General features: G+C 72.8%; 380 protein-coding genes, 12 tRNA genes and 2 pseudogenes (2 of these 394 cut by a window edge). 182 read left to right on the top strand and 212 right to left on the bottom strand.

Annotated features, from left to right (window positions below; genetic code table 11):
- Together BUE44_RS05655 and BUE44_RS05650 are read right to left on the bottom strand one after the other, a co-directional pair.
- On the bottom strand, positions 1–794 hold the 5' portion of the coding sequence (locus tag BUE44_RS05655) for a Nif3-like dinuclear metal center hexameric protein (RefSeq protein WP_073494319.1). 79 nt of this gene lie to the left of the window's left edge; 794 of the gene's 873 nt are visible here — the first part of the coding sequence; its start codon is at positions 792–794; its stop codon lies beyond the left edge, outside the window.
- Positions 795–945: 151 nt separating this feature from the next.
- The gene (locus BUE44_RS05650; RefSeq protein ID WP_073494317.1) at positions 946–1,992 is read right to left on the bottom strand and encodes an ABC transporter substrate-binding protein; all 1,047 of its coding nucleotides are present in this window, start codon (positions 1,990–1,992) and stop codon (positions 946–948) included.
- A 238-nt stretch (positions 1,993–2,230) separates the two neighbouring features.
- Here BUE44_RS05650 and BUE44_RS05645 point away from each other — a divergent pair, with 238 nt between their 5' ends.
- Complete coding sequence (locus tag BUE44_RS05645) at positions 2,231–3,388, top strand: hypothetical protein (RefSeq protein ID WP_107415614.1); 1,158 nt, start codon at positions 2,231–2,233, stop codon at positions 3,386–3,388.
- 525 nt (positions 3,389–3,913) lie between these two features.
- Entirely contained in the window at positions 3,914–5,107 is a 1,194-nt protein-coding gene (locus BUE44_RS05640) for a sensor histidine kinase (RefSeq protein ID WP_073494604.1), read from the top strand.
- 7 nt (positions 5,108–5,114) lie between these two features.
- Here the strand turns inward: BUE44_RS05640 and BUE44_RS05635 are convergent, their stop codons facing one another.
- The 4 genes from BUE44_RS05635 to hemC all read right to left on the bottom strand — a co-directional run bounded on the left by BUE44_RS05635 (position 5,115) and on the right by hemC (position 8,309).
- Complete coding sequence (locus BUE44_RS05635; protein WP_073494313.1) at positions 5,115–5,558, bottom strand: ASCH domain-containing protein; 444 nt, start codon at positions 5,556–5,558, stop codon at positions 5,115–5,117.
- Positions 5,559–5,567: 9 nt separating this feature from the next.
- Positions 5,568–7,016, bottom strand: a complete 1,449-nt coding sequence (locus BUE44_RS05630) for an AAA family ATPase (RefSeq protein WP_073494311.1) — start codon at positions 7,014–7,016, stop codon at positions 5,568–5,570.
- Between the two features lie 168 nt (positions 7,017–7,184).
- Positions 7,185–7,334 carry a DUF397 domain-containing protein gene (locus tag BUE44_RS05625; RefSeq protein ID WP_407640000.1) on the bottom strand — a complete coding sequence of 50 codons (150 nt, stop codon included), beginning with the start codon at positions 7,332–7,334 and terminating at the stop codon, positions 7,185–7,187.
- 36 nt (positions 7,335–7,370) lie between these two features.
- Positions 7,371–8,309 carry a hydroxymethylbilane synthase gene (gene hemC, locus BUE44_RS05620; protein ID WP_073494602.1) on the bottom strand — a complete coding sequence of 313 codons (939 nt, stop codon included), beginning with the start codon at positions 8,307–8,309 and terminating at the stop codon, positions 7,371–7,373.
- Between the two features lie 113 nt (positions 8,310–8,422).
- Here hemC and BUE44_RS05615 point away from each other — a divergent pair, with 113 nt between their 5' ends.
- On the top strand, positions 8,423–9,040 hold the full coding sequence (locus BUE44_RS05615; protein WP_073494309.1) for a response regulator transcription factor: 618 nt from the start codon (positions 8,423–8,425) through the stop codon (positions 9,038–9,040).
- A gap of 28 nt (positions 9,041–9,068) precedes the next feature.
- Here BUE44_RS05615 and BUE44_RS05610 read toward each other — a convergent pair whose 3' ends face one another.
- Complete coding sequence (locus BUE44_RS05610; protein WP_073494308.1) at positions 9,069–10,541, bottom strand: MFS transporter; 1,473 nt, start codon at positions 10,539–10,541, stop codon at positions 9,069–9,071.
- A gap of 130 nt (positions 10,542–10,671) precedes the next feature.
- On the opposite strand from BUE44_RS05610, the gene BUE44_RS05605 reads away from it, so the two are divergent.
- The 4 genes from BUE44_RS05605 to BUE44_RS05590 all read left to right on the top strand — a co-directional run bounded on the left by BUE44_RS05605 (position 10,672) and on the right by BUE44_RS05590 (position 13,794).
- The gene (locus BUE44_RS05605) at positions 10,672–11,319 is read left to right on the top strand and encodes a class I SAM-dependent methyltransferase (protein ID WP_073494305.1); all 648 of its coding nucleotides are present in this window, start codon (positions 10,672–10,674) and stop codon (positions 11,317–11,319) included.
- A 74-nt stretch (positions 11,320–11,393) separates the two neighbouring features.
- Positions 11,394–12,323 carry an N-acetylmuramoyl-L-alanine amidase gene (locus tag BUE44_RS05600; RefSeq protein ID WP_073494302.1) on the top strand — a complete coding sequence of 310 codons (930 nt, stop codon included), beginning with the start codon at positions 11,394–11,396 and terminating at the stop codon, positions 12,321–12,323.
- A 138-nt stretch (positions 12,324–12,461) separates the two neighbouring features.
- The gene (locus tag BUE44_RS05595; protein WP_073494300.1) at positions 12,462–13,277 is read left to right on the top strand and encodes a hypothetical protein; all 816 of its coding nucleotides are present in this window, start codon (positions 12,462–12,464) and stop codon (positions 13,275–13,277) included.
- Between the two features lie 229 nt (positions 13,278–13,506).
- Positions 13,507–13,794, top strand: a complete 288-nt coding sequence (locus BUE44_RS05590) for a hypothetical protein (RefSeq protein ID WP_073494298.1) — start codon at positions 13,507–13,509, stop codon at positions 13,792–13,794.
- A gap of 15 nt (positions 13,795–13,809) precedes the next feature.
- Here the strand turns inward: BUE44_RS05590 and BUE44_RS05585 are convergent, their stop codons facing one another.
- The 3 genes from BUE44_RS05585 to BUE44_RS05575 are packed head-to-tail and all read right to left on the bottom strand — an operon-like array spanning position 13,810 to position 17,218.
- Positions 13,810–14,910, bottom strand: coding sequence for a prenyltransferase/squalene oxidase repeat-containing protein (locus BUE44_RS05585; protein WP_073494296.1), 1,101 nt, complete (start codon positions 14,908–14,910; stop codon positions 13,810–13,812).
- Complete coding sequence (locus tag BUE44_RS05580) at positions 14,907–15,641, bottom strand: class I SAM-dependent methyltransferase (RefSeq protein WP_073494293.1); 735 nt, start codon at positions 15,639–15,641, stop codon at positions 14,907–14,909. The genes BUE44_RS05585 and BUE44_RS05580 overlap by 4 nt, the downstream gene beginning before the upstream one ends.
- Positions 15,635–17,218, bottom strand: coding sequence for a glycosyltransferase family 4 protein (locus tag BUE44_RS05575; RefSeq protein WP_079189500.1), 1,584 nt, complete (start codon positions 17,216–17,218; stop codon positions 15,635–15,637). Before BUE44_RS05575 ends, BUE44_RS05580 begins: the two co-directional genes overlap by 7 nt.
- 168 nt (positions 17,219–17,386) lie before the next feature.
- On the opposite strand from BUE44_RS05575, the gene BUE44_RS05570 reads away from it, so the two are divergent.
- Positions 17,387–17,974 carry a TetR family transcriptional regulator gene (locus BUE44_RS05570; protein ID WP_073494291.1) on the top strand — a complete coding sequence of 196 codons (588 nt, stop codon included), beginning with the start codon at positions 17,387–17,389 and terminating at the stop codon, positions 17,972–17,974.
- A 9-nt stretch (positions 17,975–17,983) separates the two neighbouring features.
- On the opposite strand, the gene BUE44_RS05565 is transcribed toward BUE44_RS05570, so the two are convergent.
- Positions 17,984–18,847 (bottom strand): SDR family NAD(P)-dependent oxidoreductase, encoded by an 864-nt coding sequence (locus BUE44_RS05565; protein WP_073494289.1) that lies wholly within the window; start codon positions 18,845–18,847, stop codon positions 17,984–17,986.
- Between the two features lie 140 nt (positions 18,848–18,987).
- Here BUE44_RS05565 and BUE44_RS05560 point away from each other — a divergent pair, with 140 nt between their 5' ends.
- Positions 18,988–19,854: a helix-turn-helix transcriptional regulator gene (locus tag BUE44_RS05560; RefSeq protein ID WP_322939593.1), complete on the top strand. Its 867-nt coding sequence runs from the start codon at positions 18,988–18,990 to the stop codon at positions 19,852–19,854.
- Between the two features lie 71 nt (positions 19,855–19,925).
- Here BUE44_RS05560 and BUE44_RS38320 read toward each other — a convergent pair.
- Positions 19,926–20,627: pseudogene (locus tag BUE44_RS38320) on the bottom strand (class III lanthionine synthetase LanKC N-terminal domain-containing protein); the annotation flags it as partial.
- 387 nt (positions 20,628–21,014) lie between these two features.
- Between BUE44_RS38320 and BUE44_RS05555 the strand changes: the two are divergent.
- The 7 genes from BUE44_RS05555 (at position 21,015) to BUE44_RS05525 (ending at position 27,849) form a co-directional block, all read left to right on the top strand.
- Positions 21,015–21,869, top strand: a complete 855-nt coding sequence (locus BUE44_RS05555) for a helix-turn-helix domain-containing protein (RefSeq protein WP_073494285.1) — start codon at positions 21,015–21,017, stop codon at positions 21,867–21,869.
- A 17-nt stretch (positions 21,870–21,886) separates the two neighbouring features.
- The gene (locus BUE44_RS05550) at positions 21,887–22,081 is read left to right on the top strand and encodes a DUF397 domain-containing protein (RefSeq protein ID WP_073494283.1); all 195 of its coding nucleotides are present in this window, start codon (positions 21,887–21,889) and stop codon (positions 22,079–22,081) included.
- Positions 22,082–22,180: 99 nt separating this feature from the next.
- Entirely contained in the window at positions 22,181–23,440 is a 1,260-nt protein-coding gene (locus BUE44_RS05545) for a prenyltransferase/squalene oxidase repeat-containing protein (protein ID WP_073494280.1), read from the top strand.
- Positions 23,440–24,066 carry an SCO2322 family protein gene (locus BUE44_RS05540; RefSeq protein WP_073494279.1) on the top strand — a complete coding sequence of 209 codons (627 nt, stop codon included), beginning with the start codon at positions 23,440–23,442 and terminating at the stop codon, positions 24,064–24,066. The genes BUE44_RS05545 and BUE44_RS05540 overlap by 1 nt, the downstream gene beginning before the upstream one ends.
- A gap of 179 nt (positions 24,067–24,245) precedes the next feature.
- Complete coding sequence (locus BUE44_RS05535) at positions 24,246–25,406, top strand: CbiQ family ECF transporter T component (protein ID WP_407639999.1); 1,161 nt, start codon at positions 24,246–24,248, stop codon at positions 25,404–25,406.
- On the top strand, positions 25,403–27,016 hold the full coding sequence (locus BUE44_RS05530) for an ABC transporter ATP-binding protein (RefSeq protein WP_073494276.1): 1,614 nt from the start codon (positions 25,403–25,405) through the stop codon (positions 27,014–27,016). Before BUE44_RS05535 ends, BUE44_RS05530 begins: the two co-directional genes overlap by 4 nt.
- Positions 27,013–27,849 (top strand): ECF transporter S component, encoded by an 837-nt coding sequence (locus BUE44_RS05525; RefSeq protein WP_073494274.1) that lies wholly within the window; start codon positions 27,013–27,015, stop codon positions 27,847–27,849. Before BUE44_RS05530 ends, BUE44_RS05525 begins: the two co-directional genes overlap by 4 nt.
- A gap of 101 nt (positions 27,850–27,950) precedes the next feature.
- On the opposite strand, the gene BUE44_RS05520 is transcribed toward BUE44_RS05525, so the two are convergent.
- The 3 genes from BUE44_RS05520 to BUE44_RS05510 form a co-directional block, all read right to left on the bottom strand.
- Entirely contained in the window at positions 27,951–28,697 is a 747-nt protein-coding gene (locus BUE44_RS05520; RefSeq protein WP_143172469.1) for a hypothetical protein, read from the bottom strand.
- Positions 28,694–29,413 (bottom strand): hypothetical protein, encoded by a 720-nt coding sequence (locus BUE44_RS05515; RefSeq protein WP_200804335.1) that lies wholly within the window; start codon positions 29,411–29,413, stop codon positions 28,694–28,696. Before BUE44_RS05515 ends, BUE44_RS05520 begins: the two co-directional genes overlap by 4 nt.
- Positions 29,414–29,494: 81 nt before the next feature.
- Positions 29,495–31,543 (bottom strand): MDR family MFS transporter, encoded by a 2,049-nt coding sequence (locus tag BUE44_RS05510; protein WP_235001913.1) that lies wholly within the window; start codon positions 31,541–31,543, stop codon positions 29,495–29,497.
- A gap of 236 nt (positions 31,544–31,779) precedes the next feature.
- On the opposite strand from BUE44_RS05510, the gene BUE44_RS05505 reads away from it, so the two are divergent.
- The 3 genes from BUE44_RS05505 (at position 31,780) to BUE44_RS05495 (ending at position 34,347) form a co-directional block, all read left to right on the top strand.
- On the top strand, positions 31,780–32,754 hold the full coding sequence (locus tag BUE44_RS05505; RefSeq protein WP_073494266.1) for a peptidoglycan-binding domain-containing protein: 975 nt from the start codon (positions 31,780–31,782) through the stop codon (positions 32,752–32,754).
- A 309-nt stretch (positions 32,755–33,063) separates the two neighbouring features.
- Entirely contained in the window at positions 33,064–33,576 is a 513-nt protein-coding gene (locus tag BUE44_RS05500) for a hypothetical protein (protein ID WP_073494598.1), read from the top strand.
- A 120-nt stretch (positions 33,577–33,696) separates the two neighbouring features.
- Positions 33,697–34,347, top strand: a complete 651-nt coding sequence (locus tag BUE44_RS05495) for an HAD-IA family hydrolase (RefSeq protein ID WP_073494264.1) — start codon at positions 33,697–33,699, stop codon at positions 34,345–34,347.
- A gap of 52 nt (positions 34,348–34,399) precedes the next feature.
- Here the strand turns inward: BUE44_RS05495 and BUE44_RS05490 are convergent, their stop codons facing one another.
- A complete protein-coding gene (locus tag BUE44_RS05490; RefSeq protein ID WP_073494261.1) occupies positions 34,400–34,981 on the bottom strand; it encodes a TMEM165/GDT1 family protein in 582 nt (193 codons plus the stop codon).
- Positions 34,982–35,656: 675 nt separating this feature from the next.
- Between BUE44_RS05490 and BUE44_RS05485 the strand changes: the two genes are divergently transcribed.
- Entirely contained in the window at positions 35,657–36,343 is a 687-nt protein-coding gene (locus BUE44_RS05485; protein ID WP_073494259.1) for a DedA family protein, read from the top strand.
- A 160-nt stretch (positions 36,344–36,503) separates the two neighbouring features.
- Entirely contained in the window at positions 36,504–37,922 is a 1,419-nt protein-coding gene (locus BUE44_RS05480; RefSeq protein ID WP_073494257.1) for a family 2B encapsulin nanocompartment shell protein, read from the top strand.
- 77 nt (positions 37,923–37,999) lie between these two features.
- Here BUE44_RS05480 and BUE44_RS05475 read toward each other — a convergent pair whose 3' ends face one another.
- The 3 genes from BUE44_RS05475 to BUE44_RS05465 form a co-directional block, all read right to left on the bottom strand.
- Positions 38,000–38,749, bottom strand: a complete 750-nt coding sequence (locus BUE44_RS05475) for a bestrophin-like domain (RefSeq protein ID WP_073494255.1) — start codon at positions 38,747–38,749, stop codon at positions 38,000–38,002.
- Complete coding sequence (locus tag BUE44_RS37370) at positions 38,725–39,279, bottom strand: hypothetical protein (RefSeq protein ID WP_159450231.1); 555 nt, start codon at positions 39,277–39,279, stop codon at positions 38,725–38,727. The genes BUE44_RS05475 and BUE44_RS37370 overlap by 25 nt, the downstream gene beginning before the upstream one ends.
- 528 nt (positions 39,280–39,807) lie before the next feature.
- Positions 39,808–39,879 (bottom strand) — tRNA-Val (locus BUE44_RS05465).
- A 171-nt stretch (positions 39,880–40,050) separates the two neighbouring features.
- Here BUE44_RS05465 and BUE44_RS05460 point away from each other — a divergent pair.
- A complete protein-coding gene (locus tag BUE44_RS05460) occupies positions 40,051–41,295 on the top strand; it encodes a coiled-coil domain-containing protein (RefSeq protein ID WP_073494252.1) in 1,245 nt (414 codons plus the stop codon).
- 6 nt (positions 41,296–41,301) lie between these two features.
- Here the strand turns inward: BUE44_RS05460 and BUE44_RS05455 are convergent, their stop codons facing one another.
- Complete coding sequence (locus BUE44_RS05455; protein ID WP_073494250.1) at positions 41,302–41,532, bottom strand: FmdB family zinc ribbon protein; 231 nt, start codon at positions 41,530–41,532, stop codon at positions 41,302–41,304.
- A gap of 114 nt (positions 41,533–41,646) precedes the next feature.
- On the opposite strand from BUE44_RS05455, the gene BUE44_RS05450 reads away from it, so the two are divergent.
- Entirely contained in the window at positions 41,647–42,192 is a 546-nt protein-coding gene (locus BUE44_RS05450; RefSeq protein WP_073494248.1) for a DUF4383 domain-containing protein, read from the top strand.
- A gap of 5 nt (positions 42,193–42,197) precedes the next feature.
- On the opposite strand, the gene BUE44_RS05445 is transcribed toward BUE44_RS05450, so the two are convergent.
- Complete coding sequence (locus BUE44_RS05445) at positions 42,198–42,860, bottom strand: O-methyltransferase (RefSeq protein WP_073494246.1); 663 nt, start codon at positions 42,858–42,860, stop codon at positions 42,198–42,200.
- Between the two features lie 36 nt (positions 42,861–42,896).
- Between BUE44_RS05445 and BUE44_RS05440 the strand changes: the two genes are divergently transcribed.
- Positions 42,897–43,526 carry a nucleoside/nucleotide kinase family protein gene (locus tag BUE44_RS05440; RefSeq protein WP_073494244.1) on the top strand — a complete coding sequence of 210 codons (630 nt, stop codon included), beginning with the start codon at positions 42,897–42,899 and terminating at the stop codon, positions 43,524–43,526.
- 69 nt (positions 43,527–43,595) lie between these two features.
- On the opposite strand, the gene BUE44_RS05435 is transcribed toward BUE44_RS05440, so the two are convergent.
- The 3 genes from BUE44_RS05435 to BUE44_RS05425 are packed head-to-tail and all read right to left on the bottom strand — an operon-like array spanning position 43,596 to position 48,070.
- Positions 43,596–44,417 (bottom strand): HAD family hydrolase, encoded by an 822-nt coding sequence (locus BUE44_RS05435; protein WP_200804334.1) that lies wholly within the window; start codon positions 44,415–44,417, stop codon positions 43,596–43,598.
- Complete coding sequence (locus BUE44_RS05430; RefSeq protein WP_235001912.1) at positions 44,414–46,876, bottom strand: phosphoribosyltransferase; 2,463 nt, start codon at positions 46,874–46,876, stop codon at positions 44,414–44,416. The genes BUE44_RS05435 and BUE44_RS05430 overlap by 4 nt, the downstream gene beginning before the upstream one ends.
- Before the next feature lie 21 nt (positions 46,877–46,897).
- A complete protein-coding gene (locus BUE44_RS05425) occupies positions 46,898–48,070 on the bottom strand; it encodes an HpcH/HpaI aldolase/citrate lyase family protein (protein WP_073494239.1) in 1,173 nt (390 codons plus the stop codon).
- Between the two features lie 252 nt (positions 48,071–48,322).
- Between BUE44_RS05425 and BUE44_RS05420 the strand changes: the two genes are divergently transcribed.
- A complete protein-coding gene (locus BUE44_RS05420; protein ID WP_200804333.1) occupies positions 48,323–49,213 on the top strand; it encodes a TerD family protein in 891 nt (296 codons plus the stop codon).
- Positions 49,214–49,219: 6 nt separating this feature from the next.
- Here the strand turns inward: BUE44_RS05420 and BUE44_RS05415 are convergent, their stop codons facing one another.
- The 6 genes from BUE44_RS05415 to BUE44_RS05390 all read right to left on the bottom strand — a co-directional run bounded on the left by BUE44_RS05415 (position 49,220) and on the right by BUE44_RS05390 (position 53,665).
- Positions 49,220–49,951 carry a TerD family protein gene (locus BUE44_RS05415; protein ID WP_073494235.1) on the bottom strand — a complete coding sequence of 244 codons (732 nt, stop codon included), beginning with the start codon at positions 49,949–49,951 and terminating at the stop codon, positions 49,220–49,222.
- An 81-nt stretch (positions 49,952–50,032) separates the two neighbouring features.
- A complete protein-coding gene (locus tag BUE44_RS05410) occupies positions 50,033–51,196 on the bottom strand; it encodes a DUF475 domain-containing protein (RefSeq protein ID WP_073494233.1) in 1,164 nt (387 codons plus the stop codon).
- A gap of 60 nt (positions 51,197–51,256) precedes the next feature.
- The gene (locus tag BUE44_RS05405; protein WP_073494231.1) at positions 51,257–51,832 is read right to left on the bottom strand and encodes a TerD family protein; all 576 of its coding nucleotides are present in this window, start codon (positions 51,830–51,832) and stop codon (positions 51,257–51,259) included.
- Between the two features lie 30 nt (positions 51,833–51,862).
- Complete coding sequence (locus BUE44_RS05400; RefSeq protein WP_073494229.1) at positions 51,863–52,438, bottom strand: TerD family protein; 576 nt, start codon at positions 52,436–52,438, stop codon at positions 51,863–51,865.
- A gap of 69 nt (positions 52,439–52,507) precedes the next feature.
- Positions 52,508–52,984, bottom strand: coding sequence for a peroxiredoxin (locus tag BUE44_RS05395; RefSeq protein WP_073494227.1), 477 nt, complete (start codon positions 52,982–52,984; stop codon positions 52,508–52,510).
- Positions 52,985–53,224: 240 nt separating this feature from the next.
- Complete coding sequence (locus BUE44_RS05390) at positions 53,225–53,665, bottom strand: DUF3052 domain-containing protein (protein ID WP_073494225.1); 441 nt, start codon at positions 53,663–53,665, stop codon at positions 53,225–53,227.
- Between the two features lie 417 nt (positions 53,666–54,082).
- Here BUE44_RS05390 and aceE point away from each other — a divergent pair, with 417 nt between their 5' ends.
- The 3 genes from aceE to BUE44_RS05375 all read left to right on the top strand — a co-directional run bounded on the left by aceE (position 54,083) and on the right by BUE44_RS05375 (position 59,027).
- Complete coding sequence (aceE, locus tag BUE44_RS05385; RefSeq protein WP_073494223.1) at positions 54,083–56,830, top strand: pyruvate dehydrogenase (acetyl-transferring), homodimeric type; 2,748 nt, start codon at positions 54,083–54,085, stop codon at positions 56,828–56,830.
- 195 nt (positions 56,831–57,025) lie between these two features.
- Positions 57,026–58,228, top strand: coding sequence for an alpha/beta hydrolase (locus tag BUE44_RS05380; RefSeq protein ID WP_407639998.1), 1,203 nt, complete (start codon positions 57,026–57,028; stop codon positions 58,226–58,228).
- A 70-nt stretch (positions 58,229–58,298) separates the two neighbouring features.
- Positions 58,299–59,027, top strand: a complete 729-nt coding sequence (locus BUE44_RS05375) for a DUF4429 domain-containing protein (protein WP_079189498.1) — start codon at positions 58,299–58,301, stop codon at positions 59,025–59,027.
- 6 nt (positions 59,028–59,033) lie between these two features.
- Here the strand turns inward: BUE44_RS05375 and BUE44_RS05370 are convergent, their stop codons facing one another.
- Complete coding sequence (locus BUE44_RS05370) at positions 59,034–60,050, bottom strand: aldo/keto reductase (RefSeq protein ID WP_073494221.1); 1,017 nt, start codon at positions 60,048–60,050, stop codon at positions 59,034–59,036.
- Positions 60,050–60,502 carry a MerR family transcriptional regulator gene (locus tag BUE44_RS05365; RefSeq protein WP_235001925.1) on the bottom strand — a complete coding sequence of 151 codons (453 nt, stop codon included), beginning with the start codon at positions 60,500–60,502 and terminating at the stop codon, positions 60,050–60,052. Before BUE44_RS05365 ends, BUE44_RS05370 begins: the two co-directional genes overlap by 1 nt.
- 76 nt (positions 60,503–60,578) lie before the next feature.
- Here BUE44_RS05365 and BUE44_RS05360 point away from each other — a divergent pair, with 76 nt between their 5' ends.
- Entirely contained in the window at positions 60,579–61,394 is an 816-nt protein-coding gene (locus BUE44_RS05360) for a serine hydrolase domain-containing protein (RefSeq protein WP_073494219.1), read from the top strand.
- Positions 61,395–61,503: 109 nt separating this feature from the next.
- Here the strand turns inward: BUE44_RS05360 and BUE44_RS05355 are convergent, their stop codons facing one another.
- Positions 61,504–62,220 (bottom strand): pirin family protein, encoded by a 717-nt coding sequence (locus BUE44_RS05355; RefSeq protein ID WP_073494217.1) that lies wholly within the window; start codon positions 62,218–62,220, stop codon positions 61,504–61,506.
- Between the two features lie 79 nt (positions 62,221–62,299).
- Here BUE44_RS05355 and BUE44_RS05350 point away from each other — a divergent pair, with 79 nt between their 5' ends.
- The 5 genes from BUE44_RS05350 to fabF all read left to right on the top strand — a co-directional run bounded on the left by BUE44_RS05350 (position 62,300) and on the right by fabF (position 67,262).
- Positions 62,300–63,505 (top strand): PucR family transcriptional regulator, encoded by a 1,206-nt coding sequence (locus BUE44_RS05350; protein WP_073494215.1) that lies wholly within the window; start codon positions 62,300–62,302, stop codon positions 63,503–63,505.
- An 89-nt stretch (positions 63,506–63,594) separates the two neighbouring features.
- Positions 63,595–64,566 (top strand): ACP S-malonyltransferase, encoded by a 972-nt coding sequence (locus tag BUE44_RS05345; RefSeq protein ID WP_073494590.1) that lies wholly within the window; start codon positions 63,595–63,597, stop codon positions 64,564–64,566.
- Positions 64,563–65,573, top strand: a complete 1,011-nt coding sequence (locus tag BUE44_RS05340) for a ketoacyl-ACP synthase III (protein ID WP_073494214.1) — start codon at positions 64,563–64,565, stop codon at positions 65,571–65,573. The genes BUE44_RS05345 and BUE44_RS05340 overlap by 4 nt, the downstream gene beginning before the upstream one ends.
- A gap of 71 nt (positions 65,574–65,644) precedes the next feature.
- Positions 65,645–65,893 (top strand): acyl carrier protein, encoded by a 249-nt coding sequence (locus BUE44_RS05335; protein ID WP_073494213.1) that lies wholly within the window; start codon positions 65,645–65,647, stop codon positions 65,891–65,893.
- A gap of 100 nt (positions 65,894–65,993) precedes the next feature.
- On the top strand, positions 65,994–67,262 hold the full coding sequence (gene fabF, locus BUE44_RS05330; RefSeq protein ID WP_073494211.1) for a beta-ketoacyl-ACP synthase II: 1,269 nt from the start codon (positions 65,994–65,996) through the stop codon (positions 67,260–67,262).
- Between the two features lie 133 nt (positions 67,263–67,395).
- Here the strand turns inward: fabF and BUE44_RS05325 are convergent, their stop codons facing one another.
- Both BUE44_RS05325 and BUE44_RS05320 read right to left on the bottom strand, forming a co-directional pair.
- Positions 67,396–68,268, bottom strand: coding sequence for an NAD(P)-dependent oxidoreductase (locus tag BUE44_RS05325; protein ID WP_073494209.1), 873 nt, complete (start codon positions 68,266–68,268; stop codon positions 67,396–67,398).
- Positions 68,269–68,348: 80 nt separating this feature from the next.
- Entirely contained in the window at positions 68,349–68,843 is a 495-nt protein-coding gene (locus BUE44_RS05320; protein WP_073494207.1) for a DUF3145 domain-containing protein, read from the bottom strand.
- Positions 68,844–69,105: 262 nt separating this feature from the next.
- On the opposite strand from BUE44_RS05320, the gene BUE44_RS05315 reads away from it, so the two are divergent.
- Together BUE44_RS05315 and BUE44_RS05310 are read left to right on the top strand one after the other, a co-directional pair.
- Positions 69,106–70,038 carry an SGNH/GDSL hydrolase family protein gene (locus tag BUE44_RS05315; protein WP_073494205.1) on the top strand — a complete coding sequence of 311 codons (933 nt, stop codon included), beginning with the start codon at positions 69,106–69,108 and terminating at the stop codon, positions 70,036–70,038.
- Positions 70,039–70,092: 54 nt separating this feature from the next.
- Positions 70,093–71,583, top strand: coding sequence for an MFS transporter (locus tag BUE44_RS05310; protein WP_073494588.1), 1,491 nt, complete (start codon positions 70,093–70,095; stop codon positions 71,581–71,583).
- A 72-nt stretch (positions 71,584–71,655) separates the two neighbouring features.
- Here BUE44_RS05310 and BUE44_RS05305 read toward each other — a convergent pair whose 3' ends face one another.
- The 4 genes from BUE44_RS05305 to efeU all read right to left on the bottom strand — a co-directional run bounded on the left by BUE44_RS05305 (position 71,656) and on the right by efeU (position 77,910).
- Positions 71,656–74,052 carry a glycoside hydrolase family 3 protein gene (locus tag BUE44_RS05305; protein WP_073494204.1) on the bottom strand — a complete coding sequence of 799 codons (2,397 nt, stop codon included), beginning with the start codon at positions 74,050–74,052 and terminating at the stop codon, positions 71,656–71,658.
- A gap of 451 nt (positions 74,053–74,503) precedes the next feature.
- Positions 74,504–75,799, bottom strand: coding sequence for an iron uptake transporter deferrochelatase/peroxidase subunit (efeB, locus tag BUE44_RS05300; protein ID WP_073494586.1), 1,296 nt, complete (start codon positions 75,797–75,799; stop codon positions 74,504–74,506).
- Between the two features lie 48 nt (positions 75,800–75,847).
- The gene (efeO, locus tag BUE44_RS05295; protein WP_073494203.1) at positions 75,848–77,029 is read right to left on the bottom strand and encodes an iron uptake system protein EfeO; all 1,182 of its coding nucleotides are present in this window, start codon (positions 77,027–77,029) and stop codon (positions 75,848–75,850) included.
- A gap of 47 nt (positions 77,030–77,076) precedes the next feature.
- Complete coding sequence (efeU, locus tag BUE44_RS05290) at positions 77,077–77,910, bottom strand: iron uptake transporter permease EfeU (RefSeq protein ID WP_073494201.1); 834 nt, start codon at positions 77,908–77,910, stop codon at positions 77,077–77,079.
- A 202-nt stretch (positions 77,911–78,112) separates the two neighbouring features.
- On the opposite strand from efeU, the gene BUE44_RS05285 reads away from it, so the two are divergent.
- The gene (locus BUE44_RS05285) at positions 78,113–78,745 is read left to right on the top strand and encodes an SCO2400 family protein (RefSeq protein ID WP_073494199.1); all 633 of its coding nucleotides are present in this window, start codon (positions 78,113–78,115) and stop codon (positions 78,743–78,745) included.
- Positions 78,746–78,798: 53 nt separating this feature from the next.
- Here BUE44_RS05285 and BUE44_RS05280 read toward each other — a convergent pair whose 3' ends face one another.
- Positions 78,799–79,224 (bottom strand): MarR family winged helix-turn-helix transcriptional regulator, encoded by a 426-nt coding sequence (locus BUE44_RS05280; RefSeq protein WP_073494197.1) that lies wholly within the window; start codon positions 79,222–79,224, stop codon positions 78,799–78,801.
- A gap of 145 nt (positions 79,225–79,369) precedes the next feature.
- Here BUE44_RS05280 and BUE44_RS05275 point away from each other — a divergent pair, with 145 nt between their 5' ends.
- Complete coding sequence (locus tag BUE44_RS05275; RefSeq protein WP_073494195.1) at positions 79,370–80,413, top strand: NADP-dependent oxidoreductase; 1,044 nt, start codon at positions 79,370–79,372, stop codon at positions 80,411–80,413.
- A 72-nt stretch (positions 80,414–80,485) separates the two neighbouring features.
- Complete coding sequence (locus BUE44_RS05270; RefSeq protein ID WP_073494193.1) at positions 80,486–80,914, top strand: organic hydroperoxide resistance protein; 429 nt, start codon at positions 80,486–80,488, stop codon at positions 80,912–80,914.
- Positions 80,915–80,929: 15 nt separating this feature from the next.
- Here the strand turns inward: BUE44_RS05270 and BUE44_RS38310 are convergent, their stop codons facing one another.
- The 4 genes from BUE44_RS38310 to BUE44_RS05250 are packed head-to-tail and all read right to left on the bottom strand — an operon-like array spanning position 80,930 to position 88,937.
- A complete protein-coding gene (locus BUE44_RS38310; protein ID WP_235001911.1) occupies positions 80,930–83,221 on the bottom strand; it encodes an ABC transporter substrate-binding protein in 2,292 nt (763 codons plus the stop codon).
- Complete coding sequence (locus BUE44_RS05260) at positions 83,218–84,654, bottom strand: VWA domain-containing protein (protein ID WP_235001910.1); 1,437 nt, start codon at positions 84,652–84,654, stop codon at positions 83,218–83,220. Before BUE44_RS05260 ends, BUE44_RS38310 begins: the two co-directional genes overlap by 4 nt.
- A gap of 60 nt (positions 84,655–84,714) precedes the next feature.
- Positions 84,715–87,174, bottom strand: a complete 2,460-nt coding sequence (locus tag BUE44_RS05255; RefSeq protein ID WP_073494190.1) for a tetratricopeptide repeat protein — start codon at positions 87,172–87,174, stop codon at positions 84,715–84,717.
- Positions 87,171–88,937, bottom strand: coding sequence for a S1 family peptidase (locus tag BUE44_RS05250; protein WP_235001909.1), 1,767 nt, complete (start codon positions 88,935–88,937; stop codon positions 87,171–87,173). The genes BUE44_RS05255 and BUE44_RS05250 overlap by 4 nt, the downstream gene beginning before the upstream one ends.
- A 67-nt stretch (positions 88,938–89,004) precedes the next feature.
- On the opposite strand from BUE44_RS05250, the gene BUE44_RS05245 reads away from it, so the two are divergent.
- The 4 genes from BUE44_RS05245 to BUE44_RS05235 all read left to right on the top strand — a co-directional run bounded on the left by BUE44_RS05245 (position 89,005) and on the right by BUE44_RS05235 (position 94,399).
- Complete coding sequence (locus tag BUE44_RS05245) at positions 89,005–89,292, top strand: trypco2 family protein (protein ID WP_073494186.1); 288 nt, start codon at positions 89,005–89,007, stop codon at positions 89,290–89,292.
- Between the two features lie 324 nt (positions 89,293–89,616).
- On the top strand, positions 89,617–91,548 hold the full coding sequence (locus BUE44_RS05240) for an amidase (protein WP_200804332.1): 1,932 nt from the start codon (positions 89,617–89,619) through the stop codon (positions 91,546–91,548).
- Entirely contained in the window at positions 91,545–91,718 is a 174-nt protein-coding gene (locus tag BUE44_RS37365; protein WP_159450230.1) for a hypothetical protein, read from the top strand. The genes BUE44_RS05240 and BUE44_RS37365 overlap by 4 nt, the downstream gene beginning before the upstream one ends.
- Positions 91,715–94,399, top strand: a complete 2,685-nt coding sequence (locus BUE44_RS05235; RefSeq protein WP_073494184.1) for an alpha/beta hydrolase — start codon at positions 91,715–91,717, stop codon at positions 94,397–94,399. The genes BUE44_RS37365 and BUE44_RS05235 overlap by 4 nt, the downstream gene beginning before the upstream one ends.
- 61 nt (positions 94,400–94,460) lie before the next feature.
- Here the strand turns inward: BUE44_RS05235 and BUE44_RS05230 are convergent, their stop codons facing one another.
- On the bottom strand, positions 94,461–94,661 hold the full coding sequence (locus BUE44_RS05230; protein ID WP_073494182.1) for a DUF4236 domain-containing protein: 201 nt from the start codon (positions 94,659–94,661) through the stop codon (positions 94,461–94,463).
- Positions 94,662–94,968: 307 nt separating this feature from the next.
- Here BUE44_RS05230 and BUE44_RS35670 point away from each other — a divergent pair.
- Positions 94,969–95,427: pseudogene (locus tag BUE44_RS35670) on the top strand (tyrosine-type recombinase/integrase); the annotation flags it as partial.
- 152 nt (positions 95,428–95,579) lie between these two features.
- On the opposite strand, the gene BUE44_RS05220 reads toward BUE44_RS35670, so the two are convergent.
- From BUE44_RS05220 to BUE44_RS05210, 3 genes are all read right to left on the bottom strand, one after another.
- Positions 95,580–95,653, bottom strand: a tRNA-Ile gene (locus BUE44_RS05220).
- Between the two features lie 155 nt (positions 95,654–95,808).
- Positions 95,809–95,881, bottom strand: a tRNA-Asn gene (locus BUE44_RS05215).
- Positions 95,882–95,885: 4 nt separating this feature from the next.
- A tRNA-Asn gene (locus BUE44_RS05210) sits at positions 95,886–95,958 on the bottom strand.
- Between the two features lie 187 nt (positions 95,959–96,145).
- On the opposite strand from BUE44_RS05210, the gene BUE44_RS05205 reads away from it, so the two are divergent.
- The 7 genes from BUE44_RS05205 (at position 96,146) to BUE44_RS05175 (ending at position 105,122) form a co-directional block, all read left to right on the top strand.
- Positions 96,146–96,442, top strand: a complete 297-nt coding sequence (locus BUE44_RS05205; protein WP_073494180.1) for a hypothetical protein — start codon at positions 96,146–96,148, stop codon at positions 96,440–96,442.
- A gap of 49 nt (positions 96,443–96,491) precedes the next feature.
- Positions 96,492–98,003 (top strand): FGGY family carbohydrate kinase, encoded by a 1,512-nt coding sequence (locus BUE44_RS05200; RefSeq protein ID WP_073494178.1) that lies wholly within the window; start codon positions 96,492–96,494, stop codon positions 98,001–98,003.
- Between the two features lie 117 nt (positions 98,004–98,120).
- Entirely contained in the window at positions 98,121–99,857 is a 1,737-nt protein-coding gene (locus tag BUE44_RS05195) for an ABC transporter ATP-binding protein (protein ID WP_073494176.1), read from the top strand.
- A gap of 191 nt (positions 99,858–100,048) precedes the next feature.
- Entirely contained in the window at positions 100,049–101,965 is a 1,917-nt protein-coding gene (locus BUE44_RS05190) for an ABC transporter ATP-binding protein (RefSeq protein WP_073494576.1), read from the top strand.
- Positions 101,966–102,112: 147 nt separating this feature from the next.
- A complete protein-coding gene (locus BUE44_RS05185) occupies positions 102,113–103,036 on the top strand; it encodes a DUF3048 domain-containing protein (RefSeq protein WP_073494174.1) in 924 nt (307 codons plus the stop codon).
- A gap of 78 nt (positions 103,037–103,114) precedes the next feature.
- Positions 103,115–103,567, top strand: coding sequence for a MarR family winged helix-turn-helix transcriptional regulator (locus tag BUE44_RS05180; protein WP_073494172.1), 453 nt, complete (start codon positions 103,115–103,117; stop codon positions 103,565–103,567).
- 154 nt (positions 103,568–103,721) lie between these two features.
- Positions 103,722–105,122 carry an MFS transporter gene (locus tag BUE44_RS05175; protein WP_079189496.1) on the top strand — a complete coding sequence of 467 codons (1,401 nt, stop codon included), beginning with the start codon at positions 103,722–103,724 and terminating at the stop codon, positions 105,120–105,122.
- Positions 105,123–105,162: 40 nt separating this feature from the next.
- Here the strand turns inward: BUE44_RS05175 and BUE44_RS05170 are convergent, their stop codons facing one another.
- Both BUE44_RS05170 and BUE44_RS05165 read right to left on the bottom strand, forming a co-directional pair.
- Positions 105,163–105,501, bottom strand: coding sequence for a hypothetical protein (locus BUE44_RS05170; protein ID WP_073494170.1), 339 nt, complete (start codon positions 105,499–105,501; stop codon positions 105,163–105,165).
- 92 nt (positions 105,502–105,593) lie between these two features.
- On the bottom strand, positions 105,594–106,010 hold the full coding sequence (locus tag BUE44_RS05165; protein WP_073494168.1) for a winged helix-turn-helix transcriptional regulator: 417 nt from the start codon (positions 106,008–106,010) through the stop codon (positions 105,594–105,596).
- A gap of 212 nt (positions 106,011–106,222) precedes the next feature.
- On the opposite strand from BUE44_RS05165, the gene BUE44_RS05160 reads away from it, so the two are divergent.
- Entirely contained in the window at positions 106,223–107,206 is a 984-nt protein-coding gene (locus tag BUE44_RS05160; protein ID WP_079189495.1) for an NmrA family NAD(P)-binding protein, read from the top strand.
- Here BUE44_RS05160 and BUE44_RS05155 read toward each other — a convergent pair.
- From BUE44_RS05155 to BUE44_RS05125, 7 genes are all read right to left on the bottom strand, one after another.
- On the bottom strand, positions 107,194–108,456 hold the full coding sequence (locus BUE44_RS05155; protein WP_407639997.1) for an RNA polymerase sigma factor: 1,263 nt from the start codon (positions 108,454–108,456) through the stop codon (positions 107,194–107,196). The genes BUE44_RS05160 and BUE44_RS05155 overlap by 13 nt on opposite strands.
- A 111-nt stretch (positions 108,457–108,567) precedes the next feature.
- The gene (gene dnaG / locus BUE44_RS05150) at positions 108,568–110,487 is read right to left on the bottom strand and encodes a DNA primase (protein WP_073494165.1); all 1,920 of its coding nucleotides are present in this window, start codon (positions 110,485–110,487) and stop codon (positions 108,568–108,570) included.
- A 236-nt stretch (positions 110,488–110,723) separates the two neighbouring features.
- Positions 110,724–111,179: a GNAT family N-acetyltransferase gene (locus BUE44_RS05145; protein WP_073494163.1), complete on the bottom strand. Its 456-nt coding sequence runs from the start codon at positions 111,177–111,179 to the stop codon at positions 110,724–110,726.
- A gap of 18 nt (positions 111,180–111,197) precedes the next feature.
- Entirely contained in the window at positions 111,198–112,460 is a 1,263-nt protein-coding gene (locus BUE44_RS05140) for an NAD(P)/FAD-dependent oxidoreductase (protein ID WP_073494160.1), read from the bottom strand.
- Between the two features lie 259 nt (positions 112,461–112,719).
- A complete protein-coding gene (locus BUE44_RS05135) occupies positions 112,720–114,015 on the bottom strand; it encodes a deoxyguanosinetriphosphate triphosphohydrolase (protein WP_073494158.1) in 1,296 nt (431 codons plus the stop codon).
- A 54-nt stretch (positions 114,016–114,069) separates the two neighbouring features.
- Positions 114,070–114,846, bottom strand: a complete 777-nt coding sequence (locus BUE44_RS05130; protein ID WP_073494156.1) for a sirohydrochlorin chelatase — start codon at positions 114,844–114,846, stop codon at positions 114,070–114,072.
- A gap of 67 nt (positions 114,847–114,913) precedes the next feature.
- Entirely contained in the window at positions 114,914–115,354 is a 441-nt protein-coding gene (locus BUE44_RS05125; protein ID WP_073494153.1) for a gamma-glutamylcyclotransferase family protein, read from the bottom strand.
- A 109-nt stretch (positions 115,355–115,463) separates the two neighbouring features.
- On the opposite strand from BUE44_RS05125, the gene BUE44_RS05120 reads away from it, so the two are divergent.
- From BUE44_RS05120 to BUE44_RS05110, 3 genes are all read left to right on the top strand, one after another.
- Positions 115,464–116,132, top strand: coding sequence for a SanA/YdcF family protein (locus tag BUE44_RS05120; protein ID WP_073494150.1), 669 nt, complete (start codon positions 115,464–115,466; stop codon positions 116,130–116,132).
- Positions 116,133–116,491: 359 nt separating this feature from the next.
- The gene (locus BUE44_RS05115; protein ID WP_073494148.1) at positions 116,492–117,115 is read left to right on the top strand and encodes a GntR family transcriptional regulator; all 624 of its coding nucleotides are present in this window, start codon (positions 116,492–116,494) and stop codon (positions 117,113–117,115) included.
- Between the two features lie 14 nt (positions 117,116–117,129).
- Positions 117,130–117,615, top strand: coding sequence for an OsmC family protein (locus tag BUE44_RS05110; RefSeq protein WP_073494146.1), 486 nt, complete (start codon positions 117,130–117,132; stop codon positions 117,613–117,615).
- On the opposite strand, the gene BUE44_RS05105 is transcribed toward BUE44_RS05110, so the two are convergent.
- Complete coding sequence (locus BUE44_RS05105; RefSeq protein ID WP_073494144.1) at positions 117,599–118,522, bottom strand: GlxA family transcriptional regulator; 924 nt, start codon at positions 118,520–118,522, stop codon at positions 117,599–117,601. The genes BUE44_RS05110 and BUE44_RS05105 overlap by 17 nt on opposite strands.
- A complete protein-coding gene (locus tag BUE44_RS05100; RefSeq protein ID WP_073494142.1) occupies positions 118,519–119,115 on the bottom strand; it encodes a cysteine hydrolase family protein in 597 nt (198 codons plus the stop codon). The genes BUE44_RS05105 and BUE44_RS05100 overlap by 4 nt, the downstream gene beginning before the upstream one ends.
- A gap of 206 nt (positions 119,116–119,321) precedes the next feature.
- Here BUE44_RS05100 and nirB point away from each other — a divergent pair, with 206 nt between their 5' ends.
- Entirely contained in the window at positions 119,322–121,916 is a 2,595-nt protein-coding gene (gene nirB, locus BUE44_RS05095; protein ID WP_073494140.1) for a nitrite reductase large subunit NirB, read from the top strand.
- Positions 121,913–122,278 carry a nitrite reductase small subunit NirD gene (nirD, locus tag BUE44_RS05090; protein ID WP_073494138.1) on the top strand — a complete coding sequence of 122 codons (366 nt, stop codon included), beginning with the start codon at positions 121,913–121,915 and terminating at the stop codon, positions 122,276–122,278. The genes nirB and nirD overlap by 4 nt, the downstream gene beginning before the upstream one ends.
- A 69-nt stretch (positions 122,279–122,347) precedes the next feature.
- On the opposite strand, the gene BUE44_RS05085 is transcribed toward nirD, so the two are convergent.
- A complete protein-coding gene (locus BUE44_RS05085) occupies positions 122,348–123,433 on the bottom strand; it encodes a LacI family DNA-binding transcriptional regulator (RefSeq protein WP_079189493.1) in 1,086 nt (361 codons plus the stop codon).
- A gap of 343 nt (positions 123,434–123,776) precedes the next feature.
- On the opposite strand from BUE44_RS05085, the gene BUE44_RS05080 reads away from it, so the two are divergent.
- A complete protein-coding gene (locus BUE44_RS05080; protein ID WP_073494136.1) occupies positions 123,777–124,469 on the top strand; it encodes a DUF4230 domain-containing protein in 693 nt (230 codons plus the stop codon).
- On the opposite strand, the gene BUE44_RS05075 is transcribed toward BUE44_RS05080, so the two are convergent.
- The 4 genes from BUE44_RS05075 to dusB all read right to left on the bottom strand — a co-directional run bounded on the left by BUE44_RS05075 (position 124,456) and on the right by dusB (position 130,558).
- Positions 124,456–125,205: a nitroreductase/quinone reductase family protein gene (locus BUE44_RS05075; RefSeq protein WP_159450229.1), complete on the bottom strand. Its 750-nt coding sequence runs from the start codon at positions 125,203–125,205 to the stop codon at positions 124,456–124,458. The two genes, BUE44_RS05080 and BUE44_RS05075, sit on opposite strands and share 14 nt — an antisense overlap.
- A 219-nt stretch (positions 125,206–125,424) precedes the next feature.
- Positions 125,425–125,949, bottom strand: a complete 525-nt coding sequence (locus BUE44_RS05070; protein ID WP_073494132.1) for a hypothetical protein — start codon at positions 125,947–125,949, stop codon at positions 125,425–125,427.
- 281 nt (positions 125,950–126,230) lie between these two features.
- A complete protein-coding gene (gene ppdK, locus BUE44_RS05065; protein ID WP_073494130.1) occupies positions 126,231–128,942 on the bottom strand; it encodes a pyruvate, phosphate dikinase in 2,712 nt (903 codons plus the stop codon).
- A 452-nt stretch (positions 128,943–129,394) separates the two neighbouring features.
- Entirely contained in the window at positions 129,395–130,558 is a 1,164-nt protein-coding gene (dusB, locus tag BUE44_RS05060; protein ID WP_073494568.1) for a tRNA dihydrouridine synthase DusB, read from the bottom strand.
- 201 nt (positions 130,559–130,759) lie between these two features.
- Between dusB and BUE44_RS05055 the strand changes: the two genes are divergently transcribed.
- Positions 130,760–132,178, top strand: coding sequence for an MFS transporter (locus BUE44_RS05055; RefSeq protein WP_073494128.1), 1,419 nt, complete (start codon positions 130,760–130,762; stop codon positions 132,176–132,178).
- The gene (locus tag BUE44_RS38295) at positions 132,175–132,693 is read left to right on the top strand and encodes a MarR family winged helix-turn-helix transcriptional regulator (protein ID WP_235001907.1); all 519 of its coding nucleotides are present in this window, start codon (positions 132,175–132,177) and stop codon (positions 132,691–132,693) included. Before BUE44_RS05055 ends, BUE44_RS38295 begins: the two co-directional genes overlap by 4 nt.
- A gap of 15 nt (positions 132,694–132,708) precedes the next feature.
- On the opposite strand, the gene BUE44_RS05045 is transcribed toward BUE44_RS38295, so the two are convergent.
- Together BUE44_RS05045 and BUE44_RS05040 are read right to left on the bottom strand one after the other, a co-directional pair.
- Positions 132,709–133,311, bottom strand: coding sequence for a TetR/AcrR family transcriptional regulator (locus BUE44_RS05045; protein ID WP_073494126.1), 603 nt, complete (start codon positions 133,309–133,311; stop codon positions 132,709–132,711).
- Positions 133,312–133,362: 51 nt separating this feature from the next.
- Entirely contained in the window at positions 133,363–134,262 is a 900-nt protein-coding gene (locus BUE44_RS05040; RefSeq protein ID WP_073494123.1) for a helix-turn-helix transcriptional regulator, read from the bottom strand.
- A 113-nt stretch (positions 134,263–134,375) separates the two neighbouring features.
- Here BUE44_RS05040 and BUE44_RS05035 point away from each other — a divergent pair, with 113 nt between their 5' ends.
- On the top strand, positions 134,376–135,848 hold the full coding sequence (locus tag BUE44_RS05035; RefSeq protein WP_079189491.1) for an MFS transporter: 1,473 nt from the start codon (positions 134,376–134,378) through the stop codon (positions 135,846–135,848).
- Positions 135,849–136,080: 232 nt separating this feature from the next.
- Positions 136,081–136,539 (top strand): hypothetical protein, encoded by a 459-nt coding sequence (locus BUE44_RS05030; RefSeq protein WP_073494121.1) that lies wholly within the window; start codon positions 136,081–136,083, stop codon positions 136,537–136,539.
- Positions 136,540–136,563: 24 nt separating this feature from the next.
- On the opposite strand, the gene BUE44_RS05025 is transcribed toward BUE44_RS05030, so the two are convergent.
- A complete protein-coding gene (locus BUE44_RS05025; RefSeq protein ID WP_073494118.1) occupies positions 136,564–137,946 on the bottom strand; it encodes a glycine--tRNA ligase in 1,383 nt (460 codons plus the stop codon).
- A 161-nt stretch (positions 137,947–138,107) separates the two neighbouring features.
- Here BUE44_RS05025 and BUE44_RS05020 point away from each other — a divergent pair, with 161 nt between their 5' ends.
- From BUE44_RS05020 to BUE44_RS05005, 4 genes are read left to right on the top strand one after another with little or no spacing between them, the layout of a single operon-like run.
- Entirely contained in the window at positions 138,108–139,088 is a 981-nt protein-coding gene (locus tag BUE44_RS05020; protein WP_073494116.1) for a metal ABC transporter substrate-binding protein, read from the top strand.
- Positions 139,088–139,855 (top strand): metal ABC transporter ATP-binding protein, encoded by a 768-nt coding sequence (locus BUE44_RS05015; RefSeq protein WP_073494114.1) that lies wholly within the window; start codon positions 139,088–139,090, stop codon positions 139,853–139,855. The genes BUE44_RS05020 and BUE44_RS05015 overlap by 1 nt, the downstream gene beginning before the upstream one ends.
- Positions 139,843–140,691 carry a metal ABC transporter permease gene (locus tag BUE44_RS05010; protein ID WP_073494112.1) on the top strand — a complete coding sequence of 283 codons (849 nt, stop codon included), beginning with the start codon at positions 139,843–139,845 and terminating at the stop codon, positions 140,689–140,691. Before BUE44_RS05015 ends, BUE44_RS05010 begins: the two co-directional genes overlap by 13 nt.
- A gap of 19 nt (positions 140,692–140,710) precedes the next feature.
- Positions 140,711–141,136 (top strand): Fur family transcriptional regulator, encoded by a 426-nt coding sequence (locus tag BUE44_RS05005; protein ID WP_073494562.1) that lies wholly within the window; start codon positions 140,711–140,713, stop codon positions 141,134–141,136.
- 103 nt (positions 141,137–141,239) lie between these two features.
- Here the strand turns inward: BUE44_RS05005 and BUE44_RS05000 are convergent, their stop codons facing one another.
- The 6 genes from BUE44_RS05000 to leuA all read right to left on the bottom strand — a co-directional run bounded on the left by BUE44_RS05000 (position 141,240) and on the right by leuA (position 147,944).
- Entirely contained in the window at positions 141,240–142,055 is an 816-nt protein-coding gene (locus BUE44_RS05000) for an isoprenyl transferase (RefSeq protein WP_073494110.1), read from the bottom strand.
- Positions 142,056–142,080: 25 nt separating this feature from the next.
- A complete protein-coding gene (gene recO, locus BUE44_RS04995) occupies positions 142,081–142,827 on the bottom strand; it encodes a DNA repair protein RecO (RefSeq protein ID WP_073494108.1) in 747 nt (248 codons plus the stop codon).
- Between the two features lie 70 nt (positions 142,828–142,897).
- On the bottom strand, positions 142,898–143,593 hold the full coding sequence (locus tag BUE44_RS04990; RefSeq protein WP_073494106.1) for a response regulator: 696 nt from the start codon (positions 143,591–143,593) through the stop codon (positions 142,898–142,900).
- The gene (locus BUE44_RS04985) at positions 143,590–144,957 is read right to left on the bottom strand and encodes a sensor histidine kinase (protein WP_073494104.1); all 1,368 of its coding nucleotides are present in this window, start codon (positions 144,955–144,957) and stop codon (positions 143,590–143,592) included. Before BUE44_RS04985 ends, BUE44_RS04990 begins: the two co-directional genes overlap by 4 nt.
- A gap of 324 nt (positions 144,958–145,281) precedes the next feature.
- The gene (locus BUE44_RS04980; RefSeq protein ID WP_073494102.1) at positions 145,282–146,034 is read right to left on the bottom strand and encodes a TerB family tellurite resistance protein; all 753 of its coding nucleotides are present in this window, start codon (positions 146,032–146,034) and stop codon (positions 145,282–145,284) included.
- 146 nt (positions 146,035–146,180) lie between these two features.
- Positions 146,181–147,944, bottom strand: coding sequence for a 2-isopropylmalate synthase (gene leuA / locus BUE44_RS04975; protein ID WP_073494100.1), 1,764 nt, complete (start codon positions 147,942–147,944; stop codon positions 146,181–146,183).
- A gap of 303 nt (positions 147,945–148,247) precedes the next feature.
- Here leuA and BUE44_RS04970 point away from each other — a divergent pair, with 303 nt between their 5' ends.
- The 6 genes from BUE44_RS04970 to BUE44_RS04945 all read left to right on the top strand — a co-directional run bounded on the left by BUE44_RS04970 (position 148,248) and on the right by BUE44_RS04945 (position 154,610).
- Positions 148,248–149,357 carry a M4 family metallopeptidase gene (locus tag BUE44_RS04970; protein ID WP_073494098.1) on the top strand — a complete coding sequence of 370 codons (1,110 nt, stop codon included), beginning with the start codon at positions 148,248–148,250 and terminating at the stop codon, positions 149,355–149,357.
- Positions 149,354–149,629, top strand: a complete 276-nt coding sequence (locus BUE44_RS04965) for a protealysin inhibitor emfourin (RefSeq protein ID WP_407639996.1) — start codon at positions 149,354–149,356, stop codon at positions 149,627–149,629. The genes BUE44_RS04970 and BUE44_RS04965 overlap by 4 nt, the downstream gene beginning before the upstream one ends.
- A 170-nt stretch (positions 149,630–149,799) precedes the next feature.
- Complete coding sequence (locus BUE44_RS04960) at positions 149,800–150,654, top strand: helix-turn-helix domain-containing protein (protein WP_407639995.1); 855 nt, start codon at positions 149,800–149,802, stop codon at positions 150,652–150,654.
- Entirely contained in the window at positions 150,651–150,848 is a 198-nt protein-coding gene (locus BUE44_RS04955) for a DUF397 domain-containing protein (protein ID WP_073494096.1), read from the top strand. Before BUE44_RS04960 ends, BUE44_RS04955 begins: the two co-directional genes overlap by 4 nt.
- A 156-nt stretch (positions 150,849–151,004) precedes the next feature.
- Entirely contained in the window at positions 151,005–153,641 is a 2,637-nt protein-coding gene (locus tag BUE44_RS04950) for an ATP/GTP-binding protein (protein WP_073494094.1), read from the top strand.
- Positions 153,642–153,689: 48 nt separating this feature from the next.
- The gene (locus BUE44_RS04945) at positions 153,690–154,610 is read left to right on the top strand and encodes a phosphotransferase (RefSeq protein ID WP_073494092.1); all 921 of its coding nucleotides are present in this window, start codon (positions 153,690–153,692) and stop codon (positions 154,608–154,610) included.
- 93 nt (positions 154,611–154,703) lie between these two features.
- On the opposite strand, the gene BUE44_RS04940 is transcribed toward BUE44_RS04945, so the two are convergent.
- Both BUE44_RS04940 and BUE44_RS04935 read right to left on the bottom strand, forming a co-directional pair.
- Positions 154,704–155,597, bottom strand: coding sequence for a transglycosylase SLT domain-containing protein (locus BUE44_RS04940; RefSeq protein WP_073494090.1), 894 nt, complete (start codon positions 155,595–155,597; stop codon positions 154,704–154,706).
- 376 nt (positions 155,598–155,973) lie between these two features.
- Positions 155,974–157,401, bottom strand: coding sequence for an MFS transporter (locus BUE44_RS04935; protein WP_073494088.1), 1,428 nt, complete (start codon positions 157,399–157,401; stop codon positions 155,974–155,976).
- A gap of 131 nt (positions 157,402–157,532) precedes the next feature.
- On the opposite strand from BUE44_RS04935, the gene BUE44_RS04930 reads away from it, so the two are divergent.
- On the top strand, positions 157,533–158,561 hold the full coding sequence (locus BUE44_RS04930; protein ID WP_073494086.1) for an Lrp/AsnC family transcriptional regulator: 1,029 nt from the start codon (positions 157,533–157,535) through the stop codon (positions 158,559–158,561).
- A gap of 23 nt (positions 158,562–158,584) precedes the next feature.
- Here the strand turns inward: BUE44_RS04930 and era are convergent, their stop codons facing one another.
- Complete coding sequence (era, locus tag BUE44_RS04925) at positions 158,585–159,538, bottom strand: GTPase Era (protein ID WP_073494084.1); 954 nt, start codon at positions 159,536–159,538, stop codon at positions 158,585–158,587.
- 158 nt (positions 159,539–159,696) lie between these two features.
- Between era and BUE44_RS04920 the strand changes: the two genes are divergently transcribed.
- Complete coding sequence (locus tag BUE44_RS04920; RefSeq protein ID WP_073494082.1) at positions 159,697–161,046, top strand: ammonium transporter; 1,350 nt, start codon at positions 159,697–159,699, stop codon at positions 161,044–161,046.
- Positions 161,043–161,381 carry a P-II family nitrogen regulator gene (locus BUE44_RS04915; RefSeq protein WP_073494080.1) on the top strand — a complete coding sequence of 113 codons (339 nt, stop codon included), beginning with the start codon at positions 161,043–161,045 and terminating at the stop codon, positions 161,379–161,381. The genes BUE44_RS04920 and BUE44_RS04915 overlap by 4 nt, the downstream gene beginning before the upstream one ends.
- 24 nt (positions 161,382–161,405) lie before the next feature.
- On the opposite strand, the gene BUE44_RS04910 is transcribed toward BUE44_RS04915, so the two are convergent.
- A complete protein-coding gene (locus BUE44_RS04910) occupies positions 161,406–161,783 on the bottom strand; it encodes a cytidine deaminase (protein WP_107415611.1) in 378 nt (125 codons plus the stop codon).
- A 113-nt stretch (positions 161,784–161,896) separates the two neighbouring features.
- Between BUE44_RS04910 and BUE44_RS04905 the strand changes: the two genes are divergently transcribed.
- Positions 161,897–162,079, top strand: a complete 183-nt coding sequence (locus BUE44_RS04905; protein ID WP_235001905.1) for a DUF2304 domain-containing protein — start codon at positions 161,897–161,899, stop codon at positions 162,077–162,079.
- Between the two features lie 18 nt (positions 162,080–162,097).
- Here the strand turns inward: BUE44_RS04905 and BUE44_RS04900 are convergent, their stop codons facing one another.
- The 4 genes from BUE44_RS04900 to BUE44_RS04885 all read right to left on the bottom strand — a co-directional run bounded on the left by BUE44_RS04900 (position 162,098) and on the right by BUE44_RS04885 (position 166,329).
- Entirely contained in the window at positions 162,098–163,423 is a 1,326-nt protein-coding gene (locus BUE44_RS04900; protein ID WP_073494076.1) for a hemolysin family protein, read from the bottom strand.
- Positions 163,424–163,439: 16 nt separating this feature from the next.
- Positions 163,440–163,934, bottom strand: coding sequence for an rRNA maturation RNase YbeY (ybeY, locus tag BUE44_RS04895; protein WP_073494074.1), 495 nt, complete (start codon positions 163,932–163,934; stop codon positions 163,440–163,442).
- A gap of 14 nt (positions 163,935–163,948) precedes the next feature.
- The gene (locus tag BUE44_RS04890) at positions 163,949–165,013 is read right to left on the bottom strand and encodes a PhoH family protein (RefSeq protein ID WP_073494071.1); all 1,065 of its coding nucleotides are present in this window, start codon (positions 165,011–165,013) and stop codon (positions 163,949–163,951) included.
- 197 nt (positions 165,014–165,210) lie between these two features.
- Entirely contained in the window at positions 165,211–166,329 is a 1,119-nt protein-coding gene (locus BUE44_RS04885) for a PfkB family carbohydrate kinase (RefSeq protein WP_073494069.1), read from the bottom strand.
- A 108-nt stretch (positions 166,330–166,437) separates the two neighbouring features.
- Between BUE44_RS04885 and BUE44_RS04880 the strand changes: the two genes are divergently transcribed.
- On the top strand, positions 166,438–167,739 hold the full coding sequence (locus BUE44_RS04880; protein WP_073494067.1) for a family 4 glycosyl hydrolase: 1,302 nt from the start codon (positions 166,438–166,440) through the stop codon (positions 167,737–167,739).
- Positions 167,740–167,880: 141 nt separating this feature from the next.
- Positions 167,881–168,675 carry an HAD family acid phosphatase gene (locus tag BUE44_RS04875; RefSeq protein ID WP_073494065.1) on the top strand — a complete coding sequence of 265 codons (795 nt, stop codon included), beginning with the start codon at positions 167,881–167,883 and terminating at the stop codon, positions 168,673–168,675.
- A gap of 21 nt (positions 168,676–168,696) precedes the next feature.
- On the opposite strand, the gene BUE44_RS04870 is transcribed toward BUE44_RS04875, so the two are convergent.
- The 4 genes from BUE44_RS04870 to BUE44_RS04855 all read right to left on the bottom strand — a co-directional run bounded on the left by BUE44_RS04870 (position 168,697) and on the right by BUE44_RS04855 (position 173,771).
- Positions 168,697–169,602 (bottom strand): ribonuclease Z, encoded by a 906-nt coding sequence (locus BUE44_RS04870; protein ID WP_073494062.1) that lies wholly within the window; start codon positions 169,600–169,602, stop codon positions 168,697–168,699.
- 19 nt (positions 169,603–169,621) lie between these two features.
- Positions 169,622–169,978 (bottom strand): histidine triad nucleotide-binding protein, encoded by a 357-nt coding sequence (locus BUE44_RS04865; protein WP_073494060.1) that lies wholly within the window; start codon positions 169,976–169,978, stop codon positions 169,622–169,624.
- Between the two features lie 90 nt (positions 169,979–170,068).
- Positions 170,069–173,386 (bottom strand): S41 family peptidase, encoded by a 3,318-nt coding sequence (locus tag BUE44_RS04860; RefSeq protein ID WP_073494058.1) that lies wholly within the window; start codon positions 173,384–173,386, stop codon positions 170,069–170,071.
- Between the two features lie 19 nt (positions 173,387–173,405).
- Positions 173,406–173,771, bottom strand: coding sequence for a hypothetical protein (locus BUE44_RS04855; protein WP_073494056.1), 366 nt, complete (start codon positions 173,769–173,771; stop codon positions 173,406–173,408).
- A 227-nt stretch (positions 173,772–173,998) separates the two neighbouring features.
- Between BUE44_RS04855 and BUE44_RS04850 the strand changes: the two genes are divergently transcribed.
- Entirely contained in the window at positions 173,999–174,832 is an 834-nt protein-coding gene (locus tag BUE44_RS04850) for an alpha/beta fold hydrolase (protein ID WP_073494054.1), read from the top strand.
- 92 nt (positions 174,833–174,924) lie between these two features.
- On the opposite strand, the gene BUE44_RS04845 is transcribed toward BUE44_RS04850, so the two are convergent.
- The 4 genes from BUE44_RS04845 to hrcA all read right to left on the bottom strand — a co-directional run bounded on the left by BUE44_RS04845 (position 174,925) and on the right by hrcA (position 179,222).
- Positions 174,925–175,668 (bottom strand): 16S rRNA (uracil(1498)-N(3))-methyltransferase, encoded by a 744-nt coding sequence (locus BUE44_RS04845; RefSeq protein ID WP_073494052.1) that lies wholly within the window; start codon positions 175,666–175,668, stop codon positions 174,925–174,927.
- A complete protein-coding gene (locus BUE44_RS04840; protein WP_073494050.1) occupies positions 175,665–176,726 on the bottom strand; it encodes a nitronate monooxygenase in 1,062 nt (353 codons plus the stop codon). The genes BUE44_RS04845 and BUE44_RS04840 overlap by 4 nt, the downstream gene beginning before the upstream one ends.
- Positions 176,727–177,071: 345 nt before the next feature.
- A complete protein-coding gene (gene dnaJ, locus BUE44_RS04835; protein WP_073494047.1) occupies positions 177,072–178,205 on the bottom strand; it encodes a molecular chaperone DnaJ in 1,134 nt (377 codons plus the stop codon).
- Positions 178,206–179,222, bottom strand: coding sequence for a heat-inducible transcriptional repressor HrcA (gene hrcA / locus BUE44_RS04830; RefSeq protein ID WP_073494045.1), 1,017 nt, complete (start codon positions 179,220–179,222; stop codon positions 178,206–178,208). It abuts the gene before it with no gap.
- Between the two features lie 252 nt (positions 179,223–179,474).
- Between hrcA and BUE44_RS04825 the strand changes: the two genes are divergently transcribed.
- Together BUE44_RS04825 and BUE44_RS04820 are read left to right on the top strand one after the other, a co-directional pair.
- Entirely contained in the window at positions 179,475–180,146 is a 672-nt protein-coding gene (locus BUE44_RS04825; RefSeq protein WP_079189490.1) for an MBL fold metallo-hydrolase, read from the top strand.
- Positions 180,147–180,221: 75 nt separating this feature from the next.
- Positions 180,222–181,046, top strand: a complete 825-nt coding sequence (locus tag BUE44_RS04820; RefSeq protein WP_073494041.1) for a DUF3097 domain-containing protein — start codon at positions 180,222–180,224, stop codon at positions 181,044–181,046.
- Between the two features lie 13 nt (positions 181,047–181,059).
- Here BUE44_RS04820 and hemW read toward each other — a convergent pair whose 3' ends face one another.
- The 3 genes from hemW to lepA all read right to left on the bottom strand — a co-directional run bounded on the left by hemW (position 181,060) and on the right by lepA (position 186,448).
- Positions 181,060–182,292 (bottom strand): radical SAM family heme chaperone HemW, encoded by a 1,233-nt coding sequence (gene hemW / locus BUE44_RS04815; RefSeq protein WP_073494039.1) that lies wholly within the window; start codon positions 182,290–182,292, stop codon positions 181,060–181,062.
- Positions 182,293–182,533: 241 nt separating this feature from the next.
- Positions 182,534–184,417, bottom strand: coding sequence for an AMP-dependent synthetase/ligase (locus tag BUE44_RS04810; protein WP_073494036.1), 1,884 nt, complete (start codon positions 184,415–184,417; stop codon positions 182,534–182,536).
- Positions 184,418–184,570: 153 nt separating this feature from the next.
- Positions 184,571–186,448, bottom strand: a complete 1,878-nt coding sequence (lepA, locus tag BUE44_RS04805) for a translation elongation factor 4 (protein WP_073494034.1) — start codon at positions 186,446–186,448, stop codon at positions 184,571–184,573.
- A gap of 245 nt (positions 186,449–186,693) precedes the next feature.
- On the opposite strand from lepA, the gene rpsT reads away from it, so the two are divergent.
- Together rpsT and BUE44_RS04795 are read left to right on the top strand one after the other, a co-directional pair.
- A complete protein-coding gene (gene rpsT, locus BUE44_RS04800; protein ID WP_073494031.1) occupies positions 186,694–186,960 on the top strand; it encodes a 30S ribosomal protein S20 in 267 nt (88 codons plus the stop codon).
- A gap of 207 nt (positions 186,961–187,167) precedes the next feature.
- Positions 187,168–188,067 carry a hypothetical protein gene (locus BUE44_RS04795; protein WP_200804331.1) on the top strand — a complete coding sequence of 300 codons (900 nt, stop codon included), beginning with the start codon at positions 187,168–187,170 and terminating at the stop codon, positions 188,065–188,067.
- A 69-nt stretch (positions 188,068–188,136) separates the two neighbouring features.
- Here BUE44_RS04795 and holA read toward each other — a convergent pair whose 3' ends face one another.
- Complete coding sequence (gene holA / locus BUE44_RS04790; RefSeq protein ID WP_073494029.1) at positions 188,137–189,126, bottom strand: DNA polymerase III subunit delta; 990 nt, start codon at positions 189,124–189,126, stop codon at positions 188,137–188,139.
- Positions 189,127–189,339: 213 nt separating this feature from the next.
- Here holA and BUE44_RS04785 point away from each other — a divergent pair, with 213 nt between their 5' ends.
- Entirely contained in the window at positions 189,340–189,579 is a 240-nt protein-coding gene (locus tag BUE44_RS04785; protein WP_073494027.1) for a hypothetical protein, read from the top strand.
- A 130-nt stretch (positions 189,580–189,709) separates the two neighbouring features.
- Here the strand turns inward: BUE44_RS04785 and BUE44_RS04780 are convergent, their stop codons facing one another.
- From BUE44_RS04780 to BUE44_RS04740, 9 genes are all read right to left on the bottom strand, one after another.
- The gene (locus tag BUE44_RS04780) at positions 189,710–190,972 is read right to left on the bottom strand and encodes an MFS transporter (protein ID WP_073494025.1); all 1,263 of its coding nucleotides are present in this window, start codon (positions 190,970–190,972) and stop codon (positions 189,710–189,712) included.
- The gene (locus tag BUE44_RS04775) at positions 190,969–191,586 is read right to left on the bottom strand and encodes a winged helix-turn-helix domain-containing protein (RefSeq protein WP_073494022.1); all 618 of its coding nucleotides are present in this window, start codon (positions 191,584–191,586) and stop codon (positions 190,969–190,971) included. Before BUE44_RS04775 ends, BUE44_RS04780 begins: the two co-directional genes overlap by 4 nt.
- 140 nt (positions 191,587–191,726) lie before the next feature.
- On the bottom strand, positions 191,727–194,258 hold the full coding sequence (locus BUE44_RS04770; protein WP_073494552.1) for a ComEC/Rec2 family competence protein: 2,532 nt from the start codon (positions 194,256–194,258) through the stop codon (positions 191,727–191,729).
- 272 nt (positions 194,259–194,530) lie between these two features.
- Entirely contained in the window at positions 194,531–195,355 is an 825-nt protein-coding gene (locus BUE44_RS04765; RefSeq protein ID WP_079189488.1) for a ComEA family DNA-binding protein, read from the bottom strand.
- 86 nt (positions 195,356–195,441) lie between these two features.
- Positions 195,442–196,287: a DegV family protein gene (locus tag BUE44_RS04760; RefSeq protein WP_073494020.1), complete on the bottom strand. Its 846-nt coding sequence runs from the start codon at positions 196,285–196,287 to the stop codon at positions 195,442–195,444.
- A 161-nt stretch (positions 196,288–196,448) separates the two neighbouring features.
- Entirely contained in the window at positions 196,449–197,030 is a 582-nt protein-coding gene (locus BUE44_RS04755) for a hypothetical protein (protein ID WP_073494018.1), read from the bottom strand.
- 195 nt (positions 197,031–197,225) lie between these two features.
- Entirely contained in the window at positions 197,226–200,111 is a 2,886-nt protein-coding gene (leuS, locus tag BUE44_RS04750; protein WP_073494016.1) for a leucine--tRNA ligase, read from the bottom strand.
- 296 nt (positions 200,112–200,407) lie between these two features.
- Positions 200,408–202,366, bottom strand: a complete 1,959-nt coding sequence (locus BUE44_RS04745) for a S53 family peptidase (protein WP_073494014.1) — start codon at positions 202,364–202,366, stop codon at positions 200,408–200,410.
- 433 nt (positions 202,367–202,799) lie between these two features.
- The gene (locus BUE44_RS04740) at positions 202,800–203,147 is read right to left on the bottom strand and encodes a VOC family protein (protein ID WP_073494012.1); all 348 of its coding nucleotides are present in this window, start codon (positions 203,145–203,147) and stop codon (positions 202,800–202,802) included.
- A gap of 152 nt (positions 203,148–203,299) precedes the next feature.
- On the opposite strand from BUE44_RS04740, the gene BUE44_RS04735 reads away from it, so the two are divergent.
- On the top strand, positions 203,300–204,526 hold the full coding sequence (locus BUE44_RS04735) for an MFS transporter (RefSeq protein ID WP_073494010.1): 1,227 nt from the start codon (positions 203,300–203,302) through the stop codon (positions 204,524–204,526).
- Between the two features lie 206 nt (positions 204,527–204,732).
- On the opposite strand, the gene BUE44_RS04730 is transcribed toward BUE44_RS04735, so the two are convergent.
- A tRNA-Ala gene (locus tag BUE44_RS04730) sits at positions 204,733–204,805 on the bottom strand.
- 363 nt (positions 204,806–205,168) lie between these two features.
- Here BUE44_RS04730 and BUE44_RS04725 point away from each other — a divergent pair.
- Positions 205,169–206,239, top strand: a complete 1,071-nt coding sequence (locus BUE44_RS04725) for an alkene reductase (protein WP_073494008.1) — start codon at positions 205,169–205,171, stop codon at positions 206,237–206,239.
- A gap of 46 nt (positions 206,240–206,285) precedes the next feature.
- On the opposite strand, the gene BUE44_RS04720 is transcribed toward BUE44_RS04725, so the two are convergent.
- A complete protein-coding gene (locus BUE44_RS04720) occupies positions 206,286–207,773 on the bottom strand; it encodes an MFS transporter (RefSeq protein WP_200804342.1) in 1,488 nt (495 codons plus the stop codon).
- A 155-nt stretch (positions 207,774–207,928) separates the two neighbouring features.
- Here BUE44_RS04720 and BUE44_RS04715 point away from each other — a divergent pair, with 155 nt between their 5' ends.
- Positions 207,929–208,963 (top strand): helix-turn-helix transcriptional regulator, encoded by a 1,035-nt coding sequence (locus BUE44_RS04715; RefSeq protein WP_079189487.1) that lies wholly within the window; start codon positions 207,929–207,931, stop codon positions 208,961–208,963.
- Positions 208,964–209,088: 125 nt separating this feature from the next.
- Here the strand turns inward: BUE44_RS04715 and BUE44_RS04710 are convergent.
- The 6 genes from BUE44_RS04710 to BUE44_RS37770 form a co-directional block, all read right to left on the bottom strand.
- Positions 209,089–209,161 (bottom strand) — tRNA-Ala (locus BUE44_RS04710).
- 94 nt (positions 209,162–209,255) lie between these two features.
- Positions 209,256–209,921: a histidine phosphatase family protein gene (locus tag BUE44_RS04705; RefSeq protein WP_073494545.1), complete on the bottom strand. Its 666-nt coding sequence runs from the start codon at positions 209,919–209,921 to the stop codon at positions 209,256–209,258.
- Complete coding sequence (gene rsfS, locus BUE44_RS04700) at positions 209,918–210,355, bottom strand: ribosome silencing factor (protein ID WP_073494006.1); 438 nt, start codon at positions 210,353–210,355, stop codon at positions 209,918–209,920. The genes BUE44_RS04705 and rsfS overlap by 4 nt, the downstream gene beginning before the upstream one ends.
- Positions 210,356–210,446: 91 nt before the next feature.
- Complete coding sequence (locus BUE44_RS04695) at positions 210,447–212,294, bottom strand: LCP family protein (protein WP_073494543.1); 1,848 nt, start codon at positions 212,292–212,294, stop codon at positions 210,447–210,449.
- A 37-nt stretch (positions 212,295–212,331) separates the two neighbouring features.
- Positions 212,332–212,934: a nicotinate-nucleotide adenylyltransferase gene (gene nadD, locus BUE44_RS04690; RefSeq protein ID WP_073494541.1), complete on the bottom strand. Its 603-nt coding sequence runs from the start codon at positions 212,932–212,934 to the stop codon at positions 212,332–212,334.
- 23 nt (positions 212,935–212,957) lie between these two features.
- The gene (locus tag BUE44_RS37770) at positions 212,958–213,107 is read right to left on the bottom strand and encodes a hypothetical protein (RefSeq protein WP_200804329.1); all 150 of its coding nucleotides are present in this window, start codon (positions 213,105–213,107) and stop codon (positions 212,958–212,960) included.
- A gap of 137 nt (positions 213,108–213,244) precedes the next feature.
- Between BUE44_RS37770 and BUE44_RS04685 the strand changes: the two genes are divergently transcribed.
- Positions 213,245–214,384, top strand: a complete 1,140-nt coding sequence (locus tag BUE44_RS04685) for a M48 family metallopeptidase (protein ID WP_073494004.1) — start codon at positions 213,245–213,247, stop codon at positions 214,382–214,384.
- Here the strand turns inward: BUE44_RS04685 and BUE44_RS04680 are convergent.
- From BUE44_RS04680 to proB, 5 genes are all read right to left on the bottom strand, one after another.
- A complete protein-coding gene (locus BUE44_RS04680) occupies positions 214,278–215,528 on the bottom strand; it encodes an SCO2583 family membrane protein (protein ID WP_200804328.1) in 1,251 nt (416 codons plus the stop codon). The genes BUE44_RS04685 and BUE44_RS04680 overlap by 107 nt on opposite strands.
- A gap of 64 nt (positions 215,529–215,592) precedes the next feature.
- Positions 215,593–216,027: an SCO2584 family spore wall biosynthesis protein gene (locus BUE44_RS04675; RefSeq protein ID WP_073494000.1), complete on the bottom strand. Its 435-nt coding sequence runs from the start codon at positions 216,025–216,027 to the stop codon at positions 215,593–215,595.
- A 111-nt stretch (positions 216,028–216,138) separates the two neighbouring features.
- Positions 216,139–217,425, bottom strand: a complete 1,287-nt coding sequence (locus tag BUE44_RS04670) for a glutamate-5-semialdehyde dehydrogenase (RefSeq protein ID WP_073493998.1) — start codon at positions 217,423–217,425, stop codon at positions 216,139–216,141.
- Between the two features lie 64 nt (positions 217,426–217,489).
- Positions 217,490–217,954, bottom strand: coding sequence for a hypothetical protein (locus tag BUE44_RS04665; protein ID WP_073493996.1), 465 nt, complete (start codon positions 217,952–217,954; stop codon positions 217,490–217,492).
- Between the two features lie 162 nt (positions 217,955–218,116).
- Positions 218,117–219,211: a glutamate 5-kinase gene (gene proB, locus BUE44_RS04660; RefSeq protein WP_456049209.1), complete on the bottom strand. Its 1,095-nt coding sequence runs from the start codon at positions 219,209–219,211 to the stop codon at positions 218,117–218,119.
- A gap of 519 nt (positions 219,212–219,730) precedes the next feature.
- Here proB and BUE44_RS04655 point away from each other — a divergent pair.
- Positions 219,731–221,455, top strand: a complete 1,725-nt coding sequence (locus BUE44_RS04655) for an FG-GAP repeat domain-containing protein (RefSeq protein WP_159450228.1) — start codon at positions 219,731–219,733, stop codon at positions 221,453–221,455.
- 105 nt (positions 221,456–221,560) lie between these two features.
- Here the strand turns inward: BUE44_RS04655 and galE are convergent, their stop codons facing one another.
- On the bottom strand, positions 221,561–222,538 hold the full coding sequence (gene galE / locus BUE44_RS04650; RefSeq protein WP_073493992.1) for a UDP-glucose 4-epimerase GalE: 978 nt from the start codon (positions 222,536–222,538) through the stop codon (positions 221,561–221,563).
- Positions 222,539–222,652: 114 nt separating this feature from the next.
- Here galE and rfbC point away from each other — a divergent pair, with 114 nt between their 5' ends.
- Positions 222,653–223,255 (top strand): dTDP-4-dehydrorhamnose 3,5-epimerase, encoded by a 603-nt coding sequence (gene rfbC / locus BUE44_RS04645; RefSeq protein ID WP_073493990.1) that lies wholly within the window; start codon positions 222,653–222,655, stop codon positions 223,253–223,255.
- Positions 223,256–223,300: 45 nt separating this feature from the next.
- Here rfbC and rfbA read toward each other — a convergent pair whose 3' ends face one another.
- Complete coding sequence (rfbA, locus tag BUE44_RS04640; protein ID WP_073493988.1) at positions 223,301–224,173, bottom strand: glucose-1-phosphate thymidylyltransferase RfbA; 873 nt, start codon at positions 224,171–224,173, stop codon at positions 223,301–223,303.
- A 78-nt stretch (positions 224,174–224,251) separates the two neighbouring features.
- Here rfbA and rfbB point away from each other — a divergent pair, with 78 nt between their 5' ends.
- From rfbB to BUE44_RS04595, 9 genes are all read left to right on the top strand, one after another.
- Positions 224,252–225,241, top strand: coding sequence for a dTDP-glucose 4,6-dehydratase (gene rfbB / locus BUE44_RS04635; protein WP_073493986.1), 990 nt, complete (start codon positions 224,252–224,254; stop codon positions 225,239–225,241).
- Positions 225,238–226,131, top strand: a complete 894-nt coding sequence (gene rfbD / locus BUE44_RS04630) for a dTDP-4-dehydrorhamnose reductase (protein WP_079189485.1) — start codon at positions 225,238–225,240, stop codon at positions 226,129–226,131. The genes rfbB and rfbD overlap by 4 nt, the downstream gene beginning before the upstream one ends.
- Positions 226,128–227,390 carry a hypothetical protein gene (locus BUE44_RS04625; RefSeq protein WP_073493984.1) on the top strand — a complete coding sequence of 421 codons (1,263 nt, stop codon included), beginning with the start codon at positions 226,128–226,130 and terminating at the stop codon, positions 227,388–227,390. The genes rfbD and BUE44_RS04625 overlap by 4 nt, the downstream gene beginning before the upstream one ends.
- Positions 227,391–227,542: 152 nt before the next feature.
- A complete protein-coding gene (locus BUE44_RS04620) occupies positions 227,543–227,959 on the top strand; it encodes a DUF2304 domain-containing protein (RefSeq protein ID WP_079189484.1) in 417 nt (138 codons plus the stop codon).
- The gene (locus BUE44_RS04615; protein WP_073493981.1) at positions 227,956–228,693 is read left to right on the top strand and encodes a glycosyltransferase family 2 protein; all 738 of its coding nucleotides are present in this window, start codon (positions 227,956–227,958) and stop codon (positions 228,691–228,693) included. Before BUE44_RS04620 ends, BUE44_RS04615 begins: the two co-directional genes overlap by 4 nt.
- A 10-nt stretch (positions 228,694–228,703) precedes the next feature.
- Positions 228,704–229,621 carry a glycosyltransferase family 2 protein gene (locus BUE44_RS04610; RefSeq protein ID WP_073493979.1) on the top strand — a complete coding sequence of 306 codons (918 nt, stop codon included), beginning with the start codon at positions 228,704–228,706 and terminating at the stop codon, positions 229,619–229,621.
- 115 nt (positions 229,622–229,736) lie between these two features.
- Positions 229,737–231,935, top strand: a complete 2,199-nt coding sequence (locus tag BUE44_RS04605) for a bifunctional glycosyltransferase/CDP-glycerol:glycerophosphate glycerophosphotransferase (RefSeq protein ID WP_073493977.1) — start codon at positions 229,737–229,739, stop codon at positions 231,933–231,935.
- A 42-nt stretch (positions 231,936–231,977) separates the two neighbouring features.
- On the top strand, positions 231,978–235,562 hold the full coding sequence (locus BUE44_RS04600) for a bifunctional glycosyltransferase/CDP-glycerol:glycerophosphate glycerophosphotransferase (protein WP_073493975.1): 3,585 nt from the start codon (positions 231,978–231,980) through the stop codon (positions 235,560–235,562).
- Positions 235,559–237,109: a hypothetical protein gene (locus BUE44_RS04595; RefSeq protein WP_073493973.1), complete on the top strand. Its 1,551-nt coding sequence runs from the start codon at positions 235,559–235,561 to the stop codon at positions 237,107–237,109. The genes BUE44_RS04600 and BUE44_RS04595 overlap by 4 nt, the downstream gene beginning before the upstream one ends.
- A gap of 88 nt (positions 237,110–237,197) precedes the next feature.
- Here BUE44_RS04595 and BUE44_RS04590 read toward each other — a convergent pair whose 3' ends face one another.
- On the bottom strand, positions 237,198–238,778 hold the full coding sequence (locus BUE44_RS04590) for a glycosyltransferase family 2 protein (protein WP_073493970.1): 1,581 nt from the start codon (positions 238,776–238,778) through the stop codon (positions 237,198–237,200).
- 291 nt (positions 238,779–239,069) lie between these two features.
- On the opposite strand from BUE44_RS04590, the gene BUE44_RS04585 reads away from it, so the two are divergent.
- Positions 239,070–240,098, top strand: coding sequence for a glycosyltransferase family 2 protein (locus BUE44_RS04585; protein WP_073493968.1), 1,029 nt, complete (start codon positions 239,070–239,072; stop codon positions 240,096–240,098).
- Between the two features lie 8 nt (positions 240,099–240,106).
- The gene (locus BUE44_RS04580; RefSeq protein ID WP_073494534.1) at positions 240,107–240,508 is read left to right on the top strand and encodes a GtrA family protein; all 402 of its coding nucleotides are present in this window, start codon (positions 240,107–240,109) and stop codon (positions 240,506–240,508) included.
- A gap of 108 nt (positions 240,509–240,616) precedes the next feature.
- Here BUE44_RS04580 and obgE read toward each other — a convergent pair whose 3' ends face one another.
- From obgE to BUE44_RS04545, 7 genes are all read right to left on the bottom strand, one after another.
- Positions 240,617–242,059, bottom strand: a complete 1,443-nt coding sequence (gene obgE, locus BUE44_RS04575) for a GTPase ObgE (protein ID WP_073493966.1) — start codon at positions 242,057–242,059, stop codon at positions 240,617–240,619.
- A gap of 125 nt (positions 242,060–242,184) precedes the next feature.
- Positions 242,185–242,439, bottom strand: coding sequence for a 50S ribosomal protein L27 (gene rpmA, locus BUE44_RS04570; RefSeq protein ID WP_073493964.1), 255 nt, complete (start codon positions 242,437–242,439; stop codon positions 242,185–242,187).
- A gap of 14 nt (positions 242,440–242,453) precedes the next feature.
- A complete protein-coding gene (rplU, locus tag BUE44_RS04565; RefSeq protein ID WP_033172875.1) occupies positions 242,454–242,777 on the bottom strand; it encodes a 50S ribosomal protein L21 in 324 nt (107 codons plus the stop codon).
- A gap of 467 nt (positions 242,778–243,244) precedes the next feature.
- Positions 243,245–247,447, bottom strand: coding sequence for an Rne/Rng family ribonuclease (locus tag BUE44_RS04560; RefSeq protein ID WP_073493962.1), 4,203 nt, complete (start codon positions 247,445–247,447; stop codon positions 243,245–243,247).
- A gap of 219 nt (positions 247,448–247,666) precedes the next feature.
- Positions 247,667–248,434, bottom strand: coding sequence for a TIGR03936 family radical SAM-associated protein (locus tag BUE44_RS04555; protein ID WP_073493959.1), 768 nt, complete (start codon positions 248,432–248,434; stop codon positions 247,667–247,669).
- Between the two features lie 124 nt (positions 248,435–248,558).
- The gene (locus BUE44_RS04550; protein WP_073493957.1) at positions 248,559–249,335 is read right to left on the bottom strand and encodes a hypothetical protein; all 777 of its coding nucleotides are present in this window, start codon (positions 249,333–249,335) and stop codon (positions 248,559–248,561) included.
- Positions 249,336–249,418: 83 nt separating this feature from the next.
- Complete coding sequence (locus BUE44_RS04545; protein ID WP_073493955.1) at positions 249,419–250,045, bottom strand: TetR/AcrR family transcriptional regulator; 627 nt, start codon at positions 250,043–250,045, stop codon at positions 249,419–249,421.
- Positions 250,046–250,129: 84 nt separating this feature from the next.
- Between BUE44_RS04545 and BUE44_RS04540 the strand changes: the two genes are divergently transcribed.
- Positions 250,130–250,642 (top strand): carboxymuconolactone decarboxylase family protein, encoded by a 513-nt coding sequence (locus BUE44_RS04540; RefSeq protein WP_143172468.1) that lies wholly within the window; start codon positions 250,130–250,132, stop codon positions 250,640–250,642.
- A 43-nt stretch (positions 250,643–250,685) separates the two neighbouring features.
- Here BUE44_RS04540 and BUE44_RS04535 read toward each other — a convergent pair whose 3' ends face one another.
- Positions 250,686–251,867, bottom strand: coding sequence for an MFS transporter (locus BUE44_RS04535; RefSeq protein WP_073493950.1), 1,182 nt, complete (start codon positions 251,865–251,867; stop codon positions 250,686–250,688).
- A 54-nt stretch (positions 251,868–251,921) separates the two neighbouring features.
- Here BUE44_RS04535 and BUE44_RS04530 point away from each other — a divergent pair, with 54 nt between their 5' ends.
- On the top strand, positions 251,922–252,773 hold the full coding sequence (locus BUE44_RS04530; protein ID WP_235001903.1) for an AraC family transcriptional regulator: 852 nt from the start codon (positions 251,922–251,924) through the stop codon (positions 252,771–252,773).
- 149 nt (positions 252,774–252,922) lie between these two features.
- Here the strand turns inward: BUE44_RS04530 and BUE44_RS04525 are convergent, their stop codons facing one another.
- The 11 genes from BUE44_RS04525 to BUE44_RS04475 all read right to left on the bottom strand — a co-directional run bounded on the left by BUE44_RS04525 (position 252,923) and on the right by BUE44_RS04475 (position 268,099).
- Positions 252,923–254,875: a TIGR03960 family B12-binding radical SAM protein gene (locus BUE44_RS04525; protein ID WP_073493948.1), complete on the bottom strand. Its 1,953-nt coding sequence runs from the start codon at positions 254,873–254,875 to the stop codon at positions 252,923–252,925.
- An 82-nt stretch (positions 254,876–254,957) separates the two neighbouring features.
- The gene (locus BUE44_RS04520) at positions 254,958–256,457 is read right to left on the bottom strand and encodes a CYTH and CHAD domain-containing protein (protein WP_073493945.1); all 1,500 of its coding nucleotides are present in this window, start codon (positions 256,455–256,457) and stop codon (positions 254,958–254,960) included.
- 75 nt (positions 256,458–256,532) lie between these two features.
- Complete coding sequence (gene rodA, locus BUE44_RS04515) at positions 256,533–257,732, bottom strand: rod shape-determining protein RodA (protein ID WP_073493943.1); 1,200 nt, start codon at positions 257,730–257,732, stop codon at positions 256,533–256,535.
- On the bottom strand, positions 257,729–259,978 hold the full coding sequence (gene mrdA, locus BUE44_RS04510; RefSeq protein ID WP_407639993.1) for a penicillin-binding protein 2: 2,250 nt from the start codon (positions 259,976–259,978) through the stop codon (positions 257,729–257,731). Before mrdA ends, rodA begins: the two co-directional genes overlap by 4 nt.
- Complete coding sequence (gene mreD, locus BUE44_RS04505; protein WP_073493938.1) at positions 259,975–260,622, bottom strand: rod shape-determining protein MreD; 648 nt, start codon at positions 260,620–260,622, stop codon at positions 259,975–259,977. Before mreD ends, mrdA begins: the two co-directional genes overlap by 4 nt.
- 3 nt (positions 260,623–260,625) lie before the next feature.
- Positions 260,626–261,618: a rod shape-determining protein MreC gene (mreC, locus tag BUE44_RS04500; RefSeq protein ID WP_073493935.1), complete on the bottom strand. Its 993-nt coding sequence runs from the start codon at positions 261,616–261,618 to the stop codon at positions 260,626–260,628.
- 138 nt (positions 261,619–261,756) lie between these two features.
- Positions 261,757–262,779 (bottom strand): rod shape-determining protein, encoded by a 1,023-nt coding sequence (locus tag BUE44_RS04495; RefSeq protein ID WP_073494530.1) that lies wholly within the window; start codon positions 262,777–262,779, stop codon positions 261,757–261,759.
- Positions 262,780–262,976: 197 nt separating this feature from the next.
- Positions 262,977–263,390 carry a nucleoside-diphosphate kinase gene (ndk, locus tag BUE44_RS04490; RefSeq protein ID WP_073493933.1) on the bottom strand — a complete coding sequence of 138 codons (414 nt, stop codon included), beginning with the start codon at positions 263,388–263,390 and terminating at the stop codon, positions 262,977–262,979.
- A gap of 65 nt (positions 263,391–263,455) precedes the next feature.
- On the bottom strand, positions 263,456–263,791 hold the full coding sequence (locus tag BUE44_RS04485; protein ID WP_073493931.1) for a DUF4233 domain-containing protein: 336 nt from the start codon (positions 263,789–263,791) through the stop codon (positions 263,456–263,458).
- 12 nt (positions 263,792–263,803) lie between these two features.
- Entirely contained in the window at positions 263,804–265,330 is a 1,527-nt protein-coding gene (gene folC, locus BUE44_RS04480) for a bifunctional tetrahydrofolate synthase/dihydrofolate synthase (protein ID WP_073493928.1), read from the bottom strand.
- A gap of 120 nt (positions 265,331–265,450) precedes the next feature.
- Positions 265,451–268,099 (bottom strand): valine--tRNA ligase, encoded by a 2,649-nt coding sequence (locus BUE44_RS04475; RefSeq protein ID WP_073493926.1) that lies wholly within the window; start codon positions 268,097–268,099, stop codon positions 265,451–265,453.
- A 166-nt stretch (positions 268,100–268,265) separates the two neighbouring features.
- On the opposite strand from BUE44_RS04475, the gene BUE44_RS04470 reads away from it, so the two are divergent.
- Positions 268,266–269,279: a hypothetical protein gene (locus BUE44_RS04470; protein ID WP_073493923.1), complete on the top strand. Its 1,014-nt coding sequence runs from the start codon at positions 268,266–268,268 to the stop codon at positions 269,277–269,279.
- 83 nt (positions 269,280–269,362) lie between these two features.
- Here the strand turns inward: BUE44_RS04470 and clpX are convergent, their stop codons facing one another.
- The 5 genes from clpX to BUE44_RS04445 form a co-directional block, all read right to left on the bottom strand.
- A complete protein-coding gene (clpX, locus tag BUE44_RS04465) occupies positions 269,363–270,646 on the bottom strand; it encodes an ATP-dependent Clp protease ATP-binding subunit ClpX (RefSeq protein WP_073493921.1) in 1,284 nt (427 codons plus the stop codon).
- 163 nt (positions 270,647–270,809) lie between these two features.
- Positions 270,810–271,493 (bottom strand): ATP-dependent Clp protease proteolytic subunit, encoded by a 684-nt coding sequence (locus tag BUE44_RS04460; RefSeq protein WP_407639992.1) that lies wholly within the window; start codon positions 271,491–271,493, stop codon positions 270,810–270,812.
- A 63-nt stretch (positions 271,494–271,556) separates the two neighbouring features.
- Positions 271,557–272,165, bottom strand: a complete 609-nt coding sequence (locus tag BUE44_RS04455; RefSeq protein ID WP_079189482.1) for an ATP-dependent Clp protease proteolytic subunit — start codon at positions 272,163–272,165, stop codon at positions 271,557–271,559.
- Positions 272,166–272,445: 280 nt separating this feature from the next.
- Entirely contained in the window at positions 272,446–273,855 is a 1,410-nt protein-coding gene (gene tig / locus BUE44_RS04450) for a trigger factor (protein WP_073493916.1), read from the bottom strand.
- 191 nt (positions 273,856–274,046) lie between these two features.
- Positions 274,047–274,123: transfer RNA gene (locus tag BUE44_RS04445), tRNA-Pro, on the bottom strand.
- Between the two features lie 111 nt (positions 274,124–274,234).
- Between BUE44_RS04445 and BUE44_RS04440 the strand changes: the two genes are divergently transcribed.
- A tRNA-Gly gene (locus BUE44_RS04440) sits at positions 274,235–274,305 on the top strand.
- A gap of 71 nt (positions 274,306–274,376) precedes the next feature.
- Here BUE44_RS04440 and BUE44_RS04435 read toward each other — a convergent pair.
- A complete protein-coding gene (locus BUE44_RS04435; RefSeq protein ID WP_073493914.1) occupies positions 274,377–274,829 on the bottom strand; it encodes an Lrp/AsnC family transcriptional regulator in 453 nt (150 codons plus the stop codon).
- A 179-nt stretch (positions 274,830–275,008) separates the two neighbouring features.
- Here BUE44_RS04435 and BUE44_RS04430 point away from each other — a divergent pair, with 179 nt between their 5' ends.
- The gene (locus BUE44_RS04430; protein WP_073493911.1) at positions 275,009–276,037 is read left to right on the top strand and encodes an asparaginase; all 1,029 of its coding nucleotides are present in this window, start codon (positions 275,009–275,011) and stop codon (positions 276,035–276,037) included.
- Here BUE44_RS04430 and BUE44_RS04425 read toward each other — a convergent pair.
- Entirely contained in the window at positions 276,002–276,196 is a 195-nt protein-coding gene (locus BUE44_RS04425; RefSeq protein WP_073493908.1) for a hypothetical protein, read from the bottom strand. The genes BUE44_RS04430 and BUE44_RS04425 overlap by 36 nt on opposite strands.
- A gap of 138 nt (positions 276,197–276,334) precedes the next feature.
- On the bottom strand, positions 276,335–277,477 hold the full coding sequence (locus BUE44_RS04420; RefSeq protein ID WP_073493906.1) for a PP2C family protein-serine/threonine phosphatase: 1,143 nt from the start codon (positions 277,475–277,477) through the stop codon (positions 276,335–276,337).
- A gap of 174 nt (positions 277,478–277,651) precedes the next feature.
- Between BUE44_RS04420 and BUE44_RS04415 the strand changes: the two genes are divergently transcribed.
- Positions 277,652–278,881 carry a GNAT family N-acetyltransferase gene (locus tag BUE44_RS04415; protein ID WP_073493904.1) on the top strand — a complete coding sequence of 410 codons (1,230 nt, stop codon included), beginning with the start codon at positions 277,652–277,654 and terminating at the stop codon, positions 278,879–278,881.
- 13 nt (positions 278,882–278,894) lie between these two features.
- Here BUE44_RS04415 and BUE44_RS04410 read toward each other — a convergent pair whose 3' ends face one another.
- The 5 genes from BUE44_RS04410 to BUE44_RS04390 form a co-directional block, all read right to left on the bottom strand.
- The gene (locus BUE44_RS04410; protein ID WP_073493901.1) at positions 278,895–279,701 is read right to left on the bottom strand and encodes an Fpg/Nei family DNA glycosylase; all 807 of its coding nucleotides are present in this window, start codon (positions 279,699–279,701) and stop codon (positions 278,895–278,897) included.
- A 7-nt stretch (positions 279,702–279,708) separates the two neighbouring features.
- Positions 279,709–280,197 (bottom strand): ribose-5-phosphate isomerase, encoded by a 489-nt coding sequence (locus tag BUE44_RS04405; protein ID WP_073493899.1) that lies wholly within the window; start codon positions 280,195–280,197, stop codon positions 279,709–279,711.
- 63 nt (positions 280,198–280,260) lie between these two features.
- Entirely contained in the window at positions 280,261–280,860 is a 600-nt protein-coding gene (locus tag BUE44_RS04400; protein ID WP_073493896.1) for a biotin transporter BioY, read from the bottom strand.
- Positions 280,861–281,092: 232 nt separating this feature from the next.
- On the bottom strand, positions 281,093–281,479 hold the full coding sequence (locus BUE44_RS04395) for a VOC family protein (protein ID WP_073493894.1): 387 nt from the start codon (positions 281,477–281,479) through the stop codon (positions 281,093–281,095).
- 14 nt (positions 281,480–281,493) lie between these two features.
- Positions 281,494–282,141 carry a mycothiol-dependent nitroreductase Rv2466c family protein gene (locus BUE44_RS04390; RefSeq protein ID WP_073493892.1) on the bottom strand — a complete coding sequence of 216 codons (648 nt, stop codon included), beginning with the start codon at positions 282,139–282,141 and terminating at the stop codon, positions 281,494–281,496.
- Between the two features lie 177 nt (positions 282,142–282,318).
- On the opposite strand from BUE44_RS04390, the gene pepN (BUE44_RS04385) reads away from it, so the two are divergent.
- The 3 genes from pepN (BUE44_RS04385) to BUE44_RS04375 all read left to right on the top strand — a co-directional run bounded on the left by pepN (BUE44_RS04385) (position 282,319) and on the right by BUE44_RS04375 (position 289,837).
- Positions 282,319–284,946 carry an aminopeptidase N gene (pepN, locus tag BUE44_RS04385; protein WP_073493890.1) on the top strand — a complete coding sequence of 876 codons (2,628 nt, stop codon included), beginning with the start codon at positions 282,319–282,321 and terminating at the stop codon, positions 284,944–284,946.
- A gap of 169 nt (positions 284,947–285,115) precedes the next feature.
- Positions 285,116–286,330, top strand: coding sequence for a hypothetical protein (locus tag BUE44_RS04380; protein WP_073493888.1), 1,215 nt, complete (start codon positions 285,116–285,118; stop codon positions 286,328–286,330).
- Between the two features lie 174 nt (positions 286,331–286,504).
- Positions 286,505–289,837, top strand: coding sequence for a S8 family serine peptidase (locus BUE44_RS04375; RefSeq protein ID WP_235001902.1), 3,333 nt, complete (start codon positions 286,505–286,507; stop codon positions 289,835–289,837).
- A gap of 127 nt (positions 289,838–289,964) precedes the next feature.
- Here the strand turns inward: BUE44_RS04375 and BUE44_RS04370 are convergent, their stop codons facing one another.
- Positions 289,965–292,466, bottom strand: a complete 2,502-nt coding sequence (locus tag BUE44_RS04370; RefSeq protein WP_073493883.1) for an ABC transporter permease — start codon at positions 292,464–292,466, stop codon at positions 289,965–289,967.
- A gap of 76 nt (positions 292,467–292,542) precedes the next feature.
- Entirely contained in the window at positions 292,543–293,310 is a 768-nt protein-coding gene (locus BUE44_RS04365; protein WP_073493881.1) for an ABC transporter ATP-binding protein, read from the bottom strand.
- A gap of 163 nt (positions 293,311–293,473) precedes the next feature.
- Here BUE44_RS04365 and malQ point away from each other — a divergent pair, with 163 nt between their 5' ends.
- Both malQ and BUE44_RS04355 read left to right on the top strand, forming a co-directional pair.
- The gene (gene malQ / locus BUE44_RS04360; RefSeq protein ID WP_079189480.1) at positions 293,474–295,528 is read left to right on the top strand and encodes a 4-alpha-glucanotransferase; all 2,055 of its coding nucleotides are present in this window, start codon (positions 293,474–293,476) and stop codon (positions 295,526–295,528) included.
- A 57-nt stretch (positions 295,529–295,585) separates the two neighbouring features.
- Positions 295,586–295,819, top strand: coding sequence for a hypothetical protein (locus BUE44_RS04355; protein WP_073494527.1), 234 nt, complete (start codon positions 295,586–295,588; stop codon positions 295,817–295,819).
- Between the two features lie 159 nt (positions 295,820–295,978).
- Here BUE44_RS04355 and BUE44_RS04350 read toward each other — a convergent pair whose 3' ends face one another.
- Positions 295,979–296,467 (bottom strand): MarR family winged helix-turn-helix transcriptional regulator, encoded by a 489-nt coding sequence (locus BUE44_RS04350; RefSeq protein WP_073493877.1) that lies wholly within the window; start codon positions 296,465–296,467, stop codon positions 295,979–295,981.
- A 105-nt stretch (positions 296,468–296,572) separates the two neighbouring features.
- On the opposite strand from BUE44_RS04350, the gene BUE44_RS04345 reads away from it, so the two are divergent.
- Positions 296,573–297,910, top strand: coding sequence for an MFS transporter (locus BUE44_RS04345; RefSeq protein WP_079189479.1), 1,338 nt, complete (start codon positions 296,573–296,575; stop codon positions 297,908–297,910).
- Between the two features lie 7 nt (positions 297,911–297,917).
- Here the strand turns inward: BUE44_RS04345 and BUE44_RS04340 are convergent, their stop codons facing one another.
- Both BUE44_RS04340 and pepN (BUE44_RS04335) read right to left on the bottom strand, forming a co-directional pair.
- Positions 297,918–299,333 carry an alkaline phosphatase family protein gene (locus BUE44_RS04340; protein ID WP_073493875.1) on the bottom strand — a complete coding sequence of 472 codons (1,416 nt, stop codon included), beginning with the start codon at positions 299,331–299,333 and terminating at the stop codon, positions 297,918–297,920.
- A 362-nt stretch (positions 299,334–299,695) separates the two neighbouring features.
- The gene (pepN, locus tag BUE44_RS04335) at positions 299,696–302,266 is read right to left on the bottom strand and encodes an aminopeptidase N (protein ID WP_073494523.1); all 2,571 of its coding nucleotides are present in this window, start codon (positions 302,264–302,266) and stop codon (positions 299,696–299,698) included.
- A gap of 194 nt (positions 302,267–302,460) precedes the next feature.
- Here pepN (BUE44_RS04335) and BUE44_RS04330 point away from each other — a divergent pair, with 194 nt between their 5' ends.
- The gene (locus BUE44_RS04330; RefSeq protein ID WP_073493873.1) at positions 302,461–305,877 is read left to right on the top strand and encodes a beta-N-acetylglucosaminidase domain-containing protein; all 3,417 of its coding nucleotides are present in this window, start codon (positions 302,461–302,463) and stop codon (positions 305,875–305,877) included.
- Positions 305,878–305,926: 49 nt separating this feature from the next.
- On the opposite strand, the gene BUE44_RS04325 is transcribed toward BUE44_RS04330, so the two are convergent.
- Positions 305,927–306,463, bottom strand: coding sequence for an HNH endonuclease (locus tag BUE44_RS04325; protein ID WP_073493871.1), 537 nt, complete (start codon positions 306,461–306,463; stop codon positions 305,927–305,929).
- 257 nt (positions 306,464–306,720) lie between these two features.
- Here BUE44_RS04325 and BUE44_RS04320 point away from each other — a divergent pair, with 257 nt between their 5' ends.
- From BUE44_RS04320 to BUE44_RS04255, 14 genes are all read left to right on the top strand, one after another.
- On the top strand, positions 306,721–307,767 hold the full coding sequence (locus BUE44_RS04320; RefSeq protein ID WP_073493869.1) for a mechanosensitive ion channel family protein: 1,047 nt from the start codon (positions 306,721–306,723) through the stop codon (positions 307,765–307,767).
- A gap of 266 nt (positions 307,768–308,033) precedes the next feature.
- On the top strand, positions 308,034–309,260 hold the full coding sequence (locus tag BUE44_RS04315) for an ROK family transcriptional regulator (RefSeq protein ID WP_073493867.1): 1,227 nt from the start codon (positions 308,034–308,036) through the stop codon (positions 309,258–309,260).
- Positions 309,261–309,357: 97 nt separating this feature from the next.
- Positions 309,358–310,689: an extracellular solute-binding protein gene (locus tag BUE44_RS04310; protein ID WP_073493865.1), complete on the top strand. Its 1,332-nt coding sequence runs from the start codon at positions 309,358–309,360 to the stop codon at positions 310,687–310,689.
- Positions 310,689–311,639, top strand: a complete 951-nt coding sequence (locus BUE44_RS04305) for a carbohydrate ABC transporter permease (RefSeq protein ID WP_073493862.1) — start codon at positions 310,689–310,691, stop codon at positions 311,637–311,639. The genes BUE44_RS04310 and BUE44_RS04305 overlap by 1 nt, the downstream gene beginning before the upstream one ends.
- 3 nt (positions 311,640–311,642) lie before the next feature.
- Positions 311,643–312,548: a carbohydrate ABC transporter permease gene (locus BUE44_RS04300; RefSeq protein ID WP_073493860.1), complete on the top strand. Its 906-nt coding sequence runs from the start codon at positions 311,643–311,645 to the stop codon at positions 312,546–312,548.
- The gene (locus tag BUE44_RS04295; RefSeq protein WP_073493857.1) at positions 312,545–313,822 is read left to right on the top strand and encodes a 6-phospho-beta-glucosidase; all 1,278 of its coding nucleotides are present in this window, start codon (positions 312,545–312,547) and stop codon (positions 313,820–313,822) included. The genes BUE44_RS04300 and BUE44_RS04295 overlap by 4 nt, the downstream gene beginning before the upstream one ends.
- Positions 313,823–313,866: 44 nt before the next feature.
- A complete protein-coding gene (locus BUE44_RS04290) occupies positions 313,867–314,862 on the top strand; it encodes an N-acetylglucosamine kinase (RefSeq protein ID WP_073494521.1) in 996 nt (331 codons plus the stop codon).
- A 187-nt stretch (positions 314,863–315,049) separates the two neighbouring features.
- Positions 315,050–316,501, top strand: coding sequence for a hypothetical protein (locus tag BUE44_RS04285; protein WP_079189478.1), 1,452 nt, complete (start codon positions 315,050–315,052; stop codon positions 316,499–316,501).
- Between the two features lie 56 nt (positions 316,502–316,557).
- Positions 316,558–317,523: a glutamate ABC transporter substrate-binding protein gene (locus BUE44_RS04280; protein WP_235001901.1), complete on the top strand. Its 966-nt coding sequence runs from the start codon at positions 316,558–316,560 to the stop codon at positions 317,521–317,523.
- Between the two features lie 30 nt (positions 317,524–317,553).
- The gene (locus tag BUE44_RS04275; protein WP_073493852.1) at positions 317,554–318,834 is read left to right on the top strand and encodes a hypothetical protein; all 1,281 of its coding nucleotides are present in this window, start codon (positions 317,554–317,556) and stop codon (positions 318,832–318,834) included.
- A gap of 231 nt (positions 318,835–319,065) precedes the next feature.
- Positions 319,066–321,699: a serine/threonine-protein kinase gene (locus BUE44_RS04270; RefSeq protein WP_073493849.1), complete on the top strand. Its 2,634-nt coding sequence runs from the start codon at positions 319,066–319,068 to the stop codon at positions 321,697–321,699.
- 4 nt (positions 321,700–321,703) lie between these two features.
- The gene (locus BUE44_RS04265) at positions 321,704–322,957 is read left to right on the top strand and encodes a PP2C family serine/threonine-protein phosphatase (RefSeq protein WP_073493847.1); all 1,254 of its coding nucleotides are present in this window, start codon (positions 321,704–321,706) and stop codon (positions 322,955–322,957) included.
- Positions 322,958–323,013: 56 nt separating this feature from the next.
- Positions 323,014–324,357: a vWA domain-containing protein gene (locus BUE44_RS04260; RefSeq protein WP_073493845.1), complete on the top strand. Its 1,344-nt coding sequence runs from the start codon at positions 323,014–323,016 to the stop codon at positions 324,355–324,357.
- Between the two features lie 90 nt (positions 324,358–324,447).
- On the top strand, positions 324,448–325,401 hold the full coding sequence (locus tag BUE44_RS04255; protein ID WP_073493843.1) for an FHA domain-containing protein: 954 nt from the start codon (positions 324,448–324,450) through the stop codon (positions 325,399–325,401).
- A 12-nt stretch (positions 325,402–325,413) separates the two neighbouring features.
- Here BUE44_RS04255 and BUE44_RS04250 read toward each other — a convergent pair whose 3' ends face one another.
- The gene (locus BUE44_RS04250; protein WP_073493841.1) at positions 325,414–326,334 is read right to left on the bottom strand and encodes a methyltransferase domain-containing protein; all 921 of its coding nucleotides are present in this window, start codon (positions 326,332–326,334) and stop codon (positions 325,414–325,416) included.
- A 73-nt stretch (positions 326,335–326,407) separates the two neighbouring features.
- On the opposite strand from BUE44_RS04250, the gene BUE44_RS04245 reads away from it, so the two are divergent.
- From BUE44_RS04245 to BUE44_RS04230, 4 genes are all read left to right on the top strand, one after another.
- On the top strand, positions 326,408–326,812 hold the full coding sequence (locus BUE44_RS04245) for a globin (protein ID WP_073493839.1): 405 nt from the start codon (positions 326,408–326,410) through the stop codon (positions 326,810–326,812).
- Between the two features lie 114 nt (positions 326,813–326,926).
- The gene (locus BUE44_RS04240) at positions 326,927–330,223 is read left to right on the top strand and encodes an ABC transporter permease (protein ID WP_073493837.1); all 3,297 of its coding nucleotides are present in this window, start codon (positions 326,927–326,929) and stop codon (positions 330,221–330,223) included.
- Positions 330,224–333,007, top strand: a complete 2,784-nt coding sequence (locus BUE44_RS04235; RefSeq protein WP_073493835.1) for an FtsX-like permease family protein — start codon at positions 330,224–330,226, stop codon at positions 333,005–333,007.
- Between the two features lie 125 nt (positions 333,008–333,132).
- Positions 333,133–334,089, top strand: coding sequence for an ABC transporter ATP-binding protein (locus BUE44_RS04230; protein ID WP_235001900.1), 957 nt, complete (start codon positions 333,133–333,135; stop codon positions 334,087–334,089).
- A 26-nt stretch (positions 334,090–334,115) separates the two neighbouring features.
- Here BUE44_RS04230 and BUE44_RS04225 read toward each other — a convergent pair whose 3' ends face one another.
- The 6 genes from BUE44_RS04225 to BUE44_RS04200 all read right to left on the bottom strand — a co-directional run bounded on the left by BUE44_RS04225 (position 334,116) and on the right by BUE44_RS04200 (position 341,429).
- The gene (locus tag BUE44_RS04225) at positions 334,116–334,808 is read right to left on the bottom strand and encodes a hypothetical protein (RefSeq protein WP_073493831.1); all 693 of its coding nucleotides are present in this window, start codon (positions 334,806–334,808) and stop codon (positions 334,116–334,118) included.
- Positions 334,805–335,230: an acyl-CoA thioesterase gene (locus BUE44_RS04220; protein WP_073493829.1), complete on the bottom strand. Its 426-nt coding sequence runs from the start codon at positions 335,228–335,230 to the stop codon at positions 334,805–334,807. Before BUE44_RS04220 ends, BUE44_RS04225 begins: the two co-directional genes overlap by 4 nt.
- On the bottom strand, positions 335,230–336,894 hold the full coding sequence (gene ettA, locus BUE44_RS04215; RefSeq protein ID WP_073493827.1) for an energy-dependent translational throttle protein EttA: 1,665 nt from the start codon (positions 336,892–336,894) through the stop codon (positions 335,230–335,232). The genes BUE44_RS04220 and ettA overlap by 1 nt, the downstream gene beginning before the upstream one ends.
- A 277-nt stretch (positions 336,895–337,171) precedes the next feature.
- On the bottom strand, positions 337,172–337,594 hold the full coding sequence (locus BUE44_RS04210) for a single-stranded DNA-binding protein (protein ID WP_073493825.1): 423 nt from the start codon (positions 337,592–337,594) through the stop codon (positions 337,172–337,174).
- Between the two features lie 125 nt (positions 337,595–337,719).
- Positions 337,720–339,801, bottom strand: coding sequence for a GTPase (locus BUE44_RS04205; RefSeq protein ID WP_235001899.1), 2,082 nt, complete (start codon positions 339,799–339,801; stop codon positions 337,720–337,722).
- Between the two features lie 5 nt (positions 339,802–339,806).
- Positions 339,807–341,429, bottom strand: a complete 1,623-nt coding sequence (locus BUE44_RS04200) for a dynamin family protein (protein WP_107415610.1) — start codon at positions 341,427–341,429, stop codon at positions 339,807–339,809.
- Positions 341,430–341,872: 443 nt separating this feature from the next.
- Between BUE44_RS04200 and BUE44_RS04195 the strand changes: the two genes are divergently transcribed.
- The 4 genes from BUE44_RS04195 to BUE44_RS04180 all read left to right on the top strand — a co-directional run bounded on the left by BUE44_RS04195 (position 341,873) and on the right by BUE44_RS04180 (position 345,396).
- Positions 341,873–341,945 (top strand) — tRNA-Arg (locus tag BUE44_RS04195).
- Between the two features lie 382 nt (positions 341,946–342,327).
- A complete protein-coding gene (locus BUE44_RS04190; RefSeq protein ID WP_073493819.1) occupies positions 342,328–343,521 on the top strand; it encodes a lactonase family protein in 1,194 nt (397 codons plus the stop codon).
- Between the two features lie 249 nt (positions 343,522–343,770).
- Positions 343,771–344,271, top strand: a complete 501-nt coding sequence (locus BUE44_RS04185) for a MarR family transcriptional regulator (protein ID WP_073493817.1) — start codon at positions 343,771–343,773, stop codon at positions 344,269–344,271.
- A gap of 90 nt (positions 344,272–344,361) precedes the next feature.
- On the top strand, positions 344,362–345,396 hold the full coding sequence (locus BUE44_RS04180) for a sigma factor-like helix-turn-helix DNA-binding protein (RefSeq protein WP_073493814.1): 1,035 nt from the start codon (positions 344,362–344,364) through the stop codon (positions 345,394–345,396).
- A gap of 18 nt (positions 345,397–345,414) precedes the next feature.
- Here the strand turns inward: BUE44_RS04180 and BUE44_RS04175 are convergent, their stop codons facing one another.
- Complete coding sequence (locus BUE44_RS04175; RefSeq protein ID WP_073493812.1) at positions 345,415–346,230, bottom strand: dienelactone hydrolase family protein; 816 nt, start codon at positions 346,228–346,230, stop codon at positions 345,415–345,417.
- A 308-nt stretch (positions 346,231–346,538) separates the two neighbouring features.
- Between BUE44_RS04175 and BUE44_RS04170 the strand changes: the two genes are divergently transcribed.
- The 3 genes from BUE44_RS04170 to BUE44_RS04160 all read left to right on the top strand — a co-directional run bounded on the left by BUE44_RS04170 (position 346,539) and on the right by BUE44_RS04160 (position 348,670).
- Entirely contained in the window at positions 346,539–347,429 is an 891-nt protein-coding gene (locus BUE44_RS04170) for an SIS domain-containing protein (protein WP_073493810.1), read from the top strand.
- Positions 347,430–347,467: 38 nt separating this feature from the next.
- Positions 347,468–348,319 (top strand): class II fructose-bisphosphate aldolase, encoded by an 852-nt coding sequence (locus BUE44_RS04165; RefSeq protein ID WP_073493808.1) that lies wholly within the window; start codon positions 347,468–347,470, stop codon positions 348,317–348,319.
- Positions 348,320–348,466: 147 nt separating this feature from the next.
- Positions 348,467–348,670 carry a MarR family transcriptional regulator gene (locus BUE44_RS04160; RefSeq protein ID WP_073493806.1) on the top strand — a complete coding sequence of 68 codons (204 nt, stop codon included), beginning with the start codon at positions 348,467–348,469 and terminating at the stop codon, positions 348,668–348,670.
- Positions 348,671–348,673: 3 nt separating this feature from the next.
- Here the strand turns inward: BUE44_RS04160 and BUE44_RS04155 are convergent, their stop codons facing one another.
- Complete coding sequence (locus tag BUE44_RS04155; protein ID WP_073493804.1) at positions 348,674–350,914, bottom strand: MMPL family transporter; 2,241 nt, start codon at positions 350,912–350,914, stop codon at positions 348,674–348,676.
- 114 nt (positions 350,915–351,028) lie between these two features.
- On the opposite strand from BUE44_RS04155, the gene BUE44_RS04150 reads away from it, so the two are divergent.
- On the top strand, positions 351,029–351,724 hold the full coding sequence (locus BUE44_RS04150) for a TetR/AcrR family transcriptional regulator (RefSeq protein ID WP_235001898.1): 696 nt from the start codon (positions 351,029–351,031) through the stop codon (positions 351,722–351,724).
- Here the strand turns inward: BUE44_RS04150 and BUE44_RS04145 are convergent.
- The 7 genes from BUE44_RS04145 to BUE44_RS04115 form a co-directional block, all read right to left on the bottom strand.
- Positions 351,693–352,499, bottom strand: coding sequence for a DedA family protein (locus tag BUE44_RS04145; protein ID WP_079189473.1), 807 nt, complete (start codon positions 352,497–352,499; stop codon positions 351,693–351,695). The genes BUE44_RS04150 and BUE44_RS04145 overlap by 32 nt on opposite strands.
- Before the next feature lie 203 nt (positions 352,500–352,702).
- Entirely contained in the window at positions 352,703–353,449 is a 747-nt protein-coding gene (locus BUE44_RS04140) for an SDR family NAD(P)-dependent oxidoreductase (protein WP_073493802.1), read from the bottom strand.
- Positions 353,450–353,893: 444 nt separating this feature from the next.
- Positions 353,894–355,183, bottom strand: coding sequence for a citrate synthase (locus BUE44_RS04135; RefSeq protein ID WP_073493800.1), 1,290 nt, complete (start codon positions 355,181–355,183; stop codon positions 353,894–353,896).
- Between the two features lie 124 nt (positions 355,184–355,307).
- Positions 355,308–357,530: an SF1B family DNA helicase RecD2 gene (recD2, locus tag BUE44_RS04130; protein ID WP_073493798.1), complete on the bottom strand. Its 2,223-nt coding sequence runs from the start codon at positions 357,528–357,530 to the stop codon at positions 355,308–355,310.
- Positions 357,531–357,849: 319 nt separating this feature from the next.
- Positions 357,850–358,695, bottom strand: a complete 846-nt coding sequence (locus tag BUE44_RS04125; protein WP_073493796.1) for a sugar phosphate isomerase/epimerase family protein — start codon at positions 358,693–358,695, stop codon at positions 357,850–357,852.
- Entirely contained in the window at positions 358,692–359,846 is a 1,155-nt protein-coding gene (locus tag BUE44_RS04120; protein ID WP_073493794.1) for a dihydrodipicolinate synthase family protein, read from the bottom strand. The genes BUE44_RS04125 and BUE44_RS04120 overlap by 4 nt, the downstream gene beginning before the upstream one ends.
- On the bottom strand, positions 359,843–360,994 hold the full coding sequence (locus tag BUE44_RS04115) for a Gfo/Idh/MocA family protein (RefSeq protein ID WP_073493793.1): 1,152 nt from the start codon (positions 360,992–360,994) through the stop codon (positions 359,843–359,845). Before BUE44_RS04115 ends, BUE44_RS04120 begins: the two co-directional genes overlap by 4 nt.
- Before the next feature lie 271 nt (positions 360,995–361,265).
- Here BUE44_RS04115 and BUE44_RS04110 point away from each other — a divergent pair, with 271 nt between their 5' ends.
- The 6 genes from BUE44_RS04110 (at position 361,266) to BUE44_RS04085 (ending at position 367,934) form a co-directional block, all read left to right on the top strand.
- Complete coding sequence (locus BUE44_RS04110; protein ID WP_073493791.1) at positions 361,266–362,351, top strand: LacI family DNA-binding transcriptional regulator; 1,086 nt, start codon at positions 361,266–361,268, stop codon at positions 362,349–362,351.
- A 102-nt stretch (positions 362,352–362,453) separates the two neighbouring features.
- A complete protein-coding gene (locus BUE44_RS04105) occupies positions 362,454–363,374 on the top strand; it encodes a bifunctional helix-turn-helix transcriptional regulator/GNAT family N-acetyltransferase (protein ID WP_073493788.1) in 921 nt (306 codons plus the stop codon).
- A 91-nt stretch (positions 363,375–363,465) separates the two neighbouring features.
- Positions 363,466–364,263, top strand: a complete 798-nt coding sequence (locus tag BUE44_RS04100; protein WP_073493786.1) for a sugar phosphate isomerase/epimerase family protein — start codon at positions 363,466–363,468, stop codon at positions 364,261–364,263.
- A gap of 73 nt (positions 364,264–364,336) precedes the next feature.
- Complete coding sequence (locus tag BUE44_RS04095) at positions 364,337–365,239, top strand: LysR family transcriptional regulator (RefSeq protein WP_073493784.1); 903 nt, start codon at positions 364,337–364,339, stop codon at positions 365,237–365,239.
- 163 nt (positions 365,240–365,402) lie between these two features.
- Positions 365,403–365,954 (top strand): hypothetical protein, encoded by a 552-nt coding sequence (locus tag BUE44_RS04090; protein WP_235001897.1) that lies wholly within the window; start codon positions 365,403–365,405, stop codon positions 365,952–365,954.
- 216 nt (positions 365,955–366,170) lie between these two features.
- A complete protein-coding gene (locus tag BUE44_RS04085) occupies positions 366,171–367,934 on the top strand; it encodes a glycoside hydrolase family 3 protein (protein ID WP_407640004.1) in 1,764 nt (587 codons plus the stop codon).
- A gap of 40 nt (positions 367,935–367,974) precedes the next feature.
- Here the strand turns inward: BUE44_RS04085 and BUE44_RS04080 are convergent, their stop codons facing one another.
- Positions 367,975–371,904, bottom strand: a complete 3,930-nt coding sequence (locus tag BUE44_RS04080; RefSeq protein ID WP_079189472.1) for an ABC transporter ATP-binding protein — start codon at positions 371,902–371,904, stop codon at positions 367,975–367,977.
- A 136-nt stretch (positions 371,905–372,040) separates the two neighbouring features.
- Entirely contained in the window at positions 372,041–373,000 is a 960-nt protein-coding gene (speB, locus tag BUE44_RS04075; RefSeq protein WP_073493778.1) for an agmatinase, read from the bottom strand.
- Between the two features lie 237 nt (positions 373,001–373,237).
- Between speB and BUE44_RS04070 the strand changes: the two genes are divergently transcribed.
- The 3 genes from BUE44_RS04070 to BUE44_RS04060 all read left to right on the top strand — a co-directional run bounded on the left by BUE44_RS04070 (position 373,238) and on the right by BUE44_RS04060 (position 376,034).
- Positions 373,238–374,041 (top strand): phosphatase, encoded by an 804-nt coding sequence (locus tag BUE44_RS04070; protein ID WP_073493776.1) that lies wholly within the window; start codon positions 373,238–373,240, stop codon positions 374,039–374,041.
- 86 nt (positions 374,042–374,127) lie between these two features.
- A complete protein-coding gene (locus BUE44_RS04065; RefSeq protein WP_073493774.1) occupies positions 374,128–374,823 on the top strand; it encodes a response regulator in 696 nt (231 codons plus the stop codon).
- Positions 374,820–376,034 (top strand): sensor histidine kinase, encoded by a 1,215-nt coding sequence (locus tag BUE44_RS04060; protein WP_079189471.1) that lies wholly within the window; start codon positions 374,820–374,822, stop codon positions 376,032–376,034. The genes BUE44_RS04065 and BUE44_RS04060 overlap by 4 nt, the downstream gene beginning before the upstream one ends.
- Positions 376,035–376,089: 55 nt before the next feature.
- Here BUE44_RS04060 and tesB read toward each other — a convergent pair whose 3' ends face one another.
- From tesB to BUE44_RS04045, 3 genes are read right to left on the bottom strand one after another with little or no spacing between them, the layout of a single operon-like run.
- Entirely contained in the window at positions 376,090–376,965 is an 876-nt protein-coding gene (gene tesB, locus BUE44_RS04055; RefSeq protein ID WP_073494513.1) for an acyl-CoA thioesterase II, read from the bottom strand.
- A gap of 5 nt (positions 376,966–376,970) precedes the next feature.
- Positions 376,971–378,128 carry an acyl-CoA dehydrogenase family protein gene (locus BUE44_RS04050; protein ID WP_073493769.1) on the bottom strand — a complete coding sequence of 386 codons (1,158 nt, stop codon included), beginning with the start codon at positions 378,126–378,128 and terminating at the stop codon, positions 376,971–376,973.
- A gap of 59 nt (positions 378,129–378,187) precedes the next feature.
- On the bottom strand, positions 378,188–378,799 hold the full coding sequence (locus BUE44_RS04045) for an SACE_7040 family transcriptional regulator (RefSeq protein WP_073493766.1): 612 nt from the start codon (positions 378,797–378,799) through the stop codon (positions 378,188–378,190).
- Positions 378,800–378,896: 97 nt separating this feature from the next.
- On the opposite strand from BUE44_RS04045, the gene BUE44_RS04040 reads away from it, so the two are divergent.
- The 6 genes from BUE44_RS04040 (at position 378,897) to glmS (ending at position 387,502) form a co-directional block, all read left to right on the top strand.
- Positions 378,897–380,525, top strand: a complete 1,629-nt coding sequence (locus BUE44_RS04040) for a carboxyl transferase domain-containing protein (RefSeq protein WP_073493764.1) — start codon at positions 378,897–378,899, stop codon at positions 380,523–380,525.
- 8 nt (positions 380,526–380,533) lie between these two features.
- The gene (locus BUE44_RS04035; protein ID WP_073493761.1) at positions 380,534–382,618 is read left to right on the top strand and encodes an acetyl/propionyl/methylcrotonyl-CoA carboxylase subunit alpha; all 2,085 of its coding nucleotides are present in this window, start codon (positions 380,534–380,536) and stop codon (positions 382,616–382,618) included.
- Between the two features lie 77 nt (positions 382,619–382,695).
- On the top strand, positions 382,696–383,691 hold the full coding sequence (locus BUE44_RS04030) for a hydroxymethylglutaryl-CoA lyase (protein WP_073494511.1): 996 nt from the start codon (positions 382,696–382,698) through the stop codon (positions 383,689–383,691).
- A 2-nt stretch (positions 383,692–383,693) separates the two neighbouring features.
- Positions 383,694–384,860 carry an acyl-CoA dehydrogenase family protein gene (locus tag BUE44_RS04025; RefSeq protein WP_200804326.1) on the top strand — a complete coding sequence of 389 codons (1,167 nt, stop codon included), beginning with the start codon at positions 383,694–383,696 and terminating at the stop codon, positions 384,858–384,860.
- A 463-nt stretch (positions 384,861–385,323) separates the two neighbouring features.
- A complete protein-coding gene (locus BUE44_RS04020) occupies positions 385,324–385,599 on the top strand; it encodes a hypothetical protein (protein ID WP_033172782.1) in 276 nt (91 codons plus the stop codon).
- Between the two features lie 88 nt (positions 385,600–385,687).
- Complete coding sequence (gene glmS, locus BUE44_RS04015) at positions 385,688–387,502, top strand: glutamine--fructose-6-phosphate transaminase (isomerizing) (RefSeq protein ID WP_073493759.1); 1,815 nt, start codon at positions 385,688–385,690, stop codon at positions 387,500–387,502.
- Between the two features lie 96 nt (positions 387,503–387,598).
- Here the strand turns inward: glmS and BUE44_RS04010 are convergent, their stop codons facing one another.
- Positions 387,599–388,120 (bottom strand): universal stress protein, encoded by a 522-nt coding sequence (locus BUE44_RS04010; protein ID WP_033172780.1) that lies wholly within the window; start codon positions 388,118–388,120, stop codon positions 387,599–387,601.
- 772 nt (positions 388,121–388,892) lie between these two features.
- On the opposite strand from BUE44_RS04010, the gene BUE44_RS04005 reads away from it, so the two are divergent.
- The 4 genes from BUE44_RS04005 to BUE44_RS37765 all read left to right on the top strand — a co-directional run bounded on the left by BUE44_RS04005 (position 388,893) and on the right by BUE44_RS37765 (position 392,293).
- Positions 388,893–390,215, top strand: coding sequence for a helix-turn-helix domain-containing protein (locus BUE44_RS04005; protein WP_073493757.1), 1,323 nt, complete (start codon positions 388,893–388,895; stop codon positions 390,213–390,215).
- 5 nt (positions 390,216–390,220) lie between these two features.
- Positions 390,221–390,817: an oligoribonuclease gene (orn, locus tag BUE44_RS04000; protein ID WP_073493755.1), complete on the top strand. Its 597-nt coding sequence runs from the start codon at positions 390,221–390,223 to the stop codon at positions 390,815–390,817.
- Between the two features lie 179 nt (positions 390,818–390,996).
- Positions 390,997–391,069: transfer RNA gene (locus BUE44_RS03995), tRNA-His, on the top strand.
- Positions 391,070–391,432: 363 nt separating this feature from the next.
- A complete protein-coding gene (locus tag BUE44_RS37765; RefSeq protein WP_073493753.1) occupies positions 391,433–392,293 on the top strand; it encodes a peptidoglycan recognition protein family protein in 861 nt (286 codons plus the stop codon).
- 52 nt (positions 392,294–392,345) lie between these two features.
- Here the strand turns inward: BUE44_RS37765 and BUE44_RS03985 are convergent, their stop codons facing one another.
- Positions 392,346–395,276 carry a glycoside hydrolase family 48 protein gene (locus tag BUE44_RS03985; protein ID WP_073493751.1) on the bottom strand — a complete coding sequence of 977 codons (2,931 nt, stop codon included), beginning with the start codon at positions 395,274–395,276 and terminating at the stop codon, positions 392,346–392,348.
- Positions 395,277–395,569: 293 nt separating this feature from the next.
- Between BUE44_RS03985 and BUE44_RS03980 the strand changes: the two genes are divergently transcribed.
- Complete coding sequence (locus BUE44_RS03980) at positions 395,570–397,126, top strand: cellulose binding domain-containing protein (protein ID WP_079189469.1); 1,557 nt, start codon at positions 395,570–395,572, stop codon at positions 397,124–397,126.
- 326 nt (positions 397,127–397,452) lie between these two features.
- On the top strand, positions 397,453–399,270 hold the full coding sequence (locus tag BUE44_RS03975) for a discoidin domain-containing protein (RefSeq protein WP_073493749.1): 1,818 nt from the start codon (positions 397,453–397,455) through the stop codon (positions 399,268–399,270).
- A 363-nt stretch (positions 399,271–399,633) separates the two neighbouring features.
- Here BUE44_RS03975 and BUE44_RS03970 read toward each other — a convergent pair whose 3' ends face one another.
- Complete coding sequence (locus BUE44_RS03970) at positions 399,634–400,668, bottom strand: LacI family DNA-binding transcriptional regulator (RefSeq protein ID WP_073493747.1); 1,035 nt, start codon at positions 400,666–400,668, stop codon at positions 399,634–399,636.
- A gap of 308 nt (positions 400,669–400,976) precedes the next feature.
- Here BUE44_RS03970 and BUE44_RS03965 point away from each other — a divergent pair, with 308 nt between their 5' ends.
- The 4 genes from BUE44_RS03965 (at position 400,977) to BUE44_RS03950 (ending at position 406,005) form a co-directional block, all read left to right on the top strand.
- The gene (locus BUE44_RS03965) at positions 400,977–402,338 is read left to right on the top strand and encodes an ABC transporter substrate-binding protein (RefSeq protein ID WP_073493745.1); all 1,362 of its coding nucleotides are present in this window, start codon (positions 400,977–400,979) and stop codon (positions 402,336–402,338) included.
- Between the two features lie 167 nt (positions 402,339–402,505).
- Complete coding sequence (locus BUE44_RS03960; protein WP_073493742.1) at positions 402,506–403,507, top strand: carbohydrate ABC transporter permease; 1,002 nt, start codon at positions 402,506–402,508, stop codon at positions 403,505–403,507.
- Between the two features lie 2 nt (positions 403,508–403,509).
- Positions 403,510–404,427 carry a carbohydrate ABC transporter permease gene (locus BUE44_RS03955; RefSeq protein WP_073493740.1) on the top strand — a complete coding sequence of 306 codons (918 nt, stop codon included), beginning with the start codon at positions 403,510–403,512 and terminating at the stop codon, positions 404,425–404,427.
- Between the two features lie 96 nt (positions 404,428–404,523).
- Positions 404,524–406,005 (top strand): glycoside hydrolase family 1 protein, encoded by a 1,482-nt coding sequence (locus BUE44_RS03950; protein ID WP_073493738.1) that lies wholly within the window; start codon positions 404,524–404,526, stop codon positions 406,003–406,005.
- Between the two features lie 102 nt (positions 406,006–406,107).
- On the opposite strand, the gene BUE44_RS03945 is transcribed toward BUE44_RS03950, so the two are convergent.
- From BUE44_RS03945 to BUE44_RS03935, 3 genes are all read right to left on the bottom strand, one after another.
- The gene (locus BUE44_RS03945; RefSeq protein WP_073493736.1) at positions 406,108–407,562 is read right to left on the bottom strand and encodes a cellulose binding domain-containing protein; all 1,455 of its coding nucleotides are present in this window, start codon (positions 407,560–407,562) and stop codon (positions 406,108–406,110) included.
- Positions 407,563–407,692: 130 nt separating this feature from the next.
- A complete protein-coding gene (locus BUE44_RS03940; RefSeq protein WP_073493733.1) occupies positions 407,693–409,057 on the bottom strand; it encodes a sensor histidine kinase in 1,365 nt (454 codons plus the stop codon).
- Positions 409,054–409,743, bottom strand: coding sequence for a response regulator transcription factor (locus BUE44_RS03935; protein WP_073493731.1), 690 nt, complete (start codon positions 409,741–409,743; stop codon positions 409,054–409,056). Before BUE44_RS03935 ends, BUE44_RS03940 begins: the two co-directional genes overlap by 4 nt.
- A 43-nt stretch (positions 409,744–409,786) precedes the next feature.
- Between BUE44_RS03935 and BUE44_RS03930 the strand changes: the two genes are divergently transcribed.
- Positions 409,787–410,287, top strand: a complete 501-nt coding sequence (locus tag BUE44_RS03930; RefSeq protein WP_200804325.1) for a hypothetical protein — start codon at positions 409,787–409,789, stop codon at positions 410,285–410,287.
- Between the two features lie 49 nt (positions 410,288–410,336).
- On the opposite strand, the gene BUE44_RS03925 is transcribed toward BUE44_RS03930, so the two are convergent.
- Both BUE44_RS03925 and BUE44_RS03920 read right to left on the bottom strand, forming a co-directional pair.
- Positions 410,337–411,206, bottom strand: a complete 870-nt coding sequence (locus BUE44_RS03925; RefSeq protein WP_073493729.1) for a spermidine synthase — start codon at positions 411,204–411,206, stop codon at positions 410,337–410,339.
- 24 nt (positions 411,207–411,230) lie between these two features.
- Complete coding sequence (locus BUE44_RS03920) at positions 411,231–411,644, bottom strand: hypothetical protein (RefSeq protein ID WP_073493726.1); 414 nt, start codon at positions 411,642–411,644, stop codon at positions 411,231–411,233.
- A 228-nt stretch (positions 411,645–411,872) separates the two neighbouring features.
- Between BUE44_RS03920 and BUE44_RS03915 the strand changes: the two genes are divergently transcribed.
- Both BUE44_RS03915 and BUE44_RS03910 read left to right on the top strand, forming a co-directional pair.
- Positions 411,873–413,105, top strand: a complete 1,233-nt coding sequence (locus BUE44_RS03915) for a transcriptional regulator (protein WP_073493724.1) — start codon at positions 411,873–411,875, stop codon at positions 413,103–413,105.
- Positions 413,106–413,189: 84 nt separating this feature from the next.
- Entirely contained in the window at positions 413,190–414,659 is a 1,470-nt protein-coding gene (locus tag BUE44_RS03910; RefSeq protein ID WP_073493722.1) for an alpha/beta hydrolase, read from the top strand.
- Positions 414,660–414,829: 170 nt separating this feature from the next.
- Here BUE44_RS03910 and BUE44_RS37360 read toward each other — a convergent pair whose 3' ends face one another.
- The 8 genes from BUE44_RS37360 to BUE44_RS03870 all read right to left on the bottom strand — a co-directional run bounded on the left by BUE44_RS37360 (position 414,830) and on the right by BUE44_RS03870 (position 424,331).
- A complete protein-coding gene (locus tag BUE44_RS37360) occupies positions 414,830–417,274 on the bottom strand; it encodes a phosphatidylglycerol lysyltransferase domain-containing protein (protein ID WP_073493720.1) in 2,445 nt (814 codons plus the stop codon).
- Positions 417,275–417,381: 107 nt separating this feature from the next.
- A tRNA-Lys gene (locus BUE44_RS03900) sits at positions 417,382–417,455 on the bottom strand.
- Positions 417,456–417,511: 56 nt separating this feature from the next.
- Positions 417,512–418,114: a bifunctional DNA primase/polymerase gene (locus BUE44_RS03895; protein ID WP_235001895.1), complete on the bottom strand. Its 603-nt coding sequence runs from the start codon at positions 418,112–418,114 to the stop codon at positions 417,512–417,514.
- A gap of 109 nt (positions 418,115–418,223) precedes the next feature.
- Positions 418,224–418,613 carry a hypothetical protein gene (locus BUE44_RS03890; protein ID WP_235001894.1) on the bottom strand — a complete coding sequence of 130 codons (390 nt, stop codon included), beginning with the start codon at positions 418,611–418,613 and terminating at the stop codon, positions 418,224–418,226.
- A gap of 74 nt (positions 418,614–418,687) precedes the next feature.
- Entirely contained in the window at positions 418,688–420,061 is a 1,374-nt protein-coding gene (locus tag BUE44_RS03885; protein ID WP_073493718.1) for an AAA family ATPase, read from the bottom strand.
- Entirely contained in the window at positions 420,058–421,632 is a 1,575-nt protein-coding gene (locus tag BUE44_RS03880; RefSeq protein ID WP_073493716.1) for a hypothetical protein, read from the bottom strand. The genes BUE44_RS03885 and BUE44_RS03880 overlap by 4 nt, the downstream gene beginning before the upstream one ends.
- Before the next feature lie 499 nt (positions 421,633–422,131).
- Positions 422,132–423,238, bottom strand: a complete 1,107-nt coding sequence (locus BUE44_RS03875; RefSeq protein WP_073493714.1) for a hypothetical protein — start codon at positions 423,236–423,238, stop codon at positions 422,132–422,134.
- An 85-nt stretch (positions 423,239–423,323) separates the two neighbouring features.
- Positions 423,324–424,331 (bottom strand): phosphatase PAP2 family protein, encoded by a 1,008-nt coding sequence (locus BUE44_RS03870; RefSeq protein WP_079189468.1) that lies wholly within the window; start codon positions 424,329–424,331, stop codon positions 423,324–423,326.
- 300 nt (positions 424,332–424,631) lie between these two features.
- Here BUE44_RS03870 and BUE44_RS03865 point away from each other — a divergent pair, with 300 nt between their 5' ends.
- From BUE44_RS03865 to BUE44_RS03855, 3 genes are all read left to right on the top strand, one after another.
- Complete coding sequence (locus BUE44_RS03865) at positions 424,632–425,321, top strand: TetR/AcrR family transcriptional regulator (protein WP_073493712.1); 690 nt, start codon at positions 424,632–424,634, stop codon at positions 425,319–425,321.
- Positions 425,322–425,365: 44 nt separating this feature from the next.
- Complete coding sequence (locus BUE44_RS03860; protein WP_073493710.1) at positions 425,366–425,956, top strand: histidine phosphatase family protein; 591 nt, start codon at positions 425,366–425,368, stop codon at positions 425,954–425,956.
- Between the two features lie 152 nt (positions 425,957–426,108).
- Positions 426,109–426,537, top strand: a complete 429-nt coding sequence (locus BUE44_RS03855) for an OsmC family peroxiredoxin (RefSeq protein WP_073493708.1) — start codon at positions 426,109–426,111, stop codon at positions 426,535–426,537.
- A gap of 16 nt (positions 426,538–426,553) precedes the next feature.
- Here BUE44_RS03855 and BUE44_RS03850 read toward each other — a convergent pair whose 3' ends face one another.
- Both BUE44_RS03850 and BUE44_RS03845 read right to left on the bottom strand, forming a co-directional pair.
- Positions 426,554–427,837, bottom strand: coding sequence for a M6 family metalloprotease domain-containing protein (locus BUE44_RS03850; RefSeq protein WP_235001892.1), 1,284 nt, complete (start codon positions 427,835–427,837; stop codon positions 426,554–426,556).
- Positions 427,812–429,005 (bottom strand): M6 family metalloprotease domain-containing protein, encoded by a 1,194-nt coding sequence (locus BUE44_RS03845; protein WP_407639991.1) that lies wholly within the window; start codon positions 429,003–429,005, stop codon positions 427,812–427,814. The genes BUE44_RS03850 and BUE44_RS03845 overlap by 26 nt, the downstream gene beginning before the upstream one ends.
- Positions 429,006–429,441: 436 nt before the next feature.
- Between BUE44_RS03845 and BUE44_RS03840 the strand changes: the two genes are divergently transcribed.
- Entirely contained in the window at positions 429,442–431,220 is a 1,779-nt protein-coding gene (locus BUE44_RS03840; RefSeq protein WP_079189467.1) for a putative bifunctional diguanylate cyclase/phosphodiesterase, read from the top strand.
- Between the two features lie 57 nt (positions 431,221–431,277).
- Here BUE44_RS03840 and BUE44_RS03835 read toward each other — a convergent pair whose 3' ends face one another.
- Both BUE44_RS03835 and BUE44_RS03830 read right to left on the bottom strand, forming a co-directional pair.
- Positions 431,278–433,047: a glycosyl hydrolase family 18 protein gene (locus BUE44_RS03835; protein ID WP_073493704.1), complete on the bottom strand. Its 1,770-nt coding sequence runs from the start codon at positions 433,045–433,047 to the stop codon at positions 431,278–431,280.
- A 252-nt stretch (positions 433,048–433,299) separates the two neighbouring features.
- A complete protein-coding gene (locus BUE44_RS03830) occupies positions 433,300–434,451 on the bottom strand; it encodes an LLM class flavin-dependent oxidoreductase (protein WP_407639990.1) in 1,152 nt (383 codons plus the stop codon).
- A 324-nt stretch (positions 434,452–434,775) separates the two neighbouring features.
- Between BUE44_RS03830 and BUE44_RS03825 the strand changes: the two genes are divergently transcribed.
- Positions 434,776–435,531 (top strand): IclR family transcriptional regulator, encoded by a 756-nt coding sequence (locus BUE44_RS03825; RefSeq protein WP_073493702.1) that lies wholly within the window; start codon positions 434,776–434,778, stop codon positions 435,529–435,531.
- Between the two features lie 65 nt (positions 435,532–435,596).
- Positions 435,597–435,670 (top strand) — tRNA-Lys (locus tag BUE44_RS03820).
- Between the two features lie 62 nt (positions 435,671–435,732).
- Here BUE44_RS03820 and BUE44_RS03815 read toward each other — a convergent pair.
- Positions 435,733–436,566, bottom strand: a complete 834-nt coding sequence (locus tag BUE44_RS03815) for a pentapeptide repeat-containing protein (protein ID WP_073493700.1) — start codon at positions 436,564–436,566, stop codon at positions 435,733–435,735.
- A gap of 20 nt (positions 436,567–436,586) precedes the next feature.
- Entirely contained in the window at positions 436,587–437,993 is a 1,407-nt protein-coding gene (locus BUE44_RS03810; RefSeq protein ID WP_079189466.1) for a M1 family metallopeptidase, read from the bottom strand.
- A gap of 252 nt (positions 437,994–438,245) precedes the next feature.
- Between BUE44_RS03810 and BUE44_RS03805 the strand changes: the two genes are divergently transcribed.
- The gene (locus tag BUE44_RS03805) at positions 438,246–439,400 is read left to right on the top strand and encodes a PP2C family protein-serine/threonine phosphatase (RefSeq protein ID WP_079189465.1); all 1,155 of its coding nucleotides are present in this window, start codon (positions 438,246–438,248) and stop codon (positions 439,398–439,400) included.
- Positions 439,401–439,421: 21 nt separating this feature from the next.
- On the opposite strand, the gene BUE44_RS03800 is transcribed toward BUE44_RS03805, so the two are convergent.
- On the bottom strand, positions 439,422–442,364 hold the full coding sequence (locus tag BUE44_RS03800) for an FAD-binding and (Fe-S)-binding domain-containing protein (protein WP_073493696.1): 2,943 nt from the start codon (positions 442,362–442,364) through the stop codon (positions 439,422–439,424).
- 153 nt (positions 442,365–442,517) lie between these two features.
- Between BUE44_RS03800 and BUE44_RS03795 the strand changes: the two genes are divergently transcribed.
- A complete protein-coding gene (locus BUE44_RS03795; protein ID WP_159450227.1) occupies positions 442,518–443,252 on the top strand; it encodes an ANTAR domain-containing protein in 735 nt (244 codons plus the stop codon).
- A gap of 413 nt (positions 443,253–443,665) precedes the next feature.
- Here BUE44_RS03795 and BUE44_RS03790 read toward each other — a convergent pair whose 3' ends face one another.
- The 5 genes from BUE44_RS03790 to BUE44_RS03770 all read right to left on the bottom strand — a co-directional run bounded on the left by BUE44_RS03790 (position 443,666) and on the right by BUE44_RS03770 (position 448,172).
- The gene (locus BUE44_RS03790; RefSeq protein WP_073493694.1) at positions 443,666–444,337 is read right to left on the bottom strand and encodes a class F sortase; all 672 of its coding nucleotides are present in this window, start codon (positions 444,335–444,337) and stop codon (positions 443,666–443,668) included.
- 5 nt (positions 444,338–444,342) lie between these two features.
- Complete coding sequence (locus BUE44_RS03785; RefSeq protein ID WP_073493692.1) at positions 444,343–444,954, bottom strand: hypothetical protein; 612 nt, start codon at positions 444,952–444,954, stop codon at positions 444,343–444,345.
- Between the two features lie 120 nt (positions 444,955–445,074).
- Entirely contained in the window at positions 445,075–445,854 is a 780-nt protein-coding gene (locus BUE44_RS03780) for an HAD-IIA family hydrolase (protein WP_073493690.1), read from the bottom strand.
- 297 nt (positions 445,855–446,151) lie between these two features.
- A complete protein-coding gene (locus BUE44_RS03775; protein ID WP_073493687.1) occupies positions 446,152–446,910 on the bottom strand; it encodes a GntR family transcriptional regulator in 759 nt (252 codons plus the stop codon).
- Between the two features lie 56 nt (positions 446,911–446,966).
- The gene (locus tag BUE44_RS03770) at positions 446,967–448,172 is read right to left on the bottom strand and encodes an ROK family transcriptional regulator (RefSeq protein ID WP_407639989.1); all 1,206 of its coding nucleotides are present in this window, start codon (positions 448,170–448,172) and stop codon (positions 446,967–446,969) included.
- Positions 448,173–448,389: 217 nt separating this feature from the next.
- Here BUE44_RS03770 and BUE44_RS03765 point away from each other — a divergent pair, with 217 nt between their 5' ends.
- Both BUE44_RS03765 and BUE44_RS03760 read left to right on the top strand, forming a co-directional pair.
- Positions 448,390–449,457: a Gfo/Idh/MocA family oxidoreductase gene (locus BUE44_RS03765; RefSeq protein ID WP_073493685.1), complete on the top strand. Its 1,068-nt coding sequence runs from the start codon at positions 448,390–448,392 to the stop codon at positions 449,455–449,457.
- Positions 449,454–449,915, top strand: coding sequence for a heme-degrading domain-containing protein (locus BUE44_RS03760; RefSeq protein WP_073493683.1), 462 nt, complete (start codon positions 449,454–449,456; stop codon positions 449,913–449,915). The genes BUE44_RS03765 and BUE44_RS03760 overlap by 4 nt, the downstream gene beginning before the upstream one ends.
- 18 nt (positions 449,916–449,933) lie before the next feature.
- Here BUE44_RS03760 and BUE44_RS03755 read toward each other — a convergent pair whose 3' ends face one another.
- Complete coding sequence (locus BUE44_RS03755; protein WP_073493681.1) at positions 449,934–450,788, bottom strand: fumarylacetoacetate hydrolase family protein; 855 nt, start codon at positions 450,786–450,788, stop codon at positions 449,934–449,936.
- A gap of 176 nt (positions 450,789–450,964) precedes the next feature.
- Complete coding sequence (locus BUE44_RS03750; protein ID WP_073493679.1) at positions 450,965–452,263, bottom strand: DUF445 domain-containing protein; 1,299 nt, start codon at positions 452,261–452,263, stop codon at positions 450,965–450,967.
- Between the two features lie 106 nt (positions 452,264–452,369).
- Between BUE44_RS03750 and BUE44_RS03745 the strand changes: the two genes are divergently transcribed.
- From BUE44_RS03745 to BUE44_RS03735, 3 genes are all read left to right on the top strand, one after another.
- Positions 452,370–453,479, top strand: coding sequence for an aminotransferase class V-fold PLP-dependent enzyme (locus BUE44_RS03745; protein WP_073493677.1), 1,110 nt, complete (start codon positions 452,370–452,372; stop codon positions 453,477–453,479).
- Between the two features lie 111 nt (positions 453,480–453,590).
- Complete coding sequence (locus BUE44_RS03740; protein WP_073493675.1) at positions 453,591–454,607, top strand: MDR family NADP-dependent oxidoreductase; 1,017 nt, start codon at positions 453,591–453,593, stop codon at positions 454,605–454,607.
- Positions 454,608–454,625: 18 nt separating this feature from the next.
- Complete coding sequence (locus BUE44_RS03735; protein ID WP_073493673.1) at positions 454,626–454,970, top strand: MerR family transcriptional regulator; 345 nt, start codon at positions 454,626–454,628, stop codon at positions 454,968–454,970.
- 103 nt (positions 454,971–455,073) lie between these two features.
- Here BUE44_RS03735 and BUE44_RS03730 read toward each other — a convergent pair whose 3' ends face one another.
- The 4 genes from BUE44_RS03730 to BUE44_RS03715 all read right to left on the bottom strand — a co-directional run bounded on the left by BUE44_RS03730 (position 455,074) and on the right by BUE44_RS03715 (position 458,625).
- A complete protein-coding gene (locus tag BUE44_RS03730; protein ID WP_235001891.1) occupies positions 455,074–455,928 on the bottom strand; it encodes a GNAT family N-acetyltransferase in 855 nt (284 codons plus the stop codon).
- A gap of 64 nt (positions 455,929–455,992) precedes the next feature.
- Positions 455,993–456,940, bottom strand: coding sequence for an ABC transporter ATP-binding protein (locus BUE44_RS03725; protein ID WP_073494484.1), 948 nt, complete (start codon positions 456,938–456,940; stop codon positions 455,993–455,995).
- Between the two features lie 25 nt (positions 456,941–456,965).
- On the bottom strand, positions 456,966–457,730 hold the full coding sequence (locus BUE44_RS03720; RefSeq protein WP_107415619.1) for an ABC transporter permease: 765 nt from the start codon (positions 457,728–457,730) through the stop codon (positions 456,966–456,968).
- Positions 457,731–457,821: 91 nt separating this feature from the next.
- On the bottom strand, positions 457,822–458,625 hold the full coding sequence (locus BUE44_RS03715; RefSeq protein ID WP_073493667.1) for an ABC transporter permease: 804 nt from the start codon (positions 458,623–458,625) through the stop codon (positions 457,822–457,824).
- Positions 458,626–458,957: 332 nt separating this feature from the next.
- On the opposite strand from BUE44_RS03715, the gene BUE44_RS03710 reads away from it, so the two are divergent.
- Positions 458,958–461,207, top strand: coding sequence for a transglycosylase domain-containing protein (locus BUE44_RS03710; protein WP_073493665.1), 2,250 nt, complete (start codon positions 458,958–458,960; stop codon positions 461,205–461,207).
- Between the two features lie 31 nt (positions 461,208–461,238).
- Here the strand turns inward: BUE44_RS03710 and BUE44_RS03705 are convergent, their stop codons facing one another.
- Positions 461,239–461,373, bottom strand: partial view of a GroES family chaperonin gene (locus tag BUE44_RS03705; RefSeq protein WP_073494480.1) — the end only. 168 nt of this gene lie beyond the right edge of the window; the window shows 135 of its 303 coding nt (coding positions 169–303); the start codon falls outside the window, past its right edge; its stop codon occupies positions 461,239–461,241.

The following is a 461,373-nucleotide window of genomic DNA, read 5'->3' as shown; positions in this document are numbered from 1 at the left end:
TACGAGACCTGGGTGCTCAGCGCCCAGCCGTACCGCTCGGCGAGCGCGTCGACCTCGCGGGCGGCCTGCGGGCACCACGGCCACTCGGTGGCCCAGTGGGCGGCGTCGAGCAGCGCGGGTGATCCGGCCTGGCGGGCCTCGGAGGCGGGGTGGTGGCGCAGGTCGGCGGTCAGGTACGCGTCCGCACCGGCGGCCCGCACCTGCGCGAAGAGGCTGTCGCCGGAGCCGCCGCACACGGCGACGGTACGGATCGGGGCCGCCGGGTCGCCGGCGATACGCAGGCCCGTCGCGGTGGCGGGCAGCCCGCGGGCGGCCTGCTGGGCGAACTCGGCCAGGCTGAGCGGGACGTCGAGCGTACCGATCCTGCCCAGGCCCCGGCGGCCCGCGGGGTCGGCCGGGTCGGGCACCAGCGGGCCGGTGACCCGCAGGCCCACGGCGGCGGCGAGCGCGTCGGAGACGCCGGGGTCGGCGCGGTCGGCGTTGGTGTGCGCGACATAGAGGGCGGTGCCGCCGCGGATCAGGTCGTGGACGACCCGGCCCTTGAAGCCGGCCGGGCCGACCGGGGCGACGGACGTGGTACCCCGCAGATACAGCGGGTGGTGGGTGACCAGCAGGTCGGCGCCGGCCGCGACGGCCTCGTCCACGACCTCCTGGACGGGGTCGACGGCGAAGAGGACCCGGTCGACCCGCGCCGCCGGGTCGCCGCACACCAGACCCACGGCGTCCCAGCTCTCGGCCAGTGCCGGGGGCCAGAGGGCGTCGAGGGCGGCGATGACGTCGGAGAGGCGGGGCACGTAGGGAAGGTTACCCGGGTTGCCGCCCGGGCCGCCCCGCCGAGGTCGTCGCCGGATCTCCCCCGGCGGGCGACCGGTCGTGCGGGCCCCCGCGCGACCGGATTCGGCTGCCGTCCGTGCTCCCGGATTCGGCTGCCGCCCGCGGCGGGGGTCAGCCCGCCAGGTAGCGGGCCAGGTCCGCGACGACCTGGTCGGCGGCGGTGACGCCGAGGCCCAGGTACCAGGTCTCGTCGGGGACGTCGAAGGCGTGGCCGGCCTTGACCGCGCGGAGGTTCTTCCACAGCGGGTTGGACTGGGCACGGGCCTTGTCGGTGGTGCCGGGGTCGCCGTAGACGCCGGTGAAGATGTAGTCGCCGTCGGCCTGGTCGATGTTCTCGGCCGAGATCTCCGCCGCGAGGTCGTCGATGTCCTGGTTCTTCGGCCGTGGGATGCCGGCGTCCTTGAGGATCGTGCCGATGAAGGAGGCGTTGCCGTAGAGCCGCGTCTTGCCGTCCTGCATGTAGCGGACCATCGACACGACGGGCTTGTGCGCGCCCAGAGCGGTGTCCAGGGCCTTGACGCGGCGGTCGTAGTCGGCGAGCTTCGCCCGGGCCTCGGCGGTCTTGTCCAGGGCGGCGGCGTTGAGCAGGTAGTTCTGCTTCCACGTGAAGCCGGGGCGGATCGAGAAGACGGTCGGCGCGATCTTGCTGAGCGCCGCGTACTGCGGGGCGGCGCGCAGCCGGCTGCCGAGGATGAGGTCGGGGTGGAGGCCCGCGACGGCCTCCAGGTTGAGGCTGTTGATGGTGCCGACGCTCGCCGGCTTCCCGCCGTCCTTCCTCAGGTACGAGGGCAGCTCGGGCGAGCCCTCGCTGGGCGCGTAGCCGACCGGCTTGACGCCGAGCGAGACGACGTTGTCCAGCTCGCCGACGTCGAGGACGACGACACGGGTGGGCCGGGCCTTGATCACGGTGGTGCCCATGGCGTGGGTGACGGTGCGCGGCCACTGGCCGGCCTTGGCGTCGGTACCCATCGCGGCGGTCTTGTCGGCGGCCGAGCCGAAGTCCTTGCCGCCCTTGGCGACGGACTGCTTGTCCTTGCCCTTGGCCGCCGTGCCGCCGCCGTCCCCCGATCCGCCGGAGGAGCCCGCGCAGGCGGCGAGGGACAGGCCGGCGGCGACGGCCAGGGCGACGACGGCGGTGTGGCGGCGCCGAACAGACATGGGGGCACTCCCGGAAGGATTCTCAGCGATTTCTTAGGTGAGCCTAACCTGACCTCCCGGAATGGCGTACTCCGCCCTCCCCATGGAGCACAGCCGCCCCATTCGCGCGGCGAAATCGCGTGAACCGACACCCTTACGTGTGAACTGCACCCACTCGCGTTGATCGTCCGGAAGTACGAAAAGTACGGTCCTGAGCCGGAGGTGGACGTTTCATATGACCGTCAGTGCAGTAGGCGCCATGAGCGCTCTCCGAACGGCCGGCGCACCGCGTACCGTGCGCCGGTCCGGCTTCACGATCGCCGCGGACGGCTCGTACGCGGCCTGCCTCGCCGAGACCGCTCCGCCCGGCGGGGACCAGGGCGGCGGCGGCCTGCTCGTCGAGCGGTGGACGCTGGGCGGCCCCGAGCCGTACGCCGTGCCCCTGCCCGGCCCGCAGCCGGAGGACCCCGGCGCGCAGGTGCTGCCGCTGGCCGACGGGCGGGTGCTGATCCGGCGCCGGGTCGCCGACCGCTGGGACCTGGCGCTGCTCTACCCCTCGGGGCCCGACACCGGGGAACTGCCGGTCGGCTCGCTCACCGGCAGCGACGTACGGCTGCTGCCGCCCGCACCCGGCGGCGCCGCCTACACCCTCGCCTACGACGAGGACGCCGGCAGCACCGGGGTCTGGCGCGTCCACGGTACGGCCGGCGGTGCGCCGGAAGCCGTCATGACCGTGCCCGGCCGCTGCACCGGCGGGGTCTGGCTGGACCGGGCCGGGCGGCTGCTCGCCGTGGACCGCGAGCTGGACGGGCGTACGAAGGCGGTCGCCGCCGACCTGCACACCGGCCGCACCAGCCCGCTGCTGCAGATCACCGACGACAGCGACGACCGCTTGCTGCTCGCCGAGCCCGACAGCGGACTGCTGCTGCTGCGCAGCGACGCCACCGGTGAGGCGCGGCTCGGGTGGGGGGTGCTGGGCAGCAGGCGCCCGGTGCGCTTCCCCGACGCGCTGCGGGTGCCCGGCGTTCTCCTCACCCCGGTCGCCGCGCAGCCCGGGCAGATCCTCATGCCCGAGGCGTCGGTCGTGGCGCTGCGGGCGGAAGTCCCCGGCGGGGCGGAGTCGCTGGCGCTGTGGCGGCCCGGCGAACGCCGCCTGCACTGGCGGGCGTCGCCGCCCGGCTGGCTGGGCGCGGCCGGCATGTGGCTGCCCGGCGACGAGCTGCGGCTGCCGTACGCCGCCCGTGACTGCCCTTGCGGGCTCGCCGCCTACGAGCCGCCGGCCGGCTGGCCGGAGCCGGTCGCCGCTGCCGCGGCGGGGGTGGTCGTCCATGTGCCCCGGACCCGCGCGCTCCCGGCGCCCCCGGCCCGCCGGACGTGGTGCGTGCTGCCCTTGCAGCAGGCACCGCTGGCGGGGTGACCCCCATGCGCGGGGCGCCCGACCCGCCGTTGGACCCGCCACTCGCCGTCGCGCACCGGGGGAACCGACGTGACCACGGGTTTTGACCTGCTTGCCCGCTTTCGGCGGCGGCGCCGTCGCGTTTCCACGGGGAGTACGAACATGGCCGACGCCAGCGCAGAACGCCCTCCGGGCCGGCACCGGGGACCCGAATCCCCCGAGCCCCCTGACGACGCGGCCCCGCCGCCGGGGCGCCACCGCCGCCCCGAGTCCTGACCGCGGGTCCCCCTGCCCACCACCGGCCGGTGGTCCGGGCCGGACCGGGCAGCCCCTTTCCGACGGTGACGACGTACAGCCGTCGACGGCTGATCGCGCCGGTCTCCCCCAGAGCTCCGCCTGGGGGTACCCCCACGCGCCCCTGAGGGGTGCCGCCTCGCGCGGAGGTGTGCGCACCTGGGGGGTGCCCGGATTGGTGGATACGCTGGTGGGCGGACGGCGTAGGACCGACGGGGACGGGGGGACGGGATGGTGACGAAGGACGATCCGGTGGCGGAGCGATGCGGCCGCGGGCGGCAGTGGTGGAGGCGGGGGCCGGAGGAGTTCGAGCGGGAGATCGAGCATCTCAAGGCGCCGGACGGCGGGGCGCTGATCCCGTGGCTGCTGATGGCGATCGGGCCGGGCACGGACGTCGTCAAGGGCGAGGTGCCGACGCCGTGGCTGGCGGGGTCGGGCCTGCTCGTCTTCTGCGTGCTGTACGTGGCCACGATCAGGTCCGCCTTCAGCCCGCGGCTGCGCACCGGCCGCCTGCCGCACCAGCTGCTCGCGGCGCTGGCGGGCCTGACGCTGTCTCTGGCGGTCGGCTTCGGCGGCAACTTCATGCTGCTGTTCGTGCTGGTGTCGCTGTGCGCGGGCAGCGTGTCGAGCAGCCGGCGCGGGCTCGGCGTGATGCTGATGCTGCTCAGCGCGAGTGCGGGCATCGTGTCGGGGCTGCACCACGAAGGCTTCTGGAGCACCGCGAGCCTCTCGTACGGCACGTTCCTGTCCGGGCTCGTGGTGTCGGTGATCATCACCCTCTTCCACGCGGTGGACCAACTCAAGTCGACCCGGCAGGAGCTGGCGCGCAGCGCCGTCGCGGAGGAGCGGCTGCGTTTCTCCCGCGACCTGCACGACCTGCTGGGCCATACGCTGTCGGTGGTCGTGGTGAAGGCCGAGGCGGCGCGGCGGTTGGCGCCGCGCGACCTGGAGGCGGCGCTGGTGCAGGTCGGCGACATCGAGTCGGTCGGCCGCCAGGCCCTCACCGAGATCCGTGAGGCCGTCACCGGCTACCGCGAGGGCAGCCTGTCCACCGAGCTGGACCGGGCGCGTTCGGTGCTGGCCGCCTCCGACATCGAGGTCGTCCTGCGGGAGTCGGGCCCGCCGCTGCCGCCGCAGACCGAGGCGCTGCTGGGCTGGGTGGTGCGCGAGGGGGTCACCAACGTCGTACGCCACAGCGGCGCGACGCTGGCCCGTATCGAACTGCACTCGGCCGACGGCCTGGCGCGCCTGACGATCACCGACAACGGCCACGGCCCGCTGCCCTCCCCCAGTACGGGGGCGACGCTGCAGGCCAACCGTACCGGCACGGGGCTGCGCGGCCTGACCGAACGCCTCGCCGCCGCGGGCGGCTCCCTGACGTCGGGGGCCTGTCCCGGCGGCGGCTTCCGGGTCGCAGCGGTGCTGCCGCTGGGCGAGGACGCCTGACGGACCCTCAGCCGCGGAGGTCGGCGACCAGGCGAAAGCGCTGCAGCACCAGCGGTGTGTCGTCGTCGACGGTGGTTTCCGAGTCGCCCAGCACGGCCCGCCTCTCGGGCCCGTGCCAGAAATCCTCGTGCCCCCGCCGCCAGGCGGCGACGCTCTCGTAGCCCTCCCCCTCGTCCATGGCGTGCGCGAGGTCCACCTCGCGCAACGGCACCACCCGCACGTCGGTGACCTCGATGACGCCCACCCCGCGCCCGTCCGAATCCAGCACGACCGCCCGCTCCCCCACCTCGGGCAGCGCCTCCCCCTCGTACGCGTAGTCGGCGACGACCCCGGTGGTGGACGTCTTGCTCCCGTCCAGCACCGCCGCGACCAGCTGGTCCCGCAGCGGCCCGGGGAAGCCGAACTCGGCCCTGGGCAGGGAGTCGGGGTCGAGCCCCGCGTCTGACGCCATGCCGCCACGCTAGCCCGCGGGCCAGGCGGCCAGGACGTCGGCCGGGGACCAGACCACGTCCACTGCCCCCGGGGGCAGGTCTGCGCCGGAGCGGGAGGCGACCACCAGGCCGGTGCTTCCCGGGTCGAAGCCGGGGATCTGCGGGGCGGCGCGGGTGAGTGCGGCGAGGTCGCGGGCGTCGAAGGCGGAGTCCAGCCACTTGATCGAACCGGCGAAGTGCACGGCGCCCGCGACGGGCCCGCGGTCGGCCCCGACGAGGTCGACCTCCGGGTCGAAGCGGCGGTTCCACCACCCGCCGACTGCTTCGGTATCCGGCCACGGCAGGTCCCCCGCTATTCCTGCCAGCTCCAGGGACTCCCTGACCAGCGGCTCGACCGCCCGCCCGCGCCAGGTCGGCCAGCGCCGCCGCACCACGTCGTAGGCGGAGTCCGACCTGCCCCGGCGGGCCTGCTCCTGCGCGGAGCGCAGCGCGGCCAGGTAGAGGCGCAGGCTGCTGTCGGCCACGCGGTAGAGCGCGGGCTTTCCCGGACTGGTGGACAGCGGGAGGTCCGCGGCGAGCACCCGCTTCTCGGCGACCAGGCGGTGCAGCAGCGGCGACAGCGCCCCCGAGGCAAGGGCGCCCCCCCGGCCGCCTGCCGCGGCGGCGATGTTGGCGTGTGTACGGTCGCCGCTGCCGACCGCTTCCAGGACCCGGCGGGCCTGGTCGGGCGCGGGGAATTCGGCCATCAGCGCGGCCTCGGGCACGCCGAAGAGCGGTGACGCCGGGTCGGCGCACTCGTCCTCGATGAAGGCCGTCGCGGGTGTGCCGTGCGGCCACACCCGCAGGATGCCGGGCAGCCCCCCGGACACCAGGTGCGCGTCGATGGCGTCGGCCGCCTCCAGCCCGAGCGCCCGGCCGGTCTCGGCGGGATTGAGCGGCCCGAGGATCATGGTGTCGGCCCGGCCGTAGAAGGGCCGGTCGTACGCGGTGAGGTGCTCCATCATGTGCAGGTCGCTGCCGAGGAGCAGCAGCAGGACCGGCCGCCTGGCCAGCAGCCGGTCCCACGCGGTCTGCAGCGCACCGTCGAAGAGGTCGTCCTGCTCGGCGAGCCACGGCAGCTCGTCGACGACCACGACGGACGGCCGGTCGGGCAGTACGGAGGCCAGCACCCGGAAGGCGTCGGGCCAGCTGCCCGACCCGCCGCTCGGCACCAGCTCGGGGTCGGTGGGCAGCCCCGACTCCCGTAGCTCCGCGTAGAACGCGCTCACCGCCTCCACCGGCGAGGCGCCCTTGGTGGCGGTGAAGAAGAGATACGGCACTTCGACGCGGTCGCAGAATTCCTGCACGAGCCGCGACTTTCCCACCTGCCGCCGCCCGCGCAGCGCGACAGCCGTCCCGGCCCCCGAGTCCGCGACCCGGTCGAGCCGTTTGCGCAGCAGGGCCAGCTCCTGCCGCCGACCGACGAACGTCTCAGCCATTGCCCTGCCCCATCTAGGTAGATTCTGTCTACGTAGATTACATCTACCTAAATTCATTCTACCTAAACCTCGCCACAGCGTCGCAGCACACCGCGGCCCCGCTACCGTCATCGGTAGCGGGGCCGCGGGGAGTCGCTGTCGGTCAGACGGCGGGCAGGCGGTCCGCCTTCACGTCGGCGATGAACGCGGACCAGGCATCCGCCGGGAAAACCAGGCGGGACCCTCGGTGTCCTTTGAGTCGCGGACCGGGACGACGGCGAAGCCGTCAGCAACCTCGACGCACTCGCCGCCCTGCCCACCGCTGTACGTGCTCTTCACGCGGGCCGCCACTCCTGGCAGTGGGACGCCTGACGTTCAGCCGGCCGCCGCCGCGGCCCGCACGGCGTCGAGGATCACCTGGGCGCCCTGGGCGATCAGCTCCGCGGCCAGGGCGACGCCGAGCTTCTCCGGCTCGGCCGCCGGGCCTGTGCGGTGGGCCGAGACGCGTCGCGTGCCGTCCAGGGAGGTCACCTGGCCGGTCAGCCGGAGCAGGCCGCCGGGCAGCGGCTCGGCGTAGGCGCCGACGGGGACGCTGCAGCCGCCGTGGAGTTCGGCCAGGAAGGCGCGCTCGGCGCGGACCTGGGCGTCGGCCGACAGGTCGCCCGCGGTGGAGAGGATCTCGCGTACCGCGGAGTTGTCGGTGCGGACCTGGATGCCCAGGGCGCCCTGGCCGGGGCTCGGCGGGAAGAGGTCGAGGGGGAGGATCTCGCCGATGGCGTCGTCGAGGCCGAGCCGGCGAAGACCCGCCGCCGCGAGGACGACCGCGTCCAGGCCCTCCGTCTCGATCTTCCGCAGACGGGGCGGGACGTTGCCGCGGATCGGGATGACGTGGAGATCGGGGCGTACCGCGAGCAGTTGGGCCTTCCGGCGTGCGGCGCCCGTACCGACCCTCGCCCCCTCGGGCAGCCCGGCGAGCGTGGAGCCGCACAGGGCGTCGGCGACGTCCTCCCTGCCGGGCGGGGGCAGCAGCATGAGTCCTGGCGGGTTCGACGTCGGGAGGTCCTTGAGCGAGTGGACGACCACGTCCACCTCACCGCGGGCCAGCGCCGCCTCCTGCCGCGAGCTGAACGCGGAGCCACCGCTCACCGGGGACAACGCTGAGACCGGTGACGTGCGGTCTTGGTCGCCGCCTTCCAGAATCACCCGGTGGGTGAAGGTGACGTCGGGGAAACGCTCGCGCAAGGGCCGCAGATACTCGCGTACCTGCGCTTTCGCCAGGGCGCTGGCCCGGGAGCCGACGAGGTAGTGGGTCATGGTGGCCAAAACTACGCCGCCGCAGGGAGCGGACTTGCGGACACCGTGTCGGCACGACGGCCGCGGCGTCCACCGTACGGTGGCGGCGGCGGGGGACTGGATACGCTGGGCGGGTGACGGACAAGCCGGTGCGGGTGCTGCTCGCCGAGGATCAGGGCATGATGCGGGGGGCGCTGGCGCTCCTGCTGGACCTGGAGGACGACATGGAGGTCGTCGCCCAGGTCGCGGCGGGGGATCGGATCGTCGACGAGGCGCTGGCCGCGCGGCCCGACGTGGCGCTGCTCGACATCGAACTGCCGGGGCGCAGCGGGCTGGACGCCGCCGCGGAGCTGCGGCGGCGGCTGCCGGAGTGCCAGGTGCTGATCCTCACGACGTTCGGGCGGCCGGGGTATCTGCGGCGGGCGATGGAGGCGGGGGCGGCCGGTTTCCTGGTGAAGGACGGCCCGGTGGAGGAACTGGCCGGGGCGATCCGGCGGGTGCTGCGGGGCGAGCGGGTCATCGACCCCGCGCTGGCCGCCGCGGCGCTCAGCGCGGGCCCGAGCCCGCTGACCCCGCGGGAGCAGGACGTGCTGAACGCGGCGGCGGACGGCGCCACCGTCGCGGACATCGCGGGGCGGCTGTTCCTGTCGGAGTCGACGGTGCGCAACTACCTGTCGGCCGCGATCGGCAAGACCGGCACCCGCAACCGCATGGAGGCGCTGCGCACCGCCCGGCAGAACGGCTGGCTGTGACGCGGACCGCCGGCGGCCCGGCCGTACGTCACTGCGCCCGCGGCACCGGCTTCGGCAGCAGCACCACCAGGCACGTACCGGCGGCGATGAAGGCCGCGCCGATCAGGAAGGCCAGGCCGTAGCCGGCGGACAGCGCCTGGGCGGAGCCGGCGCCGCCGGAGGTGCGGGTGGAGATGCGGGAGGCGGCCGCCGTCGCGAGGACGGTCAGGCCCAGCGCGCCGCCGAGCTGGCGTGAGGTGTTGAGCAGGCCGGAGACCAGGCCCTGGTCGCCGCGGCCGACGCCCGACATCGCCACGGCGGAGACCGGGGTGAGCAGCATGCCCGCGCCGAGCATCGTCAGGATGCCGGGGCCGAGGATGATGCCGAGGAAGGTGCCGTCGGCGGTGATACGGCTCTGCCACAGCGCGCCGGCGACCGCGACCAGGCCGCCGGCCGCGGCGACCAGCCGGGCGTCGATCCGGCCCATCAGCCGCGGGGCGAGCTTGGAGCCGATGATGATCGCGACGGTGTGCGGGAGGAAGGACAGGCCGGTGCGTATCGGGCTGTAGTGCAGCACCTGTTGCATGTAGAGCGACAGGAAGTACCAGGTGGCGAAGGTCGCGGCGCCCGCCGTGAAGAGCACCGTGTTGGCCGAGGCCACCGAGCGGATGGTGAACAGCCGCAAGGGGATGAGTGGTTGGGCGGCGCGTGCCTCGACCGCGGTGAACAGCGCGAGGATCGCGAAGCCGCCGATCAGCGGGCCGAGCGAGACCGCCGAGGTCCAGCCGTGCGACTCGGTCTGCGCGATGCCGTACGCGATGGCGGCGACGCCGCCGGTGACCAGGACCGCGCCGGGGACGTCGAGGCGGCGGACGGTGGCGCCCCGGCTCTCGGTCAGCCACAGGGCCGCGCCGACCAGGACCAGTGCCCCGATGGGCACGTTGACCAGCAGCACCCAGCGCCAGGACAGCAGGTCGGTGAGCAGCCCGCCGACCAGGCCGCCGGCCGCGCCGCCGCCGGCGCCGACCGCGGTCCAGGTGCCGATGGCCCGGGTCCGCTCGGGACCCTCGGGGAAGGAGGTGGTGAGGATCGACAGCGTGGTCGGCGCGAGCACCGCCGAGCCCAGGCCCTGGACCACCCGGGCGGTGATCAGCATCGTGGGGTTCTGGGCGAGGCCGCCGGCCAGGCTGGCGGCGGTGAAGAGGGCGAGACCGGTGAGGAAGGTGCGCTTGCGGCCGAAGAGGTCGGCGGCCCGGCCGCCGAGCAGCAGGAAGCCGGCGAAGGCGAGCGCGTAGCCGTTGACCACCCACTGCTGGCCGGTCTCGCCGAAGCCGAGGGCGCCGCGCATCGACGGCAGGGCGACGTTGACCACGGACACGTCGAGCACGACGAGGAACTGTCCGGCGCACACCGCGAGCAGCACCGCCCACGCCGGTGGCGCGGCACGCTTCCTGCCGGGATCGGTCGACTTGGCGGGTCCTGCCGGGGTGCGCTGTCCGATGGTTTCGCTCACGGCGTCCATGCTGCCGTGCCGACCGCCCCCGGGGCATCGGCATTTCGCCCTACGACCAGCGGCCCGGGCAGGCGGGCGTACGGTCCGGGCCGGGCCACCGGGCGTACGGTCCGGGCCGCGCGCTTCGTAGGATGCCGGGATGACCGGGATGACTGACGTGCTCGCGGCTTTCGAGGCCGCCAAGGGGTTCATGCCCGCCGACGAGGGCATGGCGCTCCACGAGGCGGCGCAGAAGGCCGCCGCCGACCTGGCGCTGCCGCTGCTCGAAGTCGGCACGTACTGCGGGCGGTCCACGATCCTGCTGGCGGACGCGGCCCGGCAGGCGGGCACGGTCGTGGTGACCGTGGACCACCACCGGGGCAGCGAGGAGCAGCAGCCCGGCTGGGAATACCACGACCCGTCGCTGGTGGACCCGCACACCGGGCTGATCGACACCGTGCCGCACTTCCGCCGCACCCTGCACGCGGCGGGCCTCGAAGACCACGTGGTCGCCGTGGTGGGGCGGTCGCCGCAGGTGGCGGCGCTGTGGACCCGGCCGTTCAGCCTGGTCTTCATCGACGGCGGGCACACCGACGAGCACGCGACGGCCGACTACGAGGGCTGGGCGCCGCGGGTCGCCGAGGGCGGACTGCTGGCGATCCACGACGTCTTCGCCGACCCCGCCGACGGCGGCCAGGCGCCGTACCGCGTCTACCGCCGCGCCCTGGAGTCCGGCGCCTTCGTCCAGGAGGCGGCGACCCGCTCCCTCCAGTTGTTGCGGAGAGTGACAGGAAGCGTCGTACGGTAGTACGGCGGCCGATCCGCGGGCCGGTTCCCCTGGGGCGGTGCGGGGCGGCGAGAAGGGCCGATAGAGTCGCGGGCGTGTTCAGCAACGAGTCACACGGGGGCACTCGGAGCCGGTCGCTGGTCGTCACCGCAGTGGTGGTGGCCGTGGCGCTGGCGGCGGGCTGGTTCGTGTACGACACGCAGCGCGGGTCCGACGCCGGCCCGGTGGCCGGCCGCGGCCCCGCCGGCAGGTCGTCCGGCGCTCCCCTGGCGACGCGGGACTCCGCCCCGGTGGCGCACGGTGACGCGAGCGCCGCCCCGCAGGGCACCTCGTCGTCCAGGCCCGGCGCGGACCTGGCGGGCAGGACCGTTGTCATCGACCCGGGGCACAACCTCGGAAATGCCGAGCACACCGCCGAGATCGACAGGTCCGTCGACATCGGCACCAACCGCAAGGCGTGCGACACCACCGGCACCCAGACCAACGCCGGTTATCCCGAGGCGGCTTACACCCTCGACGTCGCCCACCGGGTACGGACGCTGCTGCTCGCGCGCGGCGCGAAGGTCGTGCTGACCTACGACGGCGACCGGGCCTGGGGCCCGTGCGTGGACGAGCGGGCCAGGATCGGCAATGCCGCGCACGCCGACGCGGCCCTGTCGATCCACGCGGACGGCGCCCCCGCCGACAAGTTCGGCTTCCACGTCATCGCGCCCGAGCCGGTGCACAAGGGCGCCGCCGACACCCGTGCCGTCGCGGGCCCTTCACTGCTGCTGGCGACCACGCTGCGGTCGCACTTCCAGGCCGACACGGGCGAACCGCCGGCCAACTACCTGGGTGGCAAGGGCCTGACGATCCGCGACGACCTCGGCGGCCTCAACCTCACCCGGGTGCCGAAGGTCTTCATCGAATGCGGCAACATGCGCAACGCGCACGACGCCGCCGCGTTGACGAACGCCGCCTGGCGGCAGCAGGCTGCGCGGGGGATCGCCGACGGAATCACCGCCTTCCTTGAAGGGAAGAGGTGACAGGGCTGTAGCAGTCCGGTATGGATCGTGCACCAATGCCCATACCCGGCCACCCGGCCAAGATCGTCCTCGTACCATGGGGCACCGCACCGAGTGGCCCAAGAGAACTGACAGAACCGACAAAGGACAGGACCTGACGTGAACATCCGCTCCCTGACCCGAGGAGACGGCGCGGTGATCGGAGCAGCGGTGCTGCTGCTGATCGCCTCCTTCCTGCCGTTCTACAGCGTGGGGTCCGAGTCCCGGAACCTGTGGCACTCGGACTGGTTCCCGACCCTGCCGTCGGTCACGCTGGCGGCGCTCGTGGCGGCCGGCGCCGTCATCCTGGCGCGCTCCCCGCAGTTCAACGGCAAGCAGGTGCTCGGGCTGTCGTTCGACCAGTGGGCCGTGTCGCTGTCGATCTTCGTGGGCTGGTCGGCCGTGTGGGCGACGCTCTTCCACAACCCGGACGGCCTCGACAAGGGCTCCGGCAACTGGCTGACCCTGCTGTTCGGCCTGGCCATCGCGGTGGCCGCGCCGCTGGCCAGCAGGCTGCCGGCGCTCAAGGCCCCGCTGATGGGCGCCCCTTCGCCGGTAGGCCAGCAGCAGCCCTACGCGGTGGGCGGTGCGGCTCCGTACGGCGCCGCGCCGCAGCAGGCCGGCTACGGCTACCCGGGCGGCGCGCAGTCCGTCGACCCGGCGTTCGGCCAGCAGCAGTACGGCGCGCAGGCCGCCGCGCAGCCGGCGCCCGCCGCCGCGGCTCCGGCGCCGTCGTCGGACTTCACCGCGTTCTGGTTCGCGGTGCCGGTGCCGCGCCCGCTGTTCGCGGAGGACAACTCCGGTGCGCAGATCGCCGAACTGACCCCGGGTACCTGGTACCTGGCCGTCGACCAGCGCGGTGCCGCGCTGGTCGCGCAGACCCAGGACGGCCGTCGCGGTGTGCTGCAGGACAGCAGCGGCATCCAGCGCGGCTGAACGTATCTCCACAGGCGCCACCAGCACGGCGACGGCGGCCGGCCATCCTCACGGGTGGCCGGCCGCCGCGCTGCGTGCCCGCCGCGGCTCCCCGCGCAGCCGTACGGCGGAGAGCGGTTCGGGGGCCGTTGCGGCATACGTCCCGGCGGCCGCACCCGATCCGCACATCTGCGCGAACACCGTGTATCCGAGGGGGTTTCAACCCTCCCATCGGGGCAAGACGGCTGCCATGGCCAGACGGTATGGCGGCAACCCCGCCGCGGCGATCATCCTGATCGCCGCAGACATCGCAGTTCTGATCCTCGTCCTGTGGATACTCTTCTTCGTCTTCGACGCCAACCGGGCGAACGACCTGGTCGACTGGGTTCACCACGCGGCCAACTGGTTGGCCGGTTGGTCGAAGGACCTCTTCACCGTGGACAACGCCAAGTGGCGCACCGTGCTCAACTACGGTCTGCCCGCGGTCGTCTACACCCTGATCGCGCACGCGGTCGCAGGTCGGGTCCGCCGGGCCTGACCGCCCGGCGACCCCTCACAGCCGGGGCGGACAGCAGGCGGGCGCGAGCCCGTTCGGCAGCCGCTCCGCCCCGAAGACGGCGGTGGTCGCCTCGTCCCCCCCGAGTGCGGCCACCGCCAACAGCAGGGCCCCCGCCGTCCAGGTGGTGCGTTCCACGGGCCACACGGCGTCGTCCTCGAAGACGTAGCCGGTCCAGTACAGGCCGTCGTCCGCCCGCAGATGCTGCATGTCGGCGAGCAGCCGCACCGCACGGTCCGACTCGCCCACCGCCCACAGGGCCAGGGCGAGTTCGGCGGTCTCCCCGCCGGTCACCCACGGGTTCGGCAGCACGCAGCGCACCCCGAGGCCGGGCACCACGAAACGCGACCAGCCCTCCTCGATCCGCGCCAGCGCCCGCGGGCCGCGCAGAGCGCCGGACAGCACCGGGTAATACCAGTCCATCGAGTAGCGGCCCTTGTCGAGGAAGCGCTCCGGGTGCCTGCGGATCGCATGGCCGAGCGCGCCGGTCGCCAACTCCCAGTCCGGCTGCGGCTCCTCGCGGTGCTCGGCGATCGCCAGCGCGCAGCGCAGCGCCTGGTGCACCGACGAACTCCCGGTCAGCAGCGCGTCGGTGACCGCCGCGCCGCCGTTCTCGACCGCTTCGCGCTTCCAGCCGATCTGCCCGCCGGGCTGCTGCAGGTCCAGCACGAACTCCACCGCGGCCGCCACGGTCGGCCAGATGTGCTCGATGAAGGCGTCGTCGCCGGTGGACAGGTAGTGGTGCCAGGCGCCGACGGCCACGTAGGCGCAGAAGTTGGACTCCCGCGAGCGGTCCGTCGGCCGGGCCGGATCCCCGTCCTGGTAGGCGGCGAACCACCCCCCGTCCGCGTCCTGGTGGCGCACCAGCCAGTCGTACGCGGCCCCGGCGGCCTCGTGCTCGCCCGCCGCGTCCAGCGCCATGGCCGCCTCGATGTGGTCCCACGGGTCGAGGTGGTGCCCGGGGAACCACGGGATGGCCCCGTCGGGACGCTGCACGGCGAGCACCGCGTCGACGGTCCGCGCGGCCTGCTCGACGGTCAGCACGCCGGGCAGCGCCAGCGTCTCGGTCCTGCGCTGCCCGCGGTCGGCCCGGGTCACCTGGCGGCGTCCCGCGGCAGCCTGGGCTTGGTCGCGTAGGCCACGAAGCTCTTGCCGATCAGCGGGTTGAGCGCCTGGTCGGCGACCCTGGTGGCCAGCGGCTTCTTCATGATGTCCCAGACCAGCAGCTTGTGGTAGAGCCGCACCGGCAGCGCCTTGTCGTTGTCGACGCCGACCGCGCACTTGATCCACCAGTACGGCGCGTGCAGCCCGTGCGCGTGGTGCGTGCCGTACGGCCGCAGGCCCGACTCCCGCATCCGCTCCAGCAGTTGGTCGGCCTTGTAGATGCGGATGTGGCCGCCCTCGACCTCGTGGTAGGCGTCGGACAGCGCCCAGCAGACCTTCTCGGGGCCGTAGCGCGGCACGGTCACCGCGATGCGCCCGCCGGGCCGCAGCACCCTCACCATCTCGGCGAGGACGCCCTTGTCGTCGGGGATGTGCTCCATCACCTCGGAGATGATGACGACGTCGAAGGTGTCGTCGGGGAAGGGCAGATGGAGCGCGTCCCCCTCCATGGCGGTCGCGGACGCGCCCGCCGGCACCTCTCCGGCCTCCTCCATCGCCGCGAACCACTTCGCGACTTCGCGGATCTCGTCGCCGTCGCGGTCCAGCGCGATGACGCGGGCGCCGCGCCGGTAGCACTCGAAGGCGTGCCGGCCGCCGCCGCAGCCGAGGTCCAGCACGTGGTCGCCTGCGGCGACGGGGAAGCGGGTGAAGTCGACGGTCAGCATGCGGTGCTCCCCATTCCGGTCGCACCGGGGGCCGGTCCGGGTGCCCCGGGTGCGTTTTCGTTCCTGACCTGCCCCTCCGGGGCCGGGGCGCCGTCCCGCCCGGACGCGAGCCCCCCAGGGGCGGGCTTGCCCTCATGCTCGGACCCGAGCCCCCCAGGGGCGCGGGGAACTGCGCGCTCAGCCACCCACCGCCCGGTGGTCCGGAGCGGACCGAGCAGCCCCTTCGGAGCGGTGGCGACGCCCGCGCCCGGTGGGGGCTGGTCGCGCCCACGCGGCGCCAGCCGCAGATCAGACGCAGCCCCGCGCCCCTGGTGGGCACCGCCCTGCGTGGCGATGGCTTCGCGGTAGAGCTCCGCGGTGGCGGCGGCCGCGCGGGTCCAGGTGAAGTGGGCCAGGACGCGGGCGCGGCCCGCGGCCGCGAGGCGGCGGCGGAGGGCCGGGTCGGAGAGGGCCAGGTCGAGGGCGGCGGCCAGGGCGCCCGCATCGCCCGGGGGCACGGCCAGGCAGGTCTCGCCGTCGGGCCCGGCGACCTCGGGGACGGCGCCGCCGGTGGTGGCCACCAGCGCGGTGCCCGTGGCCATCGCCTCCGCGGCCGGGAGCGAGAAGCCCTCGTAGAGCGACGGCACGCAAGCCACCTCGGCGCTGCGGATCAGGTCGACCAGTTCGGCGTCGCTGATGCCCTTGACGAAGTCGACCGCGTCCGTGAGGCCGAAGTCCTCGATGGCGTCGGCGACCGGACCGCTCTCGGGCCGGTTGCCGACCACCACGAGGTGTGCGGCGGGCTGCTGGACGCGGACCTTGGCCAGCGCCTCGACCAGGAAGACCAGGCCCTTGAGCGGTACGTCCGCGCTGGAGGTGGTGACGATACGGCCCGGCACCTCGGCCACCGCCGGGTCGGGCGAGAAGAGCCGGGTGTCGGCGCCGATCGGCACGGTGTGGATGCGCTCGGGGCGCACGCCGAGGTCCGCGGTGATCTCGGTACTGGACGAGCCGGACACGGTGAGCACCGACGGCAGCCGCCCGGCCACCCGCTTCTGCATCCGCGTGAAGCCGTACCAGCGGCGTATCGACGCCCGCCGCTTCCAGGTGGGCGCCGCCGCGAGGTCCAGGCGGCGGTCCACGGTGATCGGGTGGTGCACGGTGGTGACCAGCGGCAGGCCGAGGCCGAGCAGGCCGTAGCCGAGGGTCTGGTTGTCGTGGACGACGTCGAAGTCGGCGCGCCGGGACGCGAGATGGCGCCTGGCCCGCAGGCTGAAGGTCAGCGGCTCGGGGAAGCCGCCGGTCCACATCGTGGCGACTTCGAGGACGTCGATCCAGTCGCGGTATTCCGCGCGCTTCGGCGTACGGAACGGGTCCGGCTGCCGGTAGAGGTCGAGGCTGGGCAGCTCGGTGAGGGTGACGCCGGCGCCGAGCGCGTCCAGGACCGGGTACGGCTGCGCGCCGATCACCTCGACGCTGTGGCCGAGGGCGGCCAGCTCGCGGGACAGGTGCCGGACGTACACGCCCTGGCCGCCGCAGTAGGGGTTGCCCTTGTAGCTGAGCAGCGCGATCCGTAGCGGCCTGGCCTCTGCCGTCACTCCCGGCCCCCTTCTCAGCGATAGAGCCGGAGCGTAACCGGTCGCGCTAATCTAGAACAAGTTTCAGACTCGATGGTACAGACGGCGAGTCCACCGGCAAGCGGACGGGGTCCCCACGGCCCCCGCACCCGCACGCGCCGGCGCCGCGTGCGACGGACGGAAGGGCGTATGGGCCGCATCACCGCTTTGACCGTACGGCAGGAGGCCAGGCGGCGGCGCATCCTGGACGCCAGTACCCGGCTGGCCGCCGGCGGCGGCTTCGACGCGGTCCAGATGCGGGAGGTCGCCGAGGAGTCGGGCGTCGCCCTCGGCACGCTCTACCGCTACTTCCCGTCCAAGATCCACCTGCTGGTCGCCGTCATGCAGGACCAGCTCGGCCTGCTGCACGCCACGCTCCGCGACCGGCCCCCGACGGCCTCCAGCCCCGGAGAGCGGGTCGCGGACACCCTCCTGCGGGCCTTCCGCGCGTTGCAGCGGGAGCCGCTGCTCGCCGACGCGATGGTGCGGGCGGTGATCTTCGCGGACCGCTCGGTCCGCGCCGAGGTCGACACGGTCTCCGTCCTGACCCGGGCGATCATCCTCGACGCGATGCGGCTCGGCGCGGAGCCGACACCGGACCTGCTGTCCGCGGTCCGCGTGGTCGAGCACACCTGGCATGCCACGCTCGTCAGCTGGCTCGCCGACCGCTCCCCGGTCACCCAGGTCCGCCAGGACATCCGGACGGTCTGCCGCCTGATCCCTCCCTCCCCCCGGTGAGGCCGCGGGTCACGGACCGAACGACGCCGGTGTGAGCTTCAGGGCGGCGAGGAGGGCGCGGTCGCGGACCGGGGTCGGCAGGCGGCGGGCGATACGGACGGTGCGGGCGTCGGGGCCGACCAGGTAGCGGGGGCGCGGGCGGCGGGCGGTGAGGGCGTGGTGGACGGCGTCGACGGCCGCGTCGACCGGGTGCAGCCTGGTGGACGCGACCGAGGCCGCGGCGGCCGCGAGGGCACGGGCGTACTGGCGCTCGATCTCCGGGCCGCCGGCCAGGCCGTCGCGGCGCGCTGAGTCGGCCGCGCGGTCGAAGATCTCCGTACGCATCGCGCCGGGCTCGACGAGCGCCACCTTCACGCCCTGGTGGCGCAGTTCGATGCGCAGCGAGTCGGTCATCGAGGCCAGCGCGGCCTTGGACGCGGCGATCGGGCCGAAGAAGGGCAGCGCGACGAGCGAGCTGAGGGCGCCGACGTTGACCACCCGGCCGCCGCCCGTACGCAGTGCGGGCAGGAAGGCGCGGGTGACGGTCATGAGGCCGAGGACGTTGACGTCGAACTGCCGGCGCAGCGCCGCCGCGGGCACCTGCTCCCAGAAGCCCTGGACGATCAGGCCCGCGCTGTTGACGAGGCCGTCGAGCGTGCCGCCGACACCGGCCGCGGCGGCGGCCACGCTCGCCTCGTCGGTGACGTCGAGCGTGACGGGGCGGATGTCGCCGGGCAGGCCGGTGAGCCGCCGGGCGTCGTTCGGGGTGCGTACCGCCGCGTGGACCGTCCAGCCCTCGGCGGCGAGGCGGCGGGTCACGGCGGTACCGAGGCCGCCGGTCGCCCCGGTGACGAGCACGGACCTGGCGGATGCGGACGTGGAAGGGTGCGACACGGAACTGCCTTTCGGACGAGGGTGATCCCCTGGGAGTGAGCCCTTGAAGGTGATCTCCCTTCCACCCTCGGGTCCGGCGGCGCGGTCGTGAAGAGTGCCGGTTTTACTGGTGGCGGCGACACCAGCATCCGCGGCGGCACATCCAACGGAGGCCCACCCTGAGCGAGTACAGCCGCAAGGAACTCGGCGCTTTCCTGCGCTCCCGGCGCGAGCGCGCCGAGCCGTCGGCGCTCGCCGCGGGCCTGCCCGCCGGCGGGCGGCGACGGACGCCGGGGCTGCGCCGGGAGGAGGTCTCGCTGCTGTCGGGCGTCAGCCTGACCTGGTACACGTGGCTGGAGCAGGGCAGGGACATCAAGGTGTCGCCGCAGATCCTGCTGGCGCTGGCCCGCACGCTGGGGCTGGACGGCGTCGAGCGCGCCCACCTCTTCCGGCTGGCCGGCGCCGAGCCGCCGCCCGCGGCCCGGCAGGCCGCCGCGGCCACGGTGAGTCCGGCGCTGCGCGCCTTCCTCGACGCCCAGTCGCCGAACCCGGCCTTCGCCATCGACCGCTGCTTCGACGTGCTGGCGTGGAACGACGCGGAGGAGGCGCTGGTGGCGGGGCGGCTCGACATCGACCGGCCGCAGGCCGAACTCAACGTACTGTGGCTGATGTTCACCGAGCCGGGTCTGGCCGAGCTGTTCGACGACTGGGAAGGCGAGGTGCGCTGGCTGACCGCGATGCTGCGCGGGCAGGCGGCGTACGAGCTGGACAACCCGCGGTTCGCCGAGCTGATCGAGTCGCTGCTCGGGGCGAGCCCGCTCTTCCGCGAGTTGTGGGCCGCGCACGACGTGGAGGCCTTCAGGACCTCGACCCGCCGCTTCCACCACCCGGTGGTCGGCCGGCTCGACCTGACGTACGTGCGGCTGGCGGTGGAGGACGATCCCGGCCGCAGTGTGGTGGTGCACTTTCCCGAGCCGGGTTCACCGACGCAGGAGCGGCTGCGGCGGTTGGTGGGGCGCCACCCGTAGCGCCGCGACTTTCGCCCGCAGACGGCGTACCCGGGTGGGGCCGCGCGCCCCTGAGCGCATCGGACCGCGCTCGCCTGCAAGTGCGGCTGGAGGAAGTCCGGCAACGTGACCCAGTCGGGCACCTGGAAGGCGGGTGCGCGGCTGTCGGGCACGAGCCGCCCTTCCGCGTCGATCGCGGACACCAGCGGGCCGCGGTCGCCCACGCAGAAGCGTTTCACGAATGCGCCGTAGCGGACGTAGAGCGGCCCCTCCCGCCAGCGAAGGTCCGTGAGGATGTAGGGGCCCGGTTCTCCGTCGAGCAATTCGCCGAGTTCTTCGAGGACCGCCCGCAGTCGCCGCTCGTCGCTCGGATAGATCGTGACGAATTTCCCGCTCGTGTCGCGGCCCGCGTACTTCGAGTTCCGCAGGTGGAGCAGCTGCGGGCTGGGCACGGATTTAAACGGAATGCCGCGCTGTACGCAGTGGTCCCAGACCTTGGCGGCCACCTTGTCGGCGTTGCCGAGGGCGGCCGAGACATGGACCTTCCAACCCTGCGGGGGACGGCTGTCCCGCTCCGACCCCGGTGCCGGGTCGAGGTGCAGCCAGTCACCGGTCCGTATCGAGCGCCAGCCGGCCGGCACTTCGCGCTGCGCGGTCTCGAATGCGGAGACGAGCGGCGCGGATTGCTCCTCGGAAGGCGAACCGGAATCGCCACCGGCAAGGAGGGGAAGCCGGTCGAGACTCTCGTAGAAGTACCGGTCCGCGAGGCAGAATATCTCGTAGCGATTGTCCATCGACCCCCCCAGCGGCGGTGACGGACAAAGATTTACATAGCGGTGCCTGACCGGTGAAGTCACCATTGTCACCTCATGGCCGTGCAGAACGCACGGAAGCGGCGGACGTCGTGAACAAGCCGCTGCGTGGAGGTTGATCGGGCGCCGGAGGGGCTCCGGACGGGCGCCGGACGGCCACCGAGCGGGCGCCCGGACGTCACCGCCCGCGGCCACCCCTGTCAACAACCGTGCACGGCAAGGGAGTTGACTGTTCATGTACGCATGGTCCGCAGAACCTTATGGGGCAATAGTGCCCCTCTGCAACCTTGTCGCCGAAATTTCCAGAAACGATCTGGACCCGAGGTGACCGGAAACGGCACACTCGAACCAGCATCAAGAAGGGACACCATGCCGCTCAGAAGCACCGCAACCGCCCGCCAGGAGCGCCTCGGTGCGGAGCTACGGAAGATGCGCGAGGCAGCCGGCATCACGGCTCGCGACACCGCCCGTCTGCTCGGCACCGACCCGGCCAAGGTCAGCCATATCGAGGCCGGGCGGCTCGGGGTCAGCGAGGAGCGACTGCGGCGGCTCGCGGCGTTCTACGAATGCGGTGACACCGAACTGATCGACGCGCTGGTCGTGATGGCCAACGGCTTGGGCCGCAAGGGCTGGTGGGAGGCCTACCGCGGGGTGGTGCCCGCCGCGATGCTGGACATCGCCGAGCTGGAATTCCACGCCACCGCGCTGCGCGCCATCCAGATCACCCACATCCCCGGGGTGTTCCAGACCGAGGACTACACCCGTACGGTCTTCGGCTACGCGATCCCGCCACTGCCACCGGGCGAGCTGGAGGCCCGGGTCGCCCAGCGCATGGAGCGGTCCGGGGTGCTCTACCGGGATTCCGCCCCGCCCTACGAGGCGGTCATCCACGAGGCGGCACTGCGGATGCGCTTCGGCGGCGGCAAGGTCGCTCGCGCCCAGCTCGAACACCTGATGGAATTGAGCCACTTGCCGCACATAAGCGTCCGCGTGATCCCCTTCGCGGCGGACGGGCACATCGCCTCCGGCCACGCGATGCTCTACACCAGCGGCACCGTACGCGCCCTCGACACCGTGCAGATCGACTCCGCCCACGGCGTCACCTTCCTGCACGCGGCGCCGCAGCTGGCCAACTACCGCACCCTGTACGACACCCTCGCCGCGGTCGCGCTCGACGAGTCCCCGTCGCGGGACTTCATCCTCAGCGCCTCCCGAGACCTCTGAGACCGGAAGGCCAGCCGATGACCGCGCCGACCCTGATCTGGCAGAAGTCCACGTTTTCGCAGGAGCAGGGCGACTGCGTGGAGCTGGCCGCCACGGCCGCGGGCGCGGTGCTGATACGGGAGAGCGACGAGCCGGGCGTCGTGCTCTCCACCACACCCTCGGCCCTGGCCCGCTTCCTCCAGGCGATCAAGCACGGGGCAGCCGCCACATAGCATCCGGCGGCGGCTCCGGGGTGCCCGAGGTCACCCCGGGCGGCCGGCCGCCGCACGTTAGGGTGAGGGCTTCCCCGGACCCGGAAAGGCCTCGACCTCATGCCCCTGCGCCGCCGCGCCGCCCTCGTGGCGGCCGCCGCCACGACGCTCACCGCCCTGACGGCGCCGATCGCGCTCGCGGACACCACCGCGCCGGCGGCCACGACCGCGGCGGCGCCGTCCCGCGGCGATCTGTACGGGACGGCCGACCCGACCTACGACGGGGTGTGGCGGCAGTCGTACGCGGAGATCGCGGTGGCCAGGAGCGGCTACCTCGCGGGCGGCCCCGCCACCGCCTGGCTGCTGGCGCAGCAGTGCCCGGACGGCGGCTGGCCCTCGTACCGCAAGGACACCGCCAAGGCCTGCGACCCGAAGACCGAGGACACTAACGCCACCGGCATCGCGATCCAGGCCCTCACCCTCGTACAGGGCCCCGGGTCGGCCGACGCCGTGAGCCGGGCCGTCCGGTGGCTGCACAGCGTGCAGAACGCCGACGGCGGCTGGTCGTACAACCCCGGCGGCCCCTCCGACCCGGACTCCACCGCCGTGGTCATCGGCGCGCTCGGCCGCGACGCGAGCCTGGCCCGCAACGCGAAGGGCAAGTCGGCCTACGACGCGCTGCTCGGCTTCCAGTTCGGCTGCGACGCCCGGCCCGCCGACCGGGGCGCGTTCGGCTACCCCGGCACCGACGGCAAGCTGACGCCCAACGCCAAGGCCACCGCCGACGCCATCCACTTCCTCGCCGCGGGCCACCTCGCCGGCTACGCCTACCCCAGCCCGTCCACCCCGGCGGTCCCGCCCGAGCCGGCGGACTGCACCGGCAACCCGAAGGCCTACGGCGCCCTCGACCCGAACGCCGCCGCGTCCGCCGCCGCGGGCTGGCTGCTCGCCCAGCTCCGTGCGGGCGGCGGCCACCTCACCGCCGTCACCCCGGGCGCCACCACCAAGACCCCCGACTTCGGCACCACCGCCGACGCCGTCATCGCGCTCAACGCGCTCGGCCGCCAGGGCGACACGAAGGCGACCAGCACCTGGCTGGGCGCCAACTCCGCGGCCTGGTCCAAGGGCAACCCGGCCGCGCTGGCCCAGCTCACGCTCGCCGGCTCCGACCGCTACGCCCCGGCCGGCGCCGACGCCCTCCCGCAGCTCATCGCCCTGGGCCCGGCCCCCACCAAGCGCCCCACCGGCGCGATCTCCCAGGCCGACGAGAAGAAGGACGGCTCGTCCGGCGGCACCGTCTGGATCATCGTCGGCGTCGTCCTCGTCGCGAGCGCCGGCGTCGGCCTGCTCATCAGCGGGCGCAAGCGACGGCAGAGCTGATGCGCTGGCGCCCCCTGACCGCACTCCCGGCCGCCGCCGCGGTCCTGCTGCTGCTCGTCCTCGCCACCCCCGCGCACGCCGCCGGCTACCGCTACTGGTCCTACTGGCTGCGCTCAGGCACCGGTTGGACGTACGCGCAGACCGGCCCCGCGATGCACATACCCGCCGACGGCAGCGTCGAGGGCTGGCGCTTCGCGGTCAGCCAGGACGCGGCGGCGAAGGCCGCGCAGCCGCGCGGCAGCGCCGACTTCGCCCGCGTCTGCGCCGGCCGGCCGGCCGTCCCCGGCCGCAAACGCGTCGCCCTGCTCATCGACCCGGGCACCCCCGCCGACGCCCCCGACACCGCCACGCCCCCGCCGGCCGTCCGCACCGCCTGCGCCCAGATCCCGTCGAACGCGTCCTCCGCCGACGCCCTCGCCGCCGTGGCCAAACCCCTGCGCTACAACTCCGCGGGCATCGTCTGCGCCATCACCGGTTATCCCGCGACCGGTTGCGGCGACGAGGTCTCCGCCACCCCGCACTCCTCCCACAACGGCCCCTCCCTCGGCCTGATCACCGGAGCGGCCGCCGTCGCCGCCCTCGCCGTGGCCGCCGTCTGGCAATCCCGCCGCCGCAGCAGGCGATGACCACGAACAGCGCACCAAACGGTCACCACCTGCCGGAGACCGGCACCCACGGCGAGGATCGGCCCGAGGACGGCGCCCGGCAGGGGCGAGGGGAACCGCCCGCCCAGCCCCGAGGGCGCGGCAGCGGTGACGCCACCGCGAGTGGCACCCCCTCGGGGCGTGCGGGGGGACGCCCCCGGGTGAAGCTCCGGGCGATACCGGTGCGGCAGGCCGCCCGCCGGCAGAAGGCCCCGCGCCAGGCGGAAGCACCGCCCCGCACGACCTCCCCACCGCCCCGAACGGGGCAACTGCACGCCGCCGCGTGGTGGCTCTGGGCCCTCGGCCTCGCCACAGCCGCCAGCAGGACGACCAACGTCCTGCTCCTGGCCGAGATCACCGCCGTCGCCGGATACGTCGTCGCGGCCCGCAGAACGGACGCCCCCTGGTCCCGTTCCTACGGAACCTTCCTCCGGCTCGGTCTCGTCGTCCTGGCGATCCGCCTCGTCTTCGCGGTGCTGCTCGGTTCGCCGATCCCCGGCACCCACACCCTCTTCACGCTGCCCGAGGTGCCGCTGCCCGGCTGGGCGCAGGGTGTCCGGCTCGGCGGCCCGGTCACCGCCGAGGCGGTGGTCTTCGCGCTGCGTGACGGGCTGAAGCTCGCCACGCTGCTGGTGTGCGTGGGCGCCGCCAACTCGCTGGCGAATCCGGCACGGTTGCTCAAGTCGCTGCCGGGGGCGCTGTACGAAGCGGGCGTGGCGGTCGTCGTGGCTATGACCTTCGCCCCGCATCTGGTCGCGGACGTGGCCCGGTTGCGGGCGGCCCGCCGGTTGCGCGGGCGGGACGACCGCGGTGTCAGGGCGCTGCTCCAGGTCGGACTACCGGTGCTGGAAGGGGCGTTGGAGCGGTCGGTCGCGCTGGCCGCCGCCATGGACGCGCGCGGCTACGGGCGTACCGCCGACGTGCCGGTCGCCGTCCGGCGGGCGACCGCCGCGCTGACCGTCGGCGGCCTGCTGGGCATCTGCGCCGGTACGTACGCGCTGCTCGCCGCGAGCGGCGCGGGCTACGGGCTGCCGGTGCTGCTGCTGGGCCTGGCGGCCGCGGTCGCGGGGCTGCGGCTGGGCGGGCGGCGCTCGCCGCGTACCCGTTACCGGCCCGACGCGTGGGGCGCCCGCGCCTGGCTCGTCGCGGGCTCGGGTGTCGCGGTGGCGGGCGCGATGATCGCCGCGGCGACGTACGCGTCCGACGCGCTCGACCCGCCCGCGGTGCCGCTGACCGCGCCCTCCCTCCCGCTGTGGCCCGCGGCCTGCGTGCTGCTCGGTCTTGTCCCCTCCCTCGCCGCCCCGAAGGGAGCCGTGCGGTGATCCGTTTCGAGCAGGTCTCCTTCCGCTACGCGGACGCCGCGGCCCCCGCCCTCCAGGGCGTCGACATCGACGTGCCCGAGGGCGAGTTGTGCCTCGTCGTGGGGCCGTCCGGGGTCGGCAAGTCCACCCTGCTGGGCGCGGTGAGCGGCCTGGTGCCGCACTTCACCGGCGGGCACCTGACCGGCCGGGTGACCGTCGCGGGCCGCGACACCCGCACCCACCGGCCGCGTGAACTCGCCGACGTCGTCGGCACGGTGGGGCAGGACCCGCTCTCACACTTCGTGACCGACACCGTCGAGGACGAACTCGCTTACGGCATGGAGTCGTTGGGCATCGCCCCGGAGACGATGCGGCGCCGCGTCGAGGAGACCCTCGACCTGCTGGGCCTGGCCGACCTGCGCGACCGCCCGATCGCGACGCTGTCCGGCGGGCAGCAGCAGCGGGTCGCGATCGGGTCGGTGCTGACCGTGCACCCGAAGGTGCTGGTGCTCGACGAGCCCACCTCCGCGCTCGACCCGGGCGCGGCCGAGGAGGTGCTCGCCGTACTGCAGCGCCTGGTCCACGACCTCGGGACGACCGTGCTGCTCGCGGAGCACCGCCTGGAGCGGGTCGTGCAGTACGCCGACCAGGTCATCCTGCTGCCCTCCCCCGGCGTCCCGCCGGTCGTCGGTGCGCCCGCCGACATCATGGCCGTGTCGCCCGTCCACCCCCCGGTGGTGGCGCTGGGCCGGCTCGCGGGCTGGTCCCCGCTGCCGCTGTCCGTACGCGACGCCCGCCGCGCCGCCGGACCCTTGCGGGAGCGCCTCGCGGACCGTACGCCACTGGCCGCCGGTCCCGCCGCGCCCGGTGAACTCCTGGTTCGGGCCGAGCGGTTGGGCGTACGCCGGGGGCGCGTCGAGGCGCTGCGGGGCGTGGACCTGACCGTGCGGGCGGGTGAGACGGTCGCGCTCATGGGGCGCAACGGCGCCGGCAAGTCGACGCTGCTTTCCACCCTGGTCGGCCTGCACACCCCGGCCGCCGGCACGGTCACCGTCGGCGGCGCGGTCCCGCACCGCACCCGGCCCGCCGAACTGCTCCGCCGCGTCGGCCTGGTCCCGCAGGAGCCGCGCGACCTGCTGTACGCCGACACCGTCGCCGCCGAGTGCGCCGCCGCCGACCACGACGCCGCCGCGCCGCCGGGCACCTGCCGCGGCCTGGTCGCCGACCTGCTGCCCGGCGTACCCGACGGCGTCCACCCGCGCGACCTGTCCGAGGGCCAGCGGCTGTCGCTCGCCCTGGCGATCGTGCTCACCGCGAGCCCGCCCGTCCTGCTGCTCGACGAGCCGACCCGCGGACTGGACTACGCGGCCAAGTCCCGGCTGGTCGCACAGTTGCGGGCACTGGCGGCCGCCGGCCACGCCATCGTACTGGCCACGCACGACGTCGAATTGGCCGCGGACCTGGCGCACCGGGTGGTGATACTCGCGGACGGCGAGACCGTCGCCGACGGCCCGGCCGCCGACGTCGTGCTGTCCTCCCCGGCCTTCGCCCCGCAGACCGCGAAGGTGCTGGCGCCCGCGCCCTGGCTGACCGTCGCCCAGGTCACCCGCGCGCTGGAGGCCGCACCGTGACGCCCCGCGAGGCCGCGCCGCCCCGCGTCGTCCCGGTGCGTATCGGGCCGCGCGCGGCGACCGTACTGGCCCTGGTCTCGGCGATCGGCGTCGTCGCCTTCTGCTGGCCGCTGGTCGCCGCGCACGGCTCCGCGGTGGCCGCGCACAGCGCCGACGCCCCCTGGCTCTTCGCGGCGCTGCTGCCGCTGCTGGTCGCCGTGGTCATCGCCACCGTCGCCGACGACGGCATGGACCCCAAGGCCGTCGCCATGCTCGGCATGCTCGCCGCCGCGGGGGCCGCGCTGCGCCCGCTGGGCGCAGGGACCGCCGGCATCGAGCCGATGTTCTTCCTGATGGTGCTCTCCGGCCGGGTCCTCGGCCCCGGCTTCGGCTTCACCCTCGGGTCCCTGACGATGTTCGCCTCCGCACTGCTCACCGGGGGCGTCGGGCCGTGGCTGCCCTTCCAGATGCTGGCGATGGGGTGGGTGACCATGGGGTCGGGCCTGCTGCCGTGGCCGGGCCTGCGCGGCCGGCGCGAACTCGCGCTGCTCGCCTGCTACGGGGCGGTGGCCGCGATCGCCTACGGCACGGTCATGAACCTCCAGGGCTGGCCGTACATCGGGGGCCTCGCCTCCGACATCAGCTACTCCCCGCACATCTCCACGGCGGCCAACCTGGCCCGCTTCACCACCTACTGCCTCACGACGTCCCTCGGCTGGGACCTCCCGCGCGCGGCCCTCACCGCGACGCTGTCCTTCACCCTGGGCCCCAGCCTCCTCAAGGCCCTGCGCCGCGCCGCGCGCCGCGCGTCCTTCTCCCCGCCGACGACGTTCACGCCGCCGCCGGGCGGCTGAGGCCCGCGAGGCGGAGCCGTCGGGCAAGCAGATGCGGCAGGCGGCCGTCCTTCGGCCTGCCTGCCGCTTGCCGCACCTGCGCTCCGGGCCCGCACCGCGGGTCAGAGCGCGAGGAGCTCATCAGTCATGTCGCGGTAGCGGGTCAGCGCGACCCGCAGCTCCTCGGTGCCCGCGCCGTCCTTGCACCCTGAACGAAGCGCCGACCTGCGGCTCTCGATGAGCCGCGCCACGTGCTTGATCGCCTCGTCCAGCACGTCGTCGGCCTCGCGGACCGCGCGCCGCGGATCGTCCACGAAGCCGCCGATCGCGTGGTCCATACGACGCCCGAGCCGGCCTGCCACGTCGGCACCCGGAGCGGTCTCGGTGGCGGACGACGCCGTGGTGTGCGCGGCGGCCGAACCGGCCGCGGCACGCTCGTCGGTGCCGTGGGCCGTACCGGCGGACTTGGCCGCCGCGGACCGCTCGTCGCCGTCCCGGCCCGGGGTGGCGGACTTGGCCGCCTCGGACCGCTCGGCGCCGTCCCGGCCCGTGGTGGCGGACTTGGCCGCCGCCGACTGCTCGCCGTCCCGGCCCGTGGTGGCGGACGTACCCGCCGCAGGCCGCTCGGTGCTCTGGCTCGTGGTGACGGGCCTGCCCGGCTCGCGTTCCACGGCGGGCTGCGTGGCGGTCTTCTGCGGGTCCTTCTGCTGAAGGTCCGCCTGCTCCCGGTCCTTCTGCTCCTGGTCCCGCAACTGCTGGTCCTGCTGCGGGTCGCCGTCCGCGCTCTGGTCCGTCGTCCCAGGAGTCCGGTCCGTCGCGGGACCGGTTCCACCAGAGGTGCGGGGCGTCTCGATCGAGGTGTTCCTCATCGTTCCGACTCCGTCCGGCCGCGCCCTGTGAGCGCGGCAAGTCGCTTGCCGATTACCGGCTTGGATTCGTTGGACGCCTCTTCCGGCGTCGTCTCCGAGGCGGTGTCCGAGGACGTCTCCGATGCCGTGCCCGGCGCTGCTTCGGCCGCCGTGTCCTGTGCGCCCGGTGCGCTGTCACGGGTGCGGCCGTCGCCGTGCAGCAGCCCCTCGAACAGGTTGCGTGCGGCGACCAGCGCCTTGCGCAGGTCCTCGGTGCCGTGCCGCCCGCCGGCGGCTGCGGCGTGCGCCTCTCGGTAGCCGTGCACATGGTGCGGGTGGTGCACCGAGAGGGCGTCCACGTGCTCGGGCGAGTCCGCCGGCGGATATCCCAGTTCGGCGGCCAGCCGGCCGATCAGCTCGTCGGCCTGGCTGATCGCGGCGGCCGGGTCGTCCACGAACTTCGACTGGACCGCGGCCCACTGCGCCGCGTACCGCTCCTGCTCCTGCGCGGGCAGCGCCCGCTGCTCGATACCGCCGTACCGCTTGACGCGTTCGGTCAGCTCACGCCGGGTGGCGCGGGTGTCGCCGTCGTGCAGCGCCAGCGTCCGCTCGTACTCGGGCCCGAATCGCCTCTTGAGCCCGACTCCGCCGGAGCCGCCCTGCATCGCCACCGCCGCGATGATCGCGGCCACGATGACGACCACCGCCACGACGGCGATGATCACTCCTGTGGACATGTCCTGCCTCCCGTCCGTCCCGGTGTCACCGGTTCAGTCGGTCGGCTTGCCCCTGATGGGCGTCCCAAACCCAGGTGCCCGTTATGCGGCTTCCTCACCGACGGCGGGCCTCCCGCGGGGCTTCCGGTCCGGGTGGTCGGTGTCGCCGGCGCACAACTCGATGCTCAACTTCTTGACCAGCGCCGCGAGTTCGCTGTGCGCGGCGGGGTCCCAGTCGCCGAGCAGGCCGGACAGGACGGAGCGCCTCGACTCGGTGAGGCGGTCGGCGAGCGCGCTGCCGGACGCGGTGAGGACCAGCGGGTTGCCCTCCCGTACCGCGTACCCGCCGGACTCGGCCTCGACCGCGGCCGACTCGATGACGTCGGCGGGCACGGTGGTGCGGCGGGCGAGCTCGACGGGGTCGGCCCGGCCGTCGTGGGCGAGCCGCAGCAGCAGCCAGCTGGTGGCGGGCTGGACGTCGACACCGGCCAGCCGGGTGATGCGGGTGTAGAGGTCGCGGCGGGCGTCCCGGCTGCCGAGCAGCGACAGGCAGCGGGCGATCTCGTCGAGCGAGGACCGCTCGACGGGGTTGACGCCGACCGTCTCGCTGGCGTCGGGCACCGTGACGCTGCCGCGCAGCGGCTGCTCCCTGAGCAGCAGGGCCGTCACGAAGCCGACCGCCGCAACCGGGACGGCCCACAGGAAGACCGTGGTGATGGCCTGCGAGTACGCGTGCAGGACGGGCGTCTTGATGACGGCGGGCAGCCCGGCGATGGCCTTGGGGTCGGCCTGCAGCTGACCGGCGTTGAAGCCCGGTGGCACGGGGACGCCGCGCAGCGCGTTCGTCAGCTTGTCGGAGAGCTGGTTGGTGAAGATCGTGCCGAAGACCGAGACGCCGAAGGACGCGCCGATGGAGCGGAAGAAGGTCGCGCCGGAGGTGGCCACACCGAGGTCCTCGTAGCCGACGGCGTTCTGCACCGCGAGCACCAGGACCTGCATCACCAGGCCCAGGCCGAAGCCGAAGATGAAGAAGTAGACGCTCAGCACCCAGGTCGCGGTGTGCTCGTCGAGCGTGTGCAGGAGCAGCAGGCCGACCGCCGTGATGGCGGTACCGACGACCGGGAAGATCTTGTAGCGCCCGGTGCGGCTGATGATCTGCCCGGAGCCGGTGGAAGCCAGCAGCAGGCCGACCACCATCGGGATCATGTGGACGCCCGAGAGCGTCGGCGAGTAGCCGTGCACGACCTGGAGGAAGGTCGGCAGATACGTCATCGCGCCGAACATCGCGAAGCCGATGATGAAGGAGATCACCGAGCACACCACGAAGGTCCGCACCCGGAACAGCCGCGGCGGCAGCACCGGTTCCTGCACGCGGCGCTCGATCAGGACGAAGGCGGCGACCAGGGCGACGCCGACGACCGCGAGGGCGATGATGCCGGGCGAACCCCAGGCCAGGGTGCTGCCGCCGAGCGAGGTGACCAGCACCAGGCAGGTGGCGGCCGCGGCCACCGTCGCCATGCCGAGGTAGTCGATACGGTGCGAGGTGCGGCGCACCGGGATGTGCAGGACGGCGGCGATGACGGCGAGCGCGACGATGCCGATCGGCAGGTTGATGTAGAACACCCAGCGCCAGGAGAGCTGTTCGGTGAACACCCCGCCCAGCAGCGGCCCGAGCACGCTGGCGGCGCCGAAGACGCCGCCGAAGACGCCCTGGTAGCGGCCACGGTCGCGGGGCGGCACGATGTCGCCGACGATCGCCATGGACAGCGCGATCAAGCCGCCGCCGCCCAGGCCCTGGATGGCCCGGAAGGTGATCAACTCGCCCATGCTCTGCGCGACTCCGCACAGCGCGGAGCCGATCAGGAAGATCACGATGACGGTCTGGAACAGCCGCTTCCGGCCGTACATGTCGCCGAGCTTGCCCCACAGCGGGGTGGCCGCGGTCGACGCGAGCAGATAGGCGGTGACCACCCAGGAGAGGTGGTCGATGCCGCCCAGTTCGCTGACGATGGTGGGCAGCGCGGTCGACACGATGGTCTGGTCGAGTGCGGCGAGCAGCAGTCCGAGGGCGAGGGCACCGATCGCGATCCGTACCTGGCGCCGGTCCTGGTGCTCCCCCGGCGCCACGGCGGTGCTGGTGTCCTGCGCCATGAAGCGGCTCCTCGCGTCGCCCCCCGACGGTCGGACTCTCATATTCGCACCGTTTGTGCGGATACGGCCTACGGGAGTGCGCCAGGAGGGAGGAGACCGGGTATGCGGCGGCATGGGGTATCGGCATAATCACTGACACGTCTTTGCGAACGCGCGAACGACGGCGGGAGGGGAACCCAGTGGCGCCGCAGCAGCCGGACCTAACGGCAGGGCCGAACGAGCCCGAGGACACCGGTGTGACCGATGTGACCAGTGAGTACGAAGAGGTCGTCGGCGAGGTCAGGGCCGCGGAGCGCTCGGCCGAGCGGGCCGCCGCTTTCGCGGTGACCGAAGGCTTCCACCCGCTGCGGGTACGCCCCTACGTCGGCGACCCCGACGACGCTTTCGGCGGCGGCTCCGGGACCACCGCCCGGCCGCTGATCATCATGGGCCGCGCGGAGGAAAGTGGCCCGGCGACGCAGGACCTCGGCCTCTTCCCCGCCGCATATGCCGCGATGCAGGCGGCGCAGGAGTATCCGGCCGACGACGAGGCCCACGAGGCGGCTGCCGCCGCGGCGGCGCACGGCCGCCATCGCCGGCGGCGGCGCGGCATCGTGGTGGCCGCGGCGGCCGTCGCCGCGTCGGCGCTGGCCGCGGGCGCGGTCGCCGTGACCGGCTCGGTCATGGGCGAGGAGGCCGGCGGCACCGACCGGGCGCTGCCCGAGCCCGCCTCGGCCGTGCCCGACGTCACCCTTCCCGCGGACGCGGCGCCCGGCGCGGTCACCGAGCCGGTGAAGGTCGCTGCGCCGCACCACCCGATGCGGGCGACGACGACCCCCGCTCCCCGGGTGACGCCGTCGGCGTCCTCGGCCTCGCCCACGACGCCCTCCTCGACGCCGTCCACGTCCGCGCCCGCCACCCCGACGACCTCGGCCCCGCCGACCACCACGCTCCCGCCCCTGCCGACCGGCTCCGCGCCTGCGCCGCCCACCGTCCTGCAGCTCGGGGCGAGCGGCCCCGAGGTCTCCGACCTCCAGCAGCGGCTCACCGCGGTCTGGGTCTACCACGGGCCCGTGGACGGCCGGTACGACTACGGTGTCCAGCGAGCGGTCGCCACCTTCCAGGTCTGGTACGGCGTCCAGGGCGACCCCAAGGGCGTCTACGGCCCCGCCACCCGCACCGCCCTCCTCCGAGCCACCCCCACCCAAAACACTCCGCACCTCGCCCACTGACCTGGGGGGCGCCCACATCTCCCACGCCCCCGCCCCGTGGACGGGCCCGTCACACCCCTGGGTGAGTGCCCCTGAAAAACGCGTCCCCTCCTGCGCAAAGGTCCAGCCCCCTGGCAGGGCCAACACCTGGACGTAGGAAGACAGAGGCCCAAAGGGGCGCGGGGAACTGCGCGCCAAGCCACGACGGTGGGAAAGCCGACCGCCCACCCCAAGGGGCAAGGCCCCAGTTCATGGCACCCCAGTGGAACGTAAGCTCGGCGAGTGCCCCACTTCGGAATCGCCCGGTTTCAGCTGGTCCTGCTGCGCAGAATGGCCGACCACCACCCCGAGTTGGTGGACGACGCGCTCCGCGCGTCAGGGGCGACGCACGCCGAGTTGCGGGAAGCGCACCGCGGATGGCAGGCGCGGCTGCACAGCCGGACGTACCCGGGAGGTGAGCGCGGGTACCGGCTGGCGCTCGGGCCGCCCGAGCGGGAGGTCGGGCGTCAGGTCGGGGACCTGACGTGCCGCGCGCTGATGTGGCCGGTGCCGTTGTGGCCGGACCTGCGGTGGGAGGTGCTGTGCGCACCGGGGGGCGGCGCGGTGTGGAACGAGTGGCTGGTACGCGCCCCCGGCGCCCCGGCGCCCCGGCTGGACCGCGTGGAGGACCTGACGCCGTGGTCGTGTGTCGTGGACGACGTGGCCCGCGCCTTCCCGCCGGCGGCACCGCTGCCGGCGGACGCGCCGAGCCGCGCCCGGCTCGCGGTCACCGCACCCGGCACCGGTGAGCGGGTGGTGGCGCACTTCACCTGGGGTCTTCTGCAGTTCACCGGGCCGTCGTGAGCCCGGGGTGGCGCACCGCCCGAATGTTTTGTATGTTCGAGAAACAAAGTGGTCCCGCCCGCTTACCCTGACCTGCGGGCGGGACCACTGAGTAGACCCCAGCCCAGCCCAGGGAGCCCCATGCCGTCCGTGTTCACCGCCCGCGCCCTGCTGCTCGACATGGACGGGACGCTCGTCGACTCCGACGCCGTGGTGGAGCGCTGCTGGACCCGCTGGGCGATCAGGCAGAACCTGGACCCGGCCGCCGTCCTGCGCGTGGTGCACGGCAGACAGGGCCACGCGACGATGGCCGAACTGCTGCCGAACCGCCCGATGGCGCAGAATTACGCCGAGAACGCGGTGATGCTCGCCGAGGAGACCGCCGACCTCGAAGGCGTCGTCCCGGTCCCCGGCGCCCCCGCTTTCCTGGCCGCGCTGGCCGGCCGGCCGCACGCCCTGGTGACCTCGGCCGGCGAGATGCTCGCCCGGGCCAGGATGGGCGCCGCCGGGCTGCCGCTGCCGCCGGTCATGGTGACCGCGGAACGGGTGGGCGCCAGCAAGCCGGACCCCGAGGGCTTCCTCAAGGGCGCGGCCGAACTGGGCTTCGGGCCCGAGGAGTGCCTGGTCTTCGAGGACGCCGAGGTCGGCATCGCGGCGGCCAGGGCCGCCGGCATGCGGGTGATCGGCGTCGGACCGCGCGCCGCCGCCCACGGTCCGTCGGCCCACGCGCCCTCGCTGGAGGACGTGCGGGTGACGGCCGCGGACGGCCTGCTCACGGTCACGGTCGCCTGAAGCCGAAGCCCGAGCCGGGGCCGCAGGGCCACGACCCGGCCCGGGCCGGCGCTCAGCCGGCGACCGCTTCGTAGAGGCTGAAGGCGGCGAGCACCACCATCACCCCCGCGGCGATCTTCGTGATCAGCGACAGCGGCACCCGCTTCATCAGCATTTTCCCGCCGAAGATGCCGAGCGCGCCGACCGCCCACAGGCCGAGAACCGCGCCGATGCCGACCGAGACCGGGTCGTCGTAGCGGGCGGCGAGGTTGGCGGTCATGATCTGGGTGAGGTCGCCGAACTCGGCGACCAGGATCAGCGTGAAGCCCGCGCCCGCGACCTTCCAGAAGCTCTGGTCGGCGGGCGGCTTGACGGTCTCCTCGCCCTCGTCCTTGTGCAGCAGGAGCATGGCCGCGCCGCCGAGGAAGAGCAGCCCCACCACGCCCTGTACCCAGCGGTGCGGCAGCAGGGTCAGCAGGCTGCCCGCGGCGATGGCGAGCGCGACGTGCACCAGGAAGGCCGCGGCGACGCCGGCGAAGACGTAGGAGGCCCGGTAGCGGGTGCCGAGCATGAGACTGGCGAGTGCCGTCTTGTCGGGGAGTTCGGCCAGGAAGATCACGCCGAAGACGACGACGATGACGGTGAAGCTGAGCACGGGTCGGATTCCTCGATCGGTAGGGGGCTGCCCTGCCGAGAGACACCAGCGGAGAAACGGGGTCGCTTCGGCACGGCAGCGTCGGGACACTGCGGCCGAAGGTCTCGCTGGCCGCGTCACGTTTCCGTATCGCAGCCTCCGGGCGCCGGCCCCGGTCCCATTGCCGCGCCTCTCGGCGCCGCAGGCGGACCCGGGCAGTATGTCGACGGTCCGGCGAAGAGCTACTCCCCTTCTGCTGCCCACCAGTGTACGGGACGTCCGACCTGGGCAGATTGCAGTATCGGCCTTTCACGGCTCCCCAGGGGAGCGGTGACGGCGCCGACGCGGTGGAGGCGCGGCGCGGGCACTTTCCCGGGGGTCGGACCGTTGCCCGGGGAAGTATTCGTGTCGTGACAACGTCGTGATTGTCTCGTACGTCACGCACCCTGACCGGTGCCGTCGGCCCGTGCTGGCGTACGCTGTACGGCTGACGGCGATTGAAGATCCGCTGCCGTCGACGCGAGACCGGCACTGACAGCTCCGCAAGTCCTTGACCAGCACAAACGGACACGGACACGGCACGGATCAAGCTCCGCCAGGCATCGGAAACCTTCTTGCGGTATTGCAGGACCCCGACAGGACCCGACAAAGACACGTGCGACCGCACGGAGGACTGGCGAAGGACGAGGAGGCGCGGTGCTGCAAGGCCTGGGCTCTCTTTTCGAGTGGCCGTGGATCTACGTGCTGGTCGCGGTGTCCGTCCTGCTGGACGTCTTCGTGCCGGTGCTGCCCAGCGGTGTGCTGGTGGTCAGCGCGGCGACCGCGGGGTCCTCGGGCACCAGTGACGGCACCCTCGACGTGCTGGCCCTGCTGGGCTGCGCCGCCGTGGCGTCGTGCCTGGGCGATCTGATCGCCTACCGGGTGGCCTTCCGCGGCGGTGAGTGGTTCGACCGGCGCATCGCGTCCTCGCGGCGGATGTCGGCCGCGCACGACCGGCTCGGCCAGGTGCTGGCGAGCGGCGGCGGCGCCCTGGTGGTGCTCGCCCGCTTCGCTCCCGCCGGCCGCAGCGTGGTCAGCCTCGGCGCCGGTACGGCCCGCCGCAGCCCCCGGGAGTTCCTGCCGTGGTCGGCGCTGGCCGGCGTCTGCTGGGCGACCTACAGCGTGGGCCTGGGCTGGATCGGCGGCGAGTGGCTGGGCGCGAGCTGGCTCGGCACCTTGATGTCCTTCGTGGCCCTGGTGGGTGCGGGCGCCTTCGCCGCCTACGTCTTCCGCCGCGAGCGCCGTACGGCGATCGCCGCGGCCTATGCGGCCGTTCCGCTGACGATCCCGCCGCAGGGCGCCACCGGGACCCCTGACCGCAGCTCGGTCGTCGAAGCGCTCTGACCGCCTGCCCGGCGCCTTCACCGGCCGCCCGCGCGGGGCGGTTTCCCGCAACACTCCCCCGCTGACGTCAAAAGTATTCTCACTCGATACGGCAATAGGCAGCACCCAGCGTCACGACAAGAATGATCCCGTATCACCCCCATACGGGAAGGACATGCACATGTCGGTTGATGCGGGCCAGGACACCGCACTCGGCAATTCGCAGGACGCCCCGCGCACGAGCCTGGATACGGCCGCCGCGCGGAATCTGGCCACGACAACCAAGTCCACACCCCAGATGCAGGGCATCTCGTCCAGGTGGCTGCTCAAGGTGCTGCCCTGGGTGCAGGTCAACGCGGGCACGTACCGCGTCAACCGGCGGCTGAGCTATGCCGTCGGGGACGGGCGGGTGACGTTCGTCAAGACCGGGTCGCAGGTCCGGGTCATTCCGCAGGAGCTGGGAGAGATCGCCGCGCTGCGGTCCTTCGACAACGGGGAGGCGCTGACCGCGCTCGCGGACCGGTTCGTCCAGCGGGAGTTCGCCCCCGGCGAGGTGCTCGCCGAGGCGGGGCAGCCGGCCGACACGGTCTTCCTGATCGCGCACGGCAAGGTCGAGAAGCTCGGCGAGGGGTCGTACGGCGAGCAGAACCGTCTCGGCATCCTGGCCGACGGCGACCACTTCGGCGAGCAGGCGCTGCTCACCGGCGACGGCGAGTGGGGCTTCACCGCCCGCGCGGCCGCCGCCACCACCGTGCTCGCGCTGCCCCGGCAGGCCCTGGAGCAGCTGCTCGGCCAGGTCGCACCGCTGCGCGCGCACCTGGAGGCGGTCCGGGCGATCCCGCACCAGCGGGCCAACAGGCGCGGCGAGGCGAACATCGAGCTCGCCTCGGGCCACAAGGGCGAGGCCGCGCTGCCCGCCACCTACGTCGACTACGAGGTCAAGCCCCGCGAGTACGAACTGAGCGTGGCCCAGACGGTGCTGCGCATCCACAGCCGGGTCGCCGACCTCTACAACGAGCCGATGAACCAGACCGAGCAGCAGCTCAAGCTCACCGTCGAGGCGCTGCGGGAGCGCCAGGAGCACGAGCTGATCAACAACCCGGAGTTCGGGCTGCTCAACAACGCGGAATACGAACAGCGCATCCAGCCGCACGCCGGGCCGCCGCTGCCCGACGACCTCGACGAGCTGATCAGCCGTCGCCGCGGGACCCGCTTCCTGCTGGCCAACCCCCGGACGATCGCGGCCATCGGCCGCGAGTGGACCAGGGCCGGCCTCTACCCCGACCCCGTCGAGTGCCACGGCTCCACCGTGCCCGCCTGGCGCGGCATCCCGATCCTCAGCTGCAACAAGATCCCGGTCTCCGAGGCCCGCACCAGCTCGATCATCGCGATCCGTACCGGCGAGGACAACCAGGGCGTCATCGGGCTCAACCAGACCGGCCTGCCCGACGAGTACGAACCGGGTCTGAACGTGCGCTTCATGGGCGTCGACGAGAAGGCGGTCATCAGCTACCTGGTCAGTACGTACTTCTCGGCCGCCGTCCTGGTCCCCGACGCGCTCGGCGTGCTGGAGAACGTGAACGTGTCCAACTGGCGCTGAGCGCCGTGTGAAACGGAGTGCGGCCCCGCCGCCCGGACCTGACCGGGCGGCGGGGCCGCACTGTGCGCGCCCTGGGATCAGAGCAGTTGGCGGAAGACGTCCGCCGAGACCGCGAGACCGCTGCCGAAGGGCGCGTCCAGGTCCCAGATGAGGAACAGCAGGAAGGCGATGAGCGCGCTGAACAGCCCGGCGAGCAGCAACTCCTTCGCCGACCGCCTGATCTGCAGCGTGAAGATCAGGCCGACCGTCACCAGCGCGCCGGTGATCAGGCCGAACCACACCACCCCCGGCATCGTCGCGCCCGCGCTCTGCCCGCGCTCCGCCCGAGCCGCGTCGGCGGCCGCGACCTCGTCCACCACCGGCTGGTACGCCTGCGCCGCCAGGTCGCTCTTCGGGTCGAACTGCGTGACGTCAGCCCGCAGTTGGTCGAGCAACTGCGCACCCCGCGGCGACAGTTCGCCGTGGTCGCGCATCGTGGACCACTCCTTGTCCGCGACGAAGGCGGCATAGGCGTCGACGTCCGCCCGCACCTTGTCCCTGACCTGGACCGGGTAGACCTGCACCCGGGCCTTGACCTCGTGCAGTGCCTGCGCCTCGGCCAGCACGTCGGCCTGCGCGGCGCCCCTGCCCTCCCACACTCCGGCGATCGCCAGGCCCAGCACGATCGCGTAGATCACCCCGATCATCATGACCATGTACTCGATGACGTCCGGCGTCTCCGTCGGGTCGTCGTCCTCGGCGATCCTGCGCTGCCTGAGGACGACCACGGTGACGACGACCGCGCAGACCGCGACCATCGCGATCAGCAGTACCACCCATTGCGACATCTGAACTCCCCCTCGCGTCCTACCGGTTGTTCCTGCGATACGCCCCTGACCCCGGCTTGAGCACAGCGGCCGCCAGCAGTCCTGGCACCGTCGTGAGCAGCATCGTGGTCGTGAGCTTGCGCCGGTGCGGCTGCGGCGCCGAGGCCGGCACGACCGCCTGCCGCGGCCAGTGCACGACGGCGGGCGGCGCCGGCCTGGGCGTGGGCTTCGGCTTCGTCACGGGTTTCGTCACGGGTTTCGGTACGGGTTTCGGTACGGGTTTCGGTACGGGCTTGGGCGCGGGTTTCGGCGCCGGCGGGGCCACGGCCCGCACCACCGGCTTCGGTTTCGGCTTCGGTTTCGGCGCGGGTTTCGGCGCGGGTTTCGGCGCGGGTTTCGGCGCGGGTTTCGGCGGCGGCTTGGGCACCGGCTTGGGTACGGGTGTCGGCGTCGGCGGCGGCGTCGGCGGCGGCGGCGTCGGTTTCGGCGGCGGGCAGGGCGGGGGCTTGTGGCAGTGCAGCGGATCGGGCCACTTCCAGTCCGGGTGCCACCACCCGCACCAGTGCGCGGGCCGCGGCAGCCGCGGCTTGTGTGGCAGCGGCCAGTACGGCTCGTGCGGCTCGTGGTGCCGGTGCCGCTTGTGGTTCTTGTGCGGAGACACGGGTTCCCCGGTGTCCGGGGGTGGCGGATAGCGGTGGCTCATGGGCAGCGTGACGGACACGGGCATGCGCGGAAGCGCGGGCAGGGTCACGTCTATGGATGTCACGTCTGTGGATACGGGCAGGTGTACGGACACGGGTACGGGCAGGCGTACGGGTCCTGGCGGGTACGGGTGGGCAGGGGCGGCCGCGGCGACGCCGCTCAGCCCCCACGAGCCCACGGCTGCCGTCACCACGGCAAGTGCCGCCCAGGCGCCTGTGCGCTTCCCCCTCGAAGTGGTCACGCGTTCATCGTCAGCACCCCGGCGGTCGACGCGCCCGCAGATGGCCGCCGTTCCCCGAAAGGAGTAACAGGCACGCCAAACAATCGATCATGCGTGCGAGTAATGGCGGGGAGGCCCGGGGAAGGAGAAGAGGGGGTGGGCGTGGACGGTTTCGAACCGCCGACATCCGCCTTGTAAGGGCGGCGCTCTACCACTGAGCTACACGCCCCGGAGACTGCGACGTCACAGGTTACCTCGCCGCGGGGGCAGGTGGGCAAGCGCATCGGGCGACGCGTAAGGGGAGTGAGCGGCAGCCGGACCGGGCCGTGTGTTCGGGGCGACCGGGTGGGAGGATGGAGCCGATGGTGGTGGGCGGCGAGCGCGGGGAGAGAGAGTCACTGTGACGACGGCACGTTCGTGGTGGCGGCGCGGCGACAACCTGCGTGCGGAGGCACAGGCGGCGAAGGACGCCGCCGCGCAGGCCTTCTACGAGCTGGACACCGCCCAGCGCGAGCTGGAGATCTCCATCGAGACGATCTCCGCGGTCGAGCAGTCACCCGAGGCGAGCCGCGCACTGTCCGGCTTCCGGGCGCTCGGCGAGAAGATCGACCAGGTCAGCGCGGCTTACATCGCCACCGTCGACGCCCACGACCTGGACCGGGACGAGTTGGACCACGCGTCGGCCTCCCGGGCGGTCGGCGAGCTGACCCGCGCCAAGGACGACCTGGTCAACACCAGGACGGAGCTGGAGCGCTACCAGTCGACCATGACCGGCCTGCTGAACCGGGCGGAGACCCAGCTGGCGCGGCTCGCTCCGGCCCGCGAGCAGGCCAAGCAGTCGCTGCTGGCCGCGAGCAACGCGCTGGACGCGGTCCGCACCGCCGGTATCGCCGCCGACGACCTCGCGTCCCGCCTCGCGGCACTGGCCCCGGAGCTGACCAAGCTCAACGAGGGCGCCGCCAAGCACGGCGTGAAGGAGACCGTGCAGCGGGCCGACGACATCCGCCGCAAGGCGGACGCGGTGCGGGCCGAGGCCGAGCGCCTGCCGGAGCAGGCCAGGGAGATCGACAAGCGGCTGGTGTCGCTGCGTACCCGCGTCCAGGCGCTCGGCACCCGGGCGGAGGGAGTGGCGCCGGTGCTCAGCGAGCTGCGGCGGCGTTTCTCACTGGCCTGCTGGGAGGATTTGCAGCAGGTGCCCGAGCAGGCGGCGCAGGCCGTACGGCAGGCCGAGACGGCGCTCGCCGAGGCGCGCAGGGCACGGGACGCGCAGCAGTGGGCGCAGGCCACCGCGAAGCTGGCGTCGGTGCGCGCGCTGATGGACGACGTGGACGGTGCGGTGGGCGCCGCCGGCGACCGGCTGCGCCGGCTCAACGAGGTCAGCAAGGACCCGAAGGCCGAGGTCGAGCGGACCCGCTTCGTGATCAGGGACGCCCAGCGGCTGGCGATGCAGGGCCGTACGACCCCGGAGCCGCGGCACGCCAGGCCGCTCGACGAGGCGGTGGCACGGCTGGACCGGGCGCTGGCCGCCCTGGAGGGCCGGCACCCGGACTACTGGGCCTTCCTCACCGAGGCGGCCGCCGTCCGGGAGACGGCGAACCGCGTGGTGTCCAACATCAGGGAGGACCGGGCGGCCGGCCGCGCCTGACCCGCGTCAGCTGCAGCAGCCGCCACCGCAGCAGCCGCCCCCGCCGCCCGCGGGCGCCGGTGCGGGTCCCGCGGAAGCGGCGGGCGACGCGGTGCCGCCCACCGACACGGTCGACAGCAGCTTCACCGTGTCGCCGTGTCCCTGCGGGCAGGGCGCCGGGGCGCTGGACTGCGACATCGGGCGGCGCATTTCGAAGGTGGCGCCACAGGTCTTGCAGCGGTACTCGTAACGAGGCATGGCCTCAGGGTAGCGGGCGCCGCCCGCCGGGCGCCGCGCTGCTGGGCCGGCGGCCCCGACCTATCCTGGAAGCTACGGCGTCCTCGACGAGTCCAGCCCCCGAAGGAGGCGCCCATGAGACTCGACGACCACCTCCCCGCCGACCACCGGCTGAACCAGGTCTACCGCTACGGGGCGGGAGTGATGGGCCTGATCCTTGTCGTCTTCGGCATTCTGGGCCTGCTGAACAACGTGTCGTTCCTGTCCAGGGCCGGCGAGCGGATCGCCGGGCTCAACTCCAACGGCGCGCTCAGCATCATCTCCATCGTGATCGGCGGGCTGCTCTTCATCGGGATGGTCATCGGCGGAAACTTCGCCTCCACGCTGAACATCTGCGTGGGCGTCGCCTTCCTGCTGAGCGGCTTCGTGAACCTGGCACTGCTGGACACCGACAGCAATCTGCTGGCGTTCAAGATGTCGAACGTGCTGTTCAGCTTCGGCGTCGGGTTGCTGCTGCTGTTGTTCGGGCTGTACGGGCGGGTCGCCGGCGGGCTCCCACATGACAACCCGTACTGGCGCAAGCGCCACCCGCAGGAGGCCGCCCGCGAGCGGGAGGCCAGGGAGCACGCGGCGGTGACCACCAGGAGGCCGCCACCCCGCCGCGGACTGCCCCAGCACTGAGATGTCTACGCGAGCCTGCGGGCCAGCGTCAGGCCGTCGGCGACGGTGAGCAGGACGTCGTCGACCCGGTCGTCGGCCCGCACGTGGTCGTTGAAGGCCCGGATGGCGGCGGCGCCGCCGGTGGCCGCGGGATCGGCGACGGCACCGTGGTAGAGGGTGTTGTCGACCACGAGCAGGCCGCCCGGCCTCATCCGCGGGACCAGTTCCTCCCAGTAGTCGACGTAGGACTCCTTGTCGGCGTCGAGGAAGACCAGGTCGATCCAGCGGTCGCCGGGCAGCGCCCGCAGCGTGTCGATGGCCGGGGCGATCCGCAGGTCGATCCGGTCGGCGACGCCCGCGTCCGCCCACGCCTGGCGGCCCACCGCGGTCCACTCCTCGGAGATGTCGCAGGCGATCACCTGCCCGCCTTCGGGCAGCGCCTGCGCCATCGACAGCGTGGACAGGCCGGTGAAGGTGCCCACCTCCACGATCCGGCTCGCGCCGGTCAGCCGGACCAGGAAGGCCAGCAGCGGCGCCTGCTCCTCCGCGGTCTGCATGCCCGCCTGGCCCGCGAGGCGGCGGTGCGTGGTGTCGACCAGCTCGCGCTGGACCTCGTCCAGCGGCGGGTTGTGATCGAGGACGTACTGGTACAGCTCGGGCGTGAGCTGGGGGTTCTTCGTTTCGTACAAGGGTCTGCTCCGATGTGTGGCGCTTAGGGTGACGGGATGCTTGTCGATGACGCGGTCGCCCTGGTGCCCAGCATCCCAGGCCGCCGCGCGCTGCTGGGCCTGGTGGGTGCGCCCGCCGCCGGCAAGTCGACGCTGGCCCGGCGCCTGGTCGCCGGCGTGAACGACCGGCTCGGCGCCGGCACCGCCGCGTACGTGCCGATGGACGGATTCCACCTGTCCAACGCCCAGTTGGACCGGTTGCACCTGCGCGACCGCAAGGGCGCGCCGGAGACCTTCGACGTCGACGGCTACGTGGTCCTGCTGCGGCGCCTGCGGGCGGAGCGCTCCCGCGCGGTGTACGCCCCCGACTTCGACCGGCGGCTCGACGAGCCGGTGGCCGCGGGCCTCGTCGTCCCGGCCGGCACCGCGCTGGTGGTGACCGAGGGTAACTACCTCGCCGACGACGGCCCCGGCTGGGAGCAGGTCCGCGACCTGCTCGACCAGCTCTGGTACGTCGAGACGCCGCGCCGGCTGCGCGAACGCCGGCTTCTGCGGCGGCATATGCGGGGCGGGCGCTCCGAAGTCGAAGCGCGCGCCTTCATCGCGTCCAGCGAACGCGTCAACGCTTCCCGCGTCGAGAGCACCCGCGCCCACTGCACCCGGGTCGTCTCCCCCCGCGACCCCTGAGGCGGGTCACCGGGTCCCCCCTGGATGAGTGCCCCTTGCGGTGCGTTGCCCGCGCGCACCGCAGGGGGCTTACGCGGCGGCCGCCGCCAGGAAGTGGCGGAGGATCTGCTCGCCGGCGGCGACGCCGCCCGTGGTGAGGGCCGTGACGTGGGGGGCCGTCCAGCCGGTGTCGGCGAGTTCGCCGTGGCCCGGCGTCCAGCCGGAGTCCGCCGCCGAGAGGAGGTCGGCGTCCAGGAGGGAGTCGCCCGCGGCCAGGACGCGGTCCGCTCCGGTGCGGTGGACGACCTCGGCGAGGGCGGCGCTCTTGGACAGGGGCTTGGGGACGGCGTAGATCTTGCGGCCCTGGAGGGAGACGGTCCAGCCCAAGGGCTCGGCCCAGGCCGCGAGTTCCTTGACCCAGCCGCCGGGGAGGCGGTCGCGGTCGACGACGAGGTAGGCGAAGAGGTCCTCGGCGACGCGTTCCTTGCGGAGCCATTCGGGGTCCGCGGTGGCGGCGAGGTGGGCCCGCACCTCGGCGAGGGGAGCCGAGCCGTCGGCAAGCCGGCGGCGCATCTCGGCGTTCCAGTCGTGGTCGGTGCGACCGCCGGCCAGCAGGTGCCCCCCGTTCGCGCAGATCGCGTAACTCGGCTGCGGCCCGGGCAGGCTGATGCGGCGGTACTGCTTGCGCGTACGGGTCGTGGCGGGCACGAAGCGTACGGCGTCGGCGAGTTCGACCAGCAGTCGGCCGGCGGCCTCGGTCATGTAGGACAGCGGCCTGGCCTCGTGGACCTCGACGGTCAGCAGCCGGGGCGCGTCCTCGTCGGGCATGCCCAGGGCGAGTGCGGCGGCGGAGTAGATGAGGGTGCGGTCGAGGTCGCTGGCGACGATCGTCCGGCTGTGGGTGCGGTTCACCGGCCCGACACCGCCTTGCCGTCGGTGCCGGTGGCACCGCGGGTGTAGCGCGGGTGGATGAGGCCGACGCAGGAGTAGGGCAGGCCGTCGGTCTCCTCGACGGGCACCCCGCGCTGCGCGGCGAGCAGCCGCACGTGGTCGAGGTCGGCGCCGGCGCCGCGCTGGGCGAGGATCTTCCAGGGAACGCGGCGCAGCAGCACCCGGGTGGTCTCGCCGACGCCGGGCTTGACGAGGTTGATATCGCCGATGCCGTATTCCTCGCTGATCCGCTCGACGGCGGCCCAGCCGGCCCAGGTGGGCGAACGGTCCTGGGAGCGCAGCGACTTGACGTCCTCGGCGACGCCGTCGCCGACCGTGTCGAAGGCGGCGGTGACGGTGTCGAGGAAGAGCGCGGATACGTCCGCGCCGGCCAGGTCGCGGTAGAACTTGGCGCCGTGGAATTCGCCGGGCCCGATGAGGTCGGCACGCAGCACGGTGCGCGACACCAGCCCGGACACCGTGGAGTTGAGGCACGCGGAGGGGATCAGGAAGTCGTCGCGGGTGCCGTAGGTGGACACGCAGCCGCCGGGGTCGGCGAGGACGGCGATCTCCGGGCGGAAGCCGGGGAAGTCGGCCATGGCGTCGGCCAGTTCGCGGGTGATGGCGCCCTTGCCCGTCCAGCCGTCGACGAAGACGGCGTCGGCCGGGTCGTGGTGGGCGGCCAGCCAGCTCAGCGCGGCGCGGTCGATGCCGCGGCCACGGACGATGGAGACGGCGTAGTGCGGCAGGTCGAGGCCGTGGGTGTGCCTGGCCCAGCGGCGCATCAGCACGCCGACGGGGGTGCCTGCCCTGGCCAGTGACACCAGGACGGCGTCCGGGCCGCGTTCGGCGAGCACCAGTTCGGTGACGGCGCCGACGGCGCGGGCGATCCGCTCGGCCGAGGTGGCCAGCGCCGCCTTGAAGAGGTCCTGGTATTCCGGGCTGGGCTGGTATTCGACCGGCAGCGATTCCGCGTAGTGGGCGCCGCCGCTCTGTATGGCCTCCTCCCGCTCCTCGGTGGGCGCTTCGAGGGGGACGTCGGAGAGGTCCTTGAGCAGCCAGCCCACCTCGTCCGGCGCATACGATCCGAAGGCGGGTCCGCGCAGCGGCCGGGTGGATGCACTCATGGGGCCAGGGTTTCCGTTCGGTCGGTAGGAGGGCACGACGGCGAGCAGCACCGTCCGCGTGTGCGCGGCGAGTTGCGCGAGCAGCCCGTCGGGCGCGTGCAGGGCGGGGGTGTCGCCGGCGGAGTCGACGACGCAGAGCACGGCGTCGAAGTCGCCGCCCGCGACGTTGTACGCGTACCGCTCGCGCGATCCGTCGTCGGCGGGTCCGTCGTGCGCGGGGAAGACCAGGCGGCTGCGGATGGCGTAGCCGGGGTCGTCCACGGCGAGTACGGGTGAGCGGGTGGTGCTGGAGAAGTACGTCTCGGCGCCGCCGTGCGCTTCCAGTGCCTGCGCGAGCCGCAGGGGTGCGTACATCAGCTCCTCGTTGCCGAGGACGAGGACCCGGCGGGCGTCGGCGGGCAGGGCGGCGGACAGCCGGGCGCCCATCGCGGGCAGCGCGGCCTCCAGGCGCTCGCGGTGCGCGGGCAGGAAGCCGTGCCTGCCGCCGTCGGGTATCCCGGCGGGCCAGCCGAGATCGACCCGCACCGGGGGCGCCGCGGGGGCCTGCGGGGCCTGCGCTGGCCGGCAGGAGGCCACCAGGGCCTGCGCGCGGGCCAGCACGCCCTCGGGGAGGGTCACCGCCCCCGCGGCCGTCGACAGGACGTCCACGCGGGCGCCGAGCTCCGCGGCGGCGGCGCTGAGCCTGGCGTGGTCGGCCGGGGAGCGCATGTCGGTGAGCGCGACGACGACGTAGCGCTCGCGCGGGTGGCGGCGGTGCAGGTCGCGGACGGTGTTGAGGACGGTCTGCCCGGTGGAGAACTCGTCGTCGACCAGCACAAGCGGTCCGGTCCCGCCGAGCAGGCAGGGGTCCTCGGGAAGCAGCAGGTGGCCGGTGGCGTGGCTGTGCTCCTCCTCGAAGGCGCCGCCGGAGGCCATGCCGGGCACCTCGCGCCGGGTGGAGTGCAGGTAGGGCACGGCCCCGACGCCGTCGGCGACCGCGTGGCCGAGCCCGGTGGCGGTCTCGGCGTAGCCGACGACGACGGCCCTGGCGGCCTCCTGCTCGCCCAGCAGGGCGCGGACCCGCAGGCCGAGGTCGTAGGCGTGCCCGTAGACCGTGCCGGGGCGCTGCGGGACGTGCTTGCCGAGCACGTTCGACACGAGCAGGTGGGCCCGCTTGGGGTTGCGCCGCAGGGCCAGGCCCAGCAGGTCGCGCAGGTCCTCGCCGTGCGGTCCCGCACCGTGCAGCGCGATGCCGAGGCGGTCGGCGACCCACTGTCCTGTCCAGGGCGGTGTCGTCGTCAGCATGCGGTGGCGGTCTTCTTCCGTGGTTTCCATGATTACTACAAGGATGCCTGGTCAGGTCTGCGGCAGGCTGGCCGCGAGCAGCTCGACGAAGCTGATGCCCTCACGGGCGACCCCGAAGGCCTCGGCCCTGCGCAGGGTGCGCTCGGCCCAGGCCCGGTGCGGCTTGACCTCGTTCATCTTGTTCGTGTAAGCGGAGCGCAGGACCCCGCCGCCGCTGCGGTCCTCGTGCAGGATGTCGGCGGCGTCGGTGAACTCCTCGTGGGTGACCACGCTCAGCGCGTGCACGACGGGCACGTGGGTGGGGTGGATGCAGGTCTTGCCCTGGAGGCCGTTGGCGCGGTCCAGCTCGATCTCGCGCAGCAGGCCGTCCATGTCCCGCTCCAGCAGCGCCTCGCGCAGGTCCTCGGCCTCGGGGCTGAAGGGGCTGCGGCGCAGCTGCGGCTTGAACATCCGCTCCTGGTGGCGGAAGTATTCCCAGACCGGCCCGGTCACGACGAAGCCGCTGCCGTCGGCGCGGCCGAGCACGTTGACGACATCGGCGATCACCGCGGCGACGATCTGGACGTCGTAGGCGGTCATGGCGGGGGCGCGGCGCAGCCCGTAGGAGGAGCAGAAATCGGTCACGCCGAGTCGCAGAGCGAGCACCCGGTCGCGGAATTTGTCGACGGTGCGGGAGATGCCGTAGAGCGTCTCGACCCGGCTTTCCAGGTGCAGCAGCTCGGGCGACTCCAGGACCGGCATGGCGAAGAGCCGGCGGCCGCAGGCGACCTCCGCGGCGCTGAGCGCCTCCAGGAAGGGGACGCCGGTCTCCTCGGTGAATTTGGGCAGAACGAAGCCGGAGAGCAGCTCCACGCTGTCGCCGAGGCGCTCCACGAGGTCGCTGATCTGGGCGGGAGTGCGGACCCGGATGAAGAGCAGCGGGATCTCGCCGGACGCGCCGGGGCGGTCGGCCAGCTCACGGAACTGCCGGACGAGGTTGGCCTCGCCCGCGGGCACGTCCCGGTCGTCGATGGAGTCCTCCAGGCACAGCACCATGGACACGACCCCGCGGGCGGCCTGCTTGCGCACGTCGTCGGCGAGGGTGGTGCGGGTGCCGGGGCTGTAGAGGGTGGCCCCGAGGGCGGCCGCGAGGGTGTGCGCCGGTGAGTCGGCTGTGAACTCCTGCGGCTCGCGGTGGAACAGTTCATCCCTCGTCTCCGCGGCGAGGTGTCCGAAGTGTCGCATTGCGCCCCCTTTCAACATACGGGCCTTGAGGACATCTGGCCGATTATCGTACGGGCGAGCATGCGACAGACGTTCCCTTCCCGCGTGAAATACAAGTAACCGCCGCAGGTCCACCATGTGACCTTCCGCGGGCCGGGGGCAAACGGTGCGCCCGCGCGGCGGCCCGCCGGACATGTCACGTTACGGACGATCTTCCGGCCGACCGGCCCCCGGCGTTGTGGCCCGCCCGGTGGGAAGGGCAGGATGACGGGCATGACGCACGTGATGGTGAAGGGCTCGAACGTCCCCCTCGACGCCCCGGGCATCAGGGCGGTGCTGCGCTGGAGCCCCGGCTCCGGCACGCCGGACGTGGACGCCTCCGTGCTGCTGCTCGGCAGCGACGGCCGGGTGCGCTCGGACGACGACTTCGTCTTCTACAACGAGCCGCGGCACCCCTCCGGGTTGGCCCGCCACCTGCCCAAGCAGCGGGTCGCCGAGGGCCTGACCGACACCGTGGAGGTCGACCTGGCCGCGCTGGAGGCCGGGATCGACCGGGTGGTGATCGCCGCCTCCTGCGACGGCGGGTCCTTCCGGCAGGTCCGCGACCTGTGCGTGCTGCTGTACGACACCTCGGGGCCCCGGCACGCCCCGCTGGTCACCTTCGACGTCCACCCGGACACCGGCGGTGAGACCGCGCTGAACTGCGGCGAGCTGTACCGCAAGGACGGCGGCTGGAAATTCCGGGCGGTCGGGCAGGGCTACACGACCGGCCTGGTGGGCCTGGCCACCGAGTTCGGCATCACGGTGGACGACATGGAGCCGGACGCCGACCGCGCCGACCCGCCCGCCCAGCCCCAGGGCGCTCCGTCCCAGGCCTCGGAGCCCACCAGGGCCCAGCAGCCCGACCTCGGGCCGACCAGCGCCTACGGCTACCCGCTGCCGTCCCCCGCGGGCGGTCACGTGCCCGCACAGCCCGCCTACGGCTACCCGCAGCCCGTCGCCGCCGTGCCGCCCCCGCCGACCGCCCCGCCGGTGCACCAGCAGCCGCAGCCGGGATATCCGGCGTACGGCTACCCGCAGCCGGTCGGCGCGGCCGCGGCGGCGGGCGGCGCCACGGCCTTCACGCTGCCCCCGCAGGGCCCGCAGTTCCAGCCCGGTCGCTGAGACCGGTCACACCTTGGACTTGTAGCCGCGGCCCCACTGGAGCCCCCAGCCGTACAGCCGGTCGATCTCGGCCTGGAAGCCGTAGATGTACTTGACCTCGCGGCGCACGGTCAGCTCGCCCTTGTGGTTCTCGATCAGCACCACCGCGCAGGAGCGGGCCTGCGGCTCCCGCTCGGTCAGCGGGATCTCGATCCGCGGGCCGGAGCCGGGGAAGATCTCCACCTTGGCGTGGGTGCGGTCGAAGGCGGGCGTGCCGTCGTAGATGTACACGAAGACCAGCAGCCGCTTGAACTCGTCGCGCTTGTCGAAGTTGATGTAGAGCGTCTCGCCCGAGGTGCCGCCGAAGCGGTCGTCGCCGCTCATCTGGATGTACGGCGGCGCGTCGAGGTCGCCGAGGAAGTTGCCCAGCGGCTGGACGACGCCCTTGGAGCCGTCGGCCAGCTCGTACATGCACGCCAGGTCCAGGTCGACGTTGACCATCGCCGGTCCGGCCGCCTGCACCACCTGCGGCCGGAAGATGTCGAACTGGCGGCGCAGGAAGCCGCGTTTGTCACTGTGCCAGCCGCCGGTGTCCGACGTGCGCATCGACCACGACAGGTTGACGCGCATGTTGCCGACCGCGGCGCCGTTCTTGGTCAGCGACACCACGGGATGCCGTTTGGTCAGCTCCACCGTGTGCGCGTTCGCGACGTCGAACTGGCCGGCGCCGCTCGGCCGGAAGAAGTCCCACCACGCCATCTGCCGCCACCCCTCCCCTACTTGCCCGCACACACCGCTGCCCCCGCCGGACGACGGGGGCAGCTCTCGCCGTACGACCGGTCACACGCCGGTCGTGATCTCCGACTTGTCGTCCGACTGGGATCCTTCCCCGACACGGCGGTTGCGTACCACCGACGACCAGTACGAAGCGGCGATCAGCACCACGCCGACCAGGCCGGTGATCACCTCGCTGACGTTGTACTTGATCGTGATCAGCAGGATGACCGACAGTGCGCCGATCGCGTAGTGCGCGCCGTGCTCCAGGTAGACGTAGTCGTCCAGGGTGCCCTTGCGGACCAGGAAGACGGTCAGCGACCTGATGTACATCGCGCCGATGCCGAGGCCGAGTGCGATCTCGAAGATGTCGTTGCTGATGGCGAAGGCGCCGACGACACCGTCGAAGGAGAAGGAGGCGTCGATGACCTCCAGGTAAAGGAACATGAAGAAGGCGGCCTTGCCGGCCAGGCCCGCGACCTGTCCCGCGGTGGGGCCGCTGCCGGCCGGCTGCGCGGCCTGCTCGCCGTCCCCGGCCTCCTCGGCGTCGTCCTCGTCCTCGTCCTCTTCGAGGCGCTCCTCGAAGAAGCCGGAGACGCCGCCGACCACGAGGTAGGTGATCAGACCCCCGACACCGGCGAGCAGCACCGTCTCCGCCTTGTCGATCGTGCCGTGCCCGCCGTGCACCGGCACGCCGGTGGCGACCGTGGTGGCCACGATGACCAGGGCGATCAGCGCGATCGCGACCGAGAGCATGTCCAGCTTGCCGAGCTTGGCCAGCGGCTTCTCCAGCCAGCCGAGCCAGGTGATCTCGCGCTCCTCGAAGATGAAGTCCAGGAAGATCATCAGCAGGAACATCCCGCCGAAGGCCGCGATGGCCGGGTGCGCTCCGGTGACCAGCGCCTCGTAGCGGTCGTGGTCGTTGATCGCGACCTTGACGGCCTCCCACGGGCTCAGTTTCGCGGTGATCGCCACGATGATGATCGGGAAGACCAGCCGCATGCCGAAGACCGCGATGAGCACGCCGACGGTGAGGAACATCTTCTGCCAGAAGCGGTTCAGCTTCCGCAGGATGCCCGCGTTGATCACGGCGTTGTCGAAGGAGAGGGAGATCTCAAGGATGGACAGGATCGCGACGATCGCGAGTCCCTTCCCTCCCCAGAGCACGAAGGCCAGGACCAAGCCGGCGGCTGTGATGCCGAGCGACCAGCCGAAAGTTCTGAGGAGCACGAGCTTCCCACCCAATCCTTGTGACCTGTGACCACGAGGTTCCCCGCGCGGTACGCGGCTTTACGAAACGTTGACCCCGAAGTCTAGGGCGATGCCGCGTAGTCCGGACGCGTACCCCTGCCCTACGGCTCTGAACTTCCACTCGCCGCCGTATCGGTACAGCTCGCCGAAGATCATCGCGGTCTCCGTCGAGGCGTCCTCCGTCAGGTCGTAACGGGCCAGCTCGGCGCCGTCCGACTGGTTGAGCACCCGGATGTAGGCGTCGCTGACCTGCCCGAACGTCTGCACCCGGGCATCCGCGTCGTAGATCGAGACCGGGAAGACGATCTTGTCGACCTGCGGCGGGACCAGCGTCAGGTCCACCAGGATCGTCTCGTCGTCACCACCGCTGCCGCCGGTCAGATCGTCGCCGGTGTGCTCGACCGAGCCCTCCGGGGACTTGAGGTTGTTGTAGAAGACGAAGAAGTCGTCCCCCAGCACCCGGCCGTTGCCGCACAGCAGCGCGCTGGCGTCCAGGTCGAAGTCGGCCCCGGTGGTCGAACGGGCCCTCCAGCCCAGGCCGATCTGCACCCGGGTGAGATTCGGCGCGGCCTTGGACAGGGAGACGTTGCCTCCCTTGGCGAGCGTGACGCCCATGGTGGTCCTTTCCCCCTTGGCGGGTGCTGCTCAGACGTTGACGCCGAAGTCCTGCGCGATGCCCCGCAGGCCCGAGGCGTAGCCCTGGCCGATGGCGCGGAATTTCCACTCGCCGCCGTGCCGGTACAGCTCGCCGAAGACCATCGCGGTCTCCGTCGAGGCGTCCTCGGTCAGGTCGTAGCGGGCCAGCTCGCGCTGGTCCGCCGCGTTCAGCACCCGGATGTAGGCGTTGCGCACCTGGCCGAAGCTCTGCTGGCGCGACTCGGCCTCGTAGATGGACACCGGGAAGACGATCTTCACGACGTCGGCGGGCACCCCGGCGAGGTTGACGTTGATGACCTCGTCGTCGCCCTCGCCCTCACCCGTGAGGTTGTCACCGGTGTGCTCGACCGAGCCGTCCGGGCTGCGCAGGTTGTTGAAGAACACGAAGTGCTGGTCCGACAGCACCTTGCCGGTCTCGTTCGTCAGCAGCGCGCTCGCGTCGAGGTCGAAGTCGGATCCGGTGGTCGTCCTCGCGTCCCAGCCCAGACCGACGACGACCGCCGTGAGATTGGGGGCCTCCTTGGTCAGCGAGACGTTGCCACCCTTGCTCAGGCTGACTCCCACGAGTCCTCCCCTATCGTTCGATGTGTACGTGTGGCCGCCGGGCCGATGTGCCCGATCAACGAGCCGAGCTTAGTGACCGGTTCCCCCGGACCGCACCGCTTCCAGCGCCTTTACGTACTCATGAAGGTCGCGCGCGTCGGGCAGTTCGTTGACCACGGACCACCTGACGATGCCGCCGCGGTCGATCACGAAGGTGCCGCGCAGGGCGCAGCCCTTGTCCTCGGCGAACACCCCGTATGCGCGGGCGGCCGCGCCGTGCGGCCAGAAGTCGGAGAGCAGCGGGAGGTCGAGTGCCTCCTGGTCCGAGAAGACCCGCTGGGTGTGCATGGAGTCGCAGGAGACGGCGAGGATCTGCGCGTCCTCGCGCTCGAAGGCCGCCGACTGGGCCTGCAGCGCCTGCAGCTCACCGGCGCACACTCCGGTGAACGAGAAGGGGTAGAACACCAGCACGACGTTCTTCCGGCCGCGGAAGTCCGCAAGGCCGACCGTGCGGCCGTGCTGGTCGGGCAGCGCGAAGTCCGCTGCCGCGGTTCCGATTGCGCTCATGGCGCGAGCATCCCTCCTCGGGGGTGCCGCACGCCCTGCCGGGCTCGGGCTGCCCCCGGACTTCCCGCCGGTGGCGGGCTTGTCGCGCGGTTCCCCGCGCCCCTGGTCGTTGCCCTCTGGGAGAGGCCGAGCTGTTTAAGGGCGCGGGGAACCGCGCGGCCGGCCAGGCAAGTGGTACGCGGCCGACGGCAGCACCCCCGAAACGGGGGGCCGGGAAACCGTCGACCGCCGAGGCCGGGGTCAGCGCTTGCCGGCGCGGGCCGTCTTGGGGGTCACGAGGCGGCTGCCGGTCCAGTCCTTGGCAGCGTTGACGCTGCTGGTCTGTGCGAGACCGGCCGTCTGCGCCGCCTCACCGATCTCGCTGGGCTCGACGTGGCCGTCACGGCCCGTCTTGGGGGTCATCAGCCAGATCGGGGCGCCGGGGTCGACGGTCGACGTGGCGTCGACCAGCGCGTCGGTGAGGTCGCCGTCGTCCTCGCGGAACCACAGCAGGACGGCGTCGGGCACGTCGTCGTAATCCTCATCGGCGAGCTCCTCGCCCGTGAGCTCCTCGATCCCCTCGCGAAGCTCCTGGTCGCAGTCCTCGTCGTACCCGAGCTCCTGGACCACCTGTCCGGGCTCGAAACCAAGCCGGCTCGCCGGGTTGGTCCGCTCCTCCGCGTGGTCCGCGGTCGCGCTCACGCTTTGCCTCCTGTCATGGGGACTGTCGGTTCGTCTCAGTCCAGTGTGTGCCCGCGCGCACGCGGACTTATTGGCGGTAGTCCACACGGGCGCGGCGGATCGCGCAAGTACCCGGCGTACGAGACCGCCGAAACAGTGACGATTCGACCGTGTCGCCGCAACCCGTACCCCCCATGGTGACGCAGCTCACGACGGTTTGCCGGTGTTGCGCACGATTGGCGCCGCCAGTCGGCCGTACGTCCGAGTGGGCGTAGAGTTCAGGTTTGGCCGCAGGGGCGACCACCGGTCCCGCAGCCGCCGTCCCGCAGGCCCTGCGGTTACCACTGGGTAGAGATGACGTTTCGCGCAGCGCGGTACACGATGGATGCGGCGCGGCCCAGTAGAGCACCGAGCACCGACGAGCAGCAAAGGAAAAGCGTGGCTTCCGGATCCGATCGCAACCCGATCATCATTGGCGGCCTTCCCAGCCAGGTCCCGGATTTCGATCCCGAGGAGACGGCGGAATGGCTGGACTCGCTGGACGCGGCCATCGACGAGCGCGGCCGTGAGCGTGCCCGCTACCTGATGCTGCGCCTCATCGAACGCGCCCGCGAGAAGCGGGTGGCGGTGCCCGAGATGCGCAGCAGCGACTACGTGAACACCATCGCGACCAAGGACGAGCCGTTCTTCCCCGGCAACGAGGAGATCGAGCGCCGCATCCTGAACGCGACCCGGTGGAACGCCGCGGTGATGGTCTCCCGCGCGCAGCGCCCCGGTATCGGTGTCGGCGGGCACATCGCGACCTTCGCGTCGTCCGCCTCGCTCTACGACGTGGGCTTCAACCACTTCTTCCGCGGCAAGGACGACGGCCGCGGCGGCGACCAGATCTTCTTCCAGGGCCACGCCTCGCCGGGCATCTACGCCCGCGCCTTCCTGCTCGACCGGCTGAGCGAGGCGCAGCTCGACGCCTTCCGGCAGGAGAAGTCCAAGGCGCCCCACGGGCTGTCCAGCTACCCGCACCCGCGGCTGATGCCGGACTTCTGGGAGTTCCCGACCGTGTCCATGGGCCTGGGCCCGCTGGGCGCGATCTACCAGGCCAGGATGAACCGCTACATGGAGGCGCGCGGCATCGCCGACACCTCCGCGTCGCACGTGTGGGCCTTCCTCGGCGACGGCGAGATGGACGAGCCCGAGTCGCTGGGCCAGCTGTCCATCGCCGCCCGCGAGGGCCTGGACAACCTGACCTTCGTGGTCAACTGCAACCTGCAGCGGCTCGACGGCCCGGTACGCGGCAACGGCAAGATCATCCAGGAGCTGGAGTCGCAGTTCCGCGGCGCCGGCTGGAACGTGATCAAGCTCGTCTGGGACCGCTCCTGGGACCCGCTGCTGGCCCAGGACCGCGACGGCCTGCTGGTCAACAAGATGAACATCACGCCGGACGGGCAGTTCCAGACGTACGCCACCGAGACCGGTGCGTACATCCGCGAGCACTTCTTCGGCGACGACCAGCGGCTGCGCAAGATGGTCGAGGACCTCACCGACGAGCAGATCCTGCACCTCGGGCGCGGCGGCCACGACCACCGCAAGGTCTTCGCGGCCTACACCGCGGCCATGGAGCACAAGGGCCAGCCGACGGTGATCCTCGCCCAGACCATCAAGGGCTGGACGCTGGGACCGAACTTCGAGGGCCGCAACGCGACCCACCAGATGAAGAAGCTCACGGTCGACGACCTCAAGCGCTTCCGGGACCGGCTGCACCTGCCGATCACCGACCGGCAGCTGGACGAGGGCTACCCGCCCTACTACCACCCGGGCCGGGACTCCGAGGAGATCCAGTACATGCACGACCACCGCAAGGCCTGCGGTGGCTACGTACCGACCCGGATCGTCCGCGCCAAGCCGCTGCCGCTGCCGGACGACAAGGCCTACGCGACGGCGAAGAAGGGCTCGGGACAGCAGTCCATCGCCACCACGATGGCCTTCGTGCGGGTGCTCAAGGACCTGATGCGGGACAAGGAGATCGGCAAGCGGTTCGTGCTGATCGCCCCCGACGAGTACCGCACCTTCGGCATGGACGCGTTCTTCCCGAGCGCGAAGATCTACAACCCGCTGGGCCAGCAGTACGAGTCGGTCGACCGCGAGCTGCTGCTGGCGTACAAGGAGTCGCCGACCGGGCAGATGCTGCACGACGGCATCTCCGAGGCGGGCTGTACGGCGTCGCTCATCGCCGCGGGTTCGGCGTACGCCACCCACGGCGAGCCGCTGATCCCGGTCTACGTCTTCTACTCGATGTTCGGTTTCCAGCGCACCGGTGACCAGTTCTGGCAGATGGCCGACCAGCTGGCCCGCGGCTTCGTGCTGGGCGCCACCGCCGGACGGACCACCCTCACGGGTGAAGGCCTGCAGCACGCCGACGGCCACTCCCAGCTGCTGGCGTCCACCAACCCGGCCTGTGTCGCCTACGACCCGGCCTACGGCTACGAGATCGCGCACATCGTGCAGGACGGCCTGCGCCGGATGTACGGCCCGACCGCCGACGGCAGGCCCGGCGAGGACGTCTTCTACTACCTGACCGTCTACAACGAGCCGATCCAGCACCCGGCCGAGCCCGCCGACGTGGACGTCGAGGGCATCCTCAAGGGCGTCTACCGCTTCAAGTCCGGCGAGTCCGGCGCCATCCCGGCGCAGATCATGGCGTCCGGCGTGGCCGTGCCGTGGGCGGTCGAGGCGCAGCGGCTGCTCGCCGCCGAGTGGAACGTCCGGGCCGACGTGTGGTCCGCGACGTCCTGGAACGAGCTGCGGCGCGACGCCGTGGCCGTCGAGGAGCACAACCTGCTGCACCCCGAGGAGGAGCAGCAGGTCCCGTACGTGACCCGGAAGCTCTCCGGGGCGCAGGGGCCGTTCGTGGCGGTCTCCGACTGGATGCGCGCGGTGCCCGACCAGATCGCCCGCTGGGTGCCCGGCCGCTACACCTCGCTGGGCGCGGACGGTTTCGGCTTCGCCGACACGCGCGGGGCCGCACGCCGTTTCTTCCACATCGACGCGCAGTCGATCGTGCTGGCGGTGCTCACCGAGCTGGCCCGCGACGGGAAGATCGACCGGTCGGTGCTCAAGCAGGCCGTGGACCGGTATCAGCTGCTCGACGTGGCCGCGGCCGACCCCGGCGCGGCCGGCGGCGACGCCTGACGCACCGCTCGCGGAGCCCCGGACCGGCAGCACGCCGGCCGGGGCTCCGGCGTTTTCCGGCCACCACCTCTTTCCGGAAACGCCCGCGCGAAACCTGATCCCCGGAATTCCGCGTCCGGAGGGCGCCCGTGATCTTCTACGCTGGGCCGACCCGCCCGGACCCTCGCGCGGGCGTCTTCCGGAAGGCAGCCGCGGGTGACCCTGCTCGAAGCGCGTATGAGTTCGACCTTCTTCCGCGCGACGCTGGCGCTCGCCGTGGTCTTCGTCATGCTGGCCACCACCGGGTGGACGGCGGTACGCCCGGACGGCCCGGCCGACGCGCGGACCGCGGCGGTCACCGCATGGCTGCGCGCCACCGCCGGCGGCCGCCGGCTGCCCGACCCGGACACCGCGCCGGCCGGCGCGGTCGCCCGCTTCTTCGCCGCGCTCACCCGCCCGCAGGCGCTGCGCCTCACCCGCCGCTTCCCGCTGGTCGTCGGCAACCTCGACGGGGTCCCCCTCGCGCTGCGCTACCAGGCCAACCGCCTGGCACTGGTCAAGGCCCGCATCGACGAGCTGGCCCGCGCCTCGGGGAACACGCTGACGCCGGCCGGCCGCAGGGACGCGGGACGCCGGGCCGCCCGCTACGCCTCGCTGCTCTCCCGCCACCGGCAGATCCTGGCCTTCGACCCCAGCGGCGCGGGCCTGGCCGCCGAGGTCCTCGGCAACCTGACGACCGCGACGCGGGTGGCGGTGGTGGTGCCCGGCGTGGACACCAACATCCTCACCTTCGAGCGGGCCGGGAAGGCGTACTCCGCCCCGGCCGGCATGGCCCGCGCCCTCTACCGGCGGGAGCGGGCCGCCGAGCCCGGCGCGAGGACCGCGGTGATCGCCTGGGCCGACTACGTGACCCCCAGCGGCGTCGGCCTCGACGCGTCCACCGCGAACCTGGCCGAGCACGGCGCCGTGCGGCTGCTGGCCCTGCTCAGCGCGCTGCCCCGGCGGCAGCGGGTCTCGCTCTTCTGCCACTCCTACGGTTCGGTGCTGTGCGGGGTGGCCGCACCGGGCCTGGCCCCGGGCCAGGTCGCCGACATCACCGTCTTCGGCAGCCCGGGGATGCACGTGCGGCGGGCCTCGCAGTTGCACACCACGGCGAACGTGTGGGCGGCCAGGGACAGCGGCGACTGGATCGAGGACGTCCCGCACCTCGAATTCGCCGGCCTCGGCCACGGTACGGACCCGGTCTCGGCCAAATTCGGCGCCCGCGTCGTGAGCGCCCGCGGCGCCGCCGGCCACCCGGGCTACTTCGCGCCGGGCACCGCGAGCCTGACCAACTTCACCTCCATCGCGCTGGGCTCCTACGCGACCGTCACCTGCGACGGGGCCCCCTCCGCGGCGTGCACCGCCGGGCTGGCCTGACAGGGGCGGGGACGCACCGCGCGGGGCCGGTCACCGGGGGCGCGGCCGCGCGGGGGAATAGGCTGGCCGTATGGGCGATGTGCTGGCCGGAAGCAATGCCGTATGGGAGTTCGAGCCCGACGCCGTCGTGATCCGGTACAGCCGGGGGGCCCGGGGGGCGCGGCTGCTGCAGGTGCTCGGGGAGCGGCGGGTGCCGCACGCCGCGCTGGCGTCCGTGGACCTGGCGGACGGGCGCCGCGGGCATGTCATCCTGCGCGCGGCACCGCGCCCGGCAGCCGATCCGCTGATCGAGGCGGCCGGCGGGCAGTTGAAGGACAGCGCGGACCCCTACCGGCTCATCGTCCCGGAGGAGTTCAGCACCCTGGCCGAGTATTACCGCGACGAGCTGCGCGCGAGGATCGGCGGTGGCCCGGCCGACGACCTGCCGGGCAGGTTCCTGGTCGAGGCGCCGTCACCGCCGCTGTCCTTCAAGGCCTATGACGGCAAGGCGCTCTTCGACGGACGCACCGTCAGCTTCCGCTGGTTCTGGACCGGCGCGTCCTCGGCGAAGTGGAAGGCGGGCGACCAGAGCTTCCCGGTCGAGGAGCTGAGCGGCGTCGACTGGCGCTCCCCCGAGATGCTGCACGGCTACCTGCGGCTGCTGCGCAGGAACGGCGGCGGCCCCCCGCCGGGTGAACCCGACCAGGACCCCGCCGCCGTCATCTTCGGGCTCGGCTACGGGCCCGTGCACGAGTCGCTGCCCTTCGCGGCGGCGGTGCTGTCCGCGATCCGGGCCGTCCGCGTACGGCAGCAGCCGTAAGGGCCGCTACTCGCGCGCCGCGGCCGTCGTGCTCATGTCCGGGTAGCGGTCGCCGAGGACCCGTGCCGCGATCGGCTCCAGCTCGGCCAGCTCCGCCGCGTCCAGCGTGATGCGGGCCGCCGCGACGTTCTCCCGTACGCGGGCGGCGCGGCGGGTGCCGGGGATCGGAACGACGGGCAGGCCGTGCACCTGGGCCCGCTGGTGCACCCAGGCCAGCGCGATCTGCCCGGGGGTGGCCTCGTGGGCCGCCGCGATCTTGCGGACCGGCTCCAGCAGGTCCGCGTTGTGCCGGGCGTTGGCGCCGGTGAAACGCGGCTGGTGGCGCCGGATGTCGCTCTCGGACAGCTCGCTGCCGGCGTCCTGGAAGGCACCGGTCAGGAAGCCGCGGCCGAGCGGCGAGTACGGCACGAAGGCCACGCCGAGCTCCGCCGCCGCGCCGACCACCGACCGCTCCACGTCCCGGCTGAAGAGCGACCACTCCGACTGGACCGCGGTGATCGGGTGCTGCGCGTACGCCTCGCGCAGCTCCGCGCCGGTCACCTCCGACAGGCCCAGGAAGCGCACCTTGCCCGCGGTCACCAGCTCGCCCATCGCGCCGACCGACTCGGCCAGCGGCACCCGCGGGTCGCGGCGGTGCATGTAGTAGAGGTCGATGACGTCGACGCCGAGCCTGCGCAGGCTGGCGTCGACGGCCTGCCGGATGTACGGCGGGTCGTTGCGGATCGCCCGGTAGGACGGGTCGTCGGGCCTGCGCTCGTTGGCGAACTTCGTCGCCAGGGTGATCTCGTCGCGGTGCGCCTTGACGAAGGGCGCGAGGAATTCCTCGTTGGCGCCCTGGCCGTACATGTCGGCCGTGTCGTAGAGGGTCACCTCGGCGTCGAACGCGGTCTCCAGCGTCTCGCGGGCCGCGGCCTCGTCCGTGTCGCCGTAGAACTCGCTGATTCCCATGCAGCCCAGGCCCTGGACGCCCACCACGGGCCCGTCCTTGCCCAGTCGTACCGTCCCCATCAGATCAGCCGACATCACGCGCCTGTCCTCTCCGGCGCCTGCTCGGCGCCCGCATACGTCCCGATCTTGTAATCCAGCACCGTCAGGGTGTCCTGCAGCTCGGCGATCCGCTGCACCACGTCGGTCCTGGTCGCCTCCAGCAGCGCCTTGCGCTGCGGCTCGGTGCGCTTGCCCTCCCTGACCAGCTCGGCATACGTCACCATGTCGGCGACCGGCATCCCGGTCAGCCGCAGCTTGCCGACGAAGGCCAGCCAGTCGAGGTCGCGGTTGCTGAAGCGGCGCTGGCCGGTGTTCGAGCGGTCCACGTGCGGCATCAGCCCGATGCGCTCGTACCAGCGCAGGGTGTGCGCGCTCATCCCGGTGAAGGCGGCGACCTCGCTGATCGTGTACTGGTCCCTGCCGTCGGGCCGCGGATGCGTCTCCTCCGTCACGCACAGCGCGGCCGGAACGGTTTGCTGGTTCACCATCTGCACGACCGTCATGGTCACCACGCTAAGACCTTGGAGCGCACTCCAGGCAAGTGCAGGCCATTAGGCTCACCATATGGACAGCCTACGGTTGATCGATCAGTGGCCGGTTCCGCACGCGGCGGCGGTCGTCGTCCGCGGGGACGGCACGGTGGCGGGGTCGTACGGGCCGCAGGACCACGCCTTCGCGCTGGCCTCGGTGACCAAGCCGCTCACCGCCTACGCGGCGCTCATCGCATACGAGGAGGGCGTCTTCGAACTGGACGACCCGGCCGGGCCCGACGGCTCCACGGTCCGCCACCTGCTGGCCCACACCTCCGGACTGGCCTTCGACGAGCACCGGGTGCAGGCCGCGCCCGGCACCCGGCGGATCTACTCGAACGCCGGGTTCGAGGTCCTCGGCGACACGATCGCCAAGGCGGCGGGCATGCCCTTCGCCTCCTACCTGCACGAGGCGGTGCTCCAGCCGCTGGGCATGACCGGCACCACGCTCCCGGGCTCCCCCGCCGCGAGCGGGATCTCCACCGCCGCGGACCTCTCGCGCTTCGCGGCCGAGGTGCTGGCGCCGCGCCTCCTGCACGCGTCCTCCGTGGCCCTGGCCTCGGAGGTCGCCTTCCCCGGGCTCCGGGGCGTGCTCCCCGGCTACGGCCTCCAGGACCCCAACGACTGGGGCCTCGGCTTCGAGATCCGCGCCCGCAAGTCCCCGCACTGGACCGGCGCCCGCTCCTCCCCCGCGACCTTCGGCCACTTCGGCCAGGCCGGCACCTTCCTGTGGTTCGACCCGGCCGCCTCCGCGGCCTGCGCGGTCCTCACCGACCGCGCGTTCGGCCCGTGGGCCCACCCCCTGTGGCCCGCCCTCACCGACGCGGTCCTCGCCGACTTGTCGGCTTAGTGGAGTTCCCCCCGCCCCAGGCCGAAAGGGGCGCGGGGGACTGCGCGACAAGCCACCCACCGGGGGACGGTCTCGGGGCGCGGGGAAGGGGTGCCCACGGGGAGCCCCCCTACGAAAAAGCCGGCTCCGACCGCATGGACCAGAAGAGATACTCGGCGCCGCCCGCCGCGTGCAGGGAGAGGGCCGGCTCCCCGGTCGCCCTGGCCGCGTCGCCCGGGTGGAGCGCGGAACCGTCCAGCCGCACGGTCCCGCGGAGCACGTGGAGGTAGCAGAAGGCCCCCGGCGGCAGGGTGAGGTGCTCGGGGCCGAGGGGGCGGCCCGCCCACAGCGCGGCGGCCCCCTGCCGCAGGCGCAGCGGCGGGGTCGCGTCGGGCGCCCCGGACGCCAGCAGCGTCAGCCCCGGCCCGGGCGGTACCGGGGCGGTCACCGCCGCGTAGTCGGGGCGCGCACCGAAGACCTCGGGGTGCAGCCACATCTGCAGGAAGCGCAGCGTCGACCCGCCGACGTTGCGCTCCACGTGCCGCACCCCGCTGCCGGCGCTGAGCCACTGCGCGTCGCCGGCCCGCAGCCGCGCGACGCGCCCCTCGCCGTCCCGGTGTTCCAGCTCGCCCTCGATCACCCAGGTGACGATCTCGGTGTCGCGGTGGGTGTGCTCGGCGAATCCGGCGCCCGGCGCGAGCCGCTCCTCGTTGCACGCGACGAGCAGCCCGAACCGTATGTTCGCGGGGTCGTAGAAGCCGGAGAAGGAGAAGGCGTGCCGGGTGTCGACCCCGGCTTCCGGCTCCCCGCCGGCGTAGCGGTCGGCGGCCCGCCGCACGTCGATCATGCCTCTACGGTAGACGGCCGGAACGCCGGCGGCCCGACGCCGGGGAGGCGGAAAAAACCGACCCCATAGGCTTGGCTTCGTGCCGAACGCCTCTCAGTCACCGCAAACCCCCGCCGAACCCGGTCGCGGGGAGCATTCCGCGACGCTGCGCCGACTGGAGAAGTCCGCCGGGCGGCTGGCCGCGAACGCCATCGCCCGGATGGACGCGAATCTGCCGTGGTACCGGGCGATGCCGCCGGAGAACCGCTCCTGGATCGGCCTGGTGGCGCAGGCCGGCATCGCGGCCTTCACCGAGTGGTTCCGGCACCCCGAGGCGCCGCAGGCGATCAGCACGGACGTCTTCGGCACCGCGCCCAGGGAGCTGACCCGGGCGATCAGCCTGCGGCAGACCGTGGAGATGGTGCGGACCACGATCGAGGTGATGGAGGCCGCGATCGACGAGGTCGCGGCGCCGGGCGACGAGGCGGTGCTGCGCGAGGCGCTGCTGGTCTACGCGCGGGAGATCGCCTTCGCCACCGCGCAGGTCTACGCGCAGGCCGCGGAGGCGCGCGGCGCGTGGGACGCCCGGCTGGAGTCGCTGGTGGTCAACGCGGTGCTGTCGGGCGAGGCCGACGAGGGCGTGCTGTCGCGGGCGGCGGCGCTGGGCTGGAATTCGCCGGACAAGATCGTCGTGGTGCTGGGCAACGCGCCGAGCGGGGACAGCGAGCTGACCGTCGAGGCGATCAGGCGGGCCTCGCGGCACGCGAAGCTGCAGGTGCTGACCGGGGTGCTGGGCGAGCGCCTGGTGGTGGTGGCCGGCGGCGACGACGATCCGCTGCGGGTCGCGAAGGCGCTGATCGGCCCGTTCGCGGCCGGCCCGGTGGTGGCCGGCCCGGTGGTGGGCGACCTGCTGTCGGCGACCCGCTCGGCGCAGGCGGCCGCGGCCGGGCTGCGGGCCTGCCACGCGTGGCCCGACGCGCCGCGCCCGGTGTCGTCCGACGATCTGCTGCCGGAGCGTGCGATGGCGGGCGACCGCCATGCGCGTGAGCAGTTGGTGGAGGAGATCTACAGGCCTCTGGAAGAAGCGGGCTCGGCGCTGCTGGAGACGCTGAGTGTCTATCTGGAGCAGGCGTCGTCCCTCGAAGGGGCCGCCCGTATGCTGTTCGTCCACCCCAATACCGTCCGCTACCGGCTGCGACGTGTGACCGATGTCACCGGCTGGTCACCCTCCGACGTGCGTTCGGCGTTCACCCTGCGCATCGCCCTCATCCTGGGCAGGCTGTCCGACGCGGGGCGGCGCGGCTGACCGTTTGTGGGACACCCACAAATCACCTGACAGTTCTTGGTCCCTGTCCCCACGGGCGGTCATCCCCGCCCGCGAGAGAGAGTGTGAAGGTGCTCGTACTCGTCGCTCCCGGCCAGGGCGCACAGACGCCCGGCTTCCTCGCCCCCTGGCTCGAACTCCCCGGCGCCGCCGACCGCCTCGCAGGCTGGTCGGCCGCGGCGGAGCTGGACCTCGCCCGTTTCGGCACGGTCGCCGACGCGGACGAGATCCGCGACACCAAGGTCGCGCAGCCGCTGCTGGTCGCCGCGGGACTGCTGTCCGCCGGCGAGCTGGGGCTGACCCCGGACGTGGTCGCCGGGCACAGCGTCGGCGAGATCACCGCGGCCGTGCTGGCCGGGGTGCTGTCCGCGCAGGACGCGATGACCTTCGTGGCGGCCCGCGGCCGCGCGATGGCCGACGCGGCCGCGGTGACGGCCACCGGCATGTCCGCGGTGCTGGGCGGCGACCACGACACGGTGGTGGCCCATCTGACCGCTCTGGGGCTGACCCCGGCGAACGTGAACGGGGCGGGCCAGATCGTGGCGGCCGGCACCCTGGAGCAGCTCGCCGCACTCGCCGAGGACAGGCCGGAGAAGGCGCGGGTGGTCGCGCTGAAGGTGGCGGGCGCCTTCCACACCGCCCACATGGCCCCCGCGGTCGCGACGCTCGAGGCGCTCGCGCCCTCGCTGACCGTCTCCGACCCCGCGCTGCCGTATGTTTCGAACGCGGACGGGCAGGCGATCGACAGCGGCGCTGACGTCGTACGCCGGCTGGTCGCACAGGTGTCCAATCCGGTGCGCTGGGATCTGTGCATGGAGACGTTCAAGGAGCGCGGGGTCACCGCGATCATCGAGGTGTCGCCGGGCGGCACGCTGGTGGGTCTGGCCAAGCGGGCGCTGCCCGGGGTGCGGACGCTGGCGCTGAAGACGCCTGACGACCTCGACGCGGCCCGCGCGCTGGTGGCCGACGTGGCGGCGCAGGCCGCGGCCGAGGACGCCGTCGTACCGCAAGCCACACCCGAACAGGAGCCGTTGCAGCGATGACAGCGAAGATCAGCCCGAGCAAGGGCTCCCCGTACGCACGCATCCTCGGCGTCGGCGGCTACCGTCCCACCCGGGTGGTGCCCAACGAGGTGATCCTGGAGCACATCGACTCCAGCGACGAGTGGATCAGGTCGCGTTCGGGCATCGCCAGCCGGCACTGGGCGGGGCCGGACGAGACGGTGGCGGAGATGTCCATCGCCGCCGGCGGCAAGGCCATCGCGGACGCCGGGATCAGCGCCTCCGACATCGACGCCGTCATCGTGGCGACCGTCTCGCACTTCAAGCAGACCCCCGCGGTCGCCACCGACATCGCGTACCGGATCGGCGCGGGCAAGCCGGCCGCCTTCGACATCTCCGCGGGCTGCGCGGGCTTCACGTACGGCCTGACCCTCGCCAAGGGCATGGTCACCGACGGCAGCGCGGGACACGTGCTGGTGATCGGCGTGGAGCGGCTGAGCGACCTGACGGACCTGGAGGACCGCGCGACGGCCTTCCTGTTCGGCGACGGCGCCGGCGCGGTCATCGTCGGCCCGTCGAAGGAGCCCGCCATAGGCCCGACGGTGTGGGGTTCGGAAGGCGACAAGTCGGAGACGATCAAGCAGACCGTGTCCTGGGAGGTCTACCGGGACACGCCCGCCGAGCAGGTGCGCTTCCCGGCGATCACCCAGGAGGGCCAGGCGGTCTTCCGCTGGGCGGTCTTCGAGATGGCCAAGGTCGCCCAGGAGGCACTGGACGCCGCGGGCATCACCGCCGACCAGCTCGACGCCTTCATCCCGCACCAGGCGAACATGCGGATCATCGACTCGATGATCAAGGCGCTGAAGCTCCCCGAACATGTCGCGGTGGCCCGCGACGTGGAGACCACCGGCAACACCTCCGCCGCGTCCATCCCGCTCGCCATGGAGCGGCTGCTCGCCACCGGCGAGGCCAAGAGCGGGGACACCGCCCTGGTCATCGGCTTCGGGGCGGGTCTGGTCTACGCGGCGACTGTGGTTACTCTCCCCTAGTCACACACCCTCGCGGCGCCGCAGTCCCGCCCGCCGCGCCATCGGTTACACATCAAGGAGCGCCGTAAACAATGGCCACCCAGGAAGAGATCGTCGCCGGTCTCGCCGACATCGTCAACGAGATCGCCGGCATCCCCACCGAGGACGTCAAGCTCGACAAGTCCTTCACCGATGACCTGGACGTCGACTCCCTGTCGATGGTCGAGGTCGTGGTGGCGGCCGAGGAGCAGTTCGGCGTGAAGATCCCGGACGACGACGTCAAGAACCTCAAGACCGTCGGCGACGCGGCCGACTACATCCTCAAGGCCCAGCAGGCCTGAGGCCGCCGGCCGAAACGATCCCTCGGCGCGTGACCGCGGGATCGGCTACCGGGACGACGCGTCTGTCGCCCGCCCTTCTAGACGTGGAGAGACAATTCCTGTGAGCCCGACCAATCGCACCGTGGTCGTCACCGGTATCGGAGCAACCACACCGCTGGGTGGCGACAGCGCGTCGACCTGGGAGGCGCTGCTGGCCGGCCGGTCAGGTGTGCGCCCGCTCGAACAGGACTGGGCCGCCGAACTGCCGGTGCGGATCGCCGCGCAGATCGCCGTGGAGCCCGGGGAGATCCTGCCCAGGCCGCTCGCCCGCAAGCTCGACCGCAGCGCGCAGTTCGCGCTGATCGCCGCCCGTGAGGCGTGGGCGGACGCCGGTTTCACCGCGAAGGCCGGTGACGACCCGGCGGTCGACCCCGACCGGCTGGGCGCGGTCGTCGCGTCCGGCATCGGCGGTGTCACCACGCTCCTGGGGCAGTACGACGTGCTCAAGGAGCAGGGCGTACGCAAGGTGTCGCCGCACACCGTGCCGATGCTGATGCCCAACAGCCCGTCGGCGAACGTGGGCATCGACATCAACGCGCGGGCCGGTGTGCACACCCCCGTCAGTGCGTGCGCCTCGGGCGCCGAGGCGATCGGCTACGCGGTCGAGATGATCCGCACCGGTCGCGCCGACGTGGTGGTGGCCGGCGGCACCGAGGCGGCGATCCACCCGCTGCCCATCGTCGCCTTCGGCAACATGATGGCGATGTCCAAGAACAACGACAACCCGCAGGGCGCCTCGCGCCCGTACGACGCCGGCCGGGACGGCTTCGTCCTCGGCGAGGGCGCGGGCGTGGTCGTGCTGGAGTCGGTCGAGCACGCGAGGGCGCGCGGCGCCCGGGTGTACGCGGAGGTGGTCGGCCAGGGCATCTCGGCCGACGCGCACCACATCACCCAGCCGGAGCCGACCGGCCGCGGTATCGCGGCGGCCCTCCAGCACCTGCTGGACGGCTCGGACCTCAAGCCGGCCGAGATCGTGCACGTCAACGCGCACGCCACGTCCACCCCGCAGGGCGATGTGGCGGAGATCAAGGCGCTGCGCGCCGTTTTCGGCGACGACGTGGACCACATGGCGATCTCCGCCACCAAGTCCATGACGGGCCACCTGCTGGGCGGCGCCGGCGGTATCGAGACGGTCGCCTCCGTGCTGGCCCTTTACCACCGCCTCGCGCCGCCGACGATCAACCTGGTCGAGCGGGACCCGGAGGCGGACGCCGACATCGTCGGCGACAAGCCGCGGCCGCTGCCCGAGGGCACCATCGCGGCCCTGAACGACTCCTTCGGCTTCGGCGGACACAACGTCGTCCTGGCCCTGCGCAGCTTCGAGAGCTGACCGCCTCTCCCCGCGCCCCCCAAAGGGGCGCGGGGAGGGTACCCCCAGGCGAAGCTCTGGGGGAGAACTGCGCGACAAGCCACAACGACGGCCGCAGCCAAGCAACGCCACCGCAAGGGGCACGCACCCCCAGTCAGGCCCAACTGGCGAAGTACCCGGCTGCCATGTCCTCGCCGCCGTGGCCCTGGTCGGCGGCGCGCTCGAAGCGGGCCGCGGCGGCCGCCGCGAGGTCCATCCGGGCGCCGGCCGCCTCGCCGGCCGCCACGATGAGCCGCAGGTCCTTGGCGGCGCCGTTGACGGTGAAGTTGGGCGTGAAGTCGCCGCCCAGGATGGCCGCGGCCTTCATCCGCAGGTAGGGCGTGTCCATCGAGCCGCCCTCGATGGCCGCGAAGAAGGTGTCGGGGTCGACGTCCAGGGCCTTGGCCAGGGCCAGTGTCTCGCCGGTGGCCGCGGTCAGGGCGAGCACCCAGTTGTTGAGCACCAGCTTGAGCCGGCTGGCCGGCCCGTCGGCCGCGTCCCCCGGCAGCCAGATGGTCCTGCTGCCGACGGCGTCGAAGACCTGGTCGGCGACCGGCCGGGCCGCGTCGGGTCCGGCGGCCAGTACGGTCAGCTCCCCGGCGTCGGCGACCGTGCGGGTGCCCAGGACGGGCGCGTCGACGAAGAGCAGGCCGCGCTCGGCGGCGCGGGCGGCCAGATCGCCCTGTGCCTCGGGCCCCACGGTGCCGGTCTGCAGCCAGACCGCGCCGGCCTCGAAGGCGTCGGCTGCGGCGCCGACGACCTCCAGGGTGGCGGGCCCGTCGAGCAGCATGGTGACGACGGCGTCGGCGCCGCGTACGGCCTCCGCGGGGTCGGTGACGACGGTGACGCCGTCGGCGGCCAGCGGCCGGGCGCGGGCCGGGGTGCGGTTCCAGGCGCGGACGTCGTGGCCGGCGGCGGACAGGTTGCGGGCCATCCCGGCGCCCATGAGGCCGGTGCCGAGGACCGCGACGGTGAGAGAGTCGGACATGACGGCAGGTTACGTCCGACCGGGCGACATCGGCGCGGGCTGAACGCGTGTCAGGCGGCGGGCCCGTCAGGTGGCGTGCGTCAGACGACCTGGTGCAGCCAGCGGACCGGGGCGCCCTCACCCGCGTAGCGGAACGGCTCCAACTCGTCGTCCCACGGCTTGCCCAGCAGCCGGGACAGCTCGCTCTCCAGGTCGGCCTCGCCGCCACGGGCCCGCTGCATGGCGGCGCGCAGCCGGTCCTCGGGGATCAGGATGTCGCCGTGCATGCCGATGACCGCGTGGAAGATGCCCAGTTCGGGCGTGGCGCTGTAGCGCTCGCCCTCGGCGCCGGCCGACGGCTCCGCGGTGACCTCGAAGCGCAGCAGGTGCCAGCCGCGCAGCGCGGACGCCAGCTTGGACGCAGTGCCGGGTTCGCCCTGCCAGGAGAACTCGGCACGCCAGGTGCCCGGCGCGGCGGGCTGCCGGATCCAGTCCAGGCTCACGCGCACGCCGAGGACGCCCGCGACGGCCCATTCGACGTGCGGGCAGAGCGCGCGCGGTGCGGCGTGCACGTACAGAACACCACGTGTCGTCACCGGTACCTCCAGTGTGGGACGAGGTTCGCCTTCCCCAGCGGCCTCAACACCCGAACCGGCTGCTCCCGGGGCAACATGAGAGACATTCTGCACTATTCGCGGCAAACAGGACAACAACTGACGGTTTGACGCCCGGTCGCGGCCGACCTCCCGTCACATCGATCCGGGTCTCAGGGAAAAGCTACCCTGCGGCGTCTCCCGGAGCGTGACGTACCGTCGGGCTGTTACCGGATGTCACCCGCTCGTCGGAGGGAAGAGCCGTATGCGACCGCTGCTACGACGCGGCCTGTCACTGGCCGTCGGTGCCGCTCTGCTGGGCGGATGCGTCTCCGGGTGCTCCTCCGGCGGCGCGCCGGACGGCGAGCGGGCGCCCACGGCCGGGTCCCCCACCGCACACACCTCGCATTCCGCGCGCAAGGCCGTGCCCGCCGCCCCGGCGGCCCCCGCCCGGCCGTGGAACGTGCACCCGGCGTCGGTGGCCGCCCTCGGCGACTCCATCACCCGCGGTTTCGACGCCTGCAAGCCGCTGTCCGACTGCCCCGACGTGTCCTGGTCGACCGGCTCGCGTACCGGCGTGGCGAGCATCGCGCGCCGGCTGACCGCGACCGCGCCCGCCACCCGCAGCTGGAACCTGGCCGGCACCGGCGCCCGGGTCGCCGACCTGCCCGCCCAGGCGCGGGCGGCGGCCGCGCACCGGCCGGCCATGGTGACGGTGCTGATCGGCGGCAACGACGCCTGTACGTCGCGGCCCGGCACGATGACCTCGGTCGCGCGCTTCCGCAGCGACTTCGCCGCCACGATGGCGTATCTGCACAGGACGCTGCCGGCCACCCAGATCCTGGTCGCCAGCATTCCCGACCTCCAGCGGCTGTGGTCGGTGGGCCGGTCCAACGTGCTGGGCAAGGAGGTCTGGAAGCTCGGCCTGTGCCCGTCCATGCTCGCCGACCCCGACTCGCAGAGCCCGTCGGCCACCTCCCGGCGCACCGCGGTCCGCAACCGCGTCATCGCCTACAACGGGGTGCTCGGGCAGGTCTGCGGACAGTACGCGCGCTGCCGTTACGACGGCGGCGCGGTCTTCGACTACCGCTTCGGGAGCGACGAGCTGAGCACGTGGGACTGGTTCCACCCGAACGAGAAAGGCCAGATGCAACTGGCCGCGCTCATGGCGGCGGTGGCCTTCCGGCCGGCCTCGTGAAGGCCCTTCCCATGCGGACAGAAGCTGACCGCATGGGGTCATAGCGTGTGCTTCATGGACACCACGAAGGAACTCGCTCCGGACTCCTCGCCCGCCGGACTGCCCGGCCGCTGGCTCGGCTACACCGCGGTGCTCGCCGCCAGCGTCATGGACCTGCTGGACTCGACCATCGCGAACGTCGCGGCACCCTCGATCCGCAGGTCGCTCGGCGGCTCCTACGCCGACCTGCAGTGGATCGCCGCGAGCTACACCCTGGCGATGGCCGTCGCCCTGCTCGTCGGCGGGCGGCTCGGCGACATGTTCGGCCGCAAGCGGGTGCTGCTCACCGGCATGGCGGGCTTCGTCCTCGGCTCGATGATCTGCGCCACGGCGCAGAACCCGTCGATGCTCATCAGCGCCCGCCTCGTGCAGGGCGCCTTCGGCGCGGTGATGATCCCGCAGTGCTTCGCCATCCCGCGGGAGATCTTCTCGCCGCAGGAGGTCAAGAAGGCGTGGGGCATCTTCGGCCCGCTGATGGGCCTGTCCGCGGTGCTCGGCCCGGTCGTCGCGGGAGTCCTGATCCACGCGGACCTCTTCGGCGCCGGCTGGCGGATGATCTTCGGCATCAACCTGCCGATCGGGCTGGCCGCGCTGGTGACCGGCTGGAAGTTCCTGCCGGACGTCGCGCCCGCCGCCCGCGGTGTACGGCTCGACGCACTCGGCGTGCTGCTCGCCGGCGGCGGCGCCTTCCTGCTGGTCTTCCCGCTGGTCCAGGGCCGCGAACTGGGCTGGCCCGGCTGGACGCTGGCGATGCTCGCGGTCTCGCTGCCGGTCCTCGGCGTCTTCGCCCTGCACCAGGTGCGCCGCAGCCGCGCCGGGCTCAGCCCGCTGGTCGAGCCCAGCGTCTTCCGCAAGCGCTCCTACGTCTCCGGCGTCGCCTTCGCCATCGCCTTCACCGCGTCCATGGGCGGCATGATCCTCACCCTCGGCGTCTTCCTCCAGGTCGGCCTCGGCTACACCGCCCTGCACTCGGCCCTCGCCACCGCGCCCTGGGCGGTCGGCGCGCTCTTCGGCTCCGCCGGCGGCGCGATCTTCATGGGCCGCCTGGGCAGGAAGGTCCTGCACATCGGCCTGCTGCTGATGGGCGCCGGCGTCCTCGGCCTCTACGCCGTCCTCCAGACCTCGGGCGCCGGCCTGACGGCCTGGCAGCTGCTCGCCCCGCTGGTCGTCGGGGGCGCCGGGATGGGCATGATCTTCGTCCCGCTCTTCGACATCATCCTCGGCGGTGTCGAGCCCCACGAGATCGGCTCCGCCTCGGGGACGCTGCAGGCCGTGCAGCAGCTCGGGATGACGCTGGGCATCGCCGCCCTGGGCACGGTCTTCTTCGACATCCTGGGCCGCGGCCACTCCGGCGCGGCGGTGGACGCGGCGTCCGCGACCGCCCTGTGCACGGCCGGCCTGATCGCCGTGGCCTTCGTCCTCGGCTTCTTCCTCCCCCGGGCGGCCCGCCCGGACCTCCCCGAGCCCGCCCCGGAACCGGCCCGTACCGACCTGGCCACGGTCTGACCCCCGCGTCCCCGCCGCGGGACCGGCCCCACCCGCGCGCGGGTGGGGCCGGTCCCGCGGCGGCGGTGGGCCCTAGGCGTCCCGTCCGGGGAGGGTGAGGGTCAGGGGGCCCGCGGTGAGGTGCGCGGGGCCCGGCGGGAGCGGGGGGAGGCGGACGGTGGTCTCGGCCACCGCACCGGGGGCCGCGGTGACGGAGGCGAAGCCGACCAGGCCGGAACCGGCGAGGTAGAGCTGGACGACCTGCCGCCCGGTCCGGTGTCCGACGTTGCGGACCCGCACCGTGACGGACGTCGAGGGGTCCGGCCCCGCGGCCAGCTCCTCGTAGGCCCACGAGGTGTAGCCGAGTCCGTGCCCGAAGGGATACGCCGGCTCCGGCGCCCCGCGCCGCTGCCAGGCGCGATACCCCACGAAGACCCCCTCCTCGTACGTGAGCACCCCGGACCGCGGCTCGACCTCGGTGACCGGCGCGTCGGCGAGCCGGACCGGCCAGGTCGTGGGAAGCCGCCCGCCGGGCTCGGCGGCACCGAGCAGCACGTCCGCGAGAGCGGCCCCGCCCTCCTGCCCGGGGAACCAGCAGACCAGCACCGCGGCGACGTCCTCGCGCCACGGAAGCTCCACCGGGGCGCCGGAGTTGACGATGACCACCGTGCGCGGGTTGGCGGCGGCGACGCGGGCGACGAGTTCGTCCTGCCGTCCCGGCAGCCGCAGGTCCCGCCGGTCGAAGCCCTCCGACTCGACGCGCTCGGTGGTGCCGACCACGACCACCGCCGTGTAGGCGGCGCGCGCCGCGGCGACCGCCTCGGTCAGCAACTCCTCCTCGTCGCGCTCCGGTTCACCGTGCAGCAGGCTGCATCCGATGGCCTGGACGGGTAGTTCCACGCCCTTGGACGGCGCGTGGAGCAGGCTCACCGCCACCGGCTCGCACGCCGCGAGCCGCACGGTGCCGCGCTGCGTCGGCGTACCGAAGAAGGCCTCGAAGGGGTCGGAGTGCGGGTCGGACTGCGGCCCGTCGTAGAGGACCTCTCCCGCCACCGTGAGGGTGAAGTGCCCGGTGCCGCGGGTGCCGAAGCGGTGGGCGCCGCTGGCCGTGGGGGTGAAGGTGCCGCACACGTCGACGGTGTGCACCTGCTCGTAGTCCACGCCGGGCGGCATCTCGCCGAACCACTGCACCTGCCCCGACGGCAGCTCCTCGGAGCCCAGTTCGCGCCCGTCCGCGGCGCGGGCGACCGCCCGCAGCGCGAACCCGGCCGCGGCGGGCGCCAGTTCCTCGCTGGGGTCGGCGCCGAGGGCGTAACCGAGCTGTACGCCCGCGGGCAGCGCGACCCGCATCGCGTCGAGCAGCGAGACCACGTGTCCTGGGAAGACCTGCGCGGATCCGCCGCCCAGGATGCGCGGCTCGCGCGCGGCGGCGCCGATCAGCGCGATGCCGCCGTGCACGGCGGCGGTGTCCAGCGGCAGGACCGGGGCCTCGTCACGTACCTCGTTGCGCAGCAGCACGAAGCCGCGGGCGGCGACCTCCCGGGCGAGCGCGTCGCCGTCGATCCACGCGGGCCGGTCGGCGGGCGCGACGGCGGCGGGGGCCCCGTCGAGCAGCCCGACCCGGGCGGCCAGCCGCAGCACCCGGCGGGCGGCGGCCTCCACCAGCTCCTCGGGCACCTCACCGGCCCTGACCGCGGCGGCCAGCGCCTCGCCGTAGACGCTGTGCGGCCCCGGCATGGCCAGGTCCAGCCCGCCGCGGATCGCGCCGACGGTCGAGCGGGCGGCCAGCCAGTCGGAGACGACGACGCCGTCGAAGCCCCATTCGCCGCGCAGCACCCCGTTGACCAGCTCGGCGTGCTCGGTCATGGTGACGCCGTTCACCGCGTTGTAGGCGGCCATGACGCCCCACGGGCGGGCGTCGGCGACGATCATCTCGAACGGTCGGAGGTACAGCTCGCGCAGCGCCCGCGGGTCGATGCGGTTGTCAACGGTGAAGCGGTCGGTCTCGGCCTCGTTGCCGACGAAGTGCTTGACCGTGACGCCGACCCCGCCGTCCTGCACCCCGCGCACATATCCGGTGCCGATCGCCCCGGTGAGCAGCGGGTCCTCGCTGTAGGCCTCGAAGTGCCGCCCGCCCAGCGGGCTGCGGTGCAGATTCACCGTGGGCGCCAGCAGCACGTGCACGCCCTTGCGGTGGGCCTCCTGCGCCAGCAGCCGGCCCGCCCTGCGGGCCAGCTCCGGGTCCCACGACGCCGCCAGCGCGGTCGGGCTCGGCAGCGCCACGGACGGTTCGTCGGCCGCCCAGCGCCTGCCGCGCACACCGATGGGACCGTCCGACATCACCAGCGAGCCGAGACCGATCGCCGGGAGGGCCGGCAGCGACCACATGTCCTGCCCGGCCAGCAGCCGCGCCCTGTCATCGAGCCCGAGCGTACGCAGCGCGGCCTCCACGGCCCGCTCGCGCTCGGCGTCACCCGCGTCGACGGTCATCGCCCCATGCTGGACCGGTGGGGCACCGGTGCGCCCTCCCTACCGTAGGTATAGATGCGAATCCGTGATCTTCGCCTGCGGCGAGCTCGGCGATCTCTCGGGCCCCAGCCCCGTCCTGCCCCGTGCCCAGCCGCGGCCCACTGCGGCTGGGCGCTCCGTTCTCCCCCAGCGCTTCGCCTGGGGGTACCCCCGCCCGCCCCTTGTGCCCATGCCCTCCTACGCCCAGGCGTTGGCCCCTGCGCAGGGAGGGCGCGCGTTTTCAGGGGCTCGGGGAACTGCGAGACCAACCCGGCGCCGGGGGAAGATCGCGGCAGCCCGGGAAGGGGCAGGGCGGCGGGTTCTCCAGGGGCTCGGGGAACTGCGAGACCAACCCGGCGCCGGGGGAAGGTCCCGGCAGCCCGGGAAGGGGCAGGGCGGCGGGTTCTCCACCGGGGGAATTCTCGGCGCGGCGTCAGCCGAAGAGTTGCTCACCCCAGTCGTGGCCCGCGGCCAGCCCCGGCGGCACGGCGAAAACTCCGCTGCCGATGTGCTGGATGTACTCGTTGAGCGCGTCATGCGCCCCCAGCACGCGCTGGAGCGTGACGAACCGGTCGGGGCTGTTCATGAACGCGACGAAGAACAGCCCGCCCAGCAGGTCCCCGGTCTGCTGGTCGATGCCGTCGGTGTAGGAGTAGCCGCGGCGCAGGATGCGCAGGCCGTTGTTGTGCTCGGGCGAGGCGAGCCTGATGTGGGCGTCGTCGGGGATGACGTACCGCCCGCCGGACTTCGCGGCGAAGTCGGGGGTGTCGAACTCGCCGTGGCCGGTCAGCGGGGCGCCGCTGCCCTTGTAGCGGCCGAAGACGTCCTGCTGGTCGCCGAGCCGGTCGCGGTCCCACTGCTCCATCCGCATCCGGATCTTGCGGCTGACGAGGTAGGCGCCGCCGCGTATCCACCGCTGCGGCTCCTCCTGGCCGATCCAGACGTGCCGGCCCATGACGTCCTCGTCGCGGGCGTCGATGTTGCGGGTGCCGTCCTTGAAGCCCATCAGGTTGCGCGGGGTGGCCTGTTGGTGGGAGGTGGAGGACGTACGGCCGAAGCCGAGTTCCATCCAGCGCGGCAGGACGGTGCCGAAGCCGAGCCTGCGCAGGTTGCGTACCGCGTGGAAGGCGACCTGCGGGTCGTCGGCGCAGGCCTGGACGCACAGGTCGCCGCCGGTGAGCGCCGGGTCGAGGTTCTCGCCGGGCAGTTTCGGCAGCGGCCGCAGAGCGCTGGGCCGGCGGGCGGTGAGGCCGAAGCGGTCGTCGAAGAGCGCCGGGCCGTATCCGAGGGTGATCGTGAGGCGGCCGGGGGTCAGGCCGACCGCCTCGCCGGTGTCGTCGGGCGGGGTGTTGAGGTCGCCCTCGTCGCCGGGCACCGGACGGCCCAGAGTCATCGCCTCGGCCGCGGCGGTCCAGGTGGTGAGCAGCGCGGCCAGGTCGGCGCGGGTCGCGCCCGGCGCCACGTCGAACGTCGCGAAGCACAGCCGGTCCTGGGAGGGGGTGGCGATGCCCGCCTGGTGCGTACCGCGGAAGTCGACCGTGGCGGGGGCCGCGCTGCCGGCCGGGGCGGCGGCGCCGGGGCCGCTGTCGCGGCCGGCCAGCGCGGTGCCGCCCGCGCCCAGGGCGGCGCCGGCGACCGCCGCCCCCGCCCCGACGGCCCCGAGCAGCCGCCGCCGGCTGACGGCGGAGGCGGCGGGGAGGGAAGCACGCTGGGCGGGCTCCGGCGTGATGTCCGGGGTGTCGTCGGGCACGGGGCCCTGGGGCGGGGTCTTCACGGCTCAGGCGATCTTTCCGGCGATCTTCGACACGGACTCGGCGTACGCGTCGACGGCCTGGGCCAGGACGCGGCGCTGGGCGTCGGTGACCTTGCTGTAGTCGACGTAGCCGCTGTCCTGGTAACCGGGCGTGGCCGCGTACGCCTTGAGCGCGGTGGCGGTGGCCTGGTAGCGGCTGGTCACGGTGTCGGCGAGCGCCGGGTCCTTCTGCTTGAGTACCGGCAGCAGCACGCTGACCGCCTCCTGGGCGCCGGCGAGGCTGCCGTCGAAGTCGAGCAGGTCGATGTGCGAGTAGCGCTCCTCCTCACCGGTGATCTTGGAGGTCTGGATCTCGTTGACCAGCTCGGTGGCGCCGTTGGCGATCGCGGCCGGCTGGTATTCGACGTGCTGCACCTTGGTGTGGAGCTCGTGCACGTCGGCGCTCAACCGGTCGGCGAGCGTGCCGAGTCCGGCGGTGGAGTTCTTCTCCCACAGCTCCTGCTCGATGCGGTGGAAGCCGGTGAAGTCGGCGGCGGTGGCCGCGTCGTCGATGCGGCCGTCGATACGGCCGTCGATGTCGCCCCAGATCTCGGCGGTCGACTCGATGCGCTCGTAGTGGACGCGCGCCTTGCCGTAGAGCTTCTTGGCGTCGTCGGTCCTGCCGGCCTTGACCGCGGCGGTGAAGGCGTCGGTGCCGGTGACCAGTTCCTTGACCTCGCCGGTGACCCAGGTCGCGTACTGCTGGGTGGCGCCGACCAGGGCCGGGTCGTCCTTCCAGGTCTTCCTGGCGGTGCCGGTGACGGTGAGGTCGCTCTTCTCGGTCTTCGCGCCGGGGCAGTAGACCTGGTATTTGCCGGCGTCCAGGGTGAGGGTGAAGTCGCCGGACAGGCCGGGCGTGAGGTTCTCCTTCTCGCCCAGGATCTTACCGCCGTCGAGCAGTTCGGCCTCGGTGACCTTCGCGGAGCCCTTGTTGCCGACCTCGAATCTCACCGTGCCGGCGGGGACGCTCGCCGGGGTGGGCGCGCAGTCCTCGTCGCTGACGACGATCTTGACGGTGGAGGACTTGGCCGCGGCGTTGTCCGCGGCGGCGGGCGCGGAGCCCTTCGAGTCGTCCTTGTCGCCGCCGCAGGCGGCCAGCAGCAGGCCGGCGGTGATCACGGTGGCCGCGCAGGCCAGTGCGCGGCGGGGGGTGGCTCGGGGGGTCACGGTCAGCTCCTGTTGGGGGTTGCTGGGGTGCGGGGACGGGCGGGAGGTCAGTGGGCGACGGGCTGCGGGGCCCCGGCAGGGCGCCGGCGGACCGGCCACAGCACGACGGCGGTCATCGGGACCGCGTAGAGGAGCCAGCCGGTGACCATCGTCCAGTCGGGGTACGGCTGGATGCCCAGCACGCCGGTGGCGACCGAGGAGGCCGGGGTGCCGGGGTGTACCAGCCAGGACAGGTCGAAGGCGCGGGTGCCCTGCTCCAGCCAGCCGCCCTCGGCGGCGGTCATCAGCGCGGTGGCGACCAGGCCGGCGGCAACGAGGATCAGCACCAGGCCGGTGATGCGGAAGAAGCGCGAGAGGTTGATGCGGAGGCCGCCGCGGTAGATGCCGTAGCCGATGGCCGCGGCGAGCACGACGCCGAGCGCGGCGCCGGTGCCGCCGTAGGCGGGGTTGTCGCTCTCGTTGAAGGTGGCCAGCAGGAAGACGGAGGTCTCGAAGCCCTCCCGCAGCACGGCGAGGAAGGCCATCAGCACCAGCGCGGAGGCCGAACCCTCGCCCAGGGCGCGGCCGGCCGCGCCCTCCAGGTCCTTGCGCAGGTCGCGGGAGTGCCGCTTCATCCACAGCACCATGTAGCTGACCATCACCACGGCGACGGCGCCGATGACGGTCTCCAGCTGCTCCTGCTGCTTCTGCGGCAGGTCGCTGGAGTAGATCTGCAGCCCGACCGCGACCGCGACGCAGATCGCCACCGCCGCGGCGACGCCCAGCCACACTTTCTTGAGCGCGTCCCTGCGGCCCTGCTGGGCGAGGAAGGAGGCGATGATGCCCACGATGAGCGCCGCCTCCAGCCCTTCGCGGAGTCCGATGACGAACGTGGGGAGCATGGAGGTCCTTCATGAGCCGGGGTCTTCAAGTAAGGGGAACCTTACTTAGGTTAGGGCAACCTAATTACATGGGTTGCACGGGGCCTCGTCAAGAGCCCCCACCTGCACCGATATGGGATGCGCGGGAATTTCCCGGCAAGACGGGACAAGCGGAAGGCCGGGGTTTCGTCACGCCACAGGAGTCCCATAGGGTCCTTTCGCCATGGATTACTGCTACGCGTGCCGCCGGCACCTCAACGGCGCCTACTCCTGCCCGGGGTGCGGCACGCCCGCTGACCAGCTGAAACTCCCGCAGGTCGGGGAGACCGCCCAGCTGCCGCTGATCACCGAGGGCGACGACGCGCCCGACGCGCCGCCGCTCCCCGGCGGCGGACGGGCCGCGGCCCGCGGCCGGCAGCGCAGGAGGACCCGCGGGCGGCAGCAGCGGGCGGCCGTCTACGGGATCGGCCTGGTCGCCGTGGTCGGCGCGCTGGCGATGCTGTCGATGGCCGCACTGTCCGGTGCCGGCTCCGGGAGCACGCCGCCGCCCGCGCCCGTCGTCAGCGGCACCACCGCGCCGCCGACCGGCACCTCCTCGCCGGGCACCGCGGAGTCGGCCGAGCCGCACAAGGGCGGCGCGACCGGCGGCCCGCACCACTCGCCGACCCCGAGCGCCACTCCGAGCACCAGCGGTACGACGCCGAGCGCGTCCACGACCACCGTCAGGCCGTCCGCCACCGGCGCCCCGCCGCCCACCCGCAGCAGCGCGCCGCCGTCCGCGACGCCGACGCCGAGCCATACCCGGCACCCGTCGCCCTCGCCGACCTGCAAGCCGGTGCTGTGGTGGTGCCAGTAGCCCGCTGACGGCCCGCCGGCACGGCGGGCCCGAGGTCCTCAGGAAGGGCGGGCTCAGTCCTCGCCCAGCATCCGGCGGAGCAGGTCGCGCAGGGTGGTGCGGTCCCGCTCGGACAGCGCGGCCAGCGGTTCGCGGGCGAAGTCCAGGCCGTCCCGCAGCCTCTCGGCCGTCTCCAGGCCCGCCGCGGTGGCCGCGGCCAGCTTCACCCGGCGGTCGGCCGGGTCGGGCCGCCGCTCGGCGAGGCCCCGGTCCTGGAGGCGGTCCACGATCCCGGTGATGTTGGACGGCTCGCACTTGAGGCGCTGCGCGATCTGCCGCATCGGCATCGGCCCGGTCGCCAGCAGCGCCAGCACCTTCGCCTGCACACCGGTGAGGTGGAAGCCGGCGGCCGCCGCCTCGTAGTCCTGGTGGTGGCGGGCCACCGCGGTGGCGATGAGGTCGACCACCTCGGTCGTCAGCGGGTCGGTACGGCGGGTCATACCCGCAGGTTACCCCGATGCTTGACAACATGAAATATTCAGGTCCATGGTTAATTACTTGAGGACCTGAATATTTGCCACAGTGAAGCACTGGTCGCGGTCCAGCTCCCCGAGCCGGCCGCGGCGGAAGGAGACGGTTCCCCTCATGCCCACGAACACGCCGACGAACACGCCGACGAGCACGCTCACGGGCCGCGAATGGCAGCTGGCGGCCCGGCCGCACGGCTGGCCGACGCCGGCGGACTTCGCCCTGGTCGAGGCCCCCGTTCCGGAGCCCGGCCCCGGCCAGATCCTGGTGCGCAACCTCTTCCTGTCCGTCGACCCCTACATGCGCGGCCGGATGAACGACGCGAAGTCGTACGCCCCGCCCTACGAGCTGGGCAAGCCCATGCAGGGCGCCGCGGTCGGCCGGGTGGTGGCCTCCGAGGCCGAGGGCGTCCCGGTCGGCGCGCACGTGGTGCACGGGCTCGGCTGGCGCGAGTACGCCGTCGTGGACGCGGCGCAGGCGGCGGTCGTCGACCCGGAGCAGGCCCCGCTGTCCGCCTACCTCGGGGTGCTCGGCATGACCGGCCTCACCGCGTACGTCGGCCTGCTGCGTATCGCCGAGCTCGCGCCCGGCGAGACGGTCTTCGTCTCCGGCGCTGCCGGCGCGGTCGGCAACCAGGCCGGCCAGATCGCCAAGCTCAAGGGCGCCGCCCGGGTGATCGGCAGCGCGGGCTCCGACGAGAAGTGCGCGCTGCTGGTGGACGAGTACGGCTTCGACGCCGCCTTCAACTACAAGAACGGCCCGGTGGCCGAGCAACTGGCGGCCGCGGCCCCCGACGGCATCGACGTCTACTTCGACAACGTCGGCGGCGAGCACCTGGAGGCGGCGATCTCCTCGCTGCGGGTGCACGGGCGGGCCGCGCTGTGCGGGGCCATCTCGGTCTACAACGACACCGAGCCCGCGCCGGGCCCGCGCAACCTCGGCCTGCTGGTCGGCCGGCGGATCACGCTGCGCGGCTTCCTGGTCGGCGACCACCAGGACCTCAGGGACGACTTCGTCCGCGAGGTCGGCGGCTGGCTGCGGGAGGGACGGCTGCGCTACCGCGAGACCGTCTACACCGGAATCGACCAGGCCGTGGCGGCGTTCCTGGGGATGCTGCGCGGAGAGACCACCGGGAAGACGGTCGTCGCCCTCCCGGAGTGACCATGGAAGGAGTCGGGACCGCGGTCCCGGCTCGGCGCCGAACCTTTGTGAACCTTCTGTTGAGGAGCCCTCATGACCATCCAGTACGTAGATGTGCTCTACACGGCCGTCGCCACCGCGGAGAACGGCCGCGACGGGCGGGTCGCCACGGATGACGGGAAGCTCGACGTCATCGTCAACCCGCCCATCGAGCTGGGCGGCACCGGCGCCGGGACGAACCCCGAGCAGCTCTTCGCGGCCGGCTACAGCGCGTGCTTCCAGAGCGCGCTCGGCGTGGTCGCCCGGCGGGCGAAGACGGACGTCTCCGGTTCTCAGGTGACCGCGAAGGTCGGCCTCGGCAAGACCGAGGCCGGCGGCTTCGGGCTGACCGTCCAGCTGGAGGTCTCCATTCCGAACGTCCCGGCGGACGAGGCGGCCGCGCTGGTCGAGCAGGCGCACGAGGTCTGCCCCTACTCGGCCGCGACCCGCGGCAACGTGGCGGTGACGCTGTCCGTCGTCTGACCCGCGGGAAGGGGGTCAGCGTGACGAACACACCGTGTGCAGCCGGGCTTTGCCGGCGATCGCGCTGACCTGGTCGAGGGTGCGGAGCTGGTCGTCGAGGGTCCCGGGGTCGGCGAGGTAGCGCAGGACGGCGAGCGCGAAGACGTCGCGGACCTGGGTCGGCATCGCGTCGGAGGCGTCGTAGCAGCGGACCGCGTCCGGGTCGCGCAGGGTCCCGGCGATCGCGCCGTCCGTGCCGGTGCTCGGGTAGCGGTCGAGCACCGCGCGCTTGACGGAGTAGCCGGACTGTGTGCCGGCCCAGGCGCGTTGGGCCTCGTCCGAGGCGAGGTAGCCGATCAGCCGGGCAGCCTGCGAGGTGCTGTGCAGCACGGCGGCGAGGTCGCCGGAGACCTCCCAGCGGTTGCCGGCCCGCACGCCGGGGATGACGTCGGCGGAGTGGGTGTAGGCGGCGCCCTGGCGCCAGCCGTCGCTGCGGCGGGCGAAGGACGACTGGTGTTCCAGGTCGCAGGTCGGCGGCTGCTTCAGCACCCCGTCGGCGGCGGCGCCGAACGGCGTGGCCAGCGCGGGCGCCATCAGTTTCTGATCGCCCGCGCCGACCAGGTGGCCCCAGGTGGTCCAGGCGCGGCGGACCCTGGGGTCCCGCCACGACAGCTTCCCGTCGACCCAGTCTGTGTACGTGGCCGGGTCGGTCTGCTGGAGCAGGATGTCCTCGATCCAGTCCGAGCCGGGCCATCCGGACGTGGCGTCGCCGCCCATGCCCAGGCACCAGGAGGCGGGGCGGCGCGCGGCCTGCTCGACACCGGCGGTGTCCATCGCCGGCGGGTGCCAGACCATGCTCTTGAGGTCGGTCTTGATCGGCAGCCAGTAGGCGTGCGGCTTTCCGTCGGGGCCGTTGACCGGGGTCACCCAGGTCGAGGCGAAGCGGGCCTCACCGACCAGGTCGTCCAGCGGGGTGAGCGCGCCCTCGGTCGCGTAGCCGGCCAGCTCGCCGGGTCCCGGCAGGATCGCGACGTCCGGCGGCGTGCCGGACTCGACGTCGGCGGCGAGCACCTGGCTCTCGGCCGAACTGCCCTGGTAGACGACGTGGATACGGTACTCGGCCTCGAACTTGTCGATCACCTGCCGCTGGAACCGGTCCTGTTCGGTGCCGGTCCAGTTGGCGAGCAGGGTCACGGAGCCGTGCCAGCCGGTGGCCCGCACGGCGAGGGCGCCGCCGCCGGCCAGCAGCACCAGGCACACCCCGAGCACGCCCAGCGTGCGGGGCCGCGGCCACTTCAGGGCGATGGCCTCGACCCGGTATTCGCTCAGGCTCGGTTGGAGTCCCAGTACGACGAGCGCCCCCAGCAGCAGACCGCCGGCGAGGATCCAGTCGGCCGCCGCCGCGCGGAAGCCGGTGTCCGCCAGCCGCCGCGAGACCGCGGCCCCCGTGCGCGGGATCGCCGTGCCGGTCAGGGAGCCGGTCAGCGCGGTGCGCGCGCCGGACATCCCGGTGTGCGTCAACTCGGTGAAGACGATCAGCACGGTGACGCCCGCGACCAGCAGCACAGCGGTGGCGAGCAGCGCCGGGTTGAACCGCCGCCGGAAGCGCGTGCCGAAGTAGCGGTGCGTCTCGGCGAGCAGCCCGAGCAGCGCCAGCGCCAGGGCGAGCGCGACGCCCCACTCCAGCCACAGCAGCGGCCCGAAGTCCGTCTGGCCGCGCACCACTTCCAGCTGCTGGGCGTGCAGCGCGCTGAGCCTGCCCATGATGGTGGCCTCCGCCGCGGGGCCCTTGGCATCGCGTCCGAGCATGCTGCCGGCGTATCTCAGGTAGGCCTTGTGGAGCGGGCTGCCCGACGGCTGGGCCTCGGCGTCCTCGATCCAGCCGGTGTAGGTCGCGATGAGGCCGGTCACCGTCTGGATGGTCTGGCGGCCGGTGAGCCCGGTGACGTCGGCGGCCGCGGCCCGCGCGAGGCTCTGGTTGGCCACCGAGATACGGGTGTGGAAGGCGCTCGTGGTGCCGACGTCCTGCTCGACGCCCTGCTGCGCCTGGTCCAGCGCGTCCTTCGCGGTGTCGACGGCCAGCACGCCGGGGGCGCTCGCCGTCTTCAGCGGCACCGCGTCGGTGTGCACCCCGCGGTAGGCGTGGAAGAGCGAGAGGGCGGTGAGGACCACCAGGGCGAGCAGCAGCAGCATGCGGCGGTTCAGCTCGCGCGGGGTGCGGCTCGGGACGTGCGCGGGCGCCGGGGCGGGGGTGGGCGCCGGGGCCGGGGTGGGGGCCGGTGTCGGGGCCGGGGCGGTCGCCCGTATCGGGGCCGTTCGCTCGTTCATGACTCCCCCAGTGCGTGCCCGCAGTGCGGGCAGAAGCCGGCCGTCGACGGGATGCGCCGCCCGCAGGCCGGGCAGTCGGTCAGGGCCGCCCCGGGCAGCAGGCCCGGGTCGGCCGCCCGGCCCGCCGGCGCGGGGCCGTAGGTGGTCTGGCTGCTCGCGGTGATCAGGTGCTGGAAGTCCACCGGGTCGATGTTCCGGCGCAGCGACACCACGCCCGCCGCGGCGTCGTGGATGTCCACCAGCCGCCGCAGCTCGTCGAGTTGACGGCGGGCGCCGGTGCGGTGGGCCAGCGCGGCGGCCTGGCCGAGGAGTTGGGCGGCCCGGTCGAGCTGCCCGCGGTGATGGGCGTCCGCCGCGTCCGCCACGGCCTGGCCGAGCTGCTCGTACGTCTGGAAGTGCAGGACCTGCTCGTCGGTCACCCCCGACAGGGCCGGATCGTCGGTCCAGTTCACCACCAGCGGCTGGGCCTGCGGCAGCCGGACCCCGGCGTCGTCCGAGGTGCGCACCCCGACCTCGGCGGCCAGCAACTCCTCGCCGTGCAGCTGCCCTTCGGGGTCGACGGCCACGCAGACGTGGTAGCGGCGGATCTCGTTGCCCCAGGCGCGGGTGACATAGGTGCCGGGCGCGTCCGCCTCCGGCGTCAGGGGCACCTCGTCGGGGAAGGTCTGCCGGACGTACCGCAGCCGGCTGCCGGGCACCGGCTCGACGGTGAGGGTCACCTCCGGCACCGCCTTGACGAGCAGGGCGCGTATCAACTGCTCGTAAACGCCGACGAGTTCGGACTCCCGGCGGACGGCGTCGGCCCTGCCGTGCAGGGCGCGGGTCACCGCCAGCAGCACCTGGGCGTCCCAGCCGGCGCCGATGCCCCAGGCGTCGCAGACGAATCTCCCGGCGAGCGCGGTGAGCACGCCGTCGAGCGGCCGGTGGTCGTCGTGCTCGTTGCGCCCGTCGGTGAGCATCAGCGTGTGCCGGATCGGCGCGGGCTGCCGGGCGAGCAACAGGTCCGCCAGATGCAGCCAGTTGCCCACGCAGGTGCCGCCGGCCGCGACCAGCCGGTGTACCGCGGCCTCCGCCTCGGCCCGTGCGGTGGCGTCGGCCACCGCCATCGTGCACGCCTGCGCCGGTGTACCCGCAGGCTGCGGCGGATAGGCGGTGACGGCGTCGTGGGTGCCGGCGACGACGGCGAAGAGGGTGCCGTCGGGGAGCAGCCGCAGCGCGGCGATCGCGGCGTTCTTCGCCGCCCGGAACTTCTCCTCGGGATTGTCCATCGAGGTGGAGCAGTCGATCACCAGGACCTCGGCGAGCGCGGGACCGGGCGCCGCGCCGTCCGCGCCGCTGACCTCCACGGTCACGATGGCGTGCAGGTCCTTCTCGCCCGCGCCCGCGGGGAGGTACTTCTGCTGGCTGACCGCGAGGCCGATCGTGGTGTCCACTGTGGTCGTGACTCCTCACCGATGAGCTGCTGTTGCCGTGGCTGCGCGGGGTGTTGCGGGTCAGAAGCGGCTCTGCGGGCGTACGGCGTAGGCGCGGTCGAGCAGTTCGGCGCGCTGGGCTTCCCGCGCCTGGCCCACGAGGGTGCGCAGCGACCCGTACAGCAGCCCCGCCAGCGCCTCGCGGCTGGCGGCGCCGTCGAACAGCTCGCCCGGCGGCAGCCGCGGGAAGTCCGGCTCGGCGTCCGTCGTCACGGTGCCACGGCCCACGGCAAGAGCGAGCCGGCTGCGCCAGGGGACGGGGCGGCCGGGTGCCGGGTGCCCCGCCAGCACGTTCTCCCTGATCTCGGCGACCAGCCGGTCGCGGGCGCCGTCCCGCGGCAGCTCCGCGAGCCGCTCGCCGGCCTCCCGCAGGTCGGCCTGCGAGGGCGCGGTGCCGGTCACCCGCCCGGTGAGGATGCGCAGGGCGGCGATCCGGGCGAGGTCGTAGGTGCGGGAGGTCGTCGGCACCTGGTCGAGGATCCGCACCGCGTCGGCCCGGTCGCCGTGCAGCAGCCGCAGCCGGGCGAGCCCGAAAGCCGCGCTGGTGTGGGCGCGGTCGCGCGCCCACCCGGCCCGGTAGTAGGCCTCCGCCTCCGCTTCGGCCTCCCGGGCCCTGGTCCGGGCTTCCTCCGCCGCCGCGGCCTGGACGGCGGGCGCCTCGTCACCCGCGGGCCGCGGCGCGGCGAGCGTTCCGCGCAGGTATTCCGCGCAGTAGCCCAGCGCCAGCTTCGGCGCCCACTCCCCCGGCACGGTCGCGTAGACGGCGGCGAACTCGCCCTGCGCATCCTTCACCCGGCCCCGCGCCAGGAGCAGCAGCCCGCGATGCCACGGCGGCCGCCAGTCGTAGCCGGCGACGTCGGGGCCCATCAGCCGGACGGCCTCGCCGAGCCACTTCTCCGCAGCCGCGCGGGCCGGATCGCCCGCCGGGCCCGATTCGCCGGACAGCAGGTACGACCGGCACAGCCACAGCGCGACCTCGACGGTCCGCAGCGCCGGGTCGTCTTCGACGCGCTCCGCCGTGCGCTCGGGCGCGTGGCCCGCCAGGCCGCCGAGCAGCACCGCCGCCGGATCCTCCGGGTCGGCGACCGGCCCGGGCAGCGCGCGGACCGTCTCCTGCGGGGTGGGTACGCCGGTGGCCAGGTCGGGCGGTGCGACGCCTTCGGGCCGCAGCGTCCAGTGGGTGAGCGCGGGGGCCGCGCCCAGGGCGGCGCCGAAGGTGACAGCGGTGGGCTCGAAGCGGGTGGACCGCTCGGGATACCGCTCGCCGCGGTCCAGGGCGCGGTGCTCGCGCAGCACCTCCCACAGCTGGCGGGACATCTGCACGGCGGAGGTGAAGCGGGCGGCCGGGTCGTCGTGGGTGGCGCGGCCGATCAGCCGGTCGAAGGAGCGGGCGGCGAGCCCGGCGGGCACCTTGGCGCGGGTCGCGAGCGCGGCCAGGGTGCGGCCGACGGTGAAGAGGTCGCTGTCTACCAGGAAGCCGCGCTCGTCGCGCTCGCGCTTCTTCGGCGCGAAACGCGGGGTGTGGACCAGGGCGCTGTCGTGGTCGTCGATACGGCGGACGGCGCCGAGGTCGATGACCTTGATCTGCCGGTCGTAGTGGATGACGTTCTCCGGCTTCATGTCGCAGTAGAGCAGGCCCTGGTCGTGCAGGTACTCCAGGGCACCGAGGATCTTGCAGCCGTAGGTGACGACGTGGTCGAGCGCGAAGGGCTCGCCGAACAGCTCCGTCAACTCCTCGTCGGAGGACCGCAGGAGCTGGTCGAGCGGCCGCCCCGCGACGTACTCCATGACGATGTAGTCGGTGGGCTCGCTCTCGCCCTCCCGCCGGTGCTGCTTGGACGCGATGATCCCGACGATGTCCCGGTGGTGCAGGGTGGTCAGCGAGCGCCGCTCCTCGACGGCCTTGCGGCGGGCCGCCGCGTCCTGCGTGTTGATCTGCGCCTTGAGGACCACCCGCTGGCCCGGCAGGTCGAGGTCCTCGGCGAGGTAGACCCAGCCGGTGCCGCCGGGCGAGAGGTACCCGATCACGCGGTACTGCCCGGCGACGACGTCGCCGGGGCCGAGCTGCGGGAGGAAGGAGTAGCGGGTGCCGCACTTGGGGCAGAAGCCCTCGTCGGGGGCGGGACCGTCGTCGTAGGACAGCCCGATGGTGCCGGTGCAGTCCTGCACTCCGCAGCGCCGGCCGCCCTCGGGGCGGCGGGACGCGGCGCGGACGACGTCCGCGTCGGCGGGGGGCGGGATGCTGGGCAGTTGGACCAGGCCGTCGCGGTCGAGGGCGCCGGGGGTGGCGGCCGCGCGGGGCGTCCCGGCGGGGGCGTCGTCGTCGCATCGTGCGGCACGCGGGCCCGGTAAGGCCGCCGGTCCTGCCTCTTCCCGCGTGGGCGCGGTGGAGGGGTGGCGGCGGCAGGTGCCGCAGTAACCGGAGACGCGGATCGTGCCCTTGCAGGGGCGGTGCGGGCACGGCGTGCCGGGGGCGGTCATGTCGGCGTGCCTCCTTCGTCGCGGTCCTGACCGTCGAGGGGGCCCGGGGCGGGCTGCTCCGGCCGGTCCACCAGGTCGCGGAAGCGGCGGACCGCGGCCTGCGCTTCCGCCACGTCGCAGGGCCGTTCGCGCAGGCTCCGATAGGCCGCCAGGTACAGCTCGTCGGCTGCAAGGTCCTCGCCGCGGGCGGCGCTCTCCTCGTACAGCCGGCGGTAGGGTCCCAGCTCGCCGCGCAACTCCTCGCGGCGGTCCAGTAGTTCGCGCAGGACGGCGATGGCGGGCGGCAGCCGGCGCTCGGCGCGGGCCGCCATGCGCTCGTAGCGCGCGAGGTCGGGGCCGTCCTCCGGCGGGCCGGCGAAAGCTCCCTGGCCCGCGTCCAGTTCGGCGCGGGCGGCCATCACGCTGATCAGTACGTCGACGGCCTTGTCGGTCAGGTCCCCGGCTCCGCGGACCCGGGCCATCAGGCCGTCCAGTTCGCGGCCGGGCCCCAGCGCGATCCGCTCCAGCCGGCCGGCCAGCCGCGCCCTGCGCTCCAGCGCCGGCCGCAGCAGCAGCTCCCGCCGGGCGTGTTCGAGGTGGTCGCCGGCCGAGCGGAAGACCAGCAGCACCCGGTTGCCGCGGGAGGTCAGCAGTGCGAGCAGCCCGATCAGCGACGCCGGGTCCGCGGCGGCGTCGACGCCGTCCACGACCAGGGTGATGGTCACCGCGGCCGCCGCGATGCGCTGCGCGGCGGGCAGTTCCCGGTGCTGGAGCAGGTCCATCCGCTCGGCTATCCGCTCGGCGATCTCCTCGGTGCCGCGGCCGGTCGCGTAGACCGCCAGGTCGAGTCCGCCGGCCGCCGGTACGGTCCCCGGCGAGTCCAGCGAGGGCGGCCCGGTGGAAAAGCGGCTGCGCAACTCCCGGTCGGCCAGGGTGATCGCGCGCCGCAGGGTGGCCGTGCGCACCGGGTCGTCGTCCGGCACCAGGCTGATCTTGACCTGGCGGGCGGCGGGGCCGCCGCGCAGCCAGCGGGCCAGCCGCTCGGCGAACGGCCGATCGAGCAGCGACTGGTCGTCGCCGGCGGCCGCGGAGCGCAGTTCCTCGTCGACCGCGGTCCTGCCCTTCACCCACCTCCTCACCTCGCGCAGGTGCTGCACGATGGTCTCCGCCGGGCTCATGAAGGAGAAGCCGCCGCCCTCCTCCGGGGAGCTGGCCAGCACCATGCCGATGACCTTGTCGGTGGCCAGGTCCACCACCCCGCCGCCGCTGAAGCCGCGCCTGGCCACCCCGGCGGGGCTGCTCGGCTCCAGCTGCACCTGGCCGTCCCGGCCGCAGCCGCCGAGGATGGTGGCGGGCAGCCACAGACCGCCGTTGTACGCCGCGGGGAAGCCGTACATCCGCACCGCGCGGCCCGGCGCGGACACCCGGTGCAGCGACGTCGCCTCGGCGGCGGGCCGCGGCCGGTCCAGGGCGAGCAGCGCCACGTCCCCGACGGGGTCGCCGTTGGCGTCGCGCACCTCGGGCCGGTAGGCCTCCCCGGCGACCCTGGCGGCCACCTCGGGCACCAGCGGCCCGTGCGCGCCGACGAACTCGGCGGTGACCTCTTCGTCCCGCCCCACCACATGCGCGCAGGTCAGCACCCGGTCAGGGCTCAGCAGAATCCCGCTGCCCGCGATCGTCCCGTTGGCCCGCCGGATACGCACCGCCCAGGGCGGCGTCGCCAGGGGCCCGGTCCCGATTCCCCCGTCGGCCTCCATGACGTGCCACTTTACCCCTGACGCCATGTCATGTCCCTTTGATCGACGTAGACTTGTGCTCCGTACGCGAGACCACCCCCTGGGGGCACGCACCGTGGAACCGCCGCCCTTCGTCGGCCTGGCCGAGGTCATCGAGCAGATCCGCGGCGAGCTGGAAGTCGCCCGCGCCGCCGCCGAGGACGAGCGGATCGGCTTCGACGTGGACAGGGTCAGCCTGGAATTCACCGTCCAGGTCCACCGCGCGGGCACCGCGGGCGGCGGCCTGCGCATCGGCGTGGTGACCGCGGAAGTGGGCGGCTCCGTCGACCGCGGAACCACCCATCGCGTACAGGTCGAACTCAAACCGCACACGGACGGCGGCCCCCTCAAAGTCAGCCGCTGACGCCGTCGGGGTCGCTACCCCGCCCGGCCTTTCCCTGCGTGTTGAGTTTGTGTTTCGCGCATCTCCCAGCGCCCCGGCCGGCGGTCGACCGACCTGCCACGATGGCCGGTTGCGGCGGATTCACGCACATTTCGGCGCGCGCACCTTTTGACGTGTGCGACACCCATGCGAAACAAAATAATGAAGTAGATTCAGTCTGAATTAAAGTAACCGGCAATACCTTCCCTCTGCCATTACCCGCGTCCTAGGGTCTCCCCCGTAGGAAGCGTTTTCCCCCCACGTTCATCCTTTTCTTTCACCACGCAGAGGACAGGAAAGCTGTACATGCCGGCAGAACGTGTCACGTCCACCCGCTCCTCCAGCCCCGCCCCCGCGCCGACCGATCCGCCCGCCGGCATGAGCCGCCGCGCGGTGCTGGGCGGAGCCGCCGCCGTCACCGGCGCCGCCGCCGTCACCACGGCCGCCGCCGCGCCCGCCTCGGCCGCCCAGCCCGGGGAAGCCGCCTCCCGCACGGCCCGGTTGCTCAGCGCCCTGCCCGCCGTCTCCGGCATCAGGAAGCGGGCCCGCCTCGTCGACTACGAGGTGGTCGAACTCGCCGCGCTGATGCGGGCCCGCGTCGTCACCGCCGTCCAGGTCACCCAGGCCTACCTGGACCGTATCGACCGTTTCAACGGCCCCTTCGAGACCTACGGCGACAACGGCCTCTACAACGCCTTCGTCCGCGTCGACCGGGCCGGGGCGCTCGCCCAGGCGGCCGACGCCGACGTACGGTTCGCCCGGTCCCGCAACAGCCGCGAGGACCTGCCGCCGCTGCTCGGCATCCCCTTCGGGATCAAGGACTCCGTCGCGGTCAAGGGACTCGAGGCCAAGGACGGCAGCCACGCCTTCGACGGCAACGCCGCCCTGCGGGACGCCACCGTGGTGCACCGGCTGCGCGAGGCCGGCGCGGTGATCCTCGGCCACACCGTCGCCTCGGCCTTCTCCGGCTCCATCACCGGCACGTTCGCCGGCAACGCCTGGAACAAGGCCTACGTGCCCGGCGGTTCGAGCCAGGGCTCGGGTGTCGCCCCGGTCGCCCGGCTGGCGGCGGCCGCCATCGGCGAGGAGACCGGCGGCTCCATCATGATGCCGTCGGCCGCGAACGGCGCCAGCGGCATCAAGCCGTCGCTCGGCACCAGTTCGGTCGCCGGGCTGATGCCGCTGTCCCCCGGCTACGACGTGCTGGGGCCGATCGCCCGCTCGGTGCGCGACGCGTCGCTGATCCTCTCGGTGATCCTCGGCCCCGACCCGGCCGGCGACCCGCTCTCGCTGGCGGCGCCCGACCCCTTCCCCGCGATGCCGCTCACCGCCCGCAAGGGCCGCAGGCCGCTGGCGGGCGTCACCATCGGCATCCCGCAGTCCGACTGGATGCGCACCAGCCGCGGCATCCAGACCGGCACCACACCGCAGGGCACCTACGACGCCGACCACCTGGCCGCCTTCGACCGGCTGCGCCAGCAACTGGCCTCGCTGGGCGCCACGGTGAAGGAATTCCCCGGCCTGGACGTCACCGTGCCCGCCAACGACCCCTACTTCTCCAGCACCGACGTGCTGGCCACCGTCGACGGCTCCCCGGTCTCGCCGTCCTCCGCGGTGCTCAGCCCCAACCGCTACGAGATCCGCTACTGGGACGCGGTCAAGGACTTCGCCGCGACCCGCCCGGCCGACCAGGCCGCGGCGCTGCAGGCGCAGTACGGCCGCAAGGCCCCCGGCGAGACGGCGCCGTCCTTCGAGTCGGCCACCAGGTTCGCCGGCCAGATCCCGGCCGCCGTCCGCGTCGAGGGCGAGCGGCGCCGGCGCACCCTGCAGGCCAACTACCAGGCCACGCTGGACGAGGCGGGCGTCGACTTCATGCTGGTGTTCTCGCTCGGCGCGCAGATCGGCCTGCGCACCGGCAGCGGCTTCCCGGTCTACCGGGCGTACTACCAGCTGCCCAACGCCCTCGCCTGGCCCATGGTCTCCTTCCCGGTCGGCTACGACAGCACGGTCGGCCTGCCGATCGCCGCGCAGTTCTGGGGCCCGCGGTTCAGCGAGCCGCAGATCGTCCAGGCGGCGATCGACTACCAGGAGAACTTCCCGCAGTACCACAACGCGGCGCCGCCGGACCCGGTGGCTGACGCCCCCAAGGTGGCCCCGCGGATGCTGCGTTCGGCCGAGCCGGACACGCCGCCCGAGCTGTCGAACGACCCGCTGGTCGCCGAGGAGGCCCTGCGATGACCTTCCTGACCGTCGGCTGGGGGCCGGTGATCAACGCCGGACTGCCCCCGCAGCACCCGGGCGACGACACCTCGCCGGTCGCCACCGTGGGCTGGCTGCCCAAGCTCGGCACCGCCTTCTACCCCTACCCCCATGACGACCCCGACCAGGACGAGGCGCCGCACCAGTGACCGGACGCATATCGGGGCGGCGCCCGCGCCGCCCGCTCAGCACGCTGACCGTGGGCCTGCTGGCACTCGGCGCGGCCACCGCCGCCGCACTGCCCGCCGCCGCGGCCGCACCCGACGCCCGTCCGGCCACCGTCGCGGCCGGGGACGGCTGGACCGTCACCCGCGGCGCCGGCGGCTACGCCGTCTCGCTCCGGCTCGGCACCCGGCTGCCGGTCAGGGACGACGTCCCCGACCTGCTCGCCGACGGCCTCGACCTCGGCCCCGCCGCCGAGTCCGCCGACGGCCGGACCCTCACCGCGACGACCACCGACCCCGCCGTCGCCCAGGCCTCGACGATCGCCTGGCAGTGGTCGACCGGCGGCAGCGACACCGCCGCCGGACCCACCTCGTTGACCTCCGCGGCCGCCCAACTCCAGGCCCAGCGCGAGACCCTGGACACCGCCCGCGCCGGCGGCCGCCCCGCACCGGCGAAACCCGGCGGCACCGGCGCCACCCCGGCCGACCCCACGACGGTCGGCACCGGCGAATACGGCGTCGCCGACTACGACTTCGGCGCCCAGTCCATCGCGCTGGCCGACATCGGCGGCATCCGCGGTGAGTTGGAGGGCCGCATCTACCTGCCGGCCGGCCACGGGCCGCACCCGCTGGTGGTCTTCCTGCACGGCCGGCACAGCGCCTGCTACAACACCACCACGCTCAAGGGCGCCAGCGGCTGGCCCTGCCCGGTCGGCACCACGCCCATCCTCAGCTACGCCGGCTACGACGGCGCGGGCGAGGCGCTCGCGGCCGACGGCTACACCGTCGTGTCGATCTCGGCGAACGCCGTCAACGCCAACGACAACCAGCTCTCCCCCGACGACGGAGCCGTCACTCGCGGCCAGTTGGTGCTGGACACGCTGACCATGCTCAAAGCCGCGAACAGCGGCCGCCAGGTCACCTACCACGACGCCGCGACCGGCCAGGACGTCACGCTCGACCAGGCGCTGACCGCCGGCCGGGACACGTACCCCGCGGGCACGCTCACCGCCCGCAGGCTGGCCGGCACCATGGACTTCGGCAGCATCGGCCTGATGGGCCACTCGCGCGGCGGCGAGGGCGTCGTCACCGCGGGCACCCTCAACGAGGCGCTGCCGCAGCCGTGGAACATCAAGTCGGTCTTCGCGCTGGCGCCGATCGACTTCACCCGCGCGACCCTGCCCGACGTCATCACCACGACGCTGCTGCCGTACTGCGACGGCGACGTCTCCGACCAGCAGGGCCAGCACTTCTACGCCGACTCGCGCGACGGCACCTTCGCCGACGACGTGCAGCGCTCGGACGTCTGGGTGATGGGCACCGACCACGACTTCTACAACACGTCCTGGACGCCGCCCTATCCGGCGGCCTCCGACGACTGGTCGAAGACCGACGACCCGGTCTGCGGCACCAGCGCCACCGCGCTCGCCTCTGGCCAGAACATCCGGTTGACCGCCGCCCAGCAGTACCAGGTCGGATCGGCCTACATCGCCGGGTTCTTCGAGGCCACCCTCGGCCGGCAGGCCGCGTTCCAGGGCCTGTTCGACGGCTCGGGCCAGGAACCGCCGTCCGTGTCCGGCTACGCCGACGTCCGCACCGTCGCGCAGCAGCCGCAGGCCGACCGGGCCGACCTCACCACCTTCAAGGCCGCCTCGCCGCTGGTGACCGCCACCGGTGACATGAGCGCCACGGTCTGCGCCAGCAAGTACGGCCGCACCGTGCCGGAACCGCTGCCGTACTGCACCAACCCCGGCAGCACCCTGACCAACCAGCAGGTGCCGTACTGGACCCCGGCGAACTACGCGCCGAACGTACCGCTCAACCCCATGACGCACCTGACCTGGACCGGCACGGACGGCGGCCTGGCCGTCACCGTCCCGCCCGCGCGGCGCGACGTCACGCGTTACGACGAGATGACCCTCGACATGTCCCCCGACGAGAGCGTCGCCGCCGGCACGGACCTCACCCTCACCGTGGCCGACACCGCCGGCCGCCGCTGGAGCGCCCCGGTCTCCACCCTCAACCCGTGGGCGGTGAACCGGATGCCCGCCAGTACGTCCACCAGCCTCGGCAAGATCGTGCTCCAGCAGGTCCACGTACCCACCGCGGACCTGCGCAAGGCGGGCGTCGACCTGCGCCGCCTCGCCTCGGTCCTGCTCACTCCCGCCGCGGGCCCCGGTGGGGCGTACGTGTCCGACCTGGGCTTCGACCGCAAGGCGCTGGGCGTGCCGCACGCCCAGCGGCGCAGCACCGTCAACGTGGCCTCCACCTCGGTGGAGGAGGGCTCCGCGGTGTCCACCGACCATGTGGCGGTCTACCTGTCGCAGCCGAGTGCCGACCCGGTCAGCGCCTACCTCACCGTCCTCGGCAGCGCCACCGCCGGCGCACTCGCCCCGGCGATGGCCCAGGTCACCTTCCCGCCCGGCGAGACCTGCCAGGCGGTCGCCTTCCCGGTGACCGGCGACACCCTGCCGGGAGCGGCCGCCACCACCACCTACAAGGTCGCGGTGTCCGACTCCGGCAACGCGGTGCTGGGCGACCACGACTTCGGCACCGTCACCGTCCGCGAGGACGACGGCGTGATCGCCCCGGCCACCGCCGTACCCCCGGTGGGCGACCAGGGCGACGTCTGCGCCGGCCACCGCACCGGGGGAGGCCACCACTGACCGGCCGCCCGACCGCCCGTCTCTGAGACCTCGCCCCGCCGCTCACAGCGGCGGGGTGTCGTCAGGTCCGCTTCCTGCGGCTCGAGTGCCGGAAACCGAACGGGCCGGGCAGATCCCACGAGGTGGTGCGCCGTCCGGTCGACGAGCGCGTGTAGTGCGGACCGTGCCCCTTGAACCCGAACGTGAACGACCGGGAGTTGCGCCCCAGGTTGAGCCGGACCCCGGGAAAGATCCAGAACGACTTCCGGAACGTGACCGGCATGTCGGACCCCTTTCGTCTCGCTGTCGACACCGTCACCCCCCGGCTTCCCCGAGTCGGCCCCCTTAGACCCGCGTTCATGGCCACGGCGGTACGGGGACAGGCCAGGTGCCTTTGCCGGCAGGCCGGTTGGCGGTCGTCCCGGGCGTCGCTCATCAACCGTCGTCCCGCAACACCTCGGCGACGGAGGCCCGGTAAGCCGGCAGGACTCAATGACGAGACCGCGCGGCTGTGAGCCGGACCGCCGGGCTGGGGGCACCCGGGCCGTGGAGGGCCTGGGCGTGCGCCGATTCCGGGGCTCGGGAGAAGATCTCGTCCACGGCCCAAGGCGCTGCTGTGGACCCCGGAACGCGTCAAGCGCTGGAAAGCGACCGGCGACAAGCCCCCACCGATCATGGTGTGGACGCCGGAACTCCTGGGCCGCTACCTGGATGCTGCGGAAGGGGACCGGCTGTACGCACTGTTCCATCTGGTCGCCTTCCGCGGGCCGCGGCGCGGGGAGGCCGTCGGCCAGGACTGGGCCGGCGTCGCGCTGGACCGCGGTGAACTGACCGTGTCCAAGACGATCGTCCATGACGGCTGGGGCCTCCCGCCGATCAGCTTCCGGGACCTTCGGCACCTGGCCGCCACCTTGATGCACGCAAGCGGCGCGGACACGCACACGATCAAGGAAACACTGCGGCACGCCTCGATCCAGCTGACCTCCGACACCTACACCAACCTGCTGCCGGAGCTGGACCGCCAAGTGGCCGAGAAGGCGGCCCGGCTGGTCCCCCGAGCAGCCGACAAGGCGGCTCCCCGCACCTCCGGGCTCACATCGGGCTCACACGCCCTCACGAAGGAAGACCTGCTTCCCCTCGCCAAGCCCGGTCTCGGGGCTGATGCGCAGGTCAACCGGCATATGCACGGTCCGGGACTCGGTGGGGCGGCTGGGACTCGAACCCAGGACCGGCGGATTATGAGTCCGCTGCTCTAACCGGCTGAGCTACCGCCCCGTACGGCGTGGCGTGCGCGCCGTCTGCCGCAGCATAGCTGCTCATACGATCTGTCGCCCTCGTGGGTCACAGACGCGTCATCAGGTGGACTCGCGGGGCGGGAGGACGGTTCCCGCGGGTATGAAAAAGGACCCCAACGGGGTCCTGATTCGGCGCTCCCCCGACTGGACTCGAACCAGTAACCTGCCGGTTAACAGCCGGCTGCTCTGCCAATTGAGCTACAGGGGACCAGCTCCCCCGACTGGACTCGAACCAGTAACCTGCCGGTTAACAGCCGGCTGCTCTGCCAATTGAGCTACAGGGGATCGCTCTGCGTGCACCGAATGCACCCGCCGGGATGGTCCCGGAAGGCGTGTTCTCGGTGCGACACATACATTAGCGCAAGTGGGAGGGTGCTCCGCCAACCATTGCGCCCGGGGTTGTCAGCCGGGTGCACAGGGTAGGCGCGGGGCACAGGCGTGGTGCGGACGAGTCCGGAGGAAGGGTGGAGCCATGCGCTACAAGCTGACGTTCATCGTGGGAGCCGCGTTCGGCTTCGTGATCGGCGCACGGGCGGGCCGGGAGCGGTACGACCAGCTGGTCGCCGGTGCCCAGCGCTTCGCGAAGAACCCGGCGGTGCGCAATGCCGCCGAGAGCGCCGCGCAGCAGAGCAGGACCGCGGCGGTGAAGGCCGCGGACACCGTCTCCGCCAAGGTCGGGCCGCGGCTGCCGGACGCCCTGGCCGAGCGGGTGCGGTCCCTGCGCAACGGGCACGGGCCCGACGACGACTGGGGCACCTCGAACACCTGACCTCCCACCGTGAGGCGCGGAGGCCGCCCGGTACGGCATCATCGGCCGTATGGGCAAAGTGGCCGGTATAGACAGCTCCACCGCGGGTACCACCGTCGTCGTCTGCGATTCCGACACCGGTGAGGTCCTGCGGCAGGGGTACGCACCCCACCAGGTGCCGGACGGCGAGAAGCCGACGGAGATCGACCCGCAGGCATGGCTCCTGTCGCTGGGCGAGGCGGCCAAGGGCGGGGTGCTCGAAGGTGTGCAGGCGATCGGGATCTCCGGGCAGCAGCACGGACTGCTCGCGCTGGACGCGGGCGGTGTGACCGTACGCCCGGCGCTGCTGCGCGGGGACAAGCGGGCGCAGGCGCAGGCCGCGGACCTGACGGAGGAGCTGGGCGGGGCCGCGGGCTGGGCGGAGGCGGTGGGCGCGCAGCCGCAGGCGGCGTATCCGGTGGCGAAGCTGCGCTGGCTGGCGCAGCGCGAGCCGGCCGCGGCCAAGCGCGTCGCCGAGGTGCTGCTGCCGCACGACTGGCTGGTGTGGCAGCTGCTCGGCCAGCCGGTCCGGCGCACCACCGACCGCGGCGACGCGTCCGGCACCGGCTACTGGTCGGCGGCTAACGGCGACTACCGCAGGGACCTGGTCGAGCTGGCGCTGGGGCACCAGGTGGCACTGCCCGACGTGCTGGCGCCCGCGGAGCCCGCCGGCCAGACGCCCGAGGGCCTGCTGATCTCGGCGGGCACCGGCGACAACATGGCCGCGGCCCTGGGCCTCGGGCTGGGCCCGGGCGACGCGGTGGTCTCGCTCGGCGCGGCGGGCACCGTCTTCGCGGTCCACCACGAGGCGCTGAAGGACCCGACGGGTACGGTCACCGCGTTCGCCGACGCCACCGGCCGCCACCTCCCGGTGGTCCAGGTGCGCAATGCCGTACGCACGCTGCGCGGCACCGCCGAGCTGCTGGGCACGGACCTGGCGGGGCTCTCGGAGCTGGCCCTCCAGTCGACGCCGGGGGCGTACGGGCTGGTGCTGCTGCCGTATCTGGAGGGCGAGCGGACCCCGGACCTGCCGCACACCGCGGGCACCCTGGCAGGGCTGCGGCGGGACTCGATGAAGCGGGAGCACCTGGCGCGGGCGGCCTTCGAGGGCATGCTGTGCGGGCTGGCCGACGCGCTGGACGTGCTGCGCAACAAGGGCGTCGAGGTGCACCGGGTCTTCCTGCTGGGGGCGGCGGCCGAGCTGCCCGCCGTCCGTGCGCTGGCGCCCGCGCTCTTCGGCACCCTGGTGGTGGTCCCGGCCCCGGCGGAGTACGCGGCGATCGGCGCGGCCCGGCAGGCGGCCTGGTCGCTGGGCGCGGTGCTCGGCTCGCAGTCGCAGAGCGAGCCCCCGCACTGGCAGCAGCCCGGGGCGCTGCTGCTCGACCCGGCCGACGACGAGTCCGCCGCGGACGGTGGTGCGGGTGGTGCGGGTGGTGCGGAGGGCGGGAACGGCGGCGGCGGTGCGGCCGTTGGTTCGGCAGTGCGCCAGCAGTACATCGCTGTGCGCGAACACACCCATCCGGGAGCCTTTGCCTCGCTTTAATCACGTGCGGTATGGGGATGCCTGAGGATAGTGTTGCGCGCCGGTCGGGGGGCTGTACCGGACCGGGCCGCCAGAGAGCCGACCCGACCCGACCCACCGACCGATGAGGTAGTCAGTGTGCTGATCAGACTCCTGCGCTCCCACCTGGGGCCGTACAAACGGCCCATCGGCGTGCTCGTCGTGCTCCAGCTCGTCCAGACCATCGCCGCGCTCTTCCTGCCCACTCTGAACGCCGACATCATCGACAACGGCGTGATCAAGGGCGACTCCGGTTACATCCTGGGCATGGGCGCCACCATGATCGGCGTCACCGTCGTGCAGGTCGTGTGCGCGATCGGCGCGGTCTACTACGGCGCCCGCACCGCGATGGCGGTCGGCCGGGACATCCGGAGGTCCGTCTTCGACCAGGTGCAGAGCTTCTCGGCCCGCGAGGTCGGGCAGTTCGGCGCCCCGTCGCTGATCACCCGCACCACCAACGACGTCCAGCAGGTGCAGATGCTGGTGCTTATGACCTTCACCATGATGGTCTCGGCGCCGATCATGTGCGTCGGCGGCATCATCATGGCGCTCGGCCAGGACGTGCCGCTGTCCTCGCTGCTGCTGGCCGTGGTGCCGGTGCTGGGCGTCGCGGTCAGCCTGATCATCCGCAAGCTGCGCCCGATCTTCCGCACCATGCAGAAGCGGGTCGACACCGTGAACCGGGTGCTGCGCGAGCAGATCACCGGCATCCGGGTGATCAGGGCCTTCGTCAAGGACGACTACGAGAAGCAGCGCTTCGCCAAGGCCAACGACGAGGTCACCGAGGTGTCGCTGGCCAGCGGCAAGCTGCTGGCGCTGATGTTCCCGACCGTGATGGCGATCGTGAACGTCTCCAGTGTCGCCGTGCTGTGGTTCGGGGCGCACCGGATCGACAGCGGCGGCATGCAGATCGGCGCGCTGACCGCCTTCCTCAGCTACCTGATGCAGATCCTGATGTCGGTCATGATGGCCACCTTCATGTTCATGATGGTGCCGCGCGCCGAGGTGTGCGCCGAGCGCATCGAGGAGGTGCTCGGCACCTCCTCCAGCGTCGTACCGCCCAGGGCGCCGATCACCACCTTGCGCCGGCACGGCGAGCTGGAGCTCTTCAACGTCGACTTCGCCTACCCCGGGGCCGAGGCCGCGGTGCTGCGGGGCGTCGACCTGATCGCCAGGCCGGGCGAGACGACCGCGGTGATCGGCTCCACCGGCAGCGGCAAGTCCACCCTGCTCGGCCTGATCCCGCGGCTGTACGACGCGACGGGCGGCCGGGTGCTGGTCGACGGCGAGGACGTGGCGGAGCTGGAGCCGGCGCTGCTGGCCAGGACGGTGGGCCTGGTGCCGCAGAAGCCGTATCTCTTCTCCGGGACGGTGGCCACGAACCTGCGGTACGGCAAGCCGGACGCCACCGACGAGGAGCTGTGGCACGCGCTGGAGGTGGCGCAGGCCAAGGGCTTCGTGTCGAAGCTGGAGGGCGGCCTCGACGCCCCGATCGCGCAGGGCGGCACGAACGTGTCCGGCGGCCAGCGGCAGCGGCTCGCGATCGCGCGGCTGCTGGTGCGGCGGCCGGAGATCTACCTCTTCGACGACTCCTTCTCCGCACTGGACTACGCCACGGACGCCGCGCTGCGCGGCGCGCTGGCGGCGGAGACCGCGCAGGCGACGGTGGTGATCGTGGCCCAGCGGGTGTCCACGATCCGCGACGCCGACCGGATCATCGTCCTGGACGAGGGCCGCGTCGTCGGCACCGGCACCCACGACGAGCTGATGGCCGAGAACGAGACCTACCGGGAGATCGTGTTGTCCCAGCTGACCGAGCAGGAGGCCGCAGCGTGAGCGGCGCGTCGGGCAACGGCTCGGGCGCACCCAACGGGAACGGGGCCTCCGGCGGCGGGACATCCGGCAACGGGACCTCTGGCAACGGAGCCTCCAGCAACGGCGCGTCCGGCAACGGCGCCGGCCCCCTGAGCAAGGGGCCGGCCGGCGGCGGCAAGCCGATGGCCGTCGCCCGCCGCGGCCCCGCGGCCATGGCCGGACCCGGCCGCTTCATGAGCGGCGGCCCGATCGAGCGCTCGATGGACTTCAAGGGCTCCCTCAAGCGCCTCCTCGGCCTGATGCGCCCCGACCGCCTCCTCCTCTACGTCGTCCTCGCCGTGGGCACGGTGAGCGTCGCGCTCGCCGTCACCGGGCCGCGCATCCTCGGCCACGCCACCGACCTGATCTTCGCCGGCGTGATCGGCAAGCAGCTCTCGGGCACCACCAAGGACCAGGCGCTGGACTCGCTGCGGGCGCACGGCAAGGGCGGGGTCGCCGACATGCTGTCGGGCATCGACTTCACGCCCGGCAAGGGCATGGACTTCGGTGCGATCGGCAGCGTGCTGCTGCTCGCCCTCGGGGTGTACCTGGTGGCGTCGCTCTTCAGCGTCGTCCAGATGCGGGTCGCGACCACGGTCATCAACCGGACGGCGTACCGGCTGCGCCAGGACGTCGAGGCGAAGCTGTCCCGGCTGCCGCTGTCGTACTTCGACCAGCAGCCGCGCGGCGAGGTGCTCAGCCGCGCCACCAACGACATCGACAACATCGGCACGACCATGCAGCAGACCATGGGCCAGCTGATCAACTCGCTGCTGACCATCGTCGGTGTGCTGGCGATGATGTTCTGGATCTCCTGGCTGCTCGCCCTGGTGGCGCTGATCACCGTGCCGGTGACGCTGCTGGTGGCGACCCGGGTCGGCAAGCGGGCGCAGCCGCAGTTCGTGCAGCAGTGGAAGACCACCGGGCAGCTGAACGCGCACATCGAGGAGATGTACACCGGCCACTCCCTGGTGAAGGTCTTCGGCCGCGCGGAGGAGTCGGCGGAAACCTTCCGGCAGGAGAACGAAGCCCTCTACGACACCGGCTTCAAGGCGCAGTTCATCTCCGGCACGATCCAGCCGATGATGATGTTCATCGGCAACCTGAACTACGTCCTGGTCGCCGTCGTCGGCGGCCTGCGGGTCGCCTCGGGCGCGCTGTCCATCGGCGACGTCCAGGCGTTCGTGCAGTATTCGCGGCAGTTCAGCCAGCCGCTCACGCAGGTCGCGAGCATGGCGAACCTGATCCAGTCCGGTGTCGCCTCGGCCGAGCGGGTCTTCGAACTGCTCGACGCCGAGGAGCAGTCGAAGGAGCCGAAGGCCCCGGCCCGCCCCGCCGAGCTGACCGGCCGGGTCGCCCTCGAGGACGTGTCCTTCCGCTACGACCCGGACCAGCCGCTGATCGACGGCCTGTCGCTGGCGGTGCAGCCCGGCCAGACGGTCGCCATCGTCGGCCCGACCGGCGCGGGCAAGACCACGCTGGTCAACCTGCTGATGCGCTTCTACGAGGTCTCCGGCGGCCGGATCACCCTCGACGGCACGGACGTCGCGGCGATGTCCCGCGAAGAGCTGCGCTCCTCGATCGGCATGGTCCTCCAGGACACCTGGCTCTTCGGCGGCACGATCGCCGAGAACATCGGCTACGGCACCGAGGACGCCACCCGCGCCGACATCGAGGCGGCCGCCAGGGCCGCCCACGCCGACCGCTTCATCCGCACCCTCCCCGACGGCTACGACACCGTCATCGACGACGAGGGCACCGGCGTCAGCGCCGGCGAGAAGCAGCTCATCACCATCGCGCGGGCCTTCCTGTCCAACCCGGTCATCCTGGTCCTGGACGAGGCGACCAGCTCGGTCGACACCCGCACCGAGGTCCTCATCCAGCGCGCGATGGCCAAACTGAGCCACGGCAGGACCAGCTTCGTGATCGCCCACCGCCTGTCCACGATCCGCGACGCCGACGTGATCCTGGTCATGGAGTCCGGCGCGATCGTCGAACAGGGCACCCACGACGAACTCCTGTCCGCCGGCGGCGCCTACGCCCGCCTGTACGAGGCCCAGTTCGCCCAGGCAGTGGCGGAGGTCGACTGACCACCACCGGCCTCACCGGCTCCCCCCGGGCCTCAGCGTCCGCAGCATCTGCCTGGCCTGGGGCACGGCGGCACGCCGCCGCCGGGAGGCCTTGCGCGGCGGGTGGGCGCACTATGGTGTGAGGTCGGCCGGACACCGGGAGCGGCGATGAGCGGATGGCGTGCGCTGGGGGCGGCTGCGGCGGTCGCGGTGGTGCTGGTCGCGGGGTGTACGGGGGGCAGCGGCGGGGGCGGCGGGGGTGGTACGGCGACCACCCGGGCGGCGTCGCGGTCGTACCTGACCGGGGAGCCGGGCACCGCGGGCCGGGTGGTGGCCGTGAAGATCGACAACGTGCCGGCCGCCCGCCCGCAGACCGGGCTGAACGGCGCGGCGATCGTCTACGCCATCGAGGTCGAGGGCGGGCTGTCCCGCCTGATGGCGGTCTACGACGGCAGGCACCTGCCGCCGGCCGTCGGCCCGGTCCGCAGCGCGCGGCAGACGGACCTGCAGCTACTCGCGCAGTACGACAAGCCCGCGCTCGCCTTCTCCGGCGCGCAGAGCCGCCTGCTGCCGGTGCTGAAGAAGAGTACGGACCTGACGGCGGTGACCGGCACGAAGGACTTCTTCCGCAACCACGACCGCCCCGCCCCGCACAACGAGTACCTGCATCCGGCGCACGCGGCGGCCAAGGGCGGCACCGCCAAGGACATCGGTCTGCGCTTCGCCACCGCGGCCCCGGCGGGGGGCACCGCGACGACGACCACCTCGGCCAGGATGCCCGCCGCCCGCTTCTCCTTCACCTGGAACGGCTCGCAGTACAAGGTCGCCATGGACGGCCGCATGTCGCCCTGGACGGCCGACAACGTCATCGTCCAGCACGTGGCCGTCAAGGAGTCCGACTTTCACAGCCGCACCGGCCCCGTCCCCTACTCCCAGACCGTCGGCCACGGTTCGGCGGTGATCCTGCGCAACGGCCGTTCGTACGACGCCACATGGGACCGCCCCGCGGCATCCGACGGGACGGCGTACACCTTCGACGGCCGTACGCTGCCGCTGCATCCGGGCCGCACCTGGATCGTGCTCGAACCCTGAGGTCCGAAGCGCGCCTGGCACTTGCGGGACATAGACAGCCAGCTGTGCAGTTGGCTGGCCAAGTGTTACCGTTGAAGCATGAACGGTCAGCAGGCACCCCCGACGGCGGACACCGCGAAACTCGCCGGTGAGCTGCGGGTGGCGCTCGCGCAGCTCGTGCGGCGGCTGCGGGAGCAGGCGGACGGGATGGACCTCACGCGGTCCCAGTCGTCCGTGCTGCTGCGGCTGGAGCGGGACGGGGCCGCGACCGCGACCGCGCTGGCCCGCGCCGAGGGCGTACGGCCGCAGTCGATGGCGAAGATCGTGCGGGCGCTGGAAGCGGCCGGCCTGGTCGGCGGGGCGCCCGACCCGAAGGACCGGCGCAAGACGCTGCTGAGCATCACCGAAGCCGCACGCGAGGAGTTCAGGACCGGGCGGCTCGCCAAGGAGGACTGGCTGACCCGGGCGCTGGACACGACGCTGTCCGCCGCGGAGATCGAGCAGCTCGCCTCGACCGCGGACCTGCTCCGCCGGCTGGCCCAGTCGCCCTGAAGCGGCCCGCCCCGCCACTTCCCCACGGATACCGATCCACCGAAGGGTCCGCCATGCCCGTCACCACCCTCGACCCGACCACCGCACTCGTCGTCGTCGACCTCCAGAAGGGCGTCGCCGGCCTGCCCGCCGACGCCATGACCACCGCCCGGTCGTGAACGGGACCACCGCGCTGAAGGCGCGCACCGCCGCACCCGGGAAGCCGTTCGGGGCGCGGTTCGTCAGCCCGCTGCTGCTCGGCTCGACGCTCAACCCGATCAACAGCTCGATGATCGCGACCGGTCTGGTCGGGATCGGGCTGGACTTCCACAAGGGTCCCGGCACCACGGCCTCGCTGATCTCGGTGCTGTACCTGTGCAGCGCGGTGGCGCAGCCCACGATGGGCAAGCTGGCCGCCGTCTTCGGCGCCCGCCGGGTCTTCCTGTCCGGTGTGGCGATCCTGCTGGCCGCGGGCGTCATCGGGGCCGCGGCCCCGGCGTTCGGCTTCCTGCTGGTGTCTCGGGCGCTGATCGGAATCGGCACGTCGGCCGCGTATCCGACGGCGATGGCACTGGTCAGGAAGCGGGCGGACGAGCTGGGGACCGGTGTGCCCAGCCGGGTGCTGGGCAATTTCTCCATCGCCTCGCAGGTCACGATCGTCGTCGGGCTGCCGCTCGGCGGGCTGCTGGCCGGGGCGTGGGGCTGGCGGGCGATCTTCCTGGTCAACGTGCCGCTCGCGCTCGTCACGCTGGTCTTCACGCTGATCGGCGTCGCGCCGGACAGGCCACCCGCCGAGGACCGCCGCCGGTCCCTCTTCGCCACCGTCGACGTCCCCGGCATCGCGCTGTTCGCCGGCACGATCGTCAGCCTGCTGCTCTTCCTGTCCGACCTGACCTCGCCCACCTGGTGGCTGGTGCCGGTGACCGCCGTCCTCGGCGCGGCCCTGGTGGTGTGGGAACGGCGTACGGCCAGTCCGCTGGTCGACGTGCGGATGCTGGGCCGCAACCAGCGCCTGCTGCGCACGTACGTCCGCCAGGCGCTCGTCTCGCTCGGCACGTACACCGCCCTGTACGGCACCAGCCAATGGATGGAGGAGAGCGCCCACTACTCCGCCTCCCAGGTGGGCCTGATCCTGCTGCCGCTGTCGGGCGTCAGCATCGTGGTCGCCCGCCTGGTGTCCGGGCGCGGCTGGGTGCGGTGGCCGCTGATCCTGACCGGGATCGCGATGGTGCTGACCGGCGCGGTGATGCTGTTCATCACCCACACCTCGCCGGTGGTCGTGCTGCTCGGCATGTCGATGCTCTTCGGCTTCGCGAACGGCTTCAGCGGCTTCGCCAACCAGGCCACCCTCTACGTGCAGTCCCCCGCGACCGAGATAGCCGTGGCCTCCGGCCTCTACCGCACCTTCGCCTACTTCGGCGCGATCTTCTCCTCCAGCCTGATCGCCATCGCCTTCGGCCACGCGGCCACGGACGCGGGCCTCCACGCGGTGTCCTACGTGATCACCGCCATCGGCGTACTGGTCCTGCTGATGACGCTCCTGGACCGCCACATCCCCGCCCGCGCGGAGCGCTGACCGCGGACCGCGGCTGGTCGCCGCCTCGCCGGCCGTCGGGTCAGGCCTTCTTCTGGACGTGGCCCGTCGACACCGCGGCCCACCCGCCGCCGCCGGATTCCGTGCCGGTCTCGTCGGAGGAGGTCGCGTGCCAACCTATGCCGGTGGACGAGCGGGTGGCGTGGATGATGTGGTCGCCCTCGCCGAGGGCGGTGATGCCGGGCATCAACGCGTGGGCCGCGTCGGACAGTTCGTGCGGGGTGCCCTCGGCGAGGACGAAGGGGCCGCCCAGGGAGGGAACCTGGGCCACCAGGGTGGAGCCCGACACGTCGAGAGCGGTGATCCGCTCGGCGGGGATCAGGGTGCTGCCGTCGTAGGTGCGGATCCGGACGCTGCTCATGGCGGCGTTCCCTTCGGTCGGCCCCCGGGTGGGGGGCGCCTGCTCTTCAGGACGCGGGGGCACGGGCCCGGGTTGCCGCGGTCGGTGCCGGCTCAGCGGACCTCGTCGGGGTGCCGGGTGTCGAAGTCGTCGCGGGAGGCGGCGATGGCGTCCTTGTGGGTGCGGGACCAGTCGGCCAGGGCGGCGACGGCCCCGGCGAAGCTGCGGCCGGTCGCGGTGAGGCGGTAGTCGGTCCGCGGCGGGATCGTCGGGTAGACGGTCCGCTCCACGAGGCCGTCGCGGACCAGCCGCTTCGCCGTCACGCTCAGCATCCGCTGGGAGATGCCGGGAACGGCGTGCTGCAGTTCGCGGAAGCGCCGGGTGCCCTTGGCCAGTTCGACCACGAGCAGGACGGACCACCGGTCGCCGAGCCGGTCGAGGACGTCGCGGATACCGCAGTCGTCCTCGCAGGGGGCGTACGGGTCGGCCGCCTCGGTGGCGGGAGTCGTACGGGTGCGTGTGCCGGCCATCAGTGCCCCTTCGTGCGCCGGGTGTTCCTGCAACTCCCCAACACCGCACGGGGCGCCCTGCTTCCTGCCCGGCCGCCGCGAACGGAACGCGCTGAGCTGCGGGCTTACCGCGGTGTGAGCGGCTGACCCGAAAGTGCCTCCTTCCGCGGGGCGGGCGGGGGACGCAGGCTCGGGAGCGCCATCACGAAACGACGTGCACATGGGGAGCAGCGATGATTTTGGTGACCGGTGTCTCCGGCGGCCTCGGCGGCCTGATCCTGAGCGGGCTGGCCGGCCTGGACGGCCTCGACGCCGTGGGCGGCACCCGCGGCGGCGACGGGCGCGGCGCCCGCCGTGTCGACTTCGACGACCCGGCGTCGCTGCCCGAGGCGTTCGCCGGCGTGGACGTGCTGCTGGTCGTCTCGGCCGGATACGCCGAGGACGACGTCGTCTACGCCCGGCACGGCGCGGTCGCCGACGCGGCCGCGGCCGCGGGCGTACGCCACGTCGTCTACACGAGCCTGGCGTCCTCCGGGGAGTCGATGACGATCGCGCTCCCGCACCGCTGGACCGAGGACCGGCTCTCGGGCGGGCCGTTCACCACCACGGTCCTCCGCAACGGCCTGTACACCGAGGTGCCGGTCGGGCTGGCGGTCGCGGGCGCCGCCGAGGCGGCGGCCTCCGGGGTCTTCGCGGCGCCCTTCGGCAAGGGGCGGGTCTCGGTGGTGGTCAAGCAGGACCTGGCCGACGCGGCCGTGCGGGTCGCCGCCGAGTCGCAGCTCGACCTGGCGGCCGGACGCCCGAGCCGCCACGCGGGCCGGGTCTACGAACTGGAGGGCGCCACCGCGATCGGCGGCGCGGACATCGCCGCCGTGCTCGCCGGATCGCTCGGGCGGCCGGTCGCCTACCGGGCGGCGTCGCTGGCCGAGGCGCGTGCGGGCCTGGACGGCAGCGGCCTCGAGCCGTACCAGGTCACGCACGCCCTGTCGCTGTTCTCCAACGTGATCGCGGGCCGCGCCGAGGCCCGCTCGTCCGACCTGGCCGACCTGCTCGGCGTACCGCCCCGCCCGGTCCTGGACGCGGTCGCCGCCGCGCTCCGCGCGGGCGGCTACCAGGGGCAGTCGGTCTCGGCGACGCGGGACCGCGGTGAGGGCCCGGCGCAGGGCCAGGCCCAGGCCCCGGACCAGGCCCCGGACCAGGTGCCCTACTCCAGGTAGCCGCGGAGCTGGTCGGCGAACGCGTGGTCGCGGAGCTTGCTGAGGGTCTTGGACTCGATCTGGCGGATGCGTTCGCGGGTGACACCGAAGAGGCGGCCGATCTCCTCCAGGGTGCGCGGGCGGCCGTCGGCGAGGCCGTAGCGGAGTTGGACGACCTTGCGTTCGCGTTCGCCGAGGGTCGACAGGACCGCTTCGAGGTGCTCGCGCAGCAGCATGAAGGCGGCCGACTCGACCGGGCAGGCGGCGTCGCCGTCCTCGATGAGGTCGCCGAGGGCGACGTCGTCCTCCTCGCCGACCGGCGCGTGCAGCGAGACCGGTTCCTGGGCGAGCCGGAGGACTTCGCCGACCCGTTCGGGGGTGATGTCGAGCTGGGCGGCGACGTCCTCGAAGGTGGGCTCGCAGCCGCGTTCCTGGAGCAGCCGGCGCTGGACGCGGACGACGCGGTTGATCAGCTCGACGACGTGGACCGGGACGCGGATCGTACGGGCCTGGTCGGCGAGCGCGCGGGACATGGCCTGGCGGATCCACCAGGTGGCGTAGGTCGAGAACTTGTAGCCGCGGGCGTAGTCGAACTTCTCGACCGCCCTGATCAGCCCGAGGTTGCCCTCCTGGACCAGGTCCAGCATCGTCAGGCCGCGTCCGATGTAACGTTTCGCCACCGACACGACCAGCCGCAGGTTCGCCTCGATCAGCCGCCGTTTGGCCATCCGGCCCTGGACGACGATGCAGTCGAGGTCCACGGCGAGCTGCGAGTCCAGGACCGGGAAGGCGGTCAGCTTCTCCTCCGCGAACAGCCCCGCCTCGACCTGCCGGGCCAGCTCCACCTCCTGCGCTGCGGTGAGCAGCGGGATACGGCCGATCTCGCGCAGGTACTGCCGGAAGAGATCGGCGGACGGGCCGCCCGGGTCGGCCCGCGGGCGGCGGCGCAGCGCGGGTTCGACGACGATGTCGACCACGGCGTCGACCGCCGCCGCCACCGGTTCGAAGGGCGCCGCCTCCTCAGATCCGCCGGCGAGCGGCGGTTCGGACTCGGCTCGCTGCTCGGGCACCCGGACGTCTTCTTCCACGTCGAGGGCGGCGACGGGTGCCAGGACCGGCCGACCGGTCGGTACGGCCACGGGTATCGGGATCTGCGCCTGCGTTTGCGTGGGCGTCTGCACGGAAGCGACCTCCGCGGTGAGCGCGACATTGGGCTCTGAGAGGGCTCGGAGAAGGCTCGGGAGGAGCCGAGGGGGGCTCTGGGCCGTCACCCAGTGTGGCCCACGCAGGGCCGATGCCACGAGGGTCGTGCGGCCGGTTTTTCGTTTTCCGTTACGCTTCGCGTTCGATCCGACACACGCGACGGTCCCGCCGCGGCCCCGTTACAGCGCCGCCGCGCCCTGCTCGCGCAGCCGCTGGCCGTACTGCTGGAGCGCCCACAACTCGCCGAGGGCCGCCGTGACCTCGGGCGCGTCGGGCGGGACACCCTGGGCGGCCAGGCGGGCCTGCGTGGCGTGCACCTGTGCGACCCGGCGTTCGACCGCCAGCATCCGCACCCGCACCAGCACCTCGCCGGCGTAGAACTCCGGGGCCTTGTGCATCACCGGCTCGACCGCCAGCTCGGTCACCATCATCCGCACGGTGTCGTCGGGCGCGGCCTCCCGCACCCGGACCAGGAACTCCGCGTCGGCCTGCTCCACCCCGCCTACCTCGGCGATGACCCGGCGCACCTGCGCGTAGGGCGGTCCGGTGAACTCGTCCTCGCCGTAGGCGTCGAAGGCCGGCGAGACCAGCGCCGGATACTGCAGGGCCAGCTTCAGCAGCTCCCGCTCCACCCGGTGGGCGGGGCTGCGCAGGTCCAGGCGCGGCCCACGCGGCACGCTCTGCTGCGGTCCTGCGGCCGGACCGCGCTCGGGGCGCCGCGCGTACTCGGGGCGGGAGGAGGTGCCGCCGCCGCCCGCCGCGCGGGCGCGCGCCATCGCCCGTACCCGGCGGATCATCGAGACCTCCTCGGCCTGCGTGCCGATGCCCGCCATGCCGACCAGCCGGATCGCGTAGCGGTCCCGCAGCGCCTGGTTCTTGATCGCGGCGACCACCGGGACGGCCGCGTCGACCGCCGCGACCCGGCCCTCGTCGGTGTCCAGGTTGTAGCGCGACACGATCGAGCGCAGCGCGAAGGCGAACAGCGGGGTCCGCCCGTCGATCAGCCGCTGCACGGCCGCGTCGCCCTCGGCGAGCCGCAGCTCGCACGGGTCCATGCCGCCGGGGGTGACCGCGATCGACGTCTCGGCGGCGAACTTCTGGTCGTCCTCGAACGCCCGCAGGGCCGCCTTCTGCCCGGCCTCGTCGCCGTCGAAGGTGAAGACGACCTCCGAGGCGGCGTTGTCCATCAGCAGCCGGCGCAGGATCTTGATGTGGTCGCCGCCGAAGGACGTGCCGCAGGTGGCGATCGCGGTGGTGACCCCGGCCAGGTGGCAGGCCATCACGTCCGTGTAGCCCTCGACCACGACCGCCCGGCCGGTCCTGGCGATCTCCTTCTTGGCCAGGTCGATGCCGTAGAGCACCTGGGACTTGCGGTAGAGCGGGGTCTCCGAGGTGTTCAGGTACTTCGGCCCCTGGTCGTCCTCGCGCAGCTTGCGCGCGCCGAAGCCGATCACCTCGCCGGTGATGTCCCTGATCGGCCAGACCAGCCGGCCCCTGAATCGGTCGATGGCCCCGCCGCGGCGGCTCTCCAGGGCGAGCCCGGCGGTGATCATCTCCTTGTCGGAGAAGCCCTTGCCGCGCAGGAACCGCACCAGGTGGTCCCATCCGGCGGGCGAGTAACCGACCCCGAAATGCTCCGCGGCGCTCTGGTCGAAACCTCGGGCGGCCAGGAACTTCCGGCCGATCTCGGCCTCCGCGCCGCCCAGTTGCTCGACGAAGAAGGCGGCCGCGGCCCGGTGCGCCTCGACCAGCCGGATGCGCTCGCCCTGCTGGCGGCCGGGCACATGCCCGCCCTCCTCGTACCGCAGGGTGATCCCGGCCTGCCCGGCCAGCCGCTCGACGGCCTCGGTGAAGGACAGGTGGTCGAGCTTCATCACAAAGGCCAGCGTGTCGCCGCCCTCCCCGCAGCCGAAGCAGTGGAAGAGGCCCTTGGACGGGCTGACCTGGAAAGACGGGGACTTCTCGTCGTGGAAGGGGCACAGGCCCTTCAGGTTGCCGCCGCCCGCGCTCTTGAGCTGGAGGTATTCGGAGACGACGGCGTCGATCGGAACGGCGTCCCGTACCGCCTTCACGTCGTCGTCCCTGATCCTGCCCGCCACGCGTGAAGTCTACGGCTCGGTTCGGACAGCTTCTGACGGCTCGGGCCTGTCGTTCGGATCTCCGTGGAGGAAGGAGCCGTGCTCGGTGCGTGCGGCTGCAAGGCGGAGGAAGGAGGCGACGCGGTGGGGGCACCTCCCGGCCGCCAGGCCAGGGGGAGTCGTCGACTGATGACAACGCGGCAGGCGTGCGTGCCGGGCGCCGCGACGCCGCGGAGATCCGAACGACAGGCCCGAGGTCAGCTGCGGTCCAGGTCCTTGGTGACGAAGACGTAGTGCGGGCCGCTCGGCTCGATGACGAATTCCTCGCCGACCGCGGTGAAACCCAGGCGCTCGTAGAAGCCGGCTGCCGCGATCCGGCCGTTGCACCACACCAGCCCGGCGCCGCGCGCCGCGCACTCGCGCAGGCCCGCGACCAGCGCGGCGGCGCCGAAGCCCTGGCCGCGTATCTCCGGCGCGCTGCCCATGCCGCGGAAGCGGTACGCGGGGGCCGCCTCGCCGGGCAGGCCGTCGGGGAAGAAGGTGGCGCAGCCCTGGACGGTGCCGGACTCGTCGTAGGCGGCTATGTGGAAGGTGTCGGGGCGCGCGTCTTCGGGATAGACCGCGGTCTCCCGCGGCAGCCCGGTCCGCAGCACCGCCCACCGCAGGGCGAAGATCTCCTCGACGGCGACGACGGCGGTGCGCGAAACGGGCATGGCGGGTGTCCTTCCTGGTCAGTCCAGGAACGAGGTTAGCGGGACCGACGGGTCCGCCAACGCGTCGGGGTCGACCTGCCGGCCCGAGCGGATCAGCTGCTGGATCTGCTCGGTCACGTCCCAGATGTTGACGTTCATCCCCGCCAGCACCCGCCCCTCGCGCAGCCAGAAGGCGATGAACTGCCGCTTCCCGACATCACCGCGGCACACCACCTGGTCGTACGAGCCGGGGGCCGCGTAACCGGAATACTCCATGCCCAGGTCGTACTGGTCGGTGAAGAAGTACGGGATCCGGTCGTACGAGACCGGGCGGCCGAGCATGGCGCGGGCCGCCGCAGGGCCGCCGTTCAGCGCGTTCGCCCAGTGCTCGACCCGCAGCCGGCGGCCCAGCAGCGGGTGCTCGGCGTTCGCGACGTCGCCCGCCGCGAAGATGTCAGGATCCGACGTGCGCAGCGACGCGTCCACCGCGATACCGCCGCCCTCCTCGCCGGGCGCCAGCTCAAGCCCCGCGACCTCGGCCAGCGCGGTACGCGGGGCCGCGCCGATCGCGGCGAGCACGTCGTGCGCCGGGTGCTCCTGGCCGTCGTCGGTCGTCGCGGCCAGGACCATGCCGTCCTGGCCGGTGATGCCGGTCAGCCGGGCGCCGAAGTGGAAGCGGACGCCGTGCTCGGCGTGCAGATCGGTGAAGACGGCGCCCAGCTCCGGCCCCAGCACCGCGTGCAGCGGCGTCGGCGCGGACTCCACGACGGTCACCTCGGCGCCGTAGCCGCGGGCCGCGGCGGCCACCTCCAGACCGATCCAGCCCGCCCCCGCCACCACCAGGTGGCCGTTCTCCCGGCCCAGGCTGGCCAGCGTGTGCTTGAGCCGGTCGGCGTGCGCCAGCCGCCGCAGATGGTGCACCCCGGCCAGGTCCGTACCCGGGACGTCCAGCCGCCGCGGTTCAGAACCGGTCGCGAGCAGCAGCTTGTCGAAGATCAGCGTCGAGCCGTCGCCGAGGGTGATCGTGCGGGTCTTCTTGTCCAGGTGCACCACGGGCTGCCCCAGGTGCAGTTCGACGTCGTGCTCCGCGTACCAGGAGGGGGCGTGCACGAAGGCGGAGTCCCGCTCCGCGCTGCCCGTCAGATACCCCTTGGACAGAGGTGGCCGTTCGTACGGGTGGTCGCGCTCGTCCCCGATCAGTATCACCCGGCCGGTGAAACCCTCGGAGCGCAACGTCTCCGCGGCCTTCGCCCCGGTGAGTCCCGCTCCGACGATCACGAAGGTCTGGTGTGCGTCCACCACTGTGCGCCTCCCCTGCCGGTCTTTCCTTACCCGTGAGCGTCCCTTACGCCGGGGCCGTCGGGAAGGGCGCCACGCCATGTCTTCCGGCGTCCCCCCGGCGCGCGCAGACGTCGGGCTCGCCGTCCGGCAGGAGGGCGAGCGTTTCAGGGGCGCGTGGGGGCACCCCCAGGCGAAGCGCCGGGGGAGAACTGCGCGACAAGCCACGACGGCGCCGCGGACAAGCAGCGAACCGCGAAAGGCAGGGCGGGAAAACCGCGGGTCACCGCGCAAGGCGTGCGTGCAACGCCGTCGCGGCGGCGTCCGTGAGGGCCGCGATCTGGTCGACGACGGCGCGCCGCCGCGCCCGGTCATCCGTCGCGGCGGCGAAGATCGCCGCGAACTGGGGGTCGAGCCCCAGCGGCGCCCGGGCGAGGAGGGCGGCGGCCAGCTCGGAGATGACGATCCGCTGGGCGGCCCGGCGCCGCTCCTGGGCGGCCCGCTGCATGACGTAGCGGTCGGCGACCGCCTTGAGCACGGCGCACTCCAGCCGCTGGTCGCGCGGAACGACCAGCTCGGCCCGGTAGCGCGTGAGCCGAGCCGTACCGTACCGCTCGCGCGTGGCGCCCTCGGCGGCGAGGCAGAAGCGGCCGATGAGCTGGGAGGCCGCGTCCTTGAGCCGGGCCTGGTCGCGGGCGGAGCCGTCGTAGTGCGTGGGCCACCACGGCTGGGCGAGGAGCCGGTCGAGCGCGGCGGCCAGCTCGTCCGGGGAGGCGCCGGGCGGGGCGTAACGGGCCGCGGCACACCCGAAGACCTCGGCTCTCTCGGGACCCGAGGTCAGTGCGCGGGGGTCGATGTGCCCGGCCTGGAGGCCGTCCTCGACGTCGTGCACGGAGTAGGCGACGTCGTCGGACCAGTCCATGACCTGCGCCTCGAAGCATTTGCGGCCGTCCGGTGCGCCTTCCCGGGCCCAGCGGAAGACGGGGAGGTCGTCCTCGTAGACCCCGAATTTGGGGCTGCCGGGCGCGCCGGGGTCGCCGCCCAGCGGCCAGGGGTATTTGGTGGCGGCGTCGAGCGCGGCCCGGGTGAGGTTCAGCCCGACGCTGACGTCCGCGGCGTCGAACCGCTTGGGCTCGATACGGGTGAGCAGCCGCAGGCTCTGCGCGTTGCCCTCGAACCCACCGCAGTCCGCGGCGAATTCGGCCAGCACGACCTCGCCGTTGTGGCCGAAGGGCGGGTGCCCGAGGTCGTGCGCGAGGCACGCGGTCTCGACCAGGTCGGGGTCGCAGCCGAGTGCGGCGCCCAGCTCGCGGCCGACCTGCGCGCATTCGAGGGAGTGCGTGAGCCGGGTGCGCGGGCTGGTGTCGGGCACGGCGGCGTCGCTGACACCCGGGTCGACGACCTGCGTCTTTCCCGCGAGGCGGCGCAGAGCCGCGGAGTGCAGCACCCTGGCCCGGTCGCGCTGGAAGGCCGTACGCCCGGGCCGCTTGTCCGGCTCGGGGACGTAGCGGTCCGTGTCGGCCGCCGCGTAGGGGCCGTAGCGCTCGTAGGGCCCCTGGCGCGGGTCGTCGGTGTCCATATCTCGACGGTAACCGGCGCGGGTGACGGCGTGGTGCCCGCGGTCCCCGCCGTTTCAGCTCGCGCGGGCGAGCGGCCAGTGCCGCAGGGCAGGCGCACGCAGCGCGCGGACGCCCTCGTCGAAGCGGTGCAGGACGAGGCGGGCCATCGCCTCGTGCGCCCCGAGCGGCGCCGCCGCGATCCAGGGCGCGGGCAGTGACGTCTGGGTGGCGAACCGGCCGGGCGCGGTGAAATACGACGCCACGGCGATACGCCGCCGGTCGATGCCGCGGGCGGCGAGCGCGTCGAGCGCGTCGGGGACGGTGGGCGCGGCGGCGGAGGCGTACGCGGGCACGACGGGCACCCCGAGCCGGGCGGCGAGCAGCGCGGCCGTGCGGCCGGTGTCGACGGCGGATTCCGGGTCGCGCGACCCGGCGGCGGCGAGCACGACGGCCTGCCCCGCCCGGACCTGGCCGGACCCCGTGCGGGAGGGCGCCGCCGCCCAGCCCGCCGCCAGCAGCCGGTCGTGGAGCACCTCCGCCAGCAGCGGGTGCGGCCCGAGCGGGGCGGCGACCGTGCCGCGCAGCCAGGGGGCCGCGGACAGCGCCGCGGGCAGGTCGTGCTTGACGTGGTGGCCGCGGCCGAGGAGCAGCGGGACCAGGACGGCTTCGCCGCGCAGCGCGGCCAGGGTGTCGGGGAGCAGGGGCTCGTCCAGCTCGACGTGGCCGAGGCGGACGTCGACGCCGGGGCGCGCCGCCCGCACCCGGTCGAGCAGCGCGCGGACCGCGGGCAGTGCGCGCGGGTCGCGGCTGCCGTGGGCGACGGCCACCAGGGTGGGGCGGGAAGGCGTCATACCTCCATGGTGCGGGATGGGCGTTGCGACGCCGTTGCGCAAAAGGTCACGGCTCTTTGCCCCCGCATCACACACCGGCGCCCCCGCCGGTGAGGCCGCGGCGCCGCCAGTCCCCGCCGGGGATCGGGCCGGCCGACGCGAGCAGGTCCCGGCCCAGGGCCGGGCCCGCGAGGTAGACCCAGGCCTCGGCCTCCCCGCGCTCGCCGCGCACGGCCCGGCGGACCCGCTCGTAGCGGTTGGCCGGATCGCCGGGGACGTAGGTCTCGAGACGGTCCAGGTCGGCGACCACGGCGTCGTACATTTCCTCGGCTATCTCCACCGCCTCGCCGTGCACCCGCCCCTCCCCCGCCGGGTCGGCCACGGCGAAGGGATAGCCGGGGCCGTCGAAGAGCAGCGCGCCCGGCAGCACCGCCGGGGTCCAGGAGCGCGTACGCCCCGTCAGCAGGCCGTGGTTGCGCTCGCCGGGCAGCAGGGTGCCGTAGACGAAGAACGGCAGGCGGTCGGTCACGGTGGCCTCCGGCGGCGGTCGGCGGTGCGGTCTGCGACCACTGTGCCGGGTGCGCCCGCAACCGCGGGCGGTTCGCGGCGCGTCGGTGATCGTGACGAGGGGGTGGGGGATGCGCGTGCCCCGGTTGCCACGGACCCGCGCGGGGCGGCGGCGTACCGTGCAGGTGGCCGCCGCGCTGTGCACGGTCGCGCTGCTGCCCGCCGTGTGGGTCCAGCTCGCGGGCAGCGGGCGGGTGCGGGACCTCGCCGACGTCCCACCCGAGCCGGTCGGCGTCGTCTTCGGCGCGGGCCTCACCGACGGCCGCCCCAGCCCCTACCTCGCCCACCGCCTGGACGCGGCCGCGGCCCTCTACCGGGCGGGCAAGGTACGGGTGCTGCTGGTCACCGGGGACAACAGCCGTACGGCCTACGACGAGCCGGGCGCGATGCGGACGTATCTCGTGGCGCACGGGGTGCCCACCGGGCGGGTCGTCGTGGACGACGCCGGGTTCGACACCTGGGACTCGTGCAGTCGCGCGAAGCGCGTCTTCGGGGTGCGGCGGGCGGTTCTGGTCAGCCAGGGCTTTCACTTCCGGCGGGCCGTGGCCCTCTGCGAGGCGGCCGGCCTCGACGTCTACGGTGTCGGCGTCGACGAGCCGCACGACGTGACGTGGTACGCGGGCGGCGCCCGCGAGCTGCTCGCCGCCACCAAGGCGGCACTGGACGCCGCCGTCCACCCGCCCCCACACTTCCTGGGCCCGGCGGACCCCCACATCGCCGCTGCGCTGGCTCCCCCCTGACCCCCTCGCCCAGTGGCTCCGCCACGCAGATTCCCGCGCCCCGGGGTGATTGCCCCTTACGGTGCGTTGCCTCCCTGCGGGCACGTGGTGGTTGCGCGCGCAGTTCCCCGCGCCCCTCGGGCCTGCGCCCTCATGCGCCCAGGCGTTGGCCCCTGCCAAGGGGCTCGACCTTGCGCAGGGCACGCGCTTTTGAGGGGCGCGGGGAACTGCGCGCCCCGCCGAAGAGGCGGGAAAGAAAGCAACGCACCGCACGGGGCAGGGCCAAAAGGGGCGCGGGAACTGCGCGACAAGCCACGGCGGACCGTCACGGTGGAGCGCGGCCGAGCCCGTGTATGCACTGCATACAGTATGTTCACCGCATGCAGCAGACAGACGCAGCCCACGCGCGGCTGCGCGAGATGATCGTCGCGGGGGCTTACGCGCCCGGGCAGCGGCTCACCGAGACGGAAGTCGCCGGCGCGCTGGCGATGAGCCGCACACCGGTCAGGGAGGCCCTGCGCAGCCTCGTCGCAGACGGCCTGGTCAGGAGCGCGGACGGCCGCGGCGTCGTGGTGACGGCGCTGGACCCGGCGGCGCTGCGGGACACCTACCGGGTACGGGCGGCCCTGGAGGCCCTGACGGCCGAGCTCGCAGCCGAACGCCAGGCCGCGGGCCTCATCGCCCCGGCCGAGCTGACCGCGCTGGCGGCGGACGCGGCACTGACCGAGGAGGCCACCGACGCGGGCCGTCTCGCGGACGCGGTGGCGTACAACCGGCGCTTCCACACCCGCGTCGCGGCCCTGTCCGCGAACGCCCCGGCGCAGGCGGTCCTCGACCGCCTCTGGGACCAGATCGTGGTCTCCACCCGCGCCTCGCTCGACGCGCCGCACCGCCCGGCGCAGGTGAACGGCCAGCACCGCGAGCTGCTGGCCGCGATCACCGAGGGCCGCGCGGCGGACGCCGCGGCCGTGGCCCGGCGGCACGTACTCGACACCTGCGGCTGAAAGGACCCGCCCCCATGGCGTCAGCGAACACCCACACCTACCGCACCGGCCTGCGGTGGACCGGCAACCTGGGCTCCGGCACCAGCACGTACCGTGCCTACGAGCGCGCCCACGAGGTCTCGGCCCCCGGCGTCCCGGTCCTGCTCGGGTCCTCGGACCCGGCCTTCCGCGGTGACGCCTCCCGCTGGAATCCCGAACTGCTGCTGCTGGCGGCCCTGTCGGAGTGCCACATGCTGGCCTACCTCCACCTGTGCGCGGTCAACGGCGTGACGGTGACCGCGTACACCGACCAGGCCGCCGGCACGATGACCCAGACCCCGGACGGCGGCGGCCACTTCACCGACGCCCTGCTCAGCCCGGTGGTGGAGGTCGCCGACGAGGCGACGGTGGAGAAGGCGACGGCGCTCCACGCGGACGCCCACCGCCTGTGCTTCATCGCCAGCTCGGTCAACTTCCCCGTCCGCCACGCCCCGACGGTGACCGTCAGGCCCCTGGGCTGAGCACCGTGCGGGCCCGCAGCCTGCGCAGCATCCTGGCGTCCTGGAAGCCCACCGCCCTCGCCGCGGCCTCCACCGTCGTGCCGTGGCCGATCAGGTGCTCGGCCCGCTCGATCCGCAGTTCCTGCTGGTAGCGCAGCGGCGTGAGGCCGGTGGCGGCGGTGAAGCGGCGGGTCAGGGTGCGCTCGCTCAAGCCGGTGACGGTGGCCAAGTCGGTCAGGGCGAGGCGGGAGCCGTAGTGGGAGTCGATGAGGTCCTGCGCGCGGTGCACGGCGTCGCTGACGTGGGCCCGATGCCGGAGCATCGCGCTGGTCTGCTGCTCGTCGCCGTTGCGGCGGGCGTAGACGACCATCTCGCGGGCGACGCGGGCCGCGGCGGCCGGTCCGTGGCGGACGGCGACCAGGTGGAGGGCGAGGTCGATGCCGCTGGCGATGCCCGCGGAGGTGACGACGCGGCCGTCGACGACGTAGAGGACGTCGCGGACGACGGTGGCCCGCGGGTAGCGGCGGGCGAGTTCGTCCTGGACGTCGTGGTGGGTGGTGCAGCGGCGGCCGTCGAGCAGCCCGGCGCGGCCCAGCGCGTCGGCCCCGGCGCAGACACTGGCCACCGTGCCGCCGTCGGCGTGGTGGGCGCGCAGCCAGTCCAGGGTGGCGGCGGCCAGCGCACCGTTGTCGCGCAGGGTGTGCGAGCGCCAGCCGGGGACGACGACCAGGTCGCCGGCGGTGAGCGCGGGCAGCACCGGGTCGGCGCGCAGGGTGATGCCCTGCGCGGTGGGCACGTCCTCCTGCTCGGCCGTGTAGTGCAGCGTGTGACCGAGGCCGTGGTCGGCCGCGGTGGAGAACACCTGGGCCGGTCCCGCGAGGTCGAGCAGATGCAGCTGCGGGACGAGCAGGAAGACCACCCGGGTCACGATCCGGTCAGCTCCTTGACGGTTGCGACGGTGGCGAAGCGACCCGCCAGCGCATATTCGGTACGGGCGATGATCTCGGCGGGCAGCAGCGTACGCGGGTCGGCGAGCACCTCGGCGAGTGGGCGGTCCGCGGGCGCGTCGCGGTGGGCGATGGGCTCGGTGGCGGTGGCGTCGACGGCGAAGGTGACGTCGTAGCCGAGGTCGGAGGCCAGCCGGGTGGTGGTCTCGACGCACTGCTCGGTGCGGATGCCGCAGGTGACCAGGGCGCGGATGCCGCGCTCGGTGAGGATCTGCTGGAGGTTGGTGGTGGTGAAGGCGTTGTGCGAGGTCTTGGTGAGCACCGGTTCGCCGGGCGCCGGGGCGAGCCCGTCCATCAGCCGCACGTGCCCGTTCGCCGGGTCGAAGACGGTGCCGGAGCCGGGCTCGGCGTGCAGCACCCACACCACCAGGTCGCCGTGCAGCCTGGCGTGGTCGACCAGCCGGGCGACCTTGCCGGCCACGTCGGGGTCGGAGACGGCCTGCCAGCTCTCCCGCCGGCGGAAGGACTCCTGGACGTCGATGACGATGAGCGCGGTGTGCGAGGCGAGGGTCATGGGGGAATCCTGCTCGGTCGGCGGCGGGGCCCGCCAGGCACGATCATGACCCGGTGCGGAACGATCCGGTCAGGCCCGAGGGACCCGGCTCACAGTCCGGCGCGGCCCCGGATGAGCGCACCGTTCCTTCCGGGTAATGGCGGGGATGCGGGTGGGAAACAGCCGCCGCGCAGGCTCGTGCCATGGCCGACGACGGAGGTTTGGGCATGGCTGTCACCACGGCTGCGAGCCGCAACACCAGGGACGACACGATCGTGCTCATCGGCCACGGGATGGTCGGCCAGCGCTTCCTCGAAGCCCTCGCCGACCGCGGGGTGACCGGGCGGGCGCGGGTGGTCGTGCTGTGCGAGGAGCCGCGCCCGGCGTACGACCGGGTGCACCTGACGTCGTACTTCTCCGAGAACGCCAGTCCCGAGGACCTCTCGATGGCCGAGGACGGCTTCATGGCACGGCACGGCATCGAGCTGCACGTGGGCGACCCGGCGGTGTCCGTGGACCGCGAGTCCCGTACGGTGACGGCCCGTTCCGGCCTCACCGTGGTCTACGACACGCTGGTGCTGGCCACCGGCTCGTACCCGTTCGTGCCGCCGGTGCCGGGCAGGGACGCGGCGGGCTGCTTCGTCTACCGCACCATCGAGGACCTGCTGGCGATCGAGGCGTACGCGCGGGGCGTGAGCAGCGGCGCGGTGGTCGGCGGCGGGCTGCTGGGACTTGAGGCGGCGGGCGCGCTCAAGGGGCTCGGGCTCGACACGCACGTCGTGGAGTTCGCACCGCGGCTGATGCCGGTGCAGGTCGACGAGGGCGGCGGCCAGGCGCTGCGGCGGAGCGTCGAGGGTCTCGGCGTGAGCGTGCACACCGGCGTCGGCACCTCGGAGATCACCGTCGGCGACGACGGACGGGTCAGCGGGATGGCGCTGTCGGACGGCTCGGTGCTGCCTGCCGGCATGGTGGTCTTCTCCGCCGGGGTGCGGCCGCGGGACGACCTGGCGCGGGCCTGCGGGCTGCCGGTCGGCGAGCGCGGCGGGATCGTGGTGGACGAGCAGTGCCGTACGGCGGACGCCTCGGTCTTCGCGATCGGCGAGTGCGCGCTGGCCTGCGACGGCCGGGTCTACGGCCTGGTGGCGCCCGGCAACGAGATGGCCGAGACCGCGGCGAGGACCATCGCGGGCGAAGCGGGCGCCTTCACGGGCGCCGACCTGTCGACCAAGCTCAAGCTGCTGGGCGTGGACGTGGCGAGCTTCGGCGACGCGCACGGCACCACCGACGGCTGCCTGGACGTGCGCTACTCCGACGCCAGGTCGGGCGTCTACCGCAAGCTGGTGGTGGGCGCGGACGGGACGCTGCTGGGCGGCGTCCTGGTCGGCGACGTCGAATCGTACGGCGTGCTGCGGCCGTTGACGGGTTCGGTGCCGCCGGTGGCGCCCGAGCACCTGGTGCTGCCGGCGGGCGCGGGCGCCCCCGTCACGCTCGGCCCGACCGCGCTGCCCGACGAGGCGGTGATGTGCAGCTGCCACAACGTGACCAAGGGCGCCATCCGCGGCGCGGTCACCGACCACGGCTGCGGCACCGTGCCCGAGGTGAAGAAGTGCACCAAGGCCGGTACGGGGTGCGGCAGTTGCGTGAAGGTGCTGGGCCAGCTGGTGACCGCCGAGCTGGAGGCGAACGGCGTCATGGTGGACAAGGGCCTGTGCCCGCACTTCGCGCAGACCAGGGCCGAGCTGTACGAGGTGGTCCTCGCGCTGCGGATCTCCTCCTACCGCGACCTGCTCGACGGCCACGGCCGGGAGGGCGCGCGCGGCACCGACGGCTGCGAGGTCTGCAAGCCCGCCGTCGCCTCGATCCTGGCCTCACTGGCCGCCACGGTCGGTGCGAGCGTGCACGTACTGGACGGCGAGCAGGCGGCGTTGCAGGACACCAACGACCACTTCCTGGCCAACATGCAGAAGAACGGCTCGTATTCGATCGTGCCGCGCATCCCCGGCGGTGAGATCACCCCCGAGCGGCTGATCGTGATCGGCGAGGTGGCCCGCGACTTCGGCCTCTACACGAAGATCACCGGCGGCCAGCGCATCGACCTGTTCGGCGCCCGGGTGGAGCAGCTGCCGCTGATCTGGACCCGACTGGTCGACGCCGGCTTCGAGTCGGGGCACGCCTACGGCAAGGCGCTGCGGACGGTGAAGTCCTGCGTGGGGCAGACGTGGTGCCGCTACGGCGTGCAGGACAGCGTGAGGATGGCGATCGACCTGGAGCTGCGCTACCGGGGCCTGCGCTCGCCGCACAAGCTCAAGTCGGCGGTCTCCGGCTGCGCCCGGGAGTGCGCGGAGGCGCAGAGCAAGGACTTCGGGGTGATCGCGACCGCCAACGGCTGGAATCTCTACGTCGGCGGCAACGGCGGCGCCACCCCGCGGCATGCCGACCTGCTGGCGCAGGACCTCTCCGACGCCGAACTGGTGCGGCTCATCGACCGCTTCCTGATGTTCTACATCCGCACCGCGGAGCCGCTGGAGCGCACCAGCGTGTGGCTGCAGCGCATCGCGGGCGGCCTGGACCACGTCCGCGATGTCGTCGTCCACGACTCGCTGGGCATCTGCGGGGAACTGGAAGCCCTGATGGCCGCGCATGTCGCCGGCTACCGCGACGAGTGGGCGGACACCATCAACGACCCGGAGCGGCTGAGCCGTTTCGTGTCCTTCGTCAACGCGCCCGACACCCCGGACCCGACCGTCCGGTTCGTTCCCGAGCGCGGCCAGATCAAGCCCGAGCCGATCCTGCTCACCCTGACGGAAACGGTGACCGCATGAGCAACGTGATCTCCCCCACCCTCCCGCTCACCGGGACGGTCGAACTGCGCACCGCCGAAGGCTGGTTGGCGGTGTGCGCGGCCGAAGAGCTGCTGCCGGGCCGCGGGGTGGCCGCTCTGCTGCCCGACGGGCGGCAGGCCGCGCTCTTCCGCGACCGGGCCGGGCGGCTCTACGCGATCGGCAATGTGGACCCCTTCACCGGCGCGGGGGTGCTCAGCCACGGGCTGCTCGGCACTCTCCAGGACCGCGCCTACGTGGCCTCGCCGCTGCTCAAGCAGCGCTTCGACCTCGCGGACGGGCACTGCCTGGACGACGACTCGGTGGCGGTGGCCAGCTACCCGGTGCGGGTGTCGCGGTCCTGAGGCGCCGCCGATCGGAATGACCGCCGAATGTTTCGAACGTCATCCCGATCCTGGTGGCGGCGCCCCGCGTCACTCGCTCCCGGCCGCGGCGTCCCCGGAAGCGCCGGCCGGCGGCGCCGTGCTGCTGCGCTCCACCAGCCGCGTCGCCAGGTCCACCCGCAGGGTGCTGGGCTCCCGGCCGCGGCTGAGGTCGAGCACCAGCCGGGCCGCCGCCTCGGCCATCTCGGTCAGCGGCTGCCGCACGGTGGTCAGCGGCGGGCTGATCCAGGTGGCGAGCGGCAGGTCGTCGAAGCCGACCACGCTCAGGTCGCGCGGGATCGACAGGCCCAGCTCGCGGGCGGCCTCGTACAGTCCGAGGGCCTGGAGGTCGTTGCCGGTGAAGACGGCGGTGGGGCGGTCCGGCCTGCGCAGCAGTTCCAGGCCCGCCGTATAGCCCGCCTCGTGGTGGAAGTTGCCCGACACGACGAGGTCGGGGTCGTAGCGCACCCCGGCGGTCTCCAGCGCGGCGCGGTAGCCGTCGATCCTGGCCCGGCTGCACATCATGCCCGCCGGGCCGCCGAGCACGCCGATCCTTGTGTGGCCGAGGTCCAGCAGGTGGCGGGTGGCGGCCAGGCCGCCCTGCCAGTTGGTCGCGCCGATCGCCGGCACGTCCTCGCCGGGGTCGCCGGCCGGGTCGAGCACCACGAACGGTATGTCGCGGCTGATCAGCTGGGCGCGCTGTGCCGGGTCGAGCCCGGACAGCACCAGGATCACGCCGGTCGGCCGGCGGGCGAGCACCCCGTCCACCCAGGTCTGGCCGGGGCTCAGCCGGCCCGCGGACTCCGACAGCACCACGCTGAGGCCCTCCTGCCCGGCCACCCGCTCGACGCCCCTGATCACCTCCATCGCCCAGGAGCTCTCCAGCTCGTGGAAGACCAGGTCGAGCAGCGGCGCGGGCTGCATGCTGCCGCGGCGGCGCTGGTAGCCGTGCCGGCGCAGCAGGTCCTCGACCCGGCTGCGGGTGGCGGGGGCGACGTCGCCGCGGCCGTTGAGCACTTTCGAAACAGTCGGAGCCGAGACCCCGGCGGCCCGGGCGATCTCGGCGAGCGTCGCCGCGCCCTCGCCGGCGGTTCCCGACTGGTCATCGTGCGAAGGCTGGGGAATCGTGGCACTCATGGCAGCGATCGTAGCCCGGCCGGTTGCCGTCCGTCCGCGCCCCGGCGGTGTCGATTGTCTTCATGGAGCCCATAAAGATTCGGAAAACATCTCGAATTATTCGGAAATTCTCGCGGGCGACAGCTCCCGTGATCATCGAACCCCCGGTGACGACCTCGGTCCTGCCGCGCCGCCGCGGCCACTGATCCACCGGCCCGCGGAGCCGGAACCGACGGCCCCGCCGTCCCATCTCCGTCCGCCCGGCCGGATATTGGGAGGCGCCCAGGAGCCATCACACCGCCCTACCCGGGTAGTCGAACGGGTGAGGAGGTGTGTCATGGCCACGCAATACACAGTAAGCCGGATGCCCTGGTGGGTCCGGACCATCATCGGAGTCGTCGTCCTCGGCCTGCTGTTCGTCCTGCTGGGCAAGGCGAACTGGCTGCCCGGCCTGCCCAATCCGTTCGCCGAGACGACCAAGGACCGCAGCGGCCCGGTGCTGCTGAAGTCCATCCAGGACATGAACCGCTTCGAGGGCGCGAGCGGCAACTTCGAGGTCGTCGTGGACCTCGACAAGGACGCCAAGTACCTGCCCGACGTCGTGCGCGGCAAGCGCACCCTCTACGTCGGCGCCGGGAGCGTCGACGCGTACGTCGACCTCGGCACGATCAAGGAGGGCGCGGTGACGGTCTCCGACGACCGCAAGACCGCCTCCCTGCGGCTGCCGCACGCGGCGTTGGAGCGGACCGCACTGGACACCAAGCACTCCTACGTCGTCTCCCAGTCGCGCGGCTTCTTCGACCGGGTCGGCGACTTCTTCGGCAGCGACACCGGCAACGTGCAGCAGCTCAACGAGCTGGCCGCGCAGAAGATCCAGGACGCCGCCAAGCAGACGGAACTCACCGCCCGCGCCGAGACGAACACCCGGACGATGCTCCAGGGGCTGCTGACCTCGCTGGGCTTCACCTCGGTCACGGTGACCTTCGGCCCGCCGCCCACCGCGACGCCGTCCCCCTCGGGCAAGGCGAGCGCGACCCCGTCGGCTACGAAGGGGTGAGCGCGGGGAGCAGGTGCGCCTCCTCGTAAGCGAAGTGCCGCTCCATCTCGCCGGCGAGGGCGTCGAGACGCCGCCGTACGTCCTCGCCGGGCACGTCCGGCCCGGTCAGCAGCGGGCGCAGCTCAGCGAGCCCCCGGGCGACCTCGCGGTCCTCGGCCCGCAGCCGGGCCAGGACCGGGGCCAGCTCGGGGAAGGCGGCGTCGAAGGCGGGCAGGACGGCGTCCTCGGTGGCGTGGTGGGAGCCCAGCGCGTCGCAGAAGGCCAGGCAGTGCACGGCGAGGTCGGCGGCGGCCGGCCCGCCGCCGCGCAGGTCCGCCAGCTGGGCCCGCAGGGCGGCGTGCACGGTGACCAGCTGGTGGACGATGGCCCGGTTGCGCGCGGCGTCGGGTGTGGCCAGGTCCAGCGGATGGAGGGCGACCACCGGGATCACCCGGCCGGTCGCCCGCTGGTAGTCGCCGTACGCGGGCACCCGCGCCGCCTGCCGGGCGTACGCCTCGTCCCGCTCGGCACCTTCCAGCGGCCGCGCCCGGGCGGCGAACGTCCGCACTCCCCCGCTCCCGTCGCCGATCTCGACCTCGACCCCGGGGTGGGCGAGCAGGTTGTGGTACCAGCCGGGGTGCCGGTCAGCGCCGGCGTTCGACCCGAACACCAGCAGCAGGCCGTCCTCTCGCGCGCAGCCCGACGTCGCCCCCGCCACGGTCAGCCTGATGGTCAGCGACCTCGGCCGCCAGGGCATCCTCGACCGCACCCCCGACCCCGCCGACCGGCGCCGCACGATCGTCACCATCGCCCCCGCCCACCGCCCCGCGATCGACGGTTGGCTCGCCCGCGGTGCCACCGCCTGGCGCCAGGCCCTGGCCCCCCCTCACCCCCGCGGAACGCCGCCTGTTCGTCGCCACCCTGGCCGCGTACGAGTCCGGCCTGTCCGACGGGTGACCGCTCGCGCGGCTGAGGCTCATCTCACTTCGAGCGCGTTGCGCGCGGCCTCGATGAACCGGATGTGGTGGTCGCGGAAGAGCCGATAGGCCCGGTTGTAGTCGGCTCTCAGCTCGTCCGTCCCGTCGACCAACCGGATCAGCAGCAGATGCGTGTTGACGGCCAGCCGTCGCAGCTCGCGAGCCCGCTCGGCGACGTCGGCGGGACCTTCGAGCAGCACGTCCCTGCTGGCCTTGGTGACGCGGCTGACCGCCTCGCGTGAGGCGGCCTGCATCTCGCCGACGATCGTCGTACGGGTGGCGGTCGAGGACGACTGATCGACCACTTCCATCCTCCAGAGGACCTCGGACAGCGCGTTCACCTGCGCGCTGAGATCCTTGTACGCCTCCCGCCGCCTGTCCCTGGCGTCAGCCACTTCCTTGGTATGAGCGGCGACCTCCGCCTGCACCCGGGCCCCGTTCGCGTTCCCCCGGCTCGTGACCCAACTCGCACCCAGCGCGGTCACCGCGGTGAGCACTCCGACCCACCAACTGCTGTCCCCCATCCGCCGAGTGTCGCAACTCCTCCCCACCACGGCCAGAGGGCCTCCCGGCCACGTCCGCGCCTCAACCGGGCACCCGTCATCCGGCGGCCATGGCACCACGGGACGGTGTACGCCATCCCGTCGCGGTCCCGGCCGGGGGCGCAGCGAAATGCCGGGGGCGGCGCCTCCGCACGAAGCGTCGCCCCCGGCGGGGAAGGGCCGGTCGGTCCGCCGGGCGGTGAGGGTTCGGCCCCCAGGGCAAGGGGCCGCCGGCGGTGGACCGGGCCGGCCCGGTCGGGGGGTCAGTGGGGTTTGGCCGCCGCGCGGCCGGCCTCCAGGCGGGCGACGGGGATGCGGAAGGGCGAGCAGGAGACGTAGTCCAGGCCGACCTCGTGGAAGAAGTGGACGGACTCCGGGTCGCCGCCGTGCTCGCCGCAGATGCCGAGTTTGAGGTCGGGGCGGGTGGCGCGGCCGGCTTCCACGGCGCTGCGGACCAGGGAGCCGACGCCGTCCTTGTCGATGGTCTCGAACGGTGACACGCCGAAGATGCCCTTCTCCAGATACGCGGTGAAGAACGACGCCTCGACGTCGTCGCGGGAGAAGCCCCAGACGGTCTGGGTGAGGTCGTTGGTGCCGAAGGAGAAGAACTCGGCGGCCTCGGCGATCTGGCCCGCGGTCAGGGCGGCGCGGGGCAGTTCGATCATCGTGCCGATGGCCAGCTTCAGCCGGGTGCCGGTGGCCGCCTCGACGTCGGCGATGACCCGGTCGGCCTCCTCGCGGACGATCTCCAGCTCCTGGACGGTGCCGACCAGCGGGATCATGATCTCGGCCCGCGGGTCGCACTTGGCCGCCTTGCGGTGCGCGACGGCCTCGGCGATGGCCCGTACCTGCATCGCGAACAGCCCGGGGATGACCAGGCCGAGTCGGACGCCGCGCAGGCCCAGCATCGGGTTCTGCTCGTGCAGCTTGTGCACGGCCTGGAGCAGCCGCAGGTCGTTCTCGTTGGCGTCCTTGCGGGACTCGGCGAGCGCGACCCGTACCGACAGCTCGGTGATGTCGGGCAGGAACTCGTGCAGCGGCGGGTCGAGCAGCCGTACGGTCACCGGCAGGCCGTCCATCGCCTCGAACAGCTCGATGAAGTCGGCCTTCTGCAGCGGCAGCAGCGCGCCCAGCGCTTCCTCCCGCTCGGTGTCGGTGTCGGCCAGGACCAGCCGCTCGACCATCTCGCGCCGCTCGCCGAGGAACATGTGCTCGGTCCTGCACAGGCCGATGCCCTGCGCCCCGAAGCGGCGGGCCCGCGCGGCGTCCTCGGCGTTGTCGGCGTTGGCGCGCACCTGGAGCCTGCGCACCCGGTCGGCGTACGCCATCACCCGGTGCACGGCCTGCACCAGGCCGTCCGCCTCGTCGGCGCCCGCGTGCATCCGGCCCTCGAAGTACTCGACGACCGGGGACGGGACGACCGGCACCTCGCCGAGGTAGATCTTGCCGGTGGAGCCGTCGATCGAGATGAGGTCGCCCTCCTCTATCACCACGCCACCGGGTGCGGTGAGCCTGCGCCGCTTGGTGTCGACCTCCAGCTCCTCCGCCCCGCACACGCAGGTCTTGCCCATACCGCGGGCGACGACGGCCGCGTGCGAGGTCTTGCCGCCGCGCGAGGTGAGGATGCCCTCGGCGGCGATCATGCCGTTGAGGTCGTCGGGGTTGGTCTCCCGGCGGATCAGGATGACCTGCTCGCCCGAGCGCGACCACTTCACCGCGGTGTAGGAGTCGAAGACCGCCTTGCCGACCGCGGCGCCCGGCGAGGCCGCGATGCCCCAGCCGATCCGCTTGACCTGGCCGCTGTCGGCGACGGTGTCCTCGAAGCGCGGGAACATCAGCTGGCTGAGCTGCGCCCCGGTGACCCGCTGCAGGGCCTCCGCCTCGTCGATCAGCCCCTGGTCGACCAGCTGCGTGGCGATACGGAAGGCCGCCGCCGCGGTCCGCTTGCCGACCCGGGTCTGCAGCATCCACAGGTGCCCGCGCTCGATGGTGAACTCGATGTCGCACAGGTCCCGGTAGTGCGTCTCCAGCGTCTGCATGATCGACATCAGCTGGTCGTAGGACGTCTTGTCGATGCCTTCGAGCTCGGCGAGCGGCACGGTGTTGCGGATGCCGGCGACGACGTCCTCGCCCTGCGCGTTCTGCAGGTAGTCGCCGTACGTGCCCTGCGCGCCGCTGGCCGGGTCGCGCGTGAAGGCCACGCCCGTGCCGGAGTCGGGGCCGAGGTTGCCGAAGACCATCGAGCACACGGTGACGGCGGTGCCCAGGTCGCCGGGGATACGCTCCTGGCGGCGGTACAGCTTGGCCCGCTCGGTGTTCCACGAGTCGAACACCGCCCGCACCGCCAGGTCCATCTGCTCGCGCGGCTCCTGCGGGAACTCCCGGCCGGTCTCCTTGAGCACGATCTGCTGGAAGTCCGCGACCAGTTGCTTGAGGTCGCCCGCGTCCAGGCCGAGGTCGCTGTCGGCGCCCTTGGCCCGCTTGGCCGCCTCCATCGCCTCCTCGAAGAGGTCGCCGTCGACGTCCATCACGGTCTTGCCGAACATCTGCACGAGGCGGCGGTAGGAGTCCCACGCGAAGCGCTCGTTGTCCGCCTGGGCCGCGAGCCCGGCCACCGAGGCGTCGGACAGCCCGATGTTCAGGACGGTGTCCATCATGCCGGGCATCGAGAACTTCGCCCCCGACCGCACCGACACCAGCAGCGGGTCGTCGGCCTGCCCGAGCCGCTTGCCCATCCGCTTCTCCAGCGCTTCGAGGTGCGCACTCACCTCGTCGCGCAGCGCGGCGGGCTCCGCGCCGGACTCCAGATACACCCTGCACGCCTCGGTGGTGATGGTGAATCCGGGAGGGACCGGAAGCCCGAGGTTGGTCATCTCGGCGAGGTTCGCACCCTTCCCGCCGAGCAGATCCTTGAGGTCTTTGTTGCCCTCAGTGAAGTCGTAGACGAATTTCTGCTGCTTCTGCCGTGCCGACACTGGGCCTCGACTCCTCGCGACCGGGTTGCCCTGACGGCGGGGAGCGTACCCATCTCCAAGGCTCCGCAGTGCGTCCATCACCCCGACACACGGGCTTTACCGCTCGTCTGCCGAGGTATCGAATGTCAGAGGCCGCTTTCCGCGGCTTCACGCCGCGTTCACGGCCCGAACGCACGGTTTCGCTGCGCGAGCTTCCGGGCGCGCGATGTCACGGTGAGTGACGGATGGCGCGACCCTGTGCAGAGCAGGGGCGTGGCACTGAGTGCCATGCATTCGAGACTTTACGCGCTCATACGTGCGCTCATTTGAGCGCGTACTACATCAGGCGTGGTACGAATCACGTCCGCGGTCTCACCTCCCGGACGTGGCCCCGCCCCGCCTGAACGACCTCATCGGGCGGCGCCGCAGCCAGGCGGCGGACGGGGAGTCGCCCGGCTGCGCGCGGCGGACGTTCAGCCGCCGGACGTGTCGGACTCGGCGTCGTCCGACGGGGTGGCGCAGTCGTAGGGGTCGGCCAGCCAGCCGTCCGGCAGGACCACGCGCTTGCCGGCAGCCGTACGGCCGCGGGGGCCGTCGGCGTGCGCGGGCCAGGGCTGGGTCAGGTCGAGCGAGGCGAGCTGCTCGTCCAGCTCCGCCAGGGACGAGGCCGTCGCCAGGGCGCGGCGCGCGTCGGAGCCGACCGCGAAGCCCTTGGTGTACCAGGGCACGTGCTTGCGGAAGTCGACGACCCCGCGGGTCTCGTCGCCGAGCCAGCGGCCGAGCAGCTCGGCGTGCCGCCGCATCACGGCGGCCACCCGGCCGAAGTCCGGGGCGGCGGGGGCGGACCCCGGGGACTCGAACGCGGCGACGAGGTCGCCGAAGAGCCAGGGGCGGCCCAGGCAGCCGCGCCCGACGACCACGCCGTCGCAGCCGGTGGCCCGCATCATCCGCTGGGCGTCCTGCGCGCTCCAGATGTCGCCGTTGCCGAGCACGGGGATCTCGGGGACGTGCTCCTTCAGGCGGGCGATGGCATCCCAGTCGGCGGTGCCGCCGTAGTGCTGGGCGGCGGTGCGGCCGTGCAGGGCGACCGCGGTGACGCCCTCCTCGACGGCGATCCGCCCGGCGTCCAGATACGTCAGGTGGTCGTCGTCGATGCCCTTGCGCATCTTGATGGTGACCGGCAGGTCCCCGGCGTTGCCGACGGCCTCGCGCAGGATCGAGCGCAGCAGGTTGCGCTTGTACGGCAGCGCGGAGCCACCGCCCTTGCGGGTGACCTTCGGGACCGGGCAGCCGAAGTTGAGGTCGATGTGGTCGGCGAGGTCCTCGTCCACGATCATCCGCACGGCCTTGCCGACGATCACCGGGTCGACGCCGTAGAGCTGGATGGAGCGCGGGGTCTCGGCGGCGTCGAAGTGGATGAGGTGCATCGTCTTCTCGTTGCGCTCGACCAGGGCGCGGGTGGTGATCATCTCGCTGACGAACAGCCCCTTGCCGCCGCTGAACTCCCGGCACAGCGTGCGGAAGGGCGCGTTGGTGATCCCGGCCATCGGCGCGAGCACGACCGGCGGCTGCACGGTGTGCGGGCCGATACGGAGTGCGTCGGGCACGGGCGGGGCCAGGGTGGCGTCAGCGGTCATGCCGACCATTGTCCCGCACGTCGGGAGTGGCCCGTCGGCCCACCAGCTGCCCGGGTCCACAAGCCACCCGCACCCACCGGCCGCCCGACCCGAACGCGCGGCCCACCGCCCCCGCGGGCCCGTACGCCTCGGAGCCCGGCCTCCGGCAATCGTTGTACGATAACAATCGTTCTACTCACACAATCATTGGACGCTGCATCTATGCCGGACCTGACCGCACGGCGCCGCACCCTCGTCCTGGCGATCTGCTGTATGAGCCTGCTGATCGTCAGCCTCGACAACACGATCCTCAACGTCGCGCTCCCGTCGCTGCAGAGGGACTTCCACGCCTCGGTCTCCGGGCTGCAGTGGACGATCGACGCCTATCTGCTGGTCATCGCCTCGCTGCTGCTGCTGTCCGGGTCGACGGCCGACCGGATCGGCCGTAAGAAGGTCTTCCGGACCGGCCTGGTGCTCTTCACCGCCGGGTCCCTGCTGTGCAGCCTCGCGCCGGGCCTGGGGTGGCTGATCGCGTTCCGCATGGTGCAGGCGGTCGGCGGGTCGATGCTCAACCCGGTGGCGATGTCGATCATCACCAACACTTTCTCGGAGCCGCGCGAGCGCGCCCGGGCGATCGGGGTGTGGGGCGGCGTCGTCGGGATCAGCATGGCGGCCGGACCGATCGTGGGCGGCGCCCTGGTGCAGTCGGTGGGCTGGCGGTCGATCTTCTGGATCAACCTGCCGATCGGGCTGGCCGCGCTGGTGCTGACCGCGCGCTTCATCCCCGAGTCCCGCGCCCCGCGGGCCCGCCGGGTCGACCCGGTCGGGCAGCTGCTGGTCGTCGCGCTGCTCGGCACCCTGACGTACGGGATCATCGAGGGCTCGGACGCGGGCTGGACCTCGCTGCCGATCGTCGGCTGCTTCACGGTGGCCGTCCTGGCCGCGGCGGGGCTCGCGACGTACGAGAGGCGGCGGGTGGACCCGCTGATCGACACCCGGTTCTTCCGCAGCGCGCCGTTCAGCGGCGCCACCGTGATCGCCGTCTGCGCCTTCGCCGCGCTCGGCGGCTTCCTGTTCCTCAACACGCTCTACCTGCAGAACGAGCGCGGCCTGTCCGCACTGGACGCGGGGCTCTACATGCTGCCGATGGCCACGATGGCACTGGTCTTCGCGCCGCTGTCGGGCCGCCTGGTCGGCACCCGCGGGCCGCGTATCCCGCTGGTGCTCGCGGGAGCCGCGATGACCGCCAGCGGCGTGCTCTTCGCCGCCTTCGACGCCCAGTCGTCCGACGCGCTGCTCTTCACCTCCTACGTGCTCTTCGGCATCGGCTTCGGCCTGGTCAACGCACCGATCACCAACACCGCCGTGTCCGGCATGCCGCGCGCCCAGGCCGGGGTGGCGGCGGCGGTCGCCTCGACCAGCCGCCAGGTCGGCCAGTCGCTGGGCGTCGCGGTGCTGGGCGCGGCACTGGCCGCCGGGCTGCACGAGGGCGCCTGGTGGATCATCGCGGGCTGTGGTGCGGCGGTGCTGCTGCTCGGTACGCTCACCACCGGCCGGTGGGCCAAGGCCACGGCGGCGCGCACGGCGGGACTGCTGCTGGCGCCCGAGGCGGAGGACGACCGGAAGGCGGTGAGGGTGTGACGACGGCAGGGCAGCAGACGGCGGCGCCCGCGTACGGCGAGCAGGCCCGCACTCCGGAGACTCCGGAGATCCCCGAAACCCTGGACGGCCCCGGGGCCGGGGAGGCCGCCGAGCGCGTGTGGCGCAATCTGCGCGCCCTGGTGCTCGAACGCAACGAGCGCCGCAAGGAGGTCGCCGAGGCCCTCGGCATGAGCTTCTTCCGGGCCAAGGCGCTGCGCAGGATCGCCCGGCGGCCCTCCCAGATGAGCGAGCTGGCCGCGGAGCTGGCCTCCGACCGGCCGTATCTCACGCTCGTGGTGGACGACCTGGAGAAGCGCGGCCTGGTGGAGCGCCGGCAGCATCCCACCGACCGGCGCTGCAAGATCGTGTCGGCCACCGAGGCGGGCCTGGCCGCGGCCGCCCGCGCGAACGCGATCCTGGGCAGCCCGCCGGCCGCCCTGCTGACCCTGTCGGCGGCGGACCTGGCCGACCTCGACCGGATCACGTCGTCGCTGGCCGCACTCCCCCAGGACTGACCGGCCCCGCGCGGCTCAGCCGCGTACGGCCGCGAGCGCGACGTCCAGGATGTCCCCGGCACGCTCCGTCCCGTCCGCCTCCGACCAGCGGGTGATCGACAGGTCGAAGCAGCACAGCACGGTCGTGGTGATGGCCGTGGCCCGCAGGTCGCGGGTCTCCTCCGGTCCGCCCTTCAACCGGGCGATCACCCCCGGCATCAGCAACTCCCGCCACTGGTAGTGCTTCTGCCTCCTGGCTGCCCGCAGCGACGGGGTGCTGGCGTACAGCCGCGCCCGGGCCAGCATGCCCTCCCGGTCACTCTCCATCGTGACCAGCAGCACGTCGAGCGCGCCGCGCAGCGCCTGCCACGGGTCCTCGTCCGCGGGCCGCTGCGCCAGCGCGTCGGCCAGTCTGGCACCGGCCTCCTGCATCCCCCCGACGACCATGTCCTCCTTGGTGTCGAAGTAGCGGAAGACGCTGCGCGCGGACATGCCGACCTCGGTCGCGATCTGCTCGACCGTGGTCTCCTCGAAGCCCTGGGCGATGAACAGCTTGATCGCCCGCTCCGCGATCTGGGCGCGGACGGTCCTGCGAGTCAGCTCACGCAGGCCTGAGCCCTTGGTACGGGTCGATGTCATACCGCGATTTTAAGCCGCTCCCGCACGGGCCGGGCCCGGCCTGCCGGCCCGTCAGACCGCCACCGGGCGCTGCTCGGCGACGACGATCCGGTGCAACTCGTCGAGCCGCTCCCCGGTCTGCTCGTCCACCGGCGAATACACCGTCAGCCGCGGGCCGTCCTGCGGGCCGAGCCACAGATGCGTGAACTCGAAGGCCAGCAGGCCGACCTCGGGGTTCAGATACCGCTTGACGTGGCTGCCCGGCTGCAGCACCTCGTGCCGCTCCCAGGCCCGGCGGAATTCCGGCGAATGCTGCTGGAGCCGTCCGAGCATCTCCTTCCACGCCGGCTCCGCGAGGTGCTCGGCCATCGAGGAGCGGAATTTCGCCGCCATCAGCCGGGTGTTCTCCTCGCGGTCGAGCACCCGCTCGCGCCAGCTCGGGTGGGTGAAAGCCAGCCACATCACGTTGCGGTCCTCGACCGGCATCGCGTCCAGGTCGGCGACCAGCCGACCGTAGGTGCGGTTGTACGCGACGATGTCGTAGCGGATGGTGAAGACCGCGGCGGGCAGCGGTTCGAGCCGGTGGAGCATCGCGTGGACCGCCGGCGACACACCCGGGCAGTACAGCTGCGGATTCGGGTCCGCGGTGCCGGCCAGGGTGAACAGGTGCCGGCGCTCGTTCTGGTCCAGCATCAGGGCGCGGGCGATGGCGTCGGCGACCTGGCTCGACACCTGGATGTCCCTGGCCTGTTCGAGCCAGGTGTACCAGGTCACGCCGACAGCGGCGAGCTGCGCGACCTCCTCGCGGCGCAGCCCCGGGGTGCGCCGCCGGCGGCCCGGCGGCAGCCCGACCGACTCGGGGGAGATGCGCTCCCGGCGGCTGCGCAGGAACGACGCCAGCTCCTGCCGGCGGCTCGGGGCGGCACCGGCACCCGGGCCCGAGGTGCCGGGAGATGCGCTGAGTTCGGTCATGCTCCCAGGATGCCGGGTCGGACAGCCGGTTGCCAGGTGCTCGGTATACCTGGATAAACGCTCTCTGGTACCCCCTTGAGCGCAGGTCCAGGGTGGACCGTGTGAACGACCGAATGGATCACACACGTCCCTCACGGGCGCAGGTGCTGCCCCGCGTGACCCGCATCGCGGTACCTTCCCCGTCCGCTGCCCCCACCCCGCCCGCCCCCTCGCTCAGCGCGCTCGGGCTGCTGACCGTGCTGCTCGCCGCGGCGCTGCCGATGGTGGACTTCTTCATCGTCAACGTGGCCCTGCCCACCATCGACCGCGACCTCCACGCCGGTCCCGCGGTGCTGGAGATGGTGGTCGCCGGTTACGGCGTCGCCTACGCCGTCCTGCTCGTGCTCGGCGGCCGGCTCGGCGACATGTTCGGCCGCAGGAACCTCTTCCTGTGGGGTCTCGGCCTCTTCGCCGCGACCTCGCTGGCCTGCGGTCTCGCCCCCACCGCCTGGACCCTGGTCGCGGCCAGGGTCGCCCAGGGCGCGGCCTCCGCGCTGCTGCTCCCGCAGGCGCTGGCCACCATCCAGGCCGCGACCTCCGGCAGCGCCCGCGGCAAGGCCCTCAGCTACTACGGCGCCACGGCCGGCGTCGCCAGCGTCGTCGGCCAGGTGCTCGGCGGCGTCCTGGTCTCCGCGGACCTCGCAGGAAGCGGCTGGCGGGCGATCTTCCTGGTCAACGTGCCCGTCGCGGCGGTCGCGCTGGCGCTGGCCCGCACCTCGGTGCCGGAGACCCGCTCGGCGCACCCGGCCCGCGTCGACCGGGCCGGCACGGTGCTGCTGGCGGTGACCCTGATCACCTTGCTGCTGCCGCTGACCGAGGGCCGGGCGGCCGGCTGGCCGCTGTGGTCCTGGGTGCTGCTCGCGCTGTCCCCCGCGGCCGCCGCGGCCTTCGTCGCCGTCGAACGCCGCGGTGAGCGCACCGGGGGCAGTCCGCTGCTGCCGCCGTCGCTGCTGCGCATCCACAGCGTGCGCAGCGGGCTGCTGCTGATCGTGCCGCTCTGCCTGGGCTTCGGCGGCTTCATGTTCGTCCTCGCGGTCTTCCTGCAGGACGGCCTGCACCTCGGCCCGCTCGCCGCGGGCGCGGCGCTCGTACCGCTGTGCGCGGCCTTCTTCGCGGCGTCGCTGCTCGGCCCGCGCCTGGTCGCCCGGCACGGCCGCCGCACCGTCACCGCCGGCTCCCTGATCCAGGCGGTGGGCCTGGCGGCCCTGGCCGCGACCGTCTTCCAGGGCCGGCCCCACGTCGGCGTCTGGACGATGGCTCCCAGCATGGCCGTCCTCGGCTTCGGCCAGGGCCTCGTGCTGCCGGTCGTCTTCCGCATCGTGCTCAGCGAGGTGCCCGCGGCGCAGGCGGGAGTCGGCAGCGGGGCGATGGCGACCACCCAGCAGTCCAGCCTCGCGCTGGGCGTGGCGACTCTGGGCACGCTCTTCCTGACCCTGTCCACGTCGGTGGGCTTCCGCGACGCCCTCGTCTGGGCGCTGCTCGCCCAACTCGCCGCGACCGCCCTGACCACAGCCCTGAGCCTGCGCCTCCCCCCCAAGGTGGCCTGACCCGCACCACGGCGCCGACGACCCTGTGAAACGCGTGCCCTCCGCGGAAGGGGGCAAGCTCCCTGCCAGGGGCCGGCGGGATCCCAGGGGCGCGTGGGATTGCGTGCCGGGCTCCCGCGCAGCGGCTGCCGCGGAGTCCGTGGCAGCACCCCGCGGGGGAGCAGGCGGAAGACGGCGGGCCGGTGGGGCGTTGTCCCGAGGTAAGGGTCGGCGGCCCGGGAGGAGGGCGAGGATGTCGGTCGGCGAGTTGCGGCCGGTGCGCGGCGCCGGCTCGGCGCCGGAGGCGAGGGCGAGGCCCCGCCTCGGATACGTGCCCCTGGGATGCGGTGTGCTGCTCATCCCGTGGCTGGCGGTGCTGGCCGGCGTCGCCGCCCCCGGCTGGGTGGCACTGGACGTGCTGGAGGCGATCGGCCTGCTGGCCACCGGCGTCCTGGCGCTGGGCACGAAGCCCGCCTTGGTCCCGGTGGCCGCGGCCACCGCCGCGGCACTGCTGCTCGACGCGTCGGTCGACCTCGCGACGTCGCAGGGCCCGGCCCTGCTCGCCGCGGTGACGATGGCTCTGCTCGCCGAGCTTCCCCTGGCCGCGGCCTGCGCCGTACTGGCCCTGCGCGCCGGACATCCGCAGACAGCCGAAGGGCGCCCGGCCCGGCGCTCCGCGCGCGGTAGCGGCCCCGCGCGCCGGGCCGGCTGAGGAGCCGGCCCGGCGCGCCAGGCGTCAGCAGCCGAGCAGCCGGCTGCCCAGGTAGCCCTCGACCTGGTCGAGGGACACCCGCTCCTGCACCATCGTGTCGCGCTCGCGTACGGTCACCGCGTTGTCGGTGAGCGTGTCGAAGTCCACCGTCACGCAGAACGGCGTGCCGATCTCGTCCTGGCGGCGGTAGCGCCGGCCGATGGCACCGGCGTCGTCGAACTCGATGTTCCAGTTCGCCCGCAGCGCCGTGGCCAGGCCCTTGGCCTTCGGGGACAGCTCGGGGTTGCGGGACAGCGGCAGCACGGCGACCTTGACCGGGGCGAGCCGCGGGTCGAGGCGCATCACGGTCCGCTTCTCCATGACGCCCTTGGCGTTCGGCGCCTCGTCCTCGTTGTACGCGTCGAGCATGAACGCCAGCATCGCGCGGTTGACGCCCGCCGCCGGCTCGATCACGTACGGGAACCAGCGCTCGCCGGCCTCCTGGTCGAAGTACGACAGGTCCTGGCCGGAGGCCTTGGAGTGGGCGCCGAGGTCGAAGTCCGTGCGGTTGGCGACGCCCTCCAGCTCACTGAACTCCTGGCCGCCGAAGTTGAAGCGGTACTCGATGTCGGTGGTGCGCTTCGAGTAGTGCGACAGCTTCTCCTTGGCGTGCTCGAACCAGCGCATGTTGTCCTCGCGCAGGCCGAGGCCCGTGTACCAGTTCCAGCGCTCCTGCATCCAGTACTCGTGCCACTTCTCGTCCTCGCCGGGCTTGACGAAGAACTCCATCTCCATCTGCTCGAACTCGCGGGTGCGGAAGATGAAGTTGCCCGGGGTGATCTCGTTGCGGAACGACTTGCCCATCTGGGCGATGCCGAACGGCGGCTTCTTGCGCGAGGTCGTCTGCACCTGGGCGAAGTTCACGAAGATGCCCTGCGCGGTCTCGGGCCGCAGGTAGGCCGCCGAGCCGGCGTCCTGGGTCGGGCCGAGGTGGGTCTGCAGCATGCCGGAGAACTGCTTGGGCTCGGTGAAGGCGCCCTTGGTGCCGCAGTGCGGGCAGTTGATGTCGGCCAGCCCGTTGGCCGGCGGCCGGCCGTGCTTGGCCTCGTACGCCTCCTCCAGGTGGTCGGCGCGGAAGCGCTTGTGACAGGAGGTGCACTCGGTGAGCGGGTCGGAGAACGTGGCGACGTGACCCGAGGCGACCCACACCTCGGGGGCGAGGATCACCGACGAGTCGAGGCCCACCACGTCCTCACGGGAGGTCACCATCGCGCGCCACCACTGGCGCTTGATGTTCTCCTTCAGCTCGACGCCCAGCGGCCCGTAGTCCCAGGCGGCCTTCGAGCCGCCGTAGATCTCACTGCTCGGGAAAACGAAGCCACGGCGCTTGCTCAGGCTGACGATGGTGTCGATCTTGTCGGCGGCCACGGTGCTCTCTTCAGTACGACGAAGGGGTCAGTTGCCCCAGATTACCGGCGGGGGCGGGGCGCATATCAAATCCGTTCGGCCGGCTGCAAGGACGAGCACCCCGGAAGCGGCCGCCGTCACGCAATTGACAATCGTTTCCATCGTTGGTGAAAATGACTGTCATGAACATCAGTCGCCGGGTGATACCGGTCGCGACCCTTGCCGTCGCCGCGCTCGCGCTCCCGGCCCTCGCGGCCTGCTCAGGCCCCGCCGGCGCGGCCGGCGACGGCAAGGGCGGCGGGAAGCTGAGGGTGACCGCGTCCTTCTATCCGCTGGAATTCCTCGCCGACAGCATCGGCGGCGACCACGTGCAGGTCACCGATCTGACCAAGTCCGGCGTCGAACCGCACGACCTGGAGCTGGCGCCGCGGCAGATCGCCGCGCTCGGGCGGTCCGACGTGGTCATCTCGCTGCACGGGCTGCAACCCGCCGTGGACGACGCCATCAAGCAGTCCGGCGTCAAGAACCTGGTGGACGCCGCCGCCCTGACCGGCATGGAGGACCACGGCACCGAGGTGGACGGCCGCCACCACACCACCGGCGACAACGGCAGCGGCGCCCAGAGCGCTGAGGACGCCGGCTCCGACCCGCACATCTGGCTCGACCCGGTGAAATACGCCGAGGTCGCCAGGGGCGTCGGCAAGGCGCTGGCCGAGGCCGACCCGGCGCACTCGGCCGCCTACGCGAAGAACACCGACACGCTGGTCGGCCGGCTCGGCGTGCTCGACACCGCCTTCCGCGACGGCCTGAAGAACCGCACCACCGACACCTTCATCACCACCCACGCCGCCTTCGGCTACCTCGCCGAGCGCTACGGCCTGGTCGAGGAGGCGATCAACGGCCTCGACCCGGAGAGCGAGCCGAGCGCCACCCGGATGAAGGCGCTGCTCGACCTCGCCGGGCGCGAGCACGTGACCACGGTCTTCTTCGAGACGCTGGTCAGCGACAAGACCGCCAAAACGGTGGCCGGCGACCTGCACCTGCGCACCGACGTGCTCGACCCGATCGAGGGCATCACCCCGAAGTCGCGGGGCACCGACTACTTCGCCGTGCAGCGCAGCAACCTCGCGGCGCTGCAGACCGCGCTCGGGGTGCGTCGCTGATGAGCGCGCCGACGGACACGGTGGTGGGCCTGCGCGGCGCGTCGGCCTCGCTGGGCGCCCGGCAGGTGCTGCACGGCATCGACCTGGCCGTGGCCCGCGGCGAGGTGGTGGCCCTGCTCGGCGCGAACGGTTCGGGCAAGTCCACGGCGGTACGGGCGGTGGTCGGCCGGGTGCGCCTGTCGGGCGGGACGTGGGAGTTGTTCGGCACCCCCGGCGACCGCTTCCGGCAGTGGGCCAGGATCGGCTACGTACCGCAGCGCACCACCGCGGCCGGCGGGGTGCCCGCGACCGTACGCGAAGTGGTCGCCGCCGGGCGGCTGGCCAGGACCGGGCTGCGTCCGCCGGGCCGGGCCGACAGGGCGGCGGTGGCCCGCGCGATCGAGCTGGTCGGGATGGCGGACCGGGCCCGCGACGCGGTGGACGCGCTGTCCGGCGGACAGCACCAGCGGGTGCTGATCGCCCGCGCCCTGGCCACCGAACCCGACCTGCTGATCATGGACGAGCCGATGGCGGGCGTCGACCTGGCCGCGCAGCAGGTGCTCGCGGAGACCGTACGCGCCCAGGTCGCGGCCGGGGTGACCGTGCTGCTGGTGCTGCACGAGCTGGGCCCGCTGGCGCCGCTGATCGACCGGGCGGTGCTGCTGCGCGACGGCCGCGTCGTCCACGACGGACCGCCGCCGAGCGGCCTGGAGCCCGACCACGTCCACCCGCACGCCGACCCGGCGACCGCCCCGGTGAAGGGACACCTCGACCGATGGACCTCCTGACCTACGCCTTCATGCAGCGCGCCCTGCTCGCCGCGCTGCTGGTCGGCGTCACCGCCCCCGCGGTCGGCATCTTCCTGGTCCAGCGGCGGCAGGCGATCATGGGCGACGGCATCGGCCACGTCGCCCTCACCGGCGTCGCGCTCGGCTTCCTGCTCCAGGTCAGCCCGGTGTGGACGGCGGTCGCCGTCGCGGTGGCCGGCGCCATCGGCATGGAGCTGATCCGCTCCTACGGCAGGGCCCGCGGCGACATCGCGCTCGCGATGCTCTTCTACGGCGGCATGTCAGGCGGCGTGATGATCATCTACCTGGCGCCGAACGGCTCCAACGCCAACCTCACGACGTATCTCTTCGGCTCCATCAGCACGGTCTCACCGCAGGACATCCCGCCGATGATCGCGCTGGCCGCCTTCGTCCTGCTGGTCGTGCTCGGCCTGCGCAGGCAGCTCTTCGCCGTCTGCCAGGACGAGGAGTTCGCCCACGTCGGCGGGCTGCCCGTGCGGGCGCTCAACCTGCTGCTCGCGGTGACCGCCGCGGTCACCGTGACGGTGGCCATGCGGGCCGTCGGGCTGCTGCTGGTCAGCGCGCTCATGGTCATCCCGGTCGCCGCCGCCCAGCAGGTCACCCGCGGTTTCGCCTGGACGCTGGCGGTGTCGGTGGCCATCGGCGTGACCGTCGCCCTGTCCGGCACCGTCTTCTCCTACTACGTCGACGTGCCGCCCGGCTCCAGCATCGTGCTCGCCTCGATGGCGGTCTTCCTGCTGTTCACCGCGGCGGCAGGCCGGCTGCGGGCCGCGGGCTGGCACAATGGGGGCGTCAGGGCGCGCAGGGCGTCATGAGGAGGCACCGGTGACCACGATGAAGCACTCCGTGCCGTCCGCACCCGCGGTCGCGGGCCGGGCCACCCGCCAGCGTGCCGCCGTGGCGGCCGCCCTGGAAGAGGTCGACGAATTCCGCAGCGCCCAGGACCTGCACGACATCCTCAAGCACCGGGGTGACTCGGTCGGCCTGACGACCGTCTACCGCACCCTGCAGTCCCTCGCCGACGCCGGCGAGATCGACGTGCTCCGCACCGGCGAGGGCGAGTCCGTCTACCGCCGCTGCTCCGGCGGCGGCCACCACCACCACCTCGTCTGCCGCTCCTGCGGCAAGGCCGTCGAGGTCGAGGGCCCCGCCGTCGAGCGCTGGGCCGACGCCGTGGCCGCCGACCACGGTTTCGTGGACGTGGCCCACACGATGGAGATCTTCGGCACCTGCGCCGACTGCGCTGCCGCGCGGGCTTGAGGTACCCGGGCGCGCCCCGGACCCGACTGCCTGCGCAAGGCGGTGCGCCCCTGGGGGGCGTGCTGCCTTGCGCAGGGGGCGGGTCCGGGGGGCGTGGCCCGGGTCAGGGGGTGGCGTCCTCGTTCGGGAGGGCGCCGCCGAAGCGGCGGTCGCGGCTGGCGAATTCGTGGCAGGCCCGCCACAGGTCGCGGCGGTCGAAGTCCGGCCAGAGGACGTCCTGGAAGACCAGCTCGGCGTAGCTGCTCTGCCAGAGCAGGTAGTTGGACGTGCGCTGCTCACCGCTGGGCCGCAGGAAGAGATCCACGTCCGGCATGTCCGGGTAGTAGAGGTAGCGCGCGAAGGTCTTCTCGTTGACCTTCGAGGGGTCGAGCCGCCCCGCGGCCACGTCCCGCGCCATCGCCTGCGCGGCGTCCGCGATCTCCGCCCGCCCCCCGTAGTTCAGGCAGAAGTACAACGTCATGGCGTCGTTGCCGACCGTCTGCTCCTGGGCCACCTGGAGCTCCTGGACCACCGACTTCCACATCTTCGGCATGCGCCCGACCCACCGGATGCGGATGCCCAGCTCGTCCATCTCGTCCCGGCGCCGGCGGATGACGTCCCGGTTGAAATTCATCAGGAAGCGCACCTCGTCCGGCGAGCGCCGCCAGTTCTCGGTGGAGAAGGCGTAGAGCGAGAGGTTCTTGACGCCGATCTCCAGGCAGCCCTTGAGGACGTCGAGGACGACGCCCTCGCCGACCTTGTGGCCCTCGGTGCGGGGCAGACCGCGCTCCTTGGCCCAGCGGCCGTTGCCGTCCATGATCACGGCGACGTGCTTGGGCACCAGCTCCGCGGGGAGCTTGGGCGGCTGCGCGCCCGAGGGGTGCGGGTCGGGCGTGCGGTACGAGGTCCGGTTCCGGCCCAGAATCCCGCGACGTGCCATGGTCGTACTTCTCCTACATCTCGACTTATTTCTCGACGAACCGCAGGGAGCGCAGGCCGCGCTCCAGGTGCCACTGGAGGTAGGCCGCGACCAGCCCGCTGCCCTCGCGGCAGTGCCGCGACTCGCAGGCGTCGGCGGTCTCCCAGTCGCCGCCGAGCAGCGCCCCGAGGAGTTCCAGTGCCTCCCGCGAGGGTACGACGCTTCCCGGTACGCGGCACTCGCCGCATACGACTCCTCCCGCGCCGACCGAGAAGAACCGGTTCGGCCCGGTCATCCCGCATTTCGCACAGTCGTCGAAGCTGGGCGCGTAGCCGTTGACGGCCAGCGAGCGCAGCAGGAAGGCGTCCAGGACCAGCCGCGGGTCGTGGTCGCCGGCGGCGAGCGTGCGCAGGGCGCCGACCAGCAGCAGATACTGCTGCACCGCCGGCTCGCCCTCGTGGTCGGTGAAGCGCTCGGCGGTCTCCAGCATCGCGGTGCCCGCGGTGTAGCGGTCGTAGTCGGCCACGATCGGGCTGCCGTAGGGCGCGATCGTCTCGCTCTGGGTGCACAGCGGCAGCCCGCGGCCGACCAGCTCGCCGCCCCGGACGAAGAACTGCACGTCGACGTGGGTGAAGGGCTCCAGGCGGGCGCCGAACTTCGACTTCGTCCGCCGCACCCCCCTGGCCACCGCGCGGACCCTGCCGTGCCGCCGGGTGAGCAGGGTGATGATCCGGTCCGCCTCACCCAGCTTCTGGGTGCGCAGCACGATGCCGTCGTCGCGGAACAGGCTCATGCGGCCCATTCTCGCCTACGCCGGCGCCGCCGCGGGCCGGTCCCCCGCCGCTGCCGGTCCCCGCGCGGGCTCAGCGCTCAGCGCCGGGCGCCACCAGGCCTGACTCGTAGGCCGCGATGACCAGTTGGGCCCGGTCGCGGGCGCCGATCTTGCCCATGATCCGGCTCACATGGGTCTTGGCGGTGAGCGGGCTCAGGCCCAGCGCCTCGCCCGCCTCCGCGTTGTTCAGCCCGCGGCCGACCAGGGTCAGCACCTCCCGCTCCCGGTCCGACAGGCCGGCCAGCCGACCCGCGCCGGGGGCGGTGCTGACCGGCGGGCGGTCGGGCAGCCGCAGCACCCGGGCGATCAGCCGGGCGGTCGGCCCGGGCGAGAGCAGCGAGTCGCCGGCCGCGACCGTGCGGATCGCGTCCAGCAGTTCCGCGGGCCTGGTGTCCTTGACCATGAAGCCGGACGCGCCCGCGCGCAGCGCCGCCACCACGTGCTCGTCGTCGTCATAGGTGCTCAGCACCAGGACCCTCACTCCGGCGAGGTCGTCGTCCGCGGCGATCCGCCGAGTGGCCTCGATACCGTCCATCTCCGGCATGCGGATGTCCATGACGATGACGTCGGCCCGGGCGCTGCGGGCCCCCTCGACCGCCTCCACGCCGTTGCCCGCCTGGCCGACCACCGCCATGTCGCGGGCCGACTCGATCAGCATCGCGAAGGCGGCGCGTACGAGCCGCTGGTCGTCGGCGAGCAGCACCCGGATCGGCTCGGGTGTGGTCATCTGGGCTCTCCCTGGTGGTCGGCACTGAGCACTGCGACGGTGCGGTCGGCCCTCTCATGCCTTTCGTGTCTTTCACGCCTTTCATGCCTCTCGGATCTCTCGGACCTCTCCGGCCTTTCGGCCCGCTCGGCCCGCTCGGCCCGCTCGGTCCGGTCCGGCCGGTCGCCCGCGCAGGGCAGGACGGCGGCGACGGAGAAACCCGCCGTGCCGTCGGTCCGCGGGCCCGCGGCGAAGGTCCCGCCGACGCTTCTGGCCCGCTCACGCATCCCGACGATCCCGAAGCCCTCCGGCCGGTCGGCGTCGGGCAGCCGCACCGGGGCCGGCCCCTCGTCCTCGACGCACACGTGCAGCGCGGCGTCCCGGTGCCTGACCGCCACCCGCACCGTCGGGTCCGGGCCGCCCGCGTGCCGCACCGCGTTGGTCAGCGACTCCTGGATGATCCGGTAGGCCGCCGCCCCCACCGCGGGCGGCACGGGTTCGCGTCCCGGGTCCAGGGTCAGCGTGACCTTGGCCCCGGCCGCCTCCGCGGCCTTGGTCAGCGACGGGATACCCGCCAGGTCGGGCAGCGGGCCGTCGCTGTCGGCCCGCAGCACCCGCAGCGTGGTGCGCAGCTCTGAGCGCGCCTCCCGGCAGGTGTCCGCGATGTTGTCCAACGCCCCCGCCACCGCGGTCCGGTCCAGCCGCTCCGGGTCCGCGAGCAGGATGTGCGCGGCCACCGAGGTCTGCACCCCGATCAGGGTGATGCTGTGCGCCAGCAGGTCGTGCAGGTCGCGGGCGATCCGCAGCCGCTCCTCCGCGACCCGGCGCCCCGCCTCCTCCTCCCGGGTCCGCTCGGCCCGCTCGGCGCGCTCCATGATCGCGGCGATGTAGTTGCGGTGCATCCGCACGACCTCGCCGGCCACCGCGACCGCCACTATCCAGCCGGCGCCCTGCAGCATCTGGGCCCCGGCGGTGGGCTTGCCCATCGCCGACATCACGGCGGCCATCGTGCCCACCACGGTCGGCACCACCAGGAAGGTCCTGGTCGGCGGTCCGGCGACCGCCACCGAATACAGCGCGACCATCGCGGACAGCAGCGGTGCTTCCTGGATGTTCTCCATGTAGTGGTAGGGCGCCACCACGACGACCATGCCGAGCAGGCACCACATCGGCGCGCGGCGCCGCCATGTCAGCACGGCGGCGCTGGTCGCCAGCCACAGCCAGCCGAGGGCGTCGGGGCGGTGGCTTCTCGCCGCCTCGGGCACCGCCAGTGCCAGGGTCGCCTGGACCAGGAAGACCGCCGCCGCGAGGGCCACGTCGGTGTACGAGACCCGCTGGATCTCGGCGCTTGCCGCTGCGCGGCCGGGCGGGGGGCGTCTACGCACGGCTCCATTTTCCGCGAAGTCCCGCCCGGCGGGGCCTTTCCGCCCCTTTCCCCCGCGCGGGTGCTCCCGCCAGGAGGGTCGTGGCGGCGGGGGCGGGGAAGATGCTCGCGCTCGTACGCGCGGTGGCGCCGGTGGTCCTCATCGTGGCTTCCCCTCGGGATTCGCTGGTCTCACTCCACCAGCGTCCCGGCGCGGACGGCCCGAAACGTCGGACTCACGATCGAATCGGCCGCTACTCCGTGGGACTGCCGAGGGTGTCCGCTACTCCCCGGGGAGTATCCGTGCGGAGTGCTCGCCCCCCGCCACGGAACCGCGGCGCCGCGGTCAGCTCGCGGTGGCCGCGGCGGCGGCGAGCAGCCGGTCGATGTCGTCGGTGTGCAGCGACAGGCAGCGGCCCACCGCTTCGAGGACCTCGCGCTCGGCCGGCAGGTAGGGGCCGTCGGCGAGCGCGATGTGGGCGCCCTGGAGCAGCACCCGCTCGCGGCCCTGCGGGGCGAGGTGGTCGGCGAGCGGTTCCAGCGCCTCGTGCAGCTCGATCGACAGCCAGCTGCCGCAGCCGTCCACGCAGTCCGCGAAGGAGTGGTGGCCCAGCTCCTGGGAGGCGGTGTAGCGGCCCTCGTCGGCGACGATCGCGGCGAGCAGCCCCAGCAGCTGGTCCTCGGTGCAGTCGCTGAAGCCGGCCGAGCGGACCGCGCCGACGGCCGCCTCGCGGGCCGGGCGGCCGGTGGAGCCGCCCGCGGTGAGCACGGCCAGCGCGATGGTGTGGACGGCGTCGCGCAGCATCGCGGAGAAGCGCGTGGTGGTGGGGCAGAGCAGCGCCTGCGAGCCGTACTGGCGGTGGCAGGCGGCGCATTCGATCACCGAGCCCGCGGTGCCGCGGTTGAGCAGCGGCACATTGAGCACGGTGAGCCTGCGCGTGCCCGTTCTGCGGTGGTAGCTGCGGTCGCCGCCGCAGTCGGGGCAGAAGAACTCACCGTCGTCCTCGGTGTGCCAGGACGTTCGCACACCCCAGATACACAGCCCCAGCTTCGTCACGCTGCACCCTCCGGCCGTCCTCGTCCCGGTACGTACCCGCATCGGCCCGTACGCGCGCGAAGACGCCCCGGCAACGGTGCCGTACGCCGTGATGTTAGCCACATCAGGGAGGCGCAGTCAGTACCGCGTACGGGGGCAATTCACCACCGCCCCCGTACGCGTGGGGAGATTCGTACCGTTTTGCCCGCTCAGCGGTCCGCGCGGTTGACCGCGGAGACGACCGCCTGGAGGGCGGCGCGGGTGGTGTTGGGGTCGATGCCGATGCCCCACAGGACCCGGCCGCCGATGGCGCACTCGATGTACGAGGCGGCCTGCGCGGACGCGCCCTCGCTCATGGTGTGCTCGCTGTAGTCCAGCAGCCTGGCGTCCACGCCGATCTTCGCCAGCGCGTCGAAGAAGGCCGAGATCGGACCGTTTCCGCTGCCGCTGAGCACCGTCGGTACGCCGTCCACGACGGCTTCCACCGTCAGGGCGTCGGTGCCGTCGCTCGATGTTGACGCCTGCGCCGAGCGCAGCGCGACGCGGCCCCACGGGTTGTCCGGGGTGGGCAGGTACTCGTCCTGGAAGACCGACCAGATCTGCGCCGGGGTGACCTCGCCGCCCTCGGCGTCGGTCTTGGTCTGGATGATCTTCGAGAACTCGATCTGCATCCGCCGCGGCAGGTCCAGCTTGTGCCCGTTCTTCAGCACGTAGGCGACGCCGCCCTTGCCGGACTGCGAGTTGACCCGGATCACGGCCTCGTAGGAGCGGCCGACGTCCTTGGGGTCGATGGGCAGGTACGGGACCGCCCACTCGATGTCGTCCACGGTCTTCCCGGCGGCGACCGCGGTGGCCTCCATCGCCTCGAAGCCCTTCTTGATGGCGTCCTGGTGGGAGCCGGAGAAGGAGGTGTAGACGAGGTCGCCCGCGTAGGGGTGGCGCGGGTGGACCTCCATCTGGTTGCAGTATTCGGCGGTGCGGCGGATCTCGTCGATCTGCGAGAAGTCGATCTGCGGGTCGACGCCCTGGCTGAACAGGTTCATGCCCAGCGTGACCAGGTCCACGTTGCCGGTGCGCTCGCCCTGCCCGAACAGGCAGCCCTCGATGCGGTCGGCGCCGGCCATCAGCGCCAGCTCGGCGGCGGCCACCGCGGTGCCGCGGTCGTTGTGCGGGTGGACCGACAGGCACACGTACGCGCGGCGCGACAGGTTGCGCGACATCCACTCGAAGCGGTCGGCGTGCGTGGACGGGGTGGAGCGCTCGACGGTCGCCGGCAGGTTGAGGATGATCTCGCGGCCCTCCTCGGGCTGCCAGACGTCCATGACGCCCTCGCAGACCTCCAGCGCGAAGTCCAGCTCGGTGTCGGTGAAGATCTCCGGGCTGTACTGGTAGCCGAAGACCGTCTCGTCACCCAGCAGCTTGTCGGCGTACTCCATCACCAGCCGGGTGCCGTCCACCGCGATCTGCCGGACCTCGTCGCGGGTGCCGCGGAAGACCACCCGGCGGAAGACCGGCGCGGTGGCGTTGTACAGGTGCACGGTGGCCCGGGGGGCGCCGCGCAGCGCCTCGACGGTGCGCTCGATCAGCTCCTCGCGGGCCTGCGTCAGGACGGAGATCGTCACGTCCTGCGGGATCGCGTCCTGCTCGATGATGGAGCGCACGAAGTCGAAGTCGGTCTGACCGGAGGCCGGGAAACCGACCTCGATCTCCTTGTAGCCCATCCGCACCAGCAGGTCGAACATCTCCCGCTTGCGGGCCGGCGACATGGGGTCGATCAGCGCCTGGTTGCCGTCGCGCAGGTCGGTGGACAGCCAGCGCGGCGCCTTGGTGATGCGCGCGTCGGGCCAGGTGCGGTCGGCGATGTCGACCTGCTCGTACCGGCCGTACTTGTGGATCGGCATCGCGGTGGCGCGCTGGGTGACGGTCGCGGCGGTGATGGGCGTGGCACGGCCGACGCTGTTGGGGCTGGTCATGGGGGCTCTGGCTCCTCGGGGGTCCGTTCGGGGAACGGCCGACGGCTGGAAACGCCGAACTCCGCGGGGAGGGGGTCGGCCTACGACTACAGGCCCTCGCCGCGGCAGCTAAGGAGAAGCAGCCCGAAACGCATGATGGATCGACCTTAGCCGAGGGCGGCCGAATCACGTAGCCGGTGCGTAGGTCCTCTCAGCATTCAAGATGGTCGTATCTGTCCACCAAAATCCCCATCCTTCCCTCCTTCTCGTCAACTTCGCCCCCGACTTAGTGACACAGCGTACTCGCCGTGCCACATTGCGTGTATGGACTCCCTTGCCTCGACCCCCGTTTTCTGCACGATCGTGCCGCCGCACGTCCTGGACCGGCTGGCCAGGACGGGTGACGCGGCAGTGTCCGCCGCCGCCCGCCACACCCTGGAGCACGACGCGCGCGAGCGCAGCCGGCGCCAGCTGAACGCCGTCCTCGGCCCCGTCGCGGCCGCCGCGGGCAGCGTCGCCGACCACCCGGTGCGTACGATCTACGACGCCCGCCACCACGACACGCTGCCCGGCCACAAGGTGCGCGCCGAGGGCGCCAAGCCGTCCTCCGACGGCAGCGTCAACCGCGCCTACGACGGGCTCGGCGCGACCTTCGAGACGTACCTGAAGGCGTACGAACGGCACTCGATCGACGGCGCGGGCCTGCCGCTGAAGGCGTCCGTGCACTACCTCAAGGGCTACAACAACGCCTTCTGGAACGGCGAGCAGATGGTCTTCGGGGACGGTGACGGCCGGATCTTCCTTGACTTCACCATCCCGCTGGACGTCATCGGCCACGAGTTGACGCACGGCGTCACCCAATACAGCGCCAACCTGGGCTACCAGGGCCAGTCAGGGGCGCTCAACGAGTCGGTCTCCGACGTCTTCGGCAGCCTGATCAAGCAGTACGCGCTCGGCCAGGCCGCCGACCAGGCCGACTGGCTGATCGGCGCGGGCCTGCTCGCCCCCGGCATCAACGGCAAGGCGCTGCGCTCGATGAAGGAGCCGGGCACGGCCTACGACGACCCGCAGCTCGGCAAGGACCCGCAGCCCGCCTCCATGTCCGGTTACGTCACCACGACGCAGGACAACGGCGGGGTCCACATCAACTCCGGCATCCCCAACCGGGCCTTCTACCTGACCGCCGCCGCGCTCGGCGGCCAGGCCTGGGAGCAGGCCGGGCAGGTCTGGTACGACACCCTCACCGGCGGCACCCTGTCGGCGCAGGCACAGTTCGCCGACTTCGCCGCGGCGACCGTCGCGGCGGCCGTGGCCCGCTACGGTGAGGACGTCCAGAGCCGCGCGGTGCGCGCCGCCTGGACCGAGGTCGGCGTCACCCCGGCGCCCGCTGCGGGACTCCCCCGCCAGCAGCCGGGTCAGCCCCAGGAGGTGTGAGCAGCCCGATGCGTATCGAGGTGACCCGCTCCGGCGGCTTCGCAGGCCTCACCAGGCACGCCGCCCTGAACACCGCCGACCACCCCGACGCGGGCCACCTCCACGCCCTGGCCCTCGACGCCCTGGCCCCCTCCGGCGCGAACCGCCAACCGCACCCGGACGGCTACTCGTACACGATCACGGTGGACGCCGGCACGGTCCACTGCACGGACGGCGACCTGACCCCGGCCCAGCGCGAACTGATCAGGACGGTGCTGGGCGAGGGCGGATAGGGCGACCGCGCCGCCCACAGCTCACAGCCCACAGCCCACAGCCACGGTCCGGGTGGAGATTTCCCTGTTCAGGTGACAGAGCGTCGCTGGTCGTTACTACGCTGGGACTACGCAGCGCCGGACGCATGAGAGCCGTCCGGCTGTGCACGCGAACGGCGGAGGTGAGCCCGATGACGACGGTGCCAGCGCAGACGGCCGGCGACATGGACGACCAGGACTGGGAGGAGGGCGAGGGCGACATTCTCAGGACGGTCGGCAGGCAGGTCAAACTCTGGCGTGAGCGGGCCGGGCTGACCCAGGCGGAACTGGGCCAGGCCATCAGCTACAGCGAGGAGCACGTCTCCTCGGTCGAGCGGGGCCGCCGGGCGCCCAAGCCCGCGCTCCTCGACATGGCCGACGAGGTGCTGGACGCGGGCGGCATGCTGAGTGCCTTCAAGTCCGACGTGGAGCAGGCACGTTACCCGCGCAAGGTCCGCGACCTCGCGAAGCTGGAAGCCGACGCCGTTTCGTTGGGCGCGTACAGCAACCACAACATCCAGGGGCTCCTGCAAACCGAGGAATACGCCCGCTCCCTCTACCGTATGCGCCGCCCGCTGCTGGACGAGGAGATGATCGAGCGGTACGTCGCTGCCCGGGTGGCACGGCAGGCCATCTTCACCCGCTGGCCCGCACCGATCCTGAGCTTCGTCCAGGAGGAGGTGACGTTGAAGCGCCCCCTTGGCGGCAGAGCGGTGATGCGAAGCCAGCTGGAACGGCTGCTGGAGCTGGGCCAGTTGCGGAACGTGGAGATCCAGGTGATGCCGACGGACCGCGAGGACCACGCGGGGATGGGCGGAGAGATCCGCTTGCTGGCGACAAAGAACGGCCTGACCTTTGGCCTCGTCTCGGTCCAGCACTTCGACCGCCTGACCACTGATCGAAGCGAGATCATGACGCTGGAAGCTCGGTATGGGATTATCCGGGCGCAGGCTCTCACCCCGCGGGAGTCCCTGGCGTTCATCGAGAAGGTCCTGGGAGAGACATGACGATCGAGCCCTCTGCTGAGCTGCACTGGTTCAAGAGCAGCTACAGCAGCAACGAAAGCGCCGACTGCGTCGAGGTCGCCGCCTCCCCCGGCACCGTCCACGTACGCGACTCCAAGAACCCCGAGGGCCCGCACCTCGCATTCGGCCCCGCCGAGTGGTCGGCCTTCGTCGCGTACGCGGCCCGGCACATGTGACCCGCTCCCGGCAGGACGGCTCCGCCACGCGCGGAGCCGCCGTTGGCTTGAATGCCACCTTCTGCCGGTCAGAGTCTCGGCCCGCATAACCGGCCCTCCTAAACTGACAGTGCACAGCCCCGCACTCTCAGCTCGCCACGCCGGAAGGGACTGCCGTTGCCTCGGTCGGATCTCCGCTCGCTGTTCCGCTCCAACCAGCAGAATCTGACGGCAGAGGACGTCTTCGCCGACCGTATGGACGAGTGGGGTGCCGTCGCCCGCAGTCTCGTCGCGCACGTCGCCGCCATCCGCGAACCGGGCTTCAGCGTCGAGGACTTCGAGAGCCCACGCCGCAATGTGCTGGTCTTCTACGGTGTGGGCGGCATCGGCAAGTCCACGTTCTCGCGGCGGCTGGAGGAGCATCTGTCCGCCGACCGGCCGAGCACCGCGCAGTGGTCGCCGGTGCCCGAGGGGCTGGGCGGTTTACTGCCGGTACGGATCGACCTCTCCCGGCAGGCCGGCCTCGGCTTCGAGGACGTTGTGCTGGCATTGCGCCTGACCGTGGGCCGACTGGGATTGGCGATGCCCGCCTTCGATCTGGCGCTGAGCCGGTATTGGGCCCTCAACCATCCCGGCGAACCGCTGGAGGCGTATCTGCGCCGAAACGGATATCTGCGCCGCTTCGCTACCGCGCTCTCCCTGCCCGAGCAGGTCCAGTCCGTGCTGGGGGACATCGCCCAAGCCGTCGCCTTGCCCGGCACGATCGGCGCACTCGTGGGCCAGACCCTGCGCTCGGTGATCGGTTCGCTGCGGGAGCACCGGCAGGGTGTACGAGCGCTGGCCGGTTGCACGCGGCTCGCCGATCTCCTGGAGGCGGATGCCGACATGGAGGCGCTGGCGTACTACACCCACCTGCTGGCCTGGGACCTCGCCCAGCTCCCCGCCGACCAGTCGGGAATCCCGGTCGTCCTGCTGGACACCTTCGAGGATGTGGGCGATCGCACCCACCGTGACCTGGAGCGGCTGATCCAGCGTATGGCGTGGCTGATGCCCAACGTCCTGTTCGTCGTCACGGGGCGCAACCGCCTTCAGTGGGACGACGAACGCCTCGACGGGCAGCTCGACTGGACCGGACCTCACACCTGGCCGCAGCTCACCCCCGGGGCTATTGCCGAGCCCCGCCAGCACCGTGTCGGTTACCTCTCCGCCCAGGACTGCGAGCACTATCTGTGCGCGCGCCTCACCCGTGACGGACAGCCGCTGATGACCCCGGACACCCGTCACCAGATCGTCCGGCGTTCTCATGGCCTGCCGCTGTATCTGGACCTGTCCGTCATGCGCTATCTCGACCTGTACCAGCGGACCGGACATCAGCCCGCGGCGGGAGAGTTCCACTACGACTTCCCCGCGCTGGTCGCCCGAACCTTCCGTGACCTGTCCGCCGCCGAGCGCCACGTGCTCCGCACGGTCAGCCTGTTCGACTCCTTCTCCATCGATCTGGCGACGGCGGCTTCCGGCTCGTCGCAGGACGCCGCCACCCTGCAACTGGTCGAGCGTCCGTTCATCGACACCGATCCCGCCGCACCGTGGCCTTACCACCTGCACGATCTGATCCGCGAGGCGATCCGCGACGCCGACGAGACCGCTGAGGACCGCTGGTCTCCCGCGGACTGGCACCGGGCGGCTCAGCGCGCCTTCGACGCGCTCGGGGCAGAGTTGCCGCCGGTCGGCGAGGGCCGACGCCGTCTGCTTGCCTGCCTGACCCAGGGGCTCCGGCTCTCCCAGGACTACGAGCTGGAACTCGGCTGGCTCGTGGACGCCGCCTTCCGCTACGTCGCCGACTTCATCTGGGAACCCGTCGAGCTGCCACCCGGCCCCTCGGGCTCCCCCGCCGCCGCGCTCGCCACGACGCTCGGTGCGGTCGCGCGCCGCCAGCGCGTCCACCGGCAGGAGACGGTGGACCAGCTCACGGCCGTGCTGGCGGAGGGGCTGCTGCCACCGTCCGCCCAGGACCTCGCCCGCTATTACCTCGCCGAATGCCAACGGGACCTCGGCCGCGCGGAGGAGTCGGCCGCGGGAATGCGTCAGGTCGCCGCCGGGGCAGGTCCGCTGGCCGCCGACGCCGCCCGCGGCCTGATCCACCTCGCCCGTCGCCTCGGAGACTTCCCCGCCGTGCAGGCCGCCACCGCGCAACTCGGCGGCGGCAGCCGCTACCACCGCACCCTCGGCGACCTGTGGTGGACGCAGGGGAGCATCGCGCTGGCCTGCTCCGCCTACGACGACGCCTGCCGGGAAGCCGTGGCCGAATCCAACCCCGGTGAGGCCGCGCTGAGCCGAGCCTGCCTCGCCTTCGCCGCCGCCTTCCAGGACCGGGCCCGCGCCGACCAGCAGATCCAACTCGCGGAGCACCTGCTGCAGAGCGCGAATATCCGGTGGGCCCGGGTGCAGACGCGCATCGCCGGCCTGCTGCGGGACGCCGGCGCCGATCCCACCGTGCCGGCCCGTGCGGCCGACATCGAGGCGGATGCCGAAGCCAGCGGCCTCACCTCATCGGTGGCCTACGCGAGGCTCGCCGTCTGCTTCCACCACGCCGTCCTGGCCGACCAGCCCGCTCTCGAAACAGCCCGCGCTCGGCTCCGCACCTGCGTCAACGGCGCGGAGTTCGCCTACCTCCTGGAGATCAGCCACCTCCTCGACGGCTCGGAACCCCCCTCCGATCTCCCCCGCGCCACCTGGATCGACGGCTTCCCGGCCACGGCCGCCCGCTGGTCCGCGATCGCCGCCGATCGGCGGGCTGCCGTCACGTCCCACTGACCCCGGCGCGAGCTTCCCCGAGTCACCGATCGGGCGCTACGGTGCAGCGTGGCCACGTACACCAGCCTGGAATCACTCGACCTGCCCAGCCTCGCCGATCGGTACGGGCTCCGTGAGCCTGTTGCCGAGCCCTTGAAAGGCGGGGCAGCGAACTCCAGCTTCCGGCTGGACACCCCTGGCGGCGGCCGCGCCTACGTACTGACCGCGCTCGACAATCACGACGAAGCCGGTGCCCGGCACCTGGCACGTATCACCCGCGCCTTCGCGGATCTGGGCCTGCCCACGGCCCACGTGGTCGCCAACAGCGACGGCGAGGACATCACCGTCCTGCACGGCAAGCCCTACCTGCTGAAAGAGTTGATTCCCGGCCATGTCGAGGAGCCGCTGCCCGACGCGCTGCTGCCCGCGGCAGGGGAACTCCTCGCGCAACTGCACGGCTTCCCGGCCGAAGCCCTCGACCTACCGGTCGGCACCCGTCGCTTGAACGCGGCACACCGCGCCGCTGCCCGAGCCTTCGACGACCGCTCTTTCGCTGCGTGGCTCGATGAGCAGTTGGCCGAGATCGGCCGTCATGAAGCCGACCGTCAGCGGCCTGCCGTCCCGATCCACGGCGACCTCTTCGCCGACAACCTCATCGTCCGGCCCGACGGCGGCCTGTCCGTCATCGACTGGGAAACCGCGTCCGTGGACGACCCCCTGCTCGACCTCGGTATGGCAGCAGTCGGCCTCTGCCAGACCCCGGAAGGCTGCCTGTCGCCCGAACGTTTCCGCCTCCTCCTGGGTGGATACGACGCGCTGCGGCCGCTTTCCGCCGAGGACCGTGCGGAACTGCCCACCGAGATCGTCCATGCGGCGGTCATCATCGCCTTCCACCGCTACCACCGGCACAACGTCCGTTTCCCCGATCCCGAGCGCGCCACGTACTACCAGCAGATGGTCACCTTCGCCGGGACAGTCCAGGCGCGGTAAGACTCGGGCACGCCGAAGGGCGGCGCGGGCCTTTGCAGGTCCGTGCCGCCCTTCGTTCTCACCTGCCCCGGGGAGGGGCTTCAGGTGCGGGGATCAGTACGCCGAGTTCACGTTGTCCATCGTGCCGTACCGGTCGGCCGCGTAGTTGCACGCGGCGGTGATGTTGGCGACCGGGTCGTAGATGTTGTGGGACGTACCCGACACGTGGTAGCGGTCGAAGGTCGGGTTGATCACCTGGAGCAGACCCTTCGAGGGAATGCCGTTGCGGGCGTTGATGTCCCACAGGTTGATCGCCTTCGGGTTACCGCTGGACTCGCGGATGATGTTCCGGTGAATTCCCTCGTACGTACCGGGAATCCCCTTCTTGTGCATGATGTCGAGCGACTGCCTGATCCAGCCGTCCAGGTTGTTCGCGTACTTCTTGACGGTCGCCTTCTTCGGGGCGGCAGCCGCCTTCTTCGGGGTGGCGACGGTGTGCGTCTTCTTCGGTACGGAGACCGGGGCGCGGTGGGTGGAGCGGTTCGCCGCGGCCTTGGACTTGGCGCGGTCGGCGGCGGCCGCGGCCGCCTTCTTCGCCGCTGCCGCGTCCGCGGCCTTCTTCTCGGTCGCCGGCTTGGCGGCCGCGATCTTCTTCTCGGTGACCGGCTTGGCGGCCACGACCTTCTTCTCCGTGCTCGGCTTGGCAGCCGCGGCGAGGTCGGTCTTCTTCTGCGTCGTCTTCGGTGCGGCGTCGTGAATGGCGTGCTGCGACGCCATACCGGTCTGCGCGCCGAGTTCCTTGGCGTGCGTACCGGTGGAGACGGAGAACCCGGTGGGGTCGCCCGCCGCGGTCGCCGAACCGGCTCCTGCGGTCGCTGCCAGCCCGGTGACCGTCAGCACGACCGCGGTTGCGGCAGCTGCGCCGACCGAGGTGATCTTGTGCTTCTTCGACATCTGGTTGAACTTCGCGAACGTCGGGAGCTTCTTCGGGATCGTGGGGAGCTGCATTAGGGATTTACCTCTTCCGTAGCGGGACCCCTGAATTGTTAGAGGTGGCGGAAGGGCAGGTCAAAGACCCCCTCTACGGATCGCATTCGTAGTGGGCGCATACGGAGGCGTTTTTCCGTGCGATACCGGCCTTGCCGTGCACTAAGCGGCCTAGTATGTGACCCAGGCTATATCGAGGGGATCACAAGAGGGCGCCCCCCATTCACCGCGAGTGAAGGGAGGGGCGCTTTATGTGAGGAGAATATGTGACCCCGGTCACCGAAACGGGGGGCCCGAAACGGGACAGATCGGCAGAAGAACGCCCGAAAGGATTCCGGTCAGCTACCCCGTGACGGCCTCGGCGGCCGCAGCGTGCGCGGAGCGGTCGCGGTGCGGGTCAGCGGGTCGCTGGCGCCGGGGTGGGGTCGTCGGCCGGGGTGGGGGCCGTCTTGCGGGGCGGGCGGACCAGGGCGACGACGGCGATGGCTCCCGCCAGGCCCGCGGCGGCCGCGTAGAGGGAGATGCGGTCGAGACCGGACGCGTACGCCGCGTGCGGGCTGCCGCCATGGGCGGTGACGCTGCGCAGCCGGGCAGTGAAGACGGCGCCGAAGAGCGCGATACCGAGGGTCATGCCGAGCTGACGGGCCGTGTTGACCGCGCCGCCCGCCATGCCCGCCCGGTCCGGCGGGACGGCGTCGACGGCGGCCGAGACCAGCACGGGCGTGGTGAAGCCGACGCCGACGCCGATCACCGCGAGGCCGGCGAAGATCGAGGCCTGCCCCGAGGAGGTGTGCACGGTCAGCGCCAGCAGGCCGCAGCCCAGGCCGATGATGAACAGGCCGCCGCCGATCGGCACGCGCGCCGGGAAGCGGTGCATGTGCCGCCCGGCCGCCGCGGCGACGACGAAGGCGGTGCCCGCCATCGGCATCAGGGCCAGGCCGCCGCGGATCGGGCTGAGGTCGAGGACGTCCTGCAGCCAGAGGGAGAAGTAGACCAGGCCGCTGAAGGCCGCCGCCTGGTAGATCAGGGCGCCGCCGAGCAGGCCGCTGAAGACCGGGCGGCGCAGCAGCGCCAGCTCGATCATCGGATGGTCGGAGCGGGCCTCGATGACCACGAAGGCGACCGCCGCGACCGCGGCCGTCCCGAAGGCGGTCAGCGCCAGCCCGTCCGTCCAGCCGGCGTCGCCGCCGCGGATCAGGGCGTACGTCAGCGCGCCGGCGGCCAGCGTGAAGGCGGCGGCGCCCGGCAGGTCGAGCCGGCCCGTGCCGCGCTTGCCCGCGGCGGGCAGGGAGCGCATGGCGATCGCTATCGCTACGGCGGCGATCGGCAGGTTGACCAGGAAGATGGCCTGCCAGCCGAAGCCCTCGGTGAGCAGACCGCCCACGATCGGCCCGGCCGCGGCGGCGGCGCCGTTGACCGCGCCCCACACGCCGAAGGCGACCCCGCGGTCGCGGCCCCGGTAGGTCGCCGCGACCAGCGCGGCCGAGGTGGCGAACATCGCCGCCCCGCCGACCCCCTGCACCGCACGGGCGGTGATCAGCACGGCGGCGTTCGGTGACAGCGCCGCGCCCAGCGAGGCCAGCGCGAAGACGGCGAGGCCGGCCACGTACAGTCGCCGGTGGCCGAACAGGTCGCCGAGCGAGCCCGCGACCAGCAGCAGCGCGGCCAGCGCGAGGGCGTAGCCGTCGATGACCCATTGCAGGGCGGAGAAGGGTGCGTCGAGGTCGGACGCCATGCTCGGCAGGGCGACGTTCACGATGGTGACGTCGACCAGGAGGATGAAGGCCCCCAGGCAGATCGTCACCAGGGGCAGCCATTTGCGCATCGGGCGGACTCCGTTTCATGCGGTGCGGTGCGGTGGTGCGGCGATGACTGCTCCAGGCTGGGGCACGGCACGCCCACCCCACAGCCGATGGGACTTCCGCGGCGGAATTCGACACAGCCTAGGCTGTGGGGATGGGATCCGACACGTCGATCATGCCGCTGGCTCTTCTCGACCCGCTCGACCAGCAGGTCGTGCAGGCACTGCAGCTCGACGGCCGGGCGCCCTTCCGGCGGATCGGCGAGGTCCTCGGCGTCTCCGACCAGACCGTCGCCCGCCGCTACGCCCGGCTGCGCGAGTCCTCGGGCCTGCGGGTGCTCGGGCTCAGCGACCCGCTGCGGATCGGGCTGACGCCGTGGTTCGTACGGGTGCAGTGCACGCCGGACGCCGCCGCGTCGATCGGCGAGGCGCTGGCCCGGCGGACCGACACCCGCTGGGTGACCCTGCTGTCCGGCGGCACCGAGATCTGCTGCCTCACCTACGCGTCGGGGCCCGACACGGACGCCGACGCGCTGCTGCTGCAGAAGCTGCCGCAGACGCCGCGGGTGGTGCAGGTCACCGCGCACGCGCTGCTGCACGTCTTCTTCGGCCACGAGCTGAGCCCGGTGAGCAGGACAGGGCCGCTGTCACCAGAGCAGGTACGCGCGCTGCGGCAGCCGCCCACCGCGCAGGACGGCGAGCCGGTGGTGCTCGGGGAGGAGGACCGGCGGCTGTTCGCCGCGCTCGCCCGCGACGGGCGCACCCCGGCGGCGGAGCTCGCCGCGCTCACCGGCTGGTCCCAGACGACGATACGGCGGCGGATGGCCGAGCTGCGGGCGAGCGGGGCGCTCTACTACGACCTCGACTTCGGGCCCGGGGTCATCGCGCCCGAGATGCGGGCGCGGCTGCTGATGGAGGTCGAACCGGCCAGCCTCGCGGCGGCGGGGCGGGCGCTGGCCACGCACGAGGAGGTGGCTTTCGCCGCGGCCACGACGGGCGCGACGAATGTGTACGCGTCGCTGCTGTGCCGCGACGCGCGGGCGCTCTACCGCTACCTCACCGGCCCGGTGGCGGCCATCCCCGGCGTCCGCCGGACGGAGACGGCGCCGATCCACCGCACCTTGAAGGGCCCGGGCCCCTACCTCGCACCCTCCCGGGGCGGCCGCCCTGCCGGTCGGGGCTGAGCGCGCCGCCCCGTACGGAACGGCTAGAAACCGAGCTTCCTGAGCTGCTTCGGGTCGCGCTGCCAGTCCTTGGCGACCTTCACGTGCAGGTCGAGGAAGACGGGCGTGCCGAGGAGGGCCTCGATCTGGTGGCGGGACTTCACGCCGACCTCCTTCAGGCGGGCGCCCTTGGGGCCGATGATGATGCCCTTCTGCGAAGGGCGCTCGATGTAGAGGTTGGCGTGGATGTCGAGCAGCGGGCGGTCGGCCGGGCGGCCCTCCCGGGGGAGCATCTCCTCGACGACGACCGCGATGGAGTGCGGCAGCTCGTCGCGTACGCCTTCCAGCGCCGCCTCGCGGATCAGCTCGGCGACCATGATCTGCTCGGGCTCGTCGGTGAGGTCGCCCTCGGGGTAGAGGGCGGGGCCCTCGGGGAGCAGCGGGACGAGGAGGTCGGCGAGCAGGCCGACCTGCTCGCCGGCGACCGCGGAGACCGGCACGATCTCGGCCCATTCGAAGCCCAGGTCGCGGCCGAGCTTGTCGACCGCCAGCAGCTGGTGGGCGAGGGTCTTGGAGTCGACCAGGTCGGTCTTGGTGACGACCGCGACCTTCGGGGTCTTGCGGACCCCGGCCAGCTCGCGCGCGATGAAGGTGTCGCCGGGCCCGAGCTTCTGGTCGGCGGGCAGGCAGAAGCCGATCACGTCGACCTCGGCCCAGGTGCTGCGCACCACGTCGTTGAGGCGTTCGCCGAGCAGCGTGCGGGGCTTGTGCAGCCCGGGGGTGTCGACCAGCACGAGCTGGGCCTCCGGGCGGTGCACGATGCCCCGTACGGTGTGCCGGGTCGTCTGCGGCCGGTTGGAGGTGATCGCCACCTTCTGGCCGACCAGAGCGTTCGTGAGGGTGGACTTGCCGGCGTTGGGGCGGCCGACGAAGCAGGCGAAGCCGGACCGGTGCGTGGGGCCGGCGGCGGAGGGGGTACGAGCGCTCATGTGCCTCATTCTCCCCGATGAAGGAGGTCCGCGAGGACGGCGGGCGATACGGCGTGCGAGCCGCACCCCGGTGAGGGTGTCGAAACGCACACGCAACACGAAACACCATGGAAACACGCCTGCCCACGTCCGGTAACGCGAGCCCGTGACGCTTCCCCTACCCGCCCGTGGAAGGGGATCCCCTCGTGCTGCTGCTGTCCGCCGACCAGACGGCCGTGAACGCGGCCGACACCGCCTGGCTGCTCGCCGCCACCGCGCTGGTGCTGCTGATGACGCCGGGCCTCGCGCTCTTCTACGGCGGCATGGTCCGCAGCAAGAGCGTGCTCAACATGCTCATGATGAGCTTCGTGTCGATCGCGCTGGTCACGATGGTCTGGCTGATCGCCGGCTACACCCTCGCCTTCGGCCGCGACGCCGGCGGCCTCGGCCTGATCGGCGACCTCAAGCACCTCGGCATGCACGGCATCGGCCCCACCTCGACGCACGGCCATGTGCCCACACTGCTCTTCGCGACCTTCCAGCTGACCTTCGCGGTGATCACCGCGGCCCTGATCAGCGGCGCGGTGGCGGACCGGGCGCGGTTCGGGGCATGGGTGGTCTTCGTGGTGGTGTGGACGCTGGCCGTATACGTCCCCGTCGCGCACTGGGTCTTCGCCGACGGCGGCTGGATCACCGCGAAACTGCACGCGCTGGACTACGCGGGCGGCACCGTGGTCGAGGTGTGCTCGGGCGCCTCGGGACTGGCGCTGGCGATCGTGCTGGGGCCGCGGCTGGGCTTCCGCAAGGACTCGATGCGGCCGCACAACCTGCCGCTGGTGCTGCTGGGCGCCGGGCTGCTGTGGTTCGGCTGGTTCGGCTTCAACGCGGGTTCCGCGCTGGGCGCCGACGGCATGGCGGGCGCGGCCTTCCTCAACACCCAGACCGCGGGCTGCGCGGGCCTGCTGGGCTGGCTGATCGTGGAGAAGCGCAGGGACGGGCACGCCACGACGCTGGGCGCCGCCTCCGGGTCGATCGCCGGGCTCGTCGCGATCACCCCGTCGTGCGGCAGCGTCGACGTGCCGGGCGCGGCCGTCGTGGGCCTCGCGGCGGGCGTGCTCTGCTCGTACGCGGTGAGCTGGAAGTTCCGCTGGGGCGTGGACGACTCGCTGGACGTCGTCGGCGTGCACCTGGTCGGCGGCATCGTCGGTACCCTGCTGATCGGCCTGTTCGCCACCGAGTCGATGACCGGCGGACCCGAGGGCCTGCTGTACGGCGGCGGGCTGGCGCAACTGGGCCGGCAGGCGGTCGCCGTCGCGGCGGTGGGGGTCTTCGCCTTCACGATGACGTACGCGATCGGCAAGGCCATCGACCGGCTGATGGGCTTCCGGGCGAGCGAGGAGCACGAAAGGACCGGCCTGGACCTCACCGTGCACGCCGAGACCGCCTACGATCACGGCGTACTCACGCACGGCATGTCCCACGGCCCCGCCGTGCACGCCGCAGCGCAGGCCGCCCACGACAGGAGCCCACTGGGATGAAGCTGGTCACCGCCGTCATCAAGCCGTACAAGCTGGACGACGTGAAGACCGCCCTGCAGGAGATGGGGGTGCAGGGCATGACGGTCACCGAGGCCAGCGGCTACGGCAGGCAGCGCGGCCACACAGAGGTCTACCGCGGCGCCGAATACCGCGTCGACCTGGTCCCCAAGGCCCGCATCGAGGTGCTGGTCGAGGACGCGGAGGCCGACGCGGTGGTCGACGCCCTGGTCGCGGCCGCGCGCACCGGCAAGATCGGCGACGGCAAGGTGTGGACGGTGCCGGTCGAGACGGCGGTACGCGTCAGGACCGGCGAACGCGGCCCCGACGCGCTGTGAGCCGGCCGGCCCGCCCGTTGGGACTCAGCCGGCGGTGACGACGGCGCGGACGGACCCGTCGGGACCGGCCAGCACCACCGGCACCCCGGCGCCGCCCAGGTCGCGCACCGCGGCCCGGTCGGCGTCGGCGGCGGTCTCGGCGGCCGTGACCACCGCGGCCGCCTCCAGCGACCTGGCGCCGCTGGCCACCGCCATGGCCACCGCGGTCTGCAGCGCGCTGAGCCGCAGCGACTCCAGCGCGACCGTGCCGGCCACGTACGTCCTGCCGGTCTCGTCGCGCACGGCGGCGCCCTCGGGCACCCCGTTGCGTGCCCGGGCCGAGCGGGCCAGGGTGACGAGCTTGCGGTCTTCCGGGTCCGGCAGGTCGGTGGCCGGCTGCTGATCGCTCATACGCGCGATCATAGGGCGTACCGCCGGGCGCACCTCTCCGTATCCGGACATGCGCGATCAGCGACCGACACCTAGCCTGAGTGAGCAGGGTGTTCCGTCAGAGGTGGTCACACATGCTCCTTCACATGCCCTTCGTCATCGCGCTCGCGGCCGTCCTGGTCTTCCTGAGACGCACGAGCGCCCTGAAAACCAGTCACGCCTTCGCCTGCGGTGCCCTCGGCTTCTACCTGGCCGACAGCAGCCTGGCCGGCTCGATCCACTCGGCCAGTGCCAACCTGCTCGGCATGGTCGGCAGCTTCGGGCCCTGACGTCCCCAGGGCCGCGCGCTACAGCTCGTCGTCCACCGAGGGCCGGCCGTCGAGGGCGGCCTGCGCGGCGTCCAGCGGCTCGACCAGCACGGTGCCGATCCGGTTGCGGCGGCCGGCCTGCGTCTCCGCGGTCAGCCGCAGCGCCACGGTGGCGCGCTCGCCCGAGCCGTCCTCGGGCAGCGGCACCACCACGGTCGCGCCCGGGATCGGCACCCGGCCCAGCGACTTGGCGAGCAGCCCGCCGACCGTCTCGACGTCGTCGTCGTCCAGCAGCACGCCGTAGAGCTCGCCGAGGTCGCCGATGTCGAGCCGGGCGGTGACCCGGTGGCGCCCGCCGCCCAGCTCCTCCACCGGCGGGGTCTCCCGGTCGTACTCGTCGGTGATCTCGCCGACGATCTCCTCCAGGATGTCCTCGATCGTGACGATGCCCGCGGTGCCGCCGTACTCGTCGACCACGACCGCGACGTGGTTGCGGTCGCGCTGCATCTCCCGCAGCAGGTCACCGGCGTTCTTGGTGTCCGGCACGAAGGCGGCCGGCCGGATCAGCGTGGAGACCAGGTCGCTCTCCGCCTCCCGGCTGATGTGGGTGCGCCGGGCCAGGTCCTTGAGGTAGACGAAGCCGACGACGTCGTCCTCGCTCTCGCCGGTCACCGGGATGCGCGAGAAGCCGCTGCGCAGCGCCAGCGTGGTGGCCTGGCGGATCGTCTTGAAGCGCTCGATCATCACCAGCTCCGGCCGCGGCACCATCACCTCGCGCACGATGGTGTCGCCCAGCTCGAAGACCGAGTGCACCATACGGCGCTCGTCGTCCTCGATCAGCGACTCGGACTCGGCGAGGTCGACCATCGCCCGCAGCTCCGCCTCGCTCGCGAACGGGCCGCGCTTGAAGCCCTTGCCCGGCGTCAGCGCATTGCCGAGCAGGATCAGCAGCCCGGGCACCGGGCCCATCACCCGGGCCAGCGGCAGCAGGACGTACGAGGCCGCCGTCGCCGTGTTCATCGGGTGCTGGCGGCCGATGGTGCGCGGCGAGACGCCCACGGCCACGTACGACACCAGCACCATCACGCCGATCGCGACGGCGAGCACCTGCCACGTACGGTCGAAGCTCCGGTCGCAGACCACGCTGATCAGCACGGCGGCCGCGGTCTCGCAGCCGACCCTGACCAGCAGCGCGACATTGAGATAGCGGGTGGGGTCGGACGCCACCGCCAGCAGGTTCGCGGCGCCCTTGCGGCCCGAGCGCAGCGCGTCCTCGGCGCGGAAGCGGGAGATCCTGGCGATGCCGGCCTCGGCGCACGCGGCCAGCCAGGCGACGATGACCAGCAGAACTGCGGAGACGATCATGCGGTGCGCGCCGCCGTCAGTGGGTGGTGGGCGCGGGCGAGGGCCCCTCGACGCCGCGCTCGGCCCGCCACCCGTCCAGGATGGCCTTCTGCAGGCCGAACATCTCGGCCTTCTCGTCCGGCTCCTCGTGGTCGTAGCCGAGCAGGTGGAGGACGCCGTGCACGGTGAGCAGCTGCAGCTCCTCGTCCATGGAGTGCCCGGTCGGCGCCTCCTCCCCCTGCCGTTTGGCGACCTCGGGGCACAGCACGATGTCACCGAGCAGCCCCTGCGCGGGCTCCTCGTCCTCCTTGCCGGGCCGCAGCTCGTCCATCGGGAAGGACATGACATCGGTGGGGCCCGGCAGGTCCATCCACTGCACGTGCAGCTGCTCCATCGCGTCGGCGTCCACGGCGATCACCGACAGCTCGGACAGCGGATGGATGCGCATGCGCTGGAGCGCGTAGCGGGCGGCGTCGAGGACCGCCCGCTCGTCGATATCCCAGCCGGACTCGTTGTTGACGTCGATCGCCATGATGTTGAAGCCGGTTACTTTCTCTTGGGCCGTGCGCCGCCGCGGCTGTTGCCGCCTTCTTCCTCGGCGACCGCGCTGTCATACCGCTCGTAGGCGTCCACGATGCGTCCGACCAGCTTATGGCGCACCACGTCGGTGCTGGTGAGCCGGGAGAAGTGCACGTCCTCCACCCCGTCGAGGATCTCCTGCACCTGCCGAAGCCCGCTCTTGGTGCCGGACGGCAGGTCCACCTGCGTCACGTCACCGGTGATGACGATCTTCGAGTCGAAGCCGAGCCTGGTCAGGAACATCTTCATCTGCTCGGCGCTGGTGTTCTGCGCCTCGTCCAGGATGATGAAGGCGTCGTTGAGCGTACGGCCGCGCATGTACGCCAGCGGGGCGACCTCGATGGTGCCGGCCGCCATCAGGCGGGGGATCGAGTCCGGGTCCAGCATGTCGTGCAGCGCGTCGTAGAGCGGGCGCAGATACGGGTCGATCTTCTCGTAGAGGGTGCCGGGCAGGAAGCCCAGGCGCTCGCCGGCCTCGACCGCCGGGCGGGTCAGGATGATCCGGTTGACCTGCTTGGACTGCAGGGCCTGGACCGCCTTGGCCATGGCCAGGTACGTCTTGCCGGTACCGGCGGGGCCGATGCCGAAGACGATGGTGTGGCGGTCGATCGCGTCGACGTACCGCTTCTGGTTGAGCGTCTTGGGGCGGATGGTGCGGCCGCGGCTGGACAGGATGTTCTGCGTGAGCACCTGGGCGGGTGTCTCGGCGTCCTGGTCCGCGGCGCTGCCGTTCGCCCTGAGCATGGCGATGGAACGCTCGACGGCGTCCTCCGACATGGGCTGGCCGGTGCGGAGCACCAGCATCATCTCGTCGAACAGCCGCTGGACGAGTGCCACCTCGTGGGCCTCGCCGACCGCACTGACCTCGTTGCCCCGTACGTGGATGTCGACGGCCGGGAAGGCCTGCTCGATCACGCGGAGGAGAGCGTCGCCAGACCCCAGGACGGTCACCATGGGGTGCTTCGCCGGTACGACGAAGTGGGCGCGCGCCTGTGGCGGCTGCGGCTGCTGCTTTGTCGGTGTCTGTGTCATGGGCCGGCGCTAGGGCCTGCTCATCCCGCTTTCTGCTGATCGAGGAGCCCGATCGGGCCTTGGATTACCAAGCCTACGACGTGGGACGTCGGCGGCCGAGGGGATTTGCCGTTGTCGCCGGGCGCCACCGCGCGAGGGGTCCCGCGCCCGCCGCGCGGTCGGTCCCGCGCCGCCGCACGGGCGGCCCCGCACCCGCCTCACGGGCGGCGGAAGCCGATGGTGGGCACGGCGCGCGGCAGCGGCCAGCGGCGCGGGGCCGGGGGGATCAGGTCGTCGAGGAAGGCGTATCTGCGCAGGGCCTCGGGCGGGGTGCCGGCCGCGGCCTTGGCCCGCGTCCACCAGGCGGCGACCTCGATCCAGCCGGGCGCGGACAGCGAGCCGCCGAACTCCTGCACGGACAGTGCCGCGCACAGCGAGCCGAAGGCGAGCCGGTCGGTGAGCGGCCAGCCGGCCAGGGTGCCGGTGACGAAGCCGGCGACGAAGACGTCCCCGGCGCCGGTGGGGTCCAGGGCGTCCACGATCAGCGCGGGCACCTCGGCGGTCTCTCCGCTGCCCGAGTCCACCGCGACGGCGCCCTCGGCGCCGAGGGTGACCACCGCCAGCGGGACCAGCTCGGCGAGCCGGCGGGCGGCGGCGGCCGGGGTGGCGGTGCGGGTGTACCGCATGGCCTCCGCCGCGTTGGGCAGGAAGGCCGCGCAGTGGGCGAGGCCGTCGAGGTCGGCCGGGTCCCAGCGGCCGGTGTCGTCCCAGCCGACGTCGGCGAAGACCTTGGTGCCGGTCGCGGCGGCCCACGCGATCCACTCCCGGTCGGGGTCGGGCGCCGGCTTCTCGTCCGAGGCCCGGTCGCGCTGGCCGAGCGAGGCGACGGCGGCCCGCGCGGGCGGCGGGCAGGCCGGCACGGCCTCCTCCGGCGGCGGCGCCCGGTGGCCGTGGCTGACCATGGTCCGCTCGCCCTCGTAGGCCATCGAGACGGTCACCGGGGAGTGCCAGCCGGGGATGCGGCGGGAGGGCCCGAGGTCGATGCCCTCGCCCGCGGAGAGGCTGTCCCAGCAGTAGTCGCCGTACATGTCGTCACCGAAGGCCGCGGCCAGGGTGGTGTGCAGGCCGAGGCGGGCCAGGGCGGTCGCCATGTTGGCCACCCCGCCGGGGCTCGACCCCATGCCCCGCGCCCAGGACTCGGTACCGCGCACGGGTGCGCTGTCCAGGCCGGTGAAGATGATGTCGAGGAAGACGGTGCCGGTGAGATACACGTCGGTCGCCGGGTCCCCCGTGGCGCGCACCGCGCCGAGCGGGTCGAGAACGGGCTGGTCGTCCATGGGACACACTGTGCACGACAGCACTGACAGTGACGAGGACCGCCGGGGCCTGTCCGACAAACGGCGTCGCACAGCCGCGAGGCGGGGGGCCCTGGGGACGGAGTGCGGGTGAAGCTCACGATTCTCGGCGGCGGCGGCTTCCGGGTGCCGCTGGTGCACCGGGCGCTGGCCGGCGACCCGCTGATCACCGAGGTGGTCCTGTACGACGAGGACCCGCTGCGGCTGCGGGTGGTGGCCGCCGTGCTGGCGGGGTCGGGAGCGGGTGGACCCGCGGTACGGCTCGCGGACGGCCTGGACGACGCGGTGCGGGGCGCGGACTTCGTGTTCTCCGCGATCAGGGTCGGCGGCACGGCGGGCCGGGTGCGCGACGAGCGGCTGCCGCTGGCCGAGGGGGTGCTCGGGCAGGAGACGGTGGGCGCCGGCGGGGTGCTCTACGGGCTGCGCACACTGCCGGTCGCGGTGCGGGTCGCCGAGCGGGTGCGGGCGCTGGCGCCGGACGCCTGGGTGATCAACTTCACCAATCCGGCGGGCATGGTCACCGAGGCGATGTCCCGGGTGCTGGGCCCGCGGGTGATCGGCATCTGCGACTCGCCGGTGGGCCTGGTGCGGCGGGCGGCGCGGGCGGCGGGCGCCGACCCGGACGCGCCGGACTTCGGCTACGACTACGTGGGCCTGAACCACCTGGGCTGGCTGCGCCGCCTCACGGTGGCCGGGCGCGACCTGCTGCCGGGGCTGCTGGCGGATCCGGCGGCGCTGGGCACCTTCGAGGAGGGCCGGCTGTTCGGCGCGGAATGGCTCGCGGCACTCGGCTGCCTGCCGAACGAGTATCTGCACTACTACTACTTCCGCCGCGAGACGCTGGCCGCGGTGCGGGCGGCGGAGGCCACCAGGGGCGAGTTCCTCGACCGCCAGCAGGGCGCCTTCTTCGCGGCGGCCGACCGCGAGCCGGCACGGGCGTACGAGCTGTGGCGGGGCGCCAGGCAGGAGCGCGAGGAGACCTACGGGGCCGACAGCCGTGCGGCGAGCGGCGGTTGGCAGCGCGACCCGCACGACCTGGACGGCGGCGGTTACGACCGGGTGGCGCTGGCGCTGATGCGGGCCATCGCGCGGGACGAGCGGACGGTGCTGATCCTCAACGTGCCGTCCGGCGGGGCGCTGCCCTTCCTGGACGCGGATGCCGTGGTGGAAGTGCCGTGCGAGGTGGGCGCGTCGGGGGTGCGGCCCCTGGCGCAGGCGGCGCCCGACGAGCACCAGGCGGGGCTGATGCTGGCGGTCAAGTCGGTGGAGCGGGCCGCGATCGAGGCGGCGGCGACGGGGTCGCGGCGGGCCGCGCTGCGGGCGCTGGCGCTGCACCCGCTGGTGGACTCGCCGGCGGTCGCCTCCCGTATCCTCGACGCGGCCGGCTGGTGACGCCGGACCGAACTCCGGTGAAACATCGGGGAAACAGCTTCTGACCTGCGATGTGACGATACGCGCGTAGACCTTGCTTGACCTGCCTGGATCAGGGGGTCTAACTTTCGCCGCACCAACCAGCGTTGAAGGAGCACCGTCATGCCCCGTGCCCGTCTGTCCCGCCGTTCGCTGGCACTTGCCGCCGCCGCGGCCACCCTGGGAGCCACCTTCTACGGCGTAGGCGCCGCCACCGCGGACAACTCGGTGCCGCGCAGCGACAAGGAGATCCCCAACCTCACCGACGTGGTGAACGAGATCAAGGCCTACTACGGCGACACCGTCGACGCCTCGGGCGAGCACTTCGCGTCGGCGGACAGCAGCTACGCCCACCAGGTGGCCGGTATCGAGGCCAAGGCCAAGGCCGACCTGGCGCACGCACTGCGCGGCCACGGCGGGCACGGCGACGACGGCAAGCCCGCGATCGTGCTCGACGTCGACGACACCAGCGTGCTGACCTACAACTACGAGCTGGAAGTGGGCTTCGCCTACAGCCCCGCCAGCAACCAGGCCTACCTGGACAGCAAGGACATGCCGGCGGTCTTCGGCATGGAGACCCTCGCCAACTGGGCCGCGGACCAGGGCGTCACCGTCTTCTGGATCACCGGCCGCCCGGAGGCCCAGCGCGCCGACACCGTACGCAACCTGACCGCGGTCGGCTACAAGTCCGCGCCCGACACCGACCACCTCTACCTGAAGAACAAGGCGAACCCGCCGGCCTACCTGACCTGCGGCTCGACCTGCACCACCATCCAGTACAAGTCCGGCACCAGGGCGCACATCGAGTCGCTGGGCTACGACATCATCGGCAACTTCGGCGACCAGTACAGCGACCTGTCGGGCGGTTACGCGGACAAGTCCTTCAAGCTGCCCAACCCGATGTACTTCCTGCCGTAGCCGTGCGGGCGGGTCCCGGGCTCAGCGGCGGCGGGGCACCGGGACCCGGGTCAGATCCTCGGCAATGGTCAGGTCGCCGGTGAAGCCCGCGGCCCTGGCCTGCGCCGCGAAGCCCTCGGGCTCCGGATAGCGCTGCGAGAAGTGCGTCAGCACCAGGTGGCGTACGCCCGCGTCGCGGGCCACCGCCGCGGCCTGACCCGCGGTCAGGTGGCCGTATTCCTCGGCAATTGCCGCGTCCTGGTCCTGGAAGGTCGACTCGATCACCAGCAGGTCGCAGCCGTCGGCCAGTTGCGGCACGGCCTCGCAGAGCCGGGTGTCCATGACGAAGGCGAAGCGCTGCCCCCGGCGCGGCTCGCTGACCTCGGCAAGGGTGACGCCGTCCAGCACGCCCTCGCGCTGGAGGCGGCCGATGTCGGGTCCCGCGATGCCGTGCTCGGCCAGCCGGGCGGGCAGCATCCGGCGGCCGTCGGGTTCGGTGAGCCGGTAGCCGTACGACTCGACCGGGTGGGACAGCCGGCGCGCTTCGAGGGTGAAGTCCGCGGTCACGGCCAGTACCCCGTCGCCCGTGACCGGCTGCTCGCGCAGGTCGACCGTCTCCCGGTAGGCGGTGGCGTGCCGCAGCCGGTCGAAGTAGCGCTGCCCGCTCGCCGGGTAGTGGGCGGAGATGGGGTGCGGCACCCGGTCGAGGTTGATCCGCTGGATCACCCCGGCGAGGCCGAGGGAGTGGTCGCCGTGGAAATGTGTGACGCAGATCCGCGTCAGGTCGTGCGCGGACACCCCCGCGTGCAGCATCTGGCGCTGGCTGCCCTCGCCGGGGTCGAAGAGGATGCCCTCGCCGTCCCAGCGCAGCACGTAGCCGTTGTGGTTGCGCTGCCGGGTCGGGACCTGGCTGGCGGTGCCGAGGACGACGAGTTCGCGTGCGGGCATCGGTGGCCGGCCGGCCGCCTCAGACCAGCCGCTGGAGGTCGCGGCCGCCCAGCACATGGGCGTGGGCGTGGAAGACGGTCTGGCCGGCGCCAGGGCCGGTGTTGAAGACGACCCGGTAGCCAGTGCCGTCGACCTTCTCCTGCGCCGCCACCTCGCCGGCCTCCCGCAGCACGTCCACGACCGCGCCGGGGTCGCCCGCCGCCAGGGTCGCGGCATCGGGGTAGTGCACCCGCGGGATGACCAGCACGTGGGTCGGCGCCTGCGGGTTGATGTCGCGGAAGGCGAGCGTGGTCGGCGTCTCGCGGACGATCGTCGCGGGGATCTCCCCCGCGGCGATCTTGCAGAACAGGCAGTCGGCCTGGGGCTCTCCCGCCATCGCGGGGCTCCCTTCTCGGGGGCGTACGGGGCTTCGCATGCTACCGGCCGGCCGCCCGCACCCCCGCAGGGGCGCGGGCGCGCCTCGGACCTACGGCAGCGGCGGCAGGGCCGGTGGCGTCTTGGCGGGTGAGGTCTCCAGGGCGGTCAGCGCCAGGGAGACGGCCGTGTCCAGCTGGGGGTCCTCCCCCGCGGCCCATTGCTGGGGGGCGCAGACCACTTCCACGTCCGGGTCGACGCCGTGGTTCTCCACCTCCCAGCCGTAGCCCTCCAGCCAGAAGGCGTACTTGGGCTGGGTGACCGCGGTGCCGTCGACCAGCTGGTAGCGGCTGTCGATGCCGATCACGCCGCCCCAGGTGCGGGTGCCGACGACCGGGCCGATGCCCAGTGCGCGGATCGCCGCGTTGACCACGTCGCCGTCGGAGCCGGACAGCTCGTCGGCCACGGCGACGACCGGGCCGCGCGGGGCGTCCTGCGGGTAGCTGACCGGGTGACCGCCGCGCGGCAGGTCCCAGCCGACGATCCGGCGGGCCAGCTTCTCGACCACCAGCTGCGAGGTGTGGCCGCCGCGGTTCTCCCGCAGGTCCACCACCAGGCCCTCGCGCGCCACCTCGACCCGCAGGTCGCGGTGCAGCTGCGCCCAGCCGCTGCCGACCATGTCGGGCACGTGCAGATAGCCCAGCCGCCCGCCGGACACCTCGTGCACGTGGGCGCGGCGCCCCGCGACCCAGTCGTGGTAGCGCAGCGCCTCCTCGTCGTCGAGCGGCACCGCCACCACGTGCCGGACGGGGCCGCCCGACTCGGCGGCCACCGACAGCTCGACCGGCTTGCCCGCGGTGCCCACCAGCAGCGGCCCGGGGCCCGTCACCGGGTCCACCGGACGCCCGTCGACGGCCAGCAGCACGTCCCCGGCGCGTACGGCCACACCCGGCGCCGACAGCGGCGAGCGGGCCTGCGGGTCGGAGGACTCGCCGGGCAGCACCCGGTCGACCCGCCAGCGCCCGTCGCCGGTGCGCGACAGGTCCGCGCCGAGCAGGCCCTGCCGGTGCAGCGGGTCGCGGTAGCCGCCGGGCGGCACCACGTAGGCGTGCGAGGTGCCCAGCTCGCCGTGCAGCTCCCACAGCAGGTCGACCAGGTCGTCGTGGGTGGCGATCCGGTCGAGCAGCGGGCGGTAGCGCTCGGCGACGCCGTCCCAGTCGACGCCGCCCATGTCGGCCCGCCAGAAGTTGTCCCTGGCCAGCCGGTGGGTCTCGGCGAACATCTGCCGCCACTCGTCCTGCGGCCGCACGGTCAGCCGGATCCGCGACAGGTCCACGGTGACCGAGCTGCCGGACTCGTCGTCCGCGTCGGCCTTGCTGTCGGCGGGCACCACCCGCAGCCGGCTGCCGTCGGTCAGCAGCACCTTCGTGCCGTCGCCGGTGACCGCGAAGTCGTCGGCGTCCTCGGCCAGCTCCTCCTTGCGCAGCTGCACCAGGTCGTAGCGTTCGAGCAGGGTGCCGGGCGGCTGCGCCTCGGGCGTGGCAAGGGCCGAGCCGAGCGTGCCGACCAGCGGGTGGCGCAGCCACAGCACGCCCCCCTTGGCCGCGCGCAGCCCCGAGTAGCGGCCCGCCTCGACCGGGAAGGGCACGATCCGGTCGGCCAGCCCCTCGGCGTCGACCCGGGTGGCGGGGGTACGCGGGCCCTCGCCCTTCGCGTCGCCGTCGCCCTTGTCGCGGTTCCTGTCGTCCTCGCCCTTCCCGCCGCCGTCCTGCTCGTCGTCGTCCGGCTCGTACGGCCTGCCGTGCCGCTGCGGGCCGAACGGCGACGGGGTCGTCGCGGCCAGGGTGATCAGGTAGGGGCGGCCGGCGTTGGCGAAGGACAGGTCGAAGACGTGCGCGTCGTAGACCGGGTCGAAGGCCCGCTCGGACAGGAACGCCAGATGGCGGCCGTCGGCGGTGAAGGCCGGCGCGTAGTCGTTGAAACGCAGCGGGGTCGCGTCGATGACCGCGAGGTCGGCGGTGGCGGCCAGCTTCAGCTGCCGCAGGCTGCCGGGGCCCGGCGCCGACCAGGCCAGCCACGCGGAGTCCGGCGAGAAGGCCAGCCCGGTGGCGTCACCCGCGTCGCTCGCGGCGACCTCGCGGACCTCACCGGTCTGCGTCTCCACCAGCAGCACCCGGCCGTCGTGGGAGGCGACCGCGATGCGGTGCCCGTCCGGCGAGACCTCCATCTCCAGCACCCTGCCGAGCCGCCCGGCCGCCATCCGCCGCGGCGCGGCGCCGGCCGGCACGCCGACCGCGGGGGCCAGCTCCAGCGCGTCCTCGCCGCCGTCCGCGTCGGTCACCCACACCACGTGCTGCTCGCCGTCCGAGCCGCCGGGCGCGAAGACCCGCGGCAGCCGGGTGCGCACCCCGGGCTGCGCGGCCAGCGCGCGGGCCGGGCCGCCGCGGTGGGTGACCCAGTGCGTGGTGCCGCGGATCTCCACCGCGCTGCCCCGCCCGGTGTGGTCGGGCCGGGCGTCCCCGAGGTGGTGGGCGGCGCGCACGGGGTGCGGCTGGAGGTCGGCGCGCTGGCCGCCGAGGGCGATCTCCAGCGGGCGCGGCTCGGCGTCCACCAGGTCGTCCAGCAGGAACAGCCGCCCGCCCGAGGTCCAGGCCACCCGGACGCCGTCCGTACCCGCCTGCCGGGCGTAGAAACCGTCGAGACCGCTGTGCCGGCGCAGGTCCGTACCGTCGGGAAGGCTGGAGTAGAGCGCGCCGGCGCCCTCGTGGTCGGACAGGAAGGCGATCCGGTCGCCGACCCACATGGGGCACTCCAGATTGCCGTCCAGGCCGGTGTGCACCCGGTCGAACTCGCCGCTGCCGTCCGCGTCGAGCCACAGCTTGCCCGTGGTGCCGCCGCGGTAGCGCTTCCAGTACGCCGCCTCGCGCCCCATCGGCACCGACACCAGCAGCACCGCGCCGCCGGGACCGTACGCCAGGTCGCCGACCGGGCCGTAGGGCAGCCTGGCCCCCTGCCCGCCGTCCAGCGGGACCGTACGCGCCCAGGGGCGGCGCGCGGACACCGCGCCGTGGCCGGTGGTCGCCACCAGCGCGCCGTCCGGCGTCCAGGCACGCACCGCGGTACGCCCGTCGCCCCAGTACGTCAGCCGCCGCGACGGGCCGCCGTCCAGCGGCGCCACATGCACCTCGGGCGCCCCGTCCCTGGTCGACGTCCACGCGACCACGTCGCCGCCGGGCGCGACCCGCGGCCGCCCGACCGGCATGTTGTCGGCGCTGACCCGCCAGGCCCGGCCGCCGTCCAGCGGCGCGACCCACACGTCGTCCTCGGCGGTGAAGGCGATCACGTCGCCGTGCGGGTGCGGGTGCCTGAGATACGAGGGCTGCGGCGCCTGGCGGTTCGCGCTCGGCTGCTTCGGTGTCGGGTGCGTCACCAGGCCACCCTAACTTCGATCAACTCGTGGCCGGAGTCCGCTTTCCGCAGTTCCCGAGCCCCTGGACGTCGAAGACCTGGCGGGTGCCGACGGTCGCGGTCAGACGGCCGCGCACACAGGTGTTGTCCAGCTGCTCGGTCACCTTGCCCTTCACCGAGATCTTCTGCCGGTCGTCCGTACGCCCCACGCAGTCCACCGACGCCTGCTTCCTGCCCGTCGAGGCGCTGCACGAGAGCCACTGCACCTTGACGCCGTCCGCCTTCAGCGCGTGCGTGGCCAGCTGGTCCGTCGTCGTGGACACCGCGCTGCTGCCGAGTCCGTCCGCCGGGTCGCACCCGGCCACCGCCACCGTCGCGGCCGCGGCCGCCAGCAGTGCCCCGACCACCCGATTCCTCCTGGATTTCCCCATCCCCCCACGGTCCTGCGGACCCGCCCGCCGGTCCATCCCCCACACGGCCGATTCGCACCCTTACGGGACGCCGCCGCGTCGGCTAGCAGCCCGTCCCACGGGCTGGTGCGGTGTCTCACCCAGTGGTCCGCACGAGATGCGATCACCGCGGCCGCGGGTTCCGGTGGAAGGGACCTTGCCGGCCTTTTCGTACGGAGGCACACATGGGCCGCATCACCGTCGGCAGCGAGAACTCGACCACGGTCGAGCTGTACTACGAGGACCACGGCGAAGGGCAGCCCGTCGTCCTGATCCACGGCTTCCCCCTCGACGGGGCCTCCTGGGAACGCCAGATCCCCGTCCTGCTCAAGGCCGGACACCGCGTGATCACCTACGACCGCCGCGGCTTCGGCAGGTCGAGCCGGCCCTCCGCCGGCTACGACTACGACACCTTCGCAGCCGACCTGAAGGCCCTGATGGACGGCCTCGACCTGCGCGACGCGGTCCTGGCCGGCTTCTCCATGGGCAGCGGCGAGGTCACCCGCTACCTCGGCAGCTACGGCTCCGACCGGGTCGCCAAGGCCGCGCTCTTCGGACCCGTACCGCCCTTCCTGCTCCGCACCGACGACAACCCCGACGGCGTCGAGCAGTCCGTCTTCGACGGCATCAAGGAGGCGATCGTCGCCGACCGCCCCGCCTTCCTGAAGGCCTTCCTCGACGACTTCAACAACGTCGACAAGCTGGGCGGCGCGCGCATCAGCGAGCAGGCCTGGCAGGCGCAGTGGAACGTCGCGGTCGGCGCGTCGCCCATCGCCACGCTGACCTGCGTGTCCGCATGGCTCACCGATTTCCGCCGCGACCTCCCGCGCAATGACGTACCCACGCTCGTGGTGCAGGGGACGGAGGACCGCATCCTTCCCATCGCCTCGACCGGCCGGCGGCTGCCGGCGCTGCTCAGGGACTGCCGCTTCGTGGAGATCGAAGCGGGCCCCCACAACATCGGCTGGACCCACCCGCACGAGCTGAACTCGGCCTTCACCCAATTCCTGGCGGAATAGCCGCGGCCCCCTATCCGGCCGCGGTGCGCGAGCGGGCTTACCCGGCCGCGGTGCGCGAGCGGGCTTTCCCGGCGCGGTGGCCGGTGGTGAGGTCAGGACCAGCGGCCGGTGCGGGTGAGGAGGAGGGCGGCGGCCGCGACGCCCGCGGTGGAGGTGCGCAGGACCGTCGGTCCGAGACGGTAGGCGCCGGCGCCCGCGTCGGCGAAGGCCGCGAGCTCCTCGGGGGCCACACCGCCCTCGGGCCCGACGACCAGGACGAGGGACCCGGAAGCGGGCAGCGCGGCCGCGGCCAGCGCCGCGGCGCCCTCCTCGTGCAGGACGCCGGCGAAATCCGCGGCGCCGAGGAGATGCGCGACCTGACGCGTCGTCATCAGCTCGCCGACCGAGGGGAACCGCAGGCGCCGCGCCTGCTTGGCCGCCTCCCGCGCGGTGGCGCGCCACTTCGCCAGGGATTTGGCACCCCGCTCCCCCCGCCACTGCGTGACGCACCGCCCCGCCGCCCACGGCACGATGGCGTCGACCCCGGCCTCGGTCATCGTCTCGACGGCGAGTTCGCCGCGGTCGCCCTTGGGCAGCGCCTGCACGACGGTGATCCTCGGGGAGGGCTCGTCCTCCTCCCTCACACCGTGGACGTCCACGTCCAGCTCGTCCTTGCCGCGGGCGGCCGCCACGACGCCGTACGCGCCCCGCCCGGCCCCGTCCGTCAGGACGACCTCCTCGCCGGGCTGCAGCCGCCGTACGGACACCGCGTGGCGCCCCTCGGGGCCGTCCAGGGTGACCAGGGACGGCGAGCCGTCCAGCGCCGCGGGCTCGACCAGGAAGACCGGGGCCGTCATGCGCCGGCCTCCCTTGCCGCGTGCAGTTCCTCGATGAGCAGTTCCATCAGGCGCCCCGCGGAGACCTCGCGGGCCAGCCGGTGCCCCTGCCCCGCCCACAGCGCCATGCCCTGCGGGTCGCCCCCGGCGGCGGCGGCCTTGCGCAGCGGCGCCGTCAGGTGGTGGACCTGCGGATAGCCGGGCGGCGCGTACGGGCCGTGCTCGCGCACGAAGCGGTTGACCAGCGTACGGGCCGGCCTCCCGGAGAAGGCCCGGGTCAGCTCGGTACGGGTGAAGACCGGGTCGGTGAGCGCCCGCTTGTGCAGCGGGTCCGCGCCGGACTCGGGGCAGACCAGGAAGGCCGTGCCGAGCTGCGCGGCGTCCGCGCCCGCCGCGAGCACCGCGGCGATCTGCCCGCCGCGCATGAGCCCGCCCGCCGCGATCAGCGGCAGGCCGACCTGCTCGCGCACCTGCGGCAGCAGCGCGAGCAGGCCGGTGCCGGCGTTGTCGAGCTGCGGGTCGTCCCGGTGCGTGCCCTGGTGGCCGCCGGCCTCCACGCCCTGCACGCACACCGCGTCGGCGCCGGCCCATTGCGCGGCCAGCGCCTCAGGCACCGAGGTCGCGGTGACCACCGTGTACGTACCCGCCTTGCGGAAGGCTTCCAGCACCTTCTGCGACGGGCAGCCGAAGGTGAAGCTCACCATCGGCACGGGGTCTTCCAGCAGGATCGCGACCTTGGCGTCGTACGCGTCGTCCGCGCCGGCCTCCGGGTCGCCGAGCGGCGTCCCGTACCAGGCCTCCTCGCCGGCCAGTTGCTCGGCGTACACCGCCACGGCGGACGGGTCGGTGGCCCGGGGCTGCGGCATGAACAGATTCACCCCGAAAGGGTGCGTGCTCTGGTCGCGGAGCTGCCGGATCTCCTCGTACATCGCCTCCGGTGTCTTGTACCCGGCGGCCAGGAACCCCAGCCCACCGGCCGCCGCGACCGCCGTCGCCAGCCGCGGGTTGGCTGCGCCGCCGGCCATCGGGGCCTGCACGATCGGATACGCCGAGAAGGACGTCAGACTGGGCGCGGACATGCGCCTAGCCTGCCATGCGCTCGCCACGCGGGCTCAGCCCGCCCCCGCCGGGCCGCGGCCCCCGATCCCGCCGCTGCCGCGGCGCCGGCCCCACTGCTGCGACGGCGGACGCCCCTCAGGGGCGCGGGGAACTGCGCGCCCGACCCTGCACCGGGGCGCGGGTCGTCACCGACCCGAAGGGGCTGTTCGGTCCGGACCGGGCCACCGGCCGGTGACCGGCTCAGCGCGCAGTTCCCCGCGCCCCTGGAGGGCGCCGCCCTGCGCACAGGGGGCCTGGAGGGTGCCGCCGCCCTGCACGGAGGGGGCGCCGCCGAGCGGGGGGCGGGGAGGGAGCACGGCCGCGGGTCAGCGGCCGTTGAAGGCGTCCTTCAGGCGCGAGAAGAGGCCCTGCTGGCCCGGGGCGAACTGCCCCGTCGGGCGTTCTTCACCGCGGAGTTTGGCGAGGCGGCGGACAAGGTCCTCCTGGTCCGCGTCGAGCTTGTGCGGGGTCACGACCTCGACGTGGACGACGAGGTCGCCGCGGCCCCCGCCGCGCAGGTGGGTGATGCCGCGCTGGTGGAGGGGGATCGACTGGCCGGACTGCGTGCCCGGCCGGATGTCGATCTCCTCCAGGCCGTCGAGCGTCTCCAGCGGGCACTTCGTGCCGAGCGCGGCGGCCGTCATCGGGATGGTGACGGTGCAGTGCAGGTCGTCGCCGCGGCGCTGGAAGACCTGGTGCGGGACCTCGCGGATCTCGACGTAGAGGTCGCCCGCGGGGCCGCCGCCGGGGCCGACCTCGCCCTCGCCGGCGAGCTGGATGCGGGTGCCGTTGTCGACGCCCGCGGGGATCTTGACGGTCAGCGTGCGGCGGGACCGCACGCGCCCGTCGCCGGCGCACTCCGGGCACGGCGTGGGCACGACCGTGCCGAAGCCCTGGCACTGGGGGCAGGGCCTCGATGTCATGACCTGGCCGAGGAAGGACCGGGTGACCTGGGACACCTCGCCGCGGCCGCGGCACATGTCGCAGGTCTGCGCGGCGGTGCCGGGCGCGGCCCCTTCGCCGTTGCACGTGCCGCAGGTGACCGCGGTGTCGACCTGGATGTCCTTGGTGGTGCCGAAGGCGGCCTCTTCGAGGTCGATCTCCAGCCGGATCATCGCGTCCTGCCCGCGCCGGGTGCGCGAGCGCGGTCCGCGCTGCTGCGACTGCCCGAAGAAGGCGTCCATGATGTCGCTGAAATTCCCGAAGCCCTGGCCGAAGCCGGCGCCCGCGCCACCGCCCGCGGCGGACAGCGGGTCGCCGCCGAGGTCGTAGACCTGCTTCTTCTGCGGGTCGGAGAGCACCTCGTAGGCGGCGTTGATCTCCTTGAACCGCTCCTGCGTCTTGGGGTCGGGATTGACGTCAGGGTGCAGTTCCCGGGCGAGACGGCGGAATGCCTTCTTGATCTCGTCCGGACCTGCGTCGCGGCGTACGCCCAAGACGGCGTAGTAGTCCGTGGCCACTTACGACTCCGCCAGGATCTGTCCGACGTAACGTGCCACTGCGCGTACCGCTCCCATCGTTCCGGGGTAGTCCATGCGGGTCGGTCCGACCACGCCGAGTTTGGCGACTGCCTCGTCGCCCGAACCGTAGCCGACGGCCACCACCGAGGTGGAGTTCAGGCCCTCGTGAAAATTCTCATGCCCGATCCGCACGGTCATGGCCGAGTCCGTGGCCTCGCCGAGCAGTTTCAGGAGGACCATCTGCTCCTCCAGCGCTTCGAGGACCGGTCGGATCGTCAGGGGGAAGTCGTGGTTGAACCTGGTGAGGTTCGCCGCGCCGCCCAGCATGATGCGCTCTTCCGTCTGCTCCACCAGCGTCTCCAGCAGGGTGGCGAGCACTCCGGCGACCGCGGGTCGGTCGTCGGGGTCGAAGCTCTCCGGCAGGTCCTGGACCAGCGGCGGCACGTCGGCGAAGCGGCGGCCGACGACCCGGCTGTTGAGCCGGGCGCGCAGGTCGGCGAGGACTGTCTCGCCGACCGGGGCCTGGCAGTCGATGAGCCGCTGCTCGACCCGTCCGGTGTCGGTGATCAGCACCAGCATGATGCGGGCGGGAGCGAGTGCCAGCAGCTCCACGTGGCGCACCGAGGACCGGGTCAGCGACGGGTACTGCACGACGGCGACCTGCCGGGTGAGCTGGGCGAGCAGCCGTACCGTCCTGGCGACGACGTCGTCGAGGTCGACGGCGCCGTCCAGGAAGTTCTGGATCGCCCGGCGCTCGGCGGACGACAGCGGCTTGACGCCGGCCATCTTGTCCACGAAGAGCCGGTAGCCCTTGTCGGTGGGGATACGCCCCGCGCTGGTGTGCGGCTGGGCGATGTAGCCCTCGTCCTCGAGTACGGCCATGTCGTTGCGCACGGTGGCCGGGGACACGCCGAGGGAGTGACGTTCGGTGAGCGCCTTGGAACCGACCGGCTCCTCGGTGCCGACGTAGTCCTGGACGATGGCACGCAGGACTTCGAGTCTGCGTTCGCTCAGCATTCGCGCACCTCCAGCCGTGACGTTCCTGGCCTGGCACTCCGCCGTTTCGAGTGCCAGCTTTCCCGCAGCAAGTGTACGGCGAGGCGGCAAGGGCTCGGCAAGGGTGCGGCACACCGGGTACGGGGCGGCGGCGCCGGGCGGCGCCCCGTCGGGGATAGCGTCACCCCCGTGGAATCGGTGGAGAGCACGGAGAGTCCGGATACGGGCGGTTCTGTCTGGGAGCAGCTGGCTCCCGGCGTCGCCCGACGCAGGATGCCCCATCTCGACGTGACGATCGGCCTCGTGGTCGGCTCCGGCGGCGTCCTGCTGGTGGACACGGCCTCGACCCTGCGGGAGGGCGAGGAGCTGCGCGGCCAGGTCGAGGCGCTGACCGGGCGGGCGGTCACGCACATCGTGCTCACCCACGGCCACTTCGACCATGTCTTCGGCACCGCCGCCTTCCCGGGCGCCGAGGTCTACGGCGAGCGCGCCCTCGACGGCTATCTGCGCCGGGAGCGGGAGGCGCTGCGGGAGACCGCGGTCAGGTACGGCACGGACTCCGCCGAGGCCGAGCGGGCGGAGCGGGAGCTGGTGCTGCCGACCCGGCAGGTGGCCGGGGAGGTGGACGTCGACCTGGGCGAGCGGCAGGTGCGGCTGGTGCACCCGGGCACCGGGCACACCGACCACGACCTCGTGGTGGTCGTGCCGGGCGCCACCCCGAGCGACCCGACGGTGGTCTTCTGCGGCGACCTGGTCGAGGAGTCCGGCGAGCCGCAGGCGGGCGGCGACGCGGACCCGGCGCACTGGCCCGCCACCGTGGACGCGCTGCTCGCCCTCGGCGGCGAGACAGGCCGCTACGTGCCCGGACACGGCGCCGTGGTCGACGCGCGCTTCCTGCGGGCGCAGCGGGACGCGCTGGCGGAGCGCTTCGGGACCGTGTCGTAGCCCCCTGAGACCCGCGGGGACTGCTCCGCCGCGTTTCCTGGGCTCCGCGAGGGGCGGCTGGCTACGATCACCCCCATGCGCAGCAGGAGTTACGACCCGGACCTGACCCCGCCGTGGAAGAAGAGCGGCCCGGCGCCCGAGGTGGCGGCGGAGGTCGACCTGGTGGTCGAGGAGGCCACGACGGGCTTCTGCGGGGCGGTCGTGCGCTGCGAGAAGACCGCGGAGGGGCTCACGGTCACGCTGGAGGACAGGTTCGGCAGGCACCGGGTCTTCCCGATGACGCCCCGCGGCTTCCTGCTCGATGGCCGGACGGTCACGCTGGTACGCCCGCAGGCCGTGCCCGCGCCGCGGGGGCCGCTGCTGTCCGCGTCGGGGTCGGTCGCGGTGCAGGGCGCGAAAGCGAGGGTGGCGCGGGCCGGGCGGATCTACGTCGAGGGGCGGCACGACGCGGAGCTGGTCGAACGGGTGTGGGGCCACGACCTGCGGGTCGAGGGCGTGGTCGTGGAGTACCTGGAGGGTGTCGACGACCTGCCGGCGATCGTGGCCGGCTTCGCCCCGGCCCCGGACGCCCGGCTCGGCGTGCTGGTCGACCACCTGGTGCCCGGCTCCAAGGAGTCGCGTATCGCCGCGTCGGTGAGCGGCGAGGACGTGCTGGTCGTCGGGCACCCGTACATCGACGTGTGGGAGGCGGTGAAGCCCGCCTCGGTGGGCATCCGCGCGTGGCCGCGGGTGCCGCGCGGCGAGGACTGGAAGACGGGGGTGTGCCGGGCGCTGGGCTGGGACATGTCCACGGGCGAGGCCTGGCAGCGCATCCTGGCGTCGGTGCGGACGTACAAGGACCTGCAACCCGAGCTGCTGGGCTCGGTGGAGCACCTGATCGACTTCGTGACGGCGCCCTGAGCGGGCGCGGCCGTCAGTCCGTGAGGTCGCGCACCACGGCGTCGGCCAGCAGCCGCCCGCGCCGGGTGAGCACGGCGCGCCCGGCCGCGTGTGCGTCGGGCTCCAGCAGGCCGTCGCCGACCGCGCGGGCCGCGGCCTTCGCACCCGCCTCGGTCAGCAGGTCCAGCGGGCAGCCCGCCGACAGCCGCAGCTCCAGCAGGATGCGCTCGACCCTGCGGTCCTCCGCGGCCAGGACCTCGCGCCCCGCTCCGGGGGTGCGGGACTCGGCGAGGGCCTGCGCATAGGCGCCGGGGTGCTTCACGTTCCACCACCGCACCCCGCCGACGTGGCTGTGCGCGCCGGGTCCGGCGCCCCACCAGTCGGCGCCGGTCCAGTACAGCTCGTTGTGGCGGCACCTGGCCGCCTCGGTGGTGGCCCAGTTGGAGACCTCGTACCAGCCGAAGCCGGCCGCGGCGAGCCGCTCGTCGGCGATGAGGTAGCGGTCGGCGTGCTCGTCGTCGTCCGTCATCGGCACCTCGCCGCGGCGGATGCGGCGGGCCAGCTGCGTACCCTCCTCCACGATCAGCGCGTAGGCCGACACGTGGTCGGGCCCTGCGCCTATTGCCGCGTCGAGCGAGGCGCGCCAGTCGTCGTCGGACTCACCGGGGGTGCCGTAGATCAGGTCGAGGTTGACGTGCTCGAAGCCCGCTGCACGCGCTTCCGCGACGCATGCCTCAGGGCGCCCCGGGGTATGGGTGCGGTCCAGGATCTTCAGGACGTGCTGCCGCGCGCTCTGCATGCCGAAGGACATCCGGGTGAAGCCGCCGTCCCGCAGCTCGGCCAGATACGCCGGGTCGACGGACTCCGGGTTGGCCTCCGTGGTGATCTCCGCGTCCGCGGCGAGCCCGAATTCGTCCCGGATCGCACCGAGCATCCGCACCAGGTCGGCGGCGGGCAGCAGGGTCGGGGTGCCGCCGCCGACGAAGACCGTCGCGGCCTGCCGCGGGTCGTCCCCGAGCACCTTCCTGGCCAGCCGGATCTCGTCGATCAGGACGTCGGCGTAGTTGTCGCGGGACGCCAGCGCGCCGCCGGAGCCGCGCAGCTCGCTCGCGGTGTAGGTGTTGAAGTCGCAGTAGCCGCAGCGGGTGGCGCAGTAGGGCACGTGCAGGTAGAAGCCGAGCGGCCGCCGGGCGGCGCCGGCCAGCGCCTGCGGCGGCAGGGCGCCGTCCTGGGGCACGGCTTCGCCGTCGGGCAGTACGGATGGCATACCCCCAGTATCCGCCACTCCCTGCGGGGTGCTGTCACGGACTCCGCAGTGCCGCTGCGTGGGGGCTTGTCGCGCAGTTCCCCGCGCCCCTCAGAAACCAGGCGCGAACGCCGGGCGCAGGAGGACGCAGGCCGAAAGGGGCGCGGTGAACTGCGCGACCAGCCCCCACCGGGCCGCAGGCGGGCAACGCCACCGCAGGGGCACCCTGCCCCAGGGGGTGCACCCCTGGGGGTGGGAAGCGTCAGGCCTCGCGGGAGCCGGCGTACATCTCCTCGATCAGCGGGGCGAATTCCCGCTCCACGACGGGTCGCTTGAGTTTCAGGCTCGGCGTGAGGTCGCCGTGCTCGATGTCGAGGTCGCGGGGCAGGATGCGGAACCGGCGGATCTGCTGCCAGCGCTGAAGGCCCTCGTTGAGGCGCTGGACGTAGCCGTCGATGAGCTCGCGGACCTCGTCGGTGGCGACGACCTCGGCATACGGCCGGCCGTCGAGGCCGTGCTCGGCCGCCCAGCCGAGGATGGTGGGCTCGTCGAGGGCGAGCAGCGCCGTGCAGAAGTTGCGCCCGCCACCGACGACCAGCACGTTGCTGACGAAGGGGCACACCGCCTTGAACTGCCCCTCGACCTCCGCGGGGGCGATGTACTTGCCGCCCGAGGTCTTGATGAGGTCCTTCTTGCGGTCGGTGATCTTCAGGAAGCCGTCGGGGGACAGTTCCCCGATGTCCCCGGTGTGGAACCACCCGTCCGGCTCGAGGACCTCCGCGGTCTTGTCGGGCAGGCCGTGGTAACCCTGCATGATGCCGGGGCCGCGCAGCAGGATCTCGCCGTCCTCGGCAATGCGGACCTCCAGGCCCGGCAGGGCCTTGCCGACGGTGCCGGTCCGGTAGTTCTCACCGGGGTTGACGAAGCTGGCGGCGCTGGACTCGGTGAGGCCGTAGCCCTCCAGGATGTGGATGCCGGCGCCGGCGAAGAAGTAGCCGATGTCCGGGGCGAGCGCGGCGGAGCCGGACACGCAGGCCCGCAGCCGGCCGCCGAAGGCCTCCCGCAGCTTGGAGTAGACGAGCTTGTCGGCCAGCGCGTGCTTGGTGCGCAGCCCCATCGGCGCCGAGGGCGTCCCCGTGAGGCGCATGCTGTTCTGCGTGGCCTTGGCATAGTCGCGGGCCACGCCCGCGGCCCACTGGAAGATCCGGTATTTGGCGGCACCGCCCGCGCGGGCGCGGCCCGCGACGCCGTTGTAGACCTTCTCGAAGATGCGCGGAACCGCCGCCATGTACGTCGGCTGGACGACCGGCAGGTTCTCGATGATCTTGTCGACGCGGCCGTCGACAGCCGTGATGTGCCCGACGGAGATCTGCCCGGCGGTCAGCACCTTGCCGAAGACGTGCGCCAGCGGCAGCCACAGGTACTGCACGTCCTCGGCTTCGAGCAGGTCGATCGCCTGGATGGCCCGCGCCATGTACGACCAGCAGTCGTGCGGCAGGCGGACGCCCTTGGGGCGTCCCGTGGTGCCCGAGGTGTAGATCAGCGTGGCGAGCTGGTCCTTGGTGATCGCCGCGACCGCGTCGGTGACGGCGGCCGGGTGCTGGGCCAGATAGGCCTCGCCGCGCTTCTCCAGCTCGGCGAGCGACAGCACCCAGCCGTCGCCCTCCTCGTCGAGGGCGCCCTCGGGGTCGATGACGACCACATGCTCCAGCTCGGGCAGCTCGGCCCTGCGCTGCCTGGCCTTGGCGAGCTGGGCGGCGTCCGCGGCGATCAGCACGCGGCTGCCGGAGTCGGCCAGGATGAACGCGGTCTCCTCGGCATTGGTGCTCGGGTAGACCGTGGTGGTGGCCGCGCCGGCGCACAGGATGCCGAGGTCGGCGAGGATCCACTCGACCCGGGTGTCGGAGGCGATGGCGACGCGCTCCTCGGGGCGTACCCCCAGTTCCATCAGTCCTGCCGCGATCGCGAACACCCGGCGGGAGGACTCGCCCCAGGTGAGCGACCTCCAGTCGTCGGGGCCCTCGCCGCTGTCCGCCGGCACCGGGTAGCGGTAGGCCTCCGCGTCCGGCGTGGCCGCCACCCGGTCCAGGAAGAGCGTCGCCACGGAGGGCGGCCGATTCTCTAGCAACATCTGTGTATCGGTCACCGCAACCTCCGGGCACGCGCGGGCGTTCTTAACTCACCAGTAACCTATCCGTCGGATCAGAGTAGAGGGCCGACGCGCGACGCGTAAGAGGGTGAAGCCCAGCGCGTCGCGCGCTCCCCCCGGGCCGCCGCCTGGGGGTTCGCGCCCGGAGCCCTACTTCTTCGCCTTGGACTCGCCGTCGGAGTCGGTGGACAGCACCGCGATGAAGGCCTCCTGCGGGACCTCCACGCTGCCGACCATCTTCATCCGCTTCTTGCCTTCCTTCTGCTTCTCCAGCAGCTTGCGCTTCCGCGAGATGTCACCGCCGTAGCACTTGGCGAGCACGTCCTTGCGGATGGCGCGCACGGTCTCGCGGGCGATCACCCGGGCGCCGATGGCGGCCTGGATGGGCACCTCGAAATTCTGCCGCGGGATCAGCTCGCGCAGCTTGGCGACCAGCCGGACGCCGTACGCGTACGCCTTCTCCTTGTGGGTGATCGCCGAGAAGGCGTCCACCTTGTCGCCGTGCAGCAGGATGTCGACCTTGACCAGGTCGGCGCTCTGCTCGCCGGTGGGCTCGTAGTCCAGCGACGCGTAGCCGCGGGTCTTGGACTTGAGGTTGTCGAAGAAGTCGAAGACGATCTCGGCCAGCGGCAGCGTGTAGCGGATCTCGACGCGGTCCTCGGACAGGTAGTCCATGCCGAGCAGCGAGCCGCGCCGGTTCTGGCACAGCTCCATGATCGCGCCGATGAACTCGGTCGGGGCCAGCACCGTGGCCCGTACCACCGGCTCGTAGACCTCGGAGATCTTGCCCTCGGGAAATTCACTCGGATTGGTGACGACGTGCTCAGTGCCGTCCTCCATGAGGACCCGGTAGACGACGTTGGGCGCCGTCGCGATCAGGTCGAGGCCGAACTCGCGCTCCAGCCGCTCGCGGACCACGTCCAGGTGCAGCAGGCCGAGGAAGCCGACCCGGAAGCCGAAGCCGAGCGCCGCGGACGTCTCCGGCTCGTAGACCAGGGCCGCGTCGTTGAGCTGCAGCTTGTCGAGGGCCTCGCGCAGCTCCGGGTAGTCGGATCCGTCCAGCGGGTACAGGCCGGAGAAGACCATCGGCCTGGGGTCCTTGTAGCCGCCCAGCGCCTCGGTGGCGCCCGCGCTCTGGGTGGTGATGGTGTCACCTACCTTGGACTGCCGTACGTCCTTCACGCCGGTGATCAGATAGCCGACCTCACCGACACCGAGCCCGTCGGCGGGCAGCATCTCCGGCGAGTTCGTGCCGATCTCCAGCAGTTCGTGGGTGGCGCCGGTGGACATCATCCGGATCCGCTCGCGCTTGGTGAGCTGCCCGTCGATGACCCTGACGTAGGTGACCACGCCGCGGTAGGAGTCGTAGACCGAGTCGAAGATCATCGCGCGGGCGGGCGCGTCCGCGACGCCGACCGGGGCGGGGACGTCCCTGACCACCCGGTTGAGCAGCGCGTCCACCCCGACACCGGTCTTCGCCGAGACCCGCAGCACGTCGGCGGGGTCGCAGCCGATCAGGTTGGCCAGCTCCTCGGAGAACTTCTCCGGCTGGGCGGCGGGCAGGTCGATCTTGTTCAGCACCGGGATGATGGTGAGGTCGTTCTCCATCGCCAGATAGAGATTCGCCAGCGTCTGCGCCTCGATGCCCTGCGCCGCGTCCACCAGCAGGACGGTGCCCTCGCAGGCGGCGAGCGAGCGGGACACCTCGTAGGTGAAGTCGACGTGCCCCGGGGTGTCGATCATGTTCAGGATGTGCGTGCCGCCGGCGCTGTCGGTGGGCTGCCAGGGCAGCCGGACGGCCTGCGACTTGATGGTGATGCCGCGCTCACGCTCGATGTCCATCCGGTCGAGGTACTGAGCGCGCATCTGCCGCGCGTCGACGACCCCGGTGAGCTGGAGCATCCGGTCGGCGAGCGTCGACTTGCCGTGGTCGATGTGCGCGATGATGCAGAAGTTGCGGATCAGCGCCGGGTCGGTACGGCTCGGCTGCGGCACATGGGCCGGCACGGAAGAAGGGGTCGCGGGCACGCAGGGTCCATTTTCTCGAGACGCTCACCGCCGCGCTCGGCGCGGGACTCGGTCTCTGCTGGCTGGGCGGATCGATACGTAGCCTCCATGGTCCCATGGCCGGCGGCCGCCGTGCGGTTTGGGAGCGGCCCGGCGCTGCTGGTAACCTGGAGCGCTGTGCCTCGTGACCCCCGTCGGTCGCACCCGCTGGACCACGGACCCGGGGCGCTGATCCTTTCGGTAAACGAACCTGAGAAGGCTCCTTCGTGGCGAACATCAAGTCCCAGATCAAGCGCAACAAGACCAACGAGAAGGCACGGCTGCGCAACAAGGCGGTCAAGTCCGAGCTCAAGACCGCGGTCCGCCGCACCCGTGAGGCCGTCGCGTCCGGCGACGCCGCCAAGGCCGAGGCCGCCGCGCGTACCGCGTCCAAGAAGCTCGACAAGGCCGTGAGCAAGGGCGTCATCCACAAGAACCAGGCCGCCAACAAGAAGTCGGCCATCGCGCAGTCGGTCGCCGCGCTCCAGGGCTGATCACCCAGGGTCCGCCGGCACGGCGGGCAACCGGACTCAGCGGCCCCTCTACCGCCCGGACCCGCACCGCCCAAGACCCGCGCCGCACGCGGACGTTCGCCACGTGCCTGCGGCGCACTGACACAGCTTCACCGCCCGTCCGGGGTTTCCCGGGCGGGCGGTTCTTTTCTCGGTACTTCTGACGTACGGCGTCGATATCCTCACCGTATGTCGATGCCGCCGCCTGACCAGCCGGGCTCAAATCCGTACCAGAACCCCCAGCCGTCCGGGCCGCCCGGACCGCCGCCCGGGCAGATACCCGGCCAGCCGCCGGCCGGCGGCTTCGGTGCGCCGGTGCCGCCGCAGCACAACCCGTACGCGCAGGCCCCGAGCCCCTACGGCTCCCCGCAGCCGGCCTACTACGGTCCCCCGCAGCAGCCCGGCGCCCTTCCCGCGGGCGGCTCCGGCGGCGGGGTGGGCAAGGCGGTGCTGTGGGCGGTCGTCGGGGCCGTCGTGGCGTCCATGGCCTGGGGCGGCGGGGTGCTGCTGCTCGGCAAGGACTCGGGCAAGGCCGACCTGCGCGGCTACTCGTCCAAGAAGAACCTGTGCGACACCGCGGACCTGAGCGCCTTCAAGACCGAGTACCCGAAGCCCGACGCGGACCCGACCTCGTACACCAGCGACCGGCCCACCCTGGTGCAGATGTTCTGCAGCGAGAGCCTGGACAAGGACACCTCGGACACCACCTCGTACTCGTACGCCTACGTGTCGATCGAGGCCGACCTGCACCGCAAGTCAGACCCGACGGAGGAGTTCGGCGACCACTGGAAGAGCTTCGAGGACCACGGCTCGGGCTCCACGAACCAGTACAAGGTCACGGCAGTGGACGGCTTCGGGGACGAGGCGTACCTGGTGACGCAGGACACCGTCAGCACCGGCTCCGACGGTGAGGAGAGCGGCAGCCGCGAGTCGGTGCTCGCCGTACGCGACGGATGGATGACCTTCACCCTGTCGTGGAACGGCTACGCCTCGACGCTCGACAAGGGCACCGACAAGGTCGCCACGCTGGACCAGGCCACGGCGTGGGTCAAGACGGCCGCCAAGGCGACCATGGCGAAGCTCAAGTAGCCCCCGGGTCCGGAGCGCCGCCCCCCGGGGCGGACCGGTCGGTCAGCCGCGGGTGCGTTCCGGGGGCGGTCAGGCGCGGGAGCGGGCGGCCTGGGCGATGGTGACCACGGCCTTCTCCAGGGCGTAGGCCGGGTCGGCCGCGGCGCCCTTGACGGCCGCGTCGGCCTCCGCGACCGCGCGCAGGGCGACCGAGACGCCCTCGGCGCTCCAGCCGCGGATCTGCTGCCGCACCCGGTCGATCTTCCACGGCGGCATGCCGAGGTCCCGGGCCAGCTGACCTGGATTCGCGCCGCGCGGGGCCGACGCGAGCTTGCCGATCGCGCGCACACCCGAGGCCAGCGCGAAGGTGATACCGGGCAGCGGCTGCCCGACCGACAGCGCCCAGCGCAGCCGCTCCAGCGCCTCGGCCGTCCGCCCGGTCACCGCGAGGTCGGCCACCTCGAAGCCCGTCGCCTCGGCACGTCCCGTGTAATACCGGGCGACCACCGCCACGTCGACCGTGCCCTCGGTGTCCGCGACCAGCTGCGCGCACGCGCTGGCCAGCTCCCGCAGGTCGCTGCCGATCGCGTCGACCAGCGCCTGCGCCGCCTCGGGCGTCACAGACCTGCCGAGCGTACGGAACTCGCTCCGTACGAAGGCCAGCCGGTCGGCGGGCTTGGTCATCTTCGGGCACGCCACCTCGCGCGCACCCGCCTTGCGGGCCGCGTCCAGCAGCGCCTTGCCCTTGGCGCCGCCGGCATGCAGCAGCACCAGGGTGATCTCCTCGTACGGCGCGGTCAGATACGCCTTGAGGTCCTTGACCGCATCGGCCGACAGGTCCTGCGCATTGCGCACGACGATGACCTTGCGCTCGGCGAAGAGCGACGGGCTGGTCAGCTCGGCCAACGTCCCCGGCTGCAGCGCCTCGGGCGTCAGGTCCCGCACATCGGTGTCCGCGTCCACCGCCCGCGCGGCCACCACCACCTCCCGCACGGCACGGTCGAGCAGCAGGTCCTCCTGCCCCACGGCCAGCGTGAGCGCAGCGAGCGGGTCGTCGTCTTGAGCGGTCTTCCTTGCCATCGCGCCCCAGCATCCCACGCCGCTGTGACATCCCGGCCCCTCGGTGTCCGGCCACATGGTCGGGCCTGTGGAGGAGGCCGGTTCGCGGAGGCCGGTTCGCGGAGGCCGGTTCGCGGAGGCCGGTTCGCGGAGGCCGGTTCGCGGAGATCGGCGAGGAGGTCGGCGGGTGGGCCGTCAGGTGATGCCCCCGCTCCCCCACGGCACAATGTCCCGGTGACCGACGTACGCCATGTCCTGGTGCTTCCCGACCGCGATGCCGCGGAGGAGGTCGCCGCCGACCTCGCCGAACGCTTCTCCCTCCCGGAAGAGCCCCGGCTGGTACGCGACGCGCTCGCCGGCGAGGACGACGCGGAGGACGCCCAGTGGCTGGTCGTCATCGAGGACCCCGGAGCCCGGCTGGACACCGCGGAGCTCGACGCGCTCGCGGCCTCGCACCAAGGCTGGCTGGAATAGCGCCGTCGCGTCCCTCTTCCCGAGGCGCGCAAGCCCGCGGTGCGGACCGCGAAGCCCGCGGCGGCCGACGCCCGCGCGACCCCGCACCCGCGACAAGCGGTCCCGAGCACCCGCGGTCCTGGGAGTGCGCCTACTGCTGCGTGGGGAGGTCGCGGGTGCGGAGCAGGCGGGAGGGGAGGAGCCACAGGACGCCGAGGGTACCGCCGAGGGTGATCGTCCAGAGCGCCGGGCGGAGGCCGATCGTGGAGCCGAGGAAGCCGCCGGTGAGGGCGCCGAGCGGGCGCACGCCGTAGTTGACGGTGCGGAAGGCGCCGGTCACGCGGGAGCGCAGGACGCCGGGGATGACAGCGGCCTGGAGGGAGCCGGCGGCTATGTCGAGCAGCATCACACCCAGGCCGGAGGCGAACTCCGCGAAGAAGAAGGCGCTCAGGACCAGCGGGGTCGGCCCGCCTGCCAGCGGGACGAGGACGAGGGGCGCCGGGAAGGCCAGCGCGCCGAGCGTGATCGCGGGGCCGACACCGATCGCGCGGATTATCCGGCCGCTGACCACGGCGCCCAGCAGGCTGCCGAAGGCACCCGCGCCGATGACCGCGCCCAGTGTCCCGGCGCTCAGGCCGAGTTCGCCTACCGCGTAGAGGACCACCAGGGTGCTGAAGGCGAAGGTGAAGAAACTGATGGTCGCGACGCAGGCGAGCATGGGCCACAGCAGCGGGGAGCGGGCCAGGAAGCGCAGACCCGCCGTCAGCTGGCCCTTGCCGCGCTCGGCGGCGGGGGGTTCGACCGGGGCTATCCGGGCCAGCTGCCAGGCCGACGCCAGATAGGACCCGGCGTCGGCGAGCAGGGCGAGGGGCGCGGCGAGCACCTGGACGAGCAGGCCGCCGGCGCTGGGCCCTGCCACGAAGGAGAAGGCGCGGCTGCCGCTGGTCAGCGAATTGCCCTCCACGTATTGCGTAGGAGGGACCAGCGACACGAACAGCGCGGCATTGCACACGTCGAAGACGACCGCGAGCGTGCCGACCGCGAAGACGACGACGCACATCTGGGCGAAGGTGAGCACCCCGAGCGCGTAGCCGAGGGGCAGCGAGGCCATCAGCCCGGCGCGGGCCAGGTCCGCGACGATCATCGTCTGCCTGCGGCGCCCGCGCCGGTCCGCCCATGCCCCGGCGGGCAGCGAGAACAGGAGCGCGGGCAGCAGCCCGGCGAACCGCAGCCAGCCCATCGCGGTGGGTCCGACGTGCAGCACGAAGACGGCTGCCAGCGGGACCGCGAGATAGCTGATCTCGTCGCCGAAGAGCGAGACCGTCTGGCCGGTCCAGTAGCTGCGGAACTGCCGTTCGCGCAGCAGCGCGGGGGTGCGGTCGGCGAGTCCGCGCAGCGCGGTGGCCGTGCTCACGCCTCCTCCCCCGGCCGCTCGGTGTCCGCGGCCCGGTCCGGGGCGACGTAGGCCACCTGGAGGTAGGCGACGCGGCGGGCGCCCTCCGGCCGCAGCGCCGGGTCGTAGGCACGGTCGGCGAACTCCTCGACCATCGCGTCGAACCGCTCGCCCAGCGCGGTCAGCTCCTCCGGCGTGAGGTAGAGCATCACGTCGGTGTGGCGCTCGGCGCGCTGCCACTGCTCGGGCAGGTTGTGCCGGGTCTCCAGGGCCCGCATCAGGCGGTGGAACTGGTTCTCGGCGACCGCAGCGTTCAGCGCATCGGCCGCGGAGGCGACCGCGGGGTCCGGTGAGTAGTTCGGCCACTCCGTGAACGCGGCGGTGGCCCGCCACGGCTTCTCCCGGCCCGGGCCGCCCGGGTCGGCCTCCTCGACCAGGCCGTACTTGGCCAGTATCCGCAGGTGGTACGAGCAGCTCGCGACGGACTCGCCGGTCAGTTCGGCGGCCCGCGTCGCGGTGAAGGGCCCCTCCATCCGGAGCAGGCCGACCAGGCTCATACGGGTGGGATGAGCGTACGCACGCAGGGCGCGCGGGTCGGTGAGGCTTACCTGGTGATCCCATGGCTTCTCCGTCATGTACCTAAAGCTAGCTTTCTAAAGGCCTCTTTACAAGGCTTCCTTTACAAACTTCCCTTGGCAAGCACTCCTTTCTAAGTAGTCCTTTAGAAGAAGCCGCCCTCCAGGGCGAGGCCGCAGGCCCGTGCCGGGCGCCCCTTTCACGGCGTCCCCGCCAGGACCGTCCGCAGGCCCGCCGGCCCGTCGCCGGCCACCGCGATCGGCCCGTCCGTGTCGGTCCGCAGCACCGTCGCACCCAGCGCCCGCAGCATGGCGACCGTACGGGCGGCCGGGTGGCCGTAGCGGTTGTGCGCGCCCACCGAGATCAGCGCGAGGCGCGGTCTCGTACGCGCGAGCAGCGCCGGGTCCTGGTAACCGCTGCCGTGGTGGGCGACCTTGAGGACGTCGACCCGCGGCAGATCCGGCACGGCGTCCAGCACCTCCTGCTGGGCCACCGGCCCGAGGTCCCCCGCGAGCAGCAGCGTCAGGCCGCCGGTGCGGACCAGCAGCGCCACGCTCGCGTCGTTCGGGTCGTCGTCCGAGAGCGCGTCAGCGGTCGGCGGCGGCCACAGGACGCGCCAGCTCAGCGGGCCGACAGCGCGCCGCTCCCCCGCGCCCGCCCGCAGTATCGGCACCCCCGCAGCCGCTGCCTGCCGGCGCACCCTGGCCGCCTCGCCCGCCGGCTCGTCCAGCACTGTCGTCTCGATCGCGCCCACGCTGCGGCCGCGCAGCACACCGGGGAGACCGTCCGCGTGGTCGGCGTGGAAGTGGGTCAGGATCAGCAGCGGGATCGTGGTGACCCGCAGATCGCGCAGGCAGCGGTCGGCCAGGGCCGGATCGGGCCCGGTGTCCACCACGACGGCGCTGCCCGGCCCCGCCGCGAGGGCCAGCGCGTCGCCCTGGCCGACGTCGCACATCGCGAACCGCCAGTCGTCCGGCGGCCACGCCGTCCTGAGACCCGGCAACGGGAGCGGCACCGGGCGGACCAGTGCCAGGAGCAGGAGCAGGGCTCCCGCGGCGGCGGGCCACGGTCTGCCGGCCAGCGCCCTGCCGCCCACCGCCAGCCCGACCGTCACGACGCTCAGCAGCGCCGCACCCGGCCAGCCGCCCGGCCAGCCGATCTCCGCCCCCGGCAGCGCCGCGCCATGCCGCGCGACCGCCACGATCCACCGGGTCGGCCAGCCCGCGAGCCAGGCCAGAACCGCCGCGGCGGGCGGGGCGAAGGGCGCGGCCGCCAGTGCGCAGAAGCCCAGCACCGTCGCCGATGCCACCGCCGGCTCCGCCAGCAGGTTGCACGGCACCGCGACCAGGCTGAGCCGCGCCGACAGCACCACGATCAGCGGCCCGCAGGCCGCCTGCGCCGCGCCCGCCGCCGCCAGCGCCTCGGCGGCCCTGGGCGGCACACCGCGGCGGCGCAGGGCCGCGCTCCAGCGCGGGGCCAGCGTCAACAGCGAGCCGGTGGCCAGCACGGACAGCGCGAAGCCGTACGACCGCGCCACGGTCGGGTCGTAGAGCACCAGCAGCAGGACGGCGCCGCACAGGGCGGGCAGAAGCGAACGGCGACGCCCCGTGCCGATCGCAAGCAACGTGATCAACCCGCATGCCGCGGCCCGCAACACGCTCGGGCTCGGGCGGCTGACCAGGACGAACGCGGCGGTCAAGCCCACGCCGAGCACCGCTGTCAGGCGCAGCGGGATGCCCAGCGCGGCCGCCAGGCCACGGCGTTCGGCCCGGATCGCGCGGGCGGGCGGCCCGATCAGCAGGAGCAGGACGATGGTCAGGTTCGCGCCTGACACCGCGGTCAAATGGGCGAGGTCCGTTACCCGGAAGGCGTCCTTCAGATCCGGCGGCAGGCCGCTGGTGTCGCCGATCACCAGTCCCGGGAGCAGCGCGCGGGCATCGGCCGGCAGCCCGGCGCTCGCCCTGCGCAGGCCGGCGCGCAGCCGGGCCGCGACGCGTTGCGGCCTATCGGGCGGGGTCACGATCGCGGGCGGCCCCGTCGTGCGCACCACAGCCGCGGTGGGGTCGCCCGCGCCGCGGGTCGGTGGGGCCAGGCGGGCACGCACCGCCACCTCGGTCGACGGCAGCAGCCGGAGCCACTCCGCTTGGTGGCGGGTCGCCATCACGACGACGGGTGTGCGGGTGCGGGTCCCGCCCACCCGGACGACCTCCGCCGCCACCACGACGGTGCCGGGCAGGCCCGGCGTCGGCGAACGGGCCGTGAACGGGTCGGCGGTGACCCGTAGCTCGACCGCCACCGATGCATTGCGGGCGGCCAGTCGGGGGATGGGGCCGCGGTGGCGGTCGGCGTCCGCCATCGCCGCGACGGCGGTCGCCGTCGCGACGGTCAGCAAGGTCGCCACTGCCGTGGCGGCGAGCTTGGGCCTGCCAGGCCCTTGCCGGGAGGAGGGAGTCGGGGGCTCGGGCCCCTCGGCCCTCTTGGACCACCGGGCCCGTTTGTCGCGCCCGGTCCGCGTGACCGGCTTGTCGAGCGGGTGGCCTGGGCTGCCTGGGGCGGCCCTGCGGGCTGCCGCTGCCGTGGCGATCATGGCGGCTGCCATGATCGCCACGGCCGTGCACATGGCCGTCGCGCCGACCGTCGGCGTCAGGGCCGCCGCTGCCCAGGCCGCCAGGGCGGGCGCCACCAGCCGGAGGTCCGGCGGACCCTCCTGGTGGGGGTCCGACGCGCCCAGCCGCGACGCCGCCGCTGCGTGAACTGCGGCGCGGCCCTCCCGGGCCGCGACCCCCGCGGCCCGGGTCCGATCCCCAGGTGACGGCTCGTCCGGGCTGGGCGCGCCGTTCCCCGCGCCCCTGCTGGGGGCCGGCCCCCGACCCGACACTCGCGGCGCGTCCCCGCCAACGGCTCGCCCCCGTGCCGGCACGGGCGGCACGTCGCGGCTGGGCGTGCGCCTGCCGGGGCCCGGAGGCGGGCCGGTGGGGCGGGGGATGTTTCGGCGGCGGGGGGTCATGGGTGGACCAGGGGTTTGAGGGTGGTGAATTTGTGGTCGCCGATGCCGGGGACCTGGCGGAGTTGCTGGAGGGTCGTGAAGCCGCCGTGCTGGGTGCGGAAGTCGAGGATGTGCTGAGCCAGGACGGGGCCCACGCCGGGGAGCGCGTCGAGTTGGGGGGCCGTTGCCGAGTTGAGGCTGAGGGGGGCGGTCGGGGCTTGGGCGCCGGTGGCCGTGGAGGTGGTGGCGTCGGGGGGTGGGGAGAGGCCGACCAGGAGCTGTTCGCCGTCGGCGAGGGGGCGGGCGAGGTTGAGGGAGGTCGTGTCGGTGCCGGGGAGGGAGCCACCGGCCGCGGTCAGGGCGTCGGCGACGCGGGAGCCGGCGGGGAGTCGGCGCAGGCCCGGGTGTGCGACCTTGCCGGCGATGTCGATCGTCAGGCCGGAGCGGGGGGAGGTGGACGCGGGCGGTGCGGCCGCGGCCGCCGGTACCGGAGGGGGGACGCGGACCGTGTGCGGGCGGCCCGACACGTAGTGCTGGACCGCGAGGCCCGTGCCGGCCAGCAGGACGACCGCCAGCGCTAGCACCGTGCGGAATTCCAGGCCGCAGCGCAGCAGGAGCCAGGTGCGCAGGGTGTCGAGCCGGCCGCCGGACGGCTCGGGCGGCGGTGGGGGCTCAGGCGCGGGTGGCTCGGGCGGAGGTGCGGGCTCAAGCGGAGGCGCGCCGAAGATCGCGGAGGCGCGCTCACGGGTGAGGGCGGACCTGGCCTGCGCGGCGGCGGCCTTGTGGCGCAGGCGGATGACGGTGATCGGGCCGGCCGGGCCCAGCGGGTTCGTCGCGTTCATACCGATCATCGTGGACCGGCCCACCCGCCCCGCGATGATCTTGGTCCGCAGCCTGTGGATAACTCACCGCCTGTGGACGACCGCGGTCAGTGCGGGGAGATCACCACACCCAGCAGCCCCGGCCCGGCGTGCGCGCCGATCACCGCGCCCACCTCGCTGACCACCAGGTCGTCGAGGCCGGGCACGCGCTCGCGCAGCCGGTCCGCGAGGATCGCGGCGCGGTCCGCGGCGGCGAGGTGGTGGACCGCGAGGGCGACTCTGCGGGTGCCCGCACGCTCGACCACGATCTCCTCGAGGCGGGTGATCGCCTTCGAGGCCGTACGGACCTTCTCCATCGGTTCGATGCGCCCGTCGACGAGCCGCAGCAGCGGTTTCACCGCGAGGGCGGAGCCGAACAGTGCCTGGGCGGCACCGATCCGGCCGCCTCTGCGCAGATAGTCGAGCGTGTCGACGTAGAAGTACGTGGAGGTGTCCGCGGCGCGCTTCTCCGCGGCGGCGACCACCTCGTCGGCGGTGCCGCCCGCTTCCGCGGTCTGCGCGGCCGCGAGGACGGTGAAGCCCAAGGCCATGGCGACCATGCCGGTGTCCACGACCCGGACCGGGACCGGGGCGTCCTTCGCCGCGATCAGCGCGGCGTCGTAGGTGCCGGAGAAGTCGGCGGACAGGTGGAGCGAGACGATCGCCTCCGCGCCGGACGCGGCGGCGGCCTCGTAGGCGGCGGTGAATTCGAGGGGGGCGGGGCGGGAGGTGGTGACCGGGCGGCGGCGCTGGAGTGCGCGGGCGACGGCGGGGGCGGAGATTTCGGTGCCCTCTTCCAGGGCCTCGTCGCCGATCACCACGGTGAGGGGCACGATCGTGATGTGGTGGCGGATCAGGGCGTCACGGCCGAGGTAGGCCGTGGAGTCCGTGACGATGGCGACGTGCGGGGGCATGTCCGGGAGATTACCCGGGGTGCGCGTCGGGGCGACAGCTTGGGCCTGGGCGGGGCGCCTCATTGCCGGCGGGGCTGGTCCTCAGTCGCCGGGCGGGCTTGGTTTGCGCGGGCCCTCAGTCGCCGGGCGGGCTTGGTTGTGGCACGGCCCCCCGCGGGTCCTCAATCGCCGGGCAGGCTCGGCTTGGTGGGGGGCTCCGTCGGGGTCCAGTGGCGGAGGGCGGCGGACTCCAGGGCGATCTGGGAGGTCAGGGAGGACAGGTCGTCGGTGGTGGCGTGGTGGGCGCGGTCCTGGGCCGCCCAGCGGAGGGTGTCGGCGGAGTGGGTGACGTCGTGGACGCGGGTGGCGAGGTCCGGGAGACGGGCCGCGACGCGGGACTTGTCGGGCTCGCGTTCCAGGAGTTTGAGTTCGCCGTCGAGGGCGCGGGCGTGGTCGTTGAGGCGGGCCAGCAGGCCGGCGGCCTCGGCGAGGGCGGCGTCGTCGGGATGGCGCTCGTCCAGGGCGGCGAAGGTGGCGTCGATGGCGGTGCGCAGGTCGATGCGCAGTTGGGCGACCTGGCCGCCGATGCCCGGTGTCGTGTAGCGGCGGGCCTTGAGCTGGGCGTCCTCGACGGCCCTGCGGGCCTGGGCGGCGCCGCGGGCGACTCCGCGCTTGACCGAGCGGACGGTGCGTACCGTCGCGACCGTGGCCAGCGTCGCGAAGACCAGCACGAGCAGGAGGGTGATGATGCCGACGATTTCCACGGGCGGCTCCTCCTGAGGATCCTCAGCGCGACGGGCGCGACGGGCTGCTCCTCCACGGTAACCGCACGGGGCAGGCCGGTGGAATCCGGTGGATCCCCCGGCCTGCCCTTAGGGGGCGCGGCGTCTGGAGCCCGGCGGCCCTCAGATGACGCGCACAACGCCCATGACGCACATGACGCACATGACTCAGATGACTCAGATGACGATGTTGACCAGCTTCGGTGCCCGCACGATCACCTTGCGCACCGTCTCGCCGGCCAGTGCCGCGGCGATCGCCGGGTCGGCCAGTGCCAGGGCCTCCAGCTCGGCCTCGGGGATGCTCGGGGAGACCTCCAGGCGGGCCTTGACCTTGCCGCGGATCTGGATGACGCAGGTCACCGCGGGGTCCTGGGCCAGGTCGGGGTCGGCGACGGGGAAGTCGGCGTGGGTCAGCGAGCTGCCGTGGCCCAGCTTGGACCACAATTCCTCGGCAATGTGCGGAGCCAGCGGGGCGATCAGCAGCACCAGCTGTTCCGCGACCGTACGCGGCACGGGGGCGGCGGCCTTGGTCAGGTGGTTGTTCAGCTCGGTGATCTTGGCGATGGCGGTGTTGAAGCGCAGCTCCGCCATGTCGCCGCTGACGCCGTCGATGGCCTTGTGCAGGGCGCGCAGGGTCGCCTCGTCGGGCTCGGCGTCGGAGACGGTGACCTCGCCGGTCGTCTCGTCGACCACATTGCGCCACAGCCGCTGCAGCAGCCGGTACTGGCCGACGACCGCCCGCGGGTCCCAGGGCCGGGAGACGTCCAGTGGGCCCATGGCCATCTCGTACAGCCGCAGCGTGTCGGCACCGTATTCGGCGCAGATCTCGTCGGGCGTCACCGCGTTCTTCAGCGACTTGCCCATCTTGCCCAGCAGCCGGGAGACCTTCTCGCCCTCGTAGTAGTACGCCCCCTCGCGCTCCTCGACCTCGACGGCCGGGACGGCGATACGCCGTGGGTCGCGGTAGACGTACGCCTGGATCATGCCCTGGTTGTACAGCTTGTGGAACGGCTCGAAGGACGAGATGTGGCCCAGGTCGTACAGCACCTTGTGCCAGAAGCGGGCGTACAGCAGGTGCAGTACGGCGTGCTCGGCGCCGCCGACGTACAGGTCGACGCCGCCGGCCGGCTGGCCGTCGCGCGGGCCCATCCAGTACGCCTCGATGGCCGGGTCGACCAGCCGCTCGCTGTTGTGCGGGTCCAGGTAGCGCAGCTCGTACCAGCACGAGCCGGCCCAGTTGGGCATGGTGTTGGTCTCGCGGCGGTACGTGCGCGGGCCGTCGCCCAGGTCCAGCTCGACGGTGACCCACTCGGCGTTGCGGGACAGCGGGGTCTCCGGCGAGGTGTCGGCGTCGTCCGGGTCGAAGGTGCGCGGGCTGTAGTCGTCGACCTCGGGCAGCTCGACGGGCAGCATCGAGTCGGGCAGGGCGTGCGGGACGCCGTCCTCGTCGTAGACGATCGGGAAGGGCTCGCCCCAGTAGCGCTGGCGGCTGAACAGCCAGTCGCGCAGCCGGTAGTTGACGGTGCCCTCACCGATGCCGCGCTCGGCCAGCCACGCGGTGACGGCGGCCTTGGCCTCGGCGACGCCCAGGCCGTTCAGCGAGATGCCGGACCCGGCGGAGTTGATGATCGTCGCGTCGTACGACACGAAGGCGTCGTCCCAGGTGGCGGGGTCGGTGCCGCGGCCGTCGGTCGGCTCGACCACGCAGCGCATGGGCAGTTCGAAGGCGCGGGCGAAGGCGAAGTCGCGGGTGTCGTGGGCGGGGACGGCCATGATGGCGCCGGTGCCGTAGCCCATCAGGACGTAGTCGGCGATGAAGACCGGGACGGGGTCGCCGCTGACCGGGTTCACGGCGAAGGCGCCGGTGAAGACGCCGGTCTTGTCCTTGGCCTCGGCCTGCCGCTCGACGTCGGACTTCGAGGCGGCCTGCTTGCGGTAGGCGGCGACCGCGTCGGCGGGCGTGGCGTGGCCGCCGGTCCACACCTCGTGGGTGCCCTCGGGCCAGGCGGCGGGGACGATGGCGTCGACCAGCTGGTGCTCGGGCGCCAGCACCATGTACGTCGCCCCGAACAGCGTGTCCTGGCGGGTGGTGAAGACGGTGATGGCGGCGTCGCCGACGGCGGAGGCGTCGGAGCCGTGCACGGGGAAGTCGACCCGGGCGCCCTCGCTGCGGCCGATCCAGTTGCGCTGCTGCAGCTTGATCGCCTCGGGCCAGTCCAGCAGGTCCAGATCGTTCAGCAGCCGGTCGGCGTAGGCGGTGATGCGCATCTTCCACTGCCGCAGGTTGGCCTTGAAGACCGGGAAGTTGCCGCGCTCGGAGCGGCCGTCCGCGGTGACCTCCTCGTTGGCCAGCACCGTGCCCAGGCCCGGGCTCCAGTTGACCGGCGACTGGGCCGCGTAGGCCAGCCGGTAGCCGCCCAGCACCTCGGACTGCTCGGCGCCGGTCAGCTCGGCCCAGGGGCGGCCCGACGGGGTGGCGCGGGTGCCGTCGGCGAACTGGGCGACCAGGTCGGCGATGGGGCGGGCGCGGTCGGCGGCCTCGTCGTACCAGGAGTTGTAGATCTGCAGGAAGATCCACTGCGTCCAGCGGTAGTAGTCGGGGTCGATGGTGGCGAAGGAGCGGCGGCGGTCGTGGCCCAGGCCCAGCCGGCGCAGCTGTTGCTGCATGGTGACCATGTTGGCCTCGGTGGAGACCCGCGGGTGGGTGCCGGTCTGCACGGCGTACTGCTCGGCGGGCAGGCCGAAGGCGTCGAAGCCCAGGGTGTGCAGCACGTTGTGCCCGGTCATGCGCTGGAACCGGGCGTAGACGTCGGTGGCGATGTAGCCCAGCGGGTGGCCCACGTGCAGTCCCGCACCCGACGGGTACGGGAACATGTCCATGATGAACTTCTTGGGCCGTGCCGCCAGCTCGGGGTCGGAGTCCAGGTCGCCGCTGGGATTCGCCGCGGCGAAGGTGCCGTCGGCCTCCCAGCGGTCCTGCCAGCGCCGCTCGATGTCGGCGGCCAGCTCTGCGGTGTAGCGGTGCGGCGCAGCCGTCTCGGCGGCCGGGGTGGTGTCGCTCATCGTCCTCGGTACTCCATCGATGTCATGACGGCTGCTGCGGCCCGTCTCTGCCTGTGGTCCTGCCTGCGGTGGAAACAAAAAAGCCCCTCACGCAGGAGGGGTGCCGCACCGACGTGGTCCGTTGTCAGCGCGGCTCGCTAAGCAGGAGGCTCATGGCTCGCATGCGGTCAGGTTACCGCAGCGGGTACGGCCCCCGCACCGCCGAACGCGCCGTCCCCTCGGCGCGGCCCCCGGCACATGAGTGCGGCCCCCGCACCTTTCACGGTGCGGGGGCCGCGTGACTCGCGGAGCTGTCCCTAGCGCGTGCGGTTGGGCAGCGAGGAGGTGACGTAGCCCTTGGCGGGCGTGCCCACTCCGGTGACGTCGTCGTATCCGGGGGTGGCATGCAGCGAGGCGTCGGCGCCGAGCGTACGCAGGGACACGATGGTGCCCTCCGAGGCGTCGAACGCGTTCGCGTAGTCCACCCGGACCTCGGCGATGCCCTGGCCCTGACCCAGCGGGTGGTCGGTGACGTCGTGGTAGACCGGCGTCCCGTACTTGTCGTAGATCAGCGGGTTCGCGAAGCCGATCGCGATACCGTGCCTGGCCTGCTGTGCGAGGGCCTGGACGCCGGCGATGACCGGTGCGGCCAGCGACGTGCCGCCGATGCGGTACGTGCTGTACTGCAGCGACCCGTCGGGGTACGACTGGGTCTGGCCGACCAGGAAGCCGGTGTTCGGGTCGGCGACCGCCGCGATGTCGGGCTCGACACGCTGCTTGACGGTGCCGCCGTTGGCGAGCGCCAGCGAGTCAGGGACCACACCGCGCTGGTAGAACGGCTGGTCGTAGAACTTGCTGGTGCCGCCGCCCGCGCCGGAGGTGTAAGGGCCGGGGAAACCGGTCCAGGACTTTCCGTCGGCGGACAGCGGGGCTTTCTTGGTGCCCCAGCCGGTCTCCCACTCGTACTTGTCGTTCTTGCCGACCGCCAGCGAGGTGCCGCCGACGGAGGTGGCCCATGGGGAGTTCCCGGGGGTGTCGGCCTGCTTCACACCGGTGGACGCGACGTTGTCGCCCGCGTCGCCGGAGGAGAAGTAGAAGCCGATGCCCTCGACAGCGCCCTGCTGGAAGACCTGGTCGTAAGCCGCCGCGATGTCCGGCGTCTCGTTGGCCTCGACGTCGCCCCACGAGTTGGACACGATGTCGGCGAGGTGGTTGTCGACGACCTTGTTCAGCGCGTCGAGCAGGTCGTTGTCGAAGCAGGAGGCACCGCCGACGTAGACGATGTCCGCGTCGGGGGCGACCGCGTGCACCGCCTCGACGTCGAGGGTCTCCTCGCCGTACCAACCGCCGGCGTCGCAGTCGACCGTGCTGTTGTAGTCCGCCGGCAGGACCTGGGAGAGCTGGCCGCTCTTGTACTTCTGGCCGCCCGTGTCCTTGGCGTAACGTGCCGCGTCCTGCGCAATGTACGGCGAGGCGTAGGCGTCGGTAATGGCCACCGTCACGCCCTTACCGGTGTACTTGCCCGCGCCGTACGCGGCACGCAGCTGGTCGCCGGTGTAGCCCTTGATCGCGTAAGGGGCCTTGCCGCCGTAGGCGTCCGGGAACTTCGGGTCGGTGTTCGAACCGAAATACGTGGAGAAAGGCCCGGAGTTCTTGAAGACGTCTCCGGGAGGCGGCAGCTCCTCGTCGTGGCTTGACTTCTTGGGTGCCGTGTCCAGGCCCGTGACGGTGAGCACCGCGCCGTGCAGCGAGGCGGGAGCGGTGGCATTGCCGGTCGGGGCGCGGTAGGTGTGCCCCGACTTGCTGAAGTTGTGCAGCTGGGTGCCGAACGCCTTCTCCGCCGCGGCCACGTCACCGGTGACGGTGAGGTAGTGCTGGTTGGCGCCGGTCACCTTCAGGCCCGCGGAGCGCAGCCAGGCGGTGACCTCGGAGACCTGCTCCTTGGTCGCGCCGTAGGCGGCCTGCGTCTGGGCGGCCGTCAGGTAGTGGCCGTAGGTGGCCGAGTTCGGGTCCGACACGGACTTCGCGTAGGCCGCGAGGCCCTTGGCGTCCCTGCCGGCCAGGTAGACCCGGACCGTCACCTTGGCGGAGTCGGCCGTGGCGCCCTTGTCCGCCTGGGCGGTGGCCCACTGCGGCTTGGTGCCGGACAGGGTCTGCCGTCCGGCGGACGGGTCGGCCGACGCGGACTGGGTACCAAGCGCGAGCGCGCTGGCGACCAGTGGCAGCGCTGCGGCGGCCACCAGTCCTACGCGCGTCCTTTTGCGCTCAAATCTCATGTAACCCCCATGCGAAGCGAGTTGTCGCGTTAGTCGCGTTGGTCGCACACTGCGGTGTCGCCGCTATGCGTACACGCCGTACCGCAGAGCGATACTCTTTCGCTGATCGGTTCATGTCAGGGGCACGAAACACCCAAGAGCAGGTCAAGGAATGACCACCTCCCCTACCGCCCCTGATCACCGGGCAGATCGACGTTAGCAGCGCGGGACTTGGCCCGACAGGGGGAGAAATCCCGCCTCGGTGGGGCAATCGCACCGGCCTCGGTCGAGGAATCACGGGTCATTTGACACGGCGTCGGGTCCGCGTGAGCCGCCGCGTGTCGCGGCAGACACGGAGCGACATACGAGACGACCGCCTCGTCACGGAGGGCCCGGTGGTATACGGCCCGGCGCCCGACGACCGCCGCCGCACCGATCGACCCAGGGCCCGGCGTCACAGGTGGGACAGCACGTTGACGACCCGTCCGTGCGGGTCCCGTACGAAGAAGCGCCGCACGCCCCACTCCTCGTCCTGCAAGGGGTGCACGATCTCGGCGCCGCTCCCCCGCACCACCTCGTACACCGCGTCGACGTCGTCCACTTCCACGCTCACGTCGGCGACGACCGGCGCGGTCCGGTCCGCGGCCATGAAGCTGACCTGCGCCCCCGGGTGCGCGGGCGACGCGAGCGTCACGACCCACCCCAGGTCCATGGCCTCCTCGAACCCGAGCAGCCCGTAGAAGCCGCGGCTCGCCGCCACGTCCTCCGACCGCACGTTGGGCACCACACGGCGAACGCTCACAACCACTCCCGATCCGTGACGTCGACAACCCGTGGCATCCCGGTCATCCCACGGCTAAGCTTTTCCCATGATCTCCGGACCCCACTGACCGAACCGCCGTCCGCACCGCGCGGACCACGGTCGCTCACGTCCCGTCTGCTCCGGAGTCCCCCATGTCACGCCCCGTCAGGGGCAGCGCGTCCTATCGCGCTGTCCTCGCGCTGCCGCACGCCCGCGCGCTCTTCGCCACCGCCACCCTGGCCCGCCTCTCCTACGGCCTGCTGTCGCTGCCGCTGCTGCTCGCGGTACGCGCCGGCACCGGCTCCTACGCCGTCGCCGGCGCCGCCGCCGGACTGTTCGGCCTGACCTCCGCGGTCCTCGGACCGTACCGATCCCGCCTGGTGGAGCGCCGCCGGGGCACGCTGCCCGCCCTGACCGCCGTCTACGGCACCCTCCTCGGCTGCCTCGCCGCCGGGTCCGCGCTCGGCATGCCCGCGGGGCTCGCAGTGGGGCTCGCCGTGCTCGCGGGCGTCTTCCCGCCGCCCGTGGGACCGCTGATGCGGACCCGCTGGGGCGAGATGGCCGGCAGCGACGCCCAGCGGCAGGCCGCGCTGAGCCTGGACGCCGTCACCGAGTCCACGGTCTTCGCCGTCGGCCCGGTCCTCGGCGGCCTGCTGACGGCCGCGACCTCCGCACCGCTGTCGCTCGCGGCCACCGCGGCGGTCGCCTGCACCGGATTCACCGCCTTCGCGGCCGTCCTCGGGCCGGCGGCGAAGGCGCCCGCGCGGGCGGACGGGCGGACAGAAGGGCGGCGCCGGCCCGGACCGCCGGCCGCGCCCGGCTTCGGCGCGCTGCTGCTGACGGTCCTCGGCAGCGGCACCGCGCCGGCCTTGGCCGAGGTCGGCATCGTCGCCGCCCGGGGCGCGGCCGTCGCGGGTCCGCTGATGGCCCTGTGCGCGACCGGCGGCGCCATCGGCGGCCTCGTCTACGGCCGCGTGCGCTGGAGCGCCGCACCGCGGCGCCGCCTGCCGGCCCTCGGCGCCCTCGCCGCCGCCTGCTACGCGCTGCCCGCCGCGGCGCCCGCCCTGGCCGCCGTCGCCGTCGGCCTGCTGCTGGCCGGCGCCTGCTCCGACACCCTGATGATCACCGCCTACCTCCAGGTCGACACGCTGATCCCGGCCGGCTCACGCACCGAGGCGAGCGCCTGGATCAACACCGCGTACAACCTGGGCAGCGCCATGGGCTCGGCCGTCGCCGGGATCATGATCTCCCGCTACGGCCCCGCCCCCGCCTTCCCGACCGCGGCCGCGGTGCTCGCCCTCTCGACCGGGCTCGCGGTCCTGCTCCGTACCCGGCGCGCGGCCGTACGCGTCACGGCCGGCGGCGACCTGCCGCTGTGACGGCACCGCGCGGAGGGTGCTTCCCCTGACCTGGAAGCACCCTCTTACCGGGTGGGCCCTGTCCCCGGGCTCCAGCCTCGGCGTCCAGCCCGGACGACCTCACGGGGGTGCGGGCGGCGAGGCTCCTCGCGAGGCGCAGCCAAGCAGGAACGACAAAGGGCGAGGTGGCTCGCGCTTTCCGCGAGCACACTCCGCCCTCGACCTTGTGGAGCTACGGGGAATTGAACCCCGGACCTCTTGCATGCCATGCAAGCGCTCTACCAACTGAGCTACAGCCCCGCAACGGTGCCGGTATGCCCGGCGACCTGGGGTTACTTTACACGCCGGAGGGGCATGGGCCGCAAATCGTTAGCCGGGGCAGCGCCTGTCCGCAGTGGACGCGGCACGGGTGCGGGCAGCGGCCGCAGGCACGGGTGCCGGCCGCAGGCCGCAAGCACGGGTGCCGGCCGCAGGCCGCAAGCACGGGTGCCGGCCGCAGGCCGCAAGCACGGGTGCCGGCCGCAAGCCGCAAGCACGGGTGCCGGCCGCAAGCCGCAAGCACGGGTGCCGGCCGCGGCGATATTCATGAAGTGTCAACAATTAGGGTCGACTTCGCGGGTTACGGTGGCTGCGGCCGAGTGGACGAGAGGGGTGGAGACCGCTGTGACCACCGCGTTCGACCCGATTGACCTGGGCGGAAACCGGTTGGCGAACCGGATCGTGATGGCGCCGATGACGCGCAGCCGGGCGTACGGGCCGGGCCTGAGCCCGACCGCGCGCACCGCGGAGTATTACGCACAGCGCGCGTCGGCGGGGCTGATCGTCACCGAGGGGACGCAGCCGTCGGCCACGGGGCAGGGGTATCCGGACACGCCGGGGCTGCACAGCGCCGAGCAGGTGGCCGGCTGGCGGCGGGTGACCGACGCCGTGCACGCGGGCGGCGGGCGGATCTTCGTGCAGCTGATGCACACCGGGCGGATCGGGCACAGTTCGCTGCTGCCCGGCGGCCAGCGGCCGGTGGGCGCGTCGGCGGTACGGGCCAAGGGCAGCGTCTACACCGCCGCCGGGGCGCAAAAGTTCGAGGAGCCCCGGGAGCTGACCGAGGAGGACATCGCGCAGACCGTCGAGGACCACGCGGCGGCCGCGCGGAACGCGGTCGCGGCCGGCTTCGACGGGGTCGAGGTGCATGCCGCCAACGGCTATCTGGTGCACCAGTTCCTGGCGCCGAACTCCAACCTGCGCACCGACGGCTGGGGCGGCTCGCCCGAGCGCCGGGCGCGGTTCGCCGCCGAGGTGGTCACCGCCGTCGCGGACGCGATCGGCGCGGAGCGCACCGGCCTGCGGATCTCGCCCGGCAACCCGCTGGGCGACATCGACGAGCCGGACCCGGAGCCGACGTACACGGCGCTGCTGCGCGCCCTGGAACCGGTCGGCCCCGGGTATCTGCACGTCGTGGAGACCGGCGAGCGGTCGCTGACCCTAGAGCTGCGCAAGCGCTTCGCGGGTGTGCTGATCCTCAACGCCAGGACGCAGGGCCGCCCCTCGGGGCCGGAGGAGCTGGCCCTGGTCGAGGACGGCACCGCCGACATGGTCTCCTACGGCGCCCTCTTCCTCGCCAACCCCGACCTCCCTCGCCGGCTCCGGGCAGGCGGCCCGTTCAACACCCCGGACCGGGCCACGTATTACGGCGGCGACGACCGCGGCTACACCGACTATCCGGCGCTGGACGCGTAAAAGGGCGCGGGGGGCCGGGCATCGCCCGGCCCCCCGCGCCCGCAGATCAGGCCCTGCGCCGCCGTCCCAGCGCCACCGCCGCGCCCGCCGCCGACACCGCGGCCAGGGCGACCGAGGTCACCGCGAACGCGTGCGCCGAGGAGTGGGCGCCAACGTCGAGCCGGTTGAGGTAGAGGGTGCCGAGCGCGGCCACGCCGATCAGCTGGCCGAGCTGCGTCACCGTGGCCAGTAGCCCGCTGGCGTCGGCCGCGTCCTGCGGGGCGACCGTGAAGAGCGCCAGCGTGAAGGTCGGGCTGAAACCGAGGCCGAGCCCGGCGCCGAGGGTCAGCAGGCAGACGTAGAGTCCGGCGCCGCCGTCACCGCCGCCGCGCAGCGCCAGGCCGAGGCCCGCGAAGGAGGCGGCGGCGATCAGCAGGCCCGCCCCCGGCAGCCAGGAGCGCCAGGACACCGGCAGCCGGCGCCAGGTCAGGCCGACACCGCCGAAGCTGACGGCCGCGAAGGCGAAGGCCAGACCGGTGCGCAGGGCGCTGAAGCCGAGCGCGGACTGCAGGTGCAGGGCGACCGCGAAGAGGAAGCCGGCGTTGACCGCCATCGTCGTCATGATGACGACCGCCGCCCGCAGCATGCCGGGCGCCCGCAGCACCCGCGCCGACACCAGCGGGGCGCCCCCGCGCCGGGCGAGCCGCGCCTCCAGCGCCATGAACAGGCCGAACAGCAGCACGCTCAGGCCGAGGCACACCCAGCCCCACATCGGCCAGCCCTCCTCCTGCCCGAGCACCAGCGGCACGGTGAGCAGCGTGACGGCCGCGGCCAGCACGGTCAGGCCCGGCAGGTCGAGGCCGCGGCGCCGCGCGGGGTCGCGGCGGTCGTCCCTGGGCAGCACCCGCGGGGCGATCAGCAGCAGGGCGGCCCCGATCGGCACGTTGACCAGGAAGACCGGCCGCCAACCGGCGCCGAACAGGTCGGCGCTGACCAGGATGCCGCCCAGCGACTGGCCGAGTGCGGCGCCGGACGCCAGCACGGCGGAGTAGACGCTCATCGCCCGGGTCCTGGCCTCGCCGACGAAGGTGAGCTGCAGCAGGCTGAGCACCTGCGGGATCATCAGCGCGGAGCCGGTGCCCTGGACGAGGCGGAACCCGATCAGCTCCCCGCTGTTCTGGGCGAGGCCGCAGGCCAGCGAGGCGGCGGTGAAGACCGCGAGCCCGGTGACGAAGAGCCGCCGGTGGCCCAGCAGGTGGCCGAGCCGCGCGCCGGTGATCAGCAGCACCGCGTAGGAGATGGTGTAGCCGGCGATGACCAGTTGCAGCGCCGCGCCCGAGGCGTGCAGGTCGGTGCGGATGGTCGGGGCGGCCACGTTGACGATGAAGACGTCCAGCAGGGCCATGAACTGGCCCATGAGGATGGTGGCGAGCAGCAGGCCGGCCCGGGGCCCTGCCCTCCCGGGCTTCGTGGTCCCGGAATCGGCGGCGGGACCGGAGGCAGTGGCGGGGCCGTGCAGGGTGGCGGGGCCGGCGACGGTGGTGGTGCCCGGCATGGCGGGGCGCGGGGCGAGCGGTGCGGTCGCGCCGTTCAGTACGGGATTTCTCATGCTTCGAGCCTGGGGGCCCTGCGGTACGGGTAACGAGAGCCCGGTGATCCTGGTACTGCCAGCACCTGGCAGGGGTCGCGGGCGTTGGGGAGGATGACCGTATGCCCCGTTCACCGGCAGTGCCCCGTACACCTGCCCCTACGGCTCTCGCCGCGTCTACCTCCACCCCTACGCCTGTCCCCGCCCCGGCCGGCGGCCAGGCCGCAGCGCGCAGGAACGGGTCCGCCCGGCGCACCGAGCTGGCCGCCTTCCTGCGCAGCCGCCGGGCCAGGATCACCCCGGAGGACGTCGGCATGCCGCCCGGCCTGCGGCGCCGCACCCCGGGGCTGCGGCGCGAGGAGGTCGCGCAGCTCGCCGGTGTCGGCGTGACCTGGTACACCTGGCTCGAACAGGGCCGGCCGATCAACGCCAGCGTCCAGGTGCTCGACGCGGTGGCCCGGGTGCTGCACCTGGACGCCACCGAGCGCGAGCACCTCTACCGGCTGGCCGGCATCCCGTTCGTGAGCGAGCCGGACTCCGACGCGGAGGTCGTCGGCGAGGAGGCGCAGGGCGTCCTGGACTCGCTCAACCCGCTCCCCGCGGCGATCTACAACGCCCGCTACGACGTCCGCGCCACCAACGCGACCTATCGCACGCTGTGGCCGCTGACCTCGGTGGTGGCGCGCTGGGAGCGCAATGTGCTCTACAAGCTCTTCACGGTGCCCGAGTGCTGCCTGACCTTCGTCAACAGCGCGGAGGAGCTGCCGTGGATGGTGGCCCAGGTGCGCAGGAGTTACGGGCGGCACGTCGGTGAGCCCGCGTGGGAGTCCTTCATCGCGCTGCTGGTCAAGGAGAGCCCTACCTTCGCGCAGCTGTGGGCGAGCGGTGACGTGGCCGCGCCGGGCAAGCGGCTCAAGTCCTTCCGGCACGAGGGCATCGGCGTGATCAACATGACCTCGATGTCGCTGAGCATCGACGGGATGGCCGAGCACCGCTTCGTGGTGCACACCCCGGCCACCGAGGAGGACCGGCTGCGGATCGAGCGGCTCCGGCAGATCGAGGACCCGATCGTCGGCTGCTCCTACCACGGCCGGCCGCTGTCGGTGATCATGGCCGAGCGCGCGGCCGCGGCGGCCGTCGCCGACTGCGACGCTTAGCGGCGCGCGAACGACCCCCAGGGGGTGCGGGTGGCGAAGCCCCGCCGCGCGAGGCGCGGCCGAACAGAAACGACGAGGGCGAAGTGGCTCGCGCTTTCCGCGAGCACACTCCGCCCTCGATCTTGTGGAGCTACGGGGAATTGAACCCCGGACCTCTTGCATGCCATGCAAGCGCTCTACCAACTGAGCTACAGCCCCGCGTCAGCCCGGGTCTCCCCTGACGACGTGAAGAAGCATAGCCGGTGGGTGGACCGGAAACGAAATCGGCTCTGCCGGGCGCCGGGGACGGGCCCTACGCGTCGTCCCCGAGCACCGGCTCCGGCAAAGTGCCGGCATTGTGCTCGGTCAGCCGCCAGCCGCGCGCGCCCTCGCCGAGGACCGACCAGCAGCAGTTGGACAGGCCGCCCAGCGACTCCCAGGTGAGCGGGTCGAGGCCGAGCAGCCGGCCGATGGTCGTACGGATCGTGCCGCCGTGGCTGACCACGACCAGCACCCCGCCGTCGGCCAGCTCGTCCGCCGCGGCCAGCACCACGGGGGCGGCGCGGTCGGCGACCTCGGTCTCCAGCTCGCCGCCGCCCCTGCGCACCGGCTCGCCGCGCTTCCACGCGGCATACTGCTCGCCGTACGAGGCCAGGATCTCCTCGTGGGTCAGACCCTGCCAGCGCCCGGCGTACGTCTCCTGGAGGCCCTTGTCGTACGTGACGGGCAGGCCGGTGAGCGCGGCCAGCTCGGCGGCTGTCGCGGCGGCACGGCTCAGGTCGGAGGAGACGATGGCGTCGGGCGAGAGGGCGGCGAGCAGCCGGGCGGCGCGGCGGGCCTGGGCGACACCGGTCTCGGTCAGCTCGATGTCGGTGTTCCCCTGGAAGCGCTGCTCCAGATTCCACGCCGTCTGGCCGTGCCGCCACAGCACGATCCGGCGGCCCCTGCCGCTGGTCTGCCGGTCCTTTCGGCCGTTCAGCTGAGGCTCCCGTCCTCGTCCGCGGCGGCGGTGGCCGCGGCGTGCTCCTTGCCCTTGCCCCGGGTGGCGACCGCGTCGTCGGGCAGCGCGATCTCGGGGCAGTCCTTCCACAGCCGCTCCAGAGCGTAGAAGACCCGCTCCTCGGAGTGCTGGACGTGCACGACGATGTCGATGTAGTCGAGCAGGACCCAGCGGCCGTCCCGCTCGCCCTCGCGGCGGACCGGCTTGACGTCCAGCTCCTTGAGCAGCGTCTCCTCGATGGCGTCAACGATAGCCTTGACCTGCCGGTCGTTCGGCGCGGACGCGACGAGGAAGACGTCGGTGATGGACAGCACGTCGCTGACGTCGTAAGCGATGATGTCGTGCGCGAGCTTGTCGGCGGCGGCCTGTGCGGCGGCGCGGGTCAGCTCGATGGAACGGTCAGTGGCGGTCACAGAAACGGCTTTCCGGTCGGGGGCTGGTCTCCTTCAAGGGTCTCACGACCCTCCGACAGCCCCCGACCGGTTTTCGATCACCGCCGCGCGGTCACTGCGTCGGCGGCAGCTTGTAGTCCTTGCCGAGCGTCACCGCGATGTCGGCGTTGGCCGGCACCTTGCCCTTCTTGACCGCGGTCGGCGGCAGCCCCAGCGTGGCGGCCACATCCTTGGCGGCGGCGAGCCGGGCCGCGTCGGTGTAGAGCACCTCGGAGGCGGACTTGACCGAGCCGCCCTTGCCGCCGGAGACGTAGGTGTACGTGCCGCCGTTGACGATCGCGGCCTGCGCCATCGGGGCGGCCTTCGCATTGCCCGTCGCGTCGCTGATCAGGACCCGCGCCTGGGTGGTGCCCGCGGACTGCTTGACCGTGCCGCCGAGCACGTCCTTGACGACCGAGTCGGTGTCCTGGCTGAGCGTGCCGTCCTTCTGCACCGGCAGCAGCGTGGTGCTGTAGGCACCGGTCTTCGCCAGGTCGGCGAGCTGCGCGAGCGACGCGCCGAGCTGCTTGTCGGTGAGCGACGGGTCGAGGATCTGGCTGAGCGACTGCACGGTCCTGGTGGCGCCCGCGGCGTCGCTCGGCATCTTCTTGAGCACCGCCTGCATGACCTGCCCGAAGCGGCTGAGCTGCTTGGTCTGCGGTTCGCCGGCGGCCCGGTAGGTGGCGTACGCGACGGCCGCCTGGCCGGTCAGCTCCTGCTGCCCGCCCTTCTGGACCAGCGTCCTGCCGCTGTCCTTGCCGGTGCCCTTCACCGCGGTGTCGGTGTCGACGTAGACGTCGCCGAGCGCGTCGACCAGCAGCTCCAGATACGGGCTGTCCAGCCGCCAGCTGCCCTTGATGTCGGCGCCGAGCAGGGTGTTCAGCGCGTCCCTGGTCGGCCCGATGCCGTCCCCGACGGACTTGTCCAGGGAAGCCGCGGTGCCGTCGTCCGAGGCCACCGACAGGGCGTTCGGCAGCAGCACGGTGGTGCCGCGGCCCTTCGTGCTGTTGTCCACCAGCAGCGCGGTGTCGCTGGGGCCGCCGTCCACCGGGATCAGGTGCACGACGATGACGTCGCGCTTCTGCGGGCCGCCGGCCGCGGCCTGCGCCGCCTTGGACTTGCCGACCCCGGGCAGTTTGCCCGCCTGCCACAGATAGCCGGTGGCGCCGAGCAGCGCCAGCACCAGCACCACGACCAGGCCGACCTTGCGGTTGCGCCCGCGCCGCTTGGCCTCCTCGCGGCGCTCGGTACGCGACTCGGAGAACTTGAGCCAGTCGATGACCTCCTCGGACTGCTCGGACTCCTCGTCGACGAACGCGAACATCTCGGTCTGGTAGCCGGCTCTGGGCGCCCCACCGGCCGGGGACGCCGCGGCGGGTTCGGCCTCCGTCGGGGCAGGCTGCCGGCCGGTGTCGTACACCGCGTGCTGGCCGGTGTCGTACACCGGCTGCTGACCTGTGTCGTAAGCGGGCTGCTGGCCGGTCTCGTACACCGCGTGCTGGCCCGCGTCGTAAGCGGGCTGCTGCCCGGTCTCGTACACCGGCATCTGCCCGGTCCCGTACACCGCGTGCTGGCCCGTGTCGTAGACGGCGTGCTGCCCGGTGTCGTAGACCGGCTGCTGGCCCGTGTCGTACGCCTGCGGCTGCTGCTGCGGGGGCTGCTGCTCGTAGTACGGCGGCTGGGGCTGCTGCGGGATCCAGCCCTGCTGCTGGCCCTGGCCGCCGCCGTAGGTCTGGTACGGGTCCTGGTAGCCGGGCTGCTGCGGCACCTGGGGTGCCGGCGGCGCCTGCTGCTGCACGGGGTTGCCGTACTGGTCGTAACCGTAGGACTGCTGCTGGTAGTAGGGGTCCTGCGGGTAGGGGTCCCTCTCGTCGTCGGGTCCGCCCTCGGCATATTGCCAACGGGGGTTTGCGTCGTTCACGAGGAACCCCTTCACCTGCTTCGTTTCGCGGCGCCTGCTACCCGGAAGCGTCCCGGTAGAGCGCGCGCTTGTCGATGTAGCGCACCACCCCGTCCGGAACCAAGTACCAGACCGGATCCCCCTTGGCCACCCGCTGGCGGCAGTCCGTCGAGGAGATCGCCAGTGCCGGGACCTCCACGAGCGATACTCCGCCCTCGGGGAAGCCCGGGTCCGACAGAGTATGCCCAGGACGTGTGACGCCGATGAAATGTGCGAGCGAGAACAGCTCCTCGGCATTGCGCCACGAGAAGATCTGCGACAGCGCGTCCGCGCCGGTGATGAAGAACAGCTCGGCTGCCGGGTGCTCGGCCCGCAGGTCGCGCAGGGTGTCGATGGTGTACGTGGTGCCGGCGCGGTCGATGTCGCTGCGGCTGACCGAGAAGGTCGGATTCGACGCGGTGGCGATCACCGTCATCAGATACCGGTCCTCGGCCGCTGACACCTGCCGGTCGCTCTTCTGCCAGGGCTGCCCGGTCGGCACGAAGACCACCTCGTCGAGGTGGAAGAGGCTCGCCACCTCGCTCGCCGCCACCAGGTGCCCGTGGTGGATGGGGTCGAACGTCCCGCCCATCACACCGATGCGGTGCTTGCTGTCGGACATGGCGCTGTCGGGCACGGTGCCGGTCAGTCCCGGTTGAAGCGGGTGACCAGCCACAGCAGGATCAGCAGCGCGCCGAGCGCGCCGAAACCGGTCAGGTACGGGCTCAGGCTGGGGTGGTGGCCGCCGTTGTCCTCGGCGAGGGTGGTCAGTGCGGAGACTGCGAGGGGCGACATGTCAGCGGGACCCTTTGCGAAGTCGGGGACGGGCGGGAAGACTCTGCGGACATCGTACGGGCGGCCCTGCGGGAACTTCGCGCAGGCTCTGCGCGTCCAGAGTATGTACCGGTGGGCTACCAGGGGGTTGGGCCAGTATGTCCGAGTCGAACGGACCGAACGACGATCGCGTGAGTACAGAGAAGCTGCCGGGACGCAACCGCAAGAGATTCCCTGACATCTCCTCACGTGCCTACGAGCACCCCGCGGACAGGTCCGCGCTGGTGGCCCTGCGCAAGCTCACCGGCTTCGACACGGTCTTCAAGGCGCTCAGCGGACTGCTGCCCGAGCGCAGCCTGCGACTGCTCTTCCTGTCGGACTCCGTCCGGGTCAGCGACGAGCAGTTCGCGCATCTCAACGCGATGCTGCGGGACGCCTGCTACATCCTGGACCTGGAGAAGGTCCCGTCGATGTACGTGACGATGGACCCGCAGCCCAATGCCATGTGCATCGGCATGGACGCGCCGGTCATCGTCGTCACCACCGGCCTGGTCGAGCTGCTGGACGAGGAGGAGATGCGCGCGGTCATCGGCCACGAGGTCGGCCACGCGCTGTCCGGGCACTCGGTCTACCGGACGATACTGCTCTTCCTCACCAGCCTGGCGCTGCGCGTCGCGTGGATCCCGCTGGGCAATCTGGCGATCCTGGCGATCATCACGGCGCTGCGCGAGTGGTTCCGCAAGTCGGAGCTGTCGGCCGACCGGGCCGGGCTGCTGGTCGGTCAGGACCTGCAGGCGTCGATGCGCGGCCTGATGAAGATCGCCGGCGGCAACCACCTGCACGAGATGAACGTCGACGCCTTCCTCAAGCAGGCCGACGAGTACGAGGCGGCCGGCGACCTGCGCGACTCGGTGCTCAAGATCCTCAACGTGCTGCCGCGCAGCCACCCCTTCACCACCATCCGGGCCGCCGAGCTGCGCCGCTGGGCGGCCACCCGCGAATACCAGCGGCTGATGGACGGGCACTACCCGCGGCGGACCACCGACAAGGACGCCTCGGTCTCCGACGCCTTCCGCGACTCCGCGAACCACTACGCCGACACGGTGAAGAAGAGCAAGGACCCGCTGATGGGTCTGATACGCGACATCACCAACGGCGCGGGTGACGTCGGCGGCAAGCTGCGGGACCGCTTCACAGGAGCCGGGACGTCGCAGGCGACCGCGGAACGGCCCGCGGAGTCAGCAGCGGACCCCGACGCGACGCCGGACGAGGACCAGCCGGAGAGCCCGCTGCCGTAGCCGCGGTGGCCGCGGGCGCCGTCACCGCGGGGGTCGTGGCCGCGGGCGTGGTCGCCGTGGCCGTCGGCTGCGGTGGGCCCTCGACGCCGGTCAGCGGCGCACAGACGGCGCCCGGCGGGTGGGCGCGGTCGTAGGGGTCGGCGCCGGTGACGGCGCCCGGCGCGGCGTGCCCGGCCAGTATCGGCCGGAAGTAGCTCTCCACCTCGGCCGAGCAGGCCAGCGGCCCGGCCGCGACGTCCGCCTGCACCACCTCGATGTGGTGCCGCCGCAGCTCCTCGTGGTCGAAGTGGAAGCGCAGCTGCCGCCGTACGGTGAACAGCGACACCGTCCTGTCCGGGTCGGACGAGCCACGGATCGCGTAGACGTAGGTGTGGTCGGCGGTGAGTTCCAGGTGGTCGTCACCGGTCTCCGACGCCGTCCAGCTGCCGTTCACCCGGATGCCCTGGTCGTCGCCGACCAGCTCCACCCGCACCGCGGGGTCGGGATCGAAGCGCACCAGCCAGCCGGTGACCTCGTGGGAGCCGTCGGCGGCCGGAGCGCTGAGGCTGTCCTTGAACTGGTCGACCTGGCTCGGGTCGAGCAGTTCCAGCACGTTGCGGATGTCGCCGCCGGTGACGGTCGCCGCTTCGAGGGCGGAGTCGCTGATGAAGTCCACCGCCGTGTCGTAGCCGGCGCTGACCTCGCTGCGCGAGTAGTCGCCGATCGGGTGCATCGACGTCGGCACGTTCAGCCCGGCGAGGCCGGTGCGGTAGCCGGCGGCGGCGGTGCCGGCGAAGGGCACCCTTGGGGAGACGGCGGGCACGGTGCCGCCGGGCACCAGGGGGATCACCGTGACGCGCAGCTGCTCGCCGGAGTCGGCGTCCCGCTCCTCGTAGGGGTGGCGCACCCCCATGTAGATCGCGAAGCCGAAGGCCAGCACGATCAGCAGGACCAGCGCCACCGCCTGGCGGGCCAGGCCGCGGGGCAGCACATGGCGGATCCGCACCGGGTGGTCGGCGTCGTCCTGCCGCTCACGCGCGGAATACTCCTGGATCCGGGCAGCCCTCACGAACGATTCGTCGAAGACGACGGATCGGTATTCGTCCTCACCGCCTCCTGAGGCGCCCTCGGGCATGCCCTCAGGGGGCTCTCCAGGCCCGCTCATATCACAAGGTTAAGGCTGCGGGCTCGGGAATAAACTCCCCAGTACCGGTGGAGTTGACATGGGATCAGGGCGCCGGGGTGCTGGCGACCGGGGGGAGCAGCCGGCCGCCGACCGGGCTGCCACTGGACGGCGGGGGGTCCGCCGGCTGCCGGGTGGCGCCGCCCGCGCCGCGGTAGACCGCGGCGAAGGTGAGGGCGACCACTCCGATGCCCATGACCACGGCAAGAGCCCAGGCCACCGGACGGTGCCAGCGGGTGCTGCTGCCGCGGTAGGGGTGCCCGGCGGCGTAGAGCGGGTCGGTTTCCGGGAAGTCGGTGTCGTCGCCCGGCTCGGCGGCGGCCGAGCGCGGGTTTCTGCGCCGCCCGGGCCAGCCGGGCGGTAGCGCGGGACCTTCGGCGACGGCCAGCATCCGTTCCCGGGCCGTGGGCTCGTGGAACAGAGCAGACCGTACGAATTCTTCGTCGAGGACTACGGAGGCGAATTCGTCATCGTCCGGCATCTGTCCAGAGTAATGCGGAAGTTGGCCCTTTGGGCAGGGGAATCCCACGCGGCTGCGGGCGGACCGTTCACCCGGATGGCGCAGTCCCGCCGCCGGCCGGCCCGCCGCAGGTCAGCGGATGTGCCCGTCGCCGGTGACGATGTACTTGGTGGAGGTCAGCTCGGGCAGCCCCATGGGGCCGCGGGCGTGCAGCTTCTGGGTGGAGATGCCGATCTCGGCGCCGAAGCCGAACTGGCCGCCGTCGGTGAAGCGCGTCGAGGCGTTCACCATCACCGCGGCCGCGTCGACCAGCTGGGTGAAGCGGCGGGCCGCGGGCTGCGAGGTGGTCACGATCGCCTCGGTGTGGCCCGACGACCACAGCCGGATGTGCGCGACCGCAGCGTCCAGCGAGTCCACGACGCCGGCGGCGATGTCGTAGGACAGGTACTCCGTCTCCCAGTCCTCCGCGGTCACCGGGACCACGGTGGCCTTGCTGCCGGCCGCCTCGGCCGCGGCGACCACCAGCGGGTCGCCGTGCACGGTGACGCCGGCCTCGGCCAGCGCCTCCAGGGCGCGGGGCAGGAAGCGGTCGGCGATGTCGCGGTGCACCAGCAGGGTCTCGGCGGCATTGCAGACGCTGGGCCGCTGGGCCTTGGAGTTGACCAGGATCTCCACGGCCATGTCGAGGTCGGCCTCGGCGTCGACGTAGACGTGGCAGTTGCCGGTGCCGGTCTCGATCACCGGGACGGTGGAGCCCTCGACGACGGTACGGATCAGGGCGGCGCCGCCGCGCGGGATCAGCACGTCGACCATGCCGCGGGCGCGCATCAGCTCGGTGACCGACTCCCGGGTCTCGCCCGGTACGAGCTGCACGGCGTCCGCGGGCAGCCCGGCGCCGCCGACCGCGTCACGCAGCACGGTGACCAGGGCGGTGTTGGAGGCGTACGCGGAGGACGAGCCGCGCAGCAGCACCGCGTTGCCCGATTTCAGGCACAGCGCGGCGGCGTCCACGGTGACGTTCGGCCGGGCCTCGTAGATGATGCCGACGACGCCCAGCGGGACCCGGACCTGGCGCAGGTCGAGCCCGTTCGGCAGCGTGGACCCGCGCAGCACCTCGCCGACCGGGTCGGGCAGCCCCGCCACGTGCCGCACGTCGGCGGCGATGGCGGCGATCCGCTCCCGGGTGAGCCTGAGCCGGTCGATGATCGCCGGGCTGGTGCCCTCCTGCTCGGCGCGGGCCACGTCCTCGGCGTTCGCCGCGACGATCTCCTGGGTACGGACGATCAGCGCGTCGGCGATGGCCAGCAGCGCGTCGTCCTTCGCGGACCGCGGCAGTGGGGCCAGCTCCGCCGCGGCGGATTTGGCGCGGTAGGCCGCGAGCAGCACGGGGGACTTGGGGAGCGGCGAGAGCAGGTCCATGCGTGCAGCGTACTCAAGGGCGCGCTCGCGCCACCGCGGTCTCTCGGCGGAGCGGTCGGAAGGATCAGAAGGGGTGGACGCCGATCGGGACAGCGGGGGCCGGGGCGTGGCCGGCGGCCAGCCGCTGGTGGTAGGTCGCGCGGTCGATGACTTCGAGGCCGACGGTCTCCCAGGGGGGCAGGCCCGCGGTGGAACGGTGCTCGCCCCACAGGCGCAGCGCCAGGGCGGCGGCGTCGTGGACGTCCCTGGCCTCCTCCCAGTAGCGGATCTCCGCGTGGTCGGGAGCGTAGCGGCTGGTCAGTAGGAAGGGGTGGTCGTTGGCCAGCTGTTCGAGGCTGCGGCGCAGCTCGGTCAGCGGTGTCAGCGGACCGGCGACACTGAGCGTGACATGCCACAGCCGGGCGGCGGTACGCTCCTGCGGCCGTGACTGGTGCGGCACGACGGCGGCGTCCGGCGCCTCGCGGTCGACGCTGACCAGCGCGCGCTCCGACGAATTCCTGGTCACTGGCACTGGGCGCCCTCGTTTCACCGGCGGCCTCCCTGTGGGTTGCGTTCGCTGCCCCGCCCCGCCCGCACCGAGGGTCGCGAACATGGCGTCGGCAGGGACGTACCTGCGCATCGCATCCTCATCAAAGTTGACCAGGCTCCGGCAGGCGGCGGGGGCGTTTTCCGCAAGAAGCCACCGACGAGGTCAGCTCGGCAGCCCCTGCCGCCGCAGCAGCACCAGGTCGTCGCGGTGCACGACCTCCCGCTCGTAGGCGGGTCCCAGCTCCGCCGCCAGCTCGCGGGTGGAGCGGCCGAGCAGCCTGGGCAGCTCGCGCGCGTCGTAGTTGACCAGGCCGCGGGCCACCGCGACGCCCGACTCGTCGACCAGGTCCACCGGGTCGCCCGCGGTGAAGTCGCCCTCCACCCCGGTCAGCCCGGCGGGCAGCAGCGAGCTGTGCCGCTGGGTGACCGCGCTGACCGCGCCGGCGTCCAGCCGCAGGGCGCCGCGCGGGGCGGAAGCGTGCGCGAGCCACAGCAGCCGGTCCGCGGAGCGCTTGCCGGTGCGGTGGAAGTGGGTGCCGGTGGGGCGGCCGGCCAGCGCGTCGGCGGCGTGCACGGCCGAGGTCAGCACGACGGGGACGCCCGCGCCGGTGGCGATGGCCGCGGCCTCGACCTTGGTGACCATCCCGCCGGTGCCGACCCCGGCCCGGCCGGCGCTGCCGATGGAGACGCCCGCCAGGTCCTGCGGCCCGGTGACCTCGGCGATCAGGCTGGTACCCGGGGTGCGCGGGTCGCCGTCATAGAGGCCGTCGACGTCGGAGAGCAGCACCAGCAGGTCGGCGCGCACCAGGTGGGCGACCAGGGCGGCGAGCCGGTCGTTGTCGCCGAAGCGGATCTCGTCGGTGGCGACGGTGTCGTTCTCGTTGACGACCGGCAGCGCGCCCATCGCCAGCAACTGGTCCAGGGTGCGGTAGGCGTTGCGGTAGTGGGCGCGGCGGCTGATGTCGTCGGAGGTGAGCAGCACCTGGCCGACGCGGATGCCGTAGCGGGCGAAGGAGGCGGTGTAGCGGGCCATCAGCAGGCCCTGCCCGACGCTGGCCGAGGCCTGCTGCCTGGCCAGGTCGCGCGGCCTGCGGGACAGGCCGAGCGGGGCGAGGCCGGCGGCGATGGCGCCGGAGGAGACCAGTACGACCTCCCGGTCCTCCCGTGCCTTGGCCAGCACGTCGACCAGGGCGTCGACCCGGTCGGCGTCCAGCCCGCCGGCCGCCGTGGTCAGCGACGAGGAGCCGACCTTGACCACGACTCTGCGGGCCTCCACCACGTCCTGCCGTGCCGCCGTCGTCACGTACGCCCGTCCCTCGTGTCGGTTCCTGCCGCCGCCCGGCCGCCCCGGCCGCCGGTCGCCGCCGGCCGGCCGATCTTCGCGGGGGCTGATCCAGTGTCGCCCGAAACCGCCGGGTGACGCGCACCATCTCGGCCACCGAGACATTCCCGCCGCGCGCCGCTTTCCGCGCCGGGCGGCTTCCGGCGTCCCCGGCCGGGACGCCGGCCCTTCCGCGGTGGTGCCGATCGCCGGTGTCCATACCGCTGTGAACGGCCGCCGGTTGCCCTCAGGCGACGGGCGTCTTGACGACACGTGAATCCCTCCGGCCCTTGCCACCGGTAATCCTCCAAACCGTCGGCGAATTCTTTCTGCGGGCCCGCGATAACCCCGGGCCGGGCTCCGAGCCGGGCATACACTCCGGTCACCGGAATCGGACGCGTTCTCGAATCCGTGGCGATTCCGGGATTCATTGCTTGAGATCCCATGGGGGGATTTGTGTCCGAAACTCATCCGGTGCAGCCCAAGGGCCGCCGCCGCCTTGTCGCGGCGTGCACAGCCGGCATTCTCTCCCTCGGCGCATTCGCGCTGGGGACGGGCGCCCAGGCCGCGGAGCCGGGCGCCCACCGCGGCATCCAGCGGCCGACCGTGACCACCGGTCAACTGCCGCACCTGGTCGGGCAGAAGGCGACCGGGCGCACCAAGTCGAGGCTGGCGCCGAGTCCGGCCGCGGCACCGCCGCGCTACGACGTCGACGGCGACGGCATCGGCGACCTGCTCTACCGCACGCCCGACGACAACTGGTACAGCGACGACTCGCAGGCGAGCCAGGACGCGGAACTGGGCGCGGGCAGCGAGAAATTCGTCGACGTCCTGACGCCCGGCGACCTGGACGCCTCGGCGGGCCCGGAGATCCTCGCCACGACATCGACCGGTTCGCTGGAGTTGTTCTCACCGGCGAATTTCCCCAACTACGCCTCCTGGACCGGCACCGGCTGGAACGTCTACAACAAGCTGGTCTCCGTCGACGACGTCACGGGCGACGGCCGCGCCGACATCATCGCGCGCACCTTCAGCGGGCAGCTCTACCTCTACCAGGGCACCGGCAACCCGAGCGCGCCGTTCGCGGCCAGGCTGCTCATCGGTCCCGGCTGGGGCGCGTACGACCAGCTGACCAGCCCCGGTGACATCGACGGCGACGGCGTCAGCGACCTGGTCGCGCGCGACTCCTCCGGTGTGCTGTACCGGTACAAGGGCACGGGAAGCGCCGCACGCCCCTTCGGCGCCAGGTCCACCGTCGGCAGCGGCTGGAACGCGTACAACCAGCTCATCGGTGTCGGCGCCTCGAACGGCAGCAGGGGCGTCCTGCTCGCCAGGACGGCCGGCGGCGCCCTGTACCAGTACACGCCGAACGGCACGGGCGGCTTCACGGCGCGCGCGCTGTTCGGCTCGGGCTGGAACATCGCCGACGTGACCGCAGGCACCGGCGGCGTCCCGTTCTGGGGGAAGAAGGAGCTGATCGGGGAGACCCCGAACGGCTCCCTCTTCTGGTACGGGGTCAACAACACGGGCGGCTTCTACGCCCGCCAGGCGGCCAGCGGCCCCGGCGACTGGGCGGGCGAGTTCACCATGACCTTCGCCAACGCGCTGACCAGCAGCGGCCTGCCGACCTTCCTGGACCACTACGGCAACGGCCTGTACAACGTGGACCAGGAGTACGCCCTCATCTCCAACGGGTGGAGCAGCTACAACCTGATCGCCGGTCCCGGTGACCTGAGCGGCGACGGCAAGGGCGACCTGCTGGGCCGGGACACCTCCGGCAACCTGTACCTCTTCCGCGGCTACGGCGACGGCCTCCGGCTGGCCGGCCGCCAGCTCGTCGGCGCCGGCTGGGGCGCCTACAACGCCGTCGTCGGCTCGGGCGACTTCAGCGGCGACGGCCGCGCGGACATCGTGGCCAGGACCGGCGACGGCACGCTGTACCTGTACAAGGGCACCGGCAACGCATCGGCGCCGTTCGCCCCCAGGGTCAAGATCGGCACCGGCTGGGGGCAGTACACCCAGCTCGTCTCGCCCGGAGACATGGACGGCGACGGCCGCGCCGACCTGCTCGCGGTGACGTCCGCGGGCACCGCGTACCGCTACAGCTCCACCGGCACGGGCCAGTTCAAGGCCCGTGCGACCGTCGGCACCGGCTGGAACGCGTACAAGAAGCTCTTCTGAGGCCCGGCGCCTCCGGCAACGGGGCATCCGACCACGAAACGGGGGCGCCCGCACCATCCCGGTGCGGGCGCCCCCGCCCTTGCCGTACGGGGAGTGCGTGCCGCCTTAGGGCCTGTCCGGGTGCCGCAGCTGCCAGCCCGCCCAGGCCGAGGCGACCATCTCGCGGACGTCGTGGGCGGCCTTCCAGCCCAGTTCCCTGCTGATCGCCTCGGCGGACGCGACGACCCTGGCCGGGTCGCCCGGCCGCCGGGCGACGACCTCGGGCACGGCACCGGTGTGGCCGGAGACCTCCTGGATGACGCGCACCATCTCGGCCACCGAGACCCCCTCGCCGCGGCCGATGTTCAGCACCAGGTGCGCCTCGGGGTCCTCGGTCAGCCGGCGGGCGGCGGCGACGTGGGCGGACGCGATGTCACCCACGTGGACGTAGTCGCGGATACAGGTGCCGTCGGGCGTCGGGTAGTCGTCGCCGAAGACCAGCGGGGGCAGCCCGCGCGAGAGCCGCTCGAAGACCATCGGCACCAGGTTGAAGGCGGTCGGGTCGCCCAGTTCCGGCGCGGCGGCGCCGGCGACGTTGAAGTAGCGCAGCGACGCGGTGGCCATGCCGTGCGCCCGGCCGACCGCGGAGACCAGCCACTCGCCGGCCAGCTTGGTCTCGCCGTAGGGGCTCATCGGCTCGCACGGGGTCCGCTCGGTGACCAGGTCCACGTCGGGCATGCCGTAGACGGCCGCGGAGGAGGAGAAGACGAAGCGGCGCACTCCCGCGCCGGTCGCCGCCTCCAGCACGGTCCGCAGGCCCTCGACGTTCTCCCGGTAATACAGCAGCGGGCGCTCGACGGACTCCCCCACCTGCTTCTTGGCCGCGACGTGCACGATCCCCTCGACGGCGTGCTCGCGCAGCACCCGGTCGACGACAGCCCCGTCCAGGACGCTGCCGCGCACCAGCGGCACGCCGGCCGGCAGCCGCTGCGGGTCGCCGGTGCTCAGGTCGTCCAGGACGACGACCCGCTGCCCGCCGCCGACGAGCGCCCTGACGACGTGCGAACCGATGTAGCCGGCGCCGCCGGTGATCATCCAGGTCATGGCCGGATCCTATCGGGCCTGGTGCCGCGGCCCGGGGCCCGGTGTGCCGGCTCCCCGACCGCACCGCCCCCGGTAGGATCGCCGGCGATAGCGACAACGCAAGGACGTGATCGAATGAGGCAGCTCGGCATCTCCGGGGCGTGGGTGCACGAACCGAAGGTCTTCCAGGACAGCCGCGGCAGCTTCCACGAATGGTTCCGCGAGGCCGACTTCGCCGCCGCGACCGGCCGGTCGCTCACGCTGGCGCAGGCCAACTGCTCCGTCTCGGAACGCGGCACCCTGCGCGGTGTCCACTTCGCCGACGTCCCCCCGAGCCAGGCCAAGTACGTCAAGTGCGTCCGGGGCGCGGTGCTCGACGTGGTGGTGGACATCCGCGTCGGCTCGCCGACCTTCGGCCGGTGGGAGGGCGTACAGCTGGACGACCAGGAGCACGCCGCGATCTTCCTGTCAGAAGGCCTCGGCCACGCCTTCATGGCGCTGACCGACGACGCGACGGTGGTCTACCTGTGCTCCGAGGGCTACGCGCCCACCCGCGAGCACGGCATTAACCCGCTGGACCCCGAGCTGGGCATCTCCTGGCCGTCGGACATCGAGCCGCTGCTCTCCGACAAGGACCGCGGCGCTCCGACCCTGCGGGAGGCCGCGGAGCAGGGCCTGCTGCCGTCGTTCGAGGCGTGCCAGAGCTTCCAGCGGGAGCTGCGGGCCGCCACCCGCTGAGCACGGGGCGCCCGCCGGGCGGGCCGGGACCCGGCCGGCGGCGCGTCAGTGCTGGGGGTGTTCCAGGATCTCCAGCAGGTAGTCGCCGTAGCCGCTCTTGCACAGCGGCTCGGCGAGCGCCCGCAGCTCCGCGTCGTCCAGCAGCCCGGCGCGCCAGGCCGCCTCCTCGACACAGCCGATCTTGAAGCCCTGCCGCTCCTCGACCACCCGGACGTACTCGGAGGCCTGCACCAGGGAGTGGAAGGTGCCGGTGTCGAGCCAGACGGTGCCGCGGTCCAGGACCGACACCTTGAGCTTGCCGCGCTCCAGGTACTTCTGGTTGATGTGCGAGATCTCCAGCTCGCCGCGGGCGCTGGGCGCCAGCCCCTCGGCCATCTGGACCACTTCGCGGTCGTAGAAGTACAGACCGGGCACCGCGTAGCGGGACCGCGGCTTCTCCGGCTTCTCCTCGATGGACCGCGCGATGCCGTCCGCGTCGAATTCCACCACCCCGTAGTCGGAGGGGTTGGAGACCGCGTACGCGAAGACGACCCCGCCGTCCGGGTCCCGGTAATTGCGCAGCTGCGTGCCGAGACCGCTGCCGTGGAAGATGTTGTCGCCCAGGATGAGGGCGACGGAGTCGTCACCGATGAATTCCGCGCCGATGGTGAAGGCCTGGGCGATACCGGCGGGCTTCTCCTGGGCGGCGAAGCAGATATCGAGACCGAACTGCGAACCGTCGCCGAGCAGGCGCTCGAACTGCGCGCGGTCGTCGGGGGTCGTGATGACCAGGATGTCTTTTATGCCCGCCATGATCAGCGTCGACAGCGGGTAGTAGACCATCGGTTTGTCGAAGACCGGCATGAGCTGCTTCGAGACGGCCTTGGTGATCGGCCACAAACGAGACCCGGTGCCGCCGGCGAGCAGGATTCCACGCATGGGGTCATGATAGCCACGTCCACCTGGCACCCCCCACGCGGCCATCGGCGCGCAACCATGTCTTAAGATGATGCTCCCATGAGAATTCTCGTCACCGGCGGCGCCGGGTTCATCGGATCCCAGTTCGTCCGGGCCACGCTCCTCGGCGAGCTGCCCTCCGGCCCGGGTTCCCGGGTCACCGTCCTGGACAACCTCACGTACTCGGGCAACGAGGAGAACCTCGCGCCCGTCGCCGGCCACGAGGGATACACCTTCGTCCACGGCGACATCCGCGACCGGAACACGGTGGACGAGGTGATGAGGGGCCAGGACGCGGTCGTGCACTTCGCCGCCGAGTCGCACGTCGACCGGTCCATCATGGACGCGTCCCCGTTCGTGACCACCAACGTCCTGGGCACCCAGGTCCTGCTCGACGCGGCGCTGCGCCACAACGTCGGCAGGTTCGCCCACGTGTCGACCGACGAGGTCTACGGCTCGATCACCGAGGGCAGCTGGACCGAGCAATGGCCGCTGGCCCCCAACTCGCCGTACTCCGCCTCCAAGGCCGCCTCCGACCTGATGGCGCTCGCCTACCACCGCACCCACGGGCTCGACGTGACCGTCACCCGGTGCTCGAACAACTACGGGCGCTACCACTTCCCCGAGAAGATGATCCCGCTGTTCGTCACCAACCTCCTGGACGGCCGCAAGGTGCCGCTCTACGGTGACGGCCTCAACATCCGGGACTGGCTGCACGTCTCCGACCACTGCCGCGGCATCGACCTGGTGCTCCACCGGGGCCGGGCCGGCGAGGTCTACAACATCGGCGGCGGCACCGAGGTGACCAACCGTGAGCTGACCGAACGCCTGCTCCAGGCGTTCGGTGCCGGCTGGGACCAGGTCGAGCACGTCGAGGACCGCAAGGGCCACGACCTGCGCTATTCGCTGAGCATCGACAAGATCCGCGCCGAGCTGGGATACGAACCCCTCGTCGGCTTCGACGAGGGCCTGGCCGACACCGTCGCCTGGTACCGGGACAACCGCCAGTGGTGGGAACCCCTCAAGGAAAAGGCGGAACTGTCGGCATGACACGCTGGCTGGTCACCGGAGCGGGCGGGATGCTCGGCCGGGATCTGATCGACGTACTCGGCGCGGCACCGGGCGCCGACCCGACCGCCGTGACCCGCGCGGATCTCGACATCACCGACGCGGCGGCGGTCGAGGCCGCGGTCGCCGGCCAGGACATCGTCGTGAACGCCGCCGCCTGGACGGACGTGGACGGTGCCGAGGCCGACGAGGCAGCCGCCACCCGGGTCAACGGCGACGGAGTCCGCCGGCTCGCGGAGGCCTGCGCCCGGCACGGCGTACCGCTGCTGCAGCCCTCCACCGACTACGTCTTCGCCGGCGACGCGGCCCACCCGTATGCCGAGGACGCCCCGACGGCGCCGATCAACGCCTACGGCCGCAGCAAGCTCGCCGGCGAGCAGGCGGTGCTCGAGCTGCTGCCGGAGCGCGGCTACGTGGTCCGCACCGCGTGGCTCTACGGCTCCCACGGCCGCAACTTCGTCACCACCATGCTGACGCTCGCCGACCAGCGGGAGACCCTCGACGTGGTGGACGACCAGCTCGGACAGCCCACCTGGGCGCGTTCGCTGGCGGTACGCCTGGTGGCCCTCGGCGAGGCCGCCCTGTCGGGGCGGGCACCCGCCGGGATCTACCACGGCACCGCGTCGGGGCAGACCACCTGGTGCGGCCTCGCCCGCGCCGCGTTCGCCCTGCACGGCCTCGACCCGGAGCGGGTGCGCCCCACCACCTCGGAGCGCTTCGTGCGTCCGGCCCGCCGGCCGTCGTACAGCGTGCTCGGCCACGACCGCTGGGCGCGCGCCGGACTCGACCCGATGCCCGACTGGCACACGGACCTCACCTCGGCGATACCCGGCCTCAGCGCCGCCCTGTCCGCGCCGCGGGCCGCCCGATGACCACGACGCTCAGCGCGCGGATCTCCACCGCGCTCCCCCAGGGCACCGCCCTGGTCGGCGGCGGCACCGCGGTCCTCGGGCTGGCCAGCTACGTCCACCTGTCCGCGGCGAACCACGCGCTCAATGGCGACTCGAACGCGACCGCGGCCTTCTCGGTGCTGTGGACGGTGGTCTTCTCCATCGGCCTCGGGCTCTTCTTCCCGGTCGAGCAGGAGATCACCCGGGTCGTCGCCGCCCGCAAGGTGGCGGGCGACGGCGCCCGCCCCGCACTGCTGCGCGGGGCGGCGCTGTCCGGGTCGCTGCTGTGCGTCACGCTGCTGCCGCTGGCGCTGCTGGCCCGGCCGATCGCCAACCTGCTCTTCGACGGCGACATCTCCCTGGTGTTCAGCCTCGCGGGGGCCTTCGCCGCGCTGTCCTGCGCCCACGTCACCCGCGGTGTGCTCGCCGGCCTCGGGCTGTTCAGGACCTACGGGCTGCAGCTCGGCCTCGACGGCGCGCTGCGGATCGCCTTCTCCGTCGGGCTCGCGATCGGCGGGGTGCACTCGACCTTCGCCTTCGCGATGATCCTCACCGTCGCGCCGCTGCTCTCGGTCGCCGCCACCGTCCGCCCGGCGCTGGTCGAGGCGAGGCCGGGAACCCCGGCCCCCTGGCGAGAGATGAGCCAGCGGCTCGGCATGCTGGTGGCGTCCACGCTGCTGGCACAGCTCCTGGTGAACATCGCGGTGATCAGCACCAAGGTGATCTCCACCGACGACACCGAACTGGTCACCGCGCTGCTGGCCGCGCTGGTGCTGGCGCGGGTGCCGCTGTTCGTCTTCGGCGCCTTCCAGGTGTCCCTGCTCCGCGGGCTGTCGACGGCGGCGGCCGAGGGCGACCACCGCGGCTACTCACGACTGCTGCTCCGGGCGGTCCTGGTCACCGGATCGCTGGGCGCGACCGGCGGGCTGTGCGCGGTGGCCATCGGCCCGACCCTGCTGCCCGCTCTGTTCAGCGCCCCCGACCTGCTGACCGCGGCGGACTTCGGGTGGCTGGCCTTCGGCACCACCGCCTACATGATCGCCATGGTGCTGGGCCAGGCCCTGCTCACCAGCGGGGGCGCCCGGCGGCAACTCGTCTCCTGGGTGATCGGGACCGTGGTCCTGATCGGCGTCACCGTCAGCCCGATGGCCCTGCGCAGCAGGGTCGAGATCGCCTATGCCGCGGGGGCCGTGGTGGTGGCCGCCTGCATGGCTGTCAGTTTGCGCGTCCGTGTAACATAATGCAGTGTTCACTTGAAGTTTAAGCCCAGGCCGGCGTCCAGAAGTCCCCGGCGGCAGGAGCGCAGACGCTCGCTATCGGCGGGTGCGCCAGCAGCCCCTGGTGAAGAACAGACCTCGGTGAATGTACGTGCGACTCCCTGGAGTGTCTTGGCATGAAGCTGTGGATCCTCACCTCCTTGACGGGGGTGGTGCTGGTTCTGATCATCGCCGAGATGCTGCGCCGGCGGAAGTTGAAGGAGAAGTACGCCGCGCTGTGGATGGTGACGGGCCTCCTCATCATCCCGTTGGGCTTCTTCCCCCGCGGCCTGGACTCGGTGGCCGAGACCGTCGGCGTCAGGTCCGGCGTCAGCTTCATCCTCTTCCTGAGCGTCGTCTTCCTCTTCATGGTCTGCCTCCAGCTCAGCTGGGAGGTCGGCCACCTCGAAGAGGAGACGCGCACGCTGGCCGAGGAGATCGCCCTCATCAGGGGCACATCGAAACAGGCGAGCAGCGACCCGGTCCCGCCGGTGACGGCCGCCGCGGTGGCGTCATCCGCCCCCAACCCGAGTGAGACCGGAGCGGCGTCGTGATCGACGGCAAGCGCGTGCTGATCATCCTGCCGGCCTGGATGGAGGCCGAGGGTGTGGCCGAGGTGATCAAGGAAGTCAGGGCGACCCTGCCCGGCGCCGACACCGTCGTCGTCGACGACGGCTCCCCCGACGCGACGTCACAGGTGGCGCTCGGCGCGGGCGCGGACGTACTGCGTCTGCCGTACAACCTCGGCGTCGGCGGCGCGATGCGGCTGGGCTACCGCTACGCCGCGGACAACAACTACGACGTGGCCATCCAGGTGGACGCCGACGGCCAGCACGACCCGCGGTGCGTGCCGCAGCTCCTCGAGAAGCTGGAGCACGCCGACCTCGTCATCGGCGCCCGGTTCGCGGGCGAGGGCGACTACACGGTGCGAGGCCCGCGCAAGTGGGCGATGACGGTCCTGGCGACCGTGCTGTCCCGGATGGCCCGCACCAAGCTGACCGACGTCACCTCCGGTTTCCGCGCCTGCAACCGCGACCTGATCTGCCAGTTCGCCCGCACGTACCCCATGGAGTACCTGGGCGACACGGTGGAGAGCACCGTGTCGGCGATACGGGCCGGCTACTCGGTCCGCCAGGTGCCGGTGGCCATGCGGGAGCGAATAGCGGGGACGCCGAGCCAGTCGCCGCTGCGCGCCATGATGTATCTGCTGCGGATCGGCCTGATCCTGGTGGTCGCACTGGGCCGGAAGGTCGACATGCAGCGGCCGTCCGTCACGACGGGACGGTAAGGCACCCCGCATGGACACGATCGACATCATGCTGCCCCACTACGGGGACACCGGCCTGCTGCAACTGGCGGTGAACAGCATCCTCGACCAGTCCGACAAGGACTGGCGGCTGACCGTCGTGGACGACGGCCGCGAGCCCGGCGTGCCCGAGTGGTTCGCGAGCCTCGACGACGAGCGGGTGCGTTACCAGCGCAACGAGCAGAACCTCGGCATCACCCGCAACTTCCGCAAGTGCGTGGACCTGGTCGAGCACTCCCACTTCGTGATGATGGGCAGCGACGACCTGATGCTGCCCGACTACGTCGCCACGATCCGCTCGATGGCCGCCGCCGCGCCGGACGCCGCGATGTACCAGCCCGGTGTGCAGGTCATCGACGAGCACGGCGAACCGGTGAAGACGCTGGTCGACGAGGTGAAGCGGCGGCTGTACGCGCCGGACGCGACCAAGGCGCTGGTCCTCGGCGGGGAGCCGCTGGCGACCAACCTGCTCAGCGGGAACTGGCTGTACTTCCCCTCGGTGTGCTGGCGGTCCGACATCGTCAAGAAGATCAGCTTCCGCGAGGACCTGTCGGTCATCCAGGACCTGGCCCTGGTCATCGACCTGGTGCAGCGCGGTGAGCAGCTGGCCGTAGACCCCACCGTCTGCTTCCGCTACCGCAGGCACTCCACCAGCCTGTCGTCGCACGAGGCGATGTCCGGCGCCCGCTTCGGCGAGGCGCGCCGCTACTTCGCCGGTGTGGCCGACGCCATGGACGAGCACGGCTGGCACAAGGCGGCGCGGGCGGCACGGCGGCATGTGTCGATGCGGCTGCACGCCCTGAGCATGGTGCCCGGCGCGCTGCGCTCCCGCCAGTTCACCGCGCTCAGGACGCTGCTGACGCACGCCTTCGCCGGGGGCCGCAAGCAGCCCGCCGCCGGGCAGGAGTAGTCTCTTCCGCTCCGGCCCCCGGTCACCGGTGACCCCTGCGGTCCCTCCGGTCCCCCTCGCCGCCCCGCCTGCCCGCCCCACCGGTCGCCTCCTGGAACGCTAGGGATCACGCTCAATGCCCTCTCAGCCCAACTCGCCGCGGTTCAGCATCGTTGTCCCTGCCCACGGCGTCGAGGCGTACGTGCGGGACTGTCTGGACTCGCTGCTCCAGCAGTCGTTCGAGGACTTCGAGATCATCGCGGTGGACGACTGCTCCCCCGACGCCTCCGGCGAGATCATGGACGAGTACGCGGCCGCCGACCCCCGGGTCGTCTCGCTGCGGCTGCCGGAGAACGTCGGCCTCGGCCGGGCCAGGAACGCCGGCATGGCCAAGGCCTCCGGCACCTACCTGCTCTTCGTCGACAGCGACGACACGATGCTGCCCGGCTCGCTGGCGGCGATCGACCGCCGGCTGGCGGAGACCGGCGACCCCGAGCTGCTGGTCTTCGACTACGCACGGACCACCTGGGACGGCCGCACGGTACGCAACACCCGCGCGGCCGTCCTGTCCGGCGCGTCACAGCCCGTGGTGACCCTGCAGGACCACCCCGACCTGCTGGCCCTGCTCCAGGTCGCCTGGAACAAGGCCTACCGCCGGGACTTCGTCGAGCGCTGGGGCCTGGAATTCCCGCCGGGCTACTACGAGGACACCCCCTGGACGTATCCGGTGCTCTTCGCCGCGGAGAGCATCGCGCTGCTCGACCGGGTGTGCGTGCACTACCGCCAGCGGCGGCAGGGCAGCATCCTGCACAGCACGAGCCGCAAGCACTTCGACGTCATCGACCAGTACGAGCGGACCTTCGGCTTCATCGACGCCAACCCGCGGTTCGACAGCTGGCGGCCGCGGCTGTACGACCTGATGCGCAACCACTACCGGACGGTGGAGCGGTCGCCGGGCCGCCTGCCGGCCGGTGACCTGGAGGAGTTCAGGACCCGCAGCGCCCGGTCGCTGGCCGCGCACGTGCCCGCCGGACGGCAGGACGCGGCGGCGGCCCCCGCGGGCGGCGGCGGCCGCGGGGGGGCCGCGACCCGTGCCCGCAAACTGCTGCGGAGGGCGAAGAAGTCGGCGGCACCGGTGAAGCGGCCGCTGCGGACGGCCGTCCTGCGCACGTACTACCGAATACAGCGGATGCTGCCGATACGGGACGACCTGGCGGTCTTCGCGGCCTACTGGAACAGCGGCTACGCCTGCAACCCCGCCGCGGTGCACCGCAAGCTGCTCGAACTCGCGCCGGGCGTCCGCACGGTCTGGGTGCTGAAGGCCGGGGTGCGGGCCGAGCTTCCGCGGGGCACGGCCCGGGTGCACCCGGGATCCTTCGCGTACTGGAGGGCCGTGGCGCGGGCGAGGTATTTCGTCAACAACGTCAACTTCGGCAGCAGCCTGGTCAAGCGGCCCGGGCAGGTCCATCTGCAGACGCACCACGGCACCCCGCTCAAGCGGATGGGCGTGGACCTGGCGGAGTACCCGACCGCGCTCGGCGCGATGAAGCTGACCGACCTGATGCGCCGGGTCGACAACTGGGACTACAGCCTCACCGCGAACAGCTACACCACGAAGATATGGGACCGCAGCTATCCGGCGGCGTACGAACCGCTGGAGTACGGCTACCCGCGCAACGACGTGCTCGTCACCGCCGACCGCGCCGCGGTGACCGCGGCCCGGCGCGCGCTGGGCCTGCCCGAGGGCGCGACGGTGATCCTCTACGCCCCGACGCACCGCGACTACCTCGGTCAGCTGCACTTCCCCGTCGATCTCGAGCAGTTCGTCGAGCGCCTGCCCGCCGGCCATGTGGTGCTGGCCCGCGGCCACTACTACTACCAGGACGGCGGAGCCGAGCAGGCGGACGCGACCGGCAAGGCCCGGCTGGTGGACGTCAGCGGCCACTCCGACGTGGAGCAGCTCTACCTGGCGGCCGACTGCCTGCTCACGGATTACTCGTCCGCGATGTTCGACTACGCCAACCTCGACCGCCCGATCGTCGTCTATGCCAACGACTGGGAGCTCTACCGGACGACGCGGGGAACGTATTTCGACATCCACAAGCTGCCTCCGGGCCCGGTCGTCTCCACCGAGGACGACCTGGTCCGCCTCTTCAGGTCGGGCGAGTGGGACACCGAGGAGCACACACAGGAACGGGCGAGGTTCCGGGCCAGGTTCTGTGAGTTCGATGACGGTTTCGCGGCCGAGCGGGTGGTACGAAGGATCTTCCTCGGCGAGGAGGCCGTCCCGCCGGTCGTATCATTGTCGGACCGTCCGGCGCCGCCTCGGCCGTGAAATGTGCCGCCCTCGGCATATGCAAAGAAAGGCAACGCACTGATGACTCCGCGTCTCTCGGTGGTAGTCCCTGTCTACAACGTGGAGTTGTTCCTCGACGAATGCCTGCAGTCACTCGCCGACCAGACGTTCACGGACTGGGAGGCCGTCGTCGTGGACGACGGCTCCACCGACGGCAGCCTGGAGATCGCGCGCAAGTGGGCGGCCAAGGAATCGCGTATCCGTGTGGTGGAACAGCAGAACGCCGGGCTCGGGGCGGCCAGGAACACCGGTGTTCTGCACCTCAGCGAGGGCAGTGAATTCCTGGCGTTCGTCGACAGCGACGACATTGTGGTCGCCGACGCCTACCAGCGGTGCATAGCAAGTCTCGACAAGACCGGTTCTGATTTCGTCTCCGGCAATGTGGACATCCTGATCGCCGGCGAGACCTCTCCCTCCGCGTTGCACGCGAAGCGGCTGAACAAGCCCCGCGAGCGCACCCACATATCCCGCGACAAGGGCCTGCTCTACGACAGGACCGCCTGGAACAAGGTGTTCCGCCGCACGTTCTGGGACGCGCACGACTTCGCATTCCCGGTCGGAATCCTCTACGAGGACGCACCCGTCACCATTCCCGCCCATTTCCGGGCGAAAGCGGTCGACGTGCTCAGCGAGCCGATCTACCAGTGGCGGCAGCGCACCGCGGGAGCCCCCTCCATCACGCAGAAGCGGACGGAGCCGAAGTCCGTACGCGACCGCATCACGTCCTTCGACTCGGTGAGCCGCTTCCTGGCCGCCCAGCCCGGGGCCGAATACCGCGGTTACAAGCGCTGGTACGACGAGGCCGCGATCACCGACGAGCTGCCGCTGTTCTGGAACGTCCTCAGCGAGGCCGGCGACGAATTCCGCCAGGCCTTCATGGACGGCAGCAGGGACTTCCTCAGCCGGGTCGACCCGGAGGTGCTGACGTCGCTGCCGGTGCCGATGCGCCTGAAATGCCATTTCATCACCGAGGGCCTGGTCGACGACGTCCTGGAACTCGTCCAGTACGAGAGGGATTTCGGCAAGGCGATCCCGGTGGCCCGCAGCGGGCTGCGGCACTACGCCGACTACCCCCAGCTGAACGGGCGCCAGGTCCCCGTACCCCGCGAGGTGCTGCGGCTCAGCCAGGAGCTGGCCATGCGGGCGCGGGCCGAGGTGGTGCAGTGGCAGCAGGGGAAGCTGCACGTCGGCGGCTACGCCTACATCAGGAACCTGGACGTGCAGCGCCCCGGGGGCTCACTGCGGGTGGCCCTGCTGCGTGAGGCGGGCAGCCGGCGCAGCGTCGCCGTCCGGATGCGGCGCACCCACTGCGCCGAGGCAACGGTGTCCTCCTGGCAGTCCCTGCACTCCTACGACTGGTCGGGTTTCACCTTCACCCTCGACCCGGACAAGCTCAAGCACCGCGGGTCGTGGCAGGAGGGCACCTGGCGGCTGACGGTCGGCGCGGTGGAGCAGAGCCTGGCCCGCCGCAGCCGGATCAAGGCGGGCCTGACGGGCAGCGCCGAGAGCCCCTCGCCCCACTGGGTCGCGCCCGACGTGCGGGTGGTGCCGTACATCTCCGACGACCACCTGTACATCCGGGTGGAGCGGGTACGGGCCAAGCTCACCGGCCACGAGGCCGTGGGCGGCGGCATCCGGATCGACGGCGTGCTGACCGGCGACCTGCCGGCCGGTGCGGTGCTGCGCCTCACCCAGGGATCGACCGGCGACTCCTTCGAGGTGCCGGCCGCGCTGCACACCCAGGGCGACGGCAGCCGGACCTTCACCGCGACCGTCGACGTCCGCTCCCTGGACGTCCCCGGCCGCGACTCGGGCAACCCCGACCGCACCGAGTCCTGGACGCTGGAACTGGCCGGGTCCGGCGGTGGCGCCGTCGCGATCGCGGTGGCCGGCGGCGAGCAGACCCCGGCGCGGCAGTACCCGATCAGCGGGCAGGACACGCTCGCCTGGGGCGACCGTGCCGTCTACGTCACCGGCAGCCCGACCGGCGGGCTGGTGCTGCGTACCCAGCCGGTCCAGGGAGTGGCCGACACGGTCACCCGGTCGGCGCAGGACACGCTGCTGGTGGAGGGCTCGCTTCCCTGCGTACCGCAGCGCCCGCTGAGCCTGGTGCTCCGGCACAGCCGGCAGGCCGAGGAGCACCTCTACCCGGTCACCGTCACGGACGGCCGCTTCCGCGCCGAATTCCGGCCCGTCCCGCAGAGCAGGCTGAGCGGGCCCAAGCCGCTGCGCAGCGGCCGGTGGTACGTGTTCCTGCGCGAGGAGGGCAGCCAGGACAGCTACCCCGTGCGTATCACCCCCGCCGTGCGACCGGACATGCCGCTCTCCCTGGTGGCCAACGGCCGCGACTACAGCGTCGGCAGCCGCTTCTTCGACCGGCTGTACGTCAGGTCCGACAGCGACCTCACCGAGGCGGAGGCCGGGCGCTACCGGCAGCGCCGACTGCGCACCGAGGTCTACGAGGGCTCCAGGACGGCGCCGCTCAAGGAGCAGGTGATGTACGCCAGCTTCAACGGCCGGCAGTACTCGGACTCGCCGCGGGCCGTCTTCGAGGAGCTGATCCGCCGGGGTACCGACATCGAGCACCTGTGGGTCGTCCAGGACGGCCAGGCCGAGGTTCCGCCGGGTGCCACCGCGCTGCGCTGCTGGAGCAAGGAGTGGTACGCCGCACTCGCCGAGAGCCGCTACATCGTCTACAACTCGCACCTGCCGCACTGGATCCGCCGCCGCGAGGGCCAGGTCATCGTCCAGACCTGGCACGGCACCCCGCTCAAGCGGATCGCGCACGACATCGACAGCGTCCAGTTCGCCGACCGCCAGTACCTGGCGAAGGTGTCGGAGGAGACCCCGCAGTGGAGTTTCCTGGTCTCCCCCAACCGGTTCAGCACGCCGATCATGAAGCGGGCCTTCGCCTACGACGGGGAGATCCTGGAGTCGGGCTACCCGCGCAACGACCTGCTGCGCGCGCCCGACCAGCAGGACCGGGCCCGCGCGGTCCGGGAGGCCATCGGGCTGCCTGAGGGCAAGCGGGTGGTGCTGTACGCACCGACCTGGCGGGACGACCAGTTCTACCGGGCGGGCAACTACAAGTTCGACATGCGGATCGATCTGGAGGAGGCGTCGCGGGCACTGGGCGACGACCACGTCCTGCTGGTCCGCAAGCACGCGAACATCGTTGACTCGGTCCCCGGCGCGGGCAACGGCTTCGTGTGGGACGTCTCCGACTATCCCGAGATCGGTGAGCTGTTCCTCATCTCGGACATCCTGATCACCGACTACTCGTCCCTGATGTTCGACTTCGCGAACACCGGGCGCCCGATGCTCTTCTTCACCTACGATCTCGAGCACTACCGGGACCGGTTGCGCGGGTTCTACTTCGACTTCGAGGAGAAGGCACCGGGCCCGCTGATCCATTCGTCGGACGAGTTGATCGCGGCTCTTCGCAACATCGACAGCACCGCGGACCACTATGCGGGTGCGTATCAGGCGTTCCAGGACCTCTTCTGCGATCTCGACGACGGGCACGCCGCCGATCGGGTCATCGACCGCATGGTCCAGCTCGCCGCTGCTTCGTCTTCCAGCCCATCCATCGCGGAGTCCCGTTGAAAATTCCGTACACCTCCGAAGCGCGCGACCTGCTAGCGAAGATCCCGCCGCACCGGCGGCTGCCCATCGCCGCCTACGCCATCCCGCAGGTGGTGCTGCTGCTGTGGTGGGCGGCCTTCTACCCGGGCGCGATGAGCTACGACTCCATCGCCTACGTGTGGCACGTCACGACGGACCACTGGATGTCGAACCACTCGGTGGTCTACGACTCCATGGTCTGGGTCTCCCTCAACACCACGGGCGACCTGTGGCCCCTCACCCTGCTCCAGACGATCGCGATGTCCGCGACGATCGCGTACACCTGCGTGATGCTGCGCGACTTCGGGGTACGGGCCCGCTGGAGCCTGCCGGCCGCCGCGGTCGCGGTGCTGCTGCCGTCGACCGGCAGCTTCGTGGTCTTCGTGTGGAAGGACGTGCCCTACACCATCGGGGCGCTGCTCGCCTTCGCCGCGACCGGACGCCTGGTCGCACGACGGCTGCGCGGGCGTTCCGAGCAGCGTGACCGGGCCTTCTACCGCGAGATGGGGCTGCTCTTCCTCGGCTGCCTGTGCATGGGCGTCTTCCGTACCAACGGCCTGCTGGTGATGCTGTTCGCGGCCCCGGTGCTGCTGTTCACGCTGCCCAAGGTGCGCCGCTGGGTGCTCGCCGCGACGATCGTCCCGGTGGTGATCTCCGCGGTCCTCCAGACGATCGTCTACCCGGCCGTGGGCATCAAGACGCCGACGAAGGACCAGGTCTACGCGATGCAGTACGCGGACATCGCCGTGGCCTACGGCAAGGTCCCGCAGACCTTCTCCGCGCACGACCTGTCGATCATGAAGCAGGTCGCACCGCTCAGCCACTGGGGAGGCGCCGCCTCCACGTGCTACTCGGCCGACCCGGCGATGGCCGCGCCCATGAACCGCCCCGAGGCGGCCAGGCTGAACAGCCAGCTGCTCGACATCTGGTCCGAGGTCGCCAAGCGCACCCCCGACGTGCTCATCGGCGCCCGGCTCTGCCGCTCGCACATCGCCTGGGCGATCTGGCCCGGTCCTGCGGACAAGATCGGCTACACGCTGATCTCCACGCCCAGCACCCCGGACAACCTCTTCGGCTGGGCGGACTGGAACCCGCAGATCAAGCACAGCAAGTACCGCCCCATCCTGAAGATGCGCCCGCTGTCGGACACCCTGCACACCGGCGCGCTGTTCGCCTTCAAGGCGTCCAAGCTGCCGCAGCTGGACTGGCTGTTCTTCCGCGGCGCGGTGTGGTGCTACGCGAGCTACGCCGTCGTGCTCCTGCTGGCCCGCAAGCGCCGGCAGCGTGGGCTGGTGGCGCTGGCGGCCTTCACCTTCGGCCTGCAGTTCTGCGTGCTGGCGGCGAATCCGGCACCGCTCTTCCGCTACATGGTCGCCCCGATGTTCATCGGCTTCTTCTTCCTGCCGCTGCTCACCGTGCGCTCCAGGCTGACCCTGGGGCCGGACACCGCCAAGCCGAAGCCGCGGCCGATCCCGCGACCCGCGCAGGCTGTCGAGGAGGAGCGGCCGGCCGCGCCGTCTCCCGTCTGACGGCCCGGGAGCCGTTGCTCAAGCCCGGTGGGGTGCCGCCTGTGGTCAGGCGGCACCCCACCGGTGCGTCCAGGGGCGAGCCGCGCGGTCAGCGGCGGCGCAGCCGGCGGAGCCGGGCGCCGAGTACCCGCCTGGCGCCCTCCATGCCGTCCGCCACGCGCAGGACCAGGGACCTGCCGCCGGTGATGTGCGTCTGCACCAGCAGGATCTGGCCGGTGCGGCGCAGGACGACGCCACGGCCCGACGCCTGGCCGTCCGCGGCCCGCACCTCGACCGGGGTGCGCTGCGACGTACCGGCGTAGCGGATCTCCGCGCGGACGTGCCAGACGGCGAGCCGTCCGCCGCGGGCCAGCTCGGCGGTGTTCAGCCGGACGGCGGCCGACCAGGTCCCCCCCTCCCCCACCAGCGGGGTCTCCATGCTGGTCGGGACGTCCGGGGTGCCCCGCTCGACCAGTTCCACCCGCAGTGCCACCGGGTGCAGCGCGGCCAGCCGTCCGTACAGGTCGTGCACCCGCAGCGTGAGCCTGGCGGTCGTGCCGGTCTGCACCATGGCGTCCACGACGGCGGGCAGCTCGCGCGGTTCCAGCTCGGCCAGCTCGGGCGGCGGGGTGTCGCCGTACGGCGGTACGAGCCGCGGCGGGCGTCCGGCCAGCTCCACCAGCCGCCCGAGCCCCGCGATGCCCGGCTCGGGCCGGTCGGCGCCCGGCGCGGTCAGCGCCCGCACGATCCAGCGGGACGGCACCGAGGCCCTCGCGACCGCCTCCCGCTCGAAACCGCTCACATAGTCGCGGGTGACCCGCCACCAGTCGGTGACGTACGCCGCCGAGCGCTGCGGGAGCTCGCGTACGTACATCGGCAGGTCGTAGTCGAGGAACTTCGCCTGGGCGGCGAGCGCCAGGTCGTGTGCCGCGGCCTCCTCGAAGGTGTCGACGACCTCCCGGTGCGCGGCGATCCGCTGCCGCCAGTTGGCGATGCCGGCCCGGCGCAGCGAGATGGACTGGGTGGCGGCCTGCCGCCGGACGTTCCAGGTGTAGACCGGCGCGTCGATGTAGGCGATACGGGGCCGGGCCGCGTAGAGGCGGGCGGTGAAGACGAAGTCCTCGTAGTGGAAGGCGCCGTCGGGGAAGATCAGCGAGCGGTCGCGCAGGAAGGCCGTGCGGTAGAGCTTGTTGACCGACAGGGTGTCCTTGAGGACCTCGGGGTGCTCGGCGACGCCTCGCAGGAGGGTGCCGGGCAGTTTGGCGCCGGCCGCGGTGTCGTAGAGCTCCGGCGCCCAGACGGTCTCCCGGCCGTCGGGCAGCTCCCGGCGGACCGCCCGCCCGGCGGCGACGTCCGCGGTGTGCCGGTCGGCCGCCGCGAGCAGCGCGTCCACGGCGCCGGGCGGCAGGACGTCGTCGCTGTCGAGGAACAGCAGGTAGGGATACGTCGCGGCGGTCATGCCGTCGTTGCGGGGGGTGCCGCACCCGCCGCTGTTGGCGGTCCTGCGCAGCACCCGCACCCGTGCGTCGTCGGCGAGGGCGCCGACCGCCTCAGCGGTGCCGTCGGTCGAGCAGTCGTCCACGACGATCACCTCGCCGACCTCGTCACCCTGCGCCAGGGCGGATCGCACCGCGGTGGTGACATGGTCCACGTCATTGTACGAAATCACGACGACGCTGACGCGTGCCATCGGTCGATCCTCGCTTCTGCCTGAGCGGGCGGACGGGCGGCTGTCACGGGTCGCCGCCTTCGGGCCGACCGTGGTGATCACCATCGAGTACAAGATACTATTTGTCGCTTTAGTAAGCTGTCACTCGGGTGAACGCCCACTTTACCCACCGGGTCTCCCCACTGAACACTCCCGACCGACGCACGTAAAACCTCGAAGTGCAGGATTTCGCACCCTAGGCTGACCGCAGAGCGTGCGGCGGAGGGTGCCGCCACATCCCCCCACCTACATGCGGCGCGGAAAGTGATCTCCATGCGACTGTCGATCGTAGTTCCCTGCTACAACGAAGAAGCCGTCATCGACCTCTTCGACCTGCGGATCAGGGAGACCCTGGACACGCTCGCCATCGACTACGAGCTGTGCTACGTCGATGACGGCAGCAGGGACGAGACGCTCGAACGGCTCCGCGGGCTCGCCAAGAACAACCCCGGCAGCACCCGTTATGTCTCCTTCAGCCGGAATTTCGGCAAGGAGGCCGGCATGCTGGCCGGCCTGCGCGAGGCCACCGGCGACGCGGTCGTCCTGATGGACGCGGACCTCCAGCACCCGCCGGAGCTGATCTCCCGGATGCTGGAGCTGTACCACCTCGGCCACGACCAGGTCATCGCGCGGCGCAGCCGCGAGGGCGACAAGAAGATGCGCTCGGCCGTCAGCCGGCTGTACTACCGCATGATCAACAAGTGGGTCGACGTCGAACTGACCGACGGCGTCGGCGACTTCCGGCTGCTGTCGCGCCCGGCGGTGGACGCACTGCTGTCCATGCCGGAGTACAACCGCTTCTCCAAGGGCCTGTTCTCCTGGATCGGCTTCGACACCGTCACCTTCGACTACCGCAACGCCGCCCGCGAGGCCGGCGAGACGAAGTGGCGCTTCGGGGCGCTGATCAACTACGGCATGGACGGGCTGATCTCGTTCAACAACCGCCCGCTGCGACTGGCGATCTACGCCGGCCTCGGCCTTGCCGCTCTCGCGGGGGTCTACGCGGCGGTGATCACCGTCCAGGCGATCATCCAGGGGCCCACCGCGCCGGGTTACGTGACGCTGCTCGTCACCGTCACCGGCCTCGGCGGGCTGCAGATGATGATGCTCGGGCTGATCGGCGAGTACATCGGCCGCATCTACTACGAGACGAAGCGCCGCCCGCACTTCCTGGTCAAGGAGACGAACGCGCCGCGCGCCTTCCGCGTCGGCGACCAGGCCGGGGCGCCCGCCACCGAGGAGCGGGTCCCGTCCGAGAAACGAGTCCCGTCCGAGAAGCGGGACCGGTCGGAGATCCGGTGAGCGCCACGATGCCCAAGCTCTCGCCGCAACTGCTGCAGATCGTCCGCTTCGCGCTGGTCGGCGGTGTCAACACCGCGACCTTCTACGGCTTCTATCTGGCGCTGCATCCGGTGATGCCGTACTTCGCCGCGTACTCAATGGCGTTCGTGCTGAGCATGATCGGCTCGTTCTTCCTCAACACGTACTTCACTTATCGCACCCGGCCGACGTGGAGGAAGTTCTTCCTCTTCCCGCTGACGAACGTCACGAACTACGTGGTGACCAGCATCGGCGTCTACGCCTTCGTGGAGTGGGCCCACATGAACGACAAGATCGCCCCGCTGGTCGCCGCGGCGGCGGCGATCCCCTTCACGTACCTCCTCTCCCGCCGCATCCTGACCAAGGACACCCCACCGGCCACGGTGTTCTGACCCGATAGCCGGAGCACAGATCGAGGCCCCCTGGACCGCGTCCAGGGGGCCTCGATCTGCCGGAACGAGTTTCCGTCCGGGAACCGGTGCGCCGCGAGGCCGGCACGGCTACTCGAACGGGTTGAAGTCCCGGTACTCCGCCTCCGCGTCATCGCGTTCGGCCTGCTTGTCGCGGCGGCGGGTGACGGCGGCGCGCGGGGCGTCGAAACGGTGGTCCTCGCCGCGGCGGCCGAGCATTTCGGCGCCGGCGGCCATGGTGGGCTCCCAGTCGAAGACGACCGCGTCCTCGTCGGGGCCGATGGCGACGCCGTCGCCCGGCTTGGCGCCGGCCTTGAGGAGTGCGGCCTCGACGCCGAGGCGGTTGAGGCGGTCGGCGAGGTAGCCGACGGCCTCGTCGTTGGTGAAGTCGGTCTGGCGTACCCAGCGCTCCGGCTTCTCGCCGCGCACGCGGAAGAGGTCGTCCTCCTCGGCGGTGACCGTGAAGCCCGCGTCGTCCACGGCCTGCGGGCGGATGACGACCCGGGTGGACTCCTGGACCGGCTGGGCCGCGCGCGTGTCGGCGACGATCTTCGCGAGGGCGTACGACAGTTCCTTCAGGCCCTCGTGGGAGACCGCGGAGACCTCGAAGACCTGGTAGCCGCGGGACTCCAGCTCGGGCCTGATGATCTCGGCCAGGTCGCGCCCGTCGGGCACGTCGATCTTGTTGAGCACCACGATCCGCGGCCGGTCCTCCAGCCCGGCGCCGTACGCCCGCAGCTCCGCCTCGATCACGTCCAGGTCGGTGGCCGGGTCACGGTCGGACTCCAGCGTCGCGGTGTCCAGGACGTGCACGAGCACCGAGCAGCGCTCCACGTGCCGCAGGAACTCCAGGCCCAGACCCCGCCCCTCGCTGGCGCCGGGGATCAGTCCGGGCACGTCGGCGATCGTGTAGACGGTCGAGCCCGCGGTCACCACGCCGAGGTTCGGCACCAGCGTGGTGAACGGGTAGTCCGCGATCTTCGGCTTCGCCGCCGAGAGCACCGAGATCAGCGAGGACTTGCCGGCGCTGGGGTAGCCCACCAGCGCCACGTCCGCCACCGTCTTCAGTTCGAGCACCACGTCCCGCGCGACACCCGGCTCACCGAGCAGCGCGAAACCCGGCGCCTTGCGGCGGGCCGAGGCCAGCGCCGCGTTGCCGAGGCCGCCGCGGCCACCCTGCCCGGCGACATACGTGGTGCCCTGGCCGACCAGGTCGGCCAGCACGTTGCCATGCCCGTCCATCACGACCGTGCCGTCCGGCACCGGCAGCACCAGGTCCGTACCGTCCTTGCCGGACCGGTTGCCGCCCTCCCCCGGCTTGCCGTTGGTGGCTTTGCGGTGCGGGCTGTGGTGGTAGTCGAGCAGCGTCGTGACGTCCTGGTCCACCACCAGGACCACATCGCCGCCGCGGCCGCCGTTGCCGCCGTCGGGGCCGCCCAGCGGCTTGAACTTCTCCCGGTGCACGGAGGCGCAGCCGTGGCCCCCGTTACCCGCGGCGACATGCAATTCGACGCGGTCCACGAAGGTGGTCATGGCATTTCCTCCAGATACATACGGGTCTGCGCGCATTCGCGTGCAGTCATAACGCGCCGAGGGCGGCCCCGCTTCCCGTGTGCCGGGAAGCGAGTCCGCCCTCGGAAGAGTCCTCAGCGTGCCGTTCAGGCAGCCGGAACGATGTTCACGACGCGACGACCGCGCCTCGTGCCGAACTCGACCGCACCGGCCGACAGCGCGAACAGCGTGTCGTCCTTGCCGATGCCGACGCCGGAGCCGGGGTGGAAGTGGGTACCGCGCTGGCGGACGATGATCTCACCGGCGTTGACGACCTGGCCGCCGAAGCGCTTCACGCCGAGCCGCTGAGCGTTGGAGTCGCGACCGTTCCGGGTGGACGATGCGCCCTTCTTGTGTGCCATCTCTCCTCAGTCCCTTACTTCGCAGCCGCAGCGGGGATGCCAGTGATCTTCAGCGCCGTGTACTGCTGGCGGTGACCCTGGCGACGGCGGTAACCGGTCTTGTTCTTGTAACGCAGGATGTCGATCTTCTGGCCCTTGTGGTGGTCGACGATCTCGGCCTCGACCTTGATCCCGGCCAGCACCCACGGGTCGCTGGTGACGGCTTCGCCGTCCACCACGAGCAGCGTCGAGAGCTCGACGGCGTCGCCGACCTTGCCGGTGGGAATCTTGTCGACCTCGACGATGTCGCCGACGGCCACCTTGTGCTGGCGGCCACCGCTACGCACGATCGCGTACACGTTGAACTCACTCTCTGCTCGATTCGGACCCCTGATGCCAGCCGTCCCATGTCTTACGCGGGGGGCCTCTCCCGGCTGACCGGGAGGAACGTGCTCAGGAGAATGGCGCAGAAACGCCGAAGCTCAACTTTACGTAGCGCCTCCGGCCCGGTCAAATCCCCTCGGGGTTGCCCCCCGCGACCCCTTCGCCGCGTACGGCGCTTCCCCCGCGCAAAGGGGTACCCCCCAGGGGCGCGGGGAACTGCGCGCTCAGCCACCCACCGGCCGGTGGTCCGGTACAGATCGGACAGCCCCTTCGGGCCGGTGACGACCCGCGGCCGGTCGACGGCTGGTCGCGCAGTTCCCCGCGCCCCTGGGGGGCGCCCCCTTGCGCGTTGGCGTGGGGGTCCCCCGACACGCCCGCGGGGCGCGCCTCGCCGTGCGAACGGGGTCGGGCGCGCCCCACGGGGCGGCGGGGGTGGCGGGGACTACTCCGCCGGGGTCGTGGCCTTCTTGGCCGCGGCCTTCTTCGTCGTCTTCTTAGCCGCCGTCTTCTTGGCCGCCGCCGCCTTCTTGGCGGGGGCCTTGCGGGGCGCCCGCTTCTTCGGCTCGGCCTCGACCTCGGCCGCCTCCGAGGGGGCGGACTCGGGGGCGGTCGTCGCGACCGCGGCCACCACGATCTCGGTGTCCTCGCCCGCCGCGGGCGAACCCGCGGGGGCGGTCACCTTGCGGGTCGCACGGCGCCGCGTGCGCACCGGCGGCTCGGTGGAGACCTCCGGCTCGGGCTCGGCGGCGGCCGCCGGAGCGGCCGGCGCCTCGGCGGCGACGACCACGACGGCCGCGTCCTCGGCCGCCGCGGGCGAACCCGCGGGAGCCGTGGCCTTGCGGGTCGCACGGCGCCGCGTGCGGGCCGGCGGCTCGGCGGAGCCCTCGGGCTGCGGCAGCACTGCCACCGGCTCGACGTCCGGCTCGCTCACCGGGACGACGACGAAGGCCTGGTCGGCCTCCCCAGCCGCCGCGGCGGGCGCCCCGGCGGGCGCGGTCGCCTTGCGCGCGCCCCGCCGCCGGTTGCGGCCGCGGGACGGGCTCGCGGCGGCCTCCGCCTCCGCGGCACTGCCGAACCACTCCTCCTCGGGGTCGCCGACCGCCGGGACGAGGTCGGACTCGCCGACCTCGATCGGCTCCAGCTCGGGCAGCTCGTCCGCCTCGGTCTCGACCTCCGCCTCGATCTCGACGTCGGCCACGTGCTCGTGCCCCTTGGCGCCGCGCCGCTTGCGCTTGCCGCCGCCGCCGCCGATGGTCGTGGCCTGGTCCATGTGGACGATGACGCCGCGCCCGTTGCAGTGGACGCAGGTCTCGGAGAAGGACTCGAGCAGGCCCTGGCCGACCCGCTTGCGGGTCATCTGGACCAGGCCGAGCGAGGTGACCTCGGCCACCTGGTGCTTGGTGCGGTCCCGGCCGAGGCATTCCAGCAGCCGCCGCATGACCAGGTCGCGGTTGGACTCCAGGACCATGTCGATGAAGTCGACCACCACGATGCCGCCGAGGTCCCGCAGCCGCAGCTGCCGGACGATCTCCTCGGCCGCCTCCAGGTTGTTGCGGGTGACGGTCTCCTCCAGGTTGCCGCCCTGCCCGGTGAACTTGCCGGTGTTGACGTCGACGACGACCATCGCCTCGGTCTTGTCGATCACCAGCGAACCGCCGGACGGCAGCCACACCTTGCGGTCCAGCGCCTTGAGCAGCTGCTCGTCGATGCGGTATGTCGCGAAGACGTCCACCTCCGACGTCCAGCGGGACAGCCGGTCGGCCAGGTCGGGTGCGACGTGGGTGACGTACTCGTGGATGGTGCTCCAGGCCTCGTCGCCGCTGACGATGACCTTCGAGAAGTCCTCGTTGAAGATGTCCCTGACGACCCGGACGGTCATGTCGGGCTCACCGTAGAGGAGCGTCGGCGCGTTGGAGCCGCCGCCGTTCTTCGCCTTGCGCTGGATGTCGTCCCACTGCGCCTGGAGGCGCTCGACGTCGCGGCGCAGCTCGTCCTCGCTGGCGCCCTCCGCGGCGGTGCGGACGATGACGCCGGCGTCCTCGGGGACGATCTTCTTCAGGATCGTCTTGAGCCGGGCGCGCTCGGTGTCGGGCAGCTTGCGGCTGATGCCGGTCATCGAGCCCTCGGGCACGTAGACCAGGTAGCGGCCGGGCAGGCTGACCTGGCTGGTGAGGCGGGCGCCCTTGTGGCCGATCGGGTCCTTGGTGACCTGGACCAGCACCGGCTGGCCGGACTTGAGCGCGGACTCGATGCGGCGGGGGCCGCCGGACAGGCCGAGCGCCTCGAAGTTGACCTCACCGGCGTAGAGCACCGCGTTGCGGCCCTTGCCGATGTCGACGAAAGCGGCCTCCATGGACGGCAGCACGTTCTGGACCTTGCCCAGGTAGACGTTGCCGACGTAGGAGGTGGCCTGCTCCTTGTTGACGTAGTGCTCGACGAGGACGTTGTCCTCCAGCACGCCGATCTGGGTGCGCTCGCCGTTCTGCCGCACCACCATGACGCGCTCGACCGCCTCGCGGCGGGCCAGGAACTCGGCCTCGGTGATGATCGGCACCCGGCGGCGGCCCTGCTCGCGGCCCTCCCGGCGGCGCTGCTTCTTGGCCTCCAGACGGGTGGAGCCCTTGATGGACTGCACCTGGTCGGCGCCGGTACCGAGCGGTTCGGGGCTCTGCCGCGGCTCGCGGACCTTGACGACCGTACGCTCCGGGTCGTCGACGTCGCCGCCGTGCGAGTCATCCGCGCCGGAGTCGCCGCCACGGCGACGGCGACGGCGGCGACGGCGGCTGCTGGTGCTGCCGCCGGCCCCGCCGCCCTGCGGGTGGTCGTCCTCGTGCTCGTCAGCGGACTCGGCCTCGTCGTCCTGCGACTCGTCCTCGTCCTCGTCCTGGTCGGACCCGTTCTCGTCGTGCTCGGCGGAGTCGCCGCGACGACGGCGGCGGCCACCACGACGGCGGCGCCGGGACGACGGGCGGTCCTCGCCGTCCTCGCCCTCGCCGTCCTCGGCCTCCTCGGCCTCGACCTCGGCGGTCTCGGTGCTCTGCGCGGCCTCGGGCTGCTCGGCCTCCACCGCGGCGCCGCCCCTGCGGCGACGGCGGCGGCGCGGGCCGCCACCCTCGTGCTCCTCGGCCTCGGGCTCGGGCTCGGCTTCGGGCTCCGCCTCCTCGGCCGCCGCGGGCGCGGCGGTGGGGGCGCCGAAGACCGGCGGCTGGAAGACCGCGGTCGGCGGCTGCACGACCCGGCGGCGGCCGCGCGCGGGCGCCGCCTCGGTCCGCACGTCGAGCGTCAGCGACTCCGCCGGGATGCCGAAGGCGTCGGCCAGCGCGGTCACCGCCTGCGCGGCGGCGTCCTCGGGCGTGGCGCCGTAGCCGCGGATCTCGTAGGCGTCGTCGACCTCGACGGCCCAGCCGTCGCCGTCACGCAGCGCCCTGCCGGTGTACTCGGTCGCGGGCGCGGCGGTGTCCGCGTCCGCGCCGCCTTCGTGCTGGGGGGCCAGCGCGCCGGGCTTCAGGCGCCGGGAGCCGTCACCGCCGGGTGCGGAGAAGGTCGCGGCGGGCGCCGCCTTCTTCCGCGTCCGCCGGGCCCGCCCTGCGGGGGCGGCCTCCTCGGCGGGGGCTTGGGCCGCGGCCGGCTGCGTACGGGCGGGGGCTTGCGCGGCGGGGGCTTGCGCGGCGGGCTCCTCCGCGACAGCGGGGGAACCGGCCGGGGCGGTCGCCTTGCGGGTGGCACGACGCCGGGCACGGGTGGGGGCCTCGCCGGAGACCGCGGGCTCGGCGGGCTGCTCCGCCGCGGCGGGCGCCGCGACCTCGGCAGCGGGCTCCTCCGCGACGGCGGGCGAACCGGCCGGGGAGGTCGCCTTACGGGTCGCACGGCGCCGGGCACGGGCCGGAGCCGCGTCGGAGACCGCGGGCTCGGCGGCCTCGGCGGGCTGCTCCACCGCGGCGGGCGCCACGACCTCGGCGGCGGGCTCCTCCGTGACGGCGGGCGAACCGGCAGGCGCCGTCGCCTTACGAGTGGCACGACGCCGCGGACGGGCCGGAGCGGCCTCGGACCCGGCGGCCTCGTCACTCGCGGGTGCGGCGGCCTCGGCGGCCGGCTCCTCCGCGGCGGGCGCGGTCGCCTTGCGGGTGGCACGGCGCCGGGCGGGCGCCGCTGTCTCCTCGGCCTCGGCGGCGGGCTCCTCCGTGACGGCGGGGGAACCGGCCGGGGAGGTCGCCTTGCGGGTGGCGCGACGGCGGGCGGGCGCCGAGGCCTCGTCGGGCGCCGGAGTCTCGTCGGCGGCGGCGGGCGCGGTGGCCTTGCGGGTCGCGCGGCGGCGCGGTGCCGCGTCCTCGGAGGTCGCGGCCTCCGAGGCGGGCGCTTCCGTGCTCGCGGCGGTCTTACGGGTCGCGCGGCGGCGCGGTGCGGCGGCCTCGGGGGCGTCACCGGAGTCGGTGGTCGCGGCGGGCTCTTCCGTGCTCGCCGCGGTCTTGCGCGTACGGCGCCTGGCCGGGGCGGCCTCGGCCGCGTCGTCCGCGGCGGCAGGGCCGTCCGCGGTCGCGCCGGCCGGCGGGCCGGCGGGGCGGGAGGCGGCGCGGCGGCGGCGGGCCGGAGCGGCTTCCGCGGGGGTCTCGCCTGCGGTGGGCTGGGAATCGGTCTGGTCGGGCATTTCGGGCAGTGCTCCCGTCATGCTCCCGGGCGCCGCGTCCAGGTCGGAGGTGGCAGGCCGCTTGGATCGCGGGGGCCGCCCTCCGGGGCGCGGGCGCCGCACGGGAGCTGCTGTGTCGCTCGTCGGCCGCCCGTTCTGGTGGCCGGCGAAAGTCTCATGTGGTCTGCGGCGCCGGACCCGGGTGGCTCCCTGGTGCGTCGGCGACGCGTGACGACGTGGCTAAGCGGAACCGGCGGACACCGTCACGGCGTCGCGATCGGGCGCGAGCGGGTCGGTGACCGTCCCGGTGTCCTCGTCGAGCGGCCCCTGCGCCAGCCTGGTCACCGCAGCGGGGACCGGCGGCGCGAGGTCGGCCGTCGCATGGAGGCCGGACAGTACGTCGTCGGGTCGCACGGCAGGTGTCAGGTGTCGCACAACCAGGCGCAGTATCGCACAGGCCTGGGCCTGCGGCCTATCGGCACCCTGGTGTGTCGTGTCGTCCGGGTCTCCGTCGCCCTCGACGACCTCGAACCGCGTGACCGCGGCCCGGCAGTCGAAGGTGCGGATGCCGTTCTTGGTGCTGCGCTGTACTTCCACGGCGTCCGCGGCCAGGAAGGCCGCGACCGCCCGCCGGGCGACCTCGGGCTCGACCCCGTCGAGCCTGAGCTGCCAGACCGACGCTTCGAGGCGTTCCGCCAGGCCCGACGTGCGGGCCTCGACCGCCTCGACGACGTCCAGACCGGCCGGCAGCGACTCGTCAAGCAGCGCCCGCAGCAGCTCCGGGTCGCGGAACCGCGCCAGGCCGATCTCCAGATACTCCGCTTCGCTGCCGACACCCGTGGGCGCGGCGTTGGCGTACGACACCTTGGGGTGTGGGGTGAACCCCGCCGAATACGCCATCGGCACCTCGGCGCGGCGCAGGGCCCGCTCGAAGGCGCGCTGGAAATCGCGGTGGCTGGTGAACCGGAGGCGGCCACGCTTGGTGTAGCGCAGTCGGATGCGCTGCACCGCGGGTGCGGGCGGCGGGCCTTCGGGCTGTCGCTTGCCCAGTGTCGTTCAGTCCCTACGTGCGAATCGGGGGTACGTCGTCCCGTCCAAGGTTACGCCGCGCCGCACGGCCCCGCCGCCGCCCTCAGCGGTCGTCGTCGCGGCGCGCGAAGTCCGTCCGGGGGTCGGGCCGCGGCCGCACGGGAGCGGGCGCCGGCGCGCTGCGGGTCGGCGGCGCTCCGAGCAGTGCCCGGCGTACGGTGCGCCGCACCTCGGCGACGGCTTCCGCGACCGGCCGCAGGACCGCGTGCGCGAACCACCGCAGCGCGGGGCCGAGGGTCCAGCCCCACACCCACGCCACCGGCACGGCGATCAGCACCCGCCCGAGCCAGGCCAGCGCCCGCCCGACCGCCCGCGACACGTACGCCGTCCCGCGCCACGCGACGGCCAGCGCCGCGCCGATCTCCCGGGCCACCGGCACGACGAGCCGCCGCCACACGAAGCCCACCGGGACGACCAGCAGGTAGCGCACCAGGAACGCCACGGCGGCGGCGATCGCGCGGGCCACCGGCAGGAACAGCACCCGGCCGACCGGGGCGAGCACGTACCGCCACAGCGCGACGAGCGGCCACACCACCAGCCAGCGCCACAGGAAGCCGATCGCGGCGCCGACGGGTACGAGGACGTACCGGTGGAGCGCGGCCAGCGGCCACACCACCAGGTACCGCCACACGAACGCCAGCGGCGGGCGCAGGACGTGACGCCACAGCCACCCGCAGGTGGCGGCCAGCAGGTCCCACAGCAGCCGTATCGGCAGTACGACGACGAACGCGACGACGCGTACGGGCAGCCGTATCGCGGCGGCCAGGCAGCCGTCCCCACCCTCCGGCGCCGGGCGCCGGACCTCCCCCTGATATGTCATGGCCAGAACCTAACCGACCGCCACGCCCCCGAGCAGCGGGAACCCTCACGGGCGGGAAGGCGACCGCCCGCCGCAAGGGGCCGTCAGCCCCGGGCGGGAAGCCCCACGAGACCGATGAGGAACCGGTCGAGCTGTTCCGGGAAAGGCGGCCACGGCGTATCGCAACGATTGATCCGAAGCGACACGCTGCCATGCACCGCCGCCATGAGGTCGAGGGCCGTGGCCCTCGCGTCCCGCCGCGGAGCCAGGCCGGCGTCGACACAGCGCTGGACCGCGGTCACACAGCTCTCCAGGAAGCCCCGCTTGAAGCGCAGTTCGACCCGCTGGTTGAGAGTGCTCTCGTAGAGCACCTTGTACAGCCCGGCGTGCTCCTGCGCCCGCGTCCCCAGCAGCAGCGTCCTCGCGCGGAGCGCCTCCGCGGGGTCGGCCGCCGCCGCCTCCGCGGCCTCCATCGCGCGTCCGATGTCGGCGGCGAAGCGTTCGAGGGTGGCGAGGACGAGAGCGTCGCGGTCGGCGAAGTGCAGGTAGACGGATGTGGCGGCGATGCCGACCTCGCGGGCCACCGCCCGCAGCGACAGCGCCTGGTCGTCCGCGAGCACGTCCAGCATCCGGGCCGCCGTGGTGATGATGTCGGCCCGCAGCCTCTCGCCCTTGCCGCGCGGGTTGTTGCCGCACCTGACTCCGCTCCGGGCTGGAGTGGTCGCATCCATGAAGGCGATGGTAAGGGCAGAACCCGTAGGACTACAGTTGTAGCGCTACGGCCGTTCGGGCAGCGCAACACCGTGGAGGCACCCGTGGATCCCAGCAGGGACATGCCCGTCGAGGCACCGGTGGACACCCTGACGTACCACCAGGGGTGGGACAGGTTCCCCGAGTTGACCGACCGCGAGAAGGTCGCGCTGTGCGTCGTCGCCGACATCTGCCGGCAGACGCTGGGCATGCCGTTCGAGTCGCACGGCACGATGGGGCTCACCCACGGCGTGTCCGGCGACGCCCTGCGCGAACTGCTCATCTTCCAGGGCGACTACGCCGAACTGCAGCGCCATCTGTACGCCGGCACACCGCGGCTGACCGTACGGGAGCGGGTCTTCGGCTCGCTGACCGCCGACGTGCTGCACGGCGAACTCGACGGGGCCTTCGCCGTCCACGTGTCACGGGCGCTGGCGATCGGCGCGACCCCCGACGACGTGCGGGCCGTGATCCGCTTCTCCGGACTCTTCGGAGCGGCCGAGGCCTGGCACGGCCTGCGTGCCGCCGAGCAGTTGCTCCCCGCGACACCCGGGATCGCGGACCCCTTCGTCGCGTAGCGCCGGCCACCGGCTTCGCCGTCCGCCTCCCGGGGCCGGGGCGTCACGCGCGTCCTTCCGGCTCCGGCAGCATCAGCGCGAGTCCCAGCGCGATCGGCGGGACGACGCAGAGCACCGCGAGGGCGCCGCGGGGCCCGTGCGCGTCGGCCACCAGGCCCAGCAGCGGGGCGATCAGGCCGCCGACGCTGACGGCCAGTCCGAGGGTGACGCCCGCGGCCGTGCCGGGGCGGGTGGGCAGGTAGTCCTGGCCCAGTTTGACCAGCACCGCGAACGGCAGGTTCAGCGAGAGGCCGGTCAGCACCGCGAAGAGCAGCGGCACGACGCTGCCGGGTGTCAGCAGCAGGCCCGCCAGCGTCGGCAGCACCAGCGCGCCGCCGATCCGCACGGTCCGCACCATGCCCAGCCGGTCGGCGAGCCGACCGCCCAGCAGGGTGCCGGCGACGCCGCCGGCAAGGAAGAGGGTCAGCGCGGCGCCCGCCAGGGCGCGGGAGGCGTGCAGGTGGCGGATCCAGTACAGCTCGATGAAGGTGTTCACGCCGAAGAAGGCCACGGACCGCACCACTTCGACGCCGGTCAGCAGCGCGAACGGCCGCCACCGGTCCGTTCCCGCGTCCACCGCCGCCTTGGGCGCCGTGGCCTGCCGGCGGCGCTGGTGCCGCGTCAGCGCGTACGCGGTGAGCACGGCGGGCGGGATGAACAACGCGGTCGAGCCCACCCCCCACGCGATCAGCGCAGGCGTCGCCAGGGCCGGCGCCAGGAAGAACCCGACGCTGCCGCCGGCCGCGAAGACGCTCATCGCCGCCGCGCTGTCACCCGCCGACTCCCGCGCGGCCTTGCCCGCGGCCGGGTGGAACATCGCGACGCCGACACCCGACAGCAGGATCAGGCACCACACCGCCGCGTACGACGGCACGAGCCCGGACAGCCCCAGGCCGAGTCCGGCCAGTGCCACGCCCGCGGCAGCCAGCCAGCGCAGCCGCAGCCGGTCCACGGCCACGCCGATGAAGGGCTGCGGGACCGAACTGCCGAGCGTGGCGGCCAGGGTGAGGCCGGAGGCGGCGACGTAGCTGTAGTGCCGGTCGAGGACGAAGTACGGCACGGTGGCCGGCACCAGGCCCTGGTAGAGGTCGTCGACGGCGTGCGCGACGCCCCACAGGCGCATGCGCCGCCAGATGCCGGGTGCGGGTGCGTCCGTGGCCCGCGCGGGGTCGGTGAGCTGGGTCATGCTGCCAGCCTGGCGGCGGGCGGCAGGGCGCGGCCATCGGTAGTCTGCCTCCTTGTGTCGCCAACCCGCCAACCTCAGCAGCCGCCCCCGCCACCGGTCCCCGGCGAAGCGGTTCCCCGGCTTCCGCTGCACGGGCCCACCAACCTGGCCCTGACCCACCGCGAGAGCATCGGCTGGCACCTCCACGACGAGCACCAGCTCATCCACCCCAGCCAGGGCGTGCTGCAGATCTTCACCACCGCCGGCACCTGGGTCGTGCCGCCGCTGCGCGGGGTCTGGGTCCCGGCCGGCGTCGCGCACGCGCACCAGGCCTCCGGCCCGACCCGGATGCGCACCCTGGCCTTCCCCCCGGGGCCCGGCCCGCCCTTCACCGACCGCCCCACGGTCCTGGCGGTCAGCCCGCTGCTGCGCGAGGTGATCATCAGCCTCACCGACGAGGAGCCTGCCCCGGCCCGCACCGCCCGCCAGCGCCGCACCCTGGAGCAGGTCGCCCTCGACGAACTGCGCCGCGTCGACGCCATGCCCCTGCTGCTCCCCGCCCCGGCCGACGACCGGCTCCGCGCCGTGGCGGCCCTGCTGCACGCCGACCCGGCCGACCCGCGCTCGCTGTCCGACCTGGGCGCGGCCGTCGGCGCCGCCGAGCGCACCCTCAGCCGGCTCTTCCGCCGCGAGCTGGGCATGAGCTTCCCGCAGTGGCGCACCCAGCTGCGGCTTCACCACTCCCTGATCCTGCTGGCCGCGGGCACGACGGTCACCACGACCGCCACCGCCTGCGGCTACGCCCACACCAGCGCTTTCATCGAGGCCTTCCGCCAGGCCTTCGGCACCACCCCGGGCCGCTACCACCGCCCGCCCCCGCGTCAGACCACGGAGGACGCGGCGATGGACAGCCCGGCCGAAGAGTGAGCCGCACCGGCTCCGGCGGCCTGTGGTCCAGGAGCCGCTGAACTCCGCCGGGCGCGCCGGTCCCGGTGCTGAACCCGGGGGCGGGAGAGGATCCCCCCGCCCCGGCCTCAGTCACTCGGTGAGCAAGCCGGCGAGGCCCAAGTCCTCGCTCACGCGGACGCGTCCCCGCCGGGCGCGGCGTTGACGACGGTGAGGGGCAGGAGCTTCTTGCCCGTCGGGCCGATCTGGATGTCGAGGTCCAGTTGCGGGCATACGCCGCAGTCGAAGCACGGCGTCCAGCGGCAGTCGTCGACCTCGGTCTCGTCGAGGGCGTCCTGCCAGTCCTCCCACAGCCAGTCCTTGTCCAGGCCCGAGTCGAGGTGGTCCCAGGGGAGGACCTCCTCGGCGGTGCGTTCGCGGGTGGTGTACCAGGCCAGGTCGAGGCCCTCGGGGGGCAGGGCGGTCTGGCAGGCGCGCAGCCAGCGGTCGTAGGAGAAGTGCTCGCGCCAGCCGTCGAAGCGGCCGCCGTCCTCGTAGACCGCGCGGATGACGGCGCCGACCCGGCGGTCGCCGCGCGAGAGCAGGCCCTCGATGATGCCGGGCTTGCCGTCGTGGTACCGGAAGCCGATGTTGCGGCCGTACTTGCGGTCGCCGCGGATCGCGTCGCGGAGCTTCTCCAGCCGCGCGTCGGTCTCCTCCACGCCGAGCTGCGGCGCCCACTGGAAGGGGGTGTGCGGCTTGGGGACGAAACCGCCGATGGAGACGGTGCAGCGGATGTCGTTCTGGCCGGTGACCTCGCGGCCCTTGGCGATGACCTTCTTCGCCATCTCGGCGATCTGCAGGACGTCCTCGTCGGTCTCGGTGGGCAGCCCGCACATGAAGTACAGCTTCACCTGCCGCCAGCCGTTGCCGTAGGCGGTGGCGACGGTACGGATCAGGTCCTCTTCGGAGACCATCTTGTTGATGACCTTGCGGATGCGCTCCGAGCCGCCCTCGGGGGCGAAGGTCAGGCCGGAGCGGCGGCCGTTGCGGGTCAGCTCGTTGGCCAGGTCGATGTTGAAGGCGTCGACCCGGGTGGAGGGCAGTGACAGGCCGATCTTGTCGTCCTCGTAGCGGTCGGCGAGGCCCTTGGCGATGTCGGCGATCTCGGTGTGGTCGGCGGACGACAGGGACAGCAGGCCGACCTCCTCGAAGCCGGTGGCCTTCAGGCCGGCCTCGACCATCTCGCCGATGCCGGTGATGGACCGCTCCCGCACCGGGCGGGTGATCATGCCGGCCTGGCAGAAGCGGCAGCCGCGGGTGCAGCCGCGGAAGATCTCCACCGACATCCGCTCGTGCACGGTCTCGGCGAGCGGGACCAGCGGCTGCTTGGGGTACGGCCACTCGTCCAGGTCCATCACGGTGTGCTTGGACACCCGCCACGGCACGCCGCTGCGGTTGGGCACGACCCGGGCGATCCGGCCGTCGGGGAGGTATTCGACGTCGTAGAAGCGCGGCACGTACACCCCGCCGGTCTTCGCCAGCCGCAGCAGCACCTCGTCGCGGCCGCCGGGGCGCCCCTCGGCCTTCCAGGCGCGGATGACCTCGGTCATCTCCAGCACGGCCTGCTCGCCGTCGCCGATCACGGCGGCGTCGATGAAGTCGGCGATCGGCTCGGGGTTGAAGGCGGCGTGGCCGCCGGCCAGCACGATCGGGTCGTCGAGGGTGCGGTCGGCCGCGCGCAGCGGGATGCCGGCCAGGTCGAGGGCGGTGAGCATGTTGGTGTAGCCCAGCTCGGTGGAGAAGCTGAGGCCGAAGACGTCGAAGGCGCGGACCGGGCGGTGCGCGTCGACGGTGAACTGCGGCACACCGTGCTCGCGCATCAGCGCTTCCAGGTCGGGCCAGACGCTGTACGTCCGCTCGGCGAGGACGCCGTCGCGCTCGTTGAGCACCTCGTAGAGGATCATGACGCCCTGGTTGGGCAGCCCGACCTCGTAGGCGTCGGGGTACATCAGCGCCCACCGCACGTCGGTGGCGTCCCACTCCTTGACGGTGGAGTTCAGCTCCCCGCCCACGTACTGGATCGGCTTCTGGACGTGCGGGAGAAGTGCTTCCAAGCGCGGGAAGACCGACTCGACAGGCATCTCGGCGACTTTCATCAGCTGACGGGGAGCGCCCCCGGGCCGGTGGCCCAGGGGTGGGTGACCCTCAAGGGTACCCGGACGCTCAGACCTCCTGATCCGCTCGCGCCCACGCCGGGGGCAGCTCCGCCTCGACGTCGGCGGCCCGCGCCCGCTCGGCGGCCAGCAGCGCGTCGTACGGCGCCGGGTCCTCGCCGGCGGCCCGTGCTTCGGCCGCGGCGGTGGTCAGGGCGGCCCGGCACAGCACGCTGTCCTGGTGCTCGCCGAGGAGTTGCTGCAAGGACTTCATCCGGCCGGTGTGCGCCTTCGCGGCCGCCCCGAGCACCGGCTGCACGGCCTCGCCGGAGTAGCGGGCGCGCTTGGCGGCCTTGCGCGCCTCGTGCAGCGCGACGTCCTTGTCGTCCCCCGGCTGGAGTGGGAGCGCCGCCTCGATCCTGCGGCGCAGCCGTGCCAGGTCCCGCCGTACGGTCGCGGCGGCGGCCTGGTCGGCGGGTTTGCGGGCGGCGCGGCGGTAGGGCGGGGCGGCGATCAGCGCTTCGAGGGTGTCGAGCAGGGTGAAGTAGCGGGCGCTGTCGAGGGTGCGCAGCAGGGCGGTGTGCGACGCGGTCGACGTGCCGGCCGCCAGCGCGTGCAGCCGGTCCCGTACGGCGTCGGTGGCCAGGGCGTCGTCCAGTTCGGCGAGCCGGGCGGCCAGCCTCTCGGCGAGCACTTCCCGGTCGCGCTCGGCGCCGAGGATCGCGGCCAGCCATTTCAGCTCGGCGCCCAGCGGGTCGGTGGCGGCCCGGTCCAGCTCCTTGCGGAAGCTCTTCAGGGCGCTGCGGGCCCTGCGGGTGGCGACCCGCATCCGGTGGACGGCGTCCTCCTCGTCCTTGCGGACGGCCGGGTCGAGGGCCAGGATCGCGGCGAGCTGGGTGTGCAGGTACCCGACGGCGGTCTGGCCCGCGCTGCCCGGGACGGCGGGGGGCGGCGCCGGCGGGGCGACCAGCAGCCCGCCGAGTGCCCGCGCGAGCTTCGACGCCGAGGCCGAACGGTGCAGGCCGGCCGCGGTGAGCCGTTCCTCGACGGCGTCGAGCAGCGCGGGGTCCCCAGTGCCCAGCTCCACCTCGACCTCGGACCACCGCGAGTGCGGGCCCTCGGGCAGCACCGCGGCCTCCACCCGGTCGTAGGCGATCTCGGCCAGCGTGGCGCCGCCGGTGTCCAGCAGCAGCACCCGGCGCCGCGACGTCGTGAGCCGTACGACCGGCTGCAGTTCCTTTCCCCGGACCAGCGCGGCCACTTCTTCGCGCAGTTCGCGCGGCGGCCCCTCCGCGGCCGGGGTCAGCTGGGCCTGCACCTCGGTGCGGGTGTCGGCCTGCGCGGCGGGCAGCTTGAGGTGCCACCCGGCGTCGTCGCCGCCGGTGCGCCGTCGGAGCGTCACCTTGTGCGTGGCGAGCGCCAGGCCGGCGGTGTCGTAGTAGACCGCCTCCAGCGTGACGGCGTCCAGCGCCCTCTCCGCGGGGGCCAGCCCGGCGAAGTCCGCCCGTACGGTACCGGCGCCGTGCCCGGCGCCGTACTTCCGCTCGGTCTCCCGCACTTTCTTGGCCATGGGCCGACCGTACCCCGCCGCTGCCGCCGGGCCGGGGAGCGCGAGCGGGCCTGCGCATCCCCGTGCCCGGAGGGCCTACGCGGACATGGGGCGTTGCATCTTCACGGACTGCAACAGCCCTATGGCCACGCAGTTGGCGAACATGGATGACCCTCCGTAGGAGACGAAGGGCAGTGGGATGCCGGCGACGGGCATGATGCCGAGCGTCATGCCGATGTTCTCGAAGGCCTGGAAGGCGAACCAGGACACGATGCCGGCGGCCACGATCGTGCCGTAGAGGTCGGTGGCGCCGCGGGCGATGGCGCAGCCGCGCCAGAGGATGATCCCGATCAGCAGGATGATGAAGGCCGCGCCGACGAATCCCAGCTCCTCGCCCGCGACGGAGAAGACGAAGTCCGTCTGCTGTTCGGGGACGAACTGGCCGGTGGTCTGGCTGCCGTGGAAGAGGCCCTTGCCGAGCAGGCCGCCCGAGCCGATGGCGATACGTGCCTGGCTGGTGTTGTAGCCGACGCCCGACGGGTCGAGTGCGGGGTTGGCGAAGGCCGCGAAGCGGTCGATCTGGTACTTGTCGAGGATGCCGAGCTGCCAGACCAGCAGGGCGCCGCCGATGCCGGAGACGATCAGGCCGAAGACCCAGCGGTTGGACGCGCCGGAGGCGAGCAGGACGCCGAGGACGATCGCGCCGAGCACCATGACCGAGCCGAGGTCCGGCATCAGCATGATGATCGCGATGGGCAGGGCGGCCAGGCCCAGGGACTGCAGGACGGTGCGGTGGTCGGGGTGTTCGCGGTCGCCCGCGTCGACCCGGGCCGACAGCACCACCGCCATGCCGAGGATGATCGCGACCTTGACGAATTCCGACGGTTGCAGCGAGAAGCCGCCGCCGATGACGATCCAGGAGTGCGCGCCGTTGACGGTGGAGCCGAGCGGGCTGAGCACGGCGAGGATGCCGAGGATGGCGAGGGCGTAGTAGAACGGCACCACGTCGCGCATCCTGCGGTGGCCGATCACGACCGCGCCGATGCCGAGCCCGGCCCCGATGCCGGCGTTCATCAGGTGCCGCAGCAGGAAGTAGTACTGGTCGCCGTGCGTGAGGTTGGTGCGGTGGCGGGTCGCCGAGTAGACCAGCAGGGTGCCGATGCCGCACAGCAGCAGGGCGGCGAAGAGCAGCAGCCAGTCCATCCGGCGCACTATCGAGTCGCGCGCGAGGAGCTTGCCGAGGGTGGACTTCTCCGGGGTGAAGCGGCGGACGGTGGTGTAGCCGTGGGCGCTCATGACCAGTACCGCCTGCCGAGCAGCAGCTTCTCCGGGCGGCCCGGCGCGAGTGCGGCGAGCACCTGGGCGGCGCCGCCCGCGGTGTGCGGGCCGCCGGGGGCGGGCGCGACCAGGTCGTCGGCGGGCGGCACGGTGTAGGACGCGGGGGTGGCGATACCGTCGGCGGAGATCTTCGGCAGCGCGGTGACCGGCTGCGGCATGATCCCCTTCTTCGGGTCGATCTTCGCGGTGTCCTTCTGGATGCCGTACATCGCCTCGTAGATGCGGCGCACGGCCTCGCCGGAGGCCCCGGAGCCGGTGCCGCCCTGGGAGATCGTCATGACGATCGTGTAGTCCTTGGTGTACGTGTCGAACCAGGACGTGGTCTGCTTGCCCTCGACCTCGGCGGTACCGGTCTTGGCGTGCAGCTTGATCTTGTCCTGCGGCCAGCCGCCGAACTTCCAGTCGGCGGTGCCCTCGGTGACGACGCCGGCGAGCGCCTTGTCGATGTACTTCAGCGTGGCCTTGGAGTCGGGCAGCTTCCCGGTGACCTTGGGCTTGATCGGCGTGACGGTCCTGCCGTCCGCGCTCACCACGGCCTTCGCTATGGTCGGCTGGTAGAGCGTGCCGCCGTTGGCGAGCGCCGCGTAGACCCGGGCCATCTGCACCGGGGTGACGAGCGTGTCGCCCTGGCCGATGGCGTAGTTGGCGGAGTCGCCGGCGCGCACGACGTAGCCGTCCGGGCAGTTCTCGATGGAGATCTGCACGTCCTGGCTCTTGACCGCGTCGTTCTTGTGGGCCGCGGCCTGGCTGCACCAGTAGTTCTTGTTGGCGTCGTAGAAGGACTGCTTCCAGGCGCGGTCCGGCACCCGGCCGGTGACCTCGCCGGGCAGGTCCACTCCGGTCTTGGCGCCCAGGCCGAACTGGTGGGCGGTCTTGAAGAACCAGTCCTTGGGGTGCTTGGGGTGGGTGCCGCCGTCCTTCTTCCACTCGTTGTAGGCGACACCGTAGAAGACGGTGTCGCAGGAGACCTCCAGCGCGCGGCCCAGGGAGATGTCGCCGAAGTTCTCGTTCTGGAAGTTCTTGAAGGTGTGGTCGCCGATCGTCATGGACGACGTGCAGGGGTAGTTGCCGTCCGGCGGGTAGCCGGCGTTGATCGCCGCGGTGGTGGAGATCACCTTGAACGTCGAACCGGGCGCGGACTGGCCCTGGATGGCCCGGTTCAGCAGCGGGTAGTCGGACTTCTTGTCGGTCAGCGAGGCGTACGCCTTGGCGGAGATGCCGCCGACCCACTCGTTGGGGTCGTAGGTGGGCAGGCTGGCCATGGCGATGATGCGGCCGGTGCGGTTGTCCATGACGACCGCGGCGCCGGAGTCGGCCTTGTAGTTCTTGCCGCTGACGGTGTCGAACGTCTTGCGCGCGGTCACCATCGCGTCGTTGAGTTCCTTCTCGGTGACCGCCTGGACCCGCGCGTCGATGCTGGTGACCAGGTTGCTGCCGGGCTGGGCCGGGGTGTCGCCGGCCTTGCCGATGACCCGCCCGAGGTTGTCGACCTCGTAGCGGGTCACGCCGGCGGTGCCGCGCATCTGCTTGTCGTAGACGCTCTCCAGCCCCGAGCGGCCGATCTGGTCGGAGCGCAGCAGCGGGGTGCTGGTCTTCTCCGAGGCGCTGACCTCGTCGTCGGTGACCGGGCCGAGGTAGCCGAGCACCTGGGCGGCGTTCACCTTGTACGGGGCGGCGTAGCGGCGTACGGCGGTGGGCTCCGCGGTGATGCCGGGGAAGTCCTCGCGGCGCTCCATGATCTGCAGCGCCTGCTGGGTGGTGGCCGAGTCGGTGATCGGGATGGGCTGGTAGGGAGAACCGTTCCAGCAGGGCTTGGGCGTCTTGGCGTCGCACAGCCGGACCTTGTCGGAGACCTCCTGCGGCTGCATGCCCAGCACACCGGCCAGCCTGGCCAGTACGGCGGTGCCGTCGTCGGCCTGCTTGAGCAGGTCGGTGCGGCTGGCCGAGACGACCAGCTTGGTCTCGTTGTCGGCCAGCGGGACCCCGCGGTCGTCCAGTATCGAGCCGCGCACCGCGGGGGTGACGACCTGCTGGATGTGGTTGTTCGCGGCCTTCTGGTCGTACTGCTGGCCGTTGCGGATCTGCAGGAACCACAGCCGCCCGCCGAGGGTGAGCAGCAGCGACACGACCAGGATCTGCAGGATGACCAGCCGGATGGTGATCCGGGTGTTGCGGCCCGTCTCCGGGATGTTGCCGCTCATCATCGCCTGACTCCCCGGGCCATCGAGTTGACCTTGACCATCTTCCCGGCGCGGCCGAACAGGCCGCCGCGCTGCGGGGCGACGCCGGTTCTCATCCGGCCGCGGCTGCCGCCGTAGCCGCCGACGGCGTCCTCGGACAGCGGGTCGTGGTCGAAGCGGCGGGCCATCGCCATCACCAGCGGCACCACGAAGGGCGCGAGCAGCAGGTCGTAGACCGTGGCGGTGAAGACGAGCTTGGCCAGGCCCACATGGGCGCCCGCGGTGTCGCCGACCAGGCTGCCGACGGCCGCGTAGAGCACGGTGGTGCCGATGGCGGCGCCGATGACGACCAGCATGGGTCCCGCGGCGGTACGCAGCCGGCCGCTCTCCGGCTTGAACAGGCCCGCCACGTAGCCGATGACGCACAGCACCAGGGCGTAGCGGCCCACCGCGTGGTCGGCGGGCGGTGCCAGGTCGGCGAGCAGGCCGGCGAAGAAGCCGATCAGGCAGCCGGCGACATGGCCGTAGCTGATGGCGAGCCCGAGCACGGTCAGCAGCAGCAGGTCGGGCACCGCGCCCGGCAGGTGGAGCCGGGCCAGCACGCTGACCTGGGCGACCATCGCGAAGACCACCAGGACGGCGGGGAGCACGATTCGGTTCAGACGCATGGGTCAGCCCCTGCTGCCGGTGGGCGTGGAGGTGGCGCTCGCCGGGGGCAGCGAGCCGTCGGTCTGGGTGCTGCCGGGAGAGGCCGGGGCCGTCGGCGAGGCCGGCGCCTTGGGCTTGGGCTTCGGCGACGGGGTCGGCTTCGCGGGCAGCACGCTGTCCCGGGGGTCGGTGCGCGGCCCGACGACGACGACACCGACGATGTCCAGCCGGCTGAAGCCGACGAAGGGCTGCACCAGCAGGGTCTTGGTCAGGTTGCCGCCGGACGGGTCGATGCCGGTGACCTTGCCGACCGGCACTCCGGGCACGAAGGGCTTGCCGGCCTGGGAGCCGAAGGTGACCAGGCGGTCGCCCCTGTGCACGGCGGCCTTGCCGTTGAGCAGCTCGACCCGCATCGGGCGGTCGCCCTGGCCGGAGGCGAAGCCCAGCTCCATGGAGTTCTCCAGCCGGGTGCCGACGGTGAAGTCCGGGTCGTTGGCCAGCAGCACGGTCGCCGTCGAGGGGCCGACGGTGGTGACCCGGCCGACCAGCCCGTCACCGTTTATGACGGTCATGTCGCGGGCGATCCCGTCGCGGCTGCCGGCGTCGATGGTGACCGTCCAGGAGAAGCCCTGGGCCGCTCCTATCGCGATGACCTGCGCGCCCTTGATCGCGTACTGTCCCGCGCCGGCGGTCTTGAGCAGCTTGTCCAGTTCCTGCGCCCGGTTGCGGGTGATGTCCTTGCTGCCGAGCTGCTGCTTGAGCGCGGTGTTCTCGCGTTGCAGCCGGCTGATGGTGCTGCTGCGGCCGTCCGAGTCGCGCACCGCGTCCACCGCGTTGCCCACCGGGTCGACGACACCGGACACGGCGTTCTCGACCGGCCCGAACACGGATTGCGCGGCCTGCCGCGGCCGGTCGAGCGGTGAGTTCTCACCGCCCCTGATGTCCATGGTGATCAGCGCGAACGCGACCACCACCAGTAGCACCAGCAGCAGCCGGCTCTCCTTTGTGTCCCTCACGGGCGCCAGTCCGTGCCTTCCTCATCGGACCCGCCGCCGGTGGGGCCGCGGCCGGTCGGGGCTACTGTGCTGTGGTTCGCATGACGCGGGCGGTCCGGCTCGCCAGGGTGCTCGCCGAGTCCGGCCGCGGACCGCGCGTCATCTGCGGGGAGCGGCGTCGAGCACGCGCTGCAGTGCCTCGAACTCCTCGACGCACTTGCCCGCGCCGAGCGCCACGCAGTCCAGCGGGGTCTCGGCGATGTGGATGGGCATGCCCGTCTCGTGCCGCAGCCGCTCGTCCAGGCCGCGCAGCAGTGCGCCGCCGCCGGCCAGGACGATGCCGCGGTCCATGATGTCGCCCGACAGTTCGGGCGGGCACTTGTCCAGCGTGGTCTTCACCGCGTCGACGATCGCGTTGACGGGTTCCTCGATGGCCTTGCGCACTTCGGCCGCCGAGATGACGACCGTCTTGGGCAGCCCGCTGACCAGGTCGCGGCCGCGGATCTCGGTGTGCTCCTCGTCGTCCTTGGTCGCGAAGGCCGACCCGACGGTGAGCTTGATCTGCTCGGCGGTGCGCTCGCCGAGCAGCAGGCTGTACTCCTTCTTGATGTGCTGGATGATCGCGTTGTCCAGCTCGTCGCCCGCCACCCGGATGGACTGGGCGGTGACGATGCCGCCGAGGCTGATGACCGCGACCTCGGTGGTGCCGCCGCCGATGTCCACCACCATGTTGCCGGTGGCCTCGTGCACGGGGAGCCCGGCGCCGATCGCGGCGGCCATCGGCTCCTCGATGATGTGCACGGTGCGCGCACCGGCCTGGTTGGCGGCGTCGATCACGGCACGGCGCTCGACGCCGGTGATACCGGAGGGCACGCAGATGACGACCCGCGGGCGGGCGAGGTAGCGGCGCTTGTGCACTTTGAGGATGAAATACCGCAGCATGCGCTCGGTGATCTCGAAGTCGGCGATGACGCCGTCCTTGAGCGGCCGGACCGCGACGATGTTGCCCGGTGTGCGGCCGATCATCTTCTTGGCCTCGGAGCCGACCGCCAGGATGCCGCCGGTGTTGGTGTTCACGGCCACCACGGACGGCTCGTTCAGGACGATCCCTCGGCCCCTGACGTACACCAGCGTGTTGGCGGTCCCGAGGTCGACAGCCATGTCACGGCCGATGAACGACATGTTGTTCGCCATGAGGATACGTCAGGCCTTCCCGAGCTTGAGCGGAGATTCCATCGTAGTCGCGACCGGAGCGGCGCGGAGTCGGGGTTCCGACGTCATTGTCATCAGAACACACAGCGGACCTCGGTAATGGTGACGTCGTGTCGGGATGTTTGGTTCCCGATCGATCGCGACATATGCCCGGTCCGGCGGGGGTGTTAGGCCAGACCGGGGAAGAACAGTTTGATCTCGCGGTCCGCGGACTCCTGCGAGTCCGAGGCGTGCACCAGGTTCTCCCGGACGATCGTGCCGAAGTCCCCCCGGATGGAGCCGGGCGCTGCTGCAATCGGGTCGGTCGGGCCGGCCAGGGCGCGCAGCCCCTCGACGACCCGTTCGCCCTCGACCACCAGTGCCACCGAGGGGCCGGACTCCATGAACTCCACCAGCGGCTCGTAGAACGGGCGTCCGACGTGCTCGGCGTAGTGCTGTTCGAGGATGCCGCGCTCCAGGGTCCGCATCTCCAGCGCGCCGATCGTCCAGCCCGCCTTGCGCTCGATGCGGCCGAGGATCTCACCGACCAGGCCACGGCGTACTGCGTCGGGCTTGAGAAGGACGAGGGTGCGCTGGGACACGGTGCGGCTCCTGCTGCATACGGGAAGACGGTGAACGCTGGTACGACGAGCCTACAAGGCGGCTCTCAGGCTGCTTGCGCCGCGTTCCTCGCCTTGGCTTCGTCGACCTTGCGGCCGTAGTGGATCGCCGCCCACCACAGCCCGCCGAAGACCAGCCCGAGGAAGAACATCGTACCGACCACGAAGCCGCTCGCGAACAGGCCGACCTGCAGCGCCCAGCCGACGACCAGGGCGCCCGGCCTGCCCAGGTAGCCGCACAGCAGGACGCACAGCGCCATCGCGACACCGGACACCGTCCACACGGTGCCCATCGACAGGTCGGGATTCTTCATCGCGACCAGCCCGGCGAAGCCGATGACGAAGAACTCGCCGATCAGCGTGCTCGAACAGAGCGTCCGCATGGACCCAGCCCCTTACTTGCGGCCCAGCAGCAGCCGGGCCTCTCCCACGGTGATGACGGAACCGGTGACCAGCACACCGGCACCCGAATACACGCCCTCGTCCTCGGCCAGGGTGATGGCCGCCTCCAGGGCGTCGTCGAGCCGCGGCTCGACCTGGACACGGTCCTCGCCGAAGACCTCGACGGCCAGTGCCGCCAGCTCGTCCACGTCCATCCCGCGGCGGGTGGAGTTGCGGGTCACCACGACCTCGGAGAGCACCGGCTCGAAGGCTTCGAGCAGCCCGCGCACGTCCTTGTCCCCGCTCGGGCCGATCACGCCGACCAGATGGGTGAAGTCGAAGACCTCGCTGATCGCCGCCGCGGTGGCCAGCGCGCCCGCCGGGTTGTGCGCCGCGTCCAGCACCACGGTGGGACTGCGGCGGACCACCTCCAGGCGGCCGGGCGAGGTGACGGAGGCGAAGGCGGTACGCACGGTGTCCACGTCCAGCGTGCGCTGGTGCATCCGGCCGATGCCGAAGAAGGCCTCGACGGCGGCCAGCGCGACCGCGGCGTTCTGCGCCTGGTGCTCGCCGTGCAGCGGCAGGAAGACCTGGTCGTACTCGCCGCCGAGGCCGCGCAGCGTCAGCAGCTGCCCGCCGATGGCGATCTCGCGCCGGGCGACGCCGAATTCCATGCCCTCGCGGGCCACCGTGGCGTCCGCCTCGACGGCGCGCTTGAGCAGCACCTGGGCGGCGTCCACGGGCTGCCTGCCCAGCACGGCGGTGGCGTCCTTCTTGATGATGCCGGCCTTCTCACCGGCGATCTGGCCGGGTGTGGAGCCGAGCCGGTCGGTGTGGTCCAGCGCGATCGGGGTGACCACGGCGACCTGCCCGTCGACCACGTTGGTCGCGTCCCAGCTGCCGCCCATGCCGACCTCGACCACGGCGACGTCGACCGGCGCGTCCGCGAAGGCGGCGTAGGCCATCGCGGTGAGCACCTCGAAGAACGACATCCGGTACGGCTGGGCCGCGTCGACCATCCCGATGTACGGCTGCAGGTCGCGGTAGGTCTCGATGAAGTGCTCGGCGCTGATGGGGGTGCCGTCCAGGCTGATCCGCTCGGTGACGGACTGCACGTGGGGGCTGGTGTAGCGGCCGGTGCGCAGTTCGAAGGCGAGCAGCAGCCGCTCGACCATCCGGGCGGTGCTGGTCTTGCCGTTGGTGCCGGTGATGTGGATCGCCGGGTACGCGCGCTGCGGCTCGCCCAGCACGTCCATGATCGCGGCCATCCGGTCGAGCGACGGCTCCAGCTTGGTCTCGGGCCAGCGGCCGAGCAGCTCCTCCTCGACCTCCCGCAGCTCGCGGTCGACCGCCGGGTCGGCGGGCCGGGACGGTACGTCGTCGGCCGCGGCGGGGCTGATGCCGGCGCGCAGCGTGCGGCTGCCCGCCTCGATGACGGCCATGTCCACCTCGCGCGGCCCCGCGCCGGTGGCGGGGTCGGCGTCGGCTTCGTCGGGGTGCGGATCGTCCGCGGTGTCGCCGTTCGGGGGGAGGTCGGTCACGGGGTCCAGTCTACGGAAGGCGGCCCCGGCCTCACGGCCAGGGCCACCACGCTCATCTGTGCTCATCCGTACGCCGATCGGCTCCCCCGTGTCCGCCGGTGCTTGCGCCCGCCTCGGGCGTCAGCCCTGGGGCAGGGCGCCCAGCTGGGCGGTGATCCGCTCGACGTCCGCCTCGGCCGACGCCAGCCGGGCCCTGATGCCGGCCACGACCTTCTCCGGCGCCTTCGCCAGGAAGGCCTCGTTGCCGAGCTTGCGGCCCGCGTCGGCGATCTCCTTCTCGGCCAGGCCGAGGTCCTTGGTGAGCCGCCTGCGCTCGGCGGCCACGTCGATGGTGCCGGACAGGTCCAGCTCCACGGTGACGCCGGCCACCGGCAGCGACGCGGTGGCGTGGAAGCCGTCGGCGGCCGGCAGGAGCCGCAGCAGCTGCCTGATGGCGCCCTCGTGCGGCGCCAGCGCGGAGGCGGTCCCGCCGGCGGCGGCGTCCAGGACGAGCCGGGCCGGGACCTTCTGGCCGGGCTGCAGCCCCTGGTCGGCGCGGAAGCGGCGGACCTCGGTGACGACCCGCTGGACCTCGGCGATCTCCGCCTCGGCCGCCGGGTCGCGGAAGCCGCTGTCCTTCGGCCAGTCCGCGACGACCAGCGACTCGCCGCCGGTCAGCGTCGTCCACAGCGTCTCGGTGACGAAGGGGATGACCGGGTGCAGGAGCCGCAGCAGCACGTCGAGGACCTCGCCGAGGACCCGCCCGGAGACCCGGGCGCCCTCGCCGCCGGCGAAGAAGACGGTCTTGGACAGCTCGACGTACCAGTCGAAGACCTCGTCCCACGCGAAGTGGTAGAGGGAGTCGCTGAGCTTGGCGAACTGGTAGTCGTCGTAGAAGGCGTCGACCTCCGCGACGGTGGCGTTGAGCCGGGACAGGATCCAGCGGTCCGCGGCGGGCAGGTCGCCCGGCTCGGGCAGCGGGCCGTCGACGGTGGCGCCGTTCATCAGCGCGAACCGGGTGGCGTTCCACACCTTGTTGGCGAAGTTGCGGGAGGCCTTGACCCAGTCCTCGCCGATCGGCACGTCGGCGCCGGGGTTGGCGCCGGTGGCCAGGGTGAAGCGGACGGCATCGGAGCCGTAGGCGTCCATCCAGTCCAGCGGGTCGACCGAGTTGGGGTTGGACTTCGACATCTTCTTGCCGAACTCGTCCCTGACCAGGCCGGTCAGCGCGATGGTGTGGAAGGGCGGGACACCGTCCATGGCGTACAGGCCGAACATCATCATCCGGGCGACCCAGAAGAAGATGATGTCGTGGCCGGTCAGCAGGACGTCGGTCGGGTAGAACTTCTCCAGGTCAGGAGTGCGCTCCGGCCAGCCGAGCGTGGAGAACGGCCACAGCCCGGAGGAGAACCAGGTGTCGAGGACGTCGGAGTCCTGCGTCCAGCCCTCGCCGGCGGGAGGCTGCTCGTCGGGTCCGACGCAGACCTGCTCGCCGCCCGGGCCGTACCAGACCGGGATGCGGTGGCCCCACCACAGCTGCCGCGAGATGCACCAGTCGTGCATGTTGTCGACCCAGTCGAAATACCGCTTCGACAGCTCCGGCGGGTGGATCCGCACCCGCCCGTCGCGGACCGCGTCACCGGCGGCCTTCGCGAGCGGTTCGACCTTGACCCACCACTGGAGCGACAACCGCGGCTCGATGGTGGTCCTGCAGCGCGAACAGTGGCCGACGGAGTGGACGTACGGCCGCTTCTCGGCGACGATCCGGCCCTGCTCGCGCAACGCGGCGACGATCGCGGAGCGCGCCTCGAAGCGGTCGAGCCCCTCGAAGGGCCCGGGCACCGTGATGACGGCACGCTCGTCCATGACCGTCAGCGACGGCAGGCCGTGCCGCTGGCCGATGGCGAAGTCGTTGGGGTCGTGCGCCGGGGTCACCTTGACCGCGCCGGTGCCGAACTCCGGGTCGACGTGGGCGTCCGCGACGACCGGGATCGTGCGGTCGGTCAGCGGCAGCTTGATCCGCTTGCCGACCAGGTGCGCGTAGCGCTCGTCGTCCGGGTGGACGGCGACCGCGGTGTCGCCGAGCATCGTCTCGACGCGGGTGGTGGCGACCACGACGGTCTCGTCGCCCTCGCCGTACTTCAGCGAGACCAGCTCGCCGTCGTCGTCCTGGTAGTCCACCTCGATGTCGGAGATGGCCGTCAGGCAGCGCGGGCACCAGTTGATGATCCGCTCGGCCCGGTAGATCAGCTCGTCGTCGTACAGCTTCTTGAAGATGGTCTGGACGGCCCTGGACAGGCCCTCGTCCATGGTGAAGCGCTCGCGGGACCAGTCGACGCCGTCACCGAGGCGGCGCATCTGGCCGAGGATCCGCCCGCCGTACTCCTCTTTCCACTGCCACACCCGCTCGACGAAGGCCTCACGGCCGATGTCGTGCCGGGACTTGCCCTCCTCGGCGAGCTGCTGCTCGACCTTGTTCTGGGTGGCGATGCCGGCGTGGTCCATGCCCGGCAGCCACAGCGACTCGTAGCCCTGCATCCGCTTGCGGCGGGTGAGGGCGTCCATCAGCGTGTGCTGGAAGGCGTGGCCGAGGTGCAGGCTGCCGGTGACGTTCGGCGGCGGGATGACGATCGTGTACGGCGGCTTGTCGCTCTTGGCGTCGGCCTCGAAGTAGCCGCGCTCCACCCAGCGCTCGTACAGCGGCCCCTCTACGTCGGCCGGCGCATAGGTCGTCGGCAGTCCGGGGTTGCTGTTCGGCCCGTCGTGGGGGCGCTGAGTGTTGTCGGTCACGGGCCGATTCTACGGTGGCGTGCCGGGCTGTTACGAATCAGTTGCCCCCACAGGGTAGGCGAGGCCGAAGGGTCGGGGCGCACGCCGATCGAGCCCCCTCGGTGAAAGGGGGGCACCGCGTCCGCGAAGATGGACCGACCATGTCAACGGAGGGGACCTCGTTCCGATGAGCAACAACCAGCCGCCGCCGAATCCTTACGGGCAGCAGCCGCCCAACCCGTACGGCCAGCAGCCGCAGCAGCAGCAGCAGCCCGGCTACGGCTACCCGCAGCAGGACCAGCCGGGTTACGGCTACCCGCAGCAGGGCCAGCCCGCGCAGCCGGCGTACGGCCAGCCGCCGCAGCAGCCCGGATACGGCCAGCAGCCGCAGCAGCAGCCGGGTTACGGCTACCCGCAGCAGGGCCAGCCCGGCCAGCCGGCGTACGGCCAGGTGCCGCCGCAGCAGCCCGGATACGGCTACGGCCAGCCGGCCGCCCCGCAGGATGGTGGCAACGGCAAGCGCACCGCCATCATCGCCGGCGTCGTCGTGGCGCTGGTCGCGGTCGCCGCCGGCGTCTTCTTCGCCACCAAGGGCTCCGGCAGCGGCGGCCTGAAGGACGACGGCAAGAAGTACAAGCTGATCACCCCGGAGACGGTCGCCACCGACTACAAGAAGAACGCCGAGGTGTCCGGCGACGACAGCGCGGGTTTCGACAGCAGCGACCTCACCTTGATGAAGTCGCTCGGCATGACCAACCCGACGCAGGCTCAGGCCGGCTACATCAAGGGCGCCATGACATCCGGCACCCTGCTCGAATTCAGCGGCTCCTACGGGCACATCGCGGACCCGAAGAAGCTCGCCGACGGCATGATGGCCGACCTGCGCAAGCAGGCGGCGAAGCCCAGCAAGGACAACACCAAGACCGAACTCGTCGGTGACGTCCAGACGGTGCACCCGGCCGGCGCGGACGACGCGGTGGTCGAGTGCCAGCAGGCCAAGATCACCGACACGTCCCAGGCGGGCAAGGCCGTTCCGGTGACCATCTGCCTGTGGGCCGACTACAGCACGCTGGGTACGGCCATCCCGATCGACCTCGCGGCGGCGACCGGCACCGGCGGTTCCGGTACCGCCCTGTCCGTCGACGACGCCGCGGACCTGCTGTCCAAGGTCCGCAAGGACACCCGGGTGCCGCTCACGTAAGCACCCCCGGTCCTCCGCACGCCAAGGGGGCGCCCCCGGTCCCGGACCGGGGGCGCCCCCTTCGTGCCGTGCGGCGCGTGCGGCTACGCGCTCTTCTGCTCGCCCTTGCCCACGATGCGCGGCTCGCGCGGTACCAGGGTGGGGTTGACGTTGGAGTGGACGACGTCGGCGGTGATCACCACGCGCGCCACGTCCTTGCGGGACGGCACCTCGTACATCACCGACTGGAGCACTTCCTCCATGATGGCCCGCAGGCCGCGCGCGCCGGTCTGCCGCAGGATCGCCTGGTCGGCGATGGCCTCCAGCGCGGCGCGCTCGAACTCCAGCTCCACACCGTCGAGTTCGAACAGTTTTTGGTACTGCTTAACCAGCGCGTTACGCGGCTCGACGAGAATCTGCAGCAGCGCCTCGCGGTCCAGGTTGTGCACGCTGGTGATGACCGGGAGGCGGCCGATGAACTCGGGGATCATCCCGAACTTCACCAGGTCCTCGGGCATGATCTCCTGGAACTGGTCGGCGGCCTGGATCTCCCGCTTGGACCGGATCGTCGCGCCGAAGCCGATGCCCTTGGCGCCGGCCCGCGACTCGATGATCTTCTCCAGGCCGGCGAAGGCGCCGCCGACGATGAACAGCACGTTGGTGGTGTCGATCTGGATGAACTCCTGGTGCGGGTGCTTGCGGCCGCCCTGCGGCGGCACGCTCGCGGTGGTGCCTTCCAGGATCTTCAGCAGCGCCTGCTGCACGCCCTCGCCCGAGACGTCCCGGGTGATCGACGGGTTCTCGCTCTTGCGGGCCACCTTGTCGATCTCGTCGATGTAGATGATCCCGGTCTCGGCCTTCTTGACGTCGTAGTCCGCGGCCTGGATCAGCTTCAGCAGGATGTTCTCGACGTCCTCGCCGACATAGCCGGCCTCGGTCAGCGCGGTGGCGTCGGCGATGGCGAACGGCACGTTCAGCATCCGGGCCAGCGTCTGGGCCAGCAGCGTCTTACCGGAGCCGGTGGGGCCGAGCAGCAGGATGTTGGACTTCGCCAGCTCGATCGCGTCGTCGTGGCCGGGGCGTCCGCTCTCCCCCGCCTGGACACGCTTGTAGTGGTTGTAGACCGCCACCGACAGCGCCTTCTTGGCGGGCGTCTGCCCGACGACGTAGCCCTCGAGGAACTCGTAGATCTCCCGGGGCTTGGGGAGATCCTCCCAGCGGACCTCGGAGGACTCGGCGAGCTCCTCCTCGATGATCTCGTTGCAGAGGTCGATGCACTCGTCGCAGATGTACACACCAGGGCCTGCGATGAGCTTCTTCACCTGCTTCTGGCTCTTTCCGCAGAACGAGCACTTCAGCAGGTCTCCGCCGTCACCGATGCGTGCCACGAGGTCTTTCCCCTTCGCCTGGGTTCCGCCGGCCTTCAACGGAGCCTGGTGCTTCTCTCATCGACGGTACCTTGCCGCGACCCCCGTGTGGGTCCCCCTTGGACGTACTCGCTCATCCGGGTCCGGGGGACCGCACGTGGGCCGGCGCCGCCTGCCGGGTGGTTCAGACGTTCACAGAGGTCTTGCGGGTGGAGACGATCTGGTCGACCAGACCGTACGCCAGGGACTCCTCGGCGGTCAGGATCTTGTCCCGCTCGATGTCCTCCCTGATCTGCTCGATCGGGGTGGTGGAGTGCTTGGCCAGCATCTCCTCCAGCTGCTGCCGCATCCTGATGATCTCGTTGGCCGCGATCTCCAGGTCGGAGACCTGGCCGCGGCCGGTCTCGCTGTACGGCTGGTGGATCAGGATCCGGGCGTTCGGCAGCGCCATCCGCTTGCCGGGGCTGCCGGCGGCCAGCAGGACGGCCGCGGCGGACGCCGCCTGCCCCATGCAGACCGTCTGGATGTCCGGCTTCACGAACTGCATCGTGTCGTAGATCGCGGTGAGCGCGGTGAACGAGCCGCCGGGGCTGTTGATGTAGACCGAGATGTCCCGGTCGGGGTCCATCGACTCCAGGCACAGCAGCTGCGCCATGACGTCGTTGGCGGAGGCGTCGTCGATCTGCACGCCGAGGAAGATCACCCGCTCCTCGAAGAGCTTCGCGTACGGGTCGTACTCGCGCACGCCCTGCGAGGTGCGCTCCACGAAGCGCGGGATGACGTAGCGGGCCTCGGCGCCGAACACGCCGGGCCGCTCGGCCTCGGTGCGCTCGTACAGGCCGCTGCCGGGGAAGTTCAAGGGATTCACGTCCACCGTCCTGGTGATGAGGAGCTTCGAGTGATCAGGGGCTGCTCGGCAGGGCGCCCGGGCTCAGGAGGCCGCACCGGTGCCGCCGCCGCCGGGCACATGCGCGGCGGAGAGCATGACCCCGTCCAGCAGGCCGTACTCCTGGGCCTCCTCGGCCGAGAACCAGCGGTCCCGGTCGGAGTCCTTGGTGATCTGCTCGAAGGTCTGGCCGGAGTGCTGCGCGATCAGCTCCGCCATCCGGCGCTTGGTGTGCAGCAGCTGCTCCGCCTGGATCTTGATGTCGGTGGCGGAGCCGCCGAGGCCCGCGGAGGGCTGGTGCATCAGGATCCGGGTGTTCGGCAGCGCGAACCGCTTGCCGGGGGTGCCCGCGGTGAGCAGGAACTGCCCCATCGAGGCGGCCATGCCCATCGCGATGGTCACGACGTCGTTCTGGATGAACTGCATGGTGTCGTAGATCGCCATGCCGGCGGTCACCGAACCGCCGGGGCTGTTGATGTAGAGGAAGATGTCCTTGTCCGGCTCAGCGGCCAGCAGCAGCAGCTGCGCGGTGATCTTGTTGGCGATGTCATCGTCGACCGCCTGGCCGAGGAAGATGATTCGCTCGCCGAGCAGTCGGTTGTAGACCTGGTCGCCGAGTCCACCGGGGTTCGGGTCGCCGGCGGCGGAAGGCATCGGAGTCGTCACGTTTCCACCTGCTCGTTGTCGGACGGTAGACATGCCGTCACAGGGTCTTCGTCTGGGCCGGGTACCGCCCCCTCGCGGGAACCGCACCCTTTCTCCTTACGGACCCTAACGCGCGGGTGGTGGCCGAGAATCCTGTACGGCCACCTGTTCGCTGTCAGCGCATGGCCTCCATGTCGCCCCGACATGGGGGCGAGGGCGCCCCCCACGCTCCCGGGTGCCCCCCAGGCGCGCGTGGGGGCACCCCCAGGCGCCCCTGAGGGGCGAGGCGTCAGGCCTGCTCGGGCTCGGCGGCGTCACCCTCGGCGGGGGCGTCCTCGGTGGAGGCGTCCGTGGAGGCGTCCTCGGAGGCCGCGTCCTCGTCCTCGTCCTCGTCGGCGAGGTCCACGACCTCACCGTTGGTGTCGGTGACCTTGGCGGCCTCCACGACGACCGCGAGGGCCTTGCCGCGGGCGACCTCGCCGACCAGCATCGGGACCTGGCCGCCCTCGACGACTGCCTGGGCGAACTGGTCGGGGCTCATACCGGAGGACGCGGCCCGCCGCATGAGGTGCTCGGTGAGCTCCTCCTGGTTGACCGACAGCTTCTCCTTGTTGACCAGCTCGTCGAGGATGAACTGGGTCTTGATGCCCTTGACCGCCTGGGTCTCCAGCTCCGCGTCGTACTCCTCGCGGGTCTTGCCCTCGCGCTCCAGGTACGTCTCCCAGGTCAGCCCCATCTGCGGGAACTGGTGGTGCTCCAGGTTGTGCGTCCTGGTCTCGATCTCGTCCTTGAGCAGCTTCTCCGGGATCGGCACCTCGGTGAGCTCGATGAGCGCGTCGAGGACCTTCTCCTGGGCGGCCGTGGCCTGGTCGTACTGCTTCATCGACTCGAGGCGCTTGCGGCTGTCCGCCCGCAGCTCCTCCAGCGTGTCGAACTCGCTCGCCAGCTGGGCGAAGTCATCGTCCAGCGCGGGGAGTTCGCGCTCCTGCACGTCGGAGACGTCGACCTTGACCTCGGCCGGCCGGCCCGCCGCGGAGCCGCCCTTCAGCTCGGAGGTGAAGGTCGCCGAGCCGCCCGCGGACAGGCCGGTGACGGCCTCGTCGATGCCGTCGAGCAGCTGGCCGGAGCCGATGGTGTAGCTGACGGCCGAGGCGATGCCGTCGGCGAGCACCTCGCCGTCGACGGAGGCCTCCAGGTCGACCACGACGACGTCGCCCTCGGCGGCCGGGCGGTCCACGGTGGTGGTCGAGGCGAAGCGGTCGCGCAGCTGCTCCAGCGACTTCTCGACGTCCTCGTCGGTGACCTCGACGGCGTCGACGGTGACCTCGATGCCGGAGTAGTCCGGGATCTCGATGGCCGGCCGGATGTCCACCTCGGCGGTGAACTTCAGCTCGTCGCCGTCGTTGAACTCGGTGATGTCGACGTCGGGCTGCCCGAGCACGTTCAGCTCACCCTCGCTGACCGCCTCCGTGTAGAACTTCGGCAGCGCGTCGTTGATGGCCTCTTCGAGGACCGCGCCACGGCCGAACCGCTGGTCGATGACGCGCGCAGGGATCTTGCCCTTGCGGAAGCCCGGCACCGTGACCTGCTCGTTGATCTTCTTGTACGCCGCGTCGAGGCTGGGCTTGAGCTCCTCGAAGGGCACCTCGACAGTGAGTCGAACCCGGGTCGGGTTCAGAGTCTCGACGGCGCTCTTCACGGTTGGGTCTCCTTGGGGCTTTACGTTGATGGGGGCGGACCTTCGGTACGAGTCGTACGTCCGGCACTCGGCCTGGCCGCGTGCCCGGTCGCCAGCGGCCCATCCTACCGGTACCACAAAGCCCGCCGGGCGGGGCCGGACGAGAGCCCCCGGCCGCCGCCACCGTATGCGCCGGCCCGCGCGGAACTGTCTGGTCGGGGTGGCCGGATTCGAACCGACGGCCTTCCGCTCCCAAAGCGGACGCGCTACCAAGCTGCGCCACACCCCGCTGGTGCGACACGTAGAGTACATGCACCGTCGACCGTGGGCAGCCGCTTTTCGCCCCGCCCCTCATCCGGTTCGACCGACAACCGCACGGTGTGCCAGAATCTGAGGCGCTGCGGGCGTAGCTCAATGGTAGAGCCCTAGTCTTCCAAACTAGCTACGCGGGTTCGATTCCCGTCGCCCGCTCTTCGGCCTCCGGCCCGGGTTCGTTCCCGGTGACCGGGGGCGTTTTTCGTTGCGGGGCGGGCGGGGCGGGGTCAGTCGACCGGGATGCCCTGGGGGGACTTGATGCGGCGCATGATCATCTGGGAGTTGACGTCGCTGACGCCCGGCAGGGCGATGAGCTTCTCGGTCCAGAAGCGCTCGTAGGCGTCGGAGTCGGCCACCGCGATGCGCAGCAGGCAGCCGGGGGCGCCGTAGAGGCGGTAGGCCTCGACGACGTCGGTGGTGGACTGGACCTGGGCCTCGAAGGCGGCGACGGAGTCGCGGTCGCGGTGGACCTCGACCGAGGCGAAGACCTCGAAGCCGCGTCCGACGGCCGCCGGGTCGACCACCGCGCGGTAGGTCTGGATCACCCCGTCGTCCTCCAGCTGGCGCACCCGGCGCAGGCAGGGGGAGGGGGTCAGGCCGACGCGCTGGGCCAGCTCCTGGTTGGTGAGCCGGCCGTCTGCCTGAAGTTCGCGCAAGATGCTTCTGTCGATGGCGTCCATCGCAGCAGTATCAGCCAGGTTTCACCCAAATACCAGCCGGTATTAGCAATCATATGGCGGGTCTACGCGCATATCATTGCAGTAGCGATCCGGCACCGCTGTCCCGCCATGCCCTCATCGGTATCGGCGGCACCGCCGGGCGCGGTCGGCACATCGGCAGCAGTGGAGGCGGAGGCATCGTGCGGCACGTCGTGGTCATCAGTACCGGAGGCACCATCGCCAGCCGATGGCAGGGCGACGGCTACGCGGCGGAGGCCGCCGGGCAGGAGGTCCTGGAGGCCGGCGCGGTGCCCGAGGACGTCGAGGTGCGGGTAGTGGACCTCTTCACCGTCAACAGCTCGCGGCTGACCACCGACCACCAGCTGCGGCTGCTGCACGCGGTGCACGACGCGCTCGCCGACCCCGAGGTGGACGGCGTCGTGGTCACCCACGGCACCGACACGCTGGAGGAGTCCGCCTTCTTCGTCGACCTCTTCCACGGCGACCGGCGCCCGGTGGTCTTCACCGGCGCCCAGCAGCCGCTGGACGCGGCGGACGGCGACGCGGCGGGCAATCTGTACGACGCGCTGCTGACGGCCGTCTCCGGCCGGGACATCGGCGCCGTGATCGTCTTCGCCGGGCAGGTCTTCGCCGCCCGCGGCACGGTCAAGCGGCACACCGTGGACGCCCGGGCCTTCGGCGCCCCGGACGGTCAGCCGCTGGGCCGGGTCGAGTTCGGCCGGGTGAGCTGGGGGCGCCGGCAGCCGCGGCGCGCGCCGCTGCCGCTGCCCGAGCGCGGCAGCGCCACCCCCCGGGTGGACATCGTGATGCACCACAGCGACGCCGACTCGGTGCTCTTCGACGCGGCGGTCGGGGCCGGCGCCCGCGGCATCGTGCTGGTCGGCACCGGCGCGGGCAACGCGAACCCGGAGATCGCCGACGCCGTGCGCCGGGCCGTCGCAGCCGGGGTGCACGTCGCGGTCAGCACCCGGGTGGCCGCCGGCGCCGTGGCGCCGCTCTACACCGGCGGCGGCGCGGTCGACCTGGCCGCGGCGGGCGCCCTGCTGACCGGCACGCTCAAGCCGGGGCAGGCCCGTATCGCGGTGCTCGCCGCGCTGCTGGCGGACGAGGGCACGGGAGCCGGAGCGGGGCTGCGCCGGATCCTGGACGCCGCCCCCGAGGCGGCGCCCGCGTCAGATCTTTATCTGGTTGATGGTGTCGGCCACTGAGTTCAGGAACCGGTTGATGTCCGGCGCCATGTTCGTGGACGCGAGGAAGAAGCCGAACAGGGCGGCGACGATCGCCGGGCCGACCTTTATCGTCTTGCTCCGGATCATCACCACCAGGACGATCGCGAGCAACAGTGCGGCGGACAGGGAGATAACCACAGCGGATCACTTCCTCTTTCGGTTCCTTGCCGGTCCGGGGACCACGCCGCGCCCCCGCCTCGCCCGTACCCATCGTGCCACCGGTGACCGGCAATCAACGCCCGTACGACACACGGCCCATAGTCCCATTCCCGTGGGCTAGTCGCGGCACACCACCAGCAGCGCACGGTCGTCGTTGACGTCCTTGGCCACCGCCTCGATCAACCGCCAGGCGGAGCCGCGGAATCCGGTGGCCACGAAGCGGTCGGCCTCGCCGATCAGCCGGTCCATACCCTCGGCGATGTCCCGCTCCGCGGTCTCCACCAGCCCGTCGGTGAACAGCATCAGCACGTCACCGGACCGCAAGGTGCCCTTGACGCCGTGGAATTCGGCCCCGTCGTAGACGCCCAGGAGCGGCCCCTCCGCGGCCTTCTCCTCCCATCGCCCGCTGCCGGCGTGCAGTTGGACGCCCGGCGGGTGGCCCGCGGAGAGCAGTTCGTAGTCGCCGCTCTCCAGGTCGAGCACCAGGTGCACGGAGGTCGCGAAGCCCTCCTCCCAGTTCTGCCGCAGCAGGTAGCCGTTCGCGGCGGTGAGGAAGGCGTGCGGCGGCAGCGAGCCGAGCAGGCCGCCGAAGGCGCCGGACAGCAGCAGCGAGCGCGAGGCGGCGTCCATGCCCTTGCCCGACACGTCGGTGAGCACCGCTTCGAGCACCCGGCCGCCCGAACTGCGGGTGGCGACCACGAAGTCGCCGGAGAACGACTGGCCGCCGGCCGGCCGCAGCGACATCTCGGCGTGCCAGCCGCCGGGCAGCCGCGGCAGCCTGCTCTGCACGCGGATTCTTTCCCTGAGGTCGAACAGCATCGTGTGGCCGCCCCGCCACGGCACTCCGACCCTGGCCCTGAACTGGGCGATGATCAGGCCGGTCAGGGCCACCGCGGTCACCACGAGCACCGTGCCGGGGGTGACCCGGGCGGGCCCCTCGCGGTAGGGGCCGAGCGCGGCCGACTCGGCGATCAGCGCGACGGCGGAGGCCGCGTAGACCAGCAGCAGGCTGGAGGGGCGCAGCAGCAGCCCGCCGGCCAGGATCGGCAGCACCAGGGCGCTGGGCGGGCACCATTCGGACGTGACCACGGTCGTGTACGCCAGGATCGGGATCATCGCGATCAGGACGCCGAGGCCGGCCCAGTCGGAGGCGCCGCCGCGGAAGTAGTCGACGGCGGACTTGCGCACGCCGAGGCGGGCCCGGTGCAGTCTTCTGCGCCACCTGAGCCGAGGCCCCTCGCCCACCACCGTCTTCGCCATGTTCCGGCGACCCTATCCACGGATGGCCCTGCCGTGCAGGCCGGATGGGTTGTGAGCCGTCCGGGTGAGCTGTTACGGGGCCGATGATGCCCACGGGGCCGCCGCGGGAAACCAGCGGGACCGCCCGGGGAAAATATGTATCCCCGCAGCGGGTCGTCCTGGTAGGCAGAGGACATGAAGATCGATCTGCGGGTGCTTGCGGCCGAGGACTGGGAGGAGTTCGCGCTCCGCCTCGAGCGGGCCTTCGGCGATGCCGAGGACCCCGAGGAAATGGCGATGTGGCGGGATTTCCTGCCGTTCGAGCGGTCGATCGCCGCCTGGGCCGACGGCGGGATCGTCGGCACCGCGGGCGCCTTCGACTTCCGGATGACCGTGCCGGGCGGCACCCTGCTCGACGCGGCCGGCGTCACCATGGTCAGCGTCCAGCCGACGCACCGCCGCCGTGGCGTGCTCACCGCGATGATGCGCCGGCAGTTGGACGACTTCCGCGACCGCGGCCTCACCGTGGCGCTGCTGACCGCCTCCGAGCCGTCGATCTACGGCCGGTTCGGCTACGGCGCCGCCACCCGGCAGCTGCACGGGCTGATCGACACCACCCGGGTCTCGGTGGCGGTGCCGCCGGGCGCCGACGCGGTGCGGCTGCGGCTGGTGACCCCGGCGGAGGGCGTGGCGGCCTGCGAGGCGGTCTACGCCCGCCTGGTGCCCACCAGGCCCGGCATGCTGGCCAGGCAGCCGCAGTGGGAGCGGCTGCCGCTGATGGACCCGCCCAGCGCCCGCGGCGGCTTCGGCGCGCGGTTGTGCGTGCTCGCGGAGGTCGACGGCGAGGTGCGCGGCTACGCCCGCTACAGCGTCAAGGCCGGCGGCACCCGGCTCGGCGTGCCCGACAGCACCGTCAAACTGCGGGACGTCGAAGCACTCGATCCGGTGACGTACGCGGCCCTGTGGCGCTACCTCACCGAGATCGACCTGGCCGCCCGGCTGACCTTCCACAACCGCCCGGTCGACGATCCGGTGCAGCAGATCGTCTCCGACATCCGGCGCTGCGACTTCGGCTGGCGCGACGGGCTGTACGTACGCCTGGTGGACCTGCCCGCCGCCCTCGCGGCGCGCGCCTACACCGCGCCGGTCGACGTGGTCCTCGACGTCGAGGACGCCTTCTGCCCGTGGAACACCGGGCGCTGGCGGCTGGCGGGCGACGCCACGGGGGCGAGCTGCGTGCGGACCTCTGACCCGGCCGACCTCGCCCTGGGAGCGCGGGAGTTGGGCACCGCCTATCTCGGCGGCCACGGCCTGCGGGCACTGGCCGGTGCGGGGCTGGTCGCCGAACTGCGCCCCGGCGCGCTGGCCGAGGCGTCGGCCGCCTTCCGCTCCGACCTGGACCCGTGGCTGCCGCACGGCTTCTAGGAGACGTGCGGGCTCAGGACTGGCAGGTGGGGCACCAGAAGAGGTTGCGGGCGTCCAGCGGCCGGGTGCGGACGGCGGTGCCGCAGACCAGGCACGGCTGCCCGGTTCGGCGGTAGACGTAGACCTCGCCGCCGTGGTCGTCCACCCGCGGCGGGCGGCCCATCGCCTCGGGCTCGTGCTCGGGGCGCACGGTGTCGATCCGGTTGGTGCGCACGCCCTCGCGCATCAGCGCCACCAGGTCGGCCCACATCGCGTCCCACACCGGCCGCGGCAGGTCGCGGCCGGGCAGGAAGGGGTCCACGCCGTGCCGGAAGAGCACTTCCGCGCGGTAGACGTTGCCGACGCCCGCGACGACCTTCTGGTCGAGCAGCAGCGCGGCCACGCTGATCCGGGACCTGGCCATCCTGGCGTGGACGCGCCCCGGGTCGTCGCCGGGGCGCAGCGGGTCGGGGCCGAGCCGGTCGTGTATCGCCTGCTTGTCGGGATCGGTGATCAGCGCGCAGGCGGCGGGGCCGCGCAGGTCGGCGTAATGCGACGGCGTGGCGATACGCAGCCGCACGGTGTCGCCCGGCGGCGGCGCCGGGCCGTCACCGAAGCCGAACTTCCCGATCAGCCCCAGGTGGACGTGCACCCAGCCGGTGTCGCCGAAGCCGAGGAAGAGGTGCTTGCCGTGCGCCTGCGCCCCGGTCATCACCCGGCCGTCGACCAGCGCGGCGCCGTCGGAGAACTTGCCCTGCGGGCTGCTCGCCCGCACCGTCCGGCCGCGGAACCGCTCGTCGTGGTCGGCGGCCAGCCGGTGGATCGTGTGGCCTTCGGGCATCGCCCGGTCAGTCCTGCCGGGGGTGGTTCGCCGGGATCGGCGGCAGCTCGCCGGTGGCCTCGTAGGCGGTGAGCATGTCGATCCGGCGCTGGTGGCGCTCCTCGTGCGAATACGGCGTCGTCAAGAACAGCTCGACGAACTTCACCGCGTCCTCCTGGGAGTGCATCCGGCCGCCGATGCTCAGCACGTTGGCGTCGTTGTGCTCGCGGGCCAGTGCGGCGGTCTGCTCGCTCCACGCCAGGGCGGCGCGGACACCGCGCACCTTGTTCGCGGCGATCTGCTCGCCGTTGCCGGACCCGCCGATCACGACGCCGAGGCTGCCGGGGTCGGCGGCGGTGCGCTCCGCTGCGCGGAGGCAGAAGGGCGGGTAGTCGTCCACCGCGTCATAGATGTGCGGGCCGCAGTCCACGGGCTGGTACCCGTTGCCTGTCAGCCATTCGACGAGGTGGTTCTTGAGTTCGAAGCCGGCATGATCCGAGCCGAGGTACACGCGCATGCCCCCAGTCTTCCACCCCCGGCCGTCCGCCCCGCCCGCACCCCGCCGGGCGAGGCGGACCCCCTATGCGGAGGGCCGGCTCAGCCGCCAGGCGGCCGGGAGGGCCGCCATCGCGAGGGCGGCCTTGAGGGCGTCGCCGAGCAGGTACGGGCGCAGGCCAAGCGTCAGCGCCTGGTGGGACGAGAGGTGGGCGGACCAGGCCAGGTAGGGGACGCCGACGGCGTAGATGACGGCGGAGCCGAGGGCCATGACGCCGGCGGTGCGCAGCACGGTGCGGTCGCCGCCGCGGCGGGCGAGGAAACCGACCACGCCGGAGGCGAGGAGCATCCCGAGGATGTAGCCGAAGCTCGGCATGGACCAGCCGGACGCGCCGCCGGCGAACCACGGCAGGCCGGCCGCGCCGGCGGCGGCGTACAGGCCGAGCGAGGCGACACCGCGGCGCGCGCCGAGCGCCGAGCCGACGAGCAGCGCGGCGAAGGTCTGGCCGGTGACCGGGACCGGGGAGCCCGGCACGGGCACGGACAGCTGGGCGGCCAGCCCCGTGAGCACGGCGCCGCCGGCCACCAGGGCGGCGTCCCTGAGCCGGGCGCGGCCGGCGGAGGACGCGGGAAGCAGGTCGGCGAGTACGGTTCCGGCCCGGCCGGGGGCAGCTGTGGCGCTCATCGGTTCTCCGCGGGTTGGGGGTGATCGGGGGGACACCGTGACGCTAACCCAGCCGTCGCGCCCCCTTCATCGTCGGACCCCGACAAAGCCGTGATCATCCGCTTGGAGACTCCCGCGCTCGGGCGCGGAGCCGTTTGACCAGGTCGCGTGACCCACGTCACGCGCGGCCACGACCGGGGCGGGTGCGTACGGGATCCGCCCCGGTCGTCTCGTCCTGTGCGGTTCCGCCAACTCAGGCGGGCTGGATGAGATCCCACCTGTTGCCGTAGAGGTCGTGGAAGACGACCACCGCGCCGTACGGCTCGTAGCGCGGCTCCTCCTCGAAGACGACGCCGGCCGCGACCATCCGCTTGTAGTCGCCGTCGAAGTCCTCGGTGTTCAGGAAGAGCCCGACCCGGCCGCCGGTCTGGTCGCCGACCCTGGCGGTCTGCGCCGGGGTGGTGGCCAGCGCGAGCAGCAGGCCGGTCTCGCGGGCGCCGGGCGGTGCGACGACGACCCAGCGGCCGCCGTCCTCCCGCGCGGTGTCCTCGCGCAGCTCGAAGCCGAGCGCGTGCGTGTAGTAGGCGACGGCCTCGTCGTAGTCCCGTACGACGAGGGACACCAGACCCAGGTGTGCCATGGTTCCCGACCGCTCTACTCGAAGCTGGGCCCGGCGGTGCGGGTGCGCTTGATCTCGTAGAAGCCGGGGATGGACGCCACCAGGAGCGTGCCGTCCCACAGCTTCGCCGCGTCCTCGCCCTTGGGGGCGGGGGTGACGACCGGGCCGAAGAAGGCGATCTGCTCGCCGTCGGAGCCGGGGACCGCGATCACCGGGGTGCCGACCTCCTGGCCGACCTTGTCGATGCCCTCCTTGTGGGAGGCGCGCAGTTCGGCGTCGTACGTGTCCTTGTCGGCGTAGTCGGCCAGCTCGGCCGGCAGCCCGACCGATACGAGCGCGGCGGCGATGGTCTCCTTGTTCCTGGGCTGCTCCTGGTTGTGGAAGCGGGTGCCGAGCGCCTCGTAGAGCGGGCCGACGACCTCGTCGCCGTGCAGCTGCTGTGCGGCGATCACCACCCGGACCGGCCCCCAGGCCTCCCGCAGGAAGTCGGCGTAGCCCTCGGGGAGGGTGTCGAGCTTGTCCTCGTTGAGCACGGCCAGGCTCATCACGTGCCAGCGCACCGTGATGGGGCGGAGCTTCTCGACCTCCAGCATCCAGCGGGACGTCATCCATGCCCAGGGGCACAGCGGGTCGAACCAGAAGTCGGCCGGTGTGGTGGTGGTCTCGGGGGCGGTCGCGGTCACTGCGTACTCCTCGGTCGTGGCATGGCACTCCTGAACGGACAACGCGGTGCCTGCGCGGCGGCATTCCCGCCGCGGCGCCACCGTACGCGCTGGTCGGCGCGGTCCTGTCGTACCACCGTGGAAGGATGCGGGGCGTTGCGTGTCCGTTTCCGGGGGTCATAGACGAAGGAGCCGCCCGTGCCCGGCGAGAACCTGAGCCGTGAGGAGGCCCGCGAGCGGGCCGCGATCCTGTCGGTGGAGCGCTACGACGTGGCGCTCGACGTGCGGACGGCGGTCGGTGCCGCGCCCGCGGACGCGGAGCGCACCTTCCGGTCCACCACGGTGATCGACTTCCGGTGCGCGCGCCCCGCAGCGTCGTCCTTCGCCGATCTCGTCGCCTCCGAGGTGACCTCGGTGCGGCTGAACGGCCGGGAGCTGGACCCCGCGGCGGTCTGGGACGGCGCCAGGATCGCCCTGGAGGGCCTCGCCGAGCGCAACACCCTGGTCGTCGACGCGCGTTGCGCCTACAGCCGTACGGGCGAGGGCCTGCACCGCTTCGAAGACCCGGAGGACGGCGAGGTCTACCTGTACACGCAGTACGAACCGGCCGACGCCCGCCGGGTCTTCGCGAACTTCGAGCAGCCGGACCTCAAGGCGCCCTTCACCTTCCAGGTGACCGCCCCGGAGAGCTGGACGGTGCTGTCCAACGCCGAGCCCGACGGCGAGCCCGGCGCGGCGGACGGCGGCGGCGCGACCACCCGCTTCCGCCCGACGCTGCCGATCGCCACGTACATCACCGCGGTCGTCGCCGGCCCCTACCACGTCGAGCGCGACCACTACTCGCGCGCCTTCGACGACAAGGTGACGCTCGACATCCCGCTGAGCGCGCTGTGCCGCCGCTCGCTGGCGCGGCATTTCGACGCCGACGAGATCTTCACCGTCACCAAGCAGGGCCTGGACTTCTACCACGACACCTTCGACTACCCGTATCCCTTCGGGAAGTACGACCAGGCCTTCGTGCCGGAGTACAACATCGGGGCGATGGAGAATCCGGGCTGCGTGACCTTCCGCGAGGAGTTCGTCTTCCGCGGCAAGGTGACGCGCGCGTCGTACGAGCACCGGGCCAGCGTGGTGCTGCACGAGATGGCTCACATGTGGTTCGGCGACCTGGTGACCATGCGCTGGTGGGACGACCTGTGGCTCAAGGAGTCCTTCGCGGACTTCATGGCGGCCTTCTCGCAGGTGGCGGCCACGCAGTACACGGAGGGCTGGATCACTTTCGCCAACCGCCGCAAGTCGTGGGCCTACCGCGCCGACCAGCTGCCGTCCACCCACCCGGTGGTCGCGGACATCCGCGACCTGGAGGACGCCAAGCTCAACTTCGACGGCATCACCTACTCCAAGGGCGCCTCGGTGCTCAAGCAGCTGGTGGCCTACGTCGGCGAGGACGCCTTCATGGAGGCGGCCCGGCGGTATTTCAGGCGGCACGCGTACGGCAGCACCGAACTGGCCGACCTGCTGTCGGTGCTCACCGAGACCTCGGGCCGCGACATGCCGGCCTGGTCGCGGGCGTGGCTGGAGACGGCGGGCGTCAACTCGCTGACCCCGCAGCTCGTCCTGGACGCCGAGGGCAGGATCACCGAGTTGGCGGTGCTGCAGACCGCGGACGACCCGGCGCACCCGCAGCTGCGCCCGCACCGCGTCGCGGTGGGCCTCTACCGGCGGATGCCCGGCGGCGCCCTGGAGCGGTACGCGCGGGCCGAGACCGACGTGGCGGGCCCGGTCACCGTGGTCGCCGAGCTGTCCGGCCGGCCGCGGCCCGACCTGGTGCTGGTCAACGACGACGACCTGACGTACTGCAAGGTCCGCTTCGACCCGGCCTCACTGGACACGCTGCGCTCCCACCTGGGCGACCTGTCGGACCCGCTGGCCCGGGCGCTGGCCTGGTCGGCGGTGTGGAGCCTGACCAGGGACGCGCTGATGCCGGCCGGCGACTACCTGGGCCTGGTGCTGCTCTTCGCGGGCCGGGAGAGCGACATCGGGGTGCTGCAGTCGCTGCACCTCCAGGCGCGGACCGCGCTGGCGCACTACGTGGCGCCGGACCGCCGCGACCTGGCGGCGACCGAGCTGGCCCAGGGCGCCCTGCACGAGCTGCGGCTCGCGGAGCCGGGCAGCGGGCACCAGCTGGCGTGGGCGCGGTTCTTCGCCTCGGTCGCCTCGTCGGCCGCCGACCTGCAGCTGCTGCACGGGCTGCTCGAGGGTTCGGCGAAGATCGACGGGCTGGTGGTGGACCAGGAGCTGCGCTGGACCTTCCTGGGCGCGCTGACCGCGCACGGCGCGGCGGACTCGGCGGCGATCGCCGCCGAGCGGGCCAGGGACGACACGGCCTCCGGCCACCGGCACGAGGTGCGCTGCCTGGCGGCGCGGCCCTCCGCCGCGGTCAAGGTGTCGGCCTGGGCCGACGTGGTGGACTCCGACGCGCTGTCCAACGCGCTGGTGGAGGCGACCATCGCGGGCTTCGTGCAGCCTTCCCAGCGTGACCTGCTCGCGCCGTTCACCGAGCGGTATTTCGCGTCGCTGGAGCGGCTGTGGGCGACCCGTTCGATCGAGACCGCGATGGCCGTGGTCACCGGGCTCTTCCCGGCCCTCCAGGACCCCTCGGCGACGCTGGCGGCCACCGACGCGTGGCTGAACGGCCACCCGGACGCCGCGCCCGCGCTGCGCCGCCTGGTGCTCGAAGGGCGGGACGACCTGGCGCGGGCCTCACGCGCTCAAACCTGCGACGCCCGCGCGGCCGAGGCGGCCCGCCCGGGCGCCGCGCTCTGACGACGGGCCACGGGCCGTCCCGCCTGGTGGGCGGCCCCTCGTCACCCGAACGGGGGAAATCCGCTGATCGGCGTCCGAACACCTGGACTTTAGCCCGGTCTTGTCCTGTTTTGTCGACGAGTAGGTAACAGCGGTTAGTGACCACCCGGGCGGCGGGAACGACGTCGCCATGAACACGAACTCCCGCACCCCCCGCGCGCTGGACCGCCGACTGCCCGCGCAGCAGCAGGTCCTGACCCTCCACCAACTGCGTGGCCTCGGCGTCAGCGCGGCCGCCGTCGCCGCCCGCTGCCGGCCGGGCGGACCCTGGCGGCAGGTGCTCCCCCAGGTGTATCTGCTGCACTCGGGGCGGCCGACGAGCCGGCAGCGGTTGCAGGCCGCGCTGCTCTACGCCGGCCGCGCCCCGCACGCGCACGGCCCGCGCGGCGGCGGCCGGGAGGCCATGGTGACGGGCTTGGCCGCGCTCGCCCTGCACCGCTTCTCGTGCGTGCCGCCGCTGCCGGGGCTGGCGCGCATCGACATCCTGGTGCCGCGCCAGCGGCGGCTGCGGGACGCCGGCGACGTGTCCATCCACCGCGCCCGCGATCTGCCCCGCCCGCAGGAGGTGGCCGGCCTGCCCTGCGCCCCGGTGCCGCGCGCCCTGGCCGACGCGGTCGCGGACCTGGACGACGCCGTGACCGTACGGCGGCTGCTGACCGAGGCCGTACGCGGCGGGCACTGCGACGCCGGCGCCGTCCTGCGCGAACTGGCCGGCGCGGGCCTGCTGGGGCGCCCGCAGGTGGCCGCGGCTGTCGCGGCGCTGCACGGCGCCGAGCGCGCCATGGCGGAGCAGCGGCTCTACGCGATGGTGCGCGACCAGCAACTGCCCGACCCGGTATGGAACGTGGAGCTGCGGCTGCCGAGCGGGCCGCCGCTGGGCGCCGTGGACGCCTACTGGCCCGAGCACGCGGTGGCCCTGGCCATCGACCCGCGGGCCGGGCGGCCGCCGGGCGGCTCGGCAATGGGCCACGGCTCGGCAATGGACGAGCACTCGGCAATGGACGGCGGCTTCGCCACGGACCGCGGCCCGGCGCTGGACGGCGTTTCCGCCATGGACGGCGCCCGCGGGCTCGGCGACGTCTACGCCGATCCGTTCGGCGACGCCCTTTACCGCGGGAACGGCGGCGAAACCTGCCTGCCGGTGGCGGAGTTCGGCGACGACGAGGTGTGGGCGCGCTGCGTACGGCAGCGCGAGCGGCTCGAAGCGCTGGGCATCACGCTCGTGCACGTCACCGCGGCCAAGCTGCGCGACGCGGCCGAGCAGCAGGCGGCCGTGGTGCGTACGGCCCTGGTGGCCGCGGCGGACCAGTTGCCCGCCGCCTATGTCGTGGTTTCCCCGCGCTGAGCTCGACCCCGCGGCTCTTGGGCGGTTTTGCGGTGGTCCGGCACTGGCGTAAACACGTCACCGACGGCCCAACGGAAGGTCAACGCACCACAAAGAGAGGCTTTTCCCGGCAGGGTGACGGGGCGTACGGTTCCGTTTTCCGAACACCCGCCCGACGGTCCGAACAGGATGCCCATGCCACTCGCTCACATACCAGGCACGAGACGCACGGCCCGGCTCGCGCTCGCCGCGGGCCTGGTGGCCGCGCTGACGGCCGCAGGTCCCGCGCTGGCGGTCGCCGACAGCGCGCCCACCGCGCCCACCACGGCTCCCGCCACCGGCTCGGACGCCCCCGCCGATCCCGGCAAGGACGCGGCGGACAAGCTCGGTTCCGCCGACGCCACCCTGCTGGCCAAGGCCAAGGCGGACGGCGACAAGAACGTCACCTTCATGATCGCCGGCAAGCCCGGCAGCACCGCGGAGATCACCTCCCGGCTGCACGCCCAGGGCGCCAGCGTCGGCCGGACCTACGACCAGCTCGGCTACGTCCGCGCCACCGTGCCCACCGCGAAGGCGGACGCGGCGATCGGCGCGGCCCAGAAGCTGCCCTCGGTGCTGGCCATCGACCTCAAGCAGGAGGTCAAGCTGGACGACCCGACGCCGGCCGCCGACACCACCGCCGCCGCGTCGCACCACCCGGCCGAGCCCGCGACCACCTACCCGGGCCCCGACCAGCACACCCCCGCCAAGAACCCGTACGAGCCCGCCTTCGAGACCGGCGCGGTGGACTTCGTCAAGGACCACCCCGCCGCCGACGGCCGCGGCATCACCATCGGCATCCTGGACTCCGGCGTCGACGTCGGCCACCCGGCGCTGCAGAAGACCACCACGGGCGAGCGGAAGATCATCGACTGGGTCACCGCGACCGACCCGATACTCGACGCCGACGCCACCTGGCGGCCCATGGTCACCGGCGTCACGGGGCCGTCCTTCACCGCGGCCGGCCGCGCCTGGACCGCGCCCGCCGGCAGCTACCTCTTCAGCACCTTCGCCGAGGCCGCCACCAAGGGCGGCGACATGCTCGGCGACCTCAACCGCGACGGCGACACCACCGACGTGTGGGGCGTGCTCTACGACCCGGCCGCCGGCACCGTCCGGGTGGACCTGAACAGCAACGGCGACTTCGGCGACGACACCGCCATGAAGCCGTACAAGGACGGCTTCCAGATCGGCCACTTCGGCACCGACGACCCGGCCACGCCGATCTCCGAGTCGATCCCGTTCACCATCGAGATCCGCAAAGACGTCCCGATGGACCCCTACGGGGGCACCTGGGTCGGCAAGAAGGCCGACTTCGTCAACATCGGCCTCGTGCAGTCCGAGCACGGCACGCACGTCGCAGGCATCACCGCCGCCAACGGGCTCTTCGGCGGCAAGATGAGCGGCGCCGCACCCGGCGCCAAGATCGTCTCCTCCCGGGCCTGCACCTGGAGCGGCGGCTGCACCAACATCGCGCTCACCGAGGGCATGACCGACCTGGTGGTCAACCACCATGTCGACGTCGTCAACATGTCCATCGGCGGCCTCGGCGCCCTCAACGACGGCGCCAGCGCCCGCGACCTGCTCTACAAGCAGCTCATCGACACCTACGGGGTGCAGCTGGTGATCTCCGCGGGCAACGACGGCCCCGGCGTCAACACCATCGGCGACCCCGGCCTGGCCGACCACGTCCTCAGCGTCGGCGCGTCCATCTCCCGTGAGACCTGGGCCGCCAACTACGGCTCGCAGACCACCGTGCCGTACTCGCTGCTGCCCTTCTCCTCCCGCGGCCCGCGCGAGGACGGCGGCCTCGCGCCCGTCATCACCGCGCCCGGCGCCGCCATCAACTCCGTGCCGACCTGGGAGCCGGGCTCGCCCGTCGCCGACGCCGGCTACACCCTGCCGCCCGGCTACGCCATGCTCCAGGGCACCTCGATGGCCTCACCGCAGGCCACCGGAGCCGCCGCCCTGCTGCTGTCCGCCGCCAAGGCGCAGCACCTGACGGTCACCCCGGCGCAGCTGCGCACGGCGCTGATCAGCACCGCCAGGAACATCCCCGGCTTCCAGACCGTCGACCAGGGCGCCGGCCTCGTCGCCGTCGGCCCCGCCTGGGACCTGCTGCGGCACGGCGGCACCACCGACACGTACACCGTCAAGGCGCCGGTCGACACCGCGCTGTCCAGCTTCCTGCAGACCCCCGGGTACGGCACCGGGGTCTACGACCGCGAAGGCGGCCTGGCGACCGGTCAGCAGCGCACGTACAGCGTCACCGTCACCCGCACCGGCGGGCCCGCCTACGCCCAGCTGCACACCCTGACCTGGGCGCACAACGACGGCACCTTCTCGGTCGCGAGCCCGCTGGTGGCGCTGCCGCTGAACAAGCCGGTCACCGTGAAGGTCACCGCCAAGCCGCGGACCGCCGGCGTGCACAGCGCCCTGCTGAACGTCGACGACCCGCTCACCCGCGGCACCGACACGCAGATCGCGGCCGCCGTCGTCGTCTCCACGCCGATCGCGAGCCCGTCCTACACGCTGACCCGCTCCGGGACGATCCAGCGGAACAGCACCCGCTCGTACTTCCTCACCGTCCCGGCCGGCGCGACCTCCCTCGAAGTCGCCATGGGCGGCCTCGCGGCGGGCAGCCAGACCCGGTTCGTGACCATGCACCCCTACGGTGTGCCGCTGGACTCGACCCAGACCCCCAACTGCTACCCCAACTACAACAACCCCGCCAACACCTGCCGCCCCGACCTGCGCTCCTACGCCGACCCGCTGCCGGGCGTGTGGGAGATCGAGGTCGAGGCCCGGCGGACCTCGCCGCAGCTCGACAACCCGTACGTGCTGACCGTCTCCGTCCTCGGAGCCGCCTTCGACCCGGCCGTGCAGACGGTGCCCTCCGCCAAGGTCGGCGCCCCGGCGCCGGTCAGCTGGAACGTCACCAACCGCTTCGCGGCGATCACCGGCGGCTCGCTGAGCGGCGGGCCGCTCGGCTCGGCCCTCACGGCCACGCCGACCATCGCCGAGGGCGACTCCCAGACGACGACGCTGACGCTCGGCGCCGGTGCCTCGCGTCTCGACGTCTCCATCGGATCGCCCTCCGACCAGCAGGCCGACCTCGACCTCTACGTCTACCGCGACGGCGTGCTCATCGGGCAGTCCGCCGACGGTGACGCGGAGGAGTCGGTCAGCCTCACCGACCCGGCACCCGGCACGTACACCTTCGAGGTGGACGGATACTCGGTGCCGTCCGGCTCCACGACCTACTCCTACGAGGACGTCTACTACTCCGCCGCCCTCGGCCAGGTCACGGTCGACACGTCCGCCCCCGTCAACCTCGCGCACGGCGCCACGGCGCCGATCTCCGCGACCGTCCTCGCCGCCGCGCAAGCCCCTGCGGGGCGGCAGCTCTTCGGACAGGTCCAGCTCCTCACCGCCGGCGGCACCGCCGCCGGCACGGGAAGCGTCATCATCACCTCGACGACTCCCTAGCCGGGGTGGCTTCCGGGGGGACGGGTACGGGTCCGCACCCGAGCCCGTGCCCCCGGGGCCCGGCGGGAGACTGCCCCGTGCGGTGCGCCCCTCGCCTGCGAGGGGCGCACCGCACGGGGCAGTTGGGTTAGGCGCCGCGGGCGTCGCGGAGGAGGGCTCGGGCCGGGAGGGTGGTGGCGGTGAGGGTCAGGAGGAGCGTGGCGCACGCCAGAACGGCCGCGGTCCGCGGGGCCAGATAGGGAGCGGCCCCGGTGAGGCCGCGAGCGATCGGCACCAGCGTGATCCACGCGATCGCCGAACCGATCGCCAGACCGGCGACAGCCACCAGCACCGCCTCGCCGCGCAGCATGCGCAGAACCTGCAGCCGGGTGGTCCCGGCAAGCCTCAGCAGCGCGACCTCGCGCCGCCGGTCGAGCACCGTCATGACCAGCGTGTTGGCCGCGGCGACCGCCGCGAACCCGCCGAGGACCGCGGCCATCACCCGGTTGGCCCAGGCGTTGAGTTCGAGGTCGCGGTCGGCCTGGGCGCGGTAGCCGGCCCGGTCGGTGACCCGCAGGCCCGGCACGCCGAGCCGGTCGGCGAGCGCCCGCCGTACGGCACCCGCGTCGGCCCCGGGCCCGTCGTGCACGAGCACCTCCGTATCGAAGGCGCTCGCCGCGTGCGGGGCGAGCACGGCGCGCGGCAGGAGCAGCGAGCCGAGTCCCAGCCCGCGGCTGTACGTGGCGACGACGCGCGGCCGCAGCGCCGTACCGTCGCCGAGCCACAGCGAGATGCGGTCGCCGACGTGGACCTTGGCCGTGGCGGCGAGCAGCGTGTCGACGGCGACGGTGCGGCCGTCGCGGGTGAGGCCGGCGAGCGAGCCGGTGCGCAGGCCGAGTGCGAGCACGCCGGGCAGCTGGGCCGGGTCGCCGTCGACGCCGAGCACGCTCGTGGAGTTCAGCGCACCGCTCGCGCGGTAGAGGGCGCCGCTGCGCAGCACGCCCACCGCGTCGGCGACGCCCTCGACCCGCGCGGCGCGCGCGGCCGTGCCGGCCGGCACCCCGGCCCCGGCGGAGCCGATGACCTGGTCGGCGACGACGCCGTCCCTGATCTGCCGGGACGACTCGTGCTGGAGCGAGCTCTGCATGCACAGCAGCGTTCCGGCGAAGGCGGTGACCAGCACGATGGGGGTGATCGCGGAGGCGAGCGCGCGGGCGTTGGCGCGCGTGTTGGCGGCGGCCAGCGCACCGGGCGCGCCGCCGGCCCGCAGCGGCAGCCCGAGGATGGCGGCGGCGAGCCAGGCGACCACGGGGCCGAGGAAGGCGACGCCGGCCATGAAGCAGAAGACGACGGCGAGCGCGATCGAGGCGGCGTCGTCGCCGGTGGTGTGCGCGGCGACCGCGGCCAGTACGACGCCGCCCGCGACGGCGACCGTGCCGAGCAGCGTACGGATCACGCCGGGCCGCCGCCGCTCGACGGCGGCCTCGCCGAGTGCCTCGCTTGGCCTGGCCTTCGACGGCCGCCTGGCGGCCAGCAGGCCCGCGACCAGCGCGGCGAGCAGCCCGGCGCCGACGGCGACGACCATCGGTATCCAGCCGACCGCCAGGGTCACCCCGTGCGGCACCGCGTCCCTGCGCACCAGCTGGTCGAGCCACCACCGGGCCAGCGCGACGCCGGGCAGGAGTCCGGCGAGCCCGGCGAGCGGGGCGACGAGTACGGCCTCGGTGGCGACGGTGCGGCGGATCTGCCGCGGGGTCGCGCCGATGGCGCGCAGCAGCGCGATCTCCCGGCGGCGCTGGCCGACGGCGAGCGCGACGGTGCCCATCACGACGAAGACCGCGGTGGCGGCCGCGATGCCGCCGAAGGACCCGCCGATGGCCGTGAGCATCTCCTTGGCGCCGGCGAGCCGCGGCTGCTCGGCGGCCCCGCGGCCGTCCCCGGTGCGTACGTCCGCGGCGCGGCCCACGGCGTGCCTGGCCTGGTCGGCGGCCTCGGCGGTGCTGACGCCGGGGCGGGGCAGGACGGCGACGGCGTCGGCGAGCCCGGGGTGGCCGGACAGCCGGGGCGCGGCGGATTCGGCGAAGTAGGCGGTGGCGGCGGTCCCCGGCGCGGTCAGTCCCGCGACCCGGTATGTGGCGGTGCCGCCGGGCGCGGTCAGCGTGACGGTGCGTCCGACGCCGGTGTGCGCGGCCCGCGCGCTTCCCGGGTCGAGGACGACCTCCCCGGCCGCGGGCGCGTGCCCCTGGGCGGCGGCGACGCCCTCGACGGCGCGGGCGTCCCAGTTCCGGCCGGTCAGCGCGGTCAGCCCGGCGCCCTGCACGGGGAAGGCGATGTCGGGTACGGCGGCGGCCACGCCCGGTTCCGCGGCGATCCGCGGTGCGAACGCGGCGGACAGCCGCGGTGTGTCGGTGAGCGGCTCGCCCTCGGTTTCCCGGTCCTCCCCGTGCCCGACGGTGATCCGCGCGTCGGGATCGGGCGCGACGACGACCGGCACGTGGGCGTACCGCACCGGCGCGACATGCGCGGTCACCCCGGTCTGCAGCAGGGTGCCGCACGCCATGACCATGGCCGCGGCGAACAGCAGCGCGACGAAGCTCCCGGCGAAGGACGCAGGCCGAAAGCGCACGGACGCGCGGGCCAGCCCGTTCATAGGTGGACCCCTCCCGGGGTGAAGGGCGCCGCGGGCACGCGGGCGCCGGGGTGTGCGGCCGGCACGGTGGGGCGCCTCATGCGGCGGCCCCCAGGGAAGTGCCGCCGCGGGCGGTCAGGGTGACCATGCGGTCGGCTACGGCGGTGGGGGTCGGGGTGTGGAGTTCGCCGGCCAGGAGGCCGTCGGCGAGGAAGAGGACGCGGTCGGCGCGGGAGGCGGCGACCGGGTCGTGGGTGACCATCACGACGGTGGCGGACATGGTGTCCACGGCCCGCCGCAGCAGGTCGAGGATGTCGCGGGCGGTGCCGGTGTCGAGCGCGCCGGTCGGCTCGTCGGCGAAGATGACCTCGGGGCGGGTGATCAGCGCCCGGGCGATGGCGACGCGCTGCTGCTGGCCGCCGGACAGCTGGCCGGGGCGGCGCCGCCCGTGGCCGTCGAGGCCCACGTCGGCGAGCAGCGCCTGCGCGCGGCGCCGGTCGGGGCTCGCGCCCGCCAGCCGCAGCGGCAGCAGCACGTTCTGCTGGACCGTCAGCGAGGGCAGCAGGTTGAAGGACTGGAAGACGAAGCCGACGCGGCTGCGCCGCAGCTTGGTCAGCTTGTTCTCGTTCAGGTGGGTGATCGGCTCGCCGCCGAGCAGGACCTCGCCGCCGGTCGGCCGGTCCAGGCCGGCCGCACATTGCAGGAAGGTGCTCTTGCCCGAGCCCGACGGGCCCATGACCGCGGTGAAGCTGCCGCGGGGCAGCGCGAGGTCGATCCCGCGCAGCGCGTGGACGGCCGCTTCGCCGCGGCCATAGGTGCGGGTCAGGGAGCGGAGCTCCACAGCAGAGGTGCCGGTTGTCGCCATGTGCACGACGCTACGGAGTGCCGACCGGGTGAACCATGGCGCCCGCCGCCCTCCCAGGGGTGGGGACAACCCCACCGTCACCGAGCGCGCCGGGTGTGGCACATCCCGGAGGGGGTAGGGCTCTGGGATCGACCGCATGAAGCCCGAAGAAGGCGGAGGCTTGATGGACCGGGCACGGCTCGCGACGCTGCACGGCGTGGATGTGACGTACCACCCGGCGCCCGGGCAGGAGGTCAAGGTCTCCGAGGAGACGGTGGTGGCGGTGCTGGCCGCCCTGGGCGTGGACGCCTCGACGCCCCACGCGGTGCGGGACGCCCTGGCCGCGTACGAACTGCGTACCGCCCACCGCCTGCTGGCGCCCTGCACGGTGCTGCGCGCCGGGCAGCCGCTGACCGGCCTGCCGGAGGGCACCGACATCAGCGTCGAGACGGCGGCGGGCGAGCGCCTGGAGGGGGTGCCGCGGGCGCCAGGGCGCTACGTGCTGCGGGCGGCGGCCCCGGACGGCCGGGCCGCCAGGGGCGACCTGGTGGTGGCGCCGGAGCGGGTCGGCGGGCCGCGGGAGCGGACGTTCGGCTTCATGGCGCAGCTGTATTCGACGCTGTCCCAGCGGTCCTGGGGCATGGGTGACCTGGGCGACCTGGCGGAGCTGGCGGCCTGGTCGGGGCGGGCGCTGGGCGCCGGCTTCCTCCAGATCAACCCGCTGCACGCGGCGGTGCCGGGACACCCCACCGACCCGTCGCCGTACCGCCCCTCCTCGCGGCGCTTCCCCGACCCGGTGTATCTGCGGATCGAGGAGGTCCCGGAGTACGCGTATCTGTCCGGCGAGGCCCGCGAGCGGGTCGGCCGGCTGCTGGCGAAAGCCGCGGCCCTGCGGGACAACGTGCTGCTCAAGGGCATGCTCATCGACCGGGACGCGGTCTGGGAGCTGAAGGCCCAGGCCCTCGAAGTGCTGCGCGAGGTGCCGCTCAGCCCCGGCCGGCGGGCCGCGTACGCCGACTTCCTGGCCGCGCAGGGCCAGGCGCTCGACGACCACGCCACCTGGTCGACGCTGGCCGAACTGCACGGGCCCGACTGGCAGAAGTGGCCGGCGGCGCTGCGCGACCCGCGTTCCACCCAGGTGGCCAGGCTGCGCAGCCGGCATCTGGAGCGGATCGACTTCCACTGCTGGCTGAGCTGGCTGACGGACAGCCAGCTGGCCGCCGCCCAGCGGGCCGCGCGGGACGCCGGGATGCCGATCGGCGTGGTGCACGACCTGGCGGTCGGCGTGCACCCGGCCGGCTCCGACGCCTGGTCGATGCAGGACGTGCTGGCCAGGGGCATGTCGACCGGGGCGCCGCCGGACGCCTTCAACGCCCGCGGCCAGGACTGGGGCCTGCCGCCCTGGCGCCCCGACGCGCTCGCCGCCACCGGCTACGCCCCCTACCGCGACCTGATCGCCCGGATGCTGCGGCATGCCGGCGGGCTGCGGATCGACCATGTGATGGGACTGTTCCGGCTGTGGTGGGTGCCGGAGGGCCGCCCGCCCACCGAGGGCACGTATGTGCGCTACGACGCGGAGGCGATGCTCGGCCTGCTGGCCCTTGAGGCGCACGAGGCCGGCGCGGTCGTCATCGGCGAGGACCTGGGCACGGTCGAGCCCGGGGTCAGGCGGCAGCTCTCCGACCGCGGCATCCTCGGCACCTCCGTCCTGTGGTTCGAGCGCGACTACGAGGGCGAGCACGCCGACCGCCGCCCGCTGCCGCCGGAGAAGTGGCGCGAGGCCTGCCTGGCCACCGCGACCACCCACGACCTGCCGAGCACCGCCGCCCGGCTCACCGGCGAGCACGTCGAGCTGCGGCACCGGCTCGGGCTGCTCACCCGGCCGCTGGAGCAGGAGCAGACGGAGGACGCCGCCGAGGTCGCCGAGTGGATCGCGCTGCTGGGCCGGCTCGGCCTGCTGCCCGAGGGCGCGGCCGACGAGGAGGCCGTCGTCAAGGCCGTGCACCGCTTCCTGGCCGCCACCCCGGCCCGGATGGTCGGCGTGTGGCTGCCCGACGGGGTGGGCGACCGCCGCCCGCAGAACCTGCCGGGCACCTGGGACCAGTATCCGAACTGGCGGCTCCCGGTGGCCGACCCCGAGGGCAATCCCCTCACCCTCGAACAGCTCGCCGCCTCCCGCCGCCTGCACACCCTGGCCGACGAGGTCCGCCGCGCCCTCGACCCGGCCGGCGAACCCTAAAGCACCCCCGGGCGAGCGGGCTCCCGAGCCGGTCACTACATTGGCCACGTGGACAAGATGCTCAACAAGAAGGTCATGCGCGCCGGCGTCGTCACCGCGGCCACCACCGTGATGCTCCTGCTGTCGTCCCCCGCGTTCGCCCTGACGCGCGACGACGGCGACGACCCGGGCCCGGGTCTGAGCGTCATCCAGACCCTCGGCCTTTTCGTCGCCATTCCCCTGGTGCTCTTCGGCGTCATCGCCGGCCTGGTCATGGCCACGGACAAGACCCGCAAGCAGCAGCAGGGCTGACCCTCCCGGCCGCGCGACCCTCCCCGCTCCCCCACCGCCCGCGAGGGCACCTTTCGGGGACGCGGGGAACAGCGCGTTGGGCCGGGACGGCGCGTCCCGCGCGATGAACCGTGCGTTCGGCCGGGACGGCGTGTCAGGCGGCAGCCGCCCGCCCGGGTCTCACTGGGACGCGGCAAGCAGCCGCCGCAGGAGCGCGTCGAGCGCCTCCGCCTCGTCCGGCTCCAGCGCGGACAGCGCGGCCTGCTGAACGGCGAGCCCGGCCACCAGCGCCTCGTCGACGACGGTTATGCCGCGCTCGGTGAGCGAGACCCGCAGCCCGCGCCGGTCGTGGGGATCGGGTGCCCTCACCAGGAGCCCGGCGCGCTCCAGTTTGTCCAGCCGCCCCGTCATCCCCCCAGTGGTGAGCATCAGCGTCGCGGACAGCTCGCGCGGCGACAGCGTGTAGGGCGCCCCCGCCCTCCGCAGGGTGCCGAGGACGTCGAACTCGCCCCGCCCGATGCCGTACCGCAGATACTCCGCCTCCATCCGGTCCCCCATCGCCCGCGCGATGCGGTAGACCCGGCCGAAGACGGCCATGGCGAGAGTGTCGATCTCGGGCCGCTCCACGGCCCACTGCCCGGTGATCGCATCCACCGCATCCGCGTCCATTCCCCCAGTATCGGCCGCTGCCCGCTCGGTCGCAAGCAACTTGCTTGACGCTAAGCCACTTAGCACTAAGCTAGTTACCGCTGACCTACTTAACGGGGGACCGCCATGCTGCCGAAGCGCACACCCGCCACCGCCACCGACCGCCTGCCGGGCGAGAAGGCCATGCTCGGCGCGATGGCCGTGGACGCGGTCGGCTCCGGGATGTACGTCCCGTTCAGCCTGGTCTTCTTCCACCACATCACCGGGCTGTCCTTCGCCGTGGTCGGCGCCGTGCTCACCGCCGTCGGGCTGATCGGCATGGCGGCGCTGCCCCTCGCGGGAGCCGCCGTGGACAGATACGGCGCCCGGCGGGTGCAGCTGGTGCTCTACGGGGTGCGCGGCACCGGCTTCGCGCTCTACCCCCTCGCCACGGCGCTGCCCGCCTTCGCCGCCGTCGCGCTCGGCACGGCCTTCGGCGACCGCGCCTTCCCCGCCGTGCAGCAGTCCTGGATCGGCGAGGTCGCCGCCGGCGCGGACCGGGACCGGCTGCAGGCCGCCTCCCGTGCGCTGCGCAACGGCGGCCTCGGCGCGGGCGCGCTGCTGGCCTCCCTGGTGGTCACCGTCGCCGGCGACCGCGGCTTCGTCGCCGCGGCCTGGCTGAACGCGGCGAGCTTCGCCGTCGCCTGGCTGCTGATGCGGCGGGTGAAGGCGCCCGCCCGCCAGGCGGCGCAGCAGGCGCCCACGGCCGGGGCCGGCTACCGCGTGGTCTTCGCGGACCGCCCCTTCCTCGCCCTGACCGGCGCCAACTTCCTCACCGCCCTGGGCTATTCGGCCCTGTCGGTGCTCTTCCCGCTCTTCATCGCCGGGCCGCTGCACGGCGCCCAGTCGCTGACCGGCGCCGCCTTCACGCTCAACACCGTGCTGTGCGCGGCCGGCGGGGTCCACATCGCCCGGCTGGGCCGCCGCAGCGGCGCCCGCCGCACCCGGGCGGCGGCACTGGGCGCGCTGATCTTCGCGGCCTCCTTCGCCGGGCTCGCGCTGCTCGCGACCGTACGGCCGCAGGCCGGCTGGGCCACGGCGGGCCTGCTGCTCGCGCTGGTCACCCTCTACACGGTGGCCGAGACGGTGCACAACCCGGCGGCGGGTTCGCTGGCCGTCGCGGCGGCCCCCGAGTCGCTGCGCGGCCGCTACATGGCCGCCTACCAGCTGTCCTGGTCGCTGGCCTCGATCCTGGCCCCGTCCCTGTTCACCGCGCTGACCGCGGCCGACGCCCGGCTCCCCTGGCTGCTGCTGGTCGGCACGGCGCTGACCGCCGCGGCACTGCTGCTCCGCCTGGAGCGGGTGCTGCCCGCCGAGGCCGTCAACCTCCCGGGCCGGCCGCCCGCCGGCCAGGACCGCCCGCACACCGCGGCGCGACCCGCACCGGCCCCGCCGGCCGTGCCCCGCACCGCCGCGCACGGCTAGGGGGGACTCACGTGTGCGGGCGGCGGCCGGGTTCCTGGTGCGGGAAGGACTGGTCCGCCCCGGGCAGCGCCGGCCTCGGGAGCGTGGCGACCTCCCGCTCGGCCTCGGCCAGTTGCTCGGCGGTGCCGGCGGGCAGCCGCGGCGGCCGCGGCCGCTCGTCGTGGAAGCGGAAGGCCGAGGTCAGGTCGCCGAACGTGCGGCGGCGCCACTGGCTGATGTTGGGCTCCTCGACGCCGGTGAAGCGTTCGAGGAACTGCAGCACGGACGTGTGGTCGAAGGCCTCGCCCGCGACCCAGCCGCCCACCGTCCACGGCGACACGACGATCGCCGGGACCCGGAAACCGCCGCCCACGGGCACGCCGCGCACGAACTCGTCGGGGGTGCCGGCCTTCGGGGTGGGCGGCACGACGTGGTCGAACAGGCCGTCGTTCTCGTCGTAGTTGAGGATGAAGGCGGTCTTGGCCCACACCTCGGGGTGGGAGGCGATGGCCTCCAGCTTGGCGGCCACGAAGTCCGCTCCGGCGGCGGGCAGGTAGTCGGGGTGCTCGGACTGGTAGCTGGTCGGCAGGATCCAGGAGACGGCCGGCAGCCGGCCGTTGCGGGCGTCGTCCTCGAAGGTGCCCTCGGGCCGGGCGGCCATCCCGCGGTCGTACAGGGGATCGCCCGGTCTGGCGTCCCTGAACCGCTGGAACTGCGCCAGCATGTTGGTGCCGTAGCTGTCGGCCTGCTGGTAGACCCGCCAGTCGACGCCGGCCGCCTGCAAGCGCTCGGCGTAGGTGGTCCAGGTGTACGGCACGGGCGCGGAGTTGGAGATCACCGGGCCGCCCCTGGTGCCGCCGGGGTCGACCGTGCCGGTCATCCAGTACAGCCGGTTCGGCCAGGTGGGGCCCATCACCGAGCAGAAGTAGTTGTCGCAGACGGTGAAGGTCTCGGCGAGGGCGAACTGGAAGGGGATGTCCTCGCGGGTGTAATAGCCCATCACGTAGGGGCCGTTCACGCCGTCCGCCTTGCGGTGGGCGGGCAGCCACTGGTCCATCTCGCCGTTGTTCCACGCCTGGTGCTGCACCGTGAAGGCGTGGCTGGTGGACGGGATCGCCTGGGCGCTGGTGGACCTGGTGTCCAGGTGGAAGGGCAGCATGTAGCCGTCGGGGTTGACCGCGTCGGGCTGGTGGAAGACCGAGCGGCCGGTGGACAGCCGCTTGGCGTGCGGGTCGGCGAAGCCGCGCACGCCGGACAGCGTGCCGAAGTAGTGGTCGAAGGACCTGTTCTCCTGCATCAGCAGGACGACGTGCTCGATGTCGCGCAGCGAGCCGCGCCGCGGCGGCCCGGCGGCGACGGCGGCCTGCACACTGGGGGGCAGCAGGGTCAGCGCCGCGGCGCCGGCCGCCGATCCGAGGAGTCTGCGGCGCGTCGGCCCGGCCATGGACGTCCCTCCCTGAGCTTCGGTGCGGGTCCTCGTCACGGACCCTCCGGAACTCTTCCGGGGAGGCGCCGTGGGCGGGTAGGGACGGCTGGTCAACGAGCGGGCCGGCGGGCCGGAAACAGTCGGCCGCCCTTTTCTGCCGCCTTCGCCGCCCTCTTACCCGACGCCGCCCACCACACATCACCGTCGCACCGGTCACACGTCGACTCGCCGTCCATATCCCGCCGCGCCCCCGGACGGACGCAGGTCCAGCCATCGACGCCGGGTGCCGTCGGCACGACACCGGACGTCAGGGCGGGATCTGGGACCCCGCCAACGGCGGCGGGAGTCCCGGGCCGCGACGCCCGGGACTCCGCCCGCGGTCAGCCGGCCGCGGCGTCCGCGGCCTGGGCGCGCAGCGCGCGCTCGACGCCCGCGCGCGCCTCGACGACCAGCCGGCGCAGCGCCGGCACCGGCTCGGTGCTCGCCAGCCACGCGTCGGTCGCGTCCAAGGTGGCCTGCGAGACCTGGAGCGTGGGGAAGAGGCCGACGACGATCTGCTGGCCCATCTCGTTGCTGCGGTCCGCCCACACCTGCTTGATCGCGGCGAAATACCGCTCGCTGTACGGCGCGAGCAGGTCGCGCTGGTCGGTCTGCACGAAGCCGCCGATGACGGCCTCCTGCATCGCGTTCGGCAGGGTGTCGGCCTCGACGACCGTGGCCCACACCTCGGCCTTGGCCGCCTCGGTCGGCCGGGCGGCCCGCGCCGCGGCGGCGTGCTGCTCGCCCGCGGACGTCGGGTCGAGGGCCAGCTCCGCCTCGATCGCCCGGTCGTCCGCGCGCCCGGTCGCGGCGAGCCGGTTGAGCAGCGCCCAGCGCAGGTCGGTGTCGACGGCCAGGCCCTCGTAGGTGACCGTGCCGTCCAGCAGCCCGGCGAGGACGTCCAGCTGCTCGGGGGTGCGGGCGGTCGCGGCGAACGCCCTGGCCCACGCCAGCTGGTGGTCGCTGCCGCCGGCCGCGGCGGCCAGGTGCTCCTGGGCGGCGGCGGTCCAGCGGGCCAGCCCGGTCTCCCGCCACGCCGGGTCGGCGTACAGGTCGAGGGCCAGCTTCACCTGGCGGTGCAGGGACTGCACCACGCCGATGTCGGACTCCTTGCCGATGCCGTGCAGCACCAGCTCCAGGTAGTCGCGGGTGGCCAGCTCGCCGTCCCGCGTCATGTCCCAGGCCGACGCCCAGATCAGCGCGCGGGGCAGCGACTCGGTGAAGTCGCCCACGTGGTCGCGGACCACGGCGAGCGACTGCTCGTCGAGCCGCACCTTGGCGTAGGACAGGTCGTCGTCGTTGAGCAGGATCACGTCGGGGCGGCGGGCGCCCGCGGTGAACGGCACGTCGGTCAGCTCGCCGTCCACGTCCAGCTCGATGCGGTCGGTGCGCACCAGCACGCCGTCGCGCAGGTCGTAGAGCCCGACGGCGATGCGGTGCGGCCGCAGCACCGGCTCGCCCTTGGCCCCGGCGGGCAGCGCGGGCGCCTCCTGCCGGACCGCGAACGACGTCAGGATGCCGTCGGCGTCCACCGCGACCTCGGGCCGCAGCACGTTGATGCCCGCGGTCTCCAGCCATGCCCTCGACCAGGCCTTGAGGTCGCGCCCTGAGGTCTCCTCCAGCGCGCCCAGCAGGTCGGTCAGCCGGGTGTTCCCCCACGCGTGCCGCTTGAAGTAGGCCTGCACGCCGGCGAAGAACTCGTCCATCCCGACGTACGCGACCAGCTGCTTGAGCACCGAGGCGCCCTTGGCGTACGTGATCCCGTCGAAGTTGACGAGCACGTCCTCCAGGTCGTTGATCTCCGCCATGATCGGGTGCGTCGAGGGCAGCTGGTCCTGCCGGTAGGCCCAGGTCTTCATCGTGTTGGCGAACGTCGTCCACGAGTGCGGCCAGCGGGAGCCCTCGGCGTGCGCCTGGCAGGCGATCGAGGTGTAGGTGGCGAACGACTCGTTCAGCCACAGGTCGTTCCACCACTCCATGGTGACCAGGTCGCCGAACCACATGTGGGCCAGCTCGTGCAGGATCGTCTCGGCCCGCATCTCGTACGCCGCGTCGGTCACCTTTGACCGGAAGACGTACTGGTCCCTGATGGTGACCGCGCCGGCATTCTCCATCGCGCCCGCGTTGAACTCCGGCACGAACAGCTGGTCGTACTTCGCGAACGGGTAGGCGTAGTCGAACTTCTCCTGGAACCAGTCGAAGCCCATCCGGGTGACCTCGAAGATCGCCTCAGCGTCCAGGTGCTCGGCCAGCGAGGGCCGGCAGTAGACGCCCAGCGGCACGCTGCGGCCGTCGCCCTCCCAGCTGCCGTGCACCGAGGTGTACGGACCGGCGATCAGCGCGGTGACATACGACGACATCCGCGGGGTCGGCTCGAAGGTCCACACCCCGTCGGCCGACGGCTCGGGCGTCGGCGAGTTGGAGATGACCGTCCAGCCCTGCGGCGCCTTCACCGTGAAGGCGAACGTCGCCTTCAGGTCAGGCTGCTCGAAGCTCGCGAAGACCCGGCGCGCGTCCGGCACCTCGAACTGCGTGTACAGATACGCCTGCTTGTCCACCGGGTCGACGAAGCGGTGCAGTCCCTCGCCGGTGTTGGTGTACGCGCAGTCCGCCACCACCAGCAGCTCGTTGCTCCCGCCCCGCAGCGAGTCCAGCGCGATCCGCGAGTCCTTGAAGACCTCGGCCGGATCGAGCGACTTCCCGTTGAGCACCACTTCGAGCACTTCGGGCGCCACCAGGTCGATGAAGCTCGCCCCACCGTCCCCGGCCACGTCGAACCGCACCGTGGTCCGCGACCGGAACGTGCCGCCCTGCTGGGCGCCGCTCAGGTCAAGCTCGATCCCATAGCCGTCCACAGTCAGCAGAGCCGCCCGCTGCTGCGCCTCCTCGCGCGTGAGGTTCGTACCAGGCACGGTGGCCCACTCCTTCTCGTCAGGTGAGACGCCCATCCTCGCACGTCACCCCCGCCCCTCGCGGAAGCCTGTGGATAACTCACCGGCACCCCCGCACCGGCGGTCCCGGACACGCGGGAGACCCGTTGACACGGGGCGGGCGGGAGTGATGGGCTCGCTGTCCGGCGTCGCGCACAAGGCCGGAGGAGGACCCCGTGCTGCGTAGGACTTCGGCCGTCGCCCTGGCGGCCACCGTCGTCGGCGGCTGGCTCGGCCAGGCCCCCGCCTTCGCCCAGCCGACACCGCTGCCGCCCGCCCCCGCGTCGCCCGTCTCCAGCCCGGTCGCCCGCGCGGACGCCACTGCGGACGCCACTGCGGACGCCACTGCGGCCGTCTCTCCCAGGCCCCAGTCCCTGCGCCGCCAGGGCGACTTCGCCTGGGTCACCGCGCAGGTGACCCTCGTGGCGGACGCGACCGCCGACCCGTACGCCCTCGACCTGATCGAGCGGACCCTCCACTCGGCGGGCGCCCGCGACGTCGTCCGCGCGGCGGGCCCCGGCCCCGGCCTGACGGTCTACGCCGGCGCCCCCGCGGAGAGCCGGCTCGCCGCCCTCGGGGCCGCGCCCGCGGGCGACCTGCCGGGCGGCGGCTACCGGCTGGCCGTCAGCGGCGGCACCGTCGCCCTGCGGGGCGCCGGCGCCGACGGACTCTTCCACGCCGCGCAGACGCTGCGCCAGTTGACGGCCACCCGAGGCAGCGACACCGGCTTCGCGCCGGTCGTCGTCCGCGACTGGCCCAACGCCCCGGTCCGGGGTGTCGCGGAGAGTTTCTACGGCGTCCCCTGGACGCAGGACCAGCGCCTGGCGCAACTGGACTTCATGGCGCGGACCAAGCAGAACCGCTACCTGTACTCCCCCGGCGACGACCCCTACCGCCGGGAGCGGTGGCGCGAGCCCTACCCGGCCGCCCGGCGCGCGGACTTCCGGGCGCTGGCGGCCCGCGCTGCCGAGGACCACGTCACCCTGGCCTGGGCGCTGGCCCCGGGTCAGAACCTGTGCTTCTCCTCGGCCGCCGACCGGCGCGCGCTCGGGCGCAAGCTGGACGCGATGTGGGCGCTGGGCATCCGCGCCTTCCAGCTCCAGTTCCCGGACGTCAGCTACAGCGAGTGGCACTGCTCCGCCGACTCCCGCGCCTTCGGCACCGGGCCGCAGGCCGCCGCCCGGGCGCAGGCGGAGGTGACGAACGCGGCGGCGGCGTATCTGACCGGGCGTCACGGCGCGGCGGCCGCGGTGTCGCTGCTGCCGACCGAGTTCTACCAGGACGGCGCCACCGACTACCGCACGGCGCTGGCGAAAGCGCTCGACCCGCGGGTCGAGGTGGCGTGGACCGGCGTCGGGGTGGTGCCCGAGCGGATCACCGGCGGCCAGGTGGCGGCCGCGGACGCCGCGCTGCGCCACCCGCTGCTGACCGTGGACAACTACCCGGTCAACGACTTCGCGGCGGACCGGCTCTTCCTCGGCCCGTACACCGGGAGGCAGCCGGCCGTGGCGACGGTGTCGGCCGGCCTGCTGGCGAGCGCCATGCAGCAGCCCGCCGCCTCGCGTATCGCGCTGTTCACTGCCGCGGATTTCGCCTGGAATCCGGCCGGCTACGACCCGCAGGCGTCCTGGCAGGCGGCGATCGACGACCTGGCGGGCCCCGACGAGCCGGCCAGGGCGGCGCTGCGCGCCCTGGCCGGCAACGAGTCGTCGTCGGCGCTCGGCGGCGAGGACTCGGCGTATCTGCGCCCGCTGATCGCCGCTTTCCGCGCCGCGCTCGCGGAGCCGGCGGCGGCGGGCGGGCGGCAGTTGCCGGCCGCGGCGCGGAAGCTGCGGGCGGCCTTCACCGTGATGCGTACCGCGCCCGGCCGCCTCGACGCCCTGGCGGGCGGCGGTTTCGGCGACGAGGTGCGGCCCTGGCTGGACCGGCTGTCGCTGTACGGAGCGGCGGGCGAGCACGCGGTGGACCTGCTGTCGGCGCAGGCCCGCGGTGACGGGACGGCGGCCTGGCAAGCCCGGCGGGCGCTGGACGGCGACCGCGCGGCGCTCGCGGAGGGCACCGTCACGGTCGGCGGCCCGGTGCTCCACGACTTCCTGACAGGCGCGGTGGACGGCTCCGACGCCTGGGCCGGGCTGGGCGCCGACGGCCGCACGGCGACCACGTCGATGGCCTCGGGCCGCGGCACCGACCCCGCGGCGATGGCCGACGGCAAGGACGCCACGGCCTGGTCGAGCGACGCGCCGCCGCGCCCCGACGACGCCTTCGGCGTGGACCTGGGGACGGCGAGGGACATCGCCTCGGTGCGGGTCACGATGGGCGACGGCAGCGGCTCCGACGACTTCCTGCACGACGCGGTCCTCGAGGTGGCCGCGGACGACGGCGGCGGCTGGCGCCGGGTCGGCGAATACCACGGCCGGCCGGTGGTCACGGCGCGATTCCCCGCCGGTACGAAGGTGCGCCGGGTGCGGCTGCGGGCCGTCGGGGGCCAGCCGGGCGCGGTGACCGTACGGGAATTCGCCGTGGCGGTGAGCGGCGCCGAGGCCGGGTCCGCGACCGGACCCGGCCACGCGCCGGCCGCGGTGGACGGCGACCTGTCGACGGCCGCCGGCAGCGGCCCGCTGACCGTGGACTTCGGCGGCGCCCGGCAGCTGGACACGCTCACGGTCGCCGCCACCGGAGTGCCCGCGCAGGTCCCGGGCACGCCGCCCCCGGCCGGGCCCGCCTCGGTCGAGGCGCACACCCCGGGCGGCGGCTGGCGGCGGGTCGGCGTGCTGGCCGGGGACTGGACCGAGCTGCACGTCGGAGCGCTGGTGGACGCCGTACGCCTGTCCGACGGGCGCGGGGTGTACGAGGTCGTGCCGTGGTTCGCCGGCCCGCCCCGCGTCACCCTGGACGCCCCGCAGGTCGACGCGGCCGCGGGCGGACCGGCGGTGAAGGTGACCGCCTCGGTGGCCTCGGGGCTGCCCAGGGACCTCGTGGTGTCGGCGTCCGCAGGGGGGCCGGCCGGGGGCCCGGTCGCCGTGCGGGTGCCCGGGAAGCTGCCCCTGCCCCGCGGCGGCACCGTACGGCTGCCGCTGACCGTGTCGGTGGCGCCCGGCACCGCTCCCGGGACGTACGCGGTGCCGGTGCGCTGCACGGTCGCGGGCCGGACCGTGGAGCGGATCGTCACCGTGCGGGTGCGCCTGCCGACCGGCGGTCCCGATCTGGTGCCCGGCGCTCTCGCCTCCTCGTCGGGCGACGAGACCCCGGACTTCCCGGCCGCCGCGGTGGCCGACGGCGACCCGGCGACCCGCTGGTCCTCACCGGTGGACGACGCGGCCTGGGTGCAGGTGCGGCTCGCGGCCCCCGTGCGGGTCGGCGAGGTGGTGCTGCACTGGCAGGACGCGTACGCGGCGCGCTACGAGGTGCAGACCTCCGCCGACGGCGTGACCTGGCACACCGCGGCCACCGTGGCGGCCGGCGGCGGCGGCCGGGAGGCCGTATGGCTGGACGGCGCCGGGCGGACCGCCTTCATCCGGGTGCAGGGAGTACGCAGGGCCACCACCTACGGTTACTCGCTGTACGGCATCGAGGCATACGCGGTCACGGGGTGACCCGCCCGCCGGCGGGCGGGTCACCCCGTGACGCACGAAGGCCCGAATCTCAGGCTGATATGCCGTCGATCCGGGCCAGGGCGTCATCCGCGCCGAAAGGTTGCAGATATGGCAGCCAGCGCGGGTCCCGGTGCCCGGTCCCGATGATCCGCCAGGCGAGTCCCGAGGGCGGGGCCGGTTGATGGCGCAGCCGCCAGCCCAGTTCGGCGACATGGCGGTCGGCTTTGACGTGGTTGCAGCGCCTGCAGGCCGCCACCACGTTCTCCCAGGCGTGCTGGCCGCCCCGGCTGCGCGGGATGACATGGTCGACGCTGGTGGCGGCGGCCCCGCAGTAGGCGCACCTGCCGCCGTCCCGGGCGAAGAGCGCCCTGCGGGTCAGCGGAACGGTGCCGCGAAAAGGGACGCGGACGAATTTGGTGAGCTTCACGACACTGGGCGCCGGCAGCGCCTGCGTCTCGCTGTGCAGATAGGCGCCGGATTCCTCTAGGCATACGGCCTTGTTGTTGAGCACGAGGACGAGCGCGCGGCGGAGCGGTACGACGCCGAGCGGCTCGTACGACGCGTTCAGGACCAGGACATGCGGCACGGATGCCTCCTTTAACGCCGGCGGCGCGTGGCTCGCGCCGGGACGATCTGTCTCAGTCTCTCCGGAAGGCGGGGCTCGGCGCCACCATGCCCGGGTAACGGACCGAGGGTGTTTTGGACCACACTGCTGCTCTTCCATCAGGCGCCACTCCTCCCTTTCTCCCCCGCCCGGCGGCTTTCCGCTCCTCGAACGGGCAACGGAACAGCATCGGTCCTTCGTTACTGTGGAGGCTTCGCACACTCCGGAGGTTCCCGACCGTGTCCACCGCGACGCCCCCCGCCGCCGCCCCCCTCGACAGCGTGTCCCGCACGGCCTCCCAGGCAGGCAGCTGGGTGGACGACAACTGGGCCAGCTGGCTGAACGCCGGGCTGCAGATCCTGCTGATCCTGGTGATCGCGATCGTCCTGCGCACGGCCGTGCGGCGCACCATCAGCCGGCTGATCGAGCGGATGAACCGGGGTGCCGAGGCCGCGGCCGCGACGGCGCTGGGCGGGCTGCTGGTCAACGCGGAGCGGCGCAAGCAGCGCAGCGAGGCGATCGGCTCGGTGCTCAGGAGCGTGGCGTCGTTCGTCATCCTGGGCACGGCGGCGCTGACCATCCTGTCGGTGCTGCGGATCGACCTGGCGCCGCTGCTGGCCAGCGCCGGCGTCGCCGGGGTCGCGATCGGCTTCGGCGCCCGCAACCTGGTGACGGACTTCCTGTCCGGCGTCTTCATGATCCTGGAGGACCAGTACGGCGTCGGCGACGTCATCGACGCCGGCGTGGCCTCCGGCACGGTCGTCGAGGTGGGCCTGCGGGTGACGAAGCTGCGCGGCGACAACGGCGAGATCTGGTACGTGCGCAACGGCGAGGTCAAGCGGATCGGCAATCTGAGCCAGGGCTGGGCCACGGCCGTGGTGGACGTCCAGGTGGGCGCGGGCGAGGACATGGACCGGGCGCGTGCGGTGATCGTGGAGACCGGGGACACCATGAGCAAGGAAGACCCGTGGGACGAGTTCCTGTGGGAGCCGGTGCAGCTGCTCGGCCTGGAGTCGGTGGGCTCGGATTTCGTGGTGCTCCAGGTGCAGGCCAGGACGATGCCCGGGCAGGCGGCGCCGGTGGCGCGGGAGCTGCGCTGGCGGATCAAGCGGGCCTTCGACCGGGAGGGCATCGTGATCACCGGCGGCTCCCCCGCCGCGACGGTGACCGATCCCGCGGCGGTGGCCGCCGAGGGCGCGCCCGTCGCCGACGGCGCCGAGGAGAACGGCCCGGCGCCCGAGCAGCGCGCCGCGTCCGTACCGCCGCCGGCCGCCGGCGAGCGCTGAGGCGCGCGCCGCCACCGCGGGCGCACGCCGCCCGCGCCCGTACCACCCGGGGCGCACGCCGCCCGCGCCCGTACCACCGCCGACCCGGGGCGCAGGCACGCCCCGACTTCACCGGTGGGGGCCGTCTACGGGCGGCCCCCACCGGGTAGATAACGACTTGGCCGCACGGCCTTCTGCACCCCTTGACGCTCCCCTGACGGCGGGCCTACCTTTCGTTTTGCCAATAGGAAACTTTCCTAACAGTGAACTGAGGGAGGATGGCGCGCATGGCTGGCACCCCTGGCACACCTGGTACGCCGCGCGTTCTGCGCGCCATGAACGACCGCGCCGCGCTCGACCTCCTGCTGGAGCACGGCACGCTCTCCCGGACCCGGATCGGCAAGCTCACCGGCCTGTCCAAGCCCACCGCCTCGCAGCTGCTGGCGCGGCTGGAGGCGGCCGGGCTGGTGCTGGCCACCGGCACCACCGCGGGCCGCCCGGGGCCGAACGCCCAGCTCTACTCGGTCAACCCGGCCGCCGCCCACGTCGCGGGCCTCGACGTGACCACGGAACGCATCAGGGCCGCGGTCGCCGACATCACCGGCCGCACCGTCGGCTCCTTCCGGCTGCCCACCCCGCACCACCGGGCGGGCAGCGCGGTCGAACAGGTCGTCCAGGCCCTGGACGGCGCGGTGAAGGCCGCCGGCCTCAGCCGCTCCGACCTGCACCGCGGCGTCATCGGCACACCGGGCGCCTTCGACCCCAGCACCGGACGGCTGCGCTATGCCAGCCACCTGCCCGGCTGGCACTCCCCCGCGCTCCTCGACGAGCTGGCCGCCGCGCTGCCGATGCCGCTGGAGTACGACAACGACGTCAACCTCGCCGCCGTCGCCGAGCAGCGGATCGGCGCCGCCCGCGGCCACGACGACTTCGTCCTGCTGTGGAACGAGGAGGGCATCGGCGCCGCCCTGATGATCGGCGGCAGGCTGCACCGCGGATGGACCGGCGGCGCCGGCGAGGTCGGCTTCCTGCCGGTGCCCGGCACCCCGCTGGTCCGCAACGTGACCAGGACCAACAACGGCGGCTTCCAGGAGCTGGCCGGCTGCAACGCCGTACTGCGGCACGCGCGGGAGCTGGGCCTGGACATCCCCGACGCCCCGCTGCCGGACGCCGCCGCCATGGTGCTGGGCAAGGCCGCGGCCGCCCACGACGCGTCCGGGCAGGGCGGCACGGGTCCGTCAGCGGAACTGCTCGCCCGCTGCGCCACCGGCATGGCGGTCGGCCTGGCCTCGGTGGTCGCCGTGCTCGACCCGGAGCTGATCGTGCTGGCCGGCGATGTCGCCGTCGCGGGCGGTGAACCGCTGCGCGCCCTCATCCAGTCGGAGCTGGCCGAACTGGCCGTGCCCCGGCCGCGGCTGGTGCTCGGCACCGTCGAGATGCACCCCGTCCTGAGCGGCGCGCTGGAGAGCGCGCTCGCCACCACCCGCGACGAGGTGTTCGACACCTCGCGCTGACCGCACCACCCCCACCGCCCGGCGGAACGGCCTCCCAGCGCCGCTCCGACGGCACCGCACACCCTCGCCCACCCTCGTACCCCGGAGGCAAAGAGCAGTGTCCCGTATACGCAAGGCGGCAGCCGCCGTGGCGGCGAGCGCCGCGATCACCCTGCTCGCGAGCGCGTGCACCGGCCAGAGCACCACCTCGGCCGCCGACGACGCCGGCAAGGACGTCACCATCACCTTCTGGCACGGCTGGTCGGCGCCCAACGAGCTGAAGGCGATCAACGACAACGTCACCAGGTTCGAGAAGGCGCACCCCAACATCCACGTCAAGGTGCAGGGCAACATCACCGACGACAAGATCAACCAGGCTTTGCGGGCCGGCGGTTCGAAGGCGCCGGACGTCGTTTCCTCCTTCACCACCGACAACGTCGGCCAGTTCTGCTCCTCGGGCACCTTCGCCGACCTCGCGCCCTTCCTGCAGAAGTCGCACATCGACCCGGCCGCGACCTTCCCCGAGCCGATGCTGGAATACACCCAGTTCCAGGGCAAGCGCTGCTCGCTGCCGCTGCTGGGCGACGCGTACGGGCTGTACTACAACACCAAGGAATTCGCCGCGGCGGGCATCGCGTCGCCGCCGAAGACCCTCAGCGAGTTCAAGCAGGACGCGGTCAAGCTGACGAAGTCCAGCGGCGATTCCTACTCACAGCTCGGCTTCATGCCGAACTTCCACGGCTACGAGTCCACGCCGATGCACATTGCCGCGCAGTGGGGCGTGAAGTACTTCGACGCATCGGGCAAGTCGCAGGTCGCCAAGGACCCCGGGTTCGCCGCGATGTTCGGGTGGCAGCAGGACATGGTCAAGGCGCTCGGCGGCTTCGGCAAGCTGGAGAAGTACCGCTCCGCCTTCGGTGACGAGTTCGGCGCCAAGAACCCGCTGCAGACCGGCCAGGTCGCCATGGGCATCGACGGCGAGTGGCGTGCGGGCATGGCCAAGGACGCCGGGATGAAGGACCTGGCCGTGGCGCCCTTCCCGGTGCCCGACGACCAGGTGGCCACCTACGGCAAGGGCTACCTGTCCGGCACGATCATCGGCATCGCCAACACCAGCGCCAAGAAGAACGCGGCCTGGGAGCTGGTGAAGTTCATGACCACCGACACCGACGCGGTCGTCTCCTTCGCCAACGCCATCCACAACGTGCCCTCGACGCTGGCCGCCCTGAAGTCGCCGAAGCTCGACCCCGACCCGTCCTTCAAGACCTTCCTGGACATCGCGCAGAACCCGAACAGCACCACCACCCCGCCGAGCGTCAACGGCGGCGCCTACCAGGTGACACTGCAGGACTTCGGCTACGCCTACGAGTCAGGCAAGTCCAAGGACCTCGTCAGCGGACTGCAGGGCGTCGACAAGCAGGTCGACAAGGACATCGCGCAGGCCAAGTGATGAGCGCCGCGGTCCACCCCCTGCTGAGGGCCAGACGCCGCAAGGCGGCGCTGCGCAACCTCGCCTTCCTGTCGCCCTGGATCATCGGCTTCAGCGTCTTCTTCGCCTACCCGCTGCTGTCCACCGTCTACTTCTCCTTCATGCACTACAACGGGGTGAATCCGCCGACCTGGACCGGCACCAAGAACTGGTCCTACGTCTTCAAGGACTACCCGCTGTTCTGGCCGGCGCTGCGCAACACCCTGTGGCTGGTCGTGGTGATGGTCACGCTCCGGGTCGTCTTCGGCCTGGGCGTGGGCCTGCTGATCACCAAGATCAAGACCGGCGCCGGGCTCTTCCGCACCGCCTTCTACCTGCCCTACCTCGCCCCGCCGGTCGCCGCGACGATGGCCTTCGTCTTCCTGCTCAACCCCGGCACCGGCCCGGTCAACCATGTCCTGGGCGACATCGGCATCCCCACCCCGGGCTGGTTCACCGACCCGCACTGGTCCAAGCCCGCCCTGACCATCCTGGCGGTGTGGGGCATCGGCGACCTGATGGTCATCTTCATGGCCGCACTGCTCGACGTGCCCAAGGAGCAGTACGAGGCCGCCGAACTGGACGGCGCGGGAGCGTGGGCGCGGTTCCGGTACGTCACGCTGCCGAACATCTCGCCGATCGTGATGTTCGCGGTGGTCACCGGGGTCATCCAGACCATGCAGTACTACACGCAGCCGCTGGTGGCGGGAAAGGTCGCCTCCGGGATCATCGGCAATTCAGGCCAGCAGTTCGAGCCCGGCTACCCCGACAAGTCGACCCTGACCCTGCCGCAACTGGTCTACGAGCGCGGCTTCCAGCGCTTCGACTACGGCTCCGCGTGCGTCATCGCCCTGGTGCTCTTCGTGCTCGCGATGGCCTTCACCGCACTGCTGATGCGCCGGCGCAACGGCTTCTTGTCAGCGGAGGACTGAACCATGACCCAAGCGACCCTGACCGCCCCCGCCGCGCCCGCGCCCGGCCGCCCGGTCGACGCGCGCGCCCGGCGCACCGCGCGCCGCAAGGCGCGGCTGCACTGGATCGCCGTGCACTCGCTCGGCCTGGCCGCCGCCGCCTTCTTCGTGCTGCCCTTCGTCTTCGTCTTCCTCACCGCGGTGATGAGCGACAACCAGGCCCTCACCAGGGACCTGTGGCCGCACTCCTGGCAGTGGTCCAACTTCCGTACCGTCTGGGACACCCCGGGCTTCCTCACCTGGTGGCGCAACACCCTGGTCTACGCGGTGTCCGGCACCGTGCTGACCGTGGTGTCCTCGCTGCCGGTGGCGTACGCGCTGGCCAAGTTCCGCTTCCGCGGCCGCAACCTGATCATGGTGCTGGTCATCTCCACGATGATGCTGCCGCCCCAGGTGATCATCATCCCGATGTACCTGTTCTGGACCAAGCAGCTCGGCATGGACGGCACCCTGTGGCCGCTGATCATCCCGATGGCCTTCGGCGACGCCTTCACGATCTTCCTGCTGCGCCAGTTCCTGCTGACCATCCCCAAGGAGTACACCGAGGCGGCCAGGGTGGACGGCTGCGGTGAACTGCGCACCCTGGTCACGGTGATCATCCCGATGATCCGCCCGGCCATCGCCGCGGTCGCGCTCTTCCAGTTCTTCTACTGCTGGAACGACTACTTCGGCCCGCAGATCTACGCCAGTTCCAACCCGGCCGCCTGGACACTGAGTTACGGGCTGGAGTCCTTCAAGGGGGCGCACCACACCAACTGGAACCTGACAATGGCCGCGACCGTCCTGGTGATGGCCCCGGTGATCGTGGTCTTCTTCTTCGCGCAAAGGGCCTTCATCGAAGGCGTGACCCTGACGGGAGTCAAGGGATGAAACTGGCAGTCGTGGGCGGCGGGTCCACGTACACCCCCGAGTTGATCGACGGGTTCGCGCGGCTGCGCGACACCCTGCCCGTCGAGGAGCTGGCGCTGATCGACCCGGACGCGCACCGTCTGGACCTGGTCGGCGGGCTGGCCCGGCGGATCTTCGCCAAGCAGGGCCACCCCGGCCGTATCGTCACCACCTCCGACCTGGAGGCGGGAGTGGCCGGCGCCGACGCGGTGCTGCTGCAGCTGCGGGTCGGCGGCCAGGCCGCGCGCAACCAGGACGAGACCTGGCCGCTGGAGTGCGGCTGCGTCGGCCAGGAGACCACCGGCGCGGGCGGGCTCGCGAAGGCGATGCGTACGGTGCCGGTGGTGCTGGACATCGCCGAGCGGGTCAGGCGGGCCGCGCCGGACGCCTGGATCATCGACTTCACCAACCCGGTCGGCATCGTCACCCGGGCGCTGCTCCAGGCCGGGCACAGAAGCGTCGGGCTGTGCAATGTGGCGATCGGCTTCCAGCGCCGCTTCGCCGAGAAGCTCGGCGTGGCGCCCGAGCAGGTGCACCTGGACCACGTCGGGCTCAACCACCTGACCTGGGAGCGGGGGGTGCGCATCGGCGGACCCGACGGCGAGGACGTGCTGCCCAAGCTGCTCGCCGAGCACGGCGACGCCATTGCCGCCGACCTGCACCTGCCGCGCCCGGTCCTCGACCGCCTCGGCGTCGTACCGTCGTACTACCTGCGCTACTACTACGCCCACGACGAGGTGGTGCGCGAGCTGCGGACGACGCCCTCGCGGGCCTCGCAGGTCGCCGCGATGGAGAAGGAACTGCTGGAGATGTACGGCGACCCGACGCTCGACGAGAAGCCGGCGCTACTGGCCAAGCGCGGCGGCGCCTTCTACTCCGAGGCCGCCGTCGACCTCGCCTCGTCCCTGCTGCGGGCCGCGCACGTTCCCGCGTCCGGCGACGTCCAGGTCGTCAACACGTACAACAACGGCACCCTGCCCTTCCTGCCGGACGACGCCGTCATCGAGGTGCCCGCCACGGTGAACGGCGACGGCGCGGAGCCGCTGCCGGTACCACCGGTGGAGCCGCTCTACGCCGGGCTGATCGCCAACGTGACCGCCTACGAGGACCTGGCACTGGACGCCGCCCTGCGCGGCGGCAGGGACCGGGTCTTCACCGCGCTGCTCGCCCACCCGCTGATCGGGCAGTACGACCTGGCCGAGCAGCTGACCGACCGTCTCATCGCGCACAACCGGGAGCACTTCGCGTGGGCCTGAACATCCCCCAGAGCCATCGGCCTGGGAGGGCCCCCCAGCCGCCGCTGGTCCCCGGCGGCGTGCTCGCCATCGACGCGGGCAACAGCAAGACCGACGTGGCGCTGGTGGCCGCCGACGGGCGGGTGCTCGGCGCCGCCCGCGGCGGCGGCTTCCAGCCGCCCGTGGTCGGTGTCGGCCCCGCCGTGGCCGCGGTCGCCGAGATCGTGGCGCGGGCGGCGGCGGACGCCGGGCTCGACACCCCGGAAGGCGCGGGCGACGGACGGCCGCTGGTCGCGTACACCTCGGCGTGCCTGGCCAACGCCGACCTGCCCGTCGAGGAGCAGCGCCTGGAGGCGGCCGTGCACGCCCGCGGCTGGGCGCACACCACCCGGGTCGCCAACGACACCTTCGCGATCCTGCGGGCCGGCGTCGACGAGCCGCGCGGCGTGGCGGTGGTGTGCGGCGCGGGCATCAACTGCGTCGGCATGCTGCCGGACGGACGCACCGCCAGGTTTCCGGCCATCGGCAAGATATCCGGTGACTGGGGCGGCGGTTCAGGACTGGCCGACGAGGCGCTGTGGTACGCCGCCAGGGCCGAGGACGGCCGCGGCGAACCGACCGACCTCGCCCGTACGCTGCCCGCGCACTTCGGCCTCGGGTCGATGTACGCGCTGATCGAGGCGCTGCACCTGGAAGTGCTGCCGGCCGAGCGGAAGTACGAGCTGACGCCGGTGCTCTTCGCGACCTCGGACGCCGGCGACCCGGTGGCCAGGACGATCCTGGCCCGGCAGGCCGAGGAGATCGCGGCGCTCGCCGTGGTCGCGCTCGGCCGCCTCGACCTGCTCGGCGAGGAGGCCGACGTGGTGCTCGGCGGCGGGGTGATGACGGCCCGCAACCCGTATCTCATGGACACCCTCGCCGAGCGGCTCACCGCGCGCGCCCCCAAGGCGCGGACCAAGGTGGTGACCGCGCCGCCGGTGCTGGGCGCGGCCCTGCTGGGCCTCGACCAGCTGGCGGCGCCGCCGCAGGCGCACGCCACCCTGCGGGCGCACTACGGCTGAGCCGCTGCCGGAAGGGATCGGGCGGCGGCGGAACCGAACCCGTACGGGACGCGTGTGATCAGGCGGAGGCGGGTAGTGACCGGCCGAGATCACCGGGCCGGTGGAGGTACGGCATCGACTGCGGCCATACTGCTGCCTGACAAGCGTGACTTCCGCATGGCGGCAAGTCGGACCCGGGGGAGGGTATGTGACGCACACGCCGACCGGGAGCGCGGGCCCTGACGTGCGCATCGGCGCGGGAGGGCCCGCGCCGCGGGGCACCGTGCCCGCGCCGCCGCCCGGTGCTCCCGGCCCGGGCCGGCGGCGTGCCTGGGTGGAGTCCGCCGCCCGGCTGCGGGCCGCGGCCACCACCGAGCCCGGCCGGCTGCGGATCATCGGCGCCGCGCTCGCGGTGCTGGTGGTGGCCTTCGGCGCGACCACCGCGTATCAGGTCACCGACCGCTCCACCGCGGCGGACAACGTCGTCAAGCACAGCGCCCCGCTCAGCGCGACCGCCGCGGAGATCTACCGCTCGCTCGCCGACGCGGACGCCACCGTCACCGGCGGCTTCCTGGTCGGCGGCGAGCTGCCCGAGAAGGTCTCCGACCGCTACGAGAACGACATCACCCACGCCTCCAAGCTGATCACCGAGGCCGCGGCCAACAGCGAGGGCTCCCCGCAGGCCCGCGCGGAGATCGCCGCACTCAACTGGCAACTGCCCAAATACGTCGAGCTGGTGACCGCGGCGCAGACCAACAACCGGCAGGGCCTGCCGGTCGGCGGCGCCTACCTGCGCTATGCCAACAGCCAGATGCGCAAGCCCCACGGCCTGCTGTCCTCGGCCGACCGGCTCTACCAGATCGAGAACGACCGCCTCGGCCGCGACTACACCCGTGCCAAGGCGCTGCCTTACGTCTCCTGGGGGCTGGGCGCGGTCGCGCTGGGCGCCCTGCTGTGGGCTCAGCGCCGCCACTACCGGCGGACCAACCGGGTGTTCAACCACGGCATGCTGGCCGCCAGCGCGGCCTCCGCGGTGGTGCTGCTGTGGCTCGTCGCCGGGCACACCGTGGCCCGCGCGGAGCTGGAGAATTCCGCCGCGCACGGCGCCCGCTCGATGCAGGTGCTCAACAACGCGCGGATCAGCGTCCTGCAGGCCCGTGGCGACGAGAACCTGACGCTGGTGGCCCGCGGGTCCGGTGACGACTACGAGAACAACTTCGCCGACGGCATGACCCTGCTGGCCGGCAAGGACCCCAAGGGTGTCGGCGGCGAGCTGGCCGACGCGCTGCGGCTGGCGGACGACTCGGCGGGCAGCGCCCCCGTCAACGCGGCGATCACCGGCGTGCAGACCTGGCGCGCCCGGCACACCGCCGAGCGCACGAGCGACAAGGCCGGGGACTACACCACGGCCGTCGCCAAGGTCATCGGCGGCAAGGACAGCAGCGGCAAGACGGTGGACCAGACGACCGGCTCCTGCTTCGACGCGGTCGACACGAGCCTGCAGACCGCGGTCGCGCACGAACAGGACGAGTTCAAGTCCGCCGCGGACAGCGGTCGCGGGGCCCTGACCCTGCTGCCGTACGGAGCGGCGGCCCTCGCGGTGATCGCCGCGGCGGGCGCGCTGCTCGGCATCGGCCGCCGGCTGTCGGAATACCGGTGACCGGGGTGCCGGCGACACCGCGCACGGACGCGGCGCGAGCGGGAAGGAGACGGACGGTGGGCGGACATCGGCGCGGCTGGGGCGGAGTCGCGGGCATGGCGGCGGCCTGCACGCTGGCCCTCCTCGGCGCACTCGTCCCGCTGCAGGACGACCCTGCGCCCCTGTCCGCGGGCCGCCCCGCACAGGTGACCTGGGCGCAGTACGCCGCGACGCAGGACGGCTCCGGCACCTGTACCCAGCCCGAGCGCAGCCTCGACCCGAACCTGGGCAGCACCACGGGCGCCGCGGTGGCCCGGATCAGGAAGTACGGCAAGCTGAAGGTCGGCGTCGACCAGAACAGCTACCTCTGGGGCTTCCGCGACCCGGCCACCGGCGACCTCGCCGGCTTCGACATCGACCTGGTCAAGGCCATAGCCAAGGACATCCTGGGCGACGAGAACGCGGTGCAGTACCTGACGGTGCCCACTGCCGACCGGATCAAGGACATCAAGTCGGGCGCGGTCGACATGGTCGTCCGCACGATGACCATCAACTGCGAGCGGCTCAAGGACGTCGCCTTCTCCACCGCCTACTTCACCGCCGGCCAGCAGATCCTGACCTCGGGCGGGTCCTCGATCACCGGCTTCGACGACTCGCTGCGGGGCAGGACGGTCTGCACCGCGACGGGTTCGACGGGCCAGAAGAAGTTGCAGGGCGACCGCCACGGTGCCGACGTGATGCTGGTGGCCAACCAGCTCGACTGCCTGGTGCAGCTGCAACTCCACCTGGCCGACGCGGTCTTCACCGACAACGCGCTGGGCGCCGGACAGGCCGCCCAGGACCCGGCGGTGCACCTGGTGGGAAAGACCGTCACCGACGAGCCGTACGGTGTGGCCATGAACCTGGCCGACACCGACCTGGTGCGGCGGGTCAACAAGGTGCTCAACGCCTATCGTGCCGACGGTTCGTGGCAGGCCTCCTACCACCACTGGCTGGAGGCCGATCTACCGGGCATCAAGCCGCCCGTGCCGTTGTACAAATAGGGCCGGGGGCAGGTGGGAAGAGAGGGCGTGATGGCGGTCGCTGGACCTTCCGGGCCGGTGATGGGACGCGAGGACGTCGACCGTGCCCTGGCACGGCTGGCCACCGAGCACGAGGCGATCGAGTCCTCGCTGCTCTCCCTCCAGGACCACTCCGGCCGCCGGCTGCTGGAGGGCGCGGAGCTGACCGGCGTCACCAAGGAGCGCTGGGCGGCGACCGACGCGGCGATCACCGCGCTGTGGACGCACTTCGAGGCGTACACCGACGCCCTCGCCACCGCCCGGGAGATCCGCTCCCGCCGCCGCTGGCCGACCCAGACCGAGCTGCGGCAGCTCACCGAGCTGCTGCGCGGCGAGGGCGTCAGCGTGACCGGCGAGGCCGTGCCGGACGCCGCCCGCTCGCTGACGGGCCCCGCCCGGCTGACCGAGCGGTACAGCCTGGAGCAGCTGCTCGCCCGGATGAACACCTGGTACGAGCAGGCCATGGAGACCGTCGCCGCCGCCGACTCCGTGTGGTCGGCGCTGCCCGCCAGGATCGACCTGCTGGCCGCCGAGACGCAGCGGGTGCGCTCGCTGGCCCACGCGGTGGGGGTGCGCCCGGGGGCGCACCCGTCGGGCGACGAACTGGAGGAGCTGATCGCGGAGTTGACCGAGCTGCGCGCGCAGTCCGTGTCCGACCCGCTGGCCTTCTGGCGGGCCCGGCCCGCGCCAGGCCGCCCCGACACCTCCCGCTACGAGGAGGCCGGCCGGCAGCTGGACGGCATCCGCCGCGAAGTCGAGGCGGTGATGCACGTCAGGGACGACGCGAAGCACCGGCTCGGGCGGCTGCGCGATGTGCTGTCCCGCGCGGACCGCACCCTGACCGAGGCGCGCAGCGCCCGCGTGGAGGTGCTCTCGAAGATCCTCGCCTCGGACGTGCCCGCGGTCAGCGGCCCGGCGTCCGTCCTGCACGAACGGCTCGCGATGGCCGAGGAATTCACCAGGTCCGCGCAGTGGCACCGGCTCTCGCCGCTGCTCGACAGCCTGGAGCAGCACGCCGACGACGAGCTGCTGCGGGCCAGGGAGTCGCTGACCGCGGTGACCGCACCGCTGGCGGTGCGCGCCGAGCTGCGCGGCCGGCTCGACGCCTACCGCGCGAAGGTCGCCAGGCTCGGCATGGCCGAGGACCCGCTGCTGATCGAACGCTACGACCAGGCGCGGCGGTTGCTGTGGAGCGCGCCCTGCGACCTGGCGGCGGCGGAGCGGACCGTGCAGCGCTACCAGCAGGCGGTGGCCGAGAGCGGCGCCCAGCGCCCGCCCCAGGACCGGCGTTGATCCGGTGCCCGCGGGTGTCGCCCGCGGTTCCCGCGGGATGCGCAACCGTCGCGTACGGTACGACCGTCGTAGCCGGTGGGGACCCGGTCCCGCCGGTCGGGACGGGGTCGTGAGCAGTTCGCGCGAGGGCGCCGGATCCGGGTCCGGCGGCGGTGGCACATCAGGGGAAAGGCTGAGGGGGACACAGTGAGCAAGTGCCAACGGCCCGGCTGCGGCGGGACCTTGGAGGACATGGGCGGCGGCGAGCTGTACTGCGACACCTGCGGCCTCGCACCTCTGGCGGCCGCGGCCGCGCCGCCCGCTCACGCCTCGTCCCCCGCGCAGCCGCCGCGGGCGCCGGGCGCCGACTCGGGGCGTACGTCCACCTCCACCTCCTCGCGGTCCTCGAAGTCGTCCTCCCGGGCCTCGCGGCGCTCGGTGTCGGGCCGACTCTCGCAGGCGCTCGCGGGGTCCGCCACCGGCCGCTCGGTGTCGGTGCGCAGCAGCCGCAGCGGCTCGGCCGGTTCCGGGCGCGGCAAGCTCGGCGCCGGCCTGGTCAGCGTCCCCACCGTGCCGCGGCCCGACCCGGCCGCCGCGGTGCTGGCCAACCCCGAGGTGCCGGAGCGCAAGCGGTTCTGCAGCAAGGGCGACTGCGGGGCGCCGGTGGGCCGCAGCCGCGGTGACCGCCCGGGGCGCACCGAGGGCTTCTGCACCAAGTGCGGGCACCCGTACTCGTTCTCGCCCAAGCTGCGCCCCGGCGACGTGGTGCACGGGCAGTACCACGTGGTGGGCTGCCTGGCGCACGGCGGCCTCGGCTGGATCTACCTGGCCGTGGACCGCGCGGTCTCCGACCGCTGGGTGGTGCTCAAGGGCCTGCTCGACACGGGGGACGAGGACGCGCTGGCCGCGGCGGTCTCCGAGCGGCGCTTCCTGGCCGAGATCGAGCACCCCAACATCGTCCGGATCTACAACTTCGTGGAGCACCTCGACCAGCGCACCGGCACCCTCGACGGCTACATCGTGATGGCCTACGTCGGTGGCAAGTCGCTCAAGGAGATCGCCAACGAGCGCCGCGCCCCCGACGGCAGGCGTGCCCCGCTGCCGGTCGCGCAGGCCATCGCCTTCGCCATCGAGGCGCTGGAGGCGCTGGGCCACCTGCACAGCCGCAACCTGCTCTACTGCGACTTCAAGGTCGACAACGCCATCCAGACCGAGGACCGGCTCGAACTCATCGACATGGGCGCGGTCCGCCGCATGGACGACACCGAGTCGGCGATCTACGGCACGGTGGGCTACCAGGCCCCGGAGGTCGCCGAGGTCGGCCCGTCGGTCGCCTCCGACCTCTACACCGTCGCCCGCACCCTCGCCGTGCTGACCTTCGACTTCCAGGGCTACACGAACGTCTTCGTCGACAGCCTGCCCGACCCGGGCAACATCGAGGTCTTCTCCCGCTACGAGTCCTTCTACCGGCTCCTGGTGCGGGCCACCGACCCCGACCCCGGGAAGCGGTTCGCCTCCGCCGAGGAGATGTCCGACCAGCTGCTCGGGGTGCTGCGGGAGGTCGTCGCCCTGGAGACCGGGGTGCAGCGGCCCGCCCTGTCCACCCTGTTCGGCCCGGAACTGCGGGTGGTGGACACCGAGTTGGTACGCGCGGTGGCCGGTGACGCCTCTGCGCTCGGCGCCGACCGGGCGCTGGAGAAGGCCGCCAGACGCCGCGACAGGGCCGGTGCGCAGTCCGCGGCACCTGGCGGGGCGAACGGCGCGGGGGCGAACGGCTCGGCAATAGGCGCGGGCTCCGCAATGGGAGCGGGCTCCGCAATGGGAGCGGGTCTGCCGCCCGGCGCGGTGCCCGCGCAACTGCCCGGCCCCGGCGGGTATCCGGCGGCGGCGCCCGCCCCGTCGTGGGGGCCGCCGCGGCTCCCGGTGGTCGCGCGGCTCGACACCACCGCGGCCGTCCTCGCGCTGCCCGTGCCGCACGTCGACCCCGGCGACCCCAACGCGGGTTTCCTGGCCGGGCTTTCCGCCGCGGCCCCCGGCGAGATGGTCACCGCCCTGCGGTCGGCGACGGTCGACTCGGTCGAGCGGCGGCTGCGCGAGGTCCGCGCCCGGCTCGAACTCGGCGACGCCCAGGGCGCCCAGCAGGTGCTCGGCTCGCTCGCCGACCCCGACGACAACGCGGACTGGCGGGTGGTGTGGCACCGCGGCCTCGTCGCGCTGTGCACCGGCGACCACGAGACGGCCGCGCTGAGCTTCGACGCGGTCTACGACGCCTTCCCCGGCGAGCCGGCGCCGAAGCTGGCGCTGGGCGTATGCGCCGAGGTGCTGCGCCAGTTGGACAATGCCGCGGAATATTACCGGCTGGTGTGGATCAGCGACCACAGCTACGTCAGCGCCGCCTTCGGCCTGGCCCGGGTGCTGCTGGCGTCCGGCGACCGGGCGGGCGCGGTCGCCGCGCTCGAGTCGGTGCCGGAGTCCTCCATCCACTACACGGCCGCGCGGGTCGCCGCCATCAGAGCCCGGCTGCGGGACCGTTCGCCGCACGAGCCGCTGCTGACCGATCTGCGGGCCGCGGGTCTGCAGGTCGAGGCGCTGCAACGGCAGGGCCTGGACTCCGACCGGCGCGAGCAGTTGGTCACCGAGGTGCTCGGCAGCGCACTGGACTGGGTGCTCGCCGGCCGTGTCGGGGAGCACACCGCGGCGCCCGCGGGCGTACCGTCGTCGGCATCCGGCGCCCAGAACGTGCTCGGCGCCGACATGACCGAGCGGGGCCTGCGGTTCGGCCTCGAACGCTCGTACCGGGTCCTGGCAAGGCTCGCCCAGCAGGGCAGTACGAGGATCGAACTGGTGGAACGCGCCAACCGCTTCCGCCCCAGGACGTGGGTGTAACCAGATGCCACCACTCCCCGAGTCGGCGCGGGCGACGCAGTCCGTCACGCCGTCCCTGTGCCCCAACTGCGCGGACCCGCTGGACGCGGACGACCGCTACTGCGGGAGCTGCGGTCTCGACGTGACCGCGCCGCCGCCGGCGGCCGCGGCGCCGTCCGCTCCCGAGCCGTCCGGCGGGGCGGACGCCGACGGGCAGGGCCCGGCGACCGACGCCTTCGTCCTGGCACCGCCCAAGCCGGCCAGGGCGCCCGCGACGGACGACGGCGGGACCCTCGCCCTCGGCGTCGTGCTGCCCGGCGCCCGGCCGGCCGACCCCCGCGAGGAGCCGCAGGTGCCCGACGGACCGGTGTGCGTGGCGTGCGGGCTCGGCGGGGTGGACGACGACGGCTACTGCGAGCACTGCGGGCACGCCCAGCCGCGCCAGCGCGACCACCAGGAGCAGGAGTTGGAGGGCGTGGCGGCGGTCAGCGACCGCGGGCTGCGCCACCACCGCAACGAGGACGCCTTCGCGGTGGCCACGGCCTCGCTGCCGGACGGCACCCCCGCGGTGGCCGCGGTGGTGTGCGACGGCGTGTCCACCGCCTACCGCCCCGACGACGCCTCGGCGGCCGCGTCCGCCGCGGGCCGCGCGTCGCTGCTCGCGGCGCTGGAGCGCGGCACCCCGGCGGAGGACGCGATGCGCGCGGCCCTGATGTCGGCCTTCGAGGCGGTGACCGCGCTGGCCGCCGAGGAGGAGCCGCCGGGCGGCGTTCCGCACCACAACGCCCCGGCCTGCACCTGCGTCAGCGCGGTCGTGACCGGACCGGTCTTCACGGTGGGCTGGATCGGCGACAGCCGCGCGTACTGGATCCCCGACGACCGCACGCTGCCCGCCGCGCGGCTGACCGAGGACGACTCATGGGCGGCCAGGATGGTCGCGGCGGGCCTGATGTCGGAGGCGGAGGCGTACGCCGACGAGCGGGCGCACGCGATCACCGGCTGGCTGGGTGCGGACGCCGTCGAGGTCGACCCGCACGTGGCCGCCTTCCAGCCGGAGGGCCCCGGGGTGATCGTGGTGTGCACCGACGGGCTGTGGAACTACGCCGAGTCGCCCGCCGAGATGGCCGAGGCGATCCCGGTCGACGCGCGCAGCCGCCCGCTGCACAGCGCGCGCACCCTGCTGGGTGTCGCGCTGGACGGCGGCGGCCACGACAACGTAACGGTCGCGGTGCTGCCGTTCCCGGCCACCGTGTCCCGGGCAGGATTCCCCCCCGCGTAGCTTCCGGAAAAAAGCTGGGCGGGGCTGTGAACGGGCTTTAAGGAGCGCAGGAAGCGATGGCCATTCTCTCGAAGTCGAACGTGCCGCAGTTCTCGGTCGACGTCTATCAGAACGAATACCTGCCGGAGGGCGGCCGGGAGGTCAACGCCATCGTCACGGTCACCTCGACCGGCGGCGGCACCACCGGCGGCCACCCTCTGCCCGGTGCCGCGACCGGCGGGCGGAGCGCGCCGGACGCAGGCGTGGTGATCATGGTCGACTGCTCGGGGTCGATGGAGTATCCGCCGACCAAGATGCGCAACGCGCGGGACGCGACGGCCGTCGCGATCGACGCCATACGCGACGGCGTCGCCTTCGCCGTCATCGCCGGCACCCATGTGGCGCGCGAGGTCTACCCGGCCAACGGCGCTCTGGCGGTGGCCGGTCCCGAGACCCGCGCCCAGGCCAAGCAGGCGCTGCGGCGGCTGACCGCCGGCGGCGGCACCGCGATCGGCACCTGGCTGCGGCTGGCCGACAAGCTGCTGTCGTCGGGCGACGCGGCAATACGCCACGGGATCCTGCTGACCGACGGCCGCAACGAGCACGAGAAGCCGGAGGAGCTGCGGTCCGCCCTCGACATCTGCGCGGGCCGTTTCACCTGCGACGCCCGCGGTGTGGGCACCGACTGGGAGGTCAAGGAGCTGACCGGGATCGCCTCTGCGCTGCTCGGCTCGGTGGACATCGTCGCCGACCCCGCGGGCCTGGCGGCCGACTTCCAGGCGATGATGGAGAAGGCGATGGGCAAGGAGGTCGCGGACGTCAGCCTGCGGCTGTGGACCCCGCAGGGCTCCGAGATCGCCTTCGTCAAACAGGTCGCCCCGGTCGTGGAGGACCTCACCGGCCGCCGTACCGAGGCGGGTCCGCGGGCCGGCGACTACCCGACCGGTTCGTGGGGCGACGAGTCCCGCGACTACCACGTGTGCGTCCGGGTGCCCAACGCCGGCGTCGGCCAGGAGATGCTCGCCGCCCGGCTGTCCCTGGTGCTGCCGCAGCCCGACGGCACCCCGCAGGTGCTGGCGCAGGGCCTGGTGCGGGCGCTGTGGACCGACGACATGGCGGCGTCCACTCGTATCAACCCGCAGGTCGCGCACTACACCGGGCAGGCGGAGCTGGCCCAGGTCATCCAGCAGGGCCTGGAGGCGCGCAAGTCCGGTGACATGGACGGCGCGACGGCCAAACTGGGCCGCGCGGTGCAGCTGGCCAGCGCCTCGGGCAACGAGGACACCGCCAAGCTGCTGGCGAAGGTGGTCGACGTCGTCGACGCGGCGAGCGGTACTGTGCGGCTCAAGGCCCGCGTCGCCGACGCCGACGAGATGACCCTGGAGACACGGTCGACGAAGACCGTGCGGGTGAAGAAATAGCGCAGGAGGGGCGCCCGAGGGCGGCGTCACGCAGCAGCTTCGCGCACAACCTGTGGATCCGCCCCGGGGGGCGGAGGGGGAGCCGGCACGATGCTTTGTCCTAACGGCCACGAGTCCACGGCCACCGACTGGTGCGAGACCTGCGGCATGCGGATGCCCGCGCCGCCGTCCTCGTCGTACAGCTCGCGGCCTCCGTCGTCGGCGGCGTCCTCCTCCTCGACGCCGCCGGTCTCGCCGCAGCCGGCCTTCGGCTACGACCCGGCGGGCGCCGGAGGCCAGGGGCCGGCGCAGCTGTGCCCGGCGTGCGGGACGCCGCGGGAGGGCATGGCGCTGTTCTGCGAGGAGTGCCGCTACAACTTCCATACGCATTCGGCCACCACCTTCGTCCCGCAGGCGCCACACATCGCCCCGACCGCACCGGACGGGCCGCCTTACCAGCGCTACGACTCGCAGCTGTCGCGGCCCTCCCGGGTCAACCGGCCCGCGGAACCGCTGCCGTCGGAGTCGGTCACGGTGACCTCCGGCTCGGGCGACTTCCTGCTCGACCCGCCGAGCGCGGCGACGGCCGCCCCCGCCCCGCCGCACGGTCCCGGCACGTCCGCGGCCGCCTCGCCGCCGGCGGCCGCACCGGGCAGGGGCACGGCCTGGCTGGCGGTGATCGCGGCCGACCGGGAGTATTTCACCGCGGTGATGGCCCGCAGCGGCCCCGACGCGAGCGGCCTGTACTTCCCCGCCTTCTCCCCCGAGTTCGAGCTGCCGCTGACCGGCCACCAGATCACCATCGGCCGGCAGCGGCACAGCACGGGCGAGGCGCCCGACATCGACCTGTCACGCGCCCCGGAGGACCCGGGCGTCTCCCACAAGCACGCGGTGCTGGTCCAGCAGCCCGACGGCTCCTGGTCGGTGGTCGACCAGGACTCGACCAACGGCACGACGGTCAACCTCGCCGAGGACCCGATCCCCGCCTACACCCCGATCCCGCTGGCCGAGGGCGACCGTGTCCACGTCGGCGCCTGGACGACCATCACCCTGCACCGCATCTGACAGGCCCGTGGCTCACCCCCGAGCGGCCGGTACCGGCCAGGTGTCCGGCCCTTGCGGGCTGTCGAGCCAGATCCACTGGCGGCGGCCCTCGACGGTCAGCCCGAAGCGGCTGCGCGACGGGTGCCGGTCGGGCAGCGAGGAGTCGCCGCCCACCGCGGGCGGCGGGATCCCCGCGCCCCGGCCGCGCAGCGGCACGAAATAGGCCGGCGTGGGCAGGAAGCGCCCCTCGGCCCTGCCGGGCCCCAGCACGGTCAGCAGCACGAGGCCGGCCGCGAAGGGCGCCAGGATCCGCGCCCCCGGCCGGCACTGCCCGGTCCAGGCCGGCGGCACCGCGGGCAGCTCGCAGGTCGCGATCACCCGGTCGTACGGCGCCCCCGGCGGCCAGCCGAGCGCCCCGTCGCCGGTGACGACGGTGACCGACAGGGCCTCCGGGGTGCCGTACGCGGCCAGGTGCTCGCGCGCGGAGGCGGTGATCGCCGGGTCCAGGTCGACGGTCGTCACCGCGCCCGTACCGCCGAGCCGGTGCGCGAGCAGCGCCGCGTTGTAGCCGGTGCCCGCGCCGATCTCCAGCACCCGCTGGCCCTCGCGGACGTCGAGCGCCTCGCACATCAGCGCCATCAGCGACGGCTGGCTGCTGGAGGAGACCAGCTCGCCGCCTTCGACGTGCGTGGCGATCGGCTGGTCGCAGTAGGCGCCCGTCAGCCAGCGCAGCCGCCGCCGCGCGTCGGGCTCGTCCGCGGCGTAGCGCCCGTATCCGCCGTCGGCGACCCCGCGGTAGTACTCGGGCACGAACAGGTGCCGCGGCACCTCGGCGAAGGCGGCCCGCCAGGCCGGGTCGGCGAGCCCGCCGCCGGAGACGATGCGGCGCACCATCCGGTGCCGCAGCGCGGCGGCCGCCGCCCGGAAACGCTGGTCCTGAGCCGACCCTGCCATCCCTCCATCGTGCCTCCGCGGCAGGGGTCCTACGACCCGGGTCCTCGGCCGGGCCGTCTGCGACCATGGTGGGGTGACTGAGATCCCGCACGGCACGGTCGAGCAGCAGACGTTCTACGAGCTGGTCGGCGGCGAGGACACCTTCCGCCGGCTCGTGCACCGCTTCTACCAGGGCGTGGCGGGCGACCCCGACCTGCGCGCGATGTATCCCGAGCAGGACCTCGGCCCGGCGGAGGAGCGGCTGCGGCTGTTCCTGTCGCAGTACTGGGGCGGCCCGCGGACGTACAGCGACGAGCGCGGCCACCCGCGGCTGCGGATGCGCCACGCGCCCTTCCAGGTCGACAGGGCCGCGCACGACGCCTGGCTGCGCCACATGCGCGCGGCGGTCGACGAGCTGGACCTCGCACCCGAACACGAGCGGCAGTTGTGGGACTACCTGGTGTATGCCGCGGCTTCGATGGTGAACACCCCCGGCTGAGCGGACCCGCGTCCGGGCCGGTCACGATCGTATTGCGACAATCTCCGACATGTTTCAGCACGGCCCCGTGTGTTGAGAAGATCCGGTCAGCGACGGGGGACGGGGGCGGCACGGGTGACCGGATTCGTTCTGCTGCGCGTCCGCGCCCACCGGTTGCTGCTGGCCGCCGCCCTGCTCACCGTGGTGCTGACCACCTGCGTGCTGGCGACCCTCGCCTCCTACACCGGCGCGATCGGCGACGCCGCGCTGCGCCGCACCCTGCAGCACCAGGCCGCCGACAGGTCGACCTTCGACGTCAAGGCGTCCCTGACCGGCAGGGACCCGGCCGCTGTGGACAAGGCGATACGCGGCGAGCTGGTCCGGGCCTTCGGCACGCTGCCCTCGCAGGTCAGCGCCAGCACCAGGTCGGGTCCCTACGGTCTGCCCACCGCCCTGCGACCCGCGAGCGCGGCCAAGAACCCCGACCCGGACCTGACGCTGCTGGAGACCTTCGACCGCGCGCGGCTGGAACTGGTCGGCGGGAGCTGGCCGGCCGCCGCCGCCAAGGGCGCGGCAACCGTCGACGTGGCGGTGCCGGAAACCGTTGCGAGGGCTCTGCACATTGCCGCGGGCCGGCACATCACGCTGGCCGACCGGCTCGGCGGCCCGCCGCTGCGGACCGTGGTCACCGGCGTCTACCGGCCCGCCGACCTCGGCGCGCCCTACTGGCAGCTCGACCCGCTCGCCGGGCGCGGTGTCCACACCCTCGCCTTCACCACCTACGGCCCGCTGCTCGCGGACCCCGGCACCTTCGCCTCTGGGCGGGTCACCGCCGACGAGATGTCCTGGCAGGCCACCGGCGACTTCCGGGGCGCGAGCGCCGCCCGTCTCGACACCCTCGAAGCGGCCGTCCAGGACACCACCGCGCGGCTGAAGGCCGACCGGGCCACCGGCGCGGCGCAGGCGAGCACCGGACTGCCCGACCTGCTCGACGGGCTGCGCCGCAGCCTGCTGGTGACCCGCTCCACGCTGCTCATCGGCGCCTTCCAGCTGATCATCCTCGCCGCCTTCGCCCTGCTGCTGGTCGCCCGGCTGCTCGCGGAGGAAAGAGCGGGCGAGACGGCGCTGCTGCGCGCCCGCGGCGGTTCGCGCGGCCGGGTGGCCCGGCTCGCCGCCGGTGAGGCCCTGCTCCTGGCGCTGCCCGCGGCAGTGGTCGCGCCGCTGCTCGCGGGACCGGTCACCCGGCTCCTGGCGGGCACCGGGGCGATGGCCCGCACCGGTGTCACCCTCGACGGCGGCGGGACCGGTGGCGCCTGGCTGGTGGCCGGCGCCGCCGCACTGGCCTGCGCGCTCGCGGTGGTCGTGCCGGCCCTGCGCTCCACCGCCACCACCGCACGCACCCGGCGCGGCCGCCTGCCGGGTGCGCTCCAGGCCGGCGCCGACCTCGGGCTGCTGGTGATCGCCGGCGTCGCGTACTGGCAGCTCCAGCGCCGGGCGTCGGGCGGCGGCGCGCTGAACTCCGACCGGTCGGGCGGCCTCGGCATCGACCCGGTGCTGGTGGCCGCGCCCGCGCTGTGCCTGCTCGCCGGCACCGTCCTGGTGCTGCGGCTGCTGCCGCCCGCGGCCCGGCTCGGCGAGCGCCGCGCGGCCCGCGGCAGCGGCCTCGCCCTGGCGCTGGCCGGATGGCAGCTGGCCCGCCGCCCCCGGCGCGGGGCCGCCGCCGCGCTGCTGCTGGTGCTGGCCGTGGCCATGGGCATGTTCTCCATCGGGCAGGGCGCCAGCTGGGACCGCTCGCAGCGCGACCAGGCCGACTTCGCCGTGGGCGCCGACCTGCGGGTGACCGCCATGACGACGCCGCCCTTCGGCCAGGCCGGCATCTTCACCGCCGTGCCCGGCATCACCGCGGCCGCGCCCGCCGCCCGCGAGAGCCTGCTGCTGCAGGGCGACCAGCAGGCCACCGCCCTGGTCGTGGACACCGCGAAGGCCGCGGGCGCGATGCGCCTCAGGTCCGACCTGACCGGCGGCCGCCCGCTGCCCGCGCTGCTGGCACCGCTGCGTACCGCGCCCGACATCCAGGGCCTCGCCCTCGACGCGGCAGCCCGCCAGGTGACCTTCCGAGCCACCCTGACGGCCACCGCCCTCCACGGCGGACCCGCGGGCGCCGGCGACCGGCCGGACCACGTCAGCGTCGCGGTGGTCGACGCCGAGGGCGTGCCCTACGACTTCGCGGTCGGCGACCTGCCACCGGACGGCCGCCCGCACACCCTCACCCTCGACCTGGCCACCGCGGCGGGCAAAGGCACCCCCGCGGGCCCGCTGCGGCTGGTGCGGTTCGAGTCGTCCTACGAGGTGCCCGCCGTGTCCGAGACCCGGCAGTTCACCCTCGCGTCGGCCCGGGTCGCCCTGGCCGACGGCACGGTGGCGGCGCTGCGGGCACCGGGCGGCGGGGCGTGGGGGGCCACGGCGGACTTCGACGACAGCCCGCTCGGCGACGTCCCCGACGCCGTCCGCCCCAGCGCCACCGCCCCCCGGGCCGGCGGCGCCGCACTGCTCTCCTTCGGCTACCGGACCGGCCATTTCTCCGGCGGCACCGACAGCTTCCAGCAGAGCGGCGCGACCGTACGGGTGAGCCCCCACACGCCGGCTCCCCCGCCGCTCAAGGCGGTGGCCACCGAGGGCTACCTGCGGGCGGTCGGGGCAAAGGTCGGCGACACCGTCCAGGTGCAACTCGGCAATACGACGACGCCGGTGGTCATCAGCTCGGCGGTACGGGCGCTGCCCGGCACCGACCCGGCCGAGTCGGGCGCGCTGCTGCTCGACCTGCGGGCCGTCAACCGGGTGCTGGCCGCCGCCGGCAGCCTGCCGATGCAGCCCAACGAATGGTGGCTGGCCACCGCGCCGGGCACCGCGAGCCGTACCGCGGCCGCGCTGCGCGCCCGTACCGACGTGGACACCGTCCTCGACCGCGCCGAGACGGCGGCGGACCTGCGGGCCGACCCGCTGGGCGCGGGCCCGCAGTCCGCGCTGCCCGCGGCGGTGATCGCGGCGGCGGTGCTGGCCGCTGTCGGCTTCGCGGTCGGCGCGATGGGCGCCGCCCGCGAGCGCCGCACCGAATTCGCCGTGCTGCGCGCCCTGGGGGCACCGCGCCGCAGCCTCACCCGGATGCTGGCCGCGGAGCAGGGCCTGCTGGTGCTCGTCTCGCTCGCCGTGGGCCTGGTGCTCGGCACCTTCCTGACCCGGCTGATCACCCCGCTGATCGTGCTGACCGGACAGGCCGCCCGCCCGGTCCCGCCGCTGGTGATCGAGCTGCCGGCGGGCCGGCTCGCCGAACTGCTCGCCGTGCTCCTCGCCGCCCCCCTGCTGGTCCTCGTCGCCACCGCGACGCGGCGCGGCGAACCGGCGGCGGCGCTGCGCCACCAGGCGGAGGACTGAATGCCTTTCACCGACTCCTGGCTGCGGACCCGGCTGCGTGCCGCCCCCGCGAGCGCGCTCGCACTGGCCGCCCTGGTCCTGGTCACCGCCTTCCTCGGCGCTGCCCTGCCGCGGGCCGTCGACCGCTACGAGGACCGGGCGCTGCGGCAGGCCGTCACGGACGCCGCGCCCCGGGACCGCGGCGTGTCGCTGTCCGACGACTACGACACCGCGGGCGACCCGGCGGGCGAGGACAGGCTCCGGCCCGGCAGCCTGGACGAGGTGGAGCGGGACTTCCGCCGCCTGCTGAGCCCGCCGCTGCGCATCACCCCCAGCGAGGTCGTGCAGGGCGTGCGGTCCGGCGCCGAGGCCGAGGTCCCCGACCCGGAGCTGCCCCGCACCTCCGACCATGCCCCGGGCGCCGACCTGGTGGCGCAGGCGGGCCTGGCCGGTCATGTGCGGGTGGTCGCGGGCGCGCTGCCCCGGCCCGAGCCCTCGGGAGGTCCGGCCGCCTTGGCCCTGGACGGCATGGTCACCGAGAAGACCGCGCGGGTGCTGCGCCTGAAGGTGGGCCAGCGCGTGCACCTGAGGAAATTCGGCGCGAACCCGCTGACGGTCACGATCAGCGGCATCGTGGTCCCCCGGGACCCGGCGGCCGGCTACTGGACCACGGACGACGACCTGCTCGCCCCGCTGGTCAGCTACCCGCCGCACCTGCCGATCGACCCGCCCCACACGTACTGGCACTTCACCGTCCTGATCGACCCCACCGCGGCCCGCTCCCTGCCGCTGCTGGGCACGGGCGCCTCGATGTACTGGCACCACCCGCTGGACGCCGCGCCGTTGACCGCCCACGACGTGCCCGCGCTGCGCGCCGAACTGGCAGCACTCGGCAACGGGCCGCTGGCGACGCAGTTGGCCACGTCCACCGGTTCACCGTCACTGCACGCCGTGGCCGGGGTCGGCTCGGTCCTGTACGGCTTCGCCGGCGACCGGACGGCCTCCCGGCCGCTGGTGCTCATCGCCGCCTTCGGGGTGGGCACCACGGCCTTCGCGGTGCTGCTGATGGCGGCGGCCCTGGCCGCGGACCGCAGGCGCGGCGACCTCTCGCTGCTGCGCTCCCGTGGCGGCTCGCTGCGCGGCATCTTCCTGCGGCTGGTCACCGAGACCGCGGCGGCGGCGGTACCGGCCGGGGCGGCGGGCACCGCGCTGGCGCTGCTGGCGCTGCCCACGGGACGCTCGGCGGCCGCGCTGGCGCTAGGCGCCCTGGTCACCGCGGCCGGGACGCTGGCGATGCCGCTGCGGGCCACGCTGGCCGTGCGGCGGCCCCGGCCCGCGGAACGCGAGGACCTGGTGGCGCTTCGGCCCTCCCGGCGAAGGCTGGTGCTCGAACTGACCGTGACCGTGCTCGTGGCCGGCGCGGTGGCCGCGCTGCGGCGGCGCGGGACGGCCGACGGTGCCGACCCCTTCCTCGCCGCGGCACCCGTGCTGGTCGCGGTGGCCGGCGCGCTGGTGCTGCTGCGGCTCTACCCGCTGCCGCTGCGCCGGCTGGCACGCCCCGCGGCACGGCTTCGGGGGGCGGTGGCGCACCTCGGGCTCGCCAGGGCCGGCCGGGCCTCCTCCGGCGGGCAGTTGCCGCTGCTGGCGCTGCTGGTGGCGCTGACCGTGGCGTCCTTCGGCGGCTCGGTGCTTGCCGGGATCAGCCACGGCAGGGACCGGGCCGCCGCCGCGGCGGTCGGCGGCGACGCCCGGGTCGACTCGATCTACCCGCTGGACGCCGGGCTGCCCGCGCGGGTCGCGAAGGTGCGGGGCGTCGGCGAGGTGGCCGCGGTCCGGGTCGAACCGCACGCCGCCAACCAGGACATCCAGCTGAATTTCGACCTGCTGATCATCGACGACCCGGCCGTCTACGCGCGCATCACCCGCGTGGCGGGCATGCCCGCCTTCCCCGCGGGCACGCTCGGCGCCGAGGTCGCCGCTGGCTCACACGGCCCGCTGCCCGCCGTCGTCTCACCGAGGATCGCCGACCTGCTCGGCGGCGCCACGAAACCGGTCGAGACCGGTGTCGGCATCAGCGGCATCAGGGCGGCGGCGACCCTGCCGGCCACTCCCGCCGTCGGCGACGGCGACTTCGTGATCATCTCGGGGCGGCAGCTCCACGCGCAGCACCCGCGGCTCGCCGCGTACCCGCAGTACGGCGGCCCCACCCTGCTGCTGGCCGGCGCCGCGCACGGGCAGCACATCGACGCGGCCGCGCTGCGGAAGGCCACCGCGGGCAGCAGCAGCCCGGCCACGGTGGAGCTGCGAAGCGACAAGCGGGCGGAGCTGTCCGACAACCCGCTGCAGCGCGGCGCCCGCGCCCTCTACCTGGCGGCGGTCGCGGCCGGCGCCGGCTACAGCGTGCTCGCGCTGCTGCTGTCGCTGATGGCCGCGGCACCCGGCCGCCTGGCTCTGCTGGCGAGGCTGCGCACCCTGGGGATGCCGCAGCGGCAGTCCCGGCGGCTGGTGCTGCTCGAGTCGCTGCCCCAGGTGCTGCTCGCCGCCGTGGGCGGGGTGCTGGTGGGCCTCGCGGTCGTTCCGCTGCTCGGCCCCGGCATCGACCTGCACGCCCTCACCTTCGGCAGCAGCGGGCGCGAGACGCCGCAGCCTTCCACCGGGATCGGCCTGCGCGCCGACCCCTGGTCCCTCGCCCTTCCCTCGGCCGTCCTGCTGCTCCTCGCCTGCGCGGTGCTGCTGGGGCAGGCCTGGCTGAGCGGGCGACGCCGAGAGAGCACCGAGCTGAGAGCGGGTGACCGGACGACATGAGCGGACACGGGACGACGGGGGAGCCGGACGCGGGCGCTCCGGGTGTGTCGGGGTTCTCGGCAGGTGAGGTGGTCTCCTCGGCAGGTGGGGCGGCGCGGTCCGCCGCGGGTAGGGCCCCTGCCCCGGTGAGCCTCGCGGAGCTGGAACGGCAGGTCGCGGAACACCGCGACGGGCCCGCGTACGGCCAGGACTCGCTGATCAGCTGCGACCGGCTGGTGCGGATCTTCACCGCCGACGGCGTCGAGGTGCAGGCCCTGCAGGGCCTCGACCTGCTCGTGGGCAAGGGCGAACTGATGGCGCTGGTCGGGGCGTCGGGCAGCGGCAAGTCCACCCTGCTCAACATCCTGGCCGGGCTCGACGTCCCCACGGCGGGCGCGGCCTCGGTCGGCGGCTACGACCTGCTGGCCATGGACGCCAAGTCCCGGCTCCGCTACCGCCGGGAGGTCGTCGGCTTCATCTGGCAGCAGACCTCGCGCAACCTGCTGCCGTATCTGACCTCCGCGCAGAACGTCGTCCTGCCCATGCAGCTGTCCGGCCGCGGCGGGCTGCGGCACAAGCGGCAGCGGGCGGCCCGCGCCGCCGAACTGCTCGGCATCCTCGGCGTCTCCCACTGCCACGACCGGCGCCCGGCCCAGATGTCGGGCGGCGAGCAGCAGCGGGCCGCCATCGCGGTCGCCCTGGCCAACGACCCGGCCGTGGTCCTCGCCGACGAGCCCACCGGCGAGCTGGACTCCGCCACCGCCGAGCAGGTCTTCGGCGCCTTCCGCACCGCCAACGAACAGCTCGGCACCACCGTCGTGGTCGTCACCCACGACCAGTCCGTCGCCGACGCGGTGCACCGCACGGTCGCCATCAGGGACGGCCGCACGGCCTCGGAGGTCGTCCGGCGCACCGAGATCGACGAGCACGGCCGGGAGTCGGTGGTGGCCAGGGAATACGCCACCGTCGACCGGGCCGGCCGGCTGCAGCTCCCGCGCGACTACACCGAGGCCCTGGAGATCCGCCGCCGCGTCCTGCTGGAACTCCAGCAGGACCACATCACCGTCCGCCCCGACGACCACCCCGAGAGCCGGCAGGACTGACCGGGGCCGGCTGGCCGGGGTCTGCCTCAGGCCGGGGAGAAGCTCAGGCCCACCGCGGCCGACTCGCGCCGTACCGCCACCGAGCCGTATCCGGTACGCAGCCGCGTCCACGGTCCCGCCTCCAGCAGCGTGACGGCGTCGTCACCGTCGCCGCGCAGGAAGCCCAGCGCGTGCGCCGCGTGCACCACCCGCACGGTGGTGCCCTGGTAGGGCCGGTTCCACAGCTCCTCCGCGAGCGCGTCGAGCGCCGCCCGGGTCCGCTCCTGCGGCGGCAGCTCCTCGGTACGGGCCCGGAATTCCGCGACCGCCTCGGCCGCCGCCTTCCGCACCTGGCCCGGGTCGAACTCCGCCGTCCGCCGCCAGCCGCCACGCGGCGGCAGCAGACCCGCCCACGCGGGACCGGTCACGGACGGCGGCAGCTCGAAGCCCTCGGCCGCCGCGGAGACCGCTTCGAGCAGCTGCCCGGCCGACACCGTCGCGTCGACCGCAGCGGCCACCGACTCGTCGCCGCGCACCGCGGTGCTGCGCACGGCGAGGACACCGCCGAACGGCGGGTGCCCGAAGACCCCGAGCGCCGGTTCGCCGGCCGCCGAGCGCAGCCGCACCACGGCCGCCTTGTCCCAGCGCACCAACCGCCCGAGGAAGGCGGCCAGGTCGGCCGCCTCCCCCGCGGTGTCGCCGCCGTCGCCGTGCCCCAGGGCCAGCCGGACTGCGGTCATACGACGACGGCCCCGTCATCGTCGCGGTACTTCTCCAGGAAGGCCCGCTCCTCGGAGGTGATCCGCCGCGGCCGGGCCAGGGCCAGGTTGTACGGCACCACGACGGTCGAGGCCCGCGCGTAGACCGTCGCCTCGTCCTTCACCTCGTAGCGGACCGTCATCGACGCCGCCGAGATGTCGGTCACCCACGTCTCGATGTCCACCGGCTCGTGCCGGTGCACCAGCGGGCGCAGGTAGTCGATCTCGTGCCGTGCCACGACGGAACCGCCGGTGAAGGACGCGCTTCCCTCGCCCGGCGCCAGGCGGAACATGAAGTCGATCCTGGCCTCCTCCAGATACCGCAGGAAGACCACGTTGTTGACGTGCCCGAAGGCGTCCATGTCCGCCCAGCGCAGCGGGCAGCGGAAGATGTGGCGTGCCATCAGCCGCGCGTCAGCTTCTTGTACGTGGCGCGGTGCGGGCGGGCCGCGTCGGCGCCGAGCCGCTCGACCTTGTTCTTCTCGTAGGACTCGAAGTTGCCCTCGAACCAGAACCACTTCGAGTTGCCCTCGTAGGCCAGGATGTGGGTCGCCACCCGGTCCAGGAACCACCGGTCGTGGGAGACGACCACCGCCGCGCCGGGGAATTCCAGCAGCGCGTTCTCCAGCGACGACAGGGTCTCGACGTCGAGGTCGTTGGTCGGCTCGTCGAGGAGCAGCAGGTTGCCGCCCTGCTTGAGGGTGAGGGCCAGATTCAGCCGGTTGCGTTCACCGCCGGACAGCACGCCCGAGGGCTTCTGCTGGTCGGGGCCCTTGAAGCCGAAGGCCGACACGTAGGCGCGCGACGGCATCTCGACCTGGCCGACGTTGATGTAGTCCAGGCCGTCGGAGACGACCTCCCACAGCGTCTTCTTCGGGTCGATGTTGGCGCGGTTCTGGTCGACGTAGGAGATCTTCACCGTCTCGCCGACCTTGATGACGCCGGAGTCGGCCTCCTCCAGGCCCTGGAGCATCTTGAACAGCGTGGTCTTACCCGCACCGTTGGGGCCGATGACGCCTACGATGCCGTTGCGCGGCAGGGTGAAGGACAGGTCGTCGATCAGCACCTTGTCGCCGAACGCCTTCGACAGGTGCTGGACCTCGACCACGATGGCGCCCAGTCGCGGGCCCGGCGGGATCTGGATCTCCTCGAAGTCCAGCTTCCGCATCTTGTCGGCCTCGGCCGCCATCTCCTCGTAGCGGGCCAGTCGCGCCTTGGACTTGGCCTGCCGGCCCTTGGCGTTGGAGCGGACCCACTCCAGCTCCTCCTTGAGCCGCTTCTGCCGCTTGGCGTCCTTCTGGCCCTCGACCTTGAGCCGGGACGCCTTGTTCTCCAGGTAGGTGGAGTAGTTGCCCTCGTAGGGGATCGCGCGGCCGCGGTCCAGCTCCAGGATCCACTGCGCCACGTTGTCCAGGAAGTACCGGTCGTGGGTCACGGCCACGACGGTGCCCGCGTACTTGGCCAGGTGCTGCTCAAGCCACTGCACGGACTCGGCGTCCAGGTGGTTGGTGGGCTCGTCGAGCAGCAGCAGGTCGGGCGCTTCGAGCAGCAGCTTGCACAGCGCCACCCGGCGCTTCTCGCCGCCGGACAGGGTGGTCACCTGCCAGTCGCCGGGCGGGCAGCCCAGCGCGTCCATCGCCTGCTCGAGCTGCGCGTCCAGGTCCCAGGCGTTGGAGTGGTCGAGCTTCTCCTGGAGCTTGCCCATCTCGTCGAGCAGCGCGTCGGAGTAGTCCGTCGCCATCAGTTCCGCGATCTCGTTGAACCTGTCCAGCTGCGCCTTGACCTCGGCGACACCGTCCTGCACGTTCTCCAGCACGGTCTTGGACTCGTCCAGCGGCGGTTCCTGCAGCAGCATGCCGACGCTGAAGCCGGGCGACAGGAACGCGTCGCCGTTGGACGGCTGCTCCAGCCCCGCCATGATCTTGAGCACGGTGGACTTGCCGGCACCGTTGGGACCGACCACACCGATCTTCGCGCCCGGCAGGAAGCTCAGCGTCACGTCATCGAGGATGACCTTGTCGCCGTGCGCCTTGCGCGTCTTGCGCATCGTGTAGATGTACTCAGCCAAGAGAAACCGTCCGGCAGATCGAGAAGGGCCAATGTGCGGCTCCGCCGCGTGAGGGCAGATACACCCCATCTTGCCGTACGTCCACCCCTGCGGGCGAATGAGTACCTCCGACCCCGCCCGGGGCGGCGGCCACGCTGCCCTGCTCGGGCAGGCCGTGCAGCCCGTCGGACGGGCCGCGGACGCGCTCCCCGTATGCACCCTCCTCGATCGTCAGCCGGCTTCCCGCTCTTCCAGGCGGCGCCGCCCGGGCGCGGAGCCGAAAGTCCACGCGGGAGCGTCAGGGCACGGCCACCGCTGCGGCCGGCGGCGGAGCCGCCGGTTCGGGCACATTCGCGGCTGGTGCGGACTTCCGGCTGAACCGCGCGACGCCGCGGGCCAGGTCGTGCCCGACGGCCACCGCCTCGATCTCCGCCGCCGTATACCGCCGCCCGTCGCGCTCGTCCTCACGGATCTTCAACCGCCCCTGGACCACGAGTGGTTCCCCCAGTCCCACCGAGTCCTTGATGTGGCCCGCGAGCGTGCGCCAGGCACACACCGTGTAGAAGCTGGTCGCTCCGTCCGTCCACGCCCCGCGTTCGGAGTCCCAGCGACGCGCGGTGGTCGCCAGCCGGAAGCGGGTGACCCCCACACCGGTGGCGGTGGTGTACATCTCGGGCTCCGTCGCCACATTTCCCACGACGGTCACCAGGGTCTCGTTCATCGCACGGTCCTCGCTTTCCGCGTCGTCCCGCGGTGGGACGCTCTGAGGACATCGTCCCCCAAATCAGGACGGTCAAGGAAAGACCATCACGAATCTGTGGATAACTCGTGACTGTGGATAAGTCGTCACTCGTACGAGTGCGAATGGGAATACATCGGGTGGGAATCACGCGCGTACGGCGCGCGCGAGGAAGTAGAGGAAGTACCCGCCACCACTGCGAACTGCTCGCGCACCTCGCGGTAGCGCATCAGCTCGGCCGCGACCGGTTCGAGCACCCTGGCCCTGCCGCAGTCGGCGGCGGCGTCCCGCAGCCGGCGCTCGGCGGTCTGGCCGTACCGGCGGGCCGGCCCGCGGGCGGCGAACCGGCAGCCCGCGGAGACCAGCGGTCCGCCGAGCCCGCCGGCGGCGGCCATCGCGACCGGCACCCACCAGCTGAGCTGGATCGAACCGAACGCGATCGCGCTCAGGCACACGGCGCCCGCGACCGCCAGCGCCATCAGCAGCCACTGCACCAGGTGGGCGGCCGACCACCAGCCGGGCCGCTCGGGCGGCCCGGGGACGGCCCGCGCGGCGGCCCCGTCCAGCGCCGCAGGCAGGCCCTCACCGCCGCGCCGGGCCGCGTCACGCACCGCCTGCGCCCAGGGCGCAGGCAGGCCGCGGGCGGCGTCGGCGGCCAGGCCGCGTACCGCCTCCCCGACCAGCGGCCGGGACGCCACGGGCCCGATGGAGCCGCCGGTACCTCCCGGGCCGTTCCGCCGTACGGGTGAAGTCGGCGTCTCCCGTGGTCCGGGGGAACCGGCGCCCGCGGCGGTCCGTTCTCCCCTCAGCCGCCCCCACGGTGTGCCGCACGCCACCCGGGCGGCGCCCGCCCAGTCCCGTTCCGCCGACTGACCCGCTCCGGCCGCTCCCACCGCGTCCGCCAGCCGGTCGATGAATTCCTCCCGCGCCGGATCGGTGAGCCCGGCGCCACCCTCTCCCACGTAGAGCGGGTGCAGCCGGCTCGCCGTGCGGTCCATGTCGGCAGCCAGCCGGCGGCCGGCCGCGGTGCGTTCGGCGACGATCTGGGCCAGCACACCGCGCAGATCGGACACGCCGTGCCCGGTGAGCGCCGAGGCGGCCAGCACCACCGCGCCGTCGTCGCCGTGCTCACCCACCGCGAGACCGTCCTCGTCCAGCAGCCTGCGCAGGTCGTCGAGCACCAGGTCCGCCGAGTCCCCCGGCAGCCGGTCGACCTGGTTGAGCACCAGCACCGTCACATCGGCATGCCCGGAAAGGGGGCGCAGATAGCGTTCGTGCAAGGCCGCGTCGGCGTATTTCTCGGGGTCGAGCACCCAGACGACGACATCCACCAGTTCCAGCAGCCGGTCCACCTGCGCGCGGTGCCCGGGGGCGGCGGAGTCGTGGTCGGGCAGGTCGATCAGGACGAGCCCGTCCAGGCTCGCCCCGTCGGCCGGGGGCCCTTGGCAGCAGTCACCGCCGAAATCGTCAAGCCGTGAACCAGCCGGACAGCCGTCGTCATCGACCGGGATTCCGGCGGCCCCGCCGAACCCACCGGCCACGGCTGCCGTGTCCCGCGGATCCGCGTCGCCCGCGAGGTCCGGAACGCCGCCCTCACCGGGGGCCCCGCCGGCGCGGGCGTCGCGGAGCACCCCGGTGCCGGGGTCCACGGCCCCCGCGCCGGTGTCCAGGCGTCCCGCGCCGTCGGCCGGAGCGGGGATCCGCGCGCTCCGCCGGGCGTAGCGGTCCTGCGAGGCGATGCCGAGGCGGTCCAGCAGCCCGGCGGCCCCGTCGGGGTGCCAGGCGCAGGCGATGGGGCGGGCCGTCGTGGGGCGGCGCGTCCCGGTGTCGGACAGCTGAAGTCCGGCCAGGGCGTTGAAGAGCGCCGACTTGCCGCTGCCGGTGGCGCCGGCCAGGGCCACCACAGTGTGGTCGAGGGAGAGCCGCCGCCGCTCGCCGAGGCGTTCGAGCAGCTGACCGGTCTCGGCGAGGGCGTCGGGGCTGATCCGGGTCCTGGACAGGCCGAGCAGCTCGCCGAGCGCGTCCACCCGCGCGCTCAGCGGATCGGCCGCGGCGGCTCCCGCCTGTCCGGCGGCTCCTGAGCCGCCCCCGGAGGCGGGTGCGGGGGCCGATCCGGTGGAGGCGGTGGCGTGGCGGCCGCCTCCCGCCCGCTGGGTCGTGGCCGACGGGTCGGCGGTGGTCGAGCGCACCGGGGTCACCGTTCCTTCTGCAGTAGGGACAGCGCGGAGATCAGCGAGGACTGCTGCCCTGCCGTGACGTCGAGGGCGTCGACCGGGGCGAGCCTGCGGTCGCGTTCGCCGTCGAGCAGCCCGGCGACGGCGTCGGCGAGCCGGTCGCGCGCCGCGTCGCGCATCCGCAGGGCCGCCTGCGCGCCGACGGTCTCGGCCAACCGCTCCCCCGCGGTGCGCCCGCGCCGGCCGCCGAGCAGCGCGGTGGCCAGCAGGGCGGCTACGTCCTCGGGGTCGGCGGCGGGGCGTTCGGTGTCGTGGGCCGCCCGCAGCTGGGCGTGGGTGAGATCGGCCAGGGTACGGCGCCAGCGGCGTACGCCCTTGTCGATCCGGGCGGCCACGGCCACGCGGTCGCGGTCGGGGCGGGACAGGCCGTCGTCGAGGAGCGCCTCGCCCGCCGGGTCGCGCTGCCAGCTGTCGGCGATCCGCTCGTCGGCCGCGTCGGTCTCGGTGCGCAGCAGCGCGGCCAGTTCCTCGGCCAGCGCGTGCTGGAGGGTGTCGGGGCCGCATGCGGGGTAGCCCCGCCACTGGGCCAGCGCCTCACCGGCGAGGGGTGCGCCGGCGCGGACGGCCGCGTCGATGTGCTCGGCGGCCAGCTCGTAGGCGTCCTCCGCGGCGCGGGCCAGGCGCAGGGCCGCGGCGTGCTGGGCGGCGGAGGCGGCGGCGAGGGCGGGCAGCCGGCTGCCCAGCGAGTCCAGGACGCCCGCGGCCGTGCGGCGGGCGGCGTGCTGGCGGGCGGCGGGGTCCTGCGCGCAGTGCGTGAGCCACTCGCGCAGCCCTGCGACGGTGGTCTGCGGCAGCAGGCCCCCGCCGCCGGCGGACTCGGGCAGTTCGGGGACGGTGAAGCGGGGCACGTCCCCCAGGCCCGCCTTGGTCAGCAGGGCGGCGTAGTGCCTGCTGACGTCGTCGGCGATCTGGTGCGGGACGCGGTCCAGGACGGTGGCGAGGGTGACGTCGTATTCCTTGGCGGTCCGCAGCAGGTGCCAGGGCAGGGCGTCGGCGTAGCGGGAGGCGGTGGTGACCAGGATCCAGATGTCGGCCGCGCAGATCAGTTCGGCGGCGAGTTCGCGGTTGCGGGTGACGAGGGAGTCGATGTCGGGGGCGTCGAGGAGGGCGAGGCCGCGCGGCAGGGAGTCGTCGCACTCCAGCCGGAGTTCGGGCCGGGCGGGCTCGTGGCGGTCGGGGACGTCGTCGTCGCCCCTGCGCTGGCGTACGGCCCAGGCGCGGGTCAGACCGGGCAGTACCCGCGGGTCGGCGAACCAGGCGCGGTCCTCGGGGTGGCAGACCAGCACCGGAGTGCGGGTGGTGGGCCGCAGGACACCGGATTCGCTGACACGACGGCTGATAAGTGAGTTGACAAGCGTCGACTTGCCCGCTCCCGTCGATCCGCCGACCACCGCGAGCAGCGGCGCCTCGGGGGCGGTCAGCCGGGGTACGAGGTAGTCGTCCAGCTGGGTCAGCAGTTCCTGGCGGGTGCGGCGGGCCCGGGCGGCTCCGGGCAGCGGGAAGGGGAAGCAGGCGGCCTCGACGCGGTCACGCAGCGCGGACAACGCGTCGATCAGCTCTGGCCGTACGTCCAAGATCGCCACGTCGGCAGAATGCCCCATATTGGAGCATTTAAGAAGCGCATTTCGGATAATTGGCCGCATTCACCCCGGATAACGCCCGACCGGCGGCGGCCGGTCGGGGCCCGGCGACGGAGCCGCGACCGCCGCACAGGAGCTGCGCAATGGTCGCGCAAAGGTCACGGGAAGGCCCGCGGAAGGCCGGGAAACCGCTGCGCGGCAGTGTCGGATGGTGCTCAGGGGCCAGAACGAGCCACCGGCATAACGACTGCACAACGGCAGTGTTGCGACCCGTCAAAAGCGATGCGACTTCCGCGCCTGCCTGCGATTATCGGACCACTTCACCGAACCTCCACAACGCGTCACGCGGGTGAAGCAGACGGCAGCACGGACGCGGCGCCCTATCCTTGACCTCGGTACAGGTCACGGAACCAGCCAGGGGCGAAGACAGCCGCGGCCATTGTCCGGCCCCCGTAGCTCAGCGGATAGAGCAGGCGCCTTCTAAGCGCTTGGCCGCAGGTTCGAGTCCTGCCGGGGGCACTCTCACGCGGCCGACGCCCCGTCCGGGCACCGACCGCCGCCCTGCCGGACGCACCATCCCGCCGCGGACGGCGAGGAGATGGATCGCTGAAAAGACGGATCACCTGGAACGTACCGGGCTCCGCGTAGCGACCGTGTAAGGACCGCCCACCCTCGACCGGCGCCCTCCCCGTACCCCGCCCGGCATTTCTTACGGAGCCGGGACGGTGAGGCGATACGCCCGTTTTGCACCGGTGATGGCATGATGCGCGAGTTAGCGTGACGATCAGTCCGGCTGCACCTCTCTGCGCCGCCAACTCCGTTGTGCAATGGGCAAGTTGACGGCTTCCTCGGCATGCCGGACGCCCCCGAGAAGCCTCCTGACCTGCAAGAGGAGATCAGCATGCCCACCAGTACCCGCAGCACCCGCAGCACCCGCAGCACCCGCCCGGGCCGTACCGCCCGCGCAGCCCGCGCCGCCGCCGTCGGTGCCGTCGCGGTGGCCACGGCCGCCGCCGTCGCGGCCCCCGCGGCGGGCGCGGCCACACCGCGGCAGGCGACCGATCGCGACAGCGCCCCCGTCTTCGTCCAGAGCGACAACCCCACCGCGAACACGGTGGTGGCCTACCACCGCAATCCCGACGGTTCGCTCGGCCGCCACGAGGTCTACCCCACCGGCGGCCGGGGCGGCGTCCTCGACGGCTCGGTCGTGGACCACCTCGCCTCGCAGGGCTCGCTCAGCTACGACTGCGAGCACCAGCTGCTCTACGCGGTGAACGCAGGAAGCGACACCGTCACCGTCTTCGCGGTGCACGGCGACCGGCTGCAGCGCCTCCAGGTGCTCCCCTCGGGCGGCGACTTCCCGGTCAGCGTCACCACGCACGACGACCAGGTGTACGTGCTGAACGCCCGCGACGGCGGCTCGGTCCAGGGCTACGTGTGGAACGGCCGGCATCTGATTTCCGCACCCGGCCGGCACCGCGATCTCCACCTGGCCGCCGCCTCGCCGGAATTCACCCACACCCCCGGCCAGGTCGGCTTCACGCCGGACGGCTCGAAGCTGATCGTCACCACCAAGGCCGGGGCCAACAGCATCGACGTCTTCCCGCTCACCTCGTCCGGCGCCCCCGCCGCCCACCCGGTGGTCACCTCGACCCCCGACGCGGTGCCGTTCGGCTTCACCTTCGACCGCGCGGGACGGCTCCAGGTCACCGAGGCGGGGCCGAATGCGGTGGCCACCTTCACCGTCGGCCGCGACGGCACCCTGCACCAGGTCGGCCAGGTGGCGACGGGGCAGATGGCGACCTGCTGGGTAGTCGCCACCGGCGACAACCTCTATGCGTCCAACGCCGGAAGCGCCACCCTGTCCGGCTACCAGGTGGAGCCGCGCGGCCCGCTCACCGCGCTCGGAAACACCCCGACCCACGACGGCACGGTGGACGCCGCCGCCTCCTCCGACGGCCGCGACGTCTACGTACAGACCGGCGCCCAGGGAATCGTGGACGAATTCCGTGTCGGCCGCGACGGCTCGCTCACCCGGACCGGATCGGTCACCGTACCTGGCGCGGTCGGCGGCGAAGGCATCGCCGCCGGTTGACCAGCCGGATACCTGTAGCGCACCCGCAGCCTCGCCCATCCCGCCCGCCACACTGGTCGGCGAGGGGGGGCGAGGTTTTGCGGAAGTCGTACGAGTCTCTTATGGGGTTGTGAGATGGTGTGCGCCGTAGTCACCTCTGCCGGACCGCAGGTAAAGCGGCTTGAACAGAGACGGCCGCCCGGCAGTCGTGTCGCGGCCATGGGGTAGTTTGCTCTCTCCGCGTGCTATCGATGCGAGGATCGTTTGCGTATGGATTCCACACTCCCCGGGGCCACGTCGGCCGCGTCGGCGGCGCGGCGGCGCAGGCGGCTGACCCACAGGATCAGGGACGGGCTACGCGATCTGAGCGTCCAGTTGGCACTGCTGAACCACCAGATCGGGATGCAGCTCGATCTGCGGGACGCCGATCTCGAATGCCTGGACCTGATCGGCCGCTACGGCCCGATCGGGCCGACGGCCCTCGCCAAGCGCGCCGGGATGCACCCCGCCACCCTGACCGGCGTGCTCGACCGGCTGGAGCGCGGCAACTGGGTGATTCGCACGCCCAATCCGACCGACCGGCGCGCCGTGCTGGTGCAGGTCGTCAAGGAGCGCGCGGCCGAGGTCACGTATCTCCTGTCCGGGCTGAACACCGCGGTCGACGGGATCTGCGCGGAGTACGACGACGACGAACTGGTGCTGATCGCCGACTTCCTGCTGCGTACGGCACGCGCCGGACGGATCGCCACCGACGAACTGGCCGACACCTGACGCACCATGCCGGGCGGCCGGCGCTGATGTCACATTTCCCCGTGGCCCCGCATCTCAGTTGACAGTTGCGTCAACGAGGAGGCCACGCGCATGTCCGACGACCCCGCTGAGCTGCCCGACGACACGGCCACCCGGGTTTTCGCGAGACACCGTGAACTGCTGTTCTCCGTGGTCTACAGCATGACCGGCAGCGTCTCGGACACCGAGGACGTCCTCCAGGACACCTGGCTGGCCTGGGTACGCGGCGGCCGTCGTCAACAGGCGGCGGACCGGGACGGCGGCGACAGCGAGGACGGCGACGGGCAGGACGCCGGTCACCCTTGCGGGTATCTGCTGCGGATCGCCGTCGGACGCGCGCTGGCCCGGCAGTCCGAGACCAGCCTCAGCCGCGCGGCCTACGTCGGCCCATGGCTGCCGGAGCCGCTGGTCACCGACCCGCTGCCCCAGGCGGCGGAGATCGTCGCCGCCGACGGCGTCGTCTGGCCGAGCCTGCCGTCCGAATCCAGCTCGACGGCACTGCTGGTGGTGATGGAGACGCTGCCGCCGCTGGAGCGGGCCGTGTTCGTACTGAACGAGGTCTTCGGCTATCCGCACACCGAGATCGGCGGAATCCTCGGCCGCCACCCCGGCGTCGTCCGCCAGATCGCGCACCGGGCGCGGGAGCACGTGCGGGCGCGGCGCCCGCACTATGCGGCGGACCCGCGGACCCAGCAGCAGTTGACCGAGCGTTTCATCGCCGCCGCGATGGCCGGCGACCAGGCGGCGCTGCTGGAACTGCTGGCGCCGGACGTGACGATGTGGACCGACGGCGGCGGCAGGGTCCGCTCCGCGCTGCGGCCGGTGACCGGCCGCGAACGGGTCGCCAGGTTCCTCAGCGGCTACGCGGCGTCGCACCCGCTGGACGGGCTGGACGGGCTGGACGGGCTGGACGGGCTGGACGTACGCTACCGGCCCGTCAACGGCGACCCGTCCGCCGTCGTCTTCTCCGGCGACTCGCCCTATGCCGTACTGGTGATGGACCTCAGCGCCCCGGGTGACCAGGTCACCGGCATCTACCTGGTCACCAACCCCGAGAAGCTGTCCCGGGTCGTCCGGCAGCCGGGTCCCGGCGAGGACCGCCACTGACCGCACGGCACGGTGGCTTCAGCCGCTCGTGGGTGTCAGCCGCTCGCGCAGGAATTCCACCACCCGCTCGCGGGCGGCGAGCGCGGGATGCCCGGGGGTTTCCCTGACCTCGGTGGTCAGTACGGAGTGCGCGGAGCTCTTGAAGCCGCCCGCATTCCCCTTGGCCGAGTCCAGTTCGATCACCTCGAAGGCGTCGCCGAGGCTGCGGCGCAGGGTCGCGAAACGGCTGCGCGTGGCGCCCTTGTCCTCGCTGAACCGCAGGCCGAGCAGGCACAGGCCGGACTCCCGGGTGCGGGCCACCACCGTGGCCAGCTCCTTCGGGGACACGCTCGGGTCCGCGGCGCGCCTGCCGCCCACGGGGAAGGGCAGCGCGGGCTGGCTGAGCACCGGGGCGAGAACCACGTCGTCGACGGCGGCGGCCAGGGCGAAGCCGCCGGTGAAGCACATCCCGATGACGCCGACACCGGGTCCCGGGGTGCGGGCCGCGAGGTCCCGAGCCAGCGCCCGGAGGTAGTCGGCGAAGGGGCGGTTGGCACCCGTGGCGAAGGCACTGAATTCGGCGGACACGCACAGCTTGGCGACGGTGGCGAGGGTGTATCCGGCGGTCGACTTGCGGCCGGGCACACCGAAGGGCGACGGGATCGCGACGGTGAAGCCCTGCTCGACCAGGTGGTCCGCAAGGCCCAGCACCTCGGGCGTCATGCCGGGGATCTCGGGGACCAGCACCACCCCCGGGCCCTCGCCCTTCTCGTACACGTCGTGGGTTAAGCCTGCGCCGGTGAACGGGCTGCTGCGCCAACCGGTCAGATCGGAGGTGGGTGCGGAGCCGGTCATCAGGGGTTCTCCTCGGTGGTCGGGTCGCCCGCGGTGCGAGCACGGTGGAGGCCCGGCCGACTGCGGACGTCGCGGCCGCCGGGTGCGCCGGGGTCGTGCGCGCGCCTCCATCCTGCCCATCCGGCCGAGCGCCACGCCCACGGAACGGCGATTCATCCCCGGACGGATGTCCGGGACCGAGGAGGCGGGAGAGTGAGCAATTCTGCTCATTCAAGGCTGGTTTCGCGCATGAATGCTCATCTACACTGCATGGGACGCCCCGGCCTGGGGCCGGTCGGCACCGCCTCTCCCGTATCGAGGAGCACTGCATGCCCGTCTCGTTGACCACCGCCGAGATCACCTCCCAGCCCGACTGCTGGCTGCGTGCGGCGAGCATCGCCGCCGAGGCCGCCGACCGGCTGCCGCAGCGGGGCGAGCGGGTGGCGGTGATCGGCTGCGGCACGTCATGGTTCATGGCCCAGTCCTACGCGGCGCTGCGCGAGCAGGCCGGGCACGGGGTCACGGACGCCTTCGCCGCCTCGGAATTCCCCTTCGGCCGCGACTACGACCGCGTGCTGGCGATCACTCGCTCGGGGACCACCACCGAAGTGCTGCGGGCCGCCACCCGCCTGCGCTCCGCCGACGTCCGGGTCGTCGCGGTCACCGCCGACCCGGACACGCCGGTCCGGGAAGCCGCCGACGAAGTGGTCGTACTGGACTTCGCCGACGAACGCTCCGTCGTGCAGACCAGATTCGCCACCACCGCGCTCGCACTGCTCCGCGCCCACCTGGGCCACGACCTCACCGCCGCCGTCGCCGACGCCCGCACCGCCGTGGCCGCCGACCTGCCCGAGGCGCTGCCGGCCGCCGAGCAGACCACCTTCCTCGGCACCGGCTGGACCTACGGGCTCGCCCAGGAGGCGGCGCTCAAGATGCGCGAGGCCGCGGGTGCCTGGACCGAGAGCTATCCGGCGATGGAATACCGCCACGGCCCGATCAGCATCACCGGGCCCGGCCGTACGGTCTGGGCCTTCGGTGCGCTGCCGGCCGGGCTGGCGGACGATGTCGCCGCGGTGGGCGGCACCCTGGAGTCCCGCCCCGACCTGGACCCGCTGGCCGATCTGGTGCGCGCCCAGCGGCTCGCGGTCGCCGTGGCCGAGCGCAGCGGCCTGGATCCGGACCGCCCGCGCAACCTGACCCGCTCGGTCGTCCTCGGCTGACCCGGCCCCCGCCGCTTCCCACGAATCCGAGGGACCGCATGACCGCCACCACCACCGCCGACCTCGTCACCGCCGCCCGCGCGGCCGGCCACGGCGTCGCCGCCTTCAACGTCATCACCCTGGAGCACGCGGAGGCCATCACCGCCGCCGCCGAGGCCGCCGGGCTGCCGGTGATCCTGCAGATCAGCCAGAACGCGGTGGCCTTCCACCTCGGCCGGCCGGCGCCGCTGCTGGCCGCCGCGGTCGCCCTCGCCGCCGCCGCCGCCGTACCCGTCGCCGTGCACCTGGACCACATCCAGGACGAGGACCTGCTGCGGGCCGGTGTCGCCGCAGGAGGGTCCTCCGTCATGTACGACGCTTCGGCGCTGCCCTACGAGCAGAACGTGCGCGCCACGGCCCGGGTCGCCGCCTGGGCGCACTCCCAAGGCGTGTGGGTGGAGGCCGAACTGGGCGCGGTCGGCGGTAAGGACGGCGCGCACACCCCGGGCGTGCGCACCGACCCCGACCAGGCCGCCGCCTTCACCGCCGCGACCGGCGTGGACGCGCTCGCGGTCGCGGTCGGCAGTTCGCACGCGATGACCCTGCGCACCGCACGCCTCGACCACGCCCTGATCGCCCGGCTGCGGGCGGCCGTCGCCGTACCGCTGGTGCTGCACGGCTCCTCGGGCGTGCCCGACGACGAACTGCGGCAGGCGGTCGCCGCCGGCATGGTGAAGATCAACATAGGCACCGCGCTCAATGTCGCCTTCACCTCCGCCGTGCGCGGGCAACTGTCCGACGATCCCGCCGTGGTCGATCCGCGCCGCTATCTGCGACCGGCCCGGGACGCGATGGCCACCACCGCCCGGCACCTCCTCCAGGTCGTCTCCTGCAGCACCTCTCCCGCCTGATCGCACTGTTACCCGTTCGCTACTTTTGTCACCGTTTCGCGGGTTCCACGTCACAGAAGATCGACAAGCCCATGCGGCGCTCCCCTCCACGTCGTTGACCCGACGAGTGTGCTGACGGTCAGTCACGAACGCTCGGAGGTACCCGACATGACGGACAAGACCTTGTGGTCGTACGCGGACATCGCCGCACATATCCGCGTGCAGGTCGACACTGTGCGCTCCTATCGCAAGCACGGGCACTTGCCCGATCCCGACCGCGTGGAAGGGGGCAAGCCCTACTGGTACGCGGACACCATCAGGGCCTGGAGCGCCCGGCGGCCGGGGAACCGAGGCCGCCGGGACCCGGACTGACCCTCAGTTCCTGCTCGCGGGCTCGGGGTCCCGCCGCTCACCGGAGCGCGGGGCCCCGACCGCCGTCCCCGGCGTCCGCGGGCCGCCGCCCTCGGATATGCCGAACCGGTCGTGAAATCGGCGCAGCACCGGCGGCGCCCACCAGGTGGCCCTGCCCGTCAGCCGCATCACCGCCGGCACCAGGAGCGTACGGATCACCATCGCGTCCATCAGCACCGCCAGGGCGATCCCCAGTCCCAGCATCTTGGTGTTGGCCACCCGGGACATTCCCACTCCGACCATCACCACGGCCAGGATGATCGCGGCGGCCGTGATCAGTCCTCCCGTCCTGCGCAGCCCGAAGACGATGGACCCCTGGTGGTCACCGGTCCTGTCGTACTCCTCCTTGATCCGTGACAGCAGGAAGACCCCGTAGTCCATGGACAGCCCGAAGGCCACGCAGAACATCAGCACCGGCAGTGTCGTCTCGATGCTGCCGGTCGCGGTGAAACCCAGCAGCCGCGACAGGTGGCCGTCCTGGAAGACCCAGACCACCGCGCCGAACATCGCCGTCAGGCTGAGGGCATTGAGCAGCACCGCCTGCACCGGGACCACCACGCTGCCGGTCAGCAGGAACACCAGCAGCAGCGTGACCAGGCCGATGACGCCGGCCGCCCAGGGCAATCGCTGCGCTATGGCGTGCTTGGTGTCGACCAGCACCGCCGCCTGCCCGGTGACCGAGGTGCGGAAGCCGGCCGGCACCGCCCGGATCTCGCCGACCACGCGCTGCGGACCGGAGTCCACGGGAGCGCCGTCGGGCACCACCGTCAGATAGGCGCTGCCGGCCTCCTTGCCGACGACGGGGCCCTCCACCCGGACCACACCGGGCAGAGCGGCCACCCGGCGCCGGTAGTCGGCCAGCCGGGCCGTGTCGGTGTCCTCGGCGAGCACGGTGATCGCGCCGACCGGGGCGCCGGCGTAGTCCTGCCGGACGTGCTGCTGCACCGTACGGGCCTCGGCCGCGGCCGGTAGCTGCCGGTCGTCCGCCGTCCCGAACTGCACCCGCAGGAACGGCAGCCCGAGCAGCAGCAGCGCGGCCACCGCACCGATCGCGAAGGCCGGCGCCCGGCGCATCACCAACCGGGCCAGCGCGGCATAGCGCGCGCCGGGCTCCGCGGCGGTCCGCCCCGCCGGCCGACCCCCGCGGCGCAGCAGCGCCCGCAGGTCCAGCGCATTGACCCGGTCGCCGAGCAGCACCAGGGCGGCCGGCAGCACGATCAGTGCCGCGCCGGCGGCCAGCAGCACCACCGCGACACCCGCATAGGCGAAGGAGCGCAGGAAATACTGCGGGAAGACCAGCATGGCCGACAAGGCGGCCGCCACGGTCAGCGCCGAGAAGAGCACTGTCCGGCCGGCTGTCCGCAGCGTCGTGGCCACCGCCGGCCGCGGTGCCGCACCGGCCGCCAGCTCCTCGCGGAAGCGGCGCACGATGAACAGGGCGTAGTCGATCGCCAGCCCGAGGCCGAGCGCGGTCGTCAGATTCTCCGCGAAGACCGACACGTCGGTGAACCCGGTGATGCCGCGCAGCACCGCGCTGGTGCCGAGGATCGCGATGATGCCGATACCCAGCGGCAGCAGTGCTGCGACCGCACTGCCGAAGACCATGACCAGCAGCACCAGCGTGATCGGCAGGGCGATCATCTCGGCCCGCACCAGATCCTGCTGGATGGTGCTCTGCATCTCGTGCAGCACCTCGGCGGTGCCGCCGACGGTCACGCGGACCGGCCCGTGCGTGCCACGGTAGGCGGGAGCTATGCGCTTGACCTCCCGGGCCACGGCGTCGTCGTCCCCACGCAGCCGGGCGGTGATCATCGCGGAGCCGCCGTCCTCGGCTCGCAGCACCGGTGCGCCGGTGTCCCAGTACGAACTCACACCGGCGACATCGGGATCGGCGGCGAGTCTGCGGGCCAGCTCCCGCCCCTGGGCGGCGACGGCGGGACTGTCGGGGTCCGCGCCCCGGGTGTCGACCAGCAGGACGAGATTGGGCTGGGAGCCGGGGAAGCGGTCGGCGAGCGCCGCGGTGGCGTAGGAGGACTGGGATCCGGGGGCCTCGAAGCCCCCGCTGGACAGCCGGCCCCCGGCGCCGCTTCCGGCCACCACGGTGAGTGCGGTGAAGAGCAGCGCCAGCAGCAGAGTCAGCCGCGGCCTGGCGGTGACGGCCCGCGTCCACCCCCCGACCGCACCCGCGCGGTTGACATCGGACATGACAGAGGTGTCCTCTCGCCCTGGAACGACATAAAATTACAGACACGAACAACCACTCGCATTTCAAGAATGCGAGCGAGCACTCGCGTTTGTCAATCCCCCCTGGGAGTACACGTGTCCGAGGCGGACGAGAGGCCGAGGCGGCGCCAGGCGCGCGGCGAGCGGCGTATCAGCCAGCTGCTCCAAGCCGCCGCCAGCGTGTTCTGCAAGCTGGGCTACACGGCCTCCAGCACCAACGCGATCGCGCGCGAGGCCGGCGTGTCACCGGGCACGCTTTACCAGTTCTTCCCGAACAAGGAAGCCATCGCCGTGGAGCTCGGCGGCCAGCTGGTCAAGCAGATGGAGGAGGCGCACGGGCGCGTCTTCACCGCGGAGAACGCCCGGCTGCCGCTCGACCAGCTCATCGACGCCATCGCCGACCCCTTCGTCGAGTTCAACTGCGCCAACCCCGCCTTCCTGGCCCTGATCAAGGGCCCCGACGCGCCGGGCAGGGTCACGGAGGAGCACGACACGCTGCACGCGACGCTGCTCGACGGCGTGTCCGGGCTGCTGGCCCTGCGGCAGCCGTCGCTGTCGACGGTCGAACGCACGCTCATCGCCGAGATGTCCTTCGCGATGTTCAAGGCCGCGCTCGACCTGATCGTGCAGAGCGAGGGCGAGGAGCGCACCGCTTACGCCGGCGAGATGAAAGGCATGCTCTACCGCTATCTCGCGCCGTACGTCGGCACCGGGCCGGTCACGGTCGACGGGACGGCCGCCCCCGTGGGGGCGGCCGGAGCTACTTCTCGCGCCCTGCCGACGGGCAGCTGAAAACATCGTGGTGGCCGTCCCTGGGCGGCGCGGGCGGTCCGATCGTCGGTGCGCCGCCCTCTCCCGGGGCTACGCCCGGACGGACGGCCACCGGGCCCATCTCCTGGGCGAGGGAGGCCGCCACCACGGCCGAGGGTCGCGCCGCACCGCCGCCCTGGCGGCGCTCCTTGGCCCGTGAGGCCCACTGGGCCGCGGTGCCGACGGCGGCGACCAGCAGGGAGATGCCGAGCCCCAGGGACAGGGCATAGAACGAATTGGAGGCGGCCCGGCCGCTGATGTAGCCGGCACCGACTGAATACGTGGCCCAGACCGTCTCGGCGACGCCCGCTCCGATCGCATAGCGGCGCGCGGGATAGCGCATGATGCCCGCCGCGAGGCCGCCGATGACCCGGCCGCTCGGCAGGAACCGCACGCCGATGACGAAGGGCACACCATGCCGCTGGATACGCAGCGCCGCCCACCGCAGCAGAGCCTCACGGCGCGGCCTGCGGTGCATGCGGTTCAGCACGCGCGAGCTGAGCGCCTGTCCTGTCCGGCGGATCACGAGGTCGCCGAAGAACGCGCTGCCGGCCACCACGAGCAGCACGAGCGCCAGATTCAGATGGCCTTCCGCGGCCATCACGCCGCCGGTCACGAGCAGCACTGAGTTGGGCACGAGCGGCGGGGCCGTCGTCGCGGCCAGCAGCGCGTACGCCCAGATGACGTGTCCACCCCTCAGGTACTCGGCGAGTCCGGAGGTGAAGTCAAGTGCCGACACACTCAGTGCAACGTCCATCCCACCGCCCCTCTTCCCTCCCCTTGCACAACGCTGACAGCGGTGGGCGGGGACGGCAAGCGGGTTAACCGCCCTTCAGCCGTTTCACCGGAAAGGTCATCCTGCGGGTTCAGCGGGACTACTCCTCAGGGATTACGGCCAACTGCGGGCCATCGCCCGGGGGATGCAGGCGGGCTGGGCAGAGCCGCGGGCGGCCGGGGCGGTCAGCGGCCGAGGAGTTCGCCGCCGTTGCACTGCAGGATCTCGCCCGTGATGAAGCCCGCGTCCGGCGAGGCGAGAAAGACCACCGCGGCGGCGACGTCCGCCGGGCGGCCGACCCGCCCGACAAGGGTGCGGCCCGCCCGCCGGGTCAGCTCCGCGTCATTGAGTCGTGAGCCGAAGAATTCGGTGCCGGCGACCGTGCCGGGCGCCACGATGTTGCAGGTCACCCCCTGCGGACCGAGCTGGGCGGCGAGCGAGTGGTTCCAGGCGTGCAGTGCGGCCTTCGAGGCGCCGTACGAGCCGCCGCCGCGCAGCGCCGCCACCGAGGTCACCGTCACGACCCGGCCGCTGTCGGTGAAGCGGTCACGGAGCGACTCGGTGATCAGTACCGCGGTGAGGACGTTGCGTTCGAAGTCGCCGCGCCAGCGCGCCAGCATCCCGTGCGGGCCCGCGCCGACCGCCAGCTCCCGGCTGCCCGCGTTGTTCACCAGCACGTCCACCCGGTCGGGCAGCTGCGACAGCGCGGCCTCCACGTCGTCGGGGTCCGCCAGGTCGCAGACCACCGGCGTGACGTCCAGCCCGTGCTCGGCCTTGATCTGCTCGACGGTCGCGTGCAGCACCTCGCGTCGGCGGCCGACGATCGTGACCCGGTGACCGTCCTCGGCGAAGCGCAGCGAGACGGCCCGCCCGATGCCCGTACCGCCACCGGTCACGACGATGTTGCGCACCGCTGCCGCCCTCTGTGCCATCCGCTCCGCCCCTCGAGAAGAGACAGCACGCTACGGGATCCCCCCGAACCGGCCGCGAGCGGGGTAGCCTGCGGAAACAGCCTTTTCGAAGAGACGTAGATCACATGGCGGAGAACGTAACCATTACAGTGGTTGGCGGGTCTTATGTCTTGAGCGCCGCGCTCCCGGCGGAGCCGGTGGGGGGCTGTAGGACGGATCGTCTTGGGGGACGGTCCGGAAGGCGTCGCCGGGGCGATACCCGGGGAGCTTGAGCGGCCCTCCCGGGCCGTTTTCGTCCCGGCAACGGCGCAGTTGCCACAAGCGCCCGGGCGGACCCGTGGGGGGATCCGTTCCGGGGAACGGGGAGCGCCCCGTGCCGGACCCGTGGGGGGATCCAGCGCGGGGCGCTTCCTTATGTGCTGCCGGGCGCCTAAGACTCAGAGCGGCGCGCGGCGGCCGGCTGCTTCAGCGGCCCTCGACCGAGACGTAGTCGCGGATCTCGACACCGGTGTAGATCTGCCGCGGGCGGCCGATCCGGGAGCCGGGCTCCTTGATCATCTCGTGCCACTGGGCGATCCATCCGGGCAGCCGGCCGATGGCGAACAGCACGGTGAACATGCTGGTCGGGAAGCCCATCGCGCGGTAGATCAGACCCGTGTAGAAGTCCACGTTCGGGTAGAGCTTGCGGGAGACGAAGTAGTCGTCGCTGAGCGCGTGCTCCTCCAGCTTCAGGGCGATGTCCAGCAGCTCGTCGGACTTGCCCAGCGCGGACAGGACATCGTGCGCCGCCGCCTTGATGATCTTCGCCCGGGGGTCGAAGTTCTTGTAGACGCGGTGCCCGAAGCCCATCAGCTTGACGCCGTCCTCCTTGTTCTTCACCTTGCGGATGAAGGAGTCCACGTCGCCGCCGCTTGCCTGGATGCCTTCCAGCATCTCCAGCACCGACTGGTTGGCCCCGCCGTGCAGCGGGCCCCACAGCGCGCTGATGCCCGCCGAGATCGAGGCGAACTGGTTCGCCTGCGACGAGCCCACCAGGCGGACCGTGGAGGTCGAGCAGTTCTGCTCGTGGTCCGCGTGCAGGATGAACAGCTTGTCCAGGGCGCTGACCACGACCGGGTCGAGCTGGTACTCCTCGGCCGGCACGGAGAAGGTCATCCGCAGGAAGTTCTCGACGTAGCCGAGGTCGTTGCGCGGGTAGACCACCGGCTGGCCGACGGATTTCTTGTACGCGTATGCCGCGATCGTCGGCAGCTTGGCGAGCAGCCGGATCGTGGACAGGTGGCGCTGCTCGGGGTCGAACGGGTTGTGGCTGTCCTGGTAGAACGTCGACAGCGCGCTGACCACGGACGACAGCATCGCCATCGGGTGGGCGTCGCGGGGGAAGCCGTCGTAGAACCGTTTGACGTCTTCGTGCAGAAGGGTGTGCTGGGTGATCTCGCCCTTGAATTCCGCGAGCTCGTCGACCGTCGGCAGTTCGCCGTTGATCAGCAGGTAGGCGGTCTCCAGGAAGGTGCCGCGCTCGGCGAGCTGCTCGATCGGGTAACCACGGTAGCGAAGGATGCCCTCTTCGCCATCGAGGAACGTGATCGCGGACTTGTAGGCCGCGGTGTTGCCGTAACCGCTGTCCAGCGTCACCAGGCCCGTATCGGCGCGCAGCTTGCCGATATCGAAGCCCTTGTCGCCGACCGTGCTGTCAACCACCGGGTAACTGTGTTCGCTGTCCCCATACCGCAGTACTACAGAGTTGTCGCTCACGTCATTCCCTCACCGACGGTTTTGCCTCTTCATCGAGGTGCCCTGACTACGTCCACTGTCCCCCATTTGGCGCGCACGCGTGCACTCGGGGTCGGCCATCGGGCCGATTAGTGGCACGGAGTGCCTATTTTGCGCCTCCGGAGAGCCGATGGTCGAGGGCTGTGAAGCGCCGGCCGGCCGACACGGTACGCACCGCCTGCCCGATCGCCCGCCGCGAGCCGACCAGGACGACCAGGCGCTTCGCCCTGGTCACAGCCGTGTAGAGCAGGTTGCGCTGGAGCATCATCCACGCCCCCGTGGTGACGGGGATCACCACCGCCGGATACTCGCTGCCCTGCGAGCGGTGGATCGTCACGGCGTAGGCGTGGGCCAGCTCATCCAGCTCGTCGAAGTCGTACCCGATCTCCTCGTCCTCGTCGGTGTGCACGGTGAGGCGCTGCTCGACCGCGTCCAGAGCGGTGACCACACCCACGGTGCCGTTGAAGACGCCGTTGGCGCCCTTGTCGTAGTTGTTCCTGATCTGCGTCACCTTGTCGCCCACCCGGAAGGTCCGGCCGCCGAATCTGCGCTCGGGCAGGTCGGGGCGCGCCGGGGTGACGGCCTGCTGGAGCAGTCCGTTGAGCGCGCCGGCGCCGGCGGGGCCGCGGTGCATGGGGGTCAGCACCTGGATGTCCCGCCTGGGGTCGAGGCCGAATCTGGCGGGAATGCGGCGGGCGACCACGTCCACGGTGAGCCGCCCCGCCTCCTCGGAGTCCTCCTCCGCGAAGAGGAAGAAGTCGGGCAGGCCCTGGGTGACCGGCGGCAGCCCGGAATTGATCCTGTGGGCGTTGGTGACCACCCCGGACTGCTGCGCCTGCCGGAAGATCCGGGTCAGCCGCACCGCGGGCACCGGGCCGTCCGCCGCCAGCAGGTCGCGCAGCACCTCGCCGGCCCCGACGCTCGGCAACTGGTCCACGTCCCCCACGAACAGCAGGTGAGCGCCCGGCGACACCGCCTTGACCAGCTTGTTCGCCAGCAACAGGTCCAGCATGGACGCCTCGTCGACCACCACCAGGTCCGCGTCGAGCGGCCGGTCCCTGTCGTAGGCCGCGTCCCCGCCGGGTTTCAGCTCCAGCAACCGGTGCACGGTGGACGCCTCGGCGCCGGTCAGCTCCGACAGCCTCTTCGCGGCCCGCCCGGTCGGTGCGGCGAGCACCACCTTGGCCTTCTTCGCCTGGGCCAGGGTGACCACGGAGCGCACCGTGAAGGACTTGCCGCAGCCGGGACCTCCGGTGAGGACCGCGACCTTCTCGGTCAGCGCCAGCCGGACCGCCTGCTGCTGCTCGGGGGCGAGATCGGCGCCGGTCCGATCGGCCAGCCAGCTCAGCGCCTTGTCCCACTCGACGTCCCGGAAGGCCGGCAGCCGGTCCTCGGGGCCGTGCAGCAACCGCATCAGCTGCGCCGCCAGCGATATCTCGGCGCGGTGGAAGGGCACCAGATAGACCGCGGTGACCGGCTCGCCGTCCCCGTCGGGGGCCGGCACGCTCTCCCGGACCACACCCTCCTCCTCGGCCAGCTCGCCCAGGCAGTCGATCACCAGGCCGGTGTCCACCTGGAGCAGCTTGACCGCGTCGGCGATCAGCCGCTCCTGCGGCAGGAAGCAGTTTCCGCTGTCTGTCGCCTGCGAGAGCGCATATTGCAGGCCGGCCTTCACCCGCTCTGGGCTGTCGTGCGGTATGCCGACGGCCTGGGCGATCCGGTCCGCGGTCAGGAAGCCGATGCCCCACACCTCGGCCGCCAGGCGGTACGGCTGGTTCTTCACGACCGAGATCGACGCGTCGCCGTACCCCTTGTAGATCCGCACCGCGATGGATGTGGACACACCCACACCCTGCAGGAAGACCATCACCTCCTTGATCGCCTTCTGCTCCTCCCAGGCGGCGGCGATCAGCTTGGTGCGCTTCGGCCCGAGGCCCGGCACTTCGATCAGGCGCTTCGGCTCGCCCTCGATGACGTCCAGGGTGCCGGTGCCGAAGTGGTCCACGATGCGCTCGGCGATGCGCGGCCCGATGCCCTTGATCAGCCCCGAGCCCAGGTAGCGGCGTATCCCCTGGATGGTGGCCGGCAGGACGGTCGTGTAGTTCTCCACGGTGAACTGCTTGCCGTACTGCGGGTGCGAGCCCCAGCGGCCGTGCATCCGCAGGGACTCGCCGGGCTGGGCGCCCAGCAGCGCGCCGACGACCGTCAGCAGGTCGCCCGAACCGCGCCCGGTGTCCACCCGCGCGACCGTGTACCCGCTGTCCTCGTTGGCGTAGGTGATCCGCTCCAGGACACCTTCGAGCACCGCGAGTGCCCTGTCCTCGGTCATGCCCGGCCTCCCTCCCGGAGTCGATCTGATCCGAAGGTACCGGCCGGCGCGGACACCGCGGTGCGAGCCTGTGGACAACTCCCGTCGCCGCCATGGGCGAAGCGCTCAGCAGGCGCTGGACGGGCGGGAACGGGAACGCGCGAGAGGGGCCCGGCGACTGCCGGACCCCTCTCGCACTCCCCCTGCTACCCCCGAAGCCCCCCTCGGGCGCATTTCCCTACCGGCTCCCCGAAACCCCTCCCGGGAGCCGGGATGCCATATACGACCGGCCAACCGGCATCAGGGTTGTCCTACGGCCCCCAAATTTCTCAAGATTTTTTCAGCTGACGTGCCGGAGGTACCGCTCGGCGATCTCCGCGAGGACTTCCGCGCCGTCCCGCGCCCACAGGGCCGGGTTGAAGATCTCCACCTCGACGGCCCCGTCGTAACCGGCCGCGTCCACCCGCCGGCGCCATCCGCGCAGGTCGATGCAGCCGTCGCCGAGCTGGCCCCGGCCCAGCAGCACGCCCTCGGGCAGCGGGGTGACCCAGTCGGCCAGCTGGAAGCAGGCGATCCTGCCGCTCTCCCCCGCGCGGACCGTGTGCGCGGGCGCCAGGTCGTCCCACCACAGGTGGTAAGTGTCCACGACGACACCGACCTGCTCGGCGGGAAAACGCTCGGCGATGTCCAGCGCCTGGCCGAGGGTGGAGATCACGCATCGGTCGGACGCGTACATCGGGTGCAGCGGCTCCAGGGCCAGCCGTACGCTCCGCTCGGCGGCGTAGGGCGCCAGGACCGCGAGCGCGTCGGCGACCCTCTCCCTGGCCGCGGCGATGTCCCGGTCGCCTTCCGGGAGCCCGCCGGAGACCAGGACGAGGGTGCCGGTACCCAGGGCCGCCGCCTCGTCGATCGCCGCACGGTTGTCGTCGAGCGCCCTGGCCCGCGCCTGCGGGTCCAGCGCGGTGAAGAAGCCGCCGCGGCACAGCGACGTCACGGTGAGCCCGTGCTCCCGCATCAGCCGCGCGGTGCGCTCCACGCCGTATTCCTGGACCGGCGCCCGCCACAGGCCGACCGAGCCGATCCCGGCCGCGGCGCAGCCCCCGGCCAGTTCGGGCAGGGACCACTGCTTGAGGGTCTCCTGATTGATGCTCAGCCGCGTGAGATCCTGCGGCGCGGTACCGGTCATGCGTCCACTCCGTGCAGAGTCAGCAGCCCGCGCATCCGGGCCTCGGCGAGTCCCGGATCGGGGAAAAGCCCCACGCGGTCCGCCAGTTCGTACGCCCGCGCAAGGTGCGGCAGCGAGCGCGCCGACTGGAGGCCGCCGACCATGGTGAAGTGCCGCTGGTGGCCGGCCAGCCAGGCGAGCAGCACCACGCCGGTCTTGTAGAAGCGCGTCGGGGCGCAGAACAGGTGCCGGGACAGCTCCACCGTGGGGTCGAGGAGCCGCCGGAAGCCACCGGTGTCCCCGGTGTCCAGGGTGCTGACCGCCGCTGCGGCCAGCGGTGCGAGCGGGTCGAAGATGCCGAGCAGGGCGTGGCTGAAGCCCTCCGTGTCACCGGCGATCAGTTCCGGGTAGTTGAAGTCGTCGCCGGTGTAGCAGCGCACCCCGTCGGGCAGCCGGCGCCGCAGGTCCACCTCGCGCCGGGCGTCGAGCAGCGAGATCTTCACGCCGTCCACCTTGTCGGGATGGGCGGCGATCACGTCGAGGAAGGTTTCGGTGGCCGCGTCGAGATCGTCGCTGCCCCAATACCCCGCGAGCGCGGGGTCGAACATCGGTCCGAGCCAGTGCAGGATCACCCGGTCGGAGGACTGCCGCAGCAGGTGCCCGTAGACCTCGAGGTAGTCCTCGGGGCCCTTGGCGACAGCCGCCAGGGCCCGTGAGGCCATCAGCACGGCCTGGGAGCCTGCCGCCTCTACCACCGCGAGTTGCTCCTCGTAGGCGGCGGTCACCTCGGCGAGGGTGGCCGCGGCCCCGGTCAGCTGGTCGGTGCCGACGCCGCAAGCAATCCGCCCGCCGACGGACCGCGCTTCCGCGGACGACCTGCGGATCAGCTCGGCGGCCACAGGCCAGTCCAGGCCCATGCCGCGCTGGGCGGTGTCCATGGCCTCCGCGACGCCGAGGCCATGGGCCCACAGGTGCCGGCGGAAGGCCAGCGTGGCGTCCCAGTCCACCGCGGCCGGCTCGTCGGCGGCGGTCCGCAGCGCGTCTGCCACCACATGGGCGGCGGAATACACCACGCGGCTGCGCAGCGGCAGGTCGGTGGTCAGGGCCACGGCTTGCGAGCGCGGTACATAGCCGCGGAGCACGCCGGAGGCGTCGGGCAGCTGGATGGTCACAGCGACAGCTCCGGTACGTCGAAGCGGCGGCCCTCGGCGGAGGACCTCAGGCCGAGTTCGGCGAGCTGGACACCACGCGCGCCCGCGGTCAGATCCCAGCGCCAGGGCTCGTCCAGGACGACATGGCGCAGGAAGAGCTCCCACTGGGCCTTGAAGCCGTTGTCGAAGTCGGTGTTGTCGGGAACCTCCTGCCACTGGTCGCGGAAGGCCTCCGTGGCGGGCAGATCCGGATTCCACACCGGCTTCGGCGTCGCCGACCGGTGCTGGACGCGGCAATTGCGCAGCCCGGCCACCGCGGAGCCATGGGTGCCGTCCACCTGGAATTCGACCAGCTCGTCCCGGTTGACGCGGACCGTCCACGAGGAGTTGATCTGTGCCACCGCGCCGCCGTCCAGCTCGAAGATGCCGTAGGCGGCGTCGTCCGCTGTGGCGTCGTAGGGCTTGCCGCCCTCGTCCCAGCGCTGCGGCACATGCGTGGCGGCCAGGGCCTGCACCGTACGGACCCGTCCGAAGGTCTCGTGCAGGAGGTACTCCCAGTGCGGGAACATGTCCGCGACGATGCCGCCGCCGTCCTCGGACCGGTAATTCCAGGACGGCCGCTGCGCGCTCTGCCAGTCGCCCTCGAAGACCCAGTAGCCGAACTCGCCGCGGATGGACAGGATCCGGCCGAAGAAGCCGCCGTCGACCAGCCGCTTGAGCTTCTGCAGGCCGGGCAGGAAGAGCTTGTCCTGCACCACGCCATGCTTGACTCCCGCGGCGACGGCGAGCCGGGCGAGTTCCAGGGCGCCGTCCAGCGAGGTGGCGGTGGGCTTCTCGCAGTAGATGTGCTTGCCCGCCGCGATCGCCTGGCGTACCGCGGACTCGCGGGCCGAGGTGACCTGCGCGTCGAAGTAGACCTCGACCGACGGATCGGCGAGCACCGCGTCCAGGTCTGTCGACCAGTGCTCGATGCCGTGCTGCTCGGCCATCGCGCGCAGCGCGTGTTCCCGCCTGCCCACCAGGACCGGCTCGGGCCACAGCGTGGTGCCGTCGCCCAGGTCGAGCCCGCCCTGCTGTTGCAGGCTGAGGATCGAGCGGACCAAGTGCTGCCGGTATCCCATGCGTCCGGTGACGCCGTTCATGGCGATCCGCACAGTCCTGCGTGTCACGTGGGTCCTCTTCTCGGTGGTTCGGCGGCCCCGGCGTGCGGAGCCCCTGGCGGCAAACGGATGGCGAGCGCCGCAGCAAGGCGTACAGCAAGCGCTTTCTTTCAGCTTCACGCTAACCTGCCGGTCTCGCTTCGGGCAAGGGTCGACCGGCGCGAGGGTAAGCGCTTGCTGCCAGTGCGGCGTACGCTCGCGATGACGTCGAACGGCCGGGATGAGAGCATGACCGCGGAGTCCGCGGGATCCGCGGAAAACGGAGGAGGACCGCAGCGAGATGGCAGTGACACTGGCCGATGTCGCCGCACGCGCCGGGGTGTCGTCCGCCACGGTCTCCCGGGTGCTCAACGGCAACTACCCGGTCGCGGGCAGCACCCGCGAGCGGGTCCAGCGCGCGGTGGCGGAGCTCGACTACGTCGTCAACGGCCAGGCACGGGCGCTCGCCGCGGCGACCTCGGACCTGGTCGGCGTGCTGGTGAACGACGTCGCCGACCCCTTCTTCGGCCTCATCGCGAGCGCGCTGCAGGCCGAGGTCGGCGTGGGCGCCGCCGAACCCGGCGGCAAGCTCACCGTGGTCTGCAACACCGGCGGGTCGCCCGAGGCCGAACTCACCTACCTCACCTTGCTGGAGCGCCAGCGGGCCGCCGGGGTGGTGCTGACCGGCGGCGCCGTCGACAGCCCCGCGCACAGCACGGCCGTCCTCGCCCGGCTCGCCCGGCTGGCCGCCTCCGGCACCCGGATCGTGCTGTGCGGCCGGCCGGCGCTGACCCTGCCGGGCGAGAGCGCCCCGCTGACCACGCTGGCCTTCGACAACCACGGCGGCGCCCGGCGGCTGACGGAGCATCTGCTCTCGCTGGGCCACCGCAGGATCGGCTACGTGACCGGCCCCCCGGAACGCAGCACCACGGGACACCGGCTGGCCGGCCACCGGGCGGCGCTCGCCGGACACGGCATGGGTCCGGGCACCGACGCGGGAGCGGACGCGGACCAGCTGATCGTGCACGGCGGCTACGACCGCAACGCCGGCTTCGACGCGACGCTCGAACTGCTGCGCAGGGACGTGGGGGTGACGGCGATCGTGGCCGCCAACGACACCGTCGCTCTCGGCGTGTGCGCCGCGCTGCGCGACCGCGGCCTGAGCGTCCCCGGCGACGTGTCGGTGGCCGGCTTCGACGACCTGCCCTTCAGCGCAGACGCCTCCCCCGCACTCACCACGGTCCGCATTCCCTTGCAGGAGGCGGGCGCCCGGGCCGGCCGGCTCGTGATGGGACGGACCGCCCCGCCGCCCGGCGGAGTGGCCACGATCGCGACGGAACTGATGGTCCGGGGGTCCACGGCGCCGCCGGCGACCCGCCGTTCATAAAGTTATCCACAGGCTGAGGCACCCCCTCTTCCCCCCGGACTCGCCATCGACTTACCTTTGACTCAGTCAAGGGTCGGCACGGACCAGAACGGGGGACGGACCATGGCCGTCAAGGAGATCCGCGAGTTCAACCGCTTCTACACCAACCTCATCGGGGCGCTCGACTACAGCCGCCACCTGCACACTCCTTTCACGCTCACCGAGGCGCGGGTGCTCTACGAGCTGGCGCACGGCCGCCGCACCGACGCTGCCGACCTGCGGGCCGCGTTGTCGCTCGACGCCGGCCACCTCAGCCGGATGCTCGCCGGGTTCGAGGAGCAGCAGCTCGTCACCCGGGGGCCGTCCGAGCAGGACGCGCGGCGGCAGCGGATAGAGCTGACCTCGCGCGGGCGGGAGGCCGCGAGCCTGCTGGAGGAGCGGTCGCAGGAGGTCGTGGGTTCGCTCGTCGGGCGGATAGCGCCGGACGACCGGCAGCGGCTGACCGCCGCCATGCGGACCGTGCAGGACATACTGCGCGGGGACAGGCGGGTTCCTGCCGCCGACCGCCTCACCCTGCGCGGACCGCGCCCCGGCGATCTGGGCTGGGCCGTGGAGCGCAACGCGGCGGTCTATGCGGCGGAGTTCGGGTGGAACGAGGAGTACGAAGCACTGGTCGCGCGGATCGTCGCGGATTTCGCCGCCACCCGCGATCCGGAGCGCGAGGCCCTGTGGATAGCGGAATTCGACGGGCGCCGGGCCGGCTGCGTCTTCTGCGTGCGCGACGAGGCACCCGGCACCGCGCGACTGCGGCTGCTACTGGTCGACCCGGCCGCACGGGGACACGGCATAGGCGGGCGGCTGGTCGAGGAGTGCATATCCTTCGCCCGATCGGCGCACTACACCGAACTCGTCCTGTGGACCAACGACGTGCTCGCCGACGCCCGGTCGATCTACGAGCGGGCGGGATTCGAACTCGTCGGCAGCCGGCCGCACCACAGCTTCGGCAAGGACCTGGTAGGGCAGGACTGGCGGCTGACGCTGTAGCCGGCGGGCCGGCTGCCGGAGCCGATGCGGGGGCGCGGCGGCGGGTGGATCACGGTTGACCTGGTCCGATCCGGTGCCTAGTGTCCGGCGAATGAGACTCGCCTTCTCCACCCTCGGTGTTCCCGATCTGCCCGTCGAGCAGGTGGCCCGGCTCGCGGCGGACAACGGCTTCCACGGCGTCGAGCTGCGCGCGAGCCCGGAGGGCCCGGTGCACACCGGACTGTCCGCGGACGAACGCGCCGACGTGGTGGCGCAGTTCGGCGACGCGGGGGTCGAGATCCTGACGGTGGCCGCCTACGCCAAGGTGGCAGCCGCCGGGGACGACGGTCCGGTGCTCGACGAGATCGGCGCCGCGATGACGCTGGCTCACAACCTGGGGGCCTCGTTCGTCCGGGTCTTCCCCGGCGGCGGCGACCTCGGCAGGGACGAGGCCGACGCGCTGGCGGCACGGCGGCTCGCCGCGGTGGCGCCGGTGGCGGAGGACCTGGGGGTGCGGGTGCTGCTGGAGACCCACGACTCGCACCGCGGCGGCGCGGACGTGGCGCGGATCCTCGGCAGGGTGGGGCACATCGGCGCCGGTGGCCTGTGGGACGTCATGCACACCTGGCTGGCGGGTGAGCAGCCGTCCGCGACCTATCCGGCGTTGGCGCCCTATCTCGGCTACCTCCAGGTCAAGGACATCGCCTCGGCCGCCGACACGACTCCGCTGCCGCTGGGTGCCGGCGTGCTTCCGCTGGCGGAGACCGTCGAGGTGCTCAGCCGGGCCGACTGGGACGGCTGGCTGTGCTGGGAGTACGAGAAGCGGTGGTATCCGCAGGCCGCCGAGATGCCGGCGCTGCTGGGACCGGCCCGGGAGCACCTGGCACGACTGCTCACCGAGTCCGCCTGACCCCACGCGGGCCGGAAGGGCGGCGGGCGGCGGAAGGACGGACCGGGGGGCCGGGAGGGCGGAGGAGGGACGCATGCTCGATCTGGGGCGCCTGAAGGCGCTGCACGCGGTGCACACGCACGGCTCCATCGGTGCCGCGGCCACCGCGCTCGGCTACACGCCCTCGGCGGTGTCGCAGCAGATCTCAAAGCTGGAGCGGGAGACGCACACGGTGCTGTTGGAGCGCCAGGGCCGCGGGGTGGCGCTCACCGACGCCGCGCATCTGCTGGTCGCCACGGCCGAGCGGCTGCTGTCGATCGTGGAAGAAGCGGAGGTCGCCCTGGAGGAGCAGCGGGGCAGGCCGTCCGGGCGGCTGACACTGGCGGCCTTCCCGACCGCGGCGTGCGGGCTGCTGCCGCCGGTCCTGGCGGCGCTGGCGGCGAAGCACCCGGCGCTGGACCTGCGGCTCGTCGAGGTGGATGCCCACCTGTCGGTGGACCTGGTGGCGCGCGGGGTGGTGGATCTGGCGGTGGCGCACGACTGGGACATCGCCCCGCTTCCCGCCCCCGAGGGTGTGGAGCGGGTGGTCGTCGGTGACGATCGGTGCGACGTGCTGGTGCCGGCCGGCCACCGGCTGGCGGACCGGGAGGGACTACTGCGCTCCGACGTGGCGCGGGAGCGGTGGATCTGCCAGCCGCCCGGCTCGGTCTGCCACGACTGGCTCGTCAGGACGCTGCGGGAGGCCGGGACCGAGCCGGACATGGCCTACCAGGTCGGCGAGTACCGCACGCAGATGGCCCTGGTGGAGGCCGGTCTCGGTATCGCGCTGGTGCCCAGGCTCGGACGCGGGCAGATACCGGCGGGGGTGCGGGTGCTGCGGCTGGAACCGGCGCCGGTGCGGCGGCTGTACGCGCTGTGGCGGGCGGGTGCGTCGCGCAGGCCGTCGATCGAGGTGGCGGTGGACACGCTGCGGGCTCACTGGCCGGCTGCGCGCTGAAAGGGCGCGGGCGGTCGATGATCGGAGCATGCGTTCACCACACGTCGGCATGGGAGGCGGCACGGGAGGCGGCACGGACCGCCGGCCACCCGGTCGTGACGCCTGCCGCCGGTCGTCCCGCGCCGCTACGGAACCGGTAGGGCCGGGCGACCGTCCCATCGGCATGGTGCTGACGAGGACGGTGCGCAGGATGGGCAGGACGGTCCCGGTCACGGTGCTGGCCGTGACGCTCGCGATGTTGGGCGCGGGGTGCGGTGAGCGGTCCGGCAGCGGCGCGCCGGACGGCGTGCCCGGTACCGCGCCGGGCTCGGCGAGCGCCTCGCGCACCGCGCAGCCGAGCGGTGGGGCGGCGGTGGACCGGGTGGTCTTCTTCTCCGCGGCGCCGAAGGGCCCGACGGACGGTCACCAGGTGCTGCACGACCGGGCCGAGGTCGAGCGGTATGCCGCGGCGTTCGGGCCGGGTGACCCGCAGGCGCGGGCGCGGATCGTGGCGGCGGGAAGTGGCACCGACTTCGGCCGGCAGGTGCTGGTCGGCTGGACGGCGACGACCGGGTGCAGCGCGGCCACCGCGGCGGCGCTCGAAGTGTCGGGCAGCCGGCTCGAACTGCGGGTCAGCCAGCCGGAACCGCCGCCGGAGTGCCTGAGGGCCTTCCGCGTGTCGGTGGTCTTCCAGGTGGCGAGGGAGCGCATACCGGCGCAGCCTGTTTTCGGCTGACATCCCGTCGGCGCCGGCCGGAAGGGCCGGCACCACGACACGGCCCGCGCGAAGGTTCGACCAGGCCATTGACTGGCGAAAACTTCCACGCTATCCGTGTACATCTGGAAATTACTTTCACCGCGTGCACTCTCCTCCGCCCAGAAGGAGTTCGTCTTGCACCATCACCCATCCCGCCGCAGTGTCCTCACCGCAGCAGCAGCCGGCTCGGTCGTCATGGCCGGAGCGGCCTCCTCCGCCGCGGCCGCCGAATCCAGGCCGAGCGGCGCGGACCGCCGCCGAATCCGCGCGATCATCCAGCGGATGAGCCTGGCGGAGAAGGTCGGCCAGCTGTTCGTCATGCGGATCTACGGAGCGTCGGCGACCGACCCCGCCCCCGCGGACGTGGCCGCCAACCAGCGCGAGATCGGCGTCTCGAACGCCGCGGAGCTGCTCGCCACTTACCACGTCGGCGGCATCATCTACTTCGCGTGGGCCCACAACACCCAGAACCCGCACCAGATCGCCGACCTTTCCAACGGCATCCAGCGCGCCGCGCTCTCGCACGGCACCCCCGTACCGCTGCTGATCTCCACCGACCAGGAGCAGGGCGCGGTCGCCAGGATCGGCGCACCGGCCACCCTCTTCGGCGGCGGCATGGCACTCGGCGCCGACGGCAGCCCCGCGGACGCCCGGACGGCCGCCCGGGTGATCGGCACCGAACTGGCCGCCATGGGCGTCAACCAGAACTACTCCCCCGTCTCCGACGTCAACATCAACCCGGGGAATCCGGTGATCGGGGTGCGTTCCTTCGGCGCCGACCCCACCGCGGTCGCCGCGCTGGCCGCGGCGCAGGTCAAGGGGTATCAGAGCGCCGGGATCGCCTCCACCGCCAAGCACTTCCCCGGGCACGGCGACACCGGCACCGACAGCCACTTCTCGCTGCCGATCATCACCCACTCGCTGGAGCAGTGGCAGACCGTCGACGCCCCGCCCTTCCGTGCGGCGATCGCGGCGGGCATCGACTCGATCATGACCGCGCACATCCTCGTGCCGGCCCTGGACGACTCGGGCGACCCGGCCACGCTGTCGTACCCGATCCTCACCGGTGTGCTGCGCGAGCAGCTGGGCTACGACGGTGTGGTGGTCACCGACGCGCTCGACATGGCGGGGGTGCGGGAGAAGTACGGCGACGACCGGGTGCCGGTGCTCGCGCTCAAGGCCGGCGCCGACCAGCTGCTCAACCCGCCGCTGCTGGGCGTCGCCTACCAGGGCGTCATGGACGCCGTGGCCTCGGGCGAGCTGACCGAGGAGCGCATCGAGGTCTCGCTGGAGCGCATCCTCGCGCTCAAATTCCGCAAGGGCCTCTTCCGCAACCCCTACGTGACGCATGCCGGGGTCGACCGGGCCGTCGGTACGCGCGCGCATCTGGCGACCGCCGACCGGATCACCGAACGCGGCATCACCCTGCTCGCCAACGGCGGGGCCGCGCTGCCCCTGCCGCGCCGCTCGCACCGGAATCTGCTGGTGGTCGGCGCCGATCCGGCGGCCCCGTCCGGGACCGGCGGTCCGCCGACCGCGGTGCTGGCCAAGGCGCTGACCGACCTCGGCCACCCGGCGCAGGCGCTGTCCACCGGCACCGCGCCGGCGCAGGGGGTGATCGACCAGGCGGTGGCGGCGGCCGCGGGCAAGGACGCGGTGGTCGTCTGCACCTACAACGTGACCTCTGCGGCGCCCGCGCAGATCGCACTGGTCGCCGCGCTCACCGCGGCATCCGTCCCGGTCGTCACCGTCGCCATCCGCAACCCGTACGACATCGCCTTCCTGCCGCCGGTGGCCGCGTCGCTGGCCACCTACGGCTGGACCGACGTGTCGATGCGCGCCGCGGCCCGGGTGATCGCCGGCAAGGCGGCACCCGCCGGCCGGCTGCCGGTCGCGGTGCCGCGTGCCGACGATCCGTCGACGGCGCTCTACCCGATCGGCTACGGGCTGGACTACTGAGGCCCTGCGACAAACCGGGGGGGTGCGGGTGGACGGCGTGTCAGGCGGCCGCCCGCACCTCGCCGGTGAAGGTGCGCCACAGCTCGGCATAGCGCCCGTCGCGCGCCAGCAGCGCTTCGTGCGTGCCGTCCTCGATCACCTTCCCGTGGTCGAGGACGACCACCCGGTCGGCGCGGGCCGCGGTACTCAGCCGGTGCGCGACCACCAGCGTGGTGCGGCGGGTCGCGAGCCGGTCGGCGGCCTGGTTGACCAGTGCCTCGGTGGCCAGGTCAAGCGCCGCGGTCGCCTCGTCCAGCAGCAGGATCGCCGGGTCGACCAGTTCGGCTCGGGCCAGCGCTATCAGCTGCCGCTGGCCGGCGGACAGATTCCGGCCGCGCTCGGCGACCTGGTGCAGATAGCCGCCCTCCAGGGTCGCGATCATCGCGTGCGCGCCCACCGCCCGGGCCGCGGCCTCCACCTCGGCGTCGCTCGCGTCCGCCCTGCCGTAGGCGATGGCGTCACGCACGGTGCCGGCGAAGAGGTACGGCTCCTGCGGGACGACGCCGAGCCGCTGCCGGTAGGCGGTCAGGTCGAGTTCGCGGATGTCATCCCCGTCGACCAGCACGGCGCCGTCGGTCGGGTCGTAGAACCGCGCCACCATCTTCACCAGGGTGGACTTCCCCGCGCCCGTCTCGCCGACGAAGGCCACCGTCTGGCCCGCGGGTATCCGCAGGGAGATGCCGCCGAGGGCCTCGGGGCCGGCGGCCTGCGGGCCGCCGTAGCGGAAGTGCAGGTCGCGGAAGGCGATCTCGCCGCGCAGCGGGCCGACCGGCCGGGCCTTGGCGGCGGCCGGTGTGGTGGTGGGCTCGCGCAGCAGCTCGCGGATCCGGCCGAGCGAGACGGTCGCCTGCTGGTAGCCGTCGAAGACCTGCGAGAGCTGCTGGACGGGTGAGAAGAACAGGTCGATGTACAGCAGATACGCCACCAGCGCGCCGGCTGTCAGAGTGCCCGCGCTGACCCGGTGGGCGCCGATGATCAGCACCAGCGCGGCCGCCACGCTGGACAGCAGCTGCACGAACGGGAAGTAGACGGAGATCAGGAACTGGCCGCGCACCCGCGCCTTGCGGTAGTCGTCGCCGCGCTCGGCGAAACGCTCGGCGCCGCGCCGCTCGCCGCGGAAGGCCTGGACGACGCGCAGCCCGGCGACATGCTCCTGGAGGTCGGCGTTGACGACGGCGACCTTCTCCCTGGCCAGTTCGTACGCCCGCACTGACTTGCGGCGGAAGAACCAGGTGCCGACCACCAGGATCGGCAGGGTCGCGAAGACCACAAGCGCCAGCTCGACGTCGATGGCCAGCAGCGCCACCAGGATGCCGCCGAAGGTGAGCACGCTGACCAGCGCCGTGACCAGGCCGGTCTGCAGGAACGTGGACAGCGCGTCCACGTCGGTGGTCATCCGGGTCATGATGCGGCCGGTCAGCTCGCGCTCGTAGTAGTCGAGGCCGAGGCGGTGCAGGTGGGCGAAGATCTTGACCCGCAGCGTGTACAGCACCCGCTCGCCGGTGCGTCCGGTGAGCAGGGTGGAACCCCATTCCACCGCCCATTGCAGCAGCACCAGGCCGAGGCCCAGCAGCGACGCCACCCATACCGCCCCCAGTGCCTGGCGCCGGACACCGGCGTCGATGCCGTGCCGGATGAGCACCGGCAGCAGCAGCCCGGCGAGGGCGTCGACGGCGACCAGCAGCAGGCTCAGCAGCAGCGGGGTGCGGAAGCCGCGCAGCAGGCTGCGCAGGCCGAAGGCCTGGTCGGCCTGCTGCGCCCGCTCCTCGTCGATCTGCGGGGTGTCGAGGGCGGGCGGCAGCGCGGCCACCTTGGCGAGCAGCTCAGGGGTGGCGGGCATGCCCGCCAGCGCGCCGGCCATCGCGCCGGGTCCACCACCGGGCCGGGACGCCGCCGCTCCGGCGAGCGGGGCGCCGCCGGCCGGGTCGTCCTCGTCGGCGACACGGCGGTCGGCCGGCCACAGCTCGGGGGTGATGCCCCCGGCCGCGTCCCCGTCCTGCTCGCCCTGCCCGAGGTCGAGGTCGGCGGTCACGGGCGGCCCGCCGGCGCGGCCGAGGGCGCCCGCCGGGTCGATCTCGACCACGTCGGCGCCGAGCGCGTCCGGGTCGGTCAGCAGGGCACGGTAGAGGGCGCTGCGCTCCTGCAACTCGTCGTGCGTGCCGATGTCGGACAGCCGTCCGGCGTCGAGGACCGCGATCCGGTCGGCGAGCGCCAGGGTGGAGCGGCGGTGGGCGATGAGCAGCGTCGTACGGCCGCGCATGACCTCGCGCAGCGCGTCGAAAATCTCGGCCTCCACCCGGGCGTCGACCGCCGAGGTCGCGTCGTCGAGCAGCAGCAGCCGGGGGTCGGTGAGGATGGCCCTGGCGAGCGCGACGCGCTGCCGCTGGCCGCCGGACAGGGTGAGGCCCTGCTCGCCGACCACCGTGTCGTAGCCGTCCGGCAGGGCGGCGATGAAGCCGTGCGCCTGGGCGGCGCGGGTGGCGGCGAGGATCTGCTCCTCGGTCGCGTCGGGATGTCCGTAGGCGATGTTGGCGCGCACCGTGTCGGAGAACAGGAAGCTGTCCTCGGGCACCATGCCGATGACCGACCGCAGCGAGTCGAAGGTCAGCTCGCGCACATCGGTGCCGCCGACCAGGACGGCGCCGCCGGTGACGTCGTAGAGGCGGGGCAGCAGCAGCGAGACGGTGGACTTGCCGGAGCCGGAGGCGCCGACGACGGCGACCGTCTCACCGGGGGCGACGGTCAGGTCGAAGCCGTCGAGGACCGGGCGGTCCTGGCTGTAGCCGAAGGTGACGTGGTCGAACTCGACGGTGGCGGGGGCGTCGGCGGGAAGCGCCTTGGTGCCCTCCTCCAGGGTCGGTTCCGTGTCGATCAGCTCGAAGACCCGCTCCACGCCTGCCCTGGCCTGCTGGCCGACGGTCAGCACCATGGTGAGCATCCGCACCGGGCCGGTGAGCTGGGCCAGGTAGGTGGAGAAGGCGACGAAGGTGCCCAGCGTGATCTGTCCGCGAGCGGCCATCCAGCCGCCGAGGGCCAGCATGCCGATCTGCCCGAGGGAGGGCACCGCCTGGAGCGCCGGGGTGTAGCGGGCGCTGAGCCGGACCGTACGCAGCCGCCCGGCGAAGAGCCTGCGGCTGACCGTGGCCAGCTTGCCCATCTCCTGCTGCTCCTGGCCGAAGCCCTTGACGACCCGCACGCCGGTGACGGATCCGTCGACGATCCCGGCTACCGCGCCCGCCTGCCCCTGGGCATACCAGGTCGCGGGGAAGAGCCGCCGGCGGGAGCGGTTGGCGATGAACCACAGCGCCGGCGCGACGGCCAGCGCGACCAGGGTGAGCAGCGGCGAGAGCATCAGCATGACGACGAGCGAGAGCAGGAACAGCAGCAGATTGCCGATGACCATGGGCAGCATGAACAGCAGCCCCTGGATCAGCTGCAGGTCGCTGGTGGCGCGGCCGACGACCTGTCCGGTGCTCAGCTCGTCCTGCCGGCGGCCGTCGAGCCGCATGATCGTACGGAACATCTCGTTGCGCAGGTCGTACTGCACGTCGAGGGCGAGCCGTCCGCCGTAATACCGGCGCATGAACGTCAGCCCATAGACCACGACCGCGGCGACGACCAGGGCGACCGCCCAGGGGGTGAGCGGTTTGTCGTGCTTGACGATCACGTCGTCGATGATCAGCTTGGGCACCAGCGGCACCAGGGCGGTGACCGCCATACCGGCCAGCGACGCGCCGAGCGACAGCAGCACGGTGCTCCTGTAGCGCCAGCAGTACGCCGACAGCCGCCGGAGCCATCCCTGCTCCGGGCCGTCCTTCGCCGCCGTCACCGGCTTCGACGTCGTCACGCAGTCCTCCACCCCATCGTCTGCCGTGCGTCCCCTGCTCGCCTGCCGCTCCGAGGTTGCAACGCGGCGAGCTGCGCGTTTCATCCTCCTGCAACAAAACAACGACCAAGGTCGCACAAGAGTGCGACCTTGGTCCTAATCCTTTCGGGTGATTCGGCACCGGCGGGCGGGGGGCGGGGTCTGCGGGCTCAGCGGGCGGCGGACGCGGCGGACGCCCGGCTCAGCGGGAGGCGGCGATCTGCCGGGCCATGATCGTGGTCAGCTCGTAGGCGGTGTGGGAGGCCGCGACGGAGGTGATCTCGGCGTGGTCGTAAGCCGGGGCGACCTCGACCACGTCGGCCGAGACAAGCCGGCAGCCGGCCAGGCCGCGCAGGATCTCCAGCAGCTCGCGCGAGGTGAGGCCGCCCGCCTCGGGGGTGCCGGTGCCGGGCGCGTGGGCGGGGTCGAGGACGTCGATGTCGACCGAGACGTAGAGCGGCCGGTCGCCGATCCGCTCCCTGAGCTGCTGGACGACCTCGTCCACCCCGCGGCGCATGACGTCGGCCGAGGTCACGATCCCGAAGCCCATCCGCTCGTCGTCGTCCAGGTCCTTGCGCCCGTAAAGGGGGCCGCGGGTGCCGACGTGGGACAGCGCGGAAGTGTCGAGGATGCCCTCCTCGACCGCCCGCCGGAAGGGCGTGCCGTGGGTGTAGGCGGCGCCGAAGTAGGTGTCCCAGGTGTCCAGGTGGGCGTCGAAGTGCAGCAGCGCCACCGGGCCGTGCTTGCGGGCGACGGCCCTCAGCAGCGGCAGCGCGATGGTGTGGTCGCCGCCGAGCGTCATCAGCCGGGCCCCGGTGTCGAGCAGGTCGCCGGCCGCCGCCTGCACGGACTCCACCGCCTCGCCGATGTCGAACGGGTTCACCGCGATGTCGCCGGCGTCGGCGACCTGGGCGAGCGCGAAGGGCGAGGCGTCCTGGGCGGGGTTGTACGGCCGCAGCAGCCGGGAGGCCTCGCGGATCGCGTTGCCGCCGAAGCGGGCACCGGGACGGTAGGACACCCCGCTGTCGAAGGGGACGCCGACCACGGCGACGTCGGCGATGCCGACCTCGTCCAGACGAGGCAGGCGGGCGAAGGTCGCGGGACCCGCGTAACGCGGGACACGGGAGGAGTCGACGGGGCCGCGCGGCTGTGCGCTGCTCATGGTGGCTGCCTTTCTGCGTGGCTTCTGCGGTGGTTTCCGCGGGGCGGGACCGTGTCCACCGCGTGCGCTGGTCGCGCTGTCCGCGTGCGGTGCTGGCCGGTGCGGGTCCGGCCGACCGTATGCCGTCACCGGAAGTCCCCGAAATGTACGTTTCCGCGCATCGGCGTGGTCTATTACGCCTCTGCGTCGATCCGGGGGAGGTCGCTCGCCAGGGCGCGGGGGCGGGACAATGTCCTCATGTCCAAGGATCCCGCCGCTGCCGCGCCCACCCGCCGCGCCCTCGTCTCCCACCTGATACGCACCCGGATCGCCGGGGATGTCGCCACCAGCCGGGAGAACAACCTCGACCACTACCGGGAACTGGCGGAGGGCAACCGCTACTACTGGTTCGGGCTCGACCTCGGCAACCGGTGGACGGACCAGGAAGCCGTGCTCGACCTGATGGCGGAGCGCTGCGGGGTGGTGCCCGACGCGGGGCACCGCAGCGGGCAGGACACGATAGACCCCGAGCTGACGGTCGACGCGCTGGACCGGATGGCCGTGGTGCTGCACAAGGCGGTGGAGAACCGCTCCCGGGTGCTGCTCGCGACCGGTCACCCTGCGGGCCTCTACGCCGTGCACCACGAGCTGGCCGCGGCGCTGCGGGCGGCGGGCTGCACCGTGATCACCCCGGCCGAGCACCTTTACGCCGACGGCGGCGAGATCCGGCACCTTGCCGCGGTCTCCATGCTGCACAGGGCCGGCGGGCTGGTGCACACCCACTCGCCCGACCCGATGCGGGAGATCCTCACGGCGCTGGAGCGCGACGGCCAGGCACCGCCCGACCTGGTGGTCGCCGACCACGGCTGGGCCGGCTGCGCCGGCGGCCGCGGCATCGACACGGTCGGCTTCGCGGACTGCAACGACCCGGCGCTCTTCGTCGGCGAGGCCGAAGGCAGCCTGCTGGTGACGGTGCCGCTGGACGACAACGTGCCGCCACACCACTACGCGCCGATGACGGCCTACCTGCTGGCCGCCGCGGGGCTCCCGGTGCCCGCCTGACGCAGCGGTGAGGTCCGCGCGGAGCTGACGTGTCCCCGATCCCTCGTTACGATCAGTGAAGGAGGTCGAGGAAGGCAGGCGGAGCCGTGGTTCAGGTAGCGATCGTCGATGACGAAGCGCTGGTCAGGGCCGCCCTGCGGAGCATCCTCGAATCCTCCGGCGACATCCGTGTCGTCGCGGACTGTGACGGCCACCAGGCACTGGCAGCGGTTGCGGCGGCCCGCCCCGACCTGGTGCTGCTCGACGCGGTGATGCCGGGGCCCGACGACGGCCTGAGCGTGCTGCGGGCGCTGCGGGCACTGGACGACCCGCCCGCCGTGGCCATGCTGACGGCTTTCGACACCAGCGCCCATCTGCGGGCCGCCATGGCGGCCGGGGCGAGCGGATTCCTGCTCAAGGACACCGCGGTCGGCACGCTGATCGACGCCGTCCGCATCCTGGCCGCGGGCGGCACCGTCTTCACCCCGACGGTCGCCCGTGCCGTCGTCGACGGCTTCCTCGGGGAGCCGTCGCAATATGCCGAGCCGAACGCCGAGCCTGGCACCGCGGACAGCGCGCGGGAGGCGGCCGTCGGCACTCTCACCGACCGCGAGCGCGAGGTGCTGCGGCTGCTCGCCGCGGGCGAGCCGAACGCCGGGATCGCGGACCAGTTGCGGATATCGGTGGGCACGGTGAAGGACCACGTCCGGGCGGTGCTGCGCAAGCTCGGCGCCCCCAACCGGGTGGCCGCCGCCGTCATAGCCCACCGGGCGGGCCTCGCCCGGCTGCCGGAGCGCCCGTGAACCTCCGCGCCGCGGCCCCCGATGCCGCGCTGCTCGCCCTGTCCGCGACCGAGGTGTGGGCCACCCGTTCCTTCGGCGGCTCCGTGGCACTGGGATTCGCCTGCCTGGGCACGGCGGCGCTGCTGCTGCGGCGCCGCTTTCCGCTGACGGCCTTCACTCTGACGCTGCCCGCCCTGGCGCTCGGCTACATCTGGTTCTCCCCGATGGGCACGCTCTACGAGGTCTCCGCGGGCCGTCCCGGGCGTTTTCCGACGCAAGGGCCGCGGATGGCGCGGGCCGTGCCGCGGCGGATACCGTGGCCGGCTTTCCGGCGGGTGCCCGCGAGGGAGGCGCTGATCGGCGGCTGCGCGCTGGTCACCGCGGTGGTGGGCTTCGTGCCGTGGCCTTTCCGCGACCCGGTCGGCTGGACGCTGTCGGACACCATCCTCGCCTTGATGCTGTCCGCGCTGCTGGCCGTCGCGCCCACCGCGCTCGGCCTGCTGGCCTCCTCCCGGCGCGAGCTGGCCGGGCGACTCGACGAGCTGGCCGCCAGCAGGGAGCGGGAGCGCTCGCTGGCGGCGGAGCAGGCGGTCGTCATGGAGCGGACCAGGCTGGCCCGCGAGATGCACGACACGGTGGCCCACCACCTCAGCCTTATCGCCGTGCAGTCCGGCGCGCTAGAGGTGACGGCCGAGGGCCCGCAGGTCCGCGCCGCGGCCGGCGCCGTACGGGAGCTGAGCCGGGACGCGCTGGACGAGCTGCGGCGGATGGTCGGCCTGCTGCGGCTGTCGGTGACGTCGGGGGAGGAGCTGGCAGCGGGTCCCGGGCTCGCCGGCATCCCGGCGCTGGTCGCCGCCGCGGGGCCGCGGACCCACGGCGAGCTCGACGGGGTGGCGGACGGCACGGACGGCGGCGACGCGCCGCCCGCCGAGGTGCAGCACGCGGCATATCGCATCGTGCAGGAAGCGCTCACCAATGTGCGCAAGCACGCGCCGGGCGCCAGGACCCGGGTGCTGGTACGGCGGTCGGACGGCGCCCTGCTGGTCGAGGTGCGCAACGACCCCGGCGCGCAGGCGGCGCAGCCCGCGCTGCCGTCCGGCGGTCACGGGCTGGAGGGGCTGCGCGAGCGCGCGGTGCAGCTCGGTGGGGACTTCGACGCGCTGCCGGCCGCGTCCGGGGGTTTCCTGGTACGGGCCAGGCTGCCGGTCGGCCCGTCCGCCGAGGCGGTCTGACCCCGGCCCGCCCCGTACGACCGGGCGTCCCTTTGGCAGAGCCGCGCCCGTGCCCTCAGGTGCGCGGGGTGCGGACCAGGCCTTCCTGGATCACCGAGACTGCCAGCCTGCCGTCCTGGGTGTAGATACGGGCCGAGGCCAGACCGCGCCCGCCGGAGGCCGACGGGCTCTGCTGGTCGTAGAGCAGCCACTCGTCGGCGCGGAAGGGCCGGTGGAACCACATGGCGTGGTCCAGGCTGGCGCCGACGACGTCGCCGACCGCCCAGCCGCCGCGACCGTGGGCGAGCAGCACCGAGTCCAGCAGTGTCATGTCCGAGACGTACGTGGCAAGGCACACGTGCAGCAGGGGGTCGTCGGCCAGCTTGCCGCGGGTGCGGAACCAGACCTGCGAGCGCGGTTCGCGCGCGGTGCCCGCGGTCAGGAACGGCGGGTCCTCGACATAGCGGAGGTCGACGGCGGCGCGGGCCTCCAGCAGCCGGTCGATCACGCTGGGGTCGGGGAATTTGTCGGCGTGGGCCGGCAGCAGCTCCGCGGCCTCGGGCAGCGTCTCCGGGTCGGGCGCCTGCGGCATCGGCTCCTGGTGCTCCAGGCCCTCCTCGGCGGCCTGGAAGGAGGCCGAGAGGTGGAAGATCGGCTGGCCGTGCTGGATCGCCACGACGCGCCGGGTGGTGAAGGAGCGGCCGTCGCGGATCCGGTCGACCTGGTAGACGATCGGCGCCCCGGGGTCGCCGGGCCGTAGGAAATACGCGTGCAGCGAGTGCGCGCCGCGGTCCTCGGGCACGGTGCGGCCCGCCGCCACCAGGGCCTGGGCGGCCACCTGGCCGCCGAAGACCCGCGGCACGACCGCCGTGCGGCTGACCCCGCGGAAGATGTCCTGCTCGATCCGCTCCAGGTCGAGCAGGTCGAGCAGGGCTTCAAGAGGCTCGTTCAGTTCGCTCACAGGCCCATCGACTTGGCGATGATCGACTTCATGACCTCGCTGGTGCCGCCGTAGATGCGGTTGACGCGGTTGTCGGCGTACAGGCGCGCGATCGGGTACTCGTTCATATAACCGTACCCACCGTGCAGCTGCAGGCAGCGGTCGATCACCCGGGCGGCGACCTCGGTGCAGAACAGCTTCGCGGACGCGGCGTCCGCGGCGGTCAGCTCGCGCAGGTCGTGGGCGTCCAGGGCGCGGTCGACGACGGCCTCCGCGGCGTCCACCTCGGCCTTGCAGGCGGCCAGCTCGAACTTGGTGTTCTGGAAGGACGCGACGGTCTTGCCGAAGACGGTCCGCTCCTGGACGTAGGCCTGGGCGAAGCGGATCGCGGCGGCGGCCTGCGCGTAGGCGCCGACCGCGATGGCCAGCCGCTCCTGGGGGAGGTTCTGGCCGAGGTAGGAGAAGCCCTTGCCCTCCTCGCCGAGCAGGTCCTCCAGCGGCACCCTGACGTCGGAGAAGGACAGCTCCGCGGTGTCGGAGACCTTCAGGCCGAGCTTGTCGAGCTTGCGGCCTATCGCGTAGCCCTCGGACTTCGTGTCGACCACGAAGAGCGAGATGCCCGCCCTGCGGTCCTCCGCGGTGGCCGGCGCGGTGCGGGCGCAGACGATGACGCGGTCGGCGTGGACACCGCCGGTGATGAAGGTCTTGGCGCCGTTGAGCACGTAGTGGCTGCCGTCGGCGGAGAGCTTGGCGGTGGTCTTCATACCGGCCAGGTCGGAACCGGTGCCCGGCTCGGTCATCGCGATGGCGAACATGGTCTCGCCGCTGGCGAAGCCGGGCAGCCAGCGCTTCTTCTGCTCATCGGTGGCGTAGGCCGTCAGATAGGGCAGGCACAGGCCGGTGTGCACGCTGCTGCCGCCGAAGCTGACCCCGGCGCGGGCACACTCCTCGCTGAGGACGGCCTGGAATTTGAAGCTCTCCTCGCCGGCGCCGCCGAATTCCTCGGGCACCTCGATACCGAAGACGCCCAGCTCGCCGAGCTTGTAGTAGAAGTCACGCGGGGCCTGGCCCGCGGCCAGCCACTCGTCGTAGACGGGGACGACCTCGGCCTCGATGAAGGCCCGTATCGTCTCGCGGAATGCTTCGTGGTCCTCGTTGAACACCGTACGACGCACAGCGCGCCTCCCGTCGGCGAGTGGTGACTGACCGCTGCTCCCTGGTGGTAAGCAAGCGCTCAGTAAGTTACCCGCCAGTCCGCGGTGCTGTCCAGGGCGCCCAAGGCGCCCAGCGCCAGCCCGCGCAGCAGCTCCGACATCTCCCTGCGGCCCGGGAGGCTGGACTGGGCACCCAGGTGGGGGGTCGAGTTCAGCAGGCCGAACACCGCGTGGACGGCGGCCCGCACCTCGCGCTCGGTCGCGCCGGGGTGGACACGGGCGACCACCGCCACCCATTCCTCCACGTACTGGCGCTGGAGCTGGCGGACCAGCTTGCGGTCGGACTCGCGCAACCGGTCCAGCTCGCGGTCGTGCAGGGTGATCAGCGGGCGGTCGTCGATAGCGAAGTCGATGTGACCGCGGATCAGCGCGTCGAGCGCCCCCTCGGGATCCGCCGCCTCCGCCACCCGCCGCTTGCCCGCGGTCAGCAGCCGGCCGCTGATCCCGACCAGCAGCTCGGCGAGCATGGCGTCCTTGCCCGCGAAGTGCCGGTAGAGCCCGGGGCCGCTGATGCCGACCGCGGCACCTATCTCGTCCACCCCCACACCGTGGAAGCCGCGCTCGGCGAACAGTCGCGCGGCCTCCCTGAGGATCTGGTCGCGGCGGCTGACCGCCGTGTTCGTCGAGTTCATGGGATCGAGTCTAGACAATTCTGTTAGCGAGCGTTAACGTGGTGTCATCAGTTAACGCTCGCTAACATCCTCACTCGCACCACCGGGGGGCCGAACCATGGCAGCACCCGCCCTGACCAGCGCCGCGGACCCGGCGTCGGAGGCGTTTCGCGTCAACGCTCAGGCACACACCGCGCTCAGCGCGGCCCTGCGCGACAAGCTGGCCGCCGCACGCCTCGGGGGCGGCGAGAAGGCCAGAGCCCGCCACACCGCGCGCGGGAAACTGCTGCCCAGGGACCGGGTGGACGGGCTGCTCGACCCCGGCTCCCCCTTTCTGGAACTGGCGCCGCTGGCCGCCGACGGGATGTACGACGGGCAGGCACCGGCCGCCGGAGTCATCGCCGGCATCGGCCGGGTCGCCGGGCGGGAGGTCGTCGTGGTCGCCAACGACGCGACCGTCAAGGGCGGCACCTATTACCCCGTCACGGTGAAAAAGCATCTGCGCGCCCAGGAAGTGGCTCTCGACAACCGGCTGCCGTGTGTCTACCTGGTGGATTCCGGCGGCGCCTTCCTCCCCCGGCAGGACGAGGTCTTCCCCGACCGCGACCACTTCGGGCGGATCTTCTACAACCAGGCCACGATGTCGGCCCGCGGCATCCCGCAGATCGCCGCCGTGCTCGGCTCGTGCACCGCGGGCGGCGCCTACGTCCCGGCGATGAGCGACGAAGCGGTCATCGTGCGCGGCCAGGGCACGATCTTCCTCGGCGGTCCGCCGCTGGTGAAGGCCGCCACCGGAGAGGTGGTCACAGCGGAGGAGCTGGGCGGCGGCGAGGTGCACTCGCGGATCTCCGGAGTCACCGACCATCTCGCCGAGGACGACGCGCACGCCCTGAGCATCGTCCGGGACATCGTGGCGACGCTGCCCGCCCGCGGCGCACCGCCCTGGACGCTGCGGCCCGCGGAAGAGCCCGCGGTGGACCCCGCGGGGCTGTACGGAGCGGTACCGGTCGACTCCCGCACCCCCTACGACGTGCGCGAGGTGATCGCCCGGCTCGTCGACGGCAGCCGCTTCGCCGAGTTCAAGGCGGAGTACGGCACGACGCTGGTCACCGGCTTCGCCCATATCCAGGGGCACCCGGTGGGGATCGTGGCGAACAACGGCATCCTGTTCGCCGAATCGGCCCTTAAGGGCGCGCATTTCATCGAGCTGTGCGACCAGCGCGGCATCCCGCTGCTCTTCCTGCAGAACGTCTCGGGATTCATGGTCGGCCGGCAGTACGAGGCCGGCGGCATCGCCAAGCACGGCGCCAAGATGGTCACCGCGGTGGCCTGCGCCCGGGTGCCGAAGCTCACCGTGGTGATCGGCGGGTCCTACGGCGCCGGCAACTACTCGATGTGCGGCCGGGCCTACAGCCCGCGCTTCCTGTGGATGTGGCCCAACGCCAAGATCTCGGTGATGGGCGGCGAGCAGGCCGCCTCGGTGCTGGCCACCGTCAAGCGCGACCAGCTCGCGGCGGCCGGCGAGAAGTGGAGCGAGGAGGCCGAGGAGGCTTTCAAGCAACCGGTCCGCGAGCAGTACGAGACCCAGGGCAACGCCTACTACGCCACCGCGAGGCTCTGGGACGACGGGGTGATCGACCCGATGGAGACCCGCACCGTGCTGGGCCTGGCGCTCACCGCCTGCGCCAACGCACCGCTGCCCACCGCCGATCCCGCCGCGCCCGGCTACGGCGTCTTCCGGATGTGAGGGCCGTGATGACCAGCAGCAAGTCCATCGCCACCGCCGCGAACGGCGCCGCCACCGCGGGCGCCCCCTTCGGCACCGTCCTGGTCGCCAACCGGGGCGAGATCGCCGTCCGGGTCATCCGCACCCTGCGTGAGCTGGGGGTGCGTTCGGCCGCCGCCTTCACCGAGGCCGACGCCGACGCCCGGCATGTGCGGGAGGCCGACACCGCGGTGCGGGTGGGGAGTTATCTGTCGGTGGTCGACCAAGTGCGGGCCGCCGTGGCCGTCGGCGCCGGAGCCGTCCATCCCGGCTACGGCTTCCTCGCCGAGAATGCCGGCTTCGCCAGGGCCTGCGCCGAGGCGGGTCTGGTCTTCATCGGGCCGCCGGCCGACGCGATCGAGCTGATGGGCGACAAGATCCGGGCCAAGGAGACCGTACGGGCCGCGGGCGTGCCGGTGGTGCCCGGCAGCAGCGGCAGCGGGCTGACCGACACGGAATTGGCCGCGGCCGCCCGGGAGATCGGGCTGCCGGTGCTGCTCAAGCCGTCGGCGGGCGGCGGCGGCAAGGGCATGCGCCTGGTGCGCGACGAGGCGGCGCTGGCCGAGGAGATCGCCGCGGCCCGGCGCGAGGCCCTGGGCTCGTTCGGCGACGACACCCTGCTGGTCGAGCGCTGGATCGACCAGCCGCGGCACATCGAGATCCAGGTACTGGCCGACGCGCACGGCCATGTGGTGCACCTGGGCGAGCGGGAGTGCTCGTTGCAGCGGAGGCACCAGAAGGTGATCGAGGAGGCCCCCTCGGTGCTGCTCGACCCGGCGACCCGGGCGGCGATGGGGGAGGCCGCGGTACAGGCGGCCAGGTCCTGCGGCTACACCGGGGCGGGAACGGTGGAGTTCATCGTGCCAGGAGCCGACCCGTCGGCGTATTTCTTCATGGAGATGAACACCCGGCTGCAGGTCGAGCACCCGGTGACCGAGATGGTCACCGGACTGGACCTGGTGGCCTGGCAGTTGCGGGTGGCGGCCGGCGAACCGCTGGATTTCGGCCAGCAGGACGTGACACTCACCGGGCATGCGGTCGAGGCGCGGATCTGCGCGGAGACGGCCAGGAGCGGTGACGGCCGGATCGACTTCCTGCCCTCGGCGGGACCGGTGCTGGCACTGCACGAACCGGCCGGGCGGCCGGGGGTGCGGGTGGACTCCGGCCTGCTGGCGGGGACGGAGGTCGGCACCGCCTACGACCCGATGCTGGCGAAGGTGATCGCCCACGGCCCCGACCGGGCGACGGCGCTGCGGCGGCTGCGGGCCGCGCTGGCGGAGACGGTGGTGCTGGGGCTGGACACCAACACCGCCTTCCTGCGGCGGCTGCTGGGGCATCCGGCGGTGGTCGCGGGCGAGTTGGACACCGGGCTGATCGAGCGGGAGGCCGCCTCGCTGGTGCCGGACGGCGTGCCCGACGAGGTCTATACGGCCGGGGCGCTGCTGCGGCAGGCGGCGTTGGCCCCTGCGCCGGGGGCGGACGGCTGGACCGATCCGTTCTCGGTGCCCAGCGGCTGGCGGCTCGGCGGCGAGGCGGCCTGGACCGTGCACCACCTGCGGGTGCCGGGCCACGAGCCGGTGGCGGTGCGGGTCAGGCAGGGCGAGGTGCGGATCGGGGACGGCCCGGTGACGGCGGCCACGGTCACGCTCGACGGGGCGCGGGCGCGGCTGCACACCGGCGGCCTGGTGCACACCTTCTTCCGGGCCGGCGACTGGCTGGGCCGGGACGGCGAGAGCTGGTGGGTGCAGCCCTACGACCCGGTCGCCGCGGCCCTGCGGGGGGCGGCGCTGGGCGCGGGCGGCGGCGCGCTCACCGCGCCGATGCCGGGCACGGTGACCGTGGTGAAGGTCGCCAAGGGCGAGGACGTGGTGGCCGGGCAGAGCCTGCTGGTGGTGGAGGCGATGAAGATGGAGCACGTGATCACCGCCCCGCACGACGGAACGGTGACCGAGATCGACGTCAGCCCGGGTTCGGCGGTGGCGATGGACCAGGTGCTGGCCGTGGTCACCCCCGCCGAGCGACCCGGCGACGGCACGCCGGACCCGGCGGCCGGCCGGCCCGGGGAGGCGTCGTGACCGGGACGGGCGGCGGGCGGGAGAGCGGGACCGGCGGCGCACCGCAGGTGCCCGGAGTGCTGGGCCTGGGACTGCCGATGGCGGTCGCCGCGGACGGGCTGCCGCGGCAGGTGCGGATCCACGAGGTCGGCGCCCGGGACGGCCTGCAGAACGAGCAGCGGACCGTGCCGACCGCGGTGAAGGCGGAGTTCGTCCACCGGCTGGCCGACGCGGGGCTGACGACGATCGAGGCGACCAGCTTCGTGCATCCCAAGTGGGTGCCCCAGCTGGCGGACGCCGCCGAGCTGATGCCGCTGCTCGCCGACCTCACCGGGACCGGCGGCGCGGATGCCGCCGGCCCGGGCGGGCGCGGCCGGGCGGTGCGGCTGCCGGTGCTGGTGCCCAACGAGCGGGGGCTGGACCGGGCGCTGGAGCTGGGCGTGCGGGAGATCGCGGTCTTCGGCAGCGCGACGGAGTCCTTCGCGCGGGCGAATCTCAACCGGACGGTGGACGAGTCGCTGGCGATGTTCGAGCCGGTGGTGGCGCGGGCCAGGGCGGCGGGTGCGGCGGTCCGCGGGTATCTGTCGATGTGCTTCGGCGACCCGTGGGAGGGACCGGTGCCGATCGGGCAGGTGGCGGCGGTGGCCCGCCGGCTGTACGGGATGGGCTGCACCGAGCTGAGCCTCGGCGACACCATCGGCGTGGCGACGCCCGGACAGGTCACCGCGCTGCTGGACGAGTTGACCGGCGGGCCGGGCGGCACGGCGGACAGAGGCGGCGGGATCCCGGTGGAGCATCTCGCGGTGCACTTCCACGACACCTACGGGCAGGCGCTGTCCAACACGCTGGCCGCCCTGCAGCGGGGCGTCACCGTTGTGGACGCCTCCGCCGGCGGGCTCGGCGGCTGCCCGTACGCGAAGAGCGCCACCGGGAACCTCGCGACCGAAGACCTCGTGTGGATGCTGAACGGACTCGGCATCAGCACCGGGGTCGATCTCGACCGCCTCAGCGCCACAAGCGTCTGGATGGCGGAGCAGTTGGGGCGGCCCAGCCCGTCCCGCACCGTCCGCGCCCTCACCCACCGGGAGCAGTAGCCATGCCGATCGACCACCGCCTGTCCGAGGAGTACGAGGAGCTGCGCGCCACCGTCGCGGAGTTCGCCAGGGATGTGATCGCGCCGAAGATCGGCGGGTTCTACGAGCAGGACGAGTTCCCGTACGAGATCGTGCGGGAGATGGGGCGGATGGGCCTGTTCGGGCTGCCCTTCCCCGAGGAGTACGGCGGGATGGGCGGCGACTACTTCGCGCTGTGCCTGGTGCTGGAGGAGCTGGCCCGGGTGGACTCCTCGGTGGCGATCACCCTGGAGGCCGGGGTGTCGCTGGGCGCGATGCCGGTGTTCAGGTTCGGCACCGAGGAGCAGAAGCGGGAGTGGCTGCCGCGGCTGTGCTCGGGCGAGATGCTGGGGGCCTTCGGGCTGACGGAGCCGGACTGCGGCTCGGACGCGGGCGGCACCCGCACCACGGCCCGGCTGGACGAGGCGACCGGGGAGTGGGTGATCAACGGGACCAAGAGCTTCATCACCAACTCGGGCACCGACATCACCGGCCTGGTCACGGTCACGGCGGTGACCGGCAGGACCGACGACGGCCGCCCGCTGATCTCGTCGATCATCGTGCCCTCGGGCACACCCGGCTTCACGGTGTCGAAGAAGTACAGCAAGGTCGGGTGGAACGCCTCGGACACCCGGGAGCTGTCCTTCGCCGACTGCCGGGTGCCCGCGGCGAATCTGCTCGGCGAGAAGGGCCGGGGCTATGCGCAGTTCCTGCGCATCCTGGACGAGGGGCGGATCGCGATCTCGGCGCTGGCGACCGGCCTGGCGCAGGGCTGCGTGGACGAGTCGCTGGAGTACGCGCGGACCAGGGAGGCGTTCGGGCGGCCGATCGGCGCGAACCAGGCGATCCAGTTCAAGGTCGCCGACATGGAGATGCGGGCGCACACCGCGCGGCTGGCGTGGCGGGACGCGGCGTCGCGGCTGATGCACGGGGAGCCGTTCAAGAAGGAGGCGGCGCTGGCCAAGCTGTACTCGTCGGAGATCGCGGTGACCAACGCCCGGGAGGCCACCCAGATCCACGGCGGCTACGGCTTCATGAACGAGTATCCGGTGGCCCGGATGTGGCGTGACTCCAAGATCCTGGAGATCGGTGAGGGCACCAGCGAGGTGCAGCGGATGCTGATCGCCAGGGAGCTGGGCCTGGCGGGCTGAGTCCCCCGGCAGCGGGCGCCGGGAGACTCGCCGCACCGGCCCGCCCGTACGGCCCCGTTCCCCCGCACGGCCCGGCCCGACCCCCCGCCGGCCCGTGCGGCCCCGCCCCCGCCCGTATGGCCCCGCCCGCCCGTGCAGCCCCGCCCCCCCCCGCCCGCCGGGCGGCCCCGCCCGACCGCTCGACCGACCGGCCGCGCCCGTCCGGTCGCTTCGACGGCCCCCGTCCCTGCGGCCGGCACCGACCCCCGACAGCCCGGGCCGGCCGGGCCGACCAGCCGACCGCCGGGCCGGCCGCCCAGGCCGGCCGCCCACCCGCCCGGGCCGCCCGCCCAGCCGCCCAGCCGCCCAGCCGCACGGCGCCGAATCCCCCGTCGTCACTCCTTTGGCTCTTCTTGACCTGCGATCCTGCCCGGAATCGGGCAGGATTCTTGCAAAGTAAAGATCATCACACCAGTATCAACGGGTGCTCGAACGCCGGACGTCCTACGAAGACCTGATCGACCACCTGGTGCGCACCACGCCGCTGCACCGCGGCGAGGCGTCCCGGGTGGTGCTGGACGTCCTGGCCTACTTCGACGAGACGACCGAGGAGTACGTCCGCCGCAGACACCGCGAGCTCCAGGCGAAGGGCCTGGTCAACGCGGAGATCTTCGAGCGGATCGGCGAGGAGCTGCCGCACCGGGCGGTCGCCCCGGCCGCGCTCTCCCAGCGCCAGTTGCGCCGCATCGTCTACGGCTGAGACGGCTGAGGCCACTCAGGGCACCGGAGAACGCAGGGCACGCAGGGCACACCAGGCACAGAGGACGACGGAGAGGTACGGACGGCACATGTGCGGAATCGTCGGATACATCGGCAAGCGCGACGTGGCGCCGCTGCTGCTCGAAGGGCTGCAGCGGCTGGAGTACCGGGGATACGACTCGGCCGGCATCGTCATCACCGGCAAGTCGGGCGAGCTGCGTACGGTCAAGGCCAAGGGCCGGGTACGCGAGCTGGAGTCGCGCATCCCGAAGCGCTTCGCCGGTACCACCGGCATCGCCCACACCCGCTGGGCCACCCACGGGGCGCCCAGCGACGTCAACGCGCATCCGCACCTGGACGCCGAGGAGAAGGTCGCGGTCGTCCACAACGGGATCATCGACAACGCCTCGGAGCTGCGCGCCCGGCTGTCCGCCGAGGGCACCGTCTTCGCTTCCGAGACCGACACCGAGGTGCTGGCCCACCTGATCGCCCGGTCCGCCGCCGAGACGCTGGAGAAGAAGGTCAGCGAGGCGCTGCGGTCGGTCGAGGGCACGTACGGCATCGCGGTGCTGCACCAGGACTTCCCCGGCCGGATCGTGGTCGCCCGCAACGGCTCCCCGGTGGTGCTGGGCATCGGCGAGAAGGAGATGTTCGTCGCCTCCGACGTCGCCGCGCTGGTCGCCCACACCCGGCAGGTCGTCACCCTCGGGGACGGCGAGATGGCCACCCTGAAGGCCGACGACTTCCGCACGTACACCACCGAGGGCTCGCAGACCACGGCCACGCCGACCACCGTGGAGTGGGAGGCCGAGTCGTACGACATGGGCGGCCACGACACGTACATGCACAAGGAGATCTTCGAGCAGGCCGAGGCGGTCGACCGGGTCCTGCGCGGGCGGATCGACGACCGCTTCGCGACCGTGCATCTCGGGGGTCTGAACCTGGACGCCCGGGAGGCGCGCAGCGTGCGCCGGATCAAGATCCTGGGCTGCGGCACCAGCTACCACGCCGGCCAGATCGGCGCCGGGCTGATCGAGGAGCTGGCGCGTATCCCCGCCGACGCCGAGCCGGCGTCGGAATTCCGCTACCGCAACCCGGTGGTGGACCCCGACACGCTCTACGTGGCCGTGTCGCAGTCCGGCGAGACCTACGACGTGCTGGCGGCCGTCCAGGAGCTGAAGCGCAAGGGCGCGCGGGTGCTGGGCGTGGTCAACGTCGTGGGGTCCGCGATCGCCCGGGAGGCGGACGGCGGCACCTACGTGCACGCCGGGCCCGAGGTGTGCGTGGTGTCCACCAAGTGCTTCACCAACACCGTGGTCGCCTTCGCGCTTCTGGCGCTGCACCTGGGCCGGGTGCGGGACCTGTCGGTGACCGACGGCAAGCGGATCATCGAGGGGCTGCGCAGGCTGCCGGCCCAGATCGAGGAGATCCTCAAGACCGAGCCGGAGATCAAGCAGCTGGCGAAGGCCTACGCGGACGCCCGTTCGATGCTCTTCATCGGCCGGGTCCGGGGCTACCCGGTGGCCCGCGAGGCCTCGCTGAAGCTCAAGGAGGTCAGCTACATCCACGCCGAGGCCTACCCGGCCTCGGAGCTGAAGCACGGGCCGCTGGCGCTGATCGACCCGTCGATGCCGACCGTCGCGATCATCCCCGACGACGACCTGCTGGAGAAGAACCGCGCGGCGCTGGAGGAGATCAAGGCCCGCAGCGGCCGGATCCTGGCGGTCGCGCACCAGGAGCAGGAGAAGGCCGACCACACCATCCTGGTGCCGAAGAACGAGGACGAGCTGGACCCGATCCTGATGGGCATCCCGCTCCAGCTCTTCGCCTACCACACGGCGCTGGCGCTGGGCCGGGACATCGACAAGCCGCGCAACCTGGCGAAGTCCGTCACGGTGGAGTAGCCGCCACGGCGGGGCAGCCGTCCGCACGCCACGCGCGCGTACGCATACGGGTGGGGCCGGTCGCTCGGACCGGCCCCACCCGTGCGTCGTGCGGTGCTACGGGATGACCACCACCGGCCGCTGCGCCCGCCGGGCCAGCCGTCCGGCGACCGAGCCGAAGATCCGCCCGGCCAGCCCGTGCGTGCCGCCGACGACGATCGCGTCGGCCTCGTACTCCCGGCCGACCTCCTCCAGCTCGTGGCAGATGTCGCCGCCGCGCTCGACCAGCACCCAGGAGATCTCGGCGAGGTGGTCGGCGCAGGCCAGCTCCAGTCCGAGGACCTCGGTGCGGTGGTCGGGGACGTCGACGAAGACGGGCGGCTCGCAGCCCGCCCACACGGTGGCCGGCAGCCGGTTGGCGACATGCACGATGATCAGCGCGGAATGCGTCCTGCGTGCCATACCGATGGCGTACGACAGCGCGCGCTCGCTGGAAACGGAACCGTCGAAGCCCACCACGACGCCGTGCCGAAAGGCGGGATCACAGGCGTGGCTCAGGGCTGGGGCCTGCTCGGGCAGTGCCGCCGATTCGGCGAGCGGCCTGCGATCGGCGGGCTCGGGGAAGTCATGACCGGCCATGATGCGGATTCTCGGCGAGGGCGGCGCTGACGCGCCGAGCAGCGGACAGGACGGTGCTTGCGGGGCGGTCCGCCGGATCGGCCGTTATGGGCCAGTTCGTCACTTCCCGTCCCGCTCTCTCCAGAGTACGGCCGCGAAGTCCGCCTGCACAGATGCGCCGGTGGCCTCGCGGGGCGTTTACCCCGAGTTCCCAGGAGAATGCCGGAGCGGCGGCGAGAGCGCAACGCCATCCCGCCAACCGGCTGCACGCCGCGGCGCACCGGAGCATCTCGGGGGCGCATCGGATCACCCGCGGGCGGCCGTGCGCCGTATCCGGCTCATACCCGCTCCGGCCACGGCAAATCCGCCGGAATGAACCGTTCGACCCTGCCGCGCGAGGGCCCCGGTACGGCACCCCGGCGCACCACCCGGCGCCTTTTACGCGCATCCGGCTCCTGAACGGCTTTTTTCGGCCAACTTCTCAGCCCTGCGCTTCCGTTCGGATTCGCGCCCGCTAACACCTCTGCCACCTGCGGTTCTACGATGCGGCGTGTCGCGGATGACGCGCTGCGTGGCCGAAGTGACGGGAGGCGTACTTCCCTCATGGCGCCACGAGTGAAACGCTTCGTGATCGAATGCTTTACGCCACGTTGTCTTGTCGACTTGCCGTCAGGTGCCGAAGGTGTCACTTGCGCCCCACCTGGCACAGTAGATTTGATCATGGGTGGCCTCGCGGGGGGGAACGTGCAGGACCGAGGTGACGACGCGTCGATTCGAGGGGGGCTTGAGCTCCATGAGCCAGGAGTCCGGTTCCGGTACGGCGACGGAGAGTCCGTCGCAAGCAGCATCGGCATCACCTCGCGCCATCCGTAAGCTCTCCGCGCGCCGGCGGCCCGAAGTGGTCGCCGTGCTGCTCTTCAGCGGTGGCCCGATCTTCGAGAGCTCCATACCGCTGTCCGTCTTCGGCATAGACCGCCAGGACGCGGGGGTACCCCGCTACCGGCTGCTGGTCTGCGCCGGCGAGGACGGGCCGCTGCGCACCACCGGCGGCCTCGAACTGACCGCGCCGTACGGCCTGGAAGCGCTCTCCCGGGCCGGCACGGTCGTGGTGCCGACCTGGCGGTCGATCTCCCAGGCGCCGCCGCCCGAGGCCCTGGAGTCGATCCGCAGGGCCCACGAGGAGGGCGCCAGGATCATCGGCCTGTGCACCGGCGCCTTCGTGCTGGCGGCGGCCGGGCTGCTGGACGGCCGGCCCGCCACCACGCACTGGATGTACGCGCCCACGCTCGCCAAGCGCTACCCGTCGGTCCATGTGGACCCCAGGGAGCTGTTCGTGGACGACGGCGACGTCCTGACGTCGGCCGGCACCGCGGCCGGAATCGACCTGTGCCTGCACGTGGTGCGCACCGACCACGGCGGCGAGGCGGCCGCCGCGCTGGCGAGGCGGCTGGTCGTACCGCCGCGACGGGCCGACTGGCAGAGCGGGCAGCGGCACCTCGACAGGTCTTTACCCGAGGAGATCGGCGCCGACCCGCTGGCCGAGGTCGTCGCCTGGGCGCTGGAGCACCTGCACGAGCAGTTCGACGTCGAGGCGCTGGCCGCCCGCGCCTACATGAGCCGGCGGACCTTCGACCGCAGGTTCAGGTCGCTGACCGGCAGCGCGCCGCTGCAGTGGCTGATCACCCAGCGGGTGCTGCAGGCGCAGCGGCTGCTGGAGACGTCGGACTACTCGGTGGACGAGGTCGCGGGCCGCTGCGGCTTCCGCTCCCCGGTCGCCCTGCGCGGCCACTTCCGGCGGCAGCTCGGCTCCTCCCCCGCGTCCTACCGGGCCGCCTACCGGGCCCGCAGCCCGCAGGACGACCAGGAGCGCCCGCCGGCTCCCGCCGACCTGGCCGCGCTGCGCCGCACCACCGGCGTGCCCATCGCCGCCGGGCACGTGCCGGTCTCCCAGGTGCTGACGGCGCCCGGGAAACCGGACAGCGACGGCTTCGCCGCCCGGGTGCCCGAGCAGCCGGGCAGGGGCGACCCGGCGGACGGCCCCGGGCGCGGCCGGCTGCGCGCCGGACGCGGTGTGGGCGCCGCCTTGCCGGGACCGCGTGATCGCCCCGTAGGGTGAGACGCATGAACGACCGGATGGTGTGGATCGACTGTGAGATGACCGGCCTGTCACTGGCGCACGACGCGCTGGTCGAGGTGGCGGCGCTGGTCACCGACTCGGAGCTGAACGTGCTCGGCGAGGGGGTGGACATCGTCATCCGCCCGCCCGCCGAGGCGCTCGACACGATGCCGGACGTGGTCCGGCAGATGCACACCGCCTCCGGGCTGCTGGAGGAGCTGGCCGGCGGGGTGGCGCTGGCCGAGGCCGAGACGATCGTGCTCGACTACGTACGGTCGCAGGTCGCCGAGCCGCGCAAGGCTCCGCTGTGCGGCAACTCGGTGTCCACCGACCGCGGTTTCCTGGCCCGCGACATGCCCACCCTCGAGCAGCACCTGCACTACCGCATCGTGGACGTCTCCTCGATCAAGGAGCTGGCCCGCCGCTGGTATCCCCGGGCGTACTTCAACAGCCCGGACAAGAACGGCAACCACCGGGCGCTGGCCGACATCCGCGAGTCCATCGCGGAGCTGCGCTACTACCGCGAGGCCGTCTTCGTCCCCCAGCCCGGCCCGGACAGCGACACGGCCCGCACCATCGCGGCCCGCCACGTCGTGCGATGAGCGGGGACGCGTAGGGCAGGGCGGGGACGCGTAGGCCGGGGCGGGGACGCGTAGGCCGGGGCGGGGACGCGTAGGCCGGGGCGCGGGAAACAAGGGCGCGACCACCCCCCGCCACCCTGTACACTTTTCGAGGCGGCGCCACCCCAGCAGCAAGTTCAGCCGGGACAGCGCCGCTCATGGTGGGTGTAGCTCAGCTGGTAGAGCACCTGGTTGTGGTCCAGGATGCCGCGGGTTCGAGTCCCGTCACTCACCCTGCTGATAGAGGCCGTCGTGCCGCGGAAACGCGGTGCGGCGGCCTCTATCGTCGTCTCCGCCGCATTTCGTCGTCTCTGCCGGGCTTCCGGCGACCTCCCGCGCCGGCGGCCGCCCGGTTTTGCTGCGGCGCCGGTGCGGGGTCTGGGACAGTAAGGGAATCGCGCGGATATATCGGACTTGATCACCGAAGTCCCGGATGCCGCGGGCGACCTGACCGCCGCCGTCCCGGCGTCACGGGAGACCTGACCGCCGTACGGGCGTCGCGGGAGACCAGAGACCGCCATAGCCCCCGGCGTCGCGGGAGACCCGATCGCCGTGGTGCCGACCCTCCCGCCAGAACGCTCCGAAAGAGGTGGCCGGATGGCCGCTCCGATGTCCGCGGACCGATTCCTCGCCGTGCTCGAGGCCGAGGGGGTCACCGTCGCCGAGCATCCCGGCTGGCGCAGCCACAACCGTGCCGGGCACGGCCCCTGGGGGCCGGTGAACGGGGTGGTGATCCACCACACCGGGGGCGGGGCACCCGGTGACGCCGGTGTGGTCTGGGGCGGCCGCGCCGACCTGCCGGGGCCCCTGGCGCACTGCTACCTCGCCAAGTCCGGTGTCGTCACGATGACCGGCAACGGCCGGACCAACCACGCGGGCGGCGGCGACCCGGCCGTACTGGCCGCGGTGGTCGGCGACGACTACGGCAGCAGGCCGCCCGCCACGCGCTTCCACGAGGGCTCCCCCGGTGCGACCGACGGGAACGCGCACTTCTACGGCCTGGAGATCAGCAACTGGGGGGACGGGGAGGACCCGTACCCGGCGGCGCAGCGCCAGGCCGCGGTGAGGTGGGCGGCGGCCGTCTGCCGCCACCACGGGTGGTCCGAGAAGTCCGTCATCGCGCACGCCGAGTGGAGCGACCGGAAGAACGACCCCTCCTTCGACATCGTCCGCTTCCGCGACGAGGTGAAGGCCCGACTCGCCATCCACCCCGGCACAACGCCCGTTCCGAAGCCGCCCGTACCGAAGCCGCCCGTACCGAAGGCTCCCGTACCGAAGCCGCCCGCCCCGCAAAAGCCCGCCCCCAAAGAGCCCACCTCTAGGAAGCCCGCCTGGGACGCGCTGCGGGTGCCGAAGGGCGGTGTGACGGGACGTACCGCGGCCCCGCACCCTCCGAGTGCCGGTGGAGGGGCGGGGCCGCGGCCCGGGTCCGGCGGGGGGCCGGGACGGGCCGGGTGACTGTCAGGAAACCCGGGTCATCTCCCGTCCCGGCTCCCGCCGGGGCGTGGTGTCACTCGCCGAAGAGCAGGCCGTAGGCACCCATCGCCATCGCGATGTCCGCCTGGGCCCAGAAGCGGTGATAGGTGAAGCTCGGCGCGTTGCCGCCGTTGAGGTACGCCTGCACCTTCGGCCAGTTGGGGTCGTTCTTGTAGAAGGACCGCAGCTCGATGAAGGTGGAACTCGAGTTGATCTTGTCACCGTTGGGCATCGTGCCGGAGAAGCTGGACGGCACGTAGACCGGGTCGTTGAACCGGCTGAAGTCCTTCCGCGTCTCGGGGGTGGCGATGCCCAGCGGGTCCTGGTAATTGCCCCACATGCCGTCGAGCAGTGCCTTGGCGGTGGTCTTGGCCGCGGCGTTGCCGGACTTGGCGGCGTAGTAGGACAGCGTCTTGGCGTAGGCCGCCGCGACGCCCAGGTCGTTGCCGTACGCCGAGACCGTCACGTGCAGGCCGGTGTTCTTGCCCGGGCTGCTCGCGTTCCAGGTGTCCGGCGCGCCGGTCCACTGGAGGTCGGACGGGATCTTGAAGGTGCCGTCCGCGTTGATGGTGGTCTGGGAGATCGCCCAGGTCACCCACTTGTCGAGGATGGCCTTGGCCTTGGCGTCACCGGTCTGCTGGTAGTACTCCGCGACCCGCTCCATCGACCAGGCCTGCATGCCGAACCACTGGTTCGACGGCGGGTCGTGGTAGACGGGCTCCCAGTCGTACGCCATCCCGTAGAAGGTGGGCGTGCCGGCCGGGGGCGTGCCGTAGGAGCCGTTCCAGCTGTTGGTGGCGCCACCGGCGATGGCACCCTCGTTGGACTGCAGCCACTGGTAGAACTCCAGCTGCCGGCCCAGGCTGGTGGTCCAGTCCTGCTTGCCGGTGGTCGACTTCGGCGCCATGGCCGGGTCGGTGGTCAGCGCGTAGGCCGCCAGCGGGTTCTGGTAGCCGAAGTGCGAGGCGCCGTCACCGATGCGCCAGGCCCAGCCGCCGCCGGAGCCGGACGAGCCGCCCCAGGCGTAGTACCAGGACAGCAGGTAGTGCTCGCTGTCCTTGCCGGTGCCTGCCGGGCAGGTGGTCGGGCTGGTGCAGTTGCCGATCTTCTTGAAGTACTTGTCGAAGAACGAGTACCGCAGGTAGTCACCCATCTTGCCGGCCTTGGCGACGGTGGCCGCGACGTCGGCGCCCTTGCCCTGCGCCTTGGCCCAGGTGTCCGCCCAGTAGGCGGCCTGGATCGCGCGCGCGTCGGCGTCGGGTGCGTCGGTGTACTTCCACTGCTGCGAGTAGGCCGAGTCCCCGGTGAACAGGTCGAGGTAGCCGTTCTTGCCGCCGTACTTGAACGCGTCGCAGGTCGGCTGCGGCACGGTCTCCCACACCGACTCCTGCTCACCGCGCTGGAAGGTGTTGATGTACGACGGGCCCTTGGCCGTCGGGCCGAGCTCGCAGCCGCCACCGGGCGTGTCACCGAAGCCGTAGATGTTGTCCACATCTTGCAGCCAGTGCATGCCGTAGATGTCGTCCGTGCCGTAGGCCGACTTCAGCTCGCCCGCGATCGGGTCGACACCGGACTTGACGCTGCTGTCCAGCTGCGAGGGGTAGTCGGACGGCAGCGGGTGCTCGGGGGCGTAGGTGGCCGGCGAGTTGGGGTTGTAGAAGCTGTTCGTCGGCTGGTCCGCGTGGGTGGGGATCATGTACTGCTCCATGGTCGCCCACGACGCGTTGAACTTGGTCCAGTCGCCGCTGACCTGGCCGTACATCGCCTGCAGCCAGATCATGTACGAGTACGCCTCGGACGTGGTCTCGTGACCGTAGTCCGGCGCCTCGACGATCAGCGTCTCGACCGAGTGGTAGGGAACACCCTGGGGCGAGAAGTAGCCGCTGGCCGGGTCGGTGATCTTCCCGTAGAGCGACAGGAACCGCGCGGCGTAGGCGCCGCTGGTCGCGCTGATCTCGTTGACCGTGACGGCCGCCGTGCTGTAGCCGGTCGCGGTCGCCGAGAAGGTCGCCGAGCCCGTACCGGTGGCCGCGGCCGCGACGGTGACGTTCTGCGCGGTCGACCAGTTCGCCGGGGTGAAGGTGAGGCTGGCCCCGGACTGGACGCTCAGCGAGCTGTTGCCCGCGGTGCGCGCCACGGCGACCGTCACGTTCGCCGCGGGGGCGCTGGACAGCTTCACGCCGAAGGTGCCGGTCTTGCCCTGCTGGACGGACACGGTCGTCGGCGAGGCGACGATCGCCGGGCCGGTCGCGACGTGCACGCCCACCGGGGTGGACTCCGCGGAGGCGCCGAGGCTGTCGTAGGCCTTGGCGTAGAGCGAGTAGTCACCGGCCGGCACCGAGGCCCAGTTGACCGAGTAGGGCGCGGTGGTGTCGGTGCCCAGCAGCGTGGTGTCGCTGTAGAACTCGACCTTGGTGATGGTCGCCGAGTCCGCGGCGACCGCGGTCGCGGCCAGCGGGATGGTGGCGCCCGCACTGAAGGTCGCACCGGCCGACGGGCTGGTGAGCACCGGAAGCGGCGGCTGGTGCGCGCCCCCGCAGACCGTGCCGTTCACGGTGAAACTGGTCGGCGCGGCATTGGTGCCGCTGTAGTTGAAGTTGGCACTCGCGGTGACGTTCGCGCTGGGCGCGATTGTCTTGTTCCAGTCCAGCGACTTGACAGTGACGGCCTTGCCGGACTGCGACCAGGTGCCGTTCCAGCCGCTCTGCAGTGTCTGGTTGCCGGCGTAGGAGTACGTCAGTGTCCAGCCGTCGATCGCGGCGGTGCCGAGGTTGGTGATCTTGGTGTTCGCGGTGAAACCGGAACCCCAGTCATTGGTCGTGTAGTCGACGCTGCACTGCAGGCCGGCCGCGTGCGCGACACCGCTGCCGGTGGCCATGGTCAGGCCGAGCGGCAGGGCGAGCGCGGCGGTCAGCGCGGTCAGCAGTCGCCTGGTCCGCGTTCTGATCGGTCTTCCTCCGGACATGCGAGAGGTCCTCCTCGCGGTTCTCGTGGGGGGATGGGTTGGGCGATGAAGCTGTGAACCAGTGGGAGCGCTCCCACCATCAAGGCGTTGATGAAGAACTGTCAAGAGGTGCACCAGAAACGCCTGTTGACCGGGCTCCGTCTGCGTCAGCCGCCAGACAGCCCGCGCCGGCGAAACACCCCTCTACCATTGGGAGGGACTTGGCGCTAAGGTCTGCGGCGGACCAGTGGGAGCGCGTCCACTCTTTCGTTCACTCGATTTCTCTCGATCCCCCACATCATGAGGAGTCGCACATGCGACGACCCACGCGCACCGCGGCGCTCGCCATCGCCGCCGTCACCACGGCGGCCACGGCCGCCGCGCTGCTCCCCGCGCTCACCAGCCCCGCGGCCGGTGCCGCACCGGCCTGTTCGGTCACCTACACGGTCACCAACCAGTGGGACACCGGCTTCCAGGGCAACGTTGTCATAGCCAACACCGGTGCGGCGACCACCAGTTGGGACCTGAGCTTCGGCTTCGCCGCCGGCCAGAAGGTGACCCAGGGCTGGAACGCCACCTGGACCCAGTCCGGCGCGACCGTGCACGCCACCTCGCTGTCGTACAACGGTGCCATCCCGACCGGCGGCACGGTCAGCGCGGGCTTCCTCGGCAGCTGGTCGGGCAAGAACCCGCTGCCGACCGGCTTCACGCTCAACGGCGCCGCCTGCACGGCGGTCGGCCAGCCGACGACGACACCGCCGACCACGCCGCCCACCACACCCCCGACCACCCCGCCGACGACGCCCCCCACGACGCCGCCGACCACCCCGCCCACCACGCCCCCCGGCGGTGACACCGCGCCGCCCAAGCTGCACGTGGCCGGAAACAAGCTGGTCGACTCCACCGGCAAGCAGGTCGTCCTCCACGGCGTGAACCGTTCCGGCACCGAGTTCGCCTGCTCGCAGGGCAACGGGATCTTCGACGGCCCGGTGGACGACACGGCCATCAACGCGATCAAGAGCTGGAAGGGCGTCACGGCGGTCCGGGTCCCGCTCAACGAGGACTGCTGGGAGGGCCTGTCGTACGTCCCGGCGGCCGACGGCGGCGCCAACTACATCGCGGCGATCACCGGCTGGGTCAACCGGCTGGTCGCGCACGGCATCACGCCGATCGTCGAGCTGCACTGGACGCACGGCACCTACACCGGCAACTCGGCCGGCTGCACGGACGTCAACGCGACCTGCCAGAAGCCGATGCCGGACGCGCAGTACGCGGTGCCGTTCTGGACCAGCGTGGCGAACACCTTCAAGTCGAACACCTCGATCGTCTTCGACCTGTTCAACGAGCCCTACCCGGACCGCGCCACCTCCACCACCGAGCAGGCCTGGTCCTGCTGGAAGGACGGCGGCACCTGCCCCGGCATCAGTTACCCCGTCGCGGGTATGCAGGACATGCTGGACGCGGTACGCGGCACCGGCGCGCAGAACGTGGTCCTGCTCGGCGGCCTGGCCTACTCCAACGACCTGACCGGCTGGCTCGCCCACGAGCCGACCGATCCGACCGGCAACCTGGCCGCGGCCGTGCACGTATACAACTTCAACTCGTGCGCGAACACCTCCTGCTGGGACTCCCAGCTGGCGCCGGTCGCGGCCAAGGTGCCGCTGGTGGCCGGTGAGATGGGCGAGAACACCTGCGCCCACTCGTTCGTGGACAGCTTCATGAACTGGCTGGACGCGCACCAGCTGTCCTATCTCGGGTGGACCTGGAACACCTGGGACTGCTCGTCGGGCCCGTCGCTGATCTCCGCCTACGACGGCACCCCGACCGCATACGGCCTCGGCCTGAAGAACCACCTGGCGTCGCTGGGCTGACCCCGGCGGCACCCCGAGAACGGGGGCGGTCCCGTGCATGGATGGCGTGCACGGGCCCGCCCCTCCCTCATGTCCGCCGGACGGGCAGCCGATGCCGAACAGGGGCTCCACCGCGCCCGATCAGCCGTCTGAGCAGGGGCTGAGCCGGCGTCGGCCGTGAGCGCGTCCGTTCGAGTCTCGTAGTCGCGCGAAGTCTCAACTGGCCATTATTGAACAACTTATTGACGCGGATGTACGCGCCTTGTAAACATCACCTCGCCAAGAGAGCGCTCTCACCGCGCTCTGGTGGCCTCCGTCACGGACCCCCACCCGGTTGAGGAGAACACATGTCAGGCAGCACTTCCCTACTGGTGCGCCGACGGCCAGGGCGCCACCGCGGACGCCAGCCGTATCTGGTGCTCACCGCCCTGCTCGCCCTGCTGGCGGGGCTCGTCCTCGTGGTGACCTCGCAGTCACCGGCGCGCGCCGCGGGCACCCTGCTCTCGCAGGGCAAGCCGGCCACCGCGTCGTCGACCGAGAACGCCGGCACGCCCGCCTCCGCGGCCGTCGACGGCAACACCGGCACCCGCTGGTCCAGCGCGGCCGCCGACCCCCAGTGGATCCAGGTCGACCTCGGCAGCAGCCAGGCCATCAACCAGGTGACGCTCAACTGGGAGGCCGCGTACGCCAAGGCCTTCACCGTCCAGACGTCCGACAACGGCACGACCTGGACGAACGTCTACTCCACCACCACCGGCACCGGCGGCGTGCAGAACCTGGCCGTAAACGGTTCCGGCCGCTACGTGCGGGTCAACGGGACCGTCCGGGCCACCCAGTACGGCTACTCGCTGTGGGAGTTCCAGGTCTACGGCGCCGGCGGCGCGACCAGCCCCTCGGCGTGCGGCACCGCGAACACCGCCCAGGGCAAGACGGCCACCGCCTCGTCCGCGGAGAACGCCGGCACCCCCGCCTCGGCGGCCGTCGACGGCAACACCGGCACCCGCTGGTCGAGCACCTTCTCCGACCCGCAGTGGCTCCAGGTCGACCTCGGCTCCTCGCAGCAGGTCTGCGGCGTCGGCCTGAACTGGGAGGCGGCCTACGCGACCGCCTACCAGATCCAGGTCACCGACAACCCGTCAGGCACCTGGACCACGATCTACTCCACCACCACCTCCACCGGTGGCGTGCAGAACCTGAACGTGACCGGCACCGGCCGCTACATCCGGGTCAACGCCACCGCCCGCGCCACCGCCTACGGCGACTCCCTGTGGGAGTTCCAGGTGCACACCAACGGCGGCGGATCGACCACCGGCGGGACCACCGGCGGCACGACGACGCCGCCCGACTCCTTCTGGGGCACCACGGACGACATCCCGGCCGCGCACAACGTGATGGAACTGAAGATCCTCAACCGGACCAACGGCGCCTACCCGGACAGCCAGGTCTACTGGAGCTTCAACGGCCAGGTGCACTCCATCGCCGACCAGCCGTACTTCGACATGCCGGCGAACTCCTCGGGCCGGATGTACTTCTACGTCGGCTCGCCGACCAGCCAGTACAACGACTTCATCGAGTTCACCATCGGCGCGGCGGTCTTCAACGGCAACACCACCCGCGTGGACGCGTGGGCGCTGCCGCTGGCCATCAGGCTGCACTCGCACAGCGGCGAGGACATCCAGCTCGGTGACAGCCAGGACCTGTTCACCATGTCCCGCGACCAGGTCTTCCAGTCCTTCCAGAACGCGGTGCCGCAGCAGTTCAAGGTGCTCGCGCAGACCCAGGCGCCCTACCGGATCATCGCCCCGGGCAGCGACCCGAGCTTCCGCGCGGGCGGCGTCAACGCCAACTACTACACGGCGTACGCCCAGTCGGTCGGCGTGAACGAGCCCACGTCGAACATCTTCGGCTGCGCCGGCACCATGGGCGCCGACGCCGCGAAGTGCGCGGCGCTCAACCGGCACACCGCGAACCTGCCGGCGGCCCAGCAGCAGGATCCGACCAAGTTCTACACCGGCGGCGACCCGGCCAACTGGTACGCCAAGTACTGGCACGACCACGGCATCAACCACCTCGCCTACGGCTTCCCGTACGACGACGTCGCCGGCCAGGCCGCCTACGCCTCCCAGCAGAACCCCCAGTGGATGGAGGTCGCGGTCGGCTTCTAGGCCCTCGCCGGCAAGCCTCCCGCGGTCACCCCGACGTTCCCCGGAACCCCCCACATCCCCCCACAACCGCCGGGGGCGGGTCCGGTACACGCCCCACGTGTGCCGGCTCCCGCCCCCGGCGGCGTGCCGTCCCGGACCCGGCGCGTATACGGCGTGCCCGCCCGGTGTCCGCCGTCCGCGCCGCGCGTTCCCGCGGTGCGGGCGTTCGGGGAATCGTGCCGCGGGCACGGGAGCGCTCCCATTCAGCGGGGTGCGGAAGGGCCGTGGCGGGCCCCTGCGGCGCCGGGGGCCTCCCCTGCGCCGTCCGGGGGCGGCGGGGCCGCCGCGCGGCCTCACGCGGGGCCTGGGAGGCCGCGCGGGCCCTCAGACCGAGTCGCGCTGGACCAGTTCCGTGGCCAGCACCACATGCCGGCGTACGGACTCGCGCTCGGCGATCTCCTCCAGCAGGACCCGGGCCATGGTGCGGCCCATCTCCTCGGTGGGCTGGCGGACGCTGGTGAGGGCCGGGTCCATGTGGCGGGCGATGGCCGAGTCCTCGAAGCCGACCAGCGCGACGTCGTCGGGCACCCGGCGGCCGGTCTCGCGGAGCACCGCCCTGGCGCCGGCGGCCATCACGTCGGAGGCGGCGAAGACCGCGTCGATGCCGGGGCGGCGGACCAGCAGCTCGCGCATCGCCCGCCGGCCGCCCTCCTCGGTGAAGTCGCCGCGGGCGACCAGCGCGGTGTCGAAGCCGGAGTCCAGGCCGCCGGCCGCGGCCTCGACGGCCTGCCGGTAGCCGTCGAGCCGGCTGCGCGCCACGTACATGTCCGGCGGCCCGGTGATGGTGGCGACCTGCCGCCGCCCGCGGGCGATCAGGTGGGCGACCGCGGCCCGCGCGCCGCCGACGTTGTCGGCGTCGACATAGGAGACCGACTCCAGATCGCTGCGCCGGCCGTTGAGCACCGCCGGCATCTCCAGCTGCTCCAGCAGGTCGGGCAGCGGGTCGTCCTCGTGCACGGAGACCAGCAGCACCCCGTCGACCCGGTGCGCTGCCAGGTACTGCGCGAAGCGCGCCCGCTCCTTGGGGGTGCGGATCAGCGTCAGCAGCAGCTGCATGTCGGTGTCGGCCAGCTCCGCGCCGATGCCGCGGATGATGTCGGAGAAGTACGGCTCGGCGAACAGCCGGGTCTCCGGTTCCGGGATGACCAGCGCGATGGCGTCCGTGCGGTTGCCCGCCAGCGCCCGGGCCGCCCGGTTGGGGACGTACCCCAGTTCGGCGATGGCGGCCTCGACGGCGGCCTTCGCGCGGTCGCTCACCCGCGGTGATCCGTTGATCACCCGGGAGACCGTGCCCCGCCCGACTCCGGCGCGCAGCGCCACCTCCTCAAGGGTGGGACGTCCGCTGTGCCGCCCGTTCATGGCCACTGCCGCCTCCTGTACTCATTTCGCGCCACCTTAGCGCCCGGTCCTTCCCCGCAGGAGCGGTTCTTGAGAGCGCTCCCACACTACAAGCCCCAGGCGGGAGCTTCCGTTCAAGAAGTAATCAAGAGTCAGCTCCGGACACGTTCCGGCAACGAAATGGACTTCACATCTTGACACTGACCCCTCCCAGGCGTGAATGTTCCGGAAAGCCTACGTGGGAGCGCTCCCACAGCGCCATCCGTTCGTACGCCCCCGGGGACCCACGCACCACCCGCACGCTGACCCACCCTGACAAGGAGAGTGGAATGCGCACTTCCGGCAGAACCCGCAAGACCGCCGTCATCGCGGTCGCGGGTCTCGCAGCCTGCGCGACCCTGATCACCGGCTGCAGCAGCGACAGCAAGAAGGACGACAAGGGCAGCTCCGGCAGCAGCTCCTCGTCGTCCACCGAGAAGATCACCCTGCACGTCGGCGACTTCGGCTCGTTCGGCTACGACGACAAGACCGGCGCGGCCCTCTACGCCGAGTACCACAAGCTGCACCCCAACATCACGATCGTTGAGGACGCCGTCGCCGACGGCCAGCAGTACTGGAACTCGCTGAAGCTCCACCTGACGCAGAACAGCGGCCTGGACGACATCCAGGCCATCGAGGTGGGTTACATCGGTCTGGCCATCCAGCCGAACCTCGCGTCGAAGTTCGTGGACTTCAAGACGGTCGACGGCTTCAAGGCCGAGGACTGGCTGCCGTACAAGGAGAAGCAGGCCACCACCTCCGACGGCAAGGTCATCGGTGTGGGTACGGACGCGGGCCCGACCGCGATCTGCTACAACAAGGACGCCTTCCAGAAGGCCGGCCTGCCGACCGACCGCGACACCCTCGCGGCCAACTGGAACGGCGACTGGCAGAAGTTCATCGACCTGGGCAAGCAGTTCGCGGCCAGCAAGACCGCGCCCAAGGGCATGAAGTTCTCCGACTCCGGCAGCGGCCTGTTCAACGCGGTGCTCGCCAGCCAGCCGACGCAGTACTCCGACGCGAGCGGCAAGCTGATCTACGACACCAGCGCGGGCGTCAAGACGGCGTGGAACATCGCCACCGAAGCCGTGCAGGACGGCCTGACGGCCGGCTACCAGCAGCTGGACCCGGCCAACGCGTGGGCGGCGGCCTTCAAGACCGGCAAGTTCGCCACCGTCACCTGCCCGAGCTGGATGGTCGGCCTGGTGGCGACCAACTCCGGTGACGCGGGCAAGGGCAAGTGGGACGTCGCGGCTCCGCCGCAGGTCGGCAACTGGGGCGGCTCGTTCCTCGCCGTGCCGAAGTCCGGCAAGCACGTCAAGGAGGCGACCGCGCTGGCGCAGTGGCTGACCGCCTCGGCGCAGGAGATCAAGGTCTTCCAGAAGTTCGGGAACATCCCGTCCTCGACCCAGGCCCTGAGCGACCCGGCCGTGCAGAACCTGGTCAACCCGTACTTCCCCAGCACCCCGATGGGCAAGATCTTCGCGAGTGCCGCCAAGAACATCACCCCGGCCCCGATCGGTCCGTGGGACGGCAACGTCAAGGACATCATCACCAAGAACGGCATCCTCGACATGGAGAAGCGCGGTACGGCCAAGGACAAGGCGTGGTCGAACGCGGTGAACCAGATCAAGGACACCGTCGTCCAGTAGTACCCAGGCGGGGCCGCCCGGCAGTGTCTCCCACCTGCCGGGCGGTCCGTATTCAGGGCTTGCTGCGAGAAGTGAACGCATCCGGCCCCAGGCCACTTCAACTTCTGAACAACCCTCCCCCCGCCCCCCGGTCCACCGCCCGCACCCCTACGGGAAGGACGCCACTCGTGGCCACCTCCGTCAGGGCGACGTCCGACGGCAGCCCGCCGTCGTCCCGGCCCGCCCCGAGCACGTCAGACAAGAGCGGCAGCCGTCCTCCCGGCTGGCGCACCAAGCTCTTCCGGTTCGACACCAAGGCGTCCCCGTACGCCTACGTGGCGCCCTTCTTCATCCTCTTCGCCGCCTTCGGCCTCTTCCCGCTGATCTACACCGGCTGGCTCTCGCTGCACCAGGTGGAGCTGGGCACCCACGCGAAGTGGGTCGGCTTCGACAACTACACCGGCCTGTGGGACAACCAGTTCTTCTGGAAGGCGCTGCGCAACACCTTCACGCTCGGCGTGATCTCCACCGTGCCGCAGCTGATGATCGCGCTGGGCCTCGCGCACCTGCTCAACTACAAGCTGCGCGGCCGGGGCTTCTTCCGGGTCGCGGTGCTGGCGCCGTACGCCACCTCGGTCGCCGCCGCCACGCTGGTCTTCATCCAGATGTTCAACCCCGACTACGGGATGATCAACCAGCTGTTCGGCCACATCGGGCTCGGCCACGTCGACTGGGAGTCCTCCAAGTGGCCCGCCCAGATAGCCATCTCGACCATCGTGACCTGGCGCTGGACCGGCTACAACGCGCTGATCTACCTGGCCGCGATGCAGGCCGTGCCCGCCGACCTCTACGAGGCGGCCGCGCTGGACGGCGCGTCGCGCTGGCGGCAGTTCATCAGCGTCACGATCCCGTCGATCCGGCCGACGATCCTGTTCACCATCATCGTCTCCACCATCGGCGCGACCCAGCTGTTCGGCGAGCCGCTGATGTTCGGCGGCGGCGTCGGTGTGACCGGCGGCACCGACCACCAGTACCAGACGCTCAGCCTCTACATGTACGACAAGGGCTGGAACACCGGCGAACTCGGCCAGGCCTCCGCCGTGGCCTGGGTGATGCTGCTGATCCTGCTGCTCATCGGCGCCGTCAACCTGCTGATCGTGCGCTCCAACCGCCGGAAGCTGGGGGCCTGACCATGGCTCAACTGACCGAGGCCGCACGGACCGCGGGACCGCGCCACTCCTCCGCCGTCCCCACCCGCCGCCGGCGCGTCAAGGCCGGCGGGGCGGGCAAGCAGCAGAACGCCGGGCCCGTCGCGTACGTCCTGCTGATCGTCGCCGCGGCGATCTCGCTCTTCCCGCTCTACTGGACGGTCGTCGCCGCGTCGCACACCGACACCGACATCACCCAGCCGCCGACCCCGCTGCTGCCCGGCAGCCACCTGGTGCAGAACCTCAAGGTGGTGTGGAACGAGGTCGACATGACCACGGCCCTCATCAACTCCACCATCGTGGCGGGCTGTGTCGCGCTGACCACCGTGCTGTTCGCGACGCTGGCCGGATTCGCCTTCGCCAAGCTGCAGTTCCGCGGGCGCAACATCCTGTTGATGATCGTGGTCGCCACCATGACGATCCCGCCGCAGCTCAGCGTGATCCCGCTGTACCAGATCATCACCAACGTGGGCTGGGTCGGCCACCTGCAGTCCGTCATCCTGCCGTCGCTGGTCGCCGCCTTCGGCGTGTTCTTCATGCGGCAGTTCCTCTCCGAGGCGCTGCCCATCGAACTGGTGGAGGCCGCCCGGGTCGACGGAGCGCACAGCCTGCGCATCCTGTGGCACGTCGTCTTCCCGATCGCCCGGCCCGCGATGGCCGTGCTGGGCATGCTGGTGTTCGTGCAGGCCTGGAACGACTTCTTCTGGCCGCTGATCGCACTGAACCAGCAGAACCCGACGGTGCAGGTCGCACTGGCGGGCGTCGGCTCCGGCAACCACACCATCGACCACGCCGCGGTCGTCACCGCCGCACTGGTCGCCACACTGCCGCTGCTCCTGGTCTTCGCCTTCCTCGGCAAGCACATCGTCGGCGGCATCACCGCGGGTGCCGTCAAGAGCTGAACTCCCAGCCCGCGGGGCCGCACCCTCGTGCCGCGCGGGCCGGCGGGAGCCCCCTTCTCCCCCGACTACCCCCTGATTCCCCTGGAGTCCCCCGTTATGACAGCTGTCCGATCAGAGAGCCCGGAGCTTTCTGCCAGCCCGGCCTCGCTCCGCTTCCCCCCCGGCTTCGTCTGGGGGGCGGCCACCGCCGCCTATCAGATCGAGGGCGCCGCAGCCGAGGACGGCCGTACGCCCTCGATCTGGGACACCTTCAGCCACACCCCGGGCCGGGTCCGCAACGGGGACACCGGCGACATCGCTGCCGACCACTACCACCGGTTCCGCGACGACGTCGCCCTGATGGCGGATCTGGGCCTGGGCGCGTACCGCTTCTCGGTGTCCTGGTCCCGCGTCCAGCCGACCGGCCGGGGCCCCGCGGTGCAGCGCGGCCTCGACTTCTACCGGCAGCTCACCGACGAGCTGCTCGACAAGGGCATCACCCCGGTCGTCACGCTCTACCACTGGGACCTCCCGCAGGACCTGGAGGACGTCGGCGGCTGGACCGTACGCGACACCACCGAGCGGTTCGCCGAGTACGCCGGGATCATGGCGAACGCGCTCGGCGACCGGGTGCCCTTCTGGACGACGATGAACGAGCCGTGGTGCTCGGCCTACCTCGGCTACGGCTCGGGCGTGCACGCCCCCGGGCGCACCGAGCCCGAGGCGGCGCTCAAGGCCGTCCACCACCTCAACCTCGCCCACGGCCGGGCGATCGGGGTTCTGCGTTCCGTTCTCCCCGCTACAGCGCAGACCTCGATCACCCTCAACCTGCACCAGATCCGCCCGCTCACCGACTCCGCCGCCGACCTGGACGCGGCCCGCCGCATCGACGCGGTGGGCAACCGGGTCTTCCTGGGCCCGATCCTCGGCGACGGCTACCCCGCCGACCTGCTGGACGACACCGCCCACCTGGTCGACTGGGAGTCGCTGGTCAAGGACGGCGACCTCGCCGAGATCGGCCGCCCCATCGACCTGCTGGGCCTGAACTACTACACCCCGACGCTGGTCTCCGACGGCCGGGTGCACTCCGACGGCGCCTCGGCGCCGCGCAACGACGGGCACGGCGCGAGCGACTACTCGCCGTGGCCCGGCTCCGAGCACGTCGCCTTCCACCTGCCCCCGGGCGAGACCACGGCGATGCGCTGGGCGGTCGACGCGACGGGGCTGCGCGACCTGATCCAGCGGATCAGCCGCGAGCACCCGGGCCTGCCGATGATGGTGACCGAGAACGGCGCCGCCTACGACGACTACATCTCGCCCGAGGGCCAGGTCAACGACCCCGAGCGGATCGCCTACCTGCACGGCCACCTGTCCGCGGTGCACCAGGCGCTGAGCGCGGGCGCCGACGTCCGCGGCTACTTCCTGTGGTCGCTGATGGACAACTTCGAGTGGTCCTACGGCTACAGCAAGCGCTTCGGCGCCGTCTACGTGGACTTCGGCACGCAGCGCCGGATCCCCAAGCAGAGCGCCCACTGGTACGCCTCGGTGGCGCGCGGAAACGTCCTTCAGGACCTGCCGGAGGAGGACGGGAAGTCCTGAGGGGACGGAGAAAAAGGAGCGGTACGGCGGTTCGAGGGTGCTGCCGTACCGCTCCTTGCCGTTCCTCTTCCGTGGGGGTGGGAGAGGACCGGGCTCGTGGTGTCAGCCGGTGTAGCCGGCGAAGGCCTGCGAGAAGGCACCCGCGCTCTGCGTGACGGAGCTGCAGCTCGCGTCGGCCCAGCTCTGGGCGCCGCCCGGGCACTGCTTGTCGCGGGTCGCCGACCACATCGACAGCCAGGCCAGGCCCTGGGCCCTGGCGAAGCCCACCAGCCGGGCGGCGTCGGCGACGGTGAAGACCTCGGTGGCGACGTCGTTGACGCCGATCATCGGGGTGACCGCGATCTTCTGCCAGGCGGCGGCGTCGGAGAGTCCGAGCACGCTCTTGACCTGCGCCTGGGTCGCGGTGGCGGCGTCGATCGCGTACTGCCCCATGTCGCCGGTGAAGGACGCCCCGTAGTCCATCGCCATGATGTTGACCGCGTGCACGTCCACGCCGTTGGCCTTGGCGTTCGACAGCAGGTCGATACCGTCCTGGGTCAGCCCGGTGGGCATCGCGGGCAGCGTGTACGAGACCTGGAGTCCGCTGTGGCCGCGCTGGAGCTGGGCGACGGCCTGGGCGCGGCGGGTGTTGGCCGCGGTGTCGGGCAGCGCGCCGCCCTCGACGTCGAAGTCGACCTTCGTCAGGCCGTATCGGTCGACGACCTTGCCGTACGCGGCCGCCAGGTCGCCGGCCGAGGAGCAGGCCGAGGCCAGCTCCGTACCGTTGGCGCCGCCGAAGGAGACCCGGACGTCGCCGCCCGCCGCGCGCAGGGCGCCGATCTGGGCGGCGACCGCGTCGCTGCCGAGGTCGGTGACACCGCCCCACTTGGGGACGCAGCCGGCGCCGGAGACGACGAAGGCCAGGTTGAACTGCTTGACGCCGCCTGCCTTGGAGGCGGCGACCAGGTCGTAGGCCGGGTAGAGCGAGGTGTCGACGTAGGGCGCGAAGCCGCCGCCGGTGGCCGAGCCGCTGCCCGGGCCGGTCGTGGCGGTGGCGGTGGGGGTCGCCGTGGGGGTGGGGGTCGCGGTCCGGGTCGGGGTGGGGGTGGCCGTGGGGTGGCCGGTGGGGGTCGGCGTCGGGCCGCTGTCCACCGAGCACTTGGCACCGTTGATCAGGCAGCCGAGCGGGTCGCCCGCGGTCCCGGTCGCGCTCGCCACGAAGCCGACCTCGGCCGTCGCGCCGGCGGCTATCGAGGAGTTCCAGCTCTCCGGCTTCACCGTCACGGTCTGCCCCGACACGGTGTAGGTGCCGTTCCACAGCGAGCTGATCGCCGTGCCCGCGGGCAGCTGGAAGGTCAGCGTCCAGCCGCTGAGGGTGCCGCTGGTGGAGTTGCTGATCACGTACTGCCCGGTGTAACCGCTGCCCCAGTCGCTGGTCTTGGAGTACGCGGCCCCGACCGTGGCCGCGCCGGCGGACCCCGCGAGGGCGAAGCCGCCGCCCGCGAGCGCCGCCGCGACGGCGACGGCGACGGTCAGCTGGACCTTGCGACGGGAACGGCGACGGTGCGTGCGTGCCATGTGCTGCCTGCCTCGGTTCGGGGAGAGGGGGTGACGCGCTGCACGCTAACGGCAGTCAGCCGGACGAAAGCCCTGTTCAGGACGCCCCGGCGGCTTCTTATGGCGGGCTTAAGCAACGGCAAGGGACCCGTTAAAGGTGGCCGCGCGCGGCGGGCCTGCCGCGCCGCTTGTGACCGGGTGCGACAGCGGCGGGTGCGCCGAGCGCGAGCCAGACCCGTATCTCCGCGCCGCCCAGCACGCTGCGGCCGATCCGCATGTCGCCGCCGGTGGACTCGGCGACCCTGCGCACGATGTCCAGGCCGAGCCCCGTCGACCCCTGCCCGCCGTCACCGTGGCCGCGCCGCACCGCGGCCGCCGGGTCCGCGACCCCGGGCCCGGCGTCGGAGACCAGCACGATCACCGCGTCGTCCGCGCGGTGCACGTCGACGGCGAAGGCGGTGCCCTCGGGGGTGTGCCGGAAGACGTTGCCGAGCATCGCGTCGAGGGCGGCGGCCAGTTCGCCCCGCGCCACCGGGACCCGTACCGGCCGGTCGGCGCCCGCCGTGCGCACTTCGCGGGCCTCGTCCTCCGCCAGCGCCGACCAGAAGGCCATCCGCTCCCTGATCACCTCCGCCGCGTCGCAGCCGGCCGCCGAGGCGGGGACGCGCTGCTCCCGCGCGGCCGTGATGATCTGGTCGACCTCCCGCTCCAGCTGGGCGACCGCGGCCCTGGTCTGGTCGGCGGCCGGACCCTCGCCCAGCGAGGCGGTGTTGAGCCGCAGCACGGTCAGCGGCGTACGCAGCCGGTGCGACAGGTCGGCGGCCAACTCCCTTTCCGCGGCCAGCAGATGCACCACCTGGTCGGCCATCGCGTTGAAGGCGGCCGCGGCCGACCGCAGCTCGTCGGGCCCCGCCTCCGGTACCCGCACCGCCAGGTCCCCCTTCCCCAACCGGTGCGCCGCTCCAGCAAGTTGCACGGCGGGCCGCACCATCCGGCTGCCCAGCCGGTCCGCGACGGCGACCGAGCCGACGATCAGCGCGAGACCCACCGCGGCGAGCACCAGCCACGCGGTGGCCACCCCCCGGGTGACGTCGCCGTCCGGCACGAAGACCTCGACGACCGCGATCGTCCCCGATCCCACCGCGGTCGGCCGCAGCAGCGCGTAGCCGCCCGCGACCCGCAGCGTGGCCGCCTCACCGTGCGCCGAGGCGCCGTCCAGCGCGGCCCGCGCCGCGTGCGGCTGCCCGATCCGCACCTCCGCGGTGTCCCGGGTCGGCGGGATGCGCAGCGCGATCCGCTGCATCGCCCCCGCCTGCGTGGTCGCCACCGCCCGCTCCAACTGCCCCCGGTCGGTGGTGATCGCCAGTGCGGGGGCGATGGCCGCGGCCTGCCGCTCGGCATTCGTCAGCGCCCGGTCCCTGGCCAGCTCCTTGACCACCAGGCCCAGCGGCACCGCGAAGGCGATCACCACCATCGCCGTGACCGCCAGCGAGACCCGGACCAGGGACCACCTCATACCGGCGGCTCCAGCTTGACCCCCACCCCGCGCAGCGTGTGCAGATACCGGGGCCTCGCGGCGGTCTCCCCCAACTTCCTGCGCAGCCACGACAGATGCACGTCGATCGTCTGGTCGTCGCCGTACGACTGCTGCCACACCTCGGCGAGCAGCTCCCGCCGGGCCACGACCACGCCGGGCCTGGCGGCCAGGAAGCTCAGCAGGTCGAACTCCCGCCGCGTCAGGTCCAGCGTCACCCCGTCCAGCACGGCCAGTCTGCGCCGCACGTCGATGGTCAGCCCGCCGACCGCGATGACCGCGTCCGCCGCGGGCGCCGCCGACCGGCTGCGCGCCCGGCGCAGCACCGCCGTCAGCCGGGCCGACAGGTGCTCCACGGAGAACGGTTTCACCAGGTAGTCGTCGGCGCCCGCATTGAGCAGCCGGACGATCTCCGCCTCGTCGTCCCGCGCGGTCGCCACGATCACCGGTACGTCGCTGAGCCCGCGCAGCATCTTGAGCGCCTCCGACCCGTCGAGGTCGGGCAGCCCGAGATCCAGGATCACCACGTCGAACCCGACCTGTGCGACCTCCCGCAGCGCCTCCAGCGCGGTCCCCACGCTGCGTACGGTGTGGGACGCGTCCGTCAGATGCCGGATCAGGGCCGAGCGCACGAACTGGTCGTCCTCGACCACGAGCACACTTGCCATGCGCGGCAACCTAGCGTGTTACGCCGCCGCGTGGTGCGGCAGTATGGCCGATGTGCACCGAGGGCTCCTCCACACCTGCGTCTGGGCGCTGACCACCGCGGCGGCGGCGACGCTGTCCTGGTTCGGCGTCCACAGCGTGCTGCGGGGCACCGCCTACGACCCGCCGCGCGCCCTGCCGGTGACGGCGCCCGCGGTGGCCTCCTCGACCCACCGCCCCCGGACGGTCGCCCCGGCCACCCCCGCCCGGCGCCGCCCGTCCACACGCCCGCCGTCCCGTTCCGCCTCGCCCTCCCCCTCCTCGTCGCCCTCCACCTCGGCTCCCGGCCATGTGCACGGCTACACGATGCGGGGCGGCCGGGTGGTCCTCGCGCTCGGGCCGAGCACGGCCACGCTCGTCTCGGCGACGCCGAACCCCGGGTGGGACATGCAGGTCTGGCCGGAGGACGGGTGGCTGAGGGTCACCTTCACCTCCGGTGGTTCGGCGTCGACGGTTTTCTGCACGTGGAACGGGCATCCGCCCGCGGTGCAGTCGTACGAGGAGTAACCCCCGCGGTGAGCGCGGCTTTCCGCGTACCCTCGCGCGGCGAGCGGTCCTAGCCGAAGGCGTCGGGGGGCGGCGGAGGTGAGGGGAGGGCGGTGGCGTCGGTCACCACGGCCGCGCCGGCGGTGAAACCGGCCAGCGGGGGGCCGTGTTCGACGCGGCCGGGGTGGGGGTCGGTGGCGACGCGGCGGGTGAGGTCGGCGACGGGGAGGTCGTGGTCGGCGGCCCACAGCACGGCGTTGCCGAAGCGCTTGCCGCGCAGGACGGCGGGGTCGGCGGCGAGGCAGACCTCGGCGAAGGCGGAGCGCACCGTGGCGATCTGGCCGCGCAGGAAGGTCAGGGCGCCGCCGTCGGTGAGGTTGGCGGCGTAGTCGCCGCCGGGCCGCAGCACCCTGCGGACGTCCGCGAGGAATTCCGCGCTGGTCAGGTGGGCGGGGGTGCGCGCGCCCCCGAAGACGTCGGCGATCACCAGGTCGGCCCAGCCGTCCGGCAGCTTCGCCAGGCCGGCGCGCGCGTCGCCGCCGCGTACCTTGATCCGCCAGCCGCGGTCCCACGGCAGATGCGTCCTGACCAGGTCCACCAGCGCCGAGTCCAGCTCGATGACCTGCTGGGTGGAGCGCGGCCGCGTGTAGGCGGTGTAGCGGGCCAGGGTCAGCCCGCCGCCGCCGAGGTGGAGCACCCGCAGCGGCATGCCCGGGGGCGCGACCAGGTCGATGACGTGGCCCAGCCTGCGCTGGTAGGAGAAGCCGAGATGGTCGGGCACGGCCAGGTCGACATGGGACTGCGGGGCGCCCTCGACGACCAGCGCCCAGGCGTGCGGGCGCTCCCGGTCCGGTACGAGGGCCGCGGCGCCGCCCCCGACCTGCGCGGTGACCGCGTCGGGTGTGCGGGCCCGGCCGCCGCGCTCTTTCTTGCCTGCCATGCGCCGATTATCGGTGCAGGACGGCTAGTGCGCGCGCAGGCCCTGGCAGCCGTCGACCAGCTCGATGGTCCTGGCGGCCTCGCCGAGCGCGGCCCGCAGCACCGCGGGGTCGGTCACCGCGGTGTCGGTGCGCGGCGGCAGCAGCCACCGAGAGTCGGCGACCGGCGGCGCCCCGTCCAATACCAGGCCGCGGCCGTCGGTGCGGGTGCACGAACTGCCCGGCAGGTCCCAGCAGTCCGCGGTGCCGCGCGGCACCAGGAAGCCCAGGCTGGCGCCGGCGTCGTCGTGCAGCACCGGGCCGACACCGCTGCCGTGCCGCAGCAGGTCCACCGCTTCGAGACCCTGCCGGGTCGGCACGGTCACCAGATCGCACGGAGGCGGCAGTTCACTGCGCTCCGCGCTCGGACCCGACGTATGCGTACCGCTGACGTCCAACAAGGCAAACGCTCCTCACGAGGGGATCGGCGCACGCTGTTCTTGTGCCACACCCGTACAACGCCGCACGGCGTCAACGGCTACGTGCGTTTCATGCCGTAAGGGGTGGCGTTTCATGGCAGATCGCACACCATATATCCCTTTTCAGTGGGTATCAGCCATTTCGCGCTTCCCGTCGGCCGGTACGTTCGTCCCGCCGCCGAGCGGCGCCGAACGTCGTGGGAGCTCGTCATGCCGCCGTCCCCTGCCCCGCCCACCCAGCCCGTGAACACCGCGATCCGGCGGCTCCGCGGCGACCGGTCGCCGGCCGAATTCGCCGCGGCCGTCCGGCGGGCCGCCCGCGAGATCGGCGAGCACGTCAGCTGCGACGCCCGCTACATCGGGCGGCTGGAAAGCGGCGAGATCCGCTGCCCCAACTACGCCTACGAGCGGGTCTTCCGCCACATGTTCCCCGGGCTCGGCCCCGCGGACCTCGGCTTCGCGCCCCGGCAGGCGGTACGCGGCCGCCGCGGCGCCGTGACACCCGCCGCCCCGCTCGATCCGGCGTACGAGGAGAGCGACGTGCAGCGTCGCGCGTTCATGACCGGCGGCCCGGCCGCCTTCGCCACCACACTGCTGTCCCGCGCCGACCGGCCCGCCCGGGCCGGCGCGGCGGAGGTGGCCGCCGTCCACGAAGCCGTACGGCAGATCAGGCTGCACGACGACCGCCACGGCGGCGACGGGCTCTACAGCGCCGCCGCCAGTGCGCTGCGCGGCGCCTACCACCTGCTCGACGAGACCACCCACAGCCCGGCCACCGCGACGAGGCTGGCCTCAGGGGCCGGGGAGCTGGCCATCTCGGTCGGCTGGCTCGCCCACGACTCCGGGCGGCTGCCGGAGGCCCGGTCCCACTACGCGGAAGCCCTCGCCACCGCCCGGATGGCGTCCGACCCCGCGCTCGAAGTGCACGCCTTCTGCAACACGTCCTTCCTGGCCAGGGACGCCGGCTGCCACCGGGAGGCCCTGCGCGCCGCGCAGGCCGCGCAGGTCCTCGCCCGCGACCTCGGCTCCCCCCGGCTGCTGTCCCTCCTCGCCCTGCGCGAAGCCGCCGGGCTCGCCGGGCTCGGCGAACTCCGCCGCTGCGAGCTCGCCCTCGCCCGGGCCCACAGCCTCTACGGGCGGGGGCCGCGCGACCGCGACCCCGCCTGGATGAGCTTCTTCGGCGAAGCCGAGTTCGCCTGGCTCGAAGCGCAGGCCTGGGCGGCGCTGGGCCGGCCCGCCAGGGCTGCCGGGGCCGCCCGGCACGCGGTGCACCTCCAGGACCCGCACTTCGTCCGCAACCTCGCCCTTTACCAGGCCGAGCTCGCCGTGAACCTCCGCCGCGCCGGCTCCCCCACGGAAGCCTCGTCCGTCGCCTCGATCGCCCGCCGCCTCCTCCCGGGCGTCCGCTCCTCCCGGGTCCGCACACTGCTCACCTCCGTGTGACCGGGCGGGCCGCCTGCCCGCCCACCTGAGGCGGCGGGGGCGGGCGAACGGGCAGACCCGAAAAAACGGACCTACGTTGGCTCCATGGCCCGCATGAGAACCGTCGCCGCCGTCGCCGCGGCACTGGCGGCGACCGCCCTGGCGGCCCCGCCGCGGGCGGGCAGCTCGGCCACCCCCGCCCCGTACGGCCAGAAGATCAGCTGGGCCGGCTGCTCCGGCGTCCAGGGACCCACCGCGATGGAGTGCGGCACCCTCACGGTGCCCCGCGACTACGCCCACCCCAGGAAGTCCGACGATCTGGACATCGCGGTGAGCCGCATACCGGCGACGGGCCCGGGCCCGCGCCTGGGCTCGCTCGTGGTGAACTTCGGCGGCCCCGGCATCCCCGGCATCACGGAACTGGCCCAACGCACCGCGGCCGGCGAGCTGGGCCGCCTCAACCGCCGCTACGACCTCATCGGCTTCGACGCCCGCGGCACCGGCCGCAGCTCCCCGGTGGACTGCGGGGACCTGGCCGGGGTGACCGCCACCGACCCGGTGGCCCAGGCCCGCCAGGTGGCGCAGGCCTGCCGCCGGCACTCCGGCGGGCTGCTGCCCTGGGTGGGCACCCCGAATGCCGCAAGGGACCTCGACGTCGTACGGTCCGCCCTCGGCGACGACCGCCTGAGCTACCTCGGCTTCTCCTACGGCGGCCGCCTCGGCTCGGTCTACGCGCACGAATTCCCGCAGCACACGGGCCGGGTCGTGCTGGACGGGGTGCCGGACCCGACACTGGACGACACGCAGACGGCGCTGGCCCAGGCGGCGGCCTTCCAGCACGCCCTCGGCGACTTCGCGGCTGACTGCGCGGCCCGCGGCTGCCCGGTGCCGGGCCGCACCGGCGCCGACGTGGTGGCCGGCATCGCGGCGACGAGCCGGAGCCTGGGCGGGAACGGCGTGGCGACCGTGTCCGGCCGACTGGACCGGGCGGGCTTCCTGCAAGGGGTGCAGAACGCGCTGTACTCCAAGGACGACTGGCCCTTCCTGCGGGACGCGCTCGGCGCGCTGCGCGGCGGTGACGGCGAGCCGATGATGCAGCTCGCCTACCCCGGCCAGCTCGGGGTGGCCCCGGCCCCGGTGGCGTCGACCTGGTCGGCGCCGGACAACTACGAGATGGCCAAGCTCGCGATCGACTGCCGCGATACGCCGGAGCGGCACAGTGCCGCCGCCGTGCACGCCCTCGACGGCCGCTTCGCGGCCGCCTCCCCGGTGTTCGGGCCGACCATAGAGGCGACACTGCTCTCCTGTTCCGGCTGGGCGCCCGGCGACCCCGCGTCCCGCCGGGTGTCGGCCCCCTCCGCGCCGGAGGCGCTGCTCGTCAGCACGACGGCGGATCCGGCGACGCCGTACCCCGGCGCGGCCCACATGGCGGCGGCGCTCGGCAACGGCAGCCGAGTGCTGACCTATCGGGGCGAGGGGCACGGCGCGTATTTCGCGCACAACCGGTGCGTGACCTCGACGGTCGAGGCGTACCTGCTCGACGGCGCGATGCCGGCCCGCGGCGCGGTGTGCTGATCCCCCCCGGGGGCGCGTGGGGGTACCCCAGGCGAAGCTCTGGGGGAGAACGGCGCGCTCAGCCCACCACCGGCCGGTGGTCCCGAGCGAAGCGAGATGGGGGCACCTCCCAGGCGAAGCTCTGGGGGAGGACCGGACAGCCCCTTCCGGACGGTGCCGACGTGCAGCCCTCAGCCGCGGAGGGCGACCACGGCGACTCGCGGGAGGTCCAGGCGGCGTTCGTAGAGGAGGTAGCGGGGGTGGCGGTGGGGGGCGTAGGGGGCGTAGGGGGGGTCGGGGGAGCGCCAGGGGCGGGGGCGGGTGGAGGTGATGTTGAGGGAGAGGCGGGTCACGCCGGACAGGGGCGGGGTGGTGGCGCGGGCGGCGGTCAGGAGGAGGTCGGTCAGGAGGTGGTCGACGGGCGCCAGGCCGGAGTCTCGGTCGTGGCGCAGGAGGTCGAGGGTGAGGCCGTCCCGGCCCCAGGGGACGAAGCCGAGGAGGGCGCAGGTGCGGCCGTTGGGGTCGCGGCACTCCGCGAGGAGGTAGTCCCCGTCGGCGGGGTCGCCGAGCCGCCCGAGGGCGGCGGCGAAGCGGCGTTCGGCGGGATGCCGGCGCCATGCGTCGGCGAGCTGGCCGAGGCGGCGGAATTCGTCGGCGCCGATGGCGGCCTGCCGCCGGTAGGCGGTGGTGTAGCCGGCGCCCGCGACGAGCCGGTGCGCCTCGACGAGCCCGGTGGCGCCCGCCTCGTAGGCCCCGCCGCCGCCCGCGGCGGACGCGTCGGCCGCCAGCGTCCCCACCTGGACCACCGCTTCCTCGCCGGAGGCGAAGCCGTGGAAGCCGGCCGCCTCGTATGCCTCCACGGCGTCGGGTCCGGCGTTGGTGACCGCGGCGACCCAGGCGTGGCGGTGGGTGTGGGCGAGCCAGTTGGCGACGGCGGCGGGCCAGGCGGTACGGGGTCCGAGGGGGTCGCCGGTTGCGAGGGCGACGCCGTTGACGACGCGGTAGAGGATCGCGGCGTCGCGGGACGGGCTCCAGCAGACGGACTTGTCGCGGCGCAGGGCGAAGTAGCCGAGCGAGTCGCGGCGGCCGTAGGCGCGGAGCAGCGCGCGGAGCCGGCGTTCGTCGGCGGGGACGAGGCGGGCGCGGCCGCGGGGGGCGCGGAAGAAGGCCAGCAGGACGACGAGCATCAGGGCGACGCTGAGGATGTTGATGGCCAGGTCGGTCCAGCCGGGCACGGTGATGCCGGGCAGGTCGAACAGGCCGGAGACGGTCAGGACGCGGACGACCGCGTAGCGCAGGCTGGCGCTCCACTGGCGGGGCGGTGCCTGGTCGGTGGCGTGGACCAGCAGGGTGCCGACGCCGACGGCGATGACCGCGCCGACGAGCAGGCTGGTCAGGCCGAGTGCGGCGTTGCCGGGTTCGCCGCGGACGTTGAAGAGCGGGCGGGAGACCAGCAGGGCGGTGAGGAAGAGCAGGGTGATGGCGAGCGAGGCCCAGTTGAAGGGGTGGCCGCGGGATTCGCGGACGGCGGCGATGGTGGTGCCGATGGTGACGGTGTAGGCGACGGTCAGGACGGTGGTGACGATCCAGGCGGCGCGTTTGCGGCGGCGCAGGCTGATCGACAGGACCAGGGCGAGGGCGGCGCCGGTGAAGCCGGGGCTGACCAGGAAGGCGGTGACGTATTCGCCGTTGGTGGCCGCGCGCACCCGGTCGCGGAAGGGGACGACGACGCCGGTGACGACGTTGACCGCGGTGGCGGCCCGCAGATACCAGACGGCGGCGGCGGCGCCCGGGTCGCGCAGCGGCCGCAGCACCCGGGCGAGCAGCACTTCGAGCCGGGAGGGCGGCAGGTCGACGATGGTGGCGCGGGTCGGCGGGGCCTTGGTCAGGGACACCGGGTTGGGGGCGCCGGCGACGGCGTCCATGGCGCGGGTCTTCAGGGCGACCATCCGCCGGTGGATACGGTCCTCCCGGCGCTCCGCGCGGGCCATCCGGCGCGGCCTGCTGCCGTAGCGCCAGCGGGCCCAGGGACTGGCGGGCCGGGCGAGCCGCAGGGCGCCGATGACCGCGAGGAAGGGCAGCATCACGCCGAGCAGGCCGGTCCACACCTTGCCCTTGAGCATGCACAGCACAACGAAGCCGAGCAGTACGGCGGCGACGGCGTAAGGGGTCCAGGAGGTGCCGCCGACGAAGCCGCCGAGGGGGGCCTGGCCGATGAGCAGCAGGCCGATGACGGAGACGGCGAGGATGACCGCGTCGACGGACTGCCGGCCCTCCTCGCGCCAGTAGACGTCCTCCAGGTGCAGGACCAGCGCGAATTCGTCCAGGACCAGGCCGCAGCCGGCGCCGAAGACGAAGGCGAGGATGTTGTGGACGAGCGGGCCGCCGTGGACGGCGAACGAGCCGACGCCGCCGACCAGCATCATCACCTGGCCGAAGACGACATGGTGGATGTGCAGCCCGCCGGGCTGGACGTTACCGGGCCACCAGGACACGCCCCTGCGGATCATCCGGACGCTGAAGCGGATGAAGAGGAACGACCCGAGCAGGCCCGCGAGCAGCAGGAACAGCGGTGTCCGGCCGCCGGTGCCGGAGATCTCCACCCGGACGGCCTCGGTCAGCGACCAGTGCCCCATGGGACCAGCGTGGTGGTCGCCGCCCTTCCGGGCCGGGCGGCGCGCCGTGCGGCACGGTCCGGGTACGCCGAAGGCCCCCCGTGAGAACGGAGGGCCTTCGCTTCAGGTGCGCCGCCAGGGACTCGAACCCCGGACCCGCTGATTAAGAGTCAGCTGCTCTAACCAACTGAGCTAGCGGCGCCTGCTGACGTCGTAGACATTAGCACCGACCCCCGCGACCTGGAAAATCGATAAGGGTCACGCCCTTCCCGGCACCCCTGCCAGGGCCGCGGGGGCGGGCGCCGGGACGGTCCTGGCGGCCCGGACGCAGGCCCAGAGCAGGACGTCGGGGCCCGGCAGCCAGGGGTGCCGGGTGTCGGGGGCGACGACCCAGCGGGACATCCCGGTGCCGTCGCGGGCGTCGGCGGCGGGGTCCTGGTAGAGCGGCGGGACGGTCACCGCGTCGCCGGCGCCGTGGCACAGCATCGGCGGGACGGCGGCGGCCCACTCCTCCCAGCCCAGCAGCGCGGGCAGCCGCTGGGCGGTACCGGGGGCGACCAGCAACAGGACCCGGCCGCGGTGGACGGCGACCGGCCCGCTGCCGGGTCCCACGGACCAGAGCTGTTCGAGCACCCGGCGGCCGAACAGGGCGGTGAGATTGACCACGTCGAAGGTCCTGCCGCAGGGCAGCACGCTCGGGGCGCCCGGGCGGGCCGACCACAGGGCCTCGACGCTGCGCGGGAAGGCGCTCGCGGAGGCCAGCCAGGCGGCGCCTTCCGGGGTGACAAACGCAGTGTGCTGCCGCCGCTGGGCCTCGGTGACGATCCCGACGACGCTGGTGCTCCCCTGCCATTCGTCCATGGCATCTACAGGTACCGCCCTGCCCGGCGGTGCCCCGGTAAATCCGCCGAATACGGGACAGGAGCGGAAGGGAGGCGTACCCTATCGACCCCGCACGGCGACCGGCCCATTACGGGGTGACACCGTCGCCGGCGATCAGGCTCTGCCCGTACTCCGCCATCTTCCTGGCGTAGTCCTCGGTCCAGCCGGCCTGTACTGCCAGGTCGGCGGCGGTGAGCCGGTCGAAGCGGCGCGGGTCGGTGAGCTGGGCGGCGGCGATGGCCTGGAATTCGCTCGCCCGGTCGGCCGCGGTGCGGAACGCCTGCTCCAGCTCGGTGGCCCGGGCCAGCAGCCGCCGCGGGTCGTCCATCGATTCCAGCTCGAAGAAGCGGTCGCCGCCGGTGTCGGTCGGCGCACCGGGTTCGAACAGCAGTGGCGCGGGGCGTTTGGGCCGGTCGGCGCGGGACTCGTGCGGCTCACGGGACTCGCGGGACGGGCGAGCCGGTCGCGGCTCGGACATGCGATACCTCCGGGGTCGGTTCCGCCTTCCATTGTCCCGCGCCCCGCAAGTCCCCCCACGGGCCAGGCCCCCGGTCAGGGGCGCCAGCTCACCCGGTGTTCCGCGAGATGGGCGAGGACCGCGTGGTTGGCCTCCCAGCCGTCGGGGAACTTCACGGTGACGCCGAGCCGTACCGGCTCCGAGGACGGGTGCTCGTCCAACAGGTCCGCGACGCCGGCCCGGCAGACCACGATGCAGGCGTGCCGGTGCCGGGAGGCCAGGACGCACAGCCGGCCCGTCTCCAGGTGGAAGGCGGTGGCGTCCGGGCGCCCCGACAGCGGGTGCAGGACGACGGTGACGTCGAACTCCCTGCCCTGCAGGCGGTTCGCGGTGTCCACCGCAACCCCGCCCGGCCCGGCCCGCACGCCGAGTTCGGCCAGCGCACCGCGCACCGCGGCGGCCTGGTCGCGGTGCGCGGTGCCGACCGCGATCCGGTCGGCGGTCAGCGGCGCGGGGGCCTCGCCGCGCTCCGAGTACGTCACCCCGCCGCGGTCCAGCAGCCGCCGTACGACCGCGGCGACCGCGCGTACCGCCTCCGGGTCGGTGCGCGGGGTGTGCCGGGCGGGCAGTTCGAGCAGCCCCCACCCGGACTCGGCCGCCTCGTCCACCACCCGGTCCGGCCCGCCGCCGTCCCCCGGCACCCCGAAGGCCAGCCGCCGGTCACCGTGCCCCGTACCGCTCCTGAACGGCGTGTACGGGTAGAACGCCCGCGACACCAGCGGCGCCGCCGACGCCGGCAGCCGCCACGACACCGGCAGCCGGTGCTGCGGCAGCCCCGGGTTGTGCGCCAGCAGCGTGAGCACCGCGCTCGCCGACGGGTCCCAGCTCAGCCCCGCCCACTGCTCGGCGCCGACCACGCTGAAGGGGTCGAGCTGCCCCGGGTCCCCGACGAACAGGGCCCGCTCGAACAGCCCCGCCACCTGCAGCAGCGCGTCGGACCGCATCTGGTACGCCTCGTCCACGATGGCGTGCCGCCAGGGCTCGACGTCCTTCACGTACGCCCATTTCGCGGCCGTCGCGATCACCACCGTGCGGTCGCGGAGGTCGGCGACCGAGGAGGACTTCATGACCTCCGGGTGCCGGTCGAGCACCGGGTCGGGAGGCGAGTCCGCGCCGTGCAGCCGCCCCACCGGCAGCGTCGGCTCCGCGGTGGCGAGCCGATCCGCGAGGTCGTCCACCTGCGCGTTCGTCTGCGCGACGATCATCAACCGCTCGCCGGCGGCGGCCAGTTCGCGGGCCGCGCGCACCACGAGCGTCGACTTCCCCGCCCCGGGCGGCGAGTCCACGACCACGCCGCGGGCAGTGCCGTGCAGCGTGCTGTCCAAGATCGCCGCGGTCGCCGCGGCGGCCTCGGCCCCCGGGTCGAAGCGGCCGCCGGGGCCGCCGGCCTGGTCCCCGCCCCGCGTCACAGGAAGTCCTCCGCCGTCACCACGTCCGGTACGTCCCCCGGTCCGGTGCCGCCCGCGCCGGTGCCGCCCGCGCCGGGCGGCCCGCCGTGCGTCCACGGCGTCGCCTCCGCCTCGGGCAGCGCGGGCCCGCCGCGCGGGTCGTGCGCGAACAGCGTGAACGTCACCCTCTCCCCCACCTCCGGCACCGAGCCTTCCCGCGGTAGCTTGCCCGTACCCATCCCGCCGGTGATCTTGACCGTGACGGTGCACTCGGCGGACCCTCGGGCCGGTACGACGTCCAGCACCTCGGCGCTCTGGGCGGACCTCGTGTCCGGGAGCGCGCGGTAGGCCTTAGCCCCCGGGTCCGCCTGGGGGACGTCGGGGGTGGCCACGGTCAGCACCGGGCGGGGCATCGGGCGGCGGCCCTCGGAATACGTCATCTCCACCGCGAGCACCGTGCCCGCGAAGGCCTCGCCGCCCAGGCGCCTGGCCGCCATCACCAGCGGGTCGTCCAGCGCCTCCTGGGCGAACAGCCGGGCCTGGGCGGTCTCGCGGCCCGCGAGCTTCTGCGCGGCCGTCACCGCGTCGTCGCGCTTCGGCTGCGGCGGCTCGCCCGCGCGGACGCGGTCGCGGTGGCCGGTGAAGGACCAGCGGTCGCGCTTCCAGCGCTCGGCCACATGCGCGCCCTCGGGCAGTGCCCGCAGCAGATCCACGCCGTGCCACACGTCGTCCCACGTCGGCTGCAACTGCGACGTCACCAGCCGCCGCACGTCCGCCTCCGCGACCCGCAGCGGGCCCGCCGTGCCCGCCGACCTGGCCGCGTCGTAGCGCTCCAGGGCCGGTGCCAGCACGCGGTTGTCGAACACCGGGTCGGTGGCCGGCCCCGCCGGCGGGCTCAGCAGCAGCCCGTGCCGGTCGCGCCCGGTCTGCGCGCGCGCCGCCGCGGCCGGCCCGTCCATCCCCGGCGGCGGGTCGATCCAGCCCAGCAGGCCGCCCAGGTGCTGGTCCTCCATCGCACTCTGGCCGGTGGCCCAGTGCCGGGTCAGCAGGTCCGTCATCGCGACCAGCAGCGCGCTGCCGGGGGTGCGCGCCCGCTCGGCCAGATGCGTGAGCCAGCGCCCCAGAAGCGGTACCGGTACCGGCACCGGGTGCGGGGCCTCCGGGTCCTCGACCGTCCGCAGATAGCGGGTGGACCGGCCGAGCAGCCGTACGTACTCCAGCGCGGCGGCGTTCGGCACGATCATCTGCGGGGCGTCGGCGCAGACCTCCGCCTCCTCCCGGTTGCGGGTGGCCGGCTCCGTCTCGACGTCGTCGGCGTACTCCTCGATGGCCGGGAGGATCGCCGCGGCCAGGCCCGCGAAGAAGTCGAAGCGCTGGGCGCGGTCGAGTGGCTGCGGCACCACCAGCACGGTCGGGGCGGTCCGCTCGGTGCCGATCATCGCCCCGAGCGGGGCGCCGGCCTCACCCGCGGTGGTCAGCGGCACGAACACCAGCGGGCTCTCGGCGAGCCGGTGGTGCCGTACCGTCGCGGCGGGCACTGCCCGCCCGCGGGCGACGGCCTCCGCGCGGGCCAGCACATTCATGACCGTCACGCGACCCCGCCACTCCCTGCGGGGTGCCCTTGCCGTACGCCGGCGCCAGCCCCAGCGGGATGCACCTGCCACACGTCGGCGCCACCCCCTGCGGGATGCACCTGCCACACGTCGGCGCCGCCCCGACGGGGGTGCGTCTGGTGTCGCCGGGCCACCGGCCGGCTCGTGGCTGGGCGCGCAGTTCCCCGCCGCTCCCTGCGGGGTGCTGTTACGGACTCCACAGTCGCGGTGTGTGGGGGGCTTGTCGCGCAGTTCCCCGCGCCCCTGAGGTCCTGCCCTCCGCGGTGGCATACGCATCTTGCGGTGCGTTTCGGCTGGGCGCGCAGATCCCCGCACCCCTGGGGGGTGGCCCTCGGGGCGGGGGGCGCGGGGGTTCGAGGGGCGCGGGGAACTGCGCGCCCAGCCACGGCGTGGCGGGGCTGTGGGCGCGGCAGGACGGGGCTGCCACCCGTGGGTGCGGGGAACCGCGTGAGGAGTCGGCGCCCGGGTTCGGGGCGGGTCATGAGGTGGGGTGCGCGCGGAGCGCTTCGGCGCGGAGGGCTGCCGCACGGCGGAGCGCGGTGACCGCCGGGTCGTCCTCACCGTCGCAGGGTGCGGAGGTGGCCGCGGACAGGACCGCGCCGACCGTGGTGAGGGCGCCGAGGTCGGAGCGCAGACCCCGGCCCAGCGCGTCGACCGAGTCGGCGGCCCGCGCGCGGTCACGGCAGTGGAAGGCCAGCTCGCAGCTGGACAGGCACTCGGGGGCGTAGGCGGCCGGGACGGAGTCCACCGCCGCGGTGAGGTCGGGGCCGGGTCGCGCCGGGTCGAAGGTGGTGCCCTCGGGGAGCGCGGCGGCGATCTCCTCGATGCGGGTGAGCCGGGCGAGCTGGCGCCGGGTGACGGCAAGCTGCTTGCGGACGTCGACCCATTCCGCGGTGGGCAGGTTGGAGAAGTCCTTGGGGCAGACCAGGAGCACGTCGGTGCGGGCCCGGCCGGCTTCGATCGCGTCGAGGGCCAGTACGTAGACCGCCGCCTGCCGGGCGGCCGCACCGACCTTCACGGCGTCGGCGCCGCCGTCCAGGATCGGGAAGGACTTGATCTCGGCGACGGTCCAGGCGCCGTCGGGGGCGACGGCTACCGCGTCGGGTTCGAGGAAGACCGTGGAGCCGGCGACGTCCAGGGCCAGCAGCGGGTGGTCGAGCAGCGTCCAGGACCCGGGCGCCGCCTCGGCCAGGGCGAGCCTGGTGCGGGCGGCCCGCCCCTCGGGGCCCGCCGCGCCGAGGTCGGGGACCTCCGCGTGCGCCCCGTCGGCGCCCAGCAGCCGCAGCAGCTCGGCGCAGCCGTCGGCCTTGACCCTGGCTTCGAAGGCGTGGCCGCGGGAGAAGGCGAACCGCGACTGGCCGAAGCGGGCGGGGGCCCCGAGCGCCTCGGCGACGGCGCCCTTGTCGACGCCGGCGGCGTCGAGCAGGGCGCGGCGCCGGCAGCCGGGGTTCGCGGCGAGCGCGGCCAGCGCCCGCGCGTCGAGCGGTCGGGGTGCGACGTCCGGCCCGCGCAGGGCGGCCAGCCGCTCCGGCAGCGTGTGGTGCACAGTTCTCACCCGCGAAAGTGTGGCATCCGCGTACGACATCCCACTCCACCCCTGGCACGAAGGCCCCTCAGGGGGCGTGGCCGCCCGAGGGCCGACCCGCCCGGCCGGGGCGGCCGATGCGGTGCTAGGACATCCGGCTGCGCTCGCCGCGCCCGACCTCGCTGGTGCCGCCCGCGTCGGGGTCGTCGTGCCCCGTCGGCCTCGCTCGGGGCGACGGCACCTTCCCGGCGCCGCCGGCTTCGCGGGCCGTCAGGTCGTGGGCCCGGGCGGGGGCGCCGCCCGACGGCACGGTGACCGGCGGCTGGGCGGAGGAGGCGCCGGCCGAGGCGATCGTGACCGGCTGCTGCGGGGCGGACCGGCCGCGGACCTTGAGCTGGGTGCGGTCGACCAGGCGCAGGGCGGGGCGGGCCAGCAGGAAGCCGACGCCCATCGTGGCGACGCCGGCTGCCGCGTCCATCAGGTAGTGGTTGGCGGTGCCCATGACCACGAAGGCGGTGGTCAGCGGGTAGAGGATGCCCAGCGCGCGGACGGCGCGGTGGCGGCCGTAGCGGAAGAGCATGATGCCGCACCACAGGGACCAGCCGACGTGCAGGCTGGGCATGGCCGCGTACTCGTTGGTGAGATGGCCCAGTCCCCGGGGGGCGCTCGCGTCGGTGCCCCACCAGCCGTAGGAGCCGTACTGGGCCATCGTGTCCATGAAGCCGTGCGCGCCGGGGAGCAGCCGCGGCGGGGCGGTCGGGACGAGGGTGAAGCCGATCAGGCCGATCAGGGTGGAGACGAGCAGCCACGTGCGGGCCACCCGGTAGTGGGTGGGGCGGCGGAGCCAGAGCCAGACCAGGATCGAGGGGGTCACCACGTAGTGCAGCGAGGCGTACGCGAAGTCCGCCGGCACGCCGAGGAAGGCGTGGTGGGTGAGGAGCTGGTTGAACCAGCGCTCCGGGTCCAGGTGGGTCAACTGCTCGAAGTGCAGGATGTCGGCACCGTGTTCCACCGCGTCGTCCACATCGCCACGCACCAGGAGTCTCGCGCCCGAATACAGCGCGTAGACCACGGCGATAAGCGGCAGCTCGGTCCACCAGCGCAATTTGCCACGATAGGCGGCAGCTCGCGGCGCGGTGGCGGTGATCGTCATGCGGGCGTATCTCCAGGTTCTCCGAAGGCCGCAGGTGGCGGTCATGGACTTGTCGCGTACCCTCTACCGTACGACGTACGCTAAACCGTACGCACACCGCCCCGGTCATAGCGCCAGAACCCCGATTTACCCTGGCGTTCAACGCTCGTACGGTGTTCAACCTTTCATCACGGGGGTATGCAAGGCCAAGGACGCCTTGCGCACCGTCCCGGGTTGCCCCCCCGTGTCGCAAGAGAGACCCGTGCGCAACCGACCGCAGCATCCGCGCACCGCAGCGAAGGACGAGAACAAGAGAACCCGATGTCCGTGACCCAGCCGGTCCGTCCCCCACGGCGCCGCGCCCCGCGCAATTCGCTCAACCCCGACCGTATCCTCGATGCCGCGCTCACCCTGCTCGACCGCGACGGCGCCGAGGCCTTCACCATGCGCGGCCTCGCCCAGCAGCTCGGTGTCGGCACGATGGCCGTCTACTCGCACTTCCGTGGCAAGGACGAGATCAGTGACGCCGTCGCCCAGCGGCTGCTGGACACGATAGAGCTTCCGCCGGGTGGTTCGGAGGACCCGGAAAGTGAATTGCGCGAGGTGTGCGTCGGGGTGTACCGGCTGTTCACCGAACATCCGTCGGCGCTCGAACTGCTGGCGGGAAGGCCGCTGCGCGGCGACGACGCGATCGCGCTGATCGACCGGATGCTGGGGCTGCTGCGGCGGGCCGGGCTGGGCCGCGCGGACGCGGCGCACGCCCACGTCGCGCTGATGCAGTACACGGTGGGGTCCGCGCTGTGGAACACCCGGCGGGCCCGGGCGCTGTGCCAGGAGGGCGCCAGGGAGCGGGTGCGGGCCAGGATCGCCGCGCTGCCCAGCGACACCTACCCGTCGCTGGTCGCGCTCGCGCCCGAGCTGCTGTGCCAGAAGAGCGAGGGCACCGGGCAGTTCGAGTACGGCCTCGACGGGCTGCTGCGGGGGCTGCTGGGCGGGACACCGCAGGTCTGAGTGATGATGGGGGTCTCCCGCCCCCGCATGAGAGGCCGCCCTGCATGGCTGCGCGCATCCTTCTGGTCAGGCACGGCCAGACGGAATGGTCACTGTCCGGCCGCCACACCGGCCGTACCGACATCCCGCTGACCGAGGAGGGCCGCAGGACGGCCCGGCTGCTCGGCGACCGGCTGGCGGGCAGGCCCTGGGACGGGCTGCGCGACGCCGAGGCGCGCACCAGCCCGCTGCTGCGGGCCGCGGACACCTGCCGGCTGGCGGGCTTCCCCGGCGCCAAGGAGTGGGACGCGCTGCTGGAGTGGGACTACGGCGACTACGAGGGCCGCACCCCGGCCCAGCTGCAGGAGCTGCGTCCGGGCTGGAGCATATGGCGGGACGGCGTGCCGAACGGCGAGTCGCCCGACGACGTGGCGGCGCGCGCCGACGACGTGGTCGCCTGGGCCAGGTCGGCGCCGCGCGACGTGCTGGTCTTCGCGCACGGCCATGTGCTGCGCATGCTGGGCGCCCGCTGGCTGGGGCTGCCGCCGTCCTTCGGCGCGGCGCTACGGCTGGACCCGGCGTCGCTGTCGGTTCTCGGATGGGCGTACGGCGAGCCGGCGATCGAGCGCTGGAACGACACCGGCCACCTGGGCTGAGGCGCCGGCGGGGGGACGGCGGCCCGTCCGCGGCGGCGGACCGGGTCCGCGGGGCAGGGCGCCGGCACCGGTCGCAGGGCGCGACCCGGTAGCGTTCGGGAAGGCGGCGGGAGCCGCGGACCGACGGTACGTACTCGATGGAGGCTTTCCTCATGGCAACCACCCGCACCGCGACCACCCAGTGGAAGGGCGCGCTGATCGGCGGCGCCGGCACCGTCTCGCTCGACACCTCGGGCGTCGGCACCTACGAGGTCTCCTGGCCCTCGCGCGCCGAGGCCGCCAACGGCAAGACCAGCCCGGAGGAGCTGATCGCCGCGGCCCACTCCTCGTGCTACTCGATGGCCCTTTCGCACGGCCTGGCCGGCGCGGGCACCCCGCCGGAGACCGTGCAGACGGTCGCGAACGTCACCTTCCAGCCCGGCGAGGGCATCACCGGCATCACGCTGTCGGTGAAGGCCCGCGTCCCCGGCCTGTCGGCCGAGGCGTTCGAGGCGGCCGCGCAGGACGCGAAGGCCAACTGCCCGGTCAGCAAGGCGCTCGCCGGCGTGAACATCACCCTTGAGGCCGAACTGCTCAGCTGAGCCACGGTCGTTCGGGTCAGCGGCGGGTGACGCGTATCATCCAGTCGCCCGCCGCGTCGCGGCCGTCCACCGTGAAGGAGACGTGCGCCGCCTTGTCGGTGTACGTCTGGCCCGCGGTGAAGGGCGCGTCGTTGAGGGAGTTGAAGGCGCCGCTGCTGAAGTCGCAGGCGGAGGTGCCGGGGTGGCCGTCCACGACGGTGACCGGGCCCTTGCCCGAGTCGATGTCGGTACGCACCCGGTAGGCCAGCACGCCCTGGCGGCAGGCGTCGTGGTCGTCGCCGACGGCGGCCCTGGCCTCGATCACGAAGACCCCGGTGGGCCCGTAGGGGATCATCACGGCCTTGCGCCCGCCGGGCACCTCCACCGGGCTGAGGTGGTAGGTGGTGGTGCCGCGCGAGGTCACGCAGGCGACCTGGCGGTCGGTGATCCAGCCGAGCCGCCACTTGTGCCAGGCGAAGAGGTCCCCCTGCAGGCCCCAGTCCAGTGACATGGTGTCCCACTGGCCGGCGAGGCCGTCGGTGCGCTGGAAGTCGTCGGCGGCGTAGAGGTCGGGGAGCCCGAAGTCGTGGCCGTTCTCGTGGCTGAGGACCCGTGAACCCGACTGGTCGTGCCCGTAGATGAGCGAGACCTTGTTGAGGTGGGCGCCGTCGTCGGTGGTCGCGGCGGAGGCGCCGGTCCAGGTGACCGACAGCACCGCCTCGTCGGCGGGCGGTCCCGCGTTGGGGGTGACCAGGACGTTGACCAGGTCGTAGCCGCGAAAGTTAATCGTCGGGTCGGCGGCCTTGAGCAGGTCGCGCATCATCGCGGTGTGCGCGTCCCATCCGTAGCCGCGGCCTATCCCGTACGCGCTGAAGGGCTGCGGCATGCGTATGTAGCGCAGCACCGGCGTGGACCGGTAGTCGAGCCTGCCGTACGACGCGGACTTGTACCACTGCCTGACTGCCGGGAAGAACTCGGCGTACCGCTCGCGGGCGCCGTAGGGCGCGGGGGCGTCGGGGAAGTCGATCAGCAGGGTCAGGGCGCGGACCGTGCCGGTGGACGGGGCGAACTCGGCGTCGGGGCCGCGCTCGGTGGAGTCCGGGAAGCCCTCGGACATGGCTACGCCGGGGACGGCGCGCAGCGCGCAGGGCCGGGCGGCAGGCGGGGAGGCGGGCATCGCGGGCGGCCCGGAGCCGGCGGACACCGAGCTGCCGACGGCGAGCAGCCCGGCCGCCCCGAGGGCCGCCGTCCGGGCGCCCCGCGCGGCGAGCCGCCGCACGCCGCCGGGAGGCGCACTACCCCGGGCGGCCGGCACCGTCACCGCCCGGTGCGCTCTCGGTGACCTTGACCGCCCAGTCGCCGTCGGGCTCGTGGCCGGTGACGGTGACGCGGGTGGTGCCGTCGCGCAGGGCGTAGGACTCCCCCACACCGAGCGGGGCATCGGCCAGCGGCGGGTAGACCGAGGTGGCCGTGCAGGCGGAGTGGCCGGGGTGGCCGTCGATGACGTCGACGGGCCCGTCGCCGGACTCGCGGTCGGAGCGCACCTCGTAGAGCAGGACGCCCTGCCGGCAGGCGGTGCTGTCGTTGCCCGCGGCGCTGCGGGCCTCTATGGCCAGCGCGGTGTCGGCGCCGGTGCGGACGACCAGCAGCTTGGTGCCGCCGGGCGTCTCGTCGGGGCTGAGGTCGTGGTAGGTCGTGCCGGTGCCGGTGACGCAGCCGACCTGGCCGGGCCGCAGCCAGCCGAGCTTCCACTTGTGCCAGGCGAAGGGCTCGGGGGCCATGCCGAACTGGCTGCCCATCAGGTCCCAGTCGCCGACGTGGGTGTCCCAGTCGGCGTTGCTGCCGACCGGCGGCCGGTAGTAGAGGTCGGGCAGGTCGAAGACGTGGCCGGTCTCGTGGGCGAGCACGTTGCGGTCCGGGGGGTGCCGTTCGAAGACGGTCACCAGGCGGGCCAGCGGGTTGCCGTCGAGGGTGACGGGCGAGGCGAGGTTGACGACCTTGGTGGCGTCGGAGTCCACGCCGGGCGCGTCGGGGTCGGCGACGAGGTAGACCACCTCGTAGCCGCTGAAGTCCACCACCGGGTCGGCCGCGGTCAGGGCGTCGCGCAGGTACGCGGTCCGGTCGGCGGCCCGCCAGTCGCGGCTGATGGCGTACGCGGTCGCCGAGCGCGGCATCCGCACCCAGTGGCCCACGGTGTGCAGGTGCAGCCGGAACTGGCCGTAGGACGCCTGGTCGTAGAAGTCGGCGGTCGCCGGGTAGTGGTCGGCGGCGACCTCCTGCGGGGTCAGCGTGGGGGCGGCGTCGGGGAAGGACAGGAAGACCATCAGGGCCTTCACGTCGCCCGTCGCCCTGGCGTAGCCGCCGGGGGCGGTGTCCACGCCCTCGGAGTGGTGCACCTCGGTGCGCGGCAGCAGGCACACCGCGGACGCGGGGGCGGCGTGCGCGGACGGTCCGGTGGCCAGCGTCCAGGCGACCAGCGCGCTCAGCACGAAGGCCCCGGACGCCGCCGAGCGCACCCCGCGCGGGCGCCGGGGCGCGTTCGCGGCGCCACGCGCGGGCCGAACGCTTCCAGCGCCGCGCGTGTCGCCTGCCGAGATGCCTGACCGCCGCACATGGACCTCCGGGGAGGGTTCGCGAGCCCGTTCGGGACACCGTGACCACCTTGCTATGAATTACGGTGGTATGCGGGGTCCGACTGCTCCGCCCGGGTGGTACGTACGGCACCGCGTACGGCGAACACCTGGACGGCCGACGGCATCACTTTCCGTAACAGTCCAGGTGAAGCGATCAGGACCGGCGCCCAATCGCGCAGAAACGGTCGGCCCGCGGGTGCCCGTGCGGAGAATCACCACGCCAACGCTGGATCGCCTGCTCCAACAGCCCATATGATCGCGTGCGAGACGAGCGCGACACGGGGAGCAGGCCATGGGCGGACCCGCGGGCGGCCCCGGCGTCGACCCCGACAGCACAGCACAGATCATCACACAGAGTCACACTTCTGCCCCACGCCCGCGCGACACGGCGGCACGCGAGGAAGCCGAGCTGCGCGACTACCGGGCCGCCTTCGCGGTGGCCAGGTCGGCGATGGCGCTGCTGTCGCCCGAGGGCGACGTGCTGGCCGCCAACCCGGCGCTGGCGACCCTGCTGGGCGCGGCGCCCGAGCGCCTCGCGGCGGTCGGCGCGGGCGCGCTGCTCGGCCTGGCCGGCGATCCGCACGCCAGGGCCGCCTTCCACGACGTGCTCACCGGCCGCCGCGACCGGCTGCGCTGCACCCGTCGGATCACCCGGCAGGACGGCGCGGCACTGCTGGCCGAGGTCACCCTGTCGCGCACCGGGGCGAACCCGCTGCTGCTGACCGTCGAGGACGTCGGCGAACGGGACGCGCTGCGCGAGCAGTTGCGGCACCTGCGGATGCACGACCCGGTGACCAGGCTGCCCAACAGGGCGCTGTTCTTCGAGCGGCTCACCGACGCCTGCGACAGCGCGCCGGGCCGCGGCACCGGGCGCATCGGGCTGTGCTATCTCGACCTGGACGGCTTCAAGGCCGTCAACGACACCCTCGGCCACCGGGTCGGCGACGAGCTGCTCGCCGCCGTCGCCCGCCGGCTGCTGGCCTGCGCCGAGCCCGGCGGGCACCTGGTGGCCCGGCTCGGCGGCGACGAGTTCGCGCTGCTGGTGCGGGACTCCACCGGCACCGGGCAGGCCACAGCGCTGGCGGAGTCCGTACTGACCGCGCTCCAGCAGCCGTTCGACGTGGCCGGGCAGCGGCTCGCGGTCTCGGCGAGCATCGGAGTGGTCGAGCGGGAGGCGCCGGGGAGCTCGGCCACCGGCCTGATGCAGGCCGCCGACACCACGCTGTATTGGGCCAAGGCCGACGGCAAGGCCCGCTGGACGCTTTTCGACCCCGAGCGCAACGAGCACCGGATGACCCGGCAGGCGCTGTCCCGCACGCTGCGGCAGGCGGTGGAGCGCGGCGAGTTCGTGCTGGACTACCAGCCGCTGGTCGCCCTCGACACCGGCGAGCTGCGCGGGGTGGAGGCCCTGGTGCGCTGGGAGCACCCGCACTTCGGGCGGCTGGCCCCCAACCGCTTCATCGGCCTGGCGGAGGAGGACGGCTCCATCGTCCAGCTCGGCCGCTGGGTGCTCGCCGAGGGCTGCCGACAGGCCCGCGCCTGGCAACTGGCCCACCCGGCCGCGCCGCTCGTGGTCAGCGTCAATGTGGCGGTCCGCCAGATGTGGGACTCCGACCTGGTCGCCGACGTCGCCGAGATCCTCGCCGACACCGGGCTGCCGCCGCGGCTGCTGCAACTCGAACTGACCGAGTCGGCGGTCATGGGCTCGGCGGGGCGGCCCCTCCAGGCGCTGCACGCGCTGCACGAGATGGGCGTGCGGATCGCCATCGACGACTTCGGCACCGGCTACTCGAACCTGGCCTACATGAGCCGGCTCCCGGTCTCCGCCCTCAAGCTCGACGGCTCCTTCGTGCAGGGCTTCCGCTCCGCGGAACACCCCAACCCGGCCGACGAGACGATCGTCGAGGCCCTGGTCGACCTCGCCCACCGCCTGGGCCTGACAGTGACGGCCGAATGCGTCGAGAACGCGGAGCAGGCGGAGCGCCTGCGGCGTATCGGCTGCGACACGGGCCAGGGGTGGCACTACTCCCGCCCTGTCGGCCCGGACGTCATCTCGGGCCTGCTGCACTGAGGGACCCGCGTCCTCGGGGGGAGGGAGGACGCGGGTCCCGGGCAGGGGCGGGTCAGGTCAGCAGGCGCCCAGGTCCTGCCAGACTCCCCATTCACCGGTCGTGCCGGGCTCCTCGTTCGTGGTCCACCACTTGGCGTTCCACTTGTGGCCCTTCCAGGAGACCTGGTTGCCGTTCACGTAGACGGCCGAGGCGGACCAGGAGGGCAGGGTGCAGGTGCCGCCCGGCGGGGTGGTGGGCGGGGTGGTCGGGGGCGTCGTCGGCGGGGTGGTCGGCGGCGTCGTGGGCGGCGTGGTCGGAGGAGTGGTCGGAGGGGTGGTCGGCGGGGTGGTCTGCGTGCCGCAGCCCGAGGCGGAGCCGTTGGTCGCGGTCACGATCTTGTTGAAGAGGGTGGCCGCCGGGTCCAGGTCGAGCAGCGAGTACATCATCGAGCCGGCCAGCCCGTGGCAGTGCCCGTAGTCGGCCTTGGCCTGGATCGCCTGCGCGCCGAGACCGGTCCAGAACTCGCTGCCGTTGTAGAACCAGTTGGTCTGCGAGGCGGCGTCGTAGAAGGTGTCGGCGGGGTTGTCGACGACGCCGGTCAGCTCCTTGTAGTACGCCGTCCCCGCGACCTGGCTGATGCCGCGGGCCGCGGCGGGACCGGAAGCGGGCTGATAGAGGCCGTGGTTGCTGCCCGCGGCCACACCGGACCAGCCGCGGTAGTAGGTCGGGTAGCCCAGGGTGATCTTGTTGGCGGGGAAGCCGCCGGGGATGCCGTAGGCGGCGTCACCGGTGGTCCAGGCCGTGATGGCGTGGTCGGTGCTGTACTTCTCGTTCCCGGGCGAGACCGGGTTGGAGGGGTCGCTGGGCGACTGGTACAGCGGGTCCTGGAAGTTGGTCGGGCCGTTGGTCTCGAAGGCCCCGTGCATGTCGTACGTCATGATGTTCGCGTAGTCGAGGTACTGCCCGAGCTTGTTGGTCTGGAGCTTCGCGATCTTGTCCTGACCGGCCGGCAGCGCCGCGGTGAGCAGCATCTTGCGGCCGCCGTTGGCGGCGCCGTAGGCGTCCAGCTCGCTGCGGAACTCGGCAGCCAGCGCGGTGTAGTTGGCCGTGTCGTTCGCGCTGTAGTGGTTGCCGGTGTGGCCGCCGGGCGAGCCGGGGTACTCCCAGTCGATGTCGAAGCCGTCGAAGATGCCGGCCGCGGAGCCGGTGCCGCCGTAACCGCCCTGGACGGGCAGGTTGCCCTTGATGAACATGTCGATGCAGGAGCTGACCAGCTTCTTGCGGCTGGCGTCGGTGGCGGCGGCGTCGGAGAAGTACTTCGAGTACGTCCAGCCGCCGAGCGAGGCGACGATCTTCAGGTTCGGGTACTTCGCCTTGAGCTGCTTGAGCTGGTTGAAGTTGCCGACCAGCGGCTGGTTCCAGGTGTCCGCGGTGCCGTTGACGCTGATGTCGGCGCCGTAGGACTTCTGGTAGTCGGCGAAGGCGTCGCCCGCCCCGTCACCGGCGTTGGGGTTGGACTCGTTGGTGGAGTCCGACGCCTTGGTCGCCTCGAAACAGGTGAGGTTGACCGGGTCGATGTTCTCGAAGGAGTAGTTGAGGATGTTGAGCTTCCCGGCGATCCCCTCGGTGTCGAGGTTCTTGGGGTAGAAGGCGTTGCCGTAGACGCTCCACTGGTCGTAGTACGCGATCTTGACGCCGCCGCTGCTCGCGGCGGCGGCCGCGGCGGGTTGGGCGGCGGCGGTGTCCGCCTGGGCGGTGCCGAGGCCGCCGACCAGCGCGGTCAGCGCGCCGAGGGCGAGCGCGGCGCTGGTGGCCGCGGCCACGAGCGCTCTCTTCCTGGACTGCACGAGAACCTCCGGGGGGAGAGGGAGGAACAACAGGGGGCTGTGGGGTATGGATAGCCCTCTGATCAAGTGCACGTCAATGGTCTGAACCAAAGCCAGGACTAGACCAATTCGGGGGTGCCGATGGCCCGCCGATTCGTTCACGACGTGAGCAAAGCCCCTCGTCAACCGGGTGACGAGGGGCTTTAACCCCTGGTTAAGGCATGGCCCGTGGTCGGTCCAAGGTTGGACCACGGGCCGGCAGGAAACCGGTATTTAACCGGCCGCGATGTCCTTCGGGAAGCCGTACGCGTCGGCGATGAGGTCGTACGAGCGCAGCCGCACGGCCGGCGTGTGCGCGTTGGCCGTGATCACCAGCTCGTCGGCGCCGGTCCGCGCGACCAGCTCGTCGAGGCCCGCCCTGACCGTCTGCGGGTCGCCGTGCACGATGGTGGCCATCCAGGACTCCACGAACTCCCGCTCCGCGGGGCTGAACGGATGGGCCGCCGCCTCCTCGGGCGTCGGGATGAGCCCGGGGCGCCCGGTACGCAGCCGCAGCATGCCCAGCGCGCCGGCCAGCACCTGGGCGCGGGCCTGCTCGGGGTCCTCGGTCGCCAGCGCCGCCACCCCGATCGAGGCGTAGGGGCGGTCCAGGATCTCCGACGGGCGGAAGGACTCGCGGTAGAGGGCGAGCGCCGGCACGGTGTTGGCGGCGGAGAAGTGGTGCGCGAAGGAGAACGGCAGCCCCAGCGCCCCGGCCAGCTGCGCGCTGAAACCGGACGAGCCGAGCAGCCAGACACTGGGCCGGCCCGCGGACTGCACCCCGCCGGCGGTGCTGCCCTGCACCGGCCCGGGTACCGCGTGGATACGGGCGTAGCGGTGGCCGTCGGGGAAGTCGTCGTCCAGGAAGCGGACCAGCTCGGCGAGCTGCTGCGGGAATTCGTCGGCACCCTCGTGCAGCGACTCGGTCCTGCGCAGCGCCGCCGCGGTCGCCCCGTCCGTGCCCGGTGCGCGGCCCAGGCCCAGGTCGATCCGGCCGGGGGCCAGCGCCTCCAGGGTGCCGAACTGCTCGGCGATGACCAGCGGCGCGTGGTTGGGCAGCATCACGCCGCCCGAGCCGAGCCGCAGGGTGCGGGTGAAGGCGGCCAGATGGGCCAGGATCACCGCGGGCGAGGAGCTGGCCACCCCGGGCATGGAGTGGTGCTCGGCCACCCACATCCGGTGGTAGCCGCGGGTCTCCGCGGTCCTGGCGATCTCGACACTGTTGCGCAGCGCGTCCCCGGCCGTCAGGCCGGCGCCGACGCCTGCCAGGTCGAGCACGGACAGCGGTACGGGCGCGGTACCGCGGACGGTGCCGCGGATTCCGTGGTCGGCCGTACCCCTGCCGCCGCCGTTGCCGCCGCCGCCTCGCACCACGTCGTCACCCACAGCTAGCGCCTCCTCGATCGTCCACCCGTGCGCCCGGCGCACGGAAACAGCCAGACAAACGACAACCGGAGCACTCGTCCGGTTATTCCCGCCGCCTATTCACCGATCTCGCCAATCGGGCAGTGACCATGGCATATGCCAGAGTGGCCCCTTCCTGCATATACGCCTGCGCGGCCCCGGAGAAGTGGCCAACCGCCTCTACCGACAACGGTATTGGGGCTATCGTGGAATCCGGTCAAGCTGCCGATCGGAACTCCGTCGAGCCCCGATCGTGACCAGCAGCGACAACCGGGACGCAAACGGTCACACCTGCAGGGGGCTACCGTGGCGCTAGAGCACCGACAGACCGCGCCGGTCTACGCGGTCCAGCACGCACTGCGCGTGCTGGAATCCGTCGACACGCACCGGCACGGCGTCTCCGCCGAGCAGCTCGCCCGGGAGATAGGGGTGCCGGTCGGCTACCTCACACAGCTCCTGGCCATGCTGCAACGCGAACGCTATCTGGGTTTCCTGCCTGGCGGCGGCTACGTGCTCGGCGAGACCCTGGTGCTGCTCGGCGCCGCCAACCACGACGAGGCGCTGGCCGAGAAGCTGCGGGCGATCCTGGCGGAGCTGCGCGACGAGGTCGGCGCCGCGGTGTATTTCAGCCGCTACGACGACGGCGAGGTCCGCATCATCGACTTCGCCGACGGCCCGAACGCACCCAAGGTCAACGAGTGGGTCGACTTCCGCTCGGCCGCCCACGCCAGCGCGGTCGGCAAGTGCCTGCTCGCGCAGCTCGACCACGACTCGCGGCTCGAACACCTCTCCCGGCACCGGCCCGCCCGGCTCACCTCACGCACCGAGATCGACGACCGCGCGCTGCTCACCAAGCTCGAACGCCAGCCGGCCAGCGTTCCCACGCTGGACCTGCAGGAATACGCGGTCGGCACGGTGTGCGCGGCGATCCCGGTCACCATCGGCAAGACGGTCGCCTGCCTCGCCCTCTCGATGCCGCTGGCCGAGGCGCACCGCCTCAAGCCGGCGGTCGACACCCTCAACCAGCGGGCCGCTCCGGTCCTGCTGTCCATGAGCCTCTGAGCGCGGGCCCCCTCGGCAGGGGTGGTCCGAAGCACCCGGCGGGAGGACGTATAGTTGTCCTCGTTGCGCCGCTAGCTCAGTTGGTTAGAGCAGCTGACTCTTAATCAGCGGGTCCGGGGTTCGAGTCCCTGGCGGCGCACTTCGCAGAGTGAAGAAGGCCTCCCACGGCAGGTGGGGGGCCTTCTTCATGTGCGGCGGGCTTCACGCCCAGTGGGACGGGTACGGCAGGCCGGGCGGGAGCCGGGTCGTGGCGGCGCCGGACGCGGCGGTGAGCTGCGGGGCGGTCAGGAAGAGGGCGTCCCGCAGATCCGCCTCCCGCAGGTCGGCGCCGCGGAAGTCGGTGCCCAGCAGGTCCGCGCCGCGCAGATCGGCACCGCGCAGGTCCGCCCCGATCAGGTAGGCGCCGCGCAGATCGGCTCCGCGCAGGTCCGCCCCGCGCAGGCGGGAGCCCATCAGGTCGGCCCCGCGGTGGTCCTTGCGGCGGGGGAAGGCGGCGCGGGCCAGGGCGGAGGCGGCGCGCAGCAGCTCGGCGACCTGCGAGCGCTCGGCGGCGACGTCCAGCGCGAGCAGCGACTGCGCGGTGCCGAGGCTCAGCTCCTCGATACGCGCGGCCGCCGCGGCGGCGGGTCCGTACAGCGTGGCGGCGGCCGGCAGGGTGCGGAGCTCGGCGAGGTGGCGGAGCAGCTCGTGCAGCTGCCGCACCACCGGCAGCACCGCGAACATCGCCCGGCCGCCGTCCGCCGCGTCCCGCCAGTCATGCCCGGCGAAGGTGTGCCGGGAGACCTTCTGGCCCGCCCCGAGGCAGTCGTAGACGGTGCAGCCGGCGTAGCCGCGGTCGCGGAGCCGGTCATGGATCGTGCAGCGGTGGTCGGCGCCGAGGTGGCCGCAGGGCTCGCCCGCGGCCTTGTCCCGGGCGAAGTCGGCGGACCGGGTGAAGGCGAGGGCGACGCAGCACAGCCCGAAGCAGTTGCCGCAGTCCGCCCGCAGTTCGCTGTGCTCCACCCTGGTCCCTTCGCCGGCTCCACCCGGGTCCATCGTGCCCTATCGGCCGGTGGTCACCCGCCTGGGAGCACGGCGGGCTTGGCCGGGGTGTAGAGCCAGGTCTGGAAGAAGCCGCCCAGGTCCTGCCCCGACAGCTTCTCGGCCAGCGCGCGGAATTCGGCGATGGTGCCGTTGCCGTAGCGGTGCCGGGCCGGCCAGGCCTTGAGCAGGGCGCGGAAGGGGCGCTCGCCGATGGTGGTGCGGAGTGCCTGGATGGCGACCGCACCACGGTCGTAGACGGCGTCGTCGAACTGCCTGGCCGGTCCCGGGTCGCCCGGCTCCACGGTCCAGAACGGGTCGTCCGCCGGATAGGAGTCGTAGGTCTGCCGGGCGATCTGCTGCACGGTGCCCTTGCCCTGGTGCTCGGCCCACAGCCAGCTGCCGTAGGTGGCGAAGCCCTCGTTCAGCCAGATGTCCGACCAGCGGGCGAGCGAGACGTCGTCGCCCCACCACTGGTGCGACAGCTCGTGCGCGACGGTGCCGATGCCGTCGGTGGTGGCGAAGACCGCGGGGCTGTAGAAGACCCGGGTCTGCGCTTCGAGGGAGAAGTGCGTGGGGACGTTCGGCACGTAGCCGCCGGCCGCGTCGAACGGGTAGGGGCCGAACCAGGTGCTGAGGAAGTCGATGATCTCGCCGGTGCGGTCGACGCCCGCGCGGGCGTTCGCGGCGGTGGCCGCGGGCAGGTCGGTGCTGTAGGCGTTGATGACGGGCACGCCGGTACGGGTGCGGCTGTGGGTGAAGGCGAAGTGGCCGAGCGCGAGGGTGGCCAGATACGTGGCCTGCGGCTCGTCCTGCCGCCAGTGGTAGGCGGTCCAGCCGCCCGAGGTGCGCTGGGAGAGCAGCAGGCCGTTGCTGACGGCCTGCTCGCCGGCCGGGACGCGGACGTTCACGTCGTAGGTCGCCTTGTCCAGCGGATGGTCGTTGCTGGGGAACCACCACCAGGCCGACTCCGGCTCGTTGGCCGCGACCCCGCCGTCGGGGGTGCGCTGCCAGGAGGTGAAGCCGTAGCGCTCGACGCTGGAGGGCACGCCGGAGTAGGTGACGGCGACGGTGATGCGGTGGCCGCGCGGGACGGCCCGGTCCGGGGTGATCACCAGTTCCTGCTCGCCGCTGGTGGCGAAGCGGGCCGGGCGGCCGTCCACGGTCACCTTGCTGACGGTCAGTGCGAAGTCCAGGTCGAAGCTGGTCAGGCCCTGGGTGGCGGTCGCCTGGAGGGTGGCGGTGCCGGAGAGCGTGTCGGTGGCGGGCTGGTAGCTGAGGTCGAGGCCGTAGTGGGAGACGTCGTAGCCGCCGTTGCCGTACGTCGGGTAGTACGGATCGCCTATCCCGGGGGCCCCGGGCCCCGCGTCGGCGGCGGATGCCGGGATCACCAGCAGGAAGCCGAGGGCGGCGGCAGCGGAAGCGATCACTCTCTTGCGCACAGAAGTCCTCCAGCGGGGCGCGGTCAGCCCCATGGGTGGCAGGTACACGACGACACCCTAGGAAGATCCGGCCGCCCCAGCCACCCCGCGCCCCCCGCCTGTCGCAGAACATTCACCCGGCGCAACACACCGCCCGGCCCCACCGGTATGCCGCGGGAACACCGCGGCCGTCCCCTTCCGCACCCCGCCCCATGGTGTTGATCACCCCCGCGCGCGGCTGACGCCACGGATGCGGGCGGATAGGTTCACCATGTGAAGATTGTCTGGCTGACCAGGACCCTCCAGCGGTTGGAGAGCGAGTATCTGGCCCGCGCGGGCCTGTCACTGCCGCTGGCGGCCATCGCCGTCGTCGTCGGCGCGGACCTGATCGCCGGCCGGGACCACTTCCTCACCCCCGGCATCGTGGCCGCCCCGCCGCTCGCCGCGATCACCGTGACCTGGCGCAAGACGCTCCTCGTCGGCGTGCTCGGCCTGCTCAGCCAGGCCGCGCTCGCGCCCTACGACGGCATCACCGACATCCCCGACCACGACGTCTTCTTCGGCCAGGCCTTCGCGTACGTCTTCGTCACCCTCTTCAGCGTCTACATCGCCTGGCGCCGCGAGACCGGGGCCAAGGCCTTCACCGCCATCACCTCCGTCGCCGAGGCCGCGCAACACGCCCTGATGCGCCCGCCCGAGCCGCAGGTGGGCACCGTCCGGCTCGCCGTACGGTACGTCTCCGCCGCCGACGCCGCGCAGATCGGCGGCGACCTCTACGCCGTGCTCGACACCCCGCACGGCGTAAGAGCGCTCATCGGCGACGTCCGTGGCAAAGGGCTCCCCGCGGTGCAGACCTCGGCGGTGGTCCTCGGCGCCTTCCGCGAGGCCGCGTTCGACGAGGGCGGGCTCGACACGGTCGCCCGCCGCGTCGACACCAGCGTCGGACGGCACGTCAGCACCGGGGACTTCATCACCGCGCTCTTCGCCCAGTTCGACGAGCCCGACAGCGTCGAACTGCTGCACTACGGCCACGTCGCGCCGCTGCTGGTCTCCCGCGACGGCGCCGTCCACACCCTCTACCCCGCCGATCCCTGGATCCCCCTCGGCCTCGCCGACCTCGTCTCCGGCGGGCCCACGTCCTGGCGCGTCCCCCTGCGCCCCGGGGACGTGCTGGTCCTGTGCACCGACGGGGTCATCGAGGCGCGCAGCCCGCTCGACGGCACGTTCTACCCCCTGGTCGAGCGGGTCGGGCCGCTCGTCGCCTCCGCCGGGACCGACCTGGACACGGCGGTCGAGCGGGTCTACGCCGACCTTCTCCTGCACGCCGGCGGTTCCCTCTCCGACGACGTGGTCCTCCTGCTGCTCTCGCCCCGGCCCGGCGCCCTCCCGGCGCACCCCCCGGACCCGACCCACCCGGACGCCGCCTGACCCCGCCGTCGCGCGCGGCCGTCAGCGGGTCGCCCGCTCCAGGGCGACGACGACGGACTCGTACGGCTCCCCCGTGGCCCGGGCCATACCGACCTCGCACATACGGCTGGCCGACACGTACACGTCGAAGCCGCGCGCGGCGACCTCCTCCGACTCGGCGCGGGTCGCGGACTCGGTCAGCTCCGCGTGGAGCATCCCGCGGTCGCCGGCGAAGGCGCAGCACCCGGCGTCGTCGGGGACCACGACCTCGCAGGCAAGGGCGGCGGCGACCTCGGCGAGGGCGGGGCCCGGGCGGCCCAGGTGCCGTGCCGAGCACGTGGGGTGGACGACGGCGGAGCCGACGCGGGTGGTGACGGTGAGTCGGGGCAGGACGTGGTCCGCGGCCCACACCGTGGCGTCCAGGATCGTCAGCTCGCCGTGCAGCGCGCGGTTGGCGTCGGTGAGGTAGGGGACGACCTCCCGGGTGAGCCCGAGCGTGCAGGAGGTGGCGTCGACCACCAGGGGGAGCCGGCCGCCGCCGGTCCAGACCCAGGCGTGCTCGACGATCCGGTTGGCCATCACCACGTTGCCCTCGTCGTAGCCCTTGGAGTGCCAGATCGCGGCGCAGCACGTGCCGGTGACGTCGGGCGGTATCCACACCGGCAGGCCGGCCCGGGCGGAGACGGTGACCAGGGACTGCGGGACCCAGCCGTAGCGGCCCTCGGGCGGGCCGAAGACGCGGTTGACGCAGGCCGGGTAGTAGACGGCGGCGGCCCCGTCCCGCTCCGTGCGGGGCAGGGCGCGCGGGGCGGCGCCGGGGATCTCCGGCAGCCACTCGGGTACGAGCTCGGGCCGCGCCGCCCGCCGGGCGGCACCGGTGACCGCGGCCAGCGGCCGGTCGCCGACCCGGCGGCGTATCGCGTCGGCGGAGGCGACGGTGGCACGGGCCGCGCGCTCCGCGGTGCGCCAGTGGGTGGCGGCGGCGCCCGCGGCCCGCTCCTGGGCACGCGAGTGCCCGGCGTGCCGGAATTCCTTCATCATCGCGCCGGTGTCGATGCCGACCGGGCAGGCGAGCTTGCAGGTCGAGTCGCCCGCGCAGGAGTCGACGGCGGCGTATCCGTACGCGTCGAGCAGTTCGCGCAGCACGGGCGAGTCGGCGGGCTGGCGCAGCATCTCGCGGCGCAGCACGATCCGCTGCCGCGGGGTGGTGGTCAGGTCGCGGCTGGGGCAGGTGGGTTCGCAGAAGCCGCATTCGATGCAGGCGTCGGCGACCGCCTCGATGACCGGCATGGTCTTCAGGCCGCGCAGGTGCCCGCGCGGGTCCTGGTCGAGGACGACGCGCGGGGCGAGGATGCCGTCGGGGTCGAGCAGCGCCTTGATCCGCCACATCAGGGCGGTGGCGGCCGGGCCCCACTCCATCTCCAGGAACGGCGCGATATTGCGCCCGGTGCCGTGCTCGGCCTTGAGCGAGCCGTCGAAGCGCTCGGTGACGGTACGGCAGAAGTCGGCCATGAAGGCGGCGTAGCGCTCGACGTCGGTGGCGCGGCCGGCGTCGAAGGTGAGCAGGAAGTGCAGGTTGCCGTGCGCGGCATGGCCGGCGACGGCCGCGTCGAAGCCGTGCCTGCGCTGGAGGTCGAGCAGTTCGGCGCAGGCCTCGGCGAGCCGGTCGGGCGGCACCGCGAAGTCCTCGGTGATCAGGGTGGTACCGGGCGGCCGGGCGCCGCCGACCGCGGTCACGAACGCCTTGCGGGCCCGCCACAGCGCGTCGATACGCTCCCGGTCGCGGGTGAAGCCGCCGTGGCCTTCGGCGGCCGGCACCGGGGCGATCAGGCCGAGGTCGGCGCAGACCCGCTCGGCGGCGCGTTCGTACGCGGCCAGTTGCGTCTCGTCCGCGGCCCGGAACTCGACCAGCAGCGCCGCGCAGGACTCCGGCAGGTCGGCCCACTGGGCCGGCACCCCGGGCACGGCGGTCGCGGCCCGCAGCACGTTGCCGTCCATCAGCTCGACGGCCTCGGCGCCGGCCTGCGCGAAGTGCGGTACGGCCGCGGCGGCGGCCGGCAGCGTCGGGAAGAAGAGCAGCCCGGCGCTGGCGGCGGGGCGTATCGGCAGCGTCTCGTAGACCGCCTCGGCGACGAAGCCGAGGGTGCCCTGCGAGCCGATCATCAGGCCGCGCAGGATCTGGGCGGGGCTGTCTGCGTCGAGGAAGGCGTCCAGGCGGTAGCCGTTGGTGTTCTTGACGGCGTATTTGGCGCGGATCCTCGCGGTCAGCTCCTCGTCCGCCTCGATCTCGTCCCGCAGGTCGAGCAGCCCCTGGTAGATGTCCGGCTCCGCCGCGGCGAGCCCCGCGTCGGCGTCCGGGTCGGCGGTGTCCACGACGGTGCCCGACGGCAGCACCACGGTCAGCGAGGCGACCGTGCGGTACGAGTCGCGGGTCGTGCCCGCGGTCATGCCGGAGGCGTTGTTGGCCAGCACCCCGCCGACCGTGGCGGCGATCGCGCTCGCCGGGTCGGGGCCCAGCACCCGGCCGTGCCTGGCCAGCGCCGCGTTGGCCCGGGCCAGCACCGTGCCGGGCAGGACACGGGCCCTGGCACCGCCCGCCTCGACCTCGATCCCGCTGAAGTGGCGGCGCACGTCCACCAGGATGTCCTCGCCCTGCGCCTGCCCGTTCAGGCTGGTGCCCGCCGCCCGGAAGACCAGGTGGCGGCGCTCGGCCCTGGCGTACGCCAGCAGCCGCACCACGTCCTGCACGCTCTGCGGCACCACCACCGCCTGCGGCACGAAGCGGTACGGGCTCGCGTCGGAGGCGTAGCGGACCAGGTCCGTCAGGTCGCCCAGCACCCTGTCCGCGCCCAGCAGCCGCTCAAGGCCGGTCCGCAGCGCGGCGGGAGTGCCGCCCGCCCTGTCCTCCCGCACGCGGTCCGGCGCGGCCTCCCCCGCGGGTATCGGCCGCAGCGCGGCGCCGCCCTTCGGTTCGTGCACGGGCATCGGGACCTCCTCGCGGAGAAACATACCGTTCGCCAAGCTATGCCCGTTTTTGGGAAACCGCTGGCCTTCTCCGCCCTGGGACGGACGCGGAAGCGGCCGGCCACCGGCAATACTCGTGGCCGGAACCCGTCCGACGGGGGGAAGGGGAACGGCGTGCACGATGATCTGCCGGACGGGTCAGGGGCGGGACGCCGGCTGCTGGCCGGCACCCTGGTGGAGCTGGCCGACACCCTCGGCGACGACGGCGAGCCCGACGCGGCGCTGCGCCGGCTGGCCGGCCGCTGCGTGCGGCTCACCGCCGTCGCCGCGGCCGGGCTGCTGCTCGCCGACGAGCACGGGGACATCCGGGTGATCGGCGCGTCCGGGGAGCCCGCGCGGCTGCTCACCGCGGCGGACGGGCCCGGCCCCGAGTGCTACCGCAGCGGCGCCGACGTCGGCGTGGCCGACCTCGGGCGGCCCCTCGACCCCCTCCCGGCGGACTTCGCCCGCCGCGCGCTGGCCGCCGGCTATGTCGCGGTCTTCGCCATACCTGTGCGGCACCGCAAGGAAGTCCTGGGCGCGCTGGTCCTCTACCGCACCACCGCCGGGCCGCTGCCCGCCGAAACCGCGGCCGTGGCCCGCGCCCTCGCCGACGCCGCGGCCGTCGGCGTCCTCCAGCGCCGCACCCGCCGCCACCACCAGCGCCTGGCGGCGCAGCTCCAGAGCGCGCTGGACACGCGCGTTCCCGTCGAACAGGCCAAGGGGGTCCTCGCGGAACGCTGGCACGTGAGCGTCGAGGAGGCCTTCGCCCACCTCCGGGCCCATGCGCGGGCCCACCGCCTCCGCGTAGCCGATCTCGCGATCGGCGTCATCACCGGCCGCACCCATCTCCCCCCACCGGGCCCCTGAACCGTCGCTCCGCGCGTCCCCCGCGGGCCCTGCCCCGTCCGGGTGCGTCCCTTGCCCGCGGCGCCGTCGTGGCTTGTCGCGCAGTTCCCCGCGCCCCTGGGGGGCTGCCCAGTTCTGCGGCGATCACAGTTGCGGTTCGTCGTGGCTTGTCGCTCCGTTCTCCCCACAAGCTCCGCCTGGGGGAGAACGGAGCGCCCCGCCGAACAGGCGGGAAAGCAAGCAACCCACCGCAAGGGGCAAGCACCCAGGGGCGCGGGGAACTGCGCGCTCAGCCACGACGGCGCCGCAGGCAGGGGACGCACCGTGAGGGGCAGGGCCCAAAGGGGCGCGGGGAACTGCGCGCGCAACCACGACGCAGCCGCATGCAAGCAACGCACCGCGTCAGGCGGGGGCGCCCCCCTGCGCAAGGGGGGTCAGGCGGGGTGGGAGTTCGTGAGTGCGGCGAAGACCACCACGTTGGCCGAGTACGTCTGCTCGGCCTTGTCGAACTGCCCACCGCAAGTGATGAGGCGCAGCTCCGGGCGACCGGCGGAACCGTAGACGCGGGTGGCGTCGAAGTGGGACTTCTCGATGACCTCGACCGCCTCGACGGAGAATTCGGCGACCGTGCCGTCGGAGCGGGGGACTTCCACCAGGGCGCCGCGCCGGATGGTGCTGAGGCCGTAGAAGACCGCGGCTCGCGTCTCGGTGTCGACGTGGCCGACGATGACGGCCGCGCCGGAGGCGCCCGGCGGGGGGCCGTCGCGGTACCAGCCGGCGACGTCGGGGGTGGAGTAAGGGGGCGGGTCGACGGCGCCGTCCTTCAGGCCGCGGGCGACGAGAGCGGCGTGGATTCCCACGGACGGGATGTCGATGCGCAGGGGGACGGCGTCGGGCAGCGGCGCGTGGGGGGCGTAGACCTGCGCGGGCCGGTCGGCGGCCGCGGCGGCGGCGAAGCTGCGGGGGCCGGGCGTCGCGGCGGGGGTGCCGGGCCCACCGTGGCCGAGGAGCCACGCGGCCAGCAGGACCAGGCCGACCGCGACGGCCGCCCAGGTCCTGCCGGTCTCGGCGCGCTCGGCACCGGTGTGGTCCTCCCCCGCTGCCATGCCGGTCAGCCGCGGGCGGCGGCGCGGCGGCGGTGGAGCGCCAGGCCGGCCAGGCCGGCCGCGGCGACGCCGCCGGTGACGAGCAGCGGGCCGGTGCTGGTGCCGGCGGCCGCCGGGCCGGCGGCGAGCTGCGCGGTGCCGCCGCCGCCCGCGGGGACGGGGTTGACCGGGACCAGCGGGCCGCCGCCGGTCGTCACGGTGACGGTCGCGGACGCGGAGCTGGTGGAGCCGTTGCACTGGACGGAGACGGCGTAGGAGCCGTCGACGGCGTCGGACTTGATGAAGGCCGTTCCGTCCCAGCCGTCGGAGCCGTCACCGGACGGCGCGAGGGTGACCGCGTCGACGAAGACCTCGGCGCTGGCCTGGGCCTTGGCGCCGGACTTGCAGGAGGCCTTGAGGTGCAGGGTCACCACACCGCCGGGGGCGACGGTGGCGGGTGAGATGTCCATGCCGGAGCCGGACGACGCGGAGGACGAGGACGACGACGAGGAGGAGGCGGACGATCCTCCGCCCCCCTCGTCGGCGAACGCCTGCTTCGGCAGCCCCGTCACACCGCCGACGGCGATGACGCCGAGGGCACCGGCCGCGGCGATGACGGGCAGTTTCAGACCAAACATGGGGACCTCCGCTCGGCCGGGGGCGGGGACTCGCGCCCGGTGCTTACGAAGATCCCCGCGACCGGTCCGGCATGCACGCGCGGTGACCCATCAGGGTGACGCCTGCACTACGCAGAGTGATCAGATCTCGCCGACCAGGTCGGCGATGGATTCCACGACTCGGGACGGCTTGAAGGGGTAGCGCTCGATGTCGGGCACGGCGGTGAGGCCGGTGAGCACCAGGAAGGTGGTCATGCCGGATTCGAGGCCGGCGAGCACGTCGGTGTCCATCCGGTCGCCGATCATGGCGCTGGTCTCGGAGTGCGCGCCGATCGCGTTGAGGCCGGCGCGCATCATCAGCGGGTTGGGCTTGCCGACGAAGTACGGCTCCTGCCCGGTGGCCTTGGTGATCAGCGCGGCGACCGAGCCGGTCGCGGGCAGCACGCCCTCCGGGGACGGGCCGGTCTCGTCGGGGTTGGTGGCGATGAAGCGGGCGCCGCCGCGGATGAGCCGGATCGCCTTGGTGAGCGCCTCGAAGCTGTACGTACGGGTCTCGCCGAGCACCACGTAGTCGGGGTCGGCGTCGGTGAGGATGTAGCCGACGTCGTGCAGCGCGGTGGTCAGGCCCGCCTCGCCGATGACGTAGGCGGTGCCGCCGGGCCGCTGGTCGTCGAGGAATTTCGCGGTGGCCAGCGCCGAGGTCCAGATGTTGGCGACCGGCACGTCGAGGCCCATCCTGGACAGCCGCGCGTGCAGGTCGCGCGGGGTGTAGATGGAGTTGTTGGTGAGCACCAGGAAGGGCTTGCCCGATTCCTTGAGGCCCTTGATGAAGGCGTCGGCGCCGGGGATCGGGGTGCCCTCGTGGATGAGCACTCCGTCCATGTCGGTCAGCCACGAGTCGATGGGCCTGCGGGTCGACACCGGTCGCTCTCCTGTCGTCGTGCCTGTAGCCCGTACGAGGGCGGATGCCCCAGCGTAACCGGGGCGGGGTTGCCCCGCCCCGGTCGTCTCGCGTGCCGGTCCGGCCGCTGCGGGCACGGCCGCCGGCCGGCGGCGGGTCAGCTGCCGGTGGCGGACTGCCAGGCGCTGACGTACGCGGACAGGTTGCTGTCGATGTCGGACCAGTCGGGGGTGAAGACGTCCGGCATGGTGCCCAGCACCCCGGCTCCTACGACAGTATCTTCCCGTTACCCGATGGCCGGGGACAGCTCGCACGGCTCAGGCCTTCTTGTCCAGGTGGACGGTGAAGCTGAAGCGGTCCCCGCGGTAGAGCGAGCGCACGCGCTCCAGCGGCTCACCGTTCGCGTCCCGGCTCGACCGGTGCAGCAGCAGCATCGGCAGCGCGGGCGGCGTGCCGATCAGCAGCGCCTCGCGCGGGGTCGCCAGCACCGTCTCGATCCGCTCGTCCACCGAGACCGGCTCCACGCCCAGGTGCTCGCGCAGGAAGGCGTAGAAGGACGTGTCGGGCGCGAAGTCCCGTGCCAGGCCCGGTAGTCGGGACACCGCCAGATAGGTGCTCTCCAGGCCGACCCGCTCGTCGTCCGCGAGCAGCACCCGCTCCATGTGCCACACCGGCGCCCCGGCCCCGATCCGCAGCTCGCCGGCCAGCACCGGGTCGGCGTCCAGCTGCTCCAGGGCGATCAGCTGCCGGCGCGGCGTGCGCCCCTGCCGTCGCACCCCCTCGGTGCAACTCGACGTCGACAGCGGCTGGACGAGCTTCGGCCCCGCCACCACCGTGCCCCGGCCCTTGCGCCGCACCCGCCCCTGGATCAGCAGCTCCCGCAGGGCCTGCCGCACGGTCTCCCGCGCCACCTCGAACCGCGCCGCCAGCTCCCGCTCGGTCGGCAGCAGCCCCCCTTCCCCCAGCTCGTCCAGCACGCTCTCCAGCCGCGTCTTCACCGCGAAGTACTTCGGCACCCTGCCGTGCTCCGGAATGCCCGCGCGGATCGGGGCATGGGGGTCTGCCGCATCGCTCATCCCGCGATCCTCCCAGGGGCCGGGCCCGCCGGGGCGCAGGTGGCCGGGCCAGGGGATCAGCTCAGGGAGGCGCGGGCGAAGAGGGGGGCCAGCGCGAGCAGGGCGGCGCCCTCGGCCACCGCGCGGGAGCCGGCCGCGGCGAGGGTGACGGGGGTGGGGCCGAGGGCCGCGGCGACGCCGGCCAGGAAGACGCCGGGGGCGGCGAGGACCGTACGGCCGCCGAGGACGACCCGGTCGATGTCCAGCAGCGCGACGAGGTTCGCGGCGCCGACGCCCAGCAGGCGGGCCGCGCCCTCGGTGTCGCCGCCTGCGACCGCCGCCAGGCACAGCGCCTCCAGGCAGCCGCGCTTGCCGCACTTGCAGGGCGGCCCGTCGAGTTGCACCACCTGGTGCCCGAACTCCCCCGCCCCCGCCCGCCCGCCGCGGTGCGGCCGGCCGCCCAGCACGAGGGCGGCGCCCAGGCCCGTACCGAGGTGCAGATACCCGAACGAGCCGGCTCCCGGGCCGGCTTGCGGCTCGGCCAGGATCGACAGCGCCGCCGCGTTGGTGTTCTTGTCGACCGCCACCGGGAGGCCGAGCCCGCGCGCCAGTTCGGTACGCAGCGGGCACCCCGACCAGTGCGGGAAGCCGGTGACCTCGTGCAGGGTGCCGGTGCGGTGGTCCAGCGGCCCGCGTATCCCCACTCCCACCCCGAGCACCGGCGCCGGCGCCAGCCCGACGGCCGTACGCAGCTCGCGCACCATCGCGGCCAGTCCCGTCCCGACCGGCAGCCCGAGGTCGAGCGGCGCGGCGTGCTCCGCGACCGTACGCCCTGCGAGGTCGGCCACCACGGCCGTCAGGCTCTCGCCGTCGAGGTGCGCCCCCACCGCGCACCGCGCACCGGCCGCGAGCCGCAGCTCCGTGCGCGGCTTCCCGCCGGTCGACGCGAGCCGTCCGGCGTCCTCCAGCAGCCCGTCCGCCCGCAGCCGCGCGGTGATCTTGCTGACCGCCTGCGGTGTGAGCCCGGTCCGCTCGGCCAGTTCGAGCCGGCTGATCCCGCCGCTGCCGGCGGTGGCGGCGTCGCGCAGCAGCCCGAGGACGAGCGCGGCGTTGTGGCTGCGCAGGGCGGGCAGGTTCGCGCCGGGCCCCTGCGCGGGGTGCGGAACGGGGTGCTCGCCCGCGCGGGCCCCGGCCGGCCACGCCGCGCCCGCGCGTCCCGCGGGGGCCGGACCGGCTGAGAGCGCACCCTCGCCCGGTCCGGTACGCGGACCCGGCGGGGGCACGGGGCTCGCTCCCGACACGGCGCCCGCGTCCGGCGCGGGTGCCGGGCTCGCGCCCGACGCGGCGTCCGCGTCCGCGCCCGGTCCGGGCGCGGGGCTCGCGTGCGGCCCGGGGGCGGGGGCTCGGCAGGGGCCGGACGGGTCGGATGCGGGGGGCGGGGTCACCCCCTCATTGTCCCGTGCGCTTGCACTTTCGCAACACTGTTGCCAAAGTTGCCCCATGAGCACTCCCGGCACCGCCCCCCTCCGCGTCGCCCTGGTCGGATACGGCCCGGCCGGCTCCTTCTTCCACGCCCCGCTGATCGCCGCGACGCCGGGGCTGGTCCTCGACACCATCGTCACCGGCAACAGCGACCGCCGCGCGCAGGCCGCCGCCGAGCACCCGGGGGTGGCCTTCGCCGGCACCGCCGAGGAGCTGTGGGCGCGGGCCGGCGAGCTGGACCTGGTCGTCCTCGCCTCGCCCAACCGCACGCACGTACCGCTGGCGACCGCCGCGCTGGAGGCCGGGCTGCCGGTCGTCGTCGACAAGCCGCTGGCCGCCACCGCCGCGGAGGCCCGCGAGCTGGCCGCGCTCGCCGAGCGGCGGGGGCTGCTGCTCACCGTCTTCCACAACCGCCGCTGGGACAGCGACTTCCGCACCCTGCGCGCCCTGCTCGAACGCAGCGAGCTGGGCGAGGTCCACCGCTTCGAGTCCCGTTTCGAGCGGTGGCGCCCGCAGCCCAAGGGCGGCTGGCGCGAGTCCGGCGACCCGGCCGAGATCGGCGGCCTGCTCTACGACCTCGGCAGCCACCTGGTCGACCAGGCCCTGACCCTCTTCGGCCCGGCCCGCCTCGTCTACGCCGAGTCCGACGTCCGCCGCCCGGGGGCCGCCGCGGACGACGACGACTTCATCGCGATCACCCACGCCGGCGGCGTCCGCTCGCACCTGTGGATGAGCGCCACCACCGCACGCATCGGCCCGCGCTTCCGGGTGCTCGGCAGCACCGGCGGCTACGTCACCTACGGCCTCGACCCGCAGGAGGCCGCGCTGCGCGAGGGCCTGCGGCCCGTCGAGGGCACCGCGTGGGGCGCCGAGCCGGAGTCCGCGTGGGGCACGGCGGGCACCGACGAGAACGTACGGCCCGTCCCCTCGCTCCCCGGCGACTACCCCGCCTTCTACGCGGCCGTCGCGACCGCCCTGCGCGAGGGCACGCCGCCACCGGTCACCGCGCTGGAGGCAGCCGCCGCGATCGAGGTCATCGAGGCGGCCGGGCAGTCCGCCCGCACCGGCCTGGCGGTGGCCCTGTGAGCACCGATCTGCCGGCCGAACTGGCCGAACAGGAAAGGGCCCTGGTCCTTCCGCACTTCACCAACGACGACGCGTGGCGGCTCGGCTCCCTGCTGGTCTCCCTCGCGCGCGAGCGCGGCGCCGCCGTCGCGATCGACATCCGCCGGGGCGGGCAGCAGCTCTTCCACTGCGCCCTGGAGGGCACGTCGCCGGACAACGACGCGTGGCTCGACCGCAAGTCGGCCGTCGTCCTGCGGTACGGCACGTCGTCGCTGGCCGTCGGCGAGCGCTTCCGCGCCAAGGGCACCACGTTCGAGGCGTCCTCCCACCTCGATCCCGCACTCTTCGCCGCGCACGGCGGGGCCTTCCCGCTGCGGGTGGCGGGCGTCGGCGTCGTCGGCGTCGTCGGCGTCTCGGGCCTCCCCCAGGCCGAGGACCACGCGCTCGTCGTGCACGCGCTCACCCGGTTCCTGGAGTGACCCCTTCCGAGGGCCCCGCTACGCGGAAGCCAGCACCTGGCGCTGGCGCCCGAGGCCGTCGATCGTGAGCTCCACGACGTCGCCGGGGCGGAGGTAGGGGCGGGGCTCGGGCTGGCCCAGGGCCACGCCGGCGGGGGTGCCGGTGTTGATGACGTCACCCGGGTAGAGGGTCATGAAGTGGCTGAGATACCGCACGACTTCGGCGACCGGGAAGATCTGGTCGCGGGTGCTGCCGTCCTGGCGCAGGGTGCCGTTGACCCACAGCCGGAGGCCGAGCGACTGCGGGTCGGGGACCTCGTCGGCCGTCACGAGCCACGGGCCCAGCGGGTTGAAGGTCTCGCAGTTCTTGCCCTTGTCCCACTGGCCGCCGCGTTCGATCTGGTATTCGCGCTCGGAGACGTCGTGCGCGACGGCGTAGCCGGCGACGGCCGCCATCGCCTCGTCCTCGTCGGCCGCGTAGCGCAGTTCGCGGCCGATGACGACGGCGAGTTCGACCTCCCAGTCGGTCTTCACGCTGCCGCGCGGCACCAGCACCGTGTCGGTGGGGCCGACCACCGTGTCGGGTGCCTTCATGAAGACGACCGGCTCGCCGGGCACCTGCGCCCCGGTCTCGGTCGCGTGGTCGTGGTAGTTGAGGCCGATGCAGACGATCTTGCCGATGCCGGTGAGCGGCGGCCCGACGCGCAGACGGGTGTCGAGGGCGGGCAGCGAGCCGTCGGCGGCGGCCGCGGCGACGGAGGCCAGGGCGGCGGCGTCGGCGAGCAGGGCTCCGTCGATGTCGGCGACGAGCCCGCTGAGGTCCCGTACGACGCCGTCCTTGTCGAGCAGGGCGGGACGCTCGGCCCCGGCGGGGCCGACTCGCAGCAGCTTCACGGTGGTACTCCGTACGTCGTTATCCGCGGCGGACGGTCCACGGATGTCATCGGATGTCTGTCCGATCCTCCAATCGCGCCCCCTGTCCGCGCAAGCCCTGTTCAGCAGCTGGACGCGGTGATTCCGCAGGCCGCGAGCGCCGGGCCCCCCGCGCAGAGGTCGGATCGGCGCGGCCGTCAGCCGCCCACGATCCGCGACACCGTGAAGATCAGCAGCCCGACCAGCGCACCGACGACCGTGCCGTTGATCCGGATGAACTGCAGGTCGCGGCCCACATGCGCCTCGATCTTCCGTGAGGTCTGCTCGGCGTCCCAGCCGGCCACCGTCTCGCTGATCAGCGAGGTGATCTGGTCGCGGTAGGTGGTGACCAGATACGTGGCCGCGTCCTCCAGCCAGCTGTCGACCTTGGCCTGCAGGCGCCGGTCGGTGGACATCCGGCCGCCGAGGGTGAGCAGCGACGCCCGGGTGCGCATCCGCAGCTCGCTGCGCTCGTCCTCGGCGGCGGCCACCATCATCGCCCGTACCGAGCCCCACACCGAGGCGATCAGGTCCTGCACCTCGGGGCGGGCCAGCAGGTCGTTCTTGAGGCGCTCGACGCGCTCGCGCGTGTCGGGGTCGGACTGCAGCTCGGACGCGAAGTCGCCGAGGAAGCGGTCGACGGCGCCGCGCGCCGGGTGCTCGGACGAGTCGCGCATCTCGGTGACGAAGCGCAGCAGCTCCTTGTAGACCCGCTCGCCGACCTTGCGGTCCACGAACCGCGGGGTCCAGCCGGGCGCCCCGCCCTGGAGGGCATCCATGACCGAGTCGCCGTGCTCGACCAGCCAGTCGTGGGCGCGCACGCACACCAGGTCGACCAGCCTGCGGTGCCCGCCGTCGGCGACGATCCGCTCCAGCAGCTTGCCGAGGCCCGGCGCGACCTCCTGGGCCTCGGCGCGCCGGGTGATCGCCTCGCTGACGACGGCCTGCACGTCGGAGTCGCGCAGCACGGTCAGCAGTCCGCGCAGCGCGGCGGCGGCCTGCTCGGTCACCCGGTCGGCGTTGGCCGGTTCGGCCACCCAGGCGCCCAGCCGGGAGCCGATGCCCACCGCGCGCAGCCGGGTGCGCACCACCTCGGCGGACAGGAAGTTCTCCCCGACGAAGTCGCCGAGGCTGGCGCCCAGTGCGTCCTTCTTGGTCGGGATGATCGCGGTGTGCGGGATGGGCAGGCCCAGCGGCCGGCGGAAGAGCGCCGTCACCGCGAACCAGTCCGCCATCGCGCCGACCATGCCGGCCTCCGCGGCGGCCGCCACGTAGGCCGCCCACGCCCCCGCGTCCCGCGAGTCCGCCCACTTGGCCAGGGCGTAGACCACTGTCGCGACGGCGAGGAAACCGGTCGCGATCAGCTTCATCCGGCGCACCCCGCGACGCCGCTCCGCGTCCGGGTCGACCGCTCCCGGAGCGCCGGCCGCTGCCACGTCCACCTGCTTCGCCCGCATATCCACCTGCGTATTGTTGCCGCCGTTGACAATCTTGGAACGTACGGCGGGTTCCCGGCGCCTCCTGATGGCCGGTTCCCTACCCGCGGACGGGAGCGGTAGCGGCATGACGACCGACGGCCTGGCGGATTACGCGTCGCAGTTCGAAGCGCCGGAAGGCTATCTGGACTTCGCCCGCTACGGCCCCCCGTCGCGCGCCGTGCTCGCCGCCACCGCGGACGCGCTGGGCCGCTCGGCACGCGCCGACCACGACACGGTCAACGACCTGATGCGCGCCGACCTGCGCGCCCGGCAGGCGGCGGCCCGGCTGGCCGGTACCGACGCCGAGCACACCGTGCTGCTGCCCAACGCCTCCACCGGGCTCTTCCAGGCCGCCTTCGGCGTCCCGGCGGGCACCGTCCTGGTCCCCGCCGCGGACTTCCCGGCCAACCACTACCCCTGGCGCCGGGCGGCCGCCGCGGGCCTGGCCGTGCCGCGCTGGCTGGCGTCCGCGCCGACACCGGAGGCGGTACGGGCGGCGCTCACCGACGACGTGGTCGCCGTCTCGCTGAGCGCGGTCGACTTCCGCACCGGATACCGCGCCGACCTGGCCGCGCTGCGCGACGTCATCGGCCCCGACCGGCTGCTCGTGGTCGACGCGATGCAGGCCTTCGGGGTCGTGGAGATGCCCTGGCAGGCGGCCGACGTCGTCGTGGTCGGCGGCCAGAAGTGGCTGCGCGCCAGCTGGTCCACGGGCTTCGCGGCGCTGTCCGACCGGGCGCTGGAACGCCTCGCGCCCACCCTCACCGGCTGGACCGGCGTGGACGACGTCGCGCTCTTCGACGACCGGGAGCACCCGCCGGCGCCCGGCGCGGGCCGGCTGAGCATCACCAACCTCAGCCCGGTGGCCGCGGCCGCCCTCGCCGCGGCACTTGAGGTCCTCGAAGCGGTCGGCGTGCCCGCCGTCGAGGCGCGCGTACGGTCCCTGGTCGATCGGCTCCTCGACGAGGTCAGGGCACACGGCGCCGAGATCCTCTCCGCGACCGCCCCCGCGCGGCGGGCCGGCATCGTCTCCTTCCGCCTCCCAGGCACCGACCCCGCGACGGTCGCCAAGGCCCTGCACGCCCAGGGCGTCACCCCCACGGTCCGCCCGGACTCGCTGCGCCTGTCGCCGCACGCCTCCACTCCCCCGGCGGCGGTGGACCTGGTCCGTACGGCCCTGGCGTCCCTGCGCTGAGCGCCCGCGCTTGACTCTGACGTGCGGGTCAGGGGTTAGCGTCACCGGGCCGTCGCGGCGGGCGCCGCCGGGCGCCCGCCGCCCCCGTACCGCACGTTCAGGAGTCCCCACATGGCCACAGCTCCGTTCCTTGCCCGCGAGGTCCGGCTCACCGCGCTGCCCTCGGGGCTGCCCTCCCCGGAGCACTTCGCCGTCGTCGACGTGCCGCTGCCCGCGCCCGCCGCCGGGCAGGTGCTGGTCAGGAACCGGCACTTCCTGGTCTTCGCCGCCCTGTGCAGCCTGATCGGCGGCGCCGAGGGCACGCCGCTGCCCGCCCTCCACCCGGGCGACACGCTGTTCGGGCCGGCCGTCGGCGAGGTGGTCGCGGCGCCCGACGGCAGCGCCCTGCGGCCGGGGGACGCGGTGGCCCACATGTACGGCTGGCGCGACCACGCCCTCGTACCGGCCGCCGCATGCACCCCGCTGGACGGCACGCTGCCCGACCCGATAGCCCACCTCGCCCCCGGCTCCACCGCCTACGGCGCGCTGACCCGGCTCGCCGCGATCCGCCCCGGTGACACCGTCCTGGTCACCGGGGCGGCGGGGGCGGTGGGTTCGCTGGCCGGGCAGGTCGCCCGGCTGCTGGGCGCCGGGCGGGTGATCGGCAGCACCGGCTCACCGTGGAAGGCCGAACGGCTGGTGTCCGAACTGGGTTACGACGACGTGGTCCTGCGCGGCCCCGACCCCTTCGCCGCGGGCCTGGCCAAGGCGGCGCCCGACGGCATCGACGTCCTGCTCGACAACGTGGCCGGCGAGCAGCTGGCGGCCGCCCTCGGAGCCGCCCGCCAGGGCGCGCGTTTCGCCCTGGTCGGTACGCTCTCCGGCCAGCTGTCGGCGAACCGCCTCGGCGGCGCGCCCGTGGAGGTCGACGCCTTCCAGGTCATCCTGCGCGGCATCTCCCTGCGCGGCTACACCGGCGCGGACCACCCGGACGTGGCCGCCGAGTGGACCGGCCGGTTCGGCGGATGGCTGCGCTCGGAGGCGATCCGCTTCCCGCACACGGTCGTCGCGGGCATCGACAGCGCACCGCAGGCGTTGCAGGATCTGATCGGCGGCAGGCACTTCGGGACCGTCGTCGTGGAGCCGTAGAGGACGGGGTGGCGGGAGATGCGGATCGGCGAGGCGGCGGCAGCGGCCGGCACCACACCCCGGGCGCTGCGCTTCTACGAGCAGCGCGGCCTCCTGCCGCCCCCGGCCCGCACCGCCGCGGGCCAGCGCGAGTACACCCCCGCCGACGTGGCCCGCGTCCGCCTGATCCGCGGCTTCCTGGCCCTCGGCCTGACCGTCGAGGACCTCCGCGAGGTCGCCGACCGCCTCCACCTCCTCGCCGACGGCGCGCCCCGCCGGTGCGCCCCCGGCGGCGTCGTCGGCCGCCGCGTCGCCACCCTCGACGCGGAGATCACCCGCCTGACCCGCCTCCGCGACACCCTCGCCGGCCTCCCGCCGCAGTGACCGCCGGACGAGGGCGCGAGGGCCTGTCCGGCGGATCGCGCCGGCCCTGCGACGCCCGGCACCGCAGGCCGATCCGCCGAGATCCGCCGGACAGGCGCCAGAACTAGCCCAGTTCGAGCGTCGTCGTGCCGTACACCGCCTCGGCGCGGGTGTAGGGCGCGGAGCCGGAGTACATGCGGGTGCAGCGGGAGGACTCGGTCAGGCCGCGGGCGGTGGCCAGCGCGGTGGCGGCCGGGTGGTTGTCGGGGACGTCGATGGAGACCTCGGCGTCCGGGGGAAGCCCGGCGGTGAGGGCCGAGAAGAGGGCGGCGGCGCCTTCGGGGGTGTCGGCGAAAAGGGGGCCGATGCGCAGGCCCTGGTGGGCCGGGCGGATGACGCCGTAGCCGGTGACGTGGCCGGCCGGGTCGAGCAGCACGCGGGCCGTGTGGTCCTCGGCGGTGAGCCAGCGGCTGAGGAAGGCGTGGCGCTCGGCGGGGAAGCAGCCGCTGTCGTACGCGCTGATCGCGTCGAGGTGATAGGGCGTCACCGAGCCGACGGTGCCGGCGTCCGGGGCGGGGACGGCGAGCGGGCGGCCGGTGTGGCGGACGTTGTCGTAGGCCGGGACGAAGCCCGACCGTATGTAGAGGTGCTGCTGCGCGGGCACCGCGTCGAGGCCGATGACGCGGCCCTTGGCGTGCGGCAGCGCCGCGTTCCAGGTGGCGAGGCCGAGGCCGGTGCCGCGGTGGTCGGGGTGGACCAGGTAGTAGCCGAGGAAGGCGTAGTCGGGCGAGTAGGCCACGAGCGAGACCGCGGAGACGATCCGGCCGCCCTGCCGGCCGACGAGGAAGCCGGCCGGGTCGGTGGGCCGGAAGCACAGCGCGTCGCCGCGTCCGGGGTTCCAGCCCTCCCGCACGGTCCAGGCCACGACCTCGTCCCAGTCCGCCGCGCTCGCCTCGGCGACGGTGAAGTCCTCCCGCACATGAACTCCCTTGTTCGCGGGCCGGAACACGACCGTCCGGCCCGTACGGACGGTTCCGGGGATGCTACGCCGCCCCGTACATCCGGGCGATGACATCTTCGATCGCGGGTTCGCGCACCGACAAATCCACCAGCGGGTGGCGCGCGGCGAGCGCGGCCACCAGTGGCGCCGCGCTGTCGCCGGCGGGGAAGGCCAGCCACTGGCGCGGACCCTCGCTGCGCACCCAGCGGGCGCCGGGCACCTCGACGGGCGGCAGCTCGCGGGCGAAGTCGACGACCAGCGTGCGCTCCGAGTCGCCGGCCGCGTGCAGCCCGTCGAGGCCACCGTCGTACATCAGCCGGCCGTGGTCGATGACCATGACCCGGCTGCACAGCGTCTCGATGTCGGTGAGGTCGTGGGTGGTGAGCAGCACGGTGGTGCCGCGTTCGGCGTTGACGGTGCGCAGGAAGCCGCGGACCTTGGCCTTGCTGACGACGTCGAGGCCGATCGTCGGCTCGTCCAGGTACAGAACCTCGGGGTCGTGCAGCAGCGCCGCCGCGATGTCGCCGCGCATCCGCTGGCCGAGCGAGAGCTGCCGCACCGGCACGTCGAGCAGCGGGCCGAGGTCGAGGAGTTCGACGCAGGCGGCCAGGTTGCGGGCGTACCGCGCGTCCTCGATCCGGTACATCCTGCGGACCAGCTGGTAGGAGTCGCGCAGCGGCAGGTCCCACCACAAGGTGGTGCGCTGCCCGAAGACGACGCCGATCCTGCGGGACAGCCGGGCGCGGTCGCGGGACGGGTCGATGCCCGCCACCAGCACCCGGCCGCCGCTGGGGGTGAGGATGCCGGTGAGCATCTTGATGGTGGTGGACTTGCCGGCGCCGTTCGGGCCGATGTAGCCGACCATCTCGCCGCGCGGCACGGTGAAGGACAGCCCGTCGACCGCCCTGACCCGGTGGCGCTCCCTGCGCAGCCGCCCGGCTGCCTTGCGGCGTACGTCGAAGACCTTCTCCACGTCCTCGACGGCGATCATCGGTTCCCCGGACTGGGTCACGCTCTCAACTCCCCGTACTGCGGTAGGAACGGACGCCGGCGCGCCAGACCACGCCGGCCAGCGCGCAGCACAGCAGGGCCACCGGCACCCCGGCGAAGTCCACCCAGCCGGGCAGGCCCAGCGGGTCGGGGCGGCCCAGCATGCGCAGGCAGGGCAGCCAGTTGACGAAGGCCAGCGGGACGACGAAGGTGACGCCCCGCAGCAGCTCGCGGGAGAAGATCCCGGGCGGGTACTGCAGCAGCGTGGCGCCGCCGTAGGTGACGGAGTTCTGCACCTGCGCCGCGTCGCCGGCCCAGAACTGGAAGGCGCCGCCGGCGACGAAGACGGCGCAGAAGATCGCCGCCCCCGCCAGCAGCGTCACGGGCAGCAGAGCCACGTTCACCACCGTCCAGTGGACGTCGACGCGCGGCAGCGACCAGCCGAGCACCAGCACGCCCTGCGTCACCCGGCCGAGCCTGCGCAGCGCGAACCGGTCCGCGGCCACCTGGGCCAGCACCGGCGCCGGGCGCAGCAGCAGCGTGTCGAAGGTGCCGTCGCGCACCCGCTCGCCCAGCCGGTCCAGGGAGCCGGCCAGCAGGTCGGCGAGCCCGAAGGACGTGCTCGCGGTGCCGTAGAGGAGGGCGATCTCGGGGAGGGTGAAACCGCCCAGCGCGTGGATGTGCGAGAACATCAGCACGATCGTCACGAAGTCCAGCGCGGTCGCCGCCAGATTGCCCAGCGCGGTCATCACGAAGGACGCCCGGTAGGCCATCGTGGAGCGCATCCACATCCCGACGACCAGCCGGTAGGCCCGCACCGACTCGGCGACCGCGCCGGGCGTGCGCTCCGCCGCCGGGGTGGCCCGCGTCCGCGCCGCCGACTCAGCCACCGTGCACCACCACCCGGCGGGTCGCGACACCCTGGAGCAGCCGCCCGGCGGCCAGCAGCACCGCCGCCCAGCCCGCCTCGAAGGCCAGCGCGAGCAGCGCGTCCGCCCCGTGCCGCCGCTGGAGCAGCACGTCGGCCGGCACCTGGAGCATCGCCGACCAGGGCAGCGCCTGGGCGATGTCGCCGAGCGCGCCCGGGAAGGCGTTCAGCGGCAGCAGCATCCCGGAGAAGAACAGCCCCACGATCCAGGTCATCTGCACCACCCCGGCCCCGTCCAGCAGCCAGAAGGCGCTCAGGCCCACCAGGAAGCGGATCGCGAAGCTCACCACCGTGCCCAGCGCGACCGCGGCGGCGAACAGCAGCCACACCAGCGGCGACGCCGGCAGCGCCAGGTCGAAGACCAGCGCCCCGCAGGCGATCGGCACCACCCCGCGGCCCAGCAGCTGGAAGGCGGCCCGGCCCAGGTCGGCGGCCAGCCACCAGCCCTGGAGGTCAGCGGGCCGGTAGAGGTCGACGGCGATGGCGCCGGAATTGATCCGCTCCATCATCTCCGTCTCGAAACCGCCGCCCATCTGCGCCATCGCCGCCAGCAGCCCCTGCCCGACCCACACATACGTCAGCGCCTGCGCCTCGGTGTAACCGCCGAGGTGCGGGCGCTGGTCCCACAGCGCGATATAGCTGTACGAGATGATCAGACCGAAAACCGTATTGGTGAACACGCCCGCCGCCGTCGCCACGCGATACGTCGCGAAGCGGCGGAAGCCGCGGACCACGACGGCAGCGTAGAAACCACCCATTCCCCACGCCTTTCCGCTCCCCGCAGGAAGGCCGGGAATGACCGCGGAAAGACCCCCGCGACCGCCCGGCACACAAGCGGCCGAGCCTAGTGTGCGCGGCGTCACCTTCTCCACCGGTTTTCCGCCCCCGAGGGGAAGGCGCCACGCCGCCCCTCCTGTCACAGCCCTGTCACGGATGCGCGCCACCCGATCCGGGAGGGCGAACGATGCTGCACTGTGGATGGTGGTCACGCATGGGGCGTACGTACGCGTACGTGCCCGTCCGTACCGATCGGCCCAGGTTTTTCCGCCGCGGGCCCAACCCTGGCGGCGGATGAGGAGTCCCTACAGATATGAGCAACGCGCAGTACGGGGCGGCCGGCGGCGGGTCGGCAGCGGGCGGCGGGCGTCCCCGCAGGTCCGGGTGGCGGCGGCTGCTGCCGACCTGGCGGTTCATGACCGGCACGGTGCTCGGCGTGGTGGCACTGCTGCTCGGCGGCTTCTTCGTCGGCTACGCCCTGGTGTCCATCCCCGACGCCAACGCGGCGGCCGTCGCGCAGAGCAACGTCTACTACTACGCCGACGGCAAGACCGAGCTGGCCCGCGACGGCGCGGTCAACCGGCAGAACGTATCGCTCGCCGAGGTCGCCGCGACCGCGCAGCACGCGGTGCTCTCCGCGGAGGACCGCAATTTCTACCACGAGTCCGCCGTCAGCCCGAAGGCGATGCTGCGCGCCGCCTACAACACGGCGACCGGCAAGGGCAGGCAGTCCGGTTCGACCATCACGCAGCAATATGTGAAGAACTACTACCTGAACCAGAACCAGACCGCGTCACGCAAGGTCAAGGAATTCTTCATCGCGATCAAACTCGATCGCAACGTGTCCAAGGACCAGATTCTCGAGGGCTATCTCAACACCAGCTACTACGGGCGGAACGCGTACGGCATCCAGGCCGCCTCGCAGGCCTATTTCGACGAGAACGCGTCGGAGCTGACCACGGCGCAGGGCGCCTATCTGGCCACCCTGCTCAACGCGCCCAGCGAGTTCGACCTGGCCGCGCACCCGGAAAGCGCGCCCGCCGCCAAGGCCCGCTGGAACTACGTCCTCGACGGGATGGTCAAGGAACACTGGCTCACCGCCTCCCAGCGCGGTGCCACGCACTTCCCGGCCATCGGCAAGCCCAAGCCCACCGCCAGCAAGGCCGGCCAGCGCGGCTACATCGTCGAAGCCGTCAACCAGTACCTGGACGAGCACCACATCGTGGACTCCGACTCGCTGCGGCTCGGCGGATACCGCATCGTCACCAGCATCCAGAAGCCGAAGGAGGACGCCTTCGTCACCGCCGCGCAGAAGAACATCTACGACCGGCTCGGCCACACCGCCGCCGACAAGTACGTGCGGGCCGGCGGCGCCTCCATCGACCCGGCGACCGGCGACGTCGTCGCGCTCTACGGCGGCATCGACTACACCAAGCAGTACGTCAGCAGTGCCACCAACGCGACCTATCCCCCCGGCTCCACCTTCAAGCCGGTGGTGCTGACCGCCGCCCTCCAGCACGGCTCCAAGACCCAGGACGGCGACCCCATCACCCCCACCACGGTCTACGACGGCGAGAACAAGCGCCCCGTGGTCGGCCCCGACGGCCCCGTCGGCTACGCGCCGGAGAACGAGGACAAGAAGAGCTACGGCCGGATAAACGTCACCCGGGCCATGGACCAGTCCGTCAACGCCGTCTACGCCCAGATGGCGCAGGACGTCGGCACCCAGAAGGTCATCGACACCGCCGGTGAACTCGGCATGCCCGACGACGTCAAGATCCCCACCACCCCCGCGATGGCCCTCGGCTCCTTCGGCGCCAGCCCGCTGGACATGGCCCAGGTCTACGCCACCCTCGCCGACCACGGCCGGCAGGTCCCGTACACCCTGGTGCTCAAGGTCACCAAGGACGGCAACGACCTGACGCTGCCCAAGCGGGAGGCCCGGCAGACCGTGCCCCGGGAGGCCGCCGACACCGTCACCTCCGTGCTGCGCAGCGTCGTGGAGAGCCCGCACGGCACCGCCACCGCCGCCCAGGACTCCGGCTGGCCGTCCGCGGCCAAGACCGGCACCGCGGAGAACGACATAGCCGCCTGGTTCGCCGGCTACACCCCGAAGCTGGCCACCGTGGTCGCCGTCCTCGGCATGAACCCGGACACCGGCAAGCAGGAACCGCTCTACCACGCCCTGGACCAGGCACGGATCAACGGCGGCGGGGCACCCGGCAAGGTCTGGGCGTCCTACACCGCGGCCGCGCTGCGCGACGTCCCCGTCAAGGACTTCGACCTGCAGGTGACGAAGGAGCTGCCGCCGGATCCCCAGGAATCCGACCCGCCGGCCACCGACCAGCCGACGACGTCGCAGCCGACGACCAGCGAGCCCCCGCCGAGCAGCGAACCTCCGGCCAGCTCGTCGCCGAGCACCCCGCCGGCCGGCACGACGGAACCGACGCACACGACGGGCCCGACATCCCAGCCGCCGCCCGACCCGACCACCGCGCCGCCGACGCTGAACCCGGTCGGCGGCATCGCCGGCGGGACCCGCCCGACCAGGCAGAGCGGTTAGGGCCTGTCACACGCACCGGCAGCCGTGGACCTCACAGATACAGGCCGGTGGAGTCGTCGGAGCCCTGGAGGCGCTCGGCGGCGACCGCGTGCAGGTCGCGCTCCCGCATCAGGACGTACCCCACTCCCCGCACCTCGACCTCGGCCCGGTCCTCCGGGTCGTACAG

Origin of the sequence: Actinacidiphila paucisporea (assembly GCF_900142575.1) — a bacterium.
Classification (GTDB): domain Bacteria; phylum Actinomycetota; class Actinomycetes; order Streptomycetales; family Streptomycetaceae; genus Actinacidiphila; species Actinacidiphila paucisporea.
Note: the sequence above shows the minus strand (reverse complement) of the source record. Positions and strands in the feature narration are given on the sequence as shown.

What these genes read in the sequence shown, in the direction of transcription:
- mreD (WP_073493938.1), bottom strand. Translation starts at nt 260,622, where the DNA reads ATGCGTCTGAACCGAATCGTGCTCCCCGCCGTCCTGGTGGTCTTCGCG.
- BUE44_RS04960 (WP_407639995.1), top strand. Translation starts at nt 149,800, where the DNA reads ATGACGACGGTGCCAGCGCAGACGGCCGGCGACATGGACGACCAGGAC.
- BUE44_RS05110 (WP_073494146.1), top strand. Translation starts at nt 117,130, where the DNA reads ATGGCGTCAGCGAACACCCACACCTACCGCACCGGCCTGCGGTGGACC.
- BUE44_RS04455 (WP_079189482.1), bottom strand. Translation starts at nt 272,165, where the DNA reads ATGCCTTCCGCCGCCGGCGACCCGAACCCCGGTGGACTCGGCGACCAG.
- BUE44_RS04365 (WP_073493881.1), bottom strand. Translation starts at nt 293,310, where the DNA reads ATGGCGACAACCGGCACCTCTGCTGTGGAGCTCCGCTCCCTGACCCGC.
- BUE44_RS04550 (WP_073493957.1), bottom strand. Translation starts at nt 249,335, where the DNA reads ATGACATATCAGGGGGAGGTCCGGCGCCCGGCGCCGGAGGGTGGGGAC.
- BUE44_RS05450 (WP_073494248.1), top strand. Translation starts at nt 41,647, where the DNA reads ATGAGACTCGACGACCACCTCCCCGCCGACCACCGGCTGAACCAGGTC.
- BUE44_RS04435 (WP_073493914.1), bottom strand. Translation starts at nt 274,829, where the DNA reads ATGGACGCCATCGACAGAAGCATCTTGCGCGAACTTCAGGCAGACGGC.
- BUE44_RS05165 (WP_073494168.1), bottom strand. Translation starts at nt 106,010, where the DNA reads ATGGCCGGCACACGCACCCGTACGACTCCCGCCACCGAGGCGGCCGAC.
- BUE44_RS04375 (WP_235001902.1), top strand. Translation starts at nt 286,505, where the DNA reads ATGCCACTCGCTCACATACCAGGCACGAGACGCACGGCCCGGCTCGCG.
- BUE44_RS05045 (WP_073494126.1), bottom strand. Translation starts at nt 133,311, where the DNA reads ATGACATCGACCCGTACCAAGGGCTCAGGCCTGCGTGAGCTGACTCGC.
- BUE44_RS05240 (WP_200804332.1), top strand. Translation starts at nt 89,617, where the DNA reads ATGCCGGCAGAACGTGTCACGTCCACCCGCTCCTCCAGCCCCGCCCCC.
- BUE44_RS05650 (WP_073494317.1), bottom strand. Translation starts at nt 1,992, where the DNA reads ATGTCTGTTCGGCGCCGCCACACCGCCGTCGTCGCCCTGGCCGTCGCC.
- BUE44_RS04235 (WP_073493835.1), top strand. Translation starts at nt 330,224, where the DNA reads ATGCCTTTCACCGACTCCTGGCTGCGGACCCGGCTGCGTGCCGCCCCC.
- BUE44_RS05335 (WP_073494213.1), top strand. Translation starts at nt 65,645, where the DNA reads ATGGCCACCCAGGAAGAGATCGTCGCCGGTCTCGCCGACATCGTCAAC.
- BUE44_RS04600 (WP_073493975.1), top strand. Translation starts at nt 231,978, where the DNA reads ATGACTCCGCGTCTCTCGGTGGTAGTCCCTGTCTACAACGTGGAGTTG.
- BUE44_RS05580 (WP_073494293.1), bottom strand. Translation starts at nt 15,641, where the DNA reads ATGCTGACCGTCGACTTCACCCGCTTCCCCGTCGCCGCAGGCGACCAC.
- BUE44_RS04675 (WP_073494000.1), bottom strand. Translation starts at nt 216,027, where the DNA reads ATGCCGGACGATGACGAATTCGCCTCCGTAGTCCTCGACGAAGAATTC.
- BUE44_RS05075 (WP_159450229.1), bottom strand. Translation starts at nt 125,205, where the DNA reads ATGCCCTGGCGGCCGAGGTCGCTGACCATCAGGCTGACCGTGGCGGGG.
- BUE44_RS05375 (WP_079189498.1), top strand. Translation starts at nt 58,299, where the DNA reads ATGGGCGATGTGCTGGCCGGAAGCAATGCCGTATGGGAGTTCGAGCCC.
- leuS (WP_073494016.1), bottom strand. Translation starts at nt 200,111, where the DNA reads ATGAGCGACACCACCCCGGCCGCCGAGACGGCTGCGCCGCACCGCTAC.
- BUE44_RS03775 (WP_073493687.1), bottom strand. Translation starts at nt 446,910, where the DNA reads ATGAGCGATGCGGCAGACCCCCATGCCCCGATCCGCGCGGGCATTCCG.
- BUE44_RS03930 (WP_200804325.1), top strand. Translation starts at nt 409,787, where the DNA reads ATGGCCGATGTGCACCGAGGGCTCCTCCACACCTGCGTCTGGGCGCTG.
- BUE44_RS04370 (WP_073493883.1), bottom strand. Translation starts at nt 292,466, where the DNA reads ATGAACGGGCTGGCCCGCGCGTCCGTGCGCTTTCGGCCTGCGTCCTTC.
- BUE44_RS05185 (WP_073494174.1), top strand. Translation starts at nt 102,113, where the DNA reads ATGAGCGGATGGCGTGCGCTGGGGGCGGCTGCGGCGGTCGCGGTGGTG.
- BUE44_RS03720 (WP_107415619.1), bottom strand. Translation starts at nt 457,730, where the DNA reads ATGTGGATGCGCTCCACGATGGCCTACCGGGCGTCCTTCGTGATGACC.
- BUE44_RS04865 (WP_073494060.1), bottom strand. Translation starts at nt 169,978, where the DNA reads ATGGCGGGAGAGCCCCAGGCCGACTGCCTGTTCTGCAAGATCGCCGCG.
- BUE44_RS05230 (WP_073494182.1), bottom strand. Translation starts at nt 94,661, where the DNA reads ATGCCGGTCACGTTCCGGAAGTCGTTCTGGATCTTTCCCGGGGTCCGG.
- BUE44_RS05000 (WP_073494110.1), bottom strand. Translation starts at nt 142,055, where the DNA reads ATGGCACGTCGCGGGATTCTGGGCCGGAACCGGACCTCGTACCGCACG.
- BUE44_RS05550 (WP_073494283.1), top strand. Translation starts at nt 21,887, where the DNA reads ATGACCGCGCCGACCCTGATCTGGCAGAAGTCCACGTTTTCGCAGGAG.
- BUE44_RS03855 (WP_073493708.1), top strand. Translation starts at nt 426,109, where the DNA reads ATGGCAACCACCCGCACCGCGACCACCCAGTGGAAGGGCGCGCTGATC.
- ybeY (WP_073494074.1), bottom strand. Translation starts at nt 163,934, where the DNA reads ATGGCGATCGACGTCAACAACGAGTCCGGCTGGGATATCGACGAGCGG.
- BUE44_RS05255 (WP_073494190.1), bottom strand. Translation starts at nt 87,174, where the DNA reads ATGACCGCCCCCGGCACGCCGTGCCCGCACCGCCCCTGCAAGGGCACG.
- BUE44_RS05440 (WP_073494244.1), top strand. Translation starts at nt 42,897, where the DNA reads ATGCTTGTCGATGACGCGGTCGCCCTGGTGCCCAGCATCCCAGGCCGC.
- BUE44_RS04825 (WP_079189490.1), top strand. Translation starts at nt 179,475, where the DNA reads ATGCCCCATCTCGACGTGACGATCGGCCTCGTGGTCGGCTCCGGCGGC.
- BUE44_RS04345 (WP_079189479.1), top strand. Translation starts at nt 296,573, where the DNA reads ATGCTGCCGAAGCGCACACCCGCCACCGCCACCGACCGCCTGCCGGGC.
- BUE44_RS05395 (WP_073494227.1), bottom strand. Translation starts at nt 52,984, where the DNA reads ATGAGCGCAATCGGAACCGCGGCAGCGGACTTCGCGCTGCCCGACCAG.
- BUE44_RS05455 (WP_073494250.1), bottom strand. Translation starts at nt 41,532, where the DNA reads ATGCCTCGTTACGAGTACCGCTGCAAGACCTGTGGCGCCACCTTCGAA.
- BUE44_RS03940 (WP_073493733.1), bottom strand. Translation starts at nt 409,057, where the DNA reads ATGAGGTGGTCCCTGGTCCGGGTCTCGCTGGCGGTCACGGCGATGGTG.
- BUE44_RS04025 (WP_200804326.1), top strand. Translation starts at nt 383,694, where the DNA reads ATGCCGATCGACCACCGCCTGTCCGAGGAGTACGAGGAGCTGCGCGCC.
- BUE44_RS05030 (WP_073494121.1), top strand. Translation starts at nt 136,081, where the DNA reads ATGTCGGTCGGCGAGTTGCGGCCGGTGCGCGGCGCCGGCTCGGCGCCG.
- hemW (WP_073494039.1), bottom strand. Translation starts at nt 182,292, where the DNA reads ATGCCATCCGTACTGCCCGACGGCGAAGCCGTGCCCCAGGACGGCGCC.
- BUE44_RS05475 (WP_073494255.1), bottom strand. Translation starts at nt 38,749, where the DNA reads ATGTCGCAATGGGTGGTACTGCTGATCGCGATGGTCGCGGTCTGCGCG.
- BUE44_RS04535 (WP_073493950.1), bottom strand. Translation starts at nt 251,867, where the DNA reads ATGACCCAGCTCACCGACCCCGCGCGGGCCACGGACGCACCCGCACCC.
- BUE44_RS04350 (WP_073493877.1), bottom strand. Translation starts at nt 296,467, where the DNA reads ATGGACGCGGATGCGGTGGATGCGATCACCGGGCAGTGGGCCGTGGAG.
- BUE44_RS03735 (WP_073493673.1), top strand. Translation starts at nt 454,626, where the DNA reads ATGCGGATCGGCGAGGCGGCGGCAGCGGCCGGCACCACACCCCGGGCG.
- mrdA (WP_407639993.1), bottom strand. Translation starts at nt 259,978, where the DNA reads ATGATGAGCGGCAACATCCCGGAGACGGGCCGCAACACCCGGATCACC.
- BUE44_RS05035 (WP_079189491.1), top strand. Translation starts at nt 134,376, where the DNA reads ATGGATCACACACGTCCCTCACGGGCGCAGGTGCTGCCCCGCGTGACC.
- BUE44_RS03985 (WP_073493751.1), bottom strand. Translation starts at nt 395,276, where the DNA reads ATGTCCGGAGGAAGACCGATCAGAACGCGGACCAGGCGACTGCTGACC.
- rfbB (WP_073493986.1), top strand. Translation starts at nt 224,252, where the DNA reads ATGAGAATTCTCGTCACCGGCGGCGCCGGGTTCATCGGATCCCAGTTC.
- BUE44_RS04885 (WP_073494069.1), bottom strand. Translation starts at nt 166,329, where the DNA reads ATGGACGACCAGCCCGTTCTCGACCCGCTCGGCGCGGTGCGCGCCACG.
- BUE44_RS05160 (WP_079189495.1), top strand. Translation starts at nt 106,223, where the DNA reads ATGATTTTGGTGACCGGTGTCTCCGGCGGCCTCGGCGGCCTGATCCTG.
- nirD (WP_073494138.1), top strand. Translation starts at nt 121,913, where the DNA reads ATGAGCAACGTGATCTCCCCCACCCTCCCGCTCACCGGGACGGTCGAA.
- BUE44_RS04090 (WP_235001897.1), top strand. Translation starts at nt 365,403, where the DNA reads ATGGTGCTGACGAGGACGGTGCGCAGGATGGGCAGGACGGTCCCGGTC.
- BUE44_RS04820 (WP_073494041.1), top strand. Translation starts at nt 180,222, where the DNA reads ATGCGCAGCAGGAGTTACGACCCGGACCTGACCCCGCCGTGGAAGAAG.
- BUE44_RS04010 (WP_033172780.1), bottom strand. Translation starts at nt 388,120, where the DNA reads ATGGCCGGTCATGACTTCCCCGAGCCCGCCGATCGCAGGCCGCTCGCC.
- BUE44_RS04005 (WP_073493757.1), top strand. Translation starts at nt 388,893, where the DNA reads ATGAGCCAGGAGTCCGGTTCCGGTACGGCGACGGAGAGTCCGTCGCAA.
- BUE44_RS04070 (WP_073493776.1), top strand. Translation starts at nt 373,238, where the DNA reads ATGTCCAAGGATCCCGCCGCTGCCGCGCCCACCCGCCGCGCCCTCGTC.
- BUE44_RS04900 (WP_073494076.1), bottom strand. Translation starts at nt 163,423, where the DNA reads ATGATCGTCTCCGCAGTTCTGCTGGTCATCGTCGCCTGGCTGGCCGCG.
- BUE44_RS05420 (WP_200804333.1), top strand. Translation starts at nt 48,323, where the DNA reads ATGACGCACGTGATGGTGAAGGGCTCGAACGTCCCCCTCGACGCCCCG.
- BUE44_RS05495 (WP_073494264.1), top strand. Translation starts at nt 33,697, where the DNA reads ATGCCGTCCGTGTTCACCGCCCGCGCCCTGCTGCTCGACATGGACGGG.
- BUE44_RS04170 (WP_073493810.1), top strand. Translation starts at nt 346,539, where the DNA reads ATGCCCGTCTCGTTGACCACCGCCGAGATCACCTCCCAGCCCGACTGC.
- BUE44_RS04915 (WP_073494080.1), top strand. Translation starts at nt 161,043, where the DNA reads ATGAAGCTGGTCACCGCCGTCATCAAGCCGTACAAGCTGGACGACGTG.
- recD2 (WP_073493798.1), bottom strand. Translation starts at nt 357,530, where the DNA reads ATGACCGAGGACAGGGCACTCGCGGTGCTCGAAGGTGTCCTGGAGCGG.
- BUE44_RS05145 (WP_073494163.1), bottom strand. Translation starts at nt 111,179, where the DNA reads ATGCCCGTTTCGCGCACCGCCGTCGTCGCCGTCGAGGAGATCTTCGCC.
- BUE44_RS04295 (WP_073493857.1), top strand. Translation starts at nt 312,545, where the DNA reads ATGAAACTGGCAGTCGTGGGCGGCGGGTCCACGTACACCCCCGAGTTG.
- BUE44_RS03785 (WP_073493692.1), bottom strand. Translation starts at nt 444,954, where the DNA reads ATGTTTGGTCTGAAACTGCCCGTCATCGCCGCGGCCGGTGCCCTCGGC.
- BUE44_RS04185 (WP_073493817.1), top strand. Translation starts at nt 343,771, where the DNA reads ATGGATTCCACACTCCCCGGGGCCACGTCGGCCGCGTCGGCGGCGCGG.
- BUE44_RS03890 (WP_235001894.1), bottom strand. Translation starts at nt 418,613, where the DNA reads ATGTCCGAGCCGCGACCGGCTCGCCCGTCCCGCGAGTCCCGTGAGCCG.
- BUE44_RS04420 (WP_073493906.1), bottom strand. Translation starts at nt 277,477, where the DNA reads ATGGCGAAGACGGTGGTGGGCGAGGGGCCTCGGCTCAGGTGGCGCAGA.
- BUE44_RS04145 (WP_079189473.1), bottom strand. Translation starts at nt 352,499, where the DNA reads ATGGACGTTGCACTGAGTGTGTCGGCACTTGACTTCACCTCCGGACTC.
- BUE44_RS03860 (WP_073493710.1), top strand. Translation starts at nt 425,366, where the DNA reads ATGGCTGCGCGCATCCTTCTGGTCAGGCACGGCCAGACGGAATGGTCA.
- BUE44_RS04605 (WP_073493977.1), top strand. Translation starts at nt 229,737, where the DNA reads ATGCCCTCTCAGCCCAACTCGCCGCGGTTCAGCATCGTTGTCCCTGCC.
- BUE44_RS38310 (WP_235001911.1), bottom strand. Translation starts at nt 83,221, where the DNA reads ATGAACGAGCGAACGGCCCCGATACGGGCGACCGCCCCGGCCCCGACA.
- BUE44_RS03955 (WP_073493740.1), top strand. Translation starts at nt 403,510, where the DNA reads ATGGCTCAACTGACCGAGGCCGCACGGACCGCGGGACCGCGCCACTCC.
- BUE44_RS05510 (WP_235001913.1), bottom strand. Translation starts at nt 31,543, where the DNA reads ATGGCGCAGGACACCAGCACCGCCGTGGCGCCGGGGGAGCACCAGGAC.
- BUE44_RS03915 (WP_073493724.1), top strand. Translation starts at nt 411,873, where the DNA reads ATGCCGCCGTCCCCTGCCCCGCCCACCCAGCCCGTGAACACCGCGATC.
- BUE44_RS05085 (WP_079189493.1), bottom strand. Translation starts at nt 123,433, where the DNA reads ATGAGTGCCACGATTCCCCAGCCTTCGCACGATGACCAGTCGGGAACC.
- BUE44_RS04525 (WP_073493948.1), bottom strand. Translation starts at nt 254,875, where the DNA reads ATGCCTGTCGAGTCGGTCTTCCCGCGCTTGGAAGCACTTCTCCCGCAC.
- leuA (WP_073494100.1), bottom strand. Translation starts at nt 147,944, where the DNA reads ATGACCAGCCCCAACAGCGTCGGCCGTGCCACGCCCATCACCGCCGCG.
- BUE44_RS04955 (WP_073494096.1), top strand. Translation starts at nt 150,651, where the DNA reads ATGACGATCGAGCCCTCTGCTGAGCTGCACTGGTTCAAGAGCAGCTAC.
- BUE44_RS04990 (WP_073494106.1), bottom strand. Translation starts at nt 143,593, where the DNA reads ATGACCACACCCGAGCCGATCCGGGTGCTGCTCGCCGACGACCAGCGG.
- rfbC (WP_073493990.1), top strand. Translation starts at nt 222,653, where the DNA reads ATGAGGCAGCTCGGCATCTCCGGGGCGTGGGTGCACGAACCGAAGGTC.
- BUE44_RS03750 (WP_073493679.1), bottom strand. Translation starts at nt 452,263, where the DNA reads ATGCGGGCGAAGCAGGTGGACGTGGCAGCGGCCGGCGCTCCGGGAGCG.
- BUE44_RS05190 (WP_073494576.1), top strand. Translation starts at nt 100,049, where the DNA reads ATGGCCGGACCCGGCCGCTTCATGAGCGGCGGCCCGATCGAGCGCTCG.
- BUE44_RS04305 (WP_073493862.1), top strand. Translation starts at nt 310,689, where the DNA reads ATGAGCGCCGCGGTCCACCCCCTGCTGAGGGCCAGACGCCGCAAGGCG.
- BUE44_RS05315 (WP_073494205.1), top strand. Translation starts at nt 69,106, where the DNA reads ATGCGACCGCTGCTACGACGCGGCCTGTCACTGGCCGTCGGTGCCGCT.
- BUE44_RS03800 (WP_073493696.1), bottom strand. Translation starts at nt 442,364, where the DNA reads ATGCCCGTGCACGAACCGAAGGGCGGCGCCGCGCTGCGGCCGATACCC.
- BUE44_RS04410 (WP_073493901.1), bottom strand. Translation starts at nt 279,701, where the DNA reads ATGCCCGAAGGCCACACGATCCACCGGCTGGCCGCCGACCACGACGAG.
- BUE44_RS05520 (WP_143172469.1), bottom strand. Translation starts at nt 28,697, where the DNA reads ATGAGGAACACCTCGATCGAGACGCCCCGCACCTCTGGTGGAACCGGT.
- BUE44_RS04035 (WP_073493761.1), top strand. Translation starts at nt 380,534, where the DNA reads ATGACCAGCAGCAAGTCCATCGCCACCGCCGCGAACGGCGCCGCCACC.
- BUE44_RS04275 (WP_073493852.1), top strand. Translation starts at nt 317,554, where the DNA reads ATGGCGGTCGCTGGACCTTCCGGGCCGGTGATGGGACGCGAGGACGTC.
- rfbD (WP_079189485.1), top strand. Translation starts at nt 225,238, where the DNA reads ATGACACGCTGGCTGGTCACCGGAGCGGGCGGGATGCTCGGCCGGGAT.
- BUE44_RS04840 (WP_073494050.1), bottom strand. Translation starts at nt 176,726, where the DNA reads ATGTCCGCGCCCAGTCTGACGTCCTTCTCGGCGTATCCGATCGTGCAG.
- BUE44_RS05645 (WP_107415614.1), top strand. Translation starts at nt 2,231, where the DNA reads ATGAGCGCTCTCCGAACGGCCGGCGCACCGCGTACCGTGCGCCGGTCC.
- BUE44_RS05425 (WP_073494239.1), bottom strand. Translation starts at nt 48,070, where the DNA reads ATGCGACACTTCGGACACCTCGCCGCGGAGACGAGGGATGAACTGTTC.
- rpmA (WP_073493964.1), bottom strand. Translation starts at nt 242,439, where the DNA reads ATGGCACACAAGAAGGGCGCATCGTCCACCCGGAACGGTCGCGACTCC.
- BUE44_RS05020 (WP_073494116.1), top strand. Translation starts at nt 138,108, where the DNA reads ATGAACATCAGTCGCCGGGTGATACCGGTCGCGACCCTTGCCGTCGCC.
- BUE44_RS04680 (WP_200804328.1), bottom strand. Translation starts at nt 215,528, where the DNA reads ATGAGCGGGCCTGGAGAGCCCCCTGAGGGCATGCCCGAGGGCGCCTCA.
- efeU (WP_073494201.1), bottom strand. Translation starts at nt 77,910, where the DNA reads ATGCTCCCCACGTTCGTCATCGGACTCCGCGAAGGGCTGGAGGCGGCG.
- BUE44_RS03950 (WP_073493738.1), top strand. Translation starts at nt 404,524, where the DNA reads ATGACAGCTGTCCGATCAGAGAGCCCGGAGCTTTCTGCCAGCCCGGCC.
- BUE44_RS04085 (WP_407640004.1), top strand. Translation starts at nt 366,171, where the DNA reads ATGGCCGGAGCGGCCTCCTCCGCCGCGGCCGCCGAATCCAGGCCGAGC.
- BUE44_RS04160 (WP_073493806.1), top strand. Translation starts at nt 348,467, where the DNA reads ATGACGGACAAGACCTTGTGGTCGTACGCGGACATCGCCGCACATATC.
- BUE44_RS05500 (WP_073494598.1), top strand. Translation starts at nt 33,064, where the DNA reads ATGGCCGACCACCACCCCGAGTTGGTGGACGACGCGCTCCGCGCGTCA.
- malQ (WP_079189480.1), top strand. Translation starts at nt 293,474, where the DNA reads ATGGACCGGGCACGGCTCGCGACGCTGCACGGCGTGGATGTGACGTAC.
- BUE44_RS04685 (WP_073494004.1), top strand. Translation starts at nt 213,245, where the DNA reads ATGTCCGAGTCGAACGGACCGAACGACGATCGCGTGAGTACAGAGAAG.
- BUE44_RS03945 (WP_073493736.1), bottom strand. Translation starts at nt 407,562, where the DNA reads ATGGCACGCACGCACCGTCGCCGTTCCCGTCGCAAGGTCCAGCTGACC.
- BUE44_RS04910 (WP_107415611.1), bottom strand. Translation starts at nt 161,783, where the DNA reads ATGATCGCGCGTATGAGCGATCAGCAGCCGGCCACCGACCTGCCGGAC.
- BUE44_RS05635 (WP_073494313.1), bottom strand. Translation starts at nt 5,558, where the DNA reads ATGGCGTCAGACGCGGGGCTCGACCCCGACTCCCTGCCCAGGGCCGAG.
- BUE44_RS05080 (WP_073494136.1), top strand. Translation starts at nt 123,777, where the DNA reads ATGCCCTGGTGGGTCCGGACCATCATCGGAGTCGTCGTCCTCGGCCTG.
- BUE44_RS04590 (WP_073493970.1), bottom strand. Translation starts at nt 238,778, where the DNA reads ATGGCACGCGTCAGCGTCGTCGTGATTTCGTACAATGACGTGGACCAT.
- BUE44_RS05070 (WP_073494132.1), bottom strand. Translation starts at nt 125,949, where the DNA reads ATGGGGGACAGCAGTTGGTGGGTCGGAGTGCTCACCGCGGTGACCGCG.
- BUE44_RS03980 (WP_079189469.1), top strand. Translation starts at nt 395,570, where the DNA reads ATGCGACGACCCACGCGCACCGCGGCGCTCGCCATCGCCGCCGTCACC.
- BUE44_RS04095 (WP_073493784.1), top strand. Translation starts at nt 364,337, where the DNA reads ATGCTCGATCTGGGGCGCCTGAAGGCGCTGCACGCGGTGCACACGCAC.
- BUE44_RS05170 (WP_073494170.1), bottom strand. Translation starts at nt 105,501, where the DNA reads ATGAGCAGCGTCCGGATCCGCACCTACGACGGCAGCACCCTGATCCCC.
- BUE44_RS05605 (WP_073494305.1), top strand. Translation starts at nt 10,672, where the DNA reads ATGACCGGGATGACTGACGTGCTCGCGGCTTTCGAGGCCGCCAAGGGG.
- rfbA (WP_073493988.1), bottom strand. Translation starts at nt 224,173, where the DNA reads ATGCGTGGAATCCTGCTCGCCGGCGGCACCGGGTCTCGTTTGTGGCCG.
- BUE44_RS05005 (WP_073494562.1), top strand. Translation starts at nt 140,711, where the DNA reads ATGAAGCACTCCGTGCCGTCCGCACCCGCGGTCGCGGGCCGGGCCACC.
- BUE44_RS03765 (WP_073493685.1), top strand. Translation starts at nt 448,390, where the DNA reads ATGAGCACTCCCGGCACCGCCCCCCTCCGCGTCGCCCTGGTCGGATAC.
- BUE44_RS04220 (WP_073493829.1), bottom strand. Translation starts at nt 335,230, where the DNA reads ATGGCACGCCACATCTTCCGCTGCCCGCTGCGCTGGGCGGACATGGAC.
- BUE44_RS04100 (WP_073493786.1), top strand. Translation starts at nt 363,466, where the DNA reads ATGAGACTCGCCTTCTCCACCCTCGGTGTTCCCGATCTGCCCGTCGAG.
- BUE44_RS05015 (WP_073494114.1), top strand. Translation starts at nt 139,088, where the DNA reads ATGAGCGCGCCGACGGACACGGTGGTGGGCCTGCGCGGCGCGTCGGCC.
- BUE44_RS05275 (WP_073494195.1), top strand. Translation starts at nt 79,370, where the DNA reads ATGCCCACGAACACGCCGACGAACACGCCGACGAGCACGCTCACGGGC.
- galE (WP_073493992.1), bottom strand. Translation starts at nt 222,538, where the DNA reads ATGACCTGGATGATCACCGGCGGCGCCGGCTACATCGGTTCGCACGTC.
- BUE44_RS04845 (WP_073494052.1), bottom strand. Translation starts at nt 175,668, where the DNA reads ATGACGGCCCCGGTCTTCCTGGTCGAGCCCGCGGCGCTGGACGGCTCG.
- BUE44_RS37365 (WP_159450230.1), top strand. Translation starts at nt 91,545, where the DNA reads ATGACCTTCCTGACCGTCGGCTGGGGGCCGGTGATCAACGCCGGACTG.
- BUE44_RS37360 (WP_073493720.1), bottom strand. Translation starts at nt 417,274, where the DNA reads ATGGGGCACTGGTCGCTGACCGAGGCCGTCCGGGTGGAGATCTCCGGC.
- BUE44_RS05135 (WP_073494158.1), bottom strand. Translation starts at nt 114,015, where the DNA reads ATGGACACCGACGACCCGCGCCAGGGGCCCTACGAGCGCTACGGCCCC.
- nadD (WP_073494541.1), bottom strand. Translation starts at nt 212,934, where the DNA reads ATGTCCGACAGCAAGCACCGCATCGGTGTGATGGGCGGGACGTTCGAC.
- BUE44_RS04300 (WP_073493860.1), top strand. Translation starts at nt 311,643, where the DNA reads ATGACCCAAGCGACCCTGACCGCCCCCGCCGCGCCCGCGCCCGGCCGC.
- BUE44_RS04870 (WP_073494062.1), bottom strand. Translation starts at nt 169,602, where the DNA reads ATGCCCGCACGCGAACTCGTCGTCCTCGGCACCGCCAGCCAGGTCCCG.
- BUE44_RS04040 (WP_073493764.1), top strand. Translation starts at nt 378,897, where the DNA reads ATGGCAGCACCCGCCCTGACCAGCGCCGCGGACCCGGCGTCGGAGGCG.
- BUE44_RS04265 (WP_073493847.1), top strand. Translation starts at nt 321,704, where the DNA reads ATGCCACCACTCCCCGAGTCGGCGCGGGCGACGCAGTCCGTCACGCCG.
- BUE44_RS04155 (WP_073493804.1), bottom strand. Translation starts at nt 350,914, where the DNA reads ATGTCCGATGTCAACCGCGCGGGTGCGGTCGGGGGGTGGACGCGGGCC.
- BUE44_RS04270 (WP_073493849.1), top strand. Translation starts at nt 319,066, where the DNA reads ATGGGCGGCGGCGAGCTGTACTGCGACACCTGCGGCCTCGCACCTCTG.
- BUE44_RS03745 (WP_073493677.1), top strand. Translation starts at nt 452,370, where the DNA reads ATGACGACCGACGGCCTGGCGGATTACGCGTCGCAGTTCGAAGCGCCG.
- BUE44_RS04520 (WP_073493945.1), bottom strand. Translation starts at nt 256,457, where the DNA reads ATGGCCAAGAAAGTGCGGGAGACCGAGCGGAAGTACGGCGCCGGGCAC.
- BUE44_RS04775 (WP_073494022.1), bottom strand. Translation starts at nt 191,586, where the DNA reads ATGACGGAGAAGCCATGGGATCACCAGGTAAGCCTCACCGACCCGCGC.
- BUE44_RS04980 (WP_073494102.1), bottom strand. Translation starts at nt 146,034, where the DNA reads ATGCGGGTACGTACCGGGACGAGGACGGCCGGAGGGTGCAGCGTGACG.
- BUE44_RS05305 (WP_073494204.1), bottom strand. Translation starts at nt 74,052, where the DNA reads ATGACCGTCGACGCGGGTGACGCCGAGCGCGAGCGGGCCGTGGAGGCC.
- BUE44_RS05415 (WP_073494235.1), bottom strand. Translation starts at nt 49,951, where the DNA reads ATGGCGTGGTGGGACTTCTTCCGGCCGAGCGGCGCCGGCCAGTTCGAC.
- BUE44_RS05405 (WP_073494231.1), bottom strand. Translation starts at nt 51,832, where the DNA reads ATGGGCGTCACGCTCGCCAAGGGAGGCAACGTCTCCCTGTCCAAGGCC.
- BUE44_RS04610 (WP_073493979.1), top strand. Translation starts at nt 228,704, where the DNA reads ATGGACACGATCGACATCATGCTGCCCCACTACGGGGACACCGGCCTG.
- BUE44_RS03725 (WP_073494484.1), bottom strand. Translation starts at nt 456,940, where the DNA reads ATGATCGCCGTCGAGGACGTGGAGAAGGTCTTCGACGTACGCCGCAAG.
- glmS (WP_073493759.1), top strand. Translation starts at nt 385,688, where the DNA reads ATGTGCGGAATCGTCGGATACATCGGCAAGCGCGACGTGGCGCCGCTG.
- BUE44_RS05360 (WP_073494219.1), top strand. Translation starts at nt 60,579, where the DNA reads ATGGACAGCCTACGGTTGATCGATCAGTGGCCGGTTCCGCACGCGGCG.
- BUE44_RS04030 (WP_073494511.1), top strand. Translation starts at nt 382,696, where the DNA reads ATGGCGGTCGCCGCGGACGGGCTGCCGCGGCAGGTGCGGATCCACGAG.
- BUE44_RS05200 (WP_073494178.1), top strand. Translation starts at nt 96,492, where the DNA reads ATGGGCAAAGTGGCCGGTATAGACAGCTCCACCGCGGGTACCACCGTC.
- BUE44_RS05540 (WP_073494279.1), top strand. Translation starts at nt 23,440, where the DNA reads ATGCGCTGGCGCCCCCTGACCGCACTCCCGGCCGCCGCCGCGGTCCTG.
- obgE (WP_073493966.1), bottom strand. Translation starts at nt 242,059, where the DNA reads ATGACCACCTTCGTGGACCGCGTCGAATTGCATGTCGCCGCGGGTAAC.
- BUE44_RS04970 (WP_073494098.1), top strand. Translation starts at nt 148,248, where the DNA reads ATGGACTCCCTTGCCTCGACCCCCGTTTTCTGCACGATCGTGCCGCCG.
- BUE44_RS04890 (WP_073494071.1), bottom strand. Translation starts at nt 165,013, where the DNA reads ATGACACAGACACCGACAAAGCAGCAGCCGCAGCCGCCACAGGCGCGC.
- BUE44_RS05040 (WP_073494123.1), bottom strand. Translation starts at nt 134,262, where the DNA reads ATGACCGAACTCAGCGCATCTCCCGGCACCTCGGGCCCGGGTGCCGGT.
- BUE44_RS04250 (WP_073493841.1), bottom strand. Translation starts at nt 326,334, where the DNA reads ATGGCAGGGTCGGCTCAGGACCAGCGTTTCCGGGCGGCGGCCGCCGCG.
- BUE44_RS05340 (WP_073494214.1), top strand. Translation starts at nt 64,563, where the DNA reads ATGACAGCGAAGATCAGCCCGAGCAAGGGCTCCCCGTACGCACGCATC.
- BUE44_RS04905 (WP_235001905.1), top strand. Translation starts at nt 161,897, where the DNA reads ATGCCCTTCGTCATCGCGCTCGCGGCCGTCCTGGTCTTCCTGAGACGC.
- BUE44_RS03865 (WP_073493712.1), top strand. Translation starts at nt 424,632, where the DNA reads ATGTCCGTGACCCAGCCGGTCCGTCCCCCACGGCGCCGCGCCCCGCGC.
- BUE44_RS05285 (WP_073494199.1), top strand. Translation starts at nt 78,113, where the DNA reads ATGGATTACTGCTACGCGTGCCGCCGGCACCTCAACGGCGCCTACTCC.
- BUE44_RS04875 (WP_073494065.1), top strand. Translation starts at nt 167,881, where the DNA reads ATGCCCCGTGCCCGTCTGTCCCGCCGTTCGCTGGCACTTGCCGCCGCC.
- BUE44_RS04795 (WP_200804331.1), top strand. Translation starts at nt 187,168, where the DNA reads ATGTCGATGCCGCCGCCTGACCAGCCGGGCTCAAATCCGTACCAGAAC.
- BUE44_RS05100 (WP_073494142.1), bottom strand. Translation starts at nt 119,115, where the DNA reads ATGACCCTCGCCTCGCACACCGCGCTCATCGTCATCGACGTCCAGGAG.
- BUE44_RS04735 (WP_073494010.1), top strand. Translation starts at nt 203,300, where the DNA reads ATGTCACGCCCCGTCAGGGGCAGCGCGTCCTATCGCGCTGTCCTCGCG.
- dusB (WP_073494568.1), bottom strand. Translation starts at nt 130,558, where the DNA reads ATGACCGCTGACGCCACCCTGGCCCCGCCCGTGCCCGACGCACTCCGT.
- BUE44_RS04765 (WP_079189488.1), bottom strand. Translation starts at nt 195,355, where the DNA reads ATGAACGCGACGAACCCGCTGGGCCCGGCCGGCCCGATCACCGTCATC.
- BUE44_RS04165 (WP_073493808.1), top strand. Translation starts at nt 347,468, where the DNA reads ATGACCGCCACCACCACCGCCGACCTCGTCACCGCCGCCCGCGCGGCC.
- BUE44_RS05310 (WP_073494588.1), top strand. Translation starts at nt 70,093, where the DNA reads ATGGACACCACGAAGGAACTCGCTCCGGACTCCTCGCCCGCCGGACTG.
- BUE44_RS04180 (WP_073493814.1), top strand. Translation starts at nt 344,362, where the DNA reads ATGTCCGACGACCCCGCTGAGCTGCCCGACGACACGGCCACCCGGGTT.
- BUE44_RS05180 (WP_073494172.1), top strand. Translation starts at nt 103,115, where the DNA reads ATGAACGGTCAGCAGGCACCCCCGACGGCGGACACCGCGAAACTCGCC.
- BUE44_RS04745 (WP_073494014.1), bottom strand. Translation starts at nt 202,366, where the DNA reads ATGAGATTTGAGCGCAAAAGGACGCGCGTAGGACTGGTGGCCGCCGCA.
- BUE44_RS37770 (WP_200804329.1), bottom strand. Translation starts at nt 213,107, where the DNA reads ATGTCGCCCCTCGCAGTCTCCGCACTGACCACCCTCGCCGAGGACAAC.
- BUE44_RS04580 (WP_073494534.1), top strand. Translation starts at nt 240,107, where the DNA reads ATGCCCAAGCTCTCGCCGCAACTGCTGCAGATCGTCCGCTTCGCGCTG.
- BUE44_RS04940 (WP_073494090.1), bottom strand. Translation starts at nt 155,597, where the DNA reads ATGCAGCTCCCCACGATCCCGAAGAAGCTCCCGACGTTCGCGAAGTTC.
- nirB (WP_073494140.1), top strand. Translation starts at nt 119,322, where the DNA reads ATGGCTGTCACCACGGCTGCGAGCCGCAACACCAGGGACGACACGATC.
- BUE44_RS05270 (WP_073494193.1), top strand. Translation starts at nt 80,486, where the DNA reads ATGACCATCCAGTACGTAGATGTGCTCTACACGGCCGTCGCCACCGCG.
- BUE44_RS05480 (WP_073494257.1), top strand. Translation starts at nt 36,504, where the DNA reads ATGTCGGTTGATGCGGGCCAGGACACCGCACTCGGCAATTCGCAGGAC.
- BUE44_RS05120 (WP_073494150.1), top strand. Translation starts at nt 115,464, where the DNA reads ATGCGCGTGCCCCGGTTGCCACGGACCCGCGCGGGGCGGCGGCGTACC.
- BUE44_RS05630 (WP_073494311.1), bottom strand. Translation starts at nt 7,016, where the DNA reads ATGGCTGAGACGTTCGTCGGTCGGCGGCAGGAGCTGGCCCTGCTGCGC.
- BUE44_RS04175 (WP_073493812.1), bottom strand. Translation starts at nt 346,230, where the DNA reads ATGACCGGCTCCGCACCCACCTCCGATCTGACCGGTTGGCGCAGCAGC.
- BUE44_RS05115 (WP_073494148.1), top strand. Translation starts at nt 116,492, where the DNA reads ATGCAGCAGACAGACGCAGCCCACGCGCGGCTGCGCGAGATGATCGTC.
- BUE44_RS05250 (WP_235001909.1), bottom strand. Translation starts at nt 88,937, where the DNA reads ATGGCGTCAGGGGTAAAGTGGCACGTCATGGAGGCCGACGGGGGAATC.
- BUE44_RS04715 (WP_079189487.1), top strand. Translation starts at nt 207,929, where the DNA reads ATGCCCCGTTCACCGGCAGTGCCCCGTACACCTGCCCCTACGGCTCTC.
- BUE44_RS05365 (WP_235001925.1), bottom strand. Translation starts at nt 60,502, where the DNA reads ATGGTGAACCAGCAAACCGTTCCGGCCGCGCTGTGCGTGACGGAGGAG.
- BUE44_RS04560 (WP_073493962.1), bottom strand. Translation starts at nt 247,447, where the DNA reads ATGCCCGACCAGACCGATTCCCAGCCCACCGCAGGCGAGACCCCCGCG.
- BUE44_RS03815 (WP_073493700.1), bottom strand. Translation starts at nt 436,566, where the DNA reads ATGGACCCGGGTGGAGCCGGCGAAGGGACCAGGGTGGAGCACAGCGAA.
- BUE44_RS04400 (WP_073493896.1), bottom strand. Translation starts at nt 280,860, where the DNA reads ATGAGCGCCACAGCTGCCCCCGGCCGGGCCGGAACCGTACTCGCCGAC.
- BUE44_RS04395 (WP_073493894.1), bottom strand. Translation starts at nt 281,479, where the DNA reads ATGGCACACCTGGGTCTGGTGTCCCTCGTCGTACGGGACTACGACGAG.
- BUE44_RS04380 (WP_073493888.1), top strand. Translation starts at nt 285,116, where the DNA reads ATGAACACGAACTCCCGCACCCCCCGCGCGCTGGACCGCCGACTGCCC.
- hrcA (WP_073494045.1), bottom strand. Translation starts at nt 179,222, where the DNA reads ATGCTGAGCGAACGCAGACTCGAAGTCCTGCGTGCCATCGTCCAGGAC.
- BUE44_RS04625 (WP_073493984.1), top strand. Translation starts at nt 226,128, where the DNA reads ATGACCACGACGCTCAGCGCGCGGATCTCCACCGCGCTCCCCCAGGGC.
- BUE44_RS04760 (WP_073494020.1), bottom strand. Translation starts at nt 196,287, where the DNA reads ATGCCCCCGCACGTCGCCATCGTCACGGACTCCACGGCCTACCTCGGC.
- BUE44_RS04850 (WP_073494054.1), top strand. Translation starts at nt 173,999, where the DNA reads ATGGGCCGCATCACCGTCGGCAGCGAGAACTCGACCACGGTCGAGCTG.
- BUE44_RS03925 (WP_073493729.1), bottom strand. Translation starts at nt 411,206, where the DNA reads ATGGCAGGCAAGAAAGAGCGCGGCGGCCGGGCCCGCACACCCGACGCG.
- rodA (WP_073493943.1), bottom strand. Translation starts at nt 257,732, where the DNA reads ATGAGCGCCCACGGCTACACCACCGTCCGCCGCTTCACCCCGGAGAAG.
- BUE44_RS03910 (WP_073493722.1), top strand. Translation starts at nt 413,190, where the DNA reads ATGGCCCGCATGAGAACCGTCGCCGCCGTCGCCGCGGCACTGGCGGCG.
- BUE44_RS03840 (WP_079189467.1), top strand. Translation starts at nt 429,442, where the DNA reads ATGGGCGGACCCGCGGGCGGCCCCGGCGTCGACCCCGACAGCACAGCA.
- BUE44_RS05205 (WP_073494180.1), top strand. Translation starts at nt 96,146, where the DNA reads ATGCGCTACAAGCTGACGTTCATCGTGGGAGCCGCGTTCGGCTTCGTG.
- BUE44_RS37765 (WP_073493753.1), top strand. Translation starts at nt 391,433, where the DNA reads ATGGCCGCTCCGATGTCCGCGGACCGATTCCTCGCCGTGCTCGAGGCC.
- BUE44_RS05010 (WP_073494112.1), top strand. Translation starts at nt 139,843, where the DNA reads ATGGACCTCCTGACCTACGCCTTCATGCAGCGCGCCCTGCTCGCCGCG.
- BUE44_RS04080 (WP_079189472.1), bottom strand. Translation starts at nt 371,904, where the DNA reads ATGAAACGCGCAGCTCGCCGCGTTGCAACCTCGGAGCGGCAGGCGAGC.
- BUE44_RS04545 (WP_073493955.1), bottom strand. Translation starts at nt 250,045, where the DNA reads ATGGATGCGACCACTCCAGCCCGGAGCGGAGTCAGGTGCGGCAACAAC.
- holA (WP_073494029.1), bottom strand. Translation starts at nt 189,126, where the DNA reads ATGGCAAGGAAGACCGCTCAAGACGACGACCCGCTCGCTGCGCTCACG.
- BUE44_RS03970 (WP_073493747.1), bottom strand. Translation starts at nt 400,668, where the DNA reads ATGAACGGGCGGCACAGCGGACGTCCCACCCTTGAGGAGGTGGCGCTG.
- BUE44_RS04260 (WP_073493845.1), top strand. Translation starts at nt 323,014, where the DNA reads ATGGCCATTCTCTCGAAGTCGAACGTGCCGCAGTTCTCGGTCGACGTC.
- BUE44_RS03875 (WP_073493714.1), bottom strand. Translation starts at nt 423,238, where the DNA reads ATGTCGTACGCGGATGCCACACTTTCGCGGGTGAGAACTGTGCACCAC.
- BUE44_RS03935 (WP_073493731.1), bottom strand. Translation starts at nt 409,743, where the DNA reads ATGGCAAGTGTGCTCGTGGTCGAGGACGACCAGTTCGTGCGCTCGGCC.
- BUE44_RS03870 (WP_079189468.1), bottom strand. Translation starts at nt 424,331, where the DNA reads ATGACGATCACCGCCACCGCGCCGCGAGCTGCCGCCTATCGTGGCAAA.
- BUE44_RS03790 (WP_073493694.1), bottom strand. Translation starts at nt 444,337, where the DNA reads ATGGCAGCGGGGGAGGACCACACCGGTGCCGAGCGCGCCGAGACCGGC.
- BUE44_RS04140 (WP_073493802.1), bottom strand. Translation starts at nt 353,449, where the DNA reads ATGGCACAGAGGGCGGCAGCGGTGCGCAACATCGTCGTGACCGGTGGC.
- BUE44_RS04470 (WP_073493923.1), top strand. Translation starts at nt 268,266, where the DNA reads ATGAGCAACAACCAGCCGCCGCCGAATCCTTACGGGCAGCAGCCGCCC.
- orn (WP_073493755.1), top strand. Translation starts at nt 390,221, where the DNA reads ATGAACGACCGGATGGTGTGGATCGACTGTGAGATGACCGGCCTGTCA.
- BUE44_RS04720 (WP_200804342.1), bottom strand. Translation starts at nt 207,773, where the DNA reads ATGCCGGGCACCACCACCGTCGCCGGCCCCGCCACCCTGCACGGCCCC.
- BUE44_RS03895 (WP_235001895.1), bottom strand. Translation starts at nt 418,114, where the DNA reads ATGGACGAATGGCAGGGGAGCACCAGCGTCGTCGGGATCGTCACCGAG.
- BUE44_RS05280 (WP_073494197.1), bottom strand. Translation starts at nt 79,224, where the DNA reads ATGACCCGCCGTACCGACCCGCTGACGACCGAGGTGGTCGACCTCATC.
- BUE44_RS05515 (WP_200804335.1), bottom strand. Translation starts at nt 29,413, where the DNA reads ATGTCCACAGGAGTGATCATCGCCGTCGTGGCGGTGGTCGTCATCGTG.
- BUE44_RS04190 (WP_073493819.1), top strand. Translation starts at nt 342,328, where the DNA reads ATGCCCACCAGTACCCGCAGCACCCGCAGCACCCGCAGCACCCGCCCG.
- BUE44_RS05555 (WP_073494285.1), top strand. Translation starts at nt 21,015, where the DNA reads ATGCCGCTCAGAAGCACCGCAACCGCCCGCCAGGAGCGCCTCGGTGCG.
- BUE44_RS04405 (WP_073493899.1), bottom strand. Translation starts at nt 280,197, where the DNA reads ATGCGCGTGTACCTCGGCTCGGATCATGCCGGCTTCGAACTCAAGAAC.
- BUE44_RS04355 (WP_073494527.1), top strand. Translation starts at nt 295,586, where the DNA reads ATGCTCAACAAGAAGGTCATGCGCGCCGGCGTCGTCACCGCGGCCACC.
- BUE44_RS05370 (WP_073494221.1), bottom strand. Translation starts at nt 60,050, where the DNA reads ATGTCGGCTGATCTGATGGGGACGGTACGACTGGGCAAGGACGGGCCC.
- BUE44_RS04110 (WP_073493791.1), top strand. Translation starts at nt 361,266, where the DNA reads ATGGCAGTGACACTGGCCGATGTCGCCGCACGCGCCGGGGTGTCGTCC.
- BUE44_RS04415 (WP_073493904.1), top strand. Translation starts at nt 277,652, where the DNA reads ATGAAGATCGATCTGCGGGTGCTTGCGGCCGAGGACTGGGAGGAGTTC.
- BUE44_RS04485 (WP_073493931.1), bottom strand. Translation starts at nt 263,791, where the DNA reads ATGCGGACGCTCTGTTCGAGCACGCTGATCGGCGAGTTCTTCGTCATC.
- BUE44_RS05130 (WP_073494156.1), bottom strand. Translation starts at nt 114,846, where the DNA reads ATGACGCCTTCCCGCCCCACCCTGGTGGCCGTCGCCCACGGCAGCCGC.
- BUE44_RS04210 (WP_073493825.1), bottom strand. Translation starts at nt 337,594, where the DNA reads ATGAACGAGACCCTGGTGACCGTCGTGGGAAATGTGGCGACGGAGCCC.
- BUE44_RS03715 (WP_073493667.1), bottom strand. Translation starts at nt 458,625, where the DNA reads ATGGGTGGTTTCTACGCTGCCGTCGTGGTCCGCGGCTTCCGCCGCTTC.
- BUE44_RS04670 (WP_073493998.1), bottom strand. Translation starts at nt 217,425, where the DNA reads ATGGACCTGCTCTCGCCGCTCCCCAAGTCCCCCGTGCTGCTCGCGGCC.
- BUE44_RS03965 (WP_073493745.1), top strand. Translation starts at nt 400,977, where the DNA reads ATGCGCACTTCCGGCAGAACCCGCAAGACCGCCGTCATCGCGGTCGCG.
- era (WP_073494084.1), bottom strand. Translation starts at nt 159,538, where the DNA reads ATGAGGCACATGAGCGCTCGTACCCCCTCCGCCGCCGGCCCCACGCAC.
- BUE44_RS05590 (WP_073494298.1), top strand. Translation starts at nt 13,507, where the DNA reads ATGGCCAGACGGTATGGCGGCAACCCCGCCGCGGCGATCATCCTGATC.
- BUE44_RS04315 (WP_073493867.1), top strand. Translation starts at nt 308,034, where the DNA reads ATGGCTGGCACCCCTGGCACACCTGGTACGCCGCGCGTTCTGCGCGCC.
- BUE44_RS04620 (WP_079189484.1), top strand. Translation starts at nt 227,543, where the DNA reads ATGAAGCTGTGGATCCTCACCTCCTTGACGGGGGTGGTGCTGGTTCTG.
- BUE44_RS04045 (WP_073493766.1), bottom strand. Translation starts at nt 378,799, where the DNA reads ATGAACTCGACGAACACGGCGGTCAGCCGCCGCGACCAGATCCTCAGG.
- BUE44_RS05545 (WP_073494280.1), top strand. Translation starts at nt 22,181, where the DNA reads ATGCCCCTGCGCCGCCGCGCCGCCCTCGTGGCGGCCGCCGCCACGACG.
- hemC (WP_073494602.1), bottom strand. Translation starts at nt 8,309, where the DNA reads ATGACCCACTACCTCGTCGGCTCCCGGGCCAGCGCCCTGGCGAAAGCG.
- BUE44_RS05610 (WP_073494308.1), bottom strand. Translation starts at nt 10,541, where the DNA reads ATGGACGCCGTGAGCGAAACCATCGGACAGCGCACCCCGGCAGGACCC.
- BUE44_RS04255 (WP_073493843.1), top strand. Translation starts at nt 324,448, where the DNA reads ATGCTTTGTCCTAACGGCCACGAGTCCACGGCCACCGACTGGTGCGAG.
- recO (WP_073494108.1), bottom strand. Translation starts at nt 142,827, where the DNA reads ATGAGCCTGTTCCGCGACGACGGCATCGTGCTGCGCACCCAGAAGCTG.
- BUE44_RS03975 (WP_073493749.1), top strand. Translation starts at nt 397,453, where the DNA reads ATGTCAGGCAGCACTTCCCTACTGGTGCGCCGACGGCCAGGGCGCCAC.
- BUE44_RS04340 (WP_073493875.1), bottom strand. Translation starts at nt 299,333, where the DNA reads ATGGCCGGGCCGACGCGCCGCAGACTCCTCGGATCGGCGGCCGGCGCC.
- BUE44_RS04495 (WP_073494530.1), bottom strand. Translation starts at nt 262,779, where the DNA reads ATGTCGTTCATCGGCCGTGACATGGCTGTCGACCTCGGGACCGCCAAC.
- speB (WP_073493778.1), bottom strand. Translation starts at nt 373,000, where the DNA reads ATGAGCAGCGCACAGCCGCGCGGCCCCGTCGACTCCTCCCGTGTCCCG.
- BUE44_RS05055 (WP_073494128.1), top strand. Translation starts at nt 130,760, where the DNA reads ATGCCGGACCTGACCGCACGGCGCCGCACCCTCGTCCTGGCGATCTGC.
- BUE44_RS04585 (WP_073493968.1), top strand. Translation starts at nt 239,070, where the DNA reads ATGCGACTGTCGATCGTAGTTCCCTGCTACAACGAAGAAGCCGTCATC.
- BUE44_RS05325 (WP_073494209.1), bottom strand. Translation starts at nt 68,268, where the DNA reads ATGTCCGACTCTCTCACCGTCGCGGTCCTCGGCACCGGCCTCATGGGC.
- BUE44_RS04935 (WP_073494088.1), bottom strand. Translation starts at nt 157,401, where the DNA reads ATGCGCAAATGGCTGCCCCTGGTGACGATCTGCCTGGGGGCCTTCATC.
- BUE44_RS04930 (WP_073494086.1), top strand. Translation starts at nt 157,533, where the DNA reads ATGGGATCCGACACGTCGATCATGCCGCTGGCTCTTCTCGACCCGCTC.
- BUE44_RS04225 (WP_073493831.1), bottom strand. Translation starts at nt 334,808, where the DNA reads ATGACCGCAGTCCGGCTGGCCCTGGGGCACGGCGACGGCGGCGACACC.
- BUE44_RS03710 (WP_073493665.1), top strand. Translation starts at nt 458,958, where the DNA reads ATGAGCAACGCGCAGTACGGGGCGGCCGGCGGCGGGTCGGCAGCGGGC.
- BUE44_RS05355 (WP_073494217.1), bottom strand. Translation starts at nt 62,220, where the DNA reads ATGATCGACGTGCGGCGGGCCGCCGACCGCTACGCCGGCGGGGAGCCG.
- BUE44_RS05570 (WP_073494291.1), top strand. Translation starts at nt 17,387, where the DNA reads ATGGGCCGCATCACCGCTTTGACCGTACGGCAGGAGGCCAGGCGGCGG.
- BUE44_RS04125 (WP_073493796.1), bottom strand. Translation starts at nt 358,695, where the DNA reads ATGACCGGTACCGCGCCGCAGGATCTCACGCGGCTGAGCATCAATCAG.
- BUE44_RS04105 (WP_073493788.1), top strand. Translation starts at nt 362,454, where the DNA reads ATGGCCGTCAAGGAGATCCGCGAGTTCAACCGCTTCTACACCAACCTC.
- BUE44_RS03740 (WP_073493675.1), top strand. Translation starts at nt 453,591, where the DNA reads ATGGCCACAGCTCCGTTCCTTGCCCGCGAGGTCCGGCTCACCGCGCTG.
- BUE44_RS05430 (WP_235001912.1), bottom strand. Translation starts at nt 46,876, where the DNA reads ATGGAAACCACGGAAGAAGACCGCCACCGCATGCTGACGACGACACCG.